This window comes from Clostridium manihotivorum, from assembly GCF_004015185.1.
Taxonomy (GTDB): Bacteria; Bacillota; Clostridia; order Clostridiales; family Clostridiaceae; genus Clostridium_AR; species Clostridium_AR manihotivorum.
Genome location: NZ_CP025746.1, coordinates 2,940,833 through 3,402,205, shown reverse-complemented (window position 1 = coordinate 3,402,205; position 461,373 = coordinate 2,940,833). Strand labels below are relative to the sequence as shown.

General features: G+C 32.7%; 447 protein-coding genes, 8 pseudogenes, 5 riboswitches and 2 other annotated features (1 of these 462 running past the window's edge). Of the genes and pseudogenes, 115 read left to right on the top strand and 340 right to left on the bottom strand.

The features are described from left to right. From C1I91_RS15495 to C1I91_RS15480, 4 genes are all read left to right on the top strand, one after another. Positions 1–4,236, top strand: partial view of a hypothetical protein gene (locus tag C1I91_RS15495; RefSeq protein WP_205694218.1) — the 3' portion only. It extends 330 nt beyond the left edge of the window; 4,236 of the gene's 4,566 nt are visible here — the last part of the coding sequence; the start codon falls outside the window, past its left edge; it ends in the stop codon at positions 4,234–4,236. A 4-nt stretch (positions 4,237–4,240) separates the two neighbouring features. Then, on the top strand, positions 4,241–4,624 hold the full coding sequence (locus tag C1I91_RS15490; RefSeq protein WP_128213668.1) for a response regulator transcription factor: 384 nt from the start codon (positions 4,241–4,243) through the stop codon (positions 4,622–4,624). A 69-nt stretch (positions 4,625–4,693) separates the two neighbouring features. Beyond that, positions 4,694–6,982: a PAS domain-containing sensor histidine kinase gene (locus tag C1I91_RS15485; RefSeq protein ID WP_128213667.1), complete on the top strand. Its 2,289-nt coding sequence runs from the start codon at positions 4,694–4,696 to the stop codon at positions 6,980–6,982. A 348-nt stretch (positions 6,983–7,330) separates the two neighbouring features. Beyond that, a complete protein-coding gene (locus C1I91_RS15480; RefSeq protein ID WP_128213666.1) occupies positions 7,331–8,878 on the top strand; it encodes a histidine kinase N-terminal 7TM domain-containing diguanylate cyclase in 1,548 nt (515 codons plus the stop codon). A 177-nt stretch (positions 8,879–9,055) separates the two neighbouring features. On the opposite strand, the gene C1I91_RS15475 is transcribed toward C1I91_RS15480, so the two are convergent. After that, positions 9,056–9,481, bottom strand: coding sequence for a DUF3842 family protein (locus C1I91_RS15475; RefSeq protein ID WP_128213665.1), 426 nt, complete (start codon positions 9,479–9,481; stop codon positions 9,056–9,058). A 107-nt stretch (positions 9,482–9,588) separates the two neighbouring features. Between C1I91_RS15475 and hypB the strand changes: the two genes are divergently transcribed. The 15 genes from hypB (at position 9,589) to C1I91_RS15400 (ending at position 26,657) form a co-directional block, all read left to right on the top strand. Continuing rightward, complete coding sequence (gene hypB, locus C1I91_RS15470; RefSeq protein WP_128213664.1) at positions 9,589–10,248, top strand: hydrogenase nickel incorporation protein HypB; 660 nt, start codon at positions 9,589–9,591, stop codon at positions 10,246–10,248. A gap of 302 nt (positions 10,249–10,550) precedes the next feature. Continuing rightward, positions 10,551–11,537, top strand: a complete 987-nt coding sequence (gene cbiM / locus C1I91_RS15465; RefSeq protein ID WP_128213663.1) for a cobalt transporter CbiM — start codon at positions 10,551–10,553, stop codon at positions 11,535–11,537. A gap of 56 nt (positions 11,538–11,593) precedes the next feature. Then, positions 11,594–12,391 carry an energy-coupling factor transporter transmembrane component T family protein gene (locus C1I91_RS15460; protein WP_238475792.1) on the top strand — a complete coding sequence of 266 codons (798 nt, stop codon included), beginning with the start codon at positions 11,594–11,596 and terminating at the stop codon, positions 12,389–12,391. Between the two features lie 4 nt (positions 12,392–12,395). Next, a complete protein-coding gene (locus tag C1I91_RS15455) occupies positions 12,396–13,124 on the top strand; it encodes an energy-coupling factor ABC transporter ATP-binding protein (protein WP_128213661.1) in 729 nt (242 codons plus the stop codon). Positions 13,125–13,356: 232 nt separating this feature from the next. Continuing rightward, entirely contained in the window at positions 13,357–14,319 is a 963-nt protein-coding gene (locus tag C1I91_RS15450; RefSeq protein WP_128213660.1) for a helix-turn-helix transcriptional regulator, read from the top strand. Between the two features lie 100 nt (positions 14,320–14,419). After that, positions 14,420–15,046: a type 1 glutamine amidotransferase family protein gene (locus C1I91_RS15445; protein ID WP_128213659.1), complete on the top strand. Its 627-nt coding sequence runs from the start codon at positions 14,420–14,422 to the stop codon at positions 15,044–15,046. Positions 15,047–15,372: 326 nt separating this feature from the next. Then, positions 15,373–15,993, top strand: a complete 621-nt coding sequence (locus tag C1I91_RS15440) for a hypothetical protein (RefSeq protein WP_128213658.1) — start codon at positions 15,373–15,375, stop codon at positions 15,991–15,993. A 398-nt stretch (positions 15,994–16,391) separates the two neighbouring features. Further along, complete coding sequence (locus tag C1I91_RS15435) at positions 16,392–17,024, top strand: DUF4362 domain-containing protein (RefSeq protein WP_128213657.1); 633 nt, start codon at positions 16,392–16,394, stop codon at positions 17,022–17,024. Positions 17,025–17,247: 223 nt separating this feature from the next. Beyond that, complete coding sequence (locus tag C1I91_RS15430) at positions 17,248–17,706, top strand: GNAT family N-acetyltransferase (protein ID WP_128213656.1); 459 nt, start codon at positions 17,248–17,250, stop codon at positions 17,704–17,706. Between the two features lie 232 nt (positions 17,707–17,938). Continuing rightward, on the top strand, positions 17,939–19,267 hold the full coding sequence (gene miaB, locus C1I91_RS15425) for a tRNA (N6-isopentenyl adenosine(37)-C2)-methylthiotransferase MiaB (RefSeq protein ID WP_420808426.1): 1,329 nt from the start codon (positions 17,939–17,941) through the stop codon (positions 19,265–19,267). Positions 19,268–19,327: 60 nt separating this feature from the next. Next, the gene (mutS, locus tag C1I91_RS15420) at positions 19,328–22,096 is read left to right on the top strand and encodes a DNA mismatch repair protein MutS (protein ID WP_128213654.1); all 2,769 of its coding nucleotides are present in this window, start codon (positions 19,328–19,330) and stop codon (positions 22,094–22,096) included. An 11-nt stretch (positions 22,097–22,107) separates the two neighbouring features. After that, positions 22,108–24,051: a DNA mismatch repair endonuclease MutL gene (gene mutL, locus C1I91_RS15415; RefSeq protein WP_128213653.1), complete on the top strand. Its 1,944-nt coding sequence runs from the start codon at positions 22,108–22,110 to the stop codon at positions 24,049–24,051. Between the two features lie 12 nt (positions 24,052–24,063). Then, the gene (miaA, locus tag C1I91_RS15410) at positions 24,064–24,993 is read left to right on the top strand and encodes a tRNA (adenosine(37)-N6)-dimethylallyltransferase MiaA (RefSeq protein ID WP_128213652.1); all 930 of its coding nucleotides are present in this window, start codon (positions 24,064–24,066) and stop codon (positions 24,991–24,993) included. 48 nt (positions 24,994–25,041) lie between these two features. After that, on the top strand, positions 25,042–25,287 hold the full coding sequence (gene hfq / locus C1I91_RS15405) for an RNA chaperone Hfq (protein ID WP_128213651.1): 246 nt from the start codon (positions 25,042–25,044) through the stop codon (positions 25,285–25,287). Between the two features lie 89 nt (positions 25,288–25,376). After that, positions 25,377–26,657, top strand: a complete 1,281-nt coding sequence (locus C1I91_RS15400; protein ID WP_128213650.1) for a methionine gamma-lyase family protein — start codon at positions 25,377–25,379, stop codon at positions 26,655–26,657. A gap of 411 nt (positions 26,658–27,068) precedes the next feature. Here the strand turns inward: C1I91_RS15400 and lexA are convergent, their stop codons facing one another. After that, the gene (gene lexA / locus C1I91_RS15395; protein WP_128213649.1) at positions 27,069–27,671 is read right to left on the bottom strand and encodes a transcriptional repressor LexA; all 603 of its coding nucleotides are present in this window, start codon (positions 27,669–27,671) and stop codon (positions 27,069–27,071) included. 323 nt (positions 27,672–27,994) lie between these two features. Between lexA and C1I91_RS15390 the strand changes: the two genes are divergently transcribed. Beyond that, complete coding sequence (locus C1I91_RS15390; RefSeq protein WP_128213648.1) at positions 27,995–28,375, top strand: hypothetical protein; 381 nt, start codon at positions 27,995–27,997, stop codon at positions 28,373–28,375. A gap of 238 nt (positions 28,376–28,613) precedes the next feature. Here C1I91_RS15390 and C1I91_RS15385 read toward each other — a convergent pair whose 3' ends face one another. Both C1I91_RS15385 and purB read right to left on the bottom strand, forming a co-directional pair. Next, the gene (locus C1I91_RS15385) at positions 28,614–29,618 is read right to left on the bottom strand and encodes a tyrosine recombinase XerC (protein WP_128213647.1); all 1,005 of its coding nucleotides are present in this window, start codon (positions 29,616–29,618) and stop codon (positions 28,614–28,616) included. A 908-nt stretch (positions 29,619–30,526) separates the two neighbouring features. After that, the gene (gene purB, locus C1I91_RS15380; protein WP_128213646.1) at positions 30,527–31,957 is read right to left on the bottom strand and encodes an adenylosuccinate lyase; all 1,431 of its coding nucleotides are present in this window, start codon (positions 31,955–31,957) and stop codon (positions 30,527–30,529) included. 143 nt (positions 31,958–32,100) lie between these two features. On the opposite strand from purB, the gene C1I91_RS15375 reads away from it, so the two are divergent. Continuing rightward, positions 32,101–32,322, top strand: coding sequence for a DUF378 domain-containing protein (locus C1I91_RS15375; RefSeq protein ID WP_128213645.1), 222 nt, complete (start codon positions 32,101–32,103; stop codon positions 32,320–32,322). 485 nt (positions 32,323–32,807) lie between these two features. Here the strand turns inward: C1I91_RS15375 and C1I91_RS15370 are convergent, their stop codons facing one another. The 3 genes from C1I91_RS15370 to C1I91_RS15360 all read right to left on the bottom strand — a co-directional run bounded on the left by C1I91_RS15370 (position 32,808) and on the right by C1I91_RS15360 (position 35,196). After that, positions 32,808–33,068, bottom strand: coding sequence for an HPr family phosphocarrier protein (locus C1I91_RS15370; RefSeq protein ID WP_128213644.1), 261 nt, complete (start codon positions 33,066–33,068; stop codon positions 32,808–32,810). A gap of 91 nt (positions 33,069–33,159) precedes the next feature. Beyond that, positions 33,160–34,353 (bottom strand): pyridoxal phosphate-dependent aminotransferase, encoded by a 1,194-nt coding sequence (locus C1I91_RS15365; protein ID WP_128213643.1) that lies wholly within the window; start codon positions 34,351–34,353, stop codon positions 33,160–33,162. 12 nt (positions 34,354–34,365) lie between these two features. After that, positions 34,366–35,196 carry a PHP domain-containing protein gene (locus C1I91_RS15360; protein WP_128213642.1) on the bottom strand — a complete coding sequence of 277 codons (831 nt, stop codon included), beginning with the start codon at positions 35,194–35,196 and terminating at the stop codon, positions 34,366–34,368. Positions 35,197–35,805: 609 nt separating this feature from the next. Here C1I91_RS15360 and C1I91_RS29590 point away from each other — a divergent pair. Beyond that, positions 35,806–36,153, top strand: a pseudogene (locus C1I91_RS29590) (DUF3784 domain-containing protein). Positions 36,154–36,166: 13 nt separating this feature from the next. Here the strand turns inward: C1I91_RS29590 and C1I91_RS15350 are convergent. Both C1I91_RS15350 and C1I91_RS15345 read right to left on the bottom strand, forming a co-directional pair. Beyond that, a complete protein-coding gene (locus C1I91_RS15350) occupies positions 36,167–36,823 on the bottom strand; it encodes a carboxylesterase family protein (RefSeq protein WP_128213641.1) in 657 nt (218 codons plus the stop codon). A 408-nt stretch (positions 36,824–37,231) separates the two neighbouring features. Further along, positions 37,232–37,975: a DUF429 domain-containing protein gene (locus C1I91_RS15345; protein WP_128213640.1), complete on the bottom strand. Its 744-nt coding sequence runs from the start codon at positions 37,973–37,975 to the stop codon at positions 37,232–37,234. A gap of 170 nt (positions 37,976–38,145) precedes the next feature. Here C1I91_RS15345 and C1I91_RS15340 point away from each other — a divergent pair, with 170 nt between their 5' ends. Beyond that, positions 38,146–38,679 (top strand): TetR/AcrR family transcriptional regulator, encoded by a 534-nt coding sequence (locus C1I91_RS15340; RefSeq protein WP_128213639.1) that lies wholly within the window; start codon positions 38,146–38,148, stop codon positions 38,677–38,679. Between the two features lie 104 nt (positions 38,680–38,783). Next, complete coding sequence (gene cls / locus C1I91_RS15335) at positions 38,784–40,232, top strand: cardiolipin synthase (RefSeq protein ID WP_128213638.1); 1,449 nt, start codon at positions 38,784–38,786, stop codon at positions 40,230–40,232. A gap of 221 nt (positions 40,233–40,453) precedes the next feature. On the opposite strand, the gene C1I91_RS15330 is transcribed toward cls, so the two are convergent. The 10 genes from C1I91_RS15330 to C1I91_RS15290 form a co-directional block, all read right to left on the bottom strand. Then, positions 40,454–41,113: an ABC transporter ATP-binding protein gene (locus C1I91_RS15330; RefSeq protein ID WP_128213637.1), complete on the bottom strand. Its 660-nt coding sequence runs from the start codon at positions 41,111–41,113 to the stop codon at positions 40,454–40,456. A gap of 15 nt (positions 41,114–41,128) precedes the next feature. Beyond that, on the bottom strand, positions 41,129–41,926 hold the full coding sequence (locus C1I91_RS15325; RefSeq protein ID WP_128213636.1) for a hypothetical protein: 798 nt from the start codon (positions 41,924–41,926) through the stop codon (positions 41,129–41,131). Then, the gene (locus C1I91_RS15320) at positions 41,923–42,762 is read right to left on the bottom strand and encodes a hypothetical protein (RefSeq protein WP_128213635.1); all 840 of its coding nucleotides are present in this window, start codon (positions 42,760–42,762) and stop codon (positions 41,923–41,925) included. The genes C1I91_RS15325 and C1I91_RS15320 overlap by 4 nt, the downstream gene beginning before the upstream one ends. Next, positions 42,743–43,528 carry a hypothetical protein gene (locus tag C1I91_RS15315; RefSeq protein WP_128213634.1) on the bottom strand — a complete coding sequence of 262 codons (786 nt, stop codon included), beginning with the start codon at positions 43,526–43,528 and terminating at the stop codon, positions 42,743–42,745. The genes C1I91_RS15320 and C1I91_RS15315 overlap by 20 nt, the downstream gene beginning before the upstream one ends. An 87-nt stretch (positions 43,529–43,615) precedes the next feature. Next, the gene (locus C1I91_RS15310) at positions 43,616–44,038 is read right to left on the bottom strand and encodes a hypothetical protein (protein ID WP_128213633.1); all 423 of its coding nucleotides are present in this window, start codon (positions 44,036–44,038) and stop codon (positions 43,616–43,618) included. Between the two features lie 175 nt (positions 44,039–44,213). Then, positions 44,214–44,615, bottom strand: coding sequence for a hypothetical protein (locus C1I91_RS15305; protein WP_128213632.1), 402 nt, complete (start codon positions 44,613–44,615; stop codon positions 44,214–44,216). A 563-nt stretch (positions 44,616–45,178) separates the two neighbouring features. Beyond that, a complete protein-coding gene (locus tag C1I91_RS29420) occupies positions 45,179–45,310 on the bottom strand; it encodes a hypothetical protein (RefSeq protein WP_275051623.1) in 132 nt (43 codons plus the stop codon). A 109-nt stretch (positions 45,311–45,419) separates the two neighbouring features. Beyond that, on the bottom strand, positions 45,420–46,421 hold the full coding sequence (gene mreB, locus C1I91_RS15300; RefSeq protein WP_128213631.1) for a rod shape-determining protein: 1,002 nt from the start codon (positions 46,419–46,421) through the stop codon (positions 45,420–45,422). 789 nt (positions 46,422–47,210) lie between these two features. Then, positions 47,211–48,629, bottom strand: a complete 1,419-nt coding sequence (hydG, locus tag C1I91_RS15295; RefSeq protein ID WP_128213630.1) for a [FeFe] hydrogenase H-cluster radical SAM maturase HydG — start codon at positions 48,627–48,629, stop codon at positions 47,211–47,213. Between the two features lie 19 nt (positions 48,630–48,648). Further along, a complete protein-coding gene (locus C1I91_RS15290) occupies positions 48,649–48,906 on the bottom strand; it encodes a TM1266 family iron-only hydrogenase system putative regulator (RefSeq protein WP_128213629.1) in 258 nt (85 codons plus the stop codon). Between the two features lie 923 nt (positions 48,907–49,829). On the opposite strand from C1I91_RS15290, the gene C1I91_RS15285 reads away from it, so the two are divergent. Beyond that, on the top strand, positions 49,830–51,047 hold the full coding sequence (locus C1I91_RS15285; RefSeq protein ID WP_164880551.1) for a C39 family peptidase: 1,218 nt from the start codon (positions 49,830–49,832) through the stop codon (positions 51,045–51,047). A gap of 234 nt (positions 51,048–51,281) precedes the next feature. On the opposite strand, the gene C1I91_RS15280 is transcribed toward C1I91_RS15285, so the two are convergent. The 3 genes from C1I91_RS15280 to C1I91_RS15270 form a co-directional block, all read right to left on the bottom strand. Further along, on the bottom strand, positions 51,282–52,424 hold the full coding sequence (locus tag C1I91_RS15280; RefSeq protein WP_128213627.1) for a trans-sulfuration enzyme family protein: 1,143 nt from the start codon (positions 52,422–52,424) through the stop codon (positions 51,282–51,284). 5 nt (positions 52,425–52,429) lie between these two features. Beyond that, positions 52,430–53,581, bottom strand: a complete 1,152-nt coding sequence (locus C1I91_RS15275; protein WP_128213626.1) for a trans-sulfuration enzyme family protein — start codon at positions 53,579–53,581, stop codon at positions 52,430–52,432. A 200-nt stretch (positions 53,582–53,781) separates the two neighbouring features. Further along, a riboswitch (SAM riboswitch) is annotated at positions 53,782–53,897 on the bottom strand. Between the two features lie 245 nt (positions 53,898–54,142). After that, positions 54,143–56,209, bottom strand: a complete 2,067-nt coding sequence (locus C1I91_RS15270; RefSeq protein WP_128213625.1) for a methyl-accepting chemotaxis protein — start codon at positions 56,207–56,209, stop codon at positions 54,143–54,145. Between the two features lie 137 nt (positions 56,210–56,346). On the opposite strand from C1I91_RS15270, the gene C1I91_RS15265 reads away from it, so the two are divergent. Continuing rightward, positions 56,347–57,397, top strand: a protein-coding gene (locus tag C1I91_RS15265; RefSeq protein WP_128216009.1) for an IS630 family transposase whose coding sequence is annotated in 2 segments (ribosomal slippage) — positions 56,347–56,865 and positions 56,867–57,397 — 1,050 coding nt in all. Because the reading frame shifts where the segments join, the coding sequence is not laid out codon by codon here. Between the two features lie 122 nt (positions 57,398–57,519). Here C1I91_RS15265 and galT read toward each other — a convergent pair. The 6 genes and pseudogenes from galT to C1I91_RS15235 form a co-directional block, all read right to left on the bottom strand. Continuing rightward, positions 57,520–59,036: pseudogene (gene galT / locus C1I91_RS15260) on the bottom strand (UDP-glucose--hexose-1-phosphate uridylyltransferase). Positions 59,037–59,068: 32 nt separating this feature from the next. Beyond that, positions 59,069–60,060 (bottom strand): annotated as a pseudogene (gene galE, locus C1I91_RS15255) (UDP-glucose 4-epimerase GalE). Positions 60,061–60,126: 66 nt separating this feature from the next. After that, positions 60,127–61,286 (bottom strand): annotated as a pseudogene (locus tag C1I91_RS15250) (galactokinase). A 302-nt stretch (positions 61,287–61,588) separates the two neighbouring features. After that, positions 61,589–62,253: pseudogene (locus tag C1I91_RS15245) on the bottom strand (amino acid ABC transporter ATP-binding protein). 52 nt (positions 62,254–62,305) lie between these two features. Then, positions 62,306–62,955, bottom strand: a pseudogene (locus C1I91_RS15240) (amino acid ABC transporter permease). Between the two features lie 10 nt (positions 62,956–62,965). Beyond that, positions 62,966–63,733 (bottom strand): transporter substrate-binding domain-containing protein, encoded by a 768-nt coding sequence (locus C1I91_RS15235; protein ID WP_128213624.1) that lies wholly within the window; start codon positions 63,731–63,733, stop codon positions 62,966–62,968. A gap of 511 nt (positions 63,734–64,244) precedes the next feature. Between C1I91_RS15235 and C1I91_RS15230 the strand changes: the two are divergent. Continuing rightward, positions 64,245–65,294: pseudogene (locus C1I91_RS15230) on the top strand (IS630 family transposase). 417 nt (positions 65,295–65,711) lie between these two features. Here C1I91_RS15230 and ppsA read toward each other — a convergent pair. The 4 genes from ppsA to C1I91_RS15210 form a co-directional block, all read right to left on the bottom strand. Then, complete coding sequence (ppsA, locus tag C1I91_RS15225) at positions 65,712–68,327, bottom strand: phosphoenolpyruvate synthase (protein ID WP_128213623.1); 2,616 nt, start codon at positions 68,325–68,327, stop codon at positions 65,712–65,714. A gap of 297 nt (positions 68,328–68,624) precedes the next feature. Next, a complete protein-coding gene (locus tag C1I91_RS15220) occupies positions 68,625–70,385 on the bottom strand; it encodes a 1-deoxy-D-xylulose-5-phosphate synthase (RefSeq protein ID WP_128213622.1) in 1,761 nt (586 codons plus the stop codon). A 181-nt stretch (positions 70,386–70,566) separates the two neighbouring features. Then, positions 70,567–70,887, bottom strand: coding sequence for a carboxymuconolactone decarboxylase family protein (locus C1I91_RS15215; RefSeq protein ID WP_128213621.1), 321 nt, complete (start codon positions 70,885–70,887; stop codon positions 70,567–70,569). Between the two features lie 49 nt (positions 70,888–70,936). Continuing rightward, complete coding sequence (locus tag C1I91_RS15210; RefSeq protein ID WP_128213620.1) at positions 70,937–71,347, bottom strand: cupin domain-containing protein; 411 nt, start codon at positions 71,345–71,347, stop codon at positions 70,937–70,939. Positions 71,348–71,589: 242 nt separating this feature from the next. Between C1I91_RS15210 and C1I91_RS15205 the strand changes: the two genes are divergently transcribed. Next, on the top strand, positions 71,590–72,024 hold the full coding sequence (locus C1I91_RS15205; RefSeq protein ID WP_128213619.1) for a MerR family transcriptional regulator: 435 nt from the start codon (positions 71,590–71,592) through the stop codon (positions 72,022–72,024). Between the two features lie 189 nt (positions 72,025–72,213). Here the strand turns inward: C1I91_RS15205 and C1I91_RS29780 are convergent, their stop codons facing one another. Continuing rightward, positions 72,214–72,357 (bottom strand): DUF2500 family protein, encoded by a 144-nt coding sequence (locus tag C1I91_RS29780; protein ID WP_476695905.1) that lies wholly within the window; start codon positions 72,355–72,357, stop codon positions 72,214–72,216. Between the two features lie 114 nt (positions 72,358–72,471). Continuing rightward, complete coding sequence (locus tag C1I91_RS15195) at positions 72,472–74,064, bottom strand: acyltransferase (protein ID WP_128213618.1); 1,593 nt, start codon at positions 74,062–74,064, stop codon at positions 72,472–72,474. Between the two features lie 273 nt (positions 74,065–74,337). On the opposite strand from C1I91_RS15195, the gene C1I91_RS15190 reads away from it, so the two are divergent. Continuing rightward, entirely contained in the window at positions 74,338–75,183 is an 846-nt protein-coding gene (locus C1I91_RS15190; protein ID WP_128213617.1) for an AraC family transcriptional regulator, read from the top strand. 163 nt (positions 75,184–75,346) lie between these two features. Here the strand turns inward: C1I91_RS15190 and C1I91_RS15185 are convergent, their stop codons facing one another. After that, complete coding sequence (locus C1I91_RS15185) at positions 75,347–76,375, bottom strand: epoxyqueuosine reductase (protein ID WP_128213616.1); 1,029 nt, start codon at positions 76,373–76,375, stop codon at positions 75,347–75,349. Positions 76,376–76,538: 163 nt separating this feature from the next. Here C1I91_RS15185 and C1I91_RS15180 point away from each other — a divergent pair, with 163 nt between their 5' ends. Next, positions 76,539–77,429, top strand: a complete 891-nt coding sequence (locus C1I91_RS15180) for a LysR family transcriptional regulator (protein WP_128213615.1) — start codon at positions 76,539–76,541, stop codon at positions 77,427–77,429. A 79-nt stretch (positions 77,430–77,508) separates the two neighbouring features. Next, positions 77,509–77,739, top strand: a complete 231-nt coding sequence (locus C1I91_RS15175; protein ID WP_275051622.1) for a nitroreductase family protein — start codon at positions 77,509–77,511, stop codon at positions 77,737–77,739. A gap of 220 nt (positions 77,740–77,959) precedes the next feature. On the opposite strand, the gene C1I91_RS28230 is transcribed toward C1I91_RS15175, so the two are convergent. Beyond that, entirely contained in the window at positions 77,960–78,100 is a 141-nt protein-coding gene (locus C1I91_RS28230; protein WP_164880550.1) for a hypothetical protein, read from the bottom strand. Positions 78,101–78,447: 347 nt separating this feature from the next. Between C1I91_RS28230 and C1I91_RS15170 the strand changes: the two genes are divergently transcribed. The 4 genes from C1I91_RS15170 (at position 78,448) to C1I91_RS15155 (ending at position 83,446) form a co-directional block, all read left to right on the top strand. Then, entirely contained in the window at positions 78,448–79,134 is a 687-nt protein-coding gene (locus C1I91_RS15170) for a response regulator transcription factor (protein WP_128213614.1), read from the top strand. Next, positions 79,121–80,110: a sensor histidine kinase gene (locus tag C1I91_RS15165; RefSeq protein ID WP_128213613.1), complete on the top strand. Its 990-nt coding sequence runs from the start codon at positions 79,121–79,123 to the stop codon at positions 80,108–80,110. The genes C1I91_RS15170 and C1I91_RS15165 overlap by 14 nt, the downstream gene beginning before the upstream one ends. An 82-nt stretch (positions 80,111–80,192) precedes the next feature. After that, positions 80,193–80,876: an ABC transporter ATP-binding protein gene (locus C1I91_RS15160; RefSeq protein ID WP_128213612.1), complete on the top strand. Its 684-nt coding sequence runs from the start codon at positions 80,193–80,195 to the stop codon at positions 80,874–80,876. Then, positions 80,873–83,446 carry an ABC transporter permease gene (locus tag C1I91_RS15155; RefSeq protein WP_128213611.1) on the top strand — a complete coding sequence of 858 codons (2,574 nt, stop codon included), beginning with the start codon at positions 80,873–80,875 and terminating at the stop codon, positions 83,444–83,446. The genes C1I91_RS15160 and C1I91_RS15155 overlap by 4 nt, the downstream gene beginning before the upstream one ends. 254 nt (positions 83,447–83,700) lie before the next feature. Here the strand turns inward: C1I91_RS15155 and C1I91_RS15150 are convergent, their stop codons facing one another. The 14 genes from C1I91_RS15150 to lgt (C1I91_RS15085) form a co-directional block, all read right to left on the bottom strand. After that, the gene (locus C1I91_RS15150; RefSeq protein ID WP_128213610.1) at positions 83,701–84,465 is read right to left on the bottom strand and encodes an alpha/beta hydrolase family protein; all 765 of its coding nucleotides are present in this window, start codon (positions 84,463–84,465) and stop codon (positions 83,701–83,703) included. A 144-nt stretch (positions 84,466–84,609) separates the two neighbouring features. Beyond that, the gene (locus C1I91_RS15145) at positions 84,610–85,035 is read right to left on the bottom strand and encodes a DUF3237 family protein (RefSeq protein ID WP_128213609.1); all 426 of its coding nucleotides are present in this window, start codon (positions 85,033–85,035) and stop codon (positions 84,610–84,612) included. Positions 85,036–85,142: 107 nt separating this feature from the next. Further along, entirely contained in the window at positions 85,143–85,325 is a 183-nt protein-coding gene (locus C1I91_RS15140) for a hypothetical protein (protein ID WP_128213608.1), read from the bottom strand. 688 nt (positions 85,326–86,013) lie between these two features. Beyond that, positions 86,014–87,420 carry an effector binding domain-containing protein gene (locus tag C1I91_RS15135; protein WP_128213607.1) on the bottom strand — a complete coding sequence of 469 codons (1,407 nt, stop codon included), beginning with the start codon at positions 87,418–87,420 and terminating at the stop codon, positions 86,014–86,016. Positions 87,421–87,441: 21 nt separating this feature from the next. Beyond that, the gene (locus C1I91_RS15130; RefSeq protein ID WP_128213606.1) at positions 87,442–89,061 is read right to left on the bottom strand and encodes a putative ABC exporter domain-containing protein; all 1,620 of its coding nucleotides are present in this window, start codon (positions 89,059–89,061) and stop codon (positions 87,442–87,444) included. After that, positions 89,051–89,770, bottom strand: coding sequence for an ABC transporter ATP-binding protein (locus tag C1I91_RS15125; protein ID WP_420808476.1), 720 nt, complete (start codon positions 89,768–89,770; stop codon positions 89,051–89,053). The genes C1I91_RS15130 and C1I91_RS15125 overlap by 11 nt, the downstream gene beginning before the upstream one ends. Before the next feature lie 301 nt (positions 89,771–90,071). After that, positions 90,072–91,799 (bottom strand): recombinase family protein, encoded by a 1,728-nt coding sequence (locus C1I91_RS15120; protein ID WP_128213604.1) that lies wholly within the window; start codon positions 91,797–91,799, stop codon positions 90,072–90,074. A 67-nt stretch (positions 91,800–91,866) separates the two neighbouring features. Continuing rightward, positions 91,867–92,007 carry a conjugal transfer protein gene (locus tag C1I91_RS15115; RefSeq protein WP_128213603.1) on the bottom strand — a complete coding sequence of 47 codons (141 nt, stop codon included), beginning with the start codon at positions 92,005–92,007 and terminating at the stop codon, positions 91,867–91,869. A 624-nt stretch (positions 92,008–92,631) separates the two neighbouring features. Then, positions 92,632–92,850, bottom strand: a complete 219-nt coding sequence (locus C1I91_RS15110) for a helix-turn-helix domain-containing protein (protein ID WP_205694217.1) — start codon at positions 92,848–92,850, stop codon at positions 92,632–92,634. A gap of 81 nt (positions 92,851–92,931) precedes the next feature. Beyond that, the gene (locus C1I91_RS15105) at positions 92,932–93,330 is read right to left on the bottom strand and encodes a sigma-70 RNA polymerase sigma factor region 4 domain-containing protein (protein ID WP_128213602.1); all 399 of its coding nucleotides are present in this window, start codon (positions 93,328–93,330) and stop codon (positions 92,932–92,934) included. Positions 93,331–93,933: 603 nt separating this feature from the next. Beyond that, positions 93,934–94,302: a DUF1634 domain-containing protein gene (locus tag C1I91_RS15100; RefSeq protein WP_128213601.1), complete on the bottom strand. Its 369-nt coding sequence runs from the start codon at positions 94,300–94,302 to the stop codon at positions 93,934–93,936. Between the two features lie 24 nt (positions 94,303–94,326). Next, the gene (locus C1I91_RS15095; protein WP_128213600.1) at positions 94,327–95,160 is read right to left on the bottom strand and encodes a sulfite exporter TauE/SafE family protein; all 834 of its coding nucleotides are present in this window, start codon (positions 95,158–95,160) and stop codon (positions 94,327–94,329) included. Then, on the bottom strand, positions 95,160–96,368 hold the full coding sequence (locus tag C1I91_RS15090; RefSeq protein ID WP_128213599.1) for an ROK family transcriptional regulator: 1,209 nt from the start codon (positions 96,366–96,368) through the stop codon (positions 95,160–95,162). The genes C1I91_RS15095 and C1I91_RS15090 overlap by 1 nt, the downstream gene beginning before the upstream one ends. A 90-nt stretch (positions 96,369–96,458) precedes the next feature. Further along, entirely contained in the window at positions 96,459–97,232 is a 774-nt protein-coding gene (gene lgt, locus C1I91_RS15085; RefSeq protein ID WP_128213598.1) for a prolipoprotein diacylglyceryl transferase, read from the bottom strand. A gap of 379 nt (positions 97,233–97,611) precedes the next feature. Between lgt (C1I91_RS15085) and C1I91_RS15080 the strand changes: the two genes are divergently transcribed. Continuing rightward, entirely contained in the window at positions 97,612–98,004 is a 393-nt protein-coding gene (locus tag C1I91_RS15080; protein ID WP_238475789.1) for a cation diffusion facilitator family transporter, read from the top strand. A 95-nt stretch (positions 98,005–98,099) separates the two neighbouring features. Continuing rightward, positions 98,100–98,669 carry a ferritin-like domain-containing protein gene (locus tag C1I91_RS15075; RefSeq protein WP_128213597.1) on the top strand — a complete coding sequence of 190 codons (570 nt, stop codon included), beginning with the start codon at positions 98,100–98,102 and terminating at the stop codon, positions 98,667–98,669. A 10-nt stretch (positions 98,670–98,679) separates the two neighbouring features. Here the strand turns inward: C1I91_RS15075 and C1I91_RS15070 are convergent, their stop codons facing one another. From C1I91_RS15070 to C1I91_RS15040, 7 genes are all read right to left on the bottom strand, one after another. Next, complete coding sequence (locus tag C1I91_RS15070) at positions 98,680–99,951, bottom strand: VTT domain-containing protein (RefSeq protein WP_128213596.1); 1,272 nt, start codon at positions 99,949–99,951, stop codon at positions 98,680–98,682. Between the two features lie 129 nt (positions 99,952–100,080). After that, complete coding sequence (locus tag C1I91_RS15065) at positions 100,081–101,799, bottom strand: methyl-accepting chemotaxis protein (RefSeq protein WP_128213595.1); 1,719 nt, start codon at positions 101,797–101,799, stop codon at positions 100,081–100,083. Positions 101,800–101,820: 21 nt separating this feature from the next. Further along, entirely contained in the window at positions 101,821–102,990 is a 1,170-nt protein-coding gene (locus tag C1I91_RS15060; protein WP_128213594.1) for a glycosyltransferase family 4 protein, read from the bottom strand. A gap of 75 nt (positions 102,991–103,065) precedes the next feature. Continuing rightward, positions 103,066–103,647: a phosphatase PAP2 family protein gene (locus tag C1I91_RS15055; RefSeq protein WP_021656744.1), complete on the bottom strand. Its 582-nt coding sequence runs from the start codon at positions 103,645–103,647 to the stop codon at positions 103,066–103,068. Positions 103,648–103,660: 13 nt separating this feature from the next. Then, a complete protein-coding gene (locus C1I91_RS15050; RefSeq protein WP_128213593.1) occupies positions 103,661–104,236 on the bottom strand; it encodes a phosphatase PAP2 family protein in 576 nt (191 codons plus the stop codon). A 21-nt stretch (positions 104,237–104,257) separates the two neighbouring features. Next, entirely contained in the window at positions 104,258–104,821 is a 564-nt protein-coding gene (locus C1I91_RS15045; protein WP_205694339.1) for a phosphatase PAP2 family protein, read from the bottom strand. Further along, positions 104,793–105,473 carry a DedA family protein gene (locus C1I91_RS15040; protein WP_128213592.1) on the bottom strand — a complete coding sequence of 227 codons (681 nt, stop codon included), beginning with the start codon at positions 105,471–105,473 and terminating at the stop codon, positions 104,793–104,795. Before C1I91_RS15040 ends, C1I91_RS15045 begins: the two co-directional genes overlap by 29 nt. A gap of 297 nt (positions 105,474–105,770) precedes the next feature. Here C1I91_RS15040 and C1I91_RS15035 point away from each other — a divergent pair, with 297 nt between their 5' ends. Continuing rightward, a complete protein-coding gene (locus C1I91_RS15035; protein WP_128213591.1) occupies positions 105,771–106,634 on the top strand; it encodes an EamA family transporter in 864 nt (287 codons plus the stop codon). 145 nt (positions 106,635–106,779) lie between these two features. Here C1I91_RS15035 and C1I91_RS15030 read toward each other — a convergent pair whose 3' ends face one another. The 9 genes from C1I91_RS15030 to C1I91_RS14990 form a co-directional block, all read right to left on the bottom strand. After that, a complete protein-coding gene (locus C1I91_RS15030; RefSeq protein WP_128213590.1) occupies positions 106,780–107,562 on the bottom strand; it encodes a hypothetical protein in 783 nt (260 codons plus the stop codon). Positions 107,563–107,572: 10 nt separating this feature from the next. Beyond that, on the bottom strand, positions 107,573–108,247 hold the full coding sequence (locus C1I91_RS15025) for a LysE family translocator (protein ID WP_128213589.1): 675 nt from the start codon (positions 108,245–108,247) through the stop codon (positions 107,573–107,575). Beyond that, a complete protein-coding gene (locus tag C1I91_RS15020; RefSeq protein WP_205694216.1) occupies positions 108,247–109,626 on the bottom strand; it encodes a sensor histidine kinase in 1,380 nt (459 codons plus the stop codon). Before C1I91_RS15020 ends, C1I91_RS15025 begins: the two co-directional genes overlap by 1 nt. A gap of 2 nt (positions 109,627–109,628) precedes the next feature. Next, the gene (locus tag C1I91_RS15015) at positions 109,629–110,309 is read right to left on the bottom strand and encodes a response regulator transcription factor (protein WP_128213587.1); all 681 of its coding nucleotides are present in this window, start codon (positions 110,307–110,309) and stop codon (positions 109,629–109,631) included. 67 nt (positions 110,310–110,376) lie between these two features. Next, positions 110,377–110,778 carry a PepSY domain-containing protein gene (locus tag C1I91_RS15010; RefSeq protein ID WP_128213586.1) on the bottom strand — a complete coding sequence of 134 codons (402 nt, stop codon included), beginning with the start codon at positions 110,776–110,778 and terminating at the stop codon, positions 110,377–110,379. Between the two features lie 44 nt (positions 110,779–110,822). Further along, a complete protein-coding gene (locus C1I91_RS15005) occupies positions 110,823–111,368 on the bottom strand; it encodes a hypothetical protein (protein ID WP_128213585.1) in 546 nt (181 codons plus the stop codon). A 1-nt stretch (position 111,369) separates the two neighbouring features. Then, complete coding sequence (locus tag C1I91_RS15000) at positions 111,370–112,128, bottom strand: ABC transporter permease (RefSeq protein ID WP_128213584.1); 759 nt, start codon at positions 112,126–112,128, stop codon at positions 111,370–111,372. Position 112,129: 1 nt separating this feature from the next. Next, a complete protein-coding gene (locus C1I91_RS14995) occupies positions 112,130–113,080 on the bottom strand; it encodes an ABC transporter ATP-binding protein (RefSeq protein ID WP_051359009.1) in 951 nt (316 codons plus the stop codon). Positions 113,081–113,509: 429 nt separating this feature from the next. After that, positions 113,510–115,222: a methyl-accepting chemotaxis protein gene (locus C1I91_RS14990; RefSeq protein ID WP_128213582.1), complete on the bottom strand. Its 1,713-nt coding sequence runs from the start codon at positions 115,220–115,222 to the stop codon at positions 113,510–113,512. A gap of 323 nt (positions 115,223–115,545) precedes the next feature. On the opposite strand from C1I91_RS14990, the gene C1I91_RS14985 reads away from it, so the two are divergent. Then, a complete protein-coding gene (locus tag C1I91_RS14985; protein WP_238475788.1) occupies positions 115,546–116,649 on the top strand; it encodes a DMT family transporter in 1,104 nt (367 codons plus the stop codon). A 66-nt stretch (positions 116,650–116,715) separates the two neighbouring features. On the opposite strand, the gene C1I91_RS14980 is transcribed toward C1I91_RS14985, so the two are convergent. Continuing rightward, entirely contained in the window at positions 116,716–117,246 is a 531-nt protein-coding gene (locus tag C1I91_RS14980; RefSeq protein WP_128213581.1) for a ferritin-like domain-containing protein, read from the bottom strand. Between the two features lie 166 nt (positions 117,247–117,412). On the opposite strand from C1I91_RS14980, the gene C1I91_RS14975 reads away from it, so the two are divergent. Then, positions 117,413–117,727 (top strand): rhodanese-like domain-containing protein, encoded by a 315-nt coding sequence (locus tag C1I91_RS14975; RefSeq protein WP_128216004.1) that lies wholly within the window; start codon positions 117,413–117,415, stop codon positions 117,725–117,727. Positions 117,728–117,888: 161 nt separating this feature from the next. Then, positions 117,889–118,452 carry a ferritin-like domain-containing protein gene (locus C1I91_RS14970; protein WP_164880549.1) on the top strand — a complete coding sequence of 188 codons (564 nt, stop codon included), beginning with the start codon at positions 117,889–117,891 and terminating at the stop codon, positions 118,450–118,452. 85 nt (positions 118,453–118,537) lie between these two features. Here C1I91_RS14970 and C1I91_RS28975 read toward each other — a convergent pair whose 3' ends face one another. The 3 genes from C1I91_RS28975 to C1I91_RS14950 all read right to left on the bottom strand — a co-directional run bounded on the left by C1I91_RS28975 (position 118,538) and on the right by C1I91_RS14950 (position 119,897). Beyond that, positions 118,538–119,170 carry a peroxiredoxin gene (locus C1I91_RS28975; RefSeq protein ID WP_238476045.1) on the bottom strand — a complete coding sequence of 211 codons (633 nt, stop codon included), beginning with the start codon at positions 119,168–119,170 and terminating at the stop codon, positions 118,538–118,540. Positions 119,171–119,284: 114 nt separating this feature from the next. Further along, positions 119,285–119,626 (bottom strand): YHS domain-containing protein, encoded by a 342-nt coding sequence (locus C1I91_RS14955; RefSeq protein WP_128213578.1) that lies wholly within the window; start codon positions 119,624–119,626, stop codon positions 119,285–119,287. A 40-nt stretch (positions 119,627–119,666) separates the two neighbouring features. Continuing rightward, positions 119,667–119,897 carry a heavy-metal-associated domain-containing protein gene (locus tag C1I91_RS14950; RefSeq protein WP_128213577.1) on the bottom strand — a complete coding sequence of 77 codons (231 nt, stop codon included), beginning with the start codon at positions 119,895–119,897 and terminating at the stop codon, positions 119,667–119,669. Between the two features lie 199 nt (positions 119,898–120,096). Between C1I91_RS14950 and C1I91_RS14945 the strand changes: the two genes are divergently transcribed. The 3 genes from C1I91_RS14945 (at position 120,097) to C1I91_RS14935 (ending at position 122,809) form a co-directional block, all read left to right on the top strand. Next, positions 120,097–120,768 carry a TIGR01906 family membrane protein gene (locus C1I91_RS14945; protein WP_164880548.1) on the top strand — a complete coding sequence of 224 codons (672 nt, stop codon included), beginning with the start codon at positions 120,097–120,099 and terminating at the stop codon, positions 120,766–120,768. Between the two features lie 151 nt (positions 120,769–120,919). Further along, the gene (locus C1I91_RS14940) at positions 120,920–121,087 is read left to right on the top strand and encodes an aspartyl-phosphate phosphatase Spo0E family protein (protein WP_164880547.1); all 168 of its coding nucleotides are present in this window, start codon (positions 120,920–120,922) and stop codon (positions 121,085–121,087) included. 27 nt (positions 121,088–121,114) lie between these two features. After that, positions 121,115–122,809 carry a methyl-accepting chemotaxis protein gene (locus C1I91_RS14935; RefSeq protein WP_128213576.1) on the top strand — a complete coding sequence of 565 codons (1,695 nt, stop codon included), beginning with the start codon at positions 121,115–121,117 and terminating at the stop codon, positions 122,807–122,809. Between the two features lie 117 nt (positions 122,810–122,926). Here C1I91_RS14935 and C1I91_RS14930 read toward each other — a convergent pair whose 3' ends face one another. Beyond that, positions 122,927–123,223, bottom strand: coding sequence for a hypothetical protein (locus C1I91_RS14930; RefSeq protein ID WP_128213575.1), 297 nt, complete (start codon positions 123,221–123,223; stop codon positions 122,927–122,929). Between the two features lie 249 nt (positions 123,224–123,472). Here C1I91_RS14930 and C1I91_RS14925 point away from each other — a divergent pair, with 249 nt between their 5' ends. The 3 genes from C1I91_RS14925 (at position 123,473) to C1I91_RS14915 (ending at position 125,944) form a co-directional block, all read left to right on the top strand. Then, complete coding sequence (locus C1I91_RS14925; RefSeq protein ID WP_047002049.1) at positions 123,473–123,724, top strand: SHOCT domain-containing protein; 252 nt, start codon at positions 123,473–123,475, stop codon at positions 123,722–123,724. Positions 123,725–123,799: 75 nt separating this feature from the next. Beyond that, positions 123,800–124,498, top strand: coding sequence for a response regulator transcription factor (locus C1I91_RS14920; protein WP_128213574.1), 699 nt, complete (start codon positions 123,800–123,802; stop codon positions 124,496–124,498). Positions 124,499–124,543: 45 nt separating this feature from the next. Beyond that, positions 124,544–125,944 (top strand): sensor histidine kinase, encoded by a 1,401-nt coding sequence (locus C1I91_RS14915; protein WP_128213573.1) that lies wholly within the window; start codon positions 124,544–124,546, stop codon positions 125,942–125,944. 175 nt (positions 125,945–126,119) lie between these two features. Here the strand turns inward: C1I91_RS14915 and C1I91_RS14910 are convergent, their stop codons facing one another. After that, positions 126,120–126,365, bottom strand: a complete 246-nt coding sequence (locus C1I91_RS14910; protein WP_047002052.1) for an SHOCT domain-containing protein — start codon at positions 126,363–126,365, stop codon at positions 126,120–126,122. 39 nt (positions 126,366–126,404) lie between these two features. Beyond that, positions 126,405–127,844: a multicopper oxidase family protein gene (locus tag C1I91_RS14905; RefSeq protein ID WP_128213572.1), complete on the bottom strand. Its 1,440-nt coding sequence runs from the start codon at positions 127,842–127,844 to the stop codon at positions 126,405–126,407. Positions 127,845–128,050: 206 nt separating this feature from the next. Between C1I91_RS14905 and C1I91_RS14900 the strand changes: the two genes are divergently transcribed. After that, positions 128,051–129,283 carry an HD-GYP domain-containing protein gene (locus C1I91_RS14900; RefSeq protein WP_128213571.1) on the top strand — a complete coding sequence of 411 codons (1,233 nt, stop codon included), beginning with the start codon at positions 128,051–128,053 and terminating at the stop codon, positions 129,281–129,283. Between the two features lie 22 nt (positions 129,284–129,305). Here C1I91_RS14900 and C1I91_RS14895 read toward each other — a convergent pair whose 3' ends face one another. The 8 genes from C1I91_RS14895 to C1I91_RS14865 form a co-directional block, all read right to left on the bottom strand. Beyond that, positions 129,306–129,992, bottom strand: a complete 687-nt coding sequence (locus tag C1I91_RS14895; RefSeq protein ID WP_128213570.1) for a GGDEF domain-containing protein — start codon at positions 129,990–129,992, stop codon at positions 129,306–129,308. Positions 129,993–130,175: 183 nt separating this feature from the next. Then, positions 130,176–132,482: a spermidine synthase family protein gene (locus C1I91_RS14890; protein WP_128213569.1), complete on the bottom strand. Its 2,307-nt coding sequence runs from the start codon at positions 132,480–132,482 to the stop codon at positions 130,176–130,178. Positions 132,483–132,556: 74 nt separating this feature from the next. Continuing rightward, positions 132,557–132,940, bottom strand: a complete 384-nt coding sequence (locus tag C1I91_RS14885; protein WP_128213568.1) for a hypothetical protein — start codon at positions 132,938–132,940, stop codon at positions 132,557–132,559. Between the two features lie 149 nt (positions 132,941–133,089). Further along, entirely contained in the window at positions 133,090–133,488 is a 399-nt protein-coding gene (locus tag C1I91_RS14880; protein WP_128213567.1) for a NusG domain II-containing protein, read from the bottom strand. 162 nt (positions 133,489–133,650) lie between these two features. After that, the gene (locus C1I91_RS14875; RefSeq protein ID WP_128213566.1) at positions 133,651–134,733 is read right to left on the bottom strand and encodes a YVTN family beta-propeller repeat protein; all 1,083 of its coding nucleotides are present in this window, start codon (positions 134,731–134,733) and stop codon (positions 133,651–133,653) included. Positions 134,734–135,028: 295 nt separating this feature from the next. Then, positions 135,029–135,181, bottom strand: a complete 153-nt coding sequence (locus tag C1I91_RS28225) for a hypothetical protein (RefSeq protein ID WP_155594204.1) — start codon at positions 135,179–135,181, stop codon at positions 135,029–135,031. A gap of 84 nt (positions 135,182–135,265) precedes the next feature. After that, positions 135,266–136,708 (bottom strand): multicopper oxidase family protein, encoded by a 1,443-nt coding sequence (locus C1I91_RS14870; RefSeq protein ID WP_128213565.1) that lies wholly within the window; start codon positions 136,706–136,708, stop codon positions 135,266–135,268. 135 nt (positions 136,709–136,843) lie between these two features. Continuing rightward, the gene (locus tag C1I91_RS14865; protein WP_128213564.1) at positions 136,844–137,080 is read right to left on the bottom strand and encodes a hypothetical protein; all 237 of its coding nucleotides are present in this window, start codon (positions 137,078–137,080) and stop codon (positions 136,844–136,846) included. 230 nt (positions 137,081–137,310) lie between these two features. Here C1I91_RS14865 and C1I91_RS14860 point away from each other — a divergent pair, with 230 nt between their 5' ends. Both C1I91_RS14860 and C1I91_RS14855 read left to right on the top strand, forming a co-directional pair. Further along, positions 137,311–137,658 carry a four-helix bundle copper-binding protein gene (locus tag C1I91_RS14860; protein WP_128213563.1) on the top strand — a complete coding sequence of 116 codons (348 nt, stop codon included), beginning with the start codon at positions 137,311–137,313 and terminating at the stop codon, positions 137,656–137,658. Positions 137,659–137,755: 97 nt separating this feature from the next. Continuing rightward, a complete protein-coding gene (locus tag C1I91_RS14855; RefSeq protein ID WP_128213562.1) occupies positions 137,756–139,153 on the top strand; it encodes a Na+/H+ antiporter NhaC family protein in 1,398 nt (465 codons plus the stop codon). 95 nt (positions 139,154–139,248) lie between these two features. Here the strand turns inward: C1I91_RS14855 and C1I91_RS14850 are convergent, their stop codons facing one another. The 5 genes from C1I91_RS14850 to C1I91_RS14830 all read right to left on the bottom strand — a co-directional run bounded on the left by C1I91_RS14850 (position 139,249) and on the right by C1I91_RS14830 (position 142,601). Then, positions 139,249–139,869, bottom strand: coding sequence for a class I SAM-dependent methyltransferase (locus C1I91_RS14850; protein ID WP_128213561.1), 621 nt, complete (start codon positions 139,867–139,869; stop codon positions 139,249–139,251). Positions 139,870–139,944: 75 nt separating this feature from the next. Beyond that, positions 139,945–140,334 carry a DUF302 domain-containing protein gene (locus C1I91_RS14845; RefSeq protein WP_128213560.1) on the bottom strand — a complete coding sequence of 130 codons (390 nt, stop codon included), beginning with the start codon at positions 140,332–140,334 and terminating at the stop codon, positions 139,945–139,947. Positions 140,335–140,574: 240 nt separating this feature from the next. After that, positions 140,575–140,826, bottom strand: a complete 252-nt coding sequence (locus C1I91_RS14840; protein WP_128213559.1) for a hypothetical protein — start codon at positions 140,824–140,826, stop codon at positions 140,575–140,577. 197 nt (positions 140,827–141,023) lie between these two features. Beyond that, on the bottom strand, positions 141,024–141,296 hold the full coding sequence (locus tag C1I91_RS14835) for a metal-sensitive transcriptional regulator (RefSeq protein WP_128213558.1): 273 nt from the start codon (positions 141,294–141,296) through the stop codon (positions 141,024–141,026). 402 nt (positions 141,297–141,698) lie between these two features. After that, positions 141,699–142,601: a multicopper oxidase family protein gene (locus C1I91_RS14830; protein ID WP_128213557.1), complete on the bottom strand. Its 903-nt coding sequence runs from the start codon at positions 142,599–142,601 to the stop codon at positions 141,699–141,701. Positions 142,602–142,759: 158 nt separating this feature from the next. On the opposite strand from C1I91_RS14830, the gene C1I91_RS14825 reads away from it, so the two are divergent. Together C1I91_RS14825 and C1I91_RS14820 are read left to right on the top strand one after the other, a co-directional pair. Further along, positions 142,760–142,948, top strand: coding sequence for an SHOCT domain-containing protein (locus C1I91_RS14825; RefSeq protein WP_047002065.1), 189 nt, complete (start codon positions 142,760–142,762; stop codon positions 142,946–142,948). A gap of 125 nt (positions 142,949–143,073) precedes the next feature. After that, complete coding sequence (locus tag C1I91_RS14820; protein WP_081316942.1) at positions 143,074–143,856, top strand: cytochrome c biogenesis CcdA family protein; 783 nt, start codon at positions 143,074–143,076, stop codon at positions 143,854–143,856. A 113-nt stretch (positions 143,857–143,969) separates the two neighbouring features. Here C1I91_RS14820 and C1I91_RS14815 read toward each other — a convergent pair whose 3' ends face one another. Continuing rightward, the gene (locus C1I91_RS14815) at positions 143,970–144,602 is read right to left on the bottom strand and encodes a hypothetical protein (protein WP_128213555.1); all 633 of its coding nucleotides are present in this window, start codon (positions 144,600–144,602) and stop codon (positions 143,970–143,972) included. Positions 144,603–145,050: 448 nt separating this feature from the next. Here C1I91_RS14815 and C1I91_RS14810 point away from each other — a divergent pair, with 448 nt between their 5' ends. Beyond that, on the top strand, positions 145,051–146,325 hold the full coding sequence (locus tag C1I91_RS14810) for an IS110 family RNA-guided transposase (protein WP_128213554.1): 1,275 nt from the start codon (positions 145,051–145,053) through the stop codon (positions 146,323–146,325). 166 nt (positions 146,326–146,491) lie between these two features. Here C1I91_RS14810 and C1I91_RS14805 read toward each other — a convergent pair whose 3' ends face one another. After that, entirely contained in the window at positions 146,492–146,737 is a 246-nt protein-coding gene (locus tag C1I91_RS14805) for an SHOCT domain-containing protein (RefSeq protein ID WP_128213553.1), read from the bottom strand. A gap of 325 nt (positions 146,738–147,062) precedes the next feature. Between C1I91_RS14805 and C1I91_RS14800 the strand changes: the two genes are divergently transcribed. The 3 genes from C1I91_RS14800 (at position 147,063) to C1I91_RS14790 (ending at position 151,146) form a co-directional block, all read left to right on the top strand. Continuing rightward, the gene (locus tag C1I91_RS14800; protein ID WP_128213552.1) at positions 147,063–148,850 is read left to right on the top strand and encodes an urease accessory protein UreH domain-containing protein; all 1,788 of its coding nucleotides are present in this window, start codon (positions 147,063–147,065) and stop codon (positions 148,848–148,850) included. 630 nt (positions 148,851–149,480) lie between these two features. Beyond that, a riboswitch (cyclic di-AMP (ydaO/yuaA leader) is annotated at positions 149,481–149,602 on the top strand. Positions 149,603–149,604: 2 nt separating this feature from the next. Further along, positions 149,605–150,492: a hypothetical protein gene (locus tag C1I91_RS14795; RefSeq protein WP_128213551.1), complete on the top strand. Its 888-nt coding sequence runs from the start codon at positions 149,605–149,607 to the stop codon at positions 150,490–150,492. Between the two features lie 90 nt (positions 150,493–150,582). Continuing rightward, positions 150,583–151,146 carry a YqaA family protein gene (locus C1I91_RS14790; protein ID WP_128213550.1) on the top strand — a complete coding sequence of 188 codons (564 nt, stop codon included), beginning with the start codon at positions 150,583–150,585 and terminating at the stop codon, positions 151,144–151,146. 72 nt (positions 151,147–151,218) lie between these two features. On the opposite strand, the gene C1I91_RS14785 is transcribed toward C1I91_RS14790, so the two are convergent. From C1I91_RS14785 to C1I91_RS29930, 10 genes are all read right to left on the bottom strand, one after another. Beyond that, positions 151,219–151,434 carry a heavy-metal-associated domain-containing protein gene (locus tag C1I91_RS14785; RefSeq protein WP_047002070.1) on the bottom strand — a complete coding sequence of 72 codons (216 nt, stop codon included), beginning with the start codon at positions 151,432–151,434 and terminating at the stop codon, positions 151,219–151,221. 82 nt (positions 151,435–151,516) lie between these two features. Further along, positions 151,517–153,946, bottom strand: a complete 2,430-nt coding sequence (locus C1I91_RS14780; protein WP_238476044.1) for a heavy metal translocating P-type ATPase — start codon at positions 153,944–153,946, stop codon at positions 151,517–151,519. A gap of 94 nt (positions 153,947–154,040) precedes the next feature. Beyond that, positions 154,041–154,178: an LDCC motif putative metal-binding protein gene (locus tag C1I91_RS28220; protein ID WP_164880545.1), complete on the bottom strand. Its 138-nt coding sequence runs from the start codon at positions 154,176–154,178 to the stop codon at positions 154,041–154,043. Between the two features lie 20 nt (positions 154,179–154,198). After that, complete coding sequence (locus tag C1I91_RS14775; protein ID WP_128213548.1) at positions 154,199–154,465, bottom strand: metal-sensing transcriptional repressor; 267 nt, start codon at positions 154,463–154,465, stop codon at positions 154,199–154,201. Positions 154,466–154,592: 127 nt separating this feature from the next. Then, positions 154,593–155,312 (bottom strand): hypothetical protein, encoded by a 720-nt coding sequence (locus C1I91_RS14770; protein ID WP_047002072.1) that lies wholly within the window; start codon positions 155,310–155,312, stop codon positions 154,593–154,595. 141 nt (positions 155,313–155,453) lie between these two features. Then, positions 155,454–156,284, bottom strand: coding sequence for a prolipoprotein diacylglyceryl transferase (gene lgt / locus C1I91_RS14765; RefSeq protein WP_128213547.1), 831 nt, complete (start codon positions 156,282–156,284; stop codon positions 155,454–155,456). Between the two features lie 17 nt (positions 156,285–156,301). Then, positions 156,302–157,678 (bottom strand): sensor histidine kinase, encoded by a 1,377-nt coding sequence (locus tag C1I91_RS14760; protein WP_128213546.1) that lies wholly within the window; start codon positions 157,676–157,678, stop codon positions 156,302–156,304. Then, positions 157,679–158,365: a response regulator transcription factor gene (locus C1I91_RS14755; RefSeq protein WP_128213545.1), complete on the bottom strand. Its 687-nt coding sequence runs from the start codon at positions 158,363–158,365 to the stop codon at positions 157,679–157,681. It lies immediately after the preceding gene. Positions 158,366–158,540: 175 nt separating this feature from the next. Beyond that, positions 158,541–159,641, bottom strand: coding sequence for a C40 family peptidase (locus tag C1I91_RS14750; protein ID WP_128213544.1), 1,101 nt, complete (start codon positions 159,639–159,641; stop codon positions 158,541–158,543). Positions 159,642–159,703: 62 nt separating this feature from the next. Further along, entirely contained in the window at positions 159,704–159,787 is an 84-nt protein-coding gene (locus tag C1I91_RS29930; protein WP_238476043.1) for a hypothetical protein, read from the bottom strand. 345 nt (positions 159,788–160,132) lie between these two features. Then, positions 160,133–160,257: riboswitch (cyclic di-AMP (ydaO/yuaA leader) on the top strand. Between the two features lie 2 nt (positions 160,258–160,259). Between C1I91_RS29930 and C1I91_RS14740 the strand changes: the two genes are divergently transcribed. Next, positions 160,260–161,261: a M23 family metallopeptidase gene (locus C1I91_RS14740; RefSeq protein WP_164880544.1), complete on the top strand. Its 1,002-nt coding sequence runs from the start codon at positions 160,260–160,262 to the stop codon at positions 161,259–161,261. Between the two features lie 69 nt (positions 161,262–161,330). Here C1I91_RS14740 and C1I91_RS14735 read toward each other — a convergent pair whose 3' ends face one another. From C1I91_RS14735 to C1I91_RS14720, 4 genes are all read right to left on the bottom strand, one after another. Beyond that, positions 161,331–161,951 (bottom strand): L-2-amino-thiazoline-4-carboxylic acid hydrolase, encoded by a 621-nt coding sequence (locus C1I91_RS14735; protein ID WP_238476042.1) that lies wholly within the window; start codon positions 161,949–161,951, stop codon positions 161,331–161,333. 128 nt (positions 161,952–162,079) lie between these two features. Beyond that, positions 162,080–162,697, bottom strand: a complete 618-nt coding sequence (locus tag C1I91_RS14730) for a class I SAM-dependent methyltransferase (RefSeq protein WP_128213540.1) — start codon at positions 162,695–162,697, stop codon at positions 162,080–162,082. A 64-nt stretch (positions 162,698–162,761) separates the two neighbouring features. Then, the gene (locus C1I91_RS14725; RefSeq protein ID WP_128213539.1) at positions 162,762–165,245 is read right to left on the bottom strand and encodes a heavy metal translocating P-type ATPase; all 2,484 of its coding nucleotides are present in this window, start codon (positions 165,243–165,245) and stop codon (positions 162,762–162,764) included. Positions 165,246–165,267: 22 nt separating this feature from the next. Next, positions 165,268–165,636 carry an ArsR/SmtB family transcription factor gene (locus C1I91_RS14720; protein WP_128216001.1) on the bottom strand — a complete coding sequence of 123 codons (369 nt, stop codon included), beginning with the start codon at positions 165,634–165,636 and terminating at the stop codon, positions 165,268–165,270. A 327-nt stretch (positions 165,637–165,963) separates the two neighbouring features. Between C1I91_RS14720 and C1I91_RS14715 the strand changes: the two genes are divergently transcribed. After that, complete coding sequence (locus C1I91_RS14715; RefSeq protein WP_128213538.1) at positions 165,964–166,719, top strand: ZIP family metal transporter; 756 nt, start codon at positions 165,964–165,966, stop codon at positions 166,717–166,719. Positions 166,720–166,789: 70 nt separating this feature from the next. Here the strand turns inward: C1I91_RS14715 and C1I91_RS14710 are convergent, their stop codons facing one another. Then, positions 166,790–168,070: a VanW family protein gene (locus tag C1I91_RS14710; protein ID WP_128213537.1), complete on the bottom strand. Its 1,281-nt coding sequence runs from the start codon at positions 168,068–168,070 to the stop codon at positions 166,790–166,792. Positions 168,071–168,187: 117 nt separating this feature from the next. Further along, positions 168,188–168,721 carry a DUF4362 domain-containing protein gene (locus C1I91_RS14705; RefSeq protein ID WP_128213536.1) on the bottom strand — a complete coding sequence of 178 codons (534 nt, stop codon included), beginning with the start codon at positions 168,719–168,721 and terminating at the stop codon, positions 168,188–168,190. Between the two features lie 151 nt (positions 168,722–168,872). Further along, positions 168,873–168,994, top strand: a riboswitch (cyclic di-AMP (ydaO/yuaA leader). Positions 168,995–168,997: 3 nt separating this feature from the next. On the opposite strand from C1I91_RS14705, the gene C1I91_RS14700 reads away from it, so the two are divergent. Further along, complete coding sequence (locus C1I91_RS14700) at positions 168,998–169,912, top strand: hypothetical protein (protein WP_128213535.1); 915 nt, start codon at positions 168,998–169,000, stop codon at positions 169,910–169,912. A 65-nt stretch (positions 169,913–169,977) separates the two neighbouring features. On the opposite strand, the gene C1I91_RS14695 is transcribed toward C1I91_RS14700, so the two are convergent. Then, positions 169,978–170,634, bottom strand: a complete 657-nt coding sequence (locus tag C1I91_RS14695; RefSeq protein ID WP_128213534.1) for a hypothetical protein — start codon at positions 170,632–170,634, stop codon at positions 169,978–169,980. A 117-nt stretch (positions 170,635–170,751) separates the two neighbouring features. Between C1I91_RS14695 and C1I91_RS14690 the strand changes: the two genes are divergently transcribed. Continuing rightward, positions 170,752–171,144, top strand: coding sequence for a hypothetical protein (locus C1I91_RS14690; RefSeq protein WP_128213533.1), 393 nt, complete (start codon positions 170,752–170,754; stop codon positions 171,142–171,144). 132 nt (positions 171,145–171,276) lie between these two features. Here the strand turns inward: C1I91_RS14690 and C1I91_RS14685 are convergent, their stop codons facing one another. The 3 genes and pseudogenes from C1I91_RS14685 to C1I91_RS14675 form a co-directional block, all read right to left on the bottom strand. Beyond that, positions 171,277–173,658: a heavy metal translocating P-type ATPase gene (locus tag C1I91_RS14685; protein WP_128213532.1), complete on the bottom strand. Its 2,382-nt coding sequence runs from the start codon at positions 173,656–173,658 to the stop codon at positions 171,277–171,279. A 136-nt stretch (positions 173,659–173,794) separates the two neighbouring features. Further along, positions 173,795–174,775 carry a murein hydrolase activator EnvC family protein gene (locus C1I91_RS14680; protein ID WP_128213531.1) on the bottom strand — a complete coding sequence of 327 codons (981 nt, stop codon included), beginning with the start codon at positions 174,773–174,775 and terminating at the stop codon, positions 173,795–173,797. Between the two features lie 390 nt (positions 174,776–175,165). Continuing rightward, positions 175,166–175,363: pseudogene (locus C1I91_RS14675) on the bottom strand (prolipoprotein diacylglyceryl transferase family protein); the annotation flags it as partial. A gap of 225 nt (positions 175,364–175,588) precedes the next feature. Here C1I91_RS14675 and C1I91_RS14670 point away from each other — a divergent pair. Then, on the top strand, positions 175,589–175,870 hold the full coding sequence (locus C1I91_RS14670; RefSeq protein ID WP_128213529.1) for a metal-sensing transcriptional repressor: 282 nt from the start codon (positions 175,589–175,591) through the stop codon (positions 175,868–175,870). A 19-nt stretch (positions 175,871–175,889) separates the two neighbouring features. Further along, complete coding sequence (locus tag C1I91_RS14665; RefSeq protein WP_128213528.1) at positions 175,890–176,942, top strand: DMT family transporter; 1,053 nt, start codon at positions 175,890–175,892, stop codon at positions 176,940–176,942. A 66-nt stretch (positions 176,943–177,008) separates the two neighbouring features. Here the strand turns inward: C1I91_RS14665 and C1I91_RS14660 are convergent, their stop codons facing one another. The 12 genes from C1I91_RS14660 to C1I91_RS14605 all read right to left on the bottom strand — a co-directional run bounded on the left by C1I91_RS14660 (position 177,009) and on the right by C1I91_RS14605 (position 185,081). After that, the gene (locus C1I91_RS14660; protein WP_128213527.1) at positions 177,009–177,539 is read right to left on the bottom strand and encodes a ferritin-like domain-containing protein; all 531 of its coding nucleotides are present in this window, start codon (positions 177,537–177,539) and stop codon (positions 177,009–177,011) included. Between the two features lie 240 nt (positions 177,540–177,779). Then, positions 177,780–178,442 (bottom strand): cytochrome c biogenesis CcdA family protein, encoded by a 663-nt coding sequence (locus C1I91_RS14655; RefSeq protein ID WP_128213526.1) that lies wholly within the window; start codon positions 178,440–178,442, stop codon positions 177,780–177,782. Beyond that, complete coding sequence (locus tag C1I91_RS14650; RefSeq protein ID WP_128213525.1) at positions 178,439–178,912, bottom strand: hypothetical protein; 474 nt, start codon at positions 178,910–178,912, stop codon at positions 178,439–178,441. The genes C1I91_RS14655 and C1I91_RS14650 overlap by 4 nt, the downstream gene beginning before the upstream one ends. Before the next feature lie 176 nt (positions 178,913–179,088). After that, positions 179,089–179,385, bottom strand: coding sequence for an ArsR/SmtB family transcription factor (locus C1I91_RS14645; protein WP_128213524.1), 297 nt, complete (start codon positions 179,383–179,385; stop codon positions 179,089–179,091). A gap of 152 nt (positions 179,386–179,537) precedes the next feature. Continuing rightward, positions 179,538–179,774 carry a thioredoxin family protein gene (locus C1I91_RS14640; RefSeq protein ID WP_128213523.1) on the bottom strand — a complete coding sequence of 79 codons (237 nt, stop codon included), beginning with the start codon at positions 179,772–179,774 and terminating at the stop codon, positions 179,538–179,540. A 95-nt stretch (positions 179,775–179,869) separates the two neighbouring features. Then, a complete protein-coding gene (locus C1I91_RS14635; RefSeq protein ID WP_238475787.1) occupies positions 179,870–181,006 on the bottom strand; it encodes an MFS transporter in 1,137 nt (378 codons plus the stop codon). Between the two features lie 119 nt (positions 181,007–181,125). Then, complete coding sequence (locus tag C1I91_RS14630; protein ID WP_128213521.1) at positions 181,126–181,353, bottom strand: thioredoxin family protein; 228 nt, start codon at positions 181,351–181,353, stop codon at positions 181,126–181,128. A 104-nt stretch (positions 181,354–181,457) separates the two neighbouring features. Next, positions 181,458–182,474 carry a permease gene (locus tag C1I91_RS14625; protein ID WP_128213520.1) on the bottom strand — a complete coding sequence of 339 codons (1,017 nt, stop codon included), beginning with the start codon at positions 182,472–182,474 and terminating at the stop codon, positions 181,458–181,460. Between the two features lie 47 nt (positions 182,475–182,521). Then, the gene (locus C1I91_RS14620) at positions 182,522–182,863 is read right to left on the bottom strand and encodes an ArsR/SmtB family transcription factor (protein ID WP_128213519.1); all 342 of its coding nucleotides are present in this window, start codon (positions 182,861–182,863) and stop codon (positions 182,522–182,524) included. Between the two features lie 172 nt (positions 182,864–183,035). Continuing rightward, entirely contained in the window at positions 183,036–184,106 is a 1,071-nt protein-coding gene (gene arsB / locus C1I91_RS14615) for an ACR3 family arsenite efflux transporter (protein WP_128213518.1), read from the bottom strand. A gap of 91 nt (positions 184,107–184,197) precedes the next feature. Next, positions 184,198–184,629 carry an arsenate reductase ArsC gene (locus tag C1I91_RS14610; RefSeq protein ID WP_128213517.1) on the bottom strand — a complete coding sequence of 144 codons (432 nt, stop codon included), beginning with the start codon at positions 184,627–184,629 and terminating at the stop codon, positions 184,198–184,200. Between the two features lie 80 nt (positions 184,630–184,709). After that, positions 184,710–185,081, bottom strand: a complete 372-nt coding sequence (locus C1I91_RS14605; protein WP_128213516.1) for an ArsR/SmtB family transcription factor — start codon at positions 185,079–185,081, stop codon at positions 184,710–184,712. A gap of 283 nt (positions 185,082–185,364) precedes the next feature. Here C1I91_RS14605 and C1I91_RS14600 point away from each other — a divergent pair, with 283 nt between their 5' ends. After that, positions 185,365–185,601 carry a hypothetical protein gene (locus tag C1I91_RS14600; protein ID WP_128213515.1) on the top strand — a complete coding sequence of 79 codons (237 nt, stop codon included), beginning with the start codon at positions 185,365–185,367 and terminating at the stop codon, positions 185,599–185,601. Between the two features lie 64 nt (positions 185,602–185,665). Here C1I91_RS14600 and C1I91_RS14595 read toward each other — a convergent pair whose 3' ends face one another. The 54 genes from C1I91_RS14595 to C1I91_RS14340 all read right to left on the bottom strand — a co-directional run bounded on the left by C1I91_RS14595 (position 185,666) and on the right by C1I91_RS14340 (position 235,559). Beyond that, positions 185,666–186,046, bottom strand: a complete 381-nt coding sequence (locus C1I91_RS14595) for an ArsR/SmtB family transcription factor (RefSeq protein ID WP_128213514.1) — start codon at positions 186,044–186,046, stop codon at positions 185,666–185,668. A gap of 102 nt (positions 186,047–186,148) precedes the next feature. Continuing rightward, the gene (arsA, locus tag C1I91_RS14590; protein ID WP_128213513.1) at positions 186,149–187,894 is read right to left on the bottom strand and encodes an arsenical pump-driving ATPase; all 1,746 of its coding nucleotides are present in this window, start codon (positions 187,892–187,894) and stop codon (positions 186,149–186,151) included. Between the two features lie 66 nt (positions 187,895–187,960). Beyond that, positions 187,961–188,344 carry an arsenite efflux transporter metallochaperone ArsD gene (gene arsD, locus C1I91_RS14585; RefSeq protein ID WP_128213512.1) on the bottom strand — a complete coding sequence of 128 codons (384 nt, stop codon included), beginning with the start codon at positions 188,342–188,344 and terminating at the stop codon, positions 187,961–187,963. A 22-nt stretch (positions 188,345–188,366) separates the two neighbouring features. Then, entirely contained in the window at positions 188,367–188,690 is a 324-nt protein-coding gene (locus C1I91_RS14580; protein WP_128213511.1) for an ArsR/SmtB family transcription factor, read from the bottom strand. Between the two features lie 337 nt (positions 188,691–189,027). Beyond that, positions 189,028–189,522, bottom strand: a complete 495-nt coding sequence (locus tag C1I91_RS14575) for an arsinothricin resistance N-acetyltransferase ArsN1 family A (protein ID WP_128213510.1) — start codon at positions 189,520–189,522, stop codon at positions 189,028–189,030. 9 nt (positions 189,523–189,531) lie between these two features. After that, a complete protein-coding gene (gene arsM, locus C1I91_RS14570) occupies positions 189,532–190,347 on the bottom strand; it encodes an arsenite methyltransferase (RefSeq protein ID WP_128213509.1) in 816 nt (271 codons plus the stop codon). A gap of 17 nt (positions 190,348–190,364) precedes the next feature. After that, positions 190,365–190,805 carry a MarR family winged helix-turn-helix transcriptional regulator gene (locus tag C1I91_RS14565; protein WP_128213508.1) on the bottom strand — a complete coding sequence of 147 codons (441 nt, stop codon included), beginning with the start codon at positions 190,803–190,805 and terminating at the stop codon, positions 190,365–190,367. A gap of 191 nt (positions 190,806–190,996) precedes the next feature. Next, positions 190,997–191,395 (bottom strand): transporter, encoded by a 399-nt coding sequence (locus C1I91_RS14560; protein ID WP_128213507.1) that lies wholly within the window; start codon positions 191,393–191,395, stop codon positions 190,997–190,999. Between the two features lie 11 nt (positions 191,396–191,406). Then, on the bottom strand, positions 191,407–194,391 hold the full coding sequence (locus tag C1I91_RS14555; RefSeq protein WP_238475786.1) for a type I restriction endonuclease subunit R: 2,985 nt from the start codon (positions 194,389–194,391) through the stop codon (positions 191,407–191,409). A 22-nt stretch (positions 194,392–194,413) separates the two neighbouring features. Then, positions 194,414–195,574, bottom strand: a complete 1,161-nt coding sequence (locus C1I91_RS14550; protein ID WP_128213506.1) for an AAA family ATPase — start codon at positions 195,572–195,574, stop codon at positions 194,414–194,416. Positions 195,575–195,586: 12 nt separating this feature from the next. Next, a complete protein-coding gene (locus tag C1I91_RS14545) occupies positions 195,587–196,390 on the bottom strand; it encodes a hypothetical protein (protein ID WP_128213505.1) in 804 nt (267 codons plus the stop codon). Positions 196,391–196,429: 39 nt separating this feature from the next. Then, complete coding sequence (locus tag C1I91_RS14540; RefSeq protein ID WP_128213504.1) at positions 196,430–197,344, bottom strand: hypothetical protein; 915 nt, start codon at positions 197,342–197,344, stop codon at positions 196,430–196,432. A 28-nt stretch (positions 197,345–197,372) separates the two neighbouring features. Beyond that, complete coding sequence (locus C1I91_RS14535) at positions 197,373–197,981, bottom strand: hypothetical protein (protein ID WP_128213503.1); 609 nt, start codon at positions 197,979–197,981, stop codon at positions 197,373–197,375. A gap of 42 nt (positions 197,982–198,023) precedes the next feature. After that, a complete protein-coding gene (locus tag C1I91_RS14530) occupies positions 198,024–198,539 on the bottom strand; it encodes a hypothetical protein (RefSeq protein WP_128213502.1) in 516 nt (171 codons plus the stop codon). A gap of 4 nt (positions 198,540–198,543) precedes the next feature. Continuing rightward, the gene (locus tag C1I91_RS14525) at positions 198,544–199,548 is read right to left on the bottom strand and encodes an AAA family ATPase (protein ID WP_128213501.1); all 1,005 of its coding nucleotides are present in this window, start codon (positions 199,546–199,548) and stop codon (positions 198,544–198,546) included. A 15-nt stretch (positions 199,549–199,563) separates the two neighbouring features. Continuing rightward, positions 199,564–200,853, bottom strand: a complete 1,290-nt coding sequence (locus C1I91_RS14520) for a restriction endonuclease subunit S (protein WP_128213500.1) — start codon at positions 200,851–200,853, stop codon at positions 199,564–199,566. After that, positions 200,850–202,580, bottom strand: coding sequence for a type I restriction-modification system subunit M (locus tag C1I91_RS14515; protein WP_128213499.1), 1,731 nt, complete (start codon positions 202,578–202,580; stop codon positions 200,850–200,852). Before C1I91_RS14515 ends, C1I91_RS14520 begins: the two co-directional genes overlap by 4 nt. Further along, positions 202,573–202,782: a helix-turn-helix domain-containing protein gene (locus C1I91_RS14510; RefSeq protein WP_128213498.1), complete on the bottom strand. Its 210-nt coding sequence runs from the start codon at positions 202,780–202,782 to the stop codon at positions 202,573–202,575. Before C1I91_RS14510 ends, C1I91_RS14515 begins: the two co-directional genes overlap by 8 nt. A gap of 302 nt (positions 202,783–203,084) precedes the next feature. Then, on the bottom strand, positions 203,085–203,699 hold the full coding sequence (locus C1I91_RS14505; protein WP_128213497.1) for a helix-turn-helix domain-containing protein: 615 nt from the start codon (positions 203,697–203,699) through the stop codon (positions 203,085–203,087). A 20-nt stretch (positions 203,700–203,719) separates the two neighbouring features. Next, on the bottom strand, positions 203,720–204,721 hold the full coding sequence (locus C1I91_RS14500; RefSeq protein ID WP_128213496.1) for a hypothetical protein: 1,002 nt from the start codon (positions 204,719–204,721) through the stop codon (positions 203,720–203,722). Next, positions 204,699–204,863, bottom strand: a complete 165-nt coding sequence (locus C1I91_RS28215) for a hypothetical protein (protein WP_164880543.1) — start codon at positions 204,861–204,863, stop codon at positions 204,699–204,701. Before C1I91_RS28215 ends, C1I91_RS14500 begins: the two co-directional genes overlap by 23 nt. Before the next feature lie 14 nt (positions 204,864–204,877). Further along, positions 204,878–205,708, bottom strand: coding sequence for a C39 family peptidase (locus C1I91_RS14495; RefSeq protein ID WP_128213495.1), 831 nt, complete (start codon positions 205,706–205,708; stop codon positions 204,878–204,880). An 11-nt stretch (positions 205,709–205,719) separates the two neighbouring features. Then, positions 205,720–207,558 carry a VirB4 family type IV secretion system protein gene (locus tag C1I91_RS14490; RefSeq protein ID WP_128213494.1) on the bottom strand — a complete coding sequence of 613 codons (1,839 nt, stop codon included), beginning with the start codon at positions 207,556–207,558 and terminating at the stop codon, positions 205,720–205,722. Next, positions 207,558–207,713, bottom strand: a complete 156-nt coding sequence (locus tag C1I91_RS28210; RefSeq protein ID WP_164880542.1) for a hypothetical protein — start codon at positions 207,711–207,713, stop codon at positions 207,558–207,560. Before C1I91_RS28210 ends, C1I91_RS14490 begins: the two co-directional genes overlap by 1 nt. 107 nt (positions 207,714–207,820) lie before the next feature. Continuing rightward, entirely contained in the window at positions 207,821–208,495 is a 675-nt protein-coding gene (locus C1I91_RS14485) for a hypothetical protein (RefSeq protein ID WP_128213493.1), read from the bottom strand. Between the two features lie 11 nt (positions 208,496–208,506). After that, positions 208,507–208,881, bottom strand: a complete 375-nt coding sequence (locus tag C1I91_RS14480) for a DUF3846 domain-containing protein (RefSeq protein ID WP_128213492.1) — start codon at positions 208,879–208,881, stop codon at positions 208,507–208,509. Further along, entirely contained in the window at positions 208,862–209,452 is a 591-nt protein-coding gene (locus tag C1I91_RS14475; RefSeq protein WP_128213491.1) for an MT-A70 family methyltransferase, read from the bottom strand. Before C1I91_RS14475 ends, C1I91_RS14480 begins: the two co-directional genes overlap by 20 nt. A gap of 9 nt (positions 209,453–209,461) precedes the next feature. After that, positions 209,462–211,174, bottom strand: a complete 1,713-nt coding sequence (locus C1I91_RS14470; RefSeq protein ID WP_128213490.1) for a DUF8193 domain-containing protein — start codon at positions 211,172–211,174, stop codon at positions 209,462–209,464. Positions 211,175–211,244: 70 nt separating this feature from the next. Next, positions 211,245–211,811, bottom strand: coding sequence for a DUF6550 family protein (locus C1I91_RS14465; protein WP_128213489.1), 567 nt, complete (start codon positions 211,809–211,811; stop codon positions 211,245–211,247). Between the two features lie 123 nt (positions 211,812–211,934). Then, positions 211,935–212,483 (bottom strand): hypothetical protein, encoded by a 549-nt coding sequence (locus C1I91_RS28205; RefSeq protein WP_238476041.1) that lies wholly within the window; start codon positions 212,481–212,483, stop codon positions 211,935–211,937. Next, the gene (locus C1I91_RS14455) at positions 212,480–212,887 is read right to left on the bottom strand and encodes a DUF4320 family protein (protein WP_128213488.1); all 408 of its coding nucleotides are present in this window, start codon (positions 212,885–212,887) and stop codon (positions 212,480–212,482) included. The genes C1I91_RS28205 and C1I91_RS14455 overlap by 4 nt, the downstream gene beginning before the upstream one ends. A 12-nt stretch (positions 212,888–212,899) precedes the next feature. Beyond that, positions 212,900–213,772 (bottom strand): secretion protein F, encoded by an 873-nt coding sequence (locus C1I91_RS14450; RefSeq protein WP_128213487.1) that lies wholly within the window; start codon positions 213,770–213,772, stop codon positions 212,900–212,902. 14 nt (positions 213,773–213,786) lie between these two features. After that, on the bottom strand, positions 213,787–214,728 hold the full coding sequence (locus C1I91_RS14445) for a type II secretion system F family protein (RefSeq protein ID WP_128213486.1): 942 nt from the start codon (positions 214,726–214,728) through the stop codon (positions 213,787–213,789). Then, positions 214,728–216,074 carry a CpaF/VirB11 family protein gene (locus C1I91_RS14440; protein WP_128213485.1) on the bottom strand — a complete coding sequence of 449 codons (1,347 nt, stop codon included), beginning with the start codon at positions 216,072–216,074 and terminating at the stop codon, positions 214,728–214,730. The genes C1I91_RS14445 and C1I91_RS14440 overlap by 1 nt, the downstream gene beginning before the upstream one ends. After that, positions 216,071–216,877: an AAA family ATPase gene (locus tag C1I91_RS14435; RefSeq protein WP_128213484.1), complete on the bottom strand. Its 807-nt coding sequence runs from the start codon at positions 216,875–216,877 to the stop codon at positions 216,071–216,073. Before C1I91_RS14435 ends, C1I91_RS14440 begins: the two co-directional genes overlap by 4 nt. A gap of 25 nt (positions 216,878–216,902) precedes the next feature. Next, the gene (cpaB, locus tag C1I91_RS14430) at positions 216,903–217,682 is read right to left on the bottom strand and encodes a Flp pilus assembly protein CpaB (protein ID WP_128213483.1); all 780 of its coding nucleotides are present in this window, start codon (positions 217,680–217,682) and stop codon (positions 216,903–216,905) included. A 1-nt stretch (position 217,683) separates the two neighbouring features. Then, positions 217,684–218,178: a prepilin peptidase gene (locus C1I91_RS14425; RefSeq protein WP_128213482.1), complete on the bottom strand. Its 495-nt coding sequence runs from the start codon at positions 218,176–218,178 to the stop codon at positions 217,684–217,686. A 4-nt stretch (positions 218,179–218,182) separates the two neighbouring features. Continuing rightward, complete coding sequence (locus C1I91_RS14420) at positions 218,183–218,506, bottom strand: hypothetical protein (RefSeq protein WP_128213481.1); 324 nt, start codon at positions 218,504–218,506, stop codon at positions 218,183–218,185. A gap of 57 nt (positions 218,507–218,563) precedes the next feature. Beyond that, entirely contained in the window at positions 218,564–218,884 is a 321-nt protein-coding gene (locus C1I91_RS14415; RefSeq protein WP_128213480.1) for a type II toxin-antitoxin system RelE/ParE family toxin, read from the bottom strand. A gap of 1 nt (position 218,885) precedes the next feature. Next, positions 218,886–219,134, bottom strand: a complete 249-nt coding sequence (locus tag C1I91_RS14410) for a type II toxin-antitoxin system prevent-host-death family antitoxin (protein WP_128213479.1) — start codon at positions 219,132–219,134, stop codon at positions 218,886–218,888. Positions 219,135–219,202: 68 nt separating this feature from the next. After that, complete coding sequence (locus tag C1I91_RS14405) at positions 219,203–219,412, bottom strand: mercury transporter (protein ID WP_128213478.1); 210 nt, start codon at positions 219,410–219,412, stop codon at positions 219,203–219,205. Then, the gene (locus C1I91_RS14400) at positions 219,412–220,245 is read right to left on the bottom strand and encodes a conjugal transfer protein TrbL family protein (protein ID WP_128213477.1); all 834 of its coding nucleotides are present in this window, start codon (positions 220,243–220,245) and stop codon (positions 219,412–219,414) included. The genes C1I91_RS14405 and C1I91_RS14400 overlap by 1 nt, the downstream gene beginning before the upstream one ends. A gap of 67 nt (positions 220,246–220,312) precedes the next feature. Next, a complete protein-coding gene (locus C1I91_RS14395) occupies positions 220,313–220,543 on the bottom strand; it encodes a DUF6133 family protein (RefSeq protein ID WP_128213476.1) in 231 nt (76 codons plus the stop codon). Positions 220,544–220,582: 39 nt separating this feature from the next. Continuing rightward, positions 220,583–220,936: an Mbov_0395 family pilin-like conjugal transfer protein gene (locus C1I91_RS14390; protein WP_128213475.1), complete on the bottom strand. Its 354-nt coding sequence runs from the start codon at positions 220,934–220,936 to the stop codon at positions 220,583–220,585. Continuing rightward, positions 220,923–223,058: a VirD4-like conjugal transfer protein, CD1115 family gene (locus C1I91_RS14385; protein WP_128213474.1), complete on the bottom strand. Its 2,136-nt coding sequence runs from the start codon at positions 223,056–223,058 to the stop codon at positions 220,923–220,925. Before C1I91_RS14385 ends, C1I91_RS14390 begins: the two co-directional genes overlap by 14 nt. Positions 223,059–223,159: 101 nt before the next feature. Then, positions 223,160–224,095 (bottom strand): cation diffusion facilitator family transporter, encoded by a 936-nt coding sequence (locus tag C1I91_RS14380; protein WP_128213473.1) that lies wholly within the window; start codon positions 224,093–224,095, stop codon positions 223,160–223,162. Positions 224,096–224,231: 136 nt separating this feature from the next. After that, entirely contained in the window at positions 224,232–225,188 is a 957-nt protein-coding gene (locus C1I91_RS14375) for a relaxase/mobilization nuclease domain-containing protein (protein ID WP_128213472.1), read from the bottom strand. A 9-nt stretch (positions 225,189–225,197) separates the two neighbouring features. Beyond that, positions 225,198–225,509 (bottom strand): plasmid mobilization protein, encoded by a 312-nt coding sequence (locus C1I91_RS14370; RefSeq protein ID WP_128213471.1) that lies wholly within the window; start codon positions 225,507–225,509, stop codon positions 225,198–225,200. A gap of 133 nt (positions 225,510–225,642) precedes the next feature. Then, the gene (locus C1I91_RS14365) at positions 225,643–226,620 is read right to left on the bottom strand and encodes a DUF3991 and toprim domain-containing protein (RefSeq protein WP_128213470.1); all 978 of its coding nucleotides are present in this window, start codon (positions 226,618–226,620) and stop codon (positions 225,643–225,645) included. A 28-nt stretch (positions 226,621–226,648) separates the two neighbouring features. Next, complete coding sequence (locus C1I91_RS14360; protein WP_021656803.1) at positions 226,649–227,365, bottom strand: JAB domain-containing protein; 717 nt, start codon at positions 227,363–227,365, stop codon at positions 226,649–226,651. Beyond that, positions 227,365–227,631: a hypothetical protein gene (locus C1I91_RS14355; RefSeq protein ID WP_128213468.1), complete on the bottom strand. Its 267-nt coding sequence runs from the start codon at positions 227,629–227,631 to the stop codon at positions 227,365–227,367. Before C1I91_RS14355 ends, C1I91_RS14360 begins: the two co-directional genes overlap by 1 nt. A 35-nt stretch (positions 227,632–227,666) precedes the next feature. Next, the gene (locus C1I91_RS14350) at positions 227,667–233,798 is read right to left on the bottom strand and encodes a helicase-related protein (RefSeq protein WP_128213467.1); all 6,132 of its coding nucleotides are present in this window, start codon (positions 233,796–233,798) and stop codon (positions 227,667–227,669) included. Further along, entirely contained in the window at positions 233,791–234,777 is a 987-nt protein-coding gene (locus C1I91_RS14345) for a ParB N-terminal domain-containing protein (protein WP_128213466.1), read from the bottom strand. Before C1I91_RS14345 ends, C1I91_RS14350 begins: the two co-directional genes overlap by 8 nt. Next, positions 234,774–235,559: a ParA family protein gene (locus C1I91_RS14340; RefSeq protein ID WP_128213465.1), complete on the bottom strand. Its 786-nt coding sequence runs from the start codon at positions 235,557–235,559 to the stop codon at positions 234,774–234,776. Before C1I91_RS14340 ends, C1I91_RS14345 begins: the two co-directional genes overlap by 4 nt. 176 nt (positions 235,560–235,735) lie before the next feature. Between C1I91_RS14340 and C1I91_RS14335 the strand changes: the two genes are divergently transcribed. After that, a complete protein-coding gene (locus tag C1I91_RS14335) occupies positions 235,736–235,951 on the top strand; it encodes a helix-turn-helix transcriptional regulator (RefSeq protein WP_128213464.1) in 216 nt (71 codons plus the stop codon). 161 nt (positions 235,952–236,112) lie between these two features. On the opposite strand, the gene C1I91_RS14330 is transcribed toward C1I91_RS14335, so the two are convergent. The 5 genes from C1I91_RS14330 to C1I91_RS28570 all read right to left on the bottom strand — a co-directional run bounded on the left by C1I91_RS14330 (position 236,113) and on the right by C1I91_RS28570 (position 239,993). Further along, positions 236,113–237,000 carry a DnaD domain protein gene (locus C1I91_RS14330; RefSeq protein WP_164880540.1) on the bottom strand — a complete coding sequence of 296 codons (888 nt, stop codon included), beginning with the start codon at positions 236,998–237,000 and terminating at the stop codon, positions 236,113–236,115. A 192-nt stretch (positions 237,001–237,192) separates the two neighbouring features. Beyond that, the gene (locus tag C1I91_RS29770) at positions 237,193–237,573 is read right to left on the bottom strand and encodes a CBO0543 family protein (protein WP_420808474.1); all 381 of its coding nucleotides are present in this window, start codon (positions 237,571–237,573) and stop codon (positions 237,193–237,195) included. A 93-nt stretch (positions 237,574–237,666) separates the two neighbouring features. Beyond that, positions 237,667–238,332, bottom strand: coding sequence for a GGDEF domain-containing protein (locus C1I91_RS14325; protein ID WP_021656811.1), 666 nt, complete (start codon positions 238,330–238,332; stop codon positions 237,667–237,669). A 282-nt stretch (positions 238,333–238,614) separates the two neighbouring features. Continuing rightward, positions 238,615–239,574, bottom strand: coding sequence for a transposase (locus tag C1I91_RS14320; RefSeq protein ID WP_205694320.1), 960 nt, complete (start codon positions 239,572–239,574; stop codon positions 238,615–238,617). A 170-nt stretch (positions 239,575–239,744) separates the two neighbouring features. Next, positions 239,745–239,993, bottom strand: a complete 249-nt coding sequence (locus tag C1I91_RS28570) for a hypothetical protein (protein ID WP_205694264.1) — start codon at positions 239,991–239,993, stop codon at positions 239,745–239,747. Between the two features lie 195 nt (positions 239,994–240,188). On the opposite strand from C1I91_RS28570, the gene C1I91_RS14315 reads away from it, so the two are divergent. Next, positions 240,189–240,518, top strand: coding sequence for a helix-turn-helix domain-containing protein (locus tag C1I91_RS14315; protein ID WP_021656812.1), 330 nt, complete (start codon positions 240,189–240,191; stop codon positions 240,516–240,518). 148 nt (positions 240,519–240,666) lie between these two features. Here C1I91_RS14315 and C1I91_RS14310 read toward each other — a convergent pair whose 3' ends face one another. From C1I91_RS14310 to C1I91_RS13985, 66 genes are all read right to left on the bottom strand, one after another. Continuing rightward, the gene (locus tag C1I91_RS14310) at positions 240,667–241,065 is read right to left on the bottom strand and encodes a VOC family protein (protein WP_128213462.1); all 399 of its coding nucleotides are present in this window, start codon (positions 241,063–241,065) and stop codon (positions 240,667–240,669) included. 113 nt (positions 241,066–241,178) lie between these two features. Next, positions 241,179–241,793: a prepilin peptidase gene (locus C1I91_RS14305; protein ID WP_164880539.1), complete on the bottom strand. Its 615-nt coding sequence runs from the start codon at positions 241,791–241,793 to the stop codon at positions 241,179–241,181. Positions 241,794–241,881: 88 nt separating this feature from the next. Next, a complete protein-coding gene (locus C1I91_RS14300) occupies positions 241,882–242,163 on the bottom strand; it encodes a hypothetical protein (protein WP_034571882.1) in 282 nt (93 codons plus the stop codon). A gap of 55 nt (positions 242,164–242,218) precedes the next feature. Continuing rightward, the gene (locus C1I91_RS14295; RefSeq protein WP_034571884.1) at positions 242,219–244,804 is read right to left on the bottom strand and encodes a hypothetical protein; all 2,586 of its coding nucleotides are present in this window, start codon (positions 244,802–244,804) and stop codon (positions 242,219–242,221) included. A gap of 30 nt (positions 244,805–244,834) precedes the next feature. Further along, a complete protein-coding gene (locus C1I91_RS14290) occupies positions 244,835–245,509 on the bottom strand; it encodes a CpaB family protein (protein WP_034571886.1) in 675 nt (224 codons plus the stop codon). A gap of 16 nt (positions 245,510–245,525) precedes the next feature. Continuing rightward, complete coding sequence (locus C1I91_RS14285; protein WP_021656818.1) at positions 245,526–246,107, bottom strand: hypothetical protein; 582 nt, start codon at positions 246,105–246,107, stop codon at positions 245,526–245,528. Positions 246,108–246,118: 11 nt separating this feature from the next. Continuing rightward, positions 246,119–246,520, bottom strand: a complete 402-nt coding sequence (locus tag C1I91_RS14280) for a hypothetical protein (protein ID WP_128213461.1) — start codon at positions 246,518–246,520, stop codon at positions 246,119–246,121. A 69-nt stretch (positions 246,521–246,589) separates the two neighbouring features. Then, positions 246,590–246,838, bottom strand: a complete 249-nt coding sequence (locus C1I91_RS14275; RefSeq protein ID WP_021656820.1) for a hypothetical protein — start codon at positions 246,836–246,838, stop codon at positions 246,590–246,592. Positions 246,839–246,858: 20 nt separating this feature from the next. Continuing rightward, positions 246,859–247,110, bottom strand: coding sequence for a hypothetical protein (locus C1I91_RS14270; protein WP_128213460.1), 252 nt, complete (start codon positions 247,108–247,110; stop codon positions 246,859–246,861). Positions 247,111–247,158: 48 nt separating this feature from the next. After that, positions 247,159–247,896 carry a type II secretion system F family protein gene (locus C1I91_RS14265; RefSeq protein WP_128213459.1) on the bottom strand — a complete coding sequence of 246 codons (738 nt, stop codon included), beginning with the start codon at positions 247,894–247,896 and terminating at the stop codon, positions 247,159–247,161. A gap of 125 nt (positions 247,897–248,021) precedes the next feature. Beyond that, complete coding sequence (locus tag C1I91_RS14260; protein WP_128213458.1) at positions 248,022–248,981, bottom strand: type II secretion system F family protein; 960 nt, start codon at positions 248,979–248,981, stop codon at positions 248,022–248,024. Position 248,982: 1 nt separating this feature from the next. Next, positions 248,983–250,437, bottom strand: a complete 1,455-nt coding sequence (locus C1I91_RS14255; protein ID WP_128213457.1) for an ATPase, T2SS/T4P/T4SS family — start codon at positions 250,435–250,437, stop codon at positions 248,983–248,985. Between the two features lie 66 nt (positions 250,438–250,503). Beyond that, entirely contained in the window at positions 250,504–250,944 is a 441-nt protein-coding gene (locus tag C1I91_RS14250) for a hypothetical protein (protein WP_205694319.1), read from the bottom strand. Between the two features lie 76 nt (positions 250,945–251,020). After that, positions 251,021–251,857, bottom strand: coding sequence for a hypothetical protein (locus C1I91_RS14245; protein WP_128213455.1), 837 nt, complete (start codon positions 251,855–251,857; stop codon positions 251,021–251,023). A gap of 2 nt (positions 251,858–251,859) precedes the next feature. After that, the gene (locus C1I91_RS14240; RefSeq protein ID WP_128213454.1) at positions 251,860–252,705 is read right to left on the bottom strand and encodes a hypothetical protein; all 846 of its coding nucleotides are present in this window, start codon (positions 252,703–252,705) and stop codon (positions 251,860–251,862) included. A 742-nt stretch (positions 252,706–253,447) separates the two neighbouring features. Further along, the gene (locus C1I91_RS14235) at positions 253,448–253,894 is read right to left on the bottom strand and encodes an Hsp20/alpha crystallin family protein (RefSeq protein WP_052221176.1); all 447 of its coding nucleotides are present in this window, start codon (positions 253,892–253,894) and stop codon (positions 253,448–253,450) included. A 97-nt stretch (positions 253,895–253,991) separates the two neighbouring features. After that, the gene (locus tag C1I91_RS14230; protein WP_052221177.1) at positions 253,992–254,495 is read right to left on the bottom strand and encodes a Csac_0668 family 2Fe-2S cluster-binding (seleno)protein; all 504 of its coding nucleotides are present in this window, start codon (positions 254,493–254,495) and stop codon (positions 253,992–253,994) included. A 22-nt stretch (positions 254,496–254,517) separates the two neighbouring features. Continuing rightward, positions 254,518–254,685: a hypothetical protein gene (locus C1I91_RS28200; RefSeq protein WP_161803210.1), complete on the bottom strand. Its 168-nt coding sequence runs from the start codon at positions 254,683–254,685 to the stop codon at positions 254,518–254,520. Between the two features lie 3 nt (positions 254,686–254,688). Beyond that, positions 254,689–255,951, bottom strand: a complete 1,263-nt coding sequence (locus C1I91_RS14225) for a Ger(x)C family spore germination protein (RefSeq protein WP_052221178.1) — start codon at positions 255,949–255,951, stop codon at positions 254,689–254,691. Further along, positions 255,948–257,045 carry a GerAB/ArcD/ProY family transporter gene (locus C1I91_RS14220; RefSeq protein WP_052221179.1) on the bottom strand — a complete coding sequence of 366 codons (1,098 nt, stop codon included), beginning with the start codon at positions 257,043–257,045 and terminating at the stop codon, positions 255,948–255,950. Before C1I91_RS14220 ends, C1I91_RS14225 begins: the two co-directional genes overlap by 4 nt. Continuing rightward, on the bottom strand, positions 257,042–258,805 hold the full coding sequence (locus C1I91_RS14215) for a spore germination protein (RefSeq protein WP_052221180.1): 1,764 nt from the start codon (positions 258,803–258,805) through the stop codon (positions 257,042–257,044). The genes C1I91_RS14220 and C1I91_RS14215 overlap by 4 nt, the downstream gene beginning before the upstream one ends. Positions 258,806–259,066: 261 nt before the next feature. Further along, positions 259,067–260,632: a recombinase family protein gene (locus C1I91_RS14210; RefSeq protein WP_128213453.1), complete on the bottom strand. Its 1,566-nt coding sequence runs from the start codon at positions 260,630–260,632 to the stop codon at positions 259,067–259,069. A gap of 3 nt (positions 260,633–260,635) precedes the next feature. Next, positions 260,636–261,049 (bottom strand): recombinase family protein, encoded by a 414-nt coding sequence (locus tag C1I91_RS14205; RefSeq protein ID WP_052221187.1) that lies wholly within the window; start codon positions 261,047–261,049, stop codon positions 260,636–260,638. Continuing rightward, positions 261,050–262,615, bottom strand: a complete 1,566-nt coding sequence (locus tag C1I91_RS14200; RefSeq protein ID WP_052221188.1) for a recombinase family protein — start codon at positions 262,613–262,615, stop codon at positions 261,050–261,052. A gap of 61 nt (positions 262,616–262,676) precedes the next feature. After that, on the bottom strand, positions 262,677–262,913 hold the full coding sequence (locus tag C1I91_RS14195; RefSeq protein WP_052221189.1) for an SHOCT domain-containing protein: 237 nt from the start codon (positions 262,911–262,913) through the stop codon (positions 262,677–262,679). Positions 262,914–263,037: 124 nt separating this feature from the next. Further along, complete coding sequence (locus C1I91_RS14190; RefSeq protein WP_052221190.1) at positions 263,038–263,742, bottom strand: N-acetylmuramoyl-L-alanine amidase; 705 nt, start codon at positions 263,740–263,742, stop codon at positions 263,038–263,040. A gap of 17 nt (positions 263,743–263,759) precedes the next feature. Beyond that, the gene (locus tag C1I91_RS14185) at positions 263,760–265,154 is read right to left on the bottom strand and encodes a hypothetical protein (RefSeq protein ID WP_052221191.1); all 1,395 of its coding nucleotides are present in this window, start codon (positions 265,152–265,154) and stop codon (positions 263,760–263,762) included. Continuing rightward, positions 265,151–265,591, bottom strand: coding sequence for a phage holin family protein (locus tag C1I91_RS14180; RefSeq protein WP_052221192.1), 441 nt, complete (start codon positions 265,589–265,591; stop codon positions 265,151–265,153). Before C1I91_RS14180 ends, C1I91_RS14185 begins: the two co-directional genes overlap by 4 nt. 82 nt (positions 265,592–265,673) lie before the next feature. Next, positions 265,674–268,145: a phage tail protein gene (locus tag C1I91_RS14175; RefSeq protein WP_052221193.1), complete on the bottom strand. Its 2,472-nt coding sequence runs from the start codon at positions 268,143–268,145 to the stop codon at positions 265,674–265,676. A gap of 11 nt (positions 268,146–268,156) precedes the next feature. Beyond that, entirely contained in the window at positions 268,157–268,660 is a 504-nt protein-coding gene (locus C1I91_RS14170) for a hypothetical protein (protein WP_052221194.1), read from the bottom strand. Between the two features lie 16 nt (positions 268,661–268,676). Next, positions 268,677–270,593, bottom strand: coding sequence for a siphovirus ReqiPepy6 Gp37-like family protein (locus C1I91_RS14165; protein ID WP_052221195.1), 1,917 nt, complete (start codon positions 270,591–270,593; stop codon positions 268,677–268,679). Between the two features lie 2 nt (positions 270,594–270,595). After that, complete coding sequence (locus C1I91_RS14160) at positions 270,596–271,447, bottom strand: phage tail family protein (protein WP_052221196.1); 852 nt, start codon at positions 271,445–271,447, stop codon at positions 270,596–270,598. Between the two features lie 13 nt (positions 271,448–271,460). Then, entirely contained in the window at positions 271,461–273,881 is a 2,421-nt protein-coding gene (locus tag C1I91_RS14155) for a phage tail protein (protein ID WP_052221197.1), read from the bottom strand. 202 nt (positions 273,882–274,083) lie between these two features. Next, positions 274,084–274,470 carry a hypothetical protein gene (locus tag C1I91_RS14150; protein ID WP_052221198.1) on the bottom strand — a complete coding sequence of 129 codons (387 nt, stop codon included), beginning with the start codon at positions 274,468–274,470 and terminating at the stop codon, positions 274,084–274,086. 11 nt (positions 274,471–274,481) lie between these two features. Then, positions 274,482–275,072 (bottom strand): major tail protein, encoded by a 591-nt coding sequence (locus tag C1I91_RS14145; protein ID WP_052221199.1) that lies wholly within the window; start codon positions 275,070–275,072, stop codon positions 274,482–274,484. Positions 275,073–275,075: 3 nt separating this feature from the next. Then, positions 275,076–275,417 (bottom strand): hypothetical protein, encoded by a 342-nt coding sequence (locus C1I91_RS14140; RefSeq protein ID WP_052221200.1) that lies wholly within the window; start codon positions 275,415–275,417, stop codon positions 275,076–275,078. Beyond that, positions 275,414–275,845 carry an HK97 gp10 family phage protein gene (locus C1I91_RS14135; RefSeq protein WP_052221583.1) on the bottom strand — a complete coding sequence of 144 codons (432 nt, stop codon included), beginning with the start codon at positions 275,843–275,845 and terminating at the stop codon, positions 275,414–275,416. The genes C1I91_RS14140 and C1I91_RS14135 overlap by 4 nt, the downstream gene beginning before the upstream one ends. A gap of 5 nt (positions 275,846–275,850) precedes the next feature. Further along, on the bottom strand, positions 275,851–276,186 hold the full coding sequence (locus C1I91_RS14130; protein WP_052221201.1) for a head-tail adaptor protein: 336 nt from the start codon (positions 276,184–276,186) through the stop codon (positions 275,851–275,853). Between the two features lies 1 nt (position 276,187). Then, on the bottom strand, positions 276,188–276,508 hold the full coding sequence (locus C1I91_RS14125; RefSeq protein ID WP_052221202.1) for a head-tail connector protein: 321 nt from the start codon (positions 276,506–276,508) through the stop codon (positions 276,188–276,190). Positions 276,509–276,535: 27 nt separating this feature from the next. Continuing rightward, positions 276,536–276,748 carry a head fiber protein gene (locus C1I91_RS14120; protein WP_052221203.1) on the bottom strand — a complete coding sequence of 71 codons (213 nt, stop codon included), beginning with the start codon at positions 276,746–276,748 and terminating at the stop codon, positions 276,536–276,538. A gap of 12 nt (positions 276,749–276,760) precedes the next feature. Then, complete coding sequence (locus tag C1I91_RS14115; RefSeq protein WP_052221204.1) at positions 276,761–277,954, bottom strand: phage major capsid protein; 1,194 nt, start codon at positions 277,952–277,954, stop codon at positions 276,761–276,763. 20 nt (positions 277,955–277,974) lie between these two features. Then, entirely contained in the window at positions 277,975–278,661 is a 687-nt protein-coding gene (locus tag C1I91_RS14110; protein ID WP_052221205.1) for a head maturation protease, ClpP-related, read from the bottom strand. After that, positions 278,662–279,906 (bottom strand): phage portal protein, encoded by a 1,245-nt coding sequence (locus C1I91_RS14105; RefSeq protein ID WP_052221206.1) that lies wholly within the window; start codon positions 279,904–279,906, stop codon positions 278,662–278,664. Positions 279,907–279,960: 54 nt separating this feature from the next. After that, positions 279,961–281,565 carry a terminase large subunit gene (locus C1I91_RS14100; protein ID WP_052221207.1) on the bottom strand — a complete coding sequence of 535 codons (1,605 nt, stop codon included), beginning with the start codon at positions 281,563–281,565 and terminating at the stop codon, positions 279,961–279,963. Between the two features lie 86 nt (positions 281,566–281,651). Continuing rightward, entirely contained in the window at positions 281,652–281,840 is a 189-nt protein-coding gene (locus C1I91_RS14095; protein WP_052221208.1) for a DUF5049 domain-containing protein, read from the bottom strand. Next, positions 281,833–282,291 (bottom strand): gamma-glutamylcyclotransferase family protein, encoded by a 459-nt coding sequence (locus C1I91_RS14090; protein ID WP_052221209.1) that lies wholly within the window; start codon positions 282,289–282,291, stop codon positions 281,833–281,835. Before C1I91_RS14090 ends, C1I91_RS14095 begins: the two co-directional genes overlap by 8 nt. A gap of 38 nt (positions 282,292–282,329) precedes the next feature. Then, positions 282,330–283,229 carry an amidoligase family protein gene (locus C1I91_RS14085; RefSeq protein WP_052221210.1) on the bottom strand — a complete coding sequence of 300 codons (900 nt, stop codon included), beginning with the start codon at positions 283,227–283,229 and terminating at the stop codon, positions 282,330–282,332. A 135-nt stretch (positions 283,230–283,364) separates the two neighbouring features. Beyond that, positions 283,365–283,592 carry a DUF4314 domain-containing protein gene (locus C1I91_RS14080; protein WP_052221211.1) on the bottom strand — a complete coding sequence of 76 codons (228 nt, stop codon included), beginning with the start codon at positions 283,590–283,592 and terminating at the stop codon, positions 283,365–283,367. After that, positions 283,592–284,275 carry a hypothetical protein gene (locus C1I91_RS14075; protein ID WP_052221212.1) on the bottom strand — a complete coding sequence of 228 codons (684 nt, stop codon included), beginning with the start codon at positions 284,273–284,275 and terminating at the stop codon, positions 283,592–283,594. The genes C1I91_RS14080 and C1I91_RS14075 overlap by 1 nt, the downstream gene beginning before the upstream one ends. A 101-nt stretch (positions 284,276–284,376) precedes the next feature. Further along, a complete protein-coding gene (locus C1I91_RS14070; RefSeq protein ID WP_052221213.1) occupies positions 284,377–286,434 on the bottom strand; it encodes a DNA cytosine methyltransferase in 2,058 nt (685 codons plus the stop codon). After that, on the bottom strand, positions 286,427–287,668 hold the full coding sequence (locus tag C1I91_RS14065) for a site-specific DNA-methyltransferase (RefSeq protein ID WP_052221214.1): 1,242 nt from the start codon (positions 287,666–287,668) through the stop codon (positions 286,427–286,429). Before C1I91_RS14065 ends, C1I91_RS14070 begins: the two co-directional genes overlap by 8 nt. Beyond that, positions 287,649–288,824 (bottom strand): methionine adenosyltransferase, encoded by a 1,176-nt coding sequence (gene metK / locus C1I91_RS14060; protein WP_139205611.1) that lies wholly within the window; start codon positions 288,822–288,824, stop codon positions 287,649–287,651. The genes C1I91_RS14065 and metK overlap by 20 nt, the downstream gene beginning before the upstream one ends. 17 nt (positions 288,825–288,841) lie before the next feature. After that, positions 288,842–289,393 carry a P27 family phage terminase small subunit gene (locus C1I91_RS14055; RefSeq protein ID WP_052221216.1) on the bottom strand — a complete coding sequence of 184 codons (552 nt, stop codon included), beginning with the start codon at positions 289,391–289,393 and terminating at the stop codon, positions 288,842–288,844. Between the two features lie 114 nt (positions 289,394–289,507). Beyond that, positions 289,508–289,867, bottom strand: coding sequence for an HNH endonuclease (locus C1I91_RS14050; protein WP_128213452.1), 360 nt, complete (start codon positions 289,865–289,867; stop codon positions 289,508–289,510). A 153-nt stretch (positions 289,868–290,020) separates the two neighbouring features. After that, positions 290,021–290,431 (bottom strand): DUF1492 domain-containing protein, encoded by a 411-nt coding sequence (locus tag C1I91_RS14045; RefSeq protein ID WP_128213451.1) that lies wholly within the window; start codon positions 290,429–290,431, stop codon positions 290,021–290,023. After that, on the bottom strand, positions 290,428–290,652 hold the full coding sequence (locus tag C1I91_RS14040) for a hypothetical protein (RefSeq protein ID WP_476695903.1): 225 nt from the start codon (positions 290,650–290,652) through the stop codon (positions 290,428–290,430). The genes C1I91_RS14045 and C1I91_RS14040 overlap by 4 nt, the downstream gene beginning before the upstream one ends. After that, positions 290,649–292,010, bottom strand: a complete 1,362-nt coding sequence (locus tag C1I91_RS14035) for a DEAD/DEAH box helicase (protein ID WP_128213449.1) — start codon at positions 292,008–292,010, stop codon at positions 290,649–290,651. The genes C1I91_RS14040 and C1I91_RS14035 overlap by 4 nt, the downstream gene beginning before the upstream one ends. After that, on the bottom strand, positions 291,991–292,272 hold the full coding sequence (locus C1I91_RS14030) for a VRR-NUC domain-containing protein (protein ID WP_128213448.1): 282 nt from the start codon (positions 292,270–292,272) through the stop codon (positions 291,991–291,993). Before C1I91_RS14030 ends, C1I91_RS14035 begins: the two co-directional genes overlap by 20 nt. A 217-nt stretch (positions 292,273–292,489) precedes the next feature. Beyond that, on the bottom strand, positions 292,490–294,856 hold the full coding sequence (locus C1I91_RS14025) for a virulence-associated E family protein (RefSeq protein WP_128213447.1): 2,367 nt from the start codon (positions 294,854–294,856) through the stop codon (positions 292,490–292,492). Then, positions 294,853–295,287, bottom strand: a complete 435-nt coding sequence (locus tag C1I91_RS14020; protein ID WP_128213446.1) for a DUF7768 domain-containing protein — start codon at positions 295,285–295,287, stop codon at positions 294,853–294,855. Before C1I91_RS14020 ends, C1I91_RS14025 begins: the two co-directional genes overlap by 4 nt. Further along, positions 295,287–296,039: a phage antirepressor KilAC domain-containing protein gene (locus C1I91_RS14015; protein ID WP_128213445.1), complete on the bottom strand. Its 753-nt coding sequence runs from the start codon at positions 296,037–296,039 to the stop codon at positions 295,287–295,289. The genes C1I91_RS14020 and C1I91_RS14015 overlap by 1 nt, the downstream gene beginning before the upstream one ends. A 91-nt stretch (positions 296,040–296,130) precedes the next feature. Further along, a complete protein-coding gene (locus tag C1I91_RS14010; RefSeq protein ID WP_128213444.1) occupies positions 296,131–298,065 on the bottom strand; it encodes a DNA polymerase in 1,935 nt (644 codons plus the stop codon). Positions 298,066–298,143: 78 nt separating this feature from the next. Continuing rightward, positions 298,144–298,692 carry a DUF2815 family protein gene (locus tag C1I91_RS14005; protein ID WP_052221226.1) on the bottom strand — a complete coding sequence of 183 codons (549 nt, stop codon included), beginning with the start codon at positions 298,690–298,692 and terminating at the stop codon, positions 298,144–298,146. Then, a complete protein-coding gene (locus tag C1I91_RS14000; protein ID WP_128213443.1) occupies positions 298,685–299,833 on the bottom strand; it encodes a DUF2800 domain-containing protein in 1,149 nt (382 codons plus the stop codon). Before C1I91_RS14000 ends, C1I91_RS14005 begins: the two co-directional genes overlap by 8 nt. After that, on the bottom strand, positions 299,826–300,149 hold the full coding sequence (locus C1I91_RS13995; protein ID WP_128213442.1) for an rRNA biogenesis protein rrp5: 324 nt from the start codon (positions 300,147–300,149) through the stop codon (positions 299,826–299,828). The genes C1I91_RS14000 and C1I91_RS13995 overlap by 8 nt, the downstream gene beginning before the upstream one ends. Before the next feature lie 239 nt (positions 300,150–300,388). Further along, positions 300,389–300,922, bottom strand: coding sequence for a sigma-70 RNA polymerase sigma factor region 4 domain-containing protein (locus C1I91_RS13985; protein WP_238476012.1), 534 nt, complete (start codon positions 300,920–300,922; stop codon positions 300,389–300,391). 434 nt (positions 300,923–301,356) lie between these two features. Between C1I91_RS13985 and C1I91_RS13980 the strand changes: the two genes are divergently transcribed. The 6 genes from C1I91_RS13980 to C1I91_RS13955 are packed head-to-tail and all read left to right on the top strand — an operon-like array spanning position 301,357 to position 306,757. Then, the gene (locus C1I91_RS13980) at positions 301,357–302,493 is read left to right on the top strand and encodes an ABC-three component system protein (RefSeq protein ID WP_128213440.1); all 1,137 of its coding nucleotides are present in this window, start codon (positions 301,357–301,359) and stop codon (positions 302,491–302,493) included. Continuing rightward, the gene (locus C1I91_RS13975) at positions 302,477–302,704 is read left to right on the top strand and encodes an ABC-three component system middle component 7 (protein ID WP_128213439.1); all 228 of its coding nucleotides are present in this window, start codon (positions 302,477–302,479) and stop codon (positions 302,702–302,704) included. Before C1I91_RS13980 ends, C1I91_RS13975 begins: the two co-directional genes overlap by 17 nt. Continuing rightward, positions 302,694–304,331, top strand: a complete 1,638-nt coding sequence (locus C1I91_RS13970) for a DUF2326 domain-containing protein (protein ID WP_164880538.1) — start codon at positions 302,694–302,696, stop codon at positions 304,329–304,331. The genes C1I91_RS13975 and C1I91_RS13970 overlap by 11 nt, the downstream gene beginning before the upstream one ends. A 35-nt stretch (positions 304,332–304,366) precedes the next feature. Next, on the top strand, positions 304,367–304,597 hold the full coding sequence (locus C1I91_RS13965; protein ID WP_128213437.1) for a helix-turn-helix domain-containing protein: 231 nt from the start codon (positions 304,367–304,369) through the stop codon (positions 304,595–304,597). A 4-nt stretch (positions 304,598–304,601) separates the two neighbouring features. Then, entirely contained in the window at positions 304,602–305,750 is a 1,149-nt protein-coding gene (locus C1I91_RS13960) for a restriction endonuclease PLD domain-containing protein (RefSeq protein ID WP_128213436.1), read from the top strand. Positions 305,751–305,761: 11 nt separating this feature from the next. Then, the gene (locus C1I91_RS13955) at positions 305,762–306,757 is read left to right on the top strand and encodes a hypothetical protein (RefSeq protein ID WP_238476011.1); all 996 of its coding nucleotides are present in this window, start codon (positions 305,762–305,764) and stop codon (positions 306,755–306,757) included. A gap of 5 nt (positions 306,758–306,762) precedes the next feature. Here the strand turns inward: C1I91_RS13955 and C1I91_RS13950 are convergent. After that, positions 306,763–307,907, bottom strand: a protein-coding gene (locus C1I91_RS13950; RefSeq protein ID WP_238476010.1) for an IS3 family transposase whose coding sequence is annotated in 2 segments (ribosomal slippage) — positions 306,763–307,661 and positions 307,661–307,907 — 1,146 coding nt in all. Because the reading frame shifts where the segments join, the coding sequence is not laid out codon by codon here. Positions 307,908–308,030: 123 nt separating this feature from the next. Between C1I91_RS13950 and C1I91_RS13945 the strand changes: the two genes are divergently transcribed. Then, positions 308,031–308,879 (top strand): Z1 domain-containing protein, encoded by an 849-nt coding sequence (locus tag C1I91_RS13945; protein ID WP_238476009.1) that lies wholly within the window; start codon positions 308,031–308,033, stop codon positions 308,877–308,879. Between the two features lie 14 nt (positions 308,880–308,893). After that, the gene (locus C1I91_RS13940) at positions 308,894–309,850 is read left to right on the top strand and encodes a restriction endonuclease PLD domain-containing protein (protein ID WP_128213435.1); all 957 of its coding nucleotides are present in this window, start codon (positions 308,894–308,896) and stop codon (positions 309,848–309,850) included. Positions 309,851–309,892: 42 nt separating this feature from the next. On the opposite strand, the gene C1I91_RS13935 is transcribed toward C1I91_RS13940, so the two are convergent. The 6 genes from C1I91_RS13935 to C1I91_RS13910 all read right to left on the bottom strand — a co-directional run bounded on the left by C1I91_RS13935 (position 309,893) and on the right by C1I91_RS13910 (position 317,808). Further along, the gene (locus C1I91_RS13935; protein ID WP_128213434.1) at positions 309,893–310,945 is read right to left on the bottom strand and encodes a DNA cytosine methyltransferase; all 1,053 of its coding nucleotides are present in this window, start codon (positions 310,943–310,945) and stop codon (positions 309,893–309,895) included. Further along, positions 310,942–311,277, bottom strand: a complete 336-nt coding sequence (locus C1I91_RS13930) for a helix-turn-helix domain-containing protein (RefSeq protein WP_128213433.1) — start codon at positions 311,275–311,277, stop codon at positions 310,942–310,944. Before C1I91_RS13930 ends, C1I91_RS13935 begins: the two co-directional genes overlap by 4 nt. Before the next feature lie 415 nt (positions 311,278–311,692). After that, positions 311,693–312,409, bottom strand: a complete 717-nt coding sequence (locus C1I91_RS13925; protein ID WP_128213432.1) for an SWIM zinc finger family protein — start codon at positions 312,407–312,409, stop codon at positions 311,693–311,695. Continuing rightward, entirely contained in the window at positions 312,410–315,076 is a 2,667-nt protein-coding gene (locus C1I91_RS13920) for a DEAD/DEAH box helicase (RefSeq protein ID WP_238476008.1), read from the bottom strand. Between the two features lie 833 nt (positions 315,077–315,909). After that, positions 315,910–317,286, bottom strand: a complete 1,377-nt coding sequence (locus C1I91_RS13915; RefSeq protein WP_128213431.1) for an MATE family efflux transporter — start codon at positions 317,284–317,286, stop codon at positions 315,910–315,912. 84 nt (positions 317,287–317,370) lie between these two features. Beyond that, on the bottom strand, positions 317,371–317,808 hold the full coding sequence (locus tag C1I91_RS13910; protein ID WP_128213430.1) for a MarR family winged helix-turn-helix transcriptional regulator: 438 nt from the start codon (positions 317,806–317,808) through the stop codon (positions 317,371–317,373). Between the two features lie 615 nt (positions 317,809–318,423). Here C1I91_RS13910 and C1I91_RS13905 point away from each other — a divergent pair. Then, a protein-coding gene (locus C1I91_RS13905) for an IS630 family transposase (protein WP_128215997.1) occupies positions 318,424–319,474 on the top strand; the annotation gives its coding sequence in 2 pieces (ribosomal slippage) (positions 318,424–318,942 and positions 318,944–319,474; 1,050 coding nt in all). Positions 319,475–319,602: 128 nt separating this feature from the next. Here C1I91_RS13905 and C1I91_RS13900 read toward each other — a convergent pair. From C1I91_RS13900 to C1I91_RS13895, 3 genes are all read right to left on the bottom strand, one after another. Then, a complete protein-coding gene (locus C1I91_RS13900; protein ID WP_205694318.1) occupies positions 319,603–319,923 on the bottom strand; it encodes a tetratricopeptide repeat protein in 321 nt (106 codons plus the stop codon). A 12-nt stretch (positions 319,924–319,935) separates the two neighbouring features. Next, positions 319,936–320,082, bottom strand: coding sequence for a hypothetical protein (locus C1I91_RS28565; RefSeq protein ID WP_205694317.1), 147 nt, complete (start codon positions 320,080–320,082; stop codon positions 319,936–319,938). Between the two features lie 187 nt (positions 320,083–320,269). Then, positions 320,270–320,764 (bottom strand): MarR family winged helix-turn-helix transcriptional regulator, encoded by a 495-nt coding sequence (locus C1I91_RS13895; RefSeq protein WP_128213429.1) that lies wholly within the window; start codon positions 320,762–320,764, stop codon positions 320,270–320,272. A gap of 279 nt (positions 320,765–321,043) precedes the next feature. Between C1I91_RS13895 and C1I91_RS13890 the strand changes: the two genes are divergently transcribed. Further along, entirely contained in the window at positions 321,044–321,898 is an 855-nt protein-coding gene (locus C1I91_RS13890; RefSeq protein WP_128213428.1) for a DMT family transporter, read from the top strand. Between the two features lie 615 nt (positions 321,899–322,513). On the opposite strand, the gene C1I91_RS13885 is transcribed toward C1I91_RS13890, so the two are convergent. After that, a complete protein-coding gene (locus C1I91_RS13885; protein ID WP_128213427.1) occupies positions 322,514–323,041 on the bottom strand; it encodes a flavodoxin family protein in 528 nt (175 codons plus the stop codon). A 751-nt stretch (positions 323,042–323,792) separates the two neighbouring features. Here C1I91_RS13885 and C1I91_RS13880 point away from each other — a divergent pair. The 4 genes from C1I91_RS13880 to C1I91_RS13860 all read left to right on the top strand — a co-directional run bounded on the left by C1I91_RS13880 (position 323,793) and on the right by C1I91_RS13860 (position 326,259). Then, positions 323,793–324,215, top strand: coding sequence for a MarR family winged helix-turn-helix transcriptional regulator (locus tag C1I91_RS13880; RefSeq protein ID WP_164880537.1), 423 nt, complete (start codon positions 323,793–323,795; stop codon positions 324,213–324,215). Next, complete coding sequence (locus C1I91_RS13875; protein WP_128213425.1) at positions 324,215–324,466, top strand: flavodoxin family protein; 252 nt, start codon at positions 324,215–324,217, stop codon at positions 324,464–324,466. The genes C1I91_RS13880 and C1I91_RS13875 overlap by 1 nt, the downstream gene beginning before the upstream one ends. 20 nt (positions 324,467–324,486) lie before the next feature. Beyond that, entirely contained in the window at positions 324,487–324,891 is a 405-nt protein-coding gene (locus C1I91_RS13870) for an EFR1 family ferrodoxin (RefSeq protein WP_128213424.1), read from the top strand. A 573-nt stretch (positions 324,892–325,464) separates the two neighbouring features. Beyond that, positions 325,465–326,259 (top strand): SDR family NAD(P)-dependent oxidoreductase, encoded by a 795-nt coding sequence (locus tag C1I91_RS13860; RefSeq protein WP_128213423.1) that lies wholly within the window; start codon positions 325,465–325,467, stop codon positions 326,257–326,259. 113 nt (positions 326,260–326,372) lie between these two features. Here C1I91_RS13860 and C1I91_RS28960 read toward each other — a convergent pair whose 3' ends face one another. The 4 genes from C1I91_RS28960 to C1I91_RS13840 form a co-directional block, all read right to left on the bottom strand. Continuing rightward, positions 326,373–327,077: a cytochrome b5 domain-containing protein gene (locus C1I91_RS28960; RefSeq protein ID WP_238476007.1), complete on the bottom strand. Its 705-nt coding sequence runs from the start codon at positions 327,075–327,077 to the stop codon at positions 326,373–326,375. Between the two features lie 182 nt (positions 327,078–327,259). Next, a complete protein-coding gene (locus C1I91_RS13850) occupies positions 327,260–327,670 on the bottom strand; it encodes a DUF6508 domain-containing protein (protein ID WP_128213422.1) in 411 nt (136 codons plus the stop codon). A 234-nt stretch (positions 327,671–327,904) separates the two neighbouring features. Further along, on the bottom strand, positions 327,905–328,081 hold the full coding sequence (locus tag C1I91_RS13845) for a GNAT family N-acetyltransferase (protein ID WP_238476006.1): 177 nt from the start codon (positions 328,079–328,081) through the stop codon (positions 327,905–327,907). A 78-nt stretch (positions 328,082–328,159) separates the two neighbouring features. Continuing rightward, positions 328,160–328,558 (bottom strand): DUF3788 domain-containing protein, encoded by a 399-nt coding sequence (locus tag C1I91_RS13840; RefSeq protein ID WP_338032610.1) that lies wholly within the window; start codon positions 328,556–328,558, stop codon positions 328,160–328,162. Positions 328,559–328,994: 436 nt separating this feature from the next. Here C1I91_RS13840 and C1I91_RS13835 point away from each other — a divergent pair, with 436 nt between their 5' ends. Beyond that, entirely contained in the window at positions 328,995–329,186 is a 192-nt protein-coding gene (locus C1I91_RS13835) for a hypothetical protein (protein ID WP_128213419.1), read from the top strand. 151 nt (positions 329,187–329,337) lie between these two features. Here C1I91_RS13835 and C1I91_RS13830 read toward each other — a convergent pair whose 3' ends face one another. After that, positions 329,338–330,342: a YeiH family protein gene (locus tag C1I91_RS13830; protein WP_128213418.1), complete on the bottom strand. Its 1,005-nt coding sequence runs from the start codon at positions 330,340–330,342 to the stop codon at positions 329,338–329,340. A 469-nt stretch (positions 330,343–330,811) separates the two neighbouring features. Between C1I91_RS13830 and C1I91_RS13825 the strand changes: the two genes are divergently transcribed. Next, entirely contained in the window at positions 330,812–331,702 is an 891-nt protein-coding gene (locus tag C1I91_RS13825) for a LysR family transcriptional regulator (RefSeq protein WP_128213417.1), read from the top strand. A gap of 198 nt (positions 331,703–331,900) precedes the next feature. Next, positions 331,901–332,440 carry a hypothetical protein gene (locus C1I91_RS13820; protein ID WP_128213416.1) on the top strand — a complete coding sequence of 180 codons (540 nt, stop codon included), beginning with the start codon at positions 331,901–331,903 and terminating at the stop codon, positions 332,438–332,440. A gap of 116 nt (positions 332,441–332,556) precedes the next feature. Here the strand turns inward: C1I91_RS13820 and C1I91_RS13815 are convergent, their stop codons facing one another. The 14 genes from C1I91_RS13815 to C1I91_RS13765 form a co-directional block, all read right to left on the bottom strand. After that, positions 332,557–338,568, bottom strand: a complete 6,012-nt coding sequence (locus C1I91_RS13815) for a DUF5695 domain-containing protein (protein WP_128213415.1) — start codon at positions 338,566–338,568, stop codon at positions 332,557–332,559. A 178-nt stretch (positions 338,569–338,746) separates the two neighbouring features. Next, complete coding sequence (gene arfA, locus C1I91_RS13810; RefSeq protein WP_128213414.1) at positions 338,747–340,279, bottom strand: arabinosylfuranosidase ArfA; 1,533 nt, start codon at positions 340,277–340,279, stop codon at positions 338,747–338,749. A gap of 141 nt (positions 340,280–340,420) precedes the next feature. Then, positions 340,421–341,263, bottom strand: a complete 843-nt coding sequence (locus tag C1I91_RS13805; RefSeq protein WP_205694315.1) for a carbohydrate ABC transporter permease — start codon at positions 341,261–341,263, stop codon at positions 340,421–340,423. Then, positions 341,256–342,155: a carbohydrate ABC transporter permease gene (locus tag C1I91_RS13800; RefSeq protein WP_128213413.1), complete on the bottom strand. Its 900-nt coding sequence runs from the start codon at positions 342,153–342,155 to the stop codon at positions 341,256–341,258. Before C1I91_RS13800 ends, C1I91_RS13805 begins: the two co-directional genes overlap by 8 nt. Before the next feature lie 82 nt (positions 342,156–342,237). Further along, a complete protein-coding gene (locus C1I91_RS13795; RefSeq protein ID WP_128213412.1) occupies positions 342,238–343,569 on the bottom strand; it encodes an ABC transporter substrate-binding protein in 1,332 nt (443 codons plus the stop codon). A 210-nt stretch (positions 343,570–343,779) separates the two neighbouring features. Further along, entirely contained in the window at positions 343,780–345,741 is a 1,962-nt protein-coding gene (locus C1I91_RS13790) for a glycoside hydrolase family 127 protein (RefSeq protein WP_128213411.1), read from the bottom strand. Positions 345,742–346,330: 589 nt separating this feature from the next. Beyond that, positions 346,331–347,371 carry a LacI family DNA-binding transcriptional regulator gene (locus C1I91_RS13785; protein WP_128213410.1) on the bottom strand — a complete coding sequence of 347 codons (1,041 nt, stop codon included), beginning with the start codon at positions 347,369–347,371 and terminating at the stop codon, positions 346,331–346,333. 140 nt (positions 347,372–347,511) lie between these two features. Further along, entirely contained in the window at positions 347,512–353,442 is a 5,931-nt protein-coding gene (locus tag C1I91_RS13780) for an Ig-like domain-containing protein (protein WP_128213409.1), read from the bottom strand. A gap of 153 nt (positions 353,443–353,595) precedes the next feature. Continuing rightward, complete coding sequence (locus C1I91_RS13775; RefSeq protein ID WP_238476005.1) at positions 353,596–354,162, bottom strand: ATP-binding protein; 567 nt, start codon at positions 354,160–354,162, stop codon at positions 353,596–353,598. Further along, positions 354,134–354,343 carry a hypothetical protein gene (locus tag C1I91_RS28955; RefSeq protein ID WP_238476004.1) on the bottom strand — a complete coding sequence of 70 codons (210 nt, stop codon included), beginning with the start codon at positions 354,341–354,343 and terminating at the stop codon, positions 354,134–354,136. Before C1I91_RS28955 ends, C1I91_RS13775 begins: the two co-directional genes overlap by 29 nt. After that, a complete protein-coding gene (locus C1I91_RS28950; RefSeq protein WP_238476003.1) occupies positions 354,336–354,827 on the bottom strand; it encodes a hypothetical protein in 492 nt (163 codons plus the stop codon). Before C1I91_RS28950 ends, C1I91_RS28955 begins: the two co-directional genes overlap by 8 nt. Further along, positions 354,824–355,459, bottom strand: coding sequence for a hypothetical protein (locus tag C1I91_RS28945; protein ID WP_238476002.1), 636 nt, complete (start codon positions 355,457–355,459; stop codon positions 354,824–354,826). The genes C1I91_RS28950 and C1I91_RS28945 overlap by 4 nt, the downstream gene beginning before the upstream one ends. A 40-nt stretch (positions 355,460–355,499) precedes the next feature. Then, complete coding sequence (locus C1I91_RS28940) at positions 355,500–355,910, bottom strand: hypothetical protein (RefSeq protein WP_238476001.1); 411 nt, start codon at positions 355,908–355,910, stop codon at positions 355,500–355,502. A gap of 108 nt (positions 355,911–356,018) precedes the next feature. Next, a complete protein-coding gene (locus tag C1I91_RS13765; protein WP_128213408.1) occupies positions 356,019–358,109 on the bottom strand; it encodes a hypothetical protein in 2,091 nt (696 codons plus the stop codon). Between the two features lie 136 nt (positions 358,110–358,245). Beyond that, positions 358,246–358,328: riboswitch (cyclic di-GMP riboswitch) on the bottom strand. A 302-nt stretch (positions 358,329–358,630) separates the two neighbouring features. Between C1I91_RS13765 and C1I91_RS13760 the strand changes: the two genes are divergently transcribed. After that, positions 358,631–359,263: a protein kinase family protein gene (locus tag C1I91_RS13760; RefSeq protein WP_128213407.1), complete on the top strand. Its 633-nt coding sequence runs from the start codon at positions 358,631–358,633 to the stop codon at positions 359,261–359,263. A 124-nt stretch (positions 359,264–359,387) separates the two neighbouring features. Here the strand turns inward: C1I91_RS13760 and C1I91_RS13755 are convergent, their stop codons facing one another. The 7 genes from C1I91_RS13755 to C1I91_RS13725 form a co-directional block, all read right to left on the bottom strand. After that, entirely contained in the window at positions 359,388–359,813 is a 426-nt protein-coding gene (locus tag C1I91_RS13755; protein ID WP_128213406.1) for an EamA family transporter, read from the bottom strand. Between the two features lie 496 nt (positions 359,814–360,309). Beyond that, complete coding sequence (locus C1I91_RS13750; protein WP_128213405.1) at positions 360,310–360,918, bottom strand: hypothetical protein; 609 nt, start codon at positions 360,916–360,918, stop codon at positions 360,310–360,312. A 284-nt stretch (positions 360,919–361,202) separates the two neighbouring features. Next, positions 361,203–361,616: a VOC family protein gene (locus C1I91_RS13745; protein WP_128213404.1), complete on the bottom strand. Its 414-nt coding sequence runs from the start codon at positions 361,614–361,616 to the stop codon at positions 361,203–361,205. Between the two features lie 480 nt (positions 361,617–362,096). Then, on the bottom strand, positions 362,097–362,801 hold the full coding sequence (locus tag C1I91_RS13740) for a YoaK family protein (protein WP_128213403.1): 705 nt from the start codon (positions 362,799–362,801) through the stop codon (positions 362,097–362,099). Between the two features lie 151 nt (positions 362,802–362,952). Next, positions 362,953–364,098, bottom strand: a complete 1,146-nt coding sequence (locus tag C1I91_RS13735) for a DUF2812 domain-containing protein (protein ID WP_238476039.1) — start codon at positions 364,096–364,098, stop codon at positions 362,953–362,955. Beyond that, positions 364,088–364,432, bottom strand: coding sequence for a PadR family transcriptional regulator (locus C1I91_RS13730; RefSeq protein ID WP_128213401.1), 345 nt, complete (start codon positions 364,430–364,432; stop codon positions 364,088–364,090). The genes C1I91_RS13735 and C1I91_RS13730 overlap by 11 nt, the downstream gene beginning before the upstream one ends. Positions 364,433–364,991: 559 nt before the next feature. Further along, a complete protein-coding gene (locus C1I91_RS13725; RefSeq protein ID WP_128213400.1) occupies positions 364,992–366,122 on the bottom strand; it encodes a Ger(x)C family spore germination protein in 1,131 nt (376 codons plus the stop codon). Between the two features lie 262 nt (positions 366,123–366,384). On the opposite strand from C1I91_RS13725, the gene C1I91_RS13720 reads away from it, so the two are divergent. Further along, a protein-coding gene (locus tag C1I91_RS13720) for an IS630 family transposase (RefSeq protein ID WP_128215994.1) occupies positions 366,385–367,435 on the top strand; the annotation gives its coding sequence in 2 pieces (ribosomal slippage) (positions 366,385–366,903 and positions 366,905–367,435; 1,050 coding nt in all). Positions 367,436–367,443: 8 nt separating this feature from the next. Here C1I91_RS13720 and C1I91_RS13715 read toward each other — a convergent pair. Then, positions 367,444–368,316: a GerAB/ArcD/ProY family transporter gene (locus tag C1I91_RS13715; protein WP_238476000.1), complete on the bottom strand. Its 873-nt coding sequence runs from the start codon at positions 368,314–368,316 to the stop codon at positions 367,444–367,446. Positions 368,317–368,386: 70 nt separating this feature from the next. Then, a complete protein-coding gene (locus tag C1I91_RS13710; protein WP_128213398.1) occupies positions 368,387–369,832 on the bottom strand; it encodes a spore germination protein in 1,446 nt (481 codons plus the stop codon). A gap of 218 nt (positions 369,833–370,050) precedes the next feature. Between C1I91_RS13710 and C1I91_RS13705 the strand changes: the two genes are divergently transcribed. Continuing rightward, positions 370,051–371,280 (top strand): MFS transporter, encoded by a 1,230-nt coding sequence (locus C1I91_RS13705; protein ID WP_128213397.1) that lies wholly within the window; start codon positions 370,051–370,053, stop codon positions 371,278–371,280. Positions 371,281–371,525: 245 nt separating this feature from the next. On the opposite strand, the gene C1I91_RS13700 is transcribed toward C1I91_RS13705, so the two are convergent. From C1I91_RS13700 to C1I91_RS13685, 4 genes are all read right to left on the bottom strand, one after another. Continuing rightward, a complete protein-coding gene (locus C1I91_RS13700) occupies positions 371,526–373,568 on the bottom strand; it encodes a methyl-accepting chemotaxis protein (protein ID WP_128213396.1) in 2,043 nt (680 codons plus the stop codon). Positions 373,569–373,708: 140 nt separating this feature from the next. Next, positions 373,709–374,158 carry an NUDIX hydrolase gene (locus C1I91_RS13695; protein ID WP_128213395.1) on the bottom strand — a complete coding sequence of 150 codons (450 nt, stop codon included), beginning with the start codon at positions 374,156–374,158 and terminating at the stop codon, positions 373,709–373,711. A 652-nt stretch (positions 374,159–374,810) separates the two neighbouring features. Continuing rightward, entirely contained in the window at positions 374,811–377,186 is a 2,376-nt protein-coding gene (gene lon, locus C1I91_RS13690) for an endopeptidase La (RefSeq protein ID WP_128213394.1), read from the bottom strand. Positions 377,187–377,341: 155 nt separating this feature from the next. Further along, positions 377,342–377,623 carry an ArsR/SmtB family transcription factor gene (locus C1I91_RS13685; RefSeq protein WP_128213393.1) on the bottom strand — a complete coding sequence of 94 codons (282 nt, stop codon included), beginning with the start codon at positions 377,621–377,623 and terminating at the stop codon, positions 377,342–377,344. 417 nt (positions 377,624–378,040) lie between these two features. On the opposite strand from C1I91_RS13685, the gene C1I91_RS13680 reads away from it, so the two are divergent. Together C1I91_RS13680 and C1I91_RS28195 are read left to right on the top strand one after the other, a co-directional pair. Next, positions 378,041–379,219, top strand: a complete 1,179-nt coding sequence (locus tag C1I91_RS13680; RefSeq protein WP_128213392.1) for an aminotransferase-like domain-containing protein — start codon at positions 378,041–378,043, stop codon at positions 379,217–379,219. 64 nt (positions 379,220–379,283) lie between these two features. Further along, a complete protein-coding gene (locus tag C1I91_RS28195) occupies positions 379,284–379,454 on the top strand; it encodes a hypothetical protein (RefSeq protein WP_164880394.1) in 171 nt (56 codons plus the stop codon). Positions 379,455–379,642: 188 nt separating this feature from the next. Here the strand turns inward: C1I91_RS28195 and C1I91_RS13675 are convergent, their stop codons facing one another. The 7 genes from C1I91_RS13675 to C1I91_RS13645 form a co-directional block, all read right to left on the bottom strand. Then, positions 379,643–380,491 carry a GNAT family N-acetyltransferase gene (locus C1I91_RS13675; protein WP_128213391.1) on the bottom strand — a complete coding sequence of 283 codons (849 nt, stop codon included), beginning with the start codon at positions 380,489–380,491 and terminating at the stop codon, positions 379,643–379,645. A gap of 388 nt (positions 380,492–380,879) precedes the next feature. Further along, complete coding sequence (locus C1I91_RS13670; RefSeq protein WP_128213390.1) at positions 380,880–382,790, bottom strand: bifunctional 4-hydroxy-3-methylbut-2-enyl diphosphate reductase/30S ribosomal protein S1; 1,911 nt, start codon at positions 382,788–382,790, stop codon at positions 380,880–380,882. A 3-nt stretch (positions 382,791–382,793) separates the two neighbouring features. Then, positions 382,794–383,462 (bottom strand): (d)CMP kinase, encoded by a 669-nt coding sequence (gene cmk, locus C1I91_RS13665; RefSeq protein ID WP_128213389.1) that lies wholly within the window; start codon positions 383,460–383,462, stop codon positions 382,794–382,796. A gap of 78 nt (positions 383,463–383,540) precedes the next feature. Next, positions 383,541–384,767, bottom strand: coding sequence for a BaiN/RdsA family NAD(P)/FAD-dependent oxidoreductase (locus C1I91_RS13660; protein ID WP_128213388.1), 1,227 nt, complete (start codon positions 384,765–384,767; stop codon positions 383,541–383,543). 578 nt (positions 384,768–385,345) lie between these two features. Continuing rightward, on the bottom strand, positions 385,346–386,233 hold the full coding sequence (locus C1I91_RS13655) for a MurR/RpiR family transcriptional regulator (RefSeq protein ID WP_164880536.1): 888 nt from the start codon (positions 386,231–386,233) through the stop codon (positions 385,346–385,348). Positions 386,234–386,325: 92 nt separating this feature from the next. Beyond that, the gene (gene mnmM, locus C1I91_RS13650; RefSeq protein WP_128213387.1) at positions 386,326–386,868 is read right to left on the bottom strand and encodes a tRNA 5-(aminomethyl)-2-thiouridylate-methyltransferase MnmM; all 543 of its coding nucleotides are present in this window, start codon (positions 386,866–386,868) and stop codon (positions 386,326–386,328) included. A gap of 11 nt (positions 386,869–386,879) precedes the next feature. Beyond that, positions 386,880–387,590 (bottom strand): pseudouridine synthase, encoded by a 711-nt coding sequence (locus C1I91_RS13645; protein ID WP_128213386.1) that lies wholly within the window; start codon positions 387,588–387,590, stop codon positions 386,880–386,882. A 151-nt stretch (positions 387,591–387,741) separates the two neighbouring features. On the opposite strand from C1I91_RS13645, the gene C1I91_RS13640 reads away from it, so the two are divergent. Beyond that, positions 387,742–388,560: a TIM barrel protein gene (locus tag C1I91_RS13640; RefSeq protein WP_128213385.1), complete on the top strand. Its 819-nt coding sequence runs from the start codon at positions 387,742–387,744 to the stop codon at positions 388,558–388,560. Between the two features lie 171 nt (positions 388,561–388,731). On the opposite strand, the gene C1I91_RS13635 is transcribed toward C1I91_RS13640, so the two are convergent. Next, complete coding sequence (locus tag C1I91_RS13635; RefSeq protein WP_164880535.1) at positions 388,732–388,893, bottom strand: hypothetical protein; 162 nt, start codon at positions 388,891–388,893, stop codon at positions 388,732–388,734. Between the two features lie 341 nt (positions 388,894–389,234). On the opposite strand from C1I91_RS13635, the gene C1I91_RS13630 reads away from it, so the two are divergent. Then, on the top strand, positions 389,235–389,627 hold the full coding sequence (locus tag C1I91_RS13630; protein WP_128213383.1) for a PadR family transcriptional regulator: 393 nt from the start codon (positions 389,235–389,237) through the stop codon (positions 389,625–389,627). Positions 389,628–389,844: 217 nt separating this feature from the next. Here C1I91_RS13630 and C1I91_RS13625 read toward each other — a convergent pair whose 3' ends face one another. From C1I91_RS13625 to C1I91_RS13610, 4 genes are all read right to left on the bottom strand, one after another. Next, entirely contained in the window at positions 389,845–390,675 is an 831-nt protein-coding gene (locus C1I91_RS13625; protein WP_128213382.1) for a CAP domain-containing protein, read from the bottom strand. Between the two features lie 182 nt (positions 390,676–390,857). Next, positions 390,858–391,430, bottom strand: a complete 573-nt coding sequence (locus tag C1I91_RS13620; RefSeq protein WP_128213381.1) for a putative ABC transporter permease — start codon at positions 391,428–391,430, stop codon at positions 390,858–390,860. A gap of 149 nt (positions 391,431–391,579) precedes the next feature. Then, positions 391,580–392,407 carry a Cof-type HAD-IIB family hydrolase gene (locus C1I91_RS13615; protein WP_128213380.1) on the bottom strand — a complete coding sequence of 276 codons (828 nt, stop codon included), beginning with the start codon at positions 392,405–392,407 and terminating at the stop codon, positions 391,580–391,582. A 440-nt stretch (positions 392,408–392,847) separates the two neighbouring features. Then, a complete protein-coding gene (locus tag C1I91_RS13610) occupies positions 392,848–393,993 on the bottom strand; it encodes an IS3 family transposase (RefSeq protein ID WP_128213379.1) in 1,146 nt (381 codons plus the stop codon). A 216-nt stretch (positions 393,994–394,209) separates the two neighbouring features. Between C1I91_RS13610 and C1I91_RS13605 the strand changes: the two genes are divergently transcribed. From C1I91_RS13605 to C1I91_RS13595, 3 genes are all read left to right on the top strand, one after another. Then, on the top strand, positions 394,210–394,701 hold the full coding sequence (locus tag C1I91_RS13605; protein ID WP_238475999.1) for a helix-turn-helix domain-containing protein: 492 nt from the start codon (positions 394,210–394,212) through the stop codon (positions 394,699–394,701). 438 nt (positions 394,702–395,139) lie between these two features. Beyond that, on the top strand, positions 395,140–397,047 hold the full coding sequence (locus C1I91_RS13600; RefSeq protein WP_128213377.1) for an acyl-CoA dehydrogenase family protein: 1,908 nt from the start codon (positions 395,140–395,142) through the stop codon (positions 397,045–397,047). 40 nt (positions 397,048–397,087) lie between these two features. Further along, on the top strand, positions 397,088–398,287 hold the full coding sequence (locus C1I91_RS13595; protein WP_128213376.1) for an FprA family A-type flavoprotein: 1,200 nt from the start codon (positions 397,088–397,090) through the stop codon (positions 398,285–398,287). A 199-nt stretch (positions 398,288–398,486) separates the two neighbouring features. Here the strand turns inward: C1I91_RS13595 and C1I91_RS13590 are convergent, their stop codons facing one another. Continuing rightward, entirely contained in the window at positions 398,487–400,421 is a 1,935-nt protein-coding gene (locus tag C1I91_RS13590; RefSeq protein ID WP_128213375.1) for a Cache 3/Cache 2 fusion domain-containing protein, read from the bottom strand. Positions 400,422–400,898: 477 nt separating this feature from the next. On the opposite strand from C1I91_RS13590, the gene C1I91_RS13585 reads away from it, so the two are divergent. Further along, positions 400,899–401,447, top strand: coding sequence for a biotin transporter BioY (locus tag C1I91_RS13585; RefSeq protein WP_128213374.1), 549 nt, complete (start codon positions 400,899–400,901; stop codon positions 401,445–401,447). A 166-nt stretch (positions 401,448–401,613) separates the two neighbouring features. Here C1I91_RS13585 and C1I91_RS13580 read toward each other — a convergent pair whose 3' ends face one another. The 9 genes from C1I91_RS13580 to C1I91_RS13540 form a co-directional block, all read right to left on the bottom strand. Then, a complete protein-coding gene (locus tag C1I91_RS13580) occupies positions 401,614–402,354 on the bottom strand; it encodes an MBL fold metallo-hydrolase (RefSeq protein ID WP_128213373.1) in 741 nt (246 codons plus the stop codon). A gap of 346 nt (positions 402,355–402,700) precedes the next feature. After that, on the bottom strand, positions 402,701–403,558 hold the full coding sequence (locus C1I91_RS13575) for a PHP domain-containing protein (protein ID WP_128213372.1): 858 nt from the start codon (positions 403,556–403,558) through the stop codon (positions 402,701–402,703). Between the two features lie 623 nt (positions 403,559–404,181). Continuing rightward, positions 404,182–406,176, bottom strand: a complete 1,995-nt coding sequence (locus C1I91_RS13570) for a methionine--tRNA ligase (protein WP_128213371.1) — start codon at positions 406,174–406,176, stop codon at positions 404,182–404,184. 106 nt (positions 406,177–406,282) lie between these two features. Then, positions 406,283–406,526, bottom strand: a binding site (T-box leader). A gap of 251 nt (positions 406,527–406,777) precedes the next feature. Next, on the bottom strand, positions 406,778–407,545 hold the full coding sequence (locus C1I91_RS13565) for a hypothetical protein (RefSeq protein ID WP_128213370.1): 768 nt from the start codon (positions 407,543–407,545) through the stop codon (positions 406,778–406,780). Between the two features lie 20 nt (positions 407,546–407,565). Continuing rightward, on the bottom strand, positions 407,566–408,051 hold the full coding sequence (locus tag C1I91_RS13560) for a hypothetical protein (protein WP_128213369.1): 486 nt from the start codon (positions 408,049–408,051) through the stop codon (positions 407,566–407,568). 12 nt (positions 408,052–408,063) lie between these two features. Beyond that, a complete protein-coding gene (locus C1I91_RS13555) occupies positions 408,064–411,855 on the bottom strand; it encodes an AAA family ATPase (RefSeq protein WP_164880534.1) in 3,792 nt (1,263 codons plus the stop codon). 231 nt (positions 411,856–412,086) lie between these two features. Beyond that, on the bottom strand, positions 412,087–412,773 hold the full coding sequence (locus tag C1I91_RS13550) for a YjjG family noncanonical pyrimidine nucleotidase (RefSeq protein WP_128213367.1): 687 nt from the start codon (positions 412,771–412,773) through the stop codon (positions 412,087–412,089). A gap of 326 nt (positions 412,774–413,099) precedes the next feature. Continuing rightward, positions 413,100–413,387 carry a hypothetical protein gene (locus tag C1I91_RS13545; protein ID WP_205694314.1) on the bottom strand — a complete coding sequence of 96 codons (288 nt, stop codon included), beginning with the start codon at positions 413,385–413,387 and terminating at the stop codon, positions 413,100–413,102. Positions 413,388–413,566: 179 nt separating this feature from the next. Further along, positions 413,567–414,424 carry a CPBP family intramembrane glutamic endopeptidase gene (locus C1I91_RS13540; protein ID WP_128213366.1) on the bottom strand — a complete coding sequence of 286 codons (858 nt, stop codon included), beginning with the start codon at positions 414,422–414,424 and terminating at the stop codon, positions 413,567–413,569. Between the two features lie 229 nt (positions 414,425–414,653). Here C1I91_RS13540 and C1I91_RS13535 point away from each other — a divergent pair, with 229 nt between their 5' ends. Both C1I91_RS13535 and C1I91_RS13530 read left to right on the top strand, forming a co-directional pair. Further along, complete coding sequence (locus tag C1I91_RS13535; RefSeq protein ID WP_128213365.1) at positions 414,654–415,310, top strand: class I SAM-dependent methyltransferase; 657 nt, start codon at positions 414,654–414,656, stop codon at positions 415,308–415,310. Positions 415,311–415,511: 201 nt separating this feature from the next. Next, positions 415,512–416,000 carry a hypothetical protein gene (locus tag C1I91_RS13530; protein ID WP_128213364.1) on the top strand — a complete coding sequence of 163 codons (489 nt, stop codon included), beginning with the start codon at positions 415,512–415,514 and terminating at the stop codon, positions 415,998–416,000. Between the two features lie 59 nt (positions 416,001–416,059). Here the strand turns inward: C1I91_RS13530 and C1I91_RS13525 are convergent, their stop codons facing one another. Continuing rightward, positions 416,060–416,983 carry an aldo/keto reductase gene (locus tag C1I91_RS13525; RefSeq protein ID WP_128213363.1) on the bottom strand — a complete coding sequence of 308 codons (924 nt, stop codon included), beginning with the start codon at positions 416,981–416,983 and terminating at the stop codon, positions 416,060–416,062. 300 nt (positions 416,984–417,283) lie between these two features. Beyond that, complete coding sequence (gene rsgA, locus C1I91_RS13520) at positions 417,284–418,330, bottom strand: ribosome small subunit-dependent GTPase A (RefSeq protein ID WP_128213362.1); 1,047 nt, start codon at positions 418,328–418,330, stop codon at positions 417,284–417,286. Between the two features lie 1,048 nt (positions 418,331–419,378). Between rsgA and C1I91_RS13515 the strand changes: the two genes are divergently transcribed. The 6 genes from C1I91_RS13515 (at position 419,379) to panD (ending at position 424,514) form a co-directional block, all read left to right on the top strand. Further along, positions 419,379–420,641, top strand: a complete 1,263-nt coding sequence (locus C1I91_RS13515) for a hypothetical protein (protein ID WP_128213361.1) — start codon at positions 419,379–419,381, stop codon at positions 420,639–420,641. A 44-nt stretch (positions 420,642–420,685) separates the two neighbouring features. Beyond that, on the top strand, positions 420,686–421,162 hold the full coding sequence (locus tag C1I91_RS13510; RefSeq protein ID WP_128213360.1) for a CBO0543 family protein: 477 nt from the start codon (positions 420,686–420,688) through the stop codon (positions 421,160–421,162). 108 nt (positions 421,163–421,270) lie between these two features. Next, positions 421,271–422,191 carry a Rossmann-like and DUF2520 domain-containing protein gene (locus C1I91_RS13505; protein WP_476695902.1) on the top strand — a complete coding sequence of 307 codons (921 nt, stop codon included), beginning with the start codon at positions 421,271–421,273 and terminating at the stop codon, positions 422,189–422,191. After that, positions 422,188–423,015: a 3-methyl-2-oxobutanoate hydroxymethyltransferase gene (gene panB, locus C1I91_RS13500; RefSeq protein ID WP_128213359.1), complete on the top strand. Its 828-nt coding sequence runs from the start codon at positions 422,188–422,190 to the stop codon at positions 423,013–423,015. The genes C1I91_RS13505 and panB overlap by 4 nt, the downstream gene beginning before the upstream one ends. A gap of 22 nt (positions 423,016–423,037) precedes the next feature. Beyond that, positions 423,038–423,886: a pantoate--beta-alanine ligase gene (gene panC, locus C1I91_RS13495; protein WP_128213358.1), complete on the top strand. Its 849-nt coding sequence runs from the start codon at positions 423,038–423,040 to the stop codon at positions 423,884–423,886. Positions 423,887–424,121: 235 nt separating this feature from the next. Then, the gene (gene panD, locus C1I91_RS13490) at positions 424,122–424,514 is read left to right on the top strand and encodes an aspartate 1-decarboxylase (RefSeq protein WP_128213357.1); all 393 of its coding nucleotides are present in this window, start codon (positions 424,122–424,124) and stop codon (positions 424,512–424,514) included. A gap of 212 nt (positions 424,515–424,726) precedes the next feature. Here the strand turns inward: panD and C1I91_RS13485 are convergent, their stop codons facing one another. After that, positions 424,727–425,236 (bottom strand): hypothetical protein, encoded by a 510-nt coding sequence (locus tag C1I91_RS13485; RefSeq protein ID WP_128213356.1) that lies wholly within the window; start codon positions 425,234–425,236, stop codon positions 424,727–424,729. A 679-nt stretch (positions 425,237–425,915) separates the two neighbouring features. Between C1I91_RS13485 and C1I91_RS29410 the strand changes: the two genes are divergently transcribed. Next, the gene (locus C1I91_RS29410) at positions 425,916–426,047 is read left to right on the top strand and encodes a hypothetical protein (RefSeq protein ID WP_275051662.1); all 132 of its coding nucleotides are present in this window, start codon (positions 425,916–425,918) and stop codon (positions 426,045–426,047) included. Between the two features lies 1 nt (position 426,048). Here C1I91_RS29410 and C1I91_RS13480 read toward each other — a convergent pair whose 3' ends face one another. Then, the gene (locus C1I91_RS13480) at positions 426,049–426,693 is read right to left on the bottom strand and encodes a TetR/AcrR family transcriptional regulator (protein ID WP_128213355.1); all 645 of its coding nucleotides are present in this window, start codon (positions 426,691–426,693) and stop codon (positions 426,049–426,051) included. Between the two features lie 157 nt (positions 426,694–426,850). Here C1I91_RS13480 and C1I91_RS13475 point away from each other — a divergent pair, with 157 nt between their 5' ends. Next, positions 426,851–428,518 (top strand): DHA2 family efflux MFS transporter permease subunit, encoded by a 1,668-nt coding sequence (locus tag C1I91_RS13475; protein ID WP_128213354.1) that lies wholly within the window; start codon positions 426,851–426,853, stop codon positions 428,516–428,518. Between the two features lie 359 nt (positions 428,519–428,877). On the opposite strand, the gene C1I91_RS13470 is transcribed toward C1I91_RS13475, so the two are convergent. The 6 genes from C1I91_RS13470 to C1I91_RS13450 all read right to left on the bottom strand — a co-directional run bounded on the left by C1I91_RS13470 (position 428,878) and on the right by C1I91_RS13450 (position 434,339). Next, positions 428,878–430,956, bottom strand: coding sequence for a sensor histidine kinase (locus C1I91_RS13470; protein ID WP_164880533.1), 2,079 nt, complete (start codon positions 430,954–430,956; stop codon positions 428,878–428,880). 277 nt (positions 430,957–431,233) lie between these two features. Continuing rightward, on the bottom strand, positions 431,234–431,359 hold the full coding sequence (locus C1I91_RS29405) for a hypothetical protein (RefSeq protein ID WP_275051661.1): 126 nt from the start codon (positions 431,357–431,359) through the stop codon (positions 431,234–431,236). Between the two features lie 169 nt (positions 431,360–431,528). Then, complete coding sequence (locus C1I91_RS13465; protein WP_128213352.1) at positions 431,529–432,206, bottom strand: hypothetical protein; 678 nt, start codon at positions 432,204–432,206, stop codon at positions 431,529–431,531. A gap of 146 nt (positions 432,207–432,352) precedes the next feature. Next, positions 432,353–433,345: an aminopeptidase gene (locus C1I91_RS13460; protein WP_164880532.1), complete on the bottom strand. Its 993-nt coding sequence runs from the start codon at positions 433,343–433,345 to the stop codon at positions 432,353–432,355. Positions 433,346–433,368: 23 nt separating this feature from the next. Further along, positions 433,369–433,923: a DUF2087 domain-containing protein gene (locus C1I91_RS13455; protein WP_128213350.1), complete on the bottom strand. Its 555-nt coding sequence runs from the start codon at positions 433,921–433,923 to the stop codon at positions 433,369–433,371. Between the two features lie 14 nt (positions 433,924–433,937). After that, complete coding sequence (locus tag C1I91_RS13450; RefSeq protein ID WP_128213349.1) at positions 433,938–434,339, bottom strand: hypothetical protein; 402 nt, start codon at positions 434,337–434,339, stop codon at positions 433,938–433,940. Positions 434,340–434,623: 284 nt separating this feature from the next. Between C1I91_RS13450 and C1I91_RS13445 the strand changes: the two genes are divergently transcribed. The 6 genes from C1I91_RS13445 (at position 434,624) to C1I91_RS13420 (ending at position 439,149) form a co-directional block, all read left to right on the top strand. Further along, positions 434,624–435,223: a sigma-70 family RNA polymerase sigma factor gene (locus tag C1I91_RS13445; protein WP_128213348.1), complete on the top strand. Its 600-nt coding sequence runs from the start codon at positions 434,624–434,626 to the stop codon at positions 435,221–435,223. Positions 435,224–435,706: 483 nt separating this feature from the next. Further along, on the top strand, positions 435,707–436,234 hold the full coding sequence (locus C1I91_RS13440; protein ID WP_128213347.1) for an RNA polymerase sigma factor: 528 nt from the start codon (positions 435,707–435,709) through the stop codon (positions 436,232–436,234). A gap of 2 nt (positions 436,235–436,236) precedes the next feature. Then, positions 436,237–436,563, top strand: coding sequence for a hypothetical protein (locus tag C1I91_RS13435; RefSeq protein WP_128213346.1), 327 nt, complete (start codon positions 436,237–436,239; stop codon positions 436,561–436,563). Beyond that, on the top strand, positions 436,535–437,398 hold the full coding sequence (locus C1I91_RS13430; protein ID WP_128213345.1) for an ABC transporter ATP-binding protein: 864 nt from the start codon (positions 436,535–436,537) through the stop codon (positions 437,396–437,398). The genes C1I91_RS13435 and C1I91_RS13430 overlap by 29 nt, the downstream gene beginning before the upstream one ends. Positions 437,399–437,402: 4 nt before the next feature. Then, positions 437,403–438,566 carry an ABC transporter permease gene (locus C1I91_RS13425; RefSeq protein ID WP_128213344.1) on the top strand — a complete coding sequence of 388 codons (1,164 nt, stop codon included), beginning with the start codon at positions 437,403–437,405 and terminating at the stop codon, positions 438,564–438,566. Then, the gene (locus C1I91_RS13420; RefSeq protein WP_128213343.1) at positions 438,520–439,149 is read left to right on the top strand and encodes a hypothetical protein; all 630 of its coding nucleotides are present in this window, start codon (positions 438,520–438,522) and stop codon (positions 439,147–439,149) included. The genes C1I91_RS13425 and C1I91_RS13420 overlap by 47 nt, the downstream gene beginning before the upstream one ends. 254 nt (positions 439,150–439,403) lie before the next feature. On the opposite strand, the gene rfbD is transcribed toward C1I91_RS13420, so the two are convergent. The 4 genes from rfbD to C1I91_RS13400 form a co-directional block, all read right to left on the bottom strand. Next, on the bottom strand, positions 439,404–440,282 hold the full coding sequence (gene rfbD, locus C1I91_RS13415; protein WP_128213342.1) for a dTDP-4-dehydrorhamnose reductase: 879 nt from the start codon (positions 440,280–440,282) through the stop codon (positions 439,404–439,406). Positions 440,283–440,338: 56 nt separating this feature from the next. After that, complete coding sequence (locus tag C1I91_RS13410; RefSeq protein ID WP_238475998.1) at positions 440,339–440,866, bottom strand: NUDIX hydrolase; 528 nt, start codon at positions 440,864–440,866, stop codon at positions 440,339–440,341. 76 nt (positions 440,867–440,942) lie between these two features. Further along, positions 440,943–441,239 (bottom strand): hypothetical protein, encoded by a 297-nt coding sequence (locus tag C1I91_RS13405; protein WP_128213341.1) that lies wholly within the window; start codon positions 441,237–441,239, stop codon positions 440,943–440,945. Positions 441,240–441,255: 16 nt separating this feature from the next. Continuing rightward, positions 441,256–441,522 (bottom strand): hypothetical protein, encoded by a 267-nt coding sequence (locus C1I91_RS13400; protein WP_128213340.1) that lies wholly within the window; start codon positions 441,520–441,522, stop codon positions 441,256–441,258. 225 nt (positions 441,523–441,747) lie between these two features. Between C1I91_RS13400 and C1I91_RS13395 the strand changes: the two genes are divergently transcribed. Then, positions 441,748–442,092: a hypothetical protein gene (locus tag C1I91_RS13395; RefSeq protein ID WP_128213339.1), complete on the top strand. Its 345-nt coding sequence runs from the start codon at positions 441,748–441,750 to the stop codon at positions 442,090–442,092. On the opposite strand, the gene C1I91_RS13390 is transcribed toward C1I91_RS13395, so the two are convergent. From C1I91_RS13390 to C1I91_RS13370, 5 genes are all read right to left on the bottom strand, one after another. Next, positions 442,089–442,559 carry an NUDIX domain-containing protein gene (locus C1I91_RS13390; protein ID WP_128213338.1) on the bottom strand — a complete coding sequence of 157 codons (471 nt, stop codon included), beginning with the start codon at positions 442,557–442,559 and terminating at the stop codon, positions 442,089–442,091. The two genes, C1I91_RS13395 and C1I91_RS13390, sit on opposite strands and share 4 nt — an antisense overlap. A 92-nt stretch (positions 442,560–442,651) precedes the next feature. Beyond that, on the bottom strand, positions 442,652–442,837 hold the full coding sequence (locus C1I91_RS13385; RefSeq protein ID WP_128213337.1) for a DUF1737 domain-containing protein: 186 nt from the start codon (positions 442,835–442,837) through the stop codon (positions 442,652–442,654). A 199-nt stretch (positions 442,838–443,036) separates the two neighbouring features. Continuing rightward, a complete protein-coding gene (locus tag C1I91_RS13380; RefSeq protein WP_128213336.1) occupies positions 443,037–443,408 on the bottom strand; it encodes a four-helix bundle copper-binding protein in 372 nt (123 codons plus the stop codon). Positions 443,409–443,687: 279 nt separating this feature from the next. After that, a complete protein-coding gene (locus tag C1I91_RS13375; RefSeq protein WP_128213335.1) occupies positions 443,688–444,659 on the bottom strand; it encodes a DUF5808 domain-containing protein in 972 nt (323 codons plus the stop codon). A gap of 278 nt (positions 444,660–444,937) precedes the next feature. Beyond that, positions 444,938–445,483: a hypothetical protein gene (locus C1I91_RS13370; protein WP_128213334.1), complete on the bottom strand. Its 546-nt coding sequence runs from the start codon at positions 445,481–445,483 to the stop codon at positions 444,938–444,940. Positions 445,484–446,144: 661 nt separating this feature from the next. Between C1I91_RS13370 and C1I91_RS28190 the strand changes: the two genes are divergently transcribed. After that, positions 446,145–446,282: a hypothetical protein gene (locus tag C1I91_RS28190; RefSeq protein ID WP_164880531.1), complete on the top strand. Its 138-nt coding sequence runs from the start codon at positions 446,145–446,147 to the stop codon at positions 446,280–446,282. Here the strand turns inward: C1I91_RS28190 and C1I91_RS13365 are convergent. Further along, a complete protein-coding gene (locus C1I91_RS13365; protein ID WP_128213333.1) occupies positions 446,279–446,854 on the bottom strand; it encodes an NUDIX hydrolase in 576 nt (191 codons plus the stop codon). The two genes, C1I91_RS28190 and C1I91_RS13365, sit on opposite strands and share 4 nt — an antisense overlap. A 496-nt stretch (positions 446,855–447,350) precedes the next feature. Between C1I91_RS13365 and C1I91_RS13360 the strand changes: the two genes are divergently transcribed. Beyond that, positions 447,351–448,190 carry a M55 family metallopeptidase gene (locus C1I91_RS13360; RefSeq protein WP_128213332.1) on the top strand — a complete coding sequence of 280 codons (840 nt, stop codon included), beginning with the start codon at positions 447,351–447,353 and terminating at the stop codon, positions 448,188–448,190. A 355-nt stretch (positions 448,191–448,545) separates the two neighbouring features. Here the strand turns inward: C1I91_RS13360 and C1I91_RS13355 are convergent, their stop codons facing one another. From C1I91_RS13355 to C1I91_RS13340, 4 genes are all read right to left on the bottom strand, one after another. After that, a complete protein-coding gene (locus C1I91_RS13355) occupies positions 448,546–449,067 on the bottom strand; it encodes a DUF6886 family protein (RefSeq protein WP_128213331.1) in 522 nt (173 codons plus the stop codon). 28 nt (positions 449,068–449,095) lie between these two features. After that, positions 449,096–449,695: a DUF986 family protein gene (locus C1I91_RS13350; protein ID WP_128213330.1), complete on the bottom strand. Its 600-nt coding sequence runs from the start codon at positions 449,693–449,695 to the stop codon at positions 449,096–449,098. A gap of 132 nt (positions 449,696–449,827) precedes the next feature. Then, entirely contained in the window at positions 449,828–450,394 is a 567-nt protein-coding gene (locus C1I91_RS13345; protein ID WP_128213329.1) for a GNAT family N-acetyltransferase, read from the bottom strand. A gap of 188 nt (positions 450,395–450,582) precedes the next feature. Further along, complete coding sequence (locus tag C1I91_RS13340; RefSeq protein WP_128213328.1) at positions 450,583–451,302, bottom strand: metallophosphoesterase family protein; 720 nt, start codon at positions 451,300–451,302, stop codon at positions 450,583–450,585. A gap of 870 nt (positions 451,303–452,172) precedes the next feature. Here C1I91_RS13340 and C1I91_RS13335 point away from each other — a divergent pair. Beyond that, the gene (locus C1I91_RS13335) at positions 452,173–452,862 is read left to right on the top strand and encodes a GntR family transcriptional regulator (protein ID WP_128213327.1); all 690 of its coding nucleotides are present in this window, start codon (positions 452,173–452,175) and stop codon (positions 452,860–452,862) included. A gap of 304 nt (positions 452,863–453,166) precedes the next feature. Here C1I91_RS13335 and C1I91_RS13330 read toward each other — a convergent pair whose 3' ends face one another. The 4 genes from C1I91_RS13330 to C1I91_RS13315 all read right to left on the bottom strand — a co-directional run bounded on the left by C1I91_RS13330 (position 453,167) and on the right by C1I91_RS13315 (position 457,097). Next, complete coding sequence (locus tag C1I91_RS13330; protein ID WP_128213326.1) at positions 453,167–453,673, bottom strand: hypothetical protein; 507 nt, start codon at positions 453,671–453,673, stop codon at positions 453,167–453,169. 84 nt (positions 453,674–453,757) lie between these two features. After that, positions 453,758–454,324: a beta-class carbonic anhydrase gene (locus C1I91_RS13325; protein WP_128213325.1), complete on the bottom strand. Its 567-nt coding sequence runs from the start codon at positions 454,322–454,324 to the stop codon at positions 453,758–453,760. 229 nt (positions 454,325–454,553) lie between these two features. After that, entirely contained in the window at positions 454,554–456,074 is a 1,521-nt protein-coding gene (lysS, locus tag C1I91_RS13320) for a lysine--tRNA ligase (protein WP_128213324.1), read from the bottom strand. A 113-nt stretch (positions 456,075–456,187) separates the two neighbouring features. Continuing rightward, positions 456,188–456,439, bottom strand: a binding site (T-box leader). A 286-nt stretch (positions 456,440–456,725) separates the two neighbouring features. Beyond that, on the bottom strand, positions 456,726–457,097 hold the full coding sequence (locus tag C1I91_RS13315; protein ID WP_128213323.1) for an SH3 domain-containing protein: 372 nt from the start codon (positions 457,095–457,097) through the stop codon (positions 456,726–456,728). A 317-nt stretch (positions 457,098–457,414) separates the two neighbouring features. On the opposite strand from C1I91_RS13315, the gene C1I91_RS13310 reads away from it, so the two are divergent. Both C1I91_RS13310 and C1I91_RS13305 read left to right on the top strand, forming a co-directional pair. Continuing rightward, positions 457,415–458,392, top strand: a complete 978-nt coding sequence (locus C1I91_RS13310) for a mechanosensitive ion channel family protein (RefSeq protein ID WP_128213322.1) — start codon at positions 457,415–457,417, stop codon at positions 458,390–458,392. 21 nt (positions 458,393–458,413) lie between these two features. Next, positions 458,414–459,658, top strand: a complete 1,245-nt coding sequence (locus tag C1I91_RS13305; RefSeq protein WP_128213321.1) for an alpha/beta hydrolase family protein — start codon at positions 458,414–458,416, stop codon at positions 459,656–459,658. A gap of 321 nt (positions 459,659–459,979) precedes the next feature. Here C1I91_RS13305 and C1I91_RS13300 read toward each other — a convergent pair whose 3' ends face one another. Together C1I91_RS13300 and C1I91_RS13295 are read right to left on the bottom strand one after the other, a co-directional pair. Continuing rightward, a complete protein-coding gene (locus C1I91_RS13300) occupies positions 459,980–460,420 on the bottom strand; it encodes a YiiD C-terminal domain-containing protein (protein WP_128213320.1) in 441 nt (146 codons plus the stop codon). A 174-nt stretch (positions 460,421–460,594) separates the two neighbouring features. Next, positions 460,595–460,843 carry a TIGR04076 family protein gene (locus C1I91_RS13295; protein WP_128213319.1) on the bottom strand — a complete coding sequence of 83 codons (249 nt, stop codon included), beginning with the start codon at positions 460,841–460,843 and terminating at the stop codon, positions 460,595–460,597. Positions 460,844–461,373: the final 530 nt, after the last annotated feature.

Sequence of the window (461,373 nt, the reverse complement as noted above, 5' to 3'; positions counted from 1 at the left end):
TTAAACTCAGCAATTTCTATGTATCTATTTTCTAAAAGAATAATAAGTATTTATTTTTCAAAGGAATTTAACTTCTTTAAAATATTTGCTCTGCTAACTGGCGCAATATTTTATGCTCTTAACCCTTGGGTAATTTATAGAATACAGCATATCTACCTATTATGTGGATACAGCTTATTTCCTTTAGTTCTTATGTTTTTCTTCAACTTGTTTGATCCTAAGTTTCAAGCTCAGCTAATTCCTAATTATGAGGTTAGTAACATTAAGCTCTACAAAAGAAATGTTATTGATATCTTTATGATAAGCATAATATTTACCATCAGTGCTGGAGGGATTCACTACTTCTTTTACGGACTTATTTTTCTATTCGTAATCGGTATGTTATTACTAATGAAGCAAACTATTATATTTGTTAGAAGTAAAGAATTTAAGCGTTTGAAAAGAGTTTATCTCAACTTTGCCTTAAAGATCTTTACTTTTGGCACAGTATTTTGCTTCTTTAGCTTTTATTGGCTTTCTATGTACTTTGGCAGTATCCTTTTTAAGGCACAAGCCTCTCAGCATAATATTAATGTTGTGGATACACTTTCACTTTTTAGTAGATATAGCACTCCAGTAAAAGTACTTTATCTAGTAAGCTATTGGTGGCCCATGTTCAATATAGAAAAGCTACCAATTACATTCTATATGGGTGGGGCTGTACTTATATTTTATATACTCTATGCCATGGTGTTTAGAGCATATAAAGAGAATATAATTTTATTCTTTACCATATTATCACTTTTATTTGTATTGCTTTCTACTGGTGTAACCTTGCCGCTTTTCGCTGATTACTTTGTGATAATAGTAACTAAAGTGCCTATAATAGGATCAATGTTTAGAGATCCAAATAAGTTCGTAGGGTTAATGGCTGTAGGCTTTAGTTTGCTACTAACTTTTGGTGTAGAAGCTGTATTGCACAAGCTTGAAGCTAATATATATAACAGCATATTGAAAGGCTCCTTAGTTCTAGGAGTCATAGGAAGCTTCTGGCTTTATATTAATCCATTTTATCAAAACTTCATACAAGGCTTTTATCATCCTGTAGAAATCCCTAAGGAATATCTTGAAGTGCAAAAGCACTTTATTGACAAGGATAGGTTTGATAGCAAGGTTCTATACATGCCTATAGCTGATAACATGACTCAGAGTAATACTGGTGTAGCTACACCTTTTTGGAATAAGAATCCTAATATAACAGGTATGGAAAAAGCTACAGGGGACATACAAGTATATACTTCCCAAAAGAATACAATATTTCATCACGAAGGCAATATACCAAGCATTACTTACTATCTTAACTTTCTTCAATACGTTATGGATAGAGGAATTAGTAGTAATATAGGTACCTTAGTAAGCAATTTTGGTATAAATGAGCTTGCTTATCATAAGGAATATGTTGGTCAAGAGGAAAGACAGGAATTCAACAAAAAGCTTCTAGAATTGCAGGAAGGCCTATCAAAGAAATATGAAGATGATATCTTTTCTTTATATAAAGTACCTAAGCCAATTCCCTATATGTATCAAGTTCCAAAAAAGCTATATACCCCTTACGGACTTTCTAGGTTAGAAACCTATAATAGTATACCTAACTTCAACTTTAAGGATATTGGTGTAATATTCTCAAGTATAGAACCTAAGAGTTATATTACCAGTGCAAACAAAGGTGACTACATTGAAGCAGTTAATATGAGAGATTTACTGCTTTCTAATTTACCTAATGACAATTACATAAAGCCATTTGAATTTATAGATTCAGCTAACCCCTTTTTAAAATGGGCAAAAACCTTGCCACAGAACAATGAATGGTTATGGTTCTTATCCTCACAGGGAATACAAAACTTCCCCTTTGATTTTGATCAATCTTCTGGTATAGGTGTAACCTTTGCTAGTAGTAAGCTAAATGTGTTGCCTTATAGAATGAAAAGTATAAAAGGAAAGCTAGTAGCTGATTTTAATTCTTTGCTAAGGACAGAAAAGTTTTTCGTACCAGACAACCCACAATTTTTTAATGTTCAAGCTGCACCGATGACTGATGTAAATGCTATTCCAATGCTTTATGGACAGATAGCTAGTGGAGACCCTAAAAATATATGGCAGGTAGCCAAATCTGGACTTCTTGAAGCAAAGGAGAATAATCCTTACCAGTTTAATATAGCTGTATCAGGCAGAGGTGTAAACAAGATGCACATAAAGGTTAGATTTTTTGATGACAACATGAAGGAATTAGGAATTAGCTATGTTGTCGCACCTACTGAGTCTGTAAACTTTGATGCGGTAAACTTTTTTGGTGAGTACATATCTCCCTTTGGTTCTAAATACATGAGAATAGATATATTAAGTTATCAAATGCCTGAGCAGAGAACTTATTGGTGGATACATGACATGAAGCTTTTTGATCTTGAGGAATATAAAGCTCCTAATGAGTTTATAATGAAGAAAAAGTTTGATACTGATACAAAAGCCCATGTGTACGGAAGAGTTCTAAGCTCCAAAGTAGGAGGTAACTTAAAAATATCTTTTCCTAAGGATAGAAGTGTTATAAACACTAAAGACATAAGCCTAAATCAATTCACTTGGATAGATTTAGGTATACATTCCTTCGATAAAGGTGAAAATAACATAGCTGTAGAAAATGTCTCTGGCTTTAATGCAGTTAATGTTTTTGCCATTATTCCAGAGGAAGATTTTGAAAGAACTATTTTCCCAGTAAAAAAAGCAGTAGAAAGATCAAAAATATTCGCAAGCCTAGAAGCTGAAAATGATTTTTCTTATAGTGGAAATCTACAATCTGAGAGAGCTTATCCCAGTTTGAGTTTTGGAAAAGGAATTAGTTCGCAAAGTGGATCATTATCTAGAGATATAGAAGTATTAAAGGATGGAATTTATTCCTTGGCCTTAAATATCAACGGATATCCCTTAAATAATGGGAGAATAATCGTGGATATAATTAATAAATATAGTGGAGAAGCAACAAACAGAATTATCGAAACTAATTCTTTTAAGTTAAAAACTGAAAAAGCAGCTACAATGATAGACTACAATCCACTAAGCAAAGGCTATCCTTATACTATAGATAAACTATCAGATACCTTGCAATATTATTATAGAGTTGATCTCAAAAATATGTTTTTTAGCAGTGGAGACTATACTATTAAGCTAACCTTTGACAGTAAAGTACCTTCAGTAAGTACCTTTTCTGATTTTCATAAATTTGATGTTAGTGAGGTTAAGCTTCCACCTTTTATTGCGGATATTTTTCAAGAAGATTGCTCTGACTGTGATAGAGTTACAAAGGATATGATGAATAATAAAATCACCAGTGGAGTTATGAGAATAGATTATGAAAAGACTTGTTCCTGTGATTGGTACGTATATGCCTCAAATAAAATAAAGGTAAATCCTAAGGAAGAGTATCTAGTTAATGTAGAAGCGCGTTCAGAGAACATTAGAAAGAGACATATGAAGGTGATATTTTTAGATGATGACATGAACGTTATAGATGTTACTTATATAAATGAGGTAGAAGAAAAAGATAAAGCAAAATGGAACAAATATGAGCAGATAATTAAGGTTCCTGAAAAAGCTACCTTAATGCAATATCATATATTAGCTAGAGGTGAAAAGCTAAGTAATGGATACTTAGAACTTAAGAATTTTAGTATTATACCTTACAATCACATGCTTTTAGTAGATAATGTGATTTTTTACGAAGGAACAGACCTAGATAACTTTTTTAATATATCAGAAAAAAAGGTTGAAGAAGTTAATTATGAAAAAATAGATAGGATGAAAAGAAGGTTTAAGGTAAGCAATCCTGCTAAAGAAAGGGTTTTGCTTAATTACTGCGAATCACCAAATCCCGTTTGGCAAATAGATTTTGGCGAAAAACAAAGAGGAACCATGATTTTAAATGGAGTAACAACTGGATTTATAGTTAATGAAAGCGGTGAGGGAACAACTAAAGTCATTTTAAGAGAATTATACTATTTTGGTCTTCTAGTTTTCTTTTTAGGTTTTGTTGTTACTTTTGTGATTTATGAATTTTATACCACCGAAAATAGTGATAATAACTTAAAGAAGTTAACAGTAAGTATAAGAACTAAGGTTAAAAATGCTACTTATAGCTTTAAGAAGCTACTTGTGAAAATCATAGATAAAGTTGATGTTAATAGATTTAAAAGAAACAGAAGGTGAATATATGAGAAAAATACTTATAGCAGATGATGAAATTTCACTTAGATTTCTTATATCGGAAACCCTTGATGACGATGATAGTGAAATATATCAAGCTAAGGATGGTCAAGAAGCTCTAGAATTGGTATATGAAAAGAAGCCTGATTTATTGATATTAGATGTTATGATGCCAAAGCTAACAGGCTATGAAGTCATAGAAAAGCTTGGCACCGATAAAGGAAATATGAAGATAATGCTATTAACTGCCAAAGCTCAACTTTCAGATAGGGAAAAAGCTATGGAAAGCGGGGCAGATTACTTCTTGACAAAGCCCTTTAGCCCAATGGAATTGCTTGATAAAGTGGATAATATTTTTCAACTACACTCTAAAAAAGAAGAGGAGCTTTGAAAATAGATTTCGGATTAAAGTGGTACATATTTAATACATTGCTAAGACATAGAAGGAAGATTGGGGACTATGATAAGAAAGATAGAAGTTTTCATAATTTTATTGTTATTAGGGGTTATTTTAAATTTGTTTTCCATTCCATTGCCCTTTGGTACTGATTTTTTAATTGGTGGTATCTGCACAATATTATCATATCACTTATTTGGTATTAAATATGCTGCTATATCAGCTTTAGTAGTTAATTATAAAACTATTTTTCTGTGGGGGCATCCATATGCCATACTAGCATCAGTAATGGAAGTTGTAGTAATTCACTTAATAATAACAAAGACAAAAATCAAAACCGTGCTTATGGCTGATATTATATATTGGTGTACACTTGGTGCTGCTTTAGTTTATATTGCTTATTTTTATGTGATGAGGGTTAGTGCAGATGCTACATTACTTGTAGTATTAAAACAAGGGATCAATGGGATTTTCAATGTGCTTTTAGCCAATATTTTATATATGCTTATACCTTTTTCAACTATAATAAACGATGATGTAAGCTCTAAGATTTCATTAAAGAATATTTTATTCAACAGTATAGGAAGCTTAATTTTAACCCTAAGTTTGATTTATATAGTGATATCAGGTAATAGGGAGCTAGCTTACATCAATAATAATGGAAGATCTATGCTTGATATAGCTTCTAATAGTTTAGCTTATTATATAAGAGAGAACCTAGATGAAACAAATTACAGTCTAGATTTATTGGATACATACTCAAATAACCAGAATCTAATAATATCTTTTAGGCAAAATAATGGAAAAAAACTTTATTCCAATAAAGAAGATGACCTAGAAAATAAGTGGCATTCAGATGGTCAACTACTTAACCTTGGAAGTGGGATGTATCGATGGGTTCCTAATATAGCTACACCTCCTATAAAGCAGTGGGAAGAGTCTTATTATATAAAAACACAACCTATAGATGATGGTGTAGTTACTATTAAGTTAGAGCTAAGGCCATACATAAAACAGTTGTATGACACTAATATAAAAATATTCTCTATTATTGCACTATCAATAGGATTATTACTTTTAATATTGTCTCTAATACTTAATATATTACTTAAGCCTCTATCAAACTTAGCAAATATAACCTATCAGTTACCTGATAAAATAAAGAATCACGGAATAATAAACTTAGAGAGAGAAACTTTAGTAGAGGAGATAAGTATACTATTCTCAAACTTCAAGGCTATGCAACTGGCCTTAAAAGACAGCTTTGAAGACTTAGAAGAACAATATGAAAAAACCACTGAAATGTTAAATGTAACAACTAAAAGATTAGATAACATACAGTTTGCTGTGGATAAAGCAACCTTTGTATGTATAGTTGACGGAAATGGCAACATCATTCATGCCAATAAAAATATATGTAAACTACTTCAGTATACCTATGAAGAGCTTCACAATAAGAAGTTCGATTTTCTAAATTTAAGAGTTGCAGGTAAGGACTCAATTGAAAATATTAAAAAAGTTATAAATTCAGGTGAAACCTGGAGTGGAGATCTTAGCGTAGTAGGAAAAGATTGTGTTGAGCATCTGCTGTTTTCTACCATGGTACCTATTTTGAATGAAGTTAAAGGGAGATCTCAATTTATAATCATCAGCATTGATGTTACAGAGCAAAGAGAGGTAGAAAGACACAAAGAGGAATTTATAAATATGGTTTCACACGAACTCAGAACCCCTATGACCTCAATCTTTGGTTTCATAGAACTTCTTATGCATAAAGAATTGAATGCTCAAAAGCAAAAAAAATACTTAGAGATAATTTATAAAGAAGCTAAGCGACTTTCAGATTTAATAAACGATTTTTTAGACTTACAAAAAATGATTTCAGGAAAACAAAAATACGACTTTGTTTGTGTTGATATAAATGAAATGATGAAGGATATAATTTCCCAATGGAAGCTAAAGCATGAAAATATCACTTTGGAAATACCTGAGGGAGAGGTTATAGTTGATATAGACTCCAATAGGATAACTCAGGTACTACATAACTTAATAAGTAATGCCATAAAGTATTCAACAGAAGACTCAAAGGTTGAAGTTAGAGTAATTATAGAAGAAAAGTTTGTTAAGATAGCTGTAAAGGACTATGGTCTAGGAATTCCAGAATCAGAAAAGAAAAATATATTTTCAAAATTTTATAGAGTTGACAACTCTGACAGCAGACAAGTGGGTGGAACCGGCTTAGGTCTTGCTATATGTAAAGAAATAGTTGAAGCCCATGGCGGAAGAATATATTTTCAATCAGAGCTTGGTAGTGGCAGTACCTTTAGCATAGAACTAAAACGTTGTCTATAGTTTACTATCTCTAAACAAAAAACTTAATAATAAATGAGTTTATAATATAATACTCTTATGTGTGAGATCTTTAATAATATTGCACTTCTTTTATTAGTATTTCTTAATGCTTTATTTTTTAAATAATAGTTATTTTTATTAAATAGTTCCTTTTATAAAAATATATAGTATAATTTAGATTATATAAAATATAATTGACCCAAACTTAAATTTGTATATATTTTAAAAAATCATATTAATTTTTTTAGTAAGTTTATTAAAGTATATTTTAGTTGAATAACTATTTAATTGCAAAAGATACTTTAATAGCGATTAAGATAAAATGATAATTGAAAGGTGTACATAAAAATGCAATTTATTCAAGGTTTTATGCTTTTAGTATCTTTAATTATTTTAGGTTATATTGGACTATACTCTCTTATAAACAGAAAAGTTCCAGGTGCTATCTTTTTGTTTGTGCAGATGCTGGGCGGTATTATATGGTCACTAGCATCTTTTTTAGAAATTAATACTCTCGGACTGTATAATAAAATAATATGGAGAAACATTCAGCAAATAGGGGTTTTTACTGTACCTATAGCTAGTGTATTTTTTGCTATTGCTTATTCAAAGCAATATAAATTTAAAAAATATGCTTATGCCTTAACTCTTTTTCCATTACTAGATATTATACTGATATATACCAATTACTATCACCATTTAGTAAGATCAGGTTATGTAATAGCTGAGAATGCTCTTTTTGGACAAAATCTTATAGTTAAGCTTACTGATTTAGGTTCAATTTTAGTAGCAGTTAATTTTTTTATACCTCTTCTATCTATGGCAATACTCTTTAATTACAAAAGAAAGGTAGCCCTTAGATTCAAGAAGCAAGTATCTTTAGTCATATTGAGTATTTTCTTTATGTTGATATTTAGTTGGGCTAAGACTGCAGTACTGGAGAAGTTAGGCGTATATATACCAATAGCGGTACTATATATACCTAGTACTTTAATTATGTTTTATTGTTTATTTAAATATAACTTATTAAATGTATCGCCTATTGCTAGAGATAAGGTGTTTGACGTAATTAAAGAAGGTATAATAGTAATTGATGAAGCTTCTTACATTGTGGATGCCAATGAATATGCTAAACAGTTAATTTCAAAGTATATTACTGAGGAAGAGAACTTAATTGGCTTAAAGGTAACTGATGTATTAAAGGACCACCCAGAAATTTTGGATTTGTATTCTTCAAAAAATGAAGCATATGTGGAGCTAAAGTATAAGGTTAATGATATGGATAATTATATTAGCTGCAGTGTGCATTTACTATATAGTAATGATGCTATGATTGGTGCCATACTTATATTAAATGATATTACAGAAAAGAAATTATATGAAATCAGCTTAAAAGAAAAAGCAGACAGAGATAGTCTTACGTCTCTCTTAAATAGAAGAGGCTTTACGGATAGATTTAATTACATAGTAGAGGACATATCGGGTAATATGGTTTCTATAGTAATGATAGATATCGATTACTTTAAAAGTATAAATGATACCTATGGACATATGGCTGGTGACAAGGTACTTATGCATTTCTCAGAACTATTAAATAAATATTTAGACACAGCTTATGCATTAGGTAGAATAGGTGGAGAAGAATTTGCTGTTTTATTTAATGGTATTGGCAAGAGAGAGGTTTTTAACTTACTAGAAAACTTTAGAAAAAAAGTAGAAACCAGTGAAGTTATTATAGATGATAAAGTAACGATTAGTTATACAATAAGTATTGGCATAACTGATAATAATACTAAGGATATAGATTTAGATGAACTTATAAGAAAAGCCGATATAGCTCTTTACGAAGCTAAAGATAGTTCAAGAAATTGTACAAAGATTTATGAAGGAGTTTAAATATTAGACTCTGTTAAAGTATCCTGGTGAAATTGAGTGGACAGTCATCCGATGCTTAGATGAGCTTGTGTATAGTCCAAAATTAGAGTTTAGGAATTGTATATTAATAAAACCTCTAATAAACCTTATATAAACTAAGGCTTTTTAGAGGTTTTAGTTTAGTACAACTATCCCATACTAAGCAAATACTTCAACTTTGCTCTTTATATCTGAAACGATTTCATCTATTAAATCCTTAATCGGAGTATTCTTTGTTCCAGGAATGTATATCTCATGTTTTTGAAGAGGTAGGATATACTTAGTACAATTCATATCGTATATAGCCTTTGATATTAGTGGTGTAATCTCACCGTTTATACCACCACTGCAAAGTATACCTATAGGTCCAATTATACTATCCATCTTGTTGTTGGTGCAAAAAGAACAGATTGCTTTTTCACCACTTATTCCTACATTAGCCCCAGCTCTAACCATATTAGAGGTAGCAAAGGTGTTTGTCCCAAGTGCAACTATATGAATAGTACTATTTAATTCTTTACGAAGTTTTTTTATTATTGTTTGTCCAAGACCTGCACCCTGTGCATCTATTACAGCAACTTTCATGAAAATGCCTCCAGATTTTTAAGCTTTTTAAATAAAAAGACTACATAACCATAAATTTTATTATATAATAAAATATAGATATATTCTATAGTTTTGGAGATGTACATATGGATATTAGAGTTGTTAAACAAGTGATAGAAGATAGTAAGGATTGTAGTAATGATATCAAAGAGATATTAAGATCCAAGAAAGTCTATCTTATAAATGTAATGGGGTCCCCTGGAACAGGAAAGACTAGCGTTATTATAGAGCTTATAAATATTCTAAAGAGTATATACAACATTGCTGTGGTTGAAGGGGATATAGCCGGAAAGGTAGATGCAGAGAAGATAGATGCACTTGGAATCTCAGTAGTTCAGCTTAATACAGAAGGTGCCTGTCACATTGAACCGCTTTCAATAAAAAATATACTGCAATACTTTGATTTAAACGAAATAGATATTATTTTTGTAGAAAACGTAGGAAATTTAGTTTGTCCAGCGGAGTATGATATTGGAGCAGATCTTAAGATTGCCATACTAAGTATACCAGAAGGTGACGATAAGGTAGAGAAATATCCTTTGCTCTTTACAGAAGCAGATATAACCATACTAAATAAATATGATATGCTTCAGCATTTTGAGTTTGATCATAATAAAGTTGAAGAGAATATATTAGCTTTAAAGCCTGACGCCAATATATTTAAGGTATCTACAAGGACTAAGGAAGGTATACCAGAACTATCTAAAGTCCTAGAAGAAAAACTTAAAGCTACTATAGGAAAATAACATATTATTTACATCGTCAATAAATTATTGTAAAATTTATATGTATGTCACGAAGGCATGCAGTTTACTTTTTTTAATGTATTAAACATTAGTTTAAGCTATGAAATTGCTTAGTCTAGAGGATTTTAGTAATTTAAGATCTTATTAATATTTCACCTAAAATCCTAGAGTTATTAGTATAAATAGAATTTTATTAGGACCACGAAGGTTGATTTTTGTTATACAATTATCAATTTTTGTGGCCTTATTTTTTAGCTAAAATCTAAATATATAGGTACAAAAATTACAAAGGGGAGTTAAAAATGCATATTCCAGACAATTATTTAAGTCCAGCTACCTGTGCTGTTATGGGTGCAGCTATGGTTCCTATATGGGCTAGAGCGATTAAAACAGTAAAGAAAAAACTCACAAAAAAGAAGATGCCACTTATGGGGATAGGTGCAGCGCTTTCTTTTCTTACAATGATGTTCAATGTTCCTTTAATAGGTGGAACTTCTGGACACGCCGTTGGTGGTACTTTACTTGCAATTTTATTAGGGCCAGAAGCGGCTTGCATATCAATATCTGTTGCTTTACTTATTCAAGCACTTTTATTTGGAGATGGTGGTATACTAGCCTATGGTGCTAACGCCTTCAATATGGCTTTTATAATCCCAACCTCAGGTTATTATATTTATAATCTTCTAAGCAGAAGGGTAACTACAGATAAGGGACGTAATATCGTAACCTTTATTTCTTCATACATCGGCTTAAATATAGGAGCTTTATTTACTTCAGTAGAATTTGGGATACAACCATTATTGTTTAAAGATTCTCTTGGCATGCCTTTATATTGTCCTTATCCTCTAGGTATATCTATACCATCAATGATGATACCTCACTTAACTGTTGCAGGTGTATTGGAAGGAATAATAACAGTAGGTGTACTTAGTTTTATAAAAAGAGTTTCACCTGGAATTCTATATGATAATACTGAGACAAAAACAAAACCAGTCTATGCTTTTATCATAGTACTTATATTGTTATCACCTTTAGGCCTTTTAGCTTCAGGTACTGCTTGGGGTGAATGGGGAATAGATGAGATAAGTTCAGTAAAGGCAGGTGGCAAAACCTTAGGCTTTATCCCTAAAGGTATGAAAAATGGCTTTAGCTTTAAATCGCTTATGTCAGATTACTCTTTAAAGGGACTTCCTGAAAACCTAGGGTATATTCTTTCAGCCATAGCAGGGGTTGCAATATTATTGATTATTTTTAGACTTATATCAAGTTCTAGAAAAGAAAATCAGTAGAATGTGTAATTACACTTTATATAAATAATTTTAATTTTCTATAAGAAAGGAAGATTATGATGCCTGAATGGCTGCTTAAAAAGGATGATTATTCACCAGAAAAAGGCAAGGATGCCTTTATAAATAAGAGTATTATCTCGTTACTTTCAATACTCAACAAATTTAGAGTTCAAGGAAGTCAAAAGCAGAGCAAAATTAAGATAAATGCTGCAATAAAGTTAGCCTCAACTCTTATATTTATTATTCTTACAGCTTTAGCTAAAAGTATATACTACATATTCGTTGTTGATGTAGTTCTATTGGTTATAATTAATTTCTTAAGTATAAAAGATATTAAACATATTTTAAAGGTTAATATGGTTGTTTCGTTATTTACATTTATAGTACTTCTACCTGCTATATTTATTGGATATGGTAATAATAGCTTAGTTATTATCTTAAAAGTATTAACTTCAATAACTTCAGCTAATATTTTAGCCATAACTACAAATTGGAGTGATTTAATAAATGCCTTAAAATTATTTCATATGCCAGATATGTTTATATTCGTATTAGATATAACAACAAAATATATAATAATCCTTGGAGAATTTTCTTTAAACATGCTTTATGCACTTAAGGTAAGATCTGTAGGGCGAAGTAAAAACAAAAATAAGTCTCTTTCTGGCATTGTAGGGACTATGTTTATAAAGTCTAAAGAAATGGCTGAAGAGATGCATATGGCCATGGAATGCAGAGGATTTACTGGAGAATATAAAATATATACAAAATTTAAATTCAGTTTATATGATTTTATATTCGTAGCAATTGATTTGATATTAGTACTAACATATTTTTATTTTGATAGGTTGTGATTGTATGATAGAGATGAAAGAAGTTTGTTATGCTTATGATAATAACATAACTGCCCTAAATAACATAAGTTTTAAGATTGAAGATGGAGAAGCTGTTGCTTTGATAGGAGTTAATGGCAGTGGTAAATCAACTCTTATGAGTGTTATAAATGGCTTAATATCTCCAACAAAGGGAAAGTATATCCTGGACAATGAAGAAATAACAAGTAAAAAGCTACAGAACGAAAGGTTCTCGAAGGCTTTTCATAAAAGAATAGGCTTTGTATTTCAAAACTCAGAAGTACAACTGTTTTGCTCTAAGGTTTATGATGAAATCGCTTTTGGTCCAAGACAGATGGGCATGAGTGAGGAAGAAGTTGATAGAAGGGTAAAAGATACCATTGGGTTGCTAAAAATCGAAAGTTTGTCAGATAGACAACCTTACCATCTAAGTGGCGGAGAAAAGAAAAAAGTTGCTATAGCTTCAGTGGTGGTTTTAAATCCAGATATTTATATATTTGATGAACCAATGAATGGACTTGACCCTAAAACAAAAAGATTTCTTAAAAAGTTCATGATTAATCTAAATGAAGCTGGTAAGACAATCCTATGTTCAACCCATGATTTCGAATACGTTCAAGGAGTATTTAAGAGAGCTCTTGTTTTCTCTGACAATCACAGCATCATAAGAGATGATGCTTATGAAGAGGTAATGAAGGATACTAAGTTTTTATTTGAAAATAATATAATTTAATTAAGCTCTCTTAAAGTACCCTGTTGAAATTAAGTGGTCATTAATTCGATGCAGAGATGAGCTTTTTAAAAGAATTAATATGAAGAAAAAAATTGGGCCCCATTGAGTTTCTTTAATAAACAAAGGTGTGAAAAATACTAATTTAGATACGAGAAAAATATGTCTTAGCAATGATGTACATTGTATTTACTAATAAATAATACTAATAAAATCTAGGGAAGAGGGGCTCATTATGCCAAAGAATGATAATATGCTAGCAATTTTATGGATGCTGAATTCAGGTGCAAAAATAACTGCAAAACAAATATCAGAAAGGTTAGAAATAAACATAAGGTCAGTTTACCGTTATATGGATGCATTGTGTGTTAGTGGAGTGCCAATAATATCTGAGCCTGGTCATAACGGTGGATATAGTTTGCTTAACAATTTTATCCGAACACCACTGTTTTTTGACCTTGAAGAGAAAAAATCACTTTTACATGCTGCTATTTTTGCAATGGAAGCAGGATATCCTTTTATGGAAGCACTAAATAGTGCAACCTCAAAGTTAAAGATGTTCTCGAATCAAGAACAAGAAAAAGTTCTTAATCGTCATTTAGTCGGCTTTGAAGTAGTCAGTCGTATTTGCGATCCAGCTGTCAAACCTATATTAATGGAAATTGAGCAAGCTGTTGCTAATGAATGCTCTATGGAAATTGAATATTGTTCAGGTTATGAAGGGAATCCTAAGCAAAGGATTGTTGATCCCTATGGGATGCTCTACTGGAACGATAAGTGGTATGTTATTTCGTTTTGCCACCTAAGGAATGAAATTCGTAGCTTTAGGGTAGATAGGATAGTAAATATAATAGTAACTAAAAATTCGTTTAACCGTCCTGAAGCTTTTTCGGCACGTGAGTTTTTTACAAAAAACTTATTATCAAATTCAGAAAGCAAAGTAGGACTTTGTAATTTAGTGATTGAGGGCAAATCAGAAGCATTGAATGATCTTTGTGCACATTGGTTTTTAGGATACCATATTATAGAACGAACTGAATGCAGAGCTAATTTTTTAATGGATGAAAACTCAATCAATACCTATGTTCCTCATATTCTACTTCAATATGGTAAATCAATAAAGGTGCTTGAACCAAATAGTTTTAAAGATGCTATGGCAGCAATTCTTAGAGATTTAATGGCTCATTATCTTCACTGACTGAATTTGTCAGTGAAGATAATATATAATAGATCCAGATGGAGTTTGACACCATCCTATAACCAATAATACCAATAAAATGAATGTGGAGGAATAAAAAATGAAGGATACAGTATATCTTTATGTATTTGATACAATGGCTGACTGGGAAATAGGTTATTTAATACCTGAAATCAATTCAGGAAGGTACTGCAAAAAGGGATTAATGCCGCTAAAAGTTGTAACTGTAGGAATTACCAAGAGTCCTATTACTACAATGGGAGGTCTGAAAATATTGCCAGAAATTGAACTTATGGAGTGTAGTGTTAAAGATGCTGTTGCTTTGATTCTACCTGGTGGTAATACATGGCCAGAAGCAATTCATGCTCCAATTATAAGAATGTCTGAAGAATATTTAGAGGAAGGTATTGTTGTAGGGGCAATTTGTGGTGCTACAATAGGACTTGCTATGGGAGGAGTATTGAATCAACGAAATCATACAAGCAATGACCTTGGATATCTTAAAATGGTTTGTCCAAACTATGCCGGAGAGCTGTATTATAAGCAGGAACCTGTAGTAACTGATGGAAATTTGATTACTGCTTCTGGAATAGCTCCTCTTGAATTTGCCTTGCATATATTGAAAAGTCTAGATATATTCTTACCGCAAACCTTGGATTCCTGGTACAATCTTTATAAAACCCAAGAACCAAAATATTTTTTTGAGTTAATGAACTCAATTCAATAAAATGGCTTGAAGTAGTTAAGATAGCTCTTTTCACCACCTTTTACTTTAGAGCTGGTTTTGTCAGTAATGGTGGCTGCACTCCTTCTTTTATATGACGCAGCATTAACATCTCATAAACATAAACAGTGTACATGAAAAGAAAATCAATTTAATTTCAACAATATTATTAAGTATAGTCTTTAATTATTGTTTTGATGTAATTTCATTTGTGGTACAATAAGATGGACCTATTGAATAGAGATATTTCTCTAATTAAATTGGTATACTTATAAAGCATCCTAATAATTAATAAAAAGAATTTCATTAAATATACTTAAGGAGCAAACATGGAAAATAACTTCACATTGACTAAAGAAGAAATAGAACAATTAACTGCAGTTGAACTACTTGAAAAACTGTACGGTAAGGAAATTAATACAAAGAAGAACATACTTGAATACATTGAACTTACAAGGATTTTAAAGAAGTTAGAAATAACTCCTGATAAGATTCAAGATACATATAATCTAATATATGAGAAAATAGAAGCACTAGACATAAAGCCTAATACCCGAATGTTTCTAAAGAATAATCTAAAATCTCAATTAGGCAAACTAGTTTCTGAAAAAGATCCAAAACCAACTAATCACTTTATAGAATTTTTTAAGGAAGCTTACCCAGAGCATCATAGAAGAAAAGACTTTACCTGGGTACTAATGGATTTAAATACTATATCAGAAGAACAGCTTTGGACTACATTAACTTATATAAATAAAGAGTGTTTAAATCACGATCTAAGATTAAGCCTAAAGGAAAAACAAGATATTATAGATGTAATTGAGATAGTTGTTAAAAGAAACAATTCTAGATTTATAAATAATCTTAGAAACCTTAAAAGCTTGACAGATAATTTAAATATAAAGTTAGTAAGTGTTGGAGAGATTTTTAAGATAAAAAAACTTAATTAATTCATAATTCCTAAACAGTTTATCTCTAATAATAGGTTGTTACTTAGCTAAAATAAGCTTTAGAATGGTAACCATATTAGTTTTAGCTGCTATACGCGAATGTATTTAAAAAATGTGGGTGACTTTTCGGCCATCAGGTTTAGTATTAAACCTGATGGCCATTACTTTTTACACATAAGAAATAAAAGGTTCTACTATCCAAACCTATCAATATAAGGTAAGCTAACAAACATATACTTTTACAAATTTTGAATATAGTGCTTAAATTTAGTATAATATAGATGTTATTTGATGTTTTTATAGCATTCCGATAACTTAGGTTGTTTATATTGAAAACTATAATATAGTTAAAGATAGGGCCTAAACATGTTGTAACAATGCTAAAATGGAGATATATTATGAAAAGATATGGAGTTTTAACAAGTATAATACTAGTAGCTTTAATCACTACTGGGTGTACATCTAGTAAGAGTGTAAGTAAAACCGTAAGTACTGTAAGCACTACTAATGCAAATGTGAAAAATGTTGATTCACAGAAAAATGCTGAAGAAGAATCCGAAAATCTAGGTAAGTTATTTAAAGAGAATAATGCTCTAAAAAAGCCTAATATAGACGAAGCTAGAGACTTTAAGCTGTCCTTAAGTAATGGAAGTGTAATAATGCTTTCTAAAGAAAGCAGCAGTGAACTTGAAGTATATAATATTTCAAGTTTAGATAAATTTATTGATTCCTTTAATAATGGTAAAGCAGGTTATGTGCGTGTAATCAAAGGAACGCTAAAAAATGATGGTCCCCTTCTAGTAAATAAACTAGAGGAATATGAGTCAGATGGTAAGATTATTAAAGATTTAGCCTATGATACATATTCAAATAAAGATAAATTTTTACCTGGAACTCCAACTTACTGTGCTAAAATGGTAAAAGAGGCTTCTGGAGATGGGATTAGATATTCTATTTTACTAAGTAAGGATACTCCTGATAATATGGGGGCCACTGTAATTAGCTTTGATAAAAGCAGCATAAAAAATTAGTATTAAGATGAATTTAAGATAGCATCTACAGCAACATTTTATAATAGGTTATAGTTACTCAACTGGTATGGATAACATGTTGTACTATATAAGAGTAATACTTACAACAAATGCTTTATAACTTAGATTGACATATAAATTATAACTTAGATAGTTGAAGCCGTAGATCTATAATTATGATGAAAAACTAAAGAAATGATAGATTTATTTAAAGGAGCCATATATGAAATTTGATTTTAGAATACCACAGAAAAAAGATTCCTTAGACATAGCAACCTGGAAATATGATGATATTTATTCTTTCTATAGCAATGATAAAACAGAAGAAAAGAGAGAATGGGCATTAAATATTCATACAGAGGAAGATGCTTATGTGATTTATAATGAAGACAATGCTTTAATAGGTCACTGTAGCTTTGATAATGAGGATGGAGAAATGATATTAGGACTTCAAATGAAGCCAGAGTTTACTGGTCAAAGAATGGGCCGCCAATTTGTAGAAGCAATTTTGACCTTTGGAAAAAACAAATATAACTATGACCATATTTCACTATATGTGGCTAAGTTTAATAAAAGAGCTATAAAGGTGTATCAGGAATTAGGGTTTAAGACCATTGATGAATTTACTTGGGACATCTATGATGAAGATGTGGAGTTTATAGTTATGGAAAAACAATATTAAGAAATTTTTTATAAGTGTACATTTTCTTTACATACCTTCAGAAGGTGGATGAGGGATCAAAACGCAATAAATTTAGAGTGTAAAATTAATAATTTAAACAGGTTTATACTCAAAATTTGTAGCATATAGTCGTAAAGTTAATTAATTTAAGGAAACTTATATATTAACACTTTAAAAATCTTCACAAATTCAGTATAATATTAAAGAATTGAATAATTGGAGGAGTAACGCGGTGAGTAACATAAATGATAAGTATTATATAGAAACATGGGGCTGTCAGATGAACGAGGAAGATTCTGAAAAGCTTTCAGGTATGCTTAAAAGAATTGGATACGAAAGTACAGAAGTTAAAGAAGATGCTTCTATAATAATCTTTAATACATGTTGTGTTAGAGAAAATGCTGAAAATAAAGTATTTGGTAATCTTGGAGCTCTTAAGGCTTTAAAAGCTAAGAATCCTAATCTTATAATTGCTATATGTGGTTGCATGATGCAGCAAAAGGGAATGGCAGATAAAATACTAACTACTTTCCCATATGTTGATATTATATTTGGAACTCATAATTCTTATAAGTTCCCAGAGTACTTAAACACTGTTAAGCAGCAAGGTGTTCAAGTTAAAGAAATAGTAAATAAGGAAGACAAAATAGTAGAAGGTATTCCTATAGATAGAAAGAGCGATATAAAGGCCTTTGTTACTATAATGTATGGATGTAATAATTTCTGTACATATTGTGTAGTACCATATGTAAGAGGTCGTGAAAGAAGCAGAAAGCCTGAAGATATCGAAAAGGAAATAAAAGATTTAGTAGCTGCAGGCTATAAAGAAGTAACTCTACTAGGACAGAATGTAAACTCCTATGGTAAAGGCTTAGAAGAAGAATTAACTTTTGCCGATCTTCTAAGAAGAATAAATAGCATAGAAGGACTAGAAAGAGTTAGGTTTATGACTTCACATCCTAAGGACTTAACTGAAGATGTTATAATGGCTATAAAAGAATGTGATAAGCTTTGTGAACAAATACATCTTCCAGTACAAAGTGGTTCTTCAAGAGTACTTAAAGAGATGAACAGAAGTTATACTAAGGAACAATACTTAGAGCTTGTTAAAAAGATTAAGCAAGAAATTCCTGACGTATCAATTTCTACTGATATAATAATTGGTTTCCCTGGTGAGACTGAAGAAGACTTCAATGAAACTCTTGATTTAGTAAAACAAGTAGAATATGATTCTGCATTTACTTTTATCTATTCTAGAAGACAGTACACTCCTGCTGATAGAATGGAAGATCAAATACCTGATGATATAAAGCATGCTAGATTTAACAAGCTAGTTGATGCAGTTAATGAAATAATTGCTAAGAAAAATGCTACTTATGAAGGTAAAGTTGTTGAGGTTCTTGTTGAAGGAACAAGTAAAAATGACGAAAATAGACTTATGGGAAGAACAAGAAACGGTAAACTTGTTAACTTTGACGGATGCAAAGAAAGCGTAGGAAAGCTTGTAAATGTCAATATAACAAGAGCTCAGGCCTTTTCTCTTGTAGGTGAAGAAGTTTAATTATAAGTAAAAGTAAAAGCTCTTAGATTTAAGGGCTTTTTCCTTTAAGGAGGTTTAATAATGGCACTGACTCCAATGATGCAGCAATACATGGAGATAAAAGAGAACTATAAAGATTGTATTTTGTTTTTTAGATTAGGTGACTTCTATGAGATGTTCTTTGAGGATGCAGAGGTTGCAGCAAAAGAACTGGAGCTAGTTCTTACAGGAAGGGACTGTGGACTTGAAAGCAGAGCTCCTATGTGTGGTATTCCCTACCATGCAGCCAATTCCTATATAGGAAGACTGGTATCTAAGGGCTACAAGGTAGCAATATGTGAACAGGTTGAAGATCCAGCGCTTGCTAAAGGTATAGTAAGACGAGATGTAATTAAAATAGTTACTCCAGGTACATACAATGATTCTAATTATGTAGATGAATCAAAAAACAACTATATAATGTGTTTATTCGTAGACACTGAAAAGAATAAGGTAGGACTTAGTACTACAGATATATCTACCGGTGACTTTTTAACTACAAGCTTTGATTATAATCCAAATATTATATTAGATGAGATATCAAAGTTTTCTCCAAAGGAAATAATCATAAATATATTAGAGGATACTACTTTAATATCCATGATTACAGATAGCTGTAATGCCTTGATTACTAGAAAGACAATAAGCTACTTTGAAGATGACAGCGAGGATCTACTCTATACTCAATTTAAAGAGGAAAAGAATAAGCTAGATAGTTTATCCCTAAAAAGCTCTGTTGGAATAACTAAATACGTCGTAGACACTCAGAAGATGTCTTTAAGTAATTTAAATAGAATAGATACTTATTCTATCGTGGATTATATGACTATAGATACAAACTCTAGAAGAAACTTAGAGCTTACGGAGAACATAAGAGAAAAAACTAAGAAAGGTTCTTTGCTTTGGGTTCTTGATAAGACTTCTACCGCTATGGGAAGCAGAGAGCTTAGGAGATGGATAGATCAGCCTCTTATAACAAAGTCTCTTATTGAAGCTAGACTAAGTGGTGTAGAAGACTTATATAACAATCTATACCTTATGGAGCAGCTAAAAGAGACCTTGAAGGATATATATGATATAGAGAGAATAACAGGGAAAATATCTAACTTCAATGTAAATGCAAAGGATATGGTATCACTAAAGGTATCCCTTCAAAAGATACCTAAGGTGAAGGAATTATTAAAGGATAGTAAATCCAGCATGCTTTTAGACTTCTATAACAACATAGATGAACTAAAGGATATATACGAGCTATTAGATAACTCCATATCAGAAGAGCCTTCTCTTTCCGTTAAGGAGGGAAATATAATTAAAGATGGCTTCTCCAATGAAGTGGATGAGTTAAGACAGGCAAAGCTACACGGTAAGGAATGGATTGCTTCTTTAGAAAATCAAGAAAGAGATTTTACAGGTATAAGATCACTAAAGGTAGGCTATAATAAGGTATTTGGGTATTATATAGAAATATCTAGAGCAAACTATAGCTCTATACCTGAAGGAAGATATATAAGAAAGCAAACCTTAGCCAATGCAGAAAGATTCATAACCCAAGAGCTTAAGGAAATGGAAGAAAAGATTCTTGGAGCTGAAGAAAAACTAATCAATCTTGAATACAGTATCTTCGTTGATATAAGAGAAAAGGTTGAAGCACAGATAGACAGAATGAAGCATACAGCAAAGATCATAGCTGAACTTGATTGTCTTTGTTCCTTAGCACAGGTTGCTATAAGCAATAACTACATAAAGCCTTTAATAAATGAAGATAACGTAATAGATATAAAAGATGGTAGACACCCAGTAGTTGAGCAGGTTATCCCTAGAGGTGAGTTTATATCTAATAATACAAAACTAGATGTAGATAAGGAACAGCTTTTAATAATTACTGGTCCTAACATGGCAGGTAAGTCAACTTATATGAGACAAGTAGCTTTAATAACTCTCATGGCTCAAATAGGTTCCTTTGTACCAGCTTCATCTGCAAATATATCTGTATGTGATAAGATATTTACAAGAATAGGTGCTTCAGATGACCTTGCAGGGGGTAAGAGTACCTTCATGGTAGAGATGTGGGAAGTAGCTAATATTCTTAACAATGCTACTAGAAAGAGCTTAGTGCTTCTAGATGAAGTTGGTAGAGGAACAAGTACTTATGATGGCTTAAGTATAGCTTGGTCAGTTATAGAGTACATGACTAAAGATGATAGTTTAAGATGCAAGACTTTATTTGCTACTCACTATCATGAGCTTACTAGACTTGAAAAAGAGATTAAAGGAGTTAAGAACTTCTCAGTTGCAGTAAAAGAGATTAATAACACAATTATTTTCTTGAGAAAGATAGTAGAAGGCGGAGCTGATCAGTCCTACGGTATAGAGGTAGCAAAGCTTGCTGGTCTTCCTGGTAGAGTAATTGATAGAGCTAAGGAAATATTAAGCTCTCTTGAAGATAATAACAAAGTTCATGACAAATTAGATTACATTGCAACTTCTACAAAGGAAACATCAACTACCACTAACGAGACTATAATAGAAGTTTCATCTAAATTGGCTAATACTGTTATTACTGAAAATGAGTCTATAGAAGCAGAGATAGCAGTAGACCAGATAAAAGAAGAAGAGGTGTTACCTCGCAAGGGAACTAAAGGCAAAAAGCATAAGGAAGATTTCTTCGAGGCTCAACAGCTTAATTTTACTGATATAGAAAAAGATACTCTACTGAAAGCTATTGCTTCCATGGATATAATGTCCATGACACCATTAGAGTCTATGAATAAACTATATGAACTAGTTAAGAAGGCTAAAGAGATAATTTAGGTGGTGATATTTTGAAAAGAATAAATCTACTAGACACAAATACTTCAAATAAAATAGCAGCAGGAGAAGTGGTTGAAAGACCATCTTCTGTTGTTAAGGAACTAGTAGAGAACTGTATAGATGCAGAGGCAAAATCCATAGTTCTAGAGATTGAAAACGGAGGAGAAAGTCTTATAAAGGTTACAGACGATGGTAGCGGAATACATCCTGAGGATATAGAAAAGGCTTTTATGCCTCATGCAACCAGTAAGATAAGTTCTATAGATGATGTCTACAGCATAAACACTTTAGGTTTTAGAGGCGAGGCACTTCCTAGTATAGCTTCTATATCTAACGTTACTATAAAGTCTAAGACCTTGGAGTTTGATACAGGAAAGCTGCTTCAGATAGATGGCGGAGTAATTACACAAAATGAAGAAGTAAGCATGCCAACTGGTACTCAAATTGAAGTTAGAAATTTATTTTTTAATGTTCCTGCAAGAAAAAAGTTTTTAAAGTCTCAATCCAGAGAAGCCTCATTAATAAATGAGATAATAAGTAGAATAGCTATAGCCAATCCAGATATAGCTATACAGTACTACAATAACGGTAAGAAGATATTTCAAACCTACGGTAATGGCAATATGCTTGATGCTATAAGAACGATTTTTGGTAAGAACATAGTGGATAACCTTATTTACTTTGAAGATCATTCTGACACCTCTTCTGCCTACGGTTATATTGGTAAGGAAGAAATAAGCAGAGGATCAAGAAACAATCAAATACTCTTTGTAAATAAACGTTATGTAAAAAATAAACTAGCTACAGTTGCGGTGGAAAATGCCTTTAAATCCTTTAGTACCGTTAATAAGTTTCCGTTCTTCATACTATTTATAGATATATATCCTGAGCTTATAGATGTTAATATACATCCTACAAAAGCCGAAATAAAGTTTAAGGATGATAGAAGTATTTATAAAATAGCCTTTGATAGCGTTCATAAGGCTTTGAAAAATGATGTGTTTGAGTCCTTCAAGCTTCCTGAAGAGCAAGCCTCAGAAGAAGAAAAGGTTGAGAACATTCCACTTGATATAGATTTTAGTAATACTTACAATACTCACGTTAATTATGAGTATCCAATAAAACAACCTGAAAAAAATGATGAAGAAGAGGCTATAATAAGAGAAGATGAAGAAGAAACTAACTATGAAGGTAATAAACAAGTGGTAGATTTCCCAGTGGATTTAAAGCCTATTACCTTTGAGAAAAGTACTTATAATGAAAGTGAAGCTATTGTAGAAAATAGTAATTCAACATATGAAAAAAGCCCTTCTTATGAATCTAGTGCGTATAACTCAAAAGTTAGTTCTAACTTAGAGGAAAAGGCAAATGCTAAAATTCCTAACCTAAGGGTAATAGGGCAATTTGATAAGACTTATATAATATGTGAACATGAAGATATCTTATATCTAATAGATCAACATGCCGCACATGAAAAAATACTTTTTGAAAAGTATTTAAAGGATATTGAAAATTCACATATTCAGGTTCAAAGTCTCCTTGTACCCTGTGTAATAAACTTGATTATGGATGATTATGAGATTGTTCTAGAAAATAAAGAAGTTTTCGAAAAAGCAGGTTTTCTAATCGAATATTTTGGAGATACTAGTATACTGTTAAAAGAAGTACCATACTTTTTAGATAAGCTTAATCCTAAAAATCTTCTAATTGATATAATAGACAATTTAAAAAACCTTGGGTCAGGAAAAACTACTGAAGTAAAGTATAATAGAATCGCTACAATGGCCTGCAAGGCTGCTGTGAAAGCACATGATCTACTAAGTATGGAAGAAATGTATGAACTCATAAATACAATGAGATACATCGATGATCCTTTCCATTGCCCACATGGAAGACCAACTATAATAAAGTTTACATTAAATGAATTAGAGAAGAAATTTAGAAGGATACAATAGAGGAATTACGATATGGAAAAGAAAAAATTATTAGTGCTCGGCGGGCCTACTGCTGTGGGGAAAACTGATATATCCATAAAACTAGCCAAAGCATTGAATGGCGAAATCATATCTGCTGATTCAATGCAGATATACAAATACATGGATATAGGCTCCGCTAAGGTAACGGAAGAAGAAATGGATGGAGTTAAACATTATATGATAGATGTGGTTCATCCAAGCAAGGAATTCAGCGTTTCAGATTTTAAAGACTTAGCAAAAGGATACATTGAAGATATCTATAGCAGAGGTAAACTTCCTATAATAGCTGGTGGCACTGGGCTGTACATAGACTCAATAATATGCAATCTAAACTTTACTGATAGCAAAAAGGATGAACAGTATAGAGAGTACCTTACTGATTTAGCTGATAAACATGGCAATGACTATATACATTCTATGCTAAAGGAAATAGATTTAGAAAGCTATAACTCTATTCATGCCAATAACAGAAAAAGAGTTATAAGAGCCTTAGAAGTGTTTAAGACTACAGGTAAAAAGTTTAGTGAATTTAAAGAAACAGAATCTATATATAAATGCGATTATGATCTTCACTACTATGTACTAACCATGGATAGACAAAAACTTTACAATAGAATCAATATGAGAGTAGATATAATGCTTGATAATGGGTTAATTGATGAATGTAAAAAGTTAATGTCTATGGATTTGACTCCTGAAATGCAATCTATGAAGGGCATTGGCTATAAGGAAATCTTATACTATCTTCAGGGAAAAGTATCGTTAGAACAGGCAATAGAAATGATAAAGCAAGGCAGCAGAAACTATGCCAAAAGGCAATTAACTTGGTTTAGGAAAGATCCTAGAGTTGTTTATTTAGATAAGGATGAGCTAACTGATGATGAAATAATAAACAAAATAGTTGATGACATAAATATTTAATAGCATTATAATAATATATATGATTAAGAGAATTTGGAGGTTACGGTTATGAATAAGTCAACAAATAATTTGCAGGATATATTTTTAAACGGCGCAAGAAAGAATAAGATTTTAGTTATAATACATTTAGTTAATGGATTCCAATTGAAGGGATTTGTAAAAGGGTTTGATAGCTTTACTGTTGTTCTAGATTCTGATGGAAAGCAAATGTTAGTTTATAAGCACGCAATAACTACAGTAACCCCAGCAAAGCCAATACTATTCAATACTCCACAGGTTGATGAAAATATATAGATTAGCATAGGCAAACATTAAAGTTTGCCTTATTTTTCTTTATATGATAAAATCTTTTTGTTCCGTAGGATAAATTTGGAGGTTAATGTATGTTTGATATTACAAAAGAATTTTTAAGAAAAAGTTATAATATAAATGAGAATACTCTTAGTTTATATGAGAAAGCTATAGAAGATGTTAAAGAGCAATTTGCTATGTATGACAAGATAAGAGAATACAATCAGCTTAAGGTTCTAAACGCTCTTCAAGAAGAAAGAATAAGCGATAACCACTTTACTAACTCATCAGGTTATGGCTATGGTGATATAGGAAGAGATGCTCTTGACAAGGTTTATGCAAGAGTATTCAATACAGAAAGTGCTTTAGTTAGACCACACTTCGTAAATGGTACCCACGCTATCGGAGCAGCGTTATTTGGTAACCTTAGACCTAACGACACACTTCTAACTGTAAGTGGAAAGCCATACGATACTTTACATAATATCATAGGTATTAGCGGCAATGAAAACATAGGCTCTTTAAAGGAATATGGGGTGAATTATACTCAAATAGATCTTACTTCTGCTGGAAAGTTTGATTTTGATGCTATAGGAAAGGCATTAAAAGAAGACAGCAAGGTAAAAGTAGTACATATGCAAAGAAGTACAGGATACGGTTGGAGAAACTCTTTTGCAGTATCAGAGCTTGGAGAAGCTATAAAATTTGTAAAATCTATCAGAAATGATGTTATAGTTTTTGTGGACAACTGCTACGGAGAATTCATAGATACTATAGAACCAACTGATGTTGGCGCTGACATAATCGCAGGTTCTTTAATTAAGAATATAGGTGGTGGAATAGCTCCTACTGGTGGTTATATCGCCGGAAAGAGCGAATATGTAGAGCAAGCGGCCTTTAGACTTACTATTCCAGGAATAGGGGGAGAGTGCGGTTCTACTTTTGGAGTAATGAGACAGTTGTTCCAAGGTTTGTTCTTAGCTCCACACGTAGCTATAGAAGCTGTTAAAGGTGCTGTTTTCTGTGCTAGAATCATGGAACTTGCAGGATACGAAGTTCTTCCTAAGTTTAATGAAAAGAGAAGCGATATAATTCAGGCTATTAAGTTTAACAATGCCGAAAAGCTAATAAACTTCTGTAAGGGAATTCAAAAAGGTTCTCCTATAGATTCCTTTGTAGAATGCGAACCATGGGATATGCCTGGCTATAACGATCAAGTTATAATGGCAGCAGGAGCGTTTATACAAGGATCGTCAATAGAATTGTCTGCAGATGCTCCAATAAGAGAGCCTTATATAGCATATTTACAAGGCGGACTTACTTTTGATCATGCAAAGATAGGAATACTTATAGCTTTGTCTAATATAGGGTAACAAAAACCTCACTGAAGCGTTATTCAGTGAGGCTTTTTTGCGCATCTGCCTTTCTAATGTATATGAGAAAAATCTGACTGGTGATATGATTTTTATGCTTATTTTTTATTCCGCTCTCCATGAAAGATATATATTAAATAAAATACTCAAAATAAAAATAAGTCCATGTACTGAGAATCGAATCGTTTGAAATTTTCATTCTATAACAGAATTTATAACCATAAATAAACAGCACAAAGGAACGGTATACCGTTCCTTTGTATAATAATCAATATTAGATTGCTTATATCATTGGATATATGATTTTATAACGAAACTTCTATCTATTAATATTCTCTCAATACCTAAAAATATCTTAAATCAAATTAAGAAAGAAGTATCAAAGCTTTATATAATAAATATTATGTAATCTTAATAAGATCTAAATAAGCCAACTAAACGTCCTAATACAGCACAATCATCAACTATAATAGGTTCCATAGTCTTATTCTCAGGTTGTAATCTTATGTGATCTTTTTCTTTAAAGAATCTTTTTATAGTAGCTTCTGTTTCTATTAAAGCTACAACTATTTCTCCATTGTTAGCATGATTACATTGTTCTATTATTGCAAGATCTCCATCTTCAATACCAACCTCAATCATACTATTTCCACTTACTTTTAGAGCAAATAGCTCATTATCGTGCTTTATATATTCGATTGGAATAGGAAATACATCTTCTATATTTTCTGTAGCAAGTATGGGCATACCTGCAGTAACTTTACCTACTATTGGTATGTGAACCATTTCCTTCTTAGGCATTGACAGTTCAGCTATCTCTAGAGCTCTTGGTTTGGTAGGATCTCTCTTTATCAAGCCTTTTTTCTCTAATCTCTTAAGATGGCCATGAACAGTAGATGTGGATTTTAATGAAACAGCTTCACAAATTTCTCTTACTGAAGGTGGGTATCCTTTGTTTTCAGTATAATTTTTTAAGAACTCATATATCTCTGTTTGTTTATTATTTTCAAGCATAACTTACACCTCTCAATCTAATTAATATGATTATATCACATATATTGTCACTTATCAAACTAACGTTCTCATTTTGTTGATATTATTGCTAAGGTTTGATATAATTGTTTATTGTATATAAAGGTGTAACAATTATATTTAATAATTATCTTCAAAACTCCTTGATTTTTATGGAATGCATTGAAGATATACATTCTAATATAAAAGTAGTGCATTTATATACTCTTAACATATATGTACGGATGTATTGACAACAGGTTAAAAGCGGAGTAGTGTACATTATGAGTAAACTTAATTTGCATTTTGCAGATAGGAGAGAAAGTATGAATAATAATGAAGTTTTAAATGATGAATTATGCGATATTTTTCCTAATAAAATATGCGACAATTGCGGTAAATGCCTAGAAAATGAAGGTGTTGATCTTAGAGCTATAAAGATTGAAGACATTGCTAGAAACGTAGATGAAAATGATTTTGTAGAAGATGAATTAATAGAGCTTGATGACGAAAGTGATGATGGGGTAGACCTATACGAAGATTCTGAAGACAGCGAAGTTATATATGAAGAAGAAGATTATGAAGATGCCTGGGATCATATAGAATACATAGATGATTTGCAAGATATATTAGATGATACTGAAAGTATTCAGAAGTTGACTGAAGAAGTTTACCCAGGACTTATAAAAATCAGAAGAAGAGAGTAGTGGAGCTGCTATTTTTACATACTTCACTATATTTAAATAGGTTCTGAAGATAACAAAGCAAAAGCACTGAAGAATTATATTTTTAGTGCTTTTGCTTTATCATGATATTAGAGTAGTTGGATTTAAATTTTAAACTATATCTAGCTAACAATAAAACACTGTTATATATAGTGAAAAGTAAAATTCTAATATTAGAGAAGTTTAATATCTAAATGCATAAAAGCATTTATGATATATATTACTTATTATATTTATTAATCTGCGATAATGGGTTTGATTTCACAGCTTCTCTTAGGCTTTCATCATCTATATGTGTATAAATTTGTGTAGTAGAAACGCTTTCGTGGCCAAGAATTTGCTGAAGGCTTCTTATATCTACATTGCCGTATTTATACATGAGGGTAGCAGCGGTGTGCCTAAGTTTATGAGGTGTGTATTTAGCTTCAGTTAATCCGCTGTTTGTTATATGTTTCTTTACTAGTATCTCTACAGTTCTTTTATCTATTTTTTTGTTTCTTGAAGAAAGAAAAAGAAACTTTTTGTTTTCACCGTCGCACTTTGAAGCATCTCTTACCTGAAGATATCTATTTATTGAATCTAAAGAAGCTTCGTTAAGATAAACTGTTCTTTCTTTATTTCCTTTACCTATAATAGTAAGTATATCATTCTTGATCTTATCTATTTGTATATTACAAAGCTCTGATAGTCTTAAGCCGCAGTTTAAGAATAAAGTTAGTATGCAATAATCTCTTAGATAGTTTTTGTTTTTCTTATCCAGGGAATTTAATAAGTTTATACTTTGATCCAAGGTTAAGTATACCGGATGCCTTTTACTTATCTTAGGGGTTTCAAGCTCTATGGTAGGATCTTCGGTGATTATCTTTGCCTTAGTAGAAATAAACTTAAAATAAGACTTCAATGCAGCAACCTTTCTAGCTCTGGCATAAGTTCCATTTTCTCTTTGTTTTTCAACAAAACTCATAAAGGCATATAGATCTGTTAGCTTTATATTTCTTATGAAAGTTTCATCTATGTCTGATAGCAGAATTTCTTCAAATTCTACATTTGAACTGCACAAACCTTTATAAACCTTTAAAAATCTAAAAAATACCGTTAAATCGAATTTATATCCTTCAATTGTTCTTTCTGATTTACCTTTTATAGTTTCTAAATAATTTATAAAATCAATAACTGATGGTGGTAAATTATTATTTTCTTGAATTGCTTTTATATCGTATTTCATTGAAAATTCTCCTTAAAAACCATTAATCATAAGTTCTTATTAAATTATACCATATATTTTATTAAATCTGTACTGTAATTTCGCTAAATTAGCATTTAGCGAAATTAATTTTCGGTATTTTTAGTGTATTTTTATCATAAATCTAGCTTTTTTATAAGAAAAAACTCATTTTGCGCTCTTATTTGTATATTTTTCTGTTTTTAAGCTGTTTCTTTAATTAATATCTCTAAATTCACATTTTAAAATTCCATTTGTGTTTTCAAAAATTGATTTTATAATTTACAGCCAACTAAATTTAACTTTTCAACAAAATCAATTTTGGCAAAAAAATTCTACGGAAAATTTTTAAAACATCTATTTGCATGTTTATATATTATTAAAAATAATATTTTTGTATAAATCGATATGCTTTAAAAATTGATTGATCACTACAAATCAATTCTGATTTTCAGGTTTTTATTAGTTTTTTGGTTTATATCTCCAGATCATAAATTATTATATATCTAGGTGCATATTTGCATGTATTAAACAAATGTTGCTACAGATATAGAATTTCTAGATATGCCTTTATATATAAATATATATCTAACAGATAAATTTACCACCAACATTTTTTAAATACATTCCTATATACTAGTTTCAACTAATAAACTTAGGATCTATAACTTATTTATTATAAATACAGTAATAATATAAATAACTGCATATATTTATAATGAATAATAAAAAACTACCTTTTACTAAACACCAAAATCATTACATAAAATTCTTTCAATTATAAATTGTATACAATTAAAGATTATAGTTTTACATATTAAACATTATGTTAAGTAATGTAATATAAATGAAAATAAGAGATGTTTTCACATCTCTTATGTTTTTTGCTTACATAATACTTATAATGTAATTTATACACTTATTTGAGCTTCTACACCTAACAAATCTTTGTTAGTTTCTAAAACCGGAGCAACTTCGTTTTTCAAGAACTCTACCACTTGGCCTGGAGCTCTTCCTACAAACTTACTTGGATCAATTACGTTGTAAACTTCTTCCTTAGATAATAAGAAACCTCCGTCAGAAGCAATTCTTTCTATAAGATCATTATTAAGTCCTTCTTCTTTTACTCTTCTAGCTGCATCCATAGAGTGAACTCTGATCTTTTCATGCATTTCTTGTCTGTCTGCTCCCCTTTTTACAGCTTCCATCATTATATTCTCTGTAGCCATAAAAGGTAACTCGTTAGATACATGCGCAGCTATTACCTTATCATAAACAACCATATTTTCAGCAATATTTATGTAAAGATTTAATACACCATCTAAAGCTAAGAAAGCTTCTGCTACTGATATTCTCTTGTTTGCAGAATCATCTAAGGTTCTTTCAAACCATTGAGTAGAAGCTGTAATAGCTGGATTTAAAGCGTCAACGATGATATATCTAGCTAAAGCTCCCATTCTTTCAGAACGCATAGGATTTCTCTTGTAAGCCATAGCTGAAGATCCTATCTGATTCTTTTCAAATGGCTCTTCAACTTCTTTCATGCTTTGAAGAAGTCTCAAATCATTACTAAACTTATAAGCACTTTGAGCTATTTCAGATAAAGTATTAAGAACTATAGAGTCTACTTTTCTTGGGTATGTTTGGCCTGTAACAGCATAACTGCTCTTATATCCCATTCTTTCAGCTACAATCTTATCCAATTCTTTTACTTTTTCTTCATCTCCATTAAATAAAGCCATAAAGCTAGCCTGAGTACCAGTTGTTCCTTTAACCCCTCTTAACTTTAATTTCTCAATTACAAAATCTAAGTTCTCAAGATCGATTAATAGATCCTGAATCCAAAGTGTAGCTCTCTTCCCTACTGTTGTTAACTGAGCTGGTTGGAAATGTGTAAAACCTAATGTAGGTAGATCTTTATATTTATCAGCAAAATTTCCTAAATGATTAATTACATTTATAAGCTTTTTCTTAACTAATAATAAAGCTTCCTTCATTATTATTATGTCAGTGTTATCTCCAACATAACAACTTGTTGCACCTAAATGTATTATACCCTTTGCACTTGGACATTGTAATCCATAGGCATAAACATGACTCATTACATCATGTCTTACTTCTTTTTCTTTTGCTATGGCATCATCATAGTTAATATCGTATATGTGCTCTTTAAGCTCATTAATTTGTTCCTCAGTTATATTTAATCCTAATTCCCTTTCGCACTCTGCTAATGCAACCCAAAGCTTTCTCCAAGTTGAAAATTTCATGTCATCAGAAAACAAGTAAGACATCTCTTTTGACGCATATCTTGAATTCAAAGGTGTGCTATACAAATTTCTCATTCTTCATCCTCCTACGAATAAAATGTAAAAATATAGAGTCATCATTCGTATTATATCATATTTTTTCATATTTTACAGGTATATTTTATTAATTATTTTAATATATATACAGTGGGAATTTAATATGATGGGAGTTGAATATTGTGTACAAGCTTAGTATAATCGATAAACTCAGCTTTTTATTAGTAATTATAGGAGCTCTTAACTGGGGACTGATAGGGTTACTTAACTTTAATCTTGTTAAGTTTATCTCCTTCGGTAACTGTATAGTTGAAAGAATCATATATATACTAGTTTTCGCAGCAGCAATAAATCTTGTATATGTAATACTTAAAAGCAAAACAGATTTTAAAAAGAGCTTCTGAACATAACTATGAGTAGACTTTGGACTAGCTATCCACTCTGCTCCACTAAAGATAATAATACGAATCCATTTTCAAACATCCTTAGTATGTCCAAGATGCTTGAAAATATATATTATAGGAATCCTTTATGAAAACTCATTTTATACTTGTTATAAAATTGCGGTTTCTGGCGATTTTAGGGCACTTATAAATTAGTAGTTTAAGTTGGAACCTATTGGGTTACATCACGAAAAAATCAAGTTATGCATGTAATTATAAAACATAAAAATCGCCGATAGTATTCTATTAGCGATTTTTTGCTGTAAAAAATATACTTCTTTTATAACTAAATCTATCTAAATAAAGACTATAAATAAAGTATTCGAATATACAGAAAAAAACAAACTCTTTATTCTGCCAGTTTTTACTCATATGTATGAGAAAAGGCTGATACATAAAAAGTAATTAAAAATATAAAAAAGGCTCCTAACGGAACCTTTTTCATATTATTCTTCTAAGCTTTCAACTAACTTAACAATTTCTTCTGCTGCTAAAGTTTCGTCGTCTCCAGAAGCTATAACTTTTATGTTAGCATCTTTAGTAACACCTAAAGAAAGAACTCCTATTAAACTCTTAACATTAGCTTTCTTCCCATTGAATTCAATGCTAATATCAGATTTAAATGATGATGCCTTCTTTACTAATAATGTTGCTGGTCTAGCATGTAAACCAGTTGAATTTTTAACTAATACTTCTTTAGTTACCATTATATCCACCTCTTTATTCATATTTTATATCATTAACTATTATATTATAATAAGTTTTGGACAAAATTTCAATAAGTTTTGGACAAGTTGGTTATTTTAGTTTATTTAAGAAGGATTTTAATCTCTTTATTCCCTCTTCAATGTTATCTGTAGATGTTGCATAAGATAACCTAATATAGTCATCAAGTCCAAAAGCCATCCCCGGAACAGTAGCAACAGCGCCATCTTCCAAGAGAATTTCTGAAAACTTTATCGAGTCCTCAATAATAGTTTCACCAAATTTCTTATTTAAATAATATGATATGTTTACCATAACATAAAAAGCGCCGCTTGGGTTAATTATTTTTATATTTTCTATTTCGTTTAATTTTTCTGCCATGAAATTTCTTCTTCTCTCAAATTCTGTAGCCATATCTTTTACTACAGCTTCTTCAGTATTAAGAGCTTCTATTGTAGCATGCTGTGCTATAGTATTTGGATTTGAAGTCATGTGACTTTGAATACTAGACATAAGCTTAATCACATTTTCTGGTCCTGCAGCGTATCCTATTCTCCAGCCTGTCATAGAATATGTTTTAGAAACACCGTTTATTACTATAGTTCTATTGAATGCATCTTCTGATAAAGCAGCTATGCTAACATGTTCATTTCCATCATAAATTAACTTTTCATATATTTCGTCTGATACTATGTATAGATTGTGTTCTTTAGCAAAATTAGCTATTTCTATTAATTCTTCTTTTGAATAAATAGTTCCTGTAGGATTGTTAGGGGAATTAAGTAAAATTGCTTTTGTTTTATTAGTTAACACCTTGTTTAGCTCATCTATGGTATATTTAAAATCATTTTCTTCTTTACATTCAACAAAAACAGGAACGCCATCTGCTATCTTTATAAGTTCTGGATAGCTAACCCAATATGGAGTAGGAACAATAACCTCTTCTCCTGGATTTAATAATGCAAGAAATAAATTTCCTAGACATTGCTTTGCCCCATTAGAGATTATTACTTGTGACGTAGAATAAGTAAGATTATTATCACGAAGAAATTTTTCGCATACTGCCTTCTTTAAATCAATAAGTCCTGATGCCGGTGTATATTTAGTGTAACCTTTTTTCATCGCCTCAACAGCTGCATCAATAATATTTTGAGGTGTATTAAAGTCTGGTTCTCCTGCTGCAAAACTTATAACGTTTATTCCAGCTTTCTTCATTTCATTTGCCTTTGCTGTAACTGATAGTGTAATAGAAGGAGTTAATGCTTCTATTTTTCTTGATAATGTCATGATACCCCACCTTTATAATTTATTATAAAATCTAATAATATTATCTAAATAAGCTTTATCTATGCCAAATTCCCCAATAAGGTTTTTGTCCTCATTGCAGCATACTCCGTGGCAATCACTACCACCGGTGATTAAAAGCTTATATTTTTTGCAAAGATTATAGCATTTATTAATTTGTTCTTTAGAATGACCAGGGTGAAAAACCTCTACACCACAAAGACCATAGTCTTTTAATCTTTTAATTATTCTTTCCATATCCATGCCTCTGTATATTTTTCCAGGATGAGCAAGCACCGGTATACCACCAGCATCTCTAATTAAACCTAAGGTTTCCTTGTAACTTAGCTTATATCTTTCTACATATGCAGGCTTTCCTTTAATAAGATAATTGTTAAAAGCCATTTTATATGTGTCAGCATAGCCTTTTTCTACAAGTATATTGGCAAGATGCGCTCTTCCAGTAGTATCTATACAAGAACATTGAATATCTTCCATACTAACATCCACACCTAGAGAATTTAGCCTCTTAATAATCTCTCTAATCCTATCCATTCTTGCTTCGCCCAGCTTTAACATAATTTCGTTAAGCATGGAATTATTAATATCTACAAAATAGCCTAATATATGCAATTCTAGATCCTCATAAGTATTGCTTATTTCTACACCGTTAATTATATTAACAGAGGACTGGCAACCGTTAAGAATAAACTGAGATTTTATCGAGTCGTGATCAGTGATAGATATAGTATTTATATCCTTAGATTCTGCTATACGAAGTATTTCTGAAGGGCTTAATGTTCCATCAGAAAAATTTGAATGTATATGTAAATCAGCATATTTCATCTTATGCACCTTATTTCCATATTATATATTAAAATATAACATTATTAATTATAAAAGTAAATAATCCGATGTACATTGATAATTATTCTTATGTGCTGTTCTATATATTCTATTCTAATATAATATTAGCTATCCATCTATAAAAATAAATATTTATATAATTTAAAATTTATATAAGTATATATTTATATAATCATATAAATATATAGTGATAGAGCGGTTTCTAGAGGATTAACGCTAAGTCCTTTACATGGAATATGTATATATTATCGTGACGCTTAGAAATAAAATTTAGATTTTTAACTTCTTCAAACAGAAGTCAGAGAAGAATTAAAAATATATTTGATATCGTGCTTATACCGCTTAGGTATCCAACTTCAACTATTAATTTATAAATATCGGTAAGTTGATAAAAAATGTGATTTTAAAAATAATAAGATTTAAATTTCGGTATAGTAACTCTTTAACAATGCTTGATAAAATGTAAAAGCATAGTTACAATATGAATATAATAAGTATAAAAATGGTAATAAATCTATCTCTTTATTTTACATTCTTATACATACTAGCTTCACTATAATACTTTAAGGTTAAAGGAGGGATTATATAATGATACTAGGAATAATAATGCTTGCTGTTCTTACAGTACTTTCGTTAATTCTCATTAGCGGAAAAGGAGGCATTTTGCTGGCAGGCTATAACACATTAAGCAAAGAAGAAAAATAAAAATACGATGAGAAAAAACTTTGTAGAAATGCAGGTTATGAATTACTAATTGCAGACATATTTTTAGCAATACTTCTAGCTTATATTAGTACGGATTTCGGAAAAATACATCCATTATATGCAACTATACCCGTAGCATTAATCATAATCGTATTTGTATTCATTTCTGTTTTTAAAACAGAAAAAGATAAAGAAAAGTTTTATAAAGAGCAGTATAAGAGAAGAGATTAGTACTTACATACCACTAGCCTCTTCTCTTTCTTTGTTTTAATAGCCAAGGAAAAAGCTCTGGGTCTTCATAGGCTTTTGTGCAAACTTCATGATCGCAATTTTTATAAACCTTGAAGATGAGGTTTTTATTACAATCCTTTAAGCTATCTACTATTCTTTTACTTTCCTCAAAGTCTACTATAGTATCACTATCGCCATGAGCTACCCATATAGGAGTGTCTTTCAAGTATCTAACAGCTTTCTTAAGTGAAATAGCTCCACCACAGATTGGAGCTATAGCAGCAAATAGTTCTGGATTGGTTATAGCAAAGTTCCAAGTACCGTATCCTCCCATACTGTACCCTGTTAGATATATTCTTTCACTATCTATGCTGTAATTCTTCTGCACTATATCTAGAAGTTCCCTTAAAAACTTAAACTGCATTTCCCAGCTTTCATCCTTTGGGCAGTGAGGAGATACTACTAAAAATGGTAGATCTTCATTTTCTCTAAGTATCTTATGTATCCCATATTGTTTTACAGTTTCAATATCTTTGTTTCGTTCTCCTGATCCATGAAGAGAAAGTATAAGTGGCCATTTTTTATTTTCATCATAGCTTGCAGGCTTATATATTAAGTAATCTAATGAGATATTTATAGTTTTTTCAAGTTTGTGATCTGAATAACTCATAATAATCCTTTCTATTTGTTAAATTCTACAGCTTCTAAAATATAGCATTTTATATTTATAACATTATTTTATCACTAACTGCGATTTACCTATAGCTAAAAATGCGGGCTAATAACCCTTAGTTATATCTTAATAGGTATATTTAAAAGTCAAGCTTCTAAGGTCTATACACATTAGATTTCAATGCCTAAGGGAATGTATTTAAAAAATGTTGTTATTAAGATTTGGATAATATTAAGATTTTAATAATTCAAAAGTAGATGTTTATGAAATTAATATTAAGCATCTTATAAACTTTATTGTTATGTATCCAATAAACTCGTAGCAACATTTTTTTAATACATACATATAGATACTAGAAATAGTATTAGTCACCTACTTTAAGACACTCTTCTTTCCATATAAGTTCTAATAATCTCCATAAGCATATACCATCTGCATATACAAACCTCTTTTATCCATAGAAGGATTCTCAGGGATGCTTTTTAGACTGGGCTCATAACTAACTTTACCTGTTACCGCAAGACATAAAGCATCTATTATATCATCCCTAATTGCTCTAAACTTCTTATTAGAATCAATCTCCTTACTAATCTCTTCTGTATGTTTATAGTACTTACTAAGTATGGCTATCCTCTTTTCAAACCCTTCAATTGTTTTTTTGTTTTCTATTATTACTCTAGGAGTTCTTTCATAACAATTCAACATAGAAAAACATATTTCAGGATGACTTTCTAGCATTCTATTTTTAAAGTCAGGATGCTTTGATAAAAATTGATCTACATCTCTTATCTTAGGAAATATTCCATAGGACTGTTTACTTAACCCTTTGCCTAAAATTAATTTATTCATTTCATTTGCTCTTGAGTAGTCTGTCTCATATAAGGCCTGTCTACAAGGTACATTAAAAATACATGAAGCTCTTGATTTTAAAATCTTTCTAGCGTCACTCTCTGGTCTTATGTCTTCAACACTTTCAGGTAATCCTATAGGCATGTCTATAAGCATTACCTTACTATCTATATAGGTTAAACATAATTCTTCAATAGTTTCAAATACTTTTATTTCAAAAGCCTCTTCTGTTATATAAACAGCTACATAGCCGCCTTTACATCCATCTATTCCTAGAAAACCAAGCTTATTATTTTCCATTGTAATCTCCTTAGCTATATATTATATATGTCATCATAAAGCTATTATTCATATGTTATTGATCATCTGTCAACATATTGGTTTTATTGACATCAAATTTGCTTTTTGATAATATTATAATACCGTCCAGTCGGTATGTGAATAAGATATTAAAAGGAGACATAAAGTTTATGACTATTTCTATAAAAGAAAAGATTCTTTACTCGGCAAATAAAGTTATTGAGGAAAAAGGATTAAACTCTTTCACTTTAGATGAGGTGGCTAAAGAAGCTGGTATAAGTAAAGGTGGACTTCTTCACTACTACTCTAATAAAGAAAGTTTAATAAAAGGACTTATTGAAAAATACGTAGATTTATTTGAAACAAGGATACAAAGTGATGATGTTGATGAAAGTAAAAACAGTAACTGGCTTATATCTTATATACAGGAACAATACAACCAATCTAAAATAGACACAAATACAATGTATGGACTTCTAGCTGCAGTTGCATCAAATCAAAACTTGCTTCAACCTGTACTAGACAAAAGAAAACAGTGGGTAGATAAAATTAATAAAACTAAAGATCCAGTGCTGGCACTTATTATTAGCTTTGCTTGTGATGGTATAGCATTTTCAAATCTATTAGGATTAGATGTGCTTGATGAATGCCAGAAGTCTAAACTAGTTGAAAGACTTATAACCTTGGTAAAAGAATGCTATTAAAATATGTTCCATTATATCTACTCAGTACAGGTTTTACAAATCAGCTAATTTTCTATACTTTAACTATATTCGGTATACTAAAGCAATTAAGAGGTGCTATTCAGATGTCCTGGTTTTTAGGTACCATATATGTATTAAACTCCATTACTATTATAACTATCCTCTTTGTGGAGAGAAAGAAAACCTCAACTGCTCTTTCATGGATTCTAATCCTTACTTTCATACCGGTATTGGGCTTCATATTTTATCCTATTCTTGGGAGAAATTTAAGACCAAATCAAAAAAGAACCTTTGCTCTTAAAAAGAAATTGGACATACTATATAAAGAAAGACTTCACAAAGAAAATTATCTTCTAAAATACGATAACAAAAACTACATTGATAAGGAGCTTATCCCATACGAAGATATTATTAAAATGAATGCTAATGGCGCCAATAGCTATTATTCTTCTGATAATGATATACAGATTTACACTAAGGGTGAGGATAAGTTCAAGGCTTTATTAGAAGATATAAGAGCTGCTAAAGAAACTATTAATATATTGTATTACATAATTAACAATGACAAGTTAGGAAATACAGTGGTTGACCTTCTTACTAAAAAAGCAAGTGAAGGCGTTGAAGTTAGAGTACTTTATGACCATGTAGGAAGTATACTCACTCCACATACAATGTTTAAAAAGCTAATAAAGTGTGGTGGAGAGGTATATAGATTTTCTCCAATAAAGATTGGTACTTATACTAGAGTAAACTACAGAAATCATCGTAAGATAGCAATAATAGACGGAAAGATAGCCTATACAGGTGGTATGAATATAGGAGATGAATATTTAGGCTTAGATAGTCGCATTAAGCCTTGGAGAGACACTCACCTCAGGATAACAGGAACTTCCGTATATACTCTTCAAGAAAGATTTTTGATGGATTGGTCCTATGCTTCTGACAGCGAAAGAGAAACAGATATCTCTACATTGAACAAGTTCTTTCCTAAAGTTAAATGTAAAGGCTCAATTGGTGCTCAGGTTATTTCTAGTGGACCTGATGTTAATGGCGATCATATAAAGAAGGCTTATATCAAAATGATAGCCTCTGCTAAAAAGACTATTTATATACAAACTCCATATTTTATACCAGATGATTCTTTTATAGAAGCACTGCAAATAGCTATCCTATCCGGTGTAGATGTGAAAATCATGCTGCCTAAAATATACGACAAGCTATTAGTATATAGAGCTACTACTTCATATATAAAGGATATACTCCAATACGGAGGTGAAGTTTATTTGTATCCCGGCTTCCTACATTCAAAAATGCTTGTGATTGATGGCAAGGTAGCTTCTATAGGAACAGCTAATATGGACGTGAGGAGTTTTTCTTATAACTTCGAGGTAAACACCTTTATATATGATAATGAGTTCTCATATAAATGTAATCAAATCTTTGAAAAAGACAGAAAAATCTCTGAGTTTGTTACAAAAGAGGTCTACGACAAGAGAAAGCTTTACATAAAGCTTCAAGAAAATCTATGTAGATTATTTTCTCCTATGCTATAGCTATATTTAGAACTAATAAATCTTAATAGAAAGCATTTCAAAATCTTAAAAAATTTTAAGCATAGACTTTGAATGCATAATTAAAGAAGTGCTGTTAATGAACATAAAATAAAAACACTCTAGCTTTAGGATTTACCTTTTAGCTAGAGTGTTTTTATAATTATATTTTCTATAATCATTGATACTTATATAGATAATTACTATACGTGAGTTTAATGCCTTTAATTTCTACTCTTTTCTGTCTTAGAAGAAGTTAGTACACCATTTTCCATATTGAATACTTCATCACATAGTATCTCAATGTCTTCCTTATTATGACTTGATAGTATTATGGTTACACCTGTGCTTTTATATTCTTTAATTAGATTTCTTATATCCTCTACTCCACTACTGTCAAGTCCATTCATAGGCTCGTCCAATATAAGCAATTTAGGTTTCTCCATTATAGCTTGAGCTATTCCTAGTCTTTGCTTCATACCTAATGAAAACTTCTTTACAGGCTTCTTATCTTCGGGATTTAACCCAACTAAATCAATTACCTTCTTGATATCTTCATCGGTAGCTACATTATTGATAGAAGCTAATAACTTTAAATTATTAAACCCAGAATACTGAGGGAGAAAACCTGGTGCTTCTATTATTACTCCTGTATTTTTAGGAAAGTTACCATTGGCTATATCCTCTCCAAAAACCTTAACTTCACCTTCTGTAGGATTGATAAGCCCACATATAGTCTTAAATAACATAGACTTACCTGAACCATTTCTTCCTACTATGCCATATATTTTACCTTCCTCAAGTTCTAAATTTACTTTATTAAGTATTACTGCATCCTTATATTTTTTATATAAATTCTTTATTTCAACTACCTTTTTTCCCATAATATCTCCTCTTCTCTATCTACCCTTTGAAAGTATGAGTAAATCATTTTTCATCACTATTCTAAAATTAATAAACAAAAGTATACAACTAAATATAACTATATAGACTATTGACCATAATATAGAGAAATTACTTGTATAGTGCTTGATAAGAATTCCTTGACTAGGAGGTAAAAACTTATCTAATTTGTTATGTGCACCTAACTCTATAAAAAATAATATTAAAACCATGTTAGTAATAAATGCAATATTAGAATCCTTAAATACCAAGGTAAGGGTATTTTGAATCAGTGTAAGTAAAAAGCTTGTAGCAACAAGTAAAATTAAAATACTCACAAAGGAATATGTATCTATGATACTTTTCATAATATCTACAGCTATAACTTTTTGGCTACTGCTACATAATAAATATAATTTATCACACAAAACTATAATACCTACCCCTACACCGTAATATAGTAAATTAGTAATCAAATTAGTTGTAATAACACAGAGATACCATTTTTTCTTGCTTTCCATCTTCGGTATTAGATAAGTACTCTGTTCATTAATTTGTTTGTACAAGAAGTTACCCATCATTACTAATATAGGCACCTGGTAAAAAAGATACATAAATACCTGACCTATATCTTCAGCAAGATCACGCGGACCAACAAAGATAATATTTAATATAGAGCTTGAATTAAAAGCGCTGCCATACATACCAGTAGTCATAAATAACATGGATGCAAACATAGCAATACATAGGATTATTACCTTAGGCGAGAATATAGAACATAAGTTAAGTTTTAACATGTTAATAAATTTTCTCATTTTTCACCTTCAAATTTGAAATCTACTCTTTTGACTCTATATAGGCCTAACGCTATTAAGGCAGATATAGTTATCAACCAAAATATCAGTTTAAAACCTATCTGATATAGGAAGTTAGTAGAAGCCCATACTTGTGAATATATCATTGCATTTTCACAGAGGCTGAATTTTACAGCAGACTGTACTGAACCGGTATATGCTGTAACGCCTATAACAATAAATCCTATTGAAATAACAAAAGGAATTATTGTTTTTCTAAAATAAAGACTGCTTACATAGAAAACTATACCAATAAACAAGATATATAATGAAGTTAATAAATAATTTAATAAGCAAGCAACTAAAGGACTGACAGCTTTAAAATAGCCACTTACTTCAGTTTGAGTTATTTTTGCAGATAAACTGCTAACAGTTGTCCAATTATTGGAAACCCTCAGGTTAAATCCTCCCTGTATAATCACAATAAGTACAGCAATAAGTACATATAGAAAAGAAGTAATAGCTATGGCTACAATATTATTTATAAAAAGCTGTTTTCTATTAGAAAACTTTAGTATTAGGTACTTGCTAAAACTATTCTTACTTATAAAGTTTTTTATTATTGCCAAAAAGAATAAGTCTAAAAAAAATACTAAGAAAATGTATTGATTAAATAGAAATATCATATAATCGTATACACTTACATCCTTATATCCAGCAAAGTTCTTGAGAAAATCTATAAATTCACCAAATAAGTAAAGAAATAATATAAATAAAGCACTTAATGTTATTTTATTTATAATATTATAGTTAAAATAATTTTTAAATAATCTTATTTTATTCAATCTTATCACCATTTTTACCTCTTGAAAAATTTACAAAAAGTAATATACCTAATAAACACAAAATTGAGTCATAAAGAAGGATGTGACGTAAATTTACTAATCCTGTTAAATTGAAATCAAATAATCCAGCGAGCTCAAAATCAAATATTTTATTTATACCAAAATACTGAAATACAGTTCCAGTAAATATAGAAAACAAAAATGGTAATATTATAGTTAAATACTTACTTTTTATAACGGTTGACAATCCTAGTCCCAAGGTTGAAATAACTATTCCAAAAATAAAGGAAAGTACTAGTATTACAATTACAAAGAGTACTGGTTTGTTTACGGATAACCAATCTAAATCTCCAGCATACTTTCCTGCAGCCATTCCTCCTGTCTTCACACCATAGATTAAAGAGTAAAAGATAAATACTATTATCAAAGGAACAGTTATTGATAGTGCACCTGCTATTGCATTAGATATAATTCTTGTTAATAAATATTTTTTACGAGAGATTTTTAATAATATTAGTTTCAAAAATCCACTATCCTTATCTTCTAGAAATGAAGCTGCAAATGGTAATGATACAATTACAGGACCTAGTAAGGAAAGTAGACTAGTTCTACCTAGCGAATGAGCTAGCATAAAATAATATACAGCATCCTTCTTTTCTACATAAAAATTTCCTAGTAGTATACCAGAAAACATGCAAATACATGACAAAACAATTGCTATTATCATATTCTTTGAATATAATGCTCTTCTCATTTCTTGTTTAAAATAAAATTTCATATATAGCCTCCCCAATACTCTTTATGGAAAATAGGAATAGATGTAGTAAATATATCTATTCCTATTTTAATATTAACTCTTCTTGACTTAATAACAATCAGGAGTCCATTCACCAGAAGTAGATACTACAACCCAACAATCTGAACCTGATCTAATATGCATTCTTGTTCTATAACCATAGTACCAAGACTGTTTACCGTTATAGCTCATCTTTGACCAGCCATTTGATGTAAAGAAGTCTTCAGAAGTAATTTGTTCACTAGTGTCAGAACGTCTTATAGCACTATACAATTTATAATTTCCAGATACAGAGTGATTATCATTAAAACCATATGGCGCATTACCATCATTTTTAGTAACATCATACGTATCAATTCCACCAAAAATAGGAGTTCCTAAATCATAACTTCCAGAATTGTTCATTGCATAAGCAATATTTGAAGTCCCCATTATAGCTAATGCAAGAATCCCAGAAACTATAACTCCTTTTTTCTTTACTTTTTTTAACATAAAGTTACCCCTTTTCAATCTTTTATATATTTTCAAAGCACTAAACCAATTCTTGTCTACCTAATTGGTTAGTGATAATCTAAATTTCAACTTTTGGTACATACATAACATTAATATTGTTAATATTTGTGTTATGCATGCACCTATTCTAACTCTTACTGATATCTACCTAATTCTAGTAAGAATCTGGAGTCCATGAACCTGCTGCATGAACTCTTACCCAGCAATCCATTCCAGATTTTATATGCATTGTTAGACTGTAACCTCTTACATTACTTGCATCACCATAGTATTTCATCTTTGACCATCCGTTAGCAGTGAAATAGTCTTCATCACTTACATTTGTATCATGTAACCTAATAGTGCTATAAAGTTTATAACCACCACCTACTAATTCATTGTCATTGTACGCGTATGGTGCACTTGCATCAGCTTTATATCCTGGAGAGGTATCAATACCACCACTAACAGGTACAACTAGATCATAATTATAATACACACCTGCATATGCAATACTTGAAGTTCCCATTACTGCAGCAGCTACAAGTCCAGCTGCTACTACTTTTTTCATTTTCATTTTTTCTCCTCCCAAAAAGATTTTAATTTTTTGATTTTTTTGTTAGATGAATTCATATTTTTAACAAGCTTGTCTACATTTATAATAGTATCATATAAAATGGAAACCGAGTGTCGAAATAACATACTGCTAAAATAAAAGTTTATTTCATTTTATGATTGTTTTTTCGCGTTACGACTTACAATCAATGAAGATACGTTATATATATAACAATATTTTTCCAATAAGTTTAGTAAAATTATATTTAATGCGATAAATTAACATTTTCAAACTAAAATGTTTAAAATATAATTAATATTTGTTTCTTTATTTTTTAATTTTCCTTATGAATACCTATACGCTTTACCTCAAATGATTCAATAAGTTACTTATATCAAATATACTAAAGTAATTCTAAATAGAAGTATCTATAGGTAAAAATCACAGGTCGTATTTAGTATTTTTCCTGTGAATAAGATAAACTTTTTAACTACACTTTATAATAGCGTTGGTAATCTTAAGAGAGTTATATCTTGAAAAAGAGGTTAGAGCAAATAAGTCACTCTAACCTCTCACATATATTATCAATTATTCTCTAACATAATTATTTCTTTACTTCTTAAAGTAATAACTCCAAGTATTACAACAAAAACTACTAAAGAATAAAAAACTATTCTTCCAGTCTCATTAACACGAAGAATAGCTTCATAACTCATTAATTATTATTAATTTATATAATATTTAGAATTTATCATTTTTCTTATATTATAGCACATTCATTAGCTTCTATATTCTTAGAGTAAGTAAGATATAATTTTGTATGCGCTATATCACATTTATAACTTCTAAGCACTTGCCTGCCCCTCTAACTACACATTCTAGAGGCTCTTCAGCAATATGAACAGGAATTGATGTTTCACTGAATATAAGCTCATCTAATCCTTTTAGAAGTGCTCCACCCCCAGAAAGCATTATTCCCTTGTCCATTACATCCGCAGCAAGTTCTGGAGGGGTTTCTTCTATTGTAGCCTTAATCTCTTGAATTATTGTTATTACTGGTTCTTTCAAAGCTTCTCTTATTTGACTTTCTTTAATAATTATAGATCTTGGCAGACCTGTAACCAAATCTCGACCTCTCACTTCCATTTCTTTATCCTCGGCTAAATCTTTTGCATATACGCAGCCTAGCTGCACTTTAATATTTTCTGAGGTTATATCTCCTATGAGGAGGTTAAATTCTCTTTTTATATAACTCATAATAGTTTCATCTAGTTCATCTCCAGCTATTCGTAAAGTTTTACTCCTTACAATACCTTGTAGTGAAACTACAGCAATCTCGGTGGTACCTCCACCTATATCCACAATCATATTCCCAATAGGTTCATCTACAGGTAATCCTGCTCCTATAGCAGAAGCGATAGGTTCTTCTATAAGCATTACTTTACGTACGCCGATTTGACTTATAGCTTCATTTATAGCTCTTTTTTCTACCTCAGTAACTCCTGATGGATGTGATACAGCAACTTTAGAACGCTTTACACTACCACCCATCTTTATCTTATTTATAAATATCTTAACCATTTTTTCTGTTAAGTCAAAGTTAGCTATAACACCATCCTTTAAAGGCCTAACTGTTTCTACTCCTTCTGGGGTTCTTCCTATCATGTTTTTAGCTTCTATCCCTGCAGCTATGACTTGTCTATTCTTTGTCTTAATTGCTACTACAGAAGGTTCTCTTAAGATGATCCCTTTTCCCCTTAAATATATTAAAGTGTTTGATGTTCCTAAATCTATTCCTAAATCTTTAGACGATGTTAAAAATCCCATTTATATTGCTCCTTTCAAATTACATTTTATTACAACCATATGTATTGAAATAATATTAAAATTGCATTTGAGAATGACTTTTAACTTTACATTATGCATCCAATAACAACTTTTTTTACAGTATAAACCGTTTTTTGCTAATGTATCAATGCATAAATTATGCATAATAACCCATAATATATATTTATATACTTTTAATGGATAACATTAGCGCAGTATTATTAAGTTAAAATGTGGGAATAAACCCCAGCAAATCATCGAGTTTTAGCCATTTACATGCAAAATATCATTGGTAAAATAATTATGCTATTCACAGAAATCTTTAAAGATACTTTATTAAGGGAAGAGTCTTATGGTAAACATCCCTTTGTTCTAATATATTAAAAACACATTTATATTAAGTACTATAATTGTTCTATTAATAAAGATTTAATTTATAAAAAGTTAATAAGTTTTGCTTTTTAGTGTATATACTGTAACCTATAAAAGCTCTTTGAATTGAATTATAGGTATAATTTACGGAAGTTTAATTTATAAATGTTCTATAATAACGGCTTCTGGGGATTATCGGGCATATATAAATTAATTGTTGAAGTTGGATACCTATAGCTTATTTTCAGCAGGCTACTCCTACTTATCTATAGCTATATCTAGAATATATTTTGCAAAAAGGACAAGATTCTTTTCACTATACTTTGAGAGAGATTTATACTTCGTTAAGAATTCCTAAAGAACAAAAAAATAACTACCTAAGACTTTAGCGAGTCAAAGGTAGCTATAATAAAACTACTAGAATCTGAAATCTCTTTTTCCTTCTTTAAGCTCAGTTAAATGTTCTTTAACAATAGTTTTAACCTTCTCATTAGGAATATTTTCAGTTTCATTCAATATTAATTTTTCACCATTCTTTTTAGTTTCTTCTGAAGCATAATCTTCTAAGTATTCCTTCAATGTCATCAATGCATTTGGCTGACAGATGTTTGCAATTTGTCCTGATTTAACAAGACTCATAAATCTATCTCCAGTTCTACCTTCTCTGTAGCAAGCTGTACAGAAGCTTGGTATATATCCGAGTTCCAATAACCAGTTTACTATTTCATCAAGAGTACGATTGTCATTGACATCAAATTGAGCTGAGTTTTCTTCTTCTGGTTCAGGGTCAACATATCCACCAACACTTGTTTTAGAACCACCACTGATTTGTGACACTCCAAGCTCAAGTACACGTTCACGAGTTTTCTTAGACTCACGAGTAGAAACAATCATTCCTGTGTATGGTACAGCTATACGTATTATAGCAACTATCTTTTCAAAAATCTCATCTGATATTGCGTTTGAGAAACTATCTGGATCTATGTCATCAGCTGGTCTAATACGAGGTACACTTATGGTATGAGGTCCTACTCCCATTGCTGCTTCCAAGTGCTCAGCATGCATCATAAGACCTACAAAGTCATATTTATAAAGGTTTAATCCAAATAGTACACCAATACCTACATCATCAATACCAGCTTCCATAGCACGATCCATAGCTTCTGTATGATAAGCATAATTATGTTTTGGTCCTGTTGGATGAAGCTCTTCATAAGTGTCTTTATGATAAGTCTCCTGGAATAATATATAAGTTCCGATACCAGCATCTTTTAATTTTTTATAGTCTTCAACAGTAGTAGCGGCAATATTTACATTTACACGTCTTATTTCTCCATTTTTGTGTTTGATGCTATATATGGTTTTAATGCTTTCAAGAATATAATCAAGTGGATTGTTTACAGGATCCTCTCCAGCTTCTAAAGCTAAGCGCTTATGTCCCATATCTTGAAGAGCAATAGTCTCTCTTCTTATCTCTTCTTGAGTTAGTTTCTTTCTTGCTATATGTTTATTCTTATAATGGTATGGGCAGTACACACATCCATTTACACAGTAATTTGAAAGATATAGCGGAGCAAACATTACGATACGATTGCCATAAAATTTTTGCTTTATCTCTTTAGCTAGTGTATACATCTCTTTATTTAGTTCATCTACATCGCATTCTAAAAGCACAGCAGCTTCTCTATGACTTATGCCTTTATAGCTTCTTGCTTTTTCTATTATACTAGCGATAAGTTCTCTGTTACTTTTGTTTTCTTGGGCGTAGGCTAGAGTACTTTTTATCTCTTCATCATCAATAAATTCTGTAGCAACTCTAGATTTAACATTATACATTAAAATCCCTCCAATATTATTACTCCTGGCTAAAAACCTTAGAGTAAACCGTTTTGATGTTTACGTTGGGTAACATTCCTAATTTTCCAGAAAGAGCTCCGATAACATCATTAGGTGCATCAACAACTATAGTTATTATATTAATTTTTCGCTCTGCATAAGGGATTCCCATTCTGCCTATAACGTAATCATTATATTCATGCAGAATAGTATTTAATTTTTCTACCGAATCCTTATTTTCAATAACAATTCCAATAATAGCGATTCTTGTATCCATATTAAATTCCTTTCACATATATAAATCGCTAATGTGGCTTCATTAGTGATTTATGCATATCCACCATTAAAAAATTCAATGTTTTTTATGACAGATTACATATTTTAAACTTCTACTCTTCAGCATTATATAGATCATAGCTTCTATCTATAAATATTTTAAGACTTCACTCTGTATCAAATTAATATTTATAGATAGAAATACGTTTTATATTATCTAAAAAGCAAAAAGTCCTTGTACCAAAAAGGAACAAGGACAGAAAATAAATCGCAGTTAATCAAATAAATTAATTCCCTGAGTTTATAACAACTATTCTCTCGCCTTCTAATTTGGGACGAACCCTCATCCATTCAGTACGATACTTTAAACATATTTTTTTTGTGGCAAACCTTGAGAATAAAACTATTAAAGATAATCCCTTTATAAAAGCTTAAGTTATAAAGCAACTAATCCCAAAGAGCTTAAGCTCAGAAAGTACACCAACTATGTCTATTATATCACAAGGTTTTCCAAAGTAAAAGGAACTGACTTCCAAGAAGTTTTATTTTAGTTTCCGTTCTATAAGAAATGCCCCATGAAGAATGAACACCGTAACATATAAATGAAAAAGCCTTTCTTTTTAGTAAGAAAGTCTGTTTTAGCCCTAGCTCAACTAATCTTGATCACAATTTTTAAGGTAACTACATAATGAAACATAAGTTTATCATGAAATATAATATTTTCTATAGAAGTTTGCAACAGTAACAATAATTACTCATATTGAATTATATATGGCTATTTATGGAATATAAGATCGGAATTACTCCGAAATAATCAATATAACACACAATTGCTATTTTGTAGTTACATATATGTTGTTTTTACCATTTAAGTATGCTATTATGAAACTCGTACAGTTATTAATTATAGAAAGGATGATCATTATGAAACCAAAAAAATTATTATCATTTGTCACTGCAACAGCAATACTAAGTACTTTGATAAGCGCTGGTACTGTACATGCTGCTACCAAGGAGGATGTAATAAAACATCTAACTGATTCTACCAAAATTGAAGGCCTTGCCAAAAATGCTTTTAGAATAGTTAATCAATATAAGAGCGATAAATGGACAAATATAAAGGTTGTTAGCCAAAAGAATCTATATGATTTTGATGGAAAATTAGTTGCTTATAGCATTGATGTACAGAATGGAGAAACTGGAGCAAAGGGTTATATTATATTAAGTAGCAATAAAGAAAATGAGCCTATACTGGAATCAGCTATAGGAACTTATTCTCCATACACCGAACTAACTTCAAAACTTAAGGATAAGACTGACATAACTTATATATACAGTGGTATTTTAAGTTATAGTATTAAATATACTGATAAAAATGCATCTAATAGAAATTTTGCAAAAGCAGCTTCAAATTACAAGTACTTTGACCTAAGAGATAATAAGGAAATTGATAATAACACTGTAAAATCAATGACTGAAGAAGCTAAAACAAAAGAGCACAAGGCAAAGAATGTCACTTCTGCTAAAAAGACTTGGGACATGCTTTCTGGTGAAAATGTAAAAGAAGAAAATATAGCTCCAGACTACAATCCACTAAGCAGTTCAAAAATAAAAAATAACTCTTCATATTTATATCATAAAGTTATTTCAGGAGTTCCAGACTATAATTGGTATAGAGGTTGTGCACCTACTGCAGCAGCAAATGTACTAGCTTACTATCATCATTCAGGAGTACCTACTGGTAATGCATTGATTGATGAATTGGCAGCTGCAATGCACACAGATAGTAACGGCGGTACCAGTATCTCAAATGAAAGACCAGGAATTAAACAAGTAGCTGCTAATCATGGCTGGAGGCTTGCTATATTTACAGATCCAAGAGGAAAAGGCGAAGATGAATCACCATACGGAGATTTCCGTGATGAGATAGATGAATCTGATCCTGTATTTTGTAGTCTTCAAAATTCTAGATATGGTGATGGACATGCTGTTACCGGTGTAGGATATGAATATCAAGGTACAGACTACGAATATGTAATTGTTCATGATACTTGGAGCACTACACCAGTGGATGTTGCTATAAATTATAATAGTTCAGATATAGGTGATCCATCTTGGATGAGAATCCATTCTAAAAACTAAAATAATTTTTAAATAAGTATTCACAAGCACTTAGCAAGTTCTATAATATAATTACTTGTCTAAGTGCTTTTAATTTTAAGAGTATGTCAAATACGCCCTTGTTATAGTACTTTATATCTATTAAAGTAAGAGTTATCAGCTTCATTAAATTTTCTCTTTAGAACTAACAATATAAATATTTTAAGATAGCCTGTCAGAGTACAAAGTAGAAAATGGAAAAATCAGTGAGCTTTTTTATAAAACACTTAAAATTGCTTCATTAAAACTATCAGCTAAATCTTCAAATTCTTCTAAGCCAACGGATATTCTAATTAGAGTATCACTTACACCTAAAGATTGTCTTTCTTCCTTTGGAATCGCTGCATGGGACATCTTAGCTGGGTATGAAACTATAGTTTCAACACCTCCAAGAGATACAGCAAATGCTGCATTTTCAATATTATTTAAAAAGTACTTTGTTTGCTCTATAGTCTTAAACTTAAAAGAAAGTACTGCACCTGACCCAGAAGCTTGTGAAAAATGTATTTCTCGTCCTAGGTGACTTTCTAATCCTGGATAATAAACTCTTTCAATTTCCTCCCTCTCTTCTAGCCAGTGAGCAAGTTTAATAGCTGTCCTTTGATGAGCATCCATTCTTACTTTTAGAGTTTTTAAACCTCTTAAAAGCAGCCAACAATCTTGTGGTCCTAGAATAGCTCCAAAAGAATTTTGTATCATGTAAATTCTATCTGAAAGCTCCTTACTTTTGGCTACCGCTAAGCCTCCCACTACATCACTGTGCCCGCCTATAAATTTAGTGGCACTATGAACTACGATGTCTGCACCTAGTTCCAAAGGTCTTTGAAGGTAAGGAGACATGAAGGTATTGTCTACAATAACTATTAAGTTACTTTCTTTAGCTATTTCTATAGCCCCTTTCAAATCTGTTATCTTAAGCAATGGATTTGAAGGTGTTTCTAAAAATATTCCTTTTGTATTAGGTTTAACTGCTTTTTTTATATTTTCAAGCTTTGAAGCATCTACAAAGGTAAACTCTATATTAAATCTACTAAAAACCTTTGATGCTATTCTATAAGTTCCTCCATAAACATCTTCACAGATAATAATATGGTCTCCAGCAGAAAATATTGATAATACTGAGGAAGTTGCTGCCATACCCGAAGAGAAAGCAAAACCTCTATATCCATTTTCAAGCTGAGCTATAGTATCTTCTAAAGCTTCTCTTGTAGGATTGCCACTTCTTGAATAGTCGTATTTACTAAAGTTATCTATATCTTTCTGATGAAAAGTGGAAGCTTGGTATATAGGTATACTCAAAGCTCCTGTTATTTCATCAATTTCATTTCCATTATGAATTAATTTTGTTCCAAATTTCATAATTATTACCCCAAAGCTTTCTTTAAATCTTGTATTAAGTCTTCTATGTTTTCTATCCCTACAGATAATCTCAGTAATTTATCTGTAACACCAAGTCTATCTTTAATTTCCTGCGGAACCTCTGAATGAGTCTGTGTTTGAGGATAAGTTATTAGAGTCTCAACTCCTCCAAGACTCTCAGCAAAAGTTATAACCTTAACATTCTTTAATATTTCTGCTACATCAGCTTTATCTTTCACTTTAAAAGAAATCATTGCTCCAAAGCCTGAAGACTGCTTTTTACTTATAACATATCCTTTACTTTCAGGAAGTCCTACATAAAAGACCTCTTCAACTTTAGGATGAACTCTTAGAAACTCTGCTATCTTTATTGCATTATCCTGACTTTTATCCATTCTGATATGAAGTGTTTTAATGCCCCTCAGTATAAGCCACGAATCAAAAGGAGATAGAACTGCTCCAGTAGCTTTCTTATAATATATAATTTTCTCTTTTATAGCATCACTATTTGTTACCACAAAACCTGCCAAGGTATCATTATGACCACCGAGGAACTTTGTACCACTATGAACCACAATGTCAGCACCTAAATTCAATGGTTTTTGAAAGTATGGTGTTAAAAAAGTATTATCTACAATTACTATAAGGTTATTTAGCTTTGCTATTTCTGCAGCTGCCTTTATATCAGTGACCTTCATCATAGGATTGGAAGGTGTTTCTATAAATATTGCTTTAGTATTTTCATTGATATTTCTTACTATTTCATCTAAATCTGTGGTATCAATAAAACTGTGTTTAATTCCATAAACGCTGTAAATTTCTCTGAACAATCTAAAGGTTCCTCCATAAAGATCATCAGAAATCAATATGTGATCTCCAGGTTTAAATAATCTTAGTACTGCATCAATAGCAGCAAGACCTGTTGAAAAGCCTATCCCATATTTTGCTTCTTCTAGTTTAGCTACAGTATTTTCAACTTCTTCGCTGGTTGGGTTTAACAACCTTGAATAATCATATCCAGTACTTTCATTTAAACCTCCATGTCTAAAGGTCGAAGATTGATAAATCGGAAAGCTAATAGCTCCTGTCAATGGATCATACCCCTTGTCTCCATGTACAGCAGTAGTCTCAAACCTTAAACAACTTCCTTCACTCATCTTAAAAAGCCCCCTAAATAATTTTTTGAACAAATATAAAGAAATTCTGGCAGTAAGTATTTTTACCGTATCTTTTTATAAACTGGTTTAAAAATTTGAAATTGCTAGATTCAGTTAATAAATATTTATACTTTTTAACACAATAAAAAAACATGTCCGAGGATAACCCCTGACATGTTATATACAAATACAGAAATTCATCCTCATCTACCAGTTTTATCAACTGCAGGAATTAGCACCAATACATAAGTTAAATGAAGCTTATGCTGGTTGCTGGGTATCATAGGGCCAGTCCCTCCACCTCTCGTGATAAGAATTTAATATGCGAACATAAAACATATTAAAATTATTAAATTACTATGTATTATATATTAATTTACATATGTTGTCAACGCATTTCCTTGACATCTTAGATATTATTATAATTGTATATAAACAAAATCATGACCAGATGTAAGTAAAAAGTCCAAAAGTCAAACTTATAGTATATTGACTCTTTAGAATTAACATAAAACTCAGATAATAAGTTTTAGGCTTGGAATAGAGTCTTTTTTTATTACTCTAAATCTTAAATTTAGCTATTAATACTCTTAAATCTTCTGCTATCATAGCTAAGCTCTCACCTGAGTTTGCAATCTCCTGAACTGTAGCAGCCTGTTCTTCCATAGATGCCGATACCTGCTCTGTTCCAGCAGCATTCTCCTCAGAAATTGATGATAAATTTTGTGTTAGCTCAATAATTTTGTTCTTATTATCAGACATTAATTCTGCAGAATTATTAAGTTTATTAATTATACTCTTTATGAAATTTATAGCTTCGGCTATTCCTTCAAATTTTTCTTGTGTTTCACCAACGCTGCCGGCCTGTTCCTCAACAATATGCTTAGTTTCCTCCATAATTTTTACTGCACCTTGTGATTTTGTTTTTAACTCATTTATTACGTTTTTAATATCATTTGTAAAGCTATTTGATTGTTCTGCCAGCTTTCTTACCTCGTCAGCTACCACTGCAAAACCTTTACCAGCTTCACCTGCTCTTGCGGCTTCTATAGCTGCATTTAAAGCTAACAAATTGGTTTGGTCTGCAATGTTTTGAATCATAGTACTAGCACTTTCAATCTTCTCTGCACTTTCGTTATTACTCATTATTATATTGTATATATTACTTGAGGCATCGTTATTTTTTTCAGTTTTCTTAATAAGGTCCTTTATAATTAAGAAGCCTTCTTCTTTTTGCTTTTCAATCTGTGCGGCCGCAACATTAAGCTCTTTAATATAAGTTAAGTCTTGCTCTAACAACGCTCCTAACTCCTCAACACTATTAGCAGCAGTCTCTGTATCTACAGCTTGCTCACTGGCTCCTTTCGCTATTTCTTCAATAGTCTTTGCAACTTCTTCTGATGAAGTGGCTGCTTCTTGAGAGGTTGCTGTCAACTCCTCTGATGACGCAGCTACCTGTTCAGTTGCATCAGCAGTCTTGCGAATAAACTCTGCCACATTAGCTCTCATATTACTTAGAGCCCTTATCATATCTCCCGTTTCATCTTTTCTATTTAAGTAATTTTTATCGTTTAAATTGTGATCTTCTAAGAACTCCAAATTAGAAAAGTCTTTTATTTTCTTAGTCACCGCTATAATAGGTTTTGTTATACTTCCAGATATATAAGTAAGTAAACCCGCTGCCACTAAAAGTATTATTATGGAAGATATTATTACAATATTAATTATTCCTTTTGCACCTGACTGCAATTCTTTCTCAGTCATAAATGAAGCTAATATCCAATCAGTACCTTCAACCTTATATGGACTAACTATATATTTTTCACCATCAATAGTAACTTCAAAGGACTTCAATTCTTTATTTAACAGTTTGTTTAACCCTTGAATACCTAGTTCATCAATTTTTTTAAAATTATTTTTAGGATTTTTTCCATCTGCCATCACAATTCCTGTATTATGTACAATTATTGCATAACCGGTTTCACCAATCTTCATTTTACTTAACATATCACTAATAGCAGATTGCTCTACATCAATTCCTATTGCACCTAAAACTTTACCATTCTTATCTGTAAATGTACGAGCGTTACTCGTAAGTAATTGATTTTTGAAAGCGTATGGAGCAGTCCTTATGATACTTCCACTTTTGCTTATAGCTGCTTCGTACCAAGGTCTCTTTACTGGGTTATAACCTATTGTTATAGTATCTTTTGGCCACTGTATATAGCTTCCTTCTGCAGTTCCTATGTATACATAACTTGTACCTTTATGACTACTTGCATATTGTTCTAATAGTTCGTAAATTGTCTTTTCAATTCCACCTTTAGCAACAGGATCCATCTGAGTAACTTCTGTGGTATTTTTATAAGTTGATATACTACTATCAACCATTTTTAATAAAGGATTTGATGCTAACATATCAATATTTTTATCCAATTGATCATAAAAAATGTTAATTGCTTGTGTAACCGTAGACATTTGTTCTTTGGAATTACTATAGTAATCTTCATAGGCTTTTTTGTTCACTTGATATATTACAATACTACTAATACTTATTAATGTTATTAAAATAGTTATTATTGTAGAAGCTAGAATTTTTCCCTTTATTCCACCAAATCTTTTATTCATAATAACCTCTCTTTTTATTATATATAAGTTCTATTTAATAAAATTCATTACCATTTAATTTCCGTTTATACTATTTGCTAAGAATACACAAAATAAATATATATTTATTTTGTGAGGTGATTCAAATGAATAATGTGATGAAGAATACAGTTGAATATAATAATAAAGCAATATTGGAATTACAAGCGGCAATGAAAAAAACTAAAAATATAAGAATGTATAAACGATACTCTGTAGTTTTAAAGCATTTTCAAGGCTTTCAGAATAAAGTAATTGCAGAAATGGAAGGGTTAGAAGAGCATGCTGTTGGTAGCTATATTAAAAAGTATAAAGTCAATGGGTTAGAAGGTCTTGCTATGAAGAAACCATCTGGTGCCCCTAGAAAATTAAGCCCTGAGCAAGAACAAGAACTTATTTATGTAATAACAAATAACACGCCTGACGAAGTAGGCTTTGAAGCAATAAAAAACTGGACAATTAAGTTAATATGTCAATGGGTTATGCTTAACTTTAAAATTATTATAAAACATAGCAGCATGGCAGTTATACTTCATAGGCTAAATTTGAGTTATACAAGACCAACATACGTACTGAAAAAGGCTGATAAGGAAAAACAAGAAGTTTTTAAAAGGGATTTTGAAACTCTAAAAAAAACACCTTGATGGCTTAGTTGATACTATATTATTTCAAGATGAATCAATGATAAGAGATTATCAGGCTATTCAAAAGACATGGTTTGTAAAAGGTCAACAACGAAAGATACCTACTTATGGAAAGAATGCAGGCGTAAAATTAATAGGAATATTAGATTATGAAACCGGTCATGTCTATTGTGAAGAACATGATAAATATGATGCTGTAGTATTTCTTGAGTTTTTAAAGAAGGTGCTTTCGCAATACCCGAAGGGTAAAATAGTGATTGTTCTTGACAATGCTAGGATTCATCATGCTAAGTTGATACAACCGTTTTTGGAAGAAATGAAGGATAGACTTGAATTAATGTTTTTACCACCATATAGTCCAGAACTAAATCTAATTGAGGGGTTATGGGGATGGTTAAAATCATCTGTAGTGAATAATGTGTTCTTTAAGAGTGTGAATCGTGTTAAGGATTCAATACAAAATTTCATTAGAACAATAAATAAGGTTCCTACAGCAACAATAGACAGGCTATGCGTTAGAATGTAGAAACCTTATTAGAACTTATATACATAAGATTTATAAAAAGTGAATGGCTAAATAAAGAGTAAAACTGTATGTCCGAACGTAGTGAGTTTACATTTTCAGCCATGGAATATGACAAAATCATATTATAATGAAGCTACAAACTTATCAAAAGCACTTAGTCCCACTTCATCTCTTTTAAATACTCCACAATGTTCAAGAACCTTTGCAAACTTAATTCCAACTTCTTTTCTAATTATGCTCTCTACATTACCTAAAGATATATCGTCATAAATACTTATCATATCTTCAGCCCAGCTTTTATGCTTATATAATTCAGATTCCTTACTAATAGATTCTAATTTACATTCACCTATTAGATAAGCTTCTAAACTTTTGAGCTCATCCTTAAGCCTAGCTGGCAATACAGCAAGCCCCATAACTTCAATAAGACCTATATTCTCCTTCTTTATATGATGAAGTTCTCTATGAGGATGGAATATTCCGTCTGGATGCTCCCTCAGAAGTTCGGTTATTTCTAAGAACTAAGTCTACTTCAAATAATCCATTCTTCTTTCTAACAATAGGAGTTATGGTATTATGAGGAGTCTCACCTGTAAATGAAATTATATCTACAGACTCATCAGAATATTGTCTCCAGCTATTCAATATATGATCAGATAATTCAACTAATCTTTCAATACTATTTCCTTTAAGTCTAATCACACTCATCGGCCACTTAACTCTTGCTACAGACATATCTTCGAAGCCTTTAACAACATAGGTTTTTTCAGTATCTGCAGTTGCCATAGCAAATTCATAATTCCCTCCTTGGAAGTGATCGTGAGTTAAAATGGATCCTCCAACAATAGGTAAATCAGCATTAGACCCCAAGAAATAATGTGGAAACTTATCAACAAATTGAAGAAGTCTTACAAAGCTTTCTTTTCCAATCTTCATTGGTTCATGACTTCCTTTGAATACTATACAGTGCTCATTGTAATAAACATAAAGGTGAATACTGTAGATACCAATCCTCTGAGTTTAGATTCAAGGGAATAATTCTATGATTTTGTCTAGCTGGATGATTTATCCTTCCAGCATAACCTTCATTTTCTCTACAAAGTAAGCATTTAGGATAAGAACTAGATGGCATATTTTTTAGCCAGTGCTATAGCTTTAGGATCCTTTTCAGGCTTAGATAGATTTATAGTTATATCTATGTCTCCATATTCAGTGTTAACCTTCCACTTCAAATCCTTTTGAACTCTATCCCATCTTATATAATTAGAATGTCTACTTAAATTATAGAAATAATCAGTTGCCTTCTTATTATCTTGTTCATATAAAGAATTAAACTTTTCTATTATCTCTGAAGGTCTACCTATAAGGCATCCCATAATTTTAGTATCAAATAAATCTTTTGCTACCACTCCACCATCCTTAAGAACTCCATTATCTGAAGCAAAGGAAAGTATATTTTCTAAGATTGATTCTAAAGATTTTTCTTTGTGATTTTCCGTATATTCGTCTATCTCTGTTAACTCTAATACTTCTAACAATCTATTTTTTAGTATAAATTCTATCTAAAAGGACTTATAAGTTCCTTCTCTATAGCATAGTCTAATAAACTCTCTATCTCTTTTGAAATATTTATAACCATCTTTCTTATCCCCCTATACTTATAACAGCATTTTACTCCTCAAATCCATTTACATGTGTTTCATGGAAGTTCCAAACTGATGCTATTATTTCTTCTACATTATTATATTTAGGTTCCCAACCTAAAACCTTCTTTGCCTTATCACTTGATGCAATTAATACTGCTGGATCTCCAGCTCTTCTTGGACAAACCTCTGCTGGTATAGAATGTCCAGTAACTTTTTCTAGCTCGCCTCTACCATCTCTTTAACAGTAAATCCACTTCCACTTCCTAAATTGAATACATCACTTTGCCATCCATCCCTAAGCTTGTTGAATGCTAAAAGATGTGCATCAATAAGATCTTTTACATGTATATAATCTCTTATACATGTACCATCCTTAGTATCATAATCATCTCCAAAAAGACTTATCTTTTCTCTCTTATTTAATGGTACCTGTAAAATAAGAGGAATAAGGTGAGTTTCAGGAGTATGATCCTCTCCTATTAAACCATTTGGATGAGCCCCTGCTACATTGAAATATCTAAGTGCTATATATCTTAAACCATGTGCTTTGTCAGCCCATTTCATCATTTTTTCCATAGCAAGCTTTGTTTCACCGTATGTGTTTGTTGGTTCTGTCTTATCAGTTTCAGTTATAGGAACTGTTTCAGGCTCTCCATAAACAGCAGCAGTAGATGAAAATACTATTTTCTTAACATCATTATCAACCATTGCTTGAAGTAATACTTCAGTACCATGAACATTATTATTATAGTACTTTAAAGGTAATTGCATACTTTCCCCAACAAGAGAATTCGCAGCAAAATGTATTACCCCTTCAACATTATTTTCCTTGAACACCTTGTCCATAAAATTATAGTCTCTTATGTCACCCTCATAAAACTTTGCTTCTGGGTGCAAAGCCTCCTTATGTCCAGTTTGAAGGTTGTCTACTACTATAACGTCCTCGCCTCTTGCAATAAGCTCGTATACACAGTGAGAACCGATATACCCAGCTCCTCCGCAAACTAAAATACTCATCAAAATCATCTCCTACATATTAATAGTTAGTTTTTTACTTCTCCTATTATAGTTTATCAGTTATTGTTATAGCTTTCTAGCACCATCACAATTTGAGCCACATAGAAATCGGCTTCATATCCAATATTTTCTTTATATTGTGATCCTACATTTTTATAAAATCTTGAACAAACTCATTCTTTACTATACTTACTGTGCATCCTCCAAAGCCTGCTCCAGTCATTCTTGATCCAATAACTCCCTTTTGATCCCATGCAAGTTCAACTAAAGTATCAAGTTCTATTCCTGTAACTTCATAATCATCACGCAAAGACACATGAGATTCATTCATTAATTTACCAAACAAGTCTATATCCTTATTACTTAGAGCTTCTACCGCCCTTAGAGTTCTTTGATTTTCATAAACCGCATGTTTAGCTCTTTTTACATTTATATAATCTTTAATGAGCCCTTTATTAGCCTCAAAAGTTGCTTCATCGATCTCACCCAGCGCTCTTATATCAAGCCCTACCTGCAAGTCCTTTAGAGCTTCCTCACATTGGCTTCTTCTTTCGTTATACTTTGAGTCAGCTAAGCCTCTTCTCTTATTTGTATTAGCTATTACTATTGATGCGCCTTCAATATCTACCTTCGCGTATTCATACTTTAATGTATTTGTATCTAATAAAATAGCGCAACCCTCTTTACCCATTCCTATGGCAAATTGATCCATTATTCCACAATTGACACCTATAAATATATTTTCTGCTTGCTTACTTAGCTTCACCATCTCAATCATATCTACATCAAAGGAAAATAGGTCCTTTAGTATTACAGCAGTAGCTAATTCTATTGATGCTGATGAAGATAATCCTGCACCATTAGGAATATTTCCATAAAAAAGTACATCCATACCACTAGTTATTTTCTTACCACTTTCATTAAAAGCCCATATTACTCCTTTAGGATAATTTGCCCAATCATGACCCTTCTCATATTTTATTTCATTAACATCGAATTCTATTATGCCTAATTGATCAAAATTCTTGGAGTATAGCCTTACCTTTTTTATCATCTCTTTTTGTGGCAATTGCATAAGTACCAAAGGTTAGAGCACAAGGGAATACATTGCCACCATTATAGTCTGTATGCTCTCCAATCAGATTAACTCTTCCAGGTGCAAAGTAAGCTCCCTGACCTTCAGCACCAAATACTCTTTCGAAATCAATCTTTAAATCATTAACCATATCTTATTCCTCCCATATTAGCCTGTAAAATATATATTTTTTCTTCCTTATGAACAAGTAAACATTATCATTAATTAAATTCTATAACACTATTAGTAAAATTACAATATTTTTTTACTTAATTTTTACTAGTTTTTTTTACTAAAGGTTAAAGTGCCTAATCTTATTACTCAAAAGCTCTATAAAATTTCAATACCTTCTTAGCTTTATATTTCGTTAACTTTGAGATAATGCAACCTTAAATAAAAAAGTGATACTATAATAAATCTTGTTTATTATAGTATCACTTTAAAATCTACAAATTATAAAACCTTATTTAAAAAGTCCTTTGTTCTTGGGTTTTGAGGATTGGAAAATATATCATTTGGATCACCCTGCTCCACGATATAACCTCCGTCCATAAATATAACTCTATCCGCTACTTCCCTTGCAAATCCCATTTCATGAGTAACTACTACCATAGTCATTCCTTCATTTGCAAGCTCCTTCATAACCTGTAGAACTTCCCCTACCATCTCTGGGTCTAGCGCTGAGGTAGGTTCATCAAATAACAATATCTCTGGATTCATAGCTAGAGCCCTTGCTATAGCTACTCTTTGCTTCTGCCCACCAGATAATCTATCTGGATATTCATTAGCCTTACTCCCAAGTCCTACTTTTTCTAAAAGCTCAACAGCTTTTTTCTTAGCATCTTCCTTGTTCATTTTTTTTAATTCTACCGGTGCTAAAGTTATATTATCAATTACACTAAGATGTGGAAATAAGTTGAATGATTGAAATACCATTCCTATTTTTTCTCTTATCCTATTTATATTTACCTTTGGGTCACTTATAGACTCACCATCTATGACCACACTTCCACCGTCTATATCTTCAAGTCTGTTTAAACATCTTAAAATGTACTTTTCCCTGAACCCGATGGACCTATAAGACAAAGAACTTCACCTTGTTCTACATTAAGATCAATTCCCTTAAGAACTTCTAATTTTCCAAAGTGCTTTTTAGACCATCAACCTTTATCATATGTTCATGCTCCTTTCTATTCTTTTAGAGATGATTGAAAGCAATGTTATGATAATCAGATACATCACAGCTACAGCTCCCCATATCTGAAATGATTTGTAAGTTGAAGCGATGACAATTTCTCCACTTTGAGTTAACTCTTGTATTCCTATAACAGATAATATAGAGGTATCCTTAAGAGATATTATAAATTGGTTAATAATAGCTGGAGTCATTCTTCTAATAGCCTGAGGTAAAATTACTTTTCTCATGGCTTTTGAGTACGGAAGTCCAAGGCTTCTTAAAACTTCCATTTGACCTTTATCTAGTGATTGTATTCCCGCTCTAAAGATTTCAGCCATGGCAAGCTCCTGCATTTAAACTTAGCGCTAAAGAGCCTGCAAACATAGCACTTATTTTTATATCTAATGCACCTGGTAGTCCAAAGTATATAAAAATGCTTGAACTATTAGAGGAGTACCTCTGATTAAATCAACATATACCACTGCTATTGATTTTAACACCTTATTCTTAGAGATATTAAACAGTCCAAATACTAATCCAAGTATAGAAGCAAAAACAACGAGATAACAGTAAGTTTTATAGTTACAGCAAGTCCACTCAATAAACTTGGCAAACTATCTTTAATTATAGAAAAGTTATCCATAGAAAATCTCCTATTTATTCTTTATATATTTTGCTAGTATCTTGTCATATTCGCCATTCTCTTTTATCTTCTTCAAACCAGCATTAAACTTATCTAGCAGTTCCTTATTCTTTCCCTTATTAACAGCAAATCCGTAAGTATCTTTAGTAAGTCTGTCACCAACTACCTTTAATGAAGGTGTTGAATCAGTAGCAATCTTATATGCTATAACTGGATAATCTTCGAAATTAACATCAGCGTTTCCATTTATAACCTCTTGAAACATTGATGGAGAATCATCAAAATATCTTATATTTGCATTATATTTGTCTTTTACTTGTTCTGCATATTTTGAACCTGCAGTACCTTTTTTCACTGCAAATATTTTTCCTTTTAAATCATCAACTGACTTTATTGAATTATTATCAGCTTTTACTACTATAGAAATACCTGCATTAAAATAACCATCTGAAAAGTCTAAAGTTTTCTTTCTCTCATCAGTTATACTCATTCCAGCAATAGCTCCATCTATTTGGTTTGAAGTTATTCCAGGAATTATACCTTTAAAATTCATTGGCTTTAATTCATATTGAAAGTTTTCACTTTTAGCTACAGCATCAAGTATCTCAACATCAATACCTACATACTTACCGTCCTTTTCATATTCAAATGGTGCAAATGTTGCATCTGTAGCTATGACATATTTTTTGCTACTTCCTTCATTTCCCTTTGAACATCCAACAAATGTAGCGCTTAAAATAGTAACTGCAGTAAGCAGTGCTAATGTTTTCTTTAACATAATTTATTCCTCCTTGGTATTTTAAAAGACGCTCCTCAAAGGGTATAACATACCCCTCAAAGAACGCCATTGTTCATCTAGCTAATTTACTTTTTTCAACTTTACATAATAATATTATATGTACAAATTGCAAGTTGGTCAAGCAAATTATTCATTTTCAATAATAGTAATATTTTCTTAACTACTATAACGAATATCTTCATATTATATCGTTTTCAGTTGAATAAAAATAGTATTTATAAATAACATTTTTTAAAATTTTACACATTTATTCGAATGTTTTCATTACTTTAGCTATATATTAAACTATAGTAACATTATACATTTTCAATAGTAACAATGCATTTGGAATTATTTTCAAAATGTATTATAATAATATTATTACTTTTGTTAATATATAAGTTCTATTTAATAAAATTCATTACCATTTAATTTCCGTTTATACTATTTGCTAAGAATACACAAAATAAATATATATTTATTTTGTGAGGTGATTCAAATGAATAATGTGATGAAGAATACAGTTGAATATAATAATAAAGCAATATTGGAATTACAAGCGGCAATGAAAAAAACTAAAAATATAAGAATGTATAAACGATACTCTGTAGTTTTAAAGCATTTTCAAGGCTTTCAGAATAAAGTAATTGCAGAAATGGAAGGGTTAGAAGAGCATGCTGTTGGTAGCTATATTAAAAAGTATAAAGTCAATGGGTTAGAAGGTCTTGCTATGAAGAAACCATCTGGTGCCCCTAGAAAATTAAGCCCTGAGCAAGAACAAGAACTTATTTATGTAATAACAAATAACACGCCTGACGAAGTAGGCTTTGAAGCAATAAAAACTGGACAATTAAGTTAATATGTCAATGGGTTATGCTTAACTTTAAAATTATTATAAAACATAGCGACATGGCAGTTATACTTCATAGGCTAAATTTGAGTTATACAAGACCAACATACGTACTGAAAAAGGCTGATAAGGAAAAACAAGAAGTTTTTAAAAGGGATTTTGAAACTCTAAAAAAAACACCTTGATGGCTTAGTTGATACTATATTATTTCAAGATGAATCAATGATAAGAGATTATCAGGCTATTCAAAAGACATGGTTTGTAAAAGGTCAACAACGAAAGATACCTACTTATGGAAAGAATGCAGGCGTAAAATTAATAGGAATATTAGATTATGAAACCGGTCATGTCTATTGTGAAGAACATGATAAATATGATGCTGTAGTATTTCTTGAGTTTTTAAAGAAGGTGCTTTCGCAATACCCGAAGGGTAAAATAGTGATTGTTCTTGACAATGCTAGGATTCATCATGCTAAGTTGATACAACCGTTTTTGGAAGAAATGAAGGATAGACTTGAATTAATGTTTTTACCACCATATAGTCCAGAACTAAATCTAATTGAGGGGTTATGGGGATGGTTAAAATCATCTGTAGTGAATAATGTGTTCTTTAAGAGTGTGAATCGTGTTAAGGATTCAATACAAAATTTCATTAGAACAATAAATAAGGTTCCTACAGCAACAATAGACAGGCTATGCGTTAGAATGTAGAAACCTTATTAGAACTTATATATATTTTTAATATAATTTTTTCTTCTGAATCGAATATCCTCTGTCTTTCACTAACTTCTTTATCCATAATAGCATCTCCTCTGTATTCTTAAATTTAATTCATGATATTTAAATTCTGTATATTCTTAATATTCGAAATTTATGGCCGCTACTTTATCTAGGATAGAAGGTTTTTCATAGATGCCTTGCATGTAATATTTGCCATGTAAGAAAACAATTGTTTATACGTTTAAGAAAAGTGAACATATGCCCCCAATGGCATTTAGAAAACTTTATCACAAAAAATAAGATGTTTAAGCCAAGGCTCAACATCTTATTTTTTAATCAATATACTTTTACTTGCTTTATTGAAAACTAAATAAGTTTAAACAGCTAAAGCTAGTTCATAAAGTATAATTATATAACTTCTATATATCCTTCCGTACCATTAACTCTAATCCTTTGGCCGTCTTTTATTAATTTGGTAGCATTTTCTACACCAACAACTGCTGGTAGACCATATTCACGTGCAATAACTGCACCATGAGTCATAAGTCCACCTACTTCAGTAACTAGCCCTTTTATGGATACAAAAAGTGGAGTCCAACTAGGATCAGTAAAGGTAGTTACTAATATATCATCCTCTTCAAGCTCAGCATCTTCCATGTTTAATATGACACGTGCTCTTCCTTCCACAACTCCAGAAGAAACAGCTAAACCTGCAATGGCACCAGCAGGGAGATTTTCCCGTTTATATTTACCTGTAATAATTTCACCTTCAGAAGTAATAACACGTGGAGGAGTTAATTTTTCGAATAGTTTGTGCTCCTCTTTCCTTTCCCTTAGCATGTCATAATCTAGTTTACTTTTAGCTATAACTTCACGGAGCTCTTCAAAAGTGAGGTAATATATATCTTCTTTTTCAGTAATAACTTTTGTTTGTACCAATCGCTCAGCTTCTTTCATTAAAGCCTGCTTATAAACAAAGTAACGGCTAATCATACCGTATTTCGGGTATTCACGATACCCAATGAAATTTCGGATTAGATCAATATTTCGCTTTGTCTCTTTTACCTTTTCTTCACCATCTGGCAACTTAGCCAATCGATGTAATAGTGCTTTTTCTTTTTCAAGAGCTTCCTTTTGACCTTGTTCGAATTTTAGCTTACTAGCCTTTGGCTCAAAATTCTTGATGTTGCCAAGAATCATTGGTACAAGTGTAAGCGGCTTCTCGCTCCAACGGGTTTTAGTAATATCAATTTCACCGCTACATCTCATTCCGTATTTCTCAAGATAAGACAGTATCGCAGCTTTAACTTCTAGCCCACCATTTAATTTAGATAGATTCTCCAAAAAGTTATCATCTTTTGTATGTTCTAAATAATCAATTACCTCTGGATAAGGACGAAGCACATCAGCCAGATCTAATAGTGCTAGACCCATTTCCGAAGTGATATTGTTTGGAACAGATTGAGAAAGTATATCCGCAGCATTATTTTCACAAAGCCATTCATTCATTTTTTCATTGATCCAATGGGAAGCATTTATAGCTGACATAAATACAGCTGAACTTTGTGGGTCAAATAATATTCTCTTTAACTCCTGGATATCTTCTAGTATAAAATCAATTAAATTTGTTCCTGATTTTCCTTGAATATTTTGTTTTAGGTTATCTATAGAGGTTTGACTTTTCTTAATTAACTCTGAAACGATCGTGGGGTTGTTTTCTATTGGTGCTTGAGTACCAGCAGCCGATACGCCTTTATTCCCCTTAGGATTACTGTGTTGTTCCTTATTTTCAGGTGAATTCTTTATGAAGTCTCCTCTATCTAATATGGTCACAAGTGCATCTTTCATAAGCGGGTCATGTTGTCCCATGTTAGTTAATAACATTTTTCTGCTGTCAGGGGAAGCTAGCATTTTAGCTACATCAACAAAGAGCCTTCCACCAGCTTTAAACCTTTGACCATATGACACTAACTCCATTAATGACATTCCCAGTGGTTTTAAAGGATCTGTCATCATTTGTTGATGACCTACAGATATGTAGACATGATTCTCTTGATCATTGGCAATAGGAGTAGGGTATAAAGTTGTGATTGGTCTGCTTTGGACAATATAAAATATATCATCAGCTAAACACCATTCTATATCCTGGGGAAAACCGAAATAATCTTCTAGCTTTCTACCTATTATCTCAAGTTGCAAAATCTGTTTGTCACTTAGAGCTTGAGAGTTCTGTAGTTCAGCTGTAATCTCCTGCTGTTTCGTACCACCATCATTTAATGCATGAATAGCCAGTTTTTTTGAGGATATCTTTTTATCAACAACCTTGCCGTTAAGTACTTTATAGTTGTCAGCATTTACAATACCTGAGACTAGTGACTCACCAAGGCCAAAGCTGGCATCAATGGACAACACCTTTCTGTTACAAGTCACTGGATCAGCAGTAAACAAAATTCCAGACACCTGTGGGAACACCATCTTCTGAACTACCACAGAAAGATAAACTTTGCGGTGGTCAAAGCAGTTTTGAAGACGATAAACTATTGCTCTTTCTGTAAACAGTGATGCCCAGCATTTACTTATATGCTTTAGGATTGAATCCCTTCCCATAATATTTAAATAAGTATCTTGCTGTCCAGCAAAGGAAGCTGTAGGTAAGTCTTCTGCAGTTGCACTAGATCGTATTGCATAAGAATATTTCTCACCAAATTTTACTAGATACTCTTCTATCTTTTCTAATATATCTTTAGAAATAACTATATCTTTTATGACTTTACGAATATCCTTACTAATCTCTCGAATTTTCTCCCTATCTTCTACAGAAACCAGTGATAACTTATCTAATAAATCTCTAAGCTCCTGATTATCTGCAATTACATTTTTATAAGCTTCTGTGGTAACACAAAAACCTTCTGGAACTAAGATTCCATTAACCTTGGTTAGTTCACCTAGGTTGGCACCTTTTCCCCCTGCTATAGAAAGCATTGTTTTGTCAATCTCCTGAAAGCTAAGCACATATGAATTCATACATTTTCTCCTTCCTTTTTATAGGTGTGGATAAAACATTTCTCTATGACGTAATATCTGCTCCTATAATACCCGCAAAAAGAGCAAATTATAAGGCTGTTTTTAAGAAATCGTATATGTTATAATTAAAGTGGGAGAGTAATTAATTTGGTCAATACATGCTCTATGAAAAAGATAAGCTTTTTATTCTATTTTTGTGACGGCTTTAACATCCATGAGGTTTTCCGAAAGAACAAAGAAATTCAGATAGTTAAAAATTATCCTATCTGAATTCATATAATTATAAGGAATATAGGTTTACTTTATGATGCTAGTAATATCTTCTATAATCTGCCCCTCAGTAAGTCTATTCTTCTTCATAAGCTCCTCTGCAACATAACGATCTAGTAATTCCTTTTTTATACCATAGTTTACTACTTTTACCTCAGAAGGGCCATAGTATCTTGCTATCTTTTCTCCAAAACCACCATCTAAAATACCATCTTCAAGTGTGATTACAAGTTTATGCTCTTTCTTTAAGTTCTCAAGTAATTCTTCATCTATACCTGTTATATACTTTGGATTAATCAAAGTAGCTTCTATGTTGTTTTCTGCTGAAAGTTTTGAGACAACTGACTGACCAAGTTGATAGAAATCCCCAAGTGCAATTATTGCAACGTCTTTACCTTCTTTGCTAACTTGGTATTTATTTAGTATAGAATAATCTGTTGTGTCTTCAATACTACTTTCTATTACACCCATTGCCGGAACACGAATTGCTACCGGATGTTCATTTTGGTTTATTCCCCAATTAACCATAGCAAAGTATTCCTCTTTACAGGTTGGAGCAAGATATACCATGTTAGGAATATTGCTCATAAATCCAATATCAAATATTCCTAGATGCGTAACATCATTCATTCCGTAAACTGACGCAGCATTTACTAGTATTAAGGCAGGGTTATTGTTTATGCACAAATCCTGCGAAAGTTGATCATAGGTTCTTTGAAGAAAGGTGCTATACACTCCATAAACTGGCTTTCCTCCGTTGGCTGCAATTCCTGAAGCTAAAGCAACTGCATGCTCTTCTGCAATGCCAACATCTACAAACTGTTTACCAGCTTCCTTTCTTCTACCTGGTCCAAAACCAAGTACAGTTGGAGTTCCAGAGGTAATAGCAACAACAGTTGGATCTTGCTTCATTAGATCTAACAGGTATTCGCCTGTCAAATTCGAATAATTCTCTGCATTGCCCATAGAAACCTTTGAAGCTCCTGTTTCTAATTCAAAAGGCATTCCATAATGCCACTGTTCTTTATTCTTTTCAGCAATCTCAAAGCCTTTGCCCTTTATTGTATGAATATGAATTACCACTGGATGCTCTATATCCTTAACTTTATTGAAGGTGCTTATCAATTGTCCTAAATCATGTCCATCACTAACATAATAGTAATCTAGTCCCATAGCCTTAAAGAAGTTGCACTCACTTTTACCTTCTGTATCTCTAAGTTCTTTAAGATTCTTATATAAACCACCATGGTTTTCTGCAATAGACATATCATTATCATTTACAATAATAATCATGTTTGTTCCAGCCTCAGCAGCATTGTTAAGACCTTCATAGGCTTCTCCACCACTTAGTGATCCATCTCCTATAATAGCAATAACATTATCCTTTTCATTTTTTAGATCTCTTCCCTTTGCAAGACCACAGGCAAGACTTATTGATGTGGAAGTATGCCCAATATTGAAAAAGTCATGCTCACTTTCTTCTGGATTGGTATAGCCTGACACTTCATCGTATTTTTCAGAGTTGATAAACGCGTCTTTTCTTCCGGTAAGCATCTTATGAATATAACTTTGATGTGATACATCATATACAATTTTATCCTTTGGGGAGTTAAATACATAATGCAATGCAACTGTAAGCTCTACCATTCCAAGATTTGGTCCTATATGCCCCCCGTGCTCACTTAATTTCTTAAGTAACACTTGACGAAGCTCTGTGCTTAATTCATTCATCTCTACTATTGATAATTTTTTTAAGTCCTCTGGTGAGTTAATTTTATCTAAATGCATTTTTCATCCTCCTGTAATTCAACGAATTTATTTATTTTTTCAGCTTATCTTTCAAATCATAACTAAATATTTCTTAGTTTACAAAATTTCGAAACATAAACTAGCTACTTTATATAGGCAAGCTTTCTTGATTATGCTTTATAAATACTTTGACTTTTATTGATTTGATGTATAGTTTGCTTTACTCAACCCAAACCTCTTTTGCTAATGCAAAGGTTGCCCACGCATTAGGCCATCCTACATAAAATGCTAGATGTGTTATAACCTCAGCAATTTCTTCTGAAGTTACTCCGTTATTTTTCGCATTTATCAGATGAAATTTTAAAGAATTATCAAAAATTCCTTTTGTCATTAATGCGGTTACTGTAATCAAACTTCTATCCCTTGCAGATAATTTATCCTCTCGTGACCACACCTGGCCAAATAAAACCTCATCATTTAGCTCTGCAAATTTTGGTGCAAAAGTTCCAAGTGCGTCTTTTCCTGCTGTTTGCTTTTTCATAAATATCTCCCTTCTAAGAAAACTTTTATTCTATCTATACAATACATTATTATTTTAATTTGCTATATTCTTCATCTGTTACTGCTTCACACCACTGATTTGAAGCACCTTCTACTGGAATAGATAAAGCTAGATGTGCAAATGGTTCATCTGCTACAGCCCCGTGCCAGTGTTTGATTTCTGGAGCAATATATACTACATCTCCGCTTTTTAAATACTGTGGTTCCTTACCCATCTCCTGATACCAGCCATGACCGCCAACACAAATCAATATCTGTCCACTACCATGGTGAATATGCCAGTTATTACGGCACCCTGGCTCAAATGTAACATTAGATATAAATACTTCTTTAGTATTAAGGACACTTAAATAGCTTTTTCCGATAAAATATGGCGCATATGCAGTATTTTCTTCTCCTAGTAAAAAGTCCGATACTTTTTTTAATTCTTTGATTTCCATATTTATTTCTCCTCACTCTTATTTTTATTATTTTCCATAAGATTCCAACCCTCAAACTGTCTAGTTAGTATTTTATAAGACTTATATCAAAAACTTTTTCTTTTGAAAAAGTATATTTTAGTATTGCATGAGTTCCATTTGTATCTTATGATAAATATATCATAAGACCTAAACCTAACTTTAGGTCAACATTTAATTTTAAATTTAATGTAAGATTTTTAAAATATTTTTGGAGGAAATTTATGAATTATTCCATTGGTGATATTTCAAAGATGCTAAATATATCTATATCAACTCTTCGTTATTATGATAAAAAAGGGCTTCTTCCACTAGTCAATAGAACTACTGGTAATATAAGAGTCTTTGATGATTCAGATGTAGAATGTCTAAAAATGATAGAGTGTTTAAAAAACACAGGAATGCCTCTTGATGATATTAAACAGTTTTTTCAATGGTGTGAAGAGGGTGATTCAACTATTGATAAAAGATATGAACTATTTGTTCATCAGAAAGAGGAAACTGAGAAACAGATTGCAATCTTACAAGACGCTTTAGCAAGGATAAAATATAAATGTGAATTTTATAGAGTGTCAAAGGAAAAAGGGACAACCGATGTACCTGGATTACGTGAAGAGCTAGCAATGAAATTTTTAGACAAAAGTGAAAATAAGATTTAGCGGCTTTTTATACATACTTATACAGAGTTTTATCTAAAATATAATTTGATAAAGAATAAAAAAATAATCACACACTGATATATGTAAAGTATATCGATGTGTGATTAGTATATTCTTTAAAATAATTGCTCTGTTTTTTTTATAACTTCAAGCTTGATGCTCTATTTATTCCCAATAGATCCCAACTCCTTAATTACAATCAGATTCAAATTTGATAAAGTTTTTCCCTTTGTAAGCCAGCTCTCCATGTTCGTATAAATGTACACTTTTAAAATTATTATCTCCGACTGAAAACTCAATTTGACTTCCAGACTCTAATTCGAAAATCAAAATTAAGGTTTCATAATTTGTTATAGCGCCATTTACATGTACATGTGCTTGAACATCGCTTTTTTCATGATGAGCCTTACTTTATTAGCGACTACTGGTAAATGTTTATTTCTTACTTCAATTATTTTTTATAATATCTAATGCAACTTCTGTTCGATGCACGCCTTTTGGTTTATATCCAAGAACGTCTGAATAGCCAATATAATCAGTTAGCAAATATAGGATAGAAAGCCACATTTCTGTACCCATAAGCCCTGGGTTGTAGTTTGTTTCTAGCTCAAAACTAAAGCCTTCTTCGTATTGCCAGTTCTTCAATATTCTTTCTATTTGTAAATAAGCCCACTCTTTGCCTTCATCATATCTATAATTTGTTTGTTTTTTACAAAGCCATAAAGGATGAATTACATCTAAAACATTGCAGGCATTGCCACAATCTTGTCTAAAATATCTAGTATTCTTTGAATGTTCTAACAAGGTATCAATAGCTTGTTTTGGATATGGAAGAGGAATACCAAACTGTGCATAGGTTCCTCTCGTTAACCTGTAAAAACCATTGACCAGCTGTAATAGGTCATCTTTATTTTCAACACCCCACATTCCATTTTGTGCATTAGCATTTAAACTTAGCCAGCCAAATAAGGTTGTACCAGAATTTTTCGATTGAAAATATTTTTTGTTCATATATAAAGCGGTGCCATAATGATCAATATTTGCTCCTGCAGACCAAATATCATTTTTCCAATCATAGGAGGAAAGTTTTTCTTCTAACTGTACTTTATTTTCATTTTCAATATACTTAAATGGATTCAGAATTTTTGTTCCAAGTACTTCTAAAGCATATCCCACAGTCAACACATTGTAATCAATCATGGTTGGTTGCAATTTTTGAACCTCTTTAATTAGTACTTCTTTATCCAAAATATCAGGTATTCCATCAAACATAGCTGCAATCTCTATTGCATCACACCATGGACGAACTTCTTCGCTAGAATCCTCTGGAAGGTTTACGTATATCTCTCTGCCATTTATATGTTTTTTTCTATTATTAAGCACAGCCTGCCATTGATCACGTACTTCACCTCCAAATTCCTGTAGACGTTTTTTCAAGTCCTCTTCATTTATTTTTCTTCTATCGTTGCTTTCGAGTCTTGACCTAATAAGCTTCGCAGGATTACCACCTACAACAGCATATTCAGGAACATCCTTTGTGACAACGGCGCCAGCTGCAATAACAGAATGACTTCCAATGTTTATCCCATCTAAAATAACGGCTCCAGCACCAATCCAAACATCATCTCCAATAATAATCCCTTTTGACCTTATAGGTTGCTGACAAATAGGTTTATTTAAATCATCAAAGGTATGGTTCATCGCGATTATTTTAGCGTCTGGGGCAATACGTACAAAATCCCCTAACTTTATTTTACCCTGAAGATATGCATTAGTATTAAAAGAACATTTTTCACCAGCAGTAAGACTTATATTACGAAGCAAAACTCCGGCACAAATCATGCATCCATCTCCTAAATTCAGTTCTTCTACACCATAAATGCTAGCATATTGCGAAACAAAGCAATCTTCTCCAAAATCAGCATTATATTTTACTATCAGCTGTTCCTGCCATAGAAACTGCTCTCTTTTCTTCTCTTCTCCACATTCCTCCCATGGCAAATAATCTATGGATTTATCAAAATACTCTTCTATTTTCATTTTTATCTACTCCTTTTCATATCCTCTTTACTTGCTTGTACACTACTTGATTTCAGTTTTTTTGTATTAGAATTGCTTCTTAATATAAGGCTTTTAAAACCTATGAGGTTAAAATTCTTCAAAAGCTTAAAAAAGTGCATACATGTGAAAAAATAGCTGAAGACGGTAATATCAGCAACTTTTACTCATTGTAAAATATTTATCAGTTTATTGAAATGTCATATTGTATTATAATAATGGTAAAAAGTAAGAAAAGAATGGAAGAACTCTGAAATGAATCCTATTTTTGATCAATTATATAATTACATAAACGTAACAATTAATTGCTGTTGTGATATATCCCATTCAGCCTTTTATCAAGAAAAAAAGACCCATAGCGACTACGATATTTGGTATATACTAGCTGGTGAAGTCACAATAACTTTAAATAATAACAAATACACAGCATCTAAGGATGATGTTATTTTTTTCTATCCAAATGTCTCTTATGAATCTGCAATACTTGAAGGATATTGTGAATTTATATATATACATTTTGACTTTTCCATTGGGAAAAAATTAAATGCTTTAGACAATTACAATTTTTCAGGAATTATAAGAAAAGAACTACTAACTAAAGTATCTGAAACTTTTAAAGATATATATTTTCAGTATAAAAATTCTGATTATCAAGCAAATTACTTAATAAAAGCCTCTTTTTCCTTATTGCTTGCAACCATATTAGATTTGCCAGAAAACAGTGGAGCTTACCGTACTTTTTTCCCTAATAATATAAAAGAAAGTACCACCGATAGATTTGATCTGCAATCAGTACTACAATATATAGAAGAAAACTTAAATAAAAATATTCGTATTATTGATCTGGCTAATATGATAAATACATCAGAAAAGTATTTTATAACTCTATTCAAAAGAAATGTTGGAGTTCCACCTTTACAATACGTAAATGAACTACGTATGAATCGTGCGAAAAAGCTTTTATATATCGGTTCTTATTCTATAAAACAAATAGCAAATATTCTTGGATATCCAGACCCTTATAGCTTTTCAAAAGCTTTTAAAAAGAAATATGGCATAGCTCCAAATAAATTTAAGGAGCAATGCCAATCATTAAGCTAGTTAAATTCACTTACACCTGTTAATCCTTTAACTGCATTTATACTTGGCTTTATATTCCTAATATAAACTATTAATCTTACTAGTTTTAATAATAGTCTTTAGTGTTTATTTACCTCTAAAGAAATTAACATCGAAGTTTATTGAAACATAAAAAGCTAAATAATTATATTTTTAAATCCTTCTTAATTGAAGTAGCCATTTCTACTATCTTTCCATTTTCATTTTGGCAAGCTTGTATAATGTAAGGTCTATAGCTATCCTTATAGTTATTTCTCATAAAGTTCAATACATTCACCTTCCATTTCCAAAGGTCATCAGGAGATACATAAAAGAATTTTGGTTGTATTTTATTTCTATAAAACTCCTCATCCATGTCCATAATTTCTTCTGGTGTTAATGATAAAGCTAATTCTTCTAAGCCCGGGAAATCTTCATTTTCCTGCCACTTGCCTTTATTCATAGGACATACATCCTGACAAATATCGCAGCCATAAATGCAAGAGCCAAAGGTTTTACTCAACGGTTGATTCGGTAGATCTCGTCCTCCAAAGGTTGTTAAGAAAGAAACACAAGCGGTGGGTGACATTGTATATGAATCAGATAAGGATTTGGTAGGACAGGCCGCTATACATTTGCCACAACTCTTTGGACATTGTGGCAGATCATTTGTTTCCTTCAATTCCATCTCCCTATCTGTAAGCCATGCTTCAAGATGAACCCATGAGCCAGATTTAGTATAGAAGAAATTATTTCTTCTCACTATTCCAAGGCCAGCCTGCAAAGCTGCCCAACGCATCCCTACTACTCCAAACTTTTGATTTGTTGCAACCTTTAATCCAAGTTCACTCATATATTTTTCTATTTCTCTGTTATGCTTATATTCCTCTGCGTTTTCATCTAGGCGTATATCAAATAAGTATGCCTTTGCTATATGTCCTTTCACCTGCTCTGGAACCTTATATTTACCATAGGGTACAGCCATTACAACCACTGACTTTGCCCATGGATAATCTGCTAGAGGGTTAGCCAAACGCTGCTGCCCCTTATAAAATTGTTCTGATTCTGGCACCTTTTTTATACGTTCGTCCAACTTTTCTTTATACCCATCAATCATGCTTAATGGTATAATACCGCACTTTTCATAACCAAGCTCGTAAGCCTTCTTTTGAATAAGCTGTTCTATAGTCTCCATACTCTCTCTCCTTAATATCTTTGATACTTCATATGACAATATTTTAACAAAGAATAATGTATTTGTGAAATTGATATATTCGAATTGACAATTCGATTTTATCAATATATTATTATATTTAAAGATTTTTGTTAGCTTATAAATAACGATTGGAGTAAAATCGATGGATATTAGACACTTTAAAACCTTTAAAAGTATCGTTGAAGAAGGTAATTTTTCCAATGCTGCAGCAAAATTGGGGTATACACAATCCACTGTTACATCACAAATCCAGCAGTTAGAACAGGAACTTTCAATAAAACTATTTGAGAAACTAGGCCGTAACATGGTATTGACCCCATTGGGAAAAGAATTGATACCACATGCAAATGAATTGCTTAGTATAGTGAGAAAAATTGAGAGTCTAGGTACTTGTAGTGATAATATCACAGGAGATTTAAAAATAGCTGTTGCAGAATCATTAATGTCCTATAAATTGCAAAATGTATTGAAATTGTTTAAAGAAAAAGCTCCTAATGTAAAACTTTCTATAATATCAATGAACTGTTACGCTATAAAAAATATATTATTAAATGGCGAAGTTGATCTTGGGCTTATGTATGATGTAGGACATAAAAATGATAATTTGACTTCTGTTACACTTTCTGATTTCAATTTATCGTTAATTTGTTCACCAGCCTTTGAACAAGAAAACTTAGACTTTTGTAAGCCAAATCAAAAAATAAATACAAGCCTTATCATTAATGAAGTTGAATCTATTTATCGAAAGATTCTTGAGGGTTACTTCTTTGATAACAATATATTTTTAAACAACACTATCGAGCTTTGGAGTATAGAAGCAATAAAGAAATGTGTAGCAAGTAATCTTGGAATTTCCTTCTTACCTCGCTTCACAGTAGAAGAGGAACTTAAAAATGGAAAGCTAAAAGAGATTGAGGTAGGTTGCTCCGATGAAAAAATTACAGCAATATATGCTTATCATAAAAATAAATGGATTAGCCCTGCAATGTCACTATTTATTCAATTAGTAAGAGATGACTTTAATATTGGTTAAGATCTTACAAGTAAGTAAATAACTAAAGTACTGCATTTCTCATAACCCGCATTAGCCTATTTTTCAACGTAAAGTATAATTGGGTAGAGGAAAGAATCAAACTTCTTTCCTCTACCCAATTGAAGGCTTCAACATCGAAAAAGTTGAGGAAATTCTTAAAGAAGAAGGCATTTTAGATACTGAACATTTTGGAGTTTCAGTAATGGCTAATTTTGGATATTCTGTAGTAGAAGCATATCCTAAGACAACCTTTATATTTAGTAGTACAATGGGTTTAATATTTTATATTAAAGAAGTTATGACAAGGTAGTAGACTTTAGCATTATATTATACTGGAATAATCCTTTTTATAGCAAAGTGGTGATATTTCTGTTTTTCATAGAAATATCACTACTTTGCTATAAGTTAAAGAACTTTTTTTGATTTACTTAAACTCTATTGAATCTAGTTTCGTCTTGAAGTAAAACCTATAGAAATATTCATCAAATTATAGTTTGTTTATCTTCTAAACGATTGAAAGTTAAGTAATTTTATTGCATAGGTTCTGGCCAATCATTCATAGGCGCGATAACAGTATGTCCAAAAGAACTATTATTTGTAGGTAAACTAGGTATTAGTATTGCTCCTAATAATAAAACACTTACTACACAGGTAACTATTGTTTTTTTCATTCCAATCCCCCTTTTCTTAGATGTTACCACTATGGATACACTTAATTATAATTATAGATCTCATATTTTATAAAATCATCTATGTTTTCAATATTTTGTTAATAATTATACATTTCCCAAAAAGTATCTATACAAAACGGTTGAATCTATGTATATTTATAATTTCACCTAAATATTTTATTAATTTGGTATTTTCTCTATTTATACCTTGCCTTGTATATTTCTGTCAAAAGAAATAAAATAGATTTATTGATGTGCTATTTGTGGATTGTATAACTACAAAAAAAGCAGCAAGAAAACTTCTGATGGTACATATAAAACAGTAAAGAAAAGGACGGTAAAAATAAATGAAACGAATATTTTTAGTTGAAGACGATAAAGCAATAGCTAAAAACCTTATACTTTTGCTCCGCTCGGAGGGATTTACAGTTATTCATGCCCCAACGCGGATTGAAGCCCTAGGCGTAATTGAAAAAAACAAATTTGATTTAGCTTTGATTGATATTTCTTTGCCTGATGGAAATGGATTTACGGTTTGCACAGAAATTAAAGCAAAACAAGATATTCCCGTTATATTTCTCACAGCTTCTGGCGATGAGGCTAGTGTTGTTACGGGCCTTAATATGTGTGCTGACGACTATATCACCAAGCCTTTTCGTCCCCGTGAATTGATTGCAAGAATAGGAACTGCTCTAAGAAAAAGTGGACGTTCTCCATCGGATTTTCAAATTAAGGGGCTTAGTGTGGATACAGCAAGTGGCATAGTGAAAAAGGATGGTAGTGAAATCTTTCTTTCAGCCTTAGAGTATCGCTTGTTGTTAGTATTTATCAATAACCCCAAAAATATTATCACAAGAAGCAGGCTGCTTGATGAATTGTGGGATGCTGCTGGTGAGTTTGTCAATGACAATACATTAACTGTGTATATTAAGCGCTTGAGGGAGAAGATAGAAACCGACCCTACAAACCCGCAAATTATTCTTACCGTTCGAGGCACAGGATATAGATTGGGGGACTTATATGCTTCGGAATAAAGAGTTTAGACAGTTTGTTCTTGTATTTACCTTAATAGCTGTAGCCTCTGTAACTATTGGATTCACAATCAATATGTTATCTGGAATCCTTGCTATTGGTTCCACTGCTGCCTTTGGAGCAGCATTTTTTGTGTTTACCAATGCTAGATATAAAAGTCTTGCAAAGATTTCAGATCAAATCGATCTTGTGCTTCATAACGCCGATCATCTGTATATTGGTGAATCAGAAGAAGGCGAACTTTCAATTCTGCAAAGTGAGATAACAAAGATGACGCTACGCATTAGGGAGCAAAATGAAGCACTAAAAAAAGAAAAGGAGCATCTTGCGGATTCGCTGGCTGATATAGCCCACCAACTCCGTACCCCACTCACCTCCGTGAATCTTATTCTTTCATTGTTAGAGACTAATCCTGAAGAAAATGAACGAAAAACATTGCTGAGAGAAATAGAGGAATTATTTGTACAGATGGATTGGCTGCTTACTTCCCTTTTGAAATTGTCACGGCTAGATGCAGGCATTGTGGTTTTTCAAAGCAAGCCAATAGATGTAAACAACTTGATAGGCGCTGCACTTCGCCAGTTCCTAATCCAAATGGAGCTTCACAACATTGATTTTCAAATAGATGTACCTAAGGGTATCATAATTGAAGGTGATTCAGGTTGGCTTTCGGAAGCAATTAAAAACATCCTTAAAAATTGCATAGAAAGCGTAGGCGATAACGGAAAGATCCACATTGACTGCAGAGATAACCCGCTGTTCACTGAGATATCAATCCACGACAGCGGCGTAGGCTTTGCAAAAGAGGATTTGCCCTTCCTCTTTGACAGGTTTTATCGTGGAAAAAACTCAGGAGCTACAGGATATGGTATTGGATTAGCTCTCTGCAAGATGATTATAACAGATCATGGAGCAACTATTACCGCCAAAAATAAATTACAGGGCGGTGCAATATTTACTATTCGTTTTCCAAAGTGACTAATCTCTCACTTTAAAGTCACTGAGATGTAAGTTAAAGCTTCTATTATATGAGTAAGACATAAGAAAGGGGGCTCACATAATGGAGTTCTTAAAAATTGAAAATTTATGCAAGATTTACGGCAAAGACGGAAACCAAGTTACTGCACTGGACAATGTTTCCCTTACAATAGAAAAGGGTGAATTTACTGCAATCATTGGTTCTTCCGGTTCTGGCAAATCCACATTGCTTCACATCATTGGCGGTGTTGACGTGCCAACAAGCGGAAAGGTGTATTTGGAGGGGCAGGATGTATACGCACAAAGTAATGAAAAACTCGCCATCTTCCGCAGGCGTCAGGTTGGGCTGATTTACCAATTTCACAACCTGATTCCTACACTAAATGTAGTTGAAAATATCACTTTACCTATACTAATGGATAAGCGAAAGGTCAATGAGGAACGATTGAATGATTTACTGGAACTGCTTGGATTAAAAGATCGTAAAAACCATTTACCCAATCAGCTTTCCGGTGGTCAGCAACAACGTGTTTCCATAGGACGTGCTTTGATGAATGCTCCAGCGGTAATGCTTGCGGATGAACCAACAGGCAGTTTGGACAGTAGAAATGGACATGAAATTGTGAAACTGCTGAAGGCAAGTAATAAAAAATACAATCAGACCCTTGTCATCGTCACACATGATGAAAATATCGCCCTTCAAGCAGATCGCATTATCGGCATATCAGACGGAAAAGTAGTTAGAGACGAGAGGGTGAGACCATGAACATTTTCAACAAAGTTACCCTACAAGCCATGAAAAAGAGTCGCACAAGAACCATTGTAACGGTAATCGGAGTTGTTCTGTCTGCTGCTATGATCACCGCAGTAGCTACCTTTGGAGTTTCTCTACTAAACTATATGATAAATGGCTCTATTGTAAAATATGGTGATTGGCATGTGGAGTTTATGAACGTCCCTTCTGCTTTCGTTCAGGAGCGAAGCCAGGACAAGGAAGCTGCAAACACCACAACCTTTGAGAACATAGGCTATTCAACACTTAACGGCGGTCAAAACCCAAACAAGCCATATGTTTTTGTAGCTGGATTTACCAAGGAAGCCTTTGATAAATTACCTATAACTTTGATTTCAGGCAGATTGCCGAAAAACAATGAGGAGATTCTTGTACCAGAACATGTTAAGACCAACGGCGGCGTTAAACTTACTATTGGTGACAAACTTCCACTTGCAATGGGAAGCCGCATGGAGGTTAACAAAGAACTTAACCAGCACGACCCTTATCTTTCGGGAAAAGAAACTCTTGTGCCAAAAGCTCAGAGGACTTACACCGTTGTGGGCATCTGCCAAAGACCAACCTTTGAGGATGTTTCTGCCCCTGGATATACCTTGATAACAAAAGCAGATCCAAAGGATAAAATAAACAGCTTCAGCCTATTTGTAAAACTTAAAAACCCACGTAATATTCACAGTTACGTAAGAAGCTCAGGTGGTAAAGAAGCTTATTCTTTTAATGATAATGTTTTGCGTTTTATGGGTCTTTCTGATGATAATTTATTTAACACCCTTTTGTACTCCGTTGGCGGTATTGTAATAGCCATCGTCGTAATAGGCTCGATTTTTCTCATTTATAATGCCTTTACCATATCGCTAAACGAACGGACAAGGCAGTTCGGAATCCTTTCATCTGTTGGGGCCACAGCAAGACAATTGCAAAATTCTGTATTGTTTGAAGGCCTTTGCATTGGTGCAATAGGTATTCCTATTGGAGTTCTCTTAGGTATCGGTAGCATTGGACTTGTTATTTCTGTTGTATCCAAGAATTTTGCTAATATAGCATATAGTAATGTACCTTTAACCTTGACGTTATCTATACCTGCAATTGTTGTTGCAGTATTAGTCAGCATGATTACGATTCTGATTTCAGCCTATATTCCCGCAAGAAAGGTTGCAAGTGCTCCTGTGCTGGAGAGCATTAGACAATCCAATGAGGTCAAAGTTGAAGCTAAAGCTGTGGAAACTTCAAGACTGGCTCAGCGTATTTATGGCTTAGAAGGAACTCTTGCTCTAAAGAATTTTAAAAGGAATAAGAAACGGTACCGTAGTATCGTGCTATCCCTAACCTTAAGCATAGTGTTGTTTGTATCTGCAAGTGCTTTCGGAACAGACCTGAAGGATGTGACAAAAAAGTCAGTAATGACAAATGACTATGACATATCCTTCTCCACTCAGGACATGGCTGAAAACGAAATGTTTAAACTTTACGACAAATTTAAGACTGCTGAGGGCGTTTACCAAAGCTCTTATCAAGCGATTATGACCTATTCCTGTGCTGTTAAGAAAAGTGATTTTTCAGACCTTTACAAGAAGTACTATGGTAATGATTTAACCGATGAAAAAGTTAACCTCCCAATGGATATTCAATTTATTAAGGATAGCGAGTATATGAGTTTTGTCAAAAGCTTAGGACTTCCTATAAAGAACTATACTGGGCAAAATCCAAAAATGATCGCTGTAGCCAAAGCCAAAAATGTGAATAACAACAAAGACGGTAACAGTGATTTGATTAACATGTTTTCAAAGCCTTCTATGAATTTTAGTATCGCTCCAGAAATAAATGACAAACCGAAGCTAGAACAGAGTCAAAATATTGACTTTACCCTGGTTGATACAATACCTGTTGATAGCCTTCCTCGAAATCTTACAAAGCCTAAGTCCTTCACCTTTATGGTGATTGCTCCTTATGAGCTAAAGGATAGGTTTGAAACTCCCGGTACCCATGTGGAGGTTAAGGGCTTGACCTTTAGGTCAAAAACGCCATCGATATCAGTGGCAAAAATGGAGAAAATTATTCAAGGTGCTGGAATTACCTCGGATTATACCCTATACAATGTATCTAAAATACTTGAACAGAATCGCAGCACAATATTTGTTGTGGATGTTTTTACTTATGTTTTTGTAATTATGATTTCACTGATTGCGGTTGCCAATGTGTTCAACACCATTTCTACCAATATAAAGCTCCGTAGACGGGAACTTTCCATGCTCCGCTCTGTAGGGATGTCTGAACAAGATTTTCAAAAAATGATGAATTTTGAGTGTGCTTTTTATGGCATTAGGGCTTTGCTCTTTGGACTTCCTATATCCGCACTGTCCTCTTGGCTTATTTACAGATGGATGGATGGAGGCACAGACAAAGTGAAGTTTATATTACCGTGGCTCAGCATGGCAATCAGTGTGTTCAGCGTATTCTTTGTAGTATTTATCACAATGCTGTATGCAATTAGCAAGATAAAAAAGGAAAACATCATTGATGCACTTAGAGATGATATGACTTAATTCAAGCTACACAATATTGCTTTCACATAAAGAAGCTATCTTTCATCAATATCTTAGCTAAGAATACTTTCTACAGTGCTTAAAGCTCAAGAAAAGCACATAATCAGAATATTTCATCTGATTATGTGCTTTCTATTTTCTTATATCTTCAGCGTTTTGCCAAAAATCCTGATAATATTTTTTATAAATATAGAAACAATAATTAATGTAACTACACTTTCAAGTTTTTACTTAAAGTATAATTTATAAATACCCTACATGTTGTTAAGATTTTCTTTAACAAATTCGTAAGTCATTTCAGCCACTCTCTTATTTCCCGCCTCTGAAAAACCGTGGCCTTCTCCAGGAAACACTTCAAATTTTGAATGAGGATATAACTTTGATCCACTATTCCCATACTCTAATGGTACAACTTCATCTTTATCACCATGCATAATCAATGTATTCTTATTAAATTTGCCAATATGTTTGAATACATCATAACCATGAATTGATTCAAAAAATATTCTACCTAAAGTCATGCCCCAAAATTCTTGTATATCAGGAATGCTTTCAATAGTAGGAAATCTTTCATTCCAATTATCTGCAATACATAAAGCTGGATATAGAAGTAACATTCCTTTTATCTTTTCCATATGCTCCTCTGCAACTAAAGCTGTTACCAAACCACCTTGGCTTGCACCAAATAGAAACACATTATCTTCATCCACATTATCCCAACTTCTAATTTCATCAATAACTGCAGATAAATCTTCTTTTTCTGTAAATATGGACATTTCACTAGTCTTTAGTTCACTTTTAGAATTAACAGAGCCTCCACAAAAATCAAAACAATATGCTCCAACACCATTTGTGGCCAAATACTCACTGTTCATAGCGAAATCATTATTATTTCCATTATAGCCATGACTAAATATAACTACTGGGCATTTTTCCTTATTTTCAGGCATATAAGATACTCCATATATTTTCCTTCCATTGCCGTTTATAATTACTTCCTTCTTAATACACTTATTCATAATAACCTCCAAAATTTACAAATTACTTGTTTAAATTAAATATTTTGTATACAGGTAATTAATAATATTTAGTTCATATACACAAACCAAACTAATAAACTTAATATTCATGAAAAAGATACTTTTGCATTTCAGTAAAAAGTATCAACTATTTAGAACTCTCATTATTTTTATATCTACGCCAGAGTTTGTCCCAACCAACTCTCCAATTAATATATCATAATTAAGAAATTGCAAAGCCTTACTATTAGTTATAATTTTAGGATAAGTTCTTAATGGACCAGCTTTATATTTTGTGTTTTCATTACCATTGTTCTCTATAAAGATTTCACAATTTTCACCAGTATGATCCTTGCCTTTAAGCATATATCTTGCAGATAATGTGTGCCTGTCCCCAAACTTACCAATTATCTGAGTATCAATTCCTCCTGGCAATATTTCTCCTTCAAAATACTTTCCAGTTGCATTGCCACTAAATGAAAGCATTAAAACTGAATCACCATATTCATTGTGCATTTCAATAGTTTTATCTATTTTAACATGTATAGTTAATACTTCTTCTACTTCCAAATTACTCTCCCTCTCTATTTATTACTTTTAATTCAAAATTGAATTTATATATTCTTCACTTTTATGCTATTTTCAATTTGTCCAAATGGCTCTTTCTCTTTTTCTCATTATACCGCCAAGAAGTTTTCTAACATACGTGCTGTATACTTGCCAAGCACAGCATAATGATCTGTTATGCACATAACATCATCAGCAAAAGACACCTGTTTCTCCATAACAATCTGGCATAATTCTGCTAATTGTATGTATAAAATTCCACATCTTAATATGCATGGTTTCTGTATTGCCATTTATGTTTCGCCTAAGCGTATGAGCAATGTACTAATTAATAACTTACTCCATAAAAATACATGAGTTTTTTTTAACTATAATCAATCTTTTATAAAGCTAAATAGAAACAATTAAAGCTATTCTAGATTATATTCATGATATTATTATTTTCCTTGTTTACTGTAATCCTATTTACTAAATCCGCAAAGTTATAATTCAATATATAGTATTTATAACTTTTATAGTATTAGAGTCAGAAAACGTATACACGCAAAACAACTGTTATATTCATAATATGACTTATATGATATATTTAACATCAAAGATATTTTACCACCAAGCATTCTATAAAACAAACTTATATTGCTAATAACACATAAATTTGTATGATCATCTATACTCAAAATTATTGAATAAACTTATCATGATTTCTGGTGTAATTAAATTATCATACTCAGCCATTGCATCATATTTAGACCTTGAATAGAGATGAATTTAGCAAATCTTTATTTTTCAGCTATAGAATTTACTTTCAATAATTGCAAGCATAGCAATTTGATATTCCAATATAGCAAAATAATTTAGCACTTGAATCTACTAGAAATACAAACTCTATGCTTCCATGGTAATTGCAACTAATCATCTATCACTATCCTGTGGAGATCAGTATTATGATATATTCCTTTTTCACAATATTGAAGTGATGTATTATTCTCCTATGCTACTAACCGGAAAAAATATATCAACTTCTAACTCGTCCTCCTTCTCGCAAATGTAAGAAGAGAATATTTCAAAGGATGGGAACATGTCCATTTCATAATTGTTTGCATTTAAATCATACATAAAAACTTGATTTAAACTCTTTTGGTAATCTTCCATAGTGCCAATATGCTTGTAAAATATATAATCATGTTCAGGCAGTGTAAAACCTATCATATTCTCAGGAACACTTTCAAGGCTTGATACCTGTACTGCAAAAACAAAAGAAAATATGGAATCAGGTACTAGATTTTTTCCTAAGGAATCTATGCCCGAAAATTGATATACTTTATCAGCCTTGACTACATTAGGTATCTTAGCTATTCTGTTACCAAATTCTCTAATACACTTAGGAAAGTCTTTCTTATTAATGTACTTTGTAAGGTGTATCCCAACAAAATTCATAGTTTCCTTATGAACTATAGTTAAAGGAATAGCTGGTTCAGCAGTTAAAAATTCTTCTTCAAACTTCCTTTGGAGTTCTTCCTCACGCATTAATTGAGCTTCTTTTCTTTTTTTATATTTTGAGCTTAAGATACATAAGCTCTCATCCACCGCTTCTAAGGTCTTTCCAATGATCTCAATGTTTCCCTCTGGCATAATATAGGTACATAATCTTTCAAATTGTTTTTGCTCCTCCTCGGACATATCAAAAACCATCATATCCATAAAATTAATACCTTTATAATCTGAAGAAGGCTTATCATTTTTTAGATTTTCTGTCATTCTGTACTGTAGCGTCTTCCACTCTTCCTCATCAGTATCTATAGTTGATTTTAGTTCCTCAGGAATCACTAGATTTGGAGCATTATCCAAAGCTTTAACTAAATCCAACCAGGCTGATTCCTTTTCTTTGTTGTCTAAAGGCTCTGTTAAGAATATGCTGAAGCAAAAGGATAATACTTTGCCATAAAACCCTGGAAAGATTCTCTCTATCTCAGCAATCATAAACCCTTCACGTTCTTTTTGACTCATCTCTAGAGCTTTACTCAATATATTCATTTGATCTGTAATTTTTTTAATATCAGTTTTATCTTCTTTCAAGTTATTAACACAAGAGGACAAAACAGTTTCGCACTTTTTCATATCATCAATTTGTTTTGAAAGCTTTGCAGTGTATTCCAGCATAACCTTCATAAGCGCTTCAGGACTTTCTAAGGCAGCTTTAATTTCTTTCACAGAAAGCCCGAAGCGTCTTAAGGTTGCTATTTGCATTAATAACTCCACATCTTTCTCAGAGTAATCTCTATAGCTGTTTTCCTGTGATACAGATGGTTTAATCAATCCGTTTTCTTCATAATAATTAAGAGCTTTTTTTGTAAGTCCTGTTACAGACATAACTTCACTTATTTTCATATAGACCTCTTTTCAGCTAAACTATCTAAGTTCAATTTTACTAAATAAATAGTCACTTAAAAACATTATTATCATAATAATCACAATAGAAATTATAACAAACATTACTAATGCCAACATTACATTTTTCAAATAGATTGCAATTATCGCTGCTGTAGCTGCTGCAGGTGCAACCATAATATAAGATACTAAAGCTGAAAGCATTGAATTCTTTCCATTGTCATTTGGCGGAGTAATCAAAACAGTAATTACAACACTAAAATAGCATATGACTATTGAAGTAACTGCAATAAGCCATAAAAGCAATACTTGTAAAACCGAGGTTTTAGTAAAAAACATAAGAGGAAGCAGCATCAAGGTATCAGTTTTAACACTATTTACTATCTGCTTAGTATGTAGTGCTAAAAGTTTTTCAGCAGCACTTCCTGGCAAGAGAAATAGGTACTGTTTTTTAAGCTCATACTTAAGAGGAGAGGATATTTGTGCTGATGTAACAGCTCCTTGTAAAAATATTAATATGAATAATGGATAAAAACTGTTAAAATCTTTTGTTCTTAATACATAACATAAAGCCACTGATGCAATTAAAGCAATTACGTATCCAAACACGCTGCCTTTTTTAGCGGTTCTCTTGTTTATTATGGAACTCTTCCAAATAAAACCCCATGGTCCTGTAAATTCTTTTGTATTAAAAACTTCAACAGACTTATTTTTCTTTGTATCTTCTAGGTTATCCACTATGTCATAAATATTAGTTGAAGGTGTATTTAAGATTTTTTCATGATAGTTTACAGAGTCACCAGCTTCTTCATAATATTCAGCGGCAAAGTAGATCGCACCTAGTAGCATTGCCGCTGTAACAATAGCTAATGCAATAGTTTGAACTATAGGTGCCTTATTAGGTACAAAAGGAGCTATTAATGCATCCCTTAGCCAGCCTGCAATAGGGATATTCGAAAAGAATCTTCCATTTAAGGTGTTTACTAAAGTATCTAATATATTTTTGCATCCTGCAACACTATAAAGTAAGCAGACGATTATTACCCCTGTAAAACCATATACACAATATTTAATAAGCTTACCTAAGTTAAATCTATTGGACAGAGTGTAGGTAAGAAATATTAAAGCATTTCGCAGTAAAGGAAATATTAATACTGCTATGATAACATATATCAGCTTAGATATATGAATATCAGATACCTTTGATATAGCCATAGCCATAACTACAATTAACAAAACTGAACTTACTAGCCCCTTTATGCATTTTCTTATTATGGTAAAGGCATAAATTGTTCTTGGGCTTATTGGTGATGGAAACAAATAATTCACATCAGCAGAAATAAACTGCGAAGGATCATATTTTGTCACAGAATTTTTGATTGTCAGTATTAATAATAAAAGTAATATTGCCATTGCTATAGCAGCTAATAAATTGGGCTTTATCATTTCTTTCAGTATATTTGCGGCGCCTCCGCCCTTTCTCGTGTATATTAAAAGGAGAAGTATAAAAGGGAAAAGAAAGGAACCTATAGCTTTTATTGCAGTGTATGGATGCTTTAAAGCTTCTATAAAGTTATTCTTATATTGAACTATTTCTATATATGCTAAAGTAGTTAAATCTCTAATTGAACTATCTCTCATCTTCAGTCACCCCTAAGAATATATCTTCAAGCGAAGTATCCTTAGAAACTTTCATTTTATTTCTAAGTTCTTCTATGGTTCCCTCAGCAAGCACTTTTCCTTTTTTCATAACAATAATCCTATCACATAAATTCTCAGCTGTATCTAGCATATGAGTACTTATAAGAAGGGTTTTACCTTCTTCCTTTAAGGTTCTAAATGCATCCTTTAACTCTCTTACAGCCTTTGGATCAAGCCCTATAAGAGGCTCATCTATAAAAAAAATCTCTGGATTATGAATTAAGGCACAGCATATAGAAAGCTTCTGTTTCATTCCCTTTGAAAGATTTTTGCCAAGCTCATCTTTCTTATCCAATAAATCAAATTTAGTTAATATTTTTTCTCCATTATCACTCCAGTTGCTTATTTTATAAACAAGAGCCATAAACTTTAGATGCTCCCATACTGTAAGCATTGGATATATATCAGGTGTTTCAGGAATATAAGCTAATTTATATTTTACATCCTTGGACTTATTGTCTGCTCCATTTATAACAATAGCTCCACTATTTTTTCTAAGCAGCCCTAAAATACACTTAATAGTCGTAGTTTTACCAGCCCCATTAGGTCCAGTTAGAGCAACAATCTCTCCTTTATTTAGTGAAAAGCTTATACCATCAACGGCATTAGTGTTTTTATAGCATTTTTTTAAATCGGTTACTTGTAATATTTTTTCTTCCATCATTAACATCTCCTACTGTATTGGTTGATAAAATTCTAACGCGGTCCCTTGGGGAACAGTCAATAGGAGAATTTTAAATTTCTTAAGAAATTTTCTTTTTAATGTGAAAGTTAGGTTTATAAGTAGATATCCTTAGATGGTATAGAGTTTCTAAATTCACTTGCTGCTGTGCCACTTACATAAAATTAGAGGACTAGCGCTATTATTAAAATAACACCAATCCTCTAAAAGGTTTTATTTGGTGGGTTTTCTAACCTGTTTCAATTATTTATTTGTTATTAATACAACACTATCCACATGTGTTGTCTGTTGATAAGGAACATGCTTCCTCACTCTCGTTTGCAGTATAGGAATACGTTTCTTCACTAGATGAATCTCCTTTAAATTTACTACAATCCTTTGATGCTTTCAATCCTGTTTTAAACACAAATGTAATCATATAAGGATTTTTTTCTCCTTCTTCTGTCTCTCCACCTAGAATAACTTCTTCTACAACAGCATCAAATGCAGCTCTATCAAATTTCTCAATTGGCTTATTACTATTAAACATCTTTCTAAATTCATCAATTCTTTTCTTATTTATATTTTCATCTTTAAAATTTGATTCCATATCAAACTTTTCCGCTTTTAGTTTTTCTATAGTTTCACATAATTCATTATATTTTAATGTATAATTTTCTTTATCAATTTCTCCTTCCATTCTCATATCCAAAAGTTTTTTTATTTTATCTTCATTCGACGCTATTTTCCTCTCAATAGATCTTAATTCTTTTTCTGAGTTTGTTGTATTTATTCTTTTTTCTGCATCTTGCAGAAACTCTTCTATAACTTCTTTATTATCTCGGCACATTATATTAAAAGATTCCACAAAAGCTTGTTCAATTATTTCCTCGCTTATACCCTTACTATCAGGGCAATTTTTCTTTCCATGTTTACAGGCCACAACACATTGCCACACATATTTTTCATGATTATATCCGCTATGCCACGTCCTTCTTGTCGCTGTTGCTCCACAGAAAGCACACTTTATTATACTACTAAAAGCGTATTTTCTACTATACTTTTGCCTTACACCCTTAGTAGTGCTTGTCTCACTTCTTTTGTTAAGTATCCTTTGAGCTTCTTCAAACATTTCTTCTGATATAATAGGTTCATGATGGTCTTTAAGATAATATTTCTCTTCCTCGCCCATATTTTCTAATCTTCTATGTGAAATAGGGTCAAGAGTAAATGTTTTTCCTAATAATATATCTCCCTTGTATTTTTCATTCTTAATAATTCCTCTAACTGTGCTCTCTCCCCACTTGGTATTACCTCTTTTAGTTTTGTGTTTAAGTTTAGTTAGTTCTTTTGCTATTACAAAACATCCTGCGCCATCAATATATCTTTGAAATATGTACCTAACTACCTCTGCTTCTTCCTCATTTACTGATATACTTTTGGTAACAGAATCATAATCATATCCTAAACAGCCTTGAAATCCTACTAACTCCCCTCTTTTCATTTTCATTTTCAAACCCATTTTAACATTTGCAGAAGTAGATTCAACTTCCTGCTGTGCTAGTGAACTTAGAATTACTAACAGCATTTCACCATTCATTGTTAGTGTGTTAATATTTTCTTTTTCAAATAAAATAGCTACATTTCGTTCTTTCAATAATCGAACATATTTTAATGTATCTAATGTATTCCTTGCAAATCTTGAAATAGATTTTGTAATTATTAAATCAATCTTACCATCTAGTGCATCATTTATCATGCGCTGAAAATCTGTTCTTTTAAGCACTTGCGTTCCAGTTATTCCCTCATCTGCATAGATATCAACAAGAGACCATTCTGGTTTTGATTCAACTAATGATTTATAATGAGAAACTTGAGAGTTATAACTATTTATTTGTTCCTCAGAGTCAGTACTAACTCTACAGTACGGTGCAACTCTCACTCTTTCAAAAATTTTACCACGTCTTCTACTTTTTGTACTATCAATATTTGCCTTAATTATTTGAACTTCTGCCACATTATCACTCTCCATATTGTATTCCTATTCATCACAATATATATTATAGAACGAAATACACATTGAATCAAGACAAGCTATTCTTAATTTTACAGGTTTTCATTATTTCATCTTTAATGGCTTCATATTCCTTTCTTGTAATCTTATTTTTGCTTATCAACTGGTTTAGTAACGCTAGCTTAATGCTGTATCTTATAAGATTATTCATTGGTTCCTCCACTCCTTAATCAAAGTATTAATAATATATTTAATCTCAATCACTAACTTAAAATCAGGATGTACTTCTTGTTCGTTTAATAGTAAATAATATATTTGTATGGTATTTGACCTCGCCTCCCCCATACATGGGAATACTCCAAACTGCTAGTGGCATATATTTTCTAGCATCATAGGTTTTAAACCTCTCCCCATTATGGCGAGTCGGACTCTGGAACTTAATCTCGACTATCCGAAAGTATCATTATCCCTTATGTGGGTCATCGCGGGTTACCTGCCATGGCAACCATGTTTCTCTTGTTATATCCTTTTCAGGCTTCTTGCCGCTGTCCCAATAGGACCACATAAGTAAAGTATCTGGAGTACTGAACTATATATTTTTCAAAGAACAATTTAAACCCATAAAATTCCTTATTATTATCAAAAGCTTTAGGAATTTTCTAATTCGGAATAGCCTTGGATTAATATCCTTAAAAGCTATTACATAAAGTAAATTGTGTTTTCTTCATTAAAAAAGCAACCAAAATTAAAATATTTTTATAAACTTTTTATAAAAAATAGCCCAAAGCAGCAAAATCAGCCGTTGGGCTATAATCTAAAGAATTAAGTTTTTACATTACTTCTCTCTATTAATGTATCTTTCCATATCAAACCTTCTAATGCAACGAACAAATTCAATCATTAAATTCTGTTTGCAGTCTTCAAAAAATGCTCCGTCTCGGATAGAAAGCTTATTGATTAACCGCTCATACCTCTTAATCAATTCTTCCTCTGCTTTTCTATCTCCCCTTTGGGAAAGTGCAATTAAATGAGCTGTTTCCATAATATCGTACATATTCATTTCTCCCTTCTGTTGAAAATTAAATATTATTCAACAGAAGGGGGAGGACTACGGATATGTACCTGTATAACTAACTTAGCTTTTCATTCGATTTTTAAGTTTACTTAATATTTTCTTCTTTGACTTCGTTAGAGCTTGCCTTGTGACACCAAATTTCCTAGCAATTTGTTCATCGGTGTTCTTCTCAAAGAATTTTATAAACAATAACTCTTTTTCATTCTTGCTGAGCAAGCTTACCGCTTTAGATAGCAAGTCATCTTCCAGATACCATTCTAAATGCACTACACTATTTGATGTAATGGTGGGTATAAAGTCCATTTCTTCCCAAGTATCAATGCTATCGATATTCACCATATTGCAAATTTCTTTAAAATACCTTCCAAAGTAATTCTGTGACGTAGAGTATAGAGCTGCTTTAACATAACTACTAAAACCTTTTTCAATATCCTGTAACAGTTCATCATTTTTTCCCATGTTAAAAACTCCTTTCTATAAAGTAAATTGTTTATGAGTATCAAAAAAAGCAACCAAGAGTAAAAATTTCTTTTAAATACTCAAAGTAACAGCTGCAACACTTTTGCAATTATTGATAAAATCCAGGAAAACGCAAAAAGCCATATAGTATGTGAAAACCACACTATATGGCTGATTGTGTTATATAATTATTTAGTAAATGTATAAGCCGTAACTAATCTTATGAATACAAGTTAAAAGAACATAAATTTACCGAAATTTTACTAGAAGTTATTCAGTTACAGTTTCAATAGCTTGGGTGCTTTGAATATTAAAATAGTGTAGATATTTTAGTATTGGTAAACAATAGCATATTGTATACATAAATCTTCCATTAGTTTCTATATAAATTCATTGTTCCGTGTTCCTATAGCTCTTAATATTACTATCTTTACTTTAAGAGAATTATTGTAGTGAATTAAATTTCATAGAATATAAAACAAAAAGATAAGCTTCAAGATATTAATTTTCATCGTGTTTCGTCTTCTAAAAATTAACCGTTTAGCCTTATCCCCTATCTTATTTACATTGCATCTTTATTTTTTAAGAAAACTTTTAGCTACTTTACTCCACCTTCCCTAACAAAAAACTTATAATGAGTATAATAAATACAACAGATGTTATTCTTGCATACAAAAAGTCTTTCTCTTTGATGAATACCAAAATTGATACACCAACTCTAAACACAGGAGTTAGAATTAATATTATAAGTCCTGTAAGAATTATTGCATAAGGTTTAAAAGCAATTAATCCCCTAAATATTTCTGATGGAGTAGTAGGGAAATAACTCCCGCTATATCCACTGTTATTAGTAATTAAAAACATCAAGAGTCCAATAAATACAACAACAGCACTAAGAATAACACCTATTCTAAGAAAGTTACTTATAACTATTTCCATCTCTTCTATTTTACTCTCATTTTTATTTTCCATTATTGCTTTAACTCCCTCTCCTTATTATTTAGTGAATCCTTTAATTATCATCTGAATTGATACAAATGCCAATACCGGTATAAAAATCATTCTAATCGTTTTACTTCTTAAATTCTGCATTATCTTTGTACCTATTGCAGCGCCTACTAGAACTCCTAAAGCAACTGGTGCAGCAATTTTAGGATCTATATCTCCTCTTAATAAATAAACTCCTGCACTAGCTGCAGCTGTAACACCTATCATAAAGTTACTTGTAGCACTAGAAACCTTAAGAGGAAGTTTCATAAACAAATCCATAGCCATAACCTTAAATATACCACTCCCAATTCCAAGAAGTCCTGAAATTACACCAGCGACATACATCATACTGAACCCACCATATACTCCATCAACATTATAGCTTACATTTTCTTTTAACACCTTGTCATAATACTCACCATTTAATCTTAACTTATCTGCCATAGGATGTGTTTTTACGTTTGAAGGTAATTCCTGCCCCTTCTTCTTAAGCATTGCAATTGCAGAATAAAGAAGAAGAATTCCAAATATAACATAAAGATATTTTGAATCTATTAGACCGCTTATAAACGCTCCAGTAATAGCACCAAGTGTAGTTGCTATCTCTAAGAACATTCCAATTCTTACATTTGTTATTTTATCTTTAATATATGCTATTGCTGCACCGCTAGAAGTAGCTATTACTGAGACTATGCTGGCACCAATTGCATATTTGATATCAATTCCAAATAGTAATGTTAATGCTGGAGTAATGATAATTCCGCCGCCTAAGCCTAAAATTGAACCAAAAATTCCTGCTGCTATAGATAAAATTAACATTTGTATAATTATTGTTGTCATTATTGTCTCCTTTCTGCTGAAGGTGAAATATAAGATTCCACTATCAAAGCTGAAGCACCTACAGCCATGGTATGCTCCTTAAAATATCCGCCTTTACTAAATTTAATATTTGCATTTGCTGCATTAATTTTTTTAATAGCTACTTCTGTAGAAAGTTTATAGAATATATCAGAGTTATATATTGTTGGTCCACTTAATATTACTAATTGTGGATTAAGAAGGTTTATATAATTCGCAAGAGCTGTTCCAAAAACAATTGCAGAATTACTTACTATCTCTTTTGATATGGATTCACCTTCATTTGCTAATCTGAAAACATCCTTATAATCAATAGAATCTAAGTTCTTTTCTATAAAATTTTTATTTTCTCTTATAGACTTAACTTTAAACTCCTTTAAGATAGAATATATAGATGAATAGCTTTCTACACATCCATGATTCCCGCAGTAACATTCCCTTCCATTAATATCTATAACCATGTGTCCAAAAGCATCTTCTCTATCATTTATGGCTCTAATTATTATTCCAGCTGTTATAACTCCTGTTCTGATACCAATTCCACAATTGAAGTAAGCAATATTTTCATATCCTTTACCATATCCATAGAAATACTCTCCTAATACTGCACAGTTAGCGCCATTATCAATAATTACAGGTAGTCTAAACCTGCTTTCTAAACTCTCTTTTATAAACTTTGAATTAAAACTGGATCCTCCAATATTTTCAGAGCTTGTTTCAGTTCCTTTTTCTCTTTCTAACGGACCTATCACCCCTATTCCAACCCCTAACAAATAGTCACTTGTTATATTGAGCCCATCTAAAAAACTTCTAACAGCTTCTACAATACGTTCTGTTAAATTTTCACATGAATACCAGTCTTCTCCTGAAAATCTTTTCTCTTTTATAATCTGCATTTTTAAATTTGTAAGTAGAATTTGAGTGTAGGTTCTAGATATATCAATACCTATGCTATAAAACTTTGATGAATTTACATTATATAATGTTGGTTTTCTGCCACCGGTGGATTCTCCTACAGATTCTTCAACAATTAATTCTTTAGTTAGTAAATCATTTATTATTCTGTTTAATGTAGTGAGCTTTAAGTTAGTTGTATTTTGAATGTCTCTTTTAGTCAATGGCCCTTTCTTCTGAATTAAACTAAAAATCACTTTTCTATCTTGCTGAAGATCTTCCATTACCTTAATCATTACAGTTGTCCCTCATTCTTTAAATCTACTTTATTAAATAAAAGTTATAATAACTTATAACCAAATTGGTCATAAGTTATTATAAAAAAATTAGCTACTTTGTTTTATTTTATTTTTAAAATAATAAAAAGCTAATGCTAAAATCCACAATACAACTCCTGATAGACTAACAAGCTGAGCTATTCTTATACTACCAAGCATTAAACTATCAGTTCTTAATCCCTCTATAAAAAATCTACCCATGGAATATAGACCAATATATGTGAAAAATACTATCCCATTTCTCTTACTTTTCTTCAATATTACTAGAAGAACAACAAATACACAGATATTCCATATAGACTCATATAGAAAAGTAGGCTGATAATAAGTTCCTTCTATATACATTCCTCTCTGAATAAACTCAGGAAAATGTTTTATAAAATCATAGCTTACCGGGCCCCCATGTGCTTCTTGATTAAAGAAGTTTCCCCATCTTCCTATTGCTTGAGCCAGTATGATAGAGGGAACTGCTGTATCAGCGAGCTTAAAAAAGCTTATCTTTTTACGCCTTAAGTATAAAAATGCGGTCAGTGCACCAGCTATTAAGCCTCCGTGTATAGCCAAACCACCCTGCCTAATATTTAGAATTTGACTCATGTTATTCTTATAGTAATCAAACTCAAATAATACATAATATAGTCTTGCACCAATAATACTTAATGGAAGTGCTAATAGAACTGTGTTTATGAAGGTATCATAATCAACATTCCTAAACTTACAAGTGTATTGTGCTATTAAAATTCCAAGCATCATACCACTGGCGATAAGTATTCCATACCATCTTATAGGCAGACCAAATAAAGTAAATGCTACTGGATTCAATTTACCACCCCTTAATAAAAGTATTTTACTTTTACATTATATCTTATAAAGCCTAAAATGCCTAATGAAGCGTTATCCTTTTAAGGTAGTATATGGATATAACCTTATTCCAACCATTCTCTTGAGAAATTAATATAAAAACATCATCGAATTCTATTGTTATTATAAATATTTTTTTACACATAATATTAAAATATAATCATCTATTTTATGAAGTCTTTGTTAATAGTTATAGTTTAGAGGTTTTTTTATGCATGACCATAATTACCACTATTTTCATAATCATCATGACCGCAGGCATCATCATGATGTTTCTTCTATGAGTTTAATCAAACTATTTTTAGTAATTATTTTAAATTAAATAATTACTATTGCTGAGGTGCTCGGTGGATTAATATCTGGTAGTTTATCTTTAATTTCTGATGCACTCCATAATTTAAGTGATACAGTTGCCATTGCATCAAGCTATTTCTCAATTAAAATATCCAGAAAGCCAAAGAATAACACTAGAACTTACGGGTATAAGAGAGCAAATATTCTTTCAGCATTTATCAACTCTGCCGCACTACTTGGAATTTCTATATACCTATTAATTGTGGCATTTATGAAGTTCTTTCGGCCGTCAGTTATTCAAAGCAACACAGTTATTATAGTAGCAATTATAGGTCTACTAGGCAATCTTTTTAGTGTACTACTTTTAAGTAAAAGTTCAAAAGAAAAAATAAATTTAAAATTATCTTACCTTCATTTATTAAGCGATTTAAAGAAATAAAGATTTTATTATAAAATATATTTGCCATATATTCTAATTTAAAATAGCAGCATACTAATATTGCTATTAATTTATAAAATAAGAAGGAGAATGCTATGAAAAATAAACTTGTTTTATTAGCTATTACAGCCCTATTTATATTGAGTAGTTTCTTGTCTAATATAAATTGTTCTGCAGCAGTTATGCCTACTTATAGTGAATTACTCACTAGTACATTATCGTCTCCATCAAATAGTAAACTTATTGGTGTAGAAGCCGCAAAAACTGATACTGAACTAACCTTAGGAGATATGCTAACTTATGCAATTCAAGATGAATATTTAGCCAAGACTAAGTATTCACTTGTGGTAGAAAAATTTAGAGAGCAGCGCCCATTTATTAATATCATCAGTGCAGAAGTAACTCATATTAATTACTTAACTCCTTTATTCACTAAGTACAATATTGTACTTCCAGCTGATACTTCAAAAGAATATATTGAAGAACCTAGCACTATAAAAGAAAGTCTAGAGGCAGGAGTGCAAGGCGAAATCGAAAATATAGCGATGTATGAAAGATTCCTAAAACAAGATATACCAAGTGATATAAAAACAGTTTTTACAACGCTTAAAAATGCTTCTCAAAATCACTTAAATGCATTCCAAAGGGCATTAACCTTCTACTAAAATTTAATATTTACCTAAGCTTAGGCAAAACCCTGTAAACTTCTAACATAATAATGGATAAACTTAACCATACGAACCCAAATTCATATCCTGCTGCAACATCACTTGGATATTGAATATTGAAATAAATTATACTTAGCCCTGGAAGTAAACACATAACTAAATATAGGCTTATTATTAATGAGTTTATCCATAATTTTCTATTATATCTTATAACTAGATAAGTGAGGAATCCATATGTTACCACAGCCATTATATTCTCTGCACTTGGAAATGTATATTCTGTTCCTGTTGGTCCAATTCTGTGAAAAATATTTCTTAACATAGAAGATAGCGCTACTGCACCTAAAAAAGAAATAGTTAAAAACCTTAATTCAAGCAATTTATTCTTTCCTTTTATCATAATAAAGATAGCTGTCAATAAAATTATAAATAGTAAAAAATACATATTTGCAGAATTGCTAAATACTCTCATAGCAGTCCCCCAATCTTCATCAAAAACATGCACTATTATATATCTTGTCAGTTCATCAAATTCTCTAAATTCCTGTGCTAAAAAATCTTGAATAATACCCATTACAAGAGTTGAAAATACCAAAAATACAGCTACTACAGTTCCAATTAAAGCTTTTACTTTTCCAAAAGAATGAAATATTGTAAGACTGTTATTAAGCATTTTTAAAACAAACTCATAGACTATCTGCTTATGACTTTTATAAATGTAAATTAGCATTATCATTACCGCAATAATTAAGCTTCCAATTAATAAGTATTTCTTCAATAGTAAATGATATCTTTCCCAATTTGGGCCAAGAACCTTCCCTAAAGTGATAAAGGTTGTAGTCCACAGAATTGCTCCAAGGTAAGCATTAATTGCAAATTTTTTATATGATACATTTGTTATACCTGAAAAATATCCTGTTATATGTCTTACACCGGGAATAAAATATGCTACAATTAATAATTTGTTTCCGTACTTTTGAAACCAATTTGAAATTTTATCAAGTCTTTGCTTATTCATATGAATATAGTGACCATATTTTTCAAAGAATCCAATACCTAGGCTTTTTCCGATAAAGAAAGATATAGTAATTCCAATAATTGTTCCGATTGCAGCAGCTATAACACTAATTACCCAATTCATTTTTCCTGTATATATCACATATCCGCAATATGTCATTAGAGCTTCCCCAGGCAGAGGAACTGCTATAAGTTCCAGCATCAAAGCTACTAATAGTACGATGTAACCATAATGATTAAATGTTTCAATTATAAACTGCAACTACTTCACCTCACTTCTACCAACTTAGATGTTCAATCCCCAATCTCTTTTGTTTATAATATAATTGAACATAAATACTTTTATATAATCCATTTATATCTAATTCCAAGTAAAAAATCACTTCTATATTTAAACTTTAAATTTATTAACTTTCTCTGAAACTTTTTTTGAAGATAAATCAAGTGTTTCTGCTGACTGATATATTTTATCTGTAAAGCTGCTTATTTCTTGTGAGGTTGCTGCTATCTCTTCTGTAGATGATGAAATGTTCTCTGCTACTAAAGAAACTTGATTAATCCTTTCTACAATTAAGTCCTTGTCATCATTAATTTTTATGGACATACTATTCATTAATTGAATTTTGGGAGTTACTTCATCTATTGAACAAATTATATCTTCAAAAGAAGTTATTGAATTATCTAATATACTTCCTTGCTTATTTAACTCATTGTCCATTAATTCAGTGGTTTTTATAACTACACTTGATTCTTCTGTAATATTAGTAATTAGCATTGCAATCTTGTCTGAAGATACTTTAGATTGTTCAGCAAGCTTTCTAATTTCATCTGCAACAACAGCAAACCCTTTTCCAGCCTCCCCAGATCTAGCAGCTTCAATAGCTGCATTTAATGAAAGTAAATTAGTCTTGTCAGCTATATTATTTATCAAAATCATGATTTCATTAATTTCCTTTATATTTTCCCCAAGATCTTGAATACGCTCTTTAACATCTATGAAAGATTGCTTCACTTCATTAACAGAGTTTATTAATGCTTTAAAGTTATTATTTCCATTTTTAGCTTGCCCATTAATAACCCCCGTATTCTTATTAACTTCTTCAATTAAATTGACTATTTCTGATATTTTTATACCAAAATTAGATACATAATCATTAATGCTAGTTAGGTTTTCTGATTGTGAAAGAGCTCCATTAGATACTTCTTGTATTACATTTGCTACTTCCTTTGAGGAACTTGAGATTTCATTTGATAGCTCTAAGAGTACAGTTGATTGATTATCAACAATATTTGATGTACTATTTATAGATTGTATCATTGACTTAATTTTTTCTATCGAAACTGCTAATTGCTTTTTCATTAATCCAAATTCGCTGGTATTATTTACACCAATATTAATAGAAAAATCTCCTTCTGATATAACACTTAAAGTATTTGAAAAGTCTTTAATAGAACGTTTTATTAAATTTATTATTTCAATCACTATTACAACTAAGACTATAACTGAAAATATTAATAAATATAGAAATAACTTATAGCTATTTGCTGCCTTAGTGTTTGTATCACCTCTCAGGATCTCTGCATCTTTTGTTCCATAACTAATCATATCATCTACAGCACTATCTACCTCATTAGCTATAGAATCAAAAGTTTTAATATCCTCTGCACTCAATTTTTCATTTACACTTAACTTAGACTTTATAGTTTTCCAATTACTGTTATATTTATCATAAGCTGCTTTTACTTTTTCAATGTAATCTTTTTCTTGCTGGTCAAGGCTTCTATTTTCATACTTGCTCATCAAATCTCTAATTTCACTGTCTATCTTATCAATTTTTTGAACATATTCATCTTTATATTCAACTGATGTAACTTTTGTTATGTAAAGCTTTGACTCGATTAGGTTTGCTTTAACCTCAGAAGCTTGAGTACTTGGAATCAACGCATTTCTATACATATCATCTTGAAGTGTTTTAATATTATTAATAGTGTAACCTGCCACACTTCCCAATATAAGAAAGGCACCTATAGAAACTATCAGGATAATATACAGTCCCGTTTTAATTTTAAAACTATTAAATAATACCTTTTTACCATTAGTGTTCATCATGATATTCTTCCTCCTACTGCATTATGCGGAATAATGCACCTTATTATCAATCAGTACGTTATTATAAATTTTAAAAACTCTTTGCCCAAAGTTTTCTATTGAATATTCATTTACTATATTTTTTATATCAACTTTCATGTTTTTTTCTAATTCTTTATTAGAAGTTATATTTATAAGGATATTAACAAACTCTTTCTCATCTTTATAAGTAAAGCCTGTTACTCCATCTATAATTAAATTATCTATGCACCTATCCCATTTACATATAACAGGAAGTCCGCTTGCCAAGGCTTCAATGTATGTTATCCCTTGAGTTTCACTAGTTGAAGCAGTTACAAAATAATCACCAAGTTTATAATATTTATTAATTTCATCACTAGTAATCATATCTGTAAATTTTACATTTGATTCTAGTTTATATTGCATTACCATAGTCTTCAATTTAGATAGACATGGTCCTCCCCCAACTATTAAAAGCTTTGTATTTCCAATATACTCTAACGCCTTATTATAAAAGCTTATTACTTCTTCTATATTTTTTTCTTCCGCTACCCTTCCTACATAAACTAAAATTTTATCTTCACCGCTAAATCCATACCTTTTTAATAGCTTGTTTCTCTCATCTACAGATATCTCCTGCTGAAACTTCTTTAGATTTATACCTGTAGGAATTATTTCTATATTAGCGGCCACATTATAGCTTTCCAGTTTTTCTTTAACTTTTTCTGTTGGTGCAATTACTGTATCGAAAGTGTTTAATAGGAATCCTGTAAGCTTTGAAAGGGTTGATTTTCTAATAATTTTACCGCCAAGAAAGTAATGAAGATAATCCTCATACAATGTATGATAAGTGTGTACTTGAGGTATGTTTAATTTTCTCTTTATATATTTAGCTACAATCATTGTGGAAAACTCACTTTGTGAATGTATAATATCCGGTCTCCATTTTATAACTTCACTTATAATTCTGTTTCTCATAGGCCTTATTATTCTTGCATCTGGATAAATATTGATATGATAAGAGCTAAAGTAAAGAACATCTCCTAAAATATGTTCTTTACCATCAGAAGATAGAGTTAATATTTTTACTTCATGTCCTAAGTTTTTTAGCTGCATGTACAAATTATCTGTAGATACAACAACTCCATTTGTCATTGGAAAATAAGTATCAGTAGTTAGTAATATTTTCATTTTTATCCTCCAATTTTGATATTTTACAAATCCATCATTTAACAAAGTTATGATTGTCATTCCTATATATAAACACTAATTATACAGTGCCTTAAATCCTAATTTATAGGCAACCTTTTTCTCTAAAATTTCATACAACTCCTCAACTCTATTTCTGAGTTTCAGATTATAAATATAATTGACTATAAAGACTATTGTATATGCTGAAATAACATCTGCAGGATAATGATGTCCTACATAAACCCTTGAAAATCCAACAATTGAAGATAATATACTTAATGTCAAGCTAATTGCCTTATTATATTTTCCAAAGCCAAGTGCAATGCTCATCGTCCCTGTGGCATGATCACTTGGAAATGATGCATCCTTTGCATGTGGAAATAAAAGATTCACTTTATTATGAACAAATGGCCTGTCTACATAATAAATGCTTCCAACTATGAAGCTAATAAAAAGATTCATTAGAGTAAAAACAAAAATACTAAACATACTCTTCCTATACTCACTATTTTTCTTGAAAATTCCAAGTAGAAATACTATAGCAATTATCGCCATGAATAGGTATGGAACATACTTTGAAAAAACAATCATAATTACGTCTAAAACATTATCTTTATAAGCTAAATTATTTATAAGCCTAAAAAGCTCCATATTCATCTTTAACACCTCTTTACATTATGTTTTGATATAAACTCGCAAATTTTTCTATATAACCTTTTTCAATAATAATGAAAACTATTTCTGAACATATCAAGCCAATAATAATCCCCGCTATTACATCTGTAGGATAGTGTACATGTAGATAAAGTCTTGATAAAGCTATTAAAAGTGCTATTGCCATAAATAATAGCTTGTACTGCACAAAATACACAGATAATACTTTTGCTACTGCAAAGGAAGATAAAGTATGACCTGATGGAAATGAATATGATATTGGCTTTGTTATTAAAAGCTCATTTTTATTATGATTTACACAAGGCCTGACTCTCCTTACCAAATGCTTTATTATGCCTTCACCAATTAATGTGCTTATAATTAGGGTTAGTATTATTATTTCTCCCACGTTGCTAAATGGTGTATCTAATAATAAAAACACCGCTATAAGTATCCAAACAGCTCCTAGATTACCCATACTAGTAATTAAAGGCATTAATCTATCTAAATATTTACTTTTTAAATACTTATTAATAGTTACCAATATATAATTATCAAAGTTTATGATTTTACTTGGTATGTCTAGATACATTTAATCACCTTCTATCAATACCTAAACTGATATTTCTTTGTTGTTGTCTTCTCTATAATTTATCATTTTATTAGATGCATCTATTACTAACTTGCTGCACAAAAGACCTAAGATAATTCCTGCTATAACATCTGTTGGATAATGTACATATAAATATAGTCTTGAAAAAGCTATAAGTGACGCCAATCCTAAAATTCCAATAGAGTACTTCTTTAAATATTTTGCCAGAACTCCTGCAACAGCAAATGAAGAGGTAGTATGCCCCGATGGAAAAGAATATGATAAAGGTTTTGCTATTAAAAGATTAACCGCTGGAATATCTGCTGATGGTCGTACACGCTGTACTAAATGTTTTAAAACACCTTCACCTAGAACTGTGGCTAGAATTAAAGCTCCAATAGCCATAAATCCTACATTTCTATATTTTTTATTTATAATTAACAAAGCTGCAATTAAAAGCCATATAACTCCTCCATTACCTAACGAAGTTATTATTATCATGAATTTATCCATAATAATGCTATGCATACTGTTTTTTATAAGAACTAATATAGAGTTATCCAATCTTTGAAGTAACGACATCATCATTATCATCTCCACCTTTTTTTCTCTTCTCCTTTATAATTGCTATAACTGCAGGAAGAATTGATATTATAATAATTGCTATTAATACGTAAGAGAAATGTTTTTCTATAAAAGGTAGATTACCAAAGAAGTACCCCCCACCAAGAAATAAAGTTATCCATAGTCCGCCACCGAGCATATTATACGGTATAAACTTCGTGTAGTTCATTTCTCCTATACCAGCTACAAATGGGGCAAAGGTTCTAATTATAGGGATAAATCTTGCCAAAACAATTGTCATAGAGCCGTGTTTTTCATAAAATGTTTGAGCTTTCTTTAAATACTCTTTATTAATAAATCTAATATCTTCTTTTTCTAAAATTTTGTTTCCTAATTTTTTACCAATATGATAATTTACAGTGTCACCCAGCACTGCAGCAATATAAACCACAATGAGAAGTGTAAATATATTCATAGCCCCCATAGCTGCAATGGCTCCTGCTGCAAACAACATTGAGTCTCCTGGCAAAAATGGAGTAACAACTAATCCTGTTTCCATAAAGATTATTAAAAAAAGAATTAGATATGTTAACATCCCATATTGTTGTACCAGTAAATTTAGATACTTATCAATGTGCATTATTCCGTTAAAAAGATTAATTAAAATGCTCATAATTTTTCTCCTTTCGTTTTAAAACCTCGTATCGGTTTTCCTACGTTTTATATTATGTATTTACTAGATTAAAATCAGATTAAAAAGAACTTAGATTTATCTTAAGATTTTTTATGTATTCGTTTAAAATAAATAAAGTGAGAATAAATTTATATTCACTCACCTTATTAGAAAAATATATCCATCTTTTATATTTAATGCGTAAAAAAAAAGCTATATAAGCATGGTATAATATTATTGTTTAAAAGCATATAATCATGCAGGAATAACAAAATAAATTAAAAGAAGGTAATTTTGATGTGGGTATTATTTGCATTTGGTTCAGCATTATTTGCTGGCATTACAGCTATTTTAGCTAAGATTGGAATTAAAAATACAGACTCTAATCTGGCTACAGCAATTAGAACGATTGTTATATTAATTTTCTCATGGCCTATGGTTTTCATTGTTGGTTCTCAAAGTTTAATTCATCAGATAAGCGGACAGACCTTATTTTTCTTAGTGTTATCAGGACTGGCAACAGGTGCTTCCTGGCTCTGTTATTTTAAGGCTTTGCAAATGGGTGATGTGAATAAAGTAACTCCTATTGATAAATCCAGCACAGTATTAACTATGATTTTAGCTTTTATCTTTTTAAATGAAAAAATTACTTTTATAAAATTTATTGGTATGTGCGGCATAGGTATAGGTACATACATGATGATAACTAAGAAGGACAGTGAAGCCAAGGAAGTCAAGGATACCAGATGGTTATTTTACGCTGTTTTGTCAGCTGTATTTGCTAGTCTTACTTCAATTTTAGGAAAGATCGGAATAAGTGGAGTTGAGTCAAATTTAGGTACTGCAATCAGAACAATAGTAGTATTGATTATGGCATGGATAATAGTTTTTGTTTCAAAAAAACAAGCTGGAATTAAAAAAATTGATAAAAGTAGCTGGTTATTCCTCTGCCTTTCAGGTATTACAACAGGTGCATCTTGGCTTTGCTATTACAAAGCTCTTCAGCAAGGCCAAGCAAGCATAGTTGTTCCTATAGATAAATTAAGTATCGTTGCTTCAGTTGTATTTTCATATTTTATTTTGAAAGAAAAACTCACGAGAAAGTCACTCTTAGGATTGATAATAATCGTCATAGGAACTCTATTGCTTTTAATAAAATAGTTGTGGAAAATCAAAAATATATCGTTGATTTTATAACGACTTTAGATACTTAAGAATTAAAAGGATTGGAGTCTGACCAAGAAAAATTCGGTATACAATCCTTTATTCAATATGTAAAATTAATTATTATCCATATTTCTAATATTTATTTAAGTGAATCTCTTAGCCACTTATCTAGAGCTACTAAGCTGTCTTGGAATTTTCTACTTTCATCCAAATAAATTTTATCAACTTCTTGCTGCTCTAAATTAAAAGTCCTATCCCACTCAGAACCTTGTCCTCCTGTAGCAGATGTAAGTTTTTCATATTTGCTATCGTATTCTTTTTTCACATTTTTGAGTAGATTATTTATATCATTATCTTTAGTATTTTTAATCGAGTTTAAACTATTTTCATAAGATCTTTTGATTCTTAGAATTAATAGCTTTCTCTTTTCGTAACTTATCTTTTGATTATAATCACTTTGAGCTTTGTTATTAATTGCTGTATTTAGAGCTTTAGTTTTCTCATCCGTTGTTAAATTTTCAGCATTTATTTTTTCCGCTTCTAAATCGTATGTTTTCTTTATCATATCCAGCTGTTCTTTGTTTACTTTATCTAGTTCTACCATACATGCATTTATAACTTCGTTGGCTGTTTTAATCATTTCCTTTTCTTTATCATCAAAAGATATTTTATATTTATCTGAACTCTTAGTATACATTTGATCTCTTTTACCTATATACTCATCTTTAAGCTTCTGAAGATTTGTTTTATACTCATTATTCAATTTATCTATAGTAGTCTTATCTGTAGTATTGCTAGTAGTACTCGTATTAGCCACAGTTGAAGTTGCCGTTACTGTATTTGAAGTTTTTAATATTTTTGAACACCCTGAAAGCAATGCTGATATTGCTATTATAACAATTAAAATGTTTAACTTTTTCATATTTACATTCTCACTTTACTAAAAAATTATACAACTTATATAATCCATTCACCATGAATCCTAGCCCAAATAGTGTTATGACATAGGAAATTATATTTTCAAGCTTGCCAGAAACCTTAGGAGTAGTAAGTTTTTTACCACGAGAAGCTAAATAATTTATAGTCCATAAACTCATAAACATTCCAACTAACATAAAAAGAGCAAATATAAAGTAAGTAAATTTTCCGTAACTTCTCCATATTCTTATTACAGTGCTGCTTAAGGTTAACCAGAAAAAGTGAGTCATTGGATTAGAAAAGTTAACAATGAATCCTGTAAATAAAGCACGTGAATCTAGCTCTTTTTCTTCTGCTGCATCCTCATCTTTTTTTAGATTATTTTCTTTACTTTTTTTTAATGATTTATAACCTATTAAAAAAATTATTACTCCTGAAATTACCCAAAAGGTTACTTCTAATAGTTTGTTTGTTTCAATTAACTCAAGCAGCCCAAAATTAATGAGCATAACATCAATTGCATCTGCAATCAAAGACCCTGCTGCTACTTTTACACCTTGTTTAAAACCTTTTGAAATAGTCCATCTAACAGATTCAAAACCTGCTGGTCCCATAGGTATCGCAATAGCAATACCTGTTAATAGCCCAGTATATATTGCTCTTATCATTAATATATAATCCAAATTCATTACTCTATCCTCTCAAGATTAACAGATATTGTTGTTCCCTTCCCCTCAGTACTGTCAACTTCTATACAACCTTGGTGCATATCAACAATCCATTTTGCTATAGACAATCCTAGCCCACTCCCCCCTTTGTCTTTAGATCTTGATTTATCTACAGTATAAAATCTATCAAAAATACTTCTAACTTCTTCTTTAGGTATACCTATACCGTTATCACTAACAGTTATCTCTATGCCTTTATCTTTTATCTTTGAGCTTATATCAATTGTTCCTTGTTCTGATGTAAATTTAATACTATTTTCAATAAATATCCTAAGCATTTGTTTTATCATCTTCTGATCTGCCAAAACTTTTAAAGTATCATTATTATTATTTGTTATTATTCTATTAGAAGCTATTAATTTACTTTCCGCTACAACTTCATTAATTAACTCATTAAGCCAAAATTCTTGCTTTTCTAGTTTTTGCTTTCCACTATCACCTTTAGCAAGAAACAATAGTCTCTCAACTAGGTTGCCCATATTATCAGCCTCAAATTTAATGGCATATATAGATTTATCTAAAGCTTCCTTATCATCCTTGCCCCATCTATCAAGTAAATTTGCATAACCTTGTATAACTGCTATAGGAGTTCTAAGTTCGTGAGAAGCATCTGATACAAACTGAATTTGTCTATTAAAAGATTCTTGAAGTCTATCTATCATTTTATTGAAAGTATTTCCAAGTCTTTTTAGCTCATCTTCAGGACCTTTTACTATAATTCGTTCTCTTAGATTGTTAATGCTTATGCTTTCTGCAGCTTTAGTAATATAATCAATTGGTTTTAGCATTTTCTTACTTATAATGTATCCTATAATAATCGAAGCAATTACACCAATAAAATCTGCTATGCCCATGAGTACAAATAAAATTTTCATAAAATCATACTCATTATCCATATCTTTAACTATTTGTAAATATACAGCCCCATAATCCTTATTATCAATCCTTATGTTCTCAAATAGTATATGTTTTTCCCCTGCTTCTTTTTTTAGTACTTTTCCATAAGTTTCCTTTATTTCAACCTTATACTTAAATTTATCCGAAGAATTGATAACATTTCCGTCTCGTTGTATTATCCTTATATGAATATTTTCATTTGAAGGAATATCTGTAACTATTTCTTTGTCAGATAAATTGATATGTTCATTTTGGCTTGTAATCTTATTTGTTAATATAGTTTTTATATCTTCAAGTTGCTTGTTGCTCTGACTATAAAGATAGTATTTAACTCCATATAGAATTGAAGCATTTAAAGCCAGCAGGAGTAACGAAAACATAAACGCATATATTATTGTAAGCTTCACCGAAATTTTAGCATTTTTAATAATTTTAAAATTCATCATCAATCACCCTTAATTACATATCCTACTCCTCTTATAGTAGTAATAAGCTTTTCATCAAATCCTTCATCAATTTTACTTCGTAAATATCTTATAAATACATCCACCACATTAGTGTCACCTACATAATCATATCCCCATATATTCTCAATAAGCTGTTCCCTTGAAAGAACTATATTTTTATTCCTGATAAGCATTTCCAAAATGTCATATTCTTTTTTTGTAAGTTCTATTTCTTTTCCATTTCTCCATACTTGATGAGTTTTGTTGTCCATAAGAATATCTTTCACTTTAAGTTCCTCAATCTTATTAATTATAGACTTATCTCTTTCATAAACTCTTATTCTAGCTAAAAGCTCCTCTATCGCAAAGGGCTTAGTAAGATAATCATTGGCTCCTACATCCAGTCCTATTACTTTATCGGACACATCACTTTTGGCAGTTAACATTATTATAGGTACCATAGAAAATTGTCTTATTCTTTTACAAACTTCTATTCCATTTAAATTGGGAATCATTATGTCTAAAAGCATTAAATTGTATTTATTATTCTCCGCCTTTTTCAGCCCTTCTCTCCCATCGTAAGCTGTGTCTACCTTATACCCTTCATGCGTTAATTCCATTTCTATAAACATAGACATCTGTTTTTCATCTTCTACTAATAAAATATTAAAGTCTCTCACTTTAACACCTCCATAAGAAAGTAGTGAGCTGATAGCTCACTACTAAATACTAATATATACTATTTTGCTAGTCTTCGCCACGGTTACCTTCCTCTTTATCGTGACCATTTCTATTTTCACCCTTAGATTTCTCATTGTCTAATTTTAATATTACACCATTTTTAGAATCCACCTTTACTCTCTGAAGCATATTCTCTTTGTCTTTAATATTAAACTCGTATTCATAAACTGCTTCCTCAAAATTCAATTCTTTTTCTACATTTATAACCTCACCAGGCACCTTACCTAAAGCAATTTGCTGTAGCTGATCTTGTGTATATTTTAAGTTGCCTTTTGCCTTAGAATATACTACTCCAGCTATTGATCCCCCCACAATTATTACCGCTGCAATACTGATTGATATAATCTTTATGATCCTTTTTTTATAGTTCCTACAAAATTCCTTTACTTTTATAAAAATATTTTTCATTATATTTTCCTCCTGTCAGATAAACAATATTTTAATTCTTGATTTTATGTTGTCTTAGTGTATTTCTTTTTTAGCATTATAAATACTGTTCCTAATGCTAATAGGATTGGCTCTACATAAGATATTATCAACACCATATTTTTATCAACTTTTGTATTTCCCATAATCTCTATAGGAATAGCATCGCTTGAAATAATTTGATTATATTCTTTAGAAACCGCTGTAGTATAAAGATAATAATTACTGGTATATACAAACCGTATAGGAAGTTCTATAACTTTTGTTTCCCCCGGATTAAGTATATCTACCTTTACAGGTTTATCTGCACTGTAATCTTCTAAGTTAACGGTCATATTCTTTTTTATATCTGCCATAGTTATATAAACAAGTAAATCCTTTATAGGCTTATCCGTGTTATTTTTCACTTCTGCTTTAACTAATTCTTCTTTTCCTGGGTAATCTTTAACCGCAGAAGGAGATGTTATGGATATACTTAATTTATCTGTATTTAAATCCTTAGCATAAACATTTGTTAATGGATATAAAGCCAGAATCAAAAACATTGTAATTGCTATATATATCCTCCTCATACTATTCTCCTCCTTTGAATGCGATTTTCTTTGTTCCGTAGATTAAAAATATATAGGACAAAACTGCAAATATTAATATTGGAATTATGAACTTAGTCATTCCAGCAAAGCCCTGTTTTTCAATTATTACAGCTTTCATAAGGTTAAATGTATTAGATAATGGACTAATCTTTTCAATCACCGCTCCAAAACCTGCTTTTTTAATTGAAGTTGATAATAAGCTCGGCAGTCCAGTCAGTATAAAAAATATTATAGAAGTTATTATAGAGCTCTTAGATGAACCCAATAAAATTGAAAGAGTAATAGAAATATTGGCATAAGAAAATGCTACAATACTACCTATAACAACAATAAAAATTACTGCTCTAGCAATAAGTCCTGTTCCATAGCTTAATGTTGATATATATGGAATTGCTATGGCAAAAACAGATATTCCCATCAAAAGCACTCCAATTAGTTTTGCAAAAGCTACCTGCATCTTTGGTACAGGTGTAAGCATCAAACTTTCAAGAGTACTTTCTTCTTTTTCATTTGAAAAAGTTACTGCAGCAAGAACTATTGTTATAAGTAATGCTAATCCTATAACTAATTTCCCCATTGTAACTATAACTTCTGTTTGAGCAAGTAGACTTAACTCTTTCACAGATACAAAGCTATAAGACATTATGCTAAATATAATTGCTATAATAATTAACCATAAGTTCCCTTTCATAGCATAAAAGTTTTCTCTAAGTTCCTTTTTAATAATTGAAAGATTCATATTAATTTCTCACCTTCTTATCAGTAAGTTTAAAAAATATATCTTCTATCGTTGTCTCTACTTTGCCTATCTCATGGATGTCAATAGAATTCACAAACAACTTTTCGACGATATAATGCTTTGCTTCATTTAACAAATTATTGTTACAGGCTTTATTGACATAAATGTATATATTATCGTCTTTTAACTCCAATCCAGTAAACATCTTATTTTCTTTTAAAAACTGATACACCTTTATATTATCAGATGTTTTAAGTTTTATTGTTTCATTTTCAGAATACTTATCCTGAAGTTCCTTAATACTTCCCTGCTCTATAAGTTCTCCATTTTGAACTATTGAAACTTTATTACAGAGCACTTCAATATCTTTAAGTAAATGAGATGTAATAAATACTGTTACATTCATTACTTTATTTATTTCAAAAATAAGATTTTGAATATCCTTCTGTCCTATTGGGTCAAGTCCTAAAGTAGGCTCATCAAGAAAAATTATTTTAGGATTATTTATAAGAGATTTAGCAATACCAAGTCGTTGCTTCATACCCCTTGAATAATGACCTATAGGAACTTTTTTCTTATCACTTAATCCTACTTTTTCTAGTAAATATTCAATATGCTTTGTATATTTTGATTTATCTTTTCCAAAGAGTTCAGCAAAATAGCTAAGGTACTCTACACTGGTCATCCAATTGTAGTAACCATGAGATTCTGGCACAACCCCTATTATTTTCTTAACCTCATTTTCGTTTGAAGCAACATCAAGTTCATTAACAAAAACTTTTCCACTACTTGGTTTTAATAATCCCGTTAACATTCTAATAGTTGTGGTTTTTCCTGCCCCATTGGGACCAAGAAAACCAAAAATATCTCCTTCTGCAACATTCAGACTTAAGTTTTTTACTGCTGTAAATCCATTTTTATATGTCATAGTCAGATTTTCAGTTTTAATCAAAATCTTTACCTCCTTTTAGCTTAGTTTCAATATCTCTTAACTTATATTTGTATATTAAATTTCCTAAATTAAAAAGGATTAAAATTAAGATTAAAATTAGATTAAAACTACAAAAATAATTACATTATTTTAAGAAGTCCATTTTAAATTACACAACAACTTTATTGATACTCCACAGTTATTCCAATCGAGGAGGCGAATGTTTGCTTCACTCACCGACCTCTCACCCCGTTCGTACCCTCTGATACACATTCATATCTGGAGATTTTATGGGCAAAGATTATAATATATAAATATGAATACCAGAAATCCCAAGATAGATTTTTCACCTAGGATTTCTGGTATTTATCTTTTTTATAGAAGTAAATTTTTCTGCAATATAACAATATACTAAAGTAATAAAACATCTATAAATCTATGAATGTTGCGTTATACTCTAAACTTTTGAATCATACTAGTAAGTTTCTCTGCCATTTCAGCCTGTGCTTGTGTAGCTTTTGCGATCTGCTCAATTGCTGATGTAGTTTCATCAACACTACTTAATATTTCCTGAGAACTAGATGATGATTCTTGTGCAGACGCAGCTACTGTTTGTATTGCATTAGTAACTTGATCTATAGCTTCTGCCATAGATCGTGTTGCCTGTGAAATCTCTTTAGATATTTCACTAAAGTAATTAGAGTCTTCTTCATACTGTTTTCCAGTCTTTATCATAAAATCATAATCTGGCTTAACATCTTGCTCTATAAAGCCAAGCACTTCTTGAGCATTTTTTGATAAATTATTAAATGATTGTTGAACTTGATCCACTATATCTTGTATTTGTTTTACTGTAGCAGCAGATTGCTCCGCAAGTTTTCGCACCTCTGATGCTACAACAGCAAATCCTCTCCCCTGTTCTCCTGCCCTGGCAGCTTCTATAGCTGCGTTTAGAGATAACAAATTAGTTTGGGCTGCTATAGAACTTATAGTATCACCCATTATTTTTATCTGTTCTACTACCTTGCCATCATCTATGGCTTTTAAAATCTTTATCTGCTTGTCTTTATAAAGATTATTAGTATCCTCTATTGACTTTGAACTCTTATCTTTAACTTCAACAGCACGTACTTTAATTTCATTTGCATTATGACTTGCATCTTTAGACTTTCTGTCAAGTTGACTAGATGTAGAACCGATCTCTTCTATAGATGCATTTATTTCCTGAGTAGAAGCACTTAATTCTTCTGATCCCTTAGATATCTGTTTGGTCGATTGATTCATTATTTCCATTTTAGATAATATCTCTTCAATAGTTGAAGAAAGTTCCTCACTAGACGCTCCCATTGCTTCTGCACTATTAGTTAATTCCTCAATTAAACTTCTTGTATTTTTTACTGCTTTATTTAATTCTTTTACCAATATGCCTATTTCATCTTTAGTATCTATATCAATATTTTGAGTTAAGTCACCACTACCTAGTGACCTTGCAAAAGTTAATACTTTCTTTAGCTGACTACTTATTTTTGTAGATATAAATAAACCTAAACTCACAGCTATAATTAATACACATATAGAAAGTATAGTTGCCATTTTAAAGGCTGATGAATAAATAGATTGATTATTATCATTTGCTTGTTGTGCATGAATTATAAATAGTTTTACAAGGTTATTTAAAGTGCTTGACATTTCTTTTCTTATATCTGAAACTTTAGGGAACGCTTCCTTTGCTTTTTCATAATTATTTTCTTTAACTAAATTTATTATATCTTCTCTAGAGGTTCTATAGTTCTTAATTCCTTCTTTAAATTCGTCATATATTTTTTCTTCTTCGGATGTCAAATTTATTTTCTCAAAGCTTACCATAAGTTGATCATTTTCTAGTTTAAAATCATTTATCTCTTCTTGTAACTCTGAAAGCCTATATCTATTATCTTTGTCAAGGATCAATAAGATATTACCCCTAATTTGTAACAAATTCTCATTTATGGTTTTTAATTGATTTATGGGTATCAAATTTTTTTCATACATATTAATTGCATTATTATTGATTTTAGACATATCAGAAATTCCAGTTATAGCAACAATACCTATAAGCAAAGATACTAATGTAAACCCACCCACTAACTTAACTTTAATTTTCATGTCATTAAACCATTTCATATAAATCCTCTCCTCCTTTTTTGAATCATAATCAAAGAACAACTCTATGTCTAATACTGTTAGTAGTTTGTTATTTAGTTTCGCTATACCTTATCTTCAACAAGAGTAAATTTAGTGTATTGGCAAATATCCATTAAAGATACACCTCTTTTTAAGCTTATAGGCTTGTTCACTATAATATATTCAAAGGATGAACTTTAGTGATATTGATTACATTTATAAATGTATTTGCAATAAAAAAGTTTTCTATATTTTTAGATTTCAACGAAATGGTGCTATAATATATATATCCTCCTATACGGGATAGCAAGGAGGACATATATATGCAAGCTGGAATGAAAAGTTTATTAAATAGTTTTTGGGAGGTGAATATAGTGGAAGTTAGACAACATAAATCTGTATTTTTTGCTGTTTTAGCAGCAGGATTATATGCGATTAGTTCTCCTATATCAAAACTATTATTAAAGGAGATTCCTCCTACACTCATGGCTTCATTTCTATATCTTGGCGCAGGAATTGGAATGTTCTTTGTTAGCTTTGCCAAGGGGAAGAAGTATAAAGAAAAAGCAGAAGGGAAACTTACTAAACAAGAACTGCCCTATACAATCGGCATGGTTATATTAGATATTGCAGCCCCTATTTTATTAATGGTAGGACTTACTATGACAACTCCTGCTAACGTGTCATTACTTAATAATTTTGAAATTGTAGCGACATCATTAATCGCTTTACTAATTTTTAAGGAATCTATCAGCAAAAGACTCTGGGGTGCTATATTCTTAATTACTTTATCAAGTATTATCTTATCTGTAGAAGATGCAAGCAGTTTTTCTTTTTCTTTTGGTTCAATTTTTGTACTGCTAGCATGTATCTGCTGGGGACTTGAGAATAACTGCACAAGAAAGTTATCTATAAAAGATCCATTACAAGTCGTTGTTATTAAGGGGTTTGGTTCTGGAATTGGTTCATTGCTAATTTCATTATTATTAGGTGAGAAAATTAGTAATACTTCTTATATCATAGCAGCCCTTATATTAGGATTTTTCGCTTATGGATTAAGTATTTTCTTATATATTCATGCTCAAAGATACTTAGGAGCAGCAAAGACCAGCGCCTATTATGCTATAGCACCATTTATTGGTGTTGGACTATCATTAATAATTTTTAAAGAAGTACCAACATTATCATTTATTGTTGCCTTAGCAGTTATGCTTATAGGAGCATATTTTGCTTCAACAGAAGAGCATTTCCATAAGCATACCCATATTTTATTAATTCATGAGCATATCCATAGTCATGATGATAACCATCATAACCATATTCATCCTGAACCTGTTATAGGAGAACATATTCATATCCATACCCATGAAAAATTTACACATACTCATAAACATAAATCAGATATTCATCATTGTCATGTCCACTAAATTATTTCATATGTTTCATAAAAGCACCTGCAAGTCGTTTAATACTTACAGGTGCTTTTACTAATTTTAATATCTGTTACTATATTTTTCATATAATTGTTTAAATAATTTAACATGTAGTTCTTCATCAAGAATTATTCTTTCCAGTAGCTCTCTTATATATCTATCTTGTATTAATGTTAAATGATACCTGTAGTTTTCTATAGCCTTCTGTTCAGACTGAATATCTTCCATTATCATTTCTGTTATAAACGTAGTAAAGTTAACATATCTAGGAGTCCAAAGCCTCCCAGGAGGGCAAGCATTATCAATATATATTGGTTTAATTCCTAATAGCTTAATAGTCTCTCCTAAAAGTTCTAGATGCTTCATTTCAGCCATAGATACTCCACCAACAAGCTCTGCGTAGTCCTCATATTCACCATCACTTACAAAATGCTGATATACATATAAGTTAATTGCTGTAAACTCACTTACATCTCCTGAGTAATCCTTTAGAAGAATATTTGCATACTGTACATTTGGTCTTTCGATCCTTGGTTCTGGATAAGGTAAGTTAACAATATATTTTGTATGCTTTGAAATATCACCTGGCATATTTGCCTCCTAAAAATAAATACATAATATTCTATTCCTTATTTATTTTAAATATTCCATATAGCAACTTTACTTAGTACCAAATAAATCTTTAAAAAATAATTTCACAAATTCATCACATTTACTTGCTTTTATTGTCTTCACAATGCTTAGAAAAAGATTTTTCATGTTTAATAATAAAAATGTCAAGAATGTCAATGCTGATGAAGCTTATAAATTAATAAATGAAAATAAAAATATGATTATTCTTGATGTAAGAACCAAAGGTGAATTTGAGTCGGGTCATATACCTAAAGCTAAGAACATACCCGTTCAGCAGCTATCTACAAGAATTAAAGAATTAGAAAAATATAAAGATACCCCTATTCTTGTACACTGTACATCAGGTGGAAGAAGTCCATCTGCAGTAAAATCACTTGTTAATAACAATTTTACTCAAATTTATCATCTTAACAGAGGTCTTATGTCCTGGAAACACTAATTAAAGAAATAATTTAAAAATAAAAAACTACGACAATGAAATTTTTTCTCTTTCATTGTCGTAGTTTTTTATTTTTAGTTTAATATTTACCATACATTCAAGTTTTAATTTGCAGCATACTAATAATGTTATTAAATTTACATATAAAAAGGAGAAAAGCTATGAAAAGAAAATTTGGTTTTATTACTTTTGTAACAGTATTTGTGCTTAGTAGTTTTATGACTGAAATGAATTTTTACACAGTTGAGGCAAAAACTCTAACAAATTTAAGCAAATTTGTACCTTCTACAACTAGCAATCTTATAGGTGCAGAAGCTGCAAAAGCAGATACAGATCTAACCCTAGCTGACATGCTAACTTATGCAATTCAAGATGAATATCTCGCAAAGGCAAAATACTCACTAGTAGTAGAAAAGTTTGGTCAGCAGCGACCATTTATTAATATTATTAGTGCGGAAGTAACTCACATTAACGCCTTAACTCCGCTGTTTACCAAGTACAATGTTGCTCTTCCTGAAGATAATTCAAAGAACTACATTAAAACACCAACTAGTATAAAAGAGAGTCTTGAAAATGGAGTTAAAGGCGAAATTGAAAACATCGCTATGTACGAAAGATTCCTAAAACAGGACATTCCAAGTGATGTAAAGACAGTTTTCACAAGGCTGCGAAATGCTTCCCAAAATCATCTTCAAGCATTTCAAAGGGCTCTAAGTTCATATTAAAAACAGCTTATATATCCTGATAAACTTTCTATCTTACATAATTAGTTTATAGGATATATAAGCTATATTACTTTTTAAGTATATTTTAGTATTTTCCAACCATATTCCAATCTCTTTCTATTCCTGGCTGACCACTTTGCCAGTTTGCTGGAATTGCTAGATTAGTCTTTTTACTATACTGAAGCGCTTGAATAATTCTTATAATCTCATTAATATTTCTACCTACAGATTGTGGATTTATAAATATGGCTTGAATAATGCCTTCTGGGTCTACTATAAAAGTAGCTCTATAAGTGAATCCCTCTTTTTCATTTAAAACACCATACTTTTTAGATATTTCCTGAGGTCTATCTGATAAAAGAGGAAAATTAACTTTTCTTCCTGATGGCGAAACTTGTGTAAATACCTTGTGTGAATATATACTATCAGTGCTTATTCCAAATATCGCTGTATTTAATGCCTTAAATTCATTAATTTTTTCAGCAACTGCTGCAAGCTCTGTAGGTCAAACAAAAGTAAAATCAGATGCATAGAAAAATACTACTGCCCATCTTCCCTTTTGCTCATTAAAATTTATCTTAATTCTCTCTCCAGCTAAAACACCTTCTAGACTAAAATCAGGTGCTATGTCTCCGATTTTTAGACAATTGATTGAGGTTTCTGATAGTCTTTCTAATGGCTCAGTTCTTTCAGTTATATCATCATCAAAATTAGACATAGAATTATACCAGCAATAATAAGGAAATCGTTCATAAGGATAATTCATTGCTACCTCCTAAAAATACATTTTATATTATACTATGTATTTTATGAGCTTTGTGTGATGAACTCCTCAAACACTTATACTATGTTTTCTTATAAACTCTTTTCTACAGTACTCACTGCAGAAGTAATAGGTTTGCCCATTAATTGTTTGTTTTATCGCAGTATCAGGATTTACTGTCATGCCGCATATTGGGTCTTTCACAGCATTCAATTGGTTTGTTTGCTGACTATATTCACCATTATGATTGTGCTCAGAGCCTCCGCTGCAGCATCCTCCCCCGTGAGAATGTCCACTGGTTGAGTGAGCCTCATGAGAATGTCCTCCGCAGCATCCGCCTCCTTTAACCATCATAAACACCATTAAACCAGCAAATAAAATATATATCCAGTTATTTAGTATAAATTCCATTACATAACACTCCTTCTATTTCTATCTTAAATTTTATTTTTTAATTTAATATTATTCTCACCTTTCCACTAGTTATAGAATCATTAATAATATCACGTATCTCTTCTTTTGATATTCTATTATTCTTATATATAACTTCAATTACCTTTGTATTAATATCAATACTAAATTCTTCGACAGTTGGTATATGACTGATTGCTTTTGATGCATTTATAACACATCTATAACAAAGGATATTGTCCTCTTTAAATTTCAATGCATTTCTTTTCATTTTGATCTCCTCCCTGCTTTCTTTAATAAAAATATAACCCCAAATTGTGAAGCAATTATGGAGAAATACTTTTTGCAAAAAAGATTTATAGTTAATTCCTATGTTGCAATAGCTTTACTATAATTACTTCATACGGTCTTCATAAATCTTCTTTATAATAGTTGCTATAGACCAAAATATATCTATCGGAGGTTAAAAAATGAATCACCCTAATTATGTGTATGCCATTAATGGAAATACCAGAAAAGAGCATAAGATACTTCAAATATTACTTGCTCTAGCTTTATCCTTATCAATAATTTTAGTATCAGTAAAGTTAACATTAATGTTCAAGCCTTTATATTATTTTGATATCCAATATCTAAACATTGAAAAACAATCAGGCTTTAGCAGAAGTGAAATAGTAGAAAATTATAATTATGTTATTAACTACTTATTAAGCCCAATTCAACAAGAATTTAAGCTACCCTCTATACCTTATTCAAAGTATGGACAAATTCATTTTAAAGATGTTAAGAGAATTTTTACTTCTATAGATATGCTTTTCATAATTAGTGCTATAGGTTTAACACTTAATATCAAACGTAGAAATTTCAACTTCATTAGACAGACTTCTTTAATGCTGGTATTGCTTCCAGCAACCCTATCAGCTGCCTTAATTATTAATTTTGATAAAGCTTTTGTAATATTTCATAAAATATTTTTTAGAAATGATTATTGGCAGTTTGACCCTGAAATAGATCCAATCATAAATATATTACCTCAAGAATTTTTCTATCATTCTGCTTTATTAATTGTTATCTTAATAATCTTAAGCATTATATTCTTAAGATTACTTCATAAAAAACTACTTTATAAGAAACAGGTCTAGAATACCTGTTTCTTATAAACATGAGTTTATTTTTATACATAAATGTATTTAGGATGCTATTTCTCCACATTTCCTCCACAATTTATATGTACACTTTTATTTTATTAAGAAATTTCATAAAATAATGTATCTACATAGGGAGGAATATGGGGTGAAATCTAACTATGATACCAGTTTACATGAAAAAATTGATTCGTTAAGACAAAAGCTTGAAAGTCTAATTCTAGAAAATAATCTTAAACAAAGCGACGAAATAGTTCAGGTGAGCCAGAAATTAGACAAGCTAATAATAATTTATTATAATCAAAAGTGTGGATAATTATATTTAATATTGGAGGAATTATATATGAAGTTTACTATTCGAAAAAAATTATTCCTTGGTTTTGGAGCTCCATTACTTCTAATGGCTCTATTAGCAACCTTAGGATTATACGAAATAGGTGAAATAAATCATAATGTAGAAGATATGTACAAACAGGTAAATGCTGTTAACTACATAAAAGATGCCCAGTTTAATGTTGCTAGAGTACAAAGAGCTGAAAAAAATGTGCTTTTAGCTTCAACCTTAGAAGAGAAAAAAGAGCATGTAATGCATATTGATGAGGCTTACGATGAAGGGATTATTAAAAATCTTAATATGTATAAAGAGCTTCCTCATTCCAGTAACAAGGATAAAATAGATTCATTAATTCAAAATGTTAATACTGTTAGAAAAAAACAGCAAGAACTTATAGAAAAAAGTATGAACAATCAAAATGATGAAGCATTGGCTCTTTCAAATAATAATGCTAATTTATTTAAAAATATAGAAAATGAAATAGTTAATATTGCCGAAAGCAGCATTGAAGTATCTGAACAAAAGCATAATGATAGCATGAAAATCTATACTGATATAACTAAGTTCGTTATTTTAATTAGTATTATTGCTTTAGTCTTAAGCATAATCTTAACAGTTATTATATCTTCTTCTATCATTAAGCCACTTCAGAAGAGTATATCTTTTGCTAAAAACTTAGCGAATGGTGATTTAACTGATAGTCTCATATTAAAATCAAAAGATGAGCTAGGAATACTGACAAATGCATTAAATACCACGGGCATAAGACTTAAAGGAATTGTTGCTAAAATTAAAGCAACATCTTTAGAGGTTAATATCGGTAGTGATCAGCTTGCATCTGCTCTAGAAAGTGTAAGTAGTTCAACAAACGAAATAGGTACAAAAATTATAAATGTTTCAGACAATATGCAAGATATTGCCACCTCCGTGGAAGATGTAAATACCAATCTTGAAGCTATAACTCTAAGCTCAAGTAAGGTTTCCAATCTTACAGAAGAAGCTAAGAATAATTCACTTACCTTTAGAGAGCATGCTAATAAAGGTAAACAATCTGTTGATATAACAGTTTCAGCAATAAACCATATTGAAAATGCAACAAAGGAAGTTAAAAGTACAATAAGCGATTTATATACATTATCAAATAAAATAGGTGATATAACTTCCATGATTAGTAATATTGCTAAGCAAACTAATATGTTAGCTCTAAATGCTGCTATTGAAGCTGCTAGAGCTGGCGAGCAAGGTAAGGGATTCTCTGTAGTTGCTGAACAGGTAAAAAAGCTTGCAGAAGAAAGTGCATCTGCAGCAAACAGTATAGAAAATATGATTTCTGAAGTAAAATCTAAAACAGATATTGCCGTAAAAAATATATTGATCACAGAGTCTAAAGTTAAAGAAGGTACTACAGTAGCAAATGATGCAGAAAGTCAAATTAATTTAATAATAGAAAATATGAACACTTTAGTTAGCAGCTTTGAAAAAATATTTACCCAAGTAAGCAACCAAGCTTTATCAACGGGGAATATATCACAAAATATGAACAATATAGTAAATAATGTTCAATTGTTGTCTACGGTATCCCAAGAGATAAACTCTAATATTGAGGAACAAATAGCTGTTACAGAAGAGATTACTTCAACATCTGAAACTCTTGCCAGCATGACAGAAACTCTAAATTCTATGGTTGAATATTTTAAAGTATAAGAAATCAAGAATATAAAATTAATTAAAGCCTGTCGCTTCCTTAATAGAAGCTGACAGGCTTATTAAATATAGCTATATTTAAGGGATTACAGGAATCTTTTGTACATTATGGATTAGCTATTCAACAGGTTTATTTAGCTCAAGTGCTTTAGTTTCATCTTTATTTTCACAACAACTTGATTTTTTATTGCCACCAAACATCATTGGTATCATTCCAATCATCATTATCGGGCATAGAAATGGTACTATCTTTGACACAAAGCTTCCAGCGTTTGGACTTATTCTTGATATTAATGGTAGAAACCCTACAATAACTATAGGTAGTCCACAGCAGAGAATCATATGAAGCATATGCTTTAATGGACTATGATTATGACCTTTGTGATTTTCCTTGTTGTTTCCGTGACAATTCATAAATGTTCCTCCTGCATAATAGATAATTTTAAAATCAAATATCTTATGTTCAAATTCTATAATATTAATATAAAGACAATATGAAGAAAAATAGATTTTAATAAGGTTCATAAAATATTAACTTCTTCATAATTCCTCCATAGTTTCTCTATATAATTAGTTACATAAGAGATATTCGATTTAATCAAATGAGGAGAGCGAGTGGTTTCAAACTGCTCTGTGCTTCCGACTAAAAGGAGGAATTAAATTATGTTTTGTGGTGGTTTTGGAGGATACGGTTTTGGTTCTGCAGGTCCTCTAAGTTATACCTGGATGTTCTTAGCTATGGGATTTAGATTACTAGTATTCATAGGTTTAGTAGTTCTGGCTGTGAAACTATTTAAAAGCTATACTAATAAATCCGAGGATAATATGAGAATACTTAATGAAAGATTTGCTAGAGGTGAAATTAGCGAAGAAGAATATATAAGAAGAAGAACAATTCTTTCACAAAAAAACTAGAGAGCTAGCTCCCTAGTTTTTTTAATAAGTATAAACTATAATAAAATCACAATATTTGTAGTTAGAGGTGATATGATGAGTAATGAATTTAAAATACTAGTTGTTGATGATGAACAAAAGATCGTAGATGTGGTTAAAGCATATCTTGAAAAGGAAGGTTTTGAAGTAGTTACAGCTAAGGACGGCGAAGAAGCTTTAAATATATTTAATAATGAAAATATTCATCTTATAGTTTTAGATTTAATGATGCCTAAAATAACTGGTGAAGAAGTGTGCAGTAAGATAAGAACCACTTCCAGTGTACCTATCATTATGCTTACTGCAAAAGCCGAGGAAGATGAAAGAATAGAAGGAATATCTATTGGAGCAGATGACTATTTAACTAAGCCTTTTAGTGCACGAGAACTTGTAGTAAGAGTTAGGGCTCTCTTAAGAAGAGCCTACAGAGATGTTACCCCTATGGCAGACATTCTAACCTTTAATCACGGAGATTTAGAAGTTGATGTGAAAAAAATGATAGTAAAAAAACAAGGTAAAGCTGTAGGCTTAACAACAAATGAGTTTAAGGTTTTAACAATACTCTTAACTAACCCTGGTCAAGTGTTTTCAAGAGATCAACTTGTAGAAAAGGCTTTTGGAATGGATTATGAGGGCTTTGATAGAACTGTAGACACTTATATAAAAAACATTCGCCAAAAGGTAGAAGATAATCCTAAAGACCCAATATATATAACAACTGTTTATGGAATGGGATATAAGTTTATCCCGAGCTAAGCTGTTTATCTAGGCTAGATTAGAAAAATGAAATGGAGGGAAATAATGAAAGCATCCTTAATGAAAAAGCTGTCTTTAGGTTTTCTCATTGCTGTTTTAGGCTCAATCATTTTGGCAAGCCTTATATCAAATTATACGGTAGGAAAAAAGTTTAAAGATTACTTAGTAGATGAACATAAGACAAAAGTAAATAATGCTGTAAAAATAATAGATGATGTATATAGTAATAAAAAAAATCCGACAGATATTGATACTGATGAAATACAAAGATATGCTCAGCTTCAGGAAATGTATATTGAAGTTAAAGATTTAAACAACAATACAATATATACTTCAGGAAATTCTCATTTGCAGCATAACCCCATGATGGAAAATATGATGAGAGGTATGATGCATAATTTTTCTGAAATGAATATAGGTGAATATAATGAGGAAAAACATCCTTTAATTGTAAATAATGAAAATATAGGTACTATAATCATTGGATACTTCGGAACCTCTTATTTATCTTCTGCATCAGTTACATTTATAAGCACCTTAAATCATTCCTTTATACTTTCAGCTATTGCAGCATTGGCTTTCGGATTTGCTATCAGTGTAATTATCTCTAAACAACTTTCAAAACCTCTTGTTGAAATTACAGATACGGCAAATAAAATGAGAACTGGAGACCTAGAAGTAAGAGCTAACGTAAATACAAATACTAAAGAAATAGATGAGCTATCAAATTCCATTAACTATTTAGCAGAAACTTTAAAAACTCAAGAGATGCTCAGAAAAAGATTAACTTCTGACATGGCTCATGAACTTAGAACTCCGCTTACTACCCTTAAGACTCACATTGAAGCTTTTATGGATGGTATCTGGGAACCAACTACTGAAAGGTTTGAAGCTTTTTATGAAGAAATTGAAAGACTAACAAAAATGGTAGACAATCTTCGTAACTTAGCAAAGCTTGAGCAGACTAATCTAAATTTAAATAAAAGCAAGGTTAACCTATCAGAGGAATTAGAAAAAATTATAGATACTTTTAAGCCTCTTTATATTAAAGAAAATTATGAGTTAACTAGCAGCATAACCCCTGAAATAACTTCAATGGTAGATAAAGATAAATTCAAACAAATAATGAATAATTTGCTTTCAAATTCTTATAAATATTTAAACCCAAATGGAAAAGTACATGTCATACTAGAAAAGAAAAGACAAAATATAGTTATCAAAGTTATAGATAACGGTATAGGAATACCTGAGAAAGATCTGCCCTTTATATTTGAACGTTTTTACAGAAGTGACTTGTCGAGAAATAAAAATACTGGCGGTTCTGGTATAGGTCTTACTATTACAAAGGCTTTTGTTGAAGCACATGGCGGAAAAATATATGTAGAAAGCAAGGTAAATGAAGGGACTATATTTACTGTTGAACTTCCAAGTAGAGAAGTTATGTAAAAAATTATTATTTCAAAATAGTCTTTTTCATATTTCCTACACAATTTGGTGATAATATATGTGTATAAGGTTGTTAAGTTATAATACAACCTTATGTAGACCTCAGTTTGATAAACATTTACTTCATAGTAAAGAGAAGATTAGTTTCTCCCAAACCAATCTTCTCTTTACTATTTTATTTACTTTCTATAGTATCCCTCATTTTTCTATATTGCTCTTCATCAATTTCTCCCCTTGCGTATCTCTGTTTCAATATTTCAATTGAATTATCGTTAATTGTTATATTTGAATTTCTTTTTCCACTGGTAGTTATTTTGTATGCTGCTATAGCAATTATAATAATAAGAACTAAAGGAATAAGCCAAAACAAACCTCCCCATGACATCATGTCATATCCACGTCCATATCTATATCCCATCATAATTTATATCATCCTTTCTATAATAAGAATATCGTTATACTATTCAACTAAAAACTGCCCCATCATTCCTAAATCTTCGTGCTCAAGTATATGGCAGTGATACATAAAAATGCCCTTATATCTAAAAGTAGTAATAGCCTTTACTGTTTCTCCTGGAGCAACAGCTATTGTATCTTTAAACCCTTGTTCATTAGCAGGTGGCTTTTTACCGTTTCTATCTAAAATTAAAAACTGAACTCCATGAGCATGAAACGGGTGCATCATATGCATAGTGTCATTTTTTATTTGCCAGATTTCTGTAGCTCCATATCTTACTCTTTCATCAATTCTATCCATATTCATTTGTTTTCCATTAATATTTACACCTCTTCCCATTCCTTGAAAAGAGAAGGTTCTAGTGACAGTTGCACTTTCAGTTGGAATTTTACTTATCTTTGTTAATTGCTTGGGTAGTATACTCGTATCATTGCTACTTTCAGTAACCTTGAAATTCATAAGATTAGCATTATTACTCTTAAGGGTAATTTTATCTCCTACTTTATATTTTGAAAAATCTACTATAATTTCTGCTCTTTCTGCAGGTGCTAAAATAAGTTCATTCGTTTCAACTGGTGCTTCTAAAAATCCTCCATCAGTAGCAATTTGATAAAACTTGTTGTTATCACTAAAGCTAAACTGATAAACTCTTGCATTTGATCCATTAAGTAATCTTAATCTTACTTTTTCAGTTTTCACATCTAAGGTAGGATTTATAGCTCCATTGATAAGAACTACATCACCTATCATACCATTCATCATATCAGCCATACTATTTGCATAAACTAAGCTTCCATCACTTGAAAATCTCCTATCTTGAACAACTATTGGAATATCGTTCTCTCCATATTTTTTAGGAATATCTAAATTATTTGACACATCATCCTCTATAAGAAATAACCCAGCTAACCCTTTATATACTTGTTCACCTGTTTTATGTAATAAATGAGGATGATACCAAAGTGTTGCAGCTGGCTGATCTATAACAAAAGTTGCATTATAAGTCTCGCTGGGCATAAAAGACTGCTGCACATTGCCATCTACTCTTCCAGGAAGTTCTAAACCATGCCAATGTAGTGTAGTTGCTTCATCTAAAGAATTTGAAACTGATACATTTACCTGGTCACCTCTTTTAACTCTAATAACTGGTCCTAAAAAATCACTATTGTACCCATAAGTCTCTGAAGATTTCCCCTTAATAAATTCCTTAGATGATTTTTGAACATTTAATCTGAAATCCGCTATGTTGTCTCCAGGGTTTAAATCCTCAAGTATAGGTGGAATTGGAAGCTTATTTTCTTCGTTAGTACTTGAAATACTTCCTTTAATAGTATTTTGAAAATTTACTCCTGCTCTTATTCTTGTTATGGCCAATACACTGTATCCAACTAGTAGGAAAACAGAAATTATTAAGACAGTTATCCACTTATTTTTGGTTTTCAATTCTCATCCCTACTTTCATTCTTGATAAAAGTAGTTTTTACATTTTTACACTCAAATATTAGCAATTAAGAAATTATAAAAGCACATTATGAAAGTTGTTTTTAACATCTATTTAAAACTAACAGTTTTCTTCATACTATCTACATAATAATTTCCTATTATTAGTAGTGAGATGCTGAATTTAGATACGAGGTAAAATATAGACTATGAAGAAAGTACATTATTTAACCAAAAACTTTATAGCTTACAGCTTTATAGCATGTTTTATTACTGCCATCATGTTAATAGCATTTATAAGTTTTCATGTAAAAAAGGACAAGATATCTTCTGAACAAAAAATGATTCATTTAACTTTACATTATATAGTTGAACCTGAACTAAATGTTGAAGATTTTCAAACCTATATATCAGAGCAAAAAAGTAACTTTTTAGATAATAAGTTACAGCCTCTTATAGGTGACGGTACTATTTCTTATGTTCGGATATGGAATAGAGAAAAAAGGCTTATTTATTCTTCTAATGATAAAAAGACTAATATTGATAATAATAGTTTAGAAAAAGCCTTAAAAAATAACATAACCTACATAATAACTAATGATAGTGGTAAAGTTATTAAATTTTATTTGCCCATCAATTACAATAATAAAACTGTGGCTACATATGAAGTAGTAAAATCCTACAGTGATATAAAATTTCATATTAAAGAATTAACAATCATTATTTCTTTAAGCATATTTTTAGGATTAATATTACTGTATTTTCTTTTAATAAGAGTTATAAATAATAGCTCAAAAACCTTAATAAAGCAAAATCAGGATTTAGTAGTAAGTAAATTGGAGACTGAATTAGCATATTCAAAACTTAATGAATCTTATAAACATACTATAATTGCTCTATCTAACTCTATTGATGCAAGAGATCCCTACACTGCTGGTCATTCTGAACGTGTAGCACGTCTTTCATTAGATATTGGTAAGGAGCTAGGCTTAAATAAGGATAAATTAGATACGTTGGAAATAGCAGCTTTGTTACATGATATTGGCAAGATAGGAATATCTGATGATATATTACATAAGACAGGCAGGCTTAATGAGTATGAATATGAAAAGATTAAAGAGCATCCTTCTATAGGTGTGAACATTTTAAAAGATATAGACTTTCTTAAAAATGCTGTCCCCTTTATACTTCATCATCATGAAAGATTTGATGGTTGTGGATACCCATTAGGAATAAAAGGTTATGAAACACCTTTAGAAGCTAGAATAATAGCAGTTGCGGATTCTTACGATGCTATGGTTTCCGATAGGCCTTATAGAAAAGGGCTTTCTCAAGATATAGCTATTTCTGAGTTAATAAAGTTTAAAAACATACAATTTGATGGATTAGTTGTGGACGCTTTTTTAAAAATAGACAACCAAAACAAAGAAGAACTAGAATAAATATGCTAGTTCTTCTTTGTTTTTAACAAGCTACAACACAATTTTTTCCTTTAGACTTAGCCTGCAGCAATGCACTATCAGATGCTTTTATCGTTTCATAAACATCACATCCGTCTTCTGGATGACATGCTACTCCTAATGATAGTGTTATTCTTAAAAATGAGTTAGTATGTAATTTATTCATTCCTATTCTGATATTCTCAGCTATTTTCTCTGCCTTATCTTTGGAGCAATCCTTTAGTAATACTACTATCTCTTCACCTCCATATCTATAAACATCACCTTCACTATCAACTGTAGACTTAATTACTGTGCTTACATCTTTGAGTACAATATCCCCTGTTTGATGTCCATATTTATTATTAAAATCTCTAAAATTATCTATATCTATAAATATTATTGAAAACTTTTTATGTTCTTCTAATGACTTAATGTGATTGTCAAATGCTCTTCTATTATAAAGTTCGGTCAGCTTATCGGTTTCCAAGTTTGTATGCAATAATTTATTTGTTTGTTTCAAGGCAGCATATTTTTTGTAGAAAAACAGCACTATAAGATAATTTACAGCTTGGAATAGTATCCCCGTGGAAATGCAGTGAAGTGCTATTCCACCAAATAAAGGCATAATCATAAAATGATAAGCTACTCCATATATAAAACCTGTTGATATCATTGAGATAAATAAAATAACCTCTATACGATACTTCATAAATCAGTACCCTCCAAATTACTTTTAGCATTAAATCACGCTTATGTACCTAATTAGATTATATCAATTCTATATGTAGAAATTATGAAACAAAGTGTAAGTATGTTGTAATAGAAAAGCTTTTGTATAATGCTTAGGAGGCTTAAATCACTAAAGCCTCCTAAGTTAAATTAGCTTTTATTTTCACTTACTCTTAGAAAGAATAGCCAATGGATTAAATATAAATAATGTAATATAAATAGCTGCACCAATATATATAGTTATGCTAAACCCAAGCTTCATGGATATAATAACAGCTAAAGTTGAACCTAACACAGAGAAAATACCGTTTATCCCAATCATAAGAGGAACTATACCCTCTTCCCCTTTGAGGCTGCCAAGTTTTTTAAGTCCTGAAGGAAAAGCCATTCCCATAAGAAGTCCCATAGGTAATAAATCCAAAAATACAACTATAAATTTATACGTTGTTTGCCAATCTTTTGTAAGATTTAAAATAGAGCTTAACCCCATCTGATTTACTAAAATCATAATTCCGGCAGCTAGAATATAATAAGGTGATTTTGAAACATATTTTTCAACTATTCTATTTCCACTAATAAGGCTTCCTATGCCACTTGAAATAAGCAAGCTGAATACTATAAAACTAAAGGCTATAGAAGAACTTCCAAAGTATAACACCATCTTCTGTATAAGAGGAATTTCAACCAGCATATAAGCCACTCCTAAAGATGCAAAATACAATGATGTCTTTTTATATTCAACCGTAGTTAAAAATTTCTTCTTAACTACTAATACTATAGTTAAGATTAAAGCTAATATGAAAATCATTTCCACAGGAATAAATTTAGAATTATTATAGAAAAATGGACTATTATCAGCAATTGGCTTGGAATTAAAGCTTATGTTGTCTATAAGCTGCTCATAAGTCATTTTTTCAGTTTTTAAAGATTTATATGGCTCTATTTCATTTCCAGGAAAGTGAATCATGTCTCTATTTTGTATACTTGCAGTATTCACTATTGAATTAATATCCTCTTGAGTAAAAGGCTTATTTCTAAATATAACTAATGGCATAGCTATTCCACTTCCATGAACTTCACTTTCTGTTTTTGTAACTCCATTTATTATAGTAAAATAGTTTGTAACATCCTTTTGTTTTATTCCTTTGTCTAATAATACTTTAATACCTGTATTCACTACCTTTATAAGATCCTTTGAGTCATGAACCATAAAGGTTAGCTTGCCATCTTCTGATAAGTGGTTTAAATACTGATTTAATGCTTCTTCTGTAAATATATAATATTCAGCTAAAGAATACATAGTGTTTTCCACGGAATTTGTCATTACCATAGATAGATATATATTATCGTACTTATCCTTGCTGTTTTCTATAAAATATCTTCCATCCTGGTTATACAAATTAACTCCTGGATAGTTATATATGTTACCGCTGAATTCTTTAAACTCATTTACAGCTGCTATAGTAGAAGGATTTATTTCCACTGCATCAATTTTTATATTTCCTCCAAGCAGTGCAAAAAGAACGTCTTTTCCTCCGCCTGAACCAATAACAAGTGATTTTTCATTCTTCCCAAAGGAGAAAGGAATATAATTAACTTCTGATTTTAATTCTTTAACTGAATCTAAGTTCCCATTAAACTTTACAATTGGAGCAGCTGCACCGCCATCGGTAACTATAAGCTTTTCATTATCACTTTTAATATCAATTACATCTGTCTTCGATATAGCATCCCATTTTGAAAATACAATTTCAGCAGGATTCTTTGAGTTTTTATAACTTCCTATTACTGTAACAGGGCTTGTATAATAAGAGCTAAAATTCTTTCCTACAATATCTATTAAATTTCCCCTTATAAGCAGTATACTCATTACTATGAAACCAATTGAGGATATAATAGTAGTCTTTATTATTCTATAATACAGACTAATCCCTATGGCTGAAACAATTCCAAATGCAGTAACTATAATAACACTTCCTAAGAATCCAAAAGAGTTCATGAGTTTAATGATAAGAAGACTTCCGAGTCCAGCGCCTAGTAAATCCATTAAATAAAGTTTATTGCTGCTGTCTGTTCTTTCTTTAAATATAATTGAGGTTATTATACCTCCCAAAATAAACGGAAAAAGAGCAGCAGGGATGTATAACAAAAAGGTAGGGGTAAAGGGCAGGAAGTACATTAAGGCTATAGATAAAATAAAGCTTACAGGTAAAAGTACAGAAGTCCATGCCAGTATTTTTTCCATGCTTTTCTGTTTCTTAGATAATTTATAGCTTATTATGGCTCCAATACCACCTCCAAGAATTGCAAAGGATACTACTATAAAAACTAAGCTGTAACTTAATATTGCTGAGAATAATCTAGTTAGCAGCGTCTCATATATAAAAAGAGACATTGCAGTAAAAAACATAGAAAGATAAATATATATTGTATTTTTATTCTTGCCATATAAACTATTATTTTGTGGCATAGTTTTTTCCTCCTCTATTATTCTTTATAGCAAAGAAGAACTAGACTGCTATGCTAGTTCTTCTTTGCAGGAAGTTATCTTCCCATCATGGAATTGTGTATATCAACCATTTCTTGTCTGCTTACTGAACCCATCATTTTAGCCATGCCTTCGTAACCATTATTTTTCATAATATCTGTCATTTGATTATATTGCTCATCTGTAATATTATTCATAAAGTTGTTCATAGAATCAAAATCCCTATTTTCCATAGCTTTAGCAGCATCTTCGAATCCATTGTTTTTCATTAAGTCAATCATTTGGTTATAAGTTCCATTTGAGTTTATATTGTTTTGATACATCATCCCTCTGCCAAAACCAAAGTTGTTTTGAGTATTATTTTCCTTTGCATATACGGCAGTTACTGCTCCTATAGTTAATATAGCTGTTGTCATCATTACTAAAACTTTTTTCTTCATTTAGAATCTCTCCCTTTTTTATTTGATTTTTATTTAGTTCGTTTCTATGTATATATAATAACTTTAAATTGTGGAGGAATTATGAAAGATATATTTAAATAAAAAAAGATGATAAAAACCTACCTGATAAAATTACAGGTAGGCTCTTACTATGTTTGTGCATCTATAACATCATCTTTACTTCCCTCAATTGTGACAATAATATTATTAGGAAGGCATACTATGCTCTGGTAGCCTTTATCTATCCAACCTGTATCTGAGCAAATAGCATTTGGACATATTTCCTTATCCATTTCAAGCATTCTTACCTTTCCATCTTTAACTTCAAGATAACCTATATTTCCATTAAACTCAAATTCATAAGTTTTACTTTTACTTGTTGTGTTTAATGGAATATTCTTCGCAACTTTATTGTCTACCTTAATAACTATATTACTATTTCCCTTATTTGACTTCGCGAGCATCACAATTCCTGTAGGTAAGATACTTAATATTAGAAGTACTATAATAACTATTTTATCTAATATTTTTAGCTTTAATATTTTCATTAAAATCCTCCACTAGTTCTTTTATTAATATGAGTAACCACACTTTACTATATCAATAAAATATGAAGAAAATATGATGTTAAAGCAAGAAAAAAATAATGACTATATTTCTAGATTAAAATTAACCTTAGAAATATAGTCATTAATATTGTTAGTTATATATTACTTTTTGAAGCTTATACCATTTGGCTCTTCATCTACTGGTATTGTTGCAATTACTTTATTTGTTTCATTGTCTATTACACTAACTGTTGCTTCATACATATTAGTTACATATACAAACTTGTTATCTGGACTTACTACTACTCCATGAGCTCCCTTGCCTGTTTCTATTGTAGCTACAACCTGCTTTGTAGTTAAGTCAACTTTTGAAACAGTGTTAGAAGGATTTTTCTCTGTTCCTTGGTTTGCAACAAAGGCATATTTGTTATCATTAGATAGATATACTTGAGCTGGTCCTACCCCTACCGCTACCTTTTCAATTTTATCCGTAGCTAGGTCTACTATAGCTAAGTAATTTTCAGCATTTACTGTTGCAACTAAAGTCTTACCATCTTTAGTTATCGCTGTGGTTACAGGTGTTTTTCCAACCTTTATTTTCTTAATTTCTTTGCTATTTGCAATATCAACAACACTTACTGTATCTTCTCCCATATTTGCTACATAAGCAAACATACTATCAGCAGAAATTCTAAAACCATGAGGACCTTTTCCAACTTTTACGTTATTTATTAATTTATAAGTTTTTGCATCTATTATAGATACATTATTATCTTCATTATTTGTTACCACAGCATAATTTCCGTCTTCAGTAAATACTATATGAGCTGGATGCTTGCCTACTTCAACTTTTTTAATTTGCTTTCCTGTTTCTACATCATAAAATATTGCTGATCCATTCATACTCATGGAACCATGGTCTGTTTGCCCTTTTTCCATTTTAACTGCTGATGTATAAGCAAACACCTTGCCATCTGGTGATACTTGAACGTTATGTGGAGAGCCTTCATCCTTAAAGGTCTCAACTACTTTATTTGTAGCAGCATCTATTTTAGATATGCTTCCACTTTCATTGGCTGTGTATATATAAGATGGAGATTTTTGTTCTACCTTAGTCTCAGCTTTATTTTGCTCAGGTGCTGCCGCAGGCGTTTGAGTATTTTTTACAGAATTGCTGCAGGCTGCAAGAGTCAAAGTTAGTACCACAGAACTTCCTATAAGCTTGAAATATTTTGATTTAAACATATGTTTCCTCCTTTTGATGTTCATCTTCATCTGACAATGATTATTGTATTATATAGTTATGAAGATGATGTGAAGAAACTTTATTTTTTAATATATGATATTAAAAAGATATTAATATTATTTTTAGATATCAATATTTTATTTTGATAGGCTTATTCTTTATCTTATAAGTTATTATAAAGCATAAACTTTATTGTTTCTGTAACTTTTATCACACTAAAAAATTAATACAAAAAGAGATATGATCTTTAAAACCATATCTCTAGTTAATATCAATTCATATATTCTACTAAGTTTAAGCAGCTTGTTCTTTTAATTTATTATATTCAGTAATAGCTTCTGTATATATTTCTTCAATTCTATTATTTATCTCATTATAATCATTTGCAATTTTTCTTGAATATTCTTCTTTAAATTTTTTACTGAACAACATTTTTAATATTCTCATATCCTTATCCTCTCCTCGTAATTTCTATATTAGAAGCTTACACTTAAATTGTGGGGACATTATGAAGATATAAAATATTATTTATTATTCTACTTTAATTTGTCCCATCATACCTGCTTCTTCATGTTCAAGAATGTGACAGTGGTACATATAAGTACCCTTTCTATTAAACTTAACTATAAGTCTTACTTTTTCGTTAGGTTCAATATATACAGTGTCTTTCCATCTGCTTTCTTCTGGAGAAGGGGCATTACCGTTTCTTGATAAAATTTGAACCTGTGTGCCATGAATATGGAATGGGTGCCCCATTTCATGCATCATAGATCCTGGATTTGTAATTTCCCAAATCTCTGTATCTCCAAGTTTTACTGTTTCATCAATTCTATTCATATCAAACTTTTTATCGTTTATTGATACCATATGACCCATACCTTGAAGCTCAAAGCTTCTTATCTTAGTAGCTTGTGCTTCTGACATTCTTTCTATATTCATTAAAGTACTAGGTACTTCAGTTGTATCTTTCCCATCGCCTATAACATTAAAGGTCATAATGGCTTCCTTATCACTCATAAGTGATAGCTGCGTTCCCTTTTCATACTTTGAAAAATCCACTATTATTTCTGCTCTTTCTCCAGGTGATAACATAATATTCCTCTGGCTAACCGGTTTTTCTAAAAATCCACCGTCAGATGCTATTTGATAGAATACATCTCTATTATCTAACTTTAAATTAAAGTTACTTGCATTAGCACCATTAACTATTCTAAATCTCATCTTAACTCTATTAACCTCTAAATTAGGTTTAATAGCTCCATTAACTATGATAGTATCCCCTGTTGCTCCATCCATCATATTCGTATTGTAAATAAAACTGCCGTCCCTACCAAAGCTTCTATCTTGAATTACTAAAGGTATATCATTTACTCCATATTCCTTAGGAATATTTAAGCTTTTTGATACTTCATCATCCACATAGAATAGTCCTGCTAAACCTTTATAAACTTGGGTAGCTGTATTTCCTCCAAAGTGCGGATGATACCACAATGTTGCAGCCTGTTGATTTACTGTAAAACTAGGCTCCCAAGTTGTTCCTGGTTCAATTCCTTGATGAGGGCCCCCATCCTTTTCTCCTTCTACCTCTAGTCCATGCCAGTGAACTGTAGTTGCTTCTTTTAGCTTGTTATTTACGTGCACATTTACTTGCTCACCTTTACTTACTCTGATGACAGGGCCTAAGAAGCTTCCGTTGTAACCCATAGTTCGTGTCTTGGTATTTGGTAAAAATGAAGTTTCTCCTTCTTGAGGTTCTAAAGTAAAATCCGCAATATTAGGATCTGGATTTTTATCCTCTAATAGTGGTGGTATAGGAAGTGTACTTTTTGTTTTACTTGTTTGAATATCTATATTAACTGCACTCTTGTTTATTTTAAAATAACTAATCATTGGTTCTAAAAGTGTAATATATCCAACTGCAGTTAATCCGACTGTAAGTCCAATACCTAATAACATATGTTTATTCTTACTCATTTTTATTCCTCCATAAATTATTAATACTAATTAATAATAATTATACTTTATCATTATGAAGGAAATATGAAGAATACTATTGTTAATGGTAATAAAAAAGAGATACAATTTATAAAAATCATATCTCTAAATTAACTATGCTTTAATATCGATTTTTGAACCTAAATTACTATCCTTTGCTATATTCTTTGAATCTATAGAGCCTGTCTGATTGTGCATACCCTTCATATTGCAGTTTGGGTCCATTTTATTTTGATTACTCATTTTAGTCATGTTATGATTTGAATGACTTTTAGATATGTTTTCCCCAGCTTGTTTTGTTCCATAGGCTGTCTGCAGGTTTGATAAGGTATTGCTTCTTGTTACTTGCATAAGTACTCCTCCTAGTTATTAAATAATATTGTACTTTTAATATATCTTATAACTATGAAGACATTATGTAGATTTAATATTAAATGAATTATTTCAATATAAACATAATTTAAAATAAAAAACTCTTATAAATAATTTAATGAGGTTTAATTACTTATTCTAAATTGGTATAATACAAAATTTAAAGTACATAATAAAAATCGTGAATATTTTTCCGAGGAGTGATTTAGATGGGAGTAGCAACGATGGTAACAAATAATATGCAATCATGTATAGATGCTTGTAATAAATGCGCACAAGCATGTTATGAATGCTTTGAAGCTTGTCTTAACGAACCTGACTTAACTGCAAGAAATCATTGTGTGAAAATGCTTATTGAATGTGCAAAGATGTGTGAAATGTCTGCAGGATTAATGTCTATGAATTCTCACTTTGCAAAACAGCATTGCAAGATGTGTGCTGATATTTGTGATGCATGTGCAAAAGACTGCAGCATGTTCAAAGACGAACACTGCCAAAAATGTGCTGACATATGCAGAATGTGTGCTGACGAGTGCAGAAAAATGGCTAATATGTAATTGCTACCAAAACCAGCTATCAATTAGCTTTGATAGCTGGTTTTTACATATATTTTAGGAGCATTGATAAAAAATATTCTTAAAGGAGGTTGATATCTTGATTTGGTTATCATTAATTCCTGCTGTAGTAACAATAATTTTAACATTTAAGACAAAAAAACTTATAGTTTCTTTATTTGCAGGAGTTTTGGCAGGTACTCTAATTAGTAAGGGTCTAATAGGCGGCATTACAGCAGTTGGGGAATATATGATGGATGCTGTTGCAGATAAGGAAAGTGCCTATACTTTATCATTTTTGATTGCATTTGGTTCTCTGGCAGAATTAATTGAAATGGGCGGAGGGATTTCAGGCTTTAGTGAGAAAGTAAGCAAGTGGGCTAAAAGTGAGAAAGGTGTTCTAGGATGGGCTTGGTTATTAAGTATTATAACCTTCTTTGACAGCTCGTTTCATACTATTGCAGTTGGAACTGTACTGACTCCACTTGTAAACAAAGTTAAGGGATCAAAAGAAAAGTTTGCCTTTATTTTATCTGTAACAAGCCTTCAACTTATTTTGCTAATTCCAATAGCCACAGCTTATTTAGGCTATATGGTAACACTAGTTACAAATAATATTAAGGATACAGGAATAACTGAAAATGCATATACCCTTGTTGTTAAAAGTGTCTTTTGGAATTTATTCTCTTGGATTATGATTGTTATAGCTGTTGGAGTTACTTTATTTGGATTAGGCTTTGGTAAATTTAAAATAGGAAAAGCTACAGAAGAAAAAGAAGAATTTACAAAAGGACACATTGAAAAGGAAGAGCTACTAGGAAAATCAGTTGAAGAATATCCTAAAAACAGTAAGAATTTAATAGTTCCCGTTATAATATTGCTTATAAGCACTATTTTCTTTTTCTGGTGGACAGGAAAAAGCAAAGCTACTGGCTTTTGGGGAGCATTAAGTGCTGCTCAATTCAGCGTTTCCATATTCTCAGGTGTAATATTTACCCTTTTTATAACTACTGCTTATTTTATGATGCAAAAAATAAGTTTGGCTGAAATTGAAGTTCATATAGTTAAAGGCGGAGAAAAGGTACTTTCACTTGTTATTATTCTTATTCTCAGCTGGGCACTAACCTCAGTTACTCAAGATATGGGATTTAATAATTTAATTAGTGAAAGCTTAATTAAAAGTATACCAAAATTTCTTATACCAGCAATTTTATTTTTAATAAGCGGGATTATTTCCTATACCATTGGTTCATCATGGGCAACTTGGGCACTTATGATGCCTCTTGCTGTTAATTTTTCAATTAACTCAGGAGTTTCAATTTCCATAATGATAGGTACAGTTTGGGCAGGTGGTGCAGTAACAGATATAATATCTCCTCTTTCTGCTCAAATGGCGGATACATCTTTTGGGAAGCATCTGACTACATCATTTCCATTTGTCATTGCAGGTGCAATAATCACCACAATTGCTTATGTTGCTGTAGGCTTTCTTACATAATAGCTATGGATATAAATAACTTATTACACAGGGATGTATTTCCTATAAGGCTAATCCCTGTGTAATTTCTAAAGCAAAATATAAACTACTATACCTTACTTATCGTTTGTAATTACTATATTTTTAACAATATCGCTATATAGGTCTTTTACCTTTATACTACCAAATCCTGCATTATACACATTTTGAACTGTTTTTCTATTTATATTTGCGCCATAAGTGTTTACTACAATAGGATTTAAAATATCCATAATAAGACCTAGTATCTTATTTTCACTTCTGACATGTTCAATCATTATTATTTTGCCATTTGGCTTACAAACTCTTCTCATTTCCTTCAACCCCTTCATAGGATCAGGAACTGAGCAATAAACACAAGTTGTAAATACCATATCAAAGGTATTATCCTGAAAATTCATATCTTGTGCATCCATTTGTAGGAGTGTAACTTGCTTATTATATTTTTCTGACTTTTCTCTAGCTTTTTCAAGCATTTTTTCACTAAAGTCTATGGCTGTTATATCAATATTATCTGGATAATATTCTATATTCTTACCTGTACCAACTCCTACCTCTAATACCTTTCCCTTAAGCTCCTTCATTAAATTGATTCTCCACTCTTTTAATGACATCATTTCCATAGGGCTTTCCAATATATCATAAAATCTTGATGCTCTATTGTATCTTTTACGTATTTTTTCTGAATTAATATCCATTTATATCTCTCCATTTGTTTTTATTATAAAAAAGGATAGAGTTTTTCTATCCTTTTAGCATTCTTACCATATTTCTTATTTTGCATTGTTTATTGCAGTAACTAATATATTTTGAACTTCCTTTGCTGTATCTTCTAAATCCTTATAGTTAAGCAATCCAATAAGTTTATCTGGACTCATCATGCCAATTTTTACTTCACTGTTTTCCTCATAAACCACTAATTTGCAGGGTAGAAAATAGCCTACATCAATATGTTGTGTAAGTACCTCTTTTGCTTTATGAGGATTACAAACTTCTAATATCATAAAATTGCTATCAAAATCTATACCTTTTTCTTTTAACTTATCTTTAAAATTCAACTTCCAAAGCACACCAAATTTTTGCTCTTCAAGGCTCTTTACTATACTGTTAACAGCTTCATCAAAGGATTTATTTGTTGATATTTCATATTTAATATTCTCCATAAAATCATCTCCTGTAGATATTAATATTCTCTGTGCAATCATTCCCATAGTCTTTATTCTCTACTTTTCGTTCTGAACTATTCATTTGCTTCAGTTAGAGATAAATATAAATTTTCCTTGGATCTTCTATTTTTCTTTTATAATTGACATAATAGACTTATCTCCTTTAGATTTTAATATATAAAATTATCTAACATGTTAATATAAGCATCACCTTTAGAACAATTATTAATTTGATTTTTACCTAAAGTTTCTTCCCATCATTCCACCATATCCCCCCATCATTCCTCTGTCTCTGTAGGAGCCCATCATCCCATAACCACTCCCCCATCTATTGCTATAATTATAGTTATCACTTCTGTAAATGCTATTGATATTAGTTTCTCTTAACACTTTGTTTCCACCTAAATAAATATTAGGCACTAGATAAGTTGCAAATAGCAATACTGAAAGGATTAACACCCCAGACCATAAAAACTTTCTTGATTTCATAATTACACCTCTTTTTGTTTTGCTTGATTTAATTGCTATGGATATATGCTACAAATAAATTGTGGAGGAATTATGTAAGACGATAATTTTCTAAATATAGTCAAGTTAATAGAAAAACCACAGCAACACGTTATTTTTAATTAGTGTATGTTGCTGTGGCTTAATTCTTATTTTTAACATTTAATTATTTTTATCCTTTACTTGAAAAGTTTGGTTAAAGTGCTGTTTAAATCGTCTATTGCAGTTTCATCATTTCTTTTTATGATATCTTCTATACAAGAATTAATATGATTTTGCAAAATTATTTTAGCCGTACTATCAAGTGCAGATTTCGCAGCTGATATTTGGGTAAGTATATCATTACAATCTCTATGATTCTCTGTCATACGTTTAATTGCTTCAACCTGACCTGAAATTCTTGACAATCTATTTATTATTACCTTAGTTTCATTAGTCGTTAATTCCTTCATATAAGTTCCTCCAACTATAATTTATAGTAATTTTCTTTAATTATAATGTTGTATACGGTAGTAATTAGTAACCCTGCTATATGGATGTATTATCCTTCATTTATAAAGGTTTTATTATATAATTTTAAGTTTGTTTAAAACTATTGATAGTAGAATGTATAATTCAAAAAGTTTATCTTTTCGCCTAATATCTTATCTTTAAATTATGAAGGAATTATGGAAGTATATATGGTATTATATTGTAGTTTAAAAAAATAAGCCCAACAAATAAATGTTAGACTTATTTTTAAAATACCATATGCAGAATAATTTCAGTGTATTTCTTTATGTTTTATAGGAGTTTGCTTTCTAATCTTGGTCCATTATAAACTCCCCCAAGATTTATTGAATTGTATTTAACAATCATTTCATTGGAACATCTTTATATACAATAGTAGTAAACATACCACCAGTAGGTTTTGTCATATTATTAGTCATATGATGAGGTATATGGCAGTGGAATGGCCATATTCCCGGATTATTAGTAAAAAATTCAACATCCCAAGTCTCGCCAGATGCTACGTGTATTGTATTTTTTCTCATCCTATTGCGTGGCTCTATAGTATTTCCGTCAGCTGCGGATACCATAAATTGATGACCATGAATATGAATAGGATGACCATTTTCCATAGCATTTCCTAGTCTTATCTTTATATTTTCACCGCATTTTACTTCTAATGGAGTGGTAAAAGGAAATGCTCTGCCGTTCATTGTAAAGAAATTGAAGTCATGTGAATGGGGATCTATTTCATATTTACCCGGTTTTACTACTCCCATAGGCAATCCTTCAACTTTAAATTCCTGAAGCATAATAAAATAATCTCTATCTGTTTTTAAATCATAAGGGTCTAATATTATTAAGCCTCCCATCAGTCCCATCATCTGTTGAGTATGTGATATATGATGGGTATGATACATATGAGTTCCAGGTGGATTAACTATTTTAAATCTGTAATCAAAATAGCGTCCAGGTTCAATTTTGGGTGATGGCTGTACATCTGGCACACCATCCATAACAACAGGTACATCTAACCCGTGCCAATGAACACTAGTTGGTTCAGATAGTTTATTATAAACCCTAAAGTTAACATAATCACCGGGACAAACTTGAATAGTTGGTCCTGGTGTGCTTCCATTGTATCCCCAAGCTTTTATAAATAATCCTGGGAGCAGTTCTCTCTCAACTTCTTCAGCCACTAACTCAAAATACTTAACTCCTTTTATCTCCTTATAAGGAAGGTTATGAAGATCAGGCGTTATGACCATTAATCAACTCTCCTAAATATTATTTTCATTTATTATTATATGTTAGATTATAAATCATTGGTACAGAATCCTATTGTATATAAATTTATAAATTATTCTTCATATTTCCTTCACAATCTTAAAATATAATAAAGTCACTGAGAGGAGAGATGATAATAATGATGTTTTTACCGTTAGTAATTCTAACTATTTTTATAGTTCTTTATGTAAGTCCTTCTGAGAATAATCTAAACTACAGAAAAGTCAGAAGGTCTGATAGTGCATTAGACATTTTAGGCAGAAAATACGCTAATGGGGAAATCTCTGAAGATGAGTATTTAAAGAGAAGATCCATATTAAATAGTTAAATATTAATTTTATAAATAAATCCCCCCCTTCTATGGAGTGTTTACTTAAGAGTAGATACTCTTTTTTTCTTCATATAATCTTTACATATAAGTGATAATATTATTTAATAATTAATATCTCTTTAATGAAGGAGTTGATTATAATAAGCGATTTTACAATTCGATTTTATCAAATTCTTAATATTTTAAGTCAAAGTATTAGTACACCTTTAATTGAATTAAGTAAGGATACAAGTATTCCTATGATATCAGTATTCTTACTTGGTGTTTTAGGCTCTACAGCTCCCTGCCAAATCACTACTAACTTAGGAGCTATAGGTTATCTTTCAAAAGATTCAAATGATAAAAAGAAAATTATTAACAATACCGTATGGTATATTTCTGGTAAACTAGTTATGTTCTTGTTATATGGTATTTTAATAGCGGTATTTAATATTCAGTTACAGCAAGCTTCAATACCAGTATTTAAATTCACAAGGAAGTTTATAGGCCCTTTGGTTATTCTTATTGGTCTATATATTCTAGGTGTTATTCATTTAAGAGGTTCCTTAGGTAATTCTTTATCCTATAGAATTGAAAAGTACCTTAATAACAATAATAAATTTAATTCTTCTTTTATTCTAGGTGTTGTTTTCTCGCTTGCATTTTGCCCAACACTATTTTGGTTGTTCTTTGGATTAGCAGTGCCAATTACCATAAAAGCCTCCGGTGGATTTTTATTGCCTGTAATCTTTGCTGTAGGTACAACAATACCAATGCTTATAATAATCTTTTTATTGCTTTTAGGTAAAGGTGATGGTAAATCCTCAGTAAAGCTAGTAAGAAAACTTCAGAACTTCTTGAGAATTTTGGGTGGTTTGATTCTTTTAGCAATTGGTTTTATAGACACCTTAATATATTGGTTTTAGCTATGCCTTAAATTGATAAGTAATAGAAGATATTTATTTTTTCCATTACAAAAACACAATATCCTAGCTTTAACACTAGAACATTGTGTTTTTAAAATTAGGTATTATTTTATTTAGAAACCACCCATCATATTATTGTAAGTTCTACTGTTTGCTCCCCTACCAGGTATGGACCCCATTGAATTATGCATCTCAACCATACCTTCTCTACCTATGGACTCCATCATTTGAGCCATATAACCATATCCATTATTTTTCATAATTTCAATCATCTTATCATAATCTTCCTGTGATAGAGTATTCATATAGTCATTCATTGCATCAAAATCCCCAGTTTGCATATATCTAGCTGCATCTTTAAAACCATTATCTCTCATTATATTAGTCATATTCTTATAAACATCTTTAGATTGGTTATTGGCGCTATTTTCATTATACTTAGCAGTATCGATATTACTATTTATTTTTACAGCACTACTGTCCACTGTTTTTGAGACTGTATTAATAATATTTTCTTTTTCCTTAGCTTGATCATTTACTTTAACGGTGCTGGTATTACTACTTGCCTGTCCATCATTTTTAAGTGATATATTCCCATTATCTATAATTACTGGGTTAGTATTTACTGCTGCAATTTGCTGATTTGCCTTAAAGCTATCATCAACACCTTTTGCAAAGGCAACTCCTCCTATTGTTCCTGCAGAAATTACTACTGCACTCAGCACAACTAATATTGAATTTTTCATAACATTTCCTCCTCGTATAATAAGTTTATAGTCAGTTAAATGACTGCCATAAACTTATTTATTTTTATATTTTGGTATAGATAAGAACGTGTCTGTGTTTTTCTGTGGGGATTCTCCCAATTCAGTAGTTGATATCTAGTCTGCGTCCTATCTATACAAATTTCACTAACCATTTATAAAGGAATTTCCTAGTGCTAAAATAGTCCTAACGGACATTAGCGAAGGTTACTGCTTCATTCCTCCTGCAAAGCATATTGCTATTGCCTGTTTAGCTTGCAGCCTGACCAAAGCATCATATTCTGCTTACACAAATGTTGCATCTCTATTCGTAGCCACCAGCAAGGTATTTCGTCTGGATGAATGCTGATTACGCGAGGTTGCAGTCAGTGCTTTGGATTAGGATAATTCCTTTCTAATTTCCTCATTACTTTCGAAAGGTGGTGATTTCATGAAGAAAGCAGATTACTTATCAACTCTATTTGTTGGTATCGATATTGGTGCGAGACAAAATGTTGTCTCTGCAATTAACTTTGAACAGGAATTTTTAATTAAAATGAAACCTGTTCCTAACACACAACCTGGTGCAGATCAACTAGAATCCATGCTTGTCAAGATACTAGAAAATAGTGCGTTTAAGACTGTCATAATTGGTCTTGAATCTACTTCATTTTACGGAGTACATATAGCCAATTTTTTATCTGCAAGTGAAAAACTTATGCCTTATAAACCCTATGTCTACTGCTTGAATCCTAAGGAAGTTGCTAATTACAAGGATTCCTTTAATGCCCTTGATAAAAATGACGGCATTGACTCTTTTGTTATTGCTGACTTTGCAAGAGTGGGCAGGATTCATACTGAGCCTTGGCGTGGTTCTCAATACCTCGCCCTACAAAGGCTTACAAGACACAGGCTTCATATAGTTGAATGCTTAACAAGAGAGAAGACATATATGTTATCCAATGTATTTCTCAAGTTCAGCGAATTCGCTTTATTACAGGGTGATGAACATCCTTTTTCTAATAAATACGGCGCTACCGCTTCCTCCATCCTGACGGATTTTTTATCTTCTGAAGACATTGCAAATGCGTCTATAGAAGAACTTGTTGAATTCGTCAATACAAAGAGTCGAAAGAGGATTTCTGATCCTCAGATGACCGCTGAGGTCCTTCAACAGGCTGCCCGTAATTCATATCGCCTTGATAAATGCTTGTATGAGCCTCTAACAACCTCAATTGCATGCTCTTTTAACTGTATTCAGGCTTTTGAGAAAGAGTTGAGTACTATTAATAGAGCCATAGAGAAAGCCGTTATGGGAATGAACCCTGTGGAATACCAAATTCTCTTGTCAATCCCTGGCTTTGGTCCTGTTTATTCCAGTGGCATTCTTGCAGAATTAGGCAGTGCACAGGCATTCCCTAATAATGATGCTATTGCTAAATATGCTGGAATCGTGTGGAAAGAAAATCAGTCTGGTAGCTTCAAGGCCGAAAATACACCCATGAACAAAGCAGGTAACCGTTACTTGCGATACTACCTGATAGAAGCTGCCGGAAGTGTCATAAGGCACATTCCTGAGTATCAAGAGTTCTATCAAAAGAAATTTGCTGAAGTAACTACTCATCAGCATAAACGAGCACTCGCACTAACATCTCGTAAAATGATTCGCATGATTTTTGGATTGCTGGCTAAAAATCAGCTCTACTCTTCAAATAGGGTAGATTAACTCCATACCCCCAAAACATACGTTCTGGGCGAACTGTATGTTTATTAAGGTTACCCTTTTTTCCAAAAATCATTTTATTTTCTTTTCACTTTGCTCTTGACATATTACCAAATTGCTATAATTTTAAATTAGATTTTTAATATTGGTCTTTTTTATCTATCTTAAACTATTTCATTGTTAAAGTATTTCTCATTGCTTTATATTGCTCCTCATCTATTTCACCAGATGCAAATCGCTTGTTTAACAATTGTAATGAATCACCATTTTTAATTGAGCTATCATTAGTGATAATTTTATAAACAGCAAAAGCAGCCAAAACCATCACTACGATGGATATAAATCCAAATACGCCTCCTCCCATCATATTGTAACCATATCCCCCCATCATATTTCCATATCCGTATCCCATCATTTTATCTATCTCCTTTCATTTGTTTGTCTCTGTGCTTATATAGTAGTCTAGAATTGTGGAGTAATTATGAAGCTATAAAAATATATTTTATTTTTATGTTCACTTTTCTATTTTTCAAATTAATCAATAATCGTTTCTACAATACTTATTTATGTATAATTAATAATCCATAATCAAACTCAAATTATTTCCATAATATGTTAACAATTTATTTACCTTTTTCTCAATTCTCTTCATATAATCCACATATCTATTTTATATACTTTTATTATTGTCTATAAAAATAAACCTTTTTAACTATCAGTTACATATTGGGAGGTTGTATATGAGCATTAGGAAAGAAAAATTTAAAGTGTACGAAATGACCTGTACATCTTGTGAAAATCGGGTTGAAAAAGCTTGTAAAAAGGTAGGTGGTGTGCTAAATGCAAAGGCTAGCTATAGTGGACAATTTGCAGAAGTTGAATACGATGATGAATTATGCAGCATAAATAAAATTAAAACTGCGATTAAGTCTGCTGGATACACTACAGAAAGTTCAAATGACTATAAGTTTATGGGAATACTTATAGTAGTAGCTGCTATTGTACTTCTTGGTATAAACACTAGTGGTTTTGATATGGAAGCAAAATTGAAAAACGCTTCTTATGCTGTTTTGTTTGTAGTTGGTATGCTTACATCAATTCATTGCGTGGGTATGTGCGGGGGTATAATGCTTTCACAAAGCTTATCAAAGGAAAGCAAGAATAAGTTTGAAGCCATGGAACCCGCAATTTTATATAATATAGGAAGAGTTGTATCTTACACTATATTAGGTGGTATAATTGGTGCCCTTGGATCAGTGTTTACTCTTTCAATTACCGCCCAAGCAGGTATGCAAATATTTGCAGCAGTATTTATGATAATGATGGGCTTTAATATGGCTGGATTCAGTATATTTAGAAAATTTAGCATTAAACTTCCACATGCCGCATGCAAAGTTAAAAATAAATCTGGTTCTCCTTTTATAGTTGGACTTTTAAATGGACTTATGCCTTGTGGACCGCTTCAAACAATGCAGCTGTTTGCATTAGGTACAGGCAGTGCTGTTAAAGGTGCGTTGTCTATGTTCATGTTTGCTATAGGAACAGTACCATTAATGCTTACCTTTGGAGCTATTTCAGGTATATTAAGTAAAGGTTATACAAAAAAAATTCTTAAATTTAGCGGTGTACTTATTATAGTTCTTGGTCTTATTATGGGAAATAGAGGCCTAGCTCTAACGGGAATGAGTATTAATCCATTAACTTATATATCTAACTATTTAGCTAGTTCAGATAATACAGGAACTACAGAGAATAATAAAACTTCATCCTCTTCTTCAAATGCAAATAAAGCAATCTTAAAAGATGGTGTACAAGTTTTGAATATGACTGCTAGTGGTAGAGGATACACCCCTAATGTTTTATATGTACAAAAAGGAGTCCCTGTTAAATGGGTAGTTAATGCAACTCAGCTAACTTCATGTAATAATGCTATAGTAATTCCTTCTCTAAAGAAACAACAAAAGCTTAAGAGTGGTGAAAATATAATAGAGTTTACTCCTGGAGATAAGGATCTAAGTTTTAGCTGCTGGATGGGAATGATACGTGGTACTATTAAGGTTGTAGATGATCTCGGTTCCGTGGCTTCTTCAAGCAGCAGTTCTTCTGATGGACCATCTGAGCAATCTAAGCCAAGTATTTATGGCAATGATATTAGTAAGGTGCCTACTGATAGATTAGTAAAAAAAGCACAAGTTTCAAAAAATAATCAAATCATAAAAATAAAAGGAACTGGTTATGAATTAGAACCTCTGATAGTTGTAGTTAATAAGGGAATAAATACTAAGATGTCCCTGGACTTAACTTCTTTTGATTATTATGATAGCGACTTTTCTATAGTAGATGCAAATACTGGAGCTATTGTAAAGGAGTTTACCGGAAAGAAAGGTATAGTTGATATTGACTTTACTATAAATAGTTCAGGAGTATATGCACTATTAGTTAATCAAGATTTATTAGGAGTAGTTGAAGCTGTTGATGACATAAAAACTGTGAATCTTGAAGAAATTAGAAACAAGTATATAAGATGAAAATCCCCATAAATATTTAAATAAATATTTCTAAAAAGACATGTATTGATTTGTAAGATATGCATGTCTTTTCAACTTTATTTTTAAAATACTCATCCCTGTGATGGGTAACTTTACCTAAGTCATCTTCACATTATCTACATAAATATATCTTATAATAGTCATTAAATATACTAAAACAAACATACACAAAATGCACAATACACACATCCTTAGTTAATTTAACTGTAGAGCAAAAAGCCTATTTTAAGCGAGGTGATAACAATTAAATAATATAAAAGGCCTGAGGTATCAGGCTTTTTATATTATTTAGATATACGTATTCGTTCTATATTTATATTGTCTTCATAATTTCTCCACAATTCGATATTATAATATAAGTACAGTCAGTTAGTTAATCACCCATCCTTACATTAACTAATTGAAAATTTTTTTTTCAAAGATATATCCCCAAACCCAATTTTATTTAAAGAAGTCTGTTCCACCAAACAGACTTCTTTTATTTTCATAGTACCCATTTCCAGTAAAATCCTAGTATAAAAATCCCTCTCTTCATATTGTCTACATAATTCTAGTTTATAATTCTATTGTCGTTGAGATTTATTTTCAAAGTATCTCATTAATGATATTAAACTATAAAAGCCTAATGCTTTTGCAGCGGAGGATATATACTTGGGGTGAATCATATTTATGTAGGGAAATCCTCTTCCCGAACCCGTCAACTAACTTCGCAGGCTCAAAGGAGGAAAAACATATGAACAAAAGATTTATTGCCTATTATTTATTAACGCTGAGCTTAACTGTACCTTCCCAATTAGCGTTAAGAAATCTTCAAACTGTTTCTGAAACCAAACCAGTTGAGTACGTATCAGCTAAACAGGATACTCAGATGATTGAGGATAATTTATTATTAACTCAGCAACAAAAAATATTAGAGGAAAAGAAACAAGAAGAAACTAATGTGAAGGAATCTACCCTTGCCACAGTAGCTGTAAACTCAGTTTCTACAAATAAAGAAGTTAAAACTACACCTTCTTTATCAAGAGGAGGCACAGGCTTAACTAAGCCTCAGCCTCAAACTAAAACCACTGAAAAACCTGCAGAAAAAAAGCAGCCTGTTAAACAAACTACTGTAAGCAGTAGCACTGCTCAAAAGAAACAAAGTACATATTCTTCAAATGTAGAGCTTGTTGATTGGTGGAAAAGTGGACGAACTGTTTTCTCTGTTGGAACAGTAGCTGAAATTAAAGACGTTTATACAGGAAAAACTTTTATGGCTAAAAGAACTATGGGCACTAACCATGCCGATACCGAAGCTTTAACTAAGAAAGATACTGATATAATAAAAAGCATATGGGGTGGATTTTCATGGGCTAGAAGACCTGTAATCCTAACTATAAATGGTAAGAGATATGCTGCTTCTATGAGTGCTATGCCCCATGCTGGTTTAGATTCACAGCCAGCTTATGCTGTAGTTAATAACCGTTCTGATGGATATGGCAGAGGTGAAAATCTTGATGTTATAAAAGGAAATGGCATGGATGGACATTTTGACATACATTTTTTAAATAGTACACGTCATAAAGATGGACAAGAAGATTCTCAGCATCAGGCTGCTGTATTAAAAGCAGCAGGAAAATAAATATAGATATATAGTAAATAATAATCCTAGTTATTTTTATTGCTAGGATTATTTTAGTATTTGTAGAATATAAAACTGGAGATTGATGAAATGCAGATTATAACAAATATACTCATTAAATACGGTATACTTGGAATTGCAATTGCTGGATTTTCCGAAGCCGTTTTGTTACCAATGCCTATGGAATTTATATTTATACCTATTGTTTTATTAGATACATCTAAAGCACTTTTATACTCTATTACATTAATAGTATTTTCTGCCTTCGGTTCCATAGCTGGATACTATGCAGGAAAATTGTTAGGCACTCCTCTATTAAATAAGTTAATTTATAAGGATAAGTTTAATAAAATTAAAGAAATGTACTCTAAAAATGCATTCTTAACTATTTTGACTTCATCCTTTACACCAATACCCTATGAAGCCTATGTTATATCTGCTGGTGCGTTCAATATTAATTTGTCACTATTCATGACTGCCTCAATTTTAAGTAGAGTTATAAGATACTTACCTCAAGGTATTCTTATATACTTATTTGGAGATGCGGTTTTATCATATATAAAAAGTTATACTATATTTGCAGGGATGTTAGTATTCATACTATTCCTTGTATTTAAATATTATTTTAAAATGAAGAAAAGTTCCAAAAGCTAAAGCTTTAAAGAGGATAGAATTATTATAAAACCATAAAAAGAGCACTGATATCACTATCAATGCTCTCAAAAATTATAGTATTTCTATTCCTACAACCTCATAGCCTGCATCATCTATTGCAAATTTAATATCCTTATCTTCAATATCTACAGTTGCTTCTATTATTGCTGTTTTTGATGCCAAGTTAACCTCAACATTAGTTACTCCATTAAGTTCACTCAATGCCTCCTTAACATGATTTACGCAATGTCCACAGCTCATTCCTTCAATTAATATCTTCTTTTTCATTTTGGTTCCCTCCATTTAGTTATATTTATTTAAAACAACTATATAAGAAGTTATCTTCTTATATAGTCAATTATTTATATAATTACTTAGCAGGTTTAAAGCCCTTCAATCTTAAAGCATTTAATAAAACTGAAACTGAGCTGAAGCTCATGGCAGCTGCTGCAATAATTGGATTTAATTTGGGACCGCCAAAGATGTACAGTATTCCCATTGCTACCGGTATTCCAAGGATATTGTAAGCAAATGCCCAGAATAAGTTTTCTTTTATATTTAATATAGTCTTCTTACTTAGTTGAATTGCAGTTGGCACATCCATTAAATCACTTCTCATAAGAACTATATCTGCTGATTCCATAGCAACGTCTGTACCTGAACCTATTGCTATACCAATATCTGCTTGAGCAAGTGCTGGCGCATCGTTTATACCATCACCAACCATGGCAACCTTCTTGCCTTCTGCTTGAAGTTTTTTAACCTCATTTGCCTTATCCTGTGGTAGAACTTCTGCTAAAATTCTGTCTATTCCAACCTGCTTAGCTATAGCTTCTGCAGTTCTCTTATTATCACCAGTAATCATGGCAACTTCTATACCCATCTTATGCAGCTGTTCAATTGCTTTCTTACTGTTTTCTTTAACAGTATCTGCTACAGCTATTATACCAGCTATCTTATTGTCTATAGCTACGTACATTGGAGTCTTGCCTTCTCCTGCAAGTTTATGTGAAGTCTCTTCTAGATTTTCCAGTGATATATTGCTTTCAACCATAAGTTTTCTGTTGCCTAATAGAATATCTTTACTATCTATTTTAACTTCTATTCCATGCCCTGGTATAGCCTTAAAGAAATCAAGTTTCTTAAACTCAAGCTCTTTTTCTTCAGCACCTTTAACTATAGCTTCTCCAAGAGGATGCTCAGACCCCTTTTCTGCTGATGCGGCTAATTGCAATAATTCATTTTCTGTTATACCATTTGTAACTACTATGTCTGTTACCTTTGGTTTTCCTTCTGTGATTGTACCTGTTTTATCAAATACTATTGTCTTTACCTTATGAGCAGTTTCAAGTGCCACACCACTCTTTATTAAAACACCATACTCTGCACCCTTTCCTGTACCAACCATAATTGCTGTTGGTGTTGCAAGTCCTAAAGCGCATGGGCAGGCAATAACAAGCACCGATATAAATATTGTTAAAGAGAATACTCCTGTTTCTCCACCAAACCAATACCAGGCAGCTGCTGAAAGAACAGCAATTGATATAACCACTGGAACAAAGTAACCTGAAATAATATCTGCCATTTTAGCAATTGGAGCTTTAGAACCTTGAGCATCTTCTACTAGTTTTATAATCTGTGCTAAGGCAGTATCTTTACCAACTCTAGTTGCTTTATACTTTATAGAACCATTTTTATTTATACTTGCACCGATAATCTTATCGCCAATATTCTTCTCTACTGGCATACTTTCTCCTGTAAGCATAGATTCATCAACAGAAGTGATACCTTCTACTACTTCACCATCTACAGGCATCTTTTCACCTGGCTTAACTACGATTATATCTCCTACTTCAACTTCTTCTATAGGAGTTTCAACTTCTTTACCATCTCTTATAATGATAGCTGTCTTAGGAGCGAGTCCCATTAGTTTCTTAATTGCCTCAGAAGTTTTTCCCTTTGTAACTGCTTCTAAATACTTTCCTAGAAGTATAAGTGTAATAATAACACCTGCTGCCTCAAAGTATAAATCATAGGCATAGTCTACGTTACCGCCATATATTTGTATTATAGCAAAAATACCATATAAAAATGCTGCTGAAGTACCTATGGCTATAAGAGAATCCATATTAGGACTACCTTTAAACAAAGACTTAAATCCTACTGTAAAGAACTTATATCCAGCTACTATAACAGGTAATACAAGGATTAATTGTATCATCCCAAAATTTCTAGAATTTTTCATAGGATCTATAATATCAGGTAAATGGAAGCCTAACGGTTCACCAAACATATGTCCCATAGTTATAACTAAAAGTGGAACTGTGAAAATTGCTGATATAACAAACTTCTTCCAAAGAGTCTTTATTTCTCTTTCTTTTCTTTCCTTATCAGCATCTACGGTAGTTTCTTCCTCTACAGCCTTATAACCTGCCTTTTCTACGGCTTTCTTTATATCTGATATTCTTACTTTTAAAGGGTCATAGCTGATATTTAATTTTTCAGTTGCAAAGTTAACATTAGACTCCATAACACCATCAAGCTTCTTAGTAACTCTCTCAATTGTTTTAGCACAGGCTGCACAAGTCATACCTTGTATTTTAAGCGTTTTAGCACTAGACTCAACTATAGCCTTATATCCTGCTTTTTCAATAGCAGTCTGAATATCTCCTAAGGATACCTTTGTTTCATCAAAGTTTATATTAAGTTTTTCAGTAGCAAAATTCACATTTGCCTCAGTAACTCCTTGAAGTTTCTTGGATGCTCTCTCCACTGCCTTTGCACAAGCAGCACAGGTCATCCCCTCTATCTTAAGACTCTTTTCCAATCTTAATCCCTCCTGTATTCTTTAATAGTACGTAAAGATTATTAATCTTTACGCCTCCTAAAATAAATTATTTATTTTTATTAAAACCTTTGTTACTAATGTTTGTAGTTTTATTTAAATCGCAACAATCAAGTTTACCAGCGCCAAAGGTTTTATTATTTTCTTCTTCAATTTTTTTAATAAGCTTTTTTAGAAACTTAAACATATAAATCGCCTCTTTTAAATCTATTTTTGAATAATCTTTTCTAAAATATCTATTATTTCATCTATTTTTTCTTCACCTTTATCGTGTATTACAGCTTCTTTTACACAATGGTGTATATGCTGTTTTAGTATTAGCATATTGGCTTTCTTTAAAAGGGCTTGTGCTGCAATAATTTGATTTGATATATCGACACAGTATCGCCCTTCTTCAATCATCTTGATAATACCTTCAATTTGGCCTTTTGAGGTTTTAAGTGACACCAAAGCTTTATTTCTTTCTTCGTTCATAATTTCTCCTTTACTAGTTTCGCTATTGTAATTATAAAAATATTTTACCTATTATTAGAGAATTTAATAATTTATTATTTAACCACCCCACATGGCGGGGGAGGTTAAATAATAAATAAAAAAGAACTTATTTCTTAATGTCATATATCTTTACTATTTGATCTGGATTTGCTCCCATTCCCATATCATCACTACTTGCTTCTTTAAAAACCCAACCACTACCTTCAAGCTTGTTTAGATCTAATCCTGCTTTAACTAATGGTTCAGCCTTTAAAACGAATATCATGTCAGCATCATTTAAACCTAGCTTCTCAGTCCATTGTACTTCATTACCATCACCCAGTTTTAAGCCAAAGTGTTTCTGATCCTCATGATACTTTATCATTTCTGAATTTGCTTTAAGAAGTCTTCTCATAGAATCCTCTGATCCGCTTGAGGTTTCTTTTTTATCACTAACATTGTATGGCTTTATCAAACGATTAGGAAGTTCTTTTCCCATATCATCTTTTCCTGCTGGCTCATACAGCCATTCACTTTTATCTAACTTGTTCACATCTAATCCTGCTTTAACTAACGGATCTGCAAGCATTACCATAGCAAAGTCTGCTTTGTTTGCGGACATATCCTTGCTCCATTCAAACTTTTCTCCTGTAGGAAGCTCAAACCCCCAATGTTTAAGTGACTCATGAAATCCCTTTTTATCAGGATAAGCCTTAACTATTTCATTTATAGCGTTAAGTGCATTATCGGCTTCTTTACTTCCAGTTACTTTTCTGCTGCATCCAGCAAAAGATATCAGCATTGCTGTAGAAATAGTTAATGCAAGTATTTTCTTTTTACTATTCATAAAATTATATCCCCCCTTGTATGTATTTTATTGCTTTACACATACAATAATAATCAAATCTTATGAAGACTGTATGAAGAAATAAATAAATTCAAATATTTTTTATTTCTTCATACAATTTCTAGTTAAAGTTTCTTACTATTAACCTTGTACAAAATAAAATACAAATACAGAAATAGCAATTAGAGTAATTAAATATACTACCAAAGTGCTTGATTTTATTTCGTTTACTTCTAGCTTCTCAACTATATCTCTATTTCTACCTAGAAGCACTTTATACACGATTAATGCAATAACTATTAAAATCAGACTTAATATGTGTGAAATCGAAAATGGACCCCATACAACAGGATTTATTCTGAAGAATTCAACTATACCTCTTATTATTGGAAAAGCAATTAAATAAATTATGAATAGCTCTCCCTCAAACCTCTTCTTATAACTTCTCTTCCATAGTATTACAAATAATATATAATCCAAAACAAACTCATATACTTGTGCTGGATGCAATACTTGTCCATTGTAATTGATAGCCCATGGCATTATGCTAGCCATAGGTTTACCGAAAACATCACATCCTACTCTACCTATACCTTGTGCAAGCGGAAGAGCCATAACTGTAATATCTGCAAGTTTTAAAAATGATATCTTACTTTTTCTTGAGTATATATACCCTGCTAAAATTGCTGCAAAAATACCTCCATGTATAGATAATCCTCCTTCATCTATTTTTATAATTTCAGAAGGGTTATTAAAATAGTAGGATGGATTATAGAATAAGATATAGAAGAGTCTTGCTCCTATAACCCCAGATACTACAACTATCATTATTAAATTTAGCATTGTATCTTCATTTATTCCTCGTTTTTCTGCTTGCTTAATTGCAAATATACTGCCTGCAATTATACCTAAGGCTATCATTACTCCAAAAAAGTATATATGAATTGGTCCAAAACTAATAAGTTCTTTCATCACTTAACTTCCTTTCATCAATTATTTATTTCTTTATCAAAACTAATAATAAAAATGCTACCTTTACCTTCTTCACTTTTTACATCAATAGTTGCATAGTGAAGTTGCAAAATATTTTTTACAATTGTTAATCCAATACCACTACCTTCAATTTGGTGTCGGCTCTTATCTCCTCTATAAAGTCTTTCAAATATAAAGGGCTGGTCTTCTCTTTTAATACCTATACCACTATCTTTTACTTCTACTATATATTTTTTATCTGTACTATAAAGTTTCAAATCAATTTTTCCATTTTCCTCTGTAAATTTAATTGCATTAGATAGTAAATTGATAAATACTTGTCTTAGCTTATCCTTATCACCGGTTATAATATATTTTTCACCAGGTTCTAGATTATAAGACAAATTAATTTTTTTATTTTCTGCTGCAACGTAAAAGTCTTTACTTATATCTTCTAGTAGCTCATCAAGAAATACAGTCTCAAAATTAAGTTTAATACTTTCAGATTCAAACTCTTTTAGTACATTTAGATTATTTAATAGTCTACCAAATCTGACTACTTCCTGATTAAGATAATTTAGTCTGTCTGCAGTTACTGGAAAAACACCATCTATCATAGCCTCTAGATTATTTTGCAGTATATTTAGCGGAGTTCTAATTTCATGTGATATATCAGAAACCAATCTCTTTCTAAGATTATCTTGATGTTTTAATTTTTCAGCGAGGATATTAACACTTTTTCTTAAGTTTTCAAGTTCTTCAATATTACTTTCTGTACTAGACTTTGCATTAAAGTTTCCTTTTGACAAACTGACAGACATATTTGCCACCTCCTTAATAGGGATAGAAAATTGTTTAGAAAAGTAAAGACTAATTGTAACAATAATGACAAGGGTTAGTATTCCACTGGCAATAATGCTTTTGTTTATAGATGCCTTGAAGTTTACATCTTCTTCAGATAAAAGAACAGATGAGTATTGTCCTATTTCAACATATCCCACTATTTTTCCATCAGATTTTATTTCAAAAGTTCTGGCATTATAAACTCCAGTATCCTTTGTCATCATTGTATCTAAATGTAGGTTATTTTTTATTTCATTTGGATCCATACCCCATATAGTTTTTTTGTTACTATCCATAAGTGTTAAGCAATAATTTCCCATATACGCTTCATGCATTAATTCTACACCTGAGTATTCAGTCCACTTCCCTTGTTTCTTATATACTTCTTCAAAGTAAGATACTATTCTTTCATATCTTTTATTTTGAATATCTATCATATATTGATTAAATTTATTATTAATTGTTAAGTTTACAAATAGTGTAATTAGCAAAATAGCTGCAATGGAGCATGTAAAAAACAAAATACTTAATCTTCTTCTTATTGTTTGCAATTAGCTCTCACCACCAAACTTATAACCTACCTTCATTACTGTGATTATATATTTTGGATTCTTAGTATCTTCTTCTATCTTCTTACGGATATTTTTTATATGAACATCAATAGTTCTATCATATCCTTCAAAATCCATTCCAAAAACCTTATCTATTATCTGTTCTCTTGATAATACTTTACCTTTATTTACTACAAGAAAGTATAATAAATCAAACTCGTTAGGGGTAAAAGATACCTCTTGCCCTTTTACTTTTACCATTCTTTTCTCATAATCTATAATTAAATTTCCATCATCAAAAGTAAAGTTAGAAACTTCCTTCTCTTCATTTAATCTTCTAAATAAAGCATTAACCCTTGCTGTTAGCTCTCTCGGACTAAAAGGTTTTATAAGGTATTCATCTGCGCCGATGTTTAGCCCTTCTATCCTATCATTTAACGCTGCCTTTGCTGTTAACATAAAAATATGAACATTAGAGGTTTGACGGATTATCTTACATATTTCTTCTCCGCTGATATCTGGAAGCATTAAATCTAAAATAACTAAATCAAAATCATTTGATTTAAAAATTTCTATACCTTTTAATCCTTTGCTGGAAGAATAAACCTTGTATCCTTCTTTCTCTAGATATGCCTTTAATACATCTGAAACGCTTTGCTCATCTTCAATTATTAAGATGCTATTCATCTACATATCACCTCTATTCAGTTATTGTTATTATTCAAAATATCTAAGTAATTTATCTATTATGATTTGATTATAGCAACTTAATTTAAAGATAATATGAAGATTTATGATAAATATCTTTTAATAATGTCCTAAAATAGCAAAAAATAAGAGACAGATTTAACTCTGCCTCCTACTACATAACTCTTCTTGCTGTAATATAATCTGGTCTATCATAAGGTGAAACCTTCACAACATCACCAGTTCTTGGTGAGTGAATATACATACCGTTTCCTACATATATACCCATATGACTTGGACTTCCACCTGTACCATAGAAAACTAAATCTCCAGGTTTCAATTCATCTCTTGAAACGGGATAACCATCATTTATTTGATTATAAGTAGCTCTTCCAAGATTTATTCCAAAATGCTTGTACACATACTGAGTAAAGCCTGAACAATCAAAACCTGATGGTGTTGTTCCACCCCACTTGTAAGGTGTACCTAGAAAATTTGATGCATAAGCAACCACTGCATTACTCGAAACTGATACAGCACCTCTAGATGGTGTATATTTAGGAGTTGAACTTCTTATTGCTTCTATTTGTCTTAATGTTTCATTTAACCTAGACTGAGATTCATTTACTGTAGCCGCTAATAATCTTTCCTGTCTTTCTGCCTCTTTAATTAGTTCGTTTTGCTCATCTTTACTCGATTTTAGATTGTCCATCTTTTTATCATTCTCATTATTTATCGAAATTAATTGGTTGTTTTGATCAATCAATTTTGTTTTTTTATTATTTAATTCTTCTTGCTTTATCTTTATATTTGTAGTAATCTTTTTGTCTAATGCAATAATACTTTTTACTGCTTCTATTCTTGACAGGAAGTCATTAAATCCTGTAGAACCTAAAATAATATCTATATATCCATCAACTCCATTTATGTACATGGCTCTCATTCTCTTATTAAATAAGTCTTGTTCTCTTTTTAAATTCTCCTCTGATTCTTTTAAATCTTTCTCTGCATTCTTAATATCAGTTTGTATGTTTACAATCTTCTTTTTATTGTTTTCTATCTCATCCATAACTTCTTCAATTTGGTTGTCTAAATTTTCTATCTTTTGCTCAATTTCAAATCTCTTGTCTTGTGCCTCTTTCAGCTCGTTCTTATCTGCTTGTAGTTGTTGACGTTGAGTTTGTACTTGTTCATCTGCTGGTGCTGCAAGTACTGGTCTACTTATTGCGGCAAATACTGCAAGAACTAATATGAAAACTTTTAACTTATTTTTCATCACCTTTTCTCCTTAGATTTTAAACCTATTTCTTTATTATATTATATAGTTTTATTAAGCTACTATCTATGATTATGTCTTGTTTTATCACCACTGCAGCATCCGCAATCCCCCGATGATTTTTTCCTAAAATTTCTATAAACCATATAAGTAGCGAATGTAATTATTCCTGAAGCAATAATAATTTCAATAGCCATATAATTTAGCTCCATCTTAATTAATAATAATTCATTACTTTATAAGATATATACTCTTAGTTAAGCATTATAACAGTAAAATGTGTAGAACATATGAAGAAATCGCAGTTTTCCCTAAGGTGGTTTCTATGTATGTTCCTATGTAGCTTTTTTCAACTAAAATTTATTTATTAAATTTACTTAATAATAATGTTAATCTCAGTGTCAAAAATAGGCTATTATTTTGTAATGATGTAAATATTTTATTAACTACTTCATTTAAGTTTGCATCAAGTATAGCTATCATTTATAATATAGAGGAATTTGCTGAATCTACATAATGTAGAGTGGGGGATTAAAAACCTGGGGTGAATCATAATGAAGGTAACTCTATAGCCTAACCCGTCAACTAACCTCGTAAGCATGATAGATGAGGAACTTTATGTTCAAAAGAAAAAATCTTGTCTACAGTGCTGTTGTAATTTTAGCAACAGCATTAACCGTTACATCATTGATGGGCACTAATAAAAAGGAAGGTACAAATGACCAAATCAATAATATAGTCTTGACTGATCAAGTTAAAGAAACGGCTGAATTGGATACATCCTCTCAAGAAGATGTTATTACAGCTGATGTTGAAAATCCACCAACTAATTCAGCAGTAACAAATAAGATAAAGATTAATACATATACAGTTAAAACAGGTGACTCCTTAGAGAGTATTGCAGCCGCCTATAATGTTAAAGTGAATACTATTGCTGAATCAAACAAACTATCTCTAAATGCAACATTAACAGAAGGGCAAGTGTTAGAATTTCCTTCTATAGATGGAGTCTTGTATAAAATACAAAGTGGTGAAACACTTTGGGACTTAGCTTTGTTAAATAAAGTTGATTTTAATAAAATAGTTGAGATAAACGAACTTGAGGCACCTGAAAAACTAAAATTAGGTCAAAAAATAATTATACCTGGTGTAGATAAGGTAAAACCTTTGGCTTCTAATACCACAACTAGCACTAAGAAGAGTTCAGCTTCTAATAAAACACTAAGTCGTGGCGGGTCTATACCTACTATCATAAGTGCTTCTTTACCTGTTCAAGGAAAGCTTTCATCAAAATATGGACCTCGATGGGGAAGACAACATGCAGGAATTGATATCGCAGCCCCTACTGGCACTGATGTTTTTGCTTCTATGGATGGGAAAGTAACTTTCAGTGGCTGGGATGATGGTGGATATGGCAACCTTGTGATTATAGACCATGGGAATGGTCTTCAAAGTTACTATGCTCATAATTCAAAACTTTTAGTTGAAAAAGGTGAATATGTTAATAAAGGTACTCAGATTGCTGATGTAGGAAATACAGGAAACTCTACCGGTCCACACTCTCACTTTGAAATTAGAAAAAACGGCTCACCTGTGAATCCATATACTTATATAAAGTAGAAATATAATTAAGCTCAAAAGCACCCTTAAACGCAAAGCTTACAAGGGTGCTTTTAAGGTTGATTTTAATCATAATCGTGTAATATAAAAGTCACAACAATCACTTCCTTTACCTAATGTGGTAGGTCGTTCAAGTTTACATTTTGCAAAGCTCATTGTAATATAATCGGTTACACATAAAGATGATATAATCTCAGGTACACCTTCACTTTTACATAGAAAACAAAGCCCACATTTGGTAAAAACGATGTGAGTTAAGTTGGGATTTTCCTTATCCTTTACTTCTACCTGCCAATTAGTAGGGTATTTATCTTTATTTTTCTTGCACCATTTTCCTGCTTGTTCGATTTTATTTTTATAATTTACTGAAAGCAAATCTACTTTACTCATATGCTTTTTCATATAATGGAAGTTCTTAAGCCCTTCTGAGATTATTCCATCTAATTCAGTAATGCTGAGTTTATCTTTTGTATTCTTATATAAAGCTATAATGTAAGCTCCCATTAAATAACTCCCCATAAATAAGTTCTTTCTTCCTCCAATATCAGGGGAACGTTTTATTATTGCTCTGTATTCATTGTGAATTTTTTTAGATAATACTTTCATGTTATCTTTAGAATAATATTTACATAGTTGTTCTTTAACAACGCCACGTAAGATTATTGGATAGACGTAAGCCATTATAGTCATTTTCACTTTTATTCATCTCCTTAAAATATTGTTGCATTATATACTGGAACTCTTGTATAGATTATCTATAAAAAACAAATTTCTCGCTTACGGTTAAGAAGTTTACCATGACCATATACGAAAATTAACTAATATTTTTTAAGAATAAAAATCTTGTACGTACCACCTAAAATACTCTTTCGCTCTTCTATAATTTTTAGATTAATATTTCCAAGAATATCAGAAAATCTTCTGTTTATATCTGTCCCTAGTAACTTGGTTATATTATTTAGAAGTTTTCTCACGAAAGTAGGTTCTTCTTTATCTTCTATGAATTTGTCAAATACTGCTATCTTACCTTCATCTTTTAAAACTCTATATGCTTCGCCTAAACACTTGTTTCCATCAGGGATAACTGAAAGAATTAGATTTAAAACTACATAATCAAATTGGTTATCATTAAAATCTAAATTTTGACCGTCCATGTTTAATATTTTTATATCTTTTAAATGTAAGTCTTTTGCCTTAATTCTTGCTACATCAAGCATTTCTTCTGTTATATCTACTCCTATTACACTAACACCTTCCGGTATAAACCTTAAATCTTCTCCGGTTCCAATCCCAATAAATAATACTTTATCGCCGCTTTTAAGATTAAGCATAGAAATTTCTGTTTCTCTTTGCTTGTTAATATACTGACTTCCAAAGAACATGTCGTATTTGCCAGCCCACCTCTTATATATTTTTTTATTATTTAAATTATTCATTGATTATCACTCCTATAAAAATGTGCAGCCATATTATATATGACTGCACTAAAGATGAATATCACTATATATTTTCTGTTTTCATTGCTCTCATAGAATTTAACACTGCAAGTAGTGTTACTCCTACATCACCAAATACCGCTTCCCACATAGTACCTAAACCCAAAGCTACAAGAACTAATAAAATAACCTTAATACCTAAAGCAAAAATAATGTTTTGCATTACTATAGTTCTTGTTTTCTTTGCTATTTTTATGGCTGAGGCAATCTTTGAAGGTTCATCAGTCATAATAACTACATCTGCAGCTTCTATAGCAGCATCAGAACCAACTCCACCCATTGCAATACCTATATCTGCTCTAGCTAATACTGGAGCATCATTTATGCCATCTCCAACAAATATTAACTTGCCCTTAGGTGATTTTTCTTTATCTAAAAGTTCTACCTTTTCAACCTTTTGGTCTGGCAGCAGTTCTGAATGAACTTCATCAAGTCCTAGCTGATTGGCAACTTTAGTACCAACAGTCTTATTGTCACCTGTAAGCATTACTGTTTTCTTTACACCGATTGCTTTTAGAGCCTTAATTGCTTTTGCTGAATCTTCCTTAACTTCATCGGATATTACTATGAAACCTGCATATTCTTTATCTACAGCAACATGAACTACTGTACCTATAGTTTCTACTTGGCTATAAGCAATGTTTTCTTTATTCATAAGCTTATAGTTACCTGCTAATACTTCTCTACCTTCAATAATAACTTTTACTCCATGACCTGATATTTCTTCATAGTTTTCTACGGCATCTTTAACTATTTCTTTGCCATAGGCTTTTAGTATTGAAGTTGCTATTGGATGGTTAGAATAGCTTTCTGCATAAGCAGCATAAGCTATAAGTTCATCTTCAGAAATATTATTTTGTGGTTTTACTTCTGTTACCTTAAATACACCTTTTGTAAGGGTTCCTGTTTTATCAAACACAACAACCTCAACATCATTCAATGCTTCAAGATAGTTTCCACCCTTTACAAGTATTCCGTTCTTAGAAGCTCCACCTATACCACCAAAGAAACCAAGTGGTATGGATACAACTAAAGCACAAGGACAAGATACTACTAGGAATGCTAATGCTCTATATAACCACTCGGAAAACGTTGCTCCATCAATAACAAGCGGTGGTATTACTGCTAATGCTACAGCTGAAAAAACAACGATAGGTGTATAGTATCTAGCAAACTTTGTTATAAAATTCTCTGTTGGAGCTTTCTTGCTGCTTGCATTTTGAACTAGGTCAAGTATCTTTGCAACAGTTGAATCTCCGAATTCTTTCTCTACTTCAATAGTTAAAAGACCATTCTTATTAATAACTCCACCCAGGATGCTGTCCCCTGCTCCTACCTCTCTGGGAACAGATTCACCAGTTAAAGCAGAAGTATCAACCATAGAATTCCCTTCGATTACTTTACCATCTAGAGGAACTTTTTCTCCTGGTTTTACTACAATAATATCACCTATGCTAACTTCTTCTGGGGATACCTTTTTAAGTTCATCACCAGCTTTTAAGTTAGCAAAGTCAGGTCTTATATCCATAAGAGCAGATATAGATTTTCTTGAGCGATTAACAGCTATACCTTGGAATATTTCCCCTAGCTGATAAAACAGCATAACTGCTACACCTTCTGGATAATTTCCTATAGTAAAAGCACCGATGGTAGCTATACTCATAAGGAAGTTTTCATCGAAAACTTGTCCTCTACTTATATTCTTTAAAGCTCTTAGAACCACTTCTCCACCTACAATTATATAACTTATTAGATAGAGAATAAGTTCCAAGTAATTAGGAAGCTTCATTGCTGTTGCTACTGCAAAGATTGCTGCACCAGTAGCTAATTTGATTATTTCAGTTTTATTACTTTCTCCATGTTCGTGACCATGGTCGTGGTCATGTTCATGAGTTTGATCTTTTGATGCTTTATTTGTGTTTTGAATCTCAATAACCTTAACATCGGGTTCAATTCTCTTAACGATTTCCTTAACTTTTTCAATAATTGAATTTGTCTTAGAAGGATTATCAATTTCCATAATAAGTTTTGTTGATACAAAATCAACTACAGCTGATTTTACGCCGTCTATATTATTAGACTCTCTTTCTATCTTTGCAGCACAGTTACCACAGCATAAACCTTCTAATAATATTTCTTTTTTCAAAACTTTATTAGTTTGCTTTTCTACTACTTTAACATGTCCTTCAATACTTTGAACAATATCAGTAGTTGCGGCTATTAATTCTTTTGTCCTGCTAATTTCTTCGATTTCTAAGAATAATGTTTTTGTTGCAAAACTTATATTTGCAGATTTAATACCATCTAATACATTAAGCTTTTGTTCCATCTTAGCAGCACAATTAGCACATCCAAGACCTTCTAAAACAAATTCTTTTTTAACAGCATTTTGTGATGATTTAGGATTTGCATTTTCTTGTTTAATATTTTTTGACACCAATTTAATATTACTTTTGGTATTAACTTTTTCAATTTCTTTTTTATTCATTACTACCCCTCCCCTGTAATGATTATCTTTTTTCTGCTATATGAAGTAGGCCTTGGTCAAAAATATTCTTAACATGTTCATCGTCTAGTGAATAATAAACTACTTTTCCGTCTTTTCTGTACTTTACAAGTCTTGACTGTTTTAATACTCTAAGCTGATGTGAAATTGCTGATTGGGTCATTCCAAGCAGTGCAGCTATATCGCATACACACATTTCAGCTTGAAACAGTGCACACAATATTTTTATCCTAGTTGAATCTCCAAGAACCTTAAAAAGATCAGCTAAATCATAAAGTGTCTCTTCTTCTGGTATATGTTTTTTTACTTCATTAACTACATTTTCATGTATAATAGAACAACTGCAGTTTTCAATGTTTGTTCTTTCTTCCATAATCTCATTCCTTTTCATTTGAATATCTGAATATCTGTTCATATATTCATTATACGCAGAACCTGTAATTATGTCAATGAAATAAGAAAATTTTTGAAAAAAATAAGAACTGTTCACTTAACTTAAACAGTTCTTATAAAATAACAATATCATTTCATATTCTTGAAAAGCCTTACAGTGAATATTATTATTTATATTGAAATTGGTTATTAGTGTCAATAAATTATCAGAACTATTATAAAATATCAGCATATAATAACTGTTCTTAATTTAAACTTATAAAAATACTATAAATATATATAAATAATTTTGGGAGAGACTATAAGTATGAGTAAACTGATGAACACAATACTAATTACAGGAGTATCAGGCTATCTTACGGCTTGGATAGGAATCCTTACTGGAATTTTATTCTCATTTTTTATTAAAAGAAGAGGAAGACGTTTTAAAGGAACTGTACTAGGTTTTATTGGTGGATTGATGTTAGCCATTGTTTGTTTCGACTTACTTCCAGAGTCATTTGAGGCAGGCAGTATTTATATAGCTACAATTGGAATTACTTTTGGACTAATTTTGGCTGTATTATTAGATGGAAAACTAGAACATGATAAGATACCTACTTCCGATAATAAAAAACATAGATTTTTAAAAGCTGGTATCTTTATGGCTATAGGTATAGGAATACATAATATCCCCAGTGGAATTGCCCTAGGCTCTTTATTATCAACTTCTTCAATAAAAGGTCTTCATCTTGCTATTGCTCTGATACTCCATGGGATACCTGAAGGACTTGCTGTAGGTATATTTTTTAGAGAAAGCAATCTAAGTACATTTTCTCTTGTTAGCATATCTGTTATAACTTCAATTCCAATGGGGTTAGGAGCTTTGCTTGGAGGTATAATAAGTAAAATTTCACCTATTGTAATATGTATAAGTTTAGCTATTGCAGGTGGAATGATTCTATATATTGTTTGCAGAGAAACCTTACCAAATGCTAGAGATACATGGAAAGGCAGGTTATCAACCATAGGAAATGTCATAGGTATGATTGCTGGCATATTGATTGTATCTTTTTTAGATTAAATCAATAAATGGAGTAGGAGCTGAATATTGTAGTATTCAGCTCCTACTCCATTTATATATATTTTATGATTTATCCATTAGTTTTCGTAATTTTATCTGTATAAAGTAAGTCTCTTGAAACCAGTTTTTCTCCCTCGTAGGTTAGCTTAAAGACTTTAACCTTATCTCCTTCTACTTCATTAACAATATCATATTTCTTGCTGCTAAGGCTGGAATTGGCATAAACATTAAATGTAATATTTTTATCCTTAATCATAGATTCAATATAAATAGGATAGGATAACGTATTTTTAAACTTATAATCTAATAACCCATAAGCAACTGTAGCATCCATTCCTAACCCTACATAAGTTGAAGGTAAAGAATGACGCGTTCTTTGTACTGAAGGAATATTGGCTCTTAATACAGCATTATAAAGCGTAGTAGAAACTTGGCATACTCCTCCACCTAAATCTTCTACAAATTTACCATTTAAAATTACCTTAGCCATTTTATATCCTCTTTCAGCAGATCTTTCTCCCACTACATCATTAAAGCTAAAAGAATCTCCTGGCATTAGTAATCTACCATCTATAGCATGTGAAGCCACACTTATGTTAGTTGAGCGATTTTCATTTGAAGACTTAAAATTAGTTGTGAAGCTTGAAATCTTATAGTCTATTTGATTTAAATCACTTTCTTTAATGCTAGGATCAATTCTTTTTAAATCGGCTTGCACTAGTAAGTTTTGCTCTTGCTCTATATTATCCAGCTTAACTTTTATATCCTGCTTTAACTTTTGAGAATCTAATTCATAACCATACTTTTCTTTATTTATAATAAAACCATCTGCGTCATTTTTCCTTATAGTTGCATCAACTGGTTTTTCATTATTTTCTTGCTCTATGTTTTTAATAATGGAATCCACTACATCATAGGTATATGTATGACTAAGTTTGAAATCTTTTCTCACCGAGGATTTAATATAAGAATACTTTTTAAGTATATTATCGTTTCTACCTACATTAAAAGCTTCGTCAACGATTTTACTATAATCATATTTCATATTAAGCTTTGAGGTATCAATGTTATAATTTTTATCATTAACTTTTATATTAATTATTTTCTCAGCAATTAGATTATCATGCTTTTCAATAATCGCACTCTTTGCTTCTTCTTTTGTTTTGCCGCCCACATTTATATCCTCTATCCAAGTTTCTGGATATATTTTAGCATTATACTTTGATATAGCAGAATACATTATGCTTCCTTGAATACATAATATAGTTCCTATTATTCCAGTTATAATATAAACTGGTCTGAGATTTCTTTTCTTTTGCTTTTCTGTCTCTATTACATGGTCATAATTCAACCTTGTCCACCCTCTTTTTAAATTTGCTATAAACCCTTATTACATTTATATAATAACCTAAATGTAAATTTATTACAACAATTACATTAAAAACAACTGTTAGGATTACTTTAATCCCTATTGGCTATTTTTTGCAACGTAGATTAATGGATAATTATCTAGGTTATCTCCTTTCACAATATAGTAAACTCCATTGTTTTTACTTTCTTTAACTATTTCATAAGCTTTATATTTTGTTGTTTTTTTAGATCCAAAATTATCTCTAGTAGTATCTACTATAAAATTTAATTCAGCTCCACTAAATTCTAAAATATTAACTATTGCATCACCTTCAGTAGTATATGTTGTAACTCTAACTGTATCTTTTTGTTTATTCTCAAGATTTTCAATAAATTTGTCTAGTTTTTCAATGTTATATCCCTTCCCATGAACACCAACGATATCTCCGTTATTAATTGCTGTATCTGACTTATATTCCTTAGGTAATTTTTCAGTTATAATTTTTTCATTACCTGATATTTTAGCTTCAATAGCAGTAGTTTCATTTTTAACTGATTCACATTTAATAACTTGTTGCTTTGATTTTGCACAGGCTGTGAAACCAATAGTCGAGCATAAAATTAAAAGTATTAATGCTTTATTGTTGAACATAGCTTTCACCTCTATATATTAGACGAAAATAATTGATAAAAAGTTTCCATATTTTTATAATTTATAATTTACTTTAGAACCTTATTATTCCATTGAATATATTACCTGTACCAATTTCCAATGTTTTTATATATAATATTGCTTGGACAAACTAGAAAGAAAGCCGAATGCTAATTAGCAACGGGGGAGTATCATTGGGGTGAATCATTTAGTGTAGGGAAATCCTCTTCCCGAACCCGTCAACTAACCTCGTAGGCTCGTGAGATGAGTTAAAAAATGAAAAAAATAATCATGACAGTAGCAGCTTCTTTAGTATTAACAATTGGTATTTCAAGTGCACTAACTTCTAAACTAAATTCAGTTCAAAATGTGCCCGTTGCAGCAACTTCACTTACAGTAGAAAATGAACTTCCTAAGGAAAGTACAACGACTGTTTTGGAATCTGAAACAAAACCAACGAGTAACGCTGAACCTCAAACTCCAGAACCTAAAAATACCGAAAAACCGAAGGAAGCTGAAACAAAGCCTGCTCAAAACACTTCTGCTGCTAAATCTTCATCGTCAAGCAGTGGCACAGCTAAAAGCAGTACAAGCTCTGAACAAAAAAAGACTACTACGGTAGCCAAAGCAGACACTAAACCTAAACAATCATTATCCAGAGGTGGTAGTCCAATCCCTTCTCAAAAGAATACATATACTCAAGCTCCAGCTAATACTAGTTCTTCTAAATATGGTGAGTTACTAAGTTGGAGTCAAGCAAGTGGGCTTATTCCAAGAGGTTCAACAATACAAGTAACGGATCTTAGTACAGGGAAAACATTTAGTATTAAAAGAACTTTTGGGACAAACCATTTAGATGGAGAAGCTTCTGCATCATCAGACACAAGTACTATAAAGAGTATTTGGGGCGGTTTTTCATGGGTAAGAAGACCAGTTATTGTTAACATAAATGGGCGTAAAATAGCTGCTTCGATGACAGCAATGCCTCATGCCGGAGTTGATTCTGCACCAGCGCTAGCCACTGTTAGCAATCGCTCAGATGGATATGGGAAAGGTGAAAATCTAGATGCAGTTAAGAATAATGGGATGGATGGAGTAATTGATATCCACTTTTTAAATAGTACAAGACATAAAGATAATAAAACAGATCCTCAACATCAAGCTGCTATTTTAAAAGCTGCAGGAAAATAATATTTACATTATAAGTAATAAAGGAAGTATAAGAATGCTATACTTCCTTTATTACTTATATACCTTTAGTGCATTATTACTTTCATAAACTCATCTAATATTGTTTTAATATCTGTTTCTTCATAATAGTCTTGATTTACTTTCTCAAATAATTCTAATACCTGAGTAGCTTTCTCTAAAAATTCTTTAGTTAACTTCCTTATTTCATTTTGAGCTTCGTTTAAGCTATCTTTATAATATTTTTCATTTCTGATATGATTGGCAAAATTTAATAAATTCTCCTCACTAATATCCAAACTATTAATTATATGAATATCTTCAACTTCTGAGCAAATCATTCTGTTAATTATATAAGAATTTATCACTTTTACAAGTTTATTATCAACATTAATACTACTAATATTATCTGTATCAGAATATTCTTCAGCTACTTGTATTTGCGTATTTTCTATATCATCAGCTATAATACTATAATAACAGTTTGCACTTTTAATGATAATTATATATTTTTTCATCAGCTCATCTAAATCAAAATAACCACTATTTAAACTTATAATATTCAGTCTATGCACTTTATCTTTAATCATTGTGTTTCTATTTGTCTCTTTTGTACTTTCTAAAAAATCATATAATTTTGAGTATAACATAGTATCAACTATGTCATAGTATGGTATTGCATAGTATTCACTATTTAGTTTAATTATAGTATAGCTGTACTCCATCTTCTCCTCCAAGATACACAATAAATTTCATTTAATCCTTATAATATTATATGTACCTCAATAAAATTAGTGAATAAGAATATTAAAGCTCGTCCATAATTTATATAGAAGGGTGTAATGAGTCTCCAAGAAAATGATGAAAACACTATTATCTTGGATATAAAGCAATATGCTACTCAAAACAATTTGGAGGAACTTATAGAAAAGATAAAAAATTCGGTGGGTACTCTAGGAATCAAATTATCTTATTCAGTCTATGCAAAAGCAAAAACATCAGCTGTAGACATCTCAAAAACGAACAAAGATATAACAAAGCTTTTAAGATTTAGAGGGTATGATAATATAGACACTATAAATATTAGCAATGGAGTAAGTACAGTCGCTAATAGAAAATATAATCCTATAAACTCTAACAAAAGATCAAACGTAGATTTTAACTATGCTGTTACCACATATTCTTCAGGTACTTATATTATTCTAGGAGCACCTGTAATTCCTGTACCTTATTAAACGTATAAAAACAGAGGAGCACCTTTTCTCCTCTGTTTTTGCAATATAGTTTATTTATGTTAATTAATCTTTATATCTATGTTTCATTGAAATATGTTTAATACACTCTGGCAAGTAATTTATTATAGACTTTTATATATCTTTAACCCTCATAATTCTCATTGCATTTATAATTGCAAGTATTGAAACTCCCACATCTGCAAAAACAGCTTCCCACATAGTTGCTATTCCACCAGCACCTAAAATAAGAACTATTATTTTAACACCAATAGCAAGTGTTATATTCTGCCAAACTATCTTTCTAGTTCTCTTTGCTATTTTTACAGCACTAACAATCTTAGATGGCTCATCTGTCATTATTACAACGTCAGCTGCTTCTATTGCTGCATCTGAACCGAGTCCGCCCATTGCTATCCCTATATCAGCTCTTGCTAGTACCGGAGCATCATTTATTCCATCACCAACAAAAGCTAGTTTTCCTTTAGGTGATTTTTGTTTATCTAGTTTCTCTAGCTCTTCAACCTTTTGGTCAGGTAAAAGTTCTGCATGTACCTCGTCTAATCCTAAAAGATTAGCAACCTTCTCACCAACAGACTTAGCATCTCCAGTAAGCATAACGGTCTTTTTTACTCCAACCTCTTTAAGATTCTTTATAGCTTCTTTTGAATCATCTTTAACTTCATCAGATATTACTATATATCCAGCATATTCTTTATCAATAGCCATATGAACCACAGTTCCTACTAAGTCAAGTGTTTCAAATCTTATATTTTCCTTATTCATTAATTTAACATTTCCAGCTAAGACTTCTCGGCCTTTTACATTAACTTTAATACCATGTCCTGATATTTCATCATAACTTTCAATTTCTTCTTTATTAACTTCTTTTCCATAAGCTTTAAGTATTGAAACTGCTATAGGATGATTAGAAAAGCTTTCTGCAAAGGCTGCATATTCAAGTAATTCACCTTTATTGTATTTTTCGTTAGTTTTTATCTCCGTTACATTAAATACACCTTTAGTTAGAGTACCTGTCTTATCAAAAATAATTATTTCTAAATTATTTAATGCTTCTAGATAATTTCCGCCTTTTACTAGCACTCCATTTTTAGATGCTCCTCCTATTCCTCCAAAAAATCCAAGCGGTATTGAAATAACCAATGCACAAGGACAGGATATAACTAAAAATACTAACGCTCTGTATATCCAATCTGAAAATTCAGCACCAGCTATAAATAGTGGTGGTATTACTGCTAGTAGTACTGCTATTACAACAACTACAGGAGTATATACCTTGGCGAACTTAGTTATGAAATTTTCTGTAGGTGCTTTTTTACTGCTTGCATTTTGGACTAAATCCAGTATTTTTGATACTGTAGATTCTCCAAATTCCTTCGTAACTTCTACTGTTAAAAGTCCATTCTTATTTATAAATCCCCCTAGAACAGTATCTCCACTTTGTACTGTTCTAGGTATTGATTCTCCTGTTAAAGCTGAAGTATCTACCATAGACTGTCCTTCTAGTATGTTTCCATCAAGCGGAACCTTTTCTCCTGGCTTTATGACTATTTTATCTCCAACTTTAACTTGCTCTGGAGAAACCTTTTTTATTTCTTCCCCTTCTTTTAAATTAGCATAATCTGGTCTAATATCCATAAGTGCTGAAATAGACTTTCTAGAGCGATTAACAGCCACATCCTGAAACAATTCTCCCACTTGATAAAAAAGCATTACCGCAACTCCTTCTGGGTATTCTCCTATAAAGAATGCACCAACAGTTGCTATTGTCATTAAGAAGTTCTCATCGAAGACTTCTCCCCTACCTATATTCCTAACCGCCCTTAAAACAACTTCTCCACCAACTAATATATAGCTTATTAAATACAAAATAAGTTCAATGTTGTTAGTGAACCTAAAAACAATAGCAATTGCGAAAAATACTGACCCTATTATAAGCCTAATCATTTCTTTTTTATTTTGGCTTTCACCATGGCTATGTGAATGTCCATGCTCTTCTTCGTGTATATGACTATTTTCTTTCTTATCTATGTCTACAACATTAACCCCTGGTTCTATTTTTTTAACTATTGCTGTAGCTTCTTTAGTTATTCTCTCTAGATCATGTTTATCTTCAACTTCTATAATCAACTTTCCAGTTGAAAAATCAACATGAACATTCTTTATACCTTTTACTTTGCCTACCTGCTCTTGAATCTTACTGCTGCAATTTGCACATGATAGTCCAAGTAGTGCTAATGTTTTTTTAGGAGAATTAGTATAATATTTCTCTTTAACTATAACATCTGGTTCCAACTTTTTTACGATGTTCCGTATTTCTGAAATAATGTTTTCCATTTTATTTATATCATTGGCTTCAACTGTTAATGTCTTTGTTGCAAAGCTTACCGCGGCACTATTTATGCCCTCTATCTTTCTTACTTTATCTTCTATTTTTTGAGTACAATTTGCACAATTTAAGCCTTCAAGAATAAGTTCTTTCTGTTTTTCTTTCATTAAGATACCACCTCTTTCTTTAGTTAGTATCTCGTATTTTATTCTCAATATTACAACAAATAATAAAAGATATTCTAAAAAAGGTCTACCCCAAGATTACTTTTTATCAAAATAATCTTAGGGTAGATCTTTTTTTCTATTTTACGTAGTATGGTTTTGGATCAATCGTTTCTCCATTCTCTTTTCTAACCTCAAAATGCAAGTGCGGCCCGCTGGATAATCCAGTATTTCCTGAATAAGATATGAGTTGTCCACCTTTTAACTTCTGACCTGCTTTTCCTACTAATGATGAATTATGAGCATACACACTAGTTAAAATGCCATGATCAATCATAATAACATTACCATAACCAGACATCCATCCTGAATAAATAACTTCACCATCAGCTAGAGCATAAATTGGTGTACCAATACCTACTCCTAGATCCATACCCGCATGTAACTTCTTTGTCCCAAGTACTGGATGTACTCTCCACCCATAAGGTGAGGTCATATAGGTTGGTTTACCTGTTACATTATATAATTTTCCAATGCTAGATGAATTTCCTGTAACTACAGTATTTGAACCGCTACTATTTTGTTTTTTCTTTGCTTCTTCTTTTCGCTTTTGTATTTGATAAATCATTGAAGCAATTGTCTTAGACTGATCTTCCTCTTCCTTAATTGCTCTCTCATAAGCAGTCTTGTCCTTTACAAGCTCAGCCATTATAGTCTTTTTCTCATCAGTTGTATCTTGAATTTCCTTCAATTTACCACTTGCTTGTTGTTTAAGGGCAATAGTTTCTTTCTTTTTCTTTTCTATATCACTTTTTTGAAGTTCTAGACTCTTCTTTTGAGTTTCTATACTTGCTATAAGGTTTTTATCATATTCCATAATCTTAACAACAGAATCAATTCGCCCTAAAAAATCAGTAAGGCTTTGAGAACTTAGGAGTATATTTAAATAACCTTCATTTCCATTTATGTATAAAGCTCTTACCCTCTTCTTAAGAAGTTCATTTTGATCTTGTAGGCTTGTCTCACTTTGAGCTATTTCCTTTTCAATCTTTTTAACCTGAGTATCTAAATCTGAAATTTTACTATTTAAATCGGTTAAAGTATCGGAAGTTCCTCTCATTTTCTGGAGCAAGTCTCCCAGGGCTTTTTCAACAGATTTTTTCTCTTGATTAATATCTTCAAGCTCTTCTTTTTTATCATTTATAGATTCTTTTACATTATTTAGTTTTTTTGAGCATCTGTTAATTCATCAGCTTTTACAATATGCATACTTGCTAAACTCAACGTTATAGCTAAAAGCAAGCTTATAGTTTTTTCCACCTAAATTCCCCCATCAATTTCAAAAAATATGCTTTGATACTTTATGCTAATCTTTCGATAATATAATTGAAAAGCGAGCAAATAATACTTATTATAACATGAAAATCCATTATTGTCTAAGAATACATGCTCAAATAAAGAATCTGACATACACTTTCAACTAAATTGGTTATAAATTGCCATAAAAAGATTAAATAATATGTTCTATCTTATTTTTAAAATAGTAAAAAACTAATACTGCAATCCACAATACCACACCTACTAAGCTAACTAATTGAGCAATTCTAAATGAACCAAGCATTAAACTGTCTGTTCTTAATCCCTCAACAAAAAATCTAGCTATTGAATATAAACCAATGTATGTAAAACATACCATACCATCTAATTTCTAGTCCAAAAATTGAAAAAGCTATTGGATTCATAATCCTCACCCCTATTTAAGACTTAATATATAAATTGATTAGTCAAATTTAATATTATCATTATCGAAATCATATTTAAAGTATTCTTCTGTTATATGTAGAAAATACCCAGATATTTTAATTCGGAATTTCAACAGAATAGTGCTATAATTTATATATTCCCCTATAGGGGATATTAAGGAGATATATAAATGTGCAAACAACAAACTCATGAACACGAAAATACTCAAGCAGTTATTAATAGATTATCAAGAGCCATAGGACACTTGGAATCCGTAAAAAAGATGGTAGCAGATGGTCGGGATTGTAGTGAGGTTCTTATTCAAATTGCGGCAGTTAAATCTGCTGTTAATAACATTGGAAAAATAGTTTTACAAGACCATATTAATTCTTGTGTCGTAAATGCAGCAGAAACAGGAGATAAAAAAGTATTGGAAGATCTAAATAATGCTATTGAAAAGTGTATGAAATAATATTTGTGAGGTGTATATAGTGGAAATTAAACAATATAAGGCAATTTTCTTTGCTATTCTAGCAGCAGCATTGTATGCGATTAGTTCTCCTATATCTAAATTATTACTAAAGGAAATTCCTCCTACACTCATGGCTTCATTTCTATATCTTGGTGCAGGGATTGGAATGTTCTTTGTTAGCTTTGCGAAGGGGAAGAAGTATAAAGAAAAAACAGAAGGGAAACTTACTAAACAAGAACTGCCATATACAATCGGCATGGTTATATTAGATATTGCAGCCCCTATTTTATTAATGGTAGGACTTACTATGACAACTCCTGCTAACGTGTCATTACTTAATAATTTTGAAATTGTAGCAACATCATTAATCGCTTTACTAATTTTTAAGGAATCTATCAGCAAAAGACTCTGGGGTGCTATATTCTTAATTACTTTATCAAGTATTATCTTATCTGTAGAAGATGCAAGCAGTTTTTCTTTTTCTTTTGGTTCAATTTTTGTACTGCTTGCATGTATCTGCTGGGGACTTGAGAATAACTGCACAAGAAAGTTATCTGTAAAAGATCCATTACAAGTCGTTGTTATTAAGGGGTTTGGTTCTGGAATTGGTTCATTGCTAATTTCATTATTATTAGGTGAGAAAATTAGTAATACTTCTTATATCATAGCAGCCCTTATATTAGGATTTTTCGCTTATGGATTAAGTATTTTCTTATATATACATGCTCAAAGATACTTAGGAGCAGCAAAGACCAGCGCCTATTATGCTATAGCACCATTTATTGGTGTTGGACTATCATTAATAATTTTTAAAGAAGTACCAACATTATCATTTATTGTTGCCTTAGCAGTTATGCTTATAGGAGCATATTTTGCTTCAACAGAAGAGCATTTCCATAAGCATACCCATATTTTATTAATTCATGAGCATATCCATAGTCATGATGATAACCATCATAACCATATTCATCCTGAACCTGTTATAGGAGAACATACTCATATCCATACCCATGAAAAATTTACACATACTCATAAACATAAATCAGATATTCATCATTGTCATGTCCACTAAATTATTTCATATGTTTCATAAAAGCACCTGCAAGTCGTTTAATACTTACAGGTGCTTTTACTAATTTTAATATCTGTTACTATATTTTTCATATAATTGTTTAAATAATTTAACATGTAGTTCTTCATCAAGAATTATTCTTTCCAGTAGCTCTCTTATATATCTATCTTGTATTAATGTTATATGATACCTGTAGTTTTCTATAGCCTTCTGCTCAGACTGAATATCCTCCATTATCATTTCTGTTATAAACGTAGTAAAGTTAACATATCTAGGAGTCCAAAGTCTCCCAGGAGGACAAGCATTATCAATATATATTGGCTTAATTCCCAATAGCTTAATAGTCTCTCCTAAAAGTTCTAGATGCTTCATTTCAGCCATAGATACTCCGCCAATAAGTTCTGCGTAGTCCTCATATTCACCATCACTTACAAAATGCTGATATACATATAAGTTAATTGCTGTAAACTCACTTACATCTCCTGAGTAATCCTTTAGAAGAATATTTGCATACTGTACATTGGGTCTTTCGATCCTTGGTTCTGGATAAGGTAGGTTAACAATGTATTTTGTATGCTTTGAAATATCACCTGGCATATTTGCCTCCTTAAAATAAATACATAATATTCTATTCTTTATTTATTTTAAGTATTCCACGTAGTAAATCATAGTCGTTAACTTAAGCAATAATTTAGTAATTATTTTTGACAAAACAGTATCCTTGTAATGTTTCACTAGTAGCTATTTTCTCCCGTTTCTCATGTAGACTATGCTTGGCTATCCTGGTAACTATTGATTCATTTTTTTACATCTCCCATTCCTACGTTTAAAACTCTATTACGCCTCCCACATAAAGTATAAAGCAACAGCAATAAGTATAACTCCGCTAATCTTTTCAATAACACTTTGATACTTTGATAAAAATTTTAGATTATTTAAAAGTCCTGTAAAAGTGCCTACTATAAGTAGAGGAATACTTCTTCCTATTGCATATGTAAACATAAGTAACATTCCATGTAAAACACTGCCTTTTGTTGCTGAATAGGCTAATACAGCTGCAGTTATTGGCATAGTGCAAGGTGATGCGGATATGCCAAATGGTATACCTAATAAAAATGATCCTACAAATCCACTTCCCTTTTTAGGCTTATAATTGTCAAGTCTAGATACGCTGTTGCCAAAATCAAAAACCTTTAACTGCCACAGTCCCATAAGTATTAGGATAATCCCTATTAAGTAATTGAGTATATGAGCCTTTAATAGTACATTACCTATTAGCCCTGCAAACATGCCTAAAACTGAAAGCATTACTGCTATTCCTAGTACAAATGCTAGTGAAAGAACAAACCCTTTCCTCTTTGAATAATCTTGCTTTCCACTTACATATGCAACTACAAAGGCTATTGTTGGCAAAGTGCATGGGCTTACTCCGCTTGCTAGTCCAGTAGTAAATACTATTAATAAGGTTGCCATTAATCCTATGTCTCCGCTCAAATTCATTGCTTCATCACCCCATCCAAAACTTTTCTAATTTCCTTATCATCAAAAGTTCCTTCAAACACTTTAATCTTCTTGCCTTTAGAATCTCTTACTAAAATGGATGGTAGTTTCGATACTTCATTATCCTTTGTTATTCTTTCTAATACTTTGTTTCCCTTATCACTTTCTATGATTCCTGTATTTATAAATAAAGTCTCAAATTTATTCTCATAGTCTTTCATAAGTTTCTTAGCATTTGAGTTGTATTCATTAAAAAACTTTTTTGTATTTTCACAGCAATCTGCATCATAAGAAAATATAATTATGGATGGCTTTACAGAATTACTAATTCTGCTGTACTGCTCTTCTAAAGTTAATTCCTTTATATTCTTCGGTACATCCTTTCCCCTGCTAATAATTACTTTAGCAGAAAACATAATTATTACTGCTAGAAAAACAACAGCCACTATAGTTATGCTTCTTTTAGTCAAGCTTTTCACCTCTTTATAATATTTCTAGCAATTTAAATACTTACAGAGAGTAAATACTAAATCATCACTTTATAATTATATTCTTATGAATTCATATAATATGTCATTATCAGTTCGCTTTATTAATTTTCTGAAAAAGAAAAAGGACTGAGAATTTATTCTCTATCCTTCACTATCTATCTCTTTGCATTTTCAATTACAATCCCAACATAATTCTCTACTGCATTTATTATATTTTTTATTTCTTCACTGTATAGACTATAGTGAGTTTCAACACCAACCTTTTCGCTTTTTAGAACACTTGCATCCTTTAATATCCGAAGATGCTGTGATAGATTGGCCTGACTGAACTGAAACTCTTCATTTAATTTGCACACACATTTTGGGCTTTCATAAAGAAATTTTATTATCTTATACCTTACAGGATGTCCTAGTGCTTTTATTATATTTATTGTTAAATCATCAAAATTCAAAGGTAATTCCCCCTAACCTAACATCAATATACAATGGATATACTCTATTATATTTTCAGTATAGGCCAATTATTTTGCTAAATCAATCTACATATAAAAAGACTTATATACATAGTAGACTTACAACTATGCATATAAGTCTTTTTCCTATACTAATAATTTTTCAGGATGTTTATGATTTCATTAACAATTAAAACTCTTCCACAAGATACAACTCTTTCATTTATTACAAGTGCAGGAGTTCTCATAACTCCATAGGACATTATATCTTTATATTCCTTAACCTTAATTACTTTTGCATCTATTCTTAGTTCTTTTAATGCTTTCTTAGTATTTTCCTCAAGTTTTTTACAATTAGCACATCCACCACCTAGTATTTTTATAACCAAAATTTATACCTCCATAAAATTGCTCTATACTATCATCTTATTATAGATAAATCTTTAGGTTACAAAAATTCATAATGATATAATTAAATTCTTATCTATTTTACCCCTCTATTTATTTTTCTAACAATAGTCGAAGCAAGAAATGCTACTAAAAACATTGCTGCTGCCGCAATTAAGAATATAGTACCTATACTTGATATATTTATAATCCTTCCATTTACGCTCGTTCCGATTGCACCCCCTACAAACATATTAAATGAAGCAAGCGACATGGCTGTTCCTCTTAATTTAGGCATTGTCTCCTGAGCCGTTGATACCAATGTAGATTGAAGTGCTACAAAGGCTAAACCAAAGCCAAACAATGCTATTCCAATTAAAATAGGACTAAATGAGTAAGAAATAGTTAATAACGATATGCTTCCTAAAAGTCCTGCAAATAGTAAGAAGTTATTCTTTAATTTATCTCTTAATTTAGGAGCAATTCTACCACCTACTACTGTTGCTACTCCAAATAGGGTTAATATAAGTCCTACATAGAAAACATTGTATCCTGTTCTGCTCTCCACTAACTTACCTGAGTAAGTGAAACTTCCAAATACGCTAAATCCAACAAGCATAATTGTTCCTACCACACTTACCAAACTCTTATTTGAAAGGGCTTCTTTATACACTCTTGTAAACTCTAATTTCTCCATAACCCCAGGACTTTTTGGCAGTATTTTAATCATAACTATAGCAAGTATAAGTTCCGCTAAACCGTAAATAAAATAAACAAGTCTCCATGATCCAAAGTATGCTAATGCTCCACCGATAGCAGTTGCTGATGCTCCACCTAAAAACATCATACCCATAACTTTTCCTATAGCCTTTTGCCTGTTAGATGCTTCATAACTTTCACCAACTAGTGCCATAGTTACAGGGAATATACCTGCTCCAAAAGCACCATTCATTGCTCTAAAGAATATAAGTGAAGGCAGGTTAAAAGCAAATGCTCCAAGCATACTAAATATAGCAGTACCAAAGGCTGCAATATTAATGATAGTAGTCTTTCCATACCTGTCTCCTAGCGGTCCAAATATGATTGTAAATAATCCAAAGGTAAGCATATAGGCTGTAACGGATGCTGCCGCATTACTTATCCCTATATTCAAATCTTTTGCTATGTTTATTAAAAGTGGAGCAACTGCATAGTTATCTCCGTTTGCAAAGAAAGCCATTATACTTAATGTCATAATCATAATATTTCTACGCTTATTATCCATTTTAACACTCAACCCCTATATCAATATATTTAGATACTAAAATATATATCTTATGTAAAAAGGCCTCTTATGAAGGCCTTCTTTAGTTATTATAGATATTTCTTGATTTCGTCTGGTGCTGGAACTCTTCCCATAACCTTAACTTTTTCATCTACTACTAGTGCTGGTGTTTTCATTACTCCATACTTCATTATGTCTTTGATGTTTTCTACTTTCTCAATAGAAGCATCAATACCTAATTCTGCTACAGCCTTTCTTGCGTTTTCTTCTAATTGATGGCACTTAGCACATCCTGTTCCTAATACTTTGATTACCATTATAAATTCCTCCTTTTAGTCGGAAGCACTGAGCAATTAAAGATTACTCGCTTCCGCTCGCTAATTGCTCGTCAAAGTCCATTTAGGACTTTGACCTCCTTTTATTAAATAAATAAATATGAAAATGCATTAAATAGATAACCTATAATTATTATTCCTATAGATACTATAGAAACAAATATAGCAAGTAATTTACGCTTAACTACCTTGCTAAGCATTATTATTGATGGAAGTGAAAGTGCTGTTACAGCCATCATGAAGGATAATACTGTACCAATACCCACCCCTTTACCGAATAGTGCTTCTGCAATTGGAAGTGTACCAAATATATCTGCATACATTGGTATTCCTATTGCTGTTGCTAAGAGTACTGCAAATGGATTGTTGCTTCCAACAACATTTTCTACTACTGATTGAGGTATCCAGTTATGAATTGCTGCTCCAATACCCACGCCTATTAATACATATAGCCAAACTCTCTTTATAATATCCCTAACCTGTTCCTTAGCGTAAGATATTCTTTCTTCTCTTGTCATTTCCATTTCTTCTATTTCAACATTTTCAATTTCTCTTACATAACCTTCTACATATTTCTCTAAGCCTAATTTATCAATTACAGTTCCACCTATAACTGCAAGAATTAATCCTACCACAACATAGGCTATAGCAATCTTTGCACCAAAGAAGGATGCTAAAATTAGTAAAGATGCTATATCAACAAGTGGTGAAGATATTAAAAAGGAAAATGTTATTCCAAGCGGTAAGCCTGCTGATGTAAAACCTATGAATATTGGAATACTTGAGCAACTGCAAAATGGAGTTATTGTTCCAAGTAATGCTCCTAATATATTACCTTTGATACCTTTTATTCCGCCAAGTATTTTCCTCGTTCTTTCTGGTGGAAAATAACTTTGAATATATGAAATCATAAATATTAATATAGATAACAATATAAATATTTTTATAGTATCGTAAATAAAGAAGTGTATGCTGCCACCTAGTCTTTCTTTAATAGATAGTCCAAATACTTTCTCCACTAATAATCTTACTAATTCTGAAAGCCAAGTCATTTTTAATAGTTGATCATTAAGAAATCCAAAGAAATTACCTATTACGCTCATTTTTTCACCCACCCCTAATTTAGTTATTATTCTTTCTTGACAACAAATTATCTTTTACATGTAGGAAGGTACTCTTCAGCACCATCTAGTCTTTTGAGATCATTTCTAATCGTTTCGTAATCTTCAATGTTATCTATAATATTTTTCAAAACTTCTTCAAATAGTTTATTGTTGAAGTTTAGGTAATAATAAATGAACTGTTCTTTTCTTTCATCTTTGACAAAGCCCATATCTCTTAGTTTTGCTAAATGTTTTGAAATCTTAGGCTGTGTCTCTTCCATTATGCCGCACATCTGGCATACACAAAGTTTTTTATGATATAAAAGAACTAAAATTCTTACTCTAGTTTCATCTGATAGCATTTTAAAAAAGTCCGTTAGTTTATCCAATGTAATTCACTCTCCTTATTCATATGTAAAGTTTTGTAAAGTCCTATATACGCATGTGAGTATATATTCATAATATGCCTAATATGTATTAATGTCAACTATAAATAAAAAACTTTATAAAATAAAAAGGTCAGTATTAACCGACCTTTTTAAAAATACATACTATTATCTTTTATTTTCTTGCTGTTTCACCTGGAAACCAATTCTTTGTGTTATTTGCTATTTTAACAAGTGTAAGCATAACTGGAACTTCTACAAGCACTCCAACGACTGTAGCAAGAGCCGCACCTGACTTTAACCCAAATAGTGCTATAGCAACTGCAACTGATAATTCAAAGAAGTTACTTGCACCTATCATACCTGCTGGTGCTGCAATGGCATGAGGAAGTTTCCACGCTCTAGCCCAGCCATAAGCTAAGAAGAATATAAAGAAGGTTTGTATTGTTAAAGGTATTGCTATAAGAAGAATGTGTAATGGATTATTAAGTATAATATCACCTTGGAAGGAGAATATGATAACAAGTGTTAATAATAATCCCATAATTGTAATATTATCAAATTTCTTTAAAAATACATTATTAAAGTAGTCTAATCCTTTATTCTTCACTACTACATTTCTAGTTATAAAGCCTGATGCTAAAGGTATAACTACAAACAAGATTGTTGAAAGTATAAGAGTGCCATAGGATAACGGAACATCACTAACACCTAATAAAAATGCTACTATTGGAGTAAAGGCAATTAATATAATAAGGTCATTTACTGCTACCTGAACTAAAGTGTAAGCAGCATCCCCTTTTGTTAAATAACTCCATACAAACACCATTGCTGTACATGGTGCTGCTCCAAGTAATACTGCTCCTGCCAAATAATCCTTGGCTAAACTTTCTGGAATAAATGCTTTAAATACAATGTTGAAAAAGAATGCTGCAATTAAATACATTGTAAAAGGCTTTATAAGCCAGTTAGTTACACAAGTAACGACTAACCCCTTTGGCTTTTTTGTTGCCTTAACAATACTTGAGAAGTCAATTTTAAGCATCATTGGGTATATCATAAGCCATATTAGTATTGCAACAGGAATTGAAACATTGTAATACTCAAATTTATTAAGCGTTTGTGGGATAGCAGGTATAAATTGACCAATAAGTATACCTACTACAATACAAAGTGCCACCCATATAGTAAGATATCTTTCAAAGACTCCAAGACCTTTGCCTTCATTTTTATTTTCTGCGGACATAATTAATCCTCCTTCTACATTTATATGGGGCAACTTAACCTACTCATTTCCATACGTAAGTTGCCCGTAAAAGGTCATTTAGACCTTTTACCTATCTAATATCTCTTTCTACAGTTAAATCAATTTCATTATTTTGAATTCTTTTTGCCAGGTCCTTTACTTTTTCTTCAATTATTTTTGCAGTTTTTATAAACTCTTCATCACTCTTTCCTGATGGATCGTCTAAGCCCCAATCTTCCATATGTCTTGAAGGCAGGAATGGACAAACTACATTACAGCCCATCTTTACAACAATGTCTACCTCTGGAATATCAGTAAGAAGTTTAGACTTTTGTGTTTCATTCATATCTACATTATAAAGTTCCTTTATTATTCTTACTGCATCTTGATTTATCTGAGGTCTTAATTCTGTTCCTGCTGAATAGGACTCAAATACCTCTGAAGCAAACATCTTTCCTAGTGCCTCAGCCATTTGGGATCTACAAGAATTGTGTACACATATAAATGCTACTTTTGGTTTCATAAATAATCATCCTCCTAGTATTCCTTATACTGCACGTAAGGATTATTAATCCTTACGCTCCGTTATTTTCTTATTTATATTTAAATATCAAAACAAACCTTACCATCTTTTAAGTCATCACAACTTAACTTACTGTCTTTGTACTTCTTTAGTCTTTCATAGTCAATACTGCACTGCTTTAGCTTCATTGCATGTTCCTCAATAATTTCTTTTAAGAAAGGGAACTCTTTTATAGTATCTTCATTTAACTTATAATATACGTATTTAGCCACCTTATAGTAATCTACTATCTTTGAGGTAGTTAATTTATTTAAGTGCCTTGAAGCATTAGACTGGTTAATATCTAATAGAACTTCTAGTTCGCACACACATAAATCACCGTCTTTAAGTAAATTCAATATTCTCATACGTGTTTCATCTGATAATGCCTTCATCACTTGTATTAAATCCAATATGTTCACCTCCTGTTGTATCATTTAATATTAAATATGAATTTATACACGGATAAATTATCATATTCGCTTATAATCATATGATATTCTATATATGTATTATTGTCAACAAATTACACAACTATATATGTTAAATAAATTTAACATTAATAATCAATAATAAATCAGATTTTTTATTCAATCCTATTAACTACTATCACATATATGAGTGTATGTGAATATGATACTATTATGAACATAAGAAATATATAAATTCCTGCTATAAAAAAGGAGGTATACTTAAATGAGTAAAAAACACCATCATCATGAAGTTGGCTTTTTTGATGATTTTGGAATTGGAGGTACAAAACCAACATTGCCAAGTATTATTATCTTAATACTAATAATTCTTCAATTTAATGGAGGAAAGTTTGGCGGAGATGGCAATTTAGCGGGCTTTAATGGAATTGACAATGGTATACTATTTATAATTGCTATATTCTATTTGAGTTGCTGCAACACTTGTAAGACAACTTGTTAATACTGCTAACTTTATAATCTAATTGGGCTTTGGTTTAAAAAAGACTTTAATGCTCCCCCTTGCATTAAAGTCTTTTACTTTCTAATAATTCTTTACACTCTTTCAACTGCTCGCAGCTCATGCCACTTTCTTTATAGCATGTTAATTTTTCCATATCTTTTTGACACTGTTCTATTTTACTTAGTTCTGTGTCAATTAAACTCTTAATAAAAGGATATTCACCTAAAATACTTTGATTTAATTTATAAAATACCCATTGTGCTTTCTTACCAAAGATAACAATCTTTAAATTAAATAATTTAGTTAAATGTCTTGATACGTTTGATTGGCTCATTCCTAATATATGCTCAATTTCTCCTACACAAAGCTCCGCATCATTAAGTATATTTAAAATCCTTATTCTGTTTTCATCCCCTAGTGCTTTAAGAATTTGAACTAACTCCAAAACCTCACCCCCCCTAGGATTATATTCAGTTATAATCGGCAGTATTCTTTGCTAATACAAATTCCACTACAATTTTAGTTTTATGTGTAGTGGAATTCTATTCTAATATATCAAATTATTAAGTTTTTCACCCTTAACTTCTTCTGGCATCCATTCTATAATTGCTAAATTTCCCTTTGATATTTCACTTACCTTATTAATCCACTGCACTTCATTGCTCGCTTTTACCTTTAGTATGGCATTAGTTGTATTAGCTGCGTAGAAGCTTGAATTAATAACCCACCATTTACTGTGAATACCCGCTCTATCTAAGTCCTTTTGAAGTCTCATAGCTTCATAAACAGGAGTTGTTTCTGCAAGAGTTACAATGATAACCTCTGTTTCACCCTCGTTTTTAAGCCTTGGTAAAAGCTTTTTAACCGAACTTGGTACATCTCCTGAGGAACGTTCAATTTCCTTATTATAGCTTTGAGTGGAATCTAATAAAAGTAAAGTATGCCCTGTTGGGGCTGTATCTATAACTACAACTTCATTTTCTGATTTTTCTACTATTTCAGCAAAAGCTCTAAATACTGCAATTTCTTGTGTGCAAGGAGATCTTAAGTCTTCTTCAACGTATGCAATATCATCCTCACTCATTGTTTCCCTTGCTTTACTCAATACTTCTTCCCTATACTTTTCAAGCTCTTTCTTTTCATCAATGTTACTTAAAGTTATACCATAGCTTTCATCCAGTACAAACTTTAAATGCGCTGCTGGATCAGTAGTCGTTAAATGCACTTTTTTCCCTTTTTTAGCCAAACCTAGTGCTATAGCTGCAGCTATAGTTGTTTTACCAACTCCACCCTTACCCATTGTGAAGATTACCTTCTTATTGCTGTTATATAAGTCCTCTATAACAGTTTTTAGTTTAGGAATACTTTCTGTATTTAAAGTTTCACTATGAAATTTAATATTACTATCTTTTAAAAATGCTCTAACATTTTCAATACCTGTTACATTGTAGGGTCTAAGTGGTATTTCAAAAGTTTCAATATTTTTTAGTCCTTCCGTCATTTGCTCCATTGCCTTTTGCTGCTTATCATAAATAGTAGTAGAAAGCTTATCATCATGCTCTTTAAGTACTCCATTTACAACTAAAACCTGATTATTTACTCCTATATCCTGAAGTTCTTTAGATGCTCTTTCAGCTTCCTTTAATGGTGATTGCTCAGGCCTGGATACTAATATGAGCGTAGTTTTTTCTTTATCAGCTAAATTGCTGACTGCATTTTTATAAATTTCTTTTTTATCTTCTAGCCCTGAGAGCTGTCCAAGGCAGGATGCTCCATGAGTACTTTCACTAATAAAGTTACTCCAGGCAGAAGGAAGCTGAAGCATTCTAAGAGTATGACCTGTTGGGGCTGTATCAAAAATAATATGGTCATACTCTTCTGCTGTTTTTTCATCAGTGATGAAGGTTGAAAACTCATTAAAAGCAGCTATCTCAACAGTACAGGAGCCAGAAAGCTGCTCCTCCATATTTTTAATAACAACATCTGGCAGTTTACCTCTAAAGGGTCCCACAACACTTTCCCTATACTCTGCAGCAGCCTCCTCTGGATTAAAATTAGCAACTACTAAATTTGGTACTTCTTTTATAGCCACACCCTTATTGTTCAAATCAATATTAAATACATCTTGCAGATTTGAAGCAGGATCAGTACTTATTAGCATAATCTTTTTGCCTTCATCAGCTAAGTTTACCGCAACTGCACAGGCTGTTGAGGTCTTTCCTACTCCGCCTTTTCCTGTGAAAAATAGGTATTTTGTTAAGTTTATATCTGAAATATCAAAGTTCTTAAACATTAATATCCCTCCTGCATTCCTTATACTGCCACTATAGATTATTAATCTTCCTGCCTTCTTTGTATTTTAGCAGCATCCGTCTCCACATCCACAGCTTTTAACTTTAGCAGCAGCTGGTTTTTTTATAGTAACTTTCAAAAAATCCTCTGGTAAATCTAATAATTTCAATAATTCTTCATTTGTTGGATAAGATTTGGTTTTAACTACTTCACCATCAACAATGGTAATTGGCAACACATCTATACCTTCTTTTAAAAGCATTGAATTAACAACCTTAGTATCAACAAATATTTGAGGGTTGTTAGTAAGATTGTGTCTTTCAACTTCTATGCCTTTGCTCTTTAGGTTGTTTAAAACTGTAGAAATTCTTAATAAGTCTTTATCCACTGATGGTCCACAAACTCCTGTTGAACAGCACATAGCTGGATCAAAAATAATCATTTTTTTCATTATAGTTCACTCCTCATAATTATTATCTACAATTACACTTTGATTTATCTTTACAGATACATTCATTTGTATCTGTTACAAGATTCATAAGGAATATAATTAACTTGTTACAATTAGAGCTATTAAGAGAATAATAGCTCCATAAACCTTCTTTTCTGCAGTTAACTAGACCGCAGTCCATTAATACTTTCATATGGTGAGAAAGTGTTGGTTGGGTAAAGTCAAAGTGTTCTAATATATCACAAGCACATTTCTCTCCACAGGATAAAATATCAATTATTTTTAATCTATTAGGGTCTGATATTGCTTTAATAATTTTTGAATTTTCCTCATAACTTTGACTCATTTAATCACTCCTGTATTATTGTCCTTTAAACCTCATACATAGATATCCGTCTATATAAAGAATAGATGGATATCTATGTATTGTCAATATACCTCCTCAAACTTAACATATAGTTAATATTTATATATATTTTCTTCTATATAGTGTTATTATATACGCAAAAAACATACTTGTTACTGCATTATCTAATTAATAAAAATCAAATTTTTATTTTTTAAACACTATACATTAATAGATATATTATCTATATTCGCACCACTAATTATAATCTTTATTTATTCAAATAAAACAAAAGAGCCGCTAAGTTTTACCTAAAGCAACTCTTCTAAATTTAAATTTAAAGTAGTTTTTCCATAATAGTTATATTTACAAACTTGCCATCAAGAATGCCTTGATTTTCATAGGTCCCAACTTCTCTAAATCCCAATGTTTTATACAGTCTTTTGCCTGCATTATTAAACTCAAATGTACTTAAAACTAACTTATGAAAATCTTGCTTCTTGGCAATATCAAGTAAATCTGCAAGCAAAATCTTTCCTAAGCCCTTTCCTCTCATGTCTCTTTCTATATATATTGAAAGGTCACCCACTCCACTATAAGCACATCTAGAATTAAATATATTTATGGAAGCCCATCCCCTAACTATACCTTGGCTATCCTCTATAACTATAACTTTGTATCTTTCGCCCCTGCTATTTAGCCACTCTTCCATTTCAGCATTGTCTCTTAATCTAGTTTCCAAAGTAGCAATTCTATCCTCGATACCTTGATTATATATTTTTGTTATATATGGAATGTCTAAAAGTTTTGCTTCTCTTACTACATAATCCATAAGTGTCACCTACTTATATGCTTTAACATGGGCACCTGCATACGCACCATCAAGCAAATCAGCATCAATTTTACTGTATACATCACCTAAGTTCTTTTGTTTTGCTATGTCCTCAATAATTTCCTTAGTATATAAATTTACTGGTGTAATCTCAACTTCCATAAACCCAACCTTTTTAAGAATATTTTCATATATTTTAATATCCAATGCCCCTGCAATACAGCCTACCCACATTTCAGCACTTTGCCTTATATCTTCTGGAACTTCCTTTAGTTGCACTATATCTGCTATAGCAAGCCTTCCACCTTGTTTTAAAACCCTATAAGCCTCTCTTAAAGCAACCTCTTTATCTTCACATAGATTTATTACACAGTTTGAAGTTATAACATCAATAGTTTCATCCTCAAGCGGAATATCTTCAATGTAGCCTTTTATAAACTCTACATTACTTACTCCCATTTTTTCTTTATTTTTATTTGCTAGTTCCAGCATTTCATCTGTCATATCGAGGCCATATACTTTTCCTTCTCCTCCAACATATTTAGAAGATATAAAAGCATCAATTCCTCCTCCGCTTCCTAGGTCTAATACAGTTTCACCTTTTTTAAAGGCTGCTAAAACAACTGGATTTGCACAACCTAAAGATGCATTCACAGCCTCCTCTGGCAGTCCCTCTAAGTATTCTTTTGTATAAATATTTGAGTTATCACTTACGCTACCACAACAAGCAGATCCACATCCACAGGAAACCTTTGAATTGCTGCTTACCTTCTTAGCAATGCCACCATAGTAAGATTTAACTTTTCCTTTAATATTTTTATCCATGATTTAATCCCCTTTCATCAACAACATTTATTTTGCTTTGCAGCATTAATTATTAATTGCAAACTCTCTAATACCTGTTCTCTCTTTCCGTCAGGAATAGATGAAAATATACTCTGATAATACTTCTCCATACTCCTTTCAATATTATTAAATATCCTAACTCCTTCATCTGTTAATTTAATTGACACATACCGTCTATCTTCAGGATGTAATTCTCTAATTGCTAAGCCTGAATCTACTAATTTATTAATAGTTCTGCTCATGGTACTTTTATCTAATGCTAATAATTCAGCCAATTCATTAAGAGATATGTCATTTGTTCTTCCTATCTCAACAATTGCATGGCATTGAGAAACTGTCGTTCCACAGCATGTTGCTTCACTTTCTTCTAGTATTCCTAAGTTCCTGACAAGAACTCTAATTAATTCTCTTAAATAGTGACTTTCTTTGTTATCCATTTTACCACCTCTAATTTAATTGTAATTCAAAACTGTTGCATATTGCAACTGTTTTATATATAAATATTTCGACATTACTGAACTATAGCAAGGAAAACAAGAATCATATGAACACATACTTTTTTAAGCAAAAATATAAGGCGAAGCAATCCAAAAACATGGCTACTTTGCCTTATCTCTATTTAAATATACTATTTTTGCCTGTATAATTTTGCAATGTATCTTTTTTTATCTATAATATTAATTAAAGTATAAGCTATACATAGTACACCATCATTTCTATGATAAACTTCTTCATCTTCCTTGGACATATCTTCATCATTCTTAAAGTTATTGTATTTCTTATCTAGATCACTTATAACCTCATTGGATAGCCTTATTATTTTCTTCAACCATTTTTTCAAGACCTTTCTGTCAGTCTCCTCTGTTTCCTCAAGTAAGTTAACAAATTCATCAATTAACTGCTTATGTCCATTATTATGAACCAGCAGCCACTTAGTATCTAATCCTTCCTGAGTTAATTCATAGCTTTCTTTCTGATGTATGACATCCAATCTTCTGCATTGTTCAATTAAAAAGTTTTTATTCAACTTATCATCCCCTAACTATTAACACCTCTGAGTGCATTATATATAATAGGCAGCATAGTAGCTTTAAAGAATTCTAGCTTTTCTTTGTCCTTTAGCATTTCAGTATAAAACTCGTTGCTATTCTTAAAGCCATTAACTAATATTTTGCTAAACAAATCATTATAGATATGACCGAATATTTCCATACCATTATTTTTTGCAAAGTTAACAATTGTTTTGTCATTTTTAAAATCATCTATGATTTGCTCCATTACCTTGTCTACTCCAGCGAATTGGGTGCCAAAGCGTTCATTGATTTTTTTGATTATTTCACTTAGAGTATCTTTCTTTTGCGGCTTTGCTCCTCCTGCGTGTTCTGCTCCATAAACTGTTCCTTCACTTTCTTTAACAAGTTCTATTTGTCCTTGATAGCTCTTTTGAAGCTTGTAATAGTCCATAGAGATTTTACCTTCTAAATCAATATCTTCTTCTCTTTTGCTAGGTAATACTTTAAGAAGAAATTTTACATAGGTATAAAATTCATGTAATTCTTTATCATACATTCTCACTACCTGAGTAATAAAAGCATATAGTCTTACAAATGATGAAAGTGAAGATTTAAATTCCTTTTGAGCTAGCTCTTCTAGATCTAAATATCTATCCATGGCTGGTTTTAATAAACCTGATACTTTTCCTAAATCATCTTTTACAGTACGCTTACTAAAGAATACCTTAGCAAAGCTTTCTACCTCTTCTTGTGTATATACATGTTTTTGATCCAGCAAATGTTTTATATCATAAAGCATATTAGGATTAGTTTCTTTTTCAAGAACTGTGCTTTCATAGAAGGGCTGAAATGCCTTTTGAATATCTTCAGCACTATTTACAAAGTCTAACACAAAGGTATCTTCTTTTCCCTCACAAGTACGATTCAACCTTGAAAGTGTCTGCACTGCCTTTACATCGCTAAGCTTCTTATCCACGAACATAGTATGAAGTAATGGTTCATCAAAGCCAGTTTGATATTTCTCAGCGACAATTAGAAAATGAAAATCATCAGTTTTAAATACTTCCTTTAATTCACTTTCTTTTACATAATTACCTTTATATTGATTCATCTTTTCTTCTGTTTTAGGCACTCCATTATCATCAACTTCTCCAGAAAAAGCAACTAATACATCTAAGTCATTGTACCCTTTTGATTTTATGTAGTTTTTAAATTCCTCGCAGTATCTCACTGCATGTAGACGTGATGCTGTTACTACCATAGCTTTTGCTCTTCCTGAAAGCTTATGCCTTGTAACTTCTCTAAACTGCTCTATCATAATAGCTGTCTTCTGTGCTAAATTGTGTGGATGCAGCGATTGATATCTCCTTATAGCTTTAAGCCCTTGTGCTGAATTAAGCTCTGGGTCATCAGGTATGTTTTTTACTATATTAAAATACATATTATAAGTCATATAGTTTTCCAAAACGTCTAAAATAAATTTTTCCTCAATAGCCTGACGCATAGAGTAGATATGAAAAGCTCTATACTTGCCATCCTTACCTCTCTCGCCAAACATCTGTAATGTCTTAGCCTTTGGTGTTGCTGTGAAGGCAAAGAAAGAAAGATTAGGATGTACACCTTGTGAAACTAATTCCTTTACAATCTCATCTTGTGGATCTAGTTTATTTTCCTCAAAGCTTTCTTCTATTCTTGCATATTCCTCTAAAGCATCACCAATATCAGCAAGTGCTACCTTCAATTTAGTCGCTGCTTGGCCTGTCTGTGAAGAGTGAGCTTCATCAACTATAATAGCAAAGTTTTGTCCTTCCACTTTCTTAACTTCTCCATATATTAAAGGGAACTTTTGCAATGTAGTTATAATGATTTTCTTTCCACTATTTATTGCACTTAGAAGCTGCTTTGAATTTTCATCAATCTTTTCTACAACTCCAGCCACATGATCAAACTGATAAATTGTTTCCTGCAGTTGGCTGTCCAATATTTTTCTATCCGTTATAACTATAACCGATGAAAATACAGCTTTGTTTTCCGCATTATGTAGTCCTGAGAGTCTATGAGCAAGCCATGCTATGGAGTTACTCTTTCCACTGCCTGCACTGTGCTGAATTAAATAATTTTTACCTGCACCATTTTCATAAACGTCACTAAGAAGCTTTCTAACAACATCTATTTGGTGATATCTTGGAAAAATTATTTTTACCTTTCTGGTTACCTTATCCACTTCTTTATGTATAAATTTGTGGAGAATTTCGAGCAAACTGTCAGGAGCTAATATATTCTTAAAAAGGTACTCTGTATCAAAACCTTCTTGGTTAATTGGATTACCCTTTCCTCCTATATTGCCTGCACCTTCTGAGCCTTGGTTAAATGGTAGAAAGAATGTCTTATCACCTTTTAACTCAGTTGTCATAAATACAAGATAAGGATCAACAGCAAAGTTTACAAGAGCACGTCTATTGAAACCAAAAACAGGCTCATTTGGGTTCCTGTCTGCCTTATACTGCTGAATTGCATTATCCACATTTTGACCTGTCATCGCATTTTTAAGCTCAATTGTTACAACTGGAATACCATTTATAAAGAGCACAACATCGATGCTATTTTCATTATGCACAGAATAGTGAAGCTGCCTTGTTACGTGAAAAATATTTTTACTGTATTTATCTATCAAATCTTCATTCAAGCTTGTTTCAGGCTTGAAGTATACTAATCTAAATTTAACTCCTCTATCAATAAATCCTTGCCTTAAGACATGTATAAGACCTTTATCTTTAGAATTTATATCTTTTGTCAATCTATCAAGAAAAGCCCTCTCTGCATTTCCTGGATAGTTACTTTCATGGCGTTGCCATTCCTTAGGCTGTGTGGCTTTTATAAAAGAAAATAATGTTTTTGTATCTAATGCGAGTTCCCTGTTATAATCAAAAGTATTTCCCTTTATATATCCCTGCTCCATCAAACATTCCTCTACAAAATCCTCAAAATCTTTTTCTTTGTAATTAATCACCCTAAGCTCCCCCTCTTTAACCCTATCTAAACCCAATCTGCTTAGAAATATTGTTCATTATTTTGGTATTAATATCACGCAAATTTTGTATTGTCCTCGTATCTATGTTCATAATATCAATCATTTGAGTTTCATTTAATTTAATATTAAGTTTTTCTTCAATCTTCTTTATCATCTGGTTTTTCTTATAACTTATATAATTTTGTTTATCCTCTTGACTAAGTGGATTTAACTGACACATAAAGTTAAAGCGAGACATAAGTTCTGGAGAAATTGTTTTGCTTACATCTTGCTTTTTTATATTTGATGTAAATACAATTAAATATTTATTTAAATCGAACTCTCTTCCTAAAGAATCCGTAAAATTTCCATCTTCCAATAACTCTAAGAAAAAATTAAATACAGGCTTACTTGCTTTTTCAAACTCATCAATTAATATTATCTTAGATTTGCTTCTAAGTATTTTTTCAGATAACTCTCCTTTATTGCTGCCAACATATCCTCTTGGACTTCCTATTAAGCTGCTTAGTGCATTTTCATCACTGTAATTACCAAAGTTTATCTTAATCATCTTTTCAGTAGGTGTTAAATAGTTATGTAATAATCTGGCTATCTCAGTTTTCCCAATTCCAGATTCACCACAGATGAATACAGAAAATATTGGTTGCTCTCCTATTTTATTAAAAAGCCTATACTTTATTAATTCCTCTTTAAGACGTTTCTTAAAATTATCATTACCAAATAAATTACTATTTAAATGATGAATCATGCTATTAAACATAGCTTCATCTATATCAACTACGTTATTTATTGATTCATGAGGCATTCCAAGCAATATTTCTAGTTTTTGTATTTCGGAAATCCTCAAATATAATGTATTCTTAATTATTTCGCTATATCTTTTATCAACTATTATGTAGATATCACATTCATAATTTTCTAGTGTTATATTTAAAAATGGAACAATTAATCCAATTAGATTTTCTGCCCTATCTTCGTTAAAAAGCAGCGATGAAATATCTATATATACAGCCTCTGTACCTGCTGAGAACTCAACTTTATCTTCATTGCCCTTTTTATTAAAGATTGCCCAGTCTACAATTACGCTATCTTGCTCCTCTATTAATTTCTCTATTTCCTTAAAGTTTCTCTTGTCATATTCATAAACTATTACTTTTTCCACTAACTTCACCTACTAATCAATATTGAGATCTTGGATTATTGCAATAATATCAATATAATGCACTATTTCATCTTTTTCAGCTTCATTATTTTTATTATCAATATCTCCATCTTCAATATTAGATTCTGTGTTGTTTGAAGCCATGTTATTTAGCATCATAATTTGGCTCATTTTACTGTCTATATCCTTTTTATTATGTTTTCCTCTATAAATTCCAAGAATGGTAACTGTCCCTATTTCTAAATCTGTAATGTTATATTGACTTTCCATTTCCTTATCTATTTGCATAGGTATCTTAAACGAAATTTTAGTTCCTTTATGAGTTCCGCTAAAAATATAGGCAGAGTCTTTCAAGACGGTCTGGAGAAAACTATTTACATTAACTCCCTCATACTTTATATCCTCAATCATTCCATTCATAATTGATTTAGTTGCAATAATTTCATTCATATTATCAATGCTTAATGAAACATCATCAATTTTTATTAAACTCCCTATTTTATTATTAGAAAGCTTTCCAATCTTCTTTGCCTTTTCATTTATTTGCTCAAGAATTATAGATTTCGTTATATTTACTTCCATGGTATCAATCATCTTTTTAGAATTTGTTGAAGAATGGGTGAACTTTAAACCTAGCTTTCCCATAGCTTTAGCAAAAAGACTATTTCCACCTTCACCCTGCGCTTCTGCATTAGTGTCAAAATTATTTTGTTTTTGACTTTGATTTTCTTGTTGTTTTGATTTTAAAAGAACATTGTTAATCATCATTGAAATTTCGAAAGCTTTTTCTAAATTTATATAATAAATATTGAACATCACTTCACCCCTGTCTTCATTAGTTTATCGTTGCTAATACTAACCTAAAACTTGAAAAACAGATTTCCCTAATAATTGAATTACTGAGCTATAAAACCATCCATGCTTTTCTATATTCTTGTTAAGACGCTTCATGAGACCACTATTCTTATGAATTGTTTTAGTTTCATTTATATTTCCACAGATTTCTTTAACATCTTCCAAAAGCTCATTTAATTCTTTTTTGTCATCTCCACCATGCTCATCAATTAATTTCTTTACCTGCTCTATTGAATTATCAATACTTTGAGTTGAATTTATAACATTTCCGAAAGTCACATTACTACCATGTGCATTAAATGTATCTATGTTAAAAATCTGAGCAGCATTTATTTCTTTTTGCTTTTCAAATTCCGCTTCTTGTTCAAAATATATTGTTCCATTGTAAGTTATGGATACATTATAAGGCAGGTTTTCAGCCCACAATGGCACTGATATTAAATCTTTATTTATTAGTTCCTCTATCATTCCTCTCAGAACAACATCATCGTCATAGGATAAATCTTCAAATTTATTTTTAAAATATTCATCGAGGATATCTCTATTTTCAAGTATTTCAGCAAATAATGCTCTTACCTTTGGTGTTAATGTTCTAAACATATCTTTTCCACCTGCAAGTTTCCAATTCTGTTTTTTTTCATTAGTTTCTTTTTCACTAAAATACTTTTTAGCATAGGGAGTTAAAATAGCGATAACCTCATTAGTATAAGGCGTAGTATCCCAGTTTGTCTCTATTTCAAATCCAACAAGAATATGTAATTCTTGAAGTTCGTTCATAATATTATGGATATCTAATCTAATATGTAACGGTAGTATTTCATAATCAAATTTAGCTACAGATGTTGTACCATTTTCATGGAAGTTATCTAAAAGAATTTTAAGTAACTCTTCTTGAATATTATTTAAGCAAACCACCTTACCAACCCGCCCCCTAATTTAACATCTATTTATTCTGTAAAGTTCCTATAACGGTGTTTCCAAATAGCTCAAGTATAGAACTATAAAACCAATTGTGTTTTTCAAAATGCTTTCCTAATCTTTTTATAAATCCATTATTAGTATGTATTGATTTGGTTTCCTTGATATTTTCAGCTATTTCTTTTGCTTCTTCAAGAAGCTCCTTTAGAGCTTCTTTATCTTCCGCACCCATTTCATCTATTCTTTTCTCAATTGATTGTACTGAATTATCTATACTCTGTGTTGAACTTATAACATCACCAAACGTAACATTGCTTCCAGTTGCATTAATAGTTCCAACATTATACTGATTACTTACCCTATTATTCTGTAATTTTTCAAAATCTTTTTCCATCTCAAAATAGCTCCTTCCTTTAGGGGTAACTTGAAAATTAAAAAGGCTATATCTCATTCCCCATGAAAATTCTAGGTACCCCATTTCCTTCAAACCATCTAAATCACTTCCTAAATCTCTATCTTTTAAATTGTTATTGTCCATATACTTATTTATATTTATAATAGCTTCTTCAGTTGATACATTATATATTAACTGCATAATATCTCTTTGACGTCCATATAACTTATCGAATATCACTAACTGCTCACCTCTTAGTATTGTTGATATATTAGTTTTTTGTTACTGCTCTTTTTCAATTGGTATAATGCTAATTTGTGGGAACTTTTCTTTCCATTCTTCTAGACTACACACTTCAAAATCAGAAATTATAGTTCTAGTAAGTCTTTCATCTTTTAAATTTAACGGCAATTGTTTGTTAATCTTCTCTTTAAGCATTTTTCTTATCTTCTTATCTATCATTGGATGCTCAATTAAAAGAATATACACTATAGGTAAGTTTTTTTGATTTCCATTACATGCCCAAAATATTAAAAGGCTATCATAGTATTTCCGAGCTATCTTTTTATAAAAATCTTCAGTTTTTATCTTTTGAAATATTCTATCTGGATTAACTGCTCCTTTTATACTTGCATTCTTATATTCTATAAATAGTATTTTATTGTTAGTTTCAGCAATAAAATCCACATCACTTAGCATAGTATCACGTGTTATCTCGTGTATTTCCCAAACATAATCCGCATTTGAAAAATCAAATTTGTACTGTTTATTTTCATCAAGCAATATTTTATCTTTCATCAGCTCACTCACCAAAACTTCCTTCAATGACTTCATCTAAAAGTTTAGAATCAGCTTCAATGATTGGATTATTATTTAATTTTCCAAAATAACTTTCACTTTGAGCTTTAACACCATTTTCTGCTTTATATAAGTTGTGATATATAACTTTGTCTGAACTTCCTCGTTTTATTTCAAAATACTTAGCAAAATTATAACTATGTGTAGCTACAAAAATTTGAACTCCTTCCCTTTGAAGCTCTAGAAGAATATCTACAAGAACAGGTATTAATTCTGGATTAATATTTGCTTCTGGTTCATCCCATAGAAGAACAGTATCCTTATCTATTAATCCATTTCTAATTAATTTCCACAACAGCCCGAACTTACGTAACCCTTCAGCTTCTATGGAAAATTCTATTTTTGAGCCATCTGTTTTAATTACATAAAAAGTATCGTTCTCATATACTACTTTACCATCAATTATCTTTGAAATAATATCTAATAACTTTTGATTTAACTGTGATATCTCTCTTGTTTCTGGCAGTTCTGCATTAGTAATAATATCAACGTATGTTCTATCGAAGGGCATGTCATATTTATTATTTAATGCTAAAAATCCCTTTGAATGAGACAACATTTCTTTTGCAGGAATAAATATATCCTTTATCTTAAAGTCAATATTATTGTAGCTAGAACCATCTGCTGCTAATTTCATTCCTTCATGTTTAATAATTGCATAACTTGCATTACTATCATCAGCATAGTGAACTGACACATTGGTTTTCTTATTTTTATCCTGTCTATCTCTTACTAAGTTAATAGAATTTACTCTAAAAAATGGCTGAGATATATCAAATACATCTTTCCCCTCATAATTAACACTTTCACATACTGAATATATCAGCTTTAATAAATGGGTTTTACCTGTTCCATTATGACCGATAATAACATTTATTCCCTCTGAAGCTTCCAATTCAAAGTTATCAAATACCGTAAAATTTTGTATGCTAATTTTACTAATGTTCATTCTAAGTACCTCCTGCTAAATCTCAATTTTCCCCGTTACAGCCTCATAAATAAGATTCTTTTTATACTCATTTAACTTTTTAATTAATCCTTGTTTTATGGTTATTGCTTTGTCTATATCTTCGCATTTTTTATCTAGATAATTATTTATTTCTTCTTGCTCATCAATTGGGGGAGTAAGTAATGGAAAATTATAAAATTCTTCTCTTTGCAGCCTCCATCTACCTAAATGTGATACTCCTCTGCCAAAGCCATAAAATAATTTTCTAAAGTAACACATTTGAAAATAATATAAGTAGTATCTCTTTGACCCCTCCTCATTTAGTTGAAACACTCTATAATCTGGGCTTGTTACTCCTTCGTAAATCGAACAGTCCACATATCCTGTCAACAAGTCCATTGAGTTCATAACAAAATCATCAATTAAAACCTCTTGATAACCTGCATAGCTTACTGCTAATTGTCCATCATTACTTGTTATATCTTTGATTTTTAAACCTCTTTGCGTAAGTGAAAGAACTTCTCTATCTTCTGTGTAAACAAGGTTCTTTTTAATTGCAAACTTGTTCTTTATTCTTCCTACTTCCCAATGGCATGGAACTTTGCCAATCCAACTAATATTACTATCTTTCATCTCAGCATTTTTATTGATACCTTTTGTTATAGCCTCAGTTATAATTGATTGTTTATATGTTTTCAATAAATCTATATGTTTCTGATGAATTTCTATAGCTTTATCAACTTCGTTACACTTATTATCTAAAAAACCAGCTAACTTTTCTTGCTTTTCTAATCTTTTTGGCATAGTAATAACTAGATTACCTATATCACCAAAATTAAGTCCTTCTCTAGAGCTACCATTTTGAAAAGAGTAAATCTGATTAAATACAAAGCAAGATTGCATTACCTTTTCAAATAACATTGGTAAAATCTTTTCTTGAATAGGTCTTAGGATGCATACGTGCTGATTTACATTAGCAACTTGAAAATCTCCTGGTACCATACATGTTCTACCAATAGATGCTCCCGTTATGTTTAATAGAATATCATATGGTTTAACCTTTGTAGAAGACATCTCCTCATTAGTTTTTTCATCTATATATACAACATCATCTAAATGTAATCCATCATTATAAATATTTTGACTTCTTAAAAACATAATTCCACTTTGAACATACACTTCTGCTCCACCTTTTGGAGTCTTTCCACTACCAACTTGAGAAGTTAAATATTTTACTTTAATTACTTGCCAATCACTTGGTATTTCTTTTATCCATCTTATTCCACTATCCTTCATCTGTCTCATACTTCAAACAACCTCCCAAGAACTGCTTGAAGTTCTGTCTCCATATTCATTATTTCTATCATTACTTCATTTGATTGTCTTGGAATAGTAAACTCATAGAAGTACCTTGTAAAGTGTATTTCATATCCTATTTTAGTTTTGCTTTCATCAATCCAAGCATCTGGCACATAAGGTTTTACTTCCCTCTCAAAATATTCATATATATCTTCATTAAGTGGAATACTCTCTGTATCTCTGAGCTTAGCATCTGGCTTTGGATTTCCTTGTTTGTCAGTTATAATATTTCCTTCTTCATCTCTTAATGGTCTTTCAACCACTATCTTGTTGTATCCAAATTTATTATTATCGTATATCTTTGAAATATTGCTTTCTTTAAAATCTCCAAAGGTACGAGTGATTTCTTCAATCGCCCATTCTGGTACTTCTTGACGTTTCTCCCCTAGGGATTTTCTCATTTTTTCATACATATTAATGGCATTAATAAGCTGAATCTTTCCTTTTCTATAAGGCTTTTTCTTGTTTGATAACACCCAAATATAAGTTGATATTCCAGTATTATAAAATAGATTAGTCGGCAAAGCTATAATTGCTTCCAGCCAATCATTCTCAATAATCCATTTCCTTATATTGCTTTCTCCACTTCCTGCATCACCTGTAAATAGCGGAGAACCATTTAATACGATAGCTATTCTTGAGCCTTCTGGCTTCATCTTAGAAATTAATGTTTGTAAGAATAAGAAGGCTCCATCAGATACTCTAGGCAGACCTGCTCCAAATCTTCCTTCATACCCTAGTTTTTCATATTCTTTAGTAACTTCCTTTTGTTGTTTTTTCCATTCAACTCCAAAGGGTGGATTTGAAAGCATATAATCAAACTTTACATTTGCATACATATCATTTTTAAGGGTATCTCCATGCTTTATGTTGTTGGCATTAGCACCTTTAATAAGCATATCTGAACCACAGACAGCATAAGTTTCTCCATTTAACTCCTGACCAAAAGGAATAAGTTTTGCCTCACTATTTAGTTCCTTTAAGTATTCATCTGCTGCTGTAAGCATTCCTCCAGTACCGCAGGCTGGATCATATATAGTTCTTGGTGTGTCTGAACCTGTAAGTATTTCTGTATCCTCAATAAATAGCAGATTTACCATAAGCTTTATAACTTCTCTTGGTGTGTAGTGCTCTCCTGCTGTTTCATTTGATATTTCTGAGAACTTACGTATAAGTTCCTCAAAGATATATCCCATTTCTATATTAGAAACTTTATCGGGATGTAAGTCTGCTTCTGGCTTTACAAATTCACTTAAAACAATATAAAGAAGTTCACTGTTCACAAGCTTTGTTATTTGAACATCAAACTCAAATTTTTCAATTATTTCATAAGCATTTTTAGAGAATCCATTTATGTAATCTTTTAGGTTAGCTTCGATATTATCAGCATCATCTAGTAATGTCTTAAAAGTATATTTACTTGTATTATAAAAGTTATACCCACTTTCGTCTCTTAAAAAAGGATCTAGCACTTCTTCATCCATAATAGATTTTAGCTCATTGTATTTTGCCAAAACCTTATCTTTCGTATCTTCCAGCACACAGTCTAGCCTTCTCAGCACAGTTAAAGGCAGTATAACTTTACCGTACTCCGATTGCTTAAAATCTCCTCTTAGTTTATCCGCCACTGACCATATCAAATTAGCTTTTTCATTTATGTTTATATTAATCATTTGACCCTCCGTTGTATTCTATTTCATTGCATTTATTAGACTTAATTCTAGCATCTTTAGGCTTTTCAGCATCCTTTGGTATAGCCCAGGAACGTCCAAACCGCAAAACCCCTTCAATTCTTCCCTTTTCGCAAAGAGCCTGAACTCTTCTCTCTGAAATGCTCCACTTTTCGGCTATCTCTTTTACCGATACAAAGTCCATAACTTTCCATCCTTTCATTTGGAACACTGGGTAGCCTATCTCGCTCGTTCCCACTCTCTAGTCTATCTGTTATAGATCATTTAGATCTTTGACCTCCACGAACACATACATAATTTACCTACAATTGCTCATTTTAAGTATATACGGTTATACGAATAATAGCAAGTTTTAAGCATATATATATAAATTTAGACTATGGCAACTACTTCTCTGTATTAGTGCTATATTATTAAAACATCTGTATCTTTATATAGTTATAATACTTATTTTTCAATAACCCTATATATCTTAGATTATATAGTTCAAGGTGGTTGCAAACTGTCACCCTCCCTACGACACTGAACAATTGTATAATTATCTAGAAAGCACCAGTTACTTTCAATTCTCTTGAATGGCTTAAAAATAGAGCAATATTCTGTAGGTATACAAGATCTGTCATCCCTATAAGATGATTCTGTAGCCCCATTATGATTTGGCTCGTCTTCTTTTAATAAATCTTCATTAATAATTTCACTTATTAAGTCATCACTTGATGTATAATCGTCAAAAGTTACTATTTGCATCTTTATATTATTCTCATTGCAGTTATCTTCAACTTTTTCTTCTTTAATATTTAACTCTTTATCATCCACTCCTTCACTGGTTTCAGAAGGACAACATAGGGTATATAAATTAGATGTTTGTCCTCCCTTTTCTCTAAATCGGCTATCCTTCTTTATAAATCCTTCTTGTAAAATAATTGTCATAGTTCTTTGAACTGTTCTTGCTGATATACCGCAATCGCTGGCTATTGTTTTAACAGAAGGAAAGCATGTTCCTTCTGCATTAGATCTATTTATAAGATAAAACATAATCTGTTTAGCTCTACTTGGTAAGTTTGATTTATAAACTTGGTCTAACAATTCATTTTTCTTCATCAGAAACATCCTCCCCTTACTTAAATTTCTATAATATAATCAATTAAAATATCTTTAAACACTTTTTCATTAACTTTACCATCAAAAAGACTAGGATTATATAGTGAAAAATGCACTTTATTATTTTCGCTTTCAGTTAGTTTCTTCAAATTAACTCTCCCTGCTTCTGCGGAAAATGAGAAAATAGTGTTTGTTTTTTCTTCTCCTATCAGTTTCAATGCTTTATTAAGACAGGGCAGTTCATAAGGTTTGCTTCCACTGCATAAAATTCTTACATCGCAGGCTTTAAATATTGATAAGCTAGAAAGGTTCAATATTCCTAAATCAAAAATATTAAAATTATAATCATTTGGAAATTGTTTATCTAGGTAATACCCTATACCTTTGTATTTAATACATTTATCAGAAACCATGGTAAACTCATAATAAGCTGCAATATCTTTTAAATGCTCATTATTATTGGCTTCTGTGTAACTCACTTTAGCACCTATTCCATGCAAATAATTAGTTAAATTAAAAGCAGTCGTAGTTGTACCAACTCTATTTTGTGCACCTGCAACTGCTATTTTTATATTCTTATGCTTAAAAATATATTTTGATAAACTTTTTGTACCTTCGGAATCCCTGTAATCTTCAATTGTCATTCCCTGTTCACTAACACATTTTAATATCTGCTCTTTTATTTCTGAAACCGTATCTGCTATTATAATGTTATAAATCCTTTCGCTAAGTAGTTTTTGTATGAGATTATCTTCTATTAATAACCCTTCTGCAAAGATGATTATTCTTGAATCATACATGGTTTTAAAGGCAACTAAGGCTTCTATAAGTTCATTTTCATTATCTTTAATAGCTTTTAAATCAACAGCTACATAACTATAATGGCTTAAACTTCTCATATCATGAATAACAAATTTCTTAAGATAAAACTCCCCAGTTAATTTCTTTATTATCAGTCCTTTTTCCTTTGTTAAAAAGTCAAATATACCTATGTTTTGATTACTTGATAGGCAAAGAAGCATTGCTCTCACTCCCCTGTATAATCTTAAAATCCGATGGCAATGTTATTGGCTCTCTTTGTGGCTTATAGGTAAATAGCAGTACTATGCCTATAACCACGATAATGACATAAATAAATAATTCAATTAGTAATTTCTTTTTCATCATCTTCCTCCATCTTATTTGCTAATAATCCAAAATGGCCCACCTGCTGCCGCTCCTTTGTTTGTTTCATTTAAGATAATAGATAAATCCCATTCTTGTTCACTTCTTTTTCTGCTTACAGGGTCTGCAACTAATATTTTTCTGCCTTGTGTTACACCTCTAAGAACAATGAAGTGTCCTGAGTTTGTAAAATGTCCTTTTGCCATAATTGCAATAATGAGTTTTCCTTGTGATAGTGCATCTACTAATTTTTGAGGCTCATTTGACTTAACTCCTTCAACCTTTAAGCCAAAATGTTTTGCACCACCTGGAATTAAGCTGTGAAAAGAACCGGTACCTTCTAAGTAATATCCATTTTCATAAGCCCATTTGCTCATTTGAACAGGGTCAACTTTTTTATCTGTAAGACTTGAAGCTACTATTGCAAGTGAAGTTGGTCCGCAGCCACTTCTTCCTATAGTTCCTGTCTTTCCATATGGAGTATTCTTCCACCTTGTGTCTGCTTGATTATAGTAAACAACTTCTGTTTTACCATCTTTAAATGAAACTCCCGAAAAGTCTGATCCGCTGCTCTCTATATAGCTTTCATCATTTGGATTTACAAGCTGTCCATAGCTATAACTGCTTGTTATGTCTTGAACATAATTTAGTTCATTACCTGTAAAAAAGTGAGATATTGCTTGAAAAGGACTTGTGAGTATATAAACTAAAAAGGACAAAATTAAAAGCACCGCTATTAACGGTGCCAAAATTATCAAAAATGTTTTATGTCTTTCTTCTTCATCTTTTACAGACTGCATTGCAATCTTTGCTATAGTCGCTGCTGTTTTAGGATCAATTGCCATTAAACCACCCCTTATCTTCCTCCTGCTTTACCCATATAAGCAAATTTGTACTCTGGTATTTCAAATACTACATGCAGCCTTTTAGAACCAATCATAACTAGAGCATTTCCTCTCTTTTTGCTTGCAAGTAGTTCCTCCTCTGCATCTGTGAGATTGTAAAGCTCTTTAGTTTCTTGTAGATTTCGTCCATCAGTACCCATAATTATCTTAAAACATGGTATATCAAGCAAAGCCTGTCCATACATTTTAATTTGCGGGTCTAAAAAGTCAACCACTGAGTGGCTTATTATAGCAATTCCAGCTTCATATTTTCTTGCACGTTTTTCTACATTTCTTAAAAACACTAGGCTTTGAGGTACGTTAGGATCTATCATTAGGTAAGCTTCATCACATATAAGCAACACTCTTTCATTTCTATCTTTACTCATCTCCTGCCAGCACCAAGTAAGTATATTAAAGTATTGAGTTCTTTTAATATTATCATTGGTATTTTGCAAATCATGAGTATCAAGACATATACATCTGGTATTTGTTTTTATAGAGCTATGTCCATTCCATAAGAATGAATCGCTGCCCATAGCAATATCTTTTAAAAGTAATGCAAGGTCAGCGAATATATTTTGTTCACTTTCCTTGCGTGTTTTTTCTTTTTGCTTTGCCTTCTTTTCAATTAATTTATATAGGTCAGAAAAGATTGGGAAATCTTCATTATTTAACTTTATTATGTCAGTATCCCAGCTAATATTAAAATTATTATAAAGTTCTATAATGCTGTCTTTTAGTATAGCTCGTTCTCTATCTGTAAGTGATGGAAGATAAAGACTAAAGAAGATTTCTAAGTTTTTAATATAGATTGCCATATCTCCCATGCCATAACCTTCATCTTTGTAAAGCTCATCATCTTCATCTACAGGTGTAGGTCTTATTTGAAGTGGATTTATTCTACCATTACTTCCTCCACCTGCATTAATCCAATCTCCTCCAAGTGCTTCACAAAGCTCTTTGTACTCGCGCTCTGGATCTACAAAAATAATTTTAGTTCCTTTCATATATTCAGATAATGCTATATGCTTTACGGCTGTGCTCTTTCCTACTCCTGCAACTCCCATAATAACCATGTTTGTATTAGTTCTATCATTACCTCTTTTCCAAGTATCAAGAACTATAAGTCCACCACTGGTGTCCCTTCCAAAATAATAACCTGTACCATCATTATAACCACTTGATGAAAAAGGAAATCCACCTACAAAGGTGGATAACGGAATAATTCTTGATACAATTTGGTCTATATTTTCGTCTTTTGTATAAAAAGGTGAAAGACTTTTAAAAGCCTGCTCTTGAAGATTAGCAAGAGTTCTAGGCTTACATTTACTCATAGCACAAGTGCTCTCTGTTTTTCTGCATACTTTATTAAAAGCTTCATCATCTTTTGATATTGGCATAATAGTTATTCCCATAAGCCCTACTGTCTCGCCATTTTGGTCTATCTGAACCATTATTCTTTCTCCATCTAAAGCAGCTCTTTCAGCTCTCTTTTGTGCTAATGGGTCTTTTGCACTCTCCGCTGCTCCACGATTTTGAATAACACTTTTAGAAAGGCTCTCAATAAAAGAACCATTGTCAATTGGTGTAAAAGATACACTGACAATGGTACTTGGTATGTTTGTTAATTTAGAAAGCCAGCCATAATCAACTTTCTGAGGATATTTTACTATTCCATATACTTTACCTGTATTTTCTCCAATAACAAGACTGTTTCTTTTAATCTCTAATCCCATTGGAGTTATAATATTTAAAAGTGCACTATTTATTGATATTTCTTGTTGAGTATTCTTTTTATTTTTAGCCATTAATCTATCTCCATTTCTTCATCTTCTTCATCAAAATCTCTTTCAAAGCATTTATCTTTTGATAATACTGTAGGATTAATAGGTCTTCCTACTTCATAGCTGTCCTTTATCTCTTGATAAAATTCCTCTCTATTTTCATAATAAATAGTTTCCATAACTTTACCTGTCATAGAATAAAAATCAATCTTTCCATAAAAAATTCTAGTTCTTTCGTTATCTATATTTGCTATAATAATTCCTCCAAATAGTTTAATTTTCAGCTTTAGAGTATAGGGATAGTTGCTTCAAACTCTGTGTCTTCAACATTTGCATAGGCAGGATTATTAACAAGATTACAAAGTCTTACTATATCTTGTTCTTTCAATATTTCACATCTTATATTGCCGCTTTCAAACTTTGATACAAATTCATAGCACCTTCTTGTCATATCCCTTTCAATGCCATCTTCATACTTTTCCCAAAGCATAATATAAAACTGTCTTTCTACTACATCTCCTGATAAAGCATAGTTGCTCATTACAAGCATTTCATTTCTAAGCAAATCCTTTTGCTTTTGATCTGAAGTACTTGAAATTATTTGTGTATATTCATTTATAAGTGGTGAAATATCTACTGGTCTTGATACTGCAAGAAACTTAAAAGGCTTCTGCTCACTGGATAACTCTGCAGTAAGTGTTTTACAAAGCTGCTTTTTTTCTCTTTCTGATAACAAATCAATGCTTATTGGATTAATTTTTATATACATAATAATTTGACCGTCCCTTGTATAAAGGAAACGGTCTTTAATTTCTTTAACATTTACAAAATCATTGGCAGTTTTCTGCTCTTTATTTATAGTTTCTTTAGCCTTCTTTTTATCAGTTTTTAGATAAACTAAAGTTATTCCTCCACCAATTAAACAAATGATAATTACAACTATTGGTATAATAGGATTCATGTTTTCCCTCCTTACAGCTCAAGTTCTTCATCTTCTGCATAGAAGATTTGAAAAAATTCTGGTTCCTGCATATCGTAGTAGTTAAAAGATTCTGGCTCATAAAATCTGTCTTTGTATTTTGAGATTTGTTCATCGAATAGTGAAATAAATTCACCATCATCATTAAATCCACAAATAAAAAAAGTGCCAGCAATTATATCTCTTCCGACACGTCTATTTCCTTCTAATCCCTGAAGTTTTCCTTCTTCATTACATACAAGGGTTGTTTCATTATCTAAATCAACACATTCAATTAGTCCACCAACAACTCTTTGCATGGAATGTAAGTCTTTATTTATGTTTGCTTCATAAGGAATTTTTTGCGGCTCAACTATTAATACTCTCATCTAAACCCTTCTCCTTTAATCTTTTTATGCTTTCTCTAATATCTAAACCATCTATCTCATTTCCAAGACAAACCCAGCCTTCATACTCTTGCCTTGCAAATAATTCAACCCTTGGTAAATCACCACATAGCTCAATAATTCTTTCCCTAACTATATCTGGCTTCTTACTGTGTTCCTCTATAGGTGTATCTACAATAGAGTGAACTGACTTAGATAATCTCTTTGGATTACCTCTAGTTGCTATGATACATATTTCAGGATTTGCTCTTGTCCAAAATCCAAGTCCCCAAAACCATGACGGACTTTTCTTGTTTCTTTTAACCCAACAAAACCCAAGGGTTTTATAAGTAAATCCCCATCTTTTAATAGTTTCTATACCAGTTATTAAATTGGGGAAAGTAACCCATAAAAATAAAATACAATCTTTTGCAGCTAAACTTGCTACATCAAGATTGTATATATCTTCATGGTTCATAGTACTGTAATGGCTTTCTGCTGATCTTCCTTTTCCTTTGTCTGAATACACTTTATAACTCCAAGGTGGGTCAGCATATATTATGTTAAATTTCATGTGTACCTCCTACTTTCTAGGTCCAATATGCCAATCATCATAAAGGCTACCTTTTATATTTACTGAATCACTTAAGTTAGCTGATAACATGCCAACTGGAGTCCAGGCATCAATAACTTCAGTATAAACAGCATAAGCTCCATCTGGATACCAAACTGGAGTAAAATGTGTTCTGCTATTGTAAGTAGAATACTTATTATTCTTCAGCTGAAAACTTGCTACATATTCTCCTGAAGTTTTCTCTAAAACTCTATTGTAATTTTGATAATTAAACTCTGGATAATAGGATATTACATTTTGAGCGCCTGTAACAGCAAGGCTAGAAGCATTGGAGCTTAAGCTTGTTGAAGTATTTAAGTTTATACCATAACCTGATTTCATTGTTTTATTAAAAGTTGTTGGAACTTTGCTATCAGGATTAACATTTAAACTAGCTGATAAACTTGCAGAATAGCCTATCCATCTAAAATTCCAGTCTCCTTTATCTATCCAATGCCCATTATCAACCCACTGTCCATCTATCCAATTCCAATCTGCTTCCCACTCCCATTGTGGCTGCCAATAGTTGTCCCATTCTCCCCATGTTGCTGTTGTTTTTTGAGGATTACTTGGAATATTAGAAGCTTTAAAGTTATCATTTTTATCATTGGCTGTTGGATTTGGTGGAGTATTTTCTTTTAATTCTACTATTTTTGCTGTGATATTTGACTCATAAGAAACAGCGCCACTTACACTGACATTTACATTCATAGTCTGTGGAGTTTTAGGAGTATGCCATTTAAACCATACAAGCTGTGATTCTCCTTCAGGTATATAAATGTCATTCACTGTATAGCTTTTTCCATCTACCTTAAAGGTTACTGACACTGGATTATCTTGAGTACGTCTTTTATCTGTAGCTACAGTAATGGATGTTATAACATCTGTATCGGTTCTATATTCATAGGAGCTTGTACTTACTTGCACTCCTTTGTCTGCATCAGCAAAACGTATTATTCCAAGTCCTAAATATGATTTTATCTGGGCATTAGTAACTTTTTGGCTATCTGAACCTGTCCATGCAGGAAAGCCTAAGTCAGAAGTTTGCAAAAATAAAGCAAGAGGTAAATTCTTATGAGATAAGCTCACCATCTTGCTTCTTAATACTCCGCCTAAAGCTTCATCATATAACGCAGCTTCATGAGCAGTCATTGCCATATACATTCCTTGAAAGGTCATATATGCTATAGGTTCTAGTAATATTTTATAGTCACCACTTATAATATTTTCATATTTCATTCCTGTGATGCTTGAGATTAGTCTTAATGCATACTCTGAGCAAAAGTATCTTTTAGTTGCTTCAATATTTATCTGATAACTACTTGATCCTATTATTCTAGGCATAGGCTGAGAAGGTCTATAATATACGTATCCATTTATCCTTGGAGTTAATGAAGCACCGTTTTTATAATCAAATTTGCTTTTCTTCCCAAAGTGAGCCAAAGTAGATGGTTGATTATTATTTGAAAAATCAATAGAGTTAGTAACAGGCATTCTATCACTGTTTCTTATTACTGTAACTCTAACACCATCATTTCCAGCATTCCAAAAGTTTTGATTTGTACCACTTCCCATACCTCCTCCACCGCCATCGAAGTTTCCACTTCCTTCAGCAAAAGCACTTTTAGGTACTGAAGTAATAATTAGCATTATACAAAGCAAAAAAGCTGTAATTTTTTTCATTGATACACCTCCAAAATAAAAGAGAGTACAGCTTTACTCGCCATACTCTATGAAATCATTGATATTTATTTTAATCCATTGTACCTACTTGCTTATTAACACTACCAGTAGAGTTTACACTTTCGCCTTTATTAGCACCACCATCATCAACCCATCCGAAACCAGGGAAGTAAACTTGTCCTTTACTGTTTTTCTCTCCTGCCTTTGGAGTTTGTGTTTGTGCCTGCGGCTTTATTTCCTTATCAGGGTAAGTAGGAACTTTGCTTTTATCTGTTACGCTGTCAGTTGTCTTGGGTTTTTCTTTGGGAGGCTCTGGCTTAGGAGCCTTCTCCTTTTGAATTACTACCTGTGATTTTGAAACTTCAGTTTGAGTAACCTTAGGAACTGGTATGTTATTTGTGTTTTCTGAATCCTGTTTTTTATTTACTTCTGGCACTACTACTGGATGAGGTTCTTCATTCTTGCTCTCATCCTCTGTAACAGTTACGTTTTCTGGCTTGTTTGCTAAAGCAGGCATATCCTCAACCTTCGGTATTTTTGTAGTTAATGAAATAATAGAAACTACAAGAACTACACTTACTACTGCACACATAGAAATTAGGATATTTTTCTTTACCTTCAAATTTAATTTTTTCATTACTCATTACCCCCTCAAATTTTTAATATAGCGATGTTTTTTACACTTGTTAAAAAATAAACATATTTTACTCAAAATGTCTATATATTTTTCAAATCTTTACAGATGTAAATTGTGGAAATCCTAAAACTTCGGTGTATATCCTGAAACTACTTTTAAATTTATCTTCAATGGAGGACCTTTATCAAAGCCAAATCCTATCGGGACTTCAAGAAGTATAAATGCTTCTGCTTGAAACCTTTGATTACCACTTGTTTCTGTTGGAGCTAAAGAAGTATTAATTACATTTACTTTTAAATCTGATACTTTAAACTCTGCCTTTCCATTAGATAACTTAACATAATAGCCTCCTTCTTTTTTAAGACCAAGTAAATTACTAAGCTCTGAATATATATCTCCATTATCTAATTTACTTTCCCACTTATTATCTGAAGATAAGTAGTATCCTCCACTGTAACCTTCACGAAGTCCGTTATAAACTTCATCATAATTTGCAGCTGCAACAGAAATGATTGAAGCTTCCAATGCATCACGAACACCTTTAGCAATCATTTGAAGCCTTAAGTATTCAGATATTCCACTAAATATAATGATTAAAGACATTACAATAGCACAGGCAAACGGAAGTGCATTTCCTTTTTTCTCTTTCAATAACCCTTTTATTTTTATCACTTCCAATAAACTTCACTCCTTCCTGTTGCCTTTGATGTAAGTTCAATAGGAAAAGAGCCAAAGCTAAAAAACCCTATGTCTAATGTCTTAGTTACTGTTACAGTAATATCATCATTTAGCTGAACTTTATTTGTACCACTAATATAATCTGCTTCCCAAACTATCTTAGGATCAATTCCTGTTTGTTCCTTTAGCTTTAGATTTCTCTCTGCTACTTCATTTCCTATCCTTCCTGAAATTTCAGCTTCTCTAAGGATTTCATTTGTATAACTATTAAGCTGACTTTTAGCTGTAAAAACAGGAAATACTTTTACCGCAAAGGCTATGACAAGCATCGCAGATATTACAATAACAACAGTATCAATATAGCCTTCACCCCGTTTGCATTTAAGTATCTTTTTCACCCTTGCACCTCCCTAAAACATATTACCAAGAGTCTTAACTATCTCAACTCCCATTACTGTGAGATACATAAATATAAAGCACATAAGCATGGCAAAGGAGTATTTTCTTATCTTCCCTGGCTGCTTAGCTGCTATTGTCTTAAGTCTTTGAAGCTCTAACTGTTTTAAATCATGGGATAACATTTGAAAATATACAACTCCATCATCACCACGTAGAACACTTATAAGCCCTCTAACGATTTCTGATAGAACTGAACTTCCAAGCCTTGTTTCAAATCTAGTTAAAGCAGCTTCATAGCTTCCCGACTTCATATCTGCAACAGTTATTTCTAATTCACTTTTCATGCTTCTACCTGCACTTTGCTTATATCTTTCAAGTATTGATAATACATCTCTGCTTGCCTTTAGTTCCTGAACAAGTGTTGAAGTAAACCTTGGAAGCTCATATTCTATTTCTTCTCTTTGTTTTTTAACTGCTTCATCAGCTTTTTTTGTTTCTTTAAAATAAACTGCTATTGAAAGAAACAAAACTAGAGGACTAATTATAGGTAAAATAAATAAAGCAGGTACTATAATTAAAAATACAATACCTGCCTTTACAAAAGCCTGTGCTATATAAGTTTCTGGAGATAAATTAATCTCTGCTGACTTTAAACTTGCTATCATTTTTTTCTTTTTATAATCATTGAGCTTTATAAATTTTGATAGCTTAGTTGATAGCTCTAAAATAAATACATCAGTATTTTTAACCTTTTTTCTTTCTCTTTTACTAACCTTTAAAATTGCTTTAGATGCTTTATAACTTGGAAGTTTAAATAAATCTGCCATTATCATAAAGGTTCCAAAGGAAAATAAACATATAAAAATAAATAATATACCTAGCAAATTCTCACCTCCACTTAAGCCTTTTTAATTTGTCTATATTCAACTGGCTTAGTAATTTTTATTACTGCTGATAAAGATACGAAGATAACTAAAGCACATATTGCAAGAATTGCTTTGCCTATGGCTGTAAACATCAAGGTATGATACCATGACTTATTTAGAAAATACATAAGTGGTATGTTTCCTACAAGAAGTATGGTCATAGTTATAAATTCCTTCATAGGTTCATACAGAAGATAATCTAATTCTGCACTAACAATACGCATATCTGAAAGCTTTGAAACAATTGGTGTTAAAGTAGTTTTTAAATTTTTATCTTCTTGGCAGGCAATAACTGCATCTACCCATTCTCTAAAAACATCATTATCTATTTTAGATTTTAGATTTTCTAATGCCATTTTAATATTAGAGTTTATAAGCTTTGTCTGCATAAGAAAGCTTTTAAAAACATCTGCTACAGGTGGATTAATATAGGTTATATTTTCATCAACTGCTGTAATAATGCTTTCACTTCTCATATATGAAGTTGTAATCACTGATAATGCTGTTTCAAGTTCTGCATTTAATTGCTTCTTATAAAATGTAGCTGTAAATTTAACATACCAAAATGGAAGTAATGAAAATCCAGTAGCAAGTATAGGTACTAAGAAAAGGTTATTTAATGAAATTGCTATCATTACTCCTAGTACAAATAATGCAAAAGCCCATATACAGAGATTTGAAAAATTATCGCTTTTATTGGTTGCTTCTAAAATATCTTTTGTTTCTTGTATTAATAGCTTTAATCCCTTAGGCTTTTTATTTTTTATTACTTCATTAACTTTTGATTTCAGCGTAGCTTTTCTATTTTTAAATGGCTTAATAACAGCTTCAGCAAGCTCAAAGAGATTTAAAGAAAAAAGTATAAAGCTGCCTGCTACAAGTCCTAAAAATGCTATTACATTAAGCAGTCCCACTATGCTTCACCTGCCTTTAGTAAATTTTCAAGCATATTAAGTGGCATACCATTTTCAAGAAGCCTTTTTTGCAGGCTCTTTGATATGTTATTTACTTTTTCATACTCTCCTATTATTCTAAGCTTTCCATCTACTATTTTATTTTCTTTGATGTTATAGCGAAAAAGAGTGTAAATTTGCCTTTTACCATCTGGAAGGATTTCACACTCCGTTATCTCCATTATTTTTCTTGTATTATCTTCAAGCTTTTTAGTAAAAAGCACTATAGGAAAGGCTTCTGTAACTAAATTATAAAGAGTATCATCATTTATGTCATATTTCATCTTACAAAGAGTAACCATCCGATAATAAGTAGCTTCACAGGAATTTGCATGGGTTGTAGTTATAACTGCATGGCCAGTTCTTGCTGCTTCTTGAGCTGCAAAGGATTCTCCTCCTTTCATCTCTGCCACACATATATAATCTGGATTTGCTGTTAAAGCACTTTCAAGCAACTTTTCTTGGTCTATATTCTGCCTTTTGTCTTCACTATATCTTGTAACTGTATGCACTACATTATTTATAACATTACCTTTTTCATCTAGCTTTACAAGGTCAAATTCTCTTGTACCATTTTCTATGGTGAAAATACGTTTATCATCTGGAATGGTTGATAAAAGATAGCTCATCAAAGTTGTTTTCCCTGAAGATGTTGCTCCTGTTGCACACATACTTAATCCATATCTTAGGGAAGCACTTAAAAAATCAAGCATATCTTCTGTTACAGTTTCATTTTTTATAAAATCCTCTCTATCAAGCTTTTGAGGATTTACAATACGTATTGAAGCAGAAATACCTTTATCCTGATCTACTACCCCATTTCCAAAGACTGTAATTCTTATTTTATTTGATAAATGTCCTCTTACAACAGGTTGAGAGTTATCAAGTATCATACCAGATTTATGAAGAAGCCTTCTTATAACATCTAAAGCATGTTCAGGGGAATTAAACTTTTCTTTTGTAGGAAGTATTTGTCCATTTGAATAGGTTATCTTTATATCTTTCCATTGGTTTATATTGATTTCTTCTACATCATTTCTAAAAAGGTATTTAGTTATGAACGAGAACTCTGCCATCTCTGAGTACAGCTTTTCCACTAACTCTTCAAAGTTTAAATCCTTAACCCCTAAATGATAATCTAAAAGGTATTTAGAAATATAAGATTTAATCTGCTCTTTTTGTTCTTCAGGATTATCAGATAATAAAGTTGAATATTTATTTGAAATATACTCCTGTACTTCTTGAAGTATCTCTGGAAACTCCTTTATAACCTTAGCGGAGTTAAAAAACAAGTCTGCATTATTCATCTACTCTTCCCTCCTTTAAGCCATGAGAAAACCTTATTTTCTTTCTTTGATTCTTCTACCTTTTCATCAAAAGCTAAGGCAATTAGATCTTTCAATGTCTTATTGTATTCTTCTTTTTCTTTACTTTTTAAATCATTTAAAAGCTCTCCACATAAAAATTGCTCTGTAATTTCTTCTACATGAAGAAGTTCATGTTTTACCCCATGATACTTTTCTTTTATCTGCTCCTTAGGTTCATTATCTTTAACATTGGATATAGCCTTAATATGCTTTTCTACATTAAACCTTCTATCAGCAAGTAGTGGTAAATATGAATCAAAGTAGGATACTGCTTTTAAATTTGCACTTTTAAGTCTTATTACTTTATCTGCCATTTCAAGTGCTACAGTAGATAAAACATCAGATGTAAAATAACTCGAGCAGTCCACTATAACATAATCAGCAAGATGCCTTAATAGTATTAGTAAATCCATTGCTCTTTCTTTAGAGTACTCAGCATAAGTAAATACATTTTCTCCTTGAGCATAACTAAGAAAGCTTAAATATTCATTTTTCTCTAAAATAATACACTGAGATAAAATGTCTGCCTGAGTTATAGTAGGTGTTGAAAGTAACCTGCCTATAGATTTATTTTCTAAATCTTTATGAGGTAATATAGTCATAGCAGTAGGACACAACACATCACAAAATACAACAATCACATTTTTCTCTCTTTCTGAAAGCTCTTTTGCAATTTTAATGCTTGTAGTTGTCTTACCGGACGAGGGATTACCCCATACGGCAAGTATTTGATTTTCGTTCATAAAGTTTTTCCTCCTTGGACATTAACTATGGCTGCTGCACAGTGTTTACTTGATTAACTGCAGAGCTGTCTCCACTTGTTTCTTTTAAAACCTTATCCTGTTCATCTAAAAATTTTTGTGCATTTGCTTCACTTCCACGATAAACAAGAGTTAAATGAATCTTGCTCTTTGTTTCTAATTCCGCTAATAATTTTGATTGACTCTTATCTACTAAAAGGGTTACTGCTGAAGGAAGCTCTTGTTCTTTATCATCATTATTTATCTGAATCTCTTCTTGCTTATCTGCTCCCTTGCTTGTTGTAACTGCAAGTACCTTAACATATTGAAGCTCCTTTGGTACTAAAGTTTGTCTTTGATCTCCATAGTCAGAAGCAATTATAGAAACTATATCTCCATTTTCAAGTTTTCCTGAAAGTCCAGCAGCAAAATTTTTAATTGTAATTGATATTGCTTGCTTATTTCCATCAAATCCATAAAGGTATTTGTTTTCTGATGTAGGGTTTTCTGAGACCTTTGTATTTAGCACATAATCACCTTTAAATAAGTCTGCTGTTGCATACTTTCCAACTACATTTTCCTTATTCTTAAGCACTTCTTTAGGTAAATTATAACCACCTATTTCTACTATCTGAACTTTATCTGCTGTAATTTCTTCACCTTTAACTACATCTTTAACAACTCTAACTACCTTAAGTTTTGACTGCAGTGCATTATTAAAAAGCGGTGTAATTCCAAAACTAATAATTAATGACAGTGTAATAGCTGCAATCCCTACTACAGTTCTGTTTTTAAATAAATTCTTCATCCTAAAATCCTCCTAAAATTAAGTATGATAAAAAACACCCTATCGAAAGATAAGGTGCTAAAGGAAATGATATGTTTTTATCTTTATTTTTTACTTTATAGACTATAGCATTAACACATAAAGCAAGTAAGAGTCCTATGATGCTGGCAATAAAGCCACCTTTAATAGCTAGGAAAAATCCGCTTGCTGCCATAAACTTAACATCTCCACCTCCTATTCCTCCGCCTTTTAATAAAGCGGTTATGAAGAAAGGCAATGGTACAATTAAAAATCCAAGTATTGAGCTAATTAAATTTATTTTTATTAAGCTAACCAGTAAAATCAATACATGAACCCTATCTGGAATGGTCTTTGTCCTTATGTCTACATAGCTTCCATACACCAAAATTAGAGCATAAAAAAAGCCTTTAATGATCAAATTTATATCATCAAAGGCTGTAAGTAGAGAAGCTACTACTAATATAATTAATAATAAACTTATAAGTTTTGTCTTCATATTTTTAATTCCATTCGTCTAAATACTTGTATCTATACTTCTTTTGAGATTTTCCAAACCTCACCATAAACTTCAACTGATCCAAAACAGAAATATTAGATTTATCCTTAGTTAGCATCATTACAGAGCCTGCAATTGCAGATAAAATAAATACCACACAAAATGAAATACTCTTAGTAGTAAAATATACAGCTATATCAATTACTCCTGCAACTAAAGTAGCAATAATGGCTTGAAAAAGTTCCTCCTTTCCAAAGCCATCAAAAATTTCTGTTTTTGTTTTTAACCCTAATGGAATATACAAGGTTTCTTTTTCATAATTATTCAAGGTTGTACCTCCTAGCTTTAGACAATAAAAAAACACCTGACTTAAGCCAAGTGTTATCTAATTATCATTTTTCTGGTCTTGAAGTAGTGCCATATAGTCTCTCTTTCCATGTAAAATACGCTGAATTGAGACTGTATTATCTTCATAAATATAAAATATAAGATATTGACCACAAATAACATATCTGTATTTGCTCTTTAATCTTATTTTGTACATTAGCATCGTTCCTATCTCTGGAAACTCTGCTAAGCTTTCAATTTTTTCTATAATTTCTTTTACTACTTTTGTGGCAGCATCTATGTTATCTTCTGCTATATAACTTTTTATTTCCTGTAAATCTGAAGTTGCCACAGGGTTTATTCTAATTTTTGCACTCATTTTAAACTCCCAAGCTACGTTTTAAATCATCTAATGTTTGCCACTCGTCTCCTGTTTTAATGGCTTCTTCAGCTTCATTTAGCTTTGATAATAGCTTTAATATGGTTTGTTGTTTTTCATATTCTTCTATATCAACAAGCACATATTTCCCTCTGCCATTTTTAGTTAAGAAAACAGGCTCTCCATTTTGACAATCTCTTAAAACCTCATTATAGTTTCTTAAATCTGATATAGGTTTTATATTAGGCATACTTACACCTCCAAATTATGATGATATTATTGTATGCTAATTTTACTTAAAATACAACATCAAATTTATCAACTGTAGTAGCCTAGTACGAGATCTTTTAACTGCCATATACATTCCGCTAGTATATAAAATACAACAGTATTTTTAGCTCTCTTTTTAAACATAGCACTTTCTTCTTCCGAAACTCCCATACGGATAAAGCAATAAACTAATCTAAAGGCAGCACCTACTCTAATAAGTATAACAAAAGCGTCTGCCATTTCTTTTACTAAATCCATTATTTAAAAGCTCCTTTCGCAATCTGGACTAAACGTACAGATTGATAAATTGTACCTGTAACTCCAGAGCCTTGACCACCTGATACAATAATAAACTCCTGTAAAAACTTTGGTGTCTTTATTGCAAGCATCAGTGCAGCTACTCCCCAAAATACATGGGTATTGAGCATGAGTGCAACTCCAAGTTTTGCTAAAACGATCTGAATTAATACTGCTAAAGTTGATTGAAAAAACTTTTGAATATATGTCCTAAATACACCTTTATCTGTATCTAGTAAGCCTACACATGCAACTGGCAGCCCTACACGAAGTATTAATATTTCCATTCCTCTCATTAAAAACTGAAGATATAGAAGAAAGAAACATATAAAAAATATAAGTGATATTATAGCAGTAAATAATCCTGCACTTGAAATTCCTGTAATTATTGCTGTGAAGTCTGTTGCCATGCCATTACTTACAGCATTTATAAGCTTTGCTGTTAAATCTTCAATTATTGTAGCAAGCCAAGAATACATGGTTGGAAAAGATACTGCTATGGCAAGTGCTCTAAAAAAGCCTGTTAATAGCAATAACGGGTCAGAATCTGCATCTCCATCTGTCCATAGGATATATTGCTCAAAACCCTTCTTTAAGAACTTTAATACTATAAGAGAAATTCCAAATCCGAAAAATATATTAAATATTTCTGTTAGTCCATTTGTACCAAGCATTGTATCCATATATCTTTCTGCATTTAAAGCTATTGGTATAAGATCCTTCATCAAAGAGTTTGCATAAGTTAGGCATCCCGTTAATATTGCTGCAATTAATAGCACCAATATATATTCCAAATAACCACCTCCAAAAGTTTAGTGGACTTACAGTGTTAACACCGCAAGTCCACTAAATAGGTTTAATCTATCCTTTAAAATCGAACATATTTTTAATCTTTTCTGTTAATGTCGGAAGAATTGTGTCCTGGAACAGCAAGTAAAGTCCTGCAAGAATTAATGCTCCAATTACAACTGAAATTAATATTTTTACAGCAGTATCAACAAAACTCTCACCGCTTTTGCTTGTGAGAGCTTCTTTTACCTTACTTACTATATTCATTGTTTTAACTTGAGTTTTTAATATTATATTTTTCATCTTTTATAAACCTCCAAAATTTATTTTATCAACCAATTTTTATTTGTAATATCCAATAATAACATTTAAAGTTGCTGAACCTAGAACAGCGCCTATACAAGAAACAATAGCAACTACTATTCTATTGTTCCACTTCTTCTGATCCATTTCATCGGCTGCACTTCTTCTTATGCAAAAGTATATAATAAGTAGCCCTGCAACAACAGGAGCAAGTACCATAAGCCATGTGGTTGCATCACCTATAAGCTTTTCTGTTCCTTTTACAATCTGGCTACTTTTAATATCTCCTGAAGCATAGGCTGGTGTAGATAACATTGCTAATGTGTATATTGATACTGCTGATAACCACAGCTTGTTCTTTACTTTTTTTAAGAATGTTTTAATCTTCGTCATTGTACATATCTCCTTTTTCAGTCTCTGTAGTATAGGTAATCTTTTGTACCTTATTAAGTTTTTCCCGCATTAGCATAGCTGCTTGATTCATAGTATTTAATTGCTCGTTTGCTGTGTAATAAAGCCATACTCCCCATAAATCCATTTCACTCATGCTTGTACTTCTTTTTGCTCTTCTATTTTCTCTTAGCTCTCTCACTCGCCTATTATGTTCCTTATCACCAAGCCCAAACATTTTATTGAATTGCCACTGTGATAAATCTGGGGAATACATAATTGCAGGGTTATTTCTTGATGTAATTAAACTGTATGGTCTTGAAACAAGCCTTATTTCATCTACAGAAAGTAATGCTCTGTGAGTAAGATTTATACTGTGAGAACTTGAAGGTGTACTATACTTTCCATGAGAAGCACTAAGAGAATAAGTAGATACCGTATAATTCCCAAGCTTTTTTGATATCTCATCTAAGGTTTCAAGGTCATCTGCCTGAAGATAAATCCAGTTTTCGCAGTTTCCCTTAATTGTTTTTGCTACATCCTTTCCATACTTATCATCAAGTTGAGCAAAGCTTTGTAAAAATAGATTAAATCTAATTCCTCTACCGCCTCCAACTGTAAGCTTATTTGAGAAGTCTGGAATTTGAACAAAGTTTCCAAATTCATCAAGCAGAAAATTCACCCTGTTTTTTAATCTACCTCCCCTTTCATCTGCACTTTTAACAAGCTCAATATAATGCTGAGATACAAATAAGCTTGCCAAAGGATAATAGGTTGTCTTTTCATCAGGAAGAATAATAAAAATAGCTCTTTTCTTACTTCCTGTTTCCTTTGGGTCATAGTCAGATACATTAGTCATAGAATTTATCAATGGATTAGTAAAAAGTCTTAAGGTAGTAAGCGCTGCTGTATAAAAGCTTCCCCTTGTTTTACTTGGTGCAACTTCTGATATTGCAAGCAACGCTTTTGCAGGATGTGTTGGACTTAGCTTTTTAACATACTCAATTATAGGCATTGTATTTCCAACAGCCTTACACATCTCACTTATGAAGTAATAAACGTTAGTCATATTTTGATACTTGCGATTTTTGCCTTCTCTATTATCATAAACAACACTCATAATGGCACTTGCAATAATACTTGCTTCACCATCTGTCCAAATTCTTTCTCCTTTTGGCTCACCTACTAGCTGTGAAGTTAAGTCCCATGTAGCATCAATAGCTTTTGCTATATCATCATTATCTACAGCTTCTATAACAGGTTGAAGAAAATTATATCTTTTACTCTTTAAGGGATTTTTAAAGTCAATAGCTATAACTTCATAACCTAGTCTTTCTAAATAAGGGTAGGTATATTGATATAGCTCTCCTTTTGGATCACTTAAAATCATGCTTTCACCTGCAAGAGCTAAAGTTCCTATACTTTGAAGCACTACAGTTCTTGTTTTACCTGAACGGGTTGCACCAATACATAAGGTATGAACATCATCACCTATATAATAGACTTTTTCATTACCTTTATATTTTTTACAGCCTAAAACTATACCACCTTGCGATATAAGGTTTTTCTTATTATTGGAAGAACCTTCGGAATCTTGACTTTTATTTTGAATATGTTCCTCTTGTTTTCCTGCTGAATCTTCCTGTGTTTCATTCTTTTCATTTTGTTTTTCACCTCCTTTCAAAGCTTCTTTAACATCATCAAAACCATGTTCAATTAATAATTTTACAGTGGTGTCATCTGTATTTAAGGTAAAGCTATTAAAAGCTGTATCCTTCTCCTTTTCCTTAAGCCATTCTGCTGAACCAAACTGTTTTTGACCTGCTGGCACAGGTGTAGATATCTTAGGTGTAATCTGCCTTAGCTCACTCTGGTAGGGCTTGTTATTTGCTGCATAAATAAAAATAGCAAATAACAGAATAAATCCATTTAGGCATAAAAAAAGCACCAAGTGTTCTTTATTTGATGCAATACTTTTTATACAGTATTTTAAATTTGGTATTGATAAGGTTGTTCCCTGCTTTGATAGCAGTAGATGCAAGTTTGTTGAAAAATAAACGTTAAATAGCATTCCTCCCACTAATATTAGTAAGGATATTAATATCTTTTTCTTTCTTGATCTCAAGTTATCACCTCTACTCGTATAAATTTATACCATAAAAATAAGACTCACCTTTAGGCAAGTCCATAAGACAGAAAACAAGAAAAAGACGTACCAAGTATGGATTAAATCCTACAATTATCTTCATTGCAATTAATGCTTTCAAATTGAATAACTATGTGGGTTATATTAAAATGCTCCATTAGAATATGTTGAACCCTATCACTTATTGTTTTTGACTCACTAATAAGCATATCTTGTACTTGAATATGTCCTTCAAAAACATTATTATTTTCATCTAATCTCCATACATGAATATGATGTACACCCTTAATGCCTTCTATATTCAACAAGTCTTTTTCCATTGCTTCCATGTTTGTATCAATTGGAGTTCCCTGCATTAAAATATCTATGCTTTCTTTTAAAACTCCGTAACTTGATTTAAGAATTACTACATTTATAAAGATAGTTAAAACAGGGTCTATCCAATAAATAGTAAAATACTTAATGACTATTCCTGCTATAATTACTGCTACAGAGGATAATGCATCACTTAACATGTGTAAGTATGATGATTTAATGTTTATACTATTTTTTGAACCTTGCTTCAAGAACAATGCACTAAACGAATTACCTAAAAGACCAACAATTGCAACAATTATAACAGTATTACCATTAATATGCTGTGGAGTTATAAATTTTCTAATCGCCTCTACAACCAAGAATATTGATATACCAATTAGAGACGCAGAATTTATAAAAGCAGATAAAATATTGGCTCTCTTATACCCATATGTTTTTGTTTTGCTTTTTGGCTTCTCCGATATTTTTATGGATATATAACTTAATATTAGAGAAGCAGTATCACTTAAATTGTGAATAGCGTCTGATATTAATGAAAGACTTCCCGAGATTACTCCTCCAACTACTTCGGCAAAAGATATAATTAAGTTAAATATAATTACAGCAAACAATCTTCCTTTATTCATAGAAGAAACGTGATGATGGTGATTATGTCCATGTTCGTGTTCGTGACTATCATGGTGGTTATGAGTTGACATACATATAAAACCTTCCTTCAGTTGAGTCTAACCATAGTTTATACTTTACCAAATCAAAATATGTTTATGCTTCGCAACAAATTACTAAAACGTATTAATATTTTTCCATAAATTAATACTGCTTCATATGCATTTATTACATATCTTTTCCACCTTCTTTATCCCAATCAAGCCCCCTTCCCTTAGCTTCTTCCATAGCTCTTTCTTTTCTTCCTTCACCTTCAAGAGCTGTTAATGGATAATGTCCTTGATTATTATTTCTATCTTGTAGCGATAACATTTGAATAGCCGATAGTAAAAGTTCCATTCTTGATTGCATCTGTTTTTTAGTTGCCTGCTGTTTATTTAGTTCAAAAGCCTTAAGTAGTGCTTCTTTTGTAAATTGCTCCGGAGGATAGAGTTTTCTGTTTCTACACTTTTTACCGCTTGGAGTTGTGAAACTTATGTATTTTCTTTCATCACTCCAATCTACTTTATAGCCTAACTTCTCCATATTAGCTACAAATTCTTCTTTGCTTCTACTGCACCATTTGCACTCTTTTACTGAAAGGTAAAGTTCATACTTCCAGCTTTGTTGTTTTTCATTTGCTCTATATTCTCCTCTATCTTTTCGCTTGCCCTTAGCTCCATCAATAATAATAAGTCCATAATCTCTACATAACTGATCTGAGTATTCTTTAAGACTTTCTAATTGCTCCTTTGATAGCTGCCATTTTCGCCCCGTAGTAAAACTTACGGAATTAATTATAAAGTGATTATGAAGATGTTCTTTATCTGTATGGGTAGAATATACAACTTGAAACTCTTTAAATGCTTCATGTTCTAGCAGCTTTCTTCCTATTTCATTTATTATCTCAGGTGTAGCTTTATCATTGGGTGAAAAAGACTGCACAAAATGAATAAACTGCCTTCCTGTTTCCTTCTTAAAGTTCTGCTTAACCATTACAAACTCATTAAAGGCAGTATCAGGACTGCAGTCTTTTCCACCAGCTAGATGTGGTGCTGTTTTTAATGGATTTTTAATATATTCAATGGCTCTTTTCATTCCTTTATAGGTGTTATTTGAAGCATTTATAAATTCTATTACAGCCATCTTTCCACCTTACTTTTTTCTCTTTCTTATAGATACTAGGTACTCCCATAAATCATTTAAAAATTTATTTGTTTCGGTTATGTCTGGAACAGTTATCTTACCTTGATGACAAAGCATTGTAATCTGATTAAGATTTGTACCTACCTTTGAAAGCTGGTGGGTAAAATCTTTTATTCCATCAATAACTATAACTTCATTATTTAAAGCTGATGATATGACATAGTTACTAAAAGTCATATTGGCACTTTTAGCTTTTTTCTTTATTTTATTAATTTCATCCTCTGTCATTCTTATATTGGTTTGTATATTTCTCTTTCTCACTAAGCTCCTCCTTATCTTAAAAGAACTTTTATTTAAAGGGGCGTTGGGATTCCCCACTCTTTACAAGCTATTGGCTATACCAATAGGAAGCTTGCCCTCACCAAAGCCTATGGCTTTCCCCTCGGTTTTTAGGTTATTGAGAAAAAAGCATTTCCTCTTCTGCCACTGTATGAATTGCCTCATTTTCTACAGTCTTGGGATATGCTTTATTCATATTTAATAGCTGTTCATTAAAGTCTTTTCCTTCTGGAACATGCCTTACTATCTTATACCTGTCTCTATACTTTTCTCTTATCTGCTGACAAGCAAAATGCCCTGTCTCATCATTGTCAAGGCAGAGCATTATCTTTTTTATATTAGGATTTTCTTTTAGATAGTAGTTAAGTGCTTTATCTGAAACACCACCTAGTGAAATGCAGTGGCTTTCAAAGTTTTGTATATTATGCTTTTTTATTAAGGTTAAATAGCTTAAAAGGTCAATAGGTGCTTCAAAAACACAAAGTGTATCATTGGTTCCTTCTTTGCAAAGGGGATAGGTTTTATCTGAATTTTCTACATCACATCTAAAAGATTTTCCTGAAGTATTTGTACTTCTTATACTTGCATATTTAGCCTGTCCTTCTTTATCAAAGCCAACAAAAACACAACTTTTATGCTTGTTTTCATATAGCTTATGCTTTTTCACAAAGTCATAAACTATTTCTTTATCTATTCCTCTTGAATTTATTAAGTAAGCAAAAATATGTTTGAAAGTATTATTCTTTTCCGGAAGGACAAACTCTCCTTTTTCCTTTTCTTCTTTTTCTGCTACTGGTGGAACAAATCTTACTACTTCATGACTTATGCCTAGTAGATATTTAATAGCTTCAACCCAAGTTTTATTCTCTATCTCCATTACAAACTGTATTGCACCACCACCTTTATTTTGAGAAAACCAATTCCACTTATGACCATCACTATGGATATATAGACCGCCATAGCCTTCTATTTTAAAAGATCTTGGAGTAACTTGCTTTATTGGATAACCTGAGCTTTGAGCATAGCTTATTATATTTATGCTGTCTGCTTGAGCTATCTGCTCATCAGTAAATCTTAGCTTTTCCCTTGTCATAGTTAATCACCTTCTTTTGAAAAACTATTTATTCAAGTTCCCATTCTTCATCTTCAATGCTGTCATCATATCCTAGTTGTTCTTCCTTTGCAGTTTCAACGACTTTAAATGGCTCATAGTTTGCTCTTTCTATTGGGCTTTTGGGCATCATTCCTTCTTCGGCCATAGAAGTGTATTTAGTATCTGCAACGATAATATGGTCGTGAATTCTAATGTCTAATGGATGGAATATATCTACAAGCCTTTGAGTCATTGCTTTATCTTCAACTGATGGGTTAATTGAGCCTCCTGGATGATTATGCGCTAAAATCACTGCGGTACAATCACAAGCTAAAGCCTGCTTTAAAACCTCCCTTGGATAAACCATTGCCTGTGAAACAGTTCCTTTTGATACTTCACTTGAATGTATTATGTTATTTCCATTATCTAAAAAAGCAACCATAAAACTTTCTCTGTCTTTCTTACCACTTAATAATGGTACAAAGAAAGCTGCTGCTTTTTCTGGAGATGTTATTTTTATTTTATTTTCACTTTCATATTCTTTTAATAGATTATAGGAAGCAATAAACTCATTTAAAAGTCCAATCTTTTGAAGCTGTTTTTCATTTGGATCTATTATTAATGGATGTTCTAAAATATTAAAAGGACTATTACCTTTTGCATATTCCTGAATTTTCTTCATTGAAAGTCCAGTTAATGTGGTTAGTCCTTTTAAAAAGTTTTGGGTATGCGGCATATTATTCATTATCTAACACCTCCATTTCCCCATAGATTATTTATTTCTTTTTCTTTTTCCAGAGCTTCTAAAATGAGCTGCAGATTTTCTAATTTATCTATAACTTCAGAAGGCAAGTCCATAATTTCGATATTATTAAAGAACTTGTCTACTCCAAAGTTTTCAATGTATCCTGTAATTATTTCCTCTGTATAAATATCAACTTCTAAAAGCTGTGCTAGTAGTGAGCTTATATATTTATACTCCGCTAAATTAATAGATTGTTGTTTGTTCATATAGTTTTCATCTTCTCCTTTTCATTTAATTATTTTTAAATAGCCATATCATCTTCCTGTATTTCTTCATCTATGGTAGCCTCATCTTCTGCTGCACTTAACGTATCTTCATCAGCCAAAATATCCTCATCTTTTTTATTTAAATCAAGCATCGTATTAAGTTCAAACTGTCTTGCAAGTTTTGTTTTTAGTTCTTCTTCATATTGAAAAGGTTTAGCATATTCTATTTTTGATTGTTCTAAGTTTCTCTGATATTCCTCGATTTTACCTTCTAAACGGATCATCTTCTCTTCAAGGTTATTTAAAGCATTTTCAATTCTTATCATATTTCCATGAGCACTATCTCCAAGCTCTATTGTGTACTTTGAGTTTCCGTGAATTAAAAGGTCAAATCTTTCGTAGAATATATTTCTTCTTAGCATCAAGTCAAAACCTTTAAAAGAGCCTATATGAAGTTCTTCTCCTTTGAACACCTTTGAAGCTAAGACTTCAAGCATAGTACCTGCCTTTTCCCTTTCATTAAATATCTTGCCATCTAGGGTTATTGAAAAGTCCTTATCATCATTCATATCTCTTCTGCTAATGTCTTTTATAATACATTCAAGCTGCTGCTTTGCTTCACTAATTAACTTTGGGTATTTAAAGGTAAAGTTATCTTGCATTGTGTATTTTTGATTATCATAAGCAGCCTTTAAAACTCTTAATCTTGATACCTCATTGTCTACGTCCATCTTTTCTTTAATTAATGGATTACCTGTTGCAAGTGCCTTAACTTCTGCATAGGAAAGTACTGTTTCATCTACATCTTCACAGTTTCTTGCCACAGATTTTGAAGTCATTATCTGAGATATAAACCTTTGCTTCTGCTCAACAATTTGCCAGAGGTAAGAGTCAAAGGTATTTTTAGTAACATACCTATAGATACTTACCTCGCTGTTCATATTACCCTGTCTTAAAATTCTTCCTTCACGCTGTTCTATGTCGCTGGGCCGATACGGACAATCTAAATGATGGAGTGCTATGAGCCTATCTTGAATATTAGTTCCTGTGCCCATCTTTTGAGTACTTCCTATAATTACTCTTTTGTTTCCTGACCTCATATCAGAAAACATCTGCTCTCTATGAGCTTCATTTTTAGCATCATGTATAAAGCATATTTCATCTTCTGAAATTCCTCGCCTTATGAGTTCTTCCTTAACATAATCATAAACAGAAAAACGCCCTTCACTATTAGGCGTTCCAACATCACAAAATACTATTTGTGTTCCTTTTATATCACTCGATTTTAGGTATTCTTCATAGATATTTTCTATACACTGATTAACCTTTGAAGCTGGATCATTTTCAGCATTTATATCTAAAAGTCTTGGGTCTGTACCTAAAAGCCTTGCTTCATTTGTTATCTTCAGCATATTATCGCTTGATGGGTCCACCATACCATTTCTTATGCTTTCAGCTCTTTCAACAAACTCCATCATTGTATCTTGAACAAATTCATTTGGTTCTGATGCCGCAATGATATATCTATCATCCTTAAGCTTTGGTATTGGAAGCTTAAGCATGTCCGAAGTTTGAACATCAGCAATGTTTTTAAAAAGTGTCATAAGCTCTGGAAGATTAGTAAATTTAGAAAATCTACTTCTAAATCTATAGCCTGTTCCTTCTGGTGCTAGTTCAAGGGAAGATACAACTTCTCCAAAGCTTGCTGCCCAGGCATCAAAATGATGAATACCTCGTCTTTCAAGTTCATAGTTTTGAAGATATCTCTGCATCACATACATTTCTGTCATAGAGTTTGAAATAGGAGTTCCTGTTGCAAAAATAACTCCCCTTCCATTATTGGCTTCCTGTATATACTGACATTTCATAAGCATATCACTTGCCTTTTTAGCTCTAGTATTTGATATTCCTGCAACATTTCGCATCTTAGAGAATACTGCACAGTTTTTATAGTAGTGGGCTTCATCTACAAACATACAGTCAATTCCTAGCTCTTCAAAGTTAATAACATCATCTTTTCTAGAAGCATCTAGCAATGCTTTTAATTCACTTTCAAGTCCCTTCTTAAACTTCTCCATTTGCTTTATTGACCAGTTTTCACCACGTTCCCTTTTAGTTTGTTCAATGGCGAAGGTTATTTGTTCAATTTGGTAATTCAGCATTCTCTCTTGTCTTTCCTTTGAGATTGGTATTTTCTCAAACTGACTGTGCCCTATAATAATTGCATCATAAGCTCCTGTAGCAATTCTACTTACAAACTTTCTTCTATTTTGCTTTTGAAAATCTTTCTTTGTAGTTACAAGGATATTGGCTGAAGGGTAAAGCCTTAAAAACTCTGCTCCCATTTGCTCTGTTAAATGGTTTGGTACTACATATATGCTTTTCTTTGCTAGTCCTAATCTTTTAAGCTCCATACCGCTTGCTATCATTTCAAAGCTTTTTCCTGCACCAACGCAGTGAGCAAGGAGTGTGCTTCCACCATAAAGAGTTCTTGCTATAGCATTAACTTGATGCTGCCTTAATTTAATATCTGGATTCATGCCTGGAAAAGTAAGATGTGAGCCGTCATATTCTCTAAGCCTTATATTATTAAAGTTTTCATTATAAAAATTAACATACTTCTTTCTTCTATCAGGATCTCTAAATAACCAGTTCTTAAATTCTTCCTTTATCTGATTTTGTTTTTCTCTGGCCAGCATGGTTTCCTTTTGATTTATTACGTACCTTACTGAATCTCCATCTTCAATTCTATCTTTAACTGTTACAGTTCTTAGGTTTAAAGTTTCCTCAACGATGTAGTAGGCACTCATCCTTTTAGTTCCATAGGTTTCTGTGGCTGATACTGAGAAGCCATCCATGCCTTTATTTTCTATAGTCCAAGTAGCATTATAGTTATTGTAGTGAACTTTTATTTCATTGGTAGCAACCCGTGAACCTGAATTTTGACAGTATTTTGGTGTACCAAAGGTTTCATACATGAACCTTTCTATATCACCTTCTTCAATCCATGTAGTTCCAAGTCTAATATCAATTTCACTAGCTTCAAGGTCTATAGGCTGTATCTGCTCAAGTGCTACTACGTTACCTGCAAACAATTCTGGGTTGCTCTCTACATATATTTTTGCTACTTTAAGTTTCTGCCTTACATTACCACTTAAATACTCGTCTTGAGTTTCCCAGCCAACTAATATATCTTCCTTATCGTACTTTTCAGGGTTTAAAAATATCTGACCCTTTAATTCTTCTATAATATTTTCTGGTGTACTGTCATAAAGCTGCAGCATTAAGGATAAGTCTACCTTACCTTTTTCATTTAAGCTTACTGTAAGTGCTTCAATAGCTGTATCTACTTCTGTTATTTTCTCCATCGGTCTTATAGTCTGCTTAGTAAACATATCTGCCTTTGTAACCTTATTATTTTCATCAACATATTCTAAAGAACATAATAGGGGATAATCATTGTCATCTCTAAAAGCAGTATTGTTTGCTCTTGAAGTTATATAACCATGTTTTTTAACAAATTCATCATATCTAGCATTTAAAACCACTTGTTTTTCTTTAAGCTCTGTTTCCGTGCATCCCCTAGTTTGAATATCTATAATTTCTCTTGTGATTTCTCTAATACCATGAAGCCCTTTAATTCTCTCTAAAGTTTTTCCACTTTCATTTATTTTTCTCATTACAGCATTTTCACGGTAGTAAAGTTCATCACCTACAAAAGTATAAGTATAGTTTCTAACATTAGGGTCAGCTGAGATTACATCTTCTAAACTATTTTCTTCTCTTTTAAAACTTCCTATATCTGCAGTAAGATTTTGTACTGCTTTATCTAGTGCTTCTTCAAGGTCAAAGTTTTCATCTTTATTTACTAAGGATGTATATTTACTGCCTTCTCCAAACATTCTTTGGTCAAAAATCATCTTTCCAAGAAGCATATCTGGATTATCTATAAAATAATCATTTACAGGAACTTTATCTTCCGTAAGTCCAACATGAAGCCAATTAGGCTCATTTACAGATACTCTTTCTCTCTTTTGAAGGAAAATAATATCCGTAGTAACATCAGTATTGGCATTTGCTTTAAAAGCAGTATTAGGAAGTCTTATAGCCCCTATTAAATCTGCTCTTTCAGCAAGGTATTTTCTTACTGAATTATTTTCCTTATCAAGAGTTCCTTTACTTGTTATAAAGGCAACTATACCTCCAGGTCTTACTTTATCTAGTGCCTTACCAAAGAAATAGTCATGTATTAAAAAGTTATACTTCTCATACTTTGGATCATAAAGCTTATAATCTCCAAAAGGTACATTACCAATTGCAACATCAAAAAAGTTATCTGAAAAATCACTTTGCTCAAAGCCTTGTATTTTGATATTTGCCTTTTGATATAATTGTTTTGATATTCTCCCCGAAATATCATCAAGCTCTACTCCATAAAGCTTAGAGCCTTCCATACTATCTGGAAGCTTTGCAAAGAAGTTCCCTACTCCCATAGATGGCTCTAAAATATTCCCTGTTTTGAACCCAAAGCTTTCAATAGCTTTATACATTGCTTCAATTACTATTGGCGAAGTATAATGTGCATTTGGTGTAGAAGCTCTGGCACTTGCATATTCTTCTGGAGTAAGAAGTCCTTTAAGTTCTGCATATTCATTATTCCAACCTCCAGCATTCATATCAAAAGCCTGGGGCATTCCACCCCATCCAACATACTTTGCTAGTATCTTTTGTTCATCTTTAGTAGCAAGTCTATTTTCACTTTCTATAACTTTTAGCATTTTTATGGCTTCTACATTGTTTCTAAATTTAGTTTTTAGTCCTCCAACTCCTATTTCATCTTCTGGATTGTATTTATAATTTATAGGTTTATGTTCTTCTGAAGTTTCCTTTTTTTCATCTGCTTTGACTTCTTCTAAAATAAAATCTTCTTCATTATCTTTACTTTCTTCTGTTAAAGTATCATTTTTTTCAGTGTTTTCTGGCATAAAAAAAGAGCCCCTTTCAAGCGACTCAATAAAGTTTATTTGTATATTCTTTTTTATCTCACCTGATACACTATCTCCAGCAGTATTATCTCTTCTGCTGTCTGCTTCACTTGTTCCCTGTGCTTGAAGCTTTCCACTGTGTTCTCTGGACTCGGTATCGGATTTTTCATTAGTATCTGTTCCATGATTAAGTCTAGTTTCTGATAAGCTTCCTGATTCACTTTGTGCATTGTTGGCATTAGTTTCCCTGTTGCCAAAAGTAGGCTGTATCGGTTTGGATGATTCTCCTTTAGATAGTTCAGTGCCATCTGTCCGTACTTCCCTAGTGGTTTCTCGTCTGCCTCCTTGTCCTTGGATATTTGTATCTCTGGATAAAGTATCCCGTCTATCTCTTTGTAATTCAGCTCTAGTGCTTCTTTCATTGTTTCTCTCGCTCCTTTTTTCTTTAATTATTTGAATAACTTCGCTTTCTATTTCTCTAAGAATTTCCTGAGAAATGCTGCATACTGCATTTCCTAGCCTAAAGGTTAATGGAAGAGTATTAAAATGTGTTATTACTCTAAATGCATTTTCATCATTTAAAATCGGAGAGCCTATACCACATCTTTTTGCCACCACATATTGAGTGCTCTCAATTATAGTTTGAGTAAAATAAGCCATAAGCCCCTCAATAGGTAAATCCTTAAGCCAAGTACTTTTTGTATCACTTTCAAAATCTTTAAAGCACTCTTCAAAATTAGCATTGACTTTAATCTCAACTATTTGAAATATTGTGCTATCTAAATCACCACTACTTAGTTCATATTTTCCCTTAAGCCTTTCTGAAAGGATTGGAGTTATATCATCATTTAATCTCCAAAGCTTAGGTATTGTGTGTGGATCACCATTGGTATCTTTAATATCAAATAAATACTCTAGCTTTAAATTAGCCTTTGAGGTATCGAAAACTGCTATACTTCTAGTGCCCCTGTTAATATATCTTCCTATCCTTTTATTCCATACTTCCATGTTGGCAACCATTGTAGCATCTGGTCTTTGTGCATAGATTAAAATTGCATTATCAAAGTTATATTTATATATCCTTGATGCAAAGCTTAAAAACTCCTTCCATTCCTCCTTACTGCTGGTAACAATGTCGGTTATCTTATCATAGATGTCCCTTACTTCATTAAGTCTACTCATCCAAAACCTCCTTTTTCTGAGTTTCAAAATATAGTTCCAAAGCTTTTTCAATGACTTCTTCAATTTCAGTTTGCTTTATTTCTGGTGCGAAGAATTTACTGATAAGCTTAGGTTTCAGTTTAATTGGTGCAGGTTTATTAGCCTTTGGTTTTTTATTTAATTCTCCTGAAAGAATAGAATAAGCTGTTTCTTCGTTTAGCTTCTTGCCTTCTGAAAATGCTCTTAAGGTCTCTGCTTTTTTCATATCTATCTTAAATTCACTTGAGGTTAAAATATCTGCAATTAGTATTTGTTCTTCATCTAGCAAATAGGATAAATCTACACCTGCTCTTATAGAGATTTCCTCACTATCTATAAACTCTTTTAGTTCATCAACAAGTTTGGATATTCTTAAATATCTTGCTATAGAATTTTTAGATAAGTTATATGCTTCACCTATTTGCTCATGAGTTCTTAACTTTTTCCCCACTGGGGAAGAAGTTTCTTCCCTCTTGATTTCATCAGCATTTAAAAGACTTTCAATCTCTTTTAAAATGTCAGTTCTTTTGCCTTGAGAAGACAATGCTTTATGGTGTTCAGATAATGCTGCTGCCCTTTCCGAATGAAGCATATCACTAAATGAACGCTGCATTAAGTTAGTTTCTGTAACAATGAGCATTGCTTCTTCATCTTCTAAGTTTTCTTTAATGACAACCGGCACTTCTAAAAGCCCTGCTGCCTTAGCTGCATTTACTCTGTTATGTCCTGATAATATTTCATAGTCATACCCTTTAGGTCTTACAATGACAGGAACAATAACACCAAACTCCTTTATGCTTCTTACCATATTTTCAAATCTTTCACCTTCATACAGCTTGAAGGGATGATTCTCAAAAGGTATAAGCCTTGATATTTCTATCTTTGTTTGATTTTCTTGCTCAGTAGTGTTAATGCTATCACCAAACATATCATCTAAGCTCATTAACTTTTTCTCACTCATAATGAAACAACCTCCTTGGCAAATTCTCTATAAGCCACCGATACTTTATTTTTAGGGTCATACTCAATAGTGCTTTTGCTTTTCATATTTGCTTCTCCAACCTTTACTGATGTCGGTATCTTGTTTTCAAATATGTGAATATGACTTCCGTATGCCTCTTGTATAATGGACAACACTTCCTTTGAAAGTTTTATTCTTTCTGCATACATAGTAAAAAGTATCCCATCAACTTCAATTTTAGGGTTAATTCTTTTTTTGACTCTTATAATGCTTTTTAGAAGTAGCTCTAAACCTTTAGCAGAAAGATATTGAGGAGTAACAGGTATGATTACACTATCACATGCTGCTAGAGCATTTATTGTCAGCATACCTAGTGATGGAGAGCAGTCGATTATAACATAATCATAATCTGCCTTGATTTCATCTACTATAGCCCTTAATACCGTTTCTCTACTCATGACATTAACAAGTGCTATCTCAATAGCTGATAACTCTAAGTTACAGGGAATAAGGTCAATATTCCCAATCTTAACTATGTAATCCTCCATCTTGGGTAAGCTTTTTTCCTCAATGGCTAATGCCATAAGATTATAAATTGTAGTTTGAATATTGTCAGTGTTATCATAACCAAAGCATACGGTTAGACTGCTTTGAGGATCAAAGTCTATTAATAAAACCTTCTTACCCGTTTCTGATAATGCATACCCTAAATTTAAAGCTGTTACGGTCTTTCCTATCCCACCCTTCTGATTAACAATAGCAATTACTTTGTTCTTATCCATAGCATTCACCTTTCTTTTTTCATTTTCTTCAATTAATATATTACACTTTATAATTTGATAATACACTTATAGATGTGACATTGCAAGTAGTAATACATTAATTTGTTTAATTTTTTTGTTTTTATTGATATAATACACTTAAAAGTGTATATTGTTTATTGAGGGTGGTGAGAAAAATGCCTTTAACAATGAGTGAAAAAATTCGTATTTTGATAAAACGTAAAAATATGACTATATCTGAACTAGCAGCTTTAACAAATACTTCAAACCAAAACTTATCCAATAAGCTTTCTCGTGATAATTTTTCTGAGAAAGAACTTCAAGAAATAGCAAAGGTTCTTGGCTGCAGGTTTGAAGGATTTTTTATATTTAACGATGGTGAACAAATCTAGTAATTTTTTACCTTTAAGATAGAATAGGGAAACTATGAGCATAATCCACTTCTCATAGCTTCCCTATTCTATCTTATAAAGCTTATTTACTAGACTTAAAGTATTTCTTTGAAACTTCACTAATAAAACCACCTACCCCTAAATTACTTATCTGTCAATTATCAACTATCTTCATACTGCTCCCAGCCTAGAAGCTGTTTCTCTAATTTATCGTAATCATAAGTTCTTTGCTCAAAGTTATTAAAGGTACTTATCCTAGTTCCATAATCTTTATTCTCTGCCTTTCTCTTAACTTCCTTTTCTCTATTTTCTTTAGACTTTATATTTAATACCTTCCACTTAGCAAGATAGACTTCAACTTCATCTAGGGTTTTAAATCCTTTTTCGCTCCAGTCTTTAAGACTTGCTTGTATGTATGCTAGATTCTTAGCATTTTTCATTACAGCTACTTCTATAGCCTTATTTAATATTTCTATTCCAAAAATATCTTGAAGCTCTGCTAATTCTTTAAGCTCTATTTCACTTATGTTCTTAGAAATACATTCTCTATAGACTTTAATAATCTCTTTGTCTATCTCCACCCCTTGGGTGGTTTCTTCTTCTTTTATATTTAAATTATTATTTAGTTTATTATTATTTAGTAGCTGCCGTTTTTCCAAGATAGGTTTCTCCTGTCTTGGATTTTCCTGTTTAGGCTCTTCCAAAACTGGAATTTCCCTTTTAGGCTCCTCGTTAGTATTTTCAATGATTATAGGTACTTCATGTACTGTATAAATATAGTTCTTGAGTTGTCCTTTTTCATTTCTAATTCTTTCTCTTGTTATATATCCATTTTTCATTAATTCCTTTATTGCTGATGCAGTGCTGTCAACTCCATCTTTGGCATGTGCTGAAAGCTCTTCAATATATATCTGCCAGTTGTCCGGAAGACTCAATAGATAAACTAAAAGTCCCTTTGCTTTCCAGCTTAAATTAGCATCTTGAAGGGCATCTTTATTAAGCACTACAAAATTTGTTTTCTTATCAACTCTAATCATAGTTTGCGACATGAAAAACCCTCCTTTAAAATATGTTGTAAAATCGATATTAAGATACGAGCACTGTAGTGATGCTGTTACATATTTCATAATTAAAGCATTAAAAAAAGAGCCCTATAGCTCTTATCAATTAATAAAGTATCAATGTAGTGATTTAACACTAAGATGATAAATAAAAAATTTATCTCCTACTATCATCGAAATTTATTTATAATCCTTATTAATAATCCATCTTATTGTTGATAAATGCCAAGCCATGAACCCTAATAATGCTGGGTATGATACAGCAGAATACCATAAATTCCATTTATTATGATAAAAGTATCCTGACTTGATCGATAAATATTCATATACAATACAAAATATAGATGTAGTTAAAATATAAACTACCTTTCTTACAAGTGGTTTATTAAACGGAAAATAGTTCAAATAACAGACACTAAATGCAGGATACAAGGCAAGAAAAGTTACAAAAGCTACCAAATCTATTCCTTCCTTGAAGTACCCATACAAATTGAATTCTAAGTCAAAAATGATATCAACTATTACCTGAAGTAACAGAACAAAGATGCTAGAGATATACACTTCCGTTCTAGTTAATTTTTTAGGGATTAAAATTGCAAGTCCATTCAATGTTATTGTAGATATAATTAGGAAAACTACTGTAATTGGTATAAGTTAACACCTACTCTCAACTCTATTCTTTTTCTTTTTCGCCTTATATAAGGTCTCGTCTGCTAATATTATAAATTTTTCAATTTCAATTGAATCTTTAATAGAAGCAATGCCAATAGAAATTGTGACATTACAACCAAAAGCATATGCCTCAACAATTTTTCTTATTCGTTCGCCTAAGGCAAAGGCACCATCATTATCCGTTCGAGGCAGAATAATCGCAAATTCCTCTCCTCCCCAGCGTGCAACAGTATCGTATTCTCTTACACTTTTCCTTAAAATATTTGAAAGCTCTTGTAATACTCTATCTCCTTCTATATGACCATATGTGTCGTTAATATTTTTAAAGTTATCAATGTCTATTATTGCAAGCGACAAATGATTTTTATATTTCTTGAGTTTTTCTATTTCATATGAAAGCGTATCGTAAAAGTAACGTCTATTATTTAGCCCCGTAAGTGGGTCCTTATTTGAATATTGGTATAATTGCTTAATCAAAACACCTAATAGCAGCCCTGTGCTTGTTAGGGTAATTATAACAAATCCCCAAAACAGCATTACTAGTTTTAATCGAATGTACTGGTGAATAAAAAATATACTTACACCAAAACAAAATCCTGTAGCTGCTAAAACAACATGAGCAGACTTATAAATACATGCTTTCTTCATAATCCCCCACCTATATACCTATTTCTACCTATTATTTAAGTATATTAATTTTATCAATAATAGTCAACCTCTATAGAGTACATCAGTATCAACGATTAAATTAATTTATGTTTAGAAAATCTTCTTAAATTGATTTTTTCTTTTTCAGAAAATTAAGAAAATATCTTTATTCCGATAATTTTAAAAATAATATCTTAGGTTGCTTTGCAACCAATAAAATTTTTTCTATTTTTTTGTTCCATAGTCTTTCTTTTTATCATCACCTTTGTTAAAATTATATTGTTATAGGTCGCGTATTTTTATATGTTGATTTAATCGTGATATATCTTCAGATATTAGAGGTTCTCGTCGAAAAGATTCTAATATTCTTGAAGATATTTCTTTTATACCAACTTTTAATTCTCTTATTGCTACGCTACCTTTTTCTAACAGTTGTCTTAATATGTCTGATATCTGTATTAATAAATAGTGGTTTTTCATAGCTTGATAATTTAAACAACAAGCATGCTCTATGTCATATCTTATATTCTTCTGGTTATTAAAGCCTTCATTTTCAATTTTCCACCTACTTCTACCAGCAGATACAATTTTGAACGCATTTCTTTTGGTAATCTGTATATTCGTAACAAAAACAAAGTTTTTGGTCGTTTTTTCACGGCTGTCTTTATCTTTAGATTTCTTAAAAATTGTCTCAGTAAAATCTACGGTATTAATAAATCTATGTTTATATGAGACTTCATTAATATAAGTTGCATCCCAACTAAACTCTTGTTTTTCAAAAGCCAATGTAGAAGTAATTTCGTTGTTTTCAAAGCTTTTTATAACCTGAATTTCTTCCCAGAGAGTTTTGGCTCTTCCTTCTTTAAATCTAAAGATAAATTCCCAATTATACTCATCACATAATTCATAAATCGGTTCACAAGCATAAAGACTATCCCCTAGAAGACAGATATTTAGCTTTCTAAACTTGTATTTTAATTTTTTCATTAGCCTTTTAGCTTTTATTTCACAATCCTGTTTGCTGACGCTCTCGTCCTCATTTTCAACAAATTCAGTTAATATACTAAATACCATATCTCCTAAGACTAACTTTGCTTCTAAAACCGTATGATAGTATACAGTTTTTTCTACTTCTCCAGTTTCTTTATTTTTATATTCTTTTTTTAAACAGTGATCACAATGCCTTTCGTTAAAAGAATATAGTTGTGAACCATCAATGGCAATACACCAGTATTTATCCATCAATCTATATTTCTCTAATGATCTTTTTTCTGAAAAGTTCTCTTATCATGTAGTCTCTAATTTTTTCTAATTCACTTACTTCTAACTCTTTTAGAAAGTTATTAATTGTATCATAATGTGGTATTTCTTCTAAAGAATCATATCCTAATGACGTATTTTAATATTTTCTATTACGGCGTCATTATTAAAATCTTTGTCATTTTGTTCATGCTTACTATGCCTGAAACATTTTTCATTATTACCGTAAATAGTATTATTTCTGGTGTATAAGTAACATAATTCTGATTTCTTTTGTCTTTTACAATTGCTAATTTTTTATTTAGATCTTTAAAAAAGTGGTTTTTAATTTTCGAAAATTCTCCGAAATAATTTATTTCATTCTCTTTTTTTCTCTTTTGTTTTCTTGTCATTTTATCCATATTTCATCCCCGCAAACGTAGTAAATTAGGCACTTTCCCTTATTATATTATACCATATTTTATTACATTTTTGGGTGTTTTTAACTCGAAATATATTTACTCCTTAATGCTGGAGTACATTTATTAAGCAGTTCACCCTCTATACCGCGTTGATTGATTTTATAATACACTGTATTTTCAAATAGGGGTGAGCAAATGAGTAATATATCAAAATTACTAGGTGAAAGAATAAAAAGCTTACGAAAAGAATACGGATGGAGCCAAGAGGATTTAGCAAATAGAGCCGGAATAGCTCGTTCATTTATGGGTGAAATCGAGCGAGGACAAGCAAGTGCAACCGTAGAAAGCTTAGATAAAATTGCAACTGCTTTTGAAATACCAATAGAAGATATATTTAAAGGCTTACAAACTAGTAGTGAAAGTAAATATTCTCTCTTAATAGATAGAGCAAATGATTTATCTACTGAAAACCTAAAAGCTGTGTTAGATTTTTTAGAGACTTTATACCGTTTAAAGACAAAGTAAAAATAAGCCTGACGTTTTGCACGAAAGGCTTTTTCCCACATTTAGTAAGAACATAGTGTTATAAGTTTGTTTGATACGTTCTTTACTTTTTAGTATCTTGTATAAGTCATGTAACTCTTTTTTACTTTGCTCATTAAAGAATAATGCTTTAGTACTTATCCTTTGCAAACGCTAAAATATTCCCGTCAATATCAGAACCATAAGCTACATAATCTCCCCAATTTCTAAGTTCAGTTTTACTAATTCCTGTTCCACCAGCTTTTACTAATCTAGAATAATATTCATCTGGATTATCAACGAATAAATATAGTTCACTTCTGGGCACTCCATTTGCATGTGCTGGATTAGGTATTTTATTTTCAAGTATTCTCATAATCCCTTCCTCTGGCATTATACCTAATATAACACTATCTGAAAGCTGAAATTCTGTCATTCCCTGAACATCTAGTATTGGTTTATATCCTAACAATTTTTCATAAAATAATTTGCTCTTTCCTTGGTTATTAACATAGATTATATACATCATTTTATCTTTTGATATGCTCATAAAATTACCTCGTTTTAAAAATAAGATTAAAATATAGCTAACTTTATTTTACACCTTAAAACTATAACATCAAACAATATTATAATTAATCTTGTAGACATTACCTAAGCTTTTTATTGTGAAATAAATAAAAGTATGCTGGTGGATACTGCTATATAAGGACATAGAGCACCTCTATCGCCTGTTTTTACCTTTCTAGTTATTAGCCTATATGATGCTACTATTCCTGCTAAAGAAAAAGCTACAAATATGTTAATTAAACTTATAAAACTTCCAATATATAGAGCTGTAATGATAAATACTTCCGCATCTCCCCATCCCATAAAACCTAAGATAGCTATATTCAAACACATCACTAAAATGCTTGAAATAATAATAACATAAGTTGTTAAACTAGCTCCATAATATAAATCAGCCCCCATAAAAACAACTCCAATTGCTAAAAAAGCAAAGGATATAAATGTATATACATTTTTGGAGTAGTGATCTATATATCCTGTAACAGTTAAATAGACCATTAATAAAAAATACTTTATAAATATTATTGATAAACCATACTTTATATATAAGAATCCTATAAATAGACTGAATAAAATGCTTATAATGGCTCTATTAGCTCTTTTATCAATTATCTTTGTATTATCCTTTGAATTAATAAATTCAATAACCCTAAAAGAATTATAGATAAAGAATAAAGAAATCAGTGACATTGATATTAATTTTAACATTGTCCATCCTTTCTTACTATACTGGATATAAAATAAAAGAAGCATATAAATCACCGTTCATACACTCCCTAAATTACTTTATATTTAATTATCTTACTCTTCTTAAAATAACTTCTTCGTGCTTTGATACTTCCTTCTCAATATTATTAAGCTTCTCAGTATTTTGCTTATATCCATCAAATAATGCTTCAAGCTTCTTTCCATGATTTTGTTCCATACGAAGAACAGTTTTTTCTACACTACCTATTTTTTCACTATTGTCCTTAACATCTTTTTTTATTTCTTGAAGCTCTGAAAATAACTTTTCTTGGCTGCCTTTAAAATCAGAATACATCTTCTCCATTAGTTCAAACAGCTTTTCATTTTCCATTTGCACTTTCACCACCTATTGATTAATATTATATCATATTAGACTAAATAGTAAATCAGTTATATTTGGTTCTTGTTCTTATTCCTTTTAAGATATTACTTATTACATTGAACTTTGCATTGTTCTCAACCACACCAATTGAATTTTTAAAGGCTTTAATATTAACTGCAAAGTTATTTTTTTCTTCTGCATAAAGTGGCACATTAAATACCATTTCAGTAGTTAAAGAGCCTTTAGGTTCTATATTTATAGTTCTATTTAATGTACTATCTAAAGCAACTAGCTCATTAGGAAAGGTTATCTGCAGCTTATCTAAAAACCCTGTTGTATATATCCTAAGTATAGCTTTTTGTCCCTTTTGAAGTGTAGGTATGCCTGCAAAGCTTGGAGCATTGTATGGCACTATCTGAGCATTTAAAGTAAATAAATCAAATCTTTGAGTTTTTATTTTGCCTGTATTTCCTACATTATCCCTTGTATAAATATCTATGTTTATATCTTCGCTACCAAAAAGACTATTAACATTAGTGTTAGGTAAAACATAGCTTCCATTTAGTAAATTAAGCTGTAACATCTTTGCTTCAGCTTCTCTGCCTGAGGGATAAAGTTTGGCATATACAGAATTTATTCCAGAACCTATGTCCTTTAAATAATCTACTCTTGCACTAATATTAAGATTATCATCTAAATTTATTATTGTGCTTATTTTGCTATCTAATATTTTATTAGAAGTATCAGTAAATCCTGGGGCTATACCATCTGTTTTTAGCCATATTCCTGAATCATAATATCTATCATAATATTCAGTTCCTCCACTTAAATAGGTATTGGCATACATTAATTTAAAAGCTGTGCCATTTAATTTTACCTTCATGTGATGCCTAATTCCTGAATAGTTATTTCCTGAGTACTGAAACTGCTGAGCCCTTTCTTGACTATTATTTAAAGTAAAATAAGTGTTGTATTCACTGCCATTAATATAGCTCCCATTAATATCACCATATTGTCTGGCTGAATTACCTGTCATTGCATCATCCTTTGCGAATAAAAGATATGTTCTGCTAGGATATATTCCATAGCTTGAAGGAAAATAACCATCTGTATATATCCCTATAGTACTATTAGGTTTAACCCAGTAAATACTATCGCTTTCCTTATAATCATATTCATAAACTGTTAACCTTCCTGCCATTGGATTGGGCATAATCCTATTAAAGCTAGTACCTGTTAAAAACCCATCATTTTCTGCGTTATCTGCACCATATACATGAGCATCAAAGGTTCCGTATTTTCCAATATGATTAGAAGTATTTAAATCAACAGTTACAGTAAAATCATTAGTACCTGATTTTCTATTCATAGTGTACCAATTTCTATAGGCTTCTCCATCTTTCCATACTGCTACTCTTATTGTTCCATCATTTACTCCACTTAAGTTATCAGTTACATTTTTAGCAGTAATAACATATTTATTAATATCTGAGCCGTTGGTTATTGTTAATCCTGTTGATGTAGGAGCTTTCTTATCAACTCTGTAGGGGCCTGAGCAAACTGGATTAGATTTGTTTCCTACATTATCAGTAGCATAATACCATAAATACCAAGTTCCTTCGCTATTTTGAGTTGTATTTACTGTTGATGAATTAATACTATTCCAAGCTGTAGGAGCACTAAAATTTGAATTAGACCAAGCGTAATATAAAGTGTTTACTCCTGATCTTGAATCACTTGCATTTATTGTAACAGATAAATTATTAGTCCAGCCACTACTTGCAGGATTAGCTGCTAATGTAGGTGCTATTCCATCTGTTTTAATTGTCATACCAGTTGAGACATAGCTGCCGCCTGGTCCATATTTACCATTAGCTGAGTAATGATAAGCTTCTACATTAAAATCCCTAGAATCTTGGCTAGCTCTTACGCTAAAGGTAGTATATAAATCTCTGTTTCCATTCTCTCTCCACACACTAGGAAGTCCAATATTAATTTCATTAGTATTTGGTGAAAAATAATTTAATGCTCCATTAAACTGTGCTGCTGCCCTTATATCCTGACCATTTCCTGTTAGCCTTATATAGTTATAGTAAACATAATCATCTAGTTGCTGAGCGTATCCTTCAAAGTCCTGCCTGCCATGTATATTTACATTTAAAGTAGTACCTGGCTTAATCCAATAGTCTGAGCCATCAACATATTGTGCTCCACTAACACTTGCTCCTACAAAATATGGTGAAGTTTTAGACCTCCTATAGTAAGCTATAACTCTTTTCTCATAACGCCCATATGTGCTATTCCAACTCGGTGCTTTTCCAGACCCATCAGCCCAAACAGCATCATAAGAAGTAAATCCAAAGGTAGAATATCCATTATTCTCATAGTAGCCATCATATTGAATATCTCCCCAAGTATCATTATAGAAGGTGTTAGGCTTTCGAGGTTTAGCAGCATACCATGATTCACCTGTTTCATAATTACTCCTATTCTTTCCAAACCAATAGAAATATCCTGTATGATAATAATAATCTGCGTCTGAAGGATAGGAGCTTTCTACTGGCGCAGCATAGACATTTATTACTGGAATAACTGTAAACAATATAGTTATAGCAAGGACTGATAGGATAATTTTCTTTCTTAATCTCATTTCAATATCCCCCATCTACTATTTGAATTTTTATTTATAGTTTTCAATGGAGATATTATCATAAGTTGAACTATCTAGCTTTTTTAGTGCTTTTATCTTACCTCTTTCAACTGCATTATCTAATTTATGTGCATCAACTGCACTTAGATATAAATTTAATGCACTAGCAGCTGCTTTACTATCTCTGTTTATTAAGCTCCCATCTGCAGCAATTGCTTTGCTGATAATAACATTTTTAAGTTCCGTCTGGGTAATTACTTTGTTATCTTGATTTTCTGTAAGTATAAGGTCTATTACATCACCTTCTCTTAAAGTTCCTCCTGCAACTTCACTTATATCTGAAAATTTTATTGAATACTCCACCTTGTTTGGTATGTCTTTTAATCTATTTGAATTCTTATCTATTCTTTTTCTTGAAATCTGTTCACCTTTTAGAATATTTTCTGCCGTATATATTTCCAGTAACTCTTCCTTATTTGTTATAGAATCTTCAACTAAGTTATCTTTGCTTACTTCCCTTTTAATAAAGTACTTATCGAAGTTGTCTTTATTAATTATTGTATTTTTGCTTATATACTGCTGAGAGTAATAAACTTCTGTCTTACCATTTGGATTTGCAATTTTATTTTGCAACGTAATTACTACTGCAAAAATAATAGCAGCCATAAGTAGGCTTAAAAACATTAAGGAAACCTTTTTTTTCAAGCTATCTTCCTCCTTCTTATTCTTTCAATATATCTGTATCCTCAGAGAACTCAACATGCATACTATCTTTAAATATAGTTTCTAATGTAAATCCTATTTGTGAGTGAACTGTACTTGCTTCAACCTTAGTACCTTTAGGAGTATATATATTGCCTTTACCACTTGGATAATTTTTAACTGCAAAATTTAGTGTAGTAAAATTTAATTCATATACTGCAACATCATTTCCCTGCACATTATATATAGTAAATTTTTTTATATCTACTTTACCTTTTATAGAGCTAATAGAATTTTTAGGCGCATAGTTTTCATCTAGTCCAAGATTATACTTTAAATGTCTTTGGAAAGTCTTTAAAGCTTCATTAGGGTCTTTTACAATAACAATTTTTTTATTAGGATCTTGAGATAATAAATCTATGTCTAAATTTTGGGTCGTAAGAGCTGCAAGATTTGATGAAACTAAGGCATCACTTACTATCTCACTTTCTGCACTTATCTTATATTTTGTAAATGCAAACATGCATACAATAAACAAAATATAGAATAGAAAAATAGCAGAAATCTGTATAACCAAATTACCCTTTTTCTTTTTCAACATACCACCTTCCTCTAATTCTTTGCTGTTGAAGAACGTGATATTTGAACTCTTTGAACTTCATTTACAAATTTGACATTAAAGTTTTCTATATCTATGTTTCTAATCGGTTGGTCATAGTTTATAAATAAAAAAACATCTTCTCCATTTTTTACTTCTGACATGGTAGTTCCAGTTAAATCTATATTAGAGAAACCTTGATTTGTTAGTTCACTTCTTAATTTAGCTGCGTTTTCAGGAGTTAAATATCCCTTACTTTCAATCTTTAATACATATTTTCTCGCTATTTGATTAGCAGTTATATATTTATCTGTGGAACCTACGTAGTTAAGTGAAGCTATTGTTATTATAAAGAAGGATAGTATTCCTAACACAATAATTACATATTGATCAATCTCACCTTTTTTCTTTTTCACATTACCACCTTTATAAAAAATACGGAAAAATTTAACTTTCTCCGTATTTTAATCACTACTAAATATTTATTATTTTACTGTTCCAGCAAGCAGGCTATTTATCTGTGTCTTTAGCGTACTAACAGTATCAGTCATAATGTCATAAATGCCATTTCTAAAGTATATGCATAAACCTACACCAAGGGCTGCTAATACTAGAGCTACAATAAGTTTATCGTCTCCTTGTTTTTTTCTTGTAAAAATGTTATTTGCTTTGAGCTTTATATTACCTATTTTTTCTACAACCTTTACTTCTGTATTTATTATTAATTCTCTCATTACCTTTTCTCCTAATATTCTTAAGCTTTTACAGTTCCAGCAATTAAGTTTTGAATCTGAGTTTTTAACGTAGCAACAGTACTTGTCATTATATCGTAAATGTTGTTTCTAAAATAAATACATAGACCAACACCAAGAGCTGCAAGAACTAAAGCAACTATAAGCTTGTCATCGCCCTTCTTTTTCTTTGTAATAAAATTATTAAGCTTATTTCTAAATTTATTTGCTCCTTGCTGCATATTGATTGATGTGTTTAATACTAATCTATTCATTAACTTTTTATCTCCTTTTTCTTCAATATCTTATTTTTATTGTTTAGATTATTTTATAAATATTCCTGTCCAACTTTTAATAAGTTCAGCTCCTGTAATGTAGAGTATTGTTGTCATAATACCCATATACATCAGGAGCTGAATAATATTTGCTGTACTATTTACTTTTTTAGTATCTTCCTGTATTGCTATCAGATTTCTTTCTTTTAGCGAATCTGATATATCTTCTAATGCTTCTTCTGTCTGTCCAGTTATAAGACTTTGCTTTATGGTTATAACAAAGTTATCTATCTCTGGCGAATTAAAATTACTTTGAAAATTATCTAAAGCCTTCTCTATATTTTTAGTCATGTTTATTTCCGCTGATAGCTCTGCAAGTTTCATTTTAAATCTTTTATTTGAAGCTACTAAGTAGCACTCTGTTAAAGCATTTCCTATGAAAACTCCTGCAGAAGTTTGTATGTTTAATAGATCATAAACATCTCCAAGCTCTAGCTTAATCACTTTCATATCTTGTTTATCTTTCATCTTTAGAATGATATCTAATATAAAGTAACCAAACACAGCAAAAATAACTGCTAGAATATAATCATTGCTAATAAGAAAAGCTATAAATAATATAACTGAAATTAATAGTTTTCCTATTATATATCCAAAGGGAGTCAGCTCAAGCGGATTCCCTAATTTTTTAAAGTATTTTTCTATTCTTTTGTATGAAAAATATCCCTCCTCATTTTTCCTTAGATAATTATTAAACCTTTTATAGCTGTTTTTTTCTTCTTGCATATCTCCCTTCACTTTTTTAGGTGTGTAGTTTTTAAAGTATAAATATGTTGATACCAAAATTAAAAGGAAAATAGCAATATTTAATACTGATACAATAATTTAAATCACCCCCTCCCCGTGATTTTCTAGTAGTTTAAATTATCTAAGGTTATAAATTTATAGGTAGCATATATTAACACTATTAAGAAATATCCTAATAGCACATTACCTACTAACGTAGTTTTAAGAGTATCTAATAAATTGCCTGAAAAAGACTGTAGAATATTTAAAGTGAAAAGTCCCATAAAAAGTGTTATGACTATTATTGACCTTCCACTATTAACAGCTTTAGTTCTTCTTTCTTTTTCCTCAAAATAATGCTTTAGAATTACTTTAGATTTTTTTATTATCTTCTCATAATTGGCTTCATGCTTAGAACAGATTGCCAAGTTCTTAATTAGCTGCTTAAATCTTTTATTCTCAACCTTATCTTCAAGATTTCTAAAGGCTTTGTACACTGGAATTCCTTTTCTACATTCAAAAACAAATTGTTCAAGATATTCCTTTATAGGCTCTTCAACATAATCTATTGATTTTTCAATAATAACTACTATGTCGTTATTAGAGCTGCATAAGTTTTTAAGTGTATTTATATAAACTAATAGTTGCTTATCAATTTTATTAAAAGTTCTCTTTTCCATGTATTTTAAAGTGAAGACTACAATAAATATTACTGAAGCGAAGGCTGCAACAGTATACAGCCAAAAACCAAAATATTTGTTAACTAAAAAAGCAGATACAAAAGCTAACACTAATATACCTGCAATTAATAATTCACTTGTTATAAAGGGAATTATAGTTTTTATCCTTGATCTTTCAACAAGCTCATCTATTTTATCTATAATTTTTTTATCACTTGTTGAACCTTCATAAAGAAATTTAGCTTCCCTTACCTTCTGCCTTTCATTGTATACTTTACTCACATCATCAAGAATTTTATTTAAATACTTCTTTTCCCTAACTTCAATAATTATTGAAATAAAGAAATAAGAAAATACAGCTAAAAATATAGCCATTGCTGCATATACAATGTATGTTACATTCAAACTAAATCACTTCCTTGAATTGATTTCTCTTAAATTTGCTATATGCAATTTTGTTTTTAATCTTCTGACAACTTTCATTTAGCTGTATAAATTCACCCTTATCATTGCTTATACTATATTTAAAAACAGGATTAAATATAAGGCTTTTAGTTTCTTCATTAAATCCTTTTATTTCAGTTATTTCAAATATTTTAAAATCATCAATAAATATGATTGCATCAATGCCAGTTAACATTTTAAGCAAGTCTTCTGTTTTTAAATCTGCTGCTTTTGGAGAATACCTTATATAGTGTATTAGTTTTTCGACAGCCTCTTTTGCACCACTGGCATGTACTGAGCTTAAAGCTGTATGTCCAGTAAAGATAGCATTTATCATATCCCAGGCTTCTTCTCCTTTTATCTCACCTATAACAAAATAGTCTAAGTCAGTTAAAAGCCCTTTTACCGATAAATCGGCAAGAGTATATTGTATCTTTGACTCTCCCTTTGCATATTTAACCTTTTGCAGCATTAAGTCTGGATGCTTTAAACTATAAAGCTCTTCAGCTTCTTGAATAACCAGACCTGATTTATTAAAAGGTATTTCATCTATTAAGGCATTGAGCAAAGTGGTTTTACCTACTGCACCTTTACCACATAGGAAAAAGGTTAAATTGCTGCTCATACCTTCATTCAAGTATCTTTCTATTTTGTCATCAAACATTTCTTTTGCTTTTAGCTTAGGTAAATCATCTTTAAATTTAGAAATTTTTCTTATGTGCAAATATGGGTATTCTACTGAGTTTACATATTCACTAGATATAGTTATTCTCAGAATAAATTTATCTGAAGAATTCTTATCTGTCACAGTTTGCATAGCTTCCTTTTCACTTAATATAGCTCCATTTTTAACTGCAACAAAATTTATATATTCTTTTAAAGCTTCTCTCGATGGAAAAACTACATTTGATTTTTTTCTCTTTCCCTGTTCTTTAATTCTAACATTATCATAATCTATAGTTTTAATATCACTTATAGTATCGCTATCTATAAGCTCCTGCAGCTCTCCATATTGCCATATATATCTTTCAAAGTTTTTAAGAATAAAGTCCTTATCCTTCTGGTCTAGTCCATAGGCTTTCCTATCTAAGAAGCTGTAAACTTCTTTTCTAAGTATTTTTTCTTCTTCAATACCCCTTTCAACTGCATTTATAAGCTGTGGCTTCTTTATGATAAATTCATGAATCATATCGTTTAGTAATTTATTTAGTTCTCCTTTATCTTTTATCTTACTAATCGTCGGCCCCTCCACATCAAGTGTATCTGAACTTTGCACTTCAGTACATACTAGTGTATTTCTATTAGCTTGACTATTGACAAAATCTTCTTTGATCCTCCTATCTCTCTTATTATTTATAAAATAATATATTAGTACGATAATTGCTGTTAAAGCTAATATTAGAAAAAATATATTCATAGCTTCTTATATTCTCCTTATCTTAAAAATTCGTATAAAAAAAGAGCCTTATGGCTCTCTTGATGTCTAAACAATAAGACCTGCAGTTCTCAACTCTCTATTCAATGCAAATCGTCCCATCTCTTCTCTCAATATTTCTTTAGCATATATTTCACTAAGATCATCACTAACAGAGAAAAATTCAATCTTTCCGTATCCATTGCTTATCTTTATAAGCATCTCTTCTTCAATTTTATTGCCTAATAGAATTGGAACAAACAATCCATTGCTCATATCATCATTACTTGCATAAACACATACGCCTATACTATTTTGTTCTGGCATATAAGCAACTACCGTAATTGTGGGAGAACTCTTAATTTTTCTAATCTTTGATATATCATCTTTCACAACAAGTGTAATTATATATCCCTCTTGAAATATAGCCTTGCATCCTTGATGCTTAAGGCTAGTTCCCCATTCTCTAATTCTTTCCTCATAAGTTAACAAAATATCCCATCCTCTCATGTTTTTAATATATTATCGTCCAATAAATGTAAAACTTTATATCACTTAATTGCTTTATCAGTAAAAAACATTATGCCTATGCATTTTTCTCTTTCAAACTAACTAAACGGTCTTTTGAGAATAGGATTTTCTTGTGTATATCAGGCAAAATTGTTGAGTAATTTGCTATTATATCATTAAAATATGATTCTCCATTAGCCCAATTTACCATATACGTTTTGAAGGTCTGTACCTTTAATTTAGGATTATCTATAAAAAGAATTTCGTTTAACTTTCTATCATTTAAAATAACACTATCCATTTCTACTTTTGTATTTTCTATAGTTATGTTTGCTTTAGGAGTAAAAAATATTCCGATCTCTTCTCCCATTTCATGCCAAGATGCAGAATCATCAATAGCCGGACCCACAAATACTAACTCTTGCTTATAGTATTCACCATAACTTGTTGCACCACGTATTAAAAATCCTTTTTTTAAGCAAGTATTAATTAAGTTTTGTGATATCAATGAATGAAGCATTGTTTCATAATGTATTTCACTTCCACTTGAAGTTATTACAAAAGTATCTGATATTAATTCAATAGAAAGTTCTAGTCGAAATTTTTTTAATTCATCTAAAACACTTTCATAGTTATTTGAATACTTTGCAATTAAAGTTTCTAAGTTACTACTGATTTTTATAATTTCTTTTGATAAGTCTTTTCTATTTTCATCGCTAAAAAATCCTCTCAATTCATGTTCAACAATATTCTTATAATACCTTGCTTGTAAAACTGAAATATATTCTTTCATTTCGGCTCTTATTTGTAATAAGCTATCAACAGGATTAGTTTCCCGTTTTGTTTGCCAAATACCCTTCCATCCTAAAATATCTGCAAATGTAACATAACCGTAATAACTATCTGTGCTCATTTTTACACCTCGATATTTTCTGGAGTATTTTTTTCGCAAACATTAATCCACATAGTTATACTTTCCAAGTATTCTTTTAAATCTTCTATGCTCATTTCCTCACTATCTGCCTTATTCCATAAATCAAGCATAAATCTGCTTAGAGAGTTTGGATAGCTTATTGAATCATGCTCTAAGTGCTTTATTAAAGCTTCCCCTTCTTTACTTCCTTCTCTTGTTTGGTGGAATGAAACCTTCCAGCCAGTAGTTGTTCTAGCAATTCTATAATAATCATCATGTCCCCAGCGTCTTGAGTAAATTGCAATTTTAATATCTTTATTTAGGTTCATATCGCCCTTTTTAGAAGCTATATTTTTGCCATTCCCTAGTAATTCATTATATAAGTCTTCTAATGTATGATAATGATTATAATAATCCTTTGTGTTTTCATTGGGGTAAATCTCACTATTAACAATCATATATTCTTCGTATTCAGGAAGTATATACCAATGAATCTTATAAGCCAATTCAATAATCTCTTTGGTTGGCTCATAATTATTACTATTAATTAATTCCTCAAATTTTCTTTTATAATCCATCTTTAATGCTTCTAGAGTTTCATCTTCCTTTTTTAATTTCCCTTTAATTTTAGTGAATTGTTTTATAAGTTTTTCAGTAGGCATATACTTTTCATTTTTTAAAATTAGGATATTTTCTTCAATCACATAATTAAAGTCCTCTTGTCTAAAAAATAATCTATTTGATAATTCGTCAGCAGTAAAACCATCCTTAAGCTCTTCAATTGAATAGTTTTTACAGAAACGATTAATTAAATTATGTATTCTAGCCTCTTTTTGAGTTATATACATATTTGGCTTACCTCCTCTTTATATCTCCGATTATATATACGATACTCTAATAAATTTTTCAAGAATTATATATATTATACTATAAACCTTTCCTTATGGCTAAATTAAATATACATAAGTCATCTATATAAAAAAATAACCACTATAATATAGTGGCTACTTAAACTAATATTCTTATTAAAAATACTGATTAGAAATGCTGAACCGTGTTTCCACACTCCACTTCAAATTGCTACTCTCACTAAAATACCATCTTTTTTCAATTTATTCCTAAAATCATCCCCATCTGAGGTGAACATAAAAAACTCTCTAAACAGCATGAATTCAAAGATTACAATGAGTTTGCCCGACGTAGTCCTACGACGCACTCCACATGGCTCGAGAGGACAGAACGAATGTCTTTCTAGCTTTCCGTTCTCGGGAACATATCCACGGCATTTTTTTCACTATCGGTAGACGGAAACATATCCACTACATTAGCATAGATAAACAGAATGTGCTGGTAAAACAAAATCTACTCTTTTTTCTGATAAGCTTTATTAGCTAGATCTAATACTTGTTGAGTTTGTTCTTCACTGTAGCCCAGTTTTCGCATTACCCACATAATAGCAATTTCCTTTTTTTCCATACCAAAAAAACATTAGAAACATTATGCTTAAATTTAGCATTAAAATCTTATATAGTTTAAGTTTTCTAACATACAAAAGCACACTGATATCAATTATCAGTGTGCTTTTGTATATTACTCGATCATAATGCGTTTTGAAGTGTCAACTTGTTCCTTTTTAGGCACTTTAATTGTCAATACGCCTTCTTCTAATTTTGCTTGAATCCCTTCATCATTTGAATCTGCAAGCAGTATGCTTCGTGACATTTGAGCATATCTTCTCTCTCGATGAATGAATTTTTTGCTCTTGTCTTCTGAAACTTCCTCTTTCTTAACAGAAAGATTGAGTCTTCCTTCATTCAATGTAATTTCTACATCTTCTTTCTTTACTCCTGGAAGTTCAGCTTCTATTATATATTCTGTATCGTTGTCTTGAATGTCAATTTTAAATGTATCTGCCGCTAAACTTCTTTGGACTGGCCAACTGCCTGTAAAAAAGTCATCAAGCATGTTGGAAAAATCATCAAAACCAATGTTCATCAAATCATTTCGTTTTCTGTTGAATGGAATTAATCCTGCCATGATAATCACTCCTTTACATTTTTTTAATTTTTTTGTTAGCACTCTCGACTAACGAGTGCTAACTTTAATTATTTTATACACCATTTATTTTTACTTGTCAATATTTTTTCTCTATTTTTTTAAATTTCATAGTCAATCCTTTATCAATAGCTTCCTGAATAATCTTATGGCAACATACGCCTAGAGGATTGTTTTCTTTGCAATTAGAATTTTTCATTGCTCCAGTTATAGCATTTACTTCTTTTACTGTTTTTGCATCGTGTTTAATTACAGCCTCTATTACTTGGTCTTCGGTAACTTTACTGCAATAGCATGCATACTTCGGATTTGCATCTTTTTTAAACCAGATAGGAACTCTAACTTGATTTTTCAAGAACTTAATTCCATTATCCACGTTATAGTAGACAACACTGCACTCTTCATTCATGCAAATCTTATATCGCCCTCCCTCAACGGCATTGCGATAATTGTCTTCTACTAAGTGTTCAACGGTTACCCCACTAACGGAAACTCCTTCATTATTGCATACCGGACAAGTATCCTTTGTTTGTTCAATTTTTTTAGTATTGCACTCACAACAACATTCATTATCAATTTTCATATTATTAATCTCCTAAACTTTATTAATTACGTAAAAAAAATAAAACATAACTAGATATCACAAGTGTAGCCACTATTAAAAGCAGCATTCCTAACGCACCTAATCTATTTTTAATAGACAAATTATAGTTTGTATAGCTTATTGGGTAGGCTACCATACCAATAATAAGCATCATAATAATCATGTTCATTTTTTATTCATCCCTCACATTGTTATCTGAATTTCTCAGGAGGCCTCCAGTTCTTCTTATTTTGAAATCTACTTTAACCTCTACTTTTGCTTCCATGAATTTTTCATTCCAGTTATATTTTTCCCACTCATTAATGGTCAAAAAGTGCTTGACTGCCGTTCTCCCAAAATTGAAAGGATCTGTATTTAGTGATTGACATTTATGAATAACACTAGTGATGCCTTTTTCCAAGTATCTGGTCATTTCGTTTTCAATTATTCCTATCATTTCTTCGCTTTCATAATTAATACCACTTTGAATTGCTAATATATCTCCTTCCGTTTTAACTTCTAGGCTTATTATCGGTCTGTCGTTGTCAAAATAAATTTTTAAATTCGGCTTCCTGGAAACCCTTGTATCAATAGGTATTATCCACTTAGAAGCCTCGGGATCTTGAATGGTGAATATCCCTTTTTTAAATTCTCCTCTAATTAACATCATCATTCTTGTTTCATGTCCATTTAGCTTACCGACCATGTTATCTTTGACAAACAATGCACTTCCAAGCAATTCGATAGTATTGCCGCCCTTCCTTTGTGTATCTCCAGCAAAATATTGCCCTGTATTTTTAACCCCCTCATTATAAGACTCCCCCTCCTCGTCAAAGTTTTTCTTGTGTACACTTCCTAAAGGTAGGACAGCCTGTCTATAGGTTGACTTAATTCCATTGTAAAAATCATTCAAGGATATTTTAGGATAAAAACCTGTGTTTTCTCCTTGCCTTATCAAGGACACTACTGCCCGGGAAGGGCTGCCTTGATTACATTCTTCTGTCTTTTCAACAAATTCTTGAGCATTTCCCCGAACAACTATAACATTCAACGTTCTTCTTATCTCCCTAAAGCGAACAAGAGGTGTAATGTATTCTCCCATTAAACCACTTTGTGCAAGATCTTCAGAGATTACAAGCAATGAAGCATGGGTGAAATCCAGTTTTTGAGGAATATTCGTATTAAACAAGTCAATTCCTCCATTAAAAGAAGGGGCGTCAATTGTAATTGTTTTGGTCTGCGTTTGCTGTGAGGATTCACTTCCTTTATTTGAACTGTCATCACCATTTTGCATACTTGCAATTTTTACAGTGATTCTCCACTTGTCTGTAATACCTTGATCAATACCAATCATCTGTACAAACGAAACTGAAGTCGCCTCTCTAGCATCATAACAGGCGGTCAAAGTGAATATCTGCATTATAATGGTAATAATTAAAAGGATTTTTTTCTTCATTGAGAGCTACCTCCGTATTTCTTTTTTATCTTAGCTATCGCGAGAGTGATCACAGGAGGTATAAAATAAAAGGCCCACCCATAGCTCCTAATCATACTTACTATGCCATTTGTAAGTTGAATAATGTTTTGAGGAATTAAAGCAAGAAAAACAACGATAATCCCTAAGGGAATTATAATCGGTCTTTTGTCATCAAGTTCAAATATATAAGCATATATGATAATCAGGACATAAAATAAAGCTGCTACAGATATAACTGTACTGATATTCCAAAGGAAAAAGAATAATGGTTCGATCCTTTGTATAAACTCTCCATATTCAATAAGCGAAACCATCAAATAAATTGGAGCCGTAATCTCCTCTCCTGTATAATAAGGAAAAGCAAGTGAAAATGCTAGTAATGCTGTAGTTACTATAGAAGCAGAGAAGATTAAGCTTAAATAAGCCGCTCGTTTCGCATGCTTTATGCCATGAAGCGAACCAATTATTACTCCAATAATAATTATTTCACCATAGACAGAGGATCTTTGAATCCCTGTCAGCACTGTTGTATCTAATCCATTACCTAAAATGGGGAAAAGGCGATGGAATTCATATAACTTCATAGACAATACCAACACCGAAATATATAATAATAGCAGAAAAAAAGCCATTAGCTTGGAAAACCGTGCTATCGTTTCAAGTCCCCAGTAAGCTAAAACACCTACTGCCACAAATAATAATATTAAAAGATAACTTGGAGGACTTTGAGGAAGGTCGTATACCTCCATTATTTCAATAAATTCTCTGCTATTTGCAGCCACAGTAACAAGAATTGATGCGAATAAAATAAATGAGAGTATTTTCCCCACTACTCTTCCATATACAACTTCATATATCTCCATTATTGTTTTGTTTGGGTATATCGACAATAGCCTGATTAGCAAAACAGTAACTATAAAAGCAACAAATGCAGATATGATCGTCATATACCAGCCAGCTGTTCCAACTTTAGCGGCGACTACAGAAGGACTGGAAAAAAATACCTTTGATGAGATAGTTATTGTTAACAACGCTATGGTTTCATGGGCTCCAAACTTGCCATCCTTTATCATTCATCATCACCTCGCTGATTTTTGCCATTTCTTTTTCGGTTGGGTGTGTTGAAAGGGTCTGAGCGCATACTTTGGTTAAATAGGGGTTGACGAATGATTGAATCTGGATTAATCTTTGCGCTAGGTGCAACGGGTGCCAAGAAAGGCACACCAAAAGATTTCATATAACACGCCATTGATGCAATTAGAATAAAAGCAAGAGATATTCCATAAAAACCTGCTATCGCTCCCCCAAAAACAAAGATAAACCGTATTATACGAACTGCTAAAGCCATAGAATAATTAGGCATGGTGAAACTACCCAAGCCTGTTAAAGCAATTATTACAATTAGAATTGGACTAACAAGCCCCGCTTGTACTGCTACCTGACCCAAAATCAAAGCTCCAACAATGCCCAATGTCTGACCAATCACACCAGGTATTCGAACCCCACCTTCACGGACCAATTCAAAGGCAATTTCCATTAGCAGAAGCTCAACAATTGTTGGAAAAGGAACAGCTTCCCTAGACTTTACGATTGACTCCAAGAAAGGGGTTGGAATCATTTGATGGTGATACAACACTAAGGCAACATACAGTCCCGGAATTAACAAAGCTGACATGACCCCAATAAATCTGATGATCCTCAGGAAAGTACCGTATTGCCATCTCAGCATCGAATCTTCAGAGGAGTGAAATAATCTGTAAAAAGTCACCGGAGCAGCTAAAGCAAATGGATCACCTTCTGTAATAATCACTACCTGCCCTTCTACTAAAAACGAAGCAGCTCTATCAGGTCTCTCAGTGGAAACGACCTGTGGAAACGGCATGAGATAATTATCTTCAATTAACTGCTCTAGCATACCATTACCAGCAATAAAGTCGGTGTCAATTTCGGTAATGCGACGACGCACCTCTTCCACTATTTTAGGGTTAGTAATCCCTTCAATGTAAATTATTGCGCTGTTGACTTTATTTAATTTTCCAGTCGGGATAATTTCAGTGATAAGCTTTTCATTTTTTATTATTCTTCGAAGCAAGGTAATATTCGTTCTCAAGTTCTCTGTAAATCCTTCTTGTGACCCCTTTACCACCTGTTCTGTAATAGGTCTGTCAATGTTTCTTTTTTCAAATCCCCGTGTTTCCATCATCAGCGCTTCTGAACAATCATCGATAAACAAAACCGACAAACCATTAAGGATTTGAGGTTTAATTTCATTAAAATTAGTAGCTTTTGTAATCTCCGATATGGATAATACACTATCCTTGATATAGTCAATTGGGCAAGTTCCAGAAAAATCATTAAAATTTTCAGGCCTCATTAACTGAGGAAGTATAAATTGATTTATAGACGTTTTATCAACCATACCATCAACAAAGACCAGAAAAGCTTTTGTTTTTCTGGCCATTTTAAATTCCCTGATAATTAAATCTTGATTTCTAGGCATACTAAAGATTTCTTCGATATATTTTTTATTGGATGCTATGTTTTTGAAAACGGTAGCTGAAGGCATATTTTTAGAGTGACTATACTCATCTGGTCTACTATTCCTCTCCCTCTTCCATTGTTCAACTTTAATTGGTTTTATAATTTGTGATACTTCATTTTGATTCCTGTCTTTCTGCTCATTTTGCTTTTGGTCTTTTTCATATTCAGAGGAATCAACCTTCTCGGTTCTATCAATTTCATATTTGTCTTCTAGTAATTCGAACCCGCCCTCATTATTCATTGGTCTAGTATATTTAAAAAGTTTTAGTATTTTTAAGAACACATTTAGCATTATCACACTTCCTTATTCAAGCAAATTTAAAGGGCATTTACCAAAAATATTAGTAATTCCACTCTTATTAAAAGATTATGCCCTTTTTTGCCTAAATAATTCATTTACCCAGCAACATCTGGCAATATACATACCCACTAGTCACGACTACATTAACTATAACTAGTATGCTGCCCGGACTTAAACCTGCATCAATCACTTTTACCCGCAGTAACAGAGAATAGAATCTTTAAACTTCATATTTTATAGTATAATATCTTTCTATATATCAATTTCAACACCTGATTTGAATTCAACGGTGAGTTTATCATCAAATACCGTAATTTTTTCAATAAGCCGCCTTACCAGTTGCTCATCATATTCCTCCAGCTCGTAGGACTGCTCATTTAGGAAGTCTGTCATCTCAGTGATTCGTTGCCTTTTTCCTTCACGCTCCGCATTCTCCACAAGTGCATTTTGCTTCAACTCCCGGAGACGGTATATCTCATCTGCCACATCATCGTAATCATTCTTTGACTTTGCTTGTTTGAGAAGCTCCTTCTGCAATTCTTCCAATTTGCTATCAATATCATCGGTAGCATTATCATTTTCCTCATTAAGTACTGTTGCTATGTTTTTCAGCAGTACCTGAAGGAATGGTTCTTTGTTGGCTAATAGTTCATTAATAGCTTTTACAACCGCTGTCTGCAATGTTTCCTCATTTACGGTAGGGGAGGTACAGTCAGACCCCTTTTCCTCCAAGCGGCTGACGCATCTCCAAACAATAGACTTGTAGCCTCGGTTATTCCAGTGTACCCTGCGGTAAATATCACCGCATTGTCCACAGTAAACTATGCTCGATAAAGCATACTTGCTGCTATAAACTCTCTTTTTACTGCTCTTACCGCTTCGGATGTTCGTCCTTCTTACCATCTCTTCTTGAACCTGCATAAAAAGGTCACGCGGTATGATAAGCTCATGGCTGTTTTCTACATAGTACTGGGGAACAATTCCGTTATTCTTGACTCGCTTTTTGGAAAGGAAATCTACCGTATAGGTTTTTTGCAAGAGGGCATCTCCGATGTACTTTTCATTCTGTAATATCTTCTTTAATGTTTCTGGTCTCCATTTTGCTTTGCCCGCTGCTGTAAGAATACCATCTGCCTCTAATCCTCTTGCTATCTGCAAAAGGCTCGCTCCCTCAAGGTATTCTCTGTAAATTCTTTTTACAATTTCTGCACCCTCTGGGTCAATCACCAGGTGCTTGTTTTCATCCTTGGTATATCCCAAGAAACGATTGTGGTTCACCTGAATTTCACCTTGCTGATATCGATACTGGATACCTAGCTTAACATTCTGGCTTAAGGACTGGCTCTCCTGCTGGGCAAGGGAGGCCATAATAGTTAGCATGATTTCGCCCTTGGAATCCATTGTGTTGATATTCTCTTTTTCAAAGAACACGGCGATATTCTTATCCTTTAGTTGACGGATGTATTTAAGACAGTCCAAAGTGTTCCTTGCAAATCGGCTGATGGACTTTGTAATGATCATATCTATATTTCCTGCCATACACTCTTCAATCATACGATTAAATTCTTCACGTTTTTTTGTATTGGTTCCTGTGATACCGTCATCTGCAAAGATACCTGCAAATTCCCACTCCGAATTCTTTTTTATAAAATCTGTGTAATGAGCAATCTGCACCTCATAACTTGAAGCCTGCTCATCACTATCCGTTGAAACACGGCAGTAAGCAGCTACTCGTGTTTTGGGTTTGCTTTCACTATTATTAATGTATCCGACTCGCCTAATTGCCGGAATTACCGTAACATTTTTACTTACCGCCACATGTTACACCTCACTTTCTATCAGACTGTAAGCATATTCTGCTTGCTTGTATGGGTTATCGTATTTCTGCTCCATGGGTTTTACTTTGAACTTTACTTTATAATCCACCACTGGCTTATCCCTTGTCTCCCATACCCTTCCGAGCTTTTTAGCTCGTTTTTGTTTTTCAATCATGGCCTTTTCGAAGGTTTCCTCATCAATAATCGGAGGGTAGAATTCATCGCCAAGGTAGTGCTTGTCTTGTAGCATTCTTCCTGCAGTGGCGTGATAACAGTTTATCTCAGCTTCTTTAGCAGCCTCCTTCAAAGAAAGACCCTCCAAGTATCCTGCATATAACTTTCTTACTTGCTCTGCTGTCATTTCATCCACTATAGCCTTTCCGTTTTCAATTCTATATCCGTAGGGTGTATGCCCCATCTAATTCACCAACCTTTCCCTCAGTGTAATTCCACACTTTAATTCAAATCCAATCTCCTCTCGTGAATAAACAATAATCTTCTCCACATAATTTTCAAACAACTCATCCTTATAAGCTGTGAGCATTTTTGATTTAGCAACAAACTTAAGCAGACGGTTGACTTCCTCTACTTTTGCAAGATTGTCGTTTGTCGAATGAGTGAGCTGCTCCTTTTCGGCTAGAAGCCTTGCACCTTCTGCCGCTAGTGAATTCTTTTCTTTATTGAATAGAGCAGGTTCTAAGTATCCTTTGGTCATTAACCCCGTCAACATCTGACTCTGCTCCGAGTTACTTTCAATCTTAGCTTCCAATTCTTCAATCCTCCGAAAGCTCTCTGGACTGTTTTGTTTACGCAATCCATCCAACAGCGGTCTTATTATGAACTTTTGACCGAAAACCAGTTTATTCATCATCGTAACAAAAGCTGTTTTTATATCATCATCTCGAATAAACTGCATGGAACATTCCGTTATCTGCCTTATGTGCTTACTGCAACACCAAGCGATATATTTTCTTGCTCCGGATGAATGAATCCGCCTTTTAAAGGTACTACCACATTCGGAGCAGATGATTTTGCCTGAAAAAGGATATCGATTTAAATATTTACTTGTACGCTTTACGATACCTTTTTCTTTTGCTCTCTGATTGATAACTGCATCTACTGCTTCAAAATCTTCATGGGTGATAATTGCCTCATGGTGGTTTTCTACCAAATACATGTTTTTCTCACCATAATTGGTGCGCCTGTTAAAACGGCTATCGGTATAGGTCTTTTGCAAAATAACATCACCAGTATATTTTTCGTTGGCAAGAATGCCCCGAATTGTTGTAGCCGTCCAACGACCGCCTTTTTTTGATGGGATACCTTTATGATTAAGGTCATCTGCAATTTTCTGTGTGCCCTTGCCCGATAATGCCTCTTCAAAAATATACTTCACAATTTCTGCCTGCTTGGGGTTTACAATCATCTGTCCGTCAATGTTTTCATAACCGAATGGTGGATATGAAATCTTGAAAGTTCCGTTCTGGAATCGTCTTTGAATTGCCCACTTGTTATTTTCCGAAATGGAAATTGACTCACTTTCCGCAAGTCCACTCAGAATGGAGAGCATCAACTCACTTTCCATTGATTGGGTATTTATGTTTTCCTTCTCGAAGTAAATGAAAACACCAATGTCTACCAGTTTGCGAACCATCTCCAGACAGTCTGTTGTATTTCTCGCAAATCTACTGATGGACTTTGTAATGATTAAGTCTATTTTCTTATTTTCACAATCCGATATCATCCTAAGCAGTTCAGAGCGTTTTTCCTTTTTAGTGCCGCTGATGCCTTCATCATAATACAACCCTACATATTCCCATTCCGGGTTTGCCTTTATGTAGGTCTCATAATGGGTCTTTTGTGCTTGCAAGCTGACAAGCTGTTCATCGCTGTCTGTAGAAACACGGCAGTAAGCAGCTACTCGTAACTTTGGCTTAATAAAGGAATTGGTCTTGTTGCTCTCTATTTTCGTTATCTTTTTCATCCTCTCACCTCCTTCTTGGTAGGTCACATATTACCTCTAAAGTCCTTATATATCAACGTTTTTAGGGCATTAACTCTGCCAAGAGTGGTGAGAAAGTTTGCCGATTTAATGCGGTTATTTTGTTGAATTCAGCCTCCGAAATCAAGCCTTTTTCAAGCATCTTATTCAGTAATTTTTCTGCCTGGATATAATCAAACTCACGCTGTAGCTGCTCAAGTGACACACTTTTAGATTCGATTCTTTTTTCTGTGATTTCTTCCGTAATCTTTGTAACTTTTCTATACTCGTTCTGATTCATAAAGCCACCTCCTACCTAATAGCCGCGGGAACAGGTCGAAGTTGAGGATTTGTAAAAATTAATTTGAATCAGAGCATAAAAAAAGAGCCTGCAGGAGCAAACCCCCACAGGCAATTTATATTTATTATTCATATTTAATAAAAGCATCCTTAAATCCAGAAGCTTTTGCCTTTGCAAGCTGTGCTTCAGCATTGGCTTTTACAGAGAAAGCACCGATTTGCACACGATATAGCTTAGTTTGTGGTGTTACAGGATTTTGGCTCTTTTCTGCCTCCAATTGTTTCTTTACATCAGTTCTAAAGGTATCCATCGACTTACCGTGCTTGGGAAACCAGTGCATAACATCCGCATGGTTACTTGCGATGCCTAGTTTGTGACCTTCGCTATGGCAGATGATGTCTTGCTGACTAAAGCCATAGAGTTTACAAAGATATACACAAAGCTCTATAGCTTCCTTATAAACAGCAGAAAAATACGAGGCATCGGTCAAACCGTCCTCGCAGATTTCAAATCCTATATGCGTATTGTTTGCATCTCCTCCGGCATGCCAACCTCGGTGATTCCAGGGTAATGTTTGATAGGTGGCAATGGAGCCATCTGCTAGTTTACCAATAAAGGCATGAACACAAACTTGTCGACCTCCGGGTCTTTCCTGATTCCAATGGTTGTTGTATTGGTTCATCCCCAGTAAACCATCGTCTGGACCAACATACCTTTTGAGATTAGGGTTATTGGCGCCAGTAGAATGCACCATGATGCCCTTCGGTGTTATAGTTTTACCTGCTTTGAAGCAGGCATTGTTTATTAATATAAGTTTTTGCAGGTTCATATCGATCACCTCATAGATTATAAGATTTGGTTTGTAGCTAGAGTGGCTGGATATAGATGATAGGTAAACTTCAGGTCACAGTATGCATTCGTCGATGTGCCGTCACTTCCCATACAGATATACAGTCCATAACCAGCGGGTACTCTGCCCTGACGCATTTGAATATGAATATGTTGAGCTGCGTTAGTACTATCCGCCCCAACAGGTGTACTCCGTGCTATCCTGGTGAAAGTCTCTTCGTCATTGGATATATATAAGTCAAGTTCTTTCTCACTTGTATCTGATTGACGACAAAGGGTTAACAAATGACAGTCATAAGTCGCGGGATAAAGCAATCCACCCTGTCCTCCAATAACCACACTATTTATGGGTAAAACCGTGTGAAAATGACCACGTACACTATTGACACCGGTTGGACCTGAAACGTTGCCCGACATGATATATCTCAGGTAGCTTATCCTTGTGAATGGATTGATAGTTGCAGTTGCAGTAGAAGTAAAAGGTATTGGAGCTGTCTCATTTTCCGCTCTTTCCAATACAAATAAGCTCTCACCTGCAGCTACAGAAACTTCTCCAATAGAAAATCTTTGACTCGTCCAGTAGGCCGTACAAGTCGGATTAGGATCTGTACCTGTGCCATAGGCAATGTTCGCATCGTCTTGAATACCTCTTATGGCTTCAGCAAATTTCTTTACTGTATTTCGGAGAGTGTCTTGAATCAATATCTGAACATTATTTGCAGTCGGACTTCCTAAAGCTGTAACGAAAGTATATGTCACTGTACCGATTACTACGTTGTTGCCATTCGCTATACCGGTAAAAGTTATGGATGCTCTTCGACTTATCATATCCGGTGCTGTAGCTGTTTCTATCGGATGCATATGATTAAGGAGAACCCCAATCCGCGTGTATAAATGGTCACGCGTTTCCTCTACCAAATTGTGTGTAGTATTTAGCAGATCATAGTTATTATTTAATAGGTTATAAGTGAGATTTAGCAGATTATTTGTTTCATGAATATCTAGTTCAGCTAAGGCAGAAAGTACTTGATTGAGCCATTCCTGAGCGGGTGGTTCAGGTGGTTCAACAATTCCGTCAACAAGTGCATCCTCAACGATGGTTAATATTTGAACGCTTTTTCCAACCACTTCTCCATAAGTAACCCTTATTTCCAGACGACCGACACCAACAACAGATGTGTCCGTTGCACTGGGTGACCAAATAAGGACTCCATCTGCGTAGTTCGTGACAACCGGATAGGCAATTCCATCAGGTCTTAGGTAAACTGCATTTAAGGAGGCACTTGGATATTTATCTTCCAGTAAGCTGGATACATCAAATTCAATATTCCTATAGTAGTGTTCACCTCTTCGGCCGATGAATACCGTTACTGTTTTCGTTAAGTCAATCATAGTCCGTCACCTGGCTTACGGGGTTCTTCATCGCGCCCATGTAGCTGCTCTAGAACCGCCTTTAATTTTTCTGGTATAGGAAGTCCAATATGCCCGGCATTCTCCAAAATGGATACACCCTCATTACTTAGGTAGAAGAAAATTACTGCTGTGCGCAAGGCACCACCACTATCTCCGCTACTGCCCAGAATTTGTGTATCAAGAATATGAGCAATACCTACCATCACAAAGATAAGTACCTTTTTGAAGATACCTTTTGCCCCGATTTCGCTACACAGCTTTTTATCTGCAATTGCACAGAGCACTCCTGTCAGATAATCTATAGCAACAAAAGCTACCAGTGCATATAGAAACCCGTCATAGCCACCAAGGAACCAGCCAAGAAATCCGCCTATAGCCACAAAGGTCAACTGTATCCAATTCCATATCTCTTTCATTAAAAACACCTCCGTTACATTAAATTTGTATATAGAAAAGCGCCCCTGCAAGTCACAAGAGCGCTGAATTGTAGTATCAAACTTATAACACCAGAATGAGGTCTTGAATCTGTTCCATCACATCCGCCTTTGGCCTTCCTGATCCGATGGGTAGCCATGTAAAAGCTGGTATGTCAAATGTGGCAGAAGAATCAAAACCATTAACTACCCCTATAATAGTGTCAATAGCTTTACGGATTTCAGTGATGTGGAACGGCCAATTCTTAATAGTGGTTTTTCCTGCAATGATCTCCTCTCTCCAAGTCACAGGAGATAGGTTGTAGTATTTACGAGCCATGTTTACAGCGTTTCGAATCGTCTGAATATGTGTTGCTTTTACATGCGTCACATTTGCAGTAATTGTTTCAAAAGGTAGTTGTAGTATCGTAAAGGAACGGACAACCTCCGTGCTTGCCGACTCAATATCGCTGTCAAGGCACCGAAAGGTAATAGTATGATTTCCTACAGTAAGTGATTCTGCTTGATAAACTGTCTTAACACCATTACCAAGATGTCCGCTTGTAGAAAACCTCTCAGGATTGTCTACACTATTATGCCATACCCCTGAATCAATCTTCACCTCCACTATCTGTGTCTGACCGTCTGGCTCTACACCTGTTGTGATCATGAAACGTGGTGTGGTGTTATAAGCAGAGTTACCAGTCATTGGGTAGGCAATTATTGGAGCAGCAGGCGGACTGTTTTTCTTTACCGTATTACTAACTACATAGCTTGAAACTGCATCAAGTGCATCTGTTACACTGATTCGATAACGGGTATACATTCCGGGTATCTGTGAGGCATACACTTCATGGGTGCCTGAAGTAGCACTTGAAATAATAGTAGTCAGTGCTTCATATGCCGACCAGTTTATACCGTCAATCGAGGTAGCCTGTTGGATGACATACTGCTTAATGGCACTGGTTCCGGGTGTCGTTCCGCTCCACGTAAGGGTTATTGTGTTGACTTCATATATTGGAGGAGCCGCTGTAAAGGAAGTCGGTGGTATCGGCAGTGTATTTTTACGGACTGTGTTACTAGATATGGTCCAGTCTGAGTAATAGCTCTCTCCAGCCGTACCTCGCGTTCTCACTCTGAACCGACGATAATAACCGCGCGTACTCGGTGGACTCACAGTTACGCTTCCACTTGTCGCAGAAGTAAATGCTACAGTCAGTGCTGTCCACGCTCCCCATGCACTGTTATCTGCCGAGTCACTATATTGTATCTCATAGGATGTGATGGCATTACCCGCACCACCAGAAGCACCACTCCATGAAAGAGTGACGTTTCCTTCAGCTAAAGCTGCACTTACTGAGCAAGCAGTTGGAGGTCCGCAAGCCGTAATGTCACAATAGATACTATTACTGATTTTCTCGGAAGAGTAGACATCCAGAGTGTCTATCGTCCAGATACCAAACTGAGTATAAGTTCCTGGAACTCTTGATACATTTGGATTGTAGCTACCACTACTGGCCGACAAATTCAATGTTGTCAGTACATTCCACGGACTCCATGTATTATTATCTGTAGATGTCCGACTGGCAATCTGATATCCCTTAATTGCACTCGTGCCTCCAGAGGCTCCACTCCAATTCAACGTGATTGTTTCATCGCTATAATTTACAGGAGTAGCCATTGCAGTGGTTGGCGGACTTGGGACCGTGTTTCGTCTAACAGAGTTTGAGGATATCTTCCAGCCTGAGTAATAGCTTGCTCCTGCTGTTCCTCTTGTCCTTACCTGAAATCTGCGATAATTACCCCGCGTTGAGGATGGTGCTACTGACAAACTGCCACTGGTAGCCGTGGTAGTCACTGTGGTCAGTGCTATCCATGCGCCCCATGTAACGTTATCTGCTGATTCGCTATACTGAATTTCATAAGATGAAATAGTGTTATTTATACCACCTGATGCACCGCTCCATGACAATGTGACGTTGCCTTCCGAGAGTGTTGCACTCACCGAACAGGATGTCGGTGGACTGCAGGCAGTTGTTCGGCTTGCCCAATTGATAGTTAGAACAATCTGGCTTAGATCATCCCTAGCACCAAAGCCCATGTAGTTCAAAGTGCTTGAACCCGCATCCATGAATAGACAATTGCTCGCACCGCTCCCGATGGAATCTATAAGTACAGTGGAAATGGCTATATCCTTTGCACCTTGCCCAGCGGAAACAGTGTAGCTATATCCAGAGGTAACCTTCGTCGGTCTGCTCCCAGATACACTCGTGCTTGAACTTGGCGCTGGCATACCATATGCATTTCCAGCGTATAACGTCATGGTTCTTGCAGAACCCCAGTCACCCGCTGCTATTCTTACAAGATGAATACTGGCAGAGGTTGGGTAATAGTTCGCATAGGTATTCCGAATGCTAGTGAGGTCAAACAACATAGCCCCCACATTCTCATAATTGTTGGCTGCAGTATAAACCCCTTGTCTTACATAATCGGTAACACCTGCAATCCAGCTCCCATTACGCCATGTACATGCATTTATAGCCTGATATGTTGCCATAGAAACTCACCTCACTCATAAACCGCTGAAACCAACGAATTTACCAACCCACATAGACTGGTATTCAATCGGGTATCCGTAATGTTATTTGTTGATATCGATGTTGCTGCCGCCGGTACTAGAACATCAGCAATGCCCAGTTCATAGATATCACTTGTTCTTGTCAATTCTGGCGCTACCGGTGTTGCTGTGGGAGTCCCGGTAACAACTGCAAGCTGAATGCTCCTGGTGATCTGGCTTAAACGAATGACAACTCGGTCAATCCGAGGATTGCTTCCATTTGCCGTAGTAAGAGGTATGTTTAATTCATCTGTATTTTCATACCTATATCCATTAATCCATGCACTGCCCGCGGCAATGCTCACCGCCAATCCAATCCCAGGTGACACTTGAAGATTAGTTGATGTAGCGTAAAATACACCATTCGAGACAAGGCTTCCGAAATATGCTGCAAAGTCCGTTGCTCCATAGACTCTATCTCCATCGGATGAGTTAAAAAATCCGCTTTTCTCCATAGACCAATTCCTCCTTTTAGACGGTTTTCGTGTATTCCATAATTACGTAGCCAGTAAATGCTGTCCTGTCATTACCTGGTTCAACAACGATATTGGTTTTATCTGCGTAGAGACCTATTTGTGATGCAAAGTTGTTGTACCTTGCAAGTGGTAATGGCAGAAAAACAGTCCCATTCGTTGCAAAGCCAGTTAAGCTGACAACAGTATTGAGGTTTGCTATACCGTGGGCTACGCTTCCCGGGGTCGCGTTCGGGAGGGAACCAAGATTTATTTGTTTCCGATAAATGGTCTTCCCATCTACCCATAGCCGCCCTGTGTTTTGCTCTGTTGTTGAGTAATCGGTAAATGAGGACGCCATTTTGACAGCTGTAATCGTACGGTCTGCAATCTTCGTACCAGTGACTGCTCCATTTGCAAGTCTTGCTGTAGTTATAGGTTCATTATTGATATTCAGCCAGTTCGCTTGACCAGATGGATTGTTGAATACGAAAACAGAAATCACATAAAACGTCATGGTGTTGCGTGAAATAAAAAATCCCATCGCTCGCTGATATCCACTTCCCGTGTTGTCCCCACTGTGCTTTATCAGAAACACATGACCATCGTCACTTGGTTGATCACTAAACTTGTTCCCACTCCATGAGGTAAAGTAAAAAGCCTCTCCCGGCATCATATTGTGTAAGGCATATTGACCGATAGATATAGTACCCGCTCCAACATTTATTTCAAGCGCGGGAAGTTTTCCAAACAGATTATTTATGGTATCGGTTACGCTATCTCCTTGAATTTTAGGGTCTACCTCATTTAAGTCACCAAGAGCTTCTGTCACATTTCCTAGCGCCTCCGTCACCTCAGAAATACCGGTCGGAGCATAAATTGCCGTTTTAACCTCACTCATATCGGAGCGAATTTTCTGTGCTATTGTTAACTCAGCTTTTCCAAACACTACACTGATACTCTGACCGTCTGCATCATAGGTTTCTTCGACTTCAGTGATGCGTGTTGTCATGGATATACCCCATTCCTTGGAAATGACTTTAACGGTCTGACCAAGGTCGAAGTCTGTCTTGTATGTTAAATTGCCGTGGGGATTAACTGATGTATCGAAGGAATAACGTATTGCCTGCTCGCTTAGCTTACTTTGACCCCGAAAAATCAGTGTGTCGATGTAGTCTGCTCCGAAATCGTCCTCACGCAGGTCTTTGGCATCCACAAAGATTTCGTGCCGTGTCTCTCCAGAACCACTTGTAATGGCAACAAATGTCCGATCTGCACCTTCGCCTTCGCCGCCGACGAGCGCGGTATTGGCATAGTCAGCAGCGCTTATTGTATAAATTTGTTCAATTAAATTCTCATACCCCTTGGAGAATACCGCTTGTGACTCAGTGCCCATATACAACGTTACCGTAAAAACCCCTGACGCAGGAGTAAACATGGTCTTGATACCAACATCTGAAACCCCGCATAGGTCCGTCACCACATCCATCAAGTTCCGGTATGATACCTGTGTACTGATGGGCACACTCAGGTTTGGAGATGAAAAGGATATATCAGTGATCTTTCTTGCTGTATCAGAGGGATTGATGAGATTATTATTTATGAGCTGCTCTACACAGGCAGACAGGTCGCCTGACAGTATCTCCGTTTGCCATACAATACGCCTTGCAAGAAGGGACGTGACAAAGCGGCCACTTGCAGTGATAAATTCCTGCTCGGTTTGGGATAGTTCCAGGTGCTCAATGATACCGGCTTCCTCATCGTCGTTCTTCCAAATGATATTACCCTCTTTAAGGAGATCCGCATTCTCTTGTGTGGCTATGGCTTTTATCTCAAAGGAGCCGCACTGTGAGTATCGCCTCGTCCATCGCAGATACTCAAAAGATTCCACGATGCCCTCAAGCTCTCTATTTGAATTGTAGATATACAGTTCCATGGTTACACCCCCAGAAATTGTGGACGAAAGTAAATGCTAACCTCCAGCAGATCCATATTGACTGAAGCATCGTAGCGAAGTGTGTTAATACCTGCTGCAAGCTGAAAGAACACAGAATTGGTGTCTAACAGTGAAAAAGCGTTAGTTTGGGTCATTCCATCAACTCTGACTACACGTTTGCCAGCGAAATGGGTATATACTCGAAGCTCATCCCCTGCATTCATCGTCGTGAGAAGCCGGATGAATTCACCGGTGTCTATGTTTAAGAGTTCCGGGTTCGTTACTGTACCTAGCGCTCGAAATACAATTTCACATCCACAGGATACATCACCGATATTTTCCACGGTAATGATCTGGCTTGGCTGACGCATTCCAAATTCCATACCACTCGTTGGTATCTCCAGTTCAAACTCTAACAGTGGTATCCATGACGCCAGTTCCTCTCTCACCTCCTCCAAGGTCTCAAAGAAAGGTGATGGGCAGAGTAGGCTGACAAAGAAATTGGGTACCCGTTGCCGATTGGAAACGGCAAACCCTGCCTCCTCAACCACACAGGAAATCTGTCGCCCTCGATACTGAAGCGTCCCAAGTAGCTTTGGACTAAATATCTGAAGGAAGCGCTGTCTCCGCACATAGGCCTCGTCAGGAGTACCAGCAACAACCGTACCTTCTAGCGTGATGTTTCGCATATCTAGTGTAGATGAGATATAAAAAGCGCCGTCTTGGTCAGGCGCCTTAAAAGTGTTAACGGTTTGTCGTATGTTCCCAGTCCCGTCTATCTTAGTAAGAAAGTACGGACGGCTTTGTCTGAGAGTAATACTCTCTCCATCTGCATTAATATAGGTTAGTTCCATGGCCGTACCTCCTTTATAATTCAAGTGCTAGTTTACGGGACAGATTTTTAAACTCCCGTGCTATTTCTTTTTCTGATAAAGCCTTAGGTGACACCACCGAGATATTCTGAGTAATACTTGTACCGGTGGCTCCGCCTTGCCCGGATAAACCTCTGTAATTCCAATCAAAACTTGTTGGTACTGCATTTTGCATATCCCTAGTAACTGTTGACATTGCGTCCTCAAAACCAACACCGATGCCTTCGCCCATATTCTGGCCAATTCCTGCAAATAGAGTTGAAGGGGAACGGATACCGAAGAAGTCCTTAATCTTCGATACAACATTTCCGAAAAATCCAGAGATTTTACTCCATAGCCATGCGCCTGCGTCCGAAATACCCTTCCACAATCCTCTAATCAGATTACCGCCCACTTGAGACATTTGGCTTATATACCCGGTAAAAGCTCTAACCAGTCCTGAGATGATTTGTGGAACTGCCTTAACAATCTCCACGATTATCCTTGGAAGGTTTGCAATCAATGCCACAAACAGCTGAACACCTGCCAAAATAATCTTATCGATATTTCCTACAATAGCGTTTACCACTGAGGTAATAATCTTTGGAATCGCACCTACAACAGTAGTAATAATCTGTGGAAGTGCTTGTATCAGCGATATCAAAAGCCGGATTCCTGCATCAATAATCATGGGAATCGACCCAATGACTGCACTAATGATACTGTCGATAATTTGCGGAATTGCCTCAACAACTGCTGTAATAATAGTTGGCAACGCTGTAACCAATGAAGTCAATAATTGAATGCCCGCATCAATGATCTGTGGAATAGATTCTATTAAAAAATCCACCACTGCTTCGATGATGGCAGGCAATGCAGAAACAAGCTGAGGTATTGCTTCCACTAATCCTTCCGCCAATCCAATAATCAACTGTAAAGCTGCATCCAGAATCAAAGGTAGGTTATCAATCAACCCTTTGACAATCTGAGTGACTGCAGAAACTGCTGCAGGTATGAGCTGGGGTAAAGCTATTCCAATACCCTCCACAAGTGCGGTTACCAGTTCTATTGCCGCATTTATGAGCAACGGAAGATTATCAATCAATGCTCCAACAATCGTCATTACAGCATCCACTGCCGCTGGAATTAGTTCAGGTAATAGGTTTAGGAGTGTCTCCAACACCTGGGTGAACAGGCCCGTGACAGTTTCCAGCAACAGGGGAAGCAGGTCGCCCACTGCAGTTAATATAGCATCGAACGCAGGTGGGAGTGCGGTTACGATGTTTTCCAAAACAGGAACAATGTTTTCAACGACTGAACGAAAAGCATCCACAAGATTTTCCGTCAGATTGGTCATGTCAGCATTGGCATTGCCGAGTCCAGCTGTAAAAGAACCAAGTGCAGCCTGTAACAATCCAATAGAACCGGAAATTGTCTGAGTTGACTCTCTTGCAAAATTTCCCGCGTACTGCTCCGTGTTCTCAAAAAACATCTGCATTGCAACTTCGGCTTTTTCCGCTTGTGTTGCAGTATTCCAAGTGAAATCCAGCCCCTTTGCGAGAGCGTAAGCTTCGATGTTTGTGGCGTTCATCGCAACACCCAAGTTATCCATCATCGTGAAATTACCTTTTGCCGCACCTGTGACAGCCTCCAATGCAGAGGACATATCTATTCCCATAACGGAGGCCATGTCTGCAGCACGTTGCATCGCTTTTTCGGTCAATTCAAGACTTTTACGCTGTTCGATACCCGAGCCTTGGAACAATGCACCCATTTTGTTGGCGGTCGCAAGATACTCACTTTGGGATACCCCCAGATTTTTATAGGCTTCCTCACCGGTTTTCTGAATGGATGCAGCATATGCACCGAAAACCGCTTCAGAGCCACCCAGATTTTGTTCCAACTCTCCGAACTGCGTAACTACCTCTTTACCTAGCTTTATAGCAGCGGCTCCAGCTGCAACTACAACCGCCCCCATTGCTACACCGATGCCCTTAAGTACACCGCCAAGCTTTTCAAACTTACCGCCAGTATCTTCTGCACTTTTGCCGGAATCATCTAATTCTTCACCGAGATTATCCGCTTCAATTGTGGACTCCTCAAGCTCTTGTTCCATACCATTGAGTTCTGCCTGAGCTCTATTTAGCTGAATCTGCCAATTCTGAGTACGTCGGTCATTTTCACCGAAAGAGGAGGCGGCATTATCAAGAGCAGCCCTAAGGGTGGCAATCTTGTCTTTTTGTGCGTCAATTTCTTTATTCAGAACCGCATTACGGGCAGTAACCGACTGGATGGATTTATCGTTTCTATCAAACTGACTGGTCACAAGGGCCATTTCACTACCAAGTACCTTAAATGTTTGATTGATTTCGGAAAGAGCCTTCTTAAACTCACGCTCGCCCTCAACGCCAATTTTTAACCCAAAATTATCTGCCATACCTTCACCTCCTCCTAAATACCCGGTGGGATAATATCATCAATCGTTCGAATCTTCTTTGGCTTTTCAATGCCATGCCACTGCTTGTGGCAGGCCCATAAATCAAAAAACAGTCCGATTGGCATAAGCCAGAATTCCTCTGCATTCATGCCCATCTGAACTGTTCCATAGTAAAGAAGCCGGGTAAAGACTTCAGCGTCCGTTACCCGACTTCCACGTTTTTTGGATTTTCTTCCTCACTTTCCACGTTGCGATTCGTACCTTTGAACATTGCATCAGTAATTGCACTTTTATACGCCGCCAAGTCAAGCGGTGAGGTAAGAAGCTCCACTTCTTCCTCGGTAAGCAGCTCCTCAGGTGTGTTCTTATTTTTCAGGTTACGAATCAAGATGGACTGGTTTGCAAGCAGTGTTATCAACCATACAATTTCGTCCAGTGCCATCTCGAAGTTTTCTGATTTCATCAATTTTTCTCCGAGATTTTCAAGTCCCCCGTACCGATTTGCAATCGCTTTAGTGGCTCTTGTAGTGAGTATCAGTTCAAAATCTTTACCGCCGATGTTAATAGTGGCACTTCTCTCATTATCCATCTTTTCCCCTCCTATGGTTCCGGTGTATAGACCGGTTCGTAAACTTGGGTAAACCAACCGGTGATGGTGGTCGATGAAACACCTGGATCACCTTCTGTGACCTCCGCTTTCCACGGGTGCTTGCCCAAGCCATCCAGCTTATTCCTGCGCATAACCGTTCCCTCAATAGTAGGTGTGGAAAAGGTAATAGAATCCGCCTTAGTCTGCAGGTTGGTTTCAGGCAGACCGAACTTTACGCGGTATAGCCAGAAATATCTGTATGTTCCGTTTGCCTTCTGTGCACGAAATCCCACTGCAACAGGTGTACTCACATTCTCACTTGCGGAAATCAATACCCCGTTATCATCAGTAGAGGCACCAGTTAAATCCGCTGCCACTGTAGGGCCAATGTCGTCCATACCGAGGGTAAGTGTACCGCTATTAAAGTCTTTCACTACCTCGGCGGCACCATCATCAGCATACAGAATCGCTTCTACTAGCTCTACCGAGAGTTCGGCAGTGATGGCTTTTGCAAGTACCGCAGGTACAGCGTAGGTTTCCTCGCCGTTAGCGTCCTCGGTTATTTTTGAATAGTACAGTCTATCAAGACCGATAGTTGCCATATGTTATTCCTCCAATCCATAATTTTTCGCCACATCAATGGCATAATGGTGATATCCAGTATCATCCTCGTGTCCGATATATCGACGTTCAGTCACTGTGAAATCAGCATTTAATAAAGCTGTTGTGATCTGTCTTTTCCTTTCTAAGTAGTTATTCTTTGAAAACAGCGATAGCCGTGCTTCTTGTACATCAAAGCCGGGACGGTTATCCGCATGGACTTCAAAGATGTCTGAAAGCGGGATTATCACAACATACTCATCCGGCGCTAAACCAGAAAAAACCCCGGTTTCCACGGGGATCGGTATAGCAGTTATGAGAGTATTTAGTTCCTCCAAAATATTCATATCTTGTCGATCTCCTCCTCCAACTTGGCGACCATCGCGTTGATGCAAGGCTTTCTGGAGGCAGTTCTCGCAGGTTTCAGAAAAGGTTTTGCAGGCTGACCATGCTTGCCATATTCAATGATAGTAGCAATTTTAGCATTGCTCTCACCATCAGAACGTGGTTCTGAGAAACCTACTTTCACATTAAAGTTACCGTCTCTATCCTGTTTTGCATCCGAAAGACCCAGTGAAGATAATAGCTCGCCTGTACTTCTGGAGGGATATTTCGTATTCTTACCGACCACATCACTCAGATTCCCTTTGACTTTATCCAACACCACTGACCCACCAACTTCCAATACCTTAGGGAGAATAACATCAGTCTGATCAGCTAACCGGGATACCTTCAATAGGAATTCCTCTGGCATCTTCATATTGGCTTTTGCCATATCCATCACCTCACAGTTGGCTCCAGCTTTTCCGTTAAAACCTCAACATACATTCCACGACCTCTTACATCCTCTACACTTAAAATCTGATACCTGCCATCTTCGCAAACTATGATCATTTCCGTTGTGACATTAAGTCCAGAGATTTTCCTAAACCTAAACAGTGAAGATGCAGAAGAAAATGACGCCATATTGGTCCATCGCTCACTGCCATGCCGGTCTTCTTTATAGGCACGTACACTAGCAAGTATGTTATCTCCCTTTGTCGCGAAACCTTCCTCATCCTTGATTGGAATTGTGCTGATGATATCAATAAAGGTATTCATCTTACCGAAGCTCATATCAAACACCCCACTCTCGGTCAAGACGAAGTAGTAAGTTCACAGTATTCCAAACTTGCTGACCTGCCTGTACGCTATCAGCGAAGAAACCTGCTGTCGAGCCATCCCTACTTTCATAGAAATGACTCGACAACATGATCACTGCTTGTTCTGTTGTAGGAGGCATGGCATGGGTTTCATAATGATCTTCAGGAACATGCTGATAACTCTGTGCATATGAAACTGCAGCGTTGATGAATCCGATAAGGAGAACATCGTCCTGGTCATGCGTTAAGATTAAGTTCGCCTTGACTTTCGGCAAGAGATTATCTGCTACTGCCATACTGTGAGCCTCCTTTTATATTCCACCTTAATCAGCCTCCATAAGTCCCGCCGCTTTTAATTTGGAAAGCAGGGCATTAAAGTCTGCGACCAGACCGGCGATATCTGTAGCAGTACTGTCCGCCTGGTTTTCAGCAACCGGGAGCCCTGTTACTGAAGCTCCCGATAAGATTTCCATCGTTCCACCTATTACCAACTTCTCGCCGCCCTGTTCCATGTAGTTCTTCGTGTTATAACTCATATCGCACCTCCATTAAGCTTTTTGCTGGAGCACTTTAACAGCCTCTGGCAGAATAAGCTTTCCGTCCACACGTTGGGTAGCAATGAAACCTACCTGTCCAGTAGCGGCAAAGAGTTCATTTAAACGCTTGAATACTCTTCCCTGACGGTCAGCCACCCAGTAATAGCTAAAGTCACCGAACACCATGGTCTTTGCCCCTGCTGCAATGGTGGGTACATATGACGAGGTGTACAGCGGGCGGTTGAGTATAGTATCAGGTGTGCCTGCCTGGATGGATGGCTGCCAGAGATACTGCCCATTGCCGTCTTTCAACTTACGGATAGCCTTAATAGTGGCATCGTTCATTACAAATGCCGCCTTATTACGATAAGGTGCTTTCAGACTGTAAAACAAATCTAAAACCTCATCCAGTGTTATGGCAGTGGCGCTTGCTGTAGTAATGCCGACTTGACCACCGCCAGTAGCATTTAGGATTCCTGTAGGCTTACCTGTACCATCACCCACAAAGAATGCTTCCTCCTCCTTGTTGCCGATACGACGTGAGAATTCCCTTGTAATATAGCTTTCAAGATTAAACACAGAATCGTTTAGCAGTTCCTCGGAGACTTTAATCATCGTTGCTAGTTTATAGGCACCAATAGATACTTGCCCGAAGCTATCGTCACTCTCAGGAATGACTCCTTCTTCATCTACCCAGCTTGCAGTTCCTTTGCTTGCAACAACGGGGATTTTACGATCACCGGAAGAGGTTGTGATAACATTAGCAAGTCTACGAAAGATGTTCTCTTCCTCTAATGCTTCCACCAGGGTACGCTCAAATTCATCCGGTACAAGATATCCGCCCTCAGAGTCGGTACCGATTTGCAGAGCATTTCTGACTTCATAGCCACCCTTGTCACGCATAGCATTCCAGAAGGCTTTTCTATATTCAGCACTTGCACGACCGGTCTTTTCCTCTCCCTTTCTTGTAGGTTCATTAGTAATTGGGTTACTGGTTGCTTTCGACAGTTCCAGGTCAATAGATGCTTGACGTTCCAGACGCTCAATTTCCTTACCAAGAGCCACAACATCGGCTTCCATCTTTTCATAGGTTGTAGTGTCCTCAGCGGATAACAGTCCATCACCGCCACGTTTAGAATCAAGAAATGCCTTTGCCGCATCCCATGCCTTAGCGCGTTTCTCGCGCAACTCAAGAATTTTACTCATTGTTATTTCCTCCTTTAAATTTAGTGAGAAATTAAAGAAAGCCGCTTATCAAGCGACTCTATTGGTGTACCAGTTTTCAGTTGTTGTTTTGGCAGTTTGCTTATAAGTGAGTTGGTAACTGCCATCCTGCTAAAAATAAGACTATCTGACAAATCAGGCGGCTCGCTCTCCATGAACATGATCTTATCTGCAAAACCAAGTTCAATGGCTTTATTCGCATTCATCCATGTCTCTGCATCCATCAGATGTGAGAGCTTAGTTCGAGAAAGACCCGACTTCAACTCATAGGCATTAATGATACTTTCCTTGACCTCATCTAGCAGAGCCTTTGCTCGCAGCATTTCCTCACTGTCGCCTATAGCAATCGTTGACGGGTTATGAATCATCAGCATGGAAACCGGGGACATATATACATCTCCACCTGCCATTGCAATAACGGATGCTGCACTTGCCGCAAGTCCATCGATTTTTACAGTGACTTTTCCGGTATACTCCATTAGCATGTTGTAAATCTGAGCTGCTGCAAACACATCACCACCAGGAGAATTAATCCACACTGTGATATTGCCGGTGCCTGCCACCAGTTCATCTTTGAACATCTTAGGTGTAACCTCATCTCCCCACCATGTTTCGTCTGATATTACTCCGTTAAGATAAAGGGTGCGCTCTTCATTAGAATCTCGCACCCAGTTCCAGAATTTCTTCATTTACTGACCTCCTTCGGTTTTGGCAAACGCACCTGCGTCAGCCAGTTTTGTCATATTTCCGTTAACCAAATATAAATCACCGCCATCCTCAGCTGGAATACGGTTCATGTCCTCCAGTTCACGGATATCGTTGGCTGACATCCAGCCATTCTGCCGACCTGTAGCGTAGCCATTCATACGGCTTTGGTAATCGCCACGTAGCAGACCGTCTAAATTGAACTTGATAAACAGTGCTGTTTTCTCGGAAGGTAAAATAAGTGATTGCTGAAGACTTTGTTCCCAGCGCACCACCCAAGGGTCGAGGGTGTATTTTACAAACTCCAAAGACTGCTGCTCAATATTTGAGAAACTGGATTTCTCAAGATCACCCACCATATGTGGCGGCACTCGGAAAATCCTTGCAATCTCATTGATTTGAAACTTCCGTGTTTCCAGAAACTGCGCCTGTTCCGGCGGGATACCGATGGCTTGAAACTTCATGCCCTCTTCTAGCACGGCAATTTTGTGAGCATTGCCAGTACCTTGGTAAGCACTATTCCAACTATCCTTCACCCTCTGAATATCTTTGATTACTCCCGGGTGTTCTAGCACTCCTCCGGGATTAGCACCATTGGCAAAGAATGCCGCTCCATATTCCTCAGTAGCAAGCGACATACCGATAGCGTTTTTTGCCATAGCGATAGGACTATAGCCGATGAGTCCATCAAAACCTAATCCAGGTATGTGCAGAACTTCATCCTTACGGAGTGTGACATAGCCACCTTTGGGGTTTAGACCACTTTCATCAGTATCACGATAGTAGGTATAAACCAGCTCGCCATTTGATGCTCGACTAACTTCCATCTTGTTGGGGAGCAGAGGATAAAGGGCAACTGCCTGCCCTCGTCCGTTTCGAACCACTTGTGCATAGGCATTACCCCAAAGCAAAAGATGACTCATCAGTGTTTCTCTGAACACGAATGAAGTCATCTCTGGATTTGGTTCATCATGAAGAAGGTAATACAACGGGTGGAAAGGTACCCTTTCTTTTCCTCCATCAGAACGATATCTATATACATGAAGTGGCAGCCCTGCTATTGCTTCAGCCAGTATCCTTACACAGGCATACACTGCCGTTGCCTGCATGGCAGTACGCTCATTTACCGCTTTACCTGATGACGTTCCGCCAAATAAGAATGAAAATGCACTACCCACACGGTTTTGCGGTTTGTCTCTTGAGCGAAACATTCCTTTTAATAAATTCATAGGCGTCACCTCCGAACATAAAAAATAACAACATTTTTATTACAATCATTGAGGTTAAAGGATAAGCAAACCTCTCTCGTCATACACCGAATCTCCGCCATTACCAGAGCCACACCGGATTGCACGATCAAGTGCCATAATAGTTGCCACCGCACCATCTATTTTTTCTGTACTTTTTTCCTTATCCGGCTTCACGTTGCCCGCCGGGTCAGTTTTTATATAAATGTTATCCATCATCCACCGAAGCACTGGATGACCCCCATGCGCAATTCTCTCTTCTAACGTCAGTTTCATCAGTTCCTTGGTAGGTGGTGACATATCTTTAAAGCCTTGACCGAAGGGAACTACAGTAAAGCCTAATCCTTCAAGGTTCTGCACCATTTGAACAGCACCCCAGCGGTCAAAAGCGATCTCTCGAATGTTATACTTTTCTCCCAGTTCTTCAATAAACCGCTCAATATAGCCGTAATGTACTACGTTTCCTTCTGTGGTTAGAAGATGCCCTTGCTTCTCCCAAAGATCATATTGTACATGGTCTCGTCTGACTCGCAGGTCGATGTTGTCCTCCGGCATCCAAAAATATGGGAGGACGATGTATTTATCCGTTTCATCCTCTGGTGGGAACACCAACACAAAGGCCGTAATGTCTGTAGTGGAGGATAAATCAAGTCCACCGTAACATACACGACCTTCAAGACTTTCTGGTATAACAGGAAATGCGCAGGCATCCCACCTTGCCATCGGCATCCAACGGACAGACTGCTTTACCCACTGATTCAGACGCAATTGACGAAAGCTGTTCTCTTCAGCTGGGTTCTGTTTTGCACTTTCGCAAGCGGCTTTTACCTTGTCGATGCCCACTGTGATTCCCAAGCTTGGATTTGCCTTCTTCCACACCTTCGGGTCTGTCCAGTCATCCTCTTCCTTTGCACCGTAGATTACAGGATAAAAGGTAGGATCATACTTTCTACCCTCAATGATATCAAGCGCTTTTTGGTGTGTTTCGTAGCAGATGCTCTGGGTATCTGTCCCTGCCGTGGTGATAAGAAAATATAATGGCTGCATCCTCGCGTCACCAGATCCCTTCGTCATGACATCAAATAGTTTCCGGTTTGGCTGAGTATGGAGTTCGTCGAAAACAACACCATGTATGTTGAAGCCGTGCTTAGAGTAGGCTTCCGCCGACAATACCTGATAGAAGCTGTTGGTTGGTAGGTACACTAGTCGCTTAGTTGACGCCAGTAGCTTGACACGTTTATTGAGCGCCGGGCACATTCGCACCATATCGGCTGCTACTTCAAATACAATGGATGCCTGCTGACGATCGGCAGCACAACCATATACCTCTGCTCGCTCTTCACCATCACCGCAAGTGAGGAGAAGTGCGATAGCCGCCGCAAGCTCACTTTTTCCCATCTTTTTAGGTATTTCTACGTATGCCGTGTTGAACTGTCGGTATCCATTAGGTTTTAAAGTACCAAACAAGTCACGGACTATTTGCTCCTGCCAGTCGATGAGTTCAAAAGGCTTTCCTGCCCATGAACCTTTCGTATGGGAGAGTGCTTCAATAAAAGACACGGCATAATCAGCAGCATCCTTATCGTAATATGATCCATCAGCTATAAAGGCGGTCGGCTTATATTTCTTCAGTTTTCGCATAAACACCGCCCCTTTTATGAAAATAGATAAGGAAAAGAGCCTAAACATTTGAAGAGACTCTTTTCCTTTATCCTGCTTATATTTAATTATTTCGTTTCATCTACTTCTCCGGTCAGTATGAAGTGAGTGTGTTTTGCTTTATGGTCAATTAAATAGACTACCAATTCATAGAACCCTCGTTCATTTGCTTCATACTGTACTCTGTTCACATCAAACATGTTTGTGACTCCGCTTTCTCGAATGGATAGGATTTGTTCCTTAATTACTTCATTCATAGGCTACCTCCTCCGATTCGGTGGAATCAGTTGTAGCTTTGCGCAGGATATCCACATCGAAGCCCGCACTTTTATAGCCTTCTAAAATTGTACTGTAATAATAACAGCTTGGCTGACCAATAGGTCTCCCATCGTTCATAATGTAGACCATCGCCTTTACGGTTTTGCCGCTTAATTTCACTTTTACAGTTTCCTTGCGATAAAGGAACGGCCATCCTTCGTAGCGGTCAAGAGCCGCCTCATCAGCCGGTGTGATTTCCCACACCAATACTGGTACACTTTGACCCTTTAATGGCTCAATGGTCGCAACAGCGCCCGCGTGTGCCCCTCTAAATAACAAGCGATAATCATTTATTTTACTTGTGCCTACCACCTTGGCTGTGGGGCACCTGTTGGCCATTTGCTCCAGATTAAGATTGGAGCCATAGGCAAGATATAATTTACTATTCATTATAATCCTCCTTCTAAGCTTTAGGGGTTAGGGGCAGCTCAGGCCGCCCGAAACCGCCATGCAGCTGAACCCGAAAGTGCTGCGGTCAAATGTTCTCTGCAGTTTGTAAACTCATCACCTATGAAACCAATCCGGTTTAAATAAGTTCTCATGGCAAATTTCTCGTTCTCCACCTGTGGTTTCTTTGCCGATGCACACTTTTGTGTTAAGGCTTGGTGGTTGATGGCGAGTGCTAGAACAATATAACTTCTTATTTTTCCAGCATGAAGCTCGCTGTTAAATCCTCTAAGCTCAACTGTATGGTTTCCAGTAAAAAAGCTGTGAAGATTGAGGAAATGGTAGCGGCTGTTGTGATAATGAGTACCTCTGCTCTCGCTGTAACCCTCGTACCAAATGTCCTCGATTTGTCTCATTGTCTTAGGCTTTTTGCGGTTCATCTTCTCAACTAAAATGCTGTCCATATTCTTACAATACCGCATTCGCTCTGGTGCAATCTGAAGTGCTTTATAAAAAAGGTCATTCTTGCTTGCGATGATATTTACGAAGTTTCGAATACTTCTCGGTGTATGATCCGCACCGTCTAGGTGAATGTGAATGCCGCAAGATGTATTTGCAAAGGCACCGGCCTTGCGAAGCTTTCTCACTAGCTCCTGTAATGTTTCAATGTCCTCTCGGTAGGTAAGGATGGGACTGACAAGCTCGACGCTGTACTCTCTGCCTGCGGCTACTTTTCTTCCGCCTTCTTTTCTTTGGCAGTTGATACTCCCGTCACTCATAAACTTCCAAACCCTCCCATCTGGTGCTGTTACCTTTTTAGTATCGTAGTAGGTTCCACCTTCAGCATAAGTGCCTTGCAAAAATTCTGTTGCAACCTTTGCTGCTTTTTCTCTTGTGATCCCTGTGAACTCAATTTCAATCCCAAATTTTGTGCTTAGCATATTTCTTGCTCCTTCTAAAGTGTATTTGTCCTTACGACATGTACATATATCACTCTAAAAGGCTTATATAGCAAGTGAATTATCCGATATAAACACACAATTCTATTGCCATCTTTGGCTTAGAATGTGTGTGATTTATTCATCGATTTTCTTACATAAATCTTCGCCAAAAGCCACTCCAAGAGAACTACCGGAATCCCAACTTACGTGGATGGTTCCCATGTCATCAACACCAGTAACCGTACCTTTAGCTCCAGGCTGAAGCTTGGTATAAGGGTCATTCATCTTCAAGAGCATAACCCTTGTTCCTGGAGTATAATAGCTTTTTAGCTGCTTTAGCATTTCTGGGTGAATTATATTCATTATTCACTCACCTCCTCATGCTTGGCTGTTCCACTTTTGAAAGCAGAACTGCCCGACAGTTTTGAGAGGAGAATCTTTCGCTCCATCTTATATTCCGAGCCAATAAATCCAAGCCTTAGAAGGAAACAACGGAAAGCGTACTTTTCATTCTCCACAGGTTTTTCGGTGGAGTTGACGCGGGTCTGTTTTTTTGCCATTTCGCAAAGTGCCGTGACGAAATGGGTGTAAGTCTTAACTTCTTCTGCAGAGCATTCACCTTGAAACCAAGGGAAGGTAATTAATTCGTCGCTTACATTGATTGGAATGGAATCCGCCCCTAGCGCCTTCTTTATAAGGACTGCTTTACTTTCTACCAATCCTTTTAAGTTCTCAAGTGCCGTATCGGTAAAATCTGTCCTTGGCATTTGAATAATCAGTCCGATAGTATCCTCTAATTCTGCTTGGGGAAGTGGTGTATCGTATTCTTCCTCAATTGCCTTTAAGTCGTGCAACCCCAATAGGTCCTCAACCAGTTCATAATTATCTGGTCCATTGAGCACCCCATTTTTATCAATACAGTAGTCTGCCACCTCATATGCGAATGTAGGGGCTCCGAGGTACTTTGCCGAAGCATTCAGTGCCTGGCTTATTGCACTGACCAGTTCTTTTCTTTTTGAACCAGTAACATTATAGTTAATCTGCATTTTCCATACCGCCTTTCTATTTTCGGTACATACATATATCACTCTAAAAGCTGTTAATATCAAGTCATTTAGAGCGTCTTTCTGTATAAAATACTGTTCTATTAATCAGCGGTATCTTGTGTAGATAACACAATGCCGGTCAGCACAAAACAAACGCATGGCAGTGCAACACCGTTCCCCCACATTTTGTATTCGGCAGCATCGGAATGCGGATTCTTAAGCCACTTTAAAATCTGCTTTCTTGTTTTCGGTTTACTACTTTTGCCTATGATTTTTCGATGTGTTTCCCAAACCTCCGTCCAGAATGTAATTTCATTTTCTGTTGGATTTTCTGTGCTAAGTTCAGCACACCAATAGTCTGGGAAGCCTTGAAGCCTTGCACATTCCGTTGGCGTTAGTCTACGGACGATATAATCCGGCTCATCGCTTTTCTTGACTGGAATAAGCATATCGTTTAATGCATCCTGTCCATTAAATCCACTTGGATGGGCGCCTGCTGAAATCGTACCACTGATATCTTGATAGGGTTGTGCCACAGCTGACGGACCTTGAGCATTTAATGTTGATGCAACACTGTCTTCCGCTATCCCTAAATTTCTAGCGAAATTCTGTCCACAGTTGAAGGTTTCACGATCAATTGCATACACAACACCATGCCGATCCACTGTATTAAGGGTAAAACTGATATCATCATTTATGCCGTCACCTTGGGGATCGTTTTTATCCTCTCTTCCAATCATCGAGCCTTGTAAAGCAACTACTGCAATACCCCCTTGATTGCATCCTGGATTTCCACCATTAGCATCAATGGTACGGGAAGTATCCGCTTCATATATACCGCTGTGTGGATTACTTGACTGCATGGAGTTGCTCTTATCCGAACAGATACCAAATGCCGTAGGTACAAAAACGGTTTGATCATTATTGCAACCAAGGGTGGCTGACTTATCATCCTGTATCAATGCACCCTTACCGCCACCTTCACAACCTGAGCGGATTTTCAGTGTTTTAGGAGTTGGCTCAAATACACACTGCGTTCCTTTATAATCTGTTCCTGTTAATGTATTTGCTACATCTTCACCTACTGTGAGAGCATACTGTCTCTCGTTCATGACAAGCGGCACATTTCCACCGCCCGTTCCCATACGAGAGGTCAATGTCTGTACTTTATTATCTTCGGATAGTTTCACACGGCTGTCAGTTGGATGATTTTCTATTACAACGGCCGTTTGATTGTCTCCCATGTTTGCACGAAGTGATCCACTTAAGTCTTCATCTGTATGACCGCCAATGCGTGAAACGGCACCCGGTTCAAAGGACATGACTGTACCGCTTGACTGCATTACACAAGGTTGATGTCCGTGTTCTTCCGCTCGGAGTGTTGCGGAAACATCCTCCGAAACAGATATCACTTTTCCGCCTTGGTCATTTAAGCAAGTTATGCCACTGCCTGTTTTTCCAATGCCGTTTTTAGCATTTTCGGCAGTTCTTTGCCACGTGCTGCCGCTCGGCGTAAAATTCCTTGACACGCCTTCGGACTCAAATAATATTTCTCCAGCACATCCGCCTGCAAAATCTGCGACAAGGTAGATTCTACGACGGCGTTGGGGGACTCCGAAATATTGCGCATCGATAGTTCGGTACGCCACACTCCATCCATCTCCCATATAGATGTCTGCATAGGGCCATCGTCCTTTTTGAGGTAAAGGCACTGAGGTGTTCGGTTCTTTGACACCGATGACCGTTTCGAGCACTGCCTTGAAGTCTTCTCCTTTATTTGATGAGAATGCACCGGGGACATTTTCCCAGACTGCATACCTTGGATATCGTCCATCAGTTTTACACCTCATTTCCTTGATGATTCGTATTGCCTCATAAAAAAGGACGGATTGTTCTCCGTCTAGTCCAGCTCTTTTACCTGCCACACTCATATCTGTGCAGGGAGAGCCAAATGTTATTATATTTACTGGCGGAAGCTCCGCACCATTTAGTTTGTTTATATCCCCATAATGCTTCATCTGCGGGATGCGTTTTGTCGTAACCCTTATTGGAAAAGGCTCAATTTCAGAAGCCCATAACGGTTCGATGCCACAGAGCAGACCTCCCAGCGGGAAACCACCGCTACCATCAAAGATGGAGCCTAGTGTCAGTTTACTCATCTGCACTCACCTCCGACAAGTCACGGTACCTATACTCGCCACCATCTCTCAAAAGAAATACACCATCCGTGTTTCCAACTTGCTCAATATACCTTTTCACGATGACATCACAGTACTTTTCATCCAGCTCAATGGTGTAGCAGATTCTATCTGTCTGTTCACAGGCAATAAGTGTACTTCCTGAACCACCAAAGGGATCGAGAACAATACAATTGGTAAGGCTTGAATTCATAATAGGGTATGCAACTAAAGCCACTGGTTTCATGGTTGGGTGGTCGCCATTTTTCTTCGGTTTCTCAAACTCCCAGATGGTGGTCTGCTTTCGGTCTGAATACCAAAGATGCTTCCCATTCTTTTTCCAACCAAAGAGTACCGGTTCATGCTGCCACTGATAAGGAGAGCGGCCGAGAACAAGGGACTGCTTCTTCCAAATACAAGTGCCTGAAAGATAAAATCCCGCATCCGAGAATGCTCTTCTAAAATTGAGGCCTTCTGTATCGGCGTGAAACACATAAATAGAAGCATCCTTCGCCATCGCCGTTTCGGAGTTTTGAAATGCCGCAAGCAGAAATTCGTAGAACGCTTCGTTTTCCATATTATCATTTTTAATTTTTCCGGCTGTACCTTCATAGTTAACGTTATATGGAGGGTCCGTAACTACCAAATTAGCAGCTTTCCCATCCATCAAGACATCAAAGGTGTCTTTCTTCGTACTGTCTCCGCAAACTAATCGATGCTGTCCAAGTATCCAAACATCCCCTAAATGAGAAACAGCGGGCTTTTTCAGCTCGCTGTCCACATCAAAATCATCTTCTTTTATTTTGTCTTTAAGGGAATCCTTGAAAAGATCATCCAACTCTCCCGGATCAAAACCAGTCAAAGACACATCAAAGTCCGAAGCGTTTAGGTCTGTGATGAGAAGGGCCAGTTTATCTCTATCCCAGTCACCGCTTATTTTATTAAGTGCTATGTTCAGAGCCTTTTCCTTTTGCTCATCCATTTCAACAACCACGCATTCTATCTCATCCATACCCATACTCAGCAGGACTTTCAAACGCTGATGACCTCCGATGACTTTGCCTGTAGTCTTATTCCATATAACGGGTTCAACATATCCAAACTCCTCAAGAGATCGTTTTAACTTTTCATATTCTACATCACCCGGCTTCAAATCCTTCCTCGGATTATATTCGGCGGGGATGAGTTGTTTCGTTTTAATCTTCTCTATCAACATACTTTTCCACCGCCTTTCTAAACTCACTGTATTTATTTACATCCTCCCAAGGAAAGAGACAACTGTTAAAGTGTCCATAAGTCGCTGTGTCAGAGTAAATCACATTTCTAAGACGCAGTTTTTCAATGATTGCTGCAGGTCTTAAGTTGAATACCTCTTGTGCAGCAAGAGTTAGTACTTCGTCAGAAACAGTGCCAGTGCCAAGGGTATTTATTGTGAAGGATACCGGATTTGCCTTACCAATAGCATAAGAAATACTAACTTCACATTTCTTGGCATAACCACACCAAACGATATGCTTAGCGATATACCGAGCCATATATGCACCGCTTCGGTCAACTTTGGTTGGGTCTTTGCCACAAAGAGCACCACCACCGTGGGATGCAAGTCCTCCATAGGTATCAACCATAATTTTTCTGCCAGTCAATCCTGTATCTGCAGCAGGACCACCTTCAACAAATCTACCAGAGGGATTGATGAGAAGTTCTGTTTCTTCATCAAAAGGGAAGTCCTCAAAACACTGCCATAAAACATTGTTAAGGATATCTGCCTTAAGTTCTTCCTGGGATTTATTCTTCTCATGCTGTACCGATACCACGATGGTCTTTACTCGCTTTGGAATATCATCTTCATATTCTACTGTAACCTGTGCTTTACCATCCGGTAGGATATCTTTTATAAGTTTCCCTTTTCGGCAATCATCAAGCCTCTTTACTATTCTGTGGGATAGCACAAGGGGTAGTGGAAGCATTTCTCTAGTTTCTTTTGTAGCATAGCCATACACAGTCCCCTGATCACCTGCACCTACTGAACCGTACTGTTCATTGACACCATTTCGTGCTTCCAACGCAGTATTAACACCAGCCGCAATATCTACACTTTGATTATGTACATATACATAAATCAAAAATTTCAGAGGGTTGTATCCGACTTCTTTCAGCACATTTCTAACAATGTAACGAATGTCAACTTTCTCGCTGCAGGAGATCTCGCCCGCCACGATAATTCTTCTCTTGGTCGCCATAACCTCACAAGCCACACGTGATGCCTTATCTTTTCGCAGGCATGCTTGTAAAATACTATCTGCAATAATGTCGCATAATTTATCTGGATGCCCGGCACATACACTTTCTGCTGTTAAATATCTTTTACTCATTTCACATCTCCTCATCTTTATTTTCCTCTACGGGCAGATAGCAATCTCTCCATCACATCGTCCTGTGGGTTTAACCCAGAATACTCTGTAGCACAATTTTCACGAACGATCTGATATATTTCCATCCATAGTCTATTTGTCTGACTCATAAAGTTTTGACTCATAGCCACATAAGGGCTTTGAATTGCATTTCCAGTGGTTGGGTGCTTGGCAAGAAAGCCAAACTCAGTCACTGCTTCCTCACACTGTATCCATCTTGCAGCGCTCATAGCATAGCGTTCTAAAAGCTGTGGAAGCACCAGATGGGCACATCCTCGTTCCTCTAGCCATTTCCATGTAATCTCATAGATCTCACTGGCCAACAAGGTTTTCCCGTCCTTTTGCACCGCTGAGAGCATACCCCTTGGTTGCGGCATTTCCTGCCCCTTAAGGTCAGCAGTATTTTTAAAGTCAACGACTTCAAGCTTTCTTTTACCGGGATTTCCCTCTGCTATTTTGTCAGCAAGTGGCTTCTTCTTTTGACCAGAACCGATACGGGCACCTCCACGATTTGTTCCGTCTTTGGCCATTTACTCACCTCTTTTCGTTGTCGGGTCCTATTACCCTGTTTGAAACCGCGTTTTTTCGTGCGTTACCCCACGCCCGTTGCACAATCAATAAGCTGTAGAGATTTAATTCCCCCCTTACCGGGTTTGCCATCTGTCTCCATCTCTTGCTGTGACTTCAGAGTGGCATGGAGTACAAAGCGCCATCAGATTACTTTTATCGTGTGTTCCTCCTCGTGCCAATGGAAGAATGTGATGGACTTCAGTTGCTGGAGTCAGCTTTCCATTCTTCTTACACTCTTCACAAAGAGGATGAGCGGCTATATAACGGTCACGAATTCTTTTCCATGCACGACCATAACGCTTACGGGTTGCTGGGTCACGGTCATACTTCTCATACCTTGAAGCTTCTTTCTTAGCATGCTCTTCACAGAAGCGACCGTCAGTCAACTCAGGGCAACCAGGATAAGAACATGGTCGCTTGGGTTTCTTTGGCATATTGCACCTCCTTTTTGCCCATAGAAAAAGCCCTCGCAGGAGTGGTGCTCCCATGAAGGCTCTTTGCTATTATTCCATACTACCATTATATAGCTTTCACTACGGACAAACAGTGTCATCGTATGCCAAACTGTGCCAAAGTGTGCCAACTTTTTATTTTGGAATCTTTAAGTGTTGCAAAGCTAAGGAATGAAGTCTGTGAACAGTACGCATTGACACATTAAGGTTAACGCAGATTTCTTCCCAGTTAAGGAAGTTGATGTATCGGTAGCGAAGCAGCAGCTTTTCATCTACATTCTCCATCCTGTTAATAGCCTCTCGGATATCAGTCTTTAGCTTTACTAAGCGTTCAACCTCTTGTTGTATCTGTTTCTCCAAATCTACTATCTTTATCACATACTTTTCAAAAGGAGGGTCTGTACTCTTTGTTCTACTAACTTGCTCCTCAAGCACAGGGGATGAAACACTTCTTGATAAATCCCTTAAGTTCTGTAGTTCCTCAAGATCGGAGTTTATCAATTCATTTAGACGGTAAGCCTGCTTTAAGAATTCCTTTGCCGTCATCGCCTAACCACCTCCTCATGTAGCTTTTGAATTAACATTTCTGGTTCAAGGGAGGTTATGTTAGAGAAAAGCCCGGAACGGAAGAATCGCTCAACCTCATGTTTCGTATATAAAGCAGAATCGTTACGAGGATATTTCGCCAATCTTTGTAGTGCAAAGCGGTAATCCTTGACTGCTTGTAGAATAATGGCATTTGCCAATTTTTCAAATGCATCCATCATACCGCCTCCCTCGCTTTCCCAAGATTTGCTTTGACCGCATTGATTAGGTCGTTCTGTGTCTTTTCCTTTCGTTTTAAGGCGCTCATAACATCTTCGTCAATAGTGCCTTTGGTAATGATGTGATGGATTACAACCGTTTCATTTTGACCTTGCCTCCAAAGTCTCGCATTGGTTTGCTGATACAGTTCCAGACTCCATGTAAGTCCAAACCATATAAGAGTTGAACCACCACTTTGTAAGTTCAGACCATGTCCAGCTGATGCAGGATGAATAACTGCTACAGAAATACCGCCATTGTTCCAATCCATGATATCCTTGGAAGTCTTGATTTCTCGAACATTGAATTTTGCCTTGATACGCTCTAAATCGTGATTATACCAATAGGCAATAAGCACAGGTTTGCCGTTTGCACCTTCGATTAAATCTTCAAGGGCATCCAGCTTTCGATCATGAATGAAATGGGCACTTTTATCTTCATCATAGATAGCACCGTTTGCCATCTGTAGGAGTTTACCTGAAAGGACTGCTGCATTCATGGCATCAATCTCTTCACTAGCAAGTGCAAGAACCATCTCTTCACGAAAGTTGTTATACACCGATTGTTCTTTTTCACTCAAATATACAGGCACTTCATTGATCACGCATTCTGGCATTTTCAGAAAATCCACTGACTTCATGGAAATGGTGATATCCGAAATGAGCCGATATATTGCGTCCTCTGCCCCGGGTAACGGTTTATATGAAAACACAATCTGCTGATTACGTTTATCCGGAGTAAAGAAAGAATTGCGGTAGTGAGTTATGTACCTGCCGAGTCTTTTACCCATGTCGAGAATACGAAACTCTGCCCACAAATCCATTAAACCGTTACTTGATGGTGTACCCGTAAGACCCACAATACGTTTTGCCCTTGGTCTGACTTTTAGTAAGCTTTTGAACCTTTTTGCACTGTAGGACTTAAAGGATGACAGCTCATCAATGACCACCATATCGAAAGTAAAGGGAACATCGCTTTTGTTTACCAACCAGTCTACATTTTCTCTATTTATAAGATAGACACTTGCAGGTTTCCTAAGTGCTGAAAGACGCTCTTGCTCTGTACCGATTACCACTGAAAATTTCAGTCCTTTTAGATGCTCCCACTTATTTATCTCAGCTGGCCAAGTATCCCTTGCTACCCGGAGTGGGGCAATGACCAGAACCTTTCCAACTTCAAAACTATCAAGGCACAAGTCAAATATAGCAGTAAGTGTAATCACGCTTTTCCCAAGACCCATCTCTAAGAATACTGCAGCTATGGGATGCTCTAAAATGAAGTTGGTCGCGTAGGTCTGATATTTATGAGGATTGTATTTCATCGAGTATCCCTCCAATCTGATCATCATTGTCAATTACATAGCAGGCAAACCCCAACTTTTGTAATTGCTTTATTCTTCTAAGCTGTAGCGGGCGGGGTTTCTTACCGGGAGCCTTTAATTCCACAAATGCCATCTTCCCCTTTGGCAAAAGTACCAGGCGATCTGGCATTCCATCTAAACCAGGACTAACAAACTTCGCCGCAATACCTCCCATCTTTTTTACCGCCGCCACCAGTTTCTTTTCGATAACTTTTTCAAGCATAAATTCCTCCTATATAAAGGCTCGGAACAAGAAAACAACTTTGACCGATTTTTCCTATACGCGCGTGTATATACGTATGCACAGGCTTACACTCTTCTTTTTATCATCTTTTATATATAAAGGTAATTTCTTGTTCCACTTGTTCCAAACCGTCATTCTTTATTGTTTTATCTATATTTGCGAGTGAACAAGTCTGGGAACAAAGTATGGTACAACTTTAGCTCTGTTCCTCATTTCGGGAATAAGCTCGCTGCTTTCCGTAGACAGGAAACGTCACTACACCATTCTTGTTCCCGGTGTACTTGTTCCACTCACTGATTTTTCTCATAATGGCACCGATGGCATAGGAGTCTGAAGGCTTTAGCATTGATGCCTCTTTACCGAAACACTCACACCAAATCTCCATGTTGCAGACAAGGGTTCTTTTTACTGTTCCAACACGGGTGCCGCCCCCAAACTCGCTACCGCCAAGGAAATTTCTACGCTCATACAAAGACATGGCATCCCAATCATCTGGCAAAAGGGTATCCAGATAGGTACGAACCAGTCCTTCACGTTCGTCGGTTTCCATTGCATCAGCCTGTTCACTGGTTGCTAAATGTACATCATCACCTTCAAGGTAGAGTTTTTCACCCTTCTCATAAAGCACCAGTGTCTCTGCCCAGATCTGCTGAACTTCCTCTTTTGTCATCTGCCAAGCTTTCTTTTTACTGTTACCACTAATGCGGACTGGCCAGAATCTGCGGTTGCCCGTAATGTCCCGAAGAAATCCGCTTTCTGCATTTGTAGAACCCACAATCACACATTGACGGGGATGGCTTTCTACATTGACTCCATAACTTGCACGGTACTTATCATCAGTCCTAGAGATAAAAGACTTAACAACCTCCACATCGGTCTTACGCATTCCGGCAAGCTCACCCAGTTCCAACATCCAATATCCCTGCAATTTTTCAGGACCTGCTTTATCCTTCATGTCTGTAATGGTCAAACTGTCTGAAAACCAATCTCCAGCAAGTTTGGCGAAAAAGGTAGACTTGCCGATGCCCTGGGGTCCGTTTAAGATAAGGACACTGTCAAATTTTGTACCTGGTCTATAAATACGGGCTACCGCTGCAACCATTGTTTTACGAATAATTGCTTTTGTATAGGAATTATCCGTTGCACCGAAATATTCAATAAGTAGGTTTTCCACCCGATTGATACCATCCCATTTTGGCAGGGAGTTCAGATACTCCTTAATAGGATGGTAGGCTCTCTCCGTAGCTACAGCTACCACTGCATCCTTGGTCTTAGTAGGAGAATAAACTCCATACATACTGCTTAAGTACACTTTAAGTAATGCGTTATCTGAATCATTCCAGCCAGCCTTAATCTGTTCCCAAGGCAAACCACCTTTGGCATCAATGCCATCACGGTGGCAGTTGAAAGCTATATGTTGTAAATTCCCATCATGCCGAATAATTAGGACAATGTTGTCCAGTGTGTCTTTTATTCGACCTTGCTTATCCAGTTCCAATCCCGTCTGCCAATCTTCATCGCTAAACTCCTCTTCAGCTTGAGCCTGTCTTTCTTTGGCAAACTCAGCTTTCACTGCATCGTCTTTTATAGCAAACTCGCACATTGCTACAAAAGACGGCATCCTACCGGGAGCCGTAGTAGTGGAGACCTTATCATCTAAAGAACCGAATTTATGAATACGAACGAGGTCAAAAGCATTTAAGAGTAGACCGCTTGCCGGATCGGTGGCATGATGGCTGTATGCGAATTTATCATCATAGATAATTACACCTGCACTACTGTCAGCCGGGATATAATCATAGCGTCCTTCCATTGCAGATGGGGCATAAACTGCACCTAAGAATTTCTCTATCGCTTCACAAACGGAATAGGCGCGACAGAATGTTCCTACTACACCTTCCTTTAAAAGCGGATCTGCTTGCTCTTTAAGACTGCGATTAATGACTTCAGACTGCCTGCTTGATACTGGCCAAGTTGACGTATCATGCCAGTTTTCATATTTTGAAAGATAAATATCAGGGTCAAGTAATGCTCCATCCTGCTCTTCATAGACAAATTCACCGTTTGATGATGTGGATGGCCAATACATAAGGCGGTGCGCTTCATATGTCGTGTCATCGAAAAGGTCAATACCGATTTCTTTTGCCACCATACGTCCAACGGCTGCATATTCTTCTTCGCTGATTTCACGAGCAAGTGGAATAATAAGCCTAAGTCTTGGATTTTCTGGTGTGTGTTTATGGGTGGAGTAGACGCAGCATTTAAAATCGAAAAGCATTGATATTTGCTCCCAGATATCTGGCTTACCGTAGTCCATATCGAGGGTAAGCAAAGAGCGGCATAGAACATTACCCTTCTTTCGCCTTCCTTCTTTTAGATGCCCTCCTACAAAGCCACCTACATCCTTGATACCATCTTGTTGCCCTTTTTTAAGTTTCCGATATTCCTCTACCGTTTCCGTGGTACGTTGTGTCGTTTTTACACGGGAGCAAAAACCCTCCCATGAAACATCACTGTTTTTCCACTTTTTATCCATCCGGCTGTTGCCCACTGCAATTTTCATAGACTTTCGACCTCCTTATACTCCGGATTAAAATATCTGACCGTCTGTCTGCGTTTTTTAGCTACTTCAATCTCCCTTGCCATACCGCTTGAGATGATGTTCCCAAGCACCCATACCTCAGAGCACTTTCCCATGAGCACGATATCCATGAAAATTGCAAGTTCCCGTTCATTTAGGTTTTCATCATCCATAAACTGCGGAAACATAAGGTGCGGTGCAATTGGTATGCAATTTTGCTCCAAGGCAAATCTACAAAAGCTACGAGCCTTTTTAACGTTCCCTTCTATATCACCGGAATAGGGAGAACAAATATATACAAGCGGCTTAAAGGCAGATTTTTTATCTGCCTTTTCCTTTCTCATTATGTTGGTCAGTGCTTCATGAGGAGTTGGGTCATGGTAACCCTCAGGATTGAATTTGTTGATTCCCATTACGCACCCTCCATTTCTATCTGTGGTAAGATACCGTCTGCCTTCATAAGTTCATAAATGAAGAGTCTGCCTTTTTGTGTCCAGTAAGTATGAACCTTTGTATGTTGTTCTCCGTTACTGCCAAGGTAGCTATGTGTTTTGGTACTGGTGTAGCCTTTCTCCGCATACTTCTGATATAAAAGCCAGATGTCACCCTGCTTGAACTGGATACCTTTATCATGAAGATAACGGTTCATCCATATAGCAGACTTGCCATAGTCCTTAGCAATTGCCGATGTTGAAATAAGGTCTTTACAATTTAGAACCACATCATAATAGGACACCTTCGGTTTCATTTCTGTAATCTGTTGATTCTGAACAGCAATCGTACCTTCAAGCAGTTTATTTTGATGTCTTATTTGAGTTAGCTGTTGATTGGCTAACTGTAGTGCCCTTGCCATGATTGCCTCTGGTGAATTCCACTTCCTCTCAATATCAAGGAAGTATTGGCGGCACTGCTTTCCTTTTGGAGTACGCTGTATCATGCATAGCTCTTTTGCCATGTCGATGGTAAGCTGATGATCTACGCTTGGTCTGCCTCCAGTACTTTCGCTCAAAAATGAGCTAAAGTCTGACCCTTCCTCAAATCCATACTCACACATTCTTGGAAACCAGTCCTTATACGCTGTCTTGACTTCCAAGGCTTCATGTAAATCACGACCGAGTACGGTTGGTCGATGATTTTCATAGTTGATTCTTACTAATTCGTCCATACGAATTACCTCCTGTAATTTAGTCAGAGGAAAGTTCCTCTACCTAATAGCCACAGGAGGTAATGAATGTTGAGGATTTTGAAAAATTAATTTAATCTTTTTGATAAAACTGACACTCATAGCCATCGGCACTAAGTAACAGACCTTTTGCCCAGCTTGGTGTTCGTCCCATCTGTTCACAAACGGTAGGAAGTGACATTCTCATATCTGCTTCGATAATAATTTCATCATGTACATGAGCCACAATAGAACAATTCTTTAATGTCTGCATGGCGTAGCACAAAATGTCACGGCTGATTGCCTGAACAATATTCTCTACAAATTTGGGTCCGTAGCTTTCGATTCTTTCCCATTTTTTCGTTCCGCCGACACCTTCATAAGTAACCGACTCACCGCCAAAAACATTCTCTCCCATACGAGGTTTTACATAGGCAAGCCGTCTACCGGAAGGAAGAACAATAAAGAGCATTCCACTTTGATATATAAATTGAATGCCGTGTGTCTCTGTGGGAGTTTTCTGCTTAACACAGGTTTTTACCGCACGGTCAACATCCCACCAAAGTTTTGTGATATTGGGGTTGGACTGTCTCCAAGCATTTACAAGAGGCTGAAGTTCTTCTTCTTCAATTCCCATCTCTAAAGCACCCATCGATTTTAATGCTCCAACAGACCCACCATAGCCGAGTGCAAGTTCGGCTATTTTGCCTTTTTGACGAAGATGCCCGTTCACACCGTGTTTTTCAACAGGTACATTAAACATCTGAGAGGCACTGGCACAGTAGATGTCACCACCCTTTTGGAATACCTCTGTTCTCCATTTCTCACCTGCAAGCCAGGCAATGACACGAGCCTCAATCGCTGAGAAGTCTGCAACGATAAACTTCATTCCATCACGGGGTATAAAAGCAGTACGGATAAGTTCCGATAAGACCTCAGGTACGGAATCATAGAGCAGAGTGAGGGCATCAAAGTTTCCACTACGAACTAAAGCACGGGCCTGTTCCAAATCAGGCATATGGTTTTGAGGGAGGTTCTGCAATTGAATCAGCCGCCCAGAAAACCTGCCTGTTCTATTAGCTCCGTAAAATTGAAACATCCCTCTAGCACGACCGTCATGGCATACCGCATTTTCCATTGCTGTGTATTTCTTCACAGATGATTTAGCAAGCTGCTGACGAAGCTCCAAAACAGTGCCTAGTGGTTCAGGTGCTGTCTTTAACATCTTTGAAACTGCTTTTTTACCAAGGGTATCTGTTTCTAACCCATTCTCTGAAAGCCAACCTTTCATTTGTTGCACCGAGTTTGGATTCTCTAGATTAGTCATGTCCTGCATAAGAGCAGTTAGCTTTTCACGGGTATGTTCATCTATTGCGACAGCCTGTTTGACAAAGGTCATATCAATGGCAATGCCACGATCATTGATTTCCTGGTCAAGATGATATTCCGCCCATATATTCTCTGGCATCTGAAACTTGGATAATCTCTGCTTTATAGACATCTCGGCTTCCACGTCACGAAGGTTATAGGCTTTAAAACGCTCCCATTTATCCTGATCATGTTCCGGCAGATTTCCTACTCGACCCCCATTTGATTTTGTGGGAGAGCAAGGTGTACAAAAGTATTTGATTAAGTCTTTACCCTCAGTTAGCTTTTGTTTTTCCAATCCTAAAACAGCACCGACACCTTCTAGAGAAAGAGGAAGTCCCATATATGCCGACCATATCATGGAGCACTTCCATGATACGGGGTCAAGATATTCTGAAAGATTAAGCCATTTCGATATACAAACACGCTCGAACATTGCATTAAAAGCCCACTTGGTTACGGAATTATCCATGAGGGCATTAATAATCTCCTCCGGGATTTCCTCTCCACAGGCAAGATCAACAATCTGCACTTCACCATTGTCAGCGGAATAGCCAAACAGCAGAATTTCAAAATCATCACTCTCGACATAACGGTAAACTCCGCATTTTTGAAGATTGACACTCGAAAACGTCTCTATGTCAATAGAAATAGAATTCATATATTACCGTCCTTTTGAATACAAACAAAGTGGCAGAAGAACTTCCTCCGCCACCTCGTCTGTCTAATTTTTTATCTGTTATGCCAGGAAATCATCATCTTCAACAGTGGTGAAATCATCCGCAGCATTGGTTCTGCCACCTAAAGGCTCTCCGTCCCTTACCTTCTGGATATTGCCAAGTCCACAGGCCACACCCTTATTGCCATTTGAGTTGAAAGCATAGAAATTAAGGGATACTCTTGCATAGCAACCGCTGTACACCTCATTACGATCTAGAATAGGTCTGACCGCTTTGTCTACAATCTGAGGTGGAGTATTGCTGTTGGCATTTACGAAATAATGACCTTTGTAAGCCTCGTCGTCACGCTCCACGTCCCCATCCCTAAGCGGCAACTTGATGGCAGCCTTATTCGGTTTCTTACCTCCAAACTTTGCAATGCCCTCTTCAATAGCTGCATCTACTGCTGCATTAATTGCATTGATGGTTTCCTTATCTGTCTTGGGAATCAGTACTGAAACGCTGTACTTTTCCGCTCCGCCATTGATGGATACCGGTTCCCAGCCGTGAAAGTAGCTTAGCCGTGTATTTACACTTGTAACAACCTTAGTTCTGTTTTGATTATTCATATTCCAATACCTCCGTTATTTCGTTAAATTCGTTTATTACGTTTGATACATTCATAACCGGACGCTTATCTGAAAGTGGGACTAGCGTCGGTTTGCCCGGTGGTTTATGTATGAGGCCACCGAGAATTTCCTCAAATTTTGCCTTACCCATCAACTTCTGCATTTCTGTTAATGTAATGAGACTCTGACGGTAGATATCCTTATAGCCATTTGCCTTGGCTGCTTCAGCCACAGCATCTTCATCTCTATATTTACGGACAGACCTACCCTCAACAATCTTAAACCCATGCCACTCTTTACCGTGATTGACTGCAGCATCCGTGGCATAAGAAATGATTTCGTTTGCCCACTTCGTAAGGTCTGTCAATTTAGCAAGGACTTCCTCAATTTCAGCGTACGTAAGTAGAGGTGGTAATTTAAACTCCGACTGTGCCAGTTTCAGCTTTTCTTCCGCTCTTGCACGGCATTTAACAGCAGCTCGGCAGAAAGTACACCACTCACCTGGAAGATATTCACCTTCACCTTCATAGGCCATTGATGCCTTTGGTTTTAGTTCATTTTCTGCCCAGTCTTTTAATTCCTTTACCGAAATAGTCCATGTGCTGACATTTTCTCTGCGTGGCTGAAATATGGTCATGGAAACCTCCTCAATATCATACAGACTATCGTAGATTTCCAAAGCACCAAGTGCGTACAGTTTCATCTGTGGGTTTTCAATTGCATTTACAATAATCCCCATTCCGTATTTCATATCAATAATATGAAGTTTCTTGTCCCCAATGATAATGCAGTCACCGGTTCCAAAACCGTCTGGTACATAGCAAGAATAATCAAGGCGCTGTTCAATAAGTATCAACGGGTCCTTGCAGCTTTGCTTTGCCACTTCAAGCTGCTCCATCACAAATTCCACATAGGCATCGCTGTGTTCTTCCATCTCATCAGTGTTATAATCAGAGATTGGACGCTTACTTCTCATGTGAAGCGCTTTTTTAAGTTTATGTTCACAAAGAGCATGGGCGGCGGTGCCTTCGGCTGCTGCACCGGATTCATTATTTGCAAACTCCAACTCCAGTCTTGCAGATGGAAGGCAATGTAGCCACCTATGCGCCCCGGATGCAGAAAGTACTGCGTGTTTACCCATTGCCGAGTACCTCCGCATCCTTCAAAACATCTGCATAATGTTCCGGGTTAATTTCGCTTAGTTTAGAGCTGCCATATTTTTTAATAATTTCTCTCACTTCAGCAGTAAGACCGGCTTGACTCTTTTCAGCGAGTTTGGCTCTGACTTCCTCCAATGTGATTTCCTTTTTCTCTGGCTCACTCTCTTTTACAGCTTTTGTCGGTTCTTCTGTTTCGAAAGGTTCATTGCCCGCCATTGCATCTGCAACCGCCTGTATGCTGTCTGCCAAAGAACGCATATCTGAAACCACATCAAGGAGTAACTTGATTTTGCTCATGACTTATCCCTCCCTCCTTAATCTCACAGATAGCGAGTTCCTGTACGGTATCACCTGGAACAAGGATAGTCAGTTTCTGCTTATCACCAAGTAAGAAACGAAGGAAACGCTCCCTTATGGTGACATTACGACAGGAAACAATCCCGCCAGACTGTGGATGCTTTGAAACACTTATTTTCAAATTGTGTTTCATTTCGTTCACCTCTTTCCGAGAGCGTTTATGTACTGCCCTCTACCTATTAGCCTTGGGAAGAGGGGTAAGTTGAGGATTTCGGAAAAACTTTTTTGAAATTTTTCATTGCTGTTTCCATTCGATGTGAGATGGCACTGACTGTAACACCCTCCCGCTTTGCATACTCTGATACCGAAACCCCGTCCAAGACAATAGCTATTAGTAGCTCCGCTTGTTTTTCCTTTAGTGCCTTGCGAATAATGTCACAGACATATTCATACTCTTCTTGTTTCTCTCGAGTCTCTTCATCTGAGTTGTCAGGAAAATAATCCATATGATCAGATTCATCTTCGGCTTCGGCATCCTTGCGGAATGGTTTCTTTGGCATACCCCTGTGTCTGTCAAATTTATGCCAGTTGTTATATTCAGGCTTGTTGAACCGCTCATCTATAATTTCTTGGGCAGAGCGTCGAGTGACAGTTTCTTTATCTTCAGCAGAAGATAGCCTGTCCTCATAATCAGCATCAATCATTACAGTGCAGTCCTCGTCTGGTACCTCCAGATAGGTAGGTTTGTTGTCGTACAGAATTCTAATTTTCATTGTGCATCCTTTCCGCCGGACTGCATTGGCGGCAAAGGATACATACAAAAAGGTCTGTGCTTTGAAGTACACAGACCCTTTTATCCTGAAAATGAGCGCAATAAGGGGAGGGTACTTCTATTGTAGCGCCACAGTCCTTGCGGACTGGAACGAAACAATATGTATCCTTTGCCTTATTGCAAATCAGGCATTTGATATTTTTTTGATTTCTATCACACTAAAATGTAATGTCTTATATCGCAATCAAAATATCGCTGTTCGCAAATATTTAATTGATATTTGCGAAAATTGTGATATAATGGATATATTAGCCATCTCTAGGGGCATGTCCCTATTTACTTATGTTTAAATTATAGAAGGTTTTTAAATTTCAACTCACACGCATGGGTACTCACGGATACGCTCGGATACAAAAGTGATTGGAGGTTAGGGAATTGAAGTTTAGTGATTTTGCAAATATTCTTTACTCGATATTGGCAGACGGTAAGAACACTGATGAATTCACGCAGGAATTATTTCTAAACATCGTGGATTACCCAGCTGATGTAGATAATAAGGTAGAAAATCGTACGCTACCTGCGTTTAAGTCTTATTTCAACGGAACACGTTCAATAGACGGAATTGCCAAAGACATAAATAAATACATCGAGCCTGAGGTATTTGTGAGCTACATTAACGGATTACCTGAAGGTACAATCTCCAATCTTTGCAATGCTTTAATTGCGTATATACCAGACATTAACCTCTATAACACGGCAGAGGTTTGTGCCGATATGTTCAAGAAGATCCTTTTTAATGCAGCAAATATAAAGAAAAACAAAAAGACCACCCTCATAGAAATTGAGAGTGGTGCTTGTGCGTTGTCAGATATAATAAAACAAAGATATGGAACTCGGCTATTAGTAGAGTCAAAGGGTTTATGCCCAAACGATAACTGTTGCCGTCCATTATATATCAATGCAAATGGTCAAACCGACATGAACTATGAAATTACGCAGATCAATCCCAACCTACCTCCAGATTCCTTTGCAAATCTAATCGCCCTTTGCCCAGACTGTAGTAAAAGATATCTCCTCGCAAAAGATGATGAACAGATGAACCGTATGGAGATTATCAAGAGGCATTTAATAAGTGAAGCAGAGACTATAGAAGTTTTAGCAAACACAAAGGTTGAGGAGGGTGTTGAGAGAGTTCTTAGAAAAATTTCCGATACCCCAATGATGAAGTTGATTCCATTAAGTTATGAACCCGTGAGTCTCCGTGAAAAGATTTTACCAGAAAATAGATCCCTTTACATAAAAGCTAAAGCGTATGTTACTGAATACTATCCTGCTGTTCATGGGATTTTTCAGCAATTAAGTAAAGAACGCAAACTACGTTTTGACCCATTTTGTATGCAAGTAAAAATGAACTACATTAATTTAAGAGATAAAGGACTTACACAACCTGAAATATTTGAGGCCTTAGTAGAATGGCTTGCCTCAAATACCAATGATCGCAAGGACTTATGCGAAATTGTAATATCGTACTTTATCCAGAAATGTGAGGTATTCGATGCAATTACCGAATAAACTTTTTAGCTACAATGAAAGCATTATATCAAAGTTTCCAATCGTGCTGAGAGCATTAGAAAAAGAACCACACACAGTGGGAGCACTCTATGTAAAAATGCAAAAACAGGTTTCAAGTATTAATGAATATATAGAGATATTAGATGCACTTTTTGCACTCAATAAAATATTCTATGACGAAGAACGGGAGGTATTATGCCATGCTGTTTGAAATTAAATGCGATAGATTTATGTCACATGGTCAGCCTCGACCGGCCATACGTTTCCATAGTGGCTTAAACACCGTTCTCGGCGGGAAATCTGCCGACAACTCTATCGGAAAATCTACTTTTATGCTAATCATTGATTACGCTTTTGGTGGAGACACATATAAAGATTCCGATGCCGCGCACCATCTTGGAAATCATCTTATTAAGTTCGCTTTTGAATTTAATGATACAAAGTATTATTTTTCTAGAGATATCGTTAACTTCAACGATATTAATATTTGTGATTCATCATATAATACGCAGGAAACGATTCGTCTCGATAAATTCAAAGATTTCCTCTTTGAATCTTATAAGATTAATTTACCTTACACGACTTTCCGCGATATCATTGGTCGCTACCTAAGAATATATGGAAAGGACAACCACTCAAGTACACGACCACTGGACTCTTATCATGGGGAAAAAGCCGAAGTTGCTATAACAGCATTGGAAAAGCTCTTTAATGTATATTGGAAAATTGAAGAGTACAAGTCTGCTTTATCTAATAAAGAAGAAATAAAGAAAACCTTTAATAAAGCTCGAAAGTTGGAACTTGTGCCGTTTTCAATAACCACACAAACACAGTATAAGAAAAATGAAGCTGCAATTCAGCAATTAAAAAATGAGTTATCTAAGCTCATAGAGCAAACAGATCGAAAATTGGCTTCCGATGATTTAGCGCAGGCTGATGAGGCCGCTGAAATTAAAGGGAAAATTACTGCACTTAAAAGACAGCGCAGTCGGCTAAAATCTCAATTAGAAATTGTTAATGTTAGTATTAGCGGTGGATTCACTCAATCAGTTGCAGATCTAGCAGAACTGGCACAGTTTTTTCCAAATGCAAATATGCGTAAAATATCTGAAGTCGAAAGCTTTCATGGAAAAATGCAGAACATCCTGAGTAATGAATTAGACGAAGAATCTCAGAGACTTAAATTACTCATTGACTCTTTAAGCAAAGAAATATCTTCCCTAGAAGACGAACAACGTGCATTAGGGATTCCATCCAAAGTTCCAAAATCCTTTTTAGATAATTACACCGAACTACAACGAAAAATTTCTGGATTGGAAGCTCAAAACAAAGCCTACAACGACACAAAAGTATTTGTTGCAGATGTAAAAACAGCAAAGGAGAGTTTATCTCAAGCTCAAGAAACAGAATTGCGTTACATTGAAACCGCCATCAATGAACAGATGGTACGCTTTAATGATGTTATTTACGGAGGAAAAAGGAAAGCACCTGTAATTGATCTTGTTGATGGAAGCAAATACATATTCTGGACACCGGATGATAGTGGTACTGGAACTTCTTACAAAAGCTTAATTGTCTTTGATTTAAGCATTCTTAAATTAACACCGCTTCCGGCTATAGCTCATGACTCGCTCATCTTCAAAAATATTGCCGATGAGCCAATATCGAATATCATAAAGTTGTACAAGGAATTTGATAAGCAAATATTCATTGCTTTCGACAAAGATGAAGCGTACTCCGAGGAAACAAGTAAGATTTTGAACGAAACATCCGTTTTACATTTGAATAGTAATGGTGATGAATTATTTGGATACTCGTGGGGCGAAACAAAATCGTAATTCTCATGCAAATATACACTAAGGAGGCCATACGATTGTATATTAGTTATAATAAACTTTGGAAATTGCTTATAGACAAGAACATGAACAAACAGGAACTCAAGAAAATAAGCGGTGTAAGTTCAGCATCTATTGCCAAACTCGGAAAAGGTACAAATATTACAACCGATGTCCTGCTCCGTATATGTGAGGCTTTAGATTGCGATATTGCTGATATTATGGAAATTGTAAAAGACGGAAGTACCACATCAAACGTAAAGGAGTAATCGAATGAAACTGTTGTATTCAAACATCCTGCCCCTTGCTACATTACAGGGTCAAGAAACAATTATTGACTGCTTTAACGAACAAATCGCAAAGTCAGACCGAGTTGAAATTGCGGTTGGATATATCTCTCGTGCCGCTTTGGAAGAACTTGACTATTTAGTCAAGGAGCACAATCTATCCAATATATGCCTTACCATTGGTATGTACTTCATTGAAGGAATGCCAGAAGGATCATACAATACTGCTCTTGCAATAAACAAGAGATGGATAGAGGCCGGCATAGGCGAAATCAAGATTGTAAAAGCATTTAAATACCACGGCAAAGTATACTGCTTCTATAAAGATGGACAGCCTTTCTCAGCTATTATTGGTTCTGCAAACTTAGGTGTAATCAAATTAGATGCCAATAACCGCCGACAGTATGAAATCTCATCGATTACCGATGATGCTACTGAATGCAGAGAAATTGCAGATTTTATAGAGAGACTAAAAGCGCAGAACTGCTCAGATAATATTGCCAATATAACAGGAATGCCAATAATCAGAGAAGTTAACACCTCTCTTAGTGGCATCGATACGGTAACACAAATCCCCCAAACTGGTGTACAGCTATATGTACAACATAAAACAAGTATTTCATTTGTGCTACCGTTAAAAGTTCCTGCTCACGATGAACGACACATGGATGACGGTAAACACTTCACGAAATCAAATATTAATGTTAGCTATGCCGCACCACGAAGCAAAAGAAAATCCCGTGATTGGTATGAGACTCAGTTGACCGTTAGCAAAGAGATAACTCGCTCCGAAGGCTACCCTGAAAAAAACAAGCCTTTCTTTGTTGTTACCGATGATGGTTATTGGTTTAAGGCTCATACTACAAGTGATGGCAATAAGCAATTCAGTGCTGTTGGGGATGAACTTATTCTTGGTCGTTGGATTAAAGGTAGACTTGCAGCAGCAGGGCTAGTAATACCAGTGAATGATACCCAAGCCGATACTGACCGTAAAGGAATGATTACAAAAGAAATGTTGCAAGCATATGGTTGCAACAGTCTTGTGCTTTCTAAAACGGATCAGAAAGCATTAGACGAAGACGGATCTGAGCTTGATGTATGGGTATTATCATTTGAAACGACAATTAACGAATGAGAGGTGCGACTATGCAATACTTAAAGACATACCTACAAAAAATAAAAGACCGCGGTAACGAGAAATTGGCGGAATCTATTTCAAAAACTGCTGAAGATATTGGCAATCAGCATATTCGCAATTTTTCATTCACAAGTCATGAGATTGGTCTGTTGTTTGGAAATGTACAATCTGGAAAAACAGGTCAAATGTTTGGCGTAATGAGTAAAGCTGCCGATTTAGGCTTTCCTGCATTCATCTTACTCACAACAGACAACGTTGTTTTGCAACAACAAACCTTGGATCGAGTCAGAGATGATTTAGAAGGTTTCTGTATTTGTGGCGAAAACGACTCAGGATTGTTTATTGAGAATAGCCTTGTTAAACCAGCAATTGTCGTTTTAAAAAAAAATGCAAGAATGTTAAGACTTTGGGCAAATGTATTCAATTCCACAGGCTTTATGAAAGGAAATCCTCTATTCATTGTTGATGATGAAGCGGATGCCGCTTCCTTGAATACATTAGTAAACCGCAATAGTCAGTCATCGATTAATAGATATTTAGATTCTATAAAGAATGGTGCATCCAGTAGCCTTTATCTGCAGGTTACAGGTACTCCTCAGGCAATCTTATTACAGACTCTTGCTTCAGGTTGGCATCCATATTTTACATACTACTTTCATCCTGGCGATGCCTATTTAGGTGGAGACTTTTTCTTTCCGACAAGTGGTAAACCAGAATGTATCGATTTTCTCGAAGCAATCAAACGACCGACACGAAGTGTTGTTTTACGCCATCTTGCTGTTTCAGCTCAAATTTTAGCATCCAACGGCAAAGTGTCAAATTGTCTTATACATCCGAGTGTACGTCAAGCAGTCCACCAGCGTTTTGCTAATGACGTCATAAAAGAACTAAATTGGTGTATTGAACATATCAGTGATGAATTCATCACCGAATTACAGACCCATTACGATGCTTTAGATCCCGACAAATGGATCTATGTCAATATATTAGACACAAAAAGTTGAACTTTTTACGCAATTTTTCTAGCTAAATCTTCACATTTTTGCGGGGTTAAATAGCCAATACTACTATGTATCCTTTTTCTGTTATACCAAGCTTCTATATACTCAAATATAGCAAGTCTTGCAGCATCATAATCAAAATACTTAACAAGGTGAACTTCTTCTTTTTTTAAAGAAGCATGAAAGGACTCAATACAAGCATTATCATAGGGACAGCCTTTACCACTAAAAGAATGAGTAATTAATTTAGTGCTACTGATATATTCTTTAAAAGCAGAGCTTGTATATTGACAGCCTAAATCGCTATGAAGGATCAATGGCTTGGTTGGCTTTTGCAACTTAATTGCATTTTTCAACGCTTGCAAAGCAAGGTCGGTATCAATAAATTTAGACATGGCATAGCCAATTATTTTTCTACTATATAAGTCCATAACTGACGCTAAATAGCACCAACCATCCTTAATTGTGTGGATATAGGTAATGTCTGTTACCCATTTTTCGTTAATTGTGGTTGCATTGAAATCTCTTTTTAAAACGTTTTCTTGTGTTTCTATTTTGTTTTTAGATGAAGTTGGTCTGAACTTTTTTACTATTATAGATTTTATCCCCAGTTTCTTCATTAATCGTTGGGTTTTCTTTAGACTTATAGTTATCCCTGAGGATTTTAAAGCTTCGTTTATCTTAACTGCCCCGTAACGATTTTTGCTCTCTTTGTGGATATTTATAATCTTTTCTTCTATTTTTGAATTTTCTATTGCTCTATTGCTAGGCTTTTTATGTAAATGTTTATAATATGAGCTCCTAGACACCTTTAAAACCTTGCACATAAGCTTAATATCATGATATTTTTGGTTGTTAGTTATGAACTCAAATACAGTAGTTACTTCCTTGCGAATATGCCCATGGCTTTTTTTAATATTTCATTCTCTTCTTCAAGTTGCTTATTCTTTTTTATTAAAGCCTGATAATCTGCTGCAGTTATAGTTGTACCTTTATCAACAGCTATAGGTTTATTCTTCTTTATCCATCCAGTTATTGTGGATTTTGATAGGGCATATTCACTGCTTAACTCTGCTAAGCTCTTTCCAGCATTATAAAGCTCTACTATTGTATTTTTGAATTCTTCCGTATATTGTTTTTGGCCTCTTGACACTTTAACACTTCCTTCTCTTTCTTTATTTTAAAGTGTTCGGCTTTCTGTGTCTACAATATTATACTAACACCAAAAAGCGAAAAACTTTCATTCGATGTTATCTATAAAACTGCTAAGAGCTTGATGGAAAACAAAAGCATAAAAATTCTAGTTATGAATGGTAAGACAGATGTTGAAAGTCCGGAATATGCAACAGGCTGTAATTTTATTATAGGTGGAAATACTCTAGGGCGAGGTGTTACTTTTCCGGGTCTACAGACAATTTACTATACAAGAACAAGTAAAAAGCCTCAAGCTGACACTATGTGGCAACATAGCCGAATGTTTGGTTATGACAGAGACCCTGGCATGATGAAGATATTTATAGACGAACAGCTCTATAAATTATTTGCGGATATTAACGCTACTAACAATGCTATCATCGCTCAAGTAGAGCAGGGAATCGATAATATAAAAATTTATTATCCAGTTGGATTGAATCCAACCAGAAAGAATGTTCTTGATAATAAACGAGTAAATATTCTCTCAGGCGGAACAAACTATTATCCATTCTATCCAGATAATGACTCTATAGAGGATATATCAAAGCTATTGGAGACTTTCCATGATGATGAACCTTATTATCAAGTAAATTTGAGACTTATTAAGAAAATATTGTCCCATATTATTGCCAGCCCAGATTTCAAGATAGATGCATTCCTTTCAATCATTGACACACTTCTTTCAGAACAACCTGCGGGGCAAGGTATTTTGATAGTTAGAAGAGAAAGGAATGTAGCACAAGGCACAGGTGCGTTGTTGTCTCCAAATGACTGGAAACTTGGTGGCACTTTTCTCAATAAAGTCGTCCTTACCATGTATCAAGTAACTGGAACTAAGGGATGGGGTGGAAAAGCTCTCTGGGTGCCGAATATTAAACTTCCTCACGATACAATGTATTATGATGTGTGTGAAGATAATACAGAAGCATAGGAGGGCAATCATGTATGTTTACTAATAATATAGCGCAAAGAATTTTATTTACTCCTCCACTTCAAGGAGCAGATTCTTTATTAATATTAAGTGGATATGCTACTCCTAATATGGCATCATGGCTAATTAAGAGTCTTCAGGAGCAAAATATACACCCTATCAATATTTCATTGCTTATAGGTATGGTACCTTACGATGGGTTAAGTGTTCCTATACACGAGGGCTTTAAGGAACTCCATGGCAAGGCATACCCAAATGCCGTAGAAGACTTTTCCTGTAGTTATGTTTGTGAAAACCCTCCAGTTCATGCAAACTTATACATTTGGCTAAAAGGTGAATCGCCATTTCAGGCATATACGGGTTCTGCTGATTTTGTGCAAAATGCATTTATTCCATCTCGAAAAGAAATCGTGGAGTGTTGTGATCCCGAAGAAGCATATAGGTTCTTTGAGGAAGTTGAAGCAAATACCATATATTGTAACCATGCAGAAGTGGAAGACCATATCCTTCTCCGTCCAACACATCAAATTTTAGATGCTGAAAACAAGCCAGTAACTACTTTAGCTGGAGAGGGCATTATTTCCACAACACTATCTCTTCTTACTAATAGGGGTGATGTTGGTGAAAAGTCTGGTCTAAATTGGGGACAACGTAAAGGAAGGAATCGAAACCAAGCTTATATACATCTTCCCGCAAAAATTGCAAGGAGTGGTTTCTTCCCTCTTGATAAACAGCATTTTACTGTTGTCACAGACGATGGTCATACGCTACTTTTGAGGGTCGAACAACAAAACGACAAGGCAATTACAACACCTCTTAGCAATGCTCAACTTGGAGAATACTTCCGGAACCGTTTAGGCCTTGGAAATGGTGCATTTGTAACGAAACAAGATTTATTGAACTATGGAAGAACAGATGTTACCTTTTACAAAATCGATGATGAGCAGTACTTTATGGATTTCCATGTATAAACAAAGCAGTTACTTTGCTTTTGCTACAAAGTAACTGCTTTGTTATTCTTTAATACTTGGTTCTATACTCTCATATTCTATTCCAGCAAAGCACTTCAAAATTGCTTCAAAAATAATTTTTGCTCCTTGGCTAGGTACTGCCATACCAATTTGCTTGCGTACACTCTCTTTACTTCCCACGAATCTATAAGTATCAGGGAAAGTCTGCAATCTTGCTCTCTCTCTATTAGTCAATGCTCGTGGCTCTTCCCAATGGTAAATATGAGTTCCTCCGCCACCGCTTCCTGTGACCGTGTAGGAAGGCTTTGTTGGATCGAGCCTCTTATATATTTGACTTATTTTTGCACCTGTAATATTAAGCTGTAAATCTTCTGGAAGATCAGCTGTGAATGCATTCTGACCTGGAAGAATGTGTTGTAATCTTCTAACGACGGTTGCCGATTGCTTAGTCAATTCGTTGTTATATGCATCTTCTGGAATAGGTGGATTTTCTATTGCATTTCTGCAAGTATTATCAATTCCAGCATAAGGTGCTGTTGATGGAACTTTAAATTCAGTGTTTATGTCATTTCGTATGCCAACAATTATCAAACGGTGTCTTGCCTGAGGTATTCCATATTCCTCAAACTTATACAGATGAGGCGTAATCGTATAACCAGCCTCTCTCAATTCCTTGAGAATCTTAGTAAATGCCTTGCCATCATTTGCATTTCTAAGACCGCCTACATTCTCCGCTAAAAACCACTGTGGTTTAAAGATTTTTAAAGCCTTGACGCCATATGAATATAAGGGACCGTATACCCCATCCATACCTTTTTGTTCACCAACAACACTATAATCATTGCAAGGGAAACCAAACGCCAATGCATCAATTGGAGCAAGTTTTGACATATCAAGTTTACGAATATCCTCATGGTAAACGGTATTAGGTGCATCGGGACAAATATTTAATCTATAAGTCTCGCAGGTATCCGCATCATAGTCATTTGCCCATTGATGTATAATTCCAAAATCATCATTATCTATATTTGCATTTGTGGCTCCCCAAGCGATACCACCCGGCCCACAAAACAATTCTCCAAGCCTAAAAATCATATCTCATCAACCTTCCTTTTTTTGTTGAGAAAATCGATTTGTGCTTGAATATGCTGCATTTCCTCGTCATCAAGAGAAGAAACACCTTGAAACACAAACTGATATTCTTTAATATCTCCTTCATTCAAGTAACCTGCTAACACATAAAGCGGAATCAAATGAATGTTATATAACTGTGCGAGTTTTTTTAAATCATCAGGAGAACAATTAATTTGCCCTCGCTCCATCTTGCTAAGTCTTGAGTCTGTTATACCGGTAATTTCATATACCTTTTTTAGGCTCAATCCACTTTTTTCGCGACTCACTTTCAACCGATCGCCTAACTCAGACATACTATCACCTCTATAAGAGGATAACACTACCGCTGCAAAAAGTCAAGATATTTTATGAAAAATGCTGCACAATCGCAGCACAACATTAAAAGTTACAACTCTTTTTCTAGAAGATTATTTATATCACTTCAGATATTTCGACCTATCTATCATCTATCCTATCTCCACAACCCTACGAAATTATCTATCCCGTCTCCACAACCCTATGCACATTTTTGTGGTCGACTTGTTTCCTCATCAAATAAAAATAAGGATTTTCGACATTAAAAGTAACTGCCGAACAACAGGCAGAAAATCATCTAACCTCGGAAATCCTTTATTTATCAGTGTTTTCAGCACTCCTTATTTTTCAATCCTTGACATCAAGACAACACACTCAACGTGCATCGTATTAGGAAACATATCCACTCCCCATCTAAACCCCAAACAACCCAAATACCTCATCATCATCAATCACTCTCTCGCTCTTCCTATCAGCATTCTTAAGCATATTTTGCATTTTTTCTTCCATAGATTTTTTAAGTAGTTCTTGGAAGTCAATATTTCTCAATGTGAAGAATAATACAGGTTCTGAGTCTAGTCTATTTCCAATTCCATATAATACTGCAGCTACGTGTTTACACATCCATGCGGAGTCTGGGCAGCTACAGCTGAAATGTATTTCTTTTGGGTTTGGGAAAAGTCCATTTTTTGAAGCACTGAAGATTTCCTCTAATTCCTTGGGGAAGCTGCCTGCTAGTAGGGCTTCTAGGGTGTCTATCTTTTTGTTGCAGAGGGTACGGATATTTTCCCACTTTGCTTTATCTAAGGCATCTATTGTTATTGTAACTTTATATGGCTTGGAGCCGCTGCCTTGGACTATGGCTTCTGCTTTACCTTCTATGATTTTTAAGTCTAATACTGAGCCGCTTTTTACATAGGTTCTTCCTCTAGATATTCTGTTGATATAATCTGCATAGCTTTCTAGGTTTTTATTCCAAGACTTGCCCCACCATTTAGTTGCAATATTTTTTCCTTCTATAATTACTGGTGATATATCAGGATTTTCTTTACTAAGCTTCTCTAGGGCTTTTTTTGCCTTTGCTTTGCTTTCTGCTGCTGAAACTTTTTTATTAGGATTATAATACCACATCTATTTTCCACCACCTAGTTTGAATAGTTCCATTAATTCTTTGTTGTCTAGCTCTGTAATCCAATTTTCGCCTGAGGCTCCTATTATGTCTCCTGCTAGTTTTTGCTTTTCTTCTAGCATCTGATCTATTTTTTCTTCTATGGAGCCAGTGGTTATAAATTTATGTACCATTACGTTCTTTGTTTGACCTATACGGAAGGCTCTATCTGTGGCTTGATTTTCTATGGCTGGATTCCACCATCTATCAAAGTGAACTACATGATTAGCTGAGGTAAGGTTTAGTCCAACTCCTCCTGCTTTTAGTGATAGCACCATGTAAGGAATATATTCTTCACCATTGAACTTTTCTACCATTTCACTTCTTTTCTTTACGGAGGTTTCTCCATGAAGTACTAGACCTTTTTTATTAAATATTGTCTCTAAAAAGTCTGCTAAAGGTTCTGTAAGTTCTTTAAATTGTGTAAATACAAGTACTCTTTCCCTCTTCTCATAGATGTTTTCACAAATAGTTTTAAGCTGCTCAAACTTTCCGCTATTATCTGTTTTATATTCCTTTAAACCTAAATATTGATCAGGATGATTGCATATCTGCTTGAACTTCATTATGCTTGCTAAAACTAGGCCTTTTCTCTCAATGCCTTCAGAATTATTAAGTTTTGCCTCAAGCTCTTTTACAAGTTTATTGTAAAGTACTACTTGCTTTTTGCTCAAAGTGGCATATTCTTTAAGTTCAACCTTTTCTGGTAGGTCAGATATAACCGTCTTATCTGTTTTTAATCTTCTTAGAATGAATGGATTTACCATATTTCTAAGCTTCGCATAACCATTGCTGCTATGGTTTATATCTTTTACAAAGCTCGTAAATTCCTTAGTGGTGCCAAGTAACCCTGGATCTAAAAAGTCAAACAAAGACCAAAGATCTGAAAGCCTATTTTCAATAGGTGTACCAGTCATGGCTATTTTAGTTTTCGCTTGGATCTGCTTAATAGTTCTAGTTTGCTTAGTACCAGGATTTTTAATTGCTTGTGCTTCGTCAAGTATCAATATATCCCAAAGCTTCTCCTTTAGCTCTTCCATTCTAGCTGCCATACCATAGGTGGTAATATATAAAAAGCCGTCTTCTAGAGCTAGGCTTTCACTGGCTTCTTTCCCATGGAGTATAACCACTGGCATTTCTGGAGCAAACTTTTCGGTTTCCTTTTGCCAGTTACCTATTAGTGAAGCAGGAAGGATTAAAAGTGCCTTTCCTCCTTTTTCTACTCTCAGTTTTTCTAAGAAGGCAATAATCTGAACAGTTTTACCAAGTCCCATATCATCTGCTAGACATGCACCAAAGCCAAGGCTCTGCATGTAAGAAAGCCAATTAAAGCCTGTATATTGATATGGTCTTAGTTTTGCCTTAAAGCTTTGAGCTGGTTTTACTTCCTTTATAACCTTTGGATCTAACATAGCTTCCTTAACTCTTTTAAACCAAGCTCCATTGGTTACATCAAAAGCTACCTTCTCTTCATCTATTCCAAGACTTTCAGGTCCTTTAAGCTCCATTCGCATTGCTTCTGCGATTGTTAAGCCTTGTTTCTTAGATAACTTCTCCGCTTTTTCATAGGCTTCTAAGGCTTGAGATAATCTTTTTTTATCAACTTCAATCCACTTTCCCTTAATAAGGGTTAACCCTTCCTCCTCTAATAGAAGCTTCTTTAATTCCTCTTTAGATAGCTTTTCATCTCCAAGAAATATCTCTGGATTAAAGGATAGAAGTGCATCCATTCCAACCATTGAAGGCTCTTTTTCTCCAACAGAAACTGAAAGTCTTACAGAATTACTTTTATTTTTCCACCAGTTTGGTATCCTGCACATTATTCCTGCTTCTTCATAGGTAGGAATTTCTCTTAAAAATCTATAGGCTTCACTTTTAGTCAGTCTTAATGGTGAAAATAGCTCACCGCTTTCCATAAGCTCTGATATAAAGTCACTTCTCTCTGCCGCTTTGCTTATAGTAGACATCAATTGTAGAAGCTTTTCCTTATCCTCCTTATATTCTAAAAGTGCATTTTTTAGAGGCATATGCTTGGCTTTTTTTATACCTTTCTCTTTGTCCTCTGTCGAATAGGTAGCTAAGAATGCAAAAGGATGTTTATCTTCTTTATTTTCTACAAGGTGAAAAAACACTCTTCCAACCACATTGATATTGCTGTTTCTTTCAAGAAAAAATGCATTAACACTTCCTTGGTAGCTTAATATCTCTCTTCTATATACCTCAGCAATTTTTTCAAAGTTAGCTTTTATCCACTGATTATTGATAAACTCAGATCCTATGGAAAAGGGAAGCTTCTTACTTATATCCTCAAGTTCTTCCAAGGATAGATTAAGGTCAGCATTTTCTCTTGTAAACTCTATGTCTGATTGCTTAGAAATCTTATCAATTAATTTTTCTGATATGTAGTTTAAAAAGCTTATGGATTGAGACATCCAATATTTTTTACTCTCAAAGCCCAAGTCCCATAAGGCTTTATATTTATCTTTCAAAAATCTTTCATACCATTGTTCTTGAACTTTTATATCTTCTTCTGAAGCCGCTGACTTAGCTAAGGCTTGAAAATCTAAAATGAAACTTTTCTCGTTGAATATAGCAATTAGTTCTTTACTATCTTTAATTCCTTGTTTCAAGGGTTGTCCTCCTACCACTTACATATTTTATTGCTGAGTTTTTAGCTAAAACATTAAATTATACATGCCTTAGAATCCATAACCCACTGGATTTACGAACGGCTGTAAAATAAATTTATATGTAGAAACTCTTTATATAGGTATCAAACTTCAACTATTAATTTATATATGCCAGATAATACCCAGACCACGGTATTATTATATCATCAGAAGCCGTTATAATTTAAGTCTTCATAAAGCTTCCATATAATATTATAACCAATACTTTTTTAATATATCATATTTAGCAATCTTTGTATTGAAGTTATCGTTAAGTTTGTTTTTTCTTTCTATAATTATACAACCAATTCTAAACCCTCATTTTTCCTATAAATTCTTAAATTGTTATATTCTTATCTTGTTAAAAACTTAAATTTAAAAGAAGTTATATTTATATAAATATAACTTCTTAAGTGGTTAACTTGTATACTTTTTTATAAACTGCTTATGATAAACATCCTTAATCTTTCCTTATCCAAATATTTCTACGTTCTACTATTACTTTGCACTTGGCTATTCCATAATAGTTAATCCACCCAACATTAATTAATGTTAAGCTTACCTATTCTTTGTTTTAAAGTCATCTGTTTTGACCTAGATTATATCTCATTAATTTTATCTTTATATCGATTCAATAATTGCTTTCATATATATACATCTACTTTTCCATATGATATTCTTCATATACTTGTTCTTACCATAACTTTTGCAAGCTATAAGTCCGTTTACTTCAGCACTTAGTATACTTACTTTATTAAAACTAACTAGTTATATAGATACAATCTTAATAGCTGCTAGCTTGCTACTACTTGATTGTTATTTAGTTTATTGTTTTTAAGTTTATTGTTAAAAATAATATAGAGTACTACTCCAGTTAAAAAGGTAATTATTTCTGTAATGGTCATGGACCATATAACACCATGCAAGCCAAAGAATTTATTCATTACCATTATAACAGGAATAAAAAGAATTCCTTGGGTGATTGACATAATTGTTGATGGTGTTCCTTGACCTGATGCCTGAAAGATTCCTATAAATAATGTTGTAAATCCATTGAAAAGTGCGGAAATGAGCATTGCAGCCATGATATAAACTCCAACACTTAATACTGCTGCATCATTAGAAAACATATGAATAATTACATTTCTAAAAATATAAACTATGGTAACTACTCCGCCTGATAATCCCAAAATCCATAAAGCTGATTGTCTTATACTGTCTTTTAATCTCTTATAGTTTTCATTAGAAAAATTATATGCGATTAAAGGTATGATTCCTAGCGCTAGCCCCATTGCAAGAAACTCAGGTACTTGTACGATTCTTAAAGCAATTCCAAAACTAGCTACTACACTTTCTCCATATCTAATTGAATAATTATTCAAAAGAAGAGTTGTAACAATTAGAAATCCAGCTAAGAACAATTCAGAAACACCAATTTTGTATATCTCTAGCTTATCTTTAAGAGAAATATTAAAATTCTTAATAAATCCTTTTAAATTCTCACTTTTTGTTTCCAAGTAGTAAACATAGTAAGAAGATGAAGCTATATTAGCTAAAATCATTGACAATGCTACTCCAACAACATTAAATTTAAATACTAATATAAGTAATGGGTCAAAGATAAGACTAAAAACTGTACTTACAACCATTCCGAACATTGATTCTTTTGATGCTCCTTCTGCTCTTACAACTTGCTCTAATGCAAAGTTCATTATAATTGCAAAACCACCAATAAACATAGTTAAAGAATATCTTTTTGTATAATTAATGATAGCAGAAGTATCTGCCCCCATAATCTTAACAATAGGAGTAATTGCTAGTATTAAGATTAATCCGAGCAAAATTCCTATGATAATACTACTATAAAAGGTATATCCTGCTACCTTCTTAGCTTTCTCTGTATCTTGTTTTGCCACAAGACGAGTTATAAATGTTCCGCCTCCAGCTCCTAACATATTTCCAAAAGCCATCAGTATAGTAAAGATTGGTAGTCCTAAAGTAATAGCAGTTAACATATCAGTATTTTTTAGTAGTCCAATAAAAAAGGCATTAATAACGTTATATACTGTACCTACTGACATACCTATCATCATAGGGATAGATAAATGTGCAATCGCATTAGTAATTGGTGCATTTTCTAAATAATATTCGTTTGAAAATTTTTGTTTCATAATATCATCCTCCGTAATAATTATTCTTAGAATTCATATACTTAGAATTCTAAGTATTTAGGTATAAGTTATTATATTAATAACTTATAAATTTCTATCTACTTTCAATAGCAAAGCTAATAAAGTTTCTTTTTCTTGTTCAGTTAAGCTTGCGACAATATTTTCCTCTGTCTCAACCACTGATTTATTAAACTCTTCTATCAATTCAGCACCTTTAGGCAATACATATATATATTTTTGTCTCTCATTCTCTTTAGGTATTCTTCTTTCTATATACCCTTTTTTCTCTAACCCTTTAAGCATACTTGTAATGCTTGCTTCTGTGCGTTGAAAGGCTAGTGCCAAATCCTTTTGAATAATACCGCTGTCCTGATGTTCATAAATATAGCCTATCATGCGTCCTTGTTGAGAATTCAACCCTAACTTTCTAACTTTTTCATCAGAACTGAGTTTCATTTTTATCGCAATACTTCTTATTAATTGTGAATATGGTGTTTGCATAGAGTATGTAGAATCAGCCATTCAAATCCCTCCTGAAATTCACTTAGAATTCTAACTATTTATAGTTTAACAATTAGATTATAAAGTGTCAATGTCTATTTTTATATTTATAATATTTCTTTCATTAAGTAATATCATATTTTAAACACTACTCTTTAACAAAGTAAAATTTAGGGATAAGTCTTTTTATTTTCAGCAACAGGTATTTGTTCAGCTTTGATGGGCTTATAATACTGAATAACTTTCAGGCAAAACCCCTTGTAAACACTAAGTTCACAAGGGGTTTTATCTATTATTATTTACTTAGTAAAGTATCTGCGTAATAATCTCTCCTAGTGCATTTATGTCAATATGAAATCATATAAGCTCAAAGTGCTTAAGTGCATTCTCCTCAGTTCCTAGTTCTTCTGTTGCTTTTGTTACATAATCAATATATTTTTTCAATAAAATATACCTAATTTTTTTGTACAAAGACAGTCTCTACAAGTTTTTTCTCTGAAAAAGTTTTAATCTTTTTTATATATAAGTTCTATTTAATAAAATTCATTACCATTTAATTTCCGTTTATACTATTTGCTAAGAATACACAAAATAAATATATATTTATTTTGTGAGGTGATTCAAATGAATAATGTGATGAAGAATACAGTTGAATATAATAATAAAGCAATATTGGAATTACAAGCGGCAATGAAAAAAACTAAAAATATAAGAATGTATAAACGATACTCTGTAGTTTTAAAGCATTTTCAAGGCTTTCAGAATAAAGTAATTGCAGAAATGGAAGGGTTAGAAGAGCATGCTGTTGGTAGCTATATTAAAAAGTATAAAGTCAATGGGTTAGAAGGTCTTGCTATGAAGAAACCATCTGGTGCCCCTAGAAAATTAAGCCCTGAGCAAGAACAAGAACTTATTTATGTAATAACAAATAACACGCCTGACGAAGTAGGCTTTGAAGCAATAAAAAACTGGACAATTAAGTTAATATGTCAATGGGTTATGCTTAACTTTAAAATTATTATAAAACATAGCAGCATGGCAGTTATACTTCATAGGCTAAATTTGAGTTATACAAGACCAACATACGTACTTAAAAAGGCTGATAAGGAAAAACAAGAAGTTTTTAAAACAGATTTTGAAACTCTAAAAAAAACACCTTGATGGCTTAGTTGATACTATATTATTTCAAGATGAATCAATGATAAGAGATTATCAGGCTATTCAAAAGACATGGTTTGTAAAAGGTCAACAACGAAAGATACCTACTTATGGAAAGAATGCAGGCGTAAAATTAATAGGAATATTAGATTATGAAACCGGTCATGTCTATTATGAAGAACATGATAAATATGATGCTGTAGTATTTCTTGAGTTTTTAAAGAAGGTGCTTTCGCAATACCCGAAGGGTAAAATAGTGATTGTTCTTGACAATGCTAGGATTCATCATGCTAAGTTGATACAACCGTTTTTGGAAGAAATGAAGGATAGACTTGAATTAATGTTTTTACCACCATATAGTCCAGAACTAAATCTAATTGAGGGGTTATGGGGATGGTTAAAATCATCTGTAGTGAATAATGTGTTCTTTAAGAGTGTGAATCGTGTTAAGGATTCAATACAAAATTTCATTAGAACAATAAATAAGGTTCCTACAGCAACAATAGACAGGCTATGCGTTAGAATGTAGAAACCTTATTAGAACTTATATATACTACAATTTATAAATTGTAAATAAGAAATTCAAACTTAATAATAGGGAGCATTCCTAGCTTTGATTTACACAGATCTAGAAATGCTCCCCATTATTTATAAAAATCACAATATTTCATCCAATTTATCAGAATAAAATTCTATTGCTTTTTTATAGGCTTGTATGTTTTCATCCGAGGATGTTTGAGCTAAATTAGTTAACAAGATCTCCATTGCCTTAGAATGCTCATTTAAGTTATACAAGGTCATTGCATAGAACACTTTCATAACTCTATCATCTGCAAATTTATCTAAACCTTTCTCGAACACTTCTTTTGATTTTTGATACTTTCCTAATGCTCTATATGTACTTCCTAAACCTAAAATAGCACCTTGCAACTCTATATCTGGCAAACCAATTAAAATAGCCTTTTCATAATATGGCACGGCTTCTTTTTCTTAGCTCAGCACATCGAAACTCCAAGCACATTGATAATTAATAAGTGAATTATCTGGATAGTGGCTTGCAAGAGTTACTAAAACTTCATTTGATTCTTTTAATTTACCTTCTTTTCTTAATGCAATTGCTATTTCTAATTCTTTCAAAGCTAATCTCTCCTTAACATCAGATAATTACTTACACTTAGTGAATGCTTACAAATTGTAAATATTAATCCTTGAATTATCAGCTTCACAGCATTCATTAAAATCCACTTTCAATTCACCAATTCTATCTTACTTCAATTTCTTTTATTTTATCTTTCCTTGATAACATAAATATTCTCAAGTGTTTTTACAACCTATTTAAATCCAAACTTATCTTTCTTAAAAGAGAATTGAAAATTTCTTTCTCTTCTTCTGTTAATATAGCTAGTATCTCTTTTTCCACAGACACATGCTCATATACAGCTTCATTAATTAATTTTAATCCTTCCTCTGTTAATTTCACATATACAATCCTTCTGTCTTTGGTATCATCAACTCTTAAAACTAAGCCTTTTTTCTCTAGAGTATCTATCCTATTAGTCATAGCACCTGAAGTTACCATCAGTAGATTGTATAATTCTGTGGGCTTCAATTTAAATTCTCCTCCAGAACGTCTTAAAGTTGCAAGAACATCAAATTCTCCACTATTAAGCCCAAATTTCGAAAAATTATCTCCTAATATCCTTTCAGTAAGCTTAGTTATCCTCTGTAGTCTTCCGAAAATAGCCATAGACTTTGTGTTCAATTCTGGTATTTCTTTTTTCCATTGTTCAATTATTAAATCAACATTATCTCTACTCATACTAATAATGTTAGCATTAGAAAATTTAAATATCAATACAAAATTCAATTAGCATTAATAATCTTAACGTTAAGATTATTGACATTAATATAAATTTATTTTAAAATACAAATATCTTAACGTTAAGATACTTATTGTTAAGATTACTTAGCTAAGTTTTTTAACAGGTTTATTCCTGTTAAAATCATAATTTTATATCTAATGCTGATGAAAACTATTTAAATATCTATATGTAATACATATGGAAATAATCTGAATATAAATGGGAGGAGAATTTCAATGGAAAATCTAAAAGACACCTTACTAACAATGCTTGCACCAATACTTTGGGGTTCAACCTATATAATTACTTCCATGTTAATTCCAATAAACAGGCCAATATTTGTAGCACTTATGAGAGGGCTTCCTATAGGATTAATTCTTTTGCTTTACTATAGGCAGTTTCCTAAAGGTATATGGCTTTTAAAATCTATTGTATTGGGTACTTTAAATATTGGCGGTTTTTTCTTGTTTCTTTTTATTGCTGCTTATAGACTTCCAGGTGGGATTGCCTCCATATTAGGAAGTGTACAGCCAATATTTACAATTTTCTTTAGTTGGATCTTTCTTAAAGAAAAACCAAGTAAAAATTCATTTATTGCAGTTTTAATGACAATTACAGGTGTATCACTATTATTATTAAAACAAGATGCTACTATAGATCCTATAGGTGTAATTGCTGCTCTTACTGGTTCTATAGTTATGGCTTTAGGAGTTGTTCTTACTAAGTACTGGCAAAAACCACGAGAAATAAACAACATGACATTTACTGCTTGGCAGCTGTTCTTTGGTAGCCTTATATTAATTCCGATTACTTTTTTAGTAGAAGGAAGAATCCCACAACTTAATAGTACAAACGTATTAGGACTCATTATATTAGGAATTTTTAATACTGCCTTAGGTTATTATTTATGGTTTAGAGGAATTTCAAAATTAACTCCTACTAAGGTATCATTCCTTGGTCCCGTTAATCCTTTAACTGCATTTTTACTGGGATTTATTTTCCTAAAACAGACTATTAATTTTAGTCAACTATTAGGAGTTATAATAATAATTTTTAGTGTTTATTTCTCTCAAAAAAAAAGCTTCACCTAAAATTAATTATGTTGCAAGTAACTCAAAAAACACTGCATCTTAAGTAAGCAGTTCAGTATATAGCAATTAGTAGAAAAACTGGGAGAGTGTCAAGTTCTTTTGATGGGCTCCCAATTTTGGTGATACTTCTATTGCAAATCATTATTCAATGCTTCCAGTATAGATTTTCGCTTATAATAAATAAAAACTATGGTTGGAGATGCTAATTTTAAAATACTAAGATACTGCATCAACTTTGTGAGAATAATGTTGTCCATATATATATTGAATTCACACTAAGTCTCATATTTACTTAACCCAATTTTTATATGATGTACATTTCTCATGTAACTGATGAATTTATTAAAATAATTTTTTCTGAAAAAAATAAGAGTCTCCGAAACCAAAAATCCTTGCTGTATACTAGCAAGTACACTTTTACTTTCAGAAACCCTTATTTTTTAGTGTTTTAAGCACTTCTATTTATCTTTTAGTGACATCTTTACTAACATCTCACCGTGCCTTGTGGATGTGATGATTATGTCTCTCTAAAGGTTAACCTTCTCTTGATAGAAAGTCTATTTCTCTCAAAAGAGTATTCTGCTTTCTTAATATAAGCACTAACATGAATATATTTTAAAGTGACTTTGCAAAATCACGTACTTGTTCCAGTTCCTTAACATCGTTAATACTACCTTTTTCTTGGAGATTCGGAATTTTTATAACCCCTTTTATTTCCCATTTTAAATAAGCTGACATCGCCTTTAATTGTGCTTCAGCTGCGTCATATACCCCGTCTGCACCTGAATTCAGTAACATTGCAATTGATTTTAAATGAAAACCCTTTTTCGCAAAAGCATACATTCTATCAATAAAACATTTCGTCTGAGCAGAAACATCAAACCAGTAAATCGGAGATGCAAGCACCAGTATGTCCGACTTATCCAAATCTTTTAATATCTCATTCATATCATCATTTTGCACACATACGCCGTCATGAGTAAAGCAATATTTGCAGTCAATACATGGATTAACTTTGTTTTCACTTAATTTTCTAACTGTTACCTTATGCCCTACTTCTCGTGCAGACTCTGCAAATACTCCTGCAATAATCTCTGTATTTCCGTTTTTTCTCGGACTTCCTGTAATAACCAAAATATTCATACTAAATTGTCCTTTCTTTTCACTAGATATCTTTACCTTAAATGTTTACACTTCTACTTTAACTGATAATATAAGTATATCTGTAAGTTGATTTACAATTAGCTAATGGTTAGGATTGTTGTTTTTCTAACTTTTGCATTTCAAAGGCATAAATACCTCTGTATGGCTTAATAGGACTTTGATTGATATCCAAGCAGGTTAAAGCTGTAAAATTCGCCTTTTTTACATATGTTCGTTCGTTGAAATAAGTTTATGGCATTTTTATAGATTTTCGCGTTTTCTGGAATAAGTCCAAACCTATACCATAATATCATACTCATCATCCAGTATCTAGTACCTTTCATCTAATTACAATAATGCTAGTTATTATCTTTTACTTTTGATGCAAATTTGCAGATATTCAACAAGGCTTTTACATAAGAATCCTTGTTATCATATTGTAGGCTATATATGCCCCCCTTTCCAATATTGCATACATTCCTTTTTAACTAAATTACATTTTACTTAGTTCAACTTAATGTGCCCATAACTTTATGCTAAAACCAATTATATTCGATTTTTCTTTATCATCTGTAAGGCAACAATGATAAACTTTTACTGAAAATCTTTAGATCTTAGAAGTCTGATGGAGTAAATTATTTTATTATTGAAAATAGTTGTGTACACAACATATATGTGTTACATTTAATTCAAGCTGTTGTGCACACAACCAATTAAGTTTTTTATGATACAACTTCTCAAGGAGGTTTTTATGATGTATTCATCTGAACAACTTGGTGACTTACTCATCGCCATTAACAAAGAGTTAAAAACAAAGATTGAACGTGAACTGAAATTCTATGGTATAGGAATGGGACAATTACATATATTAATGCTTTTTTATGCGCATTCTGGTGAGACTTTCTCACAAAATGATATAGTAAAGCTGTTGAATATTGATAAAGGTAACATAAGCAGAAGTATAATGAAGTTGCAAGACAAGGAGTATCTTGAACAAGTTCCTACAAATTCAAAGACATATAGATTATCAGAGCAAGGTATAGTACTTAAAACAGAAATTATGTCTAAGTTTAATACCCTTCATCAAGCAATGATATTAGATATTGGACAAAATGAACTAAAGCAAACAGTTTTAACTTTATCACAAATATTAAAAAATCTAGAGGTGTTTTAATGAGAATTTCGATCGTTTATTTTAGTGGAACAGGTAACACGCAAAGCATAGCACTTGGTTATGCAGAAGCTTTAAAGAAGTCAGGACATCATGTATCTATGTCATCAATAGAACATATTTCTTCTCTAGAAGATCACGATTTACTTATCGTAGGCGGCCCTATTTATGCTGGTAACATGCCAGATGAACTGATAAATTGGGTAAGGAAAAATGTTTGTCAAGTCACAGGTAATAAAAAGGCTATACCGTAATCGACTTACCTACCTTTGAAATGCCTCGAAATTTTTACATCGACAAATATGAACCTACCCCTGATTTGATCCAAAAGCAGCAATTTGAAAAGGCTGCACAAATAATTTTAGTTTCGGTAAATAAAATCACTTCTAATGAATCTTTGATCTTAAAAGATTCTGTTCTCATGATTGATTTACTTGCTGATATCTTCCGCATCATGGCAAAATCAATGGGAAAAAATTTCAAGATTGATGACACTTGTATAGGATGTGGAAAATGTGAGAGGAACTGCCTCAAGCAAAACATCAATTATAAGGACAAAAAATTCAGCGATAAGTGTATCCTTTGCACTCGATGTATCCATAACTGCCCTGTTAACGCTATTACTTACAAAGGTAAAAAAATAAATCAATACAAAGTCATTAATCAAATTGTATTATAGCCTGAAAAACATTTTTATTTTGTACAGCTTTTATTCAGTCTTAAATAATATGAGCTAATAAAAATACCATCCGAACTTAAGAGTTTAGATGGTATTTTTATTAGCTTACAGAAATATGTACTAGTAACATAATAGGAAGGCCATTGTTTTATATTAAAACAGTTCCTGAAGCTAAGGAAGCTCGAAGCCGATTTATATCGCTTATAGGAGGCAATCCAAACATCCGTGCATATTCTCTACTAAATTGAGATGGACCTTCTTATGTTACCTAATCAGCATATCTGAAGACCATGGTTAATTACTTTTTAAGTAGGTTCGCAGCTCAACTTAGTCAAAATTGAACTGTACCATTTCAAATAACTATACTAACTACTAACAGTAATATAATGCAAAGATTAGAGAAATAGGATTGAGCATTGTAGTCTAAGTATCCCAAAAAATTGATGGTAAAAAACTTCATTAATATTTTTGTTGAACATAGAAATAATAAATACACAAACACTTTAAAATATTTACTAAAAGTATACCTTATAAATATGCTAATGCCATAATTAAAAGAATTAAGGTGATATGATGAAAAAAATATTAATTACAGGCTGTGGTTCTGGCCTTGGACGTGAGGCAGCTTTCGCCTTAGCTCATAGAGGACATTATGTCTATGCAACAACTCACACCGAAGAACAAGCTAATAAAATAAATACTTTAAATAAAAAATATAACCTTCCTCTCGAAGGCTTTAAATTGGATATTTTAAATAGTGAAGATAGATTGAAGATAGCCAATCTTGAAATCGATGTTTTAATAAATAACGCAGCCATTGGCAACTCTGGTTCAGTGGCTGAAATAGATACTAATTCGTATAGAGATACTTTTGAAACTAATGTTTTTTGCCCCATTGAATTAACTCAAATTGCATTAAAACAAATGATTCATAGAAGAAAAGGAAGGATAATTTTTGTCTCTTCTTTGGCTGGACGTTCACCTATTCCCTTTTTGTCTCCTTATTGTGCAACTAAGTTTGCTTTAGAAGCCATAGCTCCATCTTTAAATGAAGAACTTAAAGGACTGAAAAATGTTGACATTCCTGTTATTTTAATAGAACCTGGAAGCTATGCCACTGGATTTAATCAAAAAAACATAGCTAAGCAATTTAATTGGATGAAGATTAATTCTTATTTTAAAGATACTTTGCTTTCATTAGAAAGAAAGCAATATATGTACTTTAAGCTCACGGAGTCCTCTAACTTTGATTCTATTATAGATAAATATATAAAAGCAGTAGAAGATAACCATCCAAGGGAACGTTATATATCACCTTCCAGTCAGGGTGCTTTTATCAAATTTAAAAATATATTTATGAAAAAATGATTATTGATTATCTAGTGTAGCTTTCATATGAGCCGAAAAAGCTAACTGGAGATGAACCCTTCAGTTAGCTTTTTTACTGTCCAAAATATTATTTAAGTATTATCTGATGTATGTTACTTAATTTTCCCAACAATTGTTAGATCCTTTAGCACTGACTCTCCATGAGGAGACTTGCTGAGCTCTGCTGACAAATCTGTTCCAGCCTTTTGTCCATGGTGTGTACCATTCTTCCACTCTGGGACATCTGTAACATCATAAACTAAACCTTTATAAGCAACATATGCCTTGTTTCCATTCTTTCCATTGTATTTTGATAATTCGTCTAAAGTATAGCTTTTTAATTTCGTAGTATCAACTGAATCTGATAACTGATTGCCATTTCCATTTCTAGATGTCATATTTAATGCATAAGGAATAATTAAATGAATTGCTATTGCAATAATAATTAAAACAGCAATGATTCGATGTGCAATAAACCATGGGCCTTTTCTTGGCTTTTTCTTAATGTTTGCATAAACACCAAGTAGAACCTGTATAATCATCATAATAGCGGCGATAGCTCCAGTAACATTTATTCCAAATTTAGCGAATTGAGCGATAAAATGTGCAAGTAACAAGATAACTGTAGCAAAGCCAAAATATTTATGATTACGTACAAAAATAGTCATCAGTATTTTCATAAGCTTCTTCCCAACGGGATAAGCAGAAAGCTTTTTACTAAAACGTCTATTCACAAATTTGATACAATAGTTCAATATAGTACCTACAAAAGCAATAACAAGAAGCCAGCCAAATAATCCACCTAATTCTTCAAACATAGGCCCCCTCCTAATATCAATTTCTAAGTTCTCCATTGTATTACTAATAATGGTATTATACAATTACTTGTTATTATTTCCAATAAGTTTATTTTTGTTTTTTCAATTTCCTTAATATGAGTACTAAGAATTATAAAAGAGATCCTTGCTCAACTATTATATCTATTATTTTATCTAATTCTTTACTCAATACTTTTTAATCTTTCAAGCCACTTCAGTATGCAGCCACACTTAAAGAAATCTAAGAGTGCTCCATCACAAAAGCGCTCAGCTCTGACAGCTCCCATAATAAGCGCAAGCACACACTGTGCATTCAAAGATGAAACGTCAGCATTCTTCATAAGTTCCATATCCCATTCAAGGCCATTAGCTTTAAGAATATCTCCATAACTTGTAAGTCCCATATCTTTATTACTTTCTTCAAAATTGTAAAAATCCTTGATAAAGTTATTCACTATTTCTGAATACGCCACAAAGGGCATATGTATAGGATGCTCCAACGTTCCATCGTTTTCTTTATCAATAACCCATTCGCCAACGTTATCTGACTGGATCATAGGTATGTATTTTGTCAAAATATCAAATTCACTCATTCTAATCCTCCTTCGTATCCACTGAAATCTTTTTGTTTTTCCAAGTTTTAGTCTTGCGGTTTATCTTTCATTTTAATAAATCAATTAACTAATACTAAAACATGTTCTGGATTAATTATATAATAATTTTTCTTCTTACACCTACAAATCTATCTAATATAGCGAATTTCCTATATATCTTTACAATTTATAATTCCATATATTAGCCTATCCTCAAATTTTCCTGTTCTTCTATTATAGGCTGAACTCTTCGTTAAATCCAAGCTTTATACTTAGCCTATTTGATGCAATATTTTCTGGGTGAATCAAAGCCTCTATTCTATGCATCCCTATTACCCCAAAAGAATATTGTATAACCTTTTCTCCAGCTTCATACATAATATTTTGTTCCCAATATTTCTTATTAAACATATATCCAATCTCAGCTTTTGAATTCCAATTGTCAAAATCATGAAGTGTAATTAAACCTATTTACTTCACCTGTTTCGCTTAATAGTTTGCTTTTGTTTCTATTATCTTCATTAAATCCTGTAATTGCTCTTTGCATGTAACACGATAATTAAGCCATCCTCCACTTCCACAGGGGTATTTATTATTCCACACAGCTTTGGCATAATCACTCAACCCATTATAAATTGAATTAATTGCATCGTTGGAAATTCGAATCAATGCCATAAAAGCACCGTTTTCTGCAAAGACATCACAGATATGCTTGCTTTTTAAGCTATACTTCATGCTCCATCCATATTTATTGCCATAGGGAAAACGAATGCAGCCTTTCATTTTGAGTTCATCTTTTAGATATCCGTCCAGCTCAAGCCACAGTTTTCCAGCATCACCGCAATAAGAAATCATTTCATCAAATAACGGTTCGGTCTTCTTGTCCAACATTCTCTCATACATGATATTTACACCTTCTTATAATCGTCGACGATTTTTTTATAGATTTACCTATATCTAGTGTTTCGTCATTATTAAATTCATTATTATGAGAAATAACAATTATTATTTTGTCCATTTTTATTTCTGACAATATTTTTTCAGCTTAACTTCTTTAGTATATCATATATGTAAATTTTTGTATTGAAGCTATTATTAAATTCATTTTTGCTTTCTATGATTTTATAACCAGCTCTAAACCCACATTTTTCCTATAAATTCTTATATTGTTATATTCTTATCTTGTTAAAAACTTAAATTTTTTAAAAGTTATATTTGTAAAAATATGAATTTTTAAGTGGTTAACTTCTATAAATACACATATCGTAATTAAATTCATGATATGATTAAATTATAGATTAATTTAGGGGATACTATAAATATAATGAGTAAAAATCGTATAAATCTATTATGGAGCATTAGCTTACTTGCTATATCAGTAACTACAATAACTATAAGTACTTCATCAATTGCTGCCATTAAATTACCAGATATGTTAAAAAGATGTTTGGGTGTGATTGAGTTGATTTCACTGTTTGTATTAGTTTATTCTTCAATAAAAAAGAATACTCAATAAAGTTAAATAGATCTGGCACCCGTTGAGCCCAAAATTAAAAAGCTAAAATAAAACAGATGACCTTATCACGTTTTATCTTAGCTTTTTAATGTTTCTTATAAAAATATAGCATGTCTAACTGCTTTTTAAGTAGTTTGTTGCCACTACTTAATTAAAACTGACCAGTAACCCTTTGAACAATTATACTAACTACTGCAACTGTAATCCAAACTATTAATCCTAAGAAAATAGGTTTTATTCCGGCCTTTCTCATCTTTCTAAAATCAGCATTGAGTCCAATAGCAGATAAAGCCATTACTATCATGAATTTTCCTAAGGTATTTATGTTAACCACAATGCTACTGCTGAGGATTCCTGTTGTATTAATCAGCGATGCAGCTAAAAAGCCTAATATGAACCAAGGAAAGATTTTTTTTATACTATAGCTTACATTACTATTATTGCTATTTAATCTTTTTTGTCTTGCTGTTATTAAAGCAAAAATTAGAGAAATAGGAATGATCATTGTAGTCCTTGTGAGTTTTACTATGGTTGCATATACTCCTGCTGCATTACTAAAGCTATACCCTGCTGCTACCACCGAAGAAGTATCATTAATTGCCGTACCAGCCCAAAGACCAAAGGCCTTATCTGAAAAACCAATTAAGTGTCCAATTAGTGGAAATATTATCACTGCTAGAATATTAAATAAGAAGATGGTAGAAATAGAATAAGCTATTTCTGTTTCTTCTGCTTCAATTATAGGAGAGATTGCAGCTATGGCAGATCCACCACATATTGCTGTTCCCACTCCAATCAAGGTTTTAAGTTTATAGTCTATTTTAAGCAATTTCCCAAAGCCAAATGCCGCTAAGAAAGCTGCTGCTAGTGTAAAAATCATTACAGAAAAAGAACTTACTCCTGTATTCCATACCTGTTTTAGGTTTAAGCCTGCTCCTAACACAATAATTGCCCATTGAAGTACCTTTTTAGAGGTAAAGGTTATTCCTTTTACTAAAAATTTCGGTTTATTTGAAAAATTATTTATTAGAGTTCCAATTACTATACCAAATACAGCTCCGCCTATTATAGGGAACTTATTGCCCAATATATCTGCTATCAATGCTAAAATAAAGCAGGCTATAATACCTGGCAAATAGTTTTTTAAAGTTTTCAAAGCTATCATCTCCAAAGTTTAGTCAATATTAATATTGCTCCTTTATCTTAAGCCCTACCTTACTAAAATGCCAATAATAAGTACTTATAGTATTATAACGTTTTGTTATAAAAAGTATTTCTTGTTTATAGTATAATGTATAAGGGTGTACTAGACTCATATTTGTATTTACAAAACTCTTTTTGCATCATAGAAGAAAATTTGAGAATATGGATTTATAAGTACTAGTAAGCTCAAATAAGTTTTATTCATATATATTTAAGTAAGAAAACTATACTCATCTAATAAACGAAGTAAATTACGTAAAGTTTATATATCGAGAGACCTTTACGAACACTTAATTTTTAGATGTTCAGTAATGATTATATGAAATGAATAAATTAATAGTTGAAGTAGTTCTATACAAGTTTTAAGATATACAATAACCAATGAAAATGACAAAATCACATGACTTTAAGGAGATAAATAGATGCTAGATATAAGAATTATGTCCTTTTTAGCTTTAGCTAAAACTAAGAACTTTACGAGGGCTGGTGAGCTTTTAAATCTAACACAGCCAGCAGTGTCCCAGCATATAAAATTTTTAGAGGATTACTATAACGTAAAGCTTATAGAGAAAAAAGGACGTTTTATAGAACTCACTGACGAAGGAAAGCTGATGCTTAGCTATGGTAAGGAAATAAAAAGTTTGTATGATGGTATGGAAAAAGAACTTAAAAGCAAAGCGGAAAATGCTAAAGCCTATAACATTGGTGCTTCTTTAACCATAGGTGGCTACGTATTACCTGTAATATTGTCTAACCATAAACAAACATACAATAATATAGATATAAAATTACAAGTACATAATACTGAAGAAATTTTAAATATTCTCTTGGACAGGAAGCTAGACTTAGCTTTAGTAGAGGGGCTTTTTGATAAAGAAAAGTTTAACTATAAATTCTTTAAGGAGGATGAACTAGTGCTAGCAGTAGCATCTAAAAGTAGATTAGCTTACGAAAAGAAAGTGGATTTGGAGGATGTACTCTGCGGCAATCTAATAATGAGAGAAAAAGGTTCTGGTACTAGAGCTGTTTTCGAGCAAAAACTTATTGAACTTGGCTATGACTTAAATGAATTTAACCCATATATGGAGCTTGGCAGTATACAAGCAATTATTTCTTTAGTGGAGCTTGATATGGGCTATACCATAATTTCAAAGGAAACTATAAAAGCTCATTTGGCCTTAGGAACTATCAAAATTCTTCCTATAACTAATGTAAAAATTCTTAGAGAATTTAATTTTGTTTATCTACCTAGTTGTGACAAAGAGTTTATTGATGGCTTTATGAGCTTTTGTAATTCATATATAAGCTCCTAGTTATTTTAATAAAAATGTTCTGTATTAATAAGCTGTATATGATCTCACATGATTGAAAGCTTTATTTTATGAGCCTTCAAAAAATAGTGTATAATCTAAAAATTAGTTCAATGAGAATATTGTAAAAAACATAGGTAAGTACATTGTGATAATATTATATATAATCATATTAATAAAATAATTTTAAGGAGAACTAGAATGGAGAATAAAAAAATAGTTGTGCTATTTCCAGGAGCTAAATATAGCACAGATTGTCCATTATTGTATTACGCAGGTTTTAAATTTGAAGTTCGGGGATATGCAAAATTAGCCATTAGTTATGGGGACTTACTTAAGCAAGATATTTTAATTGACGAATGTATAGAAGATATAAAGAATTTGACTCTAATACAACTACAACAACTTGATTTATCCAAGTACGATGATATAGTGTTTGTTTCTAAAAGTTTAGGAACAGTAGTTGCTGGGTGGGTTGAGGAAAAATTATGTATTAAAGTAAGGCATATATATTTAACACCGGTAGAAGAAACCTTACCTTATATTCAACACGAAAAAGACATTATAACAGTAGTTGCAGGTACAAAAGATAAACACTTAAGCATAGATATTCTTAAAGATCATTGTTTAAAAGAAAACATTTATTTGAAGCAAATTGATGGAGCTGGACACAGATTAGAGGTATGGGGAGAGATGGATAAAAACATACAAATATTAAAAGAAGTGGTTGATCTATATTAAAATATTGCACTTAGTAAAAGTCTTTATAATATTCTTATTTAAAGTAACACAAATAAAAACGCTGAAACTTACTTCAGCGTTTTTTTCATTAACTTAAACTCATTGATTTATATTTATTACTCTAATTTTTTCCTTATACTTCTAAACTTCAATAAACCTGCTCCAGCTAAAAGCATAGCTGCTCCTACTACAATTAATACTATAGTTCCTATAGGCGAACCAGTTTTAGGCATAGCAGCTGCAGTATTGGTGCCAGTACTATTTACTGTATTCGAAGTCTGTCCCTTTGTGCTACTACCGTTAGAAGAAGCATTATTCACTGTAGTACCGTTTGAGTTATTATTATTGCTATTGTTGTTGACATTGCCAGAATTATTACTTGAATTACCACTTCCATTGGAACTATTGCCGCTATTGGATCCATTATTTCCAGTATTGCCATTGGTGCCACCATTATTATTGTTGTTAGAATTTCCTCCATTATTGGTATTTGATCCGTTAGAGCTACTATTCTTAACTAAACCGTCCATGGCTTTTTGTAAAGCTGAAGCTTCGTTATCTATCGCTTGTTGCTGAGCTTTTGGATCTGAAATTATATTATTAGCTTTAGCTAGTTCAGCTTGTAGAGAGTTCCAGCTTTCTTTTGTATAGTCTGTGCTTTGGGTTTGCGCTACTTTATTTATTAAGGCTTGCAGCTTTGATTTATCAACCTTAGGAATTACAGGTGCCAAAGCTAAAGCCTTTATAGCACTTTCTAAGGTAGTCTTAGTTTGATTTACAGTTTCATTAGTTGCATTGCTATCTTTTAAAACCTTCTGTGCTGAATCTAAAGCTATAGCAAAGTTATTCCAGCTAGCTTCAGTGTAATCTGCTTTTATCTTGGTTAGGGCTGTGTTTATGACATTTTGAAGAGCAGTTTTGTCTACAATAGTTTTATTTTTTTCACCTAGTACCTTCCACTCGATTATTCCTACTCCATCACCACTTTTTACCATAGTTATTCTAAAGCCAGTTGTTGTTAGCTTGTCAAAGGTTGTTTCATTATATTTATCCAGCTCTAAACCGTAGCCTTTAGCATTGTTTACTGGCAGCCACTTTCCGTCTGCAGCTAGATATTCATATTTGTAAGACTTAGGGGATAGTATTCCTCCGCCATCGTTGAATAGATACAATTTTGTACTGGTTATATCCATTGGAGCAGTCCAACTGTAGGTTACAGATTCTTCTGTTGAAGAATTTCCCCAGGTACCATAGTGCTTTACATCATCACCTTTTGAGGTAGCAGAAACTATATTGTCATTAACAGCAGTTATAGTTTCCCAAGAAGAACAGAAACTAGTAGAAGCTGAGGCATTAAAGGCTATATTATTATCTAGAGGTAATAAAGAGGCAATGGCATTGTTCAATCTAGAAGTTATTGTATCTACAGTATCTTGTGTAGCTTTTGCATCATTAAGCACAGTAGAAGCTTCTTTTAATACTGTCTGCAGTGCTGCCCAGCTATCTTTAGAAAATAACGCCTCTTTTAGATTACTTGCTTGTGAAATAGAAACTTTTAAAGCTTGCTTATCTATTATCACCTTATCGGAATAGCCATAAACCTTCCACTCTATTACCCCACAGCCTAGGGTCTTAGGTGTCATTATCATACGTATTCCCTTAGTCACTATCGGATCAAAGGTGGTTTTGTTGTATTTATTCAAATCTACTCCTAGACCTTTTGCATTATTTACTGGTAGCCAAGCGTTATTTTGATCTAAATACTGAACTTCAACTGAGGCAGGTACAAAGTTTCCATCAGTGAAATAATAAGCATCCATGCCTGTAAGAATAACTTCATTATCCCAATTATATTGAACCCAAGCTTTAGCTGTCTGATCCCCATGCCAATTGTGCCATGCTCCATGACTGGTATCCTTAGAGCTTGTTGGATCGTAATTGTCATTAAGTGCAGCAACTCCGCCCAAATCCTCTGGTGTATTTATGATGGCTGAAGGTGTAGCTGATAAAGCTAAATTAGCGGCTTTTCCGCTTACTACAATGATTGTTTCAGTGACAGGTGCTTGAAGTCCATCAATCTTACCAGAGACCTTAAAGTTTCCAGCTTTTGAGTAGGCATCACTTGCTACAGCATCCCACTTTACAGGTACATCATAGTAAACACCATCAGAGTACAAGGCTTTTATGGTCTTTGGAAGCTCCACTGGCTTTCCTACTTCAGTAACAAAACTGCTTGCTGGAGCGGAGACAATAGTCAGGCTTCCGTTATTACCATAGGTAGTTTTTATATCCTCTGGGCTCATAGCAAAGGACTTCATATCAAAGTTATCTATTACCCCATTGAAGAAAGGTGTATTCTCATCATAGGACCTACCTAAATAATTTCTCTGAACTTCTCCAAGTGAGCTTAAGGTAAAGTTAAAGTTATTCAGTGAAGCCTTCTTTATTCCATCTACATAAAGGGTTGCTGTATTGTTGGTCAAGGTTATACCAACATTTTTCCAATAACCTTTTTCTATAACAACACCAGTATTTATTGTATTATTCTTACCTGTATTACTATCAGTTGCGGTAAGAGAAAGCTCTTTTCCATTTATTACAGATAAGTAAAAATACTTGTTGTTCATATCTCCAAATTCCAATATTCTAGAGTTTTGCCCTTGAATATCATTAAGCTTTACATCCAAATCTATAGTAAAGTCCTTTACATTCTTAGTTAGGGCATTGGTAAGCTTTACATATCCTGTGTTTTTACCATTCATCAACACTCCATTGCCAGTCTTTCCTGCTGCAAAGGCAGTATTACCTACTATAGTAGCATTATTTTTAGCTGTTGTATCATCTAATACGAGCTTATTGGTGCTATCAATATTGTCAAAGCTATAATGGGCTAAATTCTTTGGTACTACTGGGGCTTCTAAAACCTTAACTGACATGGTGTCACTACTTTCTAGAGCTCCATCACTTACGGTTAGTTTAAACTTATAATCTCCAGTTTTATCTACCTTAACATCAGTTATTAGCTTATCATCATTGGCTATGGTAACCTTAGCACCATCAGGTTGGGTTACTACTGACCATTTATAAGTCAGGTTCATGGAAGGATAACCATCATCAACTGCTGTGCCCTGTAGCTTAAAACCATCAGATATATATGCTTGAAGGTCTTTGCCTGCCTCTACAGTAGGTGCTGTATTTTTTAAAGCTGAGCCTGCTTTTATAGTTATAACAGCACTGTCGGTAGCTGCTAACTGCACAGGAACATTAATCTTTTTATTATCAAGTGCTTGGAAGCTTCCTTGTGTCTTTCCATCCACCGATACTTCATAAGAACCTTTTTTTAGACCTGTAAGTTCTAATTCCGATTGATGAGAGGTTTTAGTAAGATTTTTCATATTTAAAATAATGTTTGAGCTGTCTTTATTTACTACTGCCTTTGTGTACTGATCTCTATCAAGCTCTATATATAACTTCTGGTTTATAAAGTTTAATTTTGTATACAATCCATCTAAAGGTGTTACTTCATAAGCATTGCCGTTATCTTTTACATTACAGCCATAGCCGAAAAGCCCAAAAACAGGGTCTGTAGCTACATCTGATGAAAGAATTTGCAGTGCTCCAAACAGTCCTAAGTCAGCCTCTCCTGACATCTGCCTCCAGCCATTATGAAGATTGCCATCTCCTACTCCTTGCCCTCCTAAGTTGCCTTTTTCTGATTGATAAGTCCATGCTACTGTACCTATGTTTTGTGGATCCGCATCAATCTGTCCTGAGTTAATAGCGGTAAGATTTGCAAGCTTTGCAGCGTAGTTTACTCTTTCTGCTGCAGCACTTTCCTCACTGCTCTTGCCATTGTTTTGAAGTCTTAACCAATCATCCATAGTGTAGCCTGCTAAGGAAGCTGAGTACTGAAAGTTCCACCAGTTTTCTCCGCATATGGTTGTTGGATTAGCATAGTGATACCAAACAGGCTGAAGACCACGACAAGCTCTTGTTTTTTCGTCTATCTTCTCCATTATTGAGTTTGAATTAGCAGTATCAACAGCATTATTTAATTTTGCAAGGGTGTAAACTGCCTCTTCACCTGTATTGTCATAAGAATATTCTGAACCATATGGATATTTTGTATTTTTAAAGTTTGCATACTTTTTTGCCATAATATCCTTAAGGTTTTTTGCTTCATTATAATATCCTTCTTTTTCTAGAGCCTCAATAATAGCTGGAGTCGTAAGCTCTCCCATAAGTCCTGTCTCCCAGTTGTAAGAAACTCCGTCTCCATAAAGTGCCTTTATTATATTGTAAGCTCTCAAAAGATAAGTTGAAGCCTTCTCTTTATATGGTATAAGTTCAGGATATTTATCTGCTATTTTATACATTGAAAAATAGGTGTTATAGATATGAGGATAAGCATAACCTCTATAAGTTGGTGTAGTATTTGGCTCAGCCATTAGAAAATCATGGACTTTGTAGTCCTCGTGATGCTCTCTCATAAGTCCATTCCAAATAGCTGTATTCAGATATTCATCCAAAGCTTTTATTTCTTTAACCACTGGCTGATACACATTTTTCTCTGCAAGGAACTCTCCGTGAGTAAGTCCCCAGTCATCTCCCCAGCCCCAATAGCCATCGAACTTGTTTCTCTTTGACTTTGTATCCATCATCCAATCATCGAAAACCTTATCATAGACCTGCCCAGGTGAATTGTATTGAGTTTTATCCACCATAAAGTTTGAATGCAGCCCTAAAGCATCAGTGACAGAGTCCATCATATAAAACTGCAATACAGTTTGTTTTTGCTTTTCCTTGTTAGTATCAGCTTTATCATAATACTTTATGGTTACATTGTTTTGTCCTAGGTCTGCAAAAGCAATATCATAAATCAGATAGCTTTCATCATTTATAACTTTTGTACTATTGTATTTTACATAAGTGTTTTCCGGAGTTTTTTTGCTTGGTAGATTGTTAGATATGGTTTTAGGTTTGTCTTTGAAAAGATTTAATTCATTTGGCCCTTTTATATCGAAGCTTATATTTTCCTTTGGAACTTTTGTATGAAGATACAATTTTCCTGGCATATTTACTGAAAAAGTCATGCCTGGCACTGAAACTGCATCAATAAGCCCTTCATCATAAAGGATTTTTTTCATATTATCTTCATTTTGAGGTGCTGAAAAATTAAAAGCATAGGTCTTTTCTTCACCGGGAGCCAAAACTAAGGAAGTATTGTCCAAATATCCTCTATTAGTAGCTTTTATTACAGCGGAGTGAATATAAAATACATTAAGTCCATTGGCCCAGCCAGCTTGATCTTGACACCAAGCAGCTTCATCTTTACTTCGTTCATCAGTCCTCCAGTGATCCTGATACTCGAAACCAGCACCGGTGGAGGTATCAGGCGTTAATAATAGAAACTGACCGATGCCGCTAGGTCTTGTAGCATATACATAAGAAGAGTCTTTACCTACAAAGCTATGGTATACAGTTCGAGTTTCATAGATTTCTTCTCCTCCTGGCCATTTTTCATTAAAGGCTAAAGGTACACCTAAATCTCCTATGGTAAGCTTTTTATCATTGGTATTTACCAGCTTAATCTCCCAACGTAACTTATCATTCACCAGTGAATAGGTTTCAACAAGCTTAAAGTTCTTAATGCCGTTTGCCTCTTTAGCATTTTCATAGGTTACCACTACTTTGTTACCATCTAAGGTGACTTTTCTAGCGGAGTCGGAGGAATTGGTTTTAGCCACTACCCAGGAAGCACCATCTCCTACCTTTGTCTGAAACATCAACTCTCCCATCCATTCATGGCCTGAGGTTACTTGTTCTGGACTATTTTCTTCATTCATGACGTAGTTTGTGGGAAATTTATCTCCAACTATTTTTAAGGACTTTATCTGTCCGTACTTTCCTACCTGCACATCAAAATAATTATTCTTTAGACTTATAGTATCACCGCTTTGCACTGCTTTAGTTTCCGACGTTCCTTCCTTATCCATTGTAGCTGCTAATACCCTGATAGCTTGTATAGGGAAAATACCAATAATAAAGATTAGGGACATAAACACAGCAAAGAATTTAGACAATAGGTTTGAGTTCCTATTTTTTTTAATCCTTATAGCTTTTCTCATAACTCTCTCCTTTTCTAAAGAGTTCCTATATCTAAAATTAATTTACAGTTGATAGGAAATCATGGTCTATTGGGACTTTTTAGGACTTTTTAGGACTTATAAATTAATATTTGAGTTAGGAACTCTATAATTAATATTAAGTATTAAAAGTTAATCCATACTAGACTAAAAGATAATTTTATGACAGACGAATAAAATTACTTTTTCCTAGTCTTATTACATTCCAAGAAGCTTTTGCTAGTACTGTTTTCACCTCCCCCTCTTCAATAACAGTTCTCTGGACCTTCTTTGGAACAACCGTCTCCTGCTTAGCAGTATTAGACTTTTTAAGATCGTCACATTCTAGAACTATATGTTCAAGCAACTCATAGCCTTCAAAACTCCTTATGCCACAGTTCAAATTAATATTATCCTTTAGATTACGGTTTACAGCAAAAATAGTAACTGTCTCCTTTTCATCATCATAAACCGCTATAGCTTCGATATCCTTAACATCTGTGAAGTCTGCAGTATCATGTTTTGGAGAAGAAAGCATTGGCTGAAGAGCTATTCCCCTTCCATATTTAGATGCATGAAGATATGGATAATAAATAGTCTGTTTCCAAGCTCTCCCCTCTGGCTCTGTCATAATTGGAGCTATGACATTTACTAATTGAGCAAGACATGCTATCTTAACTCTATCAGAGTGCTTAAGCAGTGTTATAAGCATCAAACCTACCATAAGTGCATCTTCAAAATTGTATATATCCTCAAGTAAGGCTGGTCCTTTCTGCCATGGACGGTTTTTCATGGTATTGTCGCTATCTTGATTGGAATGAAACCAAACATTCCATTCATCAAAGCTTAAGTTCATGGTCCTTTTACTGCGCTTTTTAGCTTTTATATAATCACAGGTTGAAGTAACTGTCTTTATAAAATGCTCCATTTCCTCTGTCATAGCTAGAAAGTTTTCTGTGTCATTGTTTCTATTTCCGTAATATTGATGTAAAGAAACAAAATCTACTAAATCATAGGTGTGATCTAAGGTTAAAGCCTCCCACTCGGGGAAGGTTGGCATAGCTGCAAAGGAGCTTCCACAAGAAACAAGCTCTATGTCAGGATCTATCTGTCTCATAGCTCTTGCGGTTTCTGCTGCCAATCTTCCATACTCATCTGGTGTCTTATGCCCTATCTGCCAAGTACCATCCATTTCATTGCCTAGTCCCCAGGTCTTTATCTTGTGTGGAGTCTTAACTCCATGTTTTATTCTCAAATCACTATACTTTGACCCACCTTCATGATTGCAATATTCAAGAAGATTGCAGGCAGAGCTAGTTCCTCTAGTGCCTAGGTTTACGATCATCATGATGTCAGAATTAACTTTTTTAGACCAAGTAGAAAATTCATTTAATCCGATTTCATTACTCTCAAGACTTCTCCAGGCTAATTCTAGTCTGCTTGGCCTTTCAGAAAGCGGTCCTACGCTGTCTTCCCAAAAGAAATTTGAAACAAAGTTTCCTCCAGGATATTTAATTATAGGTACCTCTAGCTCTTTCACAAGCTCTAATACATCTTGTCTAAATCCAAGTTCATCAGCAGTTTTATTGCTTGGATCATAAATTCCCCCATAAACTGCCCTTCCTAAATGCTCTATGAAAGAGCCATAAATTCTTTTATCTATTCTAGAAATTTTATAATCTTTGTCTATAACCATCTTTGCACTTTTACTCATATTTTCTAATTTCCTTTCTGATATATAGTGTGAAAGTAAGTACATTATATTTTCATTTCTTATTATTGTAAGCTTACACTGCCTTAGAACAGCATTTTTAGCGAATACAAAACAACAAGTCTAAATGTCCTTCAGTATCTCTTACCCCTTAACTGCTCCAGCAGTCATTCCTTCAATAAAGAATTTCTGACAGCTCATAAACAATATAAATATAGGTAATATGGAGAAGAAGGAACCAACTATCAATAAATCGTAGTTATTACCATAAGGAGTTAGTAAGGTATTTAGCCCCATAGGTAAGGTGAATTTAGTATCGCTTCTCAGTACCAATAAAGGCCATAGGAAATTGTTCCAGCTATTCATGGTATTGAGTATAGCCATGGCTGCAAAGGCAGGTTTCATAATAGGAAGTATGAGCTTGAAGAATATACCATACTCGGAAGCACCATCTATTCTTCCTGCATTTATAATAGCCTTAGGAATCCCTGAGATATATTGTCTAAAGAAAAATATTGTAGAGGCATGTGCTACAGTTGGAAAGATTATTGCTATATAGGAATCAGATAAATTCATATTATTTATCTGGTTATATAAAGGCAGCATAAGTATTTCAAAAGGAACCATCATAACCAGCAGCACACAGATAAATAAAATATTTTTTCCTTTAAAATCATATGCTGCGAAGCCATATGCACAAAATGCACTTACAAACAAAGTACAAATTACCTGAACTATTGTAAGCAGCATACTGTTAAAAAACCAAGTAAAGTAAGCATGATCTCCAGTAAACAGGTAAATAAAGTTTTTAAGGGACATCTTACTAAAATCAATTGCTAAGTTTACACCGTATCTAACCAAATCTCCTCCGTCCTTGAAGGATGATATGAATATTACATAAAAGGGTATTAATATTATTAGTCCTACTATAGTAAAGAATATTAGGGTAATAGTTTTTAGAGATAACTTTTTCATATTATTACTCATGTGAATCCTCCCTAGCAAATGTTCCATTTATTTTTAACTGAATTAAGTTGATAACCATTGCTATAGTTACTAATAATATTCCGACTGCAGAGGCATACCCCATGTCATTCTTTTCTATGCCTTGTCTATATAAGTATCCGATGATTGTAAGCCCTATGTTTTGAGGTGAGTTATTGCCTGCCCATAACATATAGCTTTCAGTAAACATTGCAAGTCCACCGTATATGGATATTGTTAAGACATATACTGTAGTTGGCTTTAATTGAGGAATGGTTATAGCTTTAAACCTTTGCCATGCATTGGCACCATCGATTTCAGCGGATTCATACAATTCTTCTGGGATACTTTTAAGTCCCGCAAGAAAATAAAGTATGTTAACCCCCATCCATCTCCAGCAAGCAAGTATAAGCAGGGTAACAAATCCAAAGGTTTGTGACTTAAGCCACTTAATAGGCTCAAAACCGAAGAGACCAATAAAGGAATTCATTAAAGAGCTTGCTTGTTCACCAAAGGCTAATCTAAAAATAGTACCAGCTACTACTACAGAAGTAAGTGCAGGTAAAAAGAACACTGATTTGAAAATCTCTCTACCCACCATGATCTTGCTATTTATAATGCAAGCAAGCACCATTGGAATAGGTATAAGCAATAACAGAGTTGCTATTGTGTACTTTATACTATTTAAAACCGCCTTAGTAAATACTTCATCACCAATTAGCCTTTTATAGTTATCTATCCCAATAAATTTACTTTGTCCTGGAAGTATAGACTCAAAGCTCATAACTACAGTATTAAAAATAGGAGAAATGAAAAATACTACAAATACTAATACAAAAGGTAGTACAAATATATAAGGTGCAATCTTCTGATTGAACAAGAACTTTTTTACCATGTATTAACTCACTCCTTATCTTAAATAAAGATACTGCAAAAGCTATGGCCTAATATAGCTTTTGCAGATCAAAAGGGATTTCTTATTTTAATTCATTTTCTATTTGCTTTTGTGCATCATCTAACTCTTGCTTAATGTCTTTGTTGCTTTCAAATATATTATTTAAAGTAACAGTTGCAAAGGTGTTATTAATTGTAGGATAAGCAGCATTAACCTTTATAACCTTAACTTCATTCTTTATATCATTTAGTACGTCAAAAGGATTGTTTACAAAATACTTAACATAAGTATTGTTAGGATCGTGTGTAATATCATTTTTTGACCATATATCAGTATTAACAGGGTCAAAGCCTAGTTTTTGCCATATCCTTGTAGCTCCTTCATCAGAAAGCTTAGCATAAGTTAAAAAAGCTTTAGCCAAATCTACATTTTTAGCAGTCTTTGTAACCACTGTACCGGTTCCGCCACCACCAACTGAACGTGGCTCTCCTTTTTCGAAAACTGGAACTGGAGCAATGCCAATCTTACCTGATAAATCCTTCATATAGCTAGTGTATCTGGACATCTGCCACATTGGCATTATTGCACAAGCATAGTCTCCTTTGTTAAAGGCGCCATAGGCTTGTTCTGAATCTGGGTTCCCTCCTGGAACAGTAGCTATAGCCTTGCTCTTTTGAAGATCCTTTAGCATGGTTAAAGCTTTTACCATTTCTGGAGTATTAACCTTTGGCTTACCGCTAGCATCAGTAAGATCACTTCCCTGCTGCGCAAGTAACGCATTTACCTGCCAAAGGTCAGCAGTATCTGCAGTCCCAAGGTATTTTCCTGTAGCTTTGTAGTATTTTTCTCCAGCAGCTTTGAAGTCATCCCAAGTTATAATCTTTGTATAATCAATTCCTGCCTTTTCAAGCAGTTCTTTATTGTAAAAAGCAACCGTAGCTCCAACGTGGGTTGGCGCTCCATAAATATTTCCATCCTTTGTATATATGTCTAATCTAGCTTGCACTAGCTTACTCTTATATGGCTCTATTGCATCATTAAGTGGTACTATCTGAGGGTCTCCTTTTAAGAAATTTGCAAACTTTCCTAGTTCTACATCACACATATCAGGTGCACCTTTTCCAGAAAGTAATGAAGTTTGCAGCTTATTATGCATATCATCATAAGGCAATACTGTAAATTTGATATCTAGCTTTTTAGTTGGATTTTCTTTATTCCACAGTTCTTGCATTTCCTTGTAGAATTGAGCATGCAATTCTACAAAGGTCCACATCTCCATATGAGTAGTACCTGAAGCATCTACACCAGTTGATGCAGTCTTTGTCTTTTGAGAGCTCCCACCACAACCTACAAGCATGGTACCAGCAATAGTGGTAGTTAAAGCTAGCTTTACAAATAGTTTTAAGAATTTCATTGATTATTCCCCCTCATTTTTTTATATAGCTTAATATTTAAATGTGTGCTGGAAAGCTCCAGCAAAGCACATGTATTAATTTTTTAACTTTAAATATGTTTAAAAATAATTTATAAATTAAGTGGTTATGAAGAAGATACTATATTAACTCATGCTGATTTTAGTGTCTAAAGCCTGACCACGTAACTTTAAAATAGCATTTTAAAAGATCTAATCTTTCAATAACTCTTTAATCCACACAAGCATTTCTCCTTGTTTACGATTACACCAATAACAGTATGGAATTGCTTTTATAGTTATTTCTTCTAACTTAGGTTTATGTTCACAATATAACCTATGGGTATCCCAGTTCTTGCCTGATATTCGCTTTCCTTTTGCTATAACTGTAGTTACTCCACCAAATAATTCTTCCTCAAAATGCTCTTTAGGCTTTATGGAGGTGTCTACTAAAATACCAGAAAGATTTTCTCCATTGTCTACCTCTTCTAAGCAATATACTAAAGGGCCTTTCATAATAGCTGCTTTCCCAGCATCTGCTCTTACCTTTGGATTGGCATAAATAAATTTTGCAGGAGCTTCAAAGCTGACTTCTAAAGTGTCATCTATAAAAGATCCATCAATCATTGCATATCCTTTTTCTATTCCTGCAGCAAAGGGCTCTCCATTAATTAAGATTTTATAATTTTCAGCATAGTCAGGTATGCGAAGTGCTAAGGTAATCTTGTTGTCTTTATTTGAATTTATATTAAGCTTAAAGTTATTATTATTGGGAAAGTTTGTCTTAAGAGATAGCTTTACAGATTTGTCTTCTAGTTTAAAAGTTGTATTATTTGAAATGAACAGATTAACATAAATAGTTTCTTTGTCTACCAAATATATATACTGCCCTAAAGATGCTAAGGTCCTCGCTATATTGGGTGGGCAGCAAGCAACTCCAAACCACTTTTGTCTTACTGGTTTGACATGCGCTTTTGAAGTATCTGGCAAACAGCTGTCAGGCCACACTTCTAATGGATTTACATAAAAGAATTCTTTTCCATTCAGACCTATACCAGATAGCAAGGTATTGTATAAAGCTCTTTCAACAATATCAATATACTTTGATTGTCTTGTAATCTTCGCCATCCTTAAACCAAATAAAGCTAATCCAATAGAGGCACAGGTTTCAGAATAATTGCTGTCATTAGGCAGATCATAATCAGTGGTAAACCTTTCTAAGTATCCTGAGGAACCAATGCTGCCTGTTATATACATTCTTTTATCTACTATATTGTTCCATAAGCTTTCACATACTTTTAATAGTTCTAAATCCTCATATTCATAAGCTATATCAGCCATTGCACAATACATATAAGTTGCTCTAACAGCATGTCCTTCAGCAGTAAGCTGCTGTCTGATTGGTATATGTGACTGAGAGTATATAGGCTCATACTTTGAGAATTCTTGAAAAATCAATTTATATTGCTTAGTTTTTCTTTCTTCTAAGAAGTAATTTGGCATGTTACCTCTTTCATCTAAGAAATATTTCGCTGTATCTATATACTTTCTTTCTTTTGTTACCTCATATAGTTTAACTAAGGCCAGTTCAATCTCTTGGTGACCAGGATATCCATGCTTCTTTCCCTGTTCCTTGCCAAAAGTATCACAAATTAGATCTGCAAATCTTATCATGCTATCTAAGAATTTTCTTTTACCTGTGGCGTTATAGTATGCCACAGCAGCTTCTAACAAATGTCCTGCTGTATAGAGTTCATGTCCCTCTGTTAAGTTGGTCCATCTTAGTCCTGGTTCCTTAATAGTAAAGTAAGTATTTATATAACCATCTTCACATTGAGCTTTTGCTATAAGATCAATAACATAATCAGCTAAAGCCTCTAGGCTTTCATCTCTATCCTCACATAAGGCATAAGCCACTGCTTCAAGCCACTTTGCCACATCAGTATCTTGAAATACTGCACCACCAAACTCACCGGTCTTTTCTCCTGCTGCAATCCTAAAATTATTTAAACAATGGCTAGGTGCTGCTCCTTCAACATTATCATTAAGAATCTGCCACTGATATGGAATTATTACTTCCTTAACGAGTCTTGTATAACTATTCCAAAAAGTATCATTGATATTTATATTCTGAAGAGGTACTGACTCTAATTTCTCATATCTTGCCGTCTTCATTCTGCTTCCTCCTAACTATAAACAAGAATAGTAAAACGTTTTAGTAAAAACCAATAAAAATGCTACAAAAATCATAAAGTTTAATCATTTATACAATTTTGCTTTTTTATTCTTTCTCATATGTTTAAATTTAAGTTATGCAAGCATACTTATCCACATCTTTATCTAAAATATAAATTCCTAAAGAATTAAAAAACAATCTGATTCTCCTCAATGATTTTAGTTAGAAATATTTAAATACTAATCTAAATGCTTTGTTTTAATTGTGAAAACCTTTAAATACCTTACATATTATTTATACATTATTTTCCAAATAAAGCGAATATGCAAATTTTACCATTTGAATAAATTAGTTTACCCTATTTCATTATTTCTTCTATTATCTTTTCCCTGCTCATATTTAAAATTTATTAAACGTTTTATGAAAATAAGATATTTTATATTTTCATTTATAATTTCTTAAAATGATTCATAAATATAAAGGCAATAACATATAACGTGAGTTTATGTTATTGCCTTTATATTCATTCACGGTAGAAGTGATTATATTGGTAAATAGCTACAATGACACTGGTAATTAAAATAGCTTCTATACTTCTATGGTATTTATAGAATATCTTTCTTTTAAATCACAATAAATCTTATACGTTTTATCACTTAATATGACTTGAGGGTTTTGAATCATTTCAATCAATACCTCAGCAGACTTTTTCCCTATTTTAGATAAAGGTAAAGCAACTGTGGTCAAAGCTGGAGTATACGCTTCACTTACTTGTTGATTGTCGAAGCCTACTAAAGCTATATCTTTTCCTATTTTTAGTTCTAATTCATTGATATAATCATATACTCCACCAGCCATTACATCATTCATGGCGAAAATGGCTGTCACGCCTAACCCTAAAAGCCTCTTACTTCCTTCATATCCTGATTTTCTTTCCCAATCTCCTGAATATACAAGCTTTGGATTGTATAAGATTTTATTGTCAAATAGCGCTCTTTGGTATCCTATAAGCCTTTGATTGGTATGCATACTCTTATCAAGACCGCAAATAAGCCCTATATTTCTGTGACCAGAGTTAATTAGTTTACAAGTTATTTCGTAAGCCCCTTGCTCATCATCAAAGATAACAGATGGAATTTCATCATTTGAGCTATATGAATAAGCTGTTACTATGGGAATTTTAAAATTATCTGGGATACACATTATTTCTCTGCAATGACATCCTACATAGATTATACCTTCCACTCTTTTAGATCTCATCATCTTAAATTCTTCTATTACATTAGAATAATAATTATTTTCCGTATAAAACGTTTTATCATATTTTCTATATAATCTTAAGTTACCTAGAACAAATTGATAATCATGTTCCTCACAGTACTCGTTTATTCCATCAACTATTTCTGCAGTATTAAATACCGTTAGGTCTTCTGTTATTATCCCAATGGTTTTACTATTCTTCTGTTTTAAGTTTTTAGCAATTACATTTGGCGTGTAATCCAATAATTTTATAGTTTCTAGCACCCTTTTCTTTGTATCTTCACCTACACCAGGCTTATCATTAATAACATTAGATACAGTGGCTATAGAAACTCCGCTTTGTTTTGCAATTTCTTTAATACTTGCCATAACACCACCCACTTAAACGTTTTAACATAATTTTACCAAATTTGTATTTTTCAATCAATAGCTTTTTAAAATAGTTATTAAATACTTCCTGTAAATTAAGACAACCTGCACAGCTAAACTATGCAGGTTGTTTGTTATAATTAGTTTTTCTTTTTAGTTAAAGTTATTCCAACACCAGAAGCTACCATCATAAGACCTAAAATACTTAAGGTATTAAAATCTACTACTGATCCTGTCTTTGGAAGTTCTTGAATTATAGTAGCAGTCTTTTCAGGCTGTGGAGCTTCTTTAGTAGGTACCACTGGATTACTTACTATAGGTGTAGTCACAGCTGGTTTCTTAACTTGGTTCATTGATATATCTCTTTTTACTATGTTCTTTTCAACAGAAATAGTTTCACTTACAAAAGTGTCATATCCATCTTTAGTTGCTACCAGATAGTAATCTGCTTCTGGGAATACCATAAATGCATACTTACCATTGACATCATCAATCTGTGGATTTTCGTTGTCTGCTGGAGCGAAGCCAGGTACTTTTGGTAAGTTTACCAAAGTATTAGGAGTTCTTCCTGCTGCTCTGTTTCTTTCTGTATCAGCATAGTAAAGCTGAACCTTAACGCCATCAATAATTCCATTTGTTATTGAATCTGTTATTGTACCATAAGGGTCAATAAGCATTGAGGTCAAGTTAATCTGTCCATCTGTATTTACATTTACTGTAGCAGTTCCAATGGCTATCTTTTGTCCAGATGGGAAGGTGTAGTTTATTGCTATGGTATAGCTCTTACCCTTTTCTAGTCCTTCTGCTTCGAATACTCCATTTACAAAGGAAGCTCTTACATTGCCAGCACTACTTCCATCTGCTTTATTTAATACCTCAATACTAAATAATGAATCATCCTTAAGCATTGCTACTTTTCCATCAGTTTGCTTTGAAAGTATAACTCCTGCCACAGTTTCCTCTGAGGAATACTGTTCTGTTTTTGTTCCTGTTATTTCTCCAACTTTGCTGTTTTGAGTAAACTTAACATTTTCATAAGAGTTTCCAACCTTTACTGGCTTAGTTATCTCAACCTTATAGTCTGTATTTCCTCTTGGAATTGCTATTGTATATTTACCGTCAGCTCCTGTTATTACCTTTGAATAGAAGTCTGCTATGCCATCTCCATCAAAATCCTTCGATACTTCTACTACAGCATTACTTATAGGAAGATTTGTATCATTATCAATTACAACTCCAACTATAACTCCTGGTTCAAAGGTCATTATGATTTGATCAAAAGCTTGTAGATTATGTGCCTTATCATCAACAGAAGCACTTACATGTATTTTTTGTGGCTCTGTTCCGGATACATTTGCTGATTTAAATAATACTCTTGCTATTCCATCCTTGTCTGTAACTGCAACTGCACCATTAGGGAAGCTTCCTCCATCTGCTGAGAAGTTAACCTGAACATTTGCCACTGGATTGTTATTGCTATCCACTACCCTTGTGGTTAATACAGAAGTTGAAATTCCATCTCCTAATATAGTGTTTGGTGAAGCTGTTAAGTTTAAACTGTAAGTTAAGGCATCAGATACTTGGAAGTCTTTTCTTACTGTATAATTAGTTTCGCTACTTGGTTCTACATCAAATTCATCGTTAATGGTTCTATACTGTGAATTGGAAACTCTAAAATCATATATACCTAACTTAACATTCTTTATAGCATAGTTACCTTGTGAATCAGTAGTTGTAGTATAAATTAAACGTCCTGCTAGGTCACTTAATTGTATAGTTGTGTTAGGAACAACCTTACCAGTAGATATATTCCTAACAGTACCAACTAAATCAGCTTTATCTCTTACAGTTATATTTATTGTAGATATTGCTGTTTTACCATGTCCATCTGATACCTCAACGGTAAAGCTATCACTGCCTGCATAGTTGAAGTTCGGAGTGTATGTCCATGTACCATTACTGCTAACTGTCACATAACCATTGTTTGCTTGGGACTTTAAAGTGTATTGTAGAGTATCGCCGTCAACATCAGTTCCTTGTACTCTGCTTGATATTGATTTATTGTATGGTGTTGTCTTATCGTAATTTGGTACAGTTGGAGCGTCATTTATCGGATTTACAATAATATTTACTGTAGCGGTTGCTATTCCACCATGACCATCACTTATAGTATAAGTAAAGCTATCATTACCGTTGTAATTAGTAACTGGCGTATATTTTACAGTACCATCTGAATTAATAGCTACTTTACCATGAGATGGATTAGTCACAGCTATAACTGTTAAAGCATCATTATTTACATCTTTATCATTGTTAAGAATATCAATGTTTACTGAAGTATCTTCATCAGTAGTTATAGAATCATTTATAGCCACTGGAGGAGTATCAACTATTATTTTAACAGTAGATATTGTAGAAACTCCTTTTCCATCTTCAACTTTAACTGTAAAGCTATCTGTTCCACTAAAATCTTTAGCTGGAGTATATACCCAAGTTCCATCTCTATTAACTATAACAGATCCATGGCTTGGATCACTTGCTTTACTATAAGTTAACACATCGCTATCAGCATCTGAAGCTACAACTTTATCTGAAACTGATTTGTTGTAGTCAGTCTTTTCTTCGTAACTTCCAACAACAGGTGTGGCATTTACATCAATACTTACAGTTGCAGTGGATATACCATTATGCCCATCACTTATTGTGTAAGTAAAGGATTCTTTACCATGATAACCTGCATTTGGTGTATATGATATAGTTCCATCAGAGTTTACAACTACTTTTCCGTGCTGTGGCTCAGTTACTGATATTATGCTTAGGGAATCCTTATCTAAATCAGTGTCATTTGAAAGTACATTAATTTTAACCTCTGTGCTCTCATTAGTTTTTACTTCATCATTGACCGCTGCTGGAGGTGTATTAACTGTAACTGATATTGTTGAAATTGCAGTTCCACCATGTCCATCAGCAGCTTTTACTGTGAAGCTGTCAGTACCGCTAAAATCTTTGTTTGGAGTGTAAGTCCAAGTTCCATCTTCGTTAACTATTACTGTTCCATTACTTGGATTACTTACTTTACTATAAGTTAAACTATCTCCATCCTTATCTTCACCAATAAGCTTATCTGAAACAGGTTTGTTGAAGTCTCCTTTTTCATCATAGTTTGTTAGAGTAGGTATGGAATTCACTCTTATATTAATAGTAGATATTGCAGTACCACCATGATCATCTGATACTTTTATAGTAAAGCTATCTGTACCACTGAAATCCTTCTTCGGAGTGTAAGTCCAACTTCCATCTTCGTTAACTATTACTGTTCCATTACTTGGTTCGCTACCTTTACTATAGCTTAAGCTATCCCCATCTACATCTGAAGCTATAACCTTGTCTGAAACAGGTTTGTTAAATTCTGTTTTCTCTCCATAGTTACTTACTATAGGTAATGAATCAACTTTTAAGCTTACTATAGATATAGCCGTTCCACCGTGACCATCACTAACTAGAACTTTAAAGCTATCAGTACCACTAAAGTCTTTATTTGGTGTGTAAATCCAAGTTCCATCGTTGTTTACCACAACAGAGCCATGGTTTGGATCACTTTCTTTACTATATGTCAATGTATCACCATTAACATCAGAGGCTAATATCTTATCTGATACTGACTTATTAAAGTCTACCCTCTTATCGTAGTTTCCTACTGCTGGAGGTGTATCTACTGTAATTGTTACTGTTGAAACTGTTATTCCACCGCGGCCATCATTAACTAGAACTTTAAAACTATCAGTACCACTAAAGTCTTTACTTGGTGTGTAAGTCCAGGTTCCATCGTTGTTTACTACAACAGTGCCATGGCTTGGATCATTTTCTTTACTATATGTTAAGCTGTCTCCATTAACATCAGTAGCTACCACCTTATCAGATAATGATTTGTTAAAGTCTACATTCTTATCGTAGTTTCCTACTGCTGGAGGTGTATTAACTGTAACTGATATTGTTGAAATTGCAGTTCCACCATGTCCGTCATTTATTTTTACAGTAAAACTATCAACTCCGCTGAAATCTCTATTTGGGGTATAAGTCCATGTTCCATCTTCGTTAACTACTACTAAACCATGGCTTGGATCACTTATTTTACTATAAGTTAAACTATCTCCATCCTTATCTACACCAATAAGCTTATCTGAAACAGCCTTGTTAAAGTCTGCTTTTTCATCATAGTTTGTTAATGTAGGTATTGAATTAATTCTTATATTTATTGTAGATATAGCAGTTCCACCATGATCATCTGATACTTTTATAGTGAAGGTATCATAACCTACATAATCAGTATCAGGTGTATAAACATAGCTTCCATCTGGATTTACAACAACTGAGCCATGAGATGGATTGCTTGCTTTAGCAAAGGTTAACACATCTTCTATATCAGCATCACTAGCTATTACCTTATCTCTTAATTCAGAATTCACATTTACTTCTTTATAGAAGCTTGGTATCACAGGTATAGCATTAACTCTGATGGTAATATGCGCTGTTGATGTTCCGTTGTGACCATCACTGATAGTATAAGTAAAATCTTCTGTTCCAGTATAACCTGCATTTGGAGTATAGGTTATTGTACCATCTTCATTTATAACTGCTTTTCCATGTTGTGGCTGTGAAACTGCAATTACACTTAGCTGATCCTTATCCACATCAACATCATTGCCAAGTATATCTATAACCACAGAATTATCTTGATTAATAGCCTTCAAATCATCTACTGCCATCGGAGGTGTATTTACATTAACCATAACCAATGAGGTTGCAGATCCCCCATGTCCATCCTCTACCTTCACAGTAAAGCTGTCTGAACCGCTGAAATCTTTATTTGGAGTGTAAGTCCAAGTTCCGTCTTCATTAACTACTACTGTTCCATGAGTTGGGTCACTAGCTTTACTATAGCTTAAGCTATCTCCATCTACGTCTGTAGCTATAACTTTGCCTGAAGCAGGTTTGTTAAAGTCAGCCTTCTCTCCATAGCTACTTACTGTAGGTAATGAATCAACCTTTAAGTTTACTATAGATATAGCAGTTCCACCGTGGCCATCATTAACTAGAACTTTAAAACTATCAGTACCACTAAAGTCTTTATTTGGTGTGTAAGTCCAAGTACCATCTTCATTAACTATTACTGAACCATGAGTTGGCTCACTTTCTTTGCTATATGTTAAGCTGTCTCCATTAACATCAGTAGCTACCACCTTATCAGATAATGATTTGTTAAAGTCTACATTCTTATCATAGTTACCTACTGCTGGAGGGGTATCTACTGTTACTGATATTGTTGAAACAGAAGTTCCACCATGTCCATCGCTAACTTTTACAGTAAAACTATCTGCTCCACTAAAATCTTTATTTGGTGTATAAGTCCATGTTCCATCTTCGTTAACTACTACAGTACCATGAATTGGGTCACTTTCCTTGCTATATGTCAGTATATCTTCGTTAACATCAATAGCTGCAATCTTATCTGATACTGACTTATTGAAATCAGCTTTTCTATCATAGTTACTTACTGCTGGAGGGGTATCTACTGTTACTGATATTGTTGAAATTGCAGTTCCACCATGTCCATCATTAACTTTTACGGTAAAGCTATCTGCTCCGCTGAAATCCTTATTTGGCTTATATGTCCATGTTCCATCGTTATTTACTACTAATGAACCATGAGCAGGATCACTTGCTTTTTCAAAAGTTAAGCTATCTCCATCTGTATCAATTGCAGTGACCTTTGATGTTAGCGGTGTATTAAAATCTACTTTTTTATCAGAATTCCAGGCTACTGGTAGAGCATTAACAATCACATTTACTGTAGCTGTAGCTGTTCCCCCATTGCCATCGCTAATTGTATATGTAAAAGCGTCTGTTCCATGGAATCCAACATTAGGAGTATATGTTATAGTTCCGTCAAGATTAACAACAGCTTTACCAAAGAGCGGACTTGTTGAAGATATTATATGTAATGAATCCCCCTCTACATCACTATCATTGTCTAGTACTCTAATAATCACTGATGTTTTTTCATTGGTCATAGTAGTATCATTTAGTGCTGTGGGAGCATCATTAACAGGTATGATTATTACGCCACATTAGAACCATAGGTTCATATTATTGAAACTATCTATTCACAGTAAAGAAACCACCTATTCACTTATAAGCACCGCCTAAAGGCGGTGCCTTTATAACTAAATTTCTTTAGTAGAGAAGTACTCTCTCATGTTCATGCTCCCTGTATCAATACGAATTGATTTATGTACTATACGGTCTAAAATAGCATCAGCCATAGTTCCACCTCCCAAGCGAGTATGCCAATCTGACACCTTGTATTGAGTACAAAATAAGGTAGAATGACAATCATAACGTTTCTCAGTAAGCTCAAAAATAAATCTGACGTCATCATCGGATAATTCTTGAAGTAGCCATTCATCCAGAATCAGTAGATTATAGTTAGAAAATTTGTTTACCAACTTTCCGATCCCTTTGCCTTGCAAAGTTGCCTCGGTCCGAAGCTCTAGGAGTTCTGGCATTCTTATATAGCGTACTCGATATAACTGCCTACAGGCAGCTTTGCCTAATGCACAAGCTAAAAAGGTTTTACCAGAGCCTGTGAAGCCGTTAAGAACAATACTAAAGTTATTACGCATGTATTGACAGGTTGAAAGCTCAAGAATTTGATTTTTATCAAGACCTCTATCTGCATAGTAAATCGAATTTACATCTGCATCAGTAAATCTGAATTTGGCCTGCTTCATTAAACGCCTCGGAGCGCTTATTGTTTTTACCCTGATATAGACCGTCAATAGCTAAAGTTATTCTTTCATCAAAGGTCATAGTTAGATAGAGCGATTGATTATCATCCTGTATCTTTAATATATCAACCATTTCATCAAGGTTTAACTCTCGAAGCTTACGTTTTGTTTCATCACTAATCATACCTGCCACCTCCGTAGTATTCAGAACCTCTCACATATCCATGAGTATTGGAGTTTGATTGTATAGATTTAAGGTGGGTATTTTTCTTTTCAAGATAGATGATATCTTGATTACTTGCGAGAATGGACTTAAGCTGTCTATAGCGAGGTATGCGTGTCATAGGCAATGCTATTTCACATGCAACTTCAAGTCGCTTTTCCGAATAACTCTTACTTAATTTTAAAACTGATAATGCAGAGTTATATCCTTGTTCTTTTATGGTTACACTTTTAAATATACGTTCAATAACTTCGCTTGTGTGAGTACCTATACTTGCTGCCCATTGTCTCAACCTTATATCATTCATTTCTGGTTGATTAAAGGCATCAGGCATATCTTCTTTGTGGGTAGAATATTTGTTACTCACATAAAGCGGAAACCTAGGATGCGTAGAAATACGCTGATGTCGGTTATATATTTCTACAATACTATCTGTTAGCTTCACATCCACATACTGACCGGCAAAAGCAAAAGGTACAGAGTAATAATTCTACAAACGCATACATGGCTGTTAGGATAAACCTTATGATTGTACTCCCAAGCGGCTACTTCGTAAGGTACTGCAGGAAGTGCCCGAAGATACTTTCTTTCTTCTTCAAACACTTCAATTCTACTGTATTGACGTTTCTGAAAAGGTGCCTCATTAAATCCTTTCAAAGCCTTTGAAACAGCTTCTTTCAATTCATATAGAGAATAAAAAGTACATTGTCTTAGCTTAGCAATTATGGCAGTTGCCACTTTGCCAACCGTACCTTCTACGGAACTTTTTTGTTTAGGTTTTCTCACTCCAGTCGGCATGATAGCTGTAACATAGTGACTTCCTAAGGCTTCATAAGCATCTGTGAGTATAATATCTCCTTCTTTCGGATGTTTAACAACTCCCGCCTTAAGATTATCACATACAGTTTTTACAGGAACACCTGAGAAAAACTCGTACATATGGATATGACATCTAAGCCAAGTATCTTGCTTTTCATCTAGAGTAGGCTCTACATAAGCATATTGACTATATGGTAGACATGCTACAAAAAGATGTACCTTTGTAATTTCACCAGTATCAACATTCACGATTTCCATAAGCTTGCCACTCCAGTCTACTTCCACCGTCTGACCTGGTTTATGTTCTAAAATGATTGGAGAGATTGCACTGATTAATGTATGAGCTATAGCCCTCTGTAAATTTAGTGTATCCCACAGGAATTAAGCCCTCTTTGTTGCAGAAATCCCTATATTCTTGATGTAAGAGTTTTAGTGTTACACCAACTCTTTTCAGTTCGTTGTGAATGTAGTCATAGTCGGGTACTTTAAACATTGTTTCTACAGCAAACTTATCTGGATAAAAGAGACGGTATACTTCATCGTCAGGTTTATCTTTAATGTCATCGTAGAAAATTTGCTTTTCCTTTGCGATATTTAGTACATCGCATATAGAAGTTTTTGATATGTGCACGGTCTTTGCAATTACATTCTGCGATAATCCAGATGCCTTAAGCTCCATTATCAGCTTAACATTGATTTTATTAGCCATATGTCTGGCTCCCTTCTGATAGAATTTGATAGTCCTACGGACTTCCTTAATAATTCTTGTCAAAAGAGGTGGTTTTCAAGCGTGAATTAATGGTCTCTTTAGGCAAATTTATATGAAATTTAAAGTGGTTTTATTAGTGTGAACTATCGGTTTCGAGAAGCGAATCGGTGTCTTCCGATACGTGAAATATTCAGGTATAACTGTAATATTTACCTTAGCTGTATTGGCTGAATAAACTGTACCGTTACTTCCAATCCAATCAAAACTTACGTTTCCATTCCAGTCTTTGTTAGGTACAAAAACTAAATTACTTAAATTATCTACAGTTATTTCTTGATTTAAGGTTACTGCTGTTCCATTAAGCTTAAGCTGTCCATTGCTAGGAAGACTTATTATTTGAATTTTGCTAAGATTATTATTAGTCCCTGCTTGAAATTGATTTATGAAGTCTGATGCAGCAAAGGTAATATTAGTATCTTCATTTCCACTTTTGCTAAAATTAGAAACTGTTGGAGTTACCTCAAAAGTTAAATCCACAGCTTGTCCTGGAAAATAGGTCCAAGTATCTATTCCTTTTACATCTCCAAAGTTTTGGAAATAAGCGTTTGTACCATTACTACTATCAACACCGTTCAAAGCGGAAATAGGATTAATATTGTATGCTGTACTACTAGCATTTAAATTAACAGTTGTATTGTTTGAAGTAGTGTAATTACTTTCATCATAATAAACTTTATATTTATCAGTATAATCATTTGGATTAGCATATCCAGGTGCATTCATTAACTGAACCTTTATACCGAAAGGATTATGCTCAGCATCAAGCATTGGGAAATGATATTCTCCACCTTTCATTATTAAATGAGCAGAGTATGTTCCAACAGGAAGCTTTTTACCACTTTTGTCTGTACCATCCCATGTCACAGTGTTTTTTCCTGCAATACAAACATTTTCAATTACCTTATCTGTAGCTAGATTAAAACCACCGGTACCATCTGTATCTATTACTAGTCTATAGCTTGAAGCTTTATCAGATACAAAGCTGAAAGTTCCTCCATTGCTAAGCTGAGTTTTACTCTGTGTTCCTGTATTGCCAGTAAAATTGAAGTTTTGTGGAACTGCAGGCGCAATAGCCTCTGGAGATAAATTGCTAGGAAGATCTTGTGATGGATAGTTAAAGAATACATTATGGGTTATGTCAGTAGCTGTATCAGCCACATCTGGCCTTTGAGGTGAGACATTTCCCAATATATGCTTTAATGTATTGCTTGTACCGTCATTGGTTGCAGCTGTCTTGTCCTCGACAACTGAATGATACAAGGTCATATTACTTGTACTATCTACAAAGCCTCTGTTATTTGAGAAGAATAGGAAACCATTTGGGTCAAGTCCATTCATGGAAGTTTTATATACGTATCCATCCTTAGTTAATACATAGAAATCACTATTTATAACTTTTTCAGCAGAAGCAGCTGTTGTTGCTGTACCATTTATAGAGGAATTCTTTCCAACAAATAATGATACATAAGACGTAAATACTCTACCTTTTCTTTCATTACCCGTCATATCTTTTACTGTTATATCCCACGCTCCAATAGTATTACCTTGTGCCGCCATAAAATCATCTGTAACCTTCTGTATTGCAGACGATGCTCGTACAGACTTTGCATCCCAGTCTACGGTGTTCTTATTAGTAGCAGCGCCTGTTGAATCATAATAACCTGGTTCAGTAGGATCATCAGCATGTTTACCTGAACCCCTAAACTCCACCTTCCATACTCCTGAAGTATCAGCAGTAATTGTTATTGGTGTATATCCGCCTGAGCTTGGATTAGGGCCAGCTGACTCTTTCTGAACAGAATCGATATATCCTAATCCAGTATTTTTATCAACATGATAGCCTGTCCTTGTACCATTTGGCTTGGTAACATATATTTCATAATCCTTTGTAGGGTTAGAAACAATTACACTGGAACCTAAGTTTATAGTTTCACCAGCATTAACAAATACATTCAACTTTGTTTGTCTTGGAATATTTGCATAAGTGTCATTGCTTGTCCATTCTGTATAAGCCCTATAACCTGCATTTTTAACCATATCTTTAGTGCCTTCAGCTTTTACCTTAGTTGTATGCATAACATTATAAGAAATGGCTGCTGTGGCTATTAGCATCATAATTTTCGTTTTACTTTTTAACAAAATCTCACCTCTTCTATTTATGTAAAAAATCTTCAAATCAATATTTTTATAGGCCTATTAAATATGCTTATCTCAAGCTGTGAATAAAATATATTCATTTTATGTATATAAAATTTAATAAAAAAACCGACCAATTATAAAAATTGGTCGGTTGCACTATTAACTCCTTATGTACAAAGTGCCCAGATAAGTACATAAATCAATGTTTCCACATTTTTTCATAAGTTTACTATTATTTTTATAAGAATTATCATAGGATATAATATGTATTACGACAAATTATATCATTATTCATCATATTTATACATCTATATAAAATATTATATAAGAATCAATTTCATTGTCAATATCTAAACTTAAATAATAATTATTATTAGCAAAACTTAATATTTTTAACATTCTCATTATTGTTTTATACAAATATAAAAAATCACATATAATAGAATTAAAATAAAATATAGAGTGCTATCTATTAAACTTAAACATTATTCATTTCATAAAAGTGTTACAGGAGCAAATACATGACTTTAAAAACGATAATTAAATTGATAGAAAATGAATTATTACCAAATATCAATCTTAAAAGTATAAAGCCTAATGATCCGATTATTGTTAGCAATGTACCAAATCAATGGAAAGTATTAGGCTCAGGAAATTATGCTGCTGTACTGTATAATAGCAATTTTCCTTATTATGCAGTTAAAATCTATGCAGAGAATCGACCAGGTATAGATAAGGAAATAGAAGTATATAACAAACTAGGCTATCATCCTTCTTACTCACAATGCTTTTATCATGATAAAAACTATCTTATTCTAAGACGTCTTGACGGAATAACACTATATGATGCTATAGTAAAAGGAATTCAAATACCGGAAAGTGTTATATCTGATATAGATAAAGCTTTAGATTACGCTATCACACGAAACTTATATCCTCATGATGTACACTTTAAAAATGTTATGATGAAGGATGGTAAAGGTTTCGTTGTTGATGTTTCTGATTTTTATAAATATGAAAAATGCCTTTTATGGGCTCACTCTAAAAAGGCTTATAATAAAATTTATAAAAATATACTGTATAAATTACACCCTCCAATTCCTAACTTTATACTAAATATTATAAGAAAAATTTATCAGCTTTATAAAAGATAGAAACGATGATGAAGCGTATTTCCTCAGCGTTTTTATTTTTTATATAATTTATCTAAATTATATTTTAAGTAAATTTCTAACAAACTAATTTTTAAGGTCTTTTTACATACTGCCTATTCATGATTTATCTATTAATAAATATTAATCCAATAAAACAAAATGCTATCCCAATAATCTTATTAATCCCAAAGCCCTCTTTATAAAATAAAATGCCTATAGGAATAAGCAAAATAGCGAGTAAGATATTTGCAACTAATGAACCCACGCTTATATTCCAACCTGCTCTATATGCCATTATGTATCCAAATTCCAGCCCAACTATACCAAAGCCAAGGACTACACTTGCCCAATTCAGTTGTCTAAAACACTGTATAAGTCCTCTATCACCTTTGTTAAAATTAAATAGTAGTAGAGCTATAACTGCTCCAGTCAAATAGGTAATCATCAGTGATGCAAATGGATTCGCCTTCTCAGGTATTGACTTTGAGCAAATATTATAAACTGTATTGGATGCAACTATCAATACAATAGAGAATACATACATAAACATAATTTTTCCCCGCTTAATTCATATAATATTTTTCTCACTAACTTATTGATTATTAGATGTTACTATATTCCTTAACATTTTACTCAATTTCAAATAAAATAATACTTATTAATAAGTATTAGATATACTAGTAAAGTCTTCTTATCATATAAATTACACTTTCTTAGGTAGTAAAAAAGTTAATTAAGCAACCTCCTGCAGTGAGCTTTTTTTACGCATCTGCCTTTCCGAATGTATATGAGGAAAATTTGGCAAGCGAATAAGATCTTTTTACTGTTCACCCTAAATGGCCATTCTAGTTCTTTGATATTACTAGGTTTAACTAGTACTTTTTGTATAAGTAGTGTTAACAGTAAAGAATTTATATTTCCCTTTAAAACAAAAAATAGCGTTTGAACTATTTACTTATAAATAATCCAAACACTAACTATACTTTAAAAGGTAACTTTTTTCGCCATTTATTAATTTACACAAAGAAAAATATGATTTTACTGAATTACAAGTCCAAGTCACTTTCCCATATATACAGCATCTCATCAGACCAATAACGGCTAGGAAGTATAATAGTTGCCTTACTTCTGTATGGAGCTATCAAAATAGGGAAGCATCCTTTCTTTAAGTATCCATCAGGTATATGGTTTCTATGTACCATAATCGTAGTATAATATACATCTCTTCCTTCTGTAAATTCATAAGGAAGCTTAAGATTCATGATTCGTTTATATTCATCAGTTATTGCATCTGTAAACTCTTTGATATTTTTTGGAGCATCATCAACTCCCTTATAACTATAAAGAACAGAAGCCATTTTTCTAAGCTTATCAAAGTTACCATCAAAATAATTATCAGGACTGTATATGATTGCTGCAGGAGAATCATTATTTCCTTTTTCAAAAAGTGTAGTATTAGCCTGAACTAAGCATCCATAAACGATTTTACCTTCCTTATATAAAACACCAAGATCCAAGTAAATCAAGTTCAACTTATCTTTTACGTTTGTTTTAAGCCAAGAAGGTTTAACAAACTTATCCTTTTTAACGCTAACGAAAGTAAAAAGATTTTTCTTTCTATATAATTCCCTAGTTTTTTCTATAGCTATCTTCATCCCTATCTCCCTTTCTTTACAAAAACACTTTAAACTCCCATGCTTAAAATACTTTAATTACTAAGTAGAAATTTCATTATCAATCTAGATACCAGTAAGTACTAGTATCCCCTTATAAACAATATAAAACCAACTATATTATACAACATATAAAATGCTATGCAAATTAGTAATCTGCATAGCATTTTGTTTACTGTTTGTGAAAGTATAATTTTCATTGAACAAACCTATCACTATTAAAGATTAAAAATAGCTTGTTGAGCTATAAAGTAAAAAATTTAAACTTAGCTTTCATAACTCAGCTGCCATGGTATACCATATTTATCTGTAAGTGATCCATAACATTTGCTCCAAAAGGTTTCCTGAAGCTCCATCTCAACTGATCCACCTTCGCTTAATTTATTGTAATAATTCTTTATATCATCCATGTTATTGCTCACAACTGTCAAACTTATATTATTTCCTTGAGTAAATTCACTTCCTGGAAAGGTGTCTGAAAACATTATGGTACTTCCACAAATATTTAGCCTAGTATGTAACACTAAATTCTTAGCCTCTTCAGGCATAGGAAAATTAGGATCAGTACCGCCTTCTCCAAAAGTCATAATTTGAGGTTCCTCTGTACCAAAAACCTCAGAATAGTATTCTACTGCTTCTCTACAATTACCATTAAAATTAACATAAATATTTACAGCCATAGACGTCAACTCCTTAAATAATGTTATGTTCTTAAAAACTACTTCAATTACTTTAGTTGTTCCTTTTATAAAGGGAGTTTATTCTAAGAATGAAATAATTTATATAATCAAGCTTTACATAGATATATTAACTCTGATGCAGATAAATTTTTGTAAAAATATGAAGCTCAAGCATTACAATTTATTATTAATTTTCTTAGAGATTTTTCAGAAGTGACCTAGCCTAACATTAAAGATTAGTTTATCAAGACAATATGTGAACACTCTATTTATTTTTACATTCGCTCAATTAATTCTTGTAGTATGTATTCAGTTATTTCAACCTGAATGTTATTTAGATTTAACAGACCACTTGGATATTTATGACATAGCGTGAGTCTTGTAGGAAATGTTGGCTTTACCCCTTATAGTTATGCAACATTAATTCTTATAATAAAAATATACCTAACTCTACAGTTTCTAGAATCAGGTATATTTTTATTATATATTCTGTTTTTTCACACTAAACAACGCTACGTTAACACATAGTATTAGTGCTGCTAACCATATGGCTTTAACTCCAAATAATATAGTCAGTATGGCTCCCACAAATGCTCCTAATATAAAGCATATTATAATAGTAAAAAGTTTTTTTGCTCTTTCCGATGCTTTTTTATCTTTTTTAGTTATAGCTGCATATGCAGCCTCACAAGCAGTTCTTAGGTTTCCTGTAGTCATTGTTGTGCTATATGGACAATCACCCAATTTTCTAAAAGACGCTATTTGTAAGGAAGACACAAAGGAGATTATTGTATTTACTATAATATCTGAATTGCTTTTAGGGATAAGCCCAGCTACCAAAAGAACTAATATTTCTAAAACCAAGATAGCTTTTCCCCACTCTTGTATAAACATCTTTGGTGAATTTCCCTTTATGATTTCAGTTACTATAACCCCTAAAATAAAAGCTATTATTGGTGGCAGATGTTCTAAAGCGTGTATCCATTGTCCTTGGGCTCCATAAATACCCAAAAGAACTATATTTCCTGTTTGAGCGTTTGAAAACACTCCACCTCTTGCAATAAAAGTATAAGAATCTAAAAAACCGCCTACAAGCGCAAGAAGTATGCCAAATAACACTGTTTCGTGGATTTCATACTTTGAATATGATAATCTGTCTCTTATGTCAAAAACTTTACTGTTCAAGTGAAAGCCCCCTTATAAGTTGTAAATCTTTTTGAATAAAAATATTCCAAAAATATTATAGCACTTCCACAAAATTATGCTTTCAGGTTTTTTATCGAAATTTGCTGTTTCATCAAATTATGCTTAGATTTTTCTAGGATTTTTAAGATTTTCACATATGCTTACTTACATATTGCTTAAATTCATTGGTTATATCATTACCTGTATTATCAATCACTTTTACTTCCTTTAAATCTTTATTGTTTTTTTGTGACATAATAAAATAATCATTTTTTAGTTTGAAGTTATCTTTCGATAATTCCTCATTGGATCCATCTGCATATATTAGTAGTAGTTTGTCTATTATTTTTTTATTATCCTTACCATAAAAGATAAAATATTTACTGTTGTTCAAATCTATATTTTCCATTGAAATAAATTGTCCTTCAGGAGCTTGTGAACTAAATTTCATCTTAACTTTATATCTATTTAAGAATATCTCTTCCACTGTTACTACTCCTATTCTATTATCATTTCCATATAAGCAAACCTTACTATGACCTATATCTTCTGATGCAGTAAAATCTATGCTTCTCATATCATACTTTGAATCAGAATCCTTTGATAGTATTTCTCTTTTTATTGAATTTTCATTATCGCCAACTGTGGCCATATAAGTGATAGTTACTGCTAAGGTCAAAGAGATTATAAGTGGTATCAGTACTATAGAAGCGATTTTGTATACTCTTTTTAAAAAGCTGTTTCCATAATAATCTTTATATTCGCTTTGTTTTAGTTTTCTTTCTAAAGGGATGTAAAAACTCAAAAATCTAATGAAGGGAACTGTTAAGAATGTAGTTATTAATACAACACATAAGTTCCATTTATTTGACCTTGCTATATCATTTTGCAATATAAATAAATAATATAATGAAACAAATTCAACTCCATACCCTGATAAAAATATTATTAGTCTTTTTCTTAACCATGATATCTGCTCTCTAGGGTCATTATAAATGCCTATTTCTTCACCAGTATTACTAGCCGTGGATCTAAATATTCTGTAATTATTATTTTCATAAACTATTTGCCAGCCGCTCTCTTTGAACACGGTATAGTATTCATCTAAATCTTTAATGTGCTTATTATAATCAACCTTGTAAATTATGTCCGAACTAGTTCCTTTTATAAAAGTATATACCCCAAAACAGTTTACTCTTTCGAAAATCCATCCATCATTAGCCATTTTCCTAAGCCATTGTTCTAATCTATCATAGTCAAAAACGTAGAAAAGTTTGAATATCTTTTTAGTTTCCACCAAAATCAACTCCCCCCAATATATTTTTAGCTTCTCTTCCCAAAGTTTCAATTCTACTAAATTCCAACCTTACTACTTCTCTACCTAGTGAGGTCAGTCTATAAGTTTTTCTTCTATCTGCAGTTTCTGCTGTTTCAAACACCTCTATTAATCCATCTTTAGTTAACTTTGATAAAGCTCCATACAAAGTCCCGGGCAAAAGCACCACTCTTGAATTTGTAACCTTATCAACAGTTTGCATTATTCCATATCCATGAAGTGGTTCCCATAAGGAAGCTAAAATAAAAAAGGTTGTTTCGGTTAAAGGAAGGAACTCTTTAGCGTTTTTTCTCATAATTACACCTCTTCACATTAATATCGACCTTCTATATATAGATATATGATATATTTACACTCTATATATCGAATGTCTATATATAGGATATCTATATAGTATTCTCATTTTCTTATAATGTCAATATTTTACTTGTAAAAAAAGTACATTTTAGAAATATATTTCATTATGTAATATTTTTTTTACAAATATGTTTTTTCTGGACCCAAATGAAGAAATTCTAGTATGAGACATCTATTTTTTACTTTTTACCCTAAATAGATTTTCTAATTTCTTGAATTTACTAGGTTTAGTTAGCATTTTTTATACTTCCATTAACATTAGCAAAAATCTATAATTAGTGTTTTAGTTCCATATTAATATGTGTTAAATAAATGTTGGTGCACCACAACAACATTTATTTAACACATACATATAGAAGAAAAACAATCACTATAGTCCCCCCTTCCTATAGTGATTGTTTTAAGTAACTATCTGCAATATTAAAATTTATTTACGTTTCTATACGAAATGTACAAGAATAAACTTCATAAAAACTTATTAATTAACAATACTTATTTTATTGATTTGTAATAGCTCCAAAGAATTCTATATCTAACTTAGCATTAACATTTATCTCTGCTTTTTTATATTGGTCTTTCCAGCTTTTTGATTTCCAATACTTATTATGCTTTGCCCTCATTACCTCACCAAAGCCTACTGGATCAGAGCCAATTTCTTGAAGATAAGCTACTAGATCTGAACAATCTGAAGACATACATCTACTAACATCATCTTCAAATAGCTTTTTGTCCTTTGGATTAGACAAATCAATTTCTCCTAAATATTCTGTAACTGACCCTTTAAATTTTAAGTCTATATCTATAGTAACTTTATCATTATCAGTCTTAACTTTAACTTTTCTATTTTTTAGCTTCATCTCTAAGGAAGCCCCATTTTTTTTGTTACCTTCTGATCTTTGTGCATATTTGCCATTATACATATAGTGAATCCTGCCTTTTTTCCCTCTTAAAGAATTTAACATGGCAGCTTGTTTTGTATTTATTGTTCCAACTAACTTATCACCATTAAAAACCGCTGAACCTAATACTGTAATTCCATTTCTATCATATCCAATATAAGTTGCAGTAGGGTCTATAGTTTTACTATGACTTAATATAGAAAATTGATAAATTTTTGACTCCAAGGTAAAAGAATTTTTAATTGCTTCATCAAGTAAATCATTAACATAAAAAGAAGGTCTTTGTTTGTCTTTAAAATCTTTGCTATATTCAATAAGTTCCTTTGGACTTCCTTCAACTATCACTAAATTTGATATCAAAGAGCTTTCAGGACTTCTTAAAAAATACTCCAAATATTCATCTAACCCGTTTTTTGATATGTCTTTAGAAAAATATATTTGCTGATTTTTACCTCCCTCTATATTTTTTCCAGAGGAAAGTTTCAGCTTATCTTGAGCTTCTTTCATAAGGTTAGTAGTTGTTGACAAAACTTCAACCTTTTCTTCTGCATAGGGATCCACCTCTGGCATATTAACAGTATAAACTATCTTATTATTTTCACTGAGCTCTACCCCAGTTTGAAGGATAAAACCTATCTTTTCAAATATCTTTTGATCCCAACATCCATTTTGAAGGAGAGTAAAAATTAGCATTACTGATATAATTAATATTTTTTTAATTCTCTGCATTATCTTTTACTCCTTTTCTTCTAAAATAGGATAAAATTAGGCATAAGATAAAAAACAAATATATTGCTATTCCAAACTGACTTAAAATCTCTCTATACAGAAAAACCTGGTTAAAATCTCTTGGAATTCTACTTACTAAAATAAGTATATAAGTTCTATTTAATAAAATTCATTACCATTTAATTTCCGTTTATACTATTTGCTAAGAATACACAAAATAAATATATATTTATTTTGTGAGGTGATTCAAATGAATAATGTGATGAAGAATACAGTTGAATATAATAATAAAGCAATATTGGAATTACAAGCGGCAATGAAAAAAACTAAAAATATAAGAATGTATAAACGATACTCTGTAGTTTTAAAGCATCTTCAAGGCTTTCAGAATAAAGTAATTGCAGAAATGGAAGGGTTAGAAGAGCATGCTGTTGGTAGCTATATTAAAAAGTATAAAGTCAATGGGTTAGAAGGTCTTGCTATGAAGAAACCATCTGGTGCCCCTAGAAAATTAAGCCCTGAGCAAGAACAAGAACTTATTTATGTAATAACAAATAACACGCCTGACGAAGTAGGCTTTGAAGCAATAAAAAACTGGACAATTAAGTTAGTATGTCAATGGGTTATGCTTAACTTTAAAATTATTATAAAACATAGCAGCATGGCAGTTATACTTCATAGGCTAAATTTGAGTTATACAAGACCAACATACGTACTTAAAAAGGCTGATAAGGAAAAACAAGAAGTTTTTAAAACAGATTTTGAAACTCTAAAAAAAACACCTTGATGGCTTAGTTGATACTATATTATTTCAAGATGAATCAATGATAAGAGATTATCAGGCTATTCAAAAGACATGGTTTGTAAAAGGTCAACAACGAAAGATACCTACTTATGGAAAGAATGCAGGCGTAAAATTAATAGGAATATTAGATTATGAAACCGGTCATGTCTATTGTGAAGAACATGATAAATATGATGCTGTAGTATTTCTTGAGTTTTTAAAGAAGGTGCTTTCGCAATACCCGAAGGGTAAAATAGTGATTGTTCTTGACAATGCTAGGATTCATCATGCTAAGTTGATACAACCGTTTTTGGAAGAAATGAAGGATAGACTTGAATTAATGTTTTTACCACCATATAGTCCAGAACTAAATCTAATTGAGGGGTTATGGGGATGGTTAAAATCATCTGTAGTGAATAATGTGTTCTTTAAGAGTGTGAATCGTGTTAAGGATTCAATACAAAATTTCATTAGAACAATAAATAAGGTTCCTACAGCAACAATAGACAGGCTATGCGTTAGAATGTAGAAACCTTATTAGAACTTATATATAATAAAAAATATTAATACCATACCTCTTGTATCCTTCAAATTAAATAACTTTCCTAAACTGTAGTAAGCCGCCATCATATAAGCTCTCATGGAGCATCCCATAACCACAAACCAAACGGTTATAAGATACAAGTCTAGTCTTTCTAAAACTGGTGCTTTATAAACTCTAGCGATATTAAAAAGAGGAAGATTTTGAACTTTTAGAAAGTTTTCACCAAACAGTGCTGTTCCAGAGAGAACTATCATCAAAGAAAATATAGTGCTCAATCCAATTGCTATAGCATGCCATTTCATTAAGTTTTCTTTATCAGTGATTTCTGGATAAATGAAAGCTATTATTTCTAAACCTAAAAAAGCAAAAAAACCTGTTCTTACATTTTGTAATATTTTCAATACACCTGCTTCTCCCACTGGCATAAGGAAAGATATATTATAATCTTTCCATAATAGTAATAAATACAAAAAAGAAACAAGATATGACACACAAGATACATACTTAAATCTAACTACATACTTAAGTCCGGATCCCACCATATATATAGATGGTAGCATTATAAATGGTGAAATTACATAGACAGGTGTAGTTGGTAGTATAGTTATTTCTAAAAATACTGAAAAAGCTCTTACACTGTTTGCTGCAGCTAAAAACAAAAATACTATTAATAATACATTAAAGCAGCTTCCAATTATTCTGCCATAGATAAGTTTATTTATATCATATATAGACTTATCCTTATATCTATTTAAAAGATGAATCATAAGTACACCTATAACTATAGATAAAACTCCTGATAACAAAACAGATATCCATCCATCATGCCCAACAGCTCTTGACATTACAGTTGGAAGAGTTATCATTGATACTCCTGTTTGGGCCACGAAAGTCAATAATACCATCTGTTTAGAGGTTACATTGTGTTTTCCCGTATCATTCACCTCCTCTAAACTTATTTTTAGTCTTCGTCATAGAAGTTCTCTTTTTCAAGAATTTAAAGGGTATTCTCAAAAAACTATCTTTTAAATCATATTTCTTAAGAGGAACTACTGGCTGAAAATATGGTTGACCTAAGGATTCAAGCTTAATCAAATGAGCCATGGTTAGGGCAAAGCACATTACAATAGCTATAATCCCAAATATTGAAGCTAGTATCATATATGCAAATCTTAAAATACGTATAGCTGTAGCCATATCCTGACTTGGCAATGTATAAGATGCTACTGCAGTTACTGCAACAATTATTATTAATAGATTACTAACTATACCTGCCTCTACTGCAGCCTGACCGATAATAAGACCTGCAACCACACTTATAGCAGTTCCTACATAAGTTGGAAGTCTTATGGCTGCTTCTCTTATCATATCTACAGTAAATTCTAGCATCAAAGCCTCTATAATAGGGGGGAAAGGAACCTTTGATCTAGATTCTGCTAAAGAAATTAATAAAGAAAGTGGTACTGCATAGTAATGAAAGGAGATTATTGCTATATACATAGATGGCAGCAAAAGAGCTATAGTAAAAGCTATAATTCTTAATAATCTATAAAAAGATCCCGAAACCCACATAAAAGCGTAGTCATCCATAGCTTGAAAAAAAGAAAAGAAGCTAACGGGCGCAATAATAACTCTTGGGGTCCCATTCAACATAATAACTAATCTCCCTTCTAAAAGAGAGGCTACAGCTTTATCTGGTCTTTCTGTAGATATAAATTGTGGAAACACTGAGTTAGGAGAACTTATTATTTTCTGTTCGATAAATCCAACCACAGGAACACCATCTGAATCAATACTTCTTATTTTTTCAAAAGTACTGTTTACTAAGTCCATATTAGCTATACCATTAATATAGGCAATGGCAGCGGTTTGCTTAGTTCTTCTCCCTAATACCACAATTTTAAACTTCAAATCATTATTTTTAATAGCTCTTCGTAGTATAGACATATTTATGTCTATTGGCTCAACAAAGCCTTCATGAGATCCTCTGATATTCTTCTCTGTTACAGGTTCATCAATGGCTCTTTTTTCATAAAGTAAATTTAGAGACGCTATGGCATAAGGTATCTTATCACAAACAAAAACTATACTACCTGAAGTTATACTTTCAATTATTTCACTAGTAGCATGTAAAAGTTTTATTTCACTAGAAGGAACATTATTTACGTTCATTTCATTAGATAATTGTTCTAAAGTCATATTTATTAATGGTTTAATAAAATCCCTTTGCATCAAATTATAGTCAACCATCTCATTAACATAAATAAATAAAGCTTCATATTTATTTTCTATATATACTTTCTTTTTAACTATGTCTGGACAATCTACTAAGGCATTATCTATATCTTTAATTATTATATTTTTATTTATATTTTCCTCCATTATTTCCACCTCAAATCCATTATGCCCAAAGTAGCATTTCTTAATGTATTTCACTAATTTGAAAAAGCTTGGCCACTTGATACAAAGTGTATTGTGTTATATACTAGGAATGTCGTCATTAAAAAATTTTTAACAATTTAGAGGATTATTATTACAAATTTTAATTTATCAAATCATTTTTTATATATAAACATGCTTATAGAAAGGCGCTGAATAAAATGACTTCGATTAATAACACTAGATTACTTCAGAATAAATCCTTAAGATTTCTTATTGTAGCTAGAGTATCTACCAACTTTGCTTATCAAATGCTTACAATAGCAATAGGTTGGCAAATGTACTCATTGACCCACTCTGCTTTTTATCTTGGGCTTGTTGGCTTAGTTCAGTTTTTACCTATGCTATTACTATCCTTATTTGTTGGACATCTCGCTGATAGATATGATCGTAGAAGAATAATAAGTATAAGCCAAGTATTTGAAGGTTTATTTATATTAACATTAGCTTATGGTAGCTATAGCAATTGGATTACAAAAGAAAGATTTCTTCTTCTAATTTTCTTCATTGCTATATGTCATTCCTTCCAAGGTCCTCCAATGCAAGCCTTGCTGCCTAATATAGTTAGTAAAGATATTTTTCCTAAAGCTTCGGCATTAATGTCTTCTGTATCTGAGTTTGCAGTAATTATAGGACCTGGCGTAGGAGGAATCCTCTATTCATTTGGACCTACTTTAGTTTATAGCTTAACTGGTGTTTTAATTTTTATATCCAGTATTTTAATAGCACAAATCGCTATGAAAAAAGAGAGCTTTAAACCTGAACCTGCTAGCTTAAAATCTTTGTTTGCAGGAATTTCGTTCATTAAGAGTAGACCAATTGTATTAGGTGCTATCTCTTTGGATTTGTTTGCGGTACTTTTTGGAGGAGCTACAGCCTTGCTACCGATTTATGCTAGTCAAATTTTAAATATAGGTTCTTTCGGTTTAGGTATTCTTAGATCAGCGCCAGCTGTTGGTGCACTACTTATGTCTCTTTATCTTGCAAAAAAGCCTTTAAAGAAAAAAGTGGGACAAACAATGTTTATAGCAGTTATATTTTTCGGGCTATCTACAATAGTTTTTGCTATTTCAAGATCTATTGTTATATCCTTCTTAGCGCTTTTTGTTCTAGGGGCTTCTGATGTAATTAGCGTTGTTATACGTTCTACCCTTGTCCAACTTGAAACTCCAGATAACATGAGAGGTAGAGTAAGCTCCGTTAATATGATATTTATAGGAACCTCTAACCAATTAGGTGAGTTTGAATCAGGTCTAACAGCTTCCTTGTTTGGTACAGTACCTGCTGCTTTAATTGGTGGCATAGGAACTATAACTGTAGTCTTAATTTGGATGAAGTTATTTCCTCCTCTTGTAAAGGTAGATAAATATGATGAGTTGAAAGCTAGTTAAGGCTTATATTTTTAGTTTTTATTCTATATCCCATCAATCTGTTCTAAACCATTAATATTGCTAAGTTTATCAAAAAAATTATAGTTTGCTATATAGTAAAAAGCCATGCATATAGGTAATAACCTAATACTGCATGGCTTTATTTTACTGTATATATGACTTCAGTTATTTTTTATAGTTATGTTGTGCTTAATTTGAATATGTTGCTTTAATTTCGCCTTTATTCTAGGATTTTCATTACTTTTTTATATCTTAAACTTTGATATGCTGCTTTGAAGTTCTATAACTATTCCAGTTAAAGCTTCTGCTGCTTCAGCTACTTGCTGCATTTGTACTATCTGATCTTCAGAAGAAGAAGCTACATCCTTTATGCTGTTGGAATTTGATCTAGATACCTCTGAAACATTTTCCGCAGCATTTATCATAGCTTGTGAACTTTCTTTAATTCCACCTATTACATCAACTATTGCGCTCATCTGCTTAGACACATTTTCTATAGAGTTCACGATATAATTAAAGGATTTACCTGCATTATCTATCATATCTTTTCCTCTATCCACAGCAGAGTTACCTGAGCTCATGGCAATCATAGCTTCTGCAATCTCCTTTTGAATCTCCATAATAAGTTTGCTTATCTCTCCTGAAGCATTACCTGATTGCTCGGCAAGCTTTCTCACTTCGTCAGCAACTACCGCAAAGCCTTTACCTTGTTCCCCTGCTCTAGCAGCCTCAATTGCAGCGTTTAAAGCTAGAAGATTTGTCTGTTCAGAAATTTCATTAATAAGTGAAACTATACTATCTATCTTATTCGATTTTTCACCTAAATTATTAACAATTTTAGCTGATTCAGATACTTGGTCACTTATTTGCCCCATATGTTTAATAACATCATTTATTACCTGCTCTCCTGATTTAGCTCTATCAGTAGCTTCTGAAGAAAGTTTAGAGGTTGATATAACATTTTCAGAAATATTAACTATGCCTTCATTTATATATTCCGCTACGTTTGATATCTCCTCAGTATTCTTAGCCAACTCTTGAGCTTTACTAGACATATCAATTACTATATTAGTAACCTGTTCAGCAGAAGTATGTGTTTCTTCTGAACTAGCAGTCAACTCTTCAGAAGTACCAACTATATTATCTAAGCTGTTCAATATATTGCCGAATACCTCTCTCAAGTTTTCAGTCATATTATTTAAATCCTTAGACATTTTACCAAGTTCATCTTCAGATCTTACTTCTATATTATGAGTCATATCTCCACTAGAGATTATTGAGGTAAGCTTAGTTACTTTGCCAATACTGTTAGTTAAATAATTACTAAAAAATACAATACTGATAATAATTAAAGCTATCAAGATTATACTTATAATAACCAAGAGATTGAGTAATGACTGCAAAGACTTATACATTTCCGAATTAGAAACAGTAATCCCAACTACCCAATCTGTTCCTTGTACAGGTTCATAATATACAATTCTTTTTTCATTACCATTGCTGTACTTATCATGTCCACTATTGCCACTTAAAATATTAGAACTTATAGCTGAAAACTTACTGTCTTCACTAATTTTACTTTTCATTACTTTTTCAGCTGCAACGCCAGCGATATAAGTCCCATCCTTAGTCAATAAGAAGGCCTTGCTGGTGCCACCTAAGTTTATATCATTTACTATTTTTTGAAGATTAGTTAGTTCTATATCTGCTGTAGTAGCCCCCATAAATTTACCTTCACTATCATAAAAAGGAGCTGCCGCTGTAGCCATGGTTAGCTTCGTATTTTCATCATAATATGGTGGGGTCCAAATCACTGCAGATTTAGTGCTCTTAGCATTAGAGTACCAAGGTTGAGAGGGATAATTATAGTCCTCTTTCATATAGTCCTCAGTATAAACTACCTTATCTCCGTCTTTATAAGCATATGGTCCATAGTACTTAAGTTCATTTTTATACTTATTTGCTTCAAACCAAATACCAGTTCCTAAGGTATCTTCATTAATAGAAGCATATCTTTTTACTAAATTTGCATACTGATCTGTTGAAATTGTATTTGAAGAAATCTCTGCTGTTCTTGCCAAGCTTTCTGCTACTCTTGCATTTGCATTGATTCTATCACTAATAGATAAACTCAATTCATCCATTTTATTATTAATCTTAGAATCAATCTCTTTACTTATTATATTTTTACTAACAAAGTAACTGGATAACGAAAGAATGCTTAATAAAACAACTGTTACTGGAAGTATTGATACTAATGTTCTTATTCTTAAACTTTTAATTTTCAAAACTAATTCCCCCTAACTAAAAATATCTTCACGATAATTTTCGACATTTTTAGAGCAAATCTTTAATTAAATTTTAAAAATCTAAATAAAAAAGTTTCAAATTCAAAGTATCATACCAAATTAAGCAGATTGTATATTTTTTACTTCTTATAATATTTATCAAGCATAATTCTATGAGTGTTAGGTATATCTTCTGGTAATTTATCGAAAGCGAAAAATTTAAGTTCTCTTGTCTCCACATTATCCACTTTTAGTTTTCCACTATAAGTCTTAGTAACATATCCAATTGATATAAAGTAAGCTTTGTCACCAGTTGGAAATTCAATATAACAACCTTTACCAGATGTAGTTCCTAGTAAAGTCAAATTATCTATATCGAGCCCAGTCTCTTCTTTCGCCTCTCTCTTAGCGGTATCTTCAAGTGCTTCTCCAAGCTCAGTAATGCCTCCTATCAATCCCCACTTATAGGGAAAGGTTCCTCTCCTTTGTAAAAGCACTTCATTTTTATCATTTATAATCAATACATTAACTCCAGTAAGGTTAATAGCATCATGCTGAACTTTCTCTCTTATGTATTTTACATAATCCATTTACATCCATACCTTTCTTTTTATAATTTATGTTACTATATAGTTTCTAAAGATACACCAAAGTTACTAATTTTTGAGTTAAGATTTTTAAAATACTGTTTCCTATTTCCTTGCCAAGTATAAAATTTTGCTATCCATACCTAGATTATTACCTATCTTCTGTATAAACTTAACTATATATTAGTATGTATTAAATAAATGTTGCTAGATATTTGTTATAATATCCTAGTTTTTATTAGAAAACTATTGTTTATGTTTAATATTAAAGTAGATACTTTAAAATATATCACTTTTCTGAACGTATGCGAAGAAATTCTGGAAGGCAACGTAACTCTATTTTTTTTACTGTCTACCCTAAATAGCTACTCAAAAGCCTTAATATTACTAGGCTAAGCAAGAAAAAACTTCATAACTAGTCTTAACAATAAAAAAAGCTACTGAAGTGTTATTTTTCAGTAAGCTTTTTTGCGCATCTGCCTTTCCCTATCTATATTATGAAAACTTGGCATGCGAATAAGATTTAATTTTTTTACTGTTTATCCTAATAGATGCTCTAAGTGCCTGAAGTTACTAAGTTTACCTAATTAAAAACTTATATTTTCATTAACAGTAATTTGCATTTCGGGACAAAAGCTCCGTCCCCGTGTCCCACCTAAACAGTTATTAAATTATCTTCTTCCAGTACATTGGTTATTGAAGGCTGTAGAAGTTCTAAACCAAGAGTTTCTCTTAAAACATCTTCAATAGTCTCAACAATTATAAACTGCAGATCTTTTCTTACTTCTTCAGGAATATCTAATATATTCTTTTCATTGTCCTTTGGGAGTATTATTCTCTTTATTCCTGAACGATGTGCTGCTATAACTTTTTCTTTAATTCCTCCAACGGGAAGAACCGCACCTCTTAAGGATATTTCTCCTGTCATGGCAAGCTTTGAGTCTACATCATGGCCAGTTAATAATGATGCCATTGTTGTGAATAATGCAACACCTGCAGATGGACCATCTTTTGGAGTAGCTCCTGCTGGTACATGTATATGTATATCATTTTTATTAAATTCAAAACCCTTTAATATGTGACTGAGCCTTGAACGTATTAGACTGTGTGATATTCTTGCAGATTCCTTCATCACATCACCTAATTTACCAGTAAGCATAAGTTGTCCATTACCAGGCATAGTTACTCCTTCTATGAAAAGTATATCTCCTCCAACTGGAGTCCAAGCAAGTCCAGTTACTACTCCTGGCGCATTCTTTTCTTTTGCTATATCATATTGTATTGAGTCACGTCCTAATATGTCAGTAAGCATATCTTCTTTTATTATGTAAGGTAGTTCAACTTCACCTATTACAATCTTTTCTGCTGAAACTCTAGTTATTTTAGACAACTGTCTCTTTAGTCCTCTAACCCCAGCTTCTCTTGTATATTTTTCAATTACAGCCTTTATTGCATCATCTTCTATCTGCAATTGGTCACTACTTAGTCCATGATCTTCAATAACGGAATTTATAAGATGATTCTTTGCTATATGGAATTTTTCTGTACTTGTATAGCTGCTTATATCTATAATTTCCATACGATCTCTTAATGGTCCTGGTATATCTCCTAAGGAATTGGCTGTAGCTATAAAAAATACCTCTGATAAATCATAAGGAACTTCTAAGTAATGATCTGAGAAAGTACTGTTTTGTTCTGGATCAAGTACTTCTAGCAGTGCACTTGAAGGATCTCCATTTGCAGACATTGATAGTTTGTCTATTTCATCAAGTATGAAAACTGGATTTTTCTCACCTGCTTTTTTCATCCCTTGAATTATTCTTCCTGGTAACGCACCAACATAAGTTCTTCTATGTCCTCTAACTTCTGCTTCGTCTCTTACACCACCAAGACTTATTCTTACGTATTTTCTATCTAAAGCTTCTGCAATACTCTTTCCTAAGCTTGTCTTACCTGTTCCTGGAGGTCCAACTAGAAGTAGTATGGAACCTTGTTTATTCTGCTTTAATTTCATAATTGTAAGATGCTGTATTATACGATCCTTAACTTTATCTAAGCCATAATGCTTGCTGTTAAGCAAATCTCTTGCAGCTAAAATATCAATGTCCTTGACTTCACTTTTTCCCCAAGGCAAGCTAATTAATAAATCTAGATAATTTCTAATAACATTTCCTTCTGTGCTATTTGCACTTTGTCTCTCTAACTTTTCTAATTCATTAAAAGCAACTTCTTTTACATCCTCTGGCATGCTAGAATCCTGAATAAGTTTTTTATAATCTTTCTTCTTAGTATCATTACCTTCGCCAGTTTCATTAAGTTCTTCTTGAATTGCTTTTAGCTGTTGTCTTAGTATCTGCTCTCTATAGCTCTTATTTACCTTTTTATTGAACTTTTCTGTCATCTCAACTTGAAATCTTACAGCTTCTCTTTGCTCGATTAAGATATCTAAAAATCTTAAACTTTTCTCTCTTAATGAACGTATTTCTAAAAAAGCCTGTCTTTGATCAAAAGATATATTCATGAACGGGAACAAGTAAGCTACCATACTCTTTATATCTTGAAGGTTATTAATATAATCAACATATGCTTCCGAGCCTTTAAAATTAGCACTTATTTCCTTAACTAAACTCTTTACATTCTTCATCATTTCGCTTTGACTGTTTTCGTCTATATCTACTACATCTGGGATAATTCCATAAGTTACTTTAAAATCTTCTCCATCTGGAATAATCTCCTCAGCATAAACCCTCTCAATTACATCCAACTCAAAATGATATCCATCCTTAAGAGGTTTAGCTTCTTCAACTTTAACTAGTGTTCCTACTGTATAAAAGTCCTGTTCATCAAAGCTATCTATCTTATCGCCTTTAACAGCTAGTACAATTCCGTAGTTATCTTCTTCAGCAACTTTATCATAAAAGCTAGCCCCTGCTTCTTCATTTACTTTAACAGTGACACTCTTACCTGGTAAAAGTACTGTATTAGGTATTATTATTAACGGTAATGTATTATTTCTACTAAATTGATTCATATATATTCATCTCCATCTTTTAAACACTAAGGTGTTCAATTTATTTATTCCTGTAATTGCTATAATTCTATAGTTATAGAACTATAGAATATAACTTGGTGATTTAACTTAATTATCTAATGATTAAGATTTACTCTACATATTCTAATTAGGAATCAATCCCATTCCAAAGAAACAAAGGCTCTTAATATTTCTTTATTTAATCTATAATAATGATAAATCCCATCTTTTCTAAGCTCTATTAATCCGCAATCTGCTAGCTGCTTCATATGATGAGATAAGGTTGACTTTGCACATATACAAGCTTTATCTTCAATCTCATTACAGCTAAGCTCTTCCAGCGTATATAAAATTTTGATAATTTTTATTCTTGTTGGTTCACCTAAAGCTTTATAAATCTTAACAGCTTGTCCAATAGTATTTTCATCAAGTTTCATACGAACCTTCTCCTGATAATTTTATAGTTCTATATTTATCGAACTTTAGATTATAATAACATCTGTCTTCTGTTCTGTCAATATTAATTCTCAATTAATTCTATATAGATATCCAACTCCAACTATTAATTTATATATGCCCGATAATCCCCAGAAGCCGGTATTATCGAACATACATAAATTAAGTTTTCGTAAAGGATACCTATATAAAACCACATTGTATAGCTTTCATCTTAATATACTTAAATTGAAGTTATACATTGTTATAGGGAAGCAACTTCAACTTTTAATTTATACTTCTTTGATATATGAACCCTACAAACCACTTTACTATTGACATGTTTTTATATTTTGGCAGATAATAATAGGTAAATATTAAATATATTTTAAAAAAATAAAATTGGGGGCACATTATATATGGAATTTTCAAAAATAACAAAATCCATGAAGACTTCAGAAATAAGAGAGATACTAAAATTAATCGAAAATCCTGAAATTATTTCATTTGCTGGAGGGCTGCCAGCGCCAGAGTTATTTCCAAAGGATGAGATTATAAGTTTAACTGCTGAGATTATCAATATAGAAGGAAATGAAGCACTTCAGTATGGTACTACTGAGGGATATAATCCTTTAAGAAAAGCAATATTAGAACAAAGGCTTATCCCCTTCGGAATGAAGGGTTCTATAGATAACCTTCTAATTACCAGTGGATCACAGCAGGGATTAGACTTTAGCGGAAGATTGTTTATCGATGAAGACGATATAATCATAGTAGAAAAACCAAGTTATCTAGGCGCTATCAATGCATTTAGAACCTATGGAGCCAAATTTGTAGAAATACCAATGGATCAGGACGGTATGATTGTTGAAGAGTTAGAAAAAGCTTTAAATTTATATCCAAAAGCCAAATTTATTTATACAATACCAGATTTCCATAATCCTACTGGTATTACTATGTCTATAGAAAGAAGAAAAAAACTTGCAGAAATAGCAAATATATATAAGATACCAATATTAGAAGATAGTCCCTATGGAGAATTAGTGCTTGAAGGTGAAAGGCTGCCTACTATAAAGAGCTTCGATACTGACGGATATGTAATATATTTTGGTACTTTCTCAAAAACCTTTTGCCCTGGATTGAGGCTAGGTTATATCTTTGCAGATGAAAATGTAATAAACAAATATGTTACTTTAAAGCAAAGTTCTGACTTACAATGCAGTTCACTAGATCAAAGAATTTTAGCGTATTATTTAAATAACTATGATCTAGATAAGCACATAAATAAGATAAAGCAGGTGTATAGAAAGAGACGAGATTTGATGTTCGAATGTATGGACAAGTGGTTGCCTAAGGAAATAGAATATACAAGATCAAGAGGCGGCCTGTTTACTTGGTTAAAGCTAAGAGAAGATATGGACACTGTAAAATTATTAGAAGAAGCTCTTAAGTTCAATGTTGCCTTTGTTCCAGGAGGTTCGTTTTTTGCAAATGGTGGAGTTAAAAATTATCTTAGATTGAACTACTCTAATATGCCTGAGGAAAGAATAGTAGAAGGAACCAAAAGACTCTGTGAACTTTTGCAAAATTACTACTAAACTAAAAATAAATTAGATAAATAAAATCTCTTCTTATTGGAATAATAGATAAGGAGGGATTTTTATGTATGATCTAAAAAACTATCAACCAACAAATGAAACTACTAAAACTGGTGAGATAAACAGTGATAGTAAACCAGTGGATATAGGTGATAGAGGTTATTACAGAACTCACTTAACTGATAGTGTTCTGTATACCAAAGCTTCCTATGTTCCAACAGAATCCCTATTCTAAAATTAAAAAATAGCTAAGACACCTGTGTCTTGGCTATTTTGCTTTTTATTCTTTCTCTAATATATATTTAAGATGTCAACAGATACAGAATCATTAGCTCTTATCTAAAATATAATTTTCTACAAAGAAGAAAGCTCTTTGTCATCATATATCAAAGTATATATTTAATTTTATATTAAAACAAACTGCTACTGCTCCCAAATACTCACATTATTAACAAAACGAAATCCATTGGTTGAGTAAAGTTTCTTAGCTATTTCATTCTGCTTATCAACTCTTATGGCAATTTCTTTTATCCCTCTGTTATAAGCAATATTAACTAGATGATTTAGAAGATATGTACTAAATCCCATCCCTCTATATTCTTTAACTATACCTAAATTAACTATAAAATAGCTACCGTTATTAAATATAATCTGCCCATAACCTATTGATTCATCACCATTTTTTATGAAAACAGAGGAATTTGGTAGATAGTAATCCTGGCATTGATCGTAATATATATCATCCAAAGTTAAAGGAATTCTACTATCCTCTTCAAAAATATTATTTTGAAGATTACATCTTAAATCTTCTTCCTTGTTATTCTCCATGAGCTTAAATGAAATATTATTAGGTAAATCTATATCAGGCATGGCTGTTAGATCCTTTTTCATCAGTAGTGTCTCACTTGTCTTTCGAAAACCTAATGACTTGAGTATAGAAATACTAAAGTCGCTATCCTCACATTCATATATAAAGAGACCTCTTTCAAAAAACTTGTCTTTATCCTTATTTAACTTATCCCCTAGATTTCTATCTATTACTAAATCCTTTATTGAATAAGTTTTTTCATATATCTTTTCAAACCACAAGTACCCTACTAAGGCCTTATCTAAATATATATATCTTATGTCTTTTATAAAAAATCTTAATAGACGAGGCTTAGAATAATAGTACTTTTCAAGGCTAGTATTGAATGAATTGAAATCTCTTGATTTTTTTAAAAGGTCTATTAATTTATCTTTTTTGAAGCAAAATCTTTTAATCTTAATCATACCATTATGTCCTTTACATTATTTACCTAATAATATTTTAATATTCTTCTTAAAATAAATCAACAGACAACTAAAATTATGATGCTGAACAAATACATATAATGCGCTATAAAGAAACTAAAAATTAGTTTAAACTAACTTTTCCATTACTAGATTTATCTGATTATAACATATATTTTACTAAAGAATAAAAGAGTATAGAATCACTATAATTCTACACTCTTTTTAATCTAGTATTTAGACTATAAGATTCCTATATCGAAACTTAAGTTATACTTGTTCGATAATCGCGGCTTTTGGGGATTATCGGGCACGTATAACTTAATAGTTGAGTTAGAAAACCTATAATATATATTTTTAAAATTATTATATTATTGAAATATCCTAATTATACATCCTTTATACTTAATCCAATACGTTTGTTTTCTTTTTCTACTTTTATTATTCTAGCTTTAACTAGTTCTCCCACCTTCAAAACTTCTGAAGGATGATTAATCTTGTTATAGGATAATTTAGAAATATGCGCTAAACCATCTACTCCTGGTTCTAACTCAAGGAAAGCACCAAAATCGTTTAATCTTGCAACTTTACCTAATACTATATTACCTTCAGGATATTTTTCTTCAATGTCTTGCCAAGGATCCTGAATTAATGCTTTTATACTTAAGGATACCTTTCTGTTTTCAACATCTACAGCCAACACTTTAGCTTTAACCTTATCATCAACTTTAAGAACATCTGAAGGATTGTTTATCTTACCCCAGGATAATTCGGATATATGAACCAATCCATCTATTCCGTTTACTTCAACAAATGCTCCAAAGTTTGTAAATCTCTTAACAGTTCCTTCAACTACGTCTCCAACAGTTAAAGAGTTAAGAGCATTTTGTTCTCTTTGATCTCTTTCTTGTTCTAATAAAGCTCTTCTTGAAGCAACAATTCTTATATTTTTTTCCTTCTCAACTTCAATGAATTTCACTTCAAGGTCTTTACCAAGGTAGTTATTAAAGTCACCAGTATATCTAATATCTACTTGAGATGCAGGAATAAATACTCTTAAACCTTTAAATGCAGCCACCAAACCACCATTTACAATCTCATTTACTTTTACAATAGCTATTTTTCCTTGATTAAAGTATTCAAGTGCTTCATCAAAAGCTTTTTCTTTTTCTAGCTCTATCCTTGATAACACTACGTACCCTTCTTCATTTGATAATCTCAAAACTTTAGCTTCTACATCTTCACCAACTTTAAAATTTTCACCTAAACTAGTTTTTACGCTTTCATCAACTGATATTTCAGAATAAGGAATAACTCCATCAGCTTTATACCCATCTATAGCCACAATTATTTCATTTCTAACTATTGATAATATTTCACCTTTTAATATCTCACCTACGTGTATCTTCTTATTAGACTTTTCCATTAACTCTAATTGCTCGTTAAATTCATTATTTCCGTTATTCATTTTATCAATAACCTCCTTAATTATCCAATCAGGTGTAGAGGCACCTGCAGTTATTCCAACAGTATTGATAGAATCATCTTCAAGTAAATCTTTAGGCAATTCTTCTAGATTTTCTATATGAAAAGTTCTTTCACAATTACTTCTACAAATTTGAAATAATTTTGTTGTATTAGAACTATTCTTACCACCAATTACAATCATAGCATCAACTTTTTTTGAAATTTCCTCTGCACTTTTTTGTCTTACGTCAGTAGCAGAACAAATAGTATTAAAAGCTAATACATCTTTACTATTATTATTTACTGAATCTAATGCTTTTTCCCAGTTTATTTTTTTCTCAGTTGTTTGAGAAACTATACAAACCTTATCTGGAACTTTATAATTAAACTCCCCATTCTTAGTAACTATGGCTTCGTTATTGCACCATCCGTTAATTCCTACTACTTCTGGATGGTCTTTATCGCCTACTATTATAATATTGTATCCTTCATCATGATATTTATTTACTTTCTTTTGAATATTAGTAACATAAGGGCATGTGGCGTTTACTACAGTTACACCCATATCATTAAGTTGATCAATCAATGCCTTAGGTACACCATGAGAACGTATTACTACAACATCATCTGATGAAAGAGTGTCTATCTCCTCTAACTTAATAGCAAAAATATTATTGCTTTCTAGCATTTTTACTACATCGTTATTATGGATTAATGGCCCTAAAGTAAATATTTTTTTATTATATTGCTTTTGAACCTTTAAAGTTTCTTCTACAGCTCTTTTTACTCCAAAACAAAATCCTGCACTTTCAGCAAGTAAAACCTTTTTCATATTTTACCTCGTACTAAATTCAAATTCTTTATTAATATATTCGCAAATTTTTTCTACCACTTGCTCAATGTTAATACCAGTAGTATCAACCTCTAAGGCATCCTCAGCCTTGGTAAGTGGATCAATTTCTCTGTTACTGTCTAAATAGTCTCTTTGTATTATCTCCTTTAATATAGAATCATACTGAACCTCAAGACCTTTAGCTATTAGTTCTTCATATCTTCTAGTTGCTCTTTCTTCTGGGCTTGCTGTAAGAAAGAACTTAAAAGATGCATCTTTTAAGACTACTGTACCGATATCTCTACCATCCATTATAACATCATATTTTTTTGACATGTCTCTTTGAAGCGCTACAAGTCTTACTCTAACTTCTTTTATTGACGCATATGCTGAAACATTTTTACTAATATTAGGTAGAGTTAATTGATCATTTATGTTAACACCATTAAGATAAAGTTCATCATTTTCAAAATGCATTTCCATATCCTTTATAAGGTCGCATAAAGCTTCTATGTTGTCTGGGGATATGTCTTTTTCCAATGCCTTATATGTAACAGCTCTGTACATAGCACCTGTATTAATGTACATTAAGTTATATTTCTTAGCCACAATCTTTGCTATAGTGCTTTTTCCTGCACCTGCTGGGCCATCGATAGCAACTGATAATCTCAAATAAATCGTCCTTTCCTCAATACGTTTTTTTACTTCATGTATGATTATACCACAATTTATATATTTCCATATATATCTTTATATATCATTTACATGAGTGCCTGCCAGATAACCTGTTGAAAGAGCAATCTGAACATTGTATCCTCCTGTAAAAGCATCTACATCTATTACTTCACCAGCAAAGAATAAATTTTCAACTATTTTGGATTTCATAGTTGAAGGATCGATTTCTTTTGTGTCAATTCCACCTGCTGTAACAATTGCTTCAGCTATAGGTCTTAGTCCTTTAACCGTAAAGCTTAGTTTTTTTAGTAACTCTACAAGTTTTTTTCTTTCTTCTTTAGTTATTTCGTTTACCTTCTTATCACCTGATACTCCACTTAAGTTTATTATTGTATCTATAAGTCTCTTTGGAAGTAAATCACCTAGTGAATTTTTAAAATCTTTATTTATGTATTTTTGAAAATCCTTCTGAACCCTTAGGTCTAATTCCTTTTCATCTAGAGCCGGTTTTAAATCTAAAGAAATATTATATTCAGTTTTATCATTTTTAACGAATCTACTTCCACTTAATACTAATGGTCCGGATATTCCAAAATGAGTAAATATCATCTCACCTTGATCCTTGAATAAAACCTTCTTACCATTATTTATAGAAAGCTCTACATTTTTTAGTGAAAGTCCTTGTAAGTCTTTAACCCATTGTTCCTTTATCTCTATAGGAACTAAAGATGGCTTAGGTTCTACTATTTTATGACCTAGCTTCTTTGCAAATTCAAAGCCTTCACCTGTTGATCCCGTAAGAGGATAAGACTTTCCACCTGTGCATAAAATAAATTTATCTCCCTCAATAACTTTTCCATCATCCAAAGTTACAGCTTTTATATTATTTCCTTCAGTTAGTATTTTACTTACCTTGGAATTAAGCATAACCTTAACCTTACTTTCTTCTAGAGCTCTGCCAAGAGCACTAATTATATCAGAAGATTTATCAGATTCAGGAAATACTCTGCTGCCTCTCTCTACTTTTAGTTTAACACCCATTTTGCTAAAAAAGTTCATAGTGTCTTCATTTGTAAAGGTATAAAGAGAACTATAAAGGAAATGAGGATTTCCTGGTATCATCTCAAAAAATTCACCTATATCCTTTGCATTGGTAACATTACATCTGCCTTTACCAGTTATGAACAGCTTTTTTCCTAATCTATTATTACCTTCTAGCAATATTACCTGATTTTCTTTAGCTGCAGAAATAGCAGCCATCATCCCAGCCGGACCAGCACCTATAACAATAACCTTACTCATTGGTATCACTCCTTAAATAATAACTCCGTACAACTGAATCTGCCTTTTCTGAACGTATGTGAAGAAATTCTGGCAGGCGACTAATTACTTCTTTTTTACTGTAGTCAAAGAACATTAGAATCTAATAGCATCTATAAATTGTATTAAACTTAATTAATTACTCAAGCTTAAAACAGTAAACTTAAAAAAGTCGCTGAAGCGCTCTTCTTCAGTGAGCTTTTTTTGCGCATCTGCCTTTTCTGAACGTATGTGAAGAAATTCTGGCAGGCGACTAAATTACTTCTTTTTTACTGTAGTCAAAGAACATTAGAATCTAATAGCATCTATAAATTGTATTAAACTTAATTAATTATCCAAGCTTAAAACAGTAAACTTAAAAAAGTCGCTGAAGCGCCTTTCTTCAGTGAGCTTTTTTTGCGCATCTGCCTTTTCTGAACGCATGTGAAGAAATTCTGGCAGGCGACTAATTTATTCTTTTTTACGATAGGCATACAATTTTTTTAATTCTATAACATTTATAAATTGTATTACATCTATGATTCTCAGTCTTAAAATAGTAAAAAAGAGGCTTCTGCCTCTTATCTTGATTCATTACCGTTCTTATTATATGAATATACTTGATACTCTTTCCAAAGGCTCTCTAAATCTGCAAAGGTCTTTGATATCTTTTCCTTTTCCCTCATACCAACAGCTATTATTACAGCGTTAATAACACTTAGCGGAGCTACCAACGAATCAACGAAAGATGCCATATTACTCTGTGCTATTAGTGTATAATCTGCTTGTGATGCTAGAGGAGAAACTAAGCTGTCAGTAATTGCAACTACTTTTGACTTTCTAGACTGGGCAAATTCTAGAGCATCTATTGTCTTAACAGCATATCTTGGGAAACCTATACCTATAACTAAGTCTCCTTCACCTATATTAATCATTTCTTCAAATACATCGCTTATGCCATTACCTATTATTTTTACGTTGTCTAATATCAAATTCAAATAAAATCCTAAGAACTCTGCTAAAGCTGAAGAACTTCTTAAACCTATAATATAAATTCTTTTTGCATTAAATATACTATGTACCACATCTTCAAAGGTTTTATGATTTATCTTCTCCAAAGTTGCTCTTATGTTTTCCATGTCTGCTTTTAAAACACCCTTTAAGGCATTTTCTTCACTAATATAATCATTTGATAGTTGTAATCTTTGAACTGAAGTCAGCTTATTTTTTATAAGCTCTTGTAATGCTTTCTGCAACTTAGGGTATCCACTAAAGCCAAGCTCATTAGCAAATCTAACTACTGTAGACTCACTAACCCCTACACTTACACCAAGTTTTGCTGCAGTCATAAAAGCAGCTTTATCATAATTTTTAAGTATATATTCAGCAATAAGTTTTTGTCCCTTACTGAGTCTCGGAAATTTTATTTGTATTAATCTCATTAAATCGTGATTATCATTGATACTCATACTAGCTATCCCTTCTTTAAATGCTGATGATAAAATGCAATATTTATTTCATTTTATCATCAAATATCAATATATTCAATATTGCAGACATTTTATTTCTTCTCGATTACAACAAGCTCTGGAGGGCAATTATTGCGATTTAGATAGCTATGATGCATAACTCCGTAGCATTTTTTATCAAGGTTTCTTGCAAATTCTATCACTTCATGGGTTTCTTTTTTTCCTTCTTCATGGCCGTTATATAGTGCAATAGTTATAATTCCTCCTGGAGATAGGATTTTAACTGCACTGCATAAACTTTTCATAGTTGAATCAGTAAGGGTTGTGACTTCTTTTGAACCACCGGGTAAAAAGCCTAAATTGTACATAATACAATCTACTGGCTTATCTATGTATTTTTCTAAAAATTCATGTGAATCTAATATAAGCTTTACATTAGCCTTATCTTTTTCTGCGTATTTCTTTACAGCCATTTCTTGTATATCGAAAGAAATTACTTCTTTAAAAAGCTCACTTAAAAAATCCGAATCGTGTCCATTGCCAAGAGTCGCATCAATGGCCACTTCTTTATTATCTAAAAAGTTTTCAATTATATAATGAGTAAGATTACTTATATCTCCAACATACTTAAACATCTATTCAACTCCTATAGTGACCTTATATAATTTAGCTCCTCATCAGTAAGCTCTCTAAAGTTTCCCTTCTCTAAAGCACCAAGTTTTATCTCCCCAATGCTCTCTCTAGTAAGTTCTAATACTTCATGATTAAGTGCAGCACACATCTTTCTTATTTGCCTATTCTTGCCTTCATGAATTTGAAGTCTAATCTTTGAACGATCTTCAAGTGTCTCCAGTACTTCTAACTTTGCATCTGCAGTTATATAACCGCCTATGTCTACTCCACTCTCAAATCTACGAATTTCCTCCTTAGTGAAAATTCCTTTAACTATTGCTATGTAAGACTTATTTATTTTTTGTCTTGGGTGAATAAGCTTGTTGTATATCTCACCATCGTTAGTCAGTAGAAGAAGTCCTGAACTGTCATAATCCAGTCTTCCTATTGGAAATATTCTCTCTTTAATACCTATAAGATCAATTACTGTTTCACGATCATGTTCATCCTTAACCGACGATATGTAACCTTCTGGTTTATTAAGCATAATGTATCTCTTCTTTTCTTCTGGTCTAATCTCTTTACCAGAAACCTTAACTACATCTCTATCTTCATCAACCTTTGTACCTAATTCTTCTACAATTACATCATTTACACTAACAACTCCTGAAAGTATGAGTTCCTCGCACTTTCTCCTAGATGCAACTCCGCATCTTGCCATAAATTTTTGAAGCCTTTCTTCCATAAAAATCACCTCTAATAATCAATTCTAATAAATATAAGGGAAGATTTCAATAAAATATTACTCAATTACATTTCCTGGAAAATAAATTGCTATTTATATTCTTAGTTTGTTATACTACAATTACGATTTAAGTTATGGAAAGGATATATATATGGAAAAGCTACTATTCGGAATTTCAGGACTACCAATAGGTGATAGTCAAAATAAATTTACTTACAAAACAGGAATCGAGTATCTTCACTCAATAGGCTTAGATGCTATGGAGCTTCCTTTTGTTAGATCCATTAATGTTACAGATAAAAATAGACAATCTATTTTGGATATAAAAAATGAACATAATTTCTATCTATCTGCCCATGGTTCGTACTTCATCAATCTAAACGCAATTGAAGAAGAAAAAAGAGAGAAGTCAAAAGAAAGAATTTTAAATGGTGCCAACGCATTAAAATCTGTTGGCGGAAGAAGTCTAGTATTCCACCCTGGTTACTATCTCGATTCTACCTATGAAGAAGCTTTCGAAAATATAAAAAGAGAATTGCTAGATTTAGATTATAATGGAGTAGATTATAGATTAGAAACCACAGGAAAACCTACTCAATTTGGTTCCTATGAAGAACTTGTGAGATTATGTAAGGAAGTACCAACTTGCAAACTTTGTGTTGATTTCTCTCATGTTCACGCTAGAGGAAATGGAATACTAAAGGATTATGCTGATTTTGCAAAGATCTTTGATTTGATTGGAACTGAGCTTGGAAAAGAAGCTCTACAAGACTTGCATGTACATCTATCCGGTATAGCATATACTGTTAAAGGAGAGAAAAATCATTTACCTTTTGAAGAAAGTGATTTTAATTACAAAGCTTGTTTAAAAGCTTTTGTGGACTTTGATGTTAAAGGCTGCATTGTTTGCGAAAGTCCTATATTAGAAAAAGATGCCTTACTTTTGAAAAACACCTATGAAAGTTTATAGTTAGGAAGAAATTTAGTAAGATAATAATATATATTTTTTACGGTTTATCTAAAAAATATATTCTAAGTCCTTGATATTGCTAAATTTAGCTAATAAAATAAAATGCATTTTAATATACAATAAAAAAGCCATAGGCAAATGCCTATGGCTTTTATTAGCAGCGAAACGAACTCAATAATAATAATAGAAATAAAGGATTGTTGTAATAACCTCCACAAGGATTGCCGCCACAATTGTTAAATCCTGCTCCACATCCAAAAGGACCATAATTGAATCCATTATTGCAGCAATTGTTTGTATAGCAAGGAGTACAGCAGTTATTATAGCCTCCACAACAACATCTGTGTCTTCTTGACAAGTAAATCACCCCATCTCTTTTGTATATTATATAGTATTCATCTATGTCATAAATTGACAGCACTTTATTTTTTTATTTATTAATATCATTTACGAGGATATTGATTAAGATTATATTTTATTCTATAATATCTGTATAAGGGTATCATTTATGAGAACTTAATTTATACATGTTCGATAATCTCGGCTTCTAGGAATTATATGGCATTAATAAATTAATAGTTTAGGTTAGATACCTAGATAAAGGTGTATCACTTCCATCAGAAATTCATATCTCTATTAGATGATACATCTATAACCTAAAGTGAGGTGTTAAAATGTCAGAAAACCGTAATAGGATTATAGCTCCTAGAAATGTTGTAAATATTAAACAAATATATATTTTTTACATATTAAAAGAATTAGCTAAAGGTAAAGAGGTTTTTGGTAATAGGATTCTTGAAGATTTTAGAGAAGCCTTTTCAAACAATAATCTCCCGCTTCCAGTATCCTCAAGTACTATTTACGATACCTTATACGATCTAGAAACTAGAGGCTATGTAAAAAGTAAATGGGAAGGTGATGAATTTCTTAATAAGAGAAGCAAGAAAATATATTCCATAACTGATGCAGGTATCCTTTATTACAACACTCATGTAGCAGATTATATCGACAACATAAAAAAGAGCAAAAGTTTACTTGATCAATTAATATATATGCTCCAAAGATAAGTTCTTTTTGAAAGTTTATTATAATTTTAGAAGCTATTAAAGTACCTATGGAAATTAAGTAATTAATAAGTCTATGCTTTAATGGTTAAATTGCATTAATAAAGCCATACATAATTGAGATTTAAGTTCCCGATATATGAATGGCTTTATTATTATTTAGGACTATTATGTACAGCCCTTTTTATATTGTTAAAGTTTTTAGAGAATAGTCACCATATTATGGAGTGTAAAAAATTTGTGTTGCCATAACTTTACCATTATAAGCAGCTACTCCTATACCAATTTGAGTATAGTTACCATTCAGAATATTAGCTCTATGTCCAGGAGAGTTCATCCAAGACTGAACTATTTTTTGACCGCTGGCAACATCTTCTACTCTTTGTCCTGAAAAACTCATTGTATATATGTTTTCACCTATATTAGAGTATCTCCAACTATTTTTATTAGCTATATCAGTTATATACCCATTTACTGGTGATTTATGATCAAAATAGTTAAGTCTAATCATTTCTTCACTTTTGCTTCTGGCATATTTGAAAGCTGTACTGTTTATTGTTAGTGGTTTTAAGCCATTCTTTTGTCTTTCTTCATTTGTATATTTTAGAATATCAGCTTCAATAGTACTCATGTATTGTATACCCATATTGCTTTGATTGGTCTGTGCATTATTGGTTCCAGCAGTATTTTGATTGTTGCCATTGTTATTAGTACTGTTTGTGTTATTTTGATTTCCAGAGGTGTTATACTGTGAACTTCCACTACCTGAACCAGTTGGAGGAACAGCTGAACTATTACCACCAGTACCTGAATTAGGGACTGGCTGACCTGTTGCTGCTGGGTTTGGAGCTGTTTGTGTTTGAGGTGCTTTAGTTCCTGATTGATTATTACCTTGATTTGTAGTATTAGATCCATTATTACTTTGATTAGTAGTAGTATTATATCCATTATTATCAGTGTTCTTAGCAGTTGTACTCTTTTTATTAGCACAACCAGTAACCATAAGTAATGCTGACAAAATACAGCTGAAAACTATTACTTTCTTTCTCATAAAACAACCTCCTATTAGTATAATTATTTTTCTTAAATATTTTACCCATATAAGATTACTATATGACTTATTATTTAAGGCACTATTAGGGAGTTATATATGTATTTTGAAAATTTTAGCTTGGTTTACATTATGCCATTTTCCTATCGCGTTGCGCCAATTTAAAAAAACATTCCATACAATCATTTCTTTTTTAATATTTTAAATCTGCTAAATATATTTAAATAATTAAATTTACTAATATAATTTTTTTCTTTTAACTTTAGGTATAGTACTATGAAAAAATCCATGACTATAATTAAAAGCATGAAAGGAACTATTACTGGTAAAATAGATTCAAAAGTAAAAAACAATTTATTTATAAATGGCTCCATAATATATATACACATTAGACTTAAGACCATCCAGTATACAGAAAACTTTGCACATACCAATCCTTTAAAATTTAAAGGTTCTTCTGAGTAATCCCAGTATATCTTGTCATAGAAGTTTTTTAGTATATGTCCAGTTATATACTCAATAAATGTAGGTATTATAAGACAGATAATTAGCAATAAAATCAAGTGTCTATGCGCAAATCTATTTAATAGTACCAAGAGTGTAAATGCAAAGCCGTACATTGGCTTGTATGGTCCATTTAAAAAACCATCATTCTGAAATCTTCCTAATTTGTAGTAACAATAGATATTTTCCACTATCCAACCTAGAAAAGAATAAATGATAAATATACTACCTAAAAAAATAAAAAAATTCATAAATTTTACCTTCCTTCAGCTTTAATAACAACTATTATTGGCAAAATTAAATGAATTTATTTAATAATTTTTTTAAGTTTTCAATTTATTTTTATTTTTTTATTTGTATTATTTTATTTGATACATAGGTTTATATTTATATAGTATATCTACACAACAAATTTTTCTATCACTTCACTTACTGCATCATTGTCATTATCTCTTAATGTAATGTATTTTGCTACTGCCTTTACAGTTTCATGTGCATTAGAAACAGCAACACCAAGCCCTGCCCTCTTAATCATCTCAATGTCATTTCCATCATTGCCTATAGCAATGCATTCCTCTAGAGTATATCCGTAATGCTTTGCTAAGGTCTCTAAGGAACTGCCCTTACTCATACCTTTTTTAGTTATTTCAATACCGGTTTTCCCAGACAAAACAACTTCCACATCAAAAATATCTTCTAAGTACTTCTTTATAGTATCAATTTTATCTGAATCTTCATCATATATTTCAATTTTTGAAACCCTAGGTGAACAGTTAATTACATACTGCTTCAAATCACTTATAACCTCTGACTTTAGCCTGTATTCTTCTGGTAAAGACATATTATATTCGTTAAACTTTTCTGCAAAAGGATGTAATTTTTCTGAATAAATAATGTCTTCACAAAAAATATTATAAAAAATCTCATTAAAGTTTTCTCTAATATAATTAATCACCTTTATAACTAAGCCATTATCTATGGTTTCATGAGCTATTTCCTTATGATTGTGGTCAAGTATTATACTCCCATTACAAGCTATAACTGGCTGATTCTTTGGCATGTCCTTTATTATACAGCCTAAGGCTGAAGGTATTCTCCCTGAGGATATTACAACCTTTACTCCCATATCAACAGCTTTTTTTACTGATTTAAGATTTCTTTCTGTTATGTTTCTTTCTTCATTTAAGAAGGTACCATCCATATCGATTGCTATCAACTTATACTTCATCTTTTTCTTATCACTCCTAAAACTATTATAATTATACTAACTTTTGGCTCTGTTAAAGTACCATGTTGAAATTCAGTGGTCAGTCATCCGATGCTTAGATGAGCTTACACAAAGAATTAATATAGCATCTCCTTCTTAACCACTTAATTTCATCAATATTCTAAAACATAACCTAAATTTTATATACTTTGATAATATTCTTTGATCTACCTTCATTATATTTAAACTAAGCAGATAAAAAAAGCAATTTTCAGATTTAGAAAGTTAAGATTTTTTATGGTTAGGTTAAAAACATGTGATATCTATAGATATACTGCTTTGGACAGGTACATCTTTATATACTTTAACAATTGTATATAAAGAGAATTATAGTGGCTCGATTGTCAAGACAAAAATATTTAAGTTTACAATGAACCATATTTTACCATTATGTAGTTGCACTATGCAGTAATACCAAGTAGCACAGGATAGTAGTTTTCTGCCGGAGTTTGATAGCCAAGTGCAGAGTGGAGCTTTTCAAAATTGTAGCTGTGGATAAAATCACCAATCTGCTTACGGGCATCTCTTATGTTAACATAGTCCTTCAGGTAGACTTCGTCATATTTGAGCGTGCGGAACCAGCGTTCAATCATGATATTGTCTGCCCATCTGCTCTTACCATCCATGCTAATTTTGACTCTATGGTTTTCCACAAAGCTAATATACTCATGACCTGTGAATTGGTCGCCTTGATCAGAGTTCAATGTTTCAGGTTTAGCAACAGAAAAGGCTTTTTCAAGAGCGCTTTTAACCATATTTGTGGATAACGTATCGTCCAGCTCCCAGCCTACGATGAGACGACTGTGCCAGTCGATAATGGCTGTCAGATAGACAAAACCATGTTTGAGGCGGATGTAGGTTATATCGATAGACCATGCTTGATTCGGCCTTACAATATCCACATTCCTAAGAAGATAAGGGTATATCTTGTGTCCTTTAGCAGGCTTGGACAGGTTGGGTTTAGGGTAGATCGCATGTATGTCCATATCCTGCATGTACCTGCGAGTCTTCAATCTACCTATATCGAATCCTTGGCGCTGCAGCTGCTTTGAAATCTGCCTGGAGCCCCAGGATGGGTTGTCAGTGTGCATTCTATCTATGGAGTCTTTTATAGCTAATTCTGTTTCAGACGGACTTTTACTCTTGTAGTATGCACTGGTACGGTTTACGTCCAGTAATTCAGCTACTGTGGATAAAGGGAGTTCCTTGCTATCTTTTTGGGCGCGGAGTAAATTTACTCTCCCAATCAGGTCCAAAGAGTTCTTCAGATTTTTTTTGAGCCAATCAACCTGCGTAGTTAACTGACCAACTTTCTTATATAGATCATCCTTCTCCGCTTCGCTTGATTTAAGGCTTTCTTTAAGCTTTTCATCCTTTTTATTATCAAAGGCATTGGCGGCGTTTTCGAGGAATTCGCTCTTCCAGTTACGCAACTGGTTTGGAGCAATCTCGTGTTCACTTGCCAGCTGGCTCAACTCCTTTTCGCCTTTTAGTAGCTCTATTATTACTTTAGCTTTGAATTCTGGTGTGAATGTTCTTTTTCTCATAATGAAAACCTGCTTTCTTTTGATACTTTTATTATATCAGGTTCATTATATTTAACTCATATTTTTGTTGAGTTTTCTTAGACCATTATATATGAAAGAATAATACTTTGGCTAAATCCATTATTTCTTGAAAAGCATAATGAAAATAACTCCGACTTACTAAACTGCTTTAAAGTAGCTTATGAAAGAAAGCTAAATCTAATAAGGTTAACCTCAATGCAAATTGAAGCTTTAAAACAAAATTTATTTGATTTAGAAAACTCTATTAAAGATGATGGTTTTGCAAGTGAAGTTTTAAGAAAAGCCTTATTTCTTCAACTTATTGTGAAAATTAATAGGCTCTATTTAGAAATGGATAAGCACAAGAAGTTAGAAGATATTAAATATGATCCTAGAATACAGTCAATATTAACTTTTATTAACTCTAATCTTAGTAGTGACTTATCAATTGAAGTGATAGCCAATACCTTTTACTTAAACAAATATTATCTAATGCATTTATTTAAGAAAGAAACAGGCTACACACTTTATGGATATATACAGAAAAAAAGATTAAAAAAAGCTTCAGAGCTAATTAAAGTAGGAGTGCAAGCTAGCGAAGTCTGCTCTCTTTGCGGATTTATTGACTACTCTAGCTTTGTGAGGGCTTTTAAAAAAGAGTTCCATTTATCTCCTAAGCAGTATTTCAAAGCCTCTGCTAGTAACTAACAAGGCTTTGAAAATAATTTTATATACATTTCTATTACTCTTTATAAAAAAGTTGCTAAAGCGACCTTCTTTGGCGACATTATTTTACTTTTACTCTTTCCCCCAAATATCTGTCCTAATCTCTTGAAATCACTAGGTTTAGCTAACAAAAAAAATTTCACACTTTCAATAACAGTAAATAATAATAAAAATTACTTAATTATCAGTTCTAATGAAAACCTTTAATAATATAAATATTATAGAGAGTTATTTTTATACAAAATAAGTATACTTTTATAATATTTATTTAAGGATAGACTACTTTTTCCCAAGTTATTTTTGAAGCCTTTATTCTCCCCTGAGTAACTACTTTAAAGATAGTTTTAGGTGTCAAGTAGTTCATCCTTATAAGTAATATATCTAGTAATTTAGATATATTTATTAAAGGGAGGGATATATATGTTTTTTAAAACAACTGCACAACATGAAGACTTAAGAATGAAGATTAGAACCTTTGCTGAAGATGAAGTTAAACCTATAGCATTTATGTTAGATCAAGAAAATAAATTTCCATCTGAAGTTATGGATAAGTTAGGTACTTTAGGTATATTAGGTCTTCCCTATCCACAGGAATACGGTGGAGCTGGACTTGATGTGCTAAGTTATGCTATTGCTGTAGAAGAATTGTCGAGAGTAGATGGTGGTGTTGGTGTTATTCTTTCCGCTCATACATCTTTAGGAACATATCCAATTGCTGCCTATGGAACTGAGGAGCAAAAACAAAAATATCTAATTCCATTAGCTAAAGGTGAAAAGCTGGGCGCTTTTGGTTTAACCGAAGAAAATGCTGGAAGTGATTCTGGAGCCACTGAAACAACTGCTGTTCTAGAAGGCGATCATTATATCCTAAATGGTTCAAAGATTTTTATAACCAATGGCGGTGTAGCTGATATTTATGTAATACTTGCAGTAACCACCCCTGATATTGGTACTAAAGGTATAAGTGCATTCATAGTTGAAAAAGGCTATGAAGGTTTTTCCTTTGGAAAGCACTATGATAAAATGGGTATCCGTTCCTCTGCTACCGCTGAGCTTATCTTTAATGATGTAAAAGTACCTAAAGAAAATCTGCTGGGTAAGGAAGGACAAGGCTTTAAAATTGCAATGTCCACTTTAGATGGTGGTCGTATAGGTATTGCCGCACAAGCCCTAGGTATTGCTCAAGGTGCTTACGAAAATGCCCTAGAGTACTCAAAAGAAAGAATTCAGTTTGGTAAGCCTATATGCAGACAGCAAATTATAGCGTTTAAGCTAGCTGATATGGCTACAAAGCTTAGAGCTGCTAGGCTACTTGTGTATAGCGCTGCAGAGCTTAAGGAAAATCATGAATCTTATAGTATGGAAGCAGCTATGGCAAAACAATATGCTTCTGATGTATGCCTTGAAATAGTGAATGATGCGCTTCAAATATTTGGAGGTAGTGGTTACCTAAAAGGTATGGATGTAGAAAGAGCTTATCGTGATGCAAAAATATGTACAATTTATGAGGGAACAAATGAAATTCAACGGTTAGTTATTTCCTCTAATATCATTGGAAAGATGCCCAAAAATGGAACTGCTAATAGAGCTTCTAAACCTGAACCCGCAACCGGCTATCGTAAAAAAGTAATCTTTAAACAAGGAACTTCAGAAGAAAAGGTTGCCTCTCTCGTAAAGGCTCTTAAAGAGGATGGATATGACTTTACTATAGGAATTCCTTTAGATACTCCTATAAGTAAAGCAGATAGAGTTGTTAGTGCTGGTCTAGGCATAGGAAGTAAGGAAAATATGAAACTTATAGAAGCTTTAGCACTTCAAGCAGGTGCGGCTATCGGTTCCTCAAGACCTGTAGCTGAAACCCTTAAATATGTGCCAATAAATAGGTATGTAGGAATGTCTGGTCAAAAATTCAATGGTAATTTATATATTGCCTGCGGCATTTCAGGTGCTGGTCAGCATCTAAAAGGAATAAAAGAAGCTACTACAATCGTAGCTATCAATATTGATCCTAACGCAAAGATCTTTAAGAATTCAGATTATGGCATAGTAGGCGATTTAAATGAAATTCTACCTCTACTCACTGCAGCTTTGGACAATGGTGAAGCTAAAAAGGAAGCCCCTCCAATGAAGAAAATGAAAAAAGCTGTGCCAAAGCTATCTTTACCAAGTTATAAGCATCATGTATGTAATGGTTGTGGTTACGAGTATGATCCTAGTCTTGGAGACGTAGAAGGCGAAATACTTCCAGGAACCTTATTTGAAAATCTTCCAGAAGAATGGTCCTGTCCGGCCTGCGGTGAAGAAAAAAATATGTTTATCGAAGCTTAGTTATAGTAAAAAAGTTTTAATTTGAAGGAGGATAAAATTCATGTACTGTTATAGAAAAATAGATGAAGATCTTTACTGGATCGGAGGAAATGATCATAGACTTGCTCTTTTCGAAAATATACACCCTATTCCTAGAGGTGTTTCCTATAACTCCTACGTACTTTTAGATGAAAAAAATGTGTTGTTTGATACAGTTGATTGGTCCATTTGCCGCCAATTTCTTGATAACCTTAAAGAAATACTAAAAGATCAAACTCTTGACTACATGGTAATAAACCATGTTGAACCAGACCATGCCGCTTCTATAGAAGAAGTGCTTTTGAGGTACCCTAAGGTACAAATTATCTGTACAGAAAAAGCAGCTTTATTCCTTCATCAATTTGGCTTTCCTGTAGATGGAAAGTTAATACAGGTAAAAGAGAATGATACTATGAGCTTTGGAAAACATAATGTGGTTTTCGTGGCTGCTCCAATGGTTCACTGGCCAGAAGCCATGGTAACTTATGACACTACTACTGGTACACTATTTTCTGCTGATGCTTTTGGTTCTTTCATAGCTTTAGACGGAAAACTGTTCAATGATGAAGTAAACTTTGATAGAGACTGGATAGATGAAGCAAGAAGATATTATACAAATATAGTTGGTAAGTATGGTCCTCATGTTCAGACCCTATTAAAAAAGGCTGGTACTCTTGATATTAAGGTTATTTGCCCACTTCACGGTGTAGTATGGCGTAATGACTTTGGGTATTTATTAGATAAATATGACAAGTGGAGCCGATACGAACCAGAAGAAAAAGGTGTAGTAATAGTTTATGGAACAATGTATGGCAATACTGAAGCTGCTGCAAGTTACTTGGCAAGCAGCTTAGTAAAAAAAGGTCTGAAAAATGTAGTGATGTATGATGTTTCTAAAACCCATGTATCCTACTTAATTTCCGAAACCTTCAAGTATAGTCACCTAGTATTAGCTTCAGTAACTTATAACTTAAAAATATACCCACCTATGTTAGATTATATAAATGATATGAAAGCCCTAAATCTACAAAAACGTAAAGTTGCTATAATAGAAAATGGTTCCTGGGCACCTCAGTCAGCTAGGTTAATTACAGAACTTTTAAATGATATGAAAGAAATGACTATCTTAGGTAATAATGTTTCAATTAACTCATCAATAAAGGAAAATGATATGCCTTCTATTGACGACCTAGCTGACAGCATCATTGAGTCAATGGAATAATCATTTTAATTATCAAATTTATCGAAAACCTCATCTCCAGCATAAACTTCTAAAAAAAAGAATTCACTGAAGTGTCCTTCTTCAGTGAATTCTTTTTTACGCATCTGCCTTTTATTATATAACGAATCCTATTACACAATTCATAGATATAATCTCTAACGAAAGGATTTTGTTATATTATATACCTCTAAACATAACTCTAATTATATATATCAGAAAACTCTATGCTAATATTTTGAACATTAGATTGATTAGTCAATTCACTGACCACATCGTCTTCTTTTGTATCAGGAATAAGTTTTGCAGGAAGGGTTATTATAAACTCTGTCCCAACTCCATAGGAACTTCTTACCTCTATGCTACCCTCATGCAACTCAACTAAAGCCTTTACTATAGATAATCCTATTCCACTTCCTTCATGACTTCTACTTAACAAAGGATCTACTTGCTTAAATCTTTGAAAAAGCTGTGATAACTTTTCTTCAGGAATTCCTATACCTGTATCCCTTACTGAAATTACTATGTACTCCCCTTTATCATGTAAGTTAACATATATTTCGTCACCAGGTTCTGTAAACTTAGTAGCGTTAGAAATTAAATTGAGCAAAATTCGCTCCAACTTTTCAGCATCAAACGCCATTATCTTTTCTTCTTCATCTGTATCAAATACTATTCTTCTACTCATATGCTGTACATACTCTGCTGTAGACTGAGTAATATCTTCTGCAACTTGTACTATATTACGATTTCTCATTTCTAACTTCATAAAGCCAGAATCTATTTTTGTCATGTCAATTAAATTGTTAACCAATCTTAACAACCTGTAACAGTTTTGCTTTATGCTACCAGTATAGTTTTTAATCTTATCAGTATTTAGACTTTCACCATTGTTTATAAGAACATCGAAAAGTTGAGCTGTCGAAAATATTATATTTAAAGGTGTTCTTAACTCATGAGACATATTAGCTATAAATTCGGTCTTTAACTTATCATATTGAAGAGTTTCTTCTAAGAGCCGCTTATTTTCCGATATCATATTGTTAAAACTATTAGAAAGCACCCCTATCTCATCCTTACTTCCAATATCACACCTTACTGATAAGTCTCCCTGCCCTGCTATTTCCATGCAAGTTTTCAACTTATCAATTGGTTTTACTAAAGTGTTAGCCAATATTAAGGCTATAATTCCGCCCAAAAATATAATTATGGTTCCAGTTACTATAGTTGTAATCAAAATCGATCTTGAAGAAGAATTTAATTCATCATAATTAGCTGTAGTAACTATATACCAATGCCAAGGCTCAAAATATTTATAATATGCTAATTTTTTCACACCATTATATGAATACTCTATAGTCCCACTGCTCTTAAAATGCATTTTCTTTACAAAATCATAATAACTAACGTTTTTACCTTTATCGGTAGGATGAATTAGTACATTCCCCTCTGAATCTAATACATAGGCATAGCCTGTCTTTCCTAATTTTATATTACTTAAGGTAACTTCTAAATAGCTATTTACTATCTTATTACCTATACCTATAGCTCCAATAATTTTATTGTTTTTATCGAGAAGTGGCTTCATTCTTGTTACATATCCGTTACCTTCTATTGAAATATCACCAATATATTCTTCATTATTAAGTATTTTTTTATAGGCAATAGAATCACTATTTATGTATGTACCTAACACACTATTATCATTTTTATAAATTGTACTTGAAACTCTTATTAATTTATTATCATATAACAGAAAAATTGTTGCAGCTGTTCCCGTTGACTGCTTGAGCTTGTCAACTATAGTGTTATCCACAGACAGTCTCTGATTGCCAGTATATATCACCGGTAACTTAAAGCTTCCAACCTGTATATTTTCATTATAATTCACGCTTAAATCCTGAAAGTTATTTAGTAAGGTATCTGCAAAGTTTAAATCAGAATATGACTTTTCAGTTAGCAGTTCATTTCTCACGCTTAAAGTTGTATTAATTGATTCTGTTAGCCTTAGACTTTTTTCGTTAACTTCGGTCAACACCGCACTATTGGCTTTTTTAGCAATTAAGAATCCTAAAACACTTACAGCAAATATGATCAAAGCCATATAGCTTATGATAAGTTTATACTTTACTCTCATAAAACCCACTTCTCCCCTAGTGTACATAATCAATATTTCAATCCATAAAAAGGTATTATTTGCTTTCATCACAAAAGACAATATTCGGCTAATTATACCACACTTTGACCTCATTTTCATTCAAATTTTATATCTTATAGATACAAAATATAATATAACTTAACTTGTAATTAATCATAGTATACATTCTATTACTTTATATGCTGAAACGGACTTTTGTAAACCAAAAATAATATTTAGGTTGACAATAAACTCTGGTTATTTTATACTTATTTGGACAAGTTGATTAAAAAGTCACTGAAGCGACCTTATAATATTGTTGAAATTAAGTAGTCATGAAGGAGATGTAATTCTTTTTGCAAGCTCATCTAATCATCTGATGACTGACCACTTAATTTCAACACAGTACTTTAACAGAGCCTATCTTAGATATAAATTCTTAAAGAATAAAAAATATAATTATTTTGGAGGATTTCAATGAGTAAAAAAATACAACTTATCGACATGATTTATGCAGCACTTTTCGCAGTTCTAATTTCAATACTTGGATATTTGGTTATTCCTTTACCTTTTAGTCCAGTTCCATTAACCGGACAAACTCTTGCAGTTATGCTAGCAGGAAGTGTTTTAAGTCCTCTTCAAGCAGGATTAAGCTTAATTACATTTATTTTTATGGGCATAATTGGACTACCTGTGTTTTCAGGTGGAGCTTCAGGTATAGGTGTAATAGTAGGTTCTAATGGCGGGTATCTAATAGGATTTTTTATTGGAGCTGTTATTATTAGTTTAATCAGAAACAAGAGCAATTCTATTCCTTTACTAATAGTTGCAAATATTTTAGGTGGTATTATTATAGTTTATATTTTAGGAGTTCTTTGGCTTTCATTTATCACTAAGATGGGTATTTATAAGGCATTTACATTAGGGGCATTACCTTTTATCCCTGGAGATATAATCAAAGCTATAATTGCAGCATTTATTGCTAAAAGAATAAATGCCCTTAGAAGGAAAGCCATTTCGTATTAAATATTAATAAAAGTTAATTTCTACTGTTCAACCTAAATAATTATCATAAATCCTTGAAGTTACTAGGTTTAGCTTAGAAAAAATTCAAACTGTTCTTTAGAGTAAAGAAGTCATGACTAGATAGACACATAACTGCTATACTTAGTCATGACTTTTTATTATTGAATTATTGGGCTTTAGTACAATTCTTTATGAAGTCTAAATTTACTTTATGGTTTTCCTCAAACTCTTTTGAAGATATTTCTATAACTTCATCCTTTAGTACTTTACTCACGTATTCTAAATTTTCCTCAACTAGCCTTTTATCTTCAATACCAGTGTGTCCTCCTATGACTATATCTACCTCCTTATTAAGATACTCTTTAAGTGTATCAACATACTTATCTAGATGTATCGAACTTAGATAAGGAATTGGGCTCTCAATATTATCTCCTGCATATAAGACCTTATCAGTTTTATCTATAACTGATATGCAGTCATCAGTATGCCCCGGAGTATAATAAAGCATTATAGAATCTTCTTCAAAGTAAATTTTATCTGTAAAAGTCATGTTCGGATATACTATTTGTACTTTCCCTTTTTCATACTGTCTATATTTCTCTAACTCTGCTAGACCTTCTTCTTCAATTAATTCTCTACATCTTTTATAAGCTATGATTAAGTCAGAAGCGTATATACAATTTCCCCAAATATGATCCCAATGACTATGAGTATTTATTATAACTTTACTCTTATTACCAGCCACTTTCTCTATATGCTCATTAATCCTTTGCATTACTTCTGGACCTAAATAGGTATCTATTATATAAACATGCCTCTGTCCATAAATGACATACACATTTGTAGCTATTCCAATATCATAAAAAGTGAATAGCTCTCCTCTACTTCCAACTTTAGTTATCTCCACAAACTCACCTCTTTCTTTCTATCATAGTTATAGAACTACTACTTCATATTGAAATATATGTTTTCGGATCAAAGTGGTACATTTTTACCTACATCTAACTCGATTTGCCTTTTTTATAATTCTACATACTCTTATGAAATTTTATTCATTATAGTAAATGTTACTCACTTTAAGATAAGCTTTTAATGGTGAACCTTACTAATTTAATAGTATAAATGAATGTAGTTAAAAAATGTGGATGGCTTTTTATTTAAATATTTTAAAAGCAAAAGCGCTAACAACATTTATTTAATACATACCTATATAGTGCTAAATGTATACACCTATGAGGTTATAGAAACTTATATTATTTTAATTTATCTAAAATATTAGTATAAACCTCATATGGAATATCTAAGTTATTGTCTGTACCACTACCTAGTTCAACTTCTGGTCTATTTTTGCCGTGGTAGTCTGTCCCTCCAGAAATCATTAAATCGTATTTATTAATTAAATAGTCTAGGAAATCATAATCCTCTTTAAGGAAGGTTGGATAATATCTTTCTACTCCATCTAGTCCTAAATCAATTAAGTATTTAAACTCTACTTCCATATCTTCTTTTGTCAAGCCTTCAAAACCTATTCTCTTATTGTAATGAGCCACAAAAGATAAGCCTCCTGCTGCCTTTATTATCCTAATAGCATCTTCAGTTTTAATAAGTTCTTTATCTCTATAAGGAATGGGATCCAAATATTTATGCCATATTTCATCTGAAGAATTACCTAAATTATTTTCAGACATATATCTAAAAATATTATATCTATCTAGATATTTCCCATGAGCCTTCTTTCTTAAATCTTCAATATTAATATCCAAACCTTGTTCCTTGATGCTTGCCAATATATATTTGACACCTTCATCTCTAGTTTCTCTCATTTCATTGTAGGCCTCTAAAAACTCTTCATTGCTTGGATCTATTCCAAGACCTAATATATGTACTAGTCTTCCATCTTTATATAATGAACTTATTTCTATACCATTTAAAAATTCTATATTATTAGCTTTTGCTAACAAAGAAGTTTCTTCTAAACCCATTATTGTATCGTGATCTGTAAGGGCTATAGCTTTAACTCCTTCTCTAACTGCAACATTTATTAGTTCCTCTGGAGTACTAGCCCCATCAGAATACTTAGTGTGAGCGTGAAAATCAACTTTATACTTCATATAAACTCCTTCATTTTTTACATACTATTTTATATTAAGGCTATTTTAAAGTGCTGTATTGAAATTAAGTGATACGTCATCATAGGATACCTTAATGCACATGTACTAATAGCTTTATATATCTTCCACAAAATACATTATAACAAATTCTTTCTAAAGATGTACCAGTGCTAAGTAGAATATAATCAAGTAAAATACAATTAATAATAAAAGTAATTTATAGTAATCTTAAAAACTATGCTTTATTAAAACCGTTGCCAAAAATCTATAAAAACCTATAGATCTTGTTTAATTCCCTGTTCAACTTGTCCGATTTTGCTAAAAGCTACTTTCTTTGCTATAACACTCCAAGGGCTTAAATTCCCATACAACGCATGGTACATATTAGTAGTATCGTTTAAGTGATTAGCCTACTAATTCATATCTTGATAACATGTACTGAAGATTCAGATAAAGTCAACTATATTAATTTTTATAAATAAAAGCCATACATAAAATGAGATTACTCTAATTTTTATGCATGACTTATATTTTTATAAAGGTCTTTGAAACTTTTCAGTTGTATTCTTACAAATCTTCTGTATTTTTTTGTATGCACTCAGAACGATAATTTAATAAAAAAATTATTCATTTGATAGCTGTTTTTCATGTTTTGCAAAGAAGTCTACTCTTGGTTCTAAGTACTTTAATTTATGATTTTCTACATCTTCTATAAGTGAGTATATATTATCAAAAATATAATCCCAACTCCATAACCTTTCATCTACTCCTAAATATTCTCTAACCATCTCGCAGCTAGTTGGTGCAATAGGATGAATCAAGGTAATGGCTGTTCTAACTGCATGGAAACTATCTATTAGAACCTGTTTACGTAAAGCTTCATCATTAGTAGTTTCAGCAGTTCTCATATTATTAACCCAATATTTATTCATGTTACGAATATAACTATCCAAGACATATGTCACACTATGGAACTCGTGATTGTACATATACCTTTCATAAGTTAAAATCGCTTCATTAGATTCATCTAAGACATTCTTACTTATTTCTCCTTTAGGAATACTACCGTTAAAGTATTTTTGTGCAGTATAGAAGCAAGAACGAACAAGTCTATTAAATACATTGGTAAGCAGATTACCATCTTTAAGAACTGTATCTGGTCCTTGTTTATCCTTCTCCTCCATAAAAGCTTGTGGTGCAAAACTAACACTTTTCTTTACTAAGCCAAGGCTTAAGAAATGCATCCTCAATTGTTCTGCTGTATAGTACTCTAGCAAATCCCTTGCCATAGGAGGTTTTATGGAACCACTGCTACTAGCCTTTTTATCCATGAATAGAAGATGATTGTTGGCAATTAAATGCGGTGGATTAATCTCTTCCCAATTTACCTTATCATCTTTTTCTATACCTAGTAAAGCCATGAACATTGCCATCTCAGCAACTCCATAGAAATATATATTATCTTCACCAATGAATTGATAAACCTTAGAATCCTTGGATAGCCAATATTCCTTCCAAGCTTCCTTATCTTTACCAATGCTTTCAAGATATGTTTTAGTAAAAGAAACTGGAGCCCATAGTGATTCTGGCCAAACCCAGAAGGTTAAATCTTTAAGATCTTCCTTATCTGGCACTTCTATTCCCCATTCTACATTTCCTGAAAGCCTAAATGGAACTAAAGTTTTCCCAGTTCTAAAACGTATACCTAATTTATCAAATACTTCTCTTGCAGCATCTCTATCACTTAGATTGTCAAACACAAAGGAAACAGAAGGCTTCTTTGGTTCATCTATGATTGTATGCTTTGGAAGTTTGCTTGTAAGATCCGTAACCTCTTCTAATTGCTTACGCTTTACATAAATTATTGGAGGTTTTAAGAATTCTTCAATGGTATTCAAAAGATACTTTCTCCAATTTGAATTAGTTCTTAGATAGTTCATTTCTTCACTTAAAAGATTATTATACTCATCAAGTTTAAAGTACCAATTTGTAACATCTCTTAGCTCAGGAGTCTTTCCTGACAATGTACTTTTAGGATCTATCAATTCTATTGGCATAAACTGATGTCCTAGATCGCACTCATCGGCGTAAGCCTTTTCAGAAGTACAACCTTCTATAGGACACTTACCAACTACTTGGCGACCATTAAGTAAAACTTTTCTCTCTGGATCATAAAACTGTGGTGAGGAAAGCTTTACTAAATATCCACCTTCATATAACTTATTGAATATCTGCTCTGACACCTCTTTATGTATCTCACCAGCTCTATCAAGAGCAGACGCCGCATAAAGATTAGGCTCCATTTCATATTTGCTCAGTACTTCCTTTTGCTTTTCATGATTTCCACGAACATAATCTTCTATAGAACCTTCATATTTATTCTCTTCTACAAGCTTACGATAACTTGCATATATAGGAGAGCCGTAACAATCTGTTCCTGAAACAAAAATAACATTTTCCTTACCAATTCTATCTCTTAAAAATCTAGCAAATGTATCTGCATGAACAAATACACCACCTACATGACCAAAATGTAATTCTTTATTTCCATAAGGCATACCTGAAGTTATAACAGCCTTTTTAGGAAATATTGGACGTTCTACTTTTTTTCCTTCCATGATGCACACTCCTTAAAATCAACTTATGTTTATAATAAAATTATCAAATAAAATCTCTATAAATATAATTATTTTGAAAATAAAAAAAACACCTCCTACAATTATATGTAGGGGCGAATTAACCGCGGTACCACCCTGCTTCATTAGTATGTCGCCATACTAATCTTGTCGAGTACAAAACTATACTCTAGTTCAATAACGCGAACTCACGTCATAGCATCATCTATTGATAAATAGAATCCGTATGCAGCTCCAAGTCTTGTTTCATTAACTATAATACTGTTCCTTCTCAGCTTCTGGAACTCTCTGTAAGAATATATATTAATTACTCTTCTCTTCATTGCCTTTATCTAAATATATTAAATTGGAAGATTTGTGTCAAGGGGGTATAATAAAATCTTTTTCATTATCTTTAAATTTCAGAATTCATATTAGAAAATATGCCACGAATGAACTTTCTTTTTTACTGTTTTTCCTATGTAGCTACTCTAAACCCTTGATATTTCTAGATTCAAAAAAACATTATAAATGTTCTAGACAATAAAAAATTAATCCTGAACAAATAAATCATAAAGATTATTCATTCAGGATTCTTTAACTTTTATTTTGAAGTTTTTATAGTATAAGTGTTTGCTGCATTGATAGGAACTGTATTTAAATAAGTTTCTCCAGTTTTGCTAAAAGTAACTCCATAGGTTATACCATTTCCACTGCCATCTCTTATTCCCTTGACTTGTATTACAGCTTTATCAGGAACAGATACCTTTACTGGCTTATGTCTGATGGCAAAAGGCTCAGTTTGTGGTGAACCATCTACAAAAACTTGTACATAATCCCCATCTTCTTTATCAGAAAAGTTCCAAACTGAAAGTTCTATTTTTCCATAACCACTGGTAGAATCAACTGTAAAATCCTTAGCTTCAAGCTTTACAAACTCCTTACTTAAGGCATCACCAGCTTTAACTCCACTAAGCTTTTCTGAAGCTAGATTGGATTTGTAGTTTGAATTTCCGTTAAAATTTCCTACAAAGGTTACTAGAACTATAGTTGCAATAGCCAGAATTGCTACTGCTCTTCTAAAACCTTTCATTGAAGGTGTTAGAAAATCATCCTGTTTTTCTTCTTCCAGCTCTTTGTAAGAAGCTTCTATATCACTTTTTTCTTCGTCTACAGCTTTTTCAATTGGTGCATCAACAATTCGATTTTTCTTTTCTGCTTCACTGCTATTAACTTCTTGTTTGTCTTCTCCATCTACCTTACCAAAATCTACTAAGTTTTCTTCTGATTTTATTTCTCTCCTAGATTCCTGTTTTCTTATATCAAAGCCTAACTCATCTTTTTTACTATCTTCCTCTTTAAACTGTTTCATTAAATCTCCTCCCTCTTAACCTAAGCTTCTTTACTATAATTCTGCATTCTTTCTTTATTACTTGTTTTAAATGCTACTATAGGTTTTTTTGAATAGTAAATAGCCGCAAATATTCTCCACAATATAAAGGATGCTATAAATACAGCAATTCCAAGCTTCTGTATCGTAGGGTTTAAAGTGGTATGACTATAGTTCAAAAGCTCCGCACCAACTGATATAAAGCAGTCAGCTATTATCAAATACTTTAAGAACTCGAACATTGATGGGAACAAAGCATAGATTCTTCTTAAGTTTCTAAATCTAAGTGATATATAGGTTAAAATTAAAACTGCAATCATCAAAGTCAGATATTCATTATTTACCGAATACCCCGTACTAATTATCTTAACCCCATCTGATATAGCCATAAATGGCATAACCACAAGCACAAATAAACTAAGAGGAATAAATATTATCCCAAAAGCAGTTGTTATCAAATTACTTATAAGTTTTATAATAGTTCCCATATTATCACCTTCCTACAAACTTACTGCTGTAACATCTGCTTCTTCTATAGTAACTAGATGTTCTTTTGTTAAGTTTTCTATGTTTTCCAATCGAACCGCTTGATTTCTTACTGTCTTCTCAAATAGATTTCTTACATATCGTCCATTACCAAAATCAGCGATAGCCGAAGCCTCTTCAAATATGACCTTCATCTTGTTCCTTGCCTTCTCCGTAACCACATACCCCTTGTTTTTGAATACAATATCTGCAATATTCAAAAGGTCTTCTACAGAGTAATCTTTAAACTCTATTATATTGGCAAACCTTGACTTTAATCCTGGATTTACTTCTAGGAAATTGTCCATATCTTCACTATACCCTGCAAGTATGACTAAAAGATTCTCTCTATTGTCATCCATACCTTTAACCAAGGTATCAATAGCTTCCTTACCAAAACCACTATTACTTCCAGCATCTTGAGCTAAGGCATATGCTTCATCTATAAATAATATACCACCTAAAGCTGAGTCTATTTTTTCCTTTGTCTTTATAGCGGTTTGTCCTACATATCCAGCAACTAAGCCACTTCTATCAGTCTCAATAAACTTTTTATCCTGTAATACCCCTAGACTGTATAAAACTTCTCCAATTATTCTGGCCATTGTTGTTTTACCTGTACCAGGATTCCCTTTAAAAATCATATGCAGTGTTTGTGCATCATCTATTGGAAGCCCTAAAGCTTTTCTTTGTTTTTTTATCTTAAGCTGTGCTTGTAGACTTCGTACAAACTCCTTAACTTCCTCAAGACCTATAACGTCCTTAAGTTTTGCTTCTAGATTAAAGTTTTCACTTTGACTTTGAGTAATTCCAAAGTCTTCTTCAGTAAGTAAAACCACAGCTTTTTCATCTATTTCCTCTAGATCCGCAATTCTTGAAGATTGAGTTCTAATTGCTTTTTCAACTATATTTCTAACCATTCTACCATTTCCTGATTGAGCGGCATCTTTTCTCTTCGCTTCGGCAATAGAAGCTCTAAGCTCATCCTCAGCATTACCTGCAAGTACAAACCCCTTTGAAGTTATCATTGCTTTTCCTATCTGTAGAAGCTCATCTAGGTTATAATCTTGAAAATTAATCTTAAGTGGAAATCTTGATTTTAATCCAGAATTAGTTTCTAAAAACTCACCCATTTCCTTGTCATATCCTGCTAAAATAACTATAATATCTTCTCTGAAGTCTTCCACAAGCTTTACTAATACATCTACAGCTTCTTTTCCAAGAGGATCATTTTCGGAAGACATGATTGCATAGGCTTCGTCTATAAATAAAACTCCTCCTAAAGCTGATTTAAACAACTCTGTAGCTTTCTTGGTAGTTTCACCTGTATACTGTCCAACTAAGCCACTTCTATCAGTTTCTATAACCTGTCCTGATTTCAAAATACCCATTTTCTTCATCAAATCTGCTATAAGTCTCGCTACCGTAGTCTTACCGGTTCCAGGATTACCTGTAAAAATCATATTTAGTGACTGCGAAGACTCCACTTTTATTCCTAATTTCTTTCTTTTTTCCTTAGCAATTATTTGTTTTTCTAAATCTCTTACGAAATTCTTTACTTCCTCCAAGCCAATTACTTTAGAGAGCTCTTCTTCTAGGCTAAACTCAACCTTATTATCTAGTCCAAAATCAGCTATAGTGAGCCTATTAATCTCGTCTTTGCCTATTTCTTTGTCTGAAATTGAAGCAAGTCTCTTTGATTGATTTGCTATAGCCTGTTCAATTATATTTCTTGCAAGTCTTCCATTTCCGCTGTCATTTTTACCCTTTATCTGTTTTCCCTCAAACAAAGTTATAAGCATCTCATCTAGTGCTTCTTCAAACATATAGCCATTAGCTTTTGCTATTTCCTTAGATATCTGTAACAGCTCTGAAGGAGTGTAGTCTGGGAACTCTATATTATGGTTAAATCTAGATTTTAGTCCACTGTTAGTCTTCAGAAACTCTTCCATCTCTTTGGTATAACCAGCTAATATCACAACTAAGTCTTGTCTATTATCTTCTACAGCTTTTACAAGGCTATCTACTGCTTCTATACCAAAAACATCATTATTATCTCTAGCTAAAGAATAGGCTTCATCTATAAACAATATTCCTCCTAGAGCTGAATTGGCCTTTGACATAGTTTTTTGAGCTGTTTCTCCTACATATTGTCCTACAAGATCATTTCTTGATACTTCCACTAAATGTCCACTGCTTAAGTAACCTAGAGCCTTTAAATATTTTGCCATTATTCTAGCTATTGTTGTTTTACCTGTACCTGGGTTTCCTGTAAAAATCATATGTAATGAAAGCTTAGCTTCACTAGCTCCTTGGCTCTTTCTCATATTTTGAACTTTTATATTATCTTGTAATGTCTTTATAAAAGTTTTAATACTATTTAAACCGATAATGCTATTTAGCTCCTTATCTAATTCCTCTAAACCACCCACATCAGCTTTTTTTATCACTGAAGAAAGTTCAATATTATCATCTCCATCAGTCAAAACTAATGAGTTTTGTATTTCAATTATTGAATATTTCTTTTCACTAAAAAGCTTCTCCTTTAGTTTAAGTTCAACCATAGGTGCATATATATTTTCCTCAATAAAAGACTTTAATGAATGAGCCCCTTCTGACCTATCACTTTCTTTTACTACATTGCTTGTAACATCATCCATGAAATCAACTATTATTCCTAAGTTAGTACTAATCTTTTCCTTATAATCCTTTAATATAAACTTAGTAATAATTGATAGGTTCTTATCGGAAAGTGCAGTGGTGCTGATTATATCATGAACCTTTTGTATAAACTTGCTTGAAAACATAGTTCTGATTTTTTCTTCACTTTTCTCAGTGATAAACACAAGAAACTTTCCATTGGCCTCTATCACATCTGTGGTATTCAAGGTCAGATTTCCTTTTCCCGTAACATCAATCATTTGGTCAGACTGATCCATAAATCTTCTATTAAGCTTTAGTTCACCATCAATTACAAGCTTGGAAATAGTATCTAAAACATTTGAATGGCATTTATCAAAATTATCAAAAACTACTATTGGCTCTTGACTATTTAAGCCATTATATAAATCAGATAAAAACAGATTGTCGGCATCTTTTTCTAGCTTATACTGAGATAAATCTATGGTAAAGCTTCCTGACTTTTTGAATACCTTTACTTCTTTTAAAAATTTGCCTATGGCTTTAACAGAAAGATGCCTTCCTGAACCCTTAGGACCAGTTATAAATATTGCATTTCTTACCCCATCATTTTGACCGTATAAAAATGGTCTCTTAAAAGCAATACAAAGTTCTTTTATATATTCATTTTGACCTAAAACATATTGAGAAAGCATGTTCTCTACTTTATCAAAATCAGCTTCAATTCCCTCTTTGTTTCTATTTATTACTATTGTTGAACATTCTACAACTTCTGAGGAAGAACTTGACATACTAGTGCTTTTAGATGAATTAGTAGCAAAGTTAGTAGATGAATTTTTAGCTACCTCTTTAACTATAGCTTTTCCTTTTTGAGTACTACTTTCAACATTCTTTAGAGTATTCTCAGCAGCTTCAATAGTGCTTTCTATCCCCTTTACGGCTATTTTCCCAACTTCACTGGTTACATTTGTAACAGCTTTACTTGCAGTCTTCTTGCTCTTTTTATAAAACTCTTTATTAAGTACACCATTTTCTTTTATGTAATCTATAAGCTGAAGTTCAGGAAATAAAACTTTTATTATATTATTAGGTTTAGAATCATCTGTATTTGATTTATTCTTTGCCATCTTTATACCTCCAGTACTATCCATGATTACTAATTATATCATAAATATACAAAGCTTAATATTTAAGAAATGACACTGAAAAATATTTTTTCAAAAAGTAACAAAAGTTTACAAAGAAAAAACACTAAAACAATAGAGTCTTAGCGTTTTCAATATTTATTTAACATAACTTATATTCTATTAGTATTAGAGTTTCACCTCAATAGGTTTATTCGAATCATACTTCTAGCTCTAACCAATTATTTCTCTTAATTGAGAAAGTTTAGTAATCTCATAAGTAGGTCTTATATCAGTGCTATTAACTACTTTGTTAGGATTATACCAACAGGTGTCTATACCTGAGTTAATTCCTCCCTTTATATCTGAAGTCAAACTGTCTCCAACCATTAAAACTTTACTTTTATCAGTATGCTTTAAGTTGTTTAGAGCTATCTCAAATATCTTTGGGTCAGGCTTCGCAACCTTCACTTCCTCTGATATTACAACATCTTCAAAGTACTTTGCGATAACAGACTTTTTGATTCTTTTATTTTGAACATCCTTTAATCCATTGGTAACTATAGTTAATCTATAATCCTTATAAAGGCTCTCTATAAGTTCTATACTATCATCATATAAAAATGAAGCATTAGCTAAATGTTTCATATATGCCTTTGCAAATAAATGCTCATCAAAGCTTATATTTAACCTGTCTGCAAGTCTTTTGAATCTTTCTACCTTTAACTTTTCCTGGGTAATAATTCCATTTTCAAATTCTTTCCATATTCCCGAATTTATCTCGCTATATATCTTTAGATGATGATTTTCTTCATACTCTATATCAAACTCCAGCATAGCATTTTTAAAGGCATCTCTTTCCGACTTCTTAAAATCAAATAAAGTTTCATCAGCATCAAAAATTATAATTTCGTATTTCATAATTATCCCCCTCTACATGTACCACTTCATACTAAAATTTATATATTCAAATTCTTCTCTCAGAACCCAGAAGAGTTTTGAAAATTGATATCAGACCAAAGTTATACATTTTTAAAAACTAAGCTTTACAATAAATAAAGAATGCTTTATAAATAATTTATACTAACTTTAGCAAATTTACTAGGACATTTGTCTTATTTAAGGAGAATTTATGAAAAGAATTGTAGATAATACTGAACTTAATATATATTTCAATAAATATAGCATAGAAAATTTATTTGATAAAAATATTATAGAATTTGCAGAACTGTAAATCTATGCTTTTCTTAAGGTTTATCAATAAGCTTACTCACCTCTTTTTCGCTAAGCTCAGTGATTTCCATAATGGTTTGAACATCTATCCCCTTGTTTAAGGCATCTCTAGCTATCTTTTCTGCTTCGTTATAGTATTGCTTTTCATCTCGCTTTTTTAATGCTGCTTTCAGCCCTTTTTTAAAGCCTTCTTTAAAGCCATTTTTATAGGCCTTTTTTAATCCCTTCTTTATCTTTTTCTTCAGCTTATGCTTTTTATGCTTTTCAATACCTTCATAATCATACTGATTATTTTCCGACACTATAATTAACCTCCAATTATATTATTATATAAACGTCGCTTAAGTATTTTTAGGTAGATTTGTTGTGAAAGTTATATTTATACACATTATTATATTCAAAAAAAACAAAATTCACTTTGATTTAATGTAATAAATAAACTTAGTTCTTGATTAATTTCACTATACCTTAAGATAATTTTCTAAACAATAAAATACCGTGTATTAAACAAAGCATGAAATATCATCCCAGGAACAAGTGACTTTGTTTTAAAATACAATTTTCCGAATACATACCCCCATATCATCTGAACAGCAGTATGAAGTACAAATATGAAAGATATATTTGTTCCAATCATAAAAGTATGAGCTAACCCAAATAATACTGCTTGGATAATGTTGCAGTATTCATTTTTTATACGCATTCCTCTAAGTGCTGAAATTAAAATTCCTCTCCATAAAACTTCTTCACATAAAGCTGGGTAAAAAATATGAAAAGAAGTACTAATAAATAACCATACAATGTAATTATGACCTGTAGCAGTTATAATTTTGCCGTTTAATAATAAAGAGTTTATTAAATCAGAAATATTTATTATGAGGAATAATAGAATAATATATAAGAAGGTCTTTTTAGAAATATTCCATTTAAAGCTTGATAACTTTATCTTAAAGAGATAACTGATTAATATATAACTAGTAATCACCAATTGAAATAAAAAAACGATTGTAAAGTTAGATTTTCCTGTTGTTGAATTGTTAAGTCCAAAAAATCTATCCAGTATGATCGCACTAAAAATATTTAAGCTAAAAATTATACAAAACGGAATTATAGCTGTTTTGCTGGAAAAAATTTCTATACTTCTATTTTCTCTTATGCTGATAAATTCAATTATTGCCACACATATAAAAGCAGTAAGAAATTCAATTAAAGCTTTTAAAATCATCCAAAGTTCAACTTTATGTTTTGCAACTGCAAAGTAAGTAAAATATACTATAGCTGCAATAATAAGTACACCAAAATCTAATGACAATTTTTTAACCTTCATTTTATTATCCATATACTTCCCCCTATTCTTTTATAAGATAGATAGTATTTTTCATCATATATTAAGGAATATTTTACCACATGGTACAAATTAAAAGAATACCTTCCCTTAATACAACATTTTTAACTTCAAGTGGAAAAGCGCAAGTAATTAAGATACAATATTATTGATTTACTTATACTATTTTTAAAATTAGTAAAAATAAACCTTATACATAACATTAGGGATTGGAGAGTTCAATATGGAACAATTAACAAGAGCTTGGGATTGGTCAAAAAATAAAGATAAACATTGGATCATACCTTCAGAAGAATCCTATTATCTTCTAAATCGATGGAAAGATAAGAAATTCAATAAATTTCTTGATTTAGGCTGTGGACTTGGCAGACACTCTATTCTATTTGCTAGAAATGGCTTTAATGTTGATTCAGTAGACTTATCGGAATTAGCAGTGGATATGCTTAACAACTGGGCAAATAAAGAAAAATTAAATTTGAAAGCAAAAGTTTCAAATATGATGGATTTACCTTTTAGTGATAATTACTTTGATTGCCTACTTGCATATCATGTTATCTCTCATACAGATAGTAAAGGAATAGTTCAAGTACTTTTAGAGATAAAAAGAGTATTAAAAGAAAATGGAGAGTTTTACTTAACACTTTGTTCAAAGCAAGGTTTGAATTTTGATGATTCTGAATTAGTAAAACTTGATGAAAATACAATAGTTAAAACAGAAGAAGGTCCTGAACAGGGTATTCCTCACTTTTTTGTAAATGATGATGACATAAAAGCAGTATTTAAAGATTTTAAACTTATTACTGTACGCCAAGTTCAAGACGTTATAGTTGGCGGTGAAAACTATAATTCATGGCATTATTTTATCTTAGGTAAAAAGTAGAAATTATATGCAGCAATTTAATAAATCTATTACACTATAAATTATTAAATAGTTTATAGGAGTATACGTATGAAGTGGAAAATTTCTATAACAAAGGAATAATAAATAATCAAATTCAGTAAAAACTTTATTTAAAACAGATTTATTCTCTTATTTATTCGAGGTATAATATTTATATATCTAGTTAAACAGGGGGATAATATGTACGTAAAAGATGACTTATTGATATATGATAATAACCAAGCTTTTAATGATGACTTTTTAGGAATTGGACATATTGATTCTAGAGGAAGAGTAAAAACTAGACAAAAAAGTAATCCTAATATCATCGACTATAGCAATATGGATAAAAAGCTTCAAAGAAAAGTTGATAAAACAATATCTATAAAAATTCCAAAATGGCTAACTATTCCAATAGGCATAGTATTGTATTTTTACTTATTCATGGAACATACAAGATTCTTTGGAATACTGAATACATTGGGAGCTATATTTCTTATATACTATTTAGTAGAAAAAAGCATAAGATTTAGGCGCTTTAATTTCTTTATTAAGTTCATATCTATTGCATTAATATGTATATACACTTTATTTTTCGGACTTGGAGCAATTATTGCTGAGCCAGATAAAAACAGTGATGCATATAAAGAATATCACAAGCACTCCATTGAAACAGCATATAATAAATAAGATACATATGAAAAAACACTGAAGCAAGTCAACACTTCAGTGTTTTTTATATAGATTTATTAAGGTAATGAGTTACCTGCTGCTAGGTATATTTCATACCACTCTTCTCTGCTTAACTGAACATTTGAAGCCTTACAAATCTCTCTTATACGAGTTGGATTCATTGACCCAATTACTGTTTGTATCTTAGCTGGATGTCTTAATATCCAAGCTGTAGCTATAGCAGTATTAGTAACTCCTTTTCTTTCTGCAATTTCATCAATTTTCTTATTTAACTCTGGAAATTTTTCATTTCCTAAGAAAACTCCCTCAAAGAAACCATATTGGTATGGGGACCAAGCTTGTATTGTTATGTCTTTAAGTCTACAATATTCAAGTATACTTCCATCTCTATCAATGGATCTATCAACCTTCATATTTACATTTATTCCTGAATCTATCATACCAGTGTGCATTATACCAAATTGCAATTGGTTTATTATTATGTTATTACTTCCTAGATATTTATTTAAAAGCTCTATTTGCATTGAGTTATGATTACTTACTCCAAAGTACTTAACTTTTCCACTATCATGAAGCTTTGTAAAGGCTTCAGCTACTTCTTCTGGCTCCATTAAAGTATCTGGACGATGTAATAACAAAGTATCTACGTAATCAGTCTTTAAACGTTTAAGACTCCCCTCTACAGAAGCTAGGATATGTTCCTTTGAAAAATCATACATTTTTCCTGGCACTATAGAACATTTAGTTTGAATTATCATTTTTTCTCTTATATCAGAATTGATATTTATAGAGTCTGCAAATATTTCTTCTGATTTTCCACCACCATAGATATCCGCATGATCAAAGAAGTTAATTCCCTCTTCTAAACAAGTTTTTATTACCTTCTCTGCAGCGTCCTTTGTAAGGCCAGCCATTCTCATACAACCTAGAGCAATTTCTGATCCATCAATTTGTCCATTTCCTATTTTTATATTTTTCATTGTATATCCTCCTTACACAAGTTACCTTCGTTTCATTATTTTTATTGTACAGAATTTTTTAACTAAATACAAATGAAAACATTTTCTTTTTTTGAAAAATTCCATATCTATAATCTTAATATCTAAAAAAGTTCACTGAAGCGATCCTCTTCAGTGAACTTTTTTCGCATCTGCCTTTCTGAATGATATGAGGAAAATCTGGCAGGCTCCATAATTTTATTTTGCGCAAGCTCATCTAAGCATCGGATGACTGACCACTTAATTTCAACACAGTACTTTAATAGGGCCTATTTTTAAAGTTTATCTAGCATACTGCCTTTTCTTTTTGCCCCCACTAGTTTTAGCTAGAAGTTTAGCTTTCTTTTCTGCGAATGCCGCCTCTTTTTTTAATTTTAAAAAGTTCTTCCATCTATCTATAGTAAGTTCTCCAGTTTCTAAAGCTGCTTTAATGGCACAGCCTGGTTCAGTTTCATGCTTGCAATTGGTGAATTTGCAATTCACTTCAAGCTGTTCTATGTCTGAAAAAGTTGCGCTAAGCCCCTCATCTAAAACCCACATTTCAAGTTCTCTCATGCCGGGAGTATCTATTATCATAGTTCCATTTTTCAGCATGATTAACTGTCTATGAGTTGTTGTATGGCGCCCTTTGCTGTCATCTTCTCTTATACCATTAACCTTCATAACCTCATCCTCTGCAATAGCATTAACCAAGGATGATTTACCTACTCCAGAAGAGCCTAAAAGAACTATGGTATTTCCTGACTTTGTATATTGTTTTAACTGATCAAATCCTTGACCTGTAAGAGAACTAACAGCTATCGTCGGCACTCCAAAAGCAATACCTTCAACCTCTGAAATATAGCTTTCATAGTCTTCACATAAATCTGCTTTTGTAAGAACTATAATAGGAGTCGCTCCACTGTCCCAAGCACAGGCAAGGTATCTCTCCACTCTCTTCAAGTTAAAATCATAGTTTAAAGAGGTTACTATGAACACATAATCAAAGTTAGTAGCAACTACCTGCTCTTTTTGATTGAAAGAATCCATTCTAGCAAACTTACTCTTTCTATCCAATACCCTATATATAACATCCTCACCTATGGGATTATTCTTTACTAACACAAAATCTCCAATAGACGGAAATACAATGTTAGGATCTTCATTATAGAATATAGACCCTTTTAACTTTGCGTCCTTTTCACCTAAAGCTGTGACAATCTTATATTGTTCTCTATGAACTTCAATTACCCTAGCTGGTATTAATTCATTATTTGCAACCTCAAGTGTATTCACTTGTTCTTTGTAAAATTCTGTATAACCATATTGTTCAATATTAATATTATTCATCTAATTCCTCCAAATATATATACTTTTTCCCTACTAAATTTCTTATTATTAACGCCATTTTACATTTCTCCTTTCATCTATCAAATTTATTTTTTATTCACAGAAGTAATATTCTTCAGTGAGATTTTTTTGCGCATCTGCCTTTCCGAATATATATGAGCAAAGGCTGTCAGATGACACAATTCCTAAAGAATAAAAAAACCGTAGACAAGCAACCCTTTTATTGAGCTGCTATCTACGGCTATTTAAACAAATATAAAGTTATATAGACAAAATACTTCACTCCTTAGACGCAAGATAAAGATTGCACTTATTCCAACAATCTTCATTTTGATAAATAATCATAGGATTTAGCTATTCTATACATTTAAAGCTTCATATCCTAACTTATATTTTCAAAGCTTACTCTTAAAGCTGAGAGAATCTTCAACAATAGCGTTTAGAATAAAAATTTTAAAGCTTTATAACTTTTATACATGAAAAAAACACGACCTTCCTGTCGTGTTACTATCCTCTAGGCAGTATATTTATGAAAGGTTAACATTACTGTAAAAATACAACTCAAATAAGAGGTTTTCCACCCCTAAAATTATATTTTTACCAATATTAAGTTTTAGACTGCAATCACCTTTAAATCTGCATTCATAAAACAACTCTCCTTTCAACAATAATTTACTATAGATAACTTCTTTAGCAAATTATTTATCGCAGTTGCCTCTTATCAATAATAATCCTGGCAAGCGACATATACCTTTATTATATTCTACTGTTCATATCATGTTTAATAGTTTTAACTTAAATACTTACTCATATTCTGTAAAAATATAAAGTAAAAAAACAATTATTAAACAGTACTCTACGCTTATATTTTAACTTTAAAAGAAATATATGTCAACTAGCTATTTCATAACTTTATCTAAAATATAATTCTCTAAAGAATAAGAAACAAATTATCTATAATATATTTTTTAAAAAAGATAATACTATGACTTGTAATCCAAAAGGATTTATGGGAGTTAATATACAACAAAAATCAGGGAGCTATACTATGAGTAGTAATAAATTTCACGAGCCTACTTCAAGAAGATATATAGCCTATCTAAGCATTTTAGGCACAACTCAATTACATTTAAGAAATCCATATATAATCGCAGCTTGGTCTGTAGCTTTTCCTGGGATGGGACACCTTTTGCTTTCAAAATACCTTAGAGGTTTTGTCTTATTTTTATGGGAAGTATATATAAACTATAAAGGTCATATTAACCTTCTCATTCTTTATTCTTTTATAGGTGATTTTGAAAAAGCCAAACAAGTTGCTGATATTAGATGGATGTCTCTTTATATCCCTACATATATATTTGCTATTTGGGACAGCTATAGAACTACCATTGATTTAAATCACGCTTATATACTTGCAGATCGTGAAGGTGGAGAAATTAAACCCTTTAAAATAAGTGCAATGGAGATAAATTACTTGGACAAGAGAAATCCACTAGTTTCAGCAGTATGGTCATTATTAGTTCCTGGTTCTGGTCAATTATATCTTCATAGACTTATTACAGCTCTTTTTCTTGTTGGATGGTGGATTTTTATATGTTATGATTCAAATCTTCTACCAGCCTTCCACTACACATTTTTAGGTGACTTCACTAAATCAAAAAATCTTTTAAACATGCATTGGTTCTTAAATGTTCCATCAGTTTATCTTTTTGCTGTGTATGATGCCTATGTTAATACAGTAGAAAATAATAAATTATTTGATAAAGAACAATCAAAGTACCTTAAAAGAGAATATCAAAAAAATGATTTTTTAGCCTTTTTCAACAAATCATATAGAGGTGATTATATGTATATAGTATCTACCTTTGAACACTCTATATATCTAGAATTAGCTCTTAGCGAGCTAGAATGTAACGGAATAAACAAGGATAATATATTGGCAATGCCTTTGGATAAAAGACACAAAAACATATCACTTTTTGATTCTATTCATTCTTCTGATGGTTTAAGTTTGTTCGACTTACCTGCCATACTAGCAGTAGCCTTTGGAATTTTTGGTGGAATCTATGGGTTCGTTTTAAAATGGGGACCTTTACTATGGGGCTTATTAGCTATTCTCTTCGGTTTTGTATTAGGATTAATTATAAAACTAATATTTACATGGAAAAAAAGTCACAAGCTTATTTCTGAGAAACATTCAGAGGTTGTAATCCTAATAAAGTGCAACAAGGAACAAATAGAAAGCGTTAAAAATATACTTTGGAATAATAATGCTTTTGGTGTTAGTAGCTTAAGCCTCTCAGATTCGTAAAAGAGTTTTTTCTAAGCTATACTGCCAGATAGGAGGTATTGTTTTTGAATATAGTAACTTTACTTTATTTATTAGAAATAGTCTTTATAGTGTATTCGCTATTCAAATTTATACCTAAAGAACAACGCCGTGAAGCAATAGCAATCTACACATATACTCTAACAATCACATGGTTTTTTGGACTTATGGTTGCAGAGTTTAATCTTATAGAATATCCCATTAGACAGTTTCCAAGAGCGATAAAAACTAGTTTCTTATTTGAATATTTTCTTTATCCATCAATATGTGCATTATTTGTAGTTAACTATCCTGAGATGAAAAGTAATACTCGCAAATTTTTATATTACTTCGCTTTTTGCAGCATTTTAACCTTTATAGAAATTTTAGAAGAAAAATATACTTTAGTACTAAAATACATCTTTTGGGATTGGTATGTTACTTGGATAACTTTTTATATCACCTTTTACTCATGTTATAAATATAAAAAATGGTTTTTTAAAAAGTATAAACTTAACAATTAATCATTTACATTTCATAATAAATGTAGTAAGTTATTACATGGGTGGCATCGAAAGAGCTATACCAGACTTTTAAGAAAAATTTTTAATATTGTGCACATATCCATTGGAATGAGACATATTTCTATTCAGGTTTCGCCTTTTAATCTTTATAACAACACGGAGGTGGCGCCTATTAAAATTGGATTCATAGGAGCTGGAAAGGTCGGCTTTTCTTTAGGAAAGTACTTTTCAGAAAATAATCTTGATGTAATTGGGTATTATAGTAAAACTCTGACCTCCTCAAAGGAAGCAGCTATTTTTACTAATACTAAGTTTTTTGAACAAATTGAGGATTTAATTGATGTTAGTGATCTTATTTTTGTCACTACACCTGATGATGAAATATACAAAACATGGATGCACATAAAAAACTATAATCTTAATGAGAAAATAATCTGCCATGCCAGTGGCTCTTTATCTTCAACTATCTTTTCTGATATTAAAAAGTCTGATGCATATGCTTATTCAATTCACCCACTTTTTCCAATTTCCGATAAATATGAAAGTTATAAAAAGCTTAAAGATTGCGTTTTTACTATTGAAGGTGATGAAAAATATCTTCAAAGTATAATTATTATGTTCGAAAAGCTGAATAATAAAGTTATTAAGTTACAAAGTCAAGATAAAACCCTTTACCATCTTGCCGCTGTGACTTCTAGCAACTTAGTAAATGCACTATTAAGTTTTTCCTGTTCCTATTTAAAAGACTATGGTTTTACTGAGGATGAGGCTATTAAAGCATTATTTCCTTTAATTGAAACCAACATAAATAACGTTAAAGCAAACGGTCTTGTCAGCTCTTTAACTGGACCAGTTGAAAGGTGTGACTTAAGGACTGTAAAAAATCATATTGCTGCAATTCCTATGGAACAGAAAGAAATATATACAAAGTTATCTTTGCAACTTTTAAAGCTTTCAAAAATAAAAAATCAAAATACTAACTATGAAGAGTTGGAAAAGTATTTGATAAATCAGGAGGGTAAAAATTGAAAAATACAGTTACCACTTTTAAAGAAGCAAAAAATAGCGGAAGTAAGCTAACTATGCTCACAGCTTACGACTACTCTACAGCAAAATTAATTGATGAAGCTGGTATTAATGGTATTTTAGTTGGAGATTCACTAGGAATGGTTTGTCTAGGCTACGAAGACACTTTAAGTGTAACAATGGAAGATATGCTTCATCACTGTAAGGCTGTAGCTAGAGGTAACAAAAATACTCTATTAGTTTGCGATATGCCGTTTATGTCATACCAAACTTCAGTATATGATGCTGTCTCTAATGCAGGGAGACTTATGAAAGAAGGTAGAGCTCATGCAGTAAAGCTAGAAGGAGGATCTGAATTCTCTGAGCATGTTAAAGCAATAGTAACTGCTTCTATTCCTGTTATGGGACATATAGGCTTAACCCCGCAATCTGTAAATGCCTTTGGAGGCTTTAAGGTACAGGGTAAAAATGAGGCAGCTGCAAAGAAACTGATTGAAGATGCAATAGCTTTAGAAAAAGCAGGCGCTTTTGCCATAGTTTTAGAATGTGTACCTGCAAAGCTCGCAGAGGTCATAAGTAAGAAGGTTTCTATACCTACTATTGGAATAGGTGCAGGCAATAAGTGCGATGGCCAAATACTTGTTTATCAAGACCTTTTAGCTTTATTCTCTGATTTTAAGCCAAAGTTTGTAAAGCAATATGCTAAAATTGGTGATCAAATGAAACTTGCTTTTTCTCATTACATTGAGGAAGTTAAAGAAGGAGTATTTCCTGCTCCAGAACATGAATTTGCTATATCTGATGATGTATTAGAAAAGCTTTATTAATAGCTTAATGGAGGAAATATAAATGAAAGTTGTAAGTACGATTAACCAAGTCAGAGATATTATAAGTCAGTGGAAGAAAGAAGGTCTTTCAGTAGGTTTAGTACCTACTATGGGCTATCTTCATGAAGGTCATGGTTCTCTTATAGAAGCAGCTCATAAAAACAATGACAAGGTTGTAGTAAGTGTCTTTGTAAATCCAATACAGTTCGGTCCTACAGAAGATCTTGACAAATACCCAAGAGATCTTGAAAGAGATAGTAAAATAGTTGAAGATTTCGGTGGAGATTTAATCTTTACACCTACCCCTTCGGAAATGTATGTAGAGGACTTTGCTTCCTTTGTTGAAGTATCCAGTCTTACAGAAGGACTTTGTGGAGCAAAGAGGCCTGGCCACTTTAGAGGAGTATGTACTGTAGTTACTAAACTTTTCAACATCGTAACTCCTGATAAAGCATACTTTGGTGAGAAAGATGCTCAGCAGTTAGCAGTTATCAAAAAGATGGTAAGAGACTTAAATGTACCTGTTGAAATAGTAGGATGTCCAATAATAAGAGAATCAGACGGACTTGCTAAAAGCTCTAGAAATGTTTATTTAAGCACTGAAGAAAGAGCATCTGCACTTATTTTGAGTAAAAGTTTAGCAAAAGCAAAGGAAGCTCTTAATAATGGTGAGAGATCTAGCGAAAGCCTTAGACAATTAATCATAGATACTCTTTCCTCTGAGCCTTTAGCCAAAGTTGATTATGTAGAAATTGTCGATAGTTTATCGCTTAAGCCTGTAATAAACATAGAAAAAGACATCTTAATAGCTCTAGCAGTATATATTGGTAAAACTAGACTTATTGACAACTTTACTTATAAGCTTTGTTAAAATAGTGTATTGAAATTATGTGATTATTCATACGGTGCTTAGATGAGCTTGTCCAAAGAATTATAACCGCTTAATTTCAACAATATTATTAAGCATAGCATACTTATTAGAGGTTAAAGCTTAAATGCTAAATTTAGATAACTTGAAAGATTTGTAACTTAATATAGATAAAAAATGTACGACTATAGACTTATAGAATTGATTTTTGAGTTTTTATAATATAGGGGGAAAAATAATGGTACTAAATATGCTAAAATCTAAAATTCACAGAGCTACTGTAACTCAAGCAGAGTTAAACTATGTAGGCAGCATAACTATAGATAAGGTTCTTATGGAAGCTGCTGGAATACATGAATATGAAAAGGTAGCTATAGCTGATATAGATAACGGTGAAAGATTCGAGACTTATGTAATACAGGGGGAAGCAAATAGCGGTGTTATCTGTCTAAACGGCGCAGCTGCTCGTTGCGTTCAAAAAGGAGATAAAGTTATAATAATGTGCTACTGCCAGATGGATGAAAATGAAGTAAGTGAGCACAAACCTAAGGTTGTATTTGTAAATGAAGACAACTCAATCTCTAAGGTTGGCAATTATGAAAAACATGGAGAGATAGCCTTAGCTGACTAATCTATAGACAGTAAAAAAATCTCACTGAAGCGAACTTCTTCAGTGAGATTTTTTTTGCGCATCTGCCTTTTCTGAACGTACGTGAAGAAATTCTGGCAGGCGAATAATATTTCTTTTTTACTGCTTACCTTAAATAGCTGTTCTAAAGCCTTGATATTTCTAGTTTGGGCTAATAAAAATTTTATAATTTCATTGACAGTAAAAAATCTGCCTTATTTTTTAGTATACTCTTCTTCACACCTTTTCATAAAAATCATGATATTAGTCATAATTAGTATTGAAAGTATGAATAACGCTACTATATAAATAAACCCTACCTTCGGAATAAACATTATAATAAAAGCTATAATACTGCCTACTTGCAAATATTTATAGTATCTATAAATTTCACTAGCTTCTGCAAATAAATACGAATTATTTTCTATTTCTGTCATACAGCTTATCCCTAGAAATAAATTTTTAACCATAATTATATTTATAACAAAATATAAAACTGTAAATAAGAATATAGCAATAAATTTAACACTAAATTCAAAATATCTTACTGATATGGAATAATTCCACAACTTAATTATTGATAAAGCTATTAAAAACCAATTATAATTCTGTGCCTTAAGGAAATATATATTTTCTTTTGATAATATATTAAGTCCTACAGCAAAAAGTATATATCCAATAACATCTGGTAATAAATCAAAGTTATTGATATTTACATTTAACATTATGAAAAAGAACCCCCAAAAGAATGCTAAAAAACTATTTTTCCTCATATATCAGACTTCACCCTTCCAATTTATGTAATCACATTAATAATAACACTTTCTCCCAAAACTTAATACAGTAAATTTAATAAATAATAGGCTTGAACAGAAATTAATAATCACAGTTTTATTGCCTTTTCTGAACGTATGTGAAAAAATTCTGGCAAGCGAATATGATTTCTTTTTTTACTGTTTACTCTAAACAACTGTTCTAACCCTTTATTTTACTAGGTCTTAGCAAAAATTTTCACTTTATTGATAGTAAAAAAAGTATAGATAACTTAATCATTGTAGTTATCTATACTTCTATGTTTCTATTGATTACCTTTATTGACTTTATAAATTTTGACTATGTTTAATAATATTGTTGAAATTATGTGGTCATGAAGGAGATGCTATATGAGCGAGCAACTAGAATTAAATGATTTTTTCAGATGGAATGGCTTTAAAAATCACTAATACGCTCTTCATTAGTGATTTTTTTCGCATCTGCCTTTTCTGAACGTATGTGAAGAAATTCTGGCAGGCGACATAATTTTTTACTCTTTACTCTTTGAAATCAAAACATCTTATATTATTTATATTTAAATTAAGATATAAAATGTTTATAAAGATTACAATAGTTAAAGAGTAAAACTGTATGTTCGAACGTAGTGAGTTTACAGTTTTAGCCATGGAATATGACAAAATCATATTAATTCTTTGCGCAAGCTCATCTAAGCATCGGATGACTGACCACTTAATTTCAACACAGTACTTTAACAGAGCCTAAATTATTTATCTTTATAATCTGTACAGCTTTCGAAGAGAACATATATCATATCAGCACATTTATCAATACACAAATCAATATTCTTTATTTCATTATCGTAAAGAATTTTGTGACAAGCATCTTCAATTAATAAAAAAGAGTAATGTAGAAATATATTTTCTTCCTCCTCATTCTTAAAAGGAATTGACAGTGATCTAAAAATTTCTCTTGTTCTATTTATTCGATTTTGCTCCTGCTCTTTTCTTACTTTTGCTATATCCTCGTCTAGTAGTGCTAAGGCATCCATTTCGTCATGAAAGGTTTTAGAAAAATCATGATAGTCTATCATCATTTTGGTAAAAAGTTTAAAAAGCTTTTTTGACAACTCAGAATTATGCAACTCTTTATCTTCATTATTAATCCAGAACTCTCTGGTTGGATAATTAAACTTTTCGCTTACTTTTTCAATTACCTTTATATAAATCTCTTTCTTGTCCTGAAAATATGCATATACTGACCCAGTCGCCACATTAGCTTCTTTAGATATATCCGCTGTGGTAGTATTGTAATAACCTTTTTCATTAAATAACTTATAAGCTGCATCTACTATTCTATTAAACTTTTCTAATGCTCTTTTTTGAGTTGGTACTCTTGTTTTTCTTTCCATGTCCATCACCTAACTTAATAATAAATTAACATAAAATAAAAGTCAATAAAATATGAAATTCATTTCATGTATTGACTTTTATATTTTTCCAGTTTATTATTAAAACATGAAATTAATTTCACATTCATATTCACATTTATTATTTTTGGAGGTTATTATGAATAAAAAAGAAAAAATCTTAGCTTTTATATCTTTAGCAATCGCATGCTTTTTAACTGTATTAGATGGAACTATAGTAAATGTATCACTACCAACCATGGCAACTTACTTTAATACCGACATGGTAGGAATCTCTTGGGTAAGCACAGCCTACCTAATACCTTTCTCAGCACTTTTGATAAACTTCTCAAAGATAGCTGATATCTTTGGAAGAAAAAAACTGTTTATTGCTGGACTTTTCATCTTCGGATCTGCATCTATATTCTGTGGTCTCTCAACTACTCTACCAATGATAATAATTTTTAGAATACTTCAAGGTATTGGTGCAGCAATATTAACACCACTATCTATTCCTTTAGCTATTGAGGTGTTTGGTAAAGACGCTATATCTAAACTTGCTATCCTTATTGGAATGATAATTTCTGTTGCAGCAGCATCTGGCCCAGTGGTAGGTGGAATTTTGAACGAAGCCTTTGGTTTCAAGGCAATTTTCTATGTAAATACTCCCTTCATTGTGATTTCACTTCTCTTTGGCATAAAGTTTCTTAGAGAGTGCTATGACAAAACTATTGAAAAAAAGATAGATTTTGTAGGTTCAATATTACTAGCTTACGGAATTGGAGCATTGACCTTTCTACTTGTAAAAGGTAATGACTACGGATGGGGTAGTACAAGAATAGTAACATTGATTGCAACCTCAGCTGTAGCTATACTTGGCTTCTTGGCATATGAATTTAGAGTTAAAAACCCTATGATAGACTTTAAGCTATTTAAAATAAAGAGTTTTACTTCCTCTATAATCATAATCGGGGTAATATTCTTTGCATACATGCCTATATCCTATTTGATGAACTTCTATCTTGAAAAACAACTAGGCTATACAGTATTGAAGTCAGGGCTTATTCTTGGAGTCGTAAGTGGTATTTCCTTCTTTATGTCTCCGATCTTCGGAATAATTTCAAAGAAGTTAGGTGCTAGGGTAACTTCTCTACTAGCAATAGTTTTTGTAACCCTTGGAGACTTCATGTTTGTATTTATGAATAGTACTAATAATATGAAGACTATCTACAGTGCATTTATTCTTGTTGGACTTGGCATAGGGGCAACCTCTCCACTTTATCAGAGTGCTTTTGAGGAAGTTTCTCAAGATAAAAATGGCCTTGCCTCTGGAATATTGAACAGCTTTAGGCAGTTAACTGCTTGTCTTGCTATTGCACTTGTGTCCACCTTAAGCTCTCATTTCACTACTGTAGCAATAGACAATACAAAAAATAAAATAATAGACTCAGTTAATAAGAACACAGTACTTGAGCAACAAGTGAAAACTACAATAAATGACAAGATAATGACTTCAAACACAAATTCAAATACAACTTTTTCTAAAGAAAATGCTGATAAAATGATTGCCGCACAAGAAAAACAGGTTTTATCTACTGTTCCTGATAAGATGAAAGCAGAAGTTAAAGCTAAATTCTTGGTACAAACAAAGGAAATTTACTCAATAATAGATGAAGCTTCTACTATAAAAGCTGATGAGAGCAATAAGGTTTATAATAAGTGTTTTCTAATCACAGCCATTGTTGCTGCTTTAGGCCTACTAGCAGTACCTTTTAATAAAAAAAGAGCTGAAGATCTACCAGAAGGAGAATCTGAAGTAGCTGTATAGTTTAAATAAAATTCTCCATAAAAATCCCCCTTATCTATTAATTTAGAAAGGGGGATTTTTCTATATATTTTTTGCCAATATTCTTTAGAACTGGCATTATTACTATAAATTCTTATATTCTTAACTTGTTATATTCTTTTCTTCTTATATTCTTTTAAATTTATAATCATAAGATTATTTAAAGTTCTAGCTTTAAATTCTTAACTATTTTATAGGATTCTATTACCGAAACTTAATATACTCATGTTTCGAAATCATATCTTCTTAGAATTGTCTGGCATGTCCAAATTATTATTTGAAGTTGAGACAATATGAAGATATAACCATTCAAAAAAATTTGTATAGCAAGTAATTTTGCTTTAAAAGTATATATCTGAAAACTCAATCTCCATTCCTTGAATTAATCTATTATCATTTTCCATAAAATTAGTGTTGGTAAGGACATCTCCTTCAGACTTACGCTTTTTACTAATCTTCCTATTTGGAAACATTACAGTAAATGTACTTCCAATACCCTCCTGGCTATCTAGAAGAATATTTCCCTCTAAGGCCTCCACTAGCAGTTTAACTAAATGGAGCCCTAGCCCGGTTCCTTCTGCTTGACGAGATAGTGTGGTATCAGCTTGTCCAAACTTCTCAAAGATAATTTCCTGCCTACTTTTAGGTATTCCTATGCCTTGATCTTTAACTTCTACACATACCCAGCTACTACCAGAAGCTCTTTTAGTATATATCCGCACCATGATATCCTTATCATTTGAAGTAAACTTTAAGGCATTTGCTAATAAGTTTAATATAATTCTTTCATATTTTTCTTCGTCCAATCCAATCTCTTTATATTGAATAGTTGATTTAAAGAAAATATTAATATTTTTTTGCTTTGCGTATAGTTCTACAGACTTTATTATAGCTTTAGTGACGTATACAATATCTAAATTCCTCTTATCTATTTTTATGTTTCCGGAGCTTATTTTGGTTATATCTAAAAGATTATTTACTAACCTCAACTGCCTATTAGTATTTTGCTTTATGCATTTTAGATACTTAGCAACTCGAGAACTAAATTCATCCTTGCAGATAAACTCAATTGCTTGCAATGCACTATATATAACTGTAATAGGGGTCTTAAACTCATGAGTAATTAAGTACAAGAATTCATCCTTAAGCTTCATAGAAGCTTCCAAAGCTTCATTTTTCTCTTTTTCATATCTTATTCTTTCTTCATCATGGTTCTTAATCTTTTGATGATACTCTATCATATCTGTAATATCTCTATGATTTGATACTATAGCTATAACGTTATTGTATTTATCTAAAATGGGAATTGCATTAATTTCCACGTACTTCAATGAAATAGAATCTTTTATTATAAGTTGCCTGCTTCTTACACATTCTCCCTTTGCTGCTCTCTGGGTAGGTAAATCCTCTAGCTTTATTGGTTCATTATTAAAATCCAAAAATTCAACATCTGAATTCTTACCAAAGATGCAGCCTTTATGCTTTATACGCGGATATAACCTCAATGCTGCCTTATTTAACAGTGAAATATTGCAGTTCTCATCATATACTATAAACGGATCGGTTATGTTATCCAAAATAATCTCTAAAAACTCTTTGTGCATCCTTACTTTTCTATCTTGCTCGTACCTCTCACTTACATCCCTTAGTGATACTAATGCATAGGCTAACTTTCCTTCTTCATAAATCGGTGTTCCACAATAGCTGTAATATGCAGTTTTATCTGGTCTAACAACTTTAAGTATGATGTTATCAATGCTCTCACCTCTTAAAACTCTTGCAGTAGGAAGCTCATCAATATGAAGTTTTGTACCGTTTTCATAATAATAGTCAGTGTGCTTTAGACTATCTCCCAACTTTCTAAAGTTATCTATATCATAAAAATAATCAGATGTTCTTCTATTTAAGTAACTAAAATATCCATCTGGATTCACTATAATAAGTGCGTCTGTCATGTTATCCGTAATAGCCTCTAGTTGGTTCTTTTGAGCTCTTATGATTTCATTTTGCATCTCTATAGTCTTTCTATACAGCACTGCTTCAGTTACATCAATAAAATTACAAAATATATATTTAACCTCCTCTTCAATCTTTATAGGAGTTATGAATGAATTCCAATAACACTCACCCTTTATGTAATGATAATATTTGAATTCTTTATCTTGAGCAGTCTTTCCAGTTTCAATTGCTTCTTTTAATACTTTTTCACCTTCACTACCGCTCCAATCCGCATGGAATTCATATATATATTTACCAATCAAGTCAGTAGTATGAGCATTCTCCCCTCCCCAGCCTACAACATATGTATTATTGCATCTTATTAATTTTAAATCTGGAAAAGTAAATACACATACAGCAGAGGTTTCGCTCTCCATCAATTGTTTAAGATATAAATCATTGTCAATAATATTATGCTCCAAGATTATGCCTCCATTCATATATAGGTAACCCACTTCATTTTTTCATTGTAATAGTACATCTAAACATCATAATTTACCTAGATATAACACATTTTTTATTTTCAACACTTTAAATATACATCTTTTTACAATACACTTCCACGGATATTGCTCGACATTTATTGCTTGAAATTCCCAATATATTATCACTTATTATGTATTTCTTTTTAAAATCCTTTTTTTCTTAAAGTATAATATTGTTTTTTATATATTCCTATAGTAGTTTTAAATATAACGCTTACCAATTCCCTAAATATGTAAAATAGTATTTTTCTACTTCATATAGATCAAAGCTTAAGCCATCTATGGCTTTGTTTTCTTTATAATATTTCTTAAGCTCTTTTATTTCTAATATTTTTTTCATTATCATCACCTCAATATCTATATTAGTCTCTAGGCCTAATGCTTGTAATCAACCGAAAGGTTGATTGTTATAGTTGAGTTAAACAAAAAAAAGGAACCCTTTGTTGAGTTCCTTTAAAAAAGCTTTATTACTAGCACTATTGTTTAATAGATATTATTTAAAAATATTTTTAAGCTTCTTGAGTTTGTACCTCACTATTTAATGAAACTGAAGTTTCATCATTCTTTGGAGGCATTATTACATTTTTAATTGCATTCTTTTGAGCTTCAGTTATTGTGCCACTTGTAACTAAAGTATCTAATGGATCAACAAATCCTGATGCATCAGAACTTGCGCTTTTCTCCATTGCAGTTTTAAGAGCAGTTTTTACAGCACTTTCTTGATCAGAAGAAATCGTTCCACTTGAAACTAAACTACTTAACTGATTATCAATTTGTGGAGCTCTTTCTGATCTTTTATGATGATGCGCTTTTGCTGCATCTTTAAAGGCAGACTTAATTGAATCAGCCTGATCTTTAGTTATTACACCACTACTTATAAGTGACGTTATTGGATTTGTTGGCTTACTGCCATATGTACCTGCTATATTTGATTGTCTCATCGTTGAGAAAGCATCTTTAATAGCAGTTTCTTGATCTTCAGTAATAGTTCCATTAGTAACTAAGCTGCTTAGCGGGTCAGTAAAACCAGAATTTTGAGTTGCTTGTATTAAATTAGGATTAGATTGATAAACGTCTTGATCCTCATAATCATTACGACGAACCTTTGATGTTTGTTGATTTGAGCTTGAAACTTGTGTAGTATTTCTTATATACCAGCTATTAGAAACTCCACTTATTGTTGACATACTATCAACTCCTCTTCACATATTTTATCTAAATTTTAGACTCCATAATCAAGTATACTTTTAAGTTGTTTGTAAAATATCAAAATAATGTGTGAAAAATATGTGACTGAGGTAAACTAAGCCAAGTCCTTATCCTGAAAATTTATTTATTCAAACTCAACCTTACCGTAAAAAACAAAATCCATATGAAAATTACAATTGTTTTTTCCTCCAAACATTGAGTTTGCTCCAATTGCTATATGATATGTTCCACTAGCTTTTTCATCTAAAGGAGTATACCCTATGATTTCTGTGACATTCTCATTTAATCCTATACCAAATTCACACAAAATATCTGAACTGGGAGGAAGAGTTTCTAAGAATTCATTAAATATATCTGAATTGGAATTTACAATTTTACCTTCTTTAAATTCTAACCTTAATCCTTCAATTTTCACATCATCTAAAAATACCTGATCTATTAGAATTGATCCCTCAGCAGAATTTTCAACAGGTGCTATATATACCTCACCACAAGGCAAGTCGCCATCACCAGCATCTATATACCAAGCTCTATCTTTCAAAGATAAACTAAGCTTTTCATTATCTCCAGTTATTATTGTTGTTGCAGTATTCTTCTCTAGATCACCTACTAAAGACTTAGCCTTTATATACAATTTATCGTAATCTATATCATAAGCTTTTACCATCCTAACTTTATATTCTTCCTCATTCAATGCACTTTCCAAGGCATTTTCAGAGGTAGGAATCCTTAACTGTACAAACTTTTCCTTTGTAGCTAAAACCTCAAATAATCTTTTCATATAAGATCTATACAAATCCAATTTTTCTTTTGGGAATTCGTCATGTGGTCTTACTGGTGCACAAGCACATAGGTCAACTACAACATCTACCTCCTTAAAGCACTGAAAACTTTCTTTATTTATTTCTTTTTCCTCTGCTTCTGCGAATAAATTTTTATAATGAATCCTTGAATGCTGATACTCAATTGGTATTGCTCCATTGTTTTTTACTGCAGTACTAAATTTATGAAGAAGTTCTTTGTAGTCATCTTCTCCCCATAATTGAAGCAAAACCTTATCTCCTTTACTTATCTTAATTGCTTTTACAAGCTTTTCTACTAAATTATCATCAAACATATAACTTCCACCCATAATTTTTATTATTTCTTAACAACCCTATAAATACCATTATGTCTCTCTAAGAGATTTTCAGATACTAAGGCTCTTCTTATAGTACAGAAATCCTCATTAAAGTCAGCAATAATTATATTTACCTCTTTCTCTGTATATTCTCTTCCCTCTCCAAAGTTTTTTAGCAGTTCTTCTAATATTATTCTTCTTTTCTTTTGCTGCACTGGAATAGATTTTAAGGTGCCATATTGAAAAAAACTTTCAATAACCTTTTTTCTATATTCCTCTTCTCTCTGTTTTTCTAAGGTCTTATCTGAAATGTCTGTTTCAATTAAATCTTTCAATGATAGATTTAGTACTTCGTAATTAATAGAATACATCACATAATACTGCTCTTTCTTTGAAGTGACTAGGCCTGCATCTTCTAGCTTTTTTAGATGGAAGGAAACCGTTGAAGGAGCTAGTGCCAGCCTCTCAGCAAGAAGCTCAACATACATAGGCTCTTTAATTAAATTATTTATTATAAGTAGCCTAGATTTATCTGAAAGGCATTTAAATAACCTTATTGAATCAAATTTATCCATAAAGCTCTTCTCCCTTAAACTGTTTGCCTTGTATAAAACTTTGTAAATGTGTCTCTTATTCTTTCTGCTGTATCTATTTTTAATTCTTCAAGAAATAAATTATAAACATCTTCATTTGCTTTAGCCTTCTCATAATTTATCCTCCAACTTGCCGGAATCCTAGTAAAAAAATTTAAATAGATTTCTGATAACCTTTCATATAGAGCTTCATCATCACTGAACTGCAATCCATACACCTTTTTAACACTTGCGTTGAACACCGTCTCAAATATCTCATAAATATTTAGTCTAACTTTTTCATGTATAGCTTCGTCCTTTGCTTCTGAAGTATCTAATTTTTCTATGGTCTTCTTTATAGCTTGTTGATTTTCTTTTAGTTCTTTTGTAAAATCCTCAATTAAAATCTCAATCTTCATAATATCACCTCCCAAGAAACTAATATCCTTATATGTAATATTATAACAACCAAAACGAAATAGTCAAATCTATTTTGATACTCATAGAATTAAAATGTAATTTATGTTAAATGCTTTAATAAAAATTAACCAGTTAGTCATCCAATAAAAAACTTTATATTTTAACTTACAATAGAAATGGCTTAGCAGTTCATAAACTGCAATTCTTACAAACTTATTAAGATTTGTGTAAATTAGCCAAATTTCTAAGCTTACTTCGTATATCCTTATTGAGAGGTGATTTTATGGATTATAATACTATAGAAAGATTAGTGCTTTTATGTAAGGAGGAAAATGCTGAGGCAAAAGAAGCCTTAGTCGATGAATTTACTCCTTATATAATTAACCTAGCTAAAAGAACATATATCAACTGTTATGACTTTGAAGATATCAAAAACGAGTGCTACTCAACACTTTTTAAGTGCGTAAAATTGTACGACATGAGAAAACATAGATTCGTTTCTTATGCCACAATAGCTATAAGAAATTCAGTTAATCTTCTTATTAGAAATTCTTTAAGTAAGAAGCCAAAGGAAGGTATAGAATATGTAGATATTGATGAAAAGATAGACAAATTAGAGATTTTTGATGATTTAAATATCGAGGACCTTATATGTGATAAGCTCCTATTACTTAATGTAGACAAGGCATTAAAAAACTTATCTAAAGAAGAACGGGATTTAGTTATCTATATATATTTTAAGGATTACACTTTTAAGCAATATGCTGATTTGAAATGTATTTCTTATTATAAGGTAATGGGAATGAAGGAAAGAGTATTAGGCAAGCTTAAAATTAATGCGCTTTATAACAACAGTTCACATTCTAAGAACTTACTTAACTAAGCTGTATCTCTAAAACTGTAAAGTCTCTTTATAGTAGGATCCTCTAATATATAATATGATAATATAAATTCCCTGAAGCTACGATTACTTTAGGGAATTTATTTTTGCCTAGTATCGAAATAAGCTCTAATTTTATGACAAGGGAGTATCCCTAGATTTGTGTAAATCAAATGTAGGGATACTCCCTCTGCATTTTTATATTATGCTTATTTCCATTAGTTTTATACTAGCTTATAGAACATAACTTTTCTGAACCTAATTATTGTCTCATTATGCATACAGCTTTTTATTGATATCTATTTTTTATATATTTTTCTTGTAATTTAACTAATTACTAATATGTCTTTCCATAAATAAAGGATTTGTAATAAAGCTTGATGAAATTACTCTTATAACCGTATACATAAATTAAGTTATAATTAGGTGTAACTTTTTCCAATTATCTTCGAATAATTAATGTAATAAAAAATAAGGGGGAGAAAAATGCAAGAGGATATAGACCTGATTCAAAGCTTTAAAGCCGGCAATGATGAAAGCTTTGAATTACTGATAAAAAAATATCGAGCAAATGCTATAGCTTTTGCATTTAAGTACACCAGAGATTTTTTCATTGCAGAAGATATTGCTCAAGATAGCTTTGCATATATTTACGTAAATATAGATAACTATAAAGAAAACTATTCCTTTAAGACTTATTTGTTTACCATAATTAAAAATAAAAGTATTGATCTTTTAAGGAAGAAAGTACCTTTACCACTAAACGAAGATATCAATTCTCTATCCTCCTTCAATGTGGAGGAAGAAATAATTTCAAGGGAAACAACAAACTTAGTTAAAGGAAAGATCAATCTATTAAAAGAAGATTATCAAAGAATACTTTACTTAATTGAATACGAAGGTTTTAGCTATGAAGAAGCTGCTAAAATTATGGATAAGAATTTAGGTCAAATAAAAATCTTAATCTATAGAGCTCGAAAGAAATTAAAATTGCTGCTAGAAGGTGAGGTATAGCTATGGAGGAATTTAATAAGATTGATAAGGATTTTATAAATGGTGTTTGGAGGAAGGTTCGCGTTCTTGAATTTGAGAAAAAAGAACAAGAGCTAATAAAAGAAAATAGAAAACTTCAGTTTAAGGAAACAGTTAGGTTAGTTCTAATTATTTCTATTCCAATGCTTTTTATTTTTATACCTTTACTAATTTTAACAAAACTTGCACTATTTTCGCTAATACTAACTGGAATATACTTATTAAGTGCAAGTATATTTTATGAATACCTGCAAACCTCTAGCAATTTAAGGAGGATTATAAATGAGAATAGAGATAAAAAATTTATCTAAAAAATATGGTTCAAAGCATGCCCTAAATAACATAGTTTTAGAAATACATCAAGGTATGTTTGGACTTCTAGGTCCAAATGGTGCTGGGAAAACTACTCTTATGAGAATTCTTACTACTTTGATTAAAAAAAGTGATGGTTCTATTACTGTTAATGATATTGATATTACAGAAAAGTCAAAGATTCGTTCTCTTGTTGGATATCTTCCTCAGGACTTCTCTATATATCCATCGATGAGTGTATATGAAGCTATGGACTACTTAGCTATACTTTCTGGAATAAAGGACCGAAAGTTTAGACACTCAAGGATAAGTGAGCTTCTTAAATGTGTAAATCTAGATAAACACATGAAAGTAAAATTTAAAGCTCTTTCTGGTGGCATGAAGCGTAGGCTTGGAATAGCACAAGCACTACTTCATGATCCAAAGATCTTAATCGTTGATGAACCTACAGCAGGACTAGATCCTGAAGAAAGAATACGTTTTAGGAATCTTTTATGTGATTTTGCCATAGATAGAATTGTTATTCTCTCTACTCATATAGTTGAAGATATTGAGTTTACCTGCGAAAACTTGGCAATATTAAAAGACGGATCAGTATTGTATCAAGGAAAAGTCAGCGATTTACTTAAAAAAGCAGAAGGGAGTATTTGGAGTACAACAGTAGATCGCAATGAATTGGAAACCATAAGAAAGAAGCATACTATTATCTCTACAGTATCTGAAGGCGAAAACATAAAGGTGAGAATCTTATCAGATTGCAAGCCTACTGAAAACTCAATCTGCCTTAAGCCTTCTGTAGAAGATGCCTATATGAAGCTTGTAAAGGAGGTGTGATTATATGCTTATAACATTAGTTATTAAAGAAATTAAGTACCAACTAAAGAGCATAACTTTTTATCTTTTCCTAGCAATTATCACCCTATTCTATGTATCTCAATTTTTGCCATCACTAACAGACTTTAAAAAACCCATACCTGGGCAAAGTTATTATGGAAGTGCCCCTACTACAAATAAAGAAGATGAAATTAAAGCAGTATATAAGCAACTAAATCTAAATCTCAGTGTAGGAACTGTTTTAAGATATGGTAAATTTATTAATAAGATGGTTGTTCTTTCCGAAACAGATAAAGAAAATATTAATAAGGCAATAAAAGCTATATCACCTTATGGAGAACAGGATGGCAAGCTTAATATAGCCGTTTCTTATGAGGAATATTTAAATATTGTTAGGACTCTAGATAAACAATTAGGTGGTTCTACAGATTTTGGCGATGACCATAGAAGTATGTTATCAAAAAGGCCTATGACCTACGAAGAAGCTCTAAACGCCTACAATAAGACAGTGAATATAGACAAATTATCTAATGCTTCTGCTAGACTTTTCTCAGATTATATGGGCATAACTGCAGGACTATTCACAGTGTTTTTATCTGCTTTTATATTGACTAAAGACAAAAGAACAAAAACTTACGAGGTAATATACAGCCGTTCAGTTTCCTCTGCCACATATATTTTATCAAAATATATTGCTATATGTTTATGTGTCTCCTTAGGCTACCTTTTACTTGCCTCCTATTCAACCTTTTTAACTATTAGAATGTCAGTTTTAAACAATTATCCTATAGATTATTTATCCTATTATAAATATACTGTTACTTGGATACTACCTACTGTATTCTTTAGTAATGCGCTAGGCATGCTGCTTTCTGCTATTTTTAACAACGGAGTTGTTGCTATAATAATACAATTTGTAATATGGATTAATTCCTTATTACCTTTAAGTGGAGATTACACTCTATTAAAACCAATAATTAGATTTAATTCACTTGGTTATTATGATGACTATGTATCCTATGCTAAAGCCATAGAAACAAATAGAATTTTCTACTTAATATTATCCTTAGTAATCGTTGTTGCTAATATATGGGTACATTCTATGAAAAGAGGTGCAAATGATGGAAGTCTTAAAAAGCTCTTTAAGCTTCGTAAAATACAACATTAAGGTAAGTTTGAATCTAAATGTTGCTGTAGCTTTAGTCTTCGTTTTATTTCTACCTTTTATCTTTAGCTTTAAGTTAATAGATGCTTTTAGTATGGCTAAAATCAGCGAACTTTTTATATCTATTACCGGTATTATACTGTTTCCCTATCTAAGTAGCTTAGATGAAGTAGACAATATTGGTGAGGTCACCTCTACCAAAAGAATCCCCTATATTTACGCTTTTTCAACACGTTTAATTTTTGTTGTTTTATTTAATCTACTTTTAATAATTTTTGCAACCACCATAGCTAAGATACAAGGTGCTGACTTTCCTCAATTAAAGTTCACTTTTTCTATACTAGTAACCTGCTTAACACTGGGCTTAATCGGACTTACAGCAGCACTATTAACCCACAGTATTGCTGCAGGTTATCTACTTCCTTTTAGTTACTACGCCTTTGAGTTCTCTACAAAAGGCCAATATACAAAGAACTTTTATCTATTTAGCTTGCTAAAAAATAGTTACACTGAAAAATTCCACCTTCTAGCACTACTTTTAATATTGATCTGTATTAACATAATGCTGATTCTAAGGAAAAGTTAAAATTATTGGGCTATGTTAGAATACTATATTGAAATTAAGTTGTTCAGCATATGATTCGCTTAATTCTCTAATCGCTTGAATTTACTAGCTAGGTGCTTTATTTATTCTTTAACTCACATAAGTATATAAGCCTTATACACTTATTTAAATATCTGGTACTTCAATCCGAAATCTATTAGAAAAGCTCTCCTGTCTTCTCTGATAGGAGAGTTTTTTAATTTAAACTTTATTTTAAAATGCTAACTCTGCTTATTCTAAATGATATTATTAATAAATACCTTTAGAGCCGTTACATAATGCCTCATTTCATCCCCTACAGTAATTCTAAGATTACAGTTATCAAGAGCCGAATAAGTTGGTCTTTTCACTTTACTCTTATATTCCTCAGATGTACATGGTATAACCTTACAATTAATTTTACTAAACTCCACTATCTTACAAGCAAAATCATACCAAGAACATTCACCATGGCCTGCACAATTATAGATTCCATACTCTTCAGTAACTACAAGCTTTAAAATATGGTGTATTATATCCTGCACATTGGTTGGGTTACCTCTTTGGTCTTTTACTACTTTTATTTCATCGTTATTCTTAGCTAAATTCAGTATTGTATATACAAAATTTTTGCCATTATACCCATACACCCAAGCGGGCCTTATTATGAAATACTTAGTACATATTTCTTTTACAAAATCATCACCCAATTTTTTACTTTTACCATATTCACTCTTTGGTAAAGCGGTATCGTACTCCTTAAAGGGTCTACTTCCTTCCCCGCTGAAAACATAGTCAGTGGATATATGTACTAACTTAGCAGAAATCCTCTCACAGGCCATGGCTAAATTTCTTGGACCTAAAGCATTGACTTCAAAAGCTTGATCAAAATTATCCTCTGCACCATCAACATTTGTAAAGGCTGCAGCGTTTATAACAACATCTGGATTTATTGACGCTACTTTATCTATTACCTGATTAATATTTCTTATGTCTAACTCTCTGGAACTGAAGCCAAACACCTCCGCTTTTTTAAGTTCAGAAGGTATACTCCCTAGTTCCGTCTCTCCTTTCTCTAATACTTTTAATAATTCTGAGCCTACTTGTCCACCAGCTCCAGTAACTAATATTTTCATTATTTTCTTCTCCTTTAATACTGTAAAATCAATCTTTTATTTTCCAGCGCTAAATTTCAAAGCTTGTCTCTTATTTCTTTTAAAACCTTAGTTTCTCTTGGCACCCATGGATTTATATCCAAACTCTTTTCCAAAAGCTCTTCATTTGTTGCTATAGCATAGTTGATATCAACAAATTCTGGTCTAAAGTCTAGTTCCGCTTCATATGCATCCAGCCTCTGCCCCAGCTTTTTATCCTCTGTTTCACAAAGATAATAATATGATGTCATTTGAAAAATACAACTTTTATCATATATATCATAATTTCTTTCTGTAATAACTCCAATTTTATCTTTAACATATGAGATTTCATAACCAGTTTCTTCCAATACTTCTCTAATTAATGTTTCCTCATGGCTCTCTCCTTTATTAGCTCCACCTCCAGGAAATTTATAATCACCTTTATTATTGTTAACTAATAAAATTTTCTGCTTATCCATTACAACAGCTCGTATGGCTTCTCTTTGGATTATCTTAAACTTTTCTACTTCTATTTTACTAAGACCTAATTCAAAATCAAAAATCATTGACTTTCTTCCTTTCATGTTTAAGCTTGACTACTATTAATATTCAACAACACTATCTTCATTAGTGCTTTTTAGTAAATCCCAAAAGCCAAAATCACTTAGCATATTTATTACTAATTATCATTTCAGAAATCCTGTTTATCAAGACTAATACAGTACTTATAAAGCCTACTTTTTCACCATCTAATATGTCAAATAGAGATAATAAGCCTAGTATTATAAACAACATTCCTGAGAATATATCTGAAATAGTTTGCATATAAATATATTTAGCGTCTTTATCCTCATCCTTATTAGATCTATAAATCTTAAAATTATTATGGTTAAGAGAGATAAATATAATAAATAAACCAAGACCTATTATTATTAAACTAATTATATTTTTAAACATGTTTTAACTCACTTTATCATTTTTTATTAATATCATGTTTCAATTTTTCAACAATTCCTATCACAACTTCCAAAATTCCTACTGTTAACACTGATAAAATTGAGGTAGCTAGCAATACTATATTTGCTATATCATTAGAAACTAATTCACCCACAACTAAGTTTATAATATACTCCAATAAAACTCCTAATAAAGGACTTGCTAGAATAATTACAACGCCTAGGTTTATCCTAAAGTATCCATTAAGTTTAATATCTTCTTTATTTCTTGTATCTTTATTCATTTCTTCCCATCCCCATACATATTATTATAACATTAATATACTTTAATAACTTATTATTACAACACTTTTAATATTATTGTAATCATCTTTCCTTGAAAAGCATTTATAATAAAAAATATAATGTATACGTTGTAATTTATTTAACGTGACATAAGTTATAACTTTTAACATCAAATATAAATTTCTACTAAGAAGGATTTAAAAAATAAGATTAGGGGTGACGCTATGGTGAAACTAAAAAAAATCTCAATATTTATTTTATCTTTCATATGCTTCTTAATAGCTATAAATGAAATTTCTTTTTTCATCGATAAATCAGAAATACAGAAGGGAAATAACCCTGTGTTTATACTTAAGAAAGATATCTATAAGGACGGCGGTACTACAGTTTATTATGGTTTAGGTTACCAAATAATATCTTGGAATCAATATAGTAAGCAGAGCATCAACGGTATAGAAAAAGATGGGACCTTGAAAGGAATAGAAACTCATAGATTTCCGTTTTACAACAATGTAATACATGGTGGTAAACCTTCAATACAACTAGAATTTGCAGAGGGAACTTTTTAAAAAATCCCTCTGCTTATTATGGTTAAAGCCTGTCTTACAGCCCAACCATGATACTCTAATAGAAGCAATTTTATACACTCTTCTGGATCTAGCCAAACTAATTCATGATCTTCTTCAATTTTCTTATTAGTTAAATTCAGCAAATCTATTATATAGAAATGACCTATTCCTCTAAGATATTTTTTTGTTCTAGTTTGATGATAAAGAATAGCTTCTCCAATATAACCTTTTATATCTACCTCATAACCGGTTTCTTCAAGCAATTCTCTCTTAAGGCACTGCTCATAATCTTCATTCATCTCCAAACCTCCACCAGGAAGGAAGTATTTATCTATCTTTTTTATCGTACCAACTTTGCCTTCTTTATTCAAAGCTATACCATATACACCAATTCTATCCTTATATTGTATTCCAGCAATTTTCTCTCCAAATACCTTCTTTTCCATCTCAATATCTTCATTCTTCATATAATTAACCTCTTTCTATATTATGCGGTTCAAACTTCAACTAACAATATAAATTAAATCTTATAAACTACTATCTTAATATAAATTCATGTCTATGCTTGCTCTTCGTTATTCTCCTCTAAAATCACCGCTTGTGCTACTATGACATCAGTACCATTAAAAGTACAAGAAGGTGAGCCGTACAACTTATATCCCTCATTGAGTAATTCGGTAATCCTTCTACAAAAATTCGAATCATCTTTGCCAGTAATAAGTCTATATCTAAGTTTATTTTCCATTAAAATCCCCTCCATAATTGCTACCTTTTATATAATTATATACTATATTTCCTTTAAAATTAATACAAATATAAATAGTAGATTTTGAATCTAAACATACTATTTTCTTAAATAATAAATTAAAATAAAAAAGGTATATAGGAAAAAATTGCTGTAGGAAAAGAATCTACAGCAATCTAAGCCTTACATTTATTAGGCTTTACATATTGATCATTTTTGTACACTCAGCTGCGCATTCACTGCATACATGAGCACATACCTGACAATGTTCATCCTTAAACTCTCTACATTCATTTTGACATTCTTGGCAAACTGATGCACAAAGCTGACAAATTTCCTTTGAAAATCCGCTTCCTCTTGCCATAAGACAGGCTGCTGTGGAACAAATTTCAGCACAATCTTGAAGAGTTTTAATACATGTTCCCCTAGCTTCTACATCTGCTTCTTGAAGACACATGCTAAAGCATTCTTGACAAATTTGCGAGCACTTTACACATAAATCTATGCATTTCTGAGTAGGATTTCCTCCTTGAATAAGAGATATTACTGGTACTTCTACTGTTGCTGACATGTTTGTATCCTCCTTTGTAGATATATTAAAAGTGTTAGTCTAATGTTTTACAAGCAAAACTTTATGTTAAGACCATGATACAAAATTAAATTTCCCTTTAGCTATTTTAAATATTCTAAGAAAAATGTAAATAAAATCGCTTATTTGAGTCTTCTAATCATATTTGCCTACAACTTTATCTGCAATATAATTTTATTAAGAATTAACAAATCAAAACCCTAACCATGTTGAATTAACAACTTCAACATAATTAGGGCTTCAGAAAAATACTTACACAAATTATTTTACCTGAGCCTTAAGTTTATCATAAATACTGTTTGTTTTAATTGTATCGCTTTCATTATATATTATATAAGAGTCTTTAAGTTTTATAAGTATATACGGAGACTTTTTCTTATATATATACAACTTTCCTGTACCGTAAGAATTTACATTAAACTCCCCTCTTGCATAGCTTGAAGTTAATGCACCATCTATTTTACTTTCTATAGGAACATCATCTATAAGTTCTACATCCTTTATGTCATTGGATTTGAAAACAGTACTGTAAGCAAGATCGCTTACCTCTATTTTATCTCCCTCTATATTAATCGATGGAGTATAAAAATCTGTTATTAGAAAAAATAAAGATAATCCGCCAACAGATAGTATTGCTAATGCTAAGGATGTTAATCCTATGGCTCTACCTGCTTTATTTCCTAAGTTGAGTGTCTTTCCATTACCCACTCTCTTTGGTACTATAATGCTATCATCACTTGGATTGTAATAATCTAACCCATTTGGCCACAAATCATCTTCATCATAGGAAAAATTTTTCACTTTACCCTTCCCATTTCTTTCTTCAATACTATCTAAATTATTAAAGGTTTTATCAAGCTCCCAATTATTATTGTGCTTCAAAGCCTTCAGCTTTTTATTTGCAGAATATATAACTCTTCTTGATGCAACTAAAATAAATGCTATCCAGATAAAGAAGTATGTAATTATAAGCGAAGGATATCCCTGAAAATCTATCTTAAACAATAGTTCAGGAACAAATAGTAAGGTTGAAACTACCGCTAGAGAATTTATATTTTTGTTATATAAAAATTCTATCTGCTGTACGCTATTATAATTTATCTTATCCTTTGGTAATGTTACACCAAGAACACTATTATTACAGGGATCTAACGCTGCTTTTAAAGATGCTAAAATCGATATTAAAAACGCTAATTGAACCAATAGAAACACTATAAATACTATATTACTCATAACTTCATCTCCCCAAACTTAGCTTTATTTAAATTTAGCCTTTTTCAGGTTTTTATAAAAACACTAATTTATATGTAAGAATTATATATATTGATATATAATCACTCTGTAGCCTATTAAATCTTAATCTAACATTTAATCCTAATATCTTATTTACCTAGGCTATGCTTAATAATATTGTTAAAATTAAATTGTTATGCAAATATATCACTATGTATATTAATATTTACCAATATAACTAAAATTATTAACTTTTTTAGATTTTAAGTGATAGTATTTTATATAGAAGAGCCCTTATTTATAAGATTACCCTTGTCATCATAATAATCATAGGTTGCTATTACATCTCCTATTGAAAGTGAATTCTCAACGATACAGTATCCTATTACATTTCTGTTTCCTTCAAGCTTCACTTTATAAGGCTTATAATCTATTTTAATCACAACTGTAGTAATTCTCGGATTGTCTATCTTTCCGTAATATATAAGATACTTTTTTTTATTTTCTTCAACAACTTCAACCTTTTCACTTCCAAAATAGCTGTCTGCAGCTCTAATTCTGTATCTGTTAAATATTTTAAAGTCCATTTTTAGCAAAAATAATCTATTATCCAGCTCAGTTAACACATATCTTTTATTGCCTAACTCTATGGAACTTAGAATTTCTACCTCGCTATCCTCAGAACTTTTATTTATATAATTTCTTATCCCTCTTTTAGCCGAAGTATTATTTGACATATTAACCGTAATGGAAAAATAATAAATTACTACAAGAACAATTGCTATAGGTAAAAAGAATAAGTGTTTTTTCTTTGGTCTTCCCATTTTCACTCCTTGTAAATACTTTGCGGTAGTAAAATAATATTACAAAATATACTAGTTATTTATTATATTCAATAATCATTTAAATATGTGTTTAAAGCTGTACAACTTCAATCCTTAGACTCATAAAATGTCGCTGAAGTGACCTTTTTTTTCGCATCTGACTTTTCTGAACATATGTGATTAAATTCTGGCAGGCGACATAATTTTATTTACTGCTCCCCTAAATAGCTTCTCCAGATCCTTGATAGCGCTAGGTTTCGCTAGTTTTTTGTATAAATGGTATTAACAGTAAAAAAGAGCATGTGTTCATATTAAAATGTTATCTATATCAAGTAACATTTTATATAAGCACCTGCTCTTTTTTTATATTAGGCTATGTTTAATAATATTGTTGGAATTAAGTGGTTATGAAGGAGATGCTATATGAGCGAGCAACTAGAATTAAATGATTTTTTCAGATGGAATGGCTTTAAAAATCACTAATACGTTCTCCATTAGTGATTTTTTGCGCATCTGCCTTTTCTGAACGTATGTGAAGAAATTCTGGCAGGCGACATATTCTCTCTTTTTACTCTTTATTTTAATAGCATTCTTAATATACTTAATATTAAGATACATAGGATTTATAAAGAGTGAATGGTTAAATAAAGAGTAAAACTGTATGTTCGAACGTAGTGAGTTTACAGTTTTAGCCATGGAATATGACAAAATCATATTAATTCTTTGCGTAAGCTCATCTAAGCATCGGATGACTGACCACTTAATTTCAACACGCTACTTTAACAGAGCTTTATATTAAATTTTATTTTTACTCATTTCCTTAGCTGCTTCTATTAGCTTGTTGTATAGATAAACATCATTTTCAGAAAAATACTGTACTGTGAATTTATCTACAGGAAACCACTCTACTCCACTGTTTTCATCTTCTTTTATAACTAGATTCTCCTTCTCATCTGCAATAAGTATATAAGCAACTGAAAGATGAAGATGTCCACTAACATATTTGCCTTTCTTTACATGTCCGTATACAGGCAATATATCTAGTGAAGCAATTTCTTTTGATAGAGCAAAAACGCTACTTATCCCGGTCTCTTCTTTTGCTTCTTTTATTGCAACATGAAGTAAATCGCCATCCCCATCAGCATGTCCCCCAGTCCAAGCCCATGCATTTCTTATATTATGGTGAATCATTAGAACTTTGCTTAATTCTCTATTCATTATAAAACCAGAACTTGTAATATGCGCAAACTCATTATCCCTAAGCAATATATTATCAGGAAATTGATTTATATAATCAATTATTACCTTCTTATCTTGTATCTCTTGCTCATTTTTAGGAACATATGAAAAAATATCTTCTTTAAAGTTCATATTATCTATCTCCTTAAGCTTTACTAAAGCAACAAACTATACACATTCACTTTTCTATAATTAAATTTATATATTTCCAAGACTTTTAATCATCATTATCTTTTGTGATTATTACATCTTAACCAATTGATGTACCACTCCTTAATAAAACTTATATTCTCAAACTCTCCTCTCAAAAACCATAGGAGTTTTTAAAATATATTTCTTATAAAATTGATACACCTTTAAAATTATTTATCTTAACCGACTATCATAATTTATACAAGAATTATACCCTTTTAATATTGCAAATTCAATATTCTACAAATTACATGCTTTTACGTCTACTTAAATTAATCTCAGACTTTTGAGCTATTTGCAGCTTACTTATAATATACAGGTCATATTCTTTCAGCGATAGATACATATTTTGTATATGATGGTATAATTATAGAGTGATTTTATATTACCATAATTTATCTTTATGATAAAATCTATATTTAATGAGGTGAGTTAAATGAAGAAACAGCTTATCTTAATGTTAGACATGGAAGGTGCTTCAGGAATTTTTGAAGAAAACCGTTTAGCCATGCTCCACGGTAGTGATGAATGGAGAAGTTATGGCAGAGAATGTCTAACTTCCGATACTCTAGCAGTATGCGAGGCTGCTAATGAATTTGGTATTGATGAGATATTAATATATGACGGCCATTTTGCAGGTAATCCAGAACACAACATATTAATCGATAAGTTACCAGCAAATGCAAAATTATTTGATACTCCTGATAGATGCTTTTATTGGAGAAGAATAAGAGGTCAAGCTATCTGGGAGCCTTTTGGTGTTATTACTATAGGCCAACATTCTAGATATGGTGAAAAGAACGCTTTCTTTCCACATACCATTCAAAGCCCACCAATAAAAGAAATCCTATTAAATGGTATGCATATTGCTGAGATAGGATTTTCAGTATTAAACTTCTATGATACAAAATATCTGGCTAATATAGGCTGTAAAGCTTCCATGCAGGAAGCCAAAGAGCTTTCCAAAAATGTTGCAACAATAGTGGTTAAGGATAAAGAAAGCAATTACAAACCTACTTATAAAGAAACCTACGAAATTATTAAAACTAGAGTTTTAGAAGCATTAAAAAATAGAGACAATATAGAAAATACAAAATTAGAGCCTCCTTTTAATTTCTCTATGTCTCTACTAGATGGCTTTCATTATAAAACACCTGATAATTTCAGTTGGAAAGGAAGCTTTAGCAAAACTACAGCTACTTGGGAAGCACCCTCCATAGAAATTGGTCTAGAGATATTTGACTTCGTTAGAGAGTACATAGAATCAGATATTTAAATACTTTAGCACCTATTGGTATGTATTAATAAAATGTTGCTAGGACTTCCCCTTAAAAACTCCAGTTTTTACTCAACAACATTTATTTAATACATTACCATATACATCAAATATATTAAGTACGCCTGATTTACCAAGCTTAAGTTATACATACTATAGGGAACCTTTATTAAAACTTAATTTATACTTGTTATAAAATCCCGGCTTCTGGGGATTTTATGGCATGTATAAATTAATAGTTGAAGTTGGTTCCCTATAATAATCTGCTATAAACCTTTTATATTACTGGGCTCCGCTATAAAAAACTACATCTTTTTATAATTAATAATTCTGACAGGAGCCATATTTCTATCTTTTATTTACGCAATTGGGCGTATCCCATCCTGCACATTGACCAGCTTAAGGTGGATTTGACTATGCAATCTCTTAGGTCCCACAAGTTGTCCACTATTCTTATCTCTACATTTCTTTTGATGAGTTCATCAAATAAGTTGGTTATTACAAGCTTTTGTATAGGAACTTGAACTGTCTCGCTTACATAATAACCAGCGGTTTCATCCTGAAGATAAAAATTTGTATCTTCAAATTCATAAAGATATAAAGTAGTATTTTTCATTACTTCAAACCACTTATGTTCTATAGCAAGTACATGGCTGCAAGACTTTGAAGAAAAGTATCTTTCAACATCTTCAGCACTAGAATCTTCAGTCTTATAATATGTAACTCTAGGACAGTTTCTAGGAGTTAAGAAATTAGGTAAACACTGTTCTGTTATAGCCCACACTAGGCCCTTGGTATTATCTAAGTCAGTTCTACTTGGAATTCGTGGATTAAAAACTTCAATGTCACTCTCTTCACTTACATGAAATAACCTCATAATATGATCTCCTCCAATAGTAATTGCATTAACTTTTACACTTTATTTTTAAAAACTCTTCAACAGCTTCTTTTTCCTCTTCATTACAGTAGAAACTTGCTCTATTTTCCAATTCCACCCCTAACCCTTTTTTTGTTATATCAAACTCTACCAAGCAATTATCACCGATTTTGTATTTTCTAATATTTTCCCAACGGTGATAAACGCCCCAGTTGATGATCCCATTCTCTACAATACAATTTTCGCTAGCAAAATGAAATGCCTGATTTGCAACAAGCATAAGCATCAAAATACATAATGGTAAGTTGCTAATATCTTTAGAAAAAATTACAATCAGTAGTTCAATGAAAAAAAGGATTATAAAAAATAGTAACATAGCTTTAAGTCCTTTTTTCGTCTTCGCTACTAACTTAAATTTACTTTCACCAATATCTTTTCTTATCATAATTGTACTTATTATATCCCACATAAGGCAGACGAAAGCTATACTTGAGAATATCAATGCTAGTATTTTAAAGATGTTACTTTGCCCTTTTGTTTCTAATTTACTTATTACTATTCCTGGAATTATACCAGCTAGAAAAATTAAACTTAATAAAATTAATAATCGCTTCTTCCATTTACTCATTTTTCTCTCCTATACTCTATTTATCAATTAGTTTCTAAAGCCATTGCTCGCCATAAAAGCAACCTTTTTGTAATAAAAATATTTTTAAAATTAGTTTTTTTGATAAACTTTATATATTCATCAATAAAAACGCTAAAGAACATTTGTCTTATCAAGCTTAAAAGTCAGTCCATGATAAGTTTGTCCATCAAAGCTAATAGAATTCTCTTCTTTTTCAGCCAGTTGAAAACCTAATTTCTCAGCTAATTTTATCATTCTATGGTTGCCTGACCAGGTTTCTGTATATATATGCTCAATATCCTCTGTTTCGAACTTATATGTTATGAATAATAACAGAGCTGCCTTCCCTAATTTTTCTCCTCTGTATCTTTCACTAGGTATATCAATGCCTACTGCAAGTTTTGAAGTATCGCCATTTATATAGTATGAAGATACCCAACCTATGTGTATTCCGTCAAGCTTACATATCTCAAATCTTCTACGGCTTTTAGGAGGTTCAACCTCTAGTCTTAATTTCAGTTTTTCCCTTAGATCCTCTACATCAACTTTTTCTTTTTTCTCCCAGGGAGCATCCCAATTCTGCCACTCCGTTTCAATAGTGTTCCAGGTAATATAATCATCTATATCCCCTTCATTCATATCTCTTAGACAAATCTTATCATTATATAATTCTAAACTAGAACTTCTTTCTATACTCATAAAAATTACCCTCTACATATAATAATAACCTTTATAAACCCTACTATTTATTAATTAGCTATGCTTTAATTTCATCATAAGATGCTCATTTACATCTCTTTTATAGAAACCAGGTATTTCTCCAACCTCTCTTTATCCAATACTTTTATAAAGTTTCTTCGCTCTTTAATTAAATCTTCTACCATAAGCTAAGGTCTATAAACCTGTCCATAATTCAGTTCATGAGAATACTTTTCAAAATTAGGTACCTTTGCTTCTTTGGCATCTCTAACTGCCTTTTCAACATCATAAGGAACTCTTACTAATGTAAATGAAATTGGAGCTTCAGTTCTTTCATCAAGCTTTCCTTCTAGTATGGCATATGAAGCTTGTGACACTTGTAGTGGAACTCCCACGCTTCCAACATTAATCAAGGTCTTTTGATTAAAATTTTGTATATATGCAACATGTATGTCCCCGTATATTAAAACATCACATTCTTTGGCTCCATTCTTTGGTGGATTAAAAAGCACTGATTTTTCCTCAACAGTACAGTTTGATCTAATTCTTAGAAACACATCATTAGGCGCTGCATGACACATCCTTACTAACTTGCCGCTTATATAGAACTCTATGTATAAAGGTAAGTTCTTTAAAAAATCTATTTGCTCCTCATCCAGTCTAATGTTATTCCACTTCATAGTTTCTCCATCAGCTACTTCTGCAACCAAGTAATCCCAATTACCTTTCACAACAGTTTCACAAGTATTTCTAATAATATCAACTACTTCCTTGGGGTTTGCTCCTTTTCCCACCAAATCGCCTAAACAAATGATTCTTTTTATACCTCTTTCTTTTATATCTGCTAGTACAGCTTCTAATGCCGGCATATTACTATGTATATCTGATATTATTGCTATTCTATCCATAATTTTTCACCTCTTAAATTTAAAGTAGCATCTGACTACACATATACTGTGGTTTACTATTAATATTAAAGAACTTATTTTTATTAAAACCTTATAATTTAACATCAAATTTTATAAATAATAACCAAATTATTATAGTAAAACAGCTCACATTACTACAATATATATTTTTTTACAATAAAATGCAACACTAATGATTAAGAAATAATTGGTACATCTTAAGTTTTCACCAATTATTATTTTATGTTAAATATATATTTTTTTATTTACAAAGAAGGATTTTAAAGTTACATATAGAATATATATATTGTGCTAATATTCCAGATAGTTACAGGGGGTGATTAAAAGTTTACAACTTATAGCCACTTGTCATAACATTAACTTTAAACTAGAATTACAATTCCTTTTAAGCTACTTCAGCTTAGGATAAGAAACAACAGATATTCAAGGAATAATTGCATACGTTTACTTCAACTGTATAAAGACCAACTAAAATTTCGTATTATAGTTTATCAGATGTACAATTTATGTACTTTATTTTCAAGTTTCTATCTCCCCCCAGAAATAGTTTTGAAGATAATCCTTAATTAAATTGTACATCTTCATCTCCAATAACCAAATTTATAAATAGACAAAATATAATAAAGACATAAGCCTCTAATTTTCAGTTGCTTATGTCTTTATTATATTTAAGCTTTTAACTTCTTAACAATAAAACATCTTTTCTTACATGTAGAATCTATCTTCTTCTAAAATCTCGCTTTATTATACAAAACTAGAAATAAATTATTAAAAAACTTCAAAATAGGAAATTTTAAAGTTACAATAATACTATAGAAAACTACACAGTACTCTATAGGAGGATTTATCTTGAAAAGTAAAGAAATCATTGATGACATAATAGGAAAGATAATATCTGGGGATATACCTGCTAATTCTAAAATGCCCTCTGAAACTCAGCTTTCAATCAAATACGATTGCAATAGGCATACTATAAGAAAGGTTGTAGAGCATTTGATAGAAAGAAATTATCTACTAAAAAGTTATAGTGGCATTACTTATGTTATGGATATAACTGAGTATGACAATTATAATTTCTTCATTGGCTCACTATCTGACAGACATAAGGAAAATGAAATAAAAACAATAGTCCACAAATTCGAACTACTAAATCCATCAGAATCAATTTGTGATCATCTTAATATCGACAGTGAGTCAAAGACATGGCATATAATCAGAATCCGCTATGTAAACTCTACTCTAGATCATATTGAGGAAATATATATGCCTTATTCTATTTTTTCAAACCTAACCATAAAAGACTGTGAATCCAGCCTACTAAATTATATAGAATCTCAATATGATTTTAAGATTAGCCACGGAATTAGAAATATAAGTGCTATTACATTAGGCGATGAAGAAAGCAGACTACTAGATCTCCCTTCTAATACCATGGTTATGCAGATTACCAATACTGGATATTTGACAAATGGACGAGTATATGAATATTCCTTATCAAAGACAAGAGAAAATAAACTTACATATTATTGTAGAAGATAATTTTAATAATAGACTAAGGTCCTATATCATAGTTAAAAACTATAGATATTACAAATAAAAAAACCATGCATAAACATTTTCTCAATGCAATCCTGTTGAACTAGAATGCATTTTAAAATTATATATTATGCATGGCTTTATTCATATTTAATTGATAGCCAATACCTTAGTTGCAGAAGCTTTTATTAAAAATAATGCTATTGCTATAAACAGTAATACAATTAAAAGCTATTAACATAAATGCTTAATTTAGAGAAAATATATTGGGTTATATTATAAACCTAATATTTTGTTATACTGTTCATCATTTTCCTGCAAACATACCTGCTCCATTATCTCCTCTGTAAGGAAGAGCATCCTTTACTGAGATGTTATATATCATAATTTTATATTGCTCTTTTTTAGGAATAGGATTTTTGAAAGTCAATGTAAATTGTGAGTTAGCTCTATTAGTTGCTTGTATTTTCACGAAATTATCACTAAGAGTATTTTGCTCACTTATTGTTTCATTCTTTCCGATGGTAGCAATTCCTCTAGGACTATCATTCTTCAAGTCTTGTACGCAGTAATTAGCAGGATTTTCTCCTAACTTTTTATCTACCGCCCTATCAAAAGTTATCTTAATTTTGTTTGAAGCAACCTGCTCTGATTTTAATAATATTGGTATAGGGTATTTATCTGCATAGTTTCTTCGTACTGGAGATAATGTAAGGTTATCTTCTGATTGCCAATCAATAGCCTCACATTGAATAGGCCCTACACTCAATATTAATGTTAGTAAAATTAAAAAGCAGTTTATTATTCTTTTCATATTTCCCTCCATAATATATCCAATTTAGGTATTATGGAGTTATATTTCCCATATAAATGAAAAATATTACAAAAATTTTATTTCTTATAAATATTCGTACCCGTTGACTACAACATCCAGTTTTCCAGTCTCAGGATCTATTATTAGTCCATGGACTTTTATATCTTTAGGTATAAGTGGATGTCTCTTTATGATATCTACGCTTTCTCTAACTGATTCCTCTACAGAATTAAATCCACGAAGCCACCTTTTTACATCTATTCCTGAATTACTTAAAGTATCTATTACATCTTCCGAAATTCCTCTTTCCATAGCCTTTTCTAAGGTTTTGTCTACATTTAAGTTGCTCATGCCACAGCCATGATGTCCTATTACTAAGACTTCATCTGTTTGAAATTCGTATACAGCAACCACAATACTTCTTATAATACTTCCAAAGGGATGCATTATCGAAGCACCAGCATTCTTTATAAGTTTAACATCGCCGTTCTTTAGATTTAAAGCTTTTGGTAAAAGTTCAGTAAGTCTAGTATCCATGCAGGATAATATAACTAACTTTTTATTAGGATTTTTTGTTGCTCTATATTTTTCATACTCTTTATTTTCAACAAAAGCCTTATTAAATTCTAATATTTCTTCTAACTTACTCAAAATCAACCCTCCAAGTATCTATAATATTTTAGTCAATTATACCATAATCGGTTTGTTGATTCTAATATGATAAATTTTAAGTGTGTAACTTTAAAAGTAGTTTATTTCATATCTACACTATAAATAAAGTGTTAAATAATCATATACATATAAAAACTAATAATCAAAAGGAGGGTCTGGAATACCTTTCTTAGCTACAGTCTCTATATTGCTATAAAATAGAAAACTATTATCTCTTAATCAATGGAAATGCGATAACTTCTCTTATTGTACTAGTTTCCGTTAGGAACATTATCATTCTGTCAATTCCTATACCAAGACCTCCTGTAGGTGGCATTGCGGTGTCAATAGCCACTGCAAATTCTTCATCCATAGGACTTGCTGTTTCAAGTCCAGCCCTTAACTTTGAAGCCTGGTCTTGAAGTAGTATTCTTTGTCTTAATGGGTCATTAAGTTCTGAATAAGCATTGCCAAGCTCCACTCCATAAGCATATGGTTCAAATCTTTCAATCAACTCTGGGTTCTCTCTGTGGACCTTACATAGTGGTGATGACTCTTTAGGAAAGTCTATTACAAAAGTTGGTTGAATTAACTTCTTCTCTGAATACGCTTCGAATAATGTAACTATTAACTCACCTTTTGAAGCTGTTTCTAGGTTAAGCCCTTCTTTTTGCTCTTCTTCTAATAGCCCTTTTTCTAAGATCTCCCTAACAATTTGTTCTTTAGTAAGATTGTCAACATCAATATTGGTATCTTGCTTTACAAGATCACACATCTTTTCTCTTCTCCATGGAGCCTTAAAATCAATTTTCACACCTTCATAAGTTATCTCTGTTGATCCATTGACTTTATTAAAAACATACTCATACATGTTTTCCATAAGTTCCATCATATCATTATAATCAGCATAGGACATATAACACTCAAACAAGCTGAATTCTGGATAATGGGTTCTGTCTATGCCTTCATTTCTAAAAGCTCTTGCGAAAGTATAAACCCTCTCTATTCCACCAACAATTAATCTCTTTAAGTATAACTCTGGAGATACATTCATATAAACCTCACAATCTAATGCATTGACAAAAGTTGTGAAAGGTTTTGCCTCTCCTCCGCCATACTTAGTATCTAGTATTGGGGTATCCACTTCAATGAACTCTTTTGCTGCTAGGTATTCTCTTATTGCTGCTATCGCTCTAGAACGGTTTATAAACCTTTTCTTAACCTCATCATTCATTATCATGTCTAAAGATCTATGACGCTGCTTCAAATCTGCATCCTGAATACCATGATATTTATCTGGAAGTGTTCTAATAGACTTTGATAGCAATTCAAACTTTGTAGCTCTAATTGTTATCTCACCAGTTTGTGTCCTAAATACCGTACCTTCTACGCCTATGATATCTCCTATATCTATAAGCTTTAATATATTATATGCTTCAGCACCAAGTATTTTTTTACTAAAAAACACTTGTATATTGCCCTTCTCATCTGTGATATTAGCGAAAGTCGCATTGCCCATCCTTCTTATAAGCATTAGTCTTCCAGCTAAGTTGAACTCTTGTTCTTCTGCTATATTTTCAAAATTATCTATAATATCCTTTGTATGAGTTGTTGCTTTATAGCTATATGGATAAGGATTAATTCCTGCTTCCTCTAATTTATTTAATTTTTTAATTCTCTCTATAACATATTCGTTATAATCAGGCATTACCTTTTCCAAGTTTTGTACTTCTTCGAATTCTTTATACATCTTCGTTACCACCTTTTTTTATTTTGCATCTTATTCCACTCAAATCCATTGTACCTGTAGTTTTTACTAATTTTTTTGCAAATAAAAAAACTCTCACCTCCAAGATTACTAATCTTGAGGACGAAAGTTATAAATTCGTGGTACCACCTCAGTTTATTTATATGTTGCCATATAAACCTCTTCAAGTACATAGTTAAATATACTCTATAACTTTAACGGGTTATACCGTCGCAGCCTACCTCTAATACTAGACTCAGTGCGAAACTCTGAGACCTTCTTCAATAAACAATTCCTCACTCATTCTCACCAAATAGAGCTCTCTGTACATTCCTTAGTTTATTTACTCTTCTCTTCATAGTCTTTATTTTATTATATATATTATTTTTCCAATTTGTAAACACTTTTTTTACTGTATATGGAATTATAATTTTTTATGTTAGCTAAACCTAGCAATATCAAGGCTTTAGAACAGCTATTTAGGGTAAACAGTAAAAAAACAATTTATATTCGCCTGCCAGATTTTCCTCATATTCATTCGGAAAGGCAGATGCGCAAAAAAAGCTCACTTAAGAAAGGTCGCAATTTAAATTATCTATTCATACCGATCTACAAGGTTTTGCACATATACTTTTATTTCTATATGCTAATGTATTAAATAATTGTGTGTGAGCCTTTTAATGCTTTTAATTTATCTTTAGGAAGCCACCCTGATTCAGTATCGTCTAAGCTTATACACCATATCCAGCCATTTAGTTCAATTGTTCCTTTAACAGTACTTCCCTTCTCTACATTAAACTCTTTAGCTGAATAATCTTCTAAAAATACACCTTCTTCGTTTTCTATCTGAATTATCTGCTCAGGTGCCCAGCCTTCGCTAGTTCCATCCATGGTGCAACAATAGGCCCAGTTTATCCAGCCATCACCCCAATTAGACCTTCTAACTACCTTAATTCTTGTCCCCCTTTTAACTATAAGTGGGTTGTTATTTTCGTACCTATGTTCTTCAATAACCTCAAATCTCATTTAATTTCTCCCCCTTTATTAATTAACTAATAATTCAAAAAATTATAAAACTGAAATATTCATTTTTCTAAACTGACACAGCACTATAATCGATACATCTTTCAATTCATATATTATTCACAAAATCAATAATTATCTTCCCCATTAAAGTTAATTATAGCTAAATTAAACTAATATACCAATATTTTAATGCTACTTTCTATCATTTAGTCTAAATTGAACAAATGGACATGTATGTATCTTGATGCTATTATTGGAAAATAACTTATATTTTGTCGCTTAACTTGTAATATTTTAACTTTGAAAGGGATGCAGCAATGAGAGAATTATTAAATTCAATTAAGAAAAAACAGAAAACCGCTCTAAACTCTATGAGTAATTATTTCAAAGGCACTCTTATAATGCCTAAAATTACACTTACATTATTAATTTTAGCAATAGCACTTTCACTTCCCTTTGGTTGTATTAATGGAAAAACTAGCCTAGTTTATGCTTTTGTAATCTTTGTACTAGCCTTATTAATAATGTTAATTTTATCATTAGTATTTAGGCTGACTAGATCAATACTTTCACAAGTAGCAAGACCTTTAATGCCAATAATATTTGTAACCTTTATTATATTAATGCTTTATTTGAACTCTGTACTTTATGTAAGTCTATTACTTTCTGTAGTGATTTCTATTATAGCAATATTTGTAGAAACAATCTTAGGACTATCAATTGGAGTATTAGTTAAAAAGAGATTCAAAGACATAATATCGTGGATACTTTTGATAGCTACCTTTTCTTTAAATATAGGTTTAGTTTCTTACCTTAGAAGTCCTGGAGATGAAGATACAAGCATGAATAAGTATATTTCCTCCATAAAAACAAAAAACTTAGAACTTAATGCTGATGACCCTTCTAAAAATGGAACTTACTCTGTAAAAACCTTATACTACGGTAGTGGTAAAGATAAGAACAGAAATGAATATGGTAAAGACGTAAATATTAAGACAAATTCAGTAGATCTATCACCTTTTCTTGAGAATTATAAAGGCTTAACCTCCTCACTAAGGACCCTTTACTGGGGCTTCGATGATAAGTCCATGCCTGTAAATGGTAGGGTTTGGTACCCTGAAGGAAATGGCAAATTTCCACTGGTTCTTATGGTGCATGGTAATCACATGATGGAAGAATATTCTGATGAAGGTTATAGCTATCTTGGAAAATTACTAGCTAGCCGTGGCTACATTGCAGTATCAATAGATGAAAACTTCCTTAACATGGGTATGTTTATGGATATAGGTAAGTAAAACGATGGTAGAGCTTACTTAATGCTAAAGCATTTAGATGCATGGTCCTCATTTAACTCAGATAAATCTAATCCTTTTTATGAAAAAGTTGATATGGATAACATAGCTTTAATGGGACACTCTAGAGGGGGCGATGCAGTCACTACCGCTGCACTGTTTAATACTCTTACAAAATCCCCAGATAATTCAGATATATCTTTTAAGTTTAATTATAAAATAAAATCTGTTATAGCAATTGCTCCATCTTATGGACAATATAGACCAGCAGACAAATTCACAAAGATAAAAAATGTGAACTATCTACTACTACAAGGTGCAAACGATGATGATGTTTCTAACTTCTCAGGAAGATGGCAATACAATAACGTTTCCTTTGATAAGGATACTGACTACTTTAAATCTTTACTTTATATATATAAAGCAAACCATGGTCAGTTCAATACAGTATGGGGAGACACAGATATCCCTGGAACCATAGGTGGATGGCTATTAGATAGAAAGCCATTACTTAAAGCTTCAGAACAGCAAGAGGTTGCCAAAGTGTATATATCTGCTTTCTTAGAAACAACATTAAAAAATAATCAAAGCTATAAGCCTATGTTTGAAAACTACCAATATGCAAGTAAATGGCTTCCAAAATCAGCCTATATCAATGATTATCAAGACTCAAAGTTTAAAACAATTAGTAATTTTGAAGAAGATCAAGATTTAACTACAGGAAGCCTAAAAGGTGTTACTTTATCCGGTAGAAACTTATCTTACTCAGAAAAAAATCAAGGTTTCAAAAATCCTAATAATGCTTTTCAAGACAACTCAGTTTTGAGTATTAATCTAAAGAAAGCCGATAGTTCTTATAAAATTGATTTATCTGAAGATGTCTTAAAGACCTTACAGCTAAAGACAGATTCAAAATTATCTCTTTCAGTGGCTTCCAATGATGAAGCTAGCTATAAAAAAGGTAGCTTTGACTCTAAATACTTTACAATAAAAGCCACAGATAAAAACGGAAACTCAGCTATAGTAAAACTTGAAAACTACAACATACTTCACCCTTCTATTGGAGTGAAGATGAGCAAGCTATATTTCTTTACTAAAGGAAGATTCGGAGGGGACTTTGAACCAGTGCTTCAAGTATTTAATATTCCTCTAAAGGATTTTAAGGCTGCCAATAGCAATTTTAATACTGATAACTTAAAATCAATTGAATTTGTTTTCGATAAAGACAAGCAGGGCAACTTAATGATTGACGATATAGGAATAGAGTAAGAAGTTATAGATGTACCACTTGGTAACAAAATTTATATTTTCAAAAACTCCTCTCAGAACCAAGAGGAGTTTTGAAAATAGACTTTAGGTCGAAGTCGTACATCTTTACTTTCCTAACAAAACTGGATTTTATAATTAAATATTTCTATAAAAGGCTGTTGAACACTATCAACAGCCTTTTATAGTATAATTATTATAATTTATGTTTTATATTCATACCTCTACATTTATCCATATTGAAATTGTTATAATCTTTATCTATTTTTCACTGGAATAAACATGTGAGTAATATTCAAAATTTCAGCTAATCTAATTAATATGCTATTTAAAAACAACATATTGTCCTTCATACTCAGCAAAAACTTTGTTTTCCTTACAACACTTAACTTTAAGTGTCAGTCTTGCTTTATTATGCTTTTGGTAAGTTTGAAAGAACCTTTCTTTTTCAGCCTCATCATATAGCTCGCATTCTGCAGAAAAATCAAAATCTATTGGTGCCTTATAATTAATATTACTCTTTTGAATAACTATATGAGCTTCCTCATCCACAGCTTTTATATTAGCGAAAACCATTGCCCAGCCACATACTGTCATCAAGGAGTTTATACTGCCACCAAAGGCTGTGGCCTTATGATTCGTATTAGGTTCAAGCTTTGCTGCTAATTTAACTTTAGTACTGGTAAATTCCTCTACTGTAAATCCCATTTTCTCCGTTATGGGAATATGATCATATAAGAACTGTTCAAACTCCTGTCTATTCATAGTCTCCTCCAAACTTTCTAAAAATCTATCAAGAATATATTTTTCATTGCCTTCATAATCTAAAGTGTATTTTTAGATATCACATATCAAAGGATAAACTATAACACTCGCCTTATTAAGCTTATCCTTATTACTTGCATTAGGTTCAAGTTCACTGACTTCTCAGTTTTACTATTACTCAACTACTTCGCCCGATATAACAACTTTCCCATTATCAGGACATCTAACTTCAAATTTCTTAGCTTTAACATTTCCATAATCTAATGTACCTCCATTTAGTAAGGTATAAACATTGGGATATATGCTGTTCCAAAGTTCATGGCAGATTGGCGGACAAAGGTCTTCAACCAAAAAAATGTCTCCTTTTTTATGATACCCACTTCTACAGTGGCTTTCTTTTATTGTTAATTTAACCTTGCACATACAAACTCTCCTTTACATAAAGACAATTAACCTTATACAAACTTATCATATGTAAATTTTGACATATCTAATTTTGCATTTCAACCTTTATCCATTTTAACTTATTCTCTGCTCCATTCTTGTCATAAGTTTATTAAAATAAAATGTGTTTTAAAAATAAGTATTTAATGAATAAAAATATCTGATTTCCTTCATTTAATTTAGTAGGACTATAGAGCACATAGTAAATAAATTGCTATAGTCTATGTATTTTATTAGAAAATACTTTATAAAAATGTTAATATAAATCATAGATAAATTTTAAAAATGAATTAATAATAATTGAATTATTCAAATAGCTTCATTATTTATATTTAAATCAGAACATCCTATACTATATCTAAACTTTTTACTAACTAAAAATTTAGTAAAAATATATACTTACATACATGTTTAATTGGGATTATCTATAGGGAACCTATACGAAAACTTACTTTATACTTGTTATAAAATCGTGGCTTCTGGCGATTTTATGGCATGTATAAAGTAAT

What these genes read in the sequence shown, in the direction of transcription:
- C1I91_RS15490 (WP_128213668.1), top strand. Translation starts at nt 4,241, where the DNA reads ATGAGAAAAATACTTATAGCAGATGATGAAATTTCACTTAGATTTCTT.
- C1I91_RS15485 (WP_128213667.1), top strand. Translation starts at nt 4,694, where the DNA reads ATGATAAGAAAGATAGAAGTTTTCATAATTTTATTGTTATTAGGGGTT.
- C1I91_RS15480 (WP_128213666.1), top strand. Translation starts at nt 7,331, where the DNA reads ATGCAATTTATTCAAGGTTTTATGCTTTTAGTATCTTTAATTATTTTA.
- C1I91_RS15475 (WP_128213665.1), bottom strand. Translation starts at nt 9,481, where the DNA reads ATGAAAGTTGCTGTAATAGATGCACAGGGTGCAGGTCTTGGACAAACA.
- hypB (WP_128213664.1), top strand. Translation starts at nt 9,589, where the DNA reads ATGGATATTAGAGTTGTTAAACAAGTGATAGAAGATAGTAAGGATTGT.
- cbiM (WP_128213663.1), top strand. Translation starts at nt 10,551, where the DNA reads ATGCATATTCCAGACAATTATTTAAGTCCAGCTACCTGTGCTGTTATG.
- C1I91_RS15460 (WP_238475792.1), top strand. Translation starts at nt 11,594, where the DNA reads ATGATGCCTGAATGGCTGCTTAAAAAGGATGATTATTCACCAGAAAAA.
- C1I91_RS15455 (WP_128213661.1), top strand. Translation starts at nt 12,396, where the DNA reads ATGATAGAGATGAAAGAAGTTTGTTATGCTTATGATAATAACATAACT.
- C1I91_RS15450 (WP_128213660.1), top strand. Translation starts at nt 13,357, where the DNA reads ATGCCAAAGAATGATAATATGCTAGCAATTTTATGGATGCTGAATTCA.
- C1I91_RS15445 (WP_128213659.1), top strand. Translation starts at nt 14,420, where the DNA reads ATGAAGGATACAGTATATCTTTATGTATTTGATACAATGGCTGACTGG.
- C1I91_RS15440 (WP_128213658.1), top strand. Translation starts at nt 15,373, where the DNA reads ATGGAAAATAACTTCACATTGACTAAAGAAGAAATAGAACAATTAACT.
- C1I91_RS15435 (WP_128213657.1), top strand. Translation starts at nt 16,392, where the DNA reads ATGAAAAGATATGGAGTTTTAACAAGTATAATACTAGTAGCTTTAATC.
- C1I91_RS15430 (WP_128213656.1), top strand. Translation starts at nt 17,248, where the DNA reads ATGAAATTTGATTTTAGAATACCACAGAAAAAAGATTCCTTAGACATA.
- mutS (WP_128213654.1), top strand. Translation starts at nt 19,328, where the DNA reads ATGGCACTGACTCCAATGATGCAGCAATACATGGAGATAAAAGAGAAC.
- miaA (WP_128213652.1), top strand. Translation starts at nt 24,064, where the DNA reads ATGGAAAAGAAAAAATTATTAGTGCTCGGCGGGCCTACTGCTGTGGGG.
- hfq (WP_128213651.1), top strand. Translation starts at nt 25,042, where the DNA reads ATGAATAAGTCAACAAATAATTTGCAGGATATATTTTTAAACGGCGCA.
- C1I91_RS15400 (WP_128213650.1), top strand. Translation starts at nt 25,377, where the DNA reads ATGTTTGATATTACAAAAGAATTTTTAAGAAAAAGTTATAATATAAAT.
- lexA (WP_128213649.1), bottom strand. Translation starts at nt 27,671, where the DNA reads ATGCTTGAAAATAATAAACAAACAGAGATATATGAGTTCTTAAAAAAT.
- C1I91_RS15390 (WP_128213648.1), top strand. Translation starts at nt 27,995, where the DNA reads ATGAATAATAATGAAGTTTTAAATGATGAATTATGCGATATTTTTCCT.
- C1I91_RS15385 (WP_128213647.1), bottom strand. Translation starts at nt 29,618, where the DNA reads ATGAAATACGATATAAAAGCAATTCAAGAAAATAATAATTTACCACCA.
- purB (WP_128213646.1), bottom strand. Translation starts at nt 31,957, where the DNA reads ATGAGAAATTTGTATAGCACACCTTTGAATTCAAGATATGCGTCAAAA.
- C1I91_RS15370 (WP_128213644.1), bottom strand. Translation starts at nt 33,068, where the DNA reads ATGGTAACTAAAGAAGTATTAGTTAAAAATTCAACTGGTTTACATGCT.
- C1I91_RS15365 (WP_128213643.1), bottom strand. Translation starts at nt 34,353, where the DNA reads ATGACATTATCAAGAAAAATAGAAGCATTAACTCCTTCTATTACACTA.
- C1I91_RS15360 (WP_128213642.1), bottom strand. Translation starts at nt 35,196, where the DNA reads ATGAAATATGCTGATTTACATATACATTCAAATTTTTCTGATGGAACA.
- C1I91_RS15350 (WP_128213641.1), bottom strand. Translation starts at nt 36,823, where the DNA reads ATGAGTTATTCAGATCACAAACTTGAAAAAACTATAAATATCTCATTA.
- C1I91_RS15345 (WP_128213640.1), bottom strand. Translation starts at nt 37,975, where the DNA reads ATGGAAAATAATAAGCTTGGTTTTCTAGGAATAGATGGATGTAAAGGC.
- C1I91_RS15340 (WP_128213639.1), top strand. Translation starts at nt 38,146, where the DNA reads ATGACTATTTCTATAAAAGAAAAGATTCTTTACTCGGCAAATAAAGTT.
- cls (WP_128213638.1), top strand. Translation starts at nt 38,784, where the DNA reads ATGTCCTGGTTTTTAGGTACCATATATGTATTAAACTCCATTACTATT.
- C1I91_RS15330 (WP_128213637.1), bottom strand. Translation starts at nt 41,113, where the DNA reads ATGGGAAAAAAGGTAGTTGAAATAAAGAATTTATATAAAAAATATAAG.
- C1I91_RS15325 (WP_128213636.1), bottom strand. Translation starts at nt 41,926, where the DNA reads ATGAGAAAATTTATTAACATGTTAAAACTTAACTTATGTTCTATATTC.
- C1I91_RS15320 (WP_128213635.1), bottom strand. Translation starts at nt 42,762, where the DNA reads ATGGTGATAAGATTGAATAAAATAAGATTATTTAAAAATTATTTTAAC.
- C1I91_RS15315 (WP_128213634.1), bottom strand. Translation starts at nt 43,528, where the DNA reads ATGAAATTTTATTTTAAACAAGAAATGAGAAGAGCATTATATTCAAAG.
- C1I91_RS15310 (WP_128213633.1), bottom strand. Translation starts at nt 44,038, where the DNA reads ATGTTAAAAAAAGTAAAGAAAAAAGGAGTTATAGTTTCTGGGATTCTT.
- C1I91_RS15305 (WP_128213632.1), bottom strand. Translation starts at nt 44,615, where the DNA reads ATGAAAATGAAAAAAGTAGTAGCAGCTGGACTTGTAGCTGCTGCAGTA.
- C1I91_RS29420 (WP_275051623.1), bottom strand. Translation starts at nt 45,310, where the DNA reads ATGAGTTATGAAGCTATTCTTCGTGTTAATGAGACTGGAAGAATAGTT.
- mreB (WP_128213631.1), bottom strand. Translation starts at nt 46,421, where the DNA reads ATGGGATTTTTAACATCGTCTAAAGATTTAGGAATAGATTTAGGAACA.
- hydG (WP_128213630.1), bottom strand. Translation starts at nt 48,629, where the DNA reads ATGTATAATGTTAAATCTAGAGTTGCTACAGAATTTATTGATGATGAA.
- C1I91_RS15290 (WP_128213629.1), bottom strand. Translation starts at nt 48,906, where the DNA reads ATGGATACAAGAATCGCTATTATTGGAATTGTTATTGAAAATAAGGAT.
- C1I91_RS15285 (WP_164880551.1), top strand. Translation starts at nt 49,830, where the DNA reads ATGAAACCAAAAAAATTATTATCATTTGTCACTGCAACAGCAATACTA.
- C1I91_RS15280 (WP_128213627.1), bottom strand. Translation starts at nt 52,424, where the DNA reads ATGAAATTTGGAACAAAATTAATTCATAATGGAAATGAAATTGATGAA.
- C1I91_RS15275 (WP_128213626.1), bottom strand. Translation starts at nt 53,581, where the DNA reads ATGAGTGAAGGAAGTTGTTTAAGGTTTGAGACTACTGCTGTACATGGA.
- C1I91_RS15270 (WP_128213625.1), bottom strand. Translation starts at nt 56,209, where the DNA reads ATGAATAAAAGATTTGGTGGAATAAAGGGAAAAATTCTAGCTTCTACA.
- C1I91_RS15235 (WP_128213624.1), bottom strand. Translation starts at nt 63,733, where the DNA reads ATGTTAAAGAAAACATTAGCACTGCTTACTGCAGTTACTATTTTAAGC.
- ppsA (WP_128213623.1), bottom strand. Translation starts at nt 68,327, where the DNA reads ATGAATTCATATGTGCTTAGCTTTCAGGAGATTGACAAAACAATGCTT.
- C1I91_RS15220 (WP_128213622.1), bottom strand. Translation starts at nt 70,385, where the DNA reads ATGCATTTAGATAAAATTAACTCACCAGAGGACTTAAAAAAATTATCA.
- C1I91_RS15215 (WP_128213621.1), bottom strand. Translation starts at nt 70,887, where the DNA reads ATGAAAAAGCAAACAGCAGGAAAAGACGCACTTGGAACTTTTGCACCA.
- C1I91_RS15210 (WP_128213620.1), bottom strand. Translation starts at nt 71,347, where the DNA reads ATGGAAATCAAAGAATTAAAAAAAGTATCGGACTTTTTACTAGGAGAA.
- C1I91_RS15205 (WP_128213619.1), top strand. Translation starts at nt 71,590, where the DNA reads ATGAATTATTCCATTGGTGATATTTCAAAGATGCTAAATATATCTATA.
- C1I91_RS15195 (WP_128213618.1), bottom strand. Translation starts at nt 74,064, where the DNA reads ATGAAAATAGAAGAGTATTTTGATAAATCCATAGATTATTTGCCATGG.
- C1I91_RS15190 (WP_128213617.1), top strand. Translation starts at nt 74,338, where the DNA reads ATGAATCCTATTTTTGATCAATTATATAATTACATAAACGTAACAATT.
- C1I91_RS15185 (WP_128213616.1), bottom strand. Translation starts at nt 76,375, where the DNA reads ATGGAGACTATAGAACAGCTTATTCAAAAGAAGGCTTACGAGCTTGGT.
- C1I91_RS15180 (WP_128213615.1), top strand. Translation starts at nt 76,539, where the DNA reads ATGGATATTAGACACTTTAAAACCTTTAAAAGTATCGTTGAAGAAGGT.
- C1I91_RS28230 (WP_164880550.1), bottom strand. Translation starts at nt 78,100, where the DNA reads ATGAAAAAAACAATAGTTACCTGTGTAGTAAGTGTTTTATTATTAGGA.
- C1I91_RS15170 (WP_128213614.1), top strand. Translation starts at nt 78,448, where the DNA reads ATGAAACGAATATTTTTAGTTGAAGACGATAAAGCAATAGCTAAAAAC.
- C1I91_RS15165 (WP_128213613.1), top strand. Translation starts at nt 79,121, where the DNA reads ATGCTTCGGAATAAAGAGTTTAGACAGTTTGTTCTTGTATTTACCTTA.
- C1I91_RS15160 (WP_128213612.1), top strand. Translation starts at nt 80,193, where the DNA reads ATGGAGTTCTTAAAAATTGAAAATTTATGCAAGATTTACGGCAAAGAC.
- C1I91_RS15155 (WP_128213611.1), top strand. Translation starts at nt 80,873, where the DNA reads ATGAACATTTTCAACAAAGTTACCCTACAAGCCATGAAAAAGAGTCGC.
- C1I91_RS15150 (WP_128213610.1), bottom strand. Translation starts at nt 84,465, where the DNA reads ATGAATAAGTGTATTAAGAAGGAAGTAATTATAAACGGCAATGGAAGG.
- C1I91_RS15140 (WP_128213608.1), bottom strand. Translation starts at nt 85,325, where the DNA reads ATGGCAATACAGAAACCATGCATATTAAGATGTGGAATTTTATACATA.
- C1I91_RS15135 (WP_128213607.1), bottom strand. Translation starts at nt 87,420, where the DNA reads ATGAAAATAAGTGAAGTTATGTCTGTAACAGGACTTACAAAAAAAGCT.
- C1I91_RS15130 (WP_128213606.1), bottom strand. Translation starts at nt 89,061, where the DNA reads ATGAGAGATAGTTCAATTAGAGATTTAACTACTTTAGCATATATAGAA.
- C1I91_RS15115 (WP_128213603.1), bottom strand. Translation starts at nt 92,007, where the DNA reads ATGAATAATCTTATAAGATACAGCATTAAGCTAGCGTTACTAAACCAG.
- C1I91_RS15110 (WP_205694217.1), bottom strand. Translation starts at nt 92,850, where the DNA reads ATGTACGATATTATGGAAACAGCTCATTTAATTGCACTTTCCCAAAGG.
- C1I91_RS15105 (WP_128213602.1), bottom strand. Translation starts at nt 93,330, where the DNA reads ATGGGAAAAAATGATGAACTGTTACAGGATATTGAAAAAGGTTTTAGT.
- C1I91_RS15100 (WP_128213601.1), bottom strand. Translation starts at nt 94,302, where the DNA reads ATGGAAAATAAAAATGAGAGTAAAATAGAAGAGATGGAAATAGTTATA.
- C1I91_RS15095 (WP_128213600.1), bottom strand. Translation starts at nt 95,160, where the DNA reads ATGACAACAATAATTATACAAATGTTAATTTTATCTATAGCAGCAGGA.
- C1I91_RS15090 (WP_128213599.1), bottom strand. Translation starts at nt 96,368, where the DNA reads ATGATTAAGGTAATGGAAGATCTTCAGCAAGATAGAAAAGTGATTTTT.
- C1I91_RS15075 (WP_128213597.1), top strand. Translation starts at nt 98,100, where the DNA reads ATGAAAAATAAACTTGTTTTATTAGCTATTACAGCCCTATTTATATTG.
- C1I91_RS15065 (WP_128213595.1), bottom strand. Translation starts at nt 101,799, where the DNA reads ATGATGAACACTAATGGTAAAAAGGTATTATTTAATAGTTTTAAAATT.
- C1I91_RS15060 (WP_128213594.1), bottom strand. Translation starts at nt 102,990, where the DNA reads ATGAAAATATTACTAACTACTGATACTTATTTTCCAATGACAAATGGA.
- C1I91_RS15055 (WP_021656744.1), bottom strand. Translation starts at nt 103,647, where the DNA reads ATGAATATGGAGCTTTTTAGGCTTATAAATAATTTAGCTTATAAAGAT.
- C1I91_RS15050 (WP_128213593.1), bottom strand. Translation starts at nt 104,236, where the DNA reads ATGTATCTAGACATACCAAGTAAAATCATAAACTTTGATAATTATATA.
- C1I91_RS15045 (WP_205694339.1), bottom strand. Translation starts at nt 104,821, where the DNA reads ATGATGTCGTTACTTCAAAGATTGGATAACTCTATATTAGTTCTTATA.
- C1I91_RS15040 (WP_128213592.1), bottom strand. Translation starts at nt 105,473, where the DNA reads ATGAGCATTTTAATTAATCTTTTTAACGGAATAATGCACATTGATAAG.
- C1I91_RS15035 (WP_128213591.1), top strand. Translation starts at nt 105,771, where the DNA reads ATGTGGGTATTATTTGCATTTGGTTCAGCATTATTTGCTGGCATTACA.
- C1I91_RS15030 (WP_128213590.1), bottom strand. Translation starts at nt 107,562, where the DNA reads ATGAAAAAGTTAAACATTTTAATTGTTATAATAGCAATATCAGCATTG.
- C1I91_RS15025 (WP_128213589.1), bottom strand. Translation starts at nt 108,247, where the DNA reads ATGAATTTGGATTATATATTAATGATAAGAGCAATATATACTGGGCTA.
- C1I91_RS15020 (WP_205694216.1), bottom strand. Translation starts at nt 109,626, where the DNA reads ATGAATTTTAAAATTATTAAAAATGCTAAAATTTCGGTGAAGCTTACA.
- C1I91_RS15010 (WP_128213586.1), bottom strand. Translation starts at nt 110,778, where the DNA reads ATGAAAAATATTTTTATAAAAGTAAAGGAATTTTGTAGGAACTATAAA.
- C1I91_RS15005 (WP_128213585.1), bottom strand. Translation starts at nt 111,368, where the DNA reads ATGAGGAGGATATATATAGCAATTACAATGTTTTTGATTCTGGCTTTA.
- C1I91_RS15000 (WP_128213584.1), bottom strand. Translation starts at nt 112,128, where the DNA reads ATGAATCTTTCAATTATTAAAAAGGAACTTAGAGAAAACTTTTATGCT.
- C1I91_RS14990 (WP_128213582.1), bottom strand. Translation starts at nt 115,222, where the DNA reads ATGAAATGGTTTAATGACATGAAAATTAAAGTTAAGTTAGTGGGTGGG.
- C1I91_RS14985 (WP_238475788.1), top strand. Translation starts at nt 115,546, where the DNA reads ATGCAAGCTGGAATGAAAAGTTTATTAAATAGTTTTTGGGAGGTGAAT.
- C1I91_RS14980 (WP_128213581.1), bottom strand. Translation starts at nt 117,246, where the DNA reads ATGCCAGGTGATATTTCAAAGCATACAAAATATATTGTTAACTTACCT.
- C1I91_RS14975 (WP_128216004.1), top strand. Translation starts at nt 117,413, where the DNA reads ATGTTTAATAATAAAAATGTCAAGAATGTCAATGCTGATGAAGCTTAT.
- C1I91_RS14970 (WP_164880549.1), top strand. Translation starts at nt 117,889, where the DNA reads ATGAAAAGAAAATTTGGTTTTATTACTTTTGTAACAGTATTTGTGCTT.
- C1I91_RS14955 (WP_128213578.1), bottom strand. Translation starts at nt 119,626, where the DNA reads ATGGAATTTATACTAAATAACTGGATATATATTTTATTTGCTGGTTTA.
- C1I91_RS14950 (WP_128213577.1), bottom strand. Translation starts at nt 119,897, where the DNA reads ATGAAAAGAAATGCATTGAAATTTAAAGAGGACAATATCCTTTGTTAT.
- C1I91_RS14945 (WP_164880548.1), top strand. Translation starts at nt 120,097, where the DNA reads ATGAATCACCCTAATTATGTGTATGCCATTAATGGAAATACCAGAAAA.
- C1I91_RS14935 (WP_128213576.1), top strand. Translation starts at nt 121,115, where the DNA reads ATGAAGTTTACTATTCGAAAAAAATTATTCCTTGGTTTTGGAGCTCCA.
- C1I91_RS14930 (WP_128213575.1), bottom strand. Translation starts at nt 123,223, where the DNA reads ATGAATTGTCACGGAAACAACAAGGAAAATCACAAAGGTCATAATCAT.
- C1I91_RS14925 (WP_047002049.1), top strand. Translation starts at nt 123,473, where the DNA reads ATGTTTTGTGGTGGTTTTGGAGGATACGGTTTTGGTTCTGCAGGTCCT.
- C1I91_RS14920 (WP_128213574.1), top strand. Translation starts at nt 123,800, where the DNA reads ATGAGTAATGAATTTAAAATACTAGTTGTTGATGATGAACAAAAGATC.
- C1I91_RS14915 (WP_128213573.1), top strand. Translation starts at nt 124,544, where the DNA reads ATGAAAGCATCCTTAATGAAAAAGCTGTCTTTAGGTTTTCTCATTGCT.
- C1I91_RS14910 (WP_047002052.1), bottom strand. Translation starts at nt 126,365, where the DNA reads ATGATGGGATATAGATATGGACGTGGATATGACATGATGTCATGGGGA.
- C1I91_RS14900 (WP_128213571.1), top strand. Translation starts at nt 128,051, where the DNA reads ATGAAGAAAGTACATTATTTAACCAAAAACTTTATAGCTTACAGCTTT.
- C1I91_RS14895 (WP_128213570.1), bottom strand. Translation starts at nt 129,992, where the DNA reads ATGAAGTATCGTATAGAGGTTATTTTATTTATCTCAATGATATCAACA.
- C1I91_RS14890 (WP_128213569.1), bottom strand. Translation starts at nt 132,482, where the DNA reads ATGCCACAAAATAATAGTTTATATGGCAAGAATAAAAATACAATATAT.
- C1I91_RS14885 (WP_128213568.1), bottom strand. Translation starts at nt 132,940, where the DNA reads ATGAAGAAAAAAGTTTTAGTAATGATGACAACAGCTATATTAACTATA.
- C1I91_RS14880 (WP_128213567.1), bottom strand. Translation starts at nt 133,488, where the DNA reads ATGAAAATATTAAAGCTAAAAATATTAGATAAAATAGTTATTATAGTA.
- C1I91_RS14875 (WP_128213566.1), bottom strand. Translation starts at nt 134,733, where the DNA reads ATGTTTAAATCAAAATATTTCAAGCTTATAGGAAGTTCTGTGGTACTA.
- C1I91_RS28225 (WP_155594204.1), bottom strand. Translation starts at nt 135,181, where the DNA reads ATGAGAATATTAAAAATGTTGTTCAGTAAAAAATTTAAAGAAGAATAT.
- C1I91_RS14870 (WP_128213565.1), bottom strand. Translation starts at nt 136,708, where the DNA reads ATGAGTAAGAATAAACATATGTTATTAGGTATTGGACTTACAGTCGGA.
- C1I91_RS14865 (WP_128213564.1), bottom strand. Translation starts at nt 137,080, where the DNA reads ATGCAAGTAACAAGAAGCAATACCTTATCAAACCTGCAGACAGCCTAT.
- C1I91_RS14860 (WP_128213563.1), top strand. Translation starts at nt 137,311, where the DNA reads ATGGGAGTAGCAACGATGGTAACAAATAATATGCAATCATGTATAGAT.
- C1I91_RS14850 (WP_128213561.1), bottom strand. Translation starts at nt 139,869, where the DNA reads ATGGATATTAATTCAGAAAAAATACGTAAAAGATACAATAGAGCATCA.
- C1I91_RS14845 (WP_128213560.1), bottom strand. Translation starts at nt 140,334, where the DNA reads ATGGAGAATATTAAATATGAAATATCAACAAATAAATCCTTTGATGAA.
- C1I91_RS14840 (WP_128213559.1), bottom strand. Translation starts at nt 140,826, where the DNA reads ATGAAATCAAGAAAGTTTTTATGGTCTGGGGTGTTAATCCTTTCAGTA.
- C1I91_RS14835 (WP_128213558.1), bottom strand. Translation starts at nt 141,296, where the DNA reads ATGAAGGAATTAACGACTAATGAAACTAAGGTAATAATAAATAGATTG.
- C1I91_RS14830 (WP_128213557.1), bottom strand. Translation starts at nt 142,601, where the DNA reads ATGGTCATAACGCCTGATCTTCATAACCTTCCTTATAAGGAGATAAAA.
- C1I91_RS14825 (WP_047002065.1), top strand. Translation starts at nt 142,760, where the DNA reads ATGATGTTTTTACCGTTAGTAATTCTAACTATTTTTATAGTTCTTTAT.
- C1I91_RS14820 (WP_081316942.1), top strand. Translation starts at nt 143,074, where the DNA reads ATGAAGGAGTTGATTATAATAAGCGATTTTACAATTCGATTTTATCAA.
- C1I91_RS14815 (WP_128213555.1), bottom strand. Translation starts at nt 144,602, where the DNA reads ATGAAAAATTCAATATTAGTTGTGCTGAGTGCAGTAGTAATTTCTGCA.
- C1I91_RS14810 (WP_128213554.1), top strand. Translation starts at nt 145,051, where the DNA reads ATGAAGAAAGCAGATTACTTATCAACTCTATTTGTTGGTATCGATATT.
- C1I91_RS14805 (WP_128213553.1), bottom strand. Translation starts at nt 146,737, where the DNA reads ATGATGGGATACGGATATGGAAATATGATGGGGGGATATGGTTACAAT.
- C1I91_RS14800 (WP_128213552.1), top strand. Translation starts at nt 147,063, where the DNA reads ATGAGCATTAGGAAAGAAAAATTTAAAGTGTACGAAATGACCTGTACA.
- C1I91_RS14795 (WP_128213551.1), top strand. Translation starts at nt 149,605, where the DNA reads ATGAACAAAAGATTTATTGCCTATTATTTATTAACGCTGAGCTTAACT.
- C1I91_RS14790 (WP_128213550.1), top strand. Translation starts at nt 150,583, where the DNA reads ATGCAGATTATAACAAATATACTCATTAAATACGGTATACTTGGAATT.
- C1I91_RS14785 (WP_047002070.1), bottom strand. Translation starts at nt 151,434, where the DNA reads ATGAAAAAGAAGATATTAATTGAAGGAATGAGCTGTGGACATTGCGTA.
- C1I91_RS14780 (WP_238476044.1), bottom strand. Translation starts at nt 153,946, where the DNA reads ATGACCTGTGCTGCTTGTGCAAAGGCAGTGGAGAGAGCATCCAAGAAA.
- C1I91_RS28220 (WP_164880545.1), bottom strand. Translation starts at nt 154,178, where the DNA reads ATGTTTAAGTTTCTAAAAAAGCTTATTAAAAAAATTGAAGAAGAAAAT.
- C1I91_RS14775 (WP_128213548.1), bottom strand. Translation starts at nt 154,465, where the DNA reads ATGAACGAAGAAAGAAATAAAGCTTTGGTGTCACTTAAAACCTCAAAA.
- C1I91_RS14770 (WP_047002072.1), bottom strand. Translation starts at nt 155,312, where the DNA reads ATGAATAGTAAAAAGAAAATACTTGCATTAACTATTTCTACAGCAATG.
- lgt (WP_128213547.1), bottom strand. Translation starts at nt 156,284, where the DNA reads ATGAAAGAACTTATTAGTTTTGGACCAATTCATATATACTTTTTTGGA.
- C1I91_RS14755 (WP_128213545.1), bottom strand. Translation starts at nt 158,365, where the DNA reads ATGAATAGCATCTTAATAATTGAAGATGAGCAAAGCGTTTCAGATGTA.
- C1I91_RS14750 (WP_128213544.1), bottom strand. Translation starts at nt 159,641, where the DNA reads ATGAAAAATAAGTTAAAAGTTTTCATATTAGTTCTTGCAGTATTTGCC.
- C1I91_RS29930 (WP_238476043.1), bottom strand. Translation starts at nt 159,787, where the DNA reads ATGGTTTATAGAAATTTTAGGAAAAAATCATCGGGGGATTGCGGATGC.
- C1I91_RS14740 (WP_164880544.1), top strand. Translation starts at nt 160,260, where the DNA reads ATGTTCAAAAGAAAAAATCTTGTCTACAGTGCTGTTGTAATTTTAGCA.
- C1I91_RS14735 (WP_238476042.1), bottom strand. Translation starts at nt 161,951, where the DNA reads ATGACTATAATGGCTTACGTCTATCCAATAATCTTACGTGGCGTTGTT.
- C1I91_RS14730 (WP_128213540.1), bottom strand. Translation starts at nt 162,697, where the DNA reads ATGAATAATTTAAATAATAAAAAAATATATAAGAGGTGGGCTGGCAAA.
- C1I91_RS14725 (WP_128213539.1), bottom strand. Translation starts at nt 165,245, where the DNA reads ATGAATAAAAAAGAAATTGAAAAAGTTAATACCAAAAGTAATATTAAA.
- C1I91_RS14720 (WP_128216001.1), bottom strand. Translation starts at nt 165,636, where the DNA reads ATGGAAGAAAGAACAAACATTGAAAACTGCAGTTGTTCTATTATACAT.
- C1I91_RS14715 (WP_128213538.1), top strand. Translation starts at nt 165,964, where the DNA reads ATGAGTAAACTGATGAACACAATACTAATTACAGGAGTATCAGGCTAT.
- C1I91_RS14705 (WP_128213536.1), bottom strand. Translation starts at nt 168,721, where the DNA reads ATGTTCAACAATAAAGCATTAATACTTTTAATTTTATGCTCGACTATT.
- C1I91_RS14700 (WP_128213535.1), top strand. Translation starts at nt 168,998, where the DNA reads ATGAAAAAAATAATCATGACAGTAGCAGCTTCTTTAGTATTAACAATT.
- C1I91_RS14695 (WP_128213534.1), bottom strand. Translation starts at nt 170,634, where the DNA reads ATGGAGTACAGCTATACTATAATTAAACTAAATAGTGAATACTATGCA.
- C1I91_RS14690 (WP_128213533.1), top strand. Translation starts at nt 170,752, where the DNA reads ATGAGTCTCCAAGAAAATGATGAAAACACTATTATCTTGGATATAAAG.
- C1I91_RS14685 (WP_128213532.1), bottom strand. Translation starts at nt 173,658, where the DNA reads ATGAAAGAAAAACAGAAAGAACTTATTCTTGAAGGCTTAAATTGTGCA.
- C1I91_RS14680 (WP_128213531.1), bottom strand. Translation starts at nt 174,775, where the DNA reads ATGAGAGGAACTTCCGATACTTTAACCGATTTAAATAGTAAAATTTCA.
- C1I91_RS14670 (WP_128213529.1), top strand. Translation starts at nt 175,589, where the DNA reads ATGTGCAAACAACAAACTCATGAACACGAAAATACTCAAGCAGTTATT.
- C1I91_RS14660 (WP_128213527.1), bottom strand. Translation starts at nt 177,539, where the DNA reads ATGCCAGGTGATATTTCAAAGCATACAAAATACATTGTTAACCTACCT.
- C1I91_RS14655 (WP_128213526.1), bottom strand. Translation starts at nt 178,442, where the DNA reads ATGAATTTGAGCGGAGACATAGGATTAATGGCAACCTTATTAATAGTA.
- C1I91_RS14635 (WP_238475787.1), bottom strand. Translation starts at nt 181,006, where the DNA reads ATGACATTAAGTATAATGGCTTTCTTTGCAAACGGAGATAACTATGCA.
- C1I91_RS14630 (WP_128213521.1), bottom strand. Translation starts at nt 181,353, where the DNA reads ATGGTAATCAAAGTATTAGGAACAGGATGTGCTAAGTGCCATCAATTA.
- C1I91_RS14625 (WP_128213520.1), bottom strand. Translation starts at nt 182,474, where the DNA reads ATGAGCGTAATAGGTAATTTCTTTGGATTTCTTAATGATCAACTATTA.
- arsB (WP_128213518.1), bottom strand. Translation starts at nt 184,106, where the DNA reads ATGTCCGCAGAAAATAAAAATGAAGGCAAAGGTCTTGGAGTCTTTGAA.
- C1I91_RS14610 (WP_128213517.1), bottom strand. Translation starts at nt 184,629, where the DNA reads ATGAAACCAAAAGTAGCATTTATATGTGTACACAATTCTTGTAGATCC.
- C1I91_RS14600 (WP_128213515.1), top strand. Translation starts at nt 185,365, where the DNA reads ATGAGTAAAAAACACCATCATCATGAAGTTGGCTTTTTTGATGATTTT.
- arsA (WP_128213513.1), bottom strand. Translation starts at nt 187,894, where the DNA reads ATGTTTAAGAACTTTGATATTTCAGATATAAACTTAACAAAATACCTA.
- arsD (WP_128213512.1), bottom strand. Translation starts at nt 188,344, where the DNA reads ATGAAAAAAATGATTATTTTTGATCCAGCTATGTGCTGTTCAACAGGA.
- C1I91_RS14580 (WP_128213511.1), bottom strand. Translation starts at nt 188,690, where the DNA reads ATGAGTCAAAGTTATGAGGAAAATTCAAAAATTATTAAAGCAATATCA.
- C1I91_RS14575 (WP_128213510.1), bottom strand. Translation starts at nt 189,522, where the DNA reads ATGGATTATGTAGTAAGAGAAGCAAAACTTTTAGACATTCCATATATA.
- arsM (WP_128213509.1), bottom strand. Translation starts at nt 190,347, where the DNA reads ATGGATAAAAATATTAAAGGAAAAGTTAAATCTTACTATGGTGGCATT.
- C1I91_RS14565 (WP_128213508.1), bottom strand. Translation starts at nt 190,805, where the DNA reads ATGGATAACAAAGAAAGTCACTATTTAAGAGAATTAATTAGAGTTCTT.
- C1I91_RS14545 (WP_128213505.1), bottom strand. Translation starts at nt 196,390, where the DNA reads ATGTTCAATATTTATTATATAAATTTAGAAAAAGCTTTCGAAATTTCA.
- C1I91_RS14530 (WP_128213502.1), bottom strand. Translation starts at nt 198,539, where the DNA reads ATGAAAGATAAAATATTGCTTGATGAAAATAAACAGTACAAATTTGAT.
- C1I91_RS14525 (WP_128213501.1), bottom strand. Translation starts at nt 199,548, where the DNA reads ATGAACATTAGTAAAATTAGCATACAAAATTTTACGGTATTTGATAAC.
- C1I91_RS14520 (WP_128213500.1), bottom strand. Translation starts at nt 200,853, where the DNA reads ATGAGACAGATGAAGGATAGTGGAATAAGATGGATAAAAGAAATACCA.
- C1I91_RS14515 (WP_128213499.1), bottom strand. Translation starts at nt 202,580, where the DNA reads ATGATTAATATAAACATAAATGAAAAAGCTAATTTGATATGGTCAGTG.
- C1I91_RS14510 (WP_128213498.1), bottom strand. Translation starts at nt 202,782, where the DNA reads ATGGACTTTGTATCGGTAAAAGAGATAGCCGAAAAGTGGAGCATTTCA.
- C1I91_RS14505 (WP_128213497.1), bottom strand. Translation starts at nt 203,699, where the DNA reads ATGAAGAAAAATGAATTGTTAGACCAAGTTTATAAATCAAACTTACCA.
- C1I91_RS14500 (WP_128213496.1), bottom strand. Translation starts at nt 204,721, where the DNA reads ATGCTTCTTTGCCTATCAAGTAATCAAAACATAGGTATATTTGACTTT.
- C1I91_RS28215 (WP_164880543.1), bottom strand. Translation starts at nt 204,863, where the DNA reads ATGAAAAAGAAATTACTAATTGAATTATTTATTTATGTCATTATCGTG.
- C1I91_RS14495 (WP_128213495.1), bottom strand. Translation starts at nt 205,708, where the DNA reads ATGGCAATTGATCCTAAAACAGCAGCGACTATAGCAAAGATTGCAATG.
- C1I91_RS14490 (WP_128213494.1), bottom strand. Translation starts at nt 207,558, where the DNA reads ATGGCTAAAAATAAAAAGAATACTCAACAAGAAATATCAATAAATAGT.
- C1I91_RS28210 (WP_164880542.1), bottom strand. Translation starts at nt 207,713, where the DNA reads ATGGAAACTATTTATTATGAAAATAGAGAGGAATTTTATCAAGAGATA.
- C1I91_RS14485 (WP_128213493.1), bottom strand. Translation starts at nt 208,495, where the DNA reads ATGAATCCTATTATACCAATAGTTGTAATTATCATTTGTTTAATTGGT.
- C1I91_RS14480 (WP_128213492.1), bottom strand. Translation starts at nt 208,881, where the DNA reads ATGAGAGTATTAATAGTTGAGCCGCAAAAAATTCCTTATGAAGCAAAC.
- C1I91_RS14475 (WP_128213491.1), bottom strand. Translation starts at nt 209,452, where the DNA reads ATGAAATTTAACATAATATATGCTGACCCACCTTGGAGTTATAAAGTG.
- C1I91_RS14470 (WP_128213490.1), bottom strand. Translation starts at nt 211,174, where the DNA reads ATGAAAAAAATTACAGCTTTTTTGCTTTGTATAATGCTAATTATTACT.
- C1I91_RS14465 (WP_128213489.1), bottom strand. Translation starts at nt 211,811, where the DNA reads ATGAAAAAATTAAATTTGAAGGTAAAGAAAAATATCCTAATTTCTATG.
- C1I91_RS14440 (WP_128213485.1), bottom strand. Translation starts at nt 216,074, where the DNA reads ATGAATAATGCAGACTTGTTTTTTAACTCCGCTAAGGTTATAAAGGAG.
- C1I91_RS14435 (WP_128213484.1), bottom strand. Translation starts at nt 216,877, where the DNA reads ATGAACGAAAATCAAATACTTGCCGTATGGGGTAATCCCTCGTCCGGT.
- cpaB (WP_128213483.1), bottom strand. Translation starts at nt 217,682, where the DNA reads ATGAAGAATTTATTTAAAAACAGAACTGTAGTAGGGATTGCAGCTATT.
- C1I91_RS14425 (WP_128213482.1), bottom strand. Translation starts at nt 218,178, where the DNA reads ATGAAGACAAAACTTATAAGTTTATTATTAATTATATTAGTAGTAGCT.
- C1I91_RS14415 (WP_128213480.1), bottom strand. Translation starts at nt 218,884, where the DNA reads ATGAGTGCAAAAATTAGAATAAACCCTGTGGCAACTTCAGATTTACAG.
- C1I91_RS14410 (WP_128213479.1), bottom strand. Translation starts at nt 219,134, where the DNA reads ATGCCTAATATAAAACCTATATCAGATTTAAGAAACTATAATGAGGTT.
- C1I91_RS14405 (WP_128213478.1), bottom strand. Translation starts at nt 219,412, where the DNA reads ATGGATTTAGTAAAAGAAATGGCAGACGCTTTTGTTATACTTATTAGA.
- C1I91_RS14395 (WP_128213476.1), bottom strand. Translation starts at nt 220,543, where the DNA reads ATGAAAAATATAATATTAAAAACTCAAGTTAAAACAATGAATATAGTA.
- C1I91_RS14390 (WP_128213475.1), bottom strand. Translation starts at nt 220,936, where the DNA reads ATGACGAAGATTAAAACATTCTTAAAAAAAGTAAAGAACAAGCTGTGG.
- C1I91_RS14380 (WP_128213473.1), bottom strand. Translation starts at nt 224,095, where the DNA reads ATGTCAACTCATAACCACCATGATAGTCACGAACACGAACATGGACAT.
- C1I91_RS14375 (WP_128213472.1), bottom strand. Translation starts at nt 225,188, where the DNA reads ATGGCTGTAATAGAATTTATAAATGCTTCAAATAACACCTATAAAGGA.
- C1I91_RS14365 (WP_128213470.1), bottom strand. Translation starts at nt 226,620, where the DNA reads ATGACAAGGGAAAAGCTAAGATTTACTGATGAGCAGATAGCTCAAGCA.
- C1I91_RS14360 (WP_021656803.1), bottom strand. Translation starts at nt 227,365, where the DNA reads ATGAATAATATGCCGCATACCCAAAACTTTTTAAAAGGACTAACCACA.
- C1I91_RS14355 (WP_128213468.1), bottom strand. Translation starts at nt 227,631, where the DNA reads ATGAACAAACAACAATCTATTAATTTAGCGGAGTATAAATATATAAGC.
- C1I91_RS14350 (WP_128213467.1), bottom strand. Translation starts at nt 233,798, where the DNA reads ATGAGTAGACTTAATGAAGTAAGGGACATCTATGATAAGATAACCGAC.
- C1I91_RS14345 (WP_128213466.1), bottom strand. Translation starts at nt 234,777, where the DNA reads ATGAGTGAGAAAAAGTTAATGAGCTTAGATGATATGTTTGGTGATAGC.
- C1I91_RS14340 (WP_128213465.1), bottom strand. Translation starts at nt 235,559, where the DNA reads ATGGATAAGAACAAAGTAATTGCTATTGTTAATCAGAAGGGTGGGATA.
- C1I91_RS14335 (WP_128213464.1), top strand. Translation starts at nt 235,736, where the DNA reads ATGCCTTTAACAATGAGTGAAAAAATTCGTATTTTGATAAAACGTAAA.
- C1I91_RS14330 (WP_164880540.1), bottom strand. Translation starts at nt 237,000, where the DNA reads ATGTCGCAAACTATGATTAGAGTTGATAAGAAAACAAATTTTGTAGTG.
- C1I91_RS14325 (WP_021656811.1), bottom strand. Translation starts at nt 238,332, where the DNA reads ATGAAGAAAGCATGTATTTATAAGTCTGCTCATGTTGTTTTAGCAGCT.
- C1I91_RS14320 (WP_205694320.1), bottom strand. Translation starts at nt 239,574, where the DNA reads ATGGATAAATACTGGTGTATTGCCATTGATGGTTCACAACTATATTCT.
- C1I91_RS28570 (WP_205694264.1), bottom strand. Translation starts at nt 239,993, where the DNA reads ATGGATAAAATGACAAGAAAACAAAAGAGAAAAAAAGAGAATGAAATA.
- C1I91_RS14315 (WP_021656812.1), top strand. Translation starts at nt 240,189, where the DNA reads ATGAGTAATATATCAAAATTACTAGGTGAAAGAATAAAAAGCTTACGA.
- C1I91_RS14310 (WP_128213462.1), bottom strand. Translation starts at nt 241,065, where the DNA reads ATGAGCATATCAAAAGATAAAATGATGTATATAATCTATGTTAATAAC.
- C1I91_RS14305 (WP_164880539.1), bottom strand. Translation starts at nt 241,793, where the DNA reads ATGTTAAAATTAATATCAATGTCACTGATTTCTTTATTCTTTATCTAT.
- C1I91_RS14300 (WP_034571882.1), bottom strand. Translation starts at nt 242,163, where the DNA reads ATGGAAAATGAAAAGCTGTTTGAACTAATGGAGAAGATGTATTCTGAT.
- C1I91_RS14295 (WP_034571884.1), bottom strand. Translation starts at nt 244,804, where the DNA reads ATGAGATTAAGAAAGAAAATTATCCTATCAGTCCTTGCTATAACTATA.
- C1I91_RS14285 (WP_021656818.1), bottom strand. Translation starts at nt 246,107, where the DNA reads ATGTTGAAAAAGAAAAAGGGTAATTTGGTTATACAGATTTCTGCTATT.
- C1I91_RS14275 (WP_021656820.1), bottom strand. Translation starts at nt 246,838, where the DNA reads ATGAGAGAATTAATAATAAATACAGAAGTAAAGGTTGTAGAAAAAATA.
- C1I91_RS14270 (WP_128213460.1), bottom strand. Translation starts at nt 247,110, where the DNA reads ATGAATAGATTAGTATTAAACACATCAATCAATATGCAGCAAGGAGCA.
- C1I91_RS14265 (WP_128213459.1), bottom strand. Translation starts at nt 247,896, where the DNA reads ATGCAAGAAGAAAAAAACAGCTATAAAAGGTTTAATAATTATCTAAGG.
- C1I91_RS14255 (WP_128213457.1), bottom strand. Translation starts at nt 250,437, where the DNA reads ATGAATATATTTTTTCTAATATTAGCTTTAACAGCAATTATCGTACTA.
- C1I91_RS14250 (WP_205694319.1), bottom strand. Translation starts at nt 250,944, where the DNA reads ATGAGAGGATGGGATATTTTGTTAACTTATGAGGAAAGAATTAGAGAA.
- C1I91_RS14245 (WP_128213455.1), bottom strand. Translation starts at nt 251,857, where the DNA reads ATGAGCACAGATAGTTATTACGGTTATGTTACATTTGCAGATATTTTA.
- C1I91_RS14240 (WP_128213454.1), bottom strand. Translation starts at nt 252,705, where the DNA reads ATGTATATAACTCAAAAAGAGGCTAGAATACATAATTTAATTAATCGT.
- C1I91_RS14235 (WP_052221176.1), bottom strand. Translation starts at nt 253,894, where the DNA reads ATGGCAGGATTAATTCCATTCAACAGAAAACGAAATGATTTGATGAAC.
- C1I91_RS14230 (WP_052221177.1), bottom strand. Translation starts at nt 254,495, where the DNA reads ATGAAAATTGATAATGAATGTTGTTGTGAGTGCAATACTAAAAAAATT.
- C1I91_RS28200 (WP_161803210.1), bottom strand. Translation starts at nt 254,685, where the DNA reads ATGAACATGATTATTATGATGCTTATTATTGGTATGGTAGCCTACCCA.
- C1I91_RS14225 (WP_052221178.1), bottom strand. Translation starts at nt 255,951, where the DNA reads ATGAAGAAAAAAATCCTTTTAATTATTACCATTATAATGCAGATATTC.
- C1I91_RS14220 (WP_052221179.1), bottom strand. Translation starts at nt 257,045, where the DNA reads ATGATAAAGGATGGCAAGTTTGGAGCCCATGAAACCATAGCGTTGTTA.
- C1I91_RS14215 (WP_052221180.1), bottom strand. Translation starts at nt 258,805, where the DNA reads ATGCTAAATGTGTTCTTAAAAATACTAAAACTTTTTAAATATACTAGA.
- C1I91_RS14205 (WP_052221187.1), bottom strand. Translation starts at nt 261,049, where the DNA reads ATGGGGCATACACCCTACGGATATAGAATTGAAAACGGAAAGGCTATA.
- C1I91_RS14200 (WP_052221188.1), bottom strand. Translation starts at nt 262,615, where the DNA reads ATGAAAAAGATAACGAAAATAGAGAGCAACAAGACCAATTCCTTTATT.
- C1I91_RS14195 (WP_052221189.1), bottom strand. Translation starts at nt 262,913, where the DNA reads ATGAATCAGAACGAGTATAGAAAAGTTACAAAGATTACGGAAGAAATC.
- C1I91_RS14190 (WP_052221190.1), bottom strand. Translation starts at nt 263,742, where the DNA reads ATGAACCTGCAAAAACTTATATTAATAAACAATGCCTGCTTCAAAGCA.
- C1I91_RS14185 (WP_052221191.1), bottom strand. Translation starts at nt 265,154, where the DNA reads ATGATTGACTTAACGAAAACAGTAACGGTATTCATCGGCCGAAGAGGT.
- C1I91_RS14180 (WP_052221192.1), bottom strand. Translation starts at nt 265,591, where the DNA reads ATGAAAGAGATATGGAATTGGATACAGTTGACCTTTGTGGCTATAGGC.
- C1I91_RS14175 (WP_052221193.1), bottom strand. Translation starts at nt 268,145, where the DNA reads ATGGCAACATATCAGGCTATAAATGCATGTACATGGCGTAATGGGAGC.
- C1I91_RS14170 (WP_052221194.1), bottom strand. Translation starts at nt 268,660, where the DNA reads ATGGAGAAAAGCGGATTTTTTAACTCATCCGATGGAGATAGAGTCTAT.
- C1I91_RS14165 (WP_052221195.1), bottom strand. Translation starts at nt 270,593, where the DNA reads ATGGAACTGTATATCTACAATTCAAATAGAGAGCTTGAGGGCATCGTG.
- C1I91_RS14160 (WP_052221196.1), bottom strand. Translation starts at nt 271,447, where the DNA reads ATGGAACTAACCTATATTAATGCAGATGGAGAGAGTATTACTCTCAGA.
- C1I91_RS14155 (WP_052221197.1), bottom strand. Translation starts at nt 273,881, where the DNA reads ATGGCAGATAATTTTGGGTTAAAAATTGGCGTTGAGGGCGAGCGTGAG.
- C1I91_RS14150 (WP_052221198.1), bottom strand. Translation starts at nt 274,470, where the DNA reads ATGGATAATGAGAGAAGTGCCACTATTAACATCGGCGGTAAAGATTTT.
- C1I91_RS14145 (WP_052221199.1), bottom strand. Translation starts at nt 275,072, where the DNA reads ATGGCAACTATCGGTCTTGATAGACTGTACTATTCAAAAATAACCGAG.
- C1I91_RS14140 (WP_052221200.1), bottom strand. Translation starts at nt 275,417, where the DNA reads ATGAATATTTTGGAGGAACTAAATACTCTCATAACTGCTATACCGATC.
- C1I91_RS14135 (WP_052221583.1), bottom strand. Translation starts at nt 275,845, where the DNA reads ATGGCAAAAGCCAATATGAAGATGCCAGAGGAATTCCTATTGAAGGTA.
- C1I91_RS14130 (WP_052221201.1), bottom strand. Translation starts at nt 276,186, where the DNA reads ATGAGCTTCGGTAAGATGAATACCTTTATTGATATCATCAGCACAATT.
- C1I91_RS14125 (WP_052221202.1), bottom strand. Translation starts at nt 276,508, where the DNA reads ATGGCAGTAGCAGATAATCTCTTGCCGAAAGTCAAGGCGAACTTAATC.
- C1I91_RS14120 (WP_052221203.1), bottom strand. Translation starts at nt 276,748, where the DNA reads ATGAGTTATAACACGAAGAACTACATGGAACAGGGCGGCGAGAAGTTG.
- C1I91_RS14115 (WP_052221204.1), bottom strand. Translation starts at nt 277,954, where the DNA reads ATGAGTAAAATTCTTGAGTTGCGCGAGAAACGCGCTAAGGCATGGGAT.
- C1I91_RS14110 (WP_052221205.1), bottom strand. Translation starts at nt 278,661, where the DNA reads ATGAAGAAATTCTGGAACTGGGTGCGAGATTCTAATGAAGAGCGCACC.
- C1I91_RS14105 (WP_052221206.1), bottom strand. Translation starts at nt 279,906, where the DNA reads ATGAATTTATTAAAAGGAATGTTTCGCTCAAGAGACAAACCGCAAAAC.
- C1I91_RS14100 (WP_052221207.1), bottom strand. Translation starts at nt 281,565, where the DNA reads ATGCGAAAACTGAAGAAATATAAGCCGACCGCCTTTATAGCTGATGGA.
- C1I91_RS14095 (WP_052221208.1), bottom strand. Translation starts at nt 281,840, where the DNA reads ATGAATGAAGTAATTAAGGAACAAATCCTATCCATTCGAGAAAGCGGA.
- C1I91_RS14090 (WP_052221209.1), bottom strand. Translation starts at nt 282,291, where the DNA reads ATGAATAGTAAATTATATCTTGCCTATGGCTCCAATCTTAATCTGGAG.
- C1I91_RS14085 (WP_052221210.1), bottom strand. Translation starts at nt 283,229, where the DNA reads ATGCTAAGCACAAAATTTGGGATTGAAATTGAGTTCACAGGGATCACA.
- C1I91_RS14080 (WP_052221211.1), bottom strand. Translation starts at nt 283,592, where the DNA reads ATGAATATAATTCACCCAGAAATGCTAAAGCAGCTAAAAAGCTATTAT.
- C1I91_RS14075 (WP_052221212.1), bottom strand. Translation starts at nt 284,275, where the DNA reads ATGCAGATTAACTATAATGTTACTGGTTCAAAAAGAAAAGAACTGGTC.
- C1I91_RS14070 (WP_052221213.1), bottom strand. Translation starts at nt 286,434, where the DNA reads ATGAGTAAACTGACACTAGGCTCCATCTTTGATGGTAGCGGTGGTTTC.
- C1I91_RS14065 (WP_052221214.1), bottom strand. Translation starts at nt 287,668, where the DNA reads ATGTTGATAGAGAAGATTAAAACGAAACAACTCATCCCCGCCGAATAT.
- metK (WP_139205611.1), bottom strand. Translation starts at nt 288,824, where the DNA reads ATGAGTAAAAGATATTTAACAGCAGAAAGTGTATGTGCCGGGCATCCA.
- C1I91_RS14055 (WP_052221216.1), bottom strand. Translation starts at nt 289,393, where the DNA reads ATGGCCAAAGACGGAACAAATCGTGGAGGTGCCCGTATCGGTTCTGGT.
- C1I91_RS14050 (WP_128213452.1), bottom strand. Translation starts at nt 289,867, where the DNA reads ATGCCAAAGAAACCCAAGCGACCATGTTCTTATCCTGGTTGCCCTGAG.
- C1I91_RS14045 (WP_128213451.1), bottom strand. Translation starts at nt 290,431, where the DNA reads ATGACGGCAAAGGAATTCTTAAAGCAGGCTTACCGTCTAAATGAATTG.
- C1I91_RS14040 (WP_476695903.1), bottom strand. Translation starts at nt 290,652, where the DNA reads ATGATGGATGCATTTGAAAAATTGGCAAATGCCATTATTCTACAAGCA.
- C1I91_RS14035 (WP_128213449.1), bottom strand. Translation starts at nt 292,010, where the DNA reads ATGAAATACAATCCTCATAAATATCAGACCTACGCGACCAACTTCATT.
- C1I91_RS14030 (WP_128213448.1), bottom strand. Translation starts at nt 292,272, where the DNA reads ATGCTTGAAAAAGTTATCGAAAAGAAACTGGTGGCGGCGGTAAAAAAG.
- C1I91_RS14025 (WP_128213447.1), bottom strand. Translation starts at nt 294,856, where the DNA reads ATGAAAATTGCAGTGGGCAACAGCCGGATGGATAAAAAGTGGAAAAAC.
- C1I91_RS14020 (WP_128213446.1), bottom strand. Translation starts at nt 295,287, where the DNA reads ATGGGAATCAACAAATTCAATCCTGAGGGTTACCATGACCCAACTCCT.
- C1I91_RS14015 (WP_128213445.1), bottom strand. Translation starts at nt 296,039, where the DNA reads ATGGACGAATTAGTAAGAATCAACTATGAAAATCATCGACCAACCGTA.
- C1I91_RS14010 (WP_128213444.1), bottom strand. Translation starts at nt 298,065, where the DNA reads ATGAATTCTATTTCTATTGACATAGAGACGTTTTCGAGTGTCAATCTT.
- C1I91_RS14005 (WP_052221226.1), bottom strand. Translation starts at nt 298,692, where the DNA reads ATGAATAATCAAAACAGAACTAAGGTTGTTACAAGTGTAAATACACGG.
- C1I91_RS14000 (WP_128213443.1), bottom strand. Translation starts at nt 299,833, where the DNA reads ATGGGTAAACACGCAGTACTTTCTGCATCCGGGGCGCATAGGTGGCTA.
- C1I91_RS13995 (WP_128213442.1), bottom strand. Translation starts at nt 300,149, where the DNA reads ATGAGCAAAATCAAGTTACTCCTTGATGTGGTTTCAGATATGCGTTCT.
- C1I91_RS13985 (WP_238476012.1), bottom strand. Translation starts at nt 300,922, where the DNA reads ATGAAAATTAGAATTCTGTACGACAACAAACCTACCTATCTGGAGGTA.
- C1I91_RS13975 (WP_128213439.1), top strand. Translation starts at nt 302,477, where the DNA reads ATGCAATTACCGAATAAACTTTTTAGCTACAATGAAAGCATTATATCA.
- C1I91_RS13970 (WP_164880538.1), top strand. Translation starts at nt 302,694, where the DNA reads ATGCTGTTTGAAATTAAATGCGATAGATTTATGTCACATGGTCAGCCT.
- C1I91_RS13960 (WP_128213436.1), top strand. Translation starts at nt 304,602, where the DNA reads ATGAAACTGTTGTATTCAAACATCCTGCCCCTTGCTACATTACAGGGT.
- C1I91_RS13955 (WP_238476011.1), top strand. Translation starts at nt 305,762, where the DNA reads ATGCAATACTTAAAGACATACCTACAAAAAATAAAAGACCGCGGTAAC.
- C1I91_RS13945 (WP_238476009.1), top strand. Translation starts at nt 308,031, where the DNA reads ATGGAAAACAAAAGCATAAAAATTCTAGTTATGAATGGTAAGACAGAT.
- C1I91_RS13940 (WP_128213435.1), top strand. Translation starts at nt 308,894, where the DNA reads ATGTTTACTAATAATATAGCGCAAAGAATTTTATTTACTCCTCCACTT.
- C1I91_RS13935 (WP_128213434.1), bottom strand. Translation starts at nt 310,945, where the DNA reads ATGATTTTTAGGCTTGGAGAATTGTTTTGTGGGCCGGGTGGTATCGCT.
- C1I91_RS13930 (WP_128213433.1), bottom strand. Translation starts at nt 311,277, where the DNA reads ATGTCTGAGTTAGGCGATCGGTTGAAAGTGAGTCGCGAAAAAAGTGGA.
- C1I91_RS13925 (WP_128213432.1), bottom strand. Translation starts at nt 312,409, where the DNA reads ATGTGGTATTATAATCCTAATAAAAAAGTTTCAGCAGCAGAAAGCAAA.
- C1I91_RS13915 (WP_128213431.1), bottom strand. Translation starts at nt 317,286, where the DNA reads ATGAAACAAAAATTTTCAAACGAATATTATTTAGAAAATGCACCAATT.
- C1I91_RS13910 (WP_128213430.1), bottom strand. Translation starts at nt 317,808, where the DNA reads ATGGCTGATTCTACATACTCTATGCAAACACCATATTCACAATTAATA.
- C1I91_RS13895 (WP_128213429.1), bottom strand. Translation starts at nt 320,764, where the DNA reads ATGAGTAGAGATAATGTTGATTTAATAATTGAACAATGGAAAAAAGAA.
- C1I91_RS13890 (WP_128213428.1), top strand. Translation starts at nt 321,044, where the DNA reads ATGGAAAATCTAAAAGACACCTTACTAACAATGCTTGCACCAATACTT.
- C1I91_RS13885 (WP_128213427.1), bottom strand. Translation starts at nt 323,041, where the DNA reads ATGAATATTTTGGTTATTACAGGAAGTCCGAGAAAAAACGGAAATACA.
- C1I91_RS13880 (WP_164880537.1), top strand. Translation starts at nt 323,793, where the DNA reads ATGATGTATTCATCTGAACAACTTGGTGACTTACTCATCGCCATTAAC.
- C1I91_RS13875 (WP_128213425.1), top strand. Translation starts at nt 324,215, where the DNA reads ATGAGAATTTCGATCGTTTATTTTAGTGGAACAGGTAACACGCAAAGC.
- C1I91_RS13870 (WP_128213424.1), top strand. Translation starts at nt 324,487, where the DNA reads ATGCCTCGAAATTTTTACATCGACAAATATGAACCTACCCCTGATTTG.
- C1I91_RS13860 (WP_128213423.1), top strand. Translation starts at nt 325,465, where the DNA reads ATGAAAAAAATATTAATTACAGGCTGTGGTTCTGGCCTTGGACGTGAG.
- C1I91_RS28960 (WP_238476007.1), bottom strand. Translation starts at nt 327,077, where the DNA reads ATGTTTGAAGAATTAGGTGGATTATTTGGCTGGCTTCTTGTTATTGCT.
- C1I91_RS13850 (WP_128213422.1), bottom strand. Translation starts at nt 327,670, where the DNA reads ATGAGTGAATTTGATATTTTGACAAAATACATACCTATGATCCAGTCA.
- C1I91_RS13845 (WP_238476006.1), bottom strand. Translation starts at nt 328,081, where the DNA reads ATGTTTAATAAGAAATATTGGGAACAAAATATTATGTATGAAGCTGGA.
- C1I91_RS13835 (WP_128213419.1), top strand. Translation starts at nt 328,995, where the DNA reads ATGAGTAAAAATCGTATAAATCTATTATGGAGCATTAGCTTACTTGCT.
- C1I91_RS13825 (WP_128213417.1), top strand. Translation starts at nt 330,812, where the DNA reads ATGCTAGATATAAGAATTATGTCCTTTTTAGCTTTAGCTAAAACTAAG.
- C1I91_RS13820 (WP_128213416.1), top strand. Translation starts at nt 331,901, where the DNA reads ATGGAGAATAAAAAAATAGTTGTGCTATTTCCAGGAGCTAAATATAGC.
- C1I91_RS13815 (WP_128213415.1), bottom strand. Translation starts at nt 338,568, where the DNA reads ATGAGAAAAGCTATAAGGATTAAAAAAAATAGGAACTCAAACCTATTG.
- arfA (WP_128213414.1), bottom strand. Translation starts at nt 340,279, where the DNA reads ATGAGTAAAAGTGCAAAGATGGTTATAGACAAAGATTATAAAATTTCT.
- C1I91_RS13805 (WP_205694315.1), bottom strand. Translation starts at nt 341,263, where the DNA reads ATGAGTAATAATATGAAAAAGTTATCTCTAAAAACTATTACCCTAATA.
- C1I91_RS13800 (WP_128213413.1), bottom strand. Translation starts at nt 342,155, where the DNA reads ATGGTAAAAAAGTTCTTGTTCAATCAGAAGATTGCACCTTATATATTT.
- C1I91_RS13795 (WP_128213412.1), bottom strand. Translation starts at nt 343,569, where the DNA reads ATGAAATTCTTAAAACTATTTGTAAAGCTAGCTTTAACTACCACTATT.
- C1I91_RS13790 (WP_128213411.1), bottom strand. Translation starts at nt 345,741, where the DNA reads ATGAAGACGGCAAGATATGAGAAATTAGAGTCAGTACCTCTTCAGAAT.
- C1I91_RS13785 (WP_128213410.1), bottom strand. Translation starts at nt 347,371, where the DNA reads ATGGCAAGTATTAAAGAAATTGCAAAACAAAGCGGAGTTTCTATAGCC.
- C1I91_RS13780 (WP_128213409.1), bottom strand. Translation starts at nt 353,442, where the DNA reads ATGACCAATGAAAAAACATCAGTGATTATTAGAGTACTAGACAATGAT.
- C1I91_RS13775 (WP_238476005.1), bottom strand. Translation starts at nt 354,162, where the DNA reads ATGAAGCAGGCCAAATTCAGATTTACTGATGCAGATGTAAATTCGATT.
- C1I91_RS28955 (WP_238476004.1), bottom strand. Translation starts at nt 354,343, where the DNA reads ATGATTAGTGATGAAACAAAACGTAAGCTTCGAGAGTTAAACCTTGAT.
- C1I91_RS28945 (WP_238476002.1), bottom strand. Translation starts at nt 355,459, where the DNA reads ATGGAAATCGTGAATGTTGATACTGGTGAAATTACAAAGGTACATCTT.
- C1I91_RS28940 (WP_238476001.1), bottom strand. Translation starts at nt 355,910, where the DNA reads ATGGCTAATAAAATCAATGTTAAGCTGATAATGGAGCTTAAGGCATCT.
- C1I91_RS13760 (WP_128213407.1), top strand. Translation starts at nt 358,631, where the DNA reads ATGACTTTAAAAACGATAATTAAATTGATAGAAAATGAATTATTACCA.
- C1I91_RS13755 (WP_128213406.1), bottom strand. Translation starts at nt 359,813, where the DNA reads ATGTTTATGTATGTATTCTCTATTGTATTGATAGTTGCATCCAATACA.
- C1I91_RS13750 (WP_128213405.1), bottom strand. Translation starts at nt 360,918, where the DNA reads ATGAAGATAGCTATAGAAAAAACTAGGGAATTATATAGAAAGAAAAAT.
- C1I91_RS13745 (WP_128213404.1), bottom strand. Translation starts at nt 361,616, where the DNA reads ATGGCTGTAAATATTTATGTTAATTTTAATGGTAATTGTAGAGAAGCA.
- C1I91_RS13730 (WP_128213401.1), bottom strand. Translation starts at nt 364,432, where the DNA reads ATGAGAAAAAACGCTAAAGAGTTCCTTCCTTTAACCGAAACAACCTTT.
- C1I91_RS13725 (WP_128213400.1), bottom strand. Translation starts at nt 366,122, where the DNA reads ATGCAGAGAATTAAAAAAATATTAATTATATCAGTAATGCTAATTTTT.
- C1I91_RS13715 (WP_238476000.1), bottom strand. Translation starts at nt 368,316, where the DNA reads ATGATAACTCTTCCAACTGTAATGTCAAGAGCTGTTGGGCATGATGGA.
- C1I91_RS13710 (WP_128213398.1), bottom strand. Translation starts at nt 369,832, where the DNA reads ATGGAGGAAAATATAAATAAAAATATAATAATTAAAGATATAGATAAT.
- C1I91_RS13705 (WP_128213397.1), top strand. Translation starts at nt 370,051, where the DNA reads ATGACTTCGATTAATAACACTAGATTACTTCAGAATAAATCCTTAAGA.
- C1I91_RS13695 (WP_128213395.1), bottom strand. Translation starts at nt 374,158, where the DNA reads ATGGATTATGTAAAATACATAAGAGAGAAAGTTCAGCATGATGCTATT.
- lon (WP_128213394.1), bottom strand. Translation starts at nt 377,186, where the DNA reads ATGAATCAATTTAGTAGAAATAATACATTACCGTTAATAATAATACCT.
- C1I91_RS13685 (WP_128213393.1), bottom strand. Translation starts at nt 377,623, where the DNA reads ATGAAACTTGATGAAAATACTATTGGACAAGCTGTTAAGATTTATAAA.
- C1I91_RS13680 (WP_128213392.1), top strand. Translation starts at nt 378,041, where the DNA reads ATGGAATTTTCAAAAATAACAAAATCCATGAAGACTTCAGAAATAAGA.
- C1I91_RS28195 (WP_164880394.1), top strand. Translation starts at nt 379,284, where the DNA reads ATGTATGATCTAAAAAACTATCAACCAACAAATGAAACTACTAAAACT.
- C1I91_RS13675 (WP_128213391.1), bottom strand. Translation starts at nt 380,491, where the DNA reads ATGATTAAGATTAAAAGATTTTGCTTCAAAAAAGATAAATTAATAGAC.
- C1I91_RS13670 (WP_128213390.1), bottom strand. Translation starts at nt 382,790, where the DNA reads ATGAAAAAGGTTTTACTTGCTGAAAGTGCAGGATTTTGTTTTGGAGTA.
- C1I91_RS13660 (WP_128213388.1), bottom strand. Translation starts at nt 384,767, where the DNA reads ATGAGTAAGGTTATTGTTATAGGTGCTGGTCCGGCTGGGATGATGGCT.
- C1I91_RS13655 (WP_164880536.1), bottom strand. Translation starts at nt 386,233, where the DNA reads ATGAGTATCAATGATAATCACGATTTAATGAGATTAATACAAATAAAA.
- mnmM (WP_128213387.1), bottom strand. Translation starts at nt 386,868, where the DNA reads ATGTTTAAGTATGTTGGAGATATAAGTAATCTTACTCATTATATAATT.
- C1I91_RS13645 (WP_128213386.1), bottom strand. Translation starts at nt 387,590, where the DNA reads ATGGAAGAAAGGCTTCAAAAATTTATGGCAAGATGCGGAGTTGCATCT.
- C1I91_RS13640 (WP_128213385.1), top strand. Translation starts at nt 387,742, where the DNA reads ATGGAAAAGCTACTATTCGGAATTTCAGGACTACCAATAGGTGATAGT.
- C1I91_RS13630 (WP_128213383.1), top strand. Translation starts at nt 389,235, where the DNA reads ATGTCAGAAAACCGTAATAGGATTATAGCTCCTAGAAATGTTGTAAAT.
- C1I91_RS13625 (WP_128213382.1), bottom strand. Translation starts at nt 390,675, where the DNA reads ATGAGAAAGAAAGTAATAGTTTTCAGCTGTATTTTGTCAGCATTACTT.
- C1I91_RS13620 (WP_128213381.1), bottom strand. Translation starts at nt 391,430, where the DNA reads ATGAATTTTTTTATTTTTTTAGGTAGTATATTTATCATTTATTCTTTT.
- C1I91_RS13615 (WP_128213380.1), bottom strand. Translation starts at nt 392,407, where the DNA reads ATGAAGTATAAGTTGATAGCAATCGATATGGATGGTACCTTCTTAAAT.
- C1I91_RS13610 (WP_128213379.1), bottom strand. Translation starts at nt 393,993, where the DNA reads ATGAGAAAAAGAACATTCACACCAGAATTCAAAGCTAAAGTAATAATA.
- C1I91_RS13605 (WP_238475999.1), top strand. Translation starts at nt 394,210, where the DNA reads ATGCAAATTGAAGCTTTAAAACAAAATTTATTTGATTTAGAAAACTCT.
- C1I91_RS13600 (WP_128213377.1), top strand. Translation starts at nt 395,140, where the DNA reads ATGTTTTTTAAAACAACTGCACAACATGAAGACTTAAGAATGAAGATT.
- C1I91_RS13595 (WP_128213376.1), top strand. Translation starts at nt 397,088, where the DNA reads ATGTACTGTTATAGAAAAATAGATGAAGATCTTTACTGGATCGGAGGA.
- C1I91_RS13590 (WP_128213375.1), bottom strand. Translation starts at nt 400,421, where the DNA reads ATGAGAGTAAAGTATAAACTTATCATAAGCTATATGGCTTTGATCATA.
- C1I91_RS13585 (WP_128213374.1), top strand. Translation starts at nt 400,899, where the DNA reads ATGAGTAAAAAAATACAACTTATCGACATGATTTATGCAGCACTTTTC.
- C1I91_RS13575 (WP_128213372.1), bottom strand. Translation starts at nt 403,558, where the DNA reads ATGAAGTATAAAGTTGATTTTCACGCTCACACTAAGTATTCTGATGGG.
- C1I91_RS13570 (WP_128213371.1), bottom strand. Translation starts at nt 406,176, where the DNA reads ATGGAAGGAAAAAAAGTAGAACGTCCAATATTTCCTAAAAAGGCTGTT.
- C1I91_RS13565 (WP_128213370.1), bottom strand. Translation starts at nt 407,545, where the DNA reads ATGAAACAGTTTAAAGAGGAAGATAGTAAAAAAGATGAGTTAGGCTTT.
- C1I91_RS13560 (WP_128213369.1), bottom strand. Translation starts at nt 408,051, where the DNA reads ATGGGAACTATTATAAAACTTATAAGTAATTTGATAACAACTGCTTTT.
- C1I91_RS13555 (WP_164880534.1), bottom strand. Translation starts at nt 411,855, where the DNA reads ATGGCAAAGAATAAATCAAATACAGATGATTCTAAACCTAATAATATA.
- C1I91_RS13550 (WP_128213367.1), bottom strand. Translation starts at nt 412,773, where the DNA reads ATGAAATACGAAATTATAATTTTTGATGCTGATGAAACTTTATTTGAT.
- C1I91_RS13540 (WP_128213366.1), bottom strand. Translation starts at nt 414,424, where the DNA reads ATGGATAATAAAATGAAGGTTAAAAAATTGTCATTAGATTTTGGTGTA.
- C1I91_RS13535 (WP_128213365.1), top strand. Translation starts at nt 414,654, where the DNA reads ATGGAACAATTAACAAGAGCTTGGGATTGGTCAAAAAATAAAGATAAA.
- C1I91_RS13530 (WP_128213364.1), top strand. Translation starts at nt 415,512, where the DNA reads ATGTACGTAAAAGATGACTTATTGATATATGATAATAACCAAGCTTTT.
- C1I91_RS13525 (WP_128213363.1), bottom strand. Translation starts at nt 416,983, where the DNA reads ATGAAAAATATAAAAATAGGAAATGGACAAATTGATGGATCAGAAATT.
- rsgA (WP_128213362.1), bottom strand. Translation starts at nt 418,330, where the DNA reads ATGAATAATATTAATATTGAACAATATGGTTATACAGAATTTTACAAA.
- C1I91_RS13515 (WP_128213361.1), top strand. Translation starts at nt 419,379, where the DNA reads ATGAGTAGTAATAAATTTCACGAGCCTACTTCAAGAAGATATATAGCC.
- C1I91_RS13505 (WP_476695902.1), top strand. Translation starts at nt 421,271, where the DNA reads ATGAGACATATTTCTATTCAGGTTTCGCCTTTTAATCTTTATAACAAC.
- panC (WP_128213358.1), top strand. Translation starts at nt 423,038, where the DNA reads ATGAAAGTTGTAAGTACGATTAACCAAGTCAGAGATATTATAAGTCAG.
- panD (WP_128213357.1), top strand. Translation starts at nt 424,122, where the DNA reads ATGGTACTAAATATGCTAAAATCTAAAATTCACAGAGCTACTGTAACT.
- C1I91_RS13485 (WP_128213356.1), bottom strand. Translation starts at nt 425,236, where the DNA reads ATGTTAAATGTAAATATCAATAACTTTGATTTATTACCAGATGTTATT.
- C1I91_RS29410 (WP_275051662.1), top strand. Translation starts at nt 425,916, where the DNA reads ATGTTCGAACGTAGTGAGTTTACAGTTTTAGCCATGGAATATGACAAA.
- C1I91_RS13480 (WP_128213355.1), bottom strand. Translation starts at nt 426,693, where the DNA reads ATGGAAAGAAAAACAAGAGTACCAACTCAAAAAAGAGCATTAGAAAAG.
- C1I91_RS13475 (WP_128213354.1), top strand. Translation starts at nt 426,851, where the DNA reads ATGAATAAAAAAGAAAAAATCTTAGCTTTTATATCTTTAGCAATCGCA.
- C1I91_RS29405 (WP_275051661.1), bottom strand. Translation starts at nt 431,359, where the DNA reads ATGAAAAAAATATTAGAAATAAAAGAGCTTAAGAAATATTATAAAGAA.
- C1I91_RS13465 (WP_128213352.1), bottom strand. Translation starts at nt 432,206, where the DNA reads ATGTCAACAATAAGTGGAGTTTCTAATAGCTGGTATATAAGAAATACT.
- C1I91_RS13460 (WP_164880532.1), bottom strand. Translation starts at nt 433,345, where the DNA reads ATGTTTGATGATAATTTAGTAGAAAAGCTTGTAAAAGCAATTAAGATA.
- C1I91_RS13455 (WP_128213350.1), bottom strand. Translation starts at nt 433,923, where the DNA reads ATGGATAAATTTGATTCAATAAGGTTATTTAAATGCCTTTCAGATAAA.
- C1I91_RS13450 (WP_128213349.1), bottom strand. Translation starts at nt 434,339, where the DNA reads ATGAAGATTGAGATTTTAATTGAGGATTTTACAAAAGAACTAAAAGAA.
- C1I91_RS13445 (WP_128213348.1), top strand. Translation starts at nt 434,624, where the DNA reads ATGGATTATAATACTATAGAAAGATTAGTGCTTTTATGTAAGGAGGAA.
- C1I91_RS13440 (WP_128213347.1), top strand. Translation starts at nt 435,707, where the DNA reads ATGCAAGAGGATATAGACCTGATTCAAAGCTTTAAAGCCGGCAATGAT.
- C1I91_RS13435 (WP_128213346.1), top strand. Translation starts at nt 436,237, where the DNA reads ATGGAGGAATTTAATAAGATTGATAAGGATTTTATAAATGGTGTTTGG.
- C1I91_RS13430 (WP_128213345.1), top strand. Translation starts at nt 436,535, where the DNA reads ATGAGAATAGAGATAAAAAATTTATCTAAAAAATATGGTTCAAAGCAT.
- C1I91_RS13425 (WP_128213344.1), top strand. Translation starts at nt 437,403, where the DNA reads ATGCTTATAACATTAGTTATTAAAGAAATTAAGTACCAACTAAAGAGC.
- C1I91_RS13420 (WP_128213343.1), top strand. Translation starts at nt 438,520, where the DNA reads ATGGAAGTCTTAAAAAGCTCTTTAAGCTTCGTAAAATACAACATTAAG.
- rfbD (WP_128213342.1), bottom strand. Translation starts at nt 440,282, where the DNA reads ATGAAAATATTAGTTACTGGAGCTGGTGGACAAGTAGGCTCAGAATTA.
- C1I91_RS13410 (WP_238475998.1), bottom strand. Translation starts at nt 440,866, where the DNA reads ATGAAAGGAAGAAAGTCAATGATTTTTGATTTTGAATTAGGTCTTAGT.
- C1I91_RS13405 (WP_128213341.1), bottom strand. Translation starts at nt 441,239, where the DNA reads ATGTTTAAAAATATAATTAGTTTAATAATAATAGGTCTTGGTTTATTT.
- C1I91_RS13400 (WP_128213340.1), bottom strand. Translation starts at nt 441,522, where the DNA reads ATGAATAAAGATACAAGAAATAAAGAAGATATTAAACTTAATGGATAC.
- C1I91_RS13395 (WP_128213339.1), top strand. Translation starts at nt 441,748, where the DNA reads ATGGTGAAACTAAAAAAAATCTCAATATTTATTTTATCTTTCATATGC.
- C1I91_RS13390 (WP_128213338.1), bottom strand. Translation starts at nt 442,559, where the DNA reads ATGAAGAATGAAGATATTGAGATGGAAAAGAAGGTATTTGGAGAGAAA.
- C1I91_RS13385 (WP_128213337.1), bottom strand. Translation starts at nt 442,837, where the DNA reads ATGGAAAATAAACTTAGATATAGACTTATTACTGGCAAAGATGATTCG.
- C1I91_RS13380 (WP_128213336.1), bottom strand. Translation starts at nt 443,408, where the DNA reads ATGTCAGCAACAGTAGAAGTACCAGTAATATCTCTTATTCAAGGAGGA.
- C1I91_RS13375 (WP_128213335.1), bottom strand. Translation starts at nt 444,659, where the DNA reads ATGAGTAATATAGTATTTATAGTGTTTCTATTGGTTCAATTAGCGTTT.
- C1I91_RS13370 (WP_128213334.1), bottom strand. Translation starts at nt 445,483, where the DNA reads ATGGGAAGACCAAAGAAAAAACACTTATTCTTTTTACCTATAGCAATT.
- C1I91_RS28190 (WP_164880531.1), top strand. Translation starts at nt 446,145, where the DNA reads ATGTTCGAACGTAGTGAGTTTACAGTTTTAGCCATGGAATATGACAAA.
- C1I91_RS13365 (WP_128213333.1), bottom strand. Translation starts at nt 446,854, where the DNA reads ATGAACTTTAAAGAAGATATTTTTTCATATGTTCCTAAAAATGAGCAA.
- C1I91_RS13360 (WP_128213332.1), top strand. Translation starts at nt 447,351, where the DNA reads ATGAAGAAACAGCTTATCTTAATGTTAGACATGGAAGGTGCTTCAGGA.
- C1I91_RS13355 (WP_128213331.1), bottom strand. Translation starts at nt 449,067, where the DNA reads ATGAGGTTATTTCATGTAAGTGAAGAGAGTGACATTGAAGTTTTTAAT.
- C1I91_RS13350 (WP_128213330.1), bottom strand. Translation starts at nt 449,695, where the DNA reads ATGAGTAAATGGAAGAAGCGATTATTAATTTTATTAAGTTTAATTTTT.
- C1I91_RS13345 (WP_128213329.1), bottom strand. Translation starts at nt 450,394, where the DNA reads ATGAGTATAGAAAGAAGTTCTAGTTTAGAATTATATAATGATAAGATT.
- C1I91_RS13340 (WP_128213328.1), bottom strand. Translation starts at nt 451,302, where the DNA reads ATGGATAGAATAGCAATAATATCAGATATACATAGTAATATGCCGGCA.
- C1I91_RS13330 (WP_128213326.1), bottom strand. Translation starts at nt 453,673, where the DNA reads ATGAAAAGAATAATAAACTGCTTTTTAATTTTACTAACATTAATATTG.
- lysS (WP_128213324.1), bottom strand. Translation starts at nt 456,074, where the DNA reads ATGTATAAAGAATTCGAAGAAGTACAAAACTTGGAAAAGGTAATGCCT.
- C1I91_RS13315 (WP_128213323.1), bottom strand. Translation starts at nt 457,097, where the DNA reads ATGAGATTTGAGGTTATTGAAGAACATAGGTACGAAAATAACAACCCA.
- C1I91_RS13310 (WP_128213322.1), top strand. Translation starts at nt 457,415, where the DNA reads ATGAGAGAATTATTAAATTCAATTAAGAAAAAACAGAAAACCGCTCTA.
- C1I91_RS13305 (WP_128213321.1), top strand. Translation starts at nt 458,414, where the DNA reads ATGCTAAAGCATTTAGATGCATGGTCCTCATTTAACTCAGATAAATCT.
- C1I91_RS13300 (WP_128213320.1), bottom strand. Translation starts at nt 460,420, where the DNA reads ATGAATAGACAGGAGTTTGAACAGTTCTTATATGATCATATTCCCATA.
- C1I91_RS13295 (WP_128213319.1), bottom strand. Translation starts at nt 460,843, where the DNA reads ATGTGCAAGGTTAAATTAACAATAAAAGAAAGCCACTGTAGAAGTGGG.